Source organism: Exiguobacterium sp. s124 (assembly GCF_018617485.1).
GTDB classification, from domain to species: Bacteria; Bacillota; Bacilli; order Exiguobacteriales; family Exiguobacteriaceae; genus Exiguobacterium; species Exiguobacterium aestuarii.
Map to the genome: position 1 here is coordinate 400074 of NZ_JACSKH010000001.1, position 460073 is coordinate 860146.

At 48.1% G+C, this 460073-nt stretch carries 477 protein-coding genes, 1 tRNA gene, 1 other RNA gene, 1 pseudogene, 4 riboswitches and 3 other annotated features (2 of these 487 cut by a window edge); of the genes and pseudogenes, 352 read left to right on the forward strand and 128 right to left on the reverse strand.

The window, feature by feature from the left end:
• The 10 genes from KNO85_RS02125 to KNO85_RS02170 all read left to right on the forward strand — a co-directional run.
• On the forward strand, positions 1–1470 hold the 3' portion of the coding sequence (locus KNO85_RS02125; protein ID WP_214786525.1) for an oligosaccharide flippase family protein. It extends 63 nt beyond the left edge of the window; the window shows 1470 of its 1533 coding nt (coding positions 64–1533); its start codon lies beyond the left edge, outside the window; it ends in the stop codon at positions 1468–1470.
• Positions 1471–1653: 183 nt separating this feature from the next.
• Positions 1654–2679 carry a polysaccharide biosynthesis protein gene (locus KNO85_RS02130; protein ID WP_214786527.1) on the forward strand — a complete coding sequence of 342 codons (1026 nt, stop codon included), beginning with the start codon at positions 1654–1656 and terminating at the stop codon, positions 2677–2679.
• Positions 2676–3848, forward strand: coding sequence for a polysaccharide biosynthesis C-terminal domain-containing protein (locus KNO85_RS02135; RefSeq protein WP_214786530.1), 1173 nt, complete (start codon positions 2676–2678; stop codon positions 3846–3848). Before KNO85_RS02130 ends, KNO85_RS02135 begins: the two co-directional genes overlap by 4 nt.
• Complete coding sequence (gene wecB / locus KNO85_RS02140) at positions 3775–4926, forward strand: non-hydrolyzing UDP-N-acetylglucosamine 2-epimerase (RefSeq protein WP_214786532.1); 1152 nt, start codon at positions 3775–3777, stop codon at positions 4924–4926. Before KNO85_RS02135 ends, wecB (KNO85_RS02140) begins: the two co-directional genes overlap by 74 nt.
• A 3-nt stretch (positions 4927–4929) precedes the next feature.
• Entirely contained in the window at positions 4930–6060 is a 1131-nt protein-coding gene (locus tag KNO85_RS02145) for a glycosyltransferase family 4 protein (RefSeq protein WP_214786534.1), read from the forward strand.
• Between the two features lie 12 nt (positions 6061–6072).
• Positions 6073–6789: a WbqC family protein gene (locus KNO85_RS02150; RefSeq protein ID WP_214786536.1), complete on the forward strand. Its 717-nt coding sequence runs from the start codon at positions 6073–6075 to the stop codon at positions 6787–6789.
• 10 nt (positions 6790–6799) lie between these two features.
• Positions 6800–7957: a DegT/DnrJ/EryC1/StrS family aminotransferase gene (locus KNO85_RS02155; protein WP_214786538.1), complete on the forward strand. Its 1158-nt coding sequence runs from the start codon at positions 6800–6802 to the stop codon at positions 7955–7957.
• Positions 7954–8925: a glucose-1-phosphate thymidylyltransferase RfbA gene (gene rfbA / locus KNO85_RS02160; RefSeq protein ID WP_214786540.1), complete on the forward strand. Its 972-nt coding sequence runs from the start codon at positions 7954–7956 to the stop codon at positions 8923–8925. The genes KNO85_RS02155 and rfbA overlap by 4 nt, the downstream gene beginning before the upstream one ends.
• A complete protein-coding gene (rfbB, locus tag KNO85_RS02165; RefSeq protein ID WP_214786542.1) occupies positions 8831–9886 on the forward strand; it encodes a dTDP-glucose 4,6-dehydratase in 1056 nt (351 codons plus the stop codon). The genes rfbA and rfbB overlap by 95 nt, the downstream gene beginning before the upstream one ends.
• Complete coding sequence (locus tag KNO85_RS02170) at positions 9883–10539, forward strand: sugar transferase (RefSeq protein WP_446681865.1); 657 nt, start codon at positions 9883–9885, stop codon at positions 10537–10539. The genes rfbB and KNO85_RS02170 overlap by 4 nt, the downstream gene beginning before the upstream one ends.
• A 7-nt stretch (positions 10540–10546) precedes the next feature.
• Here KNO85_RS02170 and KNO85_RS02175 read toward each other — a convergent pair whose 3' ends face one another.
• The 4 genes from KNO85_RS02175 to KNO85_RS02190 all read right to left on the reverse strand — a co-directional run bounded on the left by KNO85_RS02175 (position 10547) and on the right by KNO85_RS02190 (position 13623).
• The gene (locus KNO85_RS02175; protein ID WP_214786546.1) at positions 10547–11401 is read right to left on the reverse strand and encodes a polysaccharide deacetylase family protein; all 855 of its coding nucleotides are present in this window, start codon (positions 11399–11401) and stop codon (positions 10547–10549) included.
• The gene (gene pgaD, locus KNO85_RS02180; protein WP_214786548.1) at positions 11398–11862 is read right to left on the reverse strand and encodes a poly-beta-1,6-N-acetyl-D-glucosamine biosynthesis protein PgaD; all 465 of its coding nucleotides are present in this window, start codon (positions 11860–11862) and stop codon (positions 11398–11400) included. Before pgaD ends, KNO85_RS02175 begins: the two co-directional genes overlap by 4 nt.
• Entirely contained in the window at positions 11820–13079 is a 1260-nt protein-coding gene (pgaC, locus tag KNO85_RS02185; protein ID WP_214786550.1) for a poly-beta-1,6-N-acetyl-D-glucosamine synthase, read from the reverse strand. The genes pgaD and pgaC overlap by 43 nt, the downstream gene beginning before the upstream one ends.
• 283 nt (positions 13080–13362) lie before the next feature.
• Positions 13363–13623, reverse strand: a complete 261-nt coding sequence (locus KNO85_RS02190) for a hypothetical protein (RefSeq protein WP_214786552.1) — start codon at positions 13621–13623, stop codon at positions 13363–13365.
• Between the two features lie 104 nt (positions 13624–13727).
• Between KNO85_RS02190 and KNO85_RS02195 the strand changes: the two genes are divergently transcribed.
• Both KNO85_RS02195 and KNO85_RS02200 read left to right on the forward strand, forming a co-directional pair.
• Complete coding sequence (locus KNO85_RS02195) at positions 13728–14969, forward strand: UDP-glucose dehydrogenase family protein (RefSeq protein WP_214786554.1); 1242 nt, start codon at positions 13728–13730, stop codon at positions 14967–14969.
• Between the two features lie 97 nt (positions 14970–15066).
• A complete protein-coding gene (locus KNO85_RS02200; protein ID WP_214786557.1) occupies positions 15067–15795 on the forward strand; it encodes a DUF3784 domain-containing protein in 729 nt (242 codons plus the stop codon).
• A gap of 12 nt (positions 15796–15807) precedes the next feature.
• On the opposite strand, the gene KNO85_RS02205 is transcribed toward KNO85_RS02200, so the two are convergent.
• Positions 15808–18504, reverse strand: coding sequence for an EAL domain-containing protein (locus KNO85_RS02205; RefSeq protein WP_214786559.1), 2697 nt, complete (start codon positions 18502–18504; stop codon positions 15808–15810).
• A 112-nt stretch (positions 18505–18616) separates the two neighbouring features.
• Positions 18617–20419: a C40 family peptidase gene (locus tag KNO85_RS02210; RefSeq protein ID WP_214786561.1), complete on the reverse strand. Its 1803-nt coding sequence runs from the start codon at positions 20417–20419 to the stop codon at positions 18617–18619.
• 294 nt (positions 20420–20713) lie between these two features.
• Here KNO85_RS02210 and KNO85_RS02215 point away from each other — a divergent pair, with 294 nt between their 5' ends.
• Complete coding sequence (locus KNO85_RS02215; protein ID WP_214786563.1) at positions 20714–22561, forward strand: sensor domain-containing phosphodiesterase; 1848 nt, start codon at positions 20714–20716, stop codon at positions 22559–22561.
• A gap of 15 nt (positions 22562–22576) precedes the next feature.
• Here KNO85_RS02215 and KNO85_RS02220 read toward each other — a convergent pair whose 3' ends face one another.
• Together KNO85_RS02220 and KNO85_RS02225 are read right to left on the reverse strand one after the other, a co-directional pair.
• Complete coding sequence (locus KNO85_RS02220; RefSeq protein WP_353047803.1) at positions 22577–23950, reverse strand: sensor histidine kinase; 1374 nt, start codon at positions 23948–23950, stop codon at positions 22577–22579.
• A 12-nt stretch (positions 23951–23962) separates the two neighbouring features.
• A complete protein-coding gene (locus KNO85_RS02225) occupies positions 23963–24652 on the reverse strand; it encodes a response regulator transcription factor (RefSeq protein WP_214786567.1) in 690 nt (229 codons plus the stop codon).
• Between the two features lie 107 nt (positions 24653–24759).
• Here KNO85_RS02225 and KNO85_RS02230 point away from each other — a divergent pair, with 107 nt between their 5' ends.
• The 3 genes from KNO85_RS02230 to KNO85_RS02240 are packed head-to-tail and all read left to right on the forward strand — an operon-like array spanning position 24760 to position 27695.
• The gene (locus KNO85_RS02230; RefSeq protein WP_214786569.1) at positions 24760–25521 is read left to right on the forward strand and encodes an ABC transporter ATP-binding protein; all 762 of its coding nucleotides are present in this window, start codon (positions 24760–24762) and stop codon (positions 25519–25521) included.
• Entirely contained in the window at positions 25508–27340 is a 1833-nt protein-coding gene (locus tag KNO85_RS02235) for an ABC transporter permease (protein ID WP_214786571.1), read from the forward strand. The genes KNO85_RS02230 and KNO85_RS02235 overlap by 14 nt, the downstream gene beginning before the upstream one ends.
• Before the next feature lie 13 nt (positions 27341–27353).
• The gene (locus KNO85_RS02240) at positions 27354–27695 is read left to right on the forward strand and encodes a YxeA family protein (protein WP_214786573.1); all 342 of its coding nucleotides are present in this window, start codon (positions 27354–27356) and stop codon (positions 27693–27695) included.
• A 51-nt stretch (positions 27696–27746) separates the two neighbouring features.
• Here the strand turns inward: KNO85_RS02240 and KNO85_RS02245 are convergent, their stop codons facing one another.
• Entirely contained in the window at positions 27747–28190 is a 444-nt protein-coding gene (locus tag KNO85_RS02245; RefSeq protein ID WP_214786575.1) for a MerR family transcriptional regulator, read from the reverse strand.
• Positions 28191–28508: 318 nt separating this feature from the next.
• Between KNO85_RS02245 and KNO85_RS02250 the strand changes: the two genes are divergently transcribed.
• From KNO85_RS02250 to KNO85_RS02285, 8 genes are all read left to right on the forward strand, one after another.
• Positions 28509–28718, forward strand: a complete 210-nt coding sequence (locus KNO85_RS02250; protein ID WP_214786577.1) for a hypothetical protein — start codon at positions 28509–28511, stop codon at positions 28716–28718.
• Between the two features lie 68 nt (positions 28719–28786).
• The gene (locus KNO85_RS02255; protein WP_214694127.1) at positions 28787–28927 is read left to right on the forward strand and encodes a YvrJ family protein; all 141 of its coding nucleotides are present in this window, start codon (positions 28787–28789) and stop codon (positions 28925–28927) included.
• 27 nt (positions 28928–28954) lie between these two features.
• Positions 28955–29167, forward strand: coding sequence for a hypothetical protein (locus tag KNO85_RS02260; RefSeq protein WP_214786579.1), 213 nt, complete (start codon positions 28955–28957; stop codon positions 29165–29167).
• A gap of 26 nt (positions 29168–29193) precedes the next feature.
• A complete protein-coding gene (locus tag KNO85_RS02265; protein ID WP_214786581.1) occupies positions 29194–29406 on the forward strand; it encodes a DUF2922 family protein in 213 nt (70 codons plus the stop codon).
• A 125-nt stretch (positions 29407–29531) separates the two neighbouring features.
• A complete protein-coding gene (locus tag KNO85_RS02270; RefSeq protein ID WP_214786583.1) occupies positions 29532–31376 on the forward strand; it encodes a methyl-accepting chemotaxis protein in 1845 nt (614 codons plus the stop codon).
• 188 nt (positions 31377–31564) lie between these two features.
• Positions 31565–33271: a methyl-accepting chemotaxis protein gene (locus KNO85_RS02275; protein ID WP_260569827.1), complete on the forward strand. Its 1707-nt coding sequence runs from the start codon at positions 31565–31567 to the stop codon at positions 33269–33271.
• Between the two features lie 182 nt (positions 33272–33453).
• Positions 33454–35163 carry a methyl-accepting chemotaxis protein gene (locus KNO85_RS02280; protein WP_251130565.1) on the forward strand — a complete coding sequence of 570 codons (1710 nt, stop codon included), beginning with the start codon at positions 33454–33456 and terminating at the stop codon, positions 35161–35163.
• Positions 35164–35278: 115 nt separating this feature from the next.
• On the forward strand, positions 35279–36028 hold the full coding sequence (locus tag KNO85_RS02285) for an SDR family NAD(P)-dependent oxidoreductase (protein ID WP_214786585.1): 750 nt from the start codon (positions 35279–35281) through the stop codon (positions 36026–36028).
• Between the two features lie 33 nt (positions 36029–36061).
• Here the strand turns inward: KNO85_RS02285 and KNO85_RS02290 are convergent, their stop codons facing one another.
• Positions 36062–36937 (reverse strand): tetratricopeptide repeat protein, encoded by an 876-nt coding sequence (locus KNO85_RS02290; protein ID WP_214786587.1) that lies wholly within the window; start codon positions 36935–36937, stop codon positions 36062–36064.
• Positions 36938–37055: 118 nt separating this feature from the next.
• Between KNO85_RS02290 and KNO85_RS02295 the strand changes: the two genes are divergently transcribed.
• On the forward strand, positions 37056–37280 hold the full coding sequence (locus KNO85_RS02295) for a YobA family protein (protein ID WP_214786589.1): 225 nt from the start codon (positions 37056–37058) through the stop codon (positions 37278–37280).
• Positions 37281–37299: 19 nt separating this feature from the next.
• Positions 37300–37464, forward strand: coding sequence for a hypothetical protein (locus KNO85_RS02300; RefSeq protein ID WP_214694121.1), 165 nt, complete (start codon positions 37300–37302; stop codon positions 37462–37464).
• Positions 37465–37475: 11 nt separating this feature from the next.
• Here the strand turns inward: KNO85_RS02300 and KNO85_RS02305 are convergent, their stop codons facing one another.
• Positions 37476–38657 carry a S1 family serine peptidase gene (locus tag KNO85_RS02305; protein WP_214786591.1) on the reverse strand — a complete coding sequence of 394 codons (1182 nt, stop codon included), beginning with the start codon at positions 38655–38657 and terminating at the stop codon, positions 37476–37478.
• Between the two features lie 133 nt (positions 38658–38790).
• On the opposite strand from KNO85_RS02305, the gene KNO85_RS02310 reads away from it, so the two are divergent.
• The gene (locus KNO85_RS02310; protein ID WP_214786593.1) at positions 38791–39351 is read left to right on the forward strand and encodes an AAA family ATPase; all 561 of its coding nucleotides are present in this window, start codon (positions 38791–38793) and stop codon (positions 39349–39351) included.
• A 33-nt stretch (positions 39352–39384) separates the two neighbouring features.
• Here KNO85_RS02310 and KNO85_RS02315 read toward each other — a convergent pair whose 3' ends face one another.
• The 5 genes from KNO85_RS02315 to KNO85_RS02335 are packed head-to-tail and all read right to left on the reverse strand — an operon-like array spanning position 39385 to position 43327.
• Positions 39385–40080, reverse strand: coding sequence for a carbohydrate deacetylase (locus tag KNO85_RS02315; RefSeq protein WP_214786595.1), 696 nt, complete (start codon positions 40078–40080; stop codon positions 39385–39387).
• On the reverse strand, positions 40073–40366 hold the full coding sequence (locus KNO85_RS02320; protein ID WP_214786597.1) for a PTS sugar transporter subunit IIB: 294 nt from the start codon (positions 40364–40366) through the stop codon (positions 40073–40075). Before KNO85_RS02320 ends, KNO85_RS02315 begins: the two co-directional genes overlap by 8 nt.
• Positions 40363–40695, reverse strand: coding sequence for a PTS lactose/cellobiose transporter subunit IIA (locus KNO85_RS02325; protein WP_312846153.1), 333 nt, complete (start codon positions 40693–40695; stop codon positions 40363–40365). The genes KNO85_RS02320 and KNO85_RS02325 overlap by 4 nt, the downstream gene beginning before the upstream one ends.
• Positions 40692–42011 carry a PTS sugar transporter subunit IIC gene (locus KNO85_RS02330; protein WP_214786599.1) on the reverse strand — a complete coding sequence of 440 codons (1320 nt, stop codon included), beginning with the start codon at positions 42009–42011 and terminating at the stop codon, positions 40692–40694. Before KNO85_RS02330 ends, KNO85_RS02325 begins: the two co-directional genes overlap by 4 nt.
• Entirely contained in the window at positions 42008–43327 is a 1320-nt protein-coding gene (locus KNO85_RS02335) for a 6-phospho-beta-glucosidase (protein ID WP_214786601.1), read from the reverse strand. Before KNO85_RS02335 ends, KNO85_RS02330 begins: the two co-directional genes overlap by 4 nt.
• Before the next feature lie 174 nt (positions 43328–43501).
• On the opposite strand from KNO85_RS02335, the gene KNO85_RS02340 reads away from it, so the two are divergent.
• From KNO85_RS02340 to KNO85_RS02360, 5 genes are all read left to right on the forward strand, one after another.
• Positions 43502–44218, forward strand: coding sequence for a GntR family transcriptional regulator (locus tag KNO85_RS02340; protein WP_214694104.1), 717 nt, complete (start codon positions 43502–43504; stop codon positions 44216–44218).
• A gap of 125 nt (positions 44219–44343) precedes the next feature.
• On the forward strand, positions 44344–44499 hold the full coding sequence (locus KNO85_RS02345) for a hypothetical protein (RefSeq protein WP_214786603.1): 156 nt from the start codon (positions 44344–44346) through the stop codon (positions 44497–44499).
• A gap of 88 nt (positions 44500–44587) precedes the next feature.
• Positions 44588–45301, forward strand: a complete 714-nt coding sequence (locus tag KNO85_RS02350; RefSeq protein WP_214786605.1) for an ABC transporter ATP-binding protein — start codon at positions 44588–44590, stop codon at positions 45299–45301.
• Complete coding sequence (locus KNO85_RS02355) at positions 45288–46055, forward strand: ABC transporter permease (protein ID WP_214786607.1); 768 nt, start codon at positions 45288–45290, stop codon at positions 46053–46055. The genes KNO85_RS02350 and KNO85_RS02355 overlap by 14 nt, the downstream gene beginning before the upstream one ends.
• A gap of 3 nt (positions 46056–46058) precedes the next feature.
• Positions 46059–46421 (forward strand): VOC family protein, encoded by a 363-nt coding sequence (locus KNO85_RS02360; RefSeq protein ID WP_214786609.1) that lies wholly within the window; start codon positions 46059–46061, stop codon positions 46419–46421.
• Between the two features lie 41 nt (positions 46422–46462).
• Here KNO85_RS02360 and KNO85_RS02365 read toward each other — a convergent pair whose 3' ends face one another.
• From KNO85_RS02365 to KNO85_RS02390, 6 genes are all read right to left on the reverse strand, one after another.
• Positions 46463–46786 (reverse strand): hypothetical protein, encoded by a 324-nt coding sequence (locus KNO85_RS02365; RefSeq protein WP_214786612.1) that lies wholly within the window; start codon positions 46784–46786, stop codon positions 46463–46465.
• Between the two features lie 194 nt (positions 46787–46980).
• A complete protein-coding gene (locus tag KNO85_RS02370) occupies positions 46981–47580 on the reverse strand; it encodes a short chain dehydrogenase (RefSeq protein ID WP_214786614.1) in 600 nt (199 codons plus the stop codon).
• A gap of 68 nt (positions 47581–47648) precedes the next feature.
• Complete coding sequence (locus KNO85_RS02375) at positions 47649–48008, reverse strand: nuclear transport factor 2 family protein (protein WP_214786616.1); 360 nt, start codon at positions 48006–48008, stop codon at positions 47649–47651.
• The gene (locus tag KNO85_RS02380; RefSeq protein WP_214782007.1) at positions 48005–48337 is read right to left on the reverse strand and encodes a DMT family transporter; all 333 of its coding nucleotides are present in this window, start codon (positions 48335–48337) and stop codon (positions 48005–48007) included. Before KNO85_RS02380 ends, KNO85_RS02375 begins: the two co-directional genes overlap by 4 nt.
• A gap of 11 nt (positions 48338–48348) precedes the next feature.
• The gene (locus KNO85_RS02385; RefSeq protein WP_074036309.1) at positions 48349–48657 is read right to left on the reverse strand and encodes a DMT family transporter; all 309 of its coding nucleotides are present in this window, start codon (positions 48655–48657) and stop codon (positions 48349–48351) included.
• A 1-nt stretch (position 48658) separates the two neighbouring features.
• A complete protein-coding gene (locus KNO85_RS02390) occupies positions 48659–49186 on the reverse strand; it encodes a TetR/AcrR family transcriptional regulator (protein ID WP_214786618.1) in 528 nt (175 codons plus the stop codon).
• 116 nt (positions 49187–49302) lie between these two features.
• Between KNO85_RS02390 and KNO85_RS02395 the strand changes: the two genes are divergently transcribed.
• The 11 genes from KNO85_RS02395 (at position 49303) to KNO85_RS02445 (ending at position 58226) form a co-directional block, all read left to right on the forward strand.
• Positions 49303–49869: a zinc dependent phospholipase C family protein gene (locus KNO85_RS02395; protein ID WP_214786620.1), complete on the forward strand. Its 567-nt coding sequence runs from the start codon at positions 49303–49305 to the stop codon at positions 49867–49869.
• A complete protein-coding gene (locus KNO85_RS02400; protein ID WP_214786622.1) occupies positions 49866–50153 on the forward strand; it encodes a hypothetical protein in 288 nt (95 codons plus the stop codon). Before KNO85_RS02395 ends, KNO85_RS02400 begins: the two co-directional genes overlap by 4 nt.
• A 5-nt stretch (positions 50154–50158) precedes the next feature.
• Positions 50159–50452 (forward strand): hypothetical protein, encoded by a 294-nt coding sequence (locus KNO85_RS02405; protein ID WP_260569826.1) that lies wholly within the window; start codon positions 50159–50161, stop codon positions 50450–50452.
• Complete coding sequence (locus KNO85_RS02410; protein WP_214786624.1) at positions 50445–50783, forward strand: hypothetical protein; 339 nt, start codon at positions 50445–50447, stop codon at positions 50781–50783. Before KNO85_RS02405 ends, KNO85_RS02410 begins: the two co-directional genes overlap by 8 nt.
• A gap of 160 nt (positions 50784–50943) precedes the next feature.
• Positions 50944–52116, forward strand: a complete 1173-nt coding sequence (gene tnpB, locus KNO85_RS02415; RefSeq protein WP_214786626.1) for an IS200/IS605 family element RNA-guided endonuclease TnpB — start codon at positions 50944–50946, stop codon at positions 52114–52116.
• A 264-nt stretch (positions 52117–52380) separates the two neighbouring features.
• Positions 52381–53391 carry a siderophore ABC transporter substrate-binding protein gene (locus tag KNO85_RS02420; RefSeq protein WP_214786628.1) on the forward strand — a complete coding sequence of 337 codons (1011 nt, stop codon included), beginning with the start codon at positions 52381–52383 and terminating at the stop codon, positions 53389–53391.
• Between the two features lie 9 nt (positions 53392–53400).
• A complete protein-coding gene (locus KNO85_RS02425) occupies positions 53401–54405 on the forward strand; it encodes an ABC transporter permease (protein WP_214786630.1) in 1005 nt (334 codons plus the stop codon).
• Positions 54402–55460, forward strand: a complete 1059-nt coding sequence (locus KNO85_RS02430; RefSeq protein WP_214786632.1) for an iron chelate uptake ABC transporter family permease subunit — start codon at positions 54402–54404, stop codon at positions 55458–55460. Before KNO85_RS02425 ends, KNO85_RS02430 begins: the two co-directional genes overlap by 4 nt.
• Positions 55457–56209: an iron ABC transporter ATP-binding protein gene (locus KNO85_RS02435; RefSeq protein WP_012727166.1), complete on the forward strand. Its 753-nt coding sequence runs from the start codon at positions 55457–55459 to the stop codon at positions 56207–56209. Before KNO85_RS02430 ends, KNO85_RS02435 begins: the two co-directional genes overlap by 4 nt.
• Before the next feature lie 17 nt (positions 56210–56226).
• Complete coding sequence (locus tag KNO85_RS02440; RefSeq protein ID WP_214786633.1) at positions 56227–56922, forward strand: ferredoxin--NADP reductase; 696 nt, start codon at positions 56227–56229, stop codon at positions 56920–56922.
• Positions 56923–57005: 83 nt separating this feature from the next.
• Positions 57006–58226 carry a hypothetical protein gene (locus KNO85_RS02445; protein ID WP_214786635.1) on the forward strand — a complete coding sequence of 407 codons (1221 nt, stop codon included), beginning with the start codon at positions 57006–57008 and terminating at the stop codon, positions 58224–58226.
• A gap of 3 nt (positions 58227–58229) precedes the next feature.
• On the opposite strand, the gene KNO85_RS02450 is transcribed toward KNO85_RS02445, so the two are convergent.
• The 5 genes from KNO85_RS02450 to KNO85_RS02470 all read right to left on the reverse strand — a co-directional run bounded on the left by KNO85_RS02450 (position 58230) and on the right by KNO85_RS02470 (position 63225).
• Entirely contained in the window at positions 58230–58805 is a 576-nt protein-coding gene (locus KNO85_RS02450; protein ID WP_214786637.1) for an anthranilate synthase component II, read from the reverse strand.
• Positions 58802–60133, reverse strand: a complete 1332-nt coding sequence (gene trpE / locus KNO85_RS02455) for an anthranilate synthase component I (protein WP_214786639.1) — start codon at positions 60131–60133, stop codon at positions 58802–58804. The genes KNO85_RS02450 and trpE overlap by 4 nt, the downstream gene beginning before the upstream one ends.
• Positions 60134–60188: 55 nt before the next feature.
• Positions 60189–60420: a binding site (T-box leader), on the reverse strand.
• 49 nt (positions 60421–60469) lie between these two features.
• Positions 60470–60736: a hypothetical protein gene (locus KNO85_RS02460; protein ID WP_214744233.1), complete on the reverse strand. Its 267-nt coding sequence runs from the start codon at positions 60734–60736 to the stop codon at positions 60470–60472.
• 35 nt (positions 60737–60771) lie between these two features.
• Positions 60772–61056 carry a hypothetical protein gene (locus KNO85_RS02465; protein ID WP_214786641.1) on the reverse strand — a complete coding sequence of 95 codons (285 nt, stop codon included), beginning with the start codon at positions 61054–61056 and terminating at the stop codon, positions 60772–60774.
• Positions 61057–61071: 15 nt separating this feature from the next.
• Positions 61072–63225: a C40 family peptidase gene (locus tag KNO85_RS02470; protein WP_214786643.1), complete on the reverse strand. Its 2154-nt coding sequence runs from the start codon at positions 63223–63225 to the stop codon at positions 61072–61074.
• A gap of 266 nt (positions 63226–63491) precedes the next feature.
• Between KNO85_RS02470 and KNO85_RS02475 the strand changes: the two genes are divergently transcribed.
• The 3 genes from KNO85_RS02475 to tagD all read left to right on the forward strand — a co-directional run bounded on the left by KNO85_RS02475 (position 63492) and on the right by tagD (position 65666).
• Positions 63492–63866 carry a nuclear transport factor 2 family protein gene (locus KNO85_RS02475; protein WP_251130566.1) on the forward strand — a complete coding sequence of 125 codons (375 nt, stop codon included), beginning with the start codon at positions 63492–63494 and terminating at the stop codon, positions 63864–63866.
• A 187-nt stretch (positions 63867–64053) separates the two neighbouring features.
• The gene (locus KNO85_RS02480; protein ID WP_214786645.1) at positions 64054–65100 is read left to right on the forward strand and encodes an acyltransferase family protein; all 1047 of its coding nucleotides are present in this window, start codon (positions 64054–64056) and stop codon (positions 65098–65100) included.
• Between the two features lie 179 nt (positions 65101–65279).
• Positions 65280–65666, forward strand: coding sequence for a glycerol-3-phosphate cytidylyltransferase (gene tagD / locus KNO85_RS02485; RefSeq protein WP_214786646.1), 387 nt, complete (start codon positions 65280–65282; stop codon positions 65664–65666).
• A gap of 50 nt (positions 65667–65716) precedes the next feature.
• Here tagD and KNO85_RS02490 read toward each other — a convergent pair whose 3' ends face one another.
• Positions 65717–66667 carry an ABC transporter ATP-binding protein gene (locus KNO85_RS02490; protein ID WP_214786648.1) on the reverse strand — a complete coding sequence of 317 codons (951 nt, stop codon included), beginning with the start codon at positions 66665–66667 and terminating at the stop codon, positions 65717–65719.
• 160 nt (positions 66668–66827) lie between these two features.
• The gene (gene wecB, locus KNO85_RS02495; RefSeq protein ID WP_214786649.1) at positions 66828–67937 is read right to left on the reverse strand and encodes a non-hydrolyzing UDP-N-acetylglucosamine 2-epimerase; all 1110 of its coding nucleotides are present in this window, start codon (positions 67935–67937) and stop codon (positions 66828–66830) included.
• A 244-nt stretch (positions 67938–68181) separates the two neighbouring features.
• On the opposite strand from wecB (KNO85_RS02495), the gene KNO85_RS02500 reads away from it, so the two are divergent.
• From KNO85_RS02500 to KNO85_RS02530, 7 genes are all read left to right on the forward strand, one after another.
• A complete protein-coding gene (locus tag KNO85_RS02500) occupies positions 68182–68991 on the forward strand; it encodes an ABC transporter permease (protein WP_214786651.1) in 810 nt (269 codons plus the stop codon).
• Positions 68992–69102: 111 nt separating this feature from the next.
• Positions 69103–71211 (forward strand): bifunctional glycosyltransferase family 2 protein/CDP-glycerol:glycerophosphate glycerophosphotransferase, encoded by a 2109-nt coding sequence (locus KNO85_RS02505; RefSeq protein ID WP_214786652.1) that lies wholly within the window; start codon positions 69103–69105, stop codon positions 71209–71211.
• 243 nt (positions 71212–71454) lie between these two features.
• Complete coding sequence (locus tag KNO85_RS02510) at positions 71455–74337, forward strand: CDP-glycerol glycerophosphotransferase family protein (RefSeq protein ID WP_214786654.1); 2883 nt, start codon at positions 71455–71457, stop codon at positions 74335–74337.
• A gap of 131 nt (positions 74338–74468) precedes the next feature.
• Entirely contained in the window at positions 74469–75692 is a 1224-nt protein-coding gene (locus KNO85_RS02515) for a CDP-glycerol glycerophosphotransferase family protein (RefSeq protein ID WP_214786656.1), read from the forward strand.
• A 3-nt stretch (positions 75693–75695) separates the two neighbouring features.
• Positions 75696–76805, forward strand: coding sequence for a CDP-glycerol glycerophosphotransferase family protein (locus KNO85_RS02520; protein ID WP_214786659.1), 1110 nt, complete (start codon positions 75696–75698; stop codon positions 76803–76805).
• 188 nt (positions 76806–76993) lie between these two features.
• Entirely contained in the window at positions 76994–78886 is a 1893-nt protein-coding gene (locus KNO85_RS02525; protein ID WP_214786661.1) for a bifunctional metallophosphatase/5'-nucleotidase, read from the forward strand.
• A 68-nt stretch (positions 78887–78954) separates the two neighbouring features.
• On the forward strand, positions 78955–79458 hold the full coding sequence (locus KNO85_RS02530) for a YdcF family protein (RefSeq protein WP_214786663.1): 504 nt from the start codon (positions 78955–78957) through the stop codon (positions 79456–79458).
• A 20-nt stretch (positions 79459–79478) separates the two neighbouring features.
• On the opposite strand, the gene KNO85_RS02535 is transcribed toward KNO85_RS02530, so the two are convergent.
• From KNO85_RS02535 to KNO85_RS02545, 3 genes are all read right to left on the reverse strand, one after another.
• On the reverse strand, positions 79479–81299 hold the full coding sequence (locus KNO85_RS02535) for an acyltransferase family protein (RefSeq protein ID WP_214786665.1): 1821 nt from the start codon (positions 81297–81299) through the stop codon (positions 79479–79481).
• Positions 81300–81454: 155 nt separating this feature from the next.
• Positions 81455–82639, reverse strand: a complete 1185-nt coding sequence (gene chrA / locus KNO85_RS02540; protein ID WP_214786667.1) for a chromate efflux transporter — start codon at positions 82637–82639, stop codon at positions 81455–81457.
• Between the two features lie 4 nt (positions 82640–82643).
• On the reverse strand, positions 82644–82952 hold the full coding sequence (locus tag KNO85_RS02545) for a PadR family transcriptional regulator (RefSeq protein WP_074036378.1): 309 nt from the start codon (positions 82950–82952) through the stop codon (positions 82644–82646).
• 200 nt (positions 82953–83152) lie between these two features.
• Here KNO85_RS02545 and KNO85_RS02550 point away from each other — a divergent pair, with 200 nt between their 5' ends.
• Positions 83153–85837: an HD domain-containing phosphohydrolase gene (locus KNO85_RS02550; protein ID WP_260569871.1), complete on the forward strand. Its 2685-nt coding sequence runs from the start codon at positions 83153–83155 to the stop codon at positions 85835–85837.
• A 39-nt stretch (positions 85838–85876) separates the two neighbouring features.
• Here the strand turns inward: KNO85_RS02550 and KNO85_RS02555 are convergent, their stop codons facing one another.
• Genes KNO85_RS02555 through KNO85_RS02565 form a run of 3 tightly spaced genes read right to left on the reverse strand, consistent with a single transcriptional unit; the run spans position 85877 to position 89041 of the window.
• Positions 85877–86977, reverse strand: a complete 1101-nt coding sequence (locus KNO85_RS02555) for an ABC transporter permease (RefSeq protein WP_214786669.1) — start codon at positions 86975–86977, stop codon at positions 85877–85879.
• Positions 86964–88097: an ABC transporter permease gene (locus KNO85_RS02560; RefSeq protein WP_214786671.1), complete on the reverse strand. Its 1134-nt coding sequence runs from the start codon at positions 88095–88097 to the stop codon at positions 86964–86966. Before KNO85_RS02560 ends, KNO85_RS02555 begins: the two co-directional genes overlap by 14 nt.
• Before the next feature lie 11 nt (positions 88098–88108).
• Positions 88109–89041, reverse strand: a complete 933-nt coding sequence (locus KNO85_RS02565; protein WP_214786673.1) for an ABC transporter ATP-binding protein — start codon at positions 89039–89041, stop codon at positions 88109–88111.
• A 144-nt stretch (positions 89042–89185) separates the two neighbouring features.
• On the opposite strand from KNO85_RS02565, the gene KNO85_RS02570 reads away from it, so the two are divergent.
• Positions 89186–89581 (forward strand): hypothetical protein, encoded by a 396-nt coding sequence (locus tag KNO85_RS02570; protein ID WP_214786675.1) that lies wholly within the window; start codon positions 89186–89188, stop codon positions 89579–89581.
• Between the two features lie 152 nt (positions 89582–89733).
• Here the strand turns inward: KNO85_RS02570 and KNO85_RS02575 are convergent, their stop codons facing one another.
• From KNO85_RS02575 to KNO85_RS02600, 6 genes are all read right to left on the reverse strand, one after another.
• Positions 89734–91368: a C39 family peptidase gene (locus KNO85_RS02575; RefSeq protein ID WP_214786677.1), complete on the reverse strand. Its 1635-nt coding sequence runs from the start codon at positions 91366–91368 to the stop codon at positions 89734–89736.
• Positions 91369–91464: 96 nt separating this feature from the next.
• A complete protein-coding gene (locus KNO85_RS02580; RefSeq protein ID WP_214786679.1) occupies positions 91465–92223 on the reverse strand; it encodes an ABC transporter permease in 759 nt (252 codons plus the stop codon).
• The gene (locus KNO85_RS02585) at positions 92223–93071 is read right to left on the reverse strand and encodes an ABC transporter ATP-binding protein (RefSeq protein WP_214786681.1); all 849 of its coding nucleotides are present in this window, start codon (positions 93069–93071) and stop codon (positions 92223–92225) included. The genes KNO85_RS02580 and KNO85_RS02585 overlap by 1 nt, the downstream gene beginning before the upstream one ends.
• Entirely contained in the window at positions 93068–93274 is a 207-nt protein-coding gene (locus KNO85_RS02590) for a PLD nuclease N-terminal domain-containing protein (RefSeq protein WP_214786683.1), read from the reverse strand. The genes KNO85_RS02585 and KNO85_RS02590 overlap by 4 nt, the downstream gene beginning before the upstream one ends.
• A gap of 111 nt (positions 93275–93385) precedes the next feature.
• Positions 93386–93799 (reverse strand): universal stress protein, encoded by a 414-nt coding sequence (locus KNO85_RS02595; protein WP_214693889.1) that lies wholly within the window; start codon positions 93797–93799, stop codon positions 93386–93388.
• Between the two features lie 69 nt (positions 93800–93868).
• Positions 93869–95341, reverse strand: coding sequence for a SulP family inorganic anion transporter (locus tag KNO85_RS02600; protein WP_214789783.1), 1473 nt, complete (start codon positions 95339–95341; stop codon positions 93869–93871).
• Between the two features lie 209 nt (positions 95342–95550).
• On the opposite strand from KNO85_RS02600, the gene KNO85_RS02605 reads away from it, so the two are divergent.
• The 16 genes from KNO85_RS02605 (at position 95551) to KNO85_RS02680 (ending at position 112585) form a co-directional block, all read left to right on the forward strand.
• Complete coding sequence (locus tag KNO85_RS02605; RefSeq protein WP_214786685.1) at positions 95551–95868, forward strand: ArsR/SmtB family transcription factor; 318 nt, start codon at positions 95551–95553, stop codon at positions 95866–95868.
• Positions 95869–95880: 12 nt separating this feature from the next.
• Positions 95881–96240 (forward strand): arsenite efflux transporter metallochaperone ArsD, encoded by a 360-nt coding sequence (gene arsD, locus KNO85_RS02610; protein ID WP_214786687.1) that lies wholly within the window; start codon positions 95881–95883, stop codon positions 96238–96240.
• Positions 96241–96253: 13 nt separating this feature from the next.
• Positions 96254–98011 (forward strand): arsenical pump-driving ATPase, encoded by a 1758-nt coding sequence (gene arsA, locus KNO85_RS02615; RefSeq protein ID WP_446681867.1) that lies wholly within the window; start codon positions 96254–96256, stop codon positions 98009–98011.
• A complete protein-coding gene (locus tag KNO85_RS02620; protein ID WP_214786690.1) occupies positions 98008–98286 on the forward strand; it encodes a Fe-S cluster assembly protein HesB in 279 nt (92 codons plus the stop codon). Before arsA ends, KNO85_RS02620 begins: the two co-directional genes overlap by 4 nt.
• Before the next feature lie 37 nt (positions 98287–98323).
• Entirely contained in the window at positions 98324–99610 is a 1287-nt protein-coding gene (locus KNO85_RS02625; protein ID WP_214786692.1) for an arsenic transporter, read from the forward strand.
• 12 nt (positions 99611–99622) lie between these two features.
• Positions 99623–101281 carry an FAD-dependent oxidoreductase gene (locus KNO85_RS02630; protein WP_214786694.1) on the forward strand — a complete coding sequence of 553 codons (1659 nt, stop codon included), beginning with the start codon at positions 99623–99625 and terminating at the stop codon, positions 101279–101281.
• Between the two features lie 60 nt (positions 101282–101341).
• Positions 101342–101911 carry a hypothetical protein gene (locus tag KNO85_RS02635; protein ID WP_214786696.1) on the forward strand — a complete coding sequence of 190 codons (570 nt, stop codon included), beginning with the start codon at positions 101342–101344 and terminating at the stop codon, positions 101909–101911.
• 175 nt (positions 101912–102086) lie between these two features.
• Positions 102087–105008 carry a type I pullulanase gene (gene pulA / locus KNO85_RS02640; RefSeq protein WP_214786699.1) on the forward strand — a complete coding sequence of 974 codons (2922 nt, stop codon included), beginning with the start codon at positions 102087–102089 and terminating at the stop codon, positions 105006–105008.
• Positions 105009–105154: 146 nt separating this feature from the next.
• Positions 105155–107986 (forward strand): sensor domain-containing protein, encoded by a 2832-nt coding sequence (locus tag KNO85_RS02645; RefSeq protein WP_214786701.1) that lies wholly within the window; start codon positions 105155–105157, stop codon positions 107984–107986.
• Positions 107987–108081: 95 nt separating this feature from the next.
• Positions 108082–109158: a nitric oxide synthase oxygenase gene (locus KNO85_RS02650; protein WP_214786703.1), complete on the forward strand. Its 1077-nt coding sequence runs from the start codon at positions 108082–108084 to the stop codon at positions 109156–109158.
• A 14-nt stretch (positions 109159–109172) separates the two neighbouring features.
• The gene (locus KNO85_RS02655; protein WP_214693873.1) at positions 109173–109592 is read left to right on the forward strand and encodes an RDD family protein; all 420 of its coding nucleotides are present in this window, start codon (positions 109173–109175) and stop codon (positions 109590–109592) included.
• Positions 109593–109717: 125 nt separating this feature from the next.
• Positions 109718–110569, forward strand: coding sequence for a DegV family protein (locus tag KNO85_RS02660; RefSeq protein WP_214786705.1), 852 nt, complete (start codon positions 109718–109720; stop codon positions 110567–110569).
• Positions 110570–110588: 19 nt separating this feature from the next.
• Positions 110589–110915: a thioredoxin family protein gene (locus tag KNO85_RS02665; protein WP_214786707.1), complete on the forward strand. Its 327-nt coding sequence runs from the start codon at positions 110589–110591 to the stop codon at positions 110913–110915.
• An 87-nt stretch (positions 110916–111002) separates the two neighbouring features.
• Positions 111003–111404 carry a (4Fe-4S)-binding protein gene (locus KNO85_RS02670; RefSeq protein WP_214786709.1) on the forward strand — a complete coding sequence of 134 codons (402 nt, stop codon included), beginning with the start codon at positions 111003–111005 and terminating at the stop codon, positions 111402–111404.
• A 14-nt stretch (positions 111405–111418) separates the two neighbouring features.
• A complete protein-coding gene (locus tag KNO85_RS02675) occupies positions 111419–112312 on the forward strand; it encodes a DUF5996 family protein (RefSeq protein WP_214786711.1) in 894 nt (297 codons plus the stop codon).
• A complete protein-coding gene (locus tag KNO85_RS02680; RefSeq protein ID WP_214786713.1) occupies positions 112313–112585 on the forward strand; it encodes a GNAT family N-acetyltransferase in 273 nt (90 codons plus the stop codon).
• 35 nt (positions 112586–112620) lie between these two features.
• Here KNO85_RS02680 and KNO85_RS02685 read toward each other — a convergent pair whose 3' ends face one another.
• From KNO85_RS02685 to KNO85_RS02695, 3 genes are all read right to left on the reverse strand, one after another.
• Positions 112621–113346 (reverse strand): DUF4261 domain-containing protein, encoded by a 726-nt coding sequence (locus KNO85_RS02685; protein ID WP_214786714.1) that lies wholly within the window; start codon positions 113344–113346, stop codon positions 112621–112623.
• An 84-nt stretch (positions 113347–113430) separates the two neighbouring features.
• Complete coding sequence (locus tag KNO85_RS02690) at positions 113431–115752, reverse strand: ABC transporter permease (RefSeq protein WP_214786716.1); 2322 nt, start codon at positions 115750–115752, stop codon at positions 113431–113433.
• 12 nt (positions 115753–115764) lie between these two features.
• Entirely contained in the window at positions 115765–116463 is a 699-nt protein-coding gene (locus tag KNO85_RS02695; RefSeq protein WP_214786718.1) for an ABC transporter ATP-binding protein, read from the reverse strand.
• 160 nt (positions 116464–116623) lie between these two features.
• Here KNO85_RS02695 and KNO85_RS02700 point away from each other — a divergent pair, with 160 nt between their 5' ends.
• Both KNO85_RS02700 and KNO85_RS02705 read left to right on the forward strand, forming a co-directional pair.
• Positions 116624–117454 carry a DegV family protein gene (locus KNO85_RS02700; protein ID WP_214786721.1) on the forward strand — a complete coding sequence of 277 codons (831 nt, stop codon included), beginning with the start codon at positions 116624–116626 and terminating at the stop codon, positions 117452–117454.
• A 295-nt stretch (positions 117455–117749) separates the two neighbouring features.
• Complete coding sequence (locus KNO85_RS02705) at positions 117750–119429, forward strand: sensor domain-containing diguanylate cyclase (RefSeq protein WP_214786723.1); 1680 nt, start codon at positions 117750–117752, stop codon at positions 119427–119429.
• A gap of 45 nt (positions 119430–119474) precedes the next feature.
• Here KNO85_RS02705 and KNO85_RS02710 read toward each other — a convergent pair whose 3' ends face one another.
• The gene (locus KNO85_RS02710; protein WP_074036465.1) at positions 119475–120116 is read right to left on the reverse strand and encodes a homing endonuclease associated repeat-containing protein; all 642 of its coding nucleotides are present in this window, start codon (positions 120114–120116) and stop codon (positions 119475–119477) included.
• Positions 120117–120569: 453 nt separating this feature from the next.
• Between KNO85_RS02710 and KNO85_RS02715 the strand changes: the two genes are divergently transcribed.
• The 6 genes from KNO85_RS02715 (at position 120570) to KNO85_RS02740 (ending at position 126474) form a co-directional block, all read left to right on the forward strand.
• Positions 120570–121382, forward strand: coding sequence for an undecaprenyl-diphosphate phosphatase (locus tag KNO85_RS02715; protein ID WP_214786725.1), 813 nt, complete (start codon positions 120570–120572; stop codon positions 121380–121382).
• 80 nt (positions 121383–121462) lie between these two features.
• Positions 121463–121604, forward strand: a riboswitch (FMN riboswitch).
• A 156-nt stretch (positions 121605–121760) separates the two neighbouring features.
• A complete protein-coding gene (gene ribD / locus KNO85_RS02720) occupies positions 121761–122825 on the forward strand; it encodes a bifunctional diaminohydroxyphosphoribosylaminopyrimidine deaminase/5-amino-6-(5-phosphoribosylamino)uracil reductase RibD (RefSeq protein WP_214786727.1) in 1065 nt (354 codons plus the stop codon).
• Positions 122825–123466: a riboflavin synthase gene (ribE, locus tag KNO85_RS02725; protein ID WP_214786729.1), complete on the forward strand. Its 642-nt coding sequence runs from the start codon at positions 122825–122827 to the stop codon at positions 123464–123466. Before ribD ends, ribE begins: the two co-directional genes overlap by 1 nt.
• Positions 123466–124641, forward strand: a complete 1176-nt coding sequence (ribB, locus tag KNO85_RS02730) for a 3,4-dihydroxy-2-butanone-4-phosphate synthase (protein ID WP_214786731.1) — start codon at positions 123466–123468, stop codon at positions 124639–124641. Before ribE ends, ribB begins: the two co-directional genes overlap by 1 nt.
• A gap of 5 nt (positions 124642–124646) precedes the next feature.
• A complete protein-coding gene (gene ribH, locus KNO85_RS02735; RefSeq protein WP_147538420.1) occupies positions 124647–125111 on the forward strand; it encodes a 6,7-dimethyl-8-ribityllumazine synthase in 465 nt (154 codons plus the stop codon).
• A gap of 127 nt (positions 125112–125238) precedes the next feature.
• Complete coding sequence (locus KNO85_RS02740; RefSeq protein WP_214786733.1) at positions 125239–126474, forward strand: HD domain-containing phosphohydrolase; 1236 nt, start codon at positions 125239–125241, stop codon at positions 126472–126474.
• 39 nt (positions 126475–126513) lie between these two features.
• Here the strand turns inward: KNO85_RS02740 and pruA are convergent, their stop codons facing one another.
• A complete protein-coding gene (pruA, locus tag KNO85_RS02745; RefSeq protein ID WP_214786735.1) occupies positions 126514–128058 on the reverse strand; it encodes an L-glutamate gamma-semialdehyde dehydrogenase in 1545 nt (514 codons plus the stop codon).
• 171 nt (positions 128059–128229) lie between these two features.
• On the opposite strand from pruA, the gene KNO85_RS02750 reads away from it, so the two are divergent.
• From KNO85_RS02750 to KNO85_RS02760, 3 genes are all read left to right on the forward strand, one after another.
• Entirely contained in the window at positions 128230–129033 is an 804-nt protein-coding gene (locus KNO85_RS02750; RefSeq protein WP_214786737.1) for a nuclear transport factor 2 family protein, read from the forward strand.
• Between the two features lie 12 nt (positions 129034–129045).
• On the forward strand, positions 129046–129483 hold the full coding sequence (bcp, locus tag KNO85_RS02755; protein ID WP_214786739.1) for a thioredoxin-dependent thiol peroxidase: 438 nt from the start codon (positions 129046–129048) through the stop codon (positions 129481–129483).
• Positions 129484–129976: 493 nt separating this feature from the next.
• Positions 129977–131338, forward strand: a complete 1362-nt coding sequence (locus KNO85_RS02760; protein ID WP_214745746.1) for an alanine/glycine:cation symporter family protein — start codon at positions 129977–129979, stop codon at positions 131336–131338.
• A 35-nt stretch (positions 131339–131373) separates the two neighbouring features.
• Here the strand turns inward: KNO85_RS02760 and KNO85_RS02765 are convergent, their stop codons facing one another.
• On the reverse strand, positions 131374–133077 hold the full coding sequence (locus KNO85_RS02765) for a methyl-accepting chemotaxis protein (protein WP_214786742.1): 1704 nt from the start codon (positions 133075–133077) through the stop codon (positions 131374–131376).
• 215 nt (positions 133078–133292) lie between these two features.
• On the opposite strand from KNO85_RS02765, the gene gatC reads away from it, so the two are divergent.
• The 8 genes from gatC to KNO85_RS02805 all read left to right on the forward strand — a co-directional run bounded on the left by gatC (position 133293) and on the right by KNO85_RS02805 (position 140868).
• Positions 133293–133583, forward strand: a complete 291-nt coding sequence (gene gatC / locus KNO85_RS02770; protein ID WP_012727041.1) for an Asp-tRNA(Asn)/Glu-tRNA(Gln) amidotransferase subunit GatC — start codon at positions 133293–133295, stop codon at positions 133581–133583.
• 11 nt (positions 133584–133594) lie between these two features.
• Positions 133595–135037: an Asp-tRNA(Asn)/Glu-tRNA(Gln) amidotransferase subunit GatA gene (gene gatA / locus KNO85_RS02775; RefSeq protein ID WP_214745755.1), complete on the forward strand. Its 1443-nt coding sequence runs from the start codon at positions 133595–133597 to the stop codon at positions 135035–135037.
• A 12-nt stretch (positions 135038–135049) separates the two neighbouring features.
• Positions 135050–136480 carry an Asp-tRNA(Asn)/Glu-tRNA(Gln) amidotransferase subunit GatB gene (gatB, locus tag KNO85_RS02780; RefSeq protein ID WP_214786744.1) on the forward strand — a complete coding sequence of 477 codons (1431 nt, stop codon included), beginning with the start codon at positions 135050–135052 and terminating at the stop codon, positions 136478–136480.
• An 8-nt stretch (positions 136481–136488) separates the two neighbouring features.
• Complete coding sequence (locus KNO85_RS02785; RefSeq protein ID WP_214786746.1) at positions 136489–137217, forward strand: WecB/TagA/CpsF family glycosyltransferase; 729 nt, start codon at positions 136489–136491, stop codon at positions 137215–137217.
• 42 nt (positions 137218–137259) lie between these two features.
• Entirely contained in the window at positions 137260–138255 is a 996-nt protein-coding gene (locus KNO85_RS02790; protein WP_214786748.1) for a diacylglycerol kinase, read from the forward strand.
• A gap of 55 nt (positions 138256–138310) precedes the next feature.
• Complete coding sequence (gene rlmD, locus KNO85_RS02795) at positions 138311–139672, forward strand: 23S rRNA (uracil(1939)-C(5))-methyltransferase RlmD (protein ID WP_214786750.1); 1362 nt, start codon at positions 138311–138313, stop codon at positions 139670–139672.
• 72 nt (positions 139673–139744) lie between these two features.
• Entirely contained in the window at positions 139745–140338 is a 594-nt protein-coding gene (locus tag KNO85_RS02800) for a dihydrofolate reductase family protein (protein WP_214786752.1), read from the forward strand.
• A complete protein-coding gene (locus tag KNO85_RS02805) occupies positions 140335–140868 on the forward strand; it encodes a GNAT family N-acetyltransferase (RefSeq protein WP_214786754.1) in 534 nt (177 codons plus the stop codon). The genes KNO85_RS02800 and KNO85_RS02805 overlap by 4 nt, the downstream gene beginning before the upstream one ends.
• A gap of 167 nt (positions 140869–141035) precedes the next feature.
• Here KNO85_RS02805 and KNO85_RS02810 read toward each other — a convergent pair whose 3' ends face one another.
• A complete protein-coding gene (locus KNO85_RS02810; protein ID WP_214786756.1) occupies positions 141036–141704 on the reverse strand; it encodes an excalibur calcium-binding domain-containing protein in 669 nt (222 codons plus the stop codon).
• A 208-nt stretch (positions 141705–141912) separates the two neighbouring features.
• Between KNO85_RS02810 and KNO85_RS02815 the strand changes: the two genes are divergently transcribed.
• Positions 141913–142353: a hypothetical protein gene (locus KNO85_RS02815; protein WP_214786758.1), complete on the forward strand. Its 441-nt coding sequence runs from the start codon at positions 141913–141915 to the stop codon at positions 142351–142353.
• Here the strand turns inward: KNO85_RS02815 and KNO85_RS02820 are convergent.
• Positions 142345–142872 (reverse strand): AAA family ATPase, encoded by a 528-nt coding sequence (locus KNO85_RS02820; RefSeq protein ID WP_214786760.1) that lies wholly within the window; start codon positions 142870–142872, stop codon positions 142345–142347. The two genes, KNO85_RS02815 and KNO85_RS02820, sit on opposite strands and share 9 nt — an antisense overlap.
• Before the next feature lie 138 nt (positions 142873–143010).
• On the opposite strand from KNO85_RS02820, the gene KNO85_RS02825 reads away from it, so the two are divergent.
• The 14 genes from KNO85_RS02825 to KNO85_RS02890 all read left to right on the forward strand — a co-directional run bounded on the left by KNO85_RS02825 (position 143011) and on the right by KNO85_RS02890 (position 152188).
• Positions 143011–144003, forward strand: coding sequence for a tRNA dihydrouridine synthase (locus KNO85_RS02825; protein WP_012727027.1), 993 nt, complete (start codon positions 143011–143013; stop codon positions 144001–144003).
• A 61-nt stretch (positions 144004–144064) separates the two neighbouring features.
• The gene (locus KNO85_RS02830; protein ID WP_214786762.1) at positions 144065–144700 is read left to right on the forward strand and encodes a GNAT family N-acetyltransferase; all 636 of its coding nucleotides are present in this window, start codon (positions 144065–144067) and stop codon (positions 144698–144700) included.
• A gap of 116 nt (positions 144701–144816) precedes the next feature.
• Positions 144817–145140, forward strand: coding sequence for a PadR family transcriptional regulator (locus KNO85_RS02835; protein WP_214786764.1), 324 nt, complete (start codon positions 144817–144819; stop codon positions 145138–145140).
• Positions 145137–145673, forward strand: coding sequence for a DUF2812 domain-containing protein (locus KNO85_RS02840; protein WP_214786766.1), 537 nt, complete (start codon positions 145137–145139; stop codon positions 145671–145673). The genes KNO85_RS02835 and KNO85_RS02840 overlap by 4 nt, the downstream gene beginning before the upstream one ends.
• Before the next feature lie 23 nt (positions 145674–145696).
• On the forward strand, positions 145697–145867 hold the full coding sequence (locus KNO85_RS02845; RefSeq protein ID WP_214786768.1) for a hypothetical protein: 171 nt from the start codon (positions 145697–145699) through the stop codon (positions 145865–145867).
• A 113-nt stretch (positions 145868–145980) separates the two neighbouring features.
• On the forward strand, positions 145981–146523 hold the full coding sequence (locus KNO85_RS02850; RefSeq protein WP_214786770.1) for an RNA polymerase sigma factor: 543 nt from the start codon (positions 145981–145983) through the stop codon (positions 146521–146523).
• On the forward strand, positions 146520–147269 hold the full coding sequence (locus KNO85_RS02855; protein ID WP_214786772.1) for a hypothetical protein: 750 nt from the start codon (positions 146520–146522) through the stop codon (positions 147267–147269). The genes KNO85_RS02850 and KNO85_RS02855 overlap by 4 nt, the downstream gene beginning before the upstream one ends.
• A 33-nt stretch (positions 147270–147302) precedes the next feature.
• Positions 147303–147953 (forward strand): SIMPL domain-containing protein, encoded by a 651-nt coding sequence (locus KNO85_RS02860; protein WP_214786774.1) that lies wholly within the window; start codon positions 147303–147305, stop codon positions 147951–147953.
• A complete protein-coding gene (locus KNO85_RS02865; protein ID WP_214786776.1) occupies positions 147950–148390 on the forward strand; it encodes a hypothetical protein in 441 nt (146 codons plus the stop codon). The genes KNO85_RS02860 and KNO85_RS02865 overlap by 4 nt, the downstream gene beginning before the upstream one ends.
• Positions 148391–148446: 56 nt before the next feature.
• Positions 148447–148914 (forward strand): flavodoxin family protein, encoded by a 468-nt coding sequence (locus tag KNO85_RS02870; RefSeq protein ID WP_214786778.1) that lies wholly within the window; start codon positions 148447–148449, stop codon positions 148912–148914.
• A gap of 113 nt (positions 148915–149027) precedes the next feature.
• A complete protein-coding gene (locus KNO85_RS02875; RefSeq protein WP_214786780.1) occupies positions 149028–149426 on the forward strand; it encodes a hypothetical protein in 399 nt (132 codons plus the stop codon).
• An 87-nt stretch (positions 149427–149513) separates the two neighbouring features.
• Entirely contained in the window at positions 149514–150626 is a 1113-nt protein-coding gene (locus KNO85_RS02880; RefSeq protein WP_214786782.1) for a M14 family metallopeptidase, read from the forward strand.
• Between the two features lie 75 nt (positions 150627–150701).
• Positions 150702–151505 carry an alpha/beta fold hydrolase gene (locus KNO85_RS02885; protein WP_214786784.1) on the forward strand — a complete coding sequence of 268 codons (804 nt, stop codon included), beginning with the start codon at positions 150702–150704 and terminating at the stop codon, positions 151503–151505.
• 254 nt (positions 151506–151759) lie between these two features.
• On the forward strand, positions 151760–152188 hold the full coding sequence (locus KNO85_RS02890; RefSeq protein WP_012727014.1) for a CBS domain-containing protein: 429 nt from the start codon (positions 151760–151762) through the stop codon (positions 152186–152188).
• Between the two features lie 37 nt (positions 152189–152225).
• Here KNO85_RS02890 and KNO85_RS02895 read toward each other — a convergent pair whose 3' ends face one another.
• The 3 genes from KNO85_RS02895 to KNO85_RS02905 form a co-directional block, all read right to left on the reverse strand.
• Positions 152226–153335 (reverse strand): low temperature requirement protein A, encoded by a 1110-nt coding sequence (locus tag KNO85_RS02895; protein WP_214786786.1) that lies wholly within the window; start codon positions 153333–153335, stop codon positions 152226–152228.
• Positions 153336–153420: 85 nt separating this feature from the next.
• Positions 153421–154368, reverse strand: a complete 948-nt coding sequence (locus KNO85_RS02900) for an LLM class oxidoreductase (RefSeq protein ID WP_214786788.1) — start codon at positions 154366–154368, stop codon at positions 153421–153423.
• A gap of 10 nt (positions 154369–154378) precedes the next feature.
• The gene (locus tag KNO85_RS02905) at positions 154379–155581 is read right to left on the reverse strand and encodes an MFS transporter (RefSeq protein WP_214786790.1); all 1203 of its coding nucleotides are present in this window, start codon (positions 155579–155581) and stop codon (positions 154379–154381) included.
• 262 nt (positions 155582–155843) lie between these two features.
• On the opposite strand from KNO85_RS02905, the gene KNO85_RS02910 reads away from it, so the two are divergent.
• The 4 genes from KNO85_RS02910 to KNO85_RS02925 all read left to right on the forward strand — a co-directional run bounded on the left by KNO85_RS02910 (position 155844) and on the right by KNO85_RS02925 (position 158848).
• A complete protein-coding gene (locus KNO85_RS02910) occupies positions 155844–156170 on the forward strand; it encodes a winged helix-turn-helix transcriptional regulator (RefSeq protein ID WP_214786792.1) in 327 nt (108 codons plus the stop codon).
• Between the two features lie 80 nt (positions 156171–156250).
• Positions 156251–156754, forward strand: coding sequence for a cupin domain-containing protein (locus tag KNO85_RS02915; RefSeq protein ID WP_214786794.1), 504 nt, complete (start codon positions 156251–156253; stop codon positions 156752–156754).
• Positions 156751–157644, forward strand: coding sequence for an aldo/keto reductase (locus KNO85_RS02920; RefSeq protein WP_285800884.1), 894 nt, complete (start codon positions 156751–156753; stop codon positions 157642–157644). The genes KNO85_RS02915 and KNO85_RS02920 overlap by 4 nt, the downstream gene beginning before the upstream one ends.
• Before the next feature lie 136 nt (positions 157645–157780).
• The gene (locus KNO85_RS02925; protein WP_214786796.1) at positions 157781–158848 is read left to right on the forward strand and encodes a DUF389 domain-containing protein; all 1068 of its coding nucleotides are present in this window, start codon (positions 157781–157783) and stop codon (positions 158846–158848) included.
• Positions 158849–158881: 33 nt separating this feature from the next.
• Here the strand turns inward: KNO85_RS02925 and KNO85_RS02930 are convergent, their stop codons facing one another.
• Positions 158882–160576: a M3 family oligoendopeptidase gene (locus KNO85_RS02930; protein ID WP_214786798.1), complete on the reverse strand. Its 1695-nt coding sequence runs from the start codon at positions 160574–160576 to the stop codon at positions 158882–158884.
• A gap of 208 nt (positions 160577–160784) precedes the next feature.
• Between KNO85_RS02930 and KNO85_RS02935 the strand changes: the two genes are divergently transcribed.
• Together KNO85_RS02935 and KNO85_RS02940 are read left to right on the forward strand one after the other, a co-directional pair.
• Positions 160785–161285 carry a PTS sugar transporter subunit IIA gene (locus tag KNO85_RS02935; protein WP_012727005.1) on the forward strand — a complete coding sequence of 167 codons (501 nt, stop codon included), beginning with the start codon at positions 160785–160787 and terminating at the stop codon, positions 161283–161285.
• A 90-nt stretch (positions 161286–161375) separates the two neighbouring features.
• The gene (locus KNO85_RS02940) at positions 161376–161975 is read left to right on the forward strand and encodes a helix-turn-helix domain-containing protein (RefSeq protein ID WP_214786800.1); all 600 of its coding nucleotides are present in this window, start codon (positions 161376–161378) and stop codon (positions 161973–161975) included.
• Positions 161976–162029: 54 nt separating this feature from the next.
• On the opposite strand, the gene KNO85_RS02945 is transcribed toward KNO85_RS02940, so the two are convergent.
• From KNO85_RS02945 to KNO85_RS02955, 3 genes are all read right to left on the reverse strand, one after another.
• Positions 162030–162455 carry a hypothetical protein gene (locus tag KNO85_RS02945; protein WP_214786802.1) on the reverse strand — a complete coding sequence of 142 codons (426 nt, stop codon included), beginning with the start codon at positions 162453–162455 and terminating at the stop codon, positions 162030–162032.
• 64 nt (positions 162456–162519) lie between these two features.
• The gene (locus KNO85_RS02950; RefSeq protein ID WP_214786803.1) at positions 162520–163713 is read right to left on the reverse strand and encodes an ABC transporter permease; all 1194 of its coding nucleotides are present in this window, start codon (positions 163711–163713) and stop codon (positions 162520–162522) included.
• The gene (locus KNO85_RS02955; protein WP_214786805.1) at positions 163703–164593 is read right to left on the reverse strand and encodes an ABC transporter ATP-binding protein; all 891 of its coding nucleotides are present in this window, start codon (positions 164591–164593) and stop codon (positions 163703–163705) included. Before KNO85_RS02955 ends, KNO85_RS02950 begins: the two co-directional genes overlap by 11 nt.
• A gap of 116 nt (positions 164594–164709) precedes the next feature.
• On the opposite strand from KNO85_RS02955, the gene KNO85_RS02960 reads away from it, so the two are divergent.
• Together KNO85_RS02960 and KNO85_RS02965 are read left to right on the forward strand one after the other, a co-directional pair.
• The gene (locus KNO85_RS02960) at positions 164710–165654 is read left to right on the forward strand and encodes a ring-cleaving dioxygenase (protein WP_214786807.1); all 945 of its coding nucleotides are present in this window, start codon (positions 164710–164712) and stop codon (positions 165652–165654) included.
• Entirely contained in the window at positions 165651–166250 is a 600-nt protein-coding gene (locus tag KNO85_RS02965; RefSeq protein ID WP_214786809.1) for an alpha/beta hydrolase, read from the forward strand. The genes KNO85_RS02960 and KNO85_RS02965 overlap by 4 nt, the downstream gene beginning before the upstream one ends.
• Before the next feature lie 5 nt (positions 166251–166255).
• On the opposite strand, the gene KNO85_RS02970 is transcribed toward KNO85_RS02965, so the two are convergent.
• On the reverse strand, positions 166256–166744 hold the full coding sequence (locus KNO85_RS02970; protein WP_214786811.1) for a hypothetical protein: 489 nt from the start codon (positions 166742–166744) through the stop codon (positions 166256–166258).
• A gap of 329 nt (positions 166745–167073) precedes the next feature.
• Between KNO85_RS02970 and KNO85_RS02975 the strand changes: the two genes are divergently transcribed.
• The 5 genes from KNO85_RS02975 (at position 167074) to KNO85_RS02995 (ending at position 171200) form a co-directional block, all read left to right on the forward strand.
• The gene (locus KNO85_RS02975; RefSeq protein WP_214786813.1) at positions 167074–168129 is read left to right on the forward strand and encodes an acyltransferase family protein; all 1056 of its coding nucleotides are present in this window, start codon (positions 167074–167076) and stop codon (positions 168127–168129) included.
• 74 nt (positions 168130–168203) lie between these two features.
• A complete protein-coding gene (locus KNO85_RS02980) occupies positions 168204–168539 on the forward strand; it encodes an Asp23/Gls24 family envelope stress response protein (RefSeq protein WP_074033784.1) in 336 nt (111 codons plus the stop codon).
• Positions 168540–168738: 199 nt separating this feature from the next.
• Positions 168739–169404, forward strand: coding sequence for a beta-phosphoglucomutase (pgmB, locus tag KNO85_RS02985; protein ID WP_214786815.1), 666 nt, complete (start codon positions 168739–168741; stop codon positions 169402–169404).
• 210 nt (positions 169405–169614) lie between these two features.
• The gene (locus tag KNO85_RS02990) at positions 169615–170025 is read left to right on the forward strand and encodes a Rok-like winged helix domain-containing protein (protein WP_214786816.1); all 411 of its coding nucleotides are present in this window, start codon (positions 169615–169617) and stop codon (positions 170023–170025) included.
• Between the two features lie 122 nt (positions 170026–170147).
• Positions 170148–171200 (forward strand): glycosyltransferase family 4 protein, encoded by a 1053-nt coding sequence (locus KNO85_RS02995; RefSeq protein ID WP_214786818.1) that lies wholly within the window; start codon positions 170148–170150, stop codon positions 171198–171200.
• A 40-nt stretch (positions 171201–171240) separates the two neighbouring features.
• On the opposite strand, the gene KNO85_RS03000 is transcribed toward KNO85_RS02995, so the two are convergent.
• Positions 171241–172248, reverse strand: coding sequence for an LCP family protein (locus tag KNO85_RS03000; RefSeq protein ID WP_214786820.1), 1008 nt, complete (start codon positions 172246–172248; stop codon positions 171241–171243).
• A gap of 41 nt (positions 172249–172289) precedes the next feature.
• A complete protein-coding gene (locus tag KNO85_RS03005) occupies positions 172290–172931 on the reverse strand; it encodes a YigZ family protein (RefSeq protein WP_214786822.1) in 642 nt (213 codons plus the stop codon).
• A gap of 179 nt (positions 172932–173110) precedes the next feature.
• On the opposite strand from KNO85_RS03005, the gene KNO85_RS14985 reads away from it, so the two are divergent.
• The 17 genes from KNO85_RS14985 (at position 173111) to KNO85_RS03090 (ending at position 187999) form a co-directional block, all read left to right on the forward strand.
• Positions 173111–174235, forward strand: coding sequence for a sensor histidine kinase (locus KNO85_RS14985; protein WP_214786824.1), 1125 nt, complete (start codon positions 173111–173113; stop codon positions 174233–174235).
• Positions 174236–174257: 22 nt separating this feature from the next.
• A complete protein-coding gene (locus KNO85_RS03015) occupies positions 174258–174950 on the forward strand; it encodes a response regulator transcription factor (RefSeq protein WP_271305325.1) in 693 nt (230 codons plus the stop codon).
• Positions 174951–175044: 94 nt separating this feature from the next.
• Positions 175045–175893, forward strand: a complete 849-nt coding sequence (locus KNO85_RS03020) for a DegV family protein (RefSeq protein WP_214786826.1) — start codon at positions 175045–175047, stop codon at positions 175891–175893.
• A gap of 51 nt (positions 175894–175944) precedes the next feature.
• Positions 175945–176652, forward strand: coding sequence for a trehalose operon repressor (treR, locus tag KNO85_RS03025; protein WP_214786828.1), 708 nt, complete (start codon positions 175945–175947; stop codon positions 176650–176652).
• Positions 176653–176851: 199 nt separating this feature from the next.
• Positions 176852–178300, forward strand: a complete 1449-nt coding sequence (gene treP / locus KNO85_RS03030; RefSeq protein WP_214786830.1) for a PTS system trehalose-specific EIIBC component — start codon at positions 176852–176854, stop codon at positions 178298–178300.
• A gap of 82 nt (positions 178301–178382) precedes the next feature.
• Positions 178383–180017: an alpha,alpha-phosphotrehalase gene (treC, locus tag KNO85_RS03035; RefSeq protein ID WP_214786832.1), complete on the forward strand. Its 1635-nt coding sequence runs from the start codon at positions 178383–178385 to the stop codon at positions 180015–180017.
• Positions 180018–180141: 124 nt separating this feature from the next.
• Complete coding sequence (locus KNO85_RS03040) at positions 180142–181299, forward strand: DEAD/DEAH box helicase family protein (RefSeq protein ID WP_214786834.1); 1158 nt, start codon at positions 180142–180144, stop codon at positions 181297–181299.
• Complete coding sequence (locus KNO85_RS03045; protein ID WP_214786836.1) at positions 181296–181964, forward strand: ComFC family protein; 669 nt, start codon at positions 181296–181298, stop codon at positions 181962–181964. Before KNO85_RS03040 ends, KNO85_RS03045 begins: the two co-directional genes overlap by 4 nt.
• Positions 181965–181982: 18 nt before the next feature.
• On the forward strand, positions 181983–182369 hold the full coding sequence (locus KNO85_RS03050) for a flagellar protein (RefSeq protein WP_214786839.1): 387 nt from the start codon (positions 181983–181985) through the stop codon (positions 182367–182369).
• 23 nt (positions 182370–182392) lie between these two features.
• Positions 182393–182644, forward strand: coding sequence for a flagellar biosynthesis anti-sigma factor FlgM (locus tag KNO85_RS03055; RefSeq protein WP_214786841.1), 252 nt, complete (start codon positions 182393–182395; stop codon positions 182642–182644).
• Between the two features lie 114 nt (positions 182645–182758).
• Positions 182759–183115, forward strand: a complete 357-nt coding sequence (flgN, locus tag KNO85_RS03060; protein WP_074033757.1) for a flagellar export chaperone FlgN — start codon at positions 182759–182761, stop codon at positions 183113–183115.
• A gap of 14 nt (positions 183116–183129) precedes the next feature.
• Entirely contained in the window at positions 183130–184632 is a 1503-nt protein-coding gene (gene flgK, locus KNO85_RS03065; protein ID WP_214786843.1) for a flagellar hook-associated protein FlgK, read from the forward strand.
• A gap of 6 nt (positions 184633–184638) precedes the next feature.
• On the forward strand, positions 184639–185589 hold the full coding sequence (gene flgL, locus KNO85_RS03070; RefSeq protein WP_214786845.1) for a flagellar hook-associated protein FlgL: 951 nt from the start codon (positions 184639–184641) through the stop codon (positions 185587–185589).
• A 27-nt stretch (positions 185590–185616) separates the two neighbouring features.
• On the forward strand, positions 185617–186171 hold the full coding sequence (locus tag KNO85_RS03075; protein WP_251130568.1) for a DUF6470 family protein: 555 nt from the start codon (positions 185617–185619) through the stop codon (positions 186169–186171).
• A gap of 15 nt (positions 186172–186186) precedes the next feature.
• Entirely contained in the window at positions 186187–186624 is a 438-nt protein-coding gene (fliW, locus tag KNO85_RS03080) for a flagellar assembly protein FliW (RefSeq protein WP_214786849.1), read from the forward strand.
• Positions 186624–186851 (forward strand): carbon storage regulator CsrA, encoded by a 228-nt coding sequence (gene csrA / locus KNO85_RS03085; RefSeq protein WP_214786851.1) that lies wholly within the window; start codon positions 186624–186626, stop codon positions 186849–186851. The genes fliW and csrA overlap by 1 nt, the downstream gene beginning before the upstream one ends.
• A 92-nt stretch (positions 186852–186943) precedes the next feature.
• Complete coding sequence (locus tag KNO85_RS03090) at positions 186944–187999, forward strand: GGDEF domain-containing protein (protein ID WP_214786853.1); 1056 nt, start codon at positions 186944–186946, stop codon at positions 187997–187999.
• 56 nt (positions 188000–188055) lie between these two features.
• On the opposite strand, the gene KNO85_RS03095 is transcribed toward KNO85_RS03090, so the two are convergent.
• Positions 188056–188970, reverse strand: coding sequence for a YitT family protein (locus tag KNO85_RS03095; RefSeq protein ID WP_214786855.1), 915 nt, complete (start codon positions 188968–188970; stop codon positions 188056–188058).
• Between the two features lie 179 nt (positions 188971–189149).
• Here KNO85_RS03095 and KNO85_RS03100 point away from each other — a divergent pair, with 179 nt between their 5' ends.
• The 3 genes from KNO85_RS03100 (at position 189150) to KNO85_RS03110 (ending at position 191477) form a co-directional block, all read left to right on the forward strand.
• Positions 189150–190010, forward strand: coding sequence for a YitT family protein (locus KNO85_RS03100; protein WP_214786857.1), 861 nt, complete (start codon positions 189150–189152; stop codon positions 190008–190010).
• A gap of 141 nt (positions 190011–190151) precedes the next feature.
• On the forward strand, positions 190152–190439 hold the full coding sequence (locus KNO85_RS03105) for a putative quinol monooxygenase (protein WP_214786859.1): 288 nt from the start codon (positions 190152–190154) through the stop codon (positions 190437–190439).
• Between the two features lie 102 nt (positions 190440–190541).
• Entirely contained in the window at positions 190542–191477 is a 936-nt protein-coding gene (locus KNO85_RS03110) for a DMT family transporter (protein WP_214786861.1), read from the forward strand.
• Positions 191478–191509: 32 nt separating this feature from the next.
• Here KNO85_RS03110 and KNO85_RS03115 read toward each other — a convergent pair whose 3' ends face one another.
• Positions 191510–192010, reverse strand: a complete 501-nt coding sequence (locus KNO85_RS03115) for a hypothetical protein (protein ID WP_214786863.1) — start codon at positions 192008–192010, stop codon at positions 191510–191512.
• A 156-nt stretch (positions 192011–192166) separates the two neighbouring features.
• Here KNO85_RS03115 and KNO85_RS03120 point away from each other — a divergent pair, with 156 nt between their 5' ends.
• From KNO85_RS03120 to KNO85_RS03135, 4 genes are all read left to right on the forward strand, one after another.
• Positions 192167–192652, forward strand: a complete 486-nt coding sequence (locus tag KNO85_RS03120; RefSeq protein ID WP_214786865.1) for a hypothetical protein — start codon at positions 192167–192169, stop codon at positions 192650–192652.
• Between the two features lie 66 nt (positions 192653–192718).
• The gene (locus KNO85_RS03125; RefSeq protein WP_214786867.1) at positions 192719–193546 is read left to right on the forward strand and encodes a GNAT family N-acetyltransferase; all 828 of its coding nucleotides are present in this window, start codon (positions 192719–192721) and stop codon (positions 193544–193546) included.
• Positions 193547–193556: 10 nt separating this feature from the next.
• Entirely contained in the window at positions 193557–193880 is a 324-nt protein-coding gene (locus KNO85_RS03130) for a hypothetical protein (protein WP_214745921.1), read from the forward strand.
• A gap of 118 nt (positions 193881–193998) precedes the next feature.
• Positions 193999–195291 carry a methyl-accepting chemotaxis protein gene (locus KNO85_RS03135; RefSeq protein WP_214786869.1) on the forward strand — a complete coding sequence of 431 codons (1293 nt, stop codon included), beginning with the start codon at positions 193999–194001 and terminating at the stop codon, positions 195289–195291.
• A 193-nt stretch (positions 195292–195484) separates the two neighbouring features.
• Here KNO85_RS03135 and KNO85_RS03140 read toward each other — a convergent pair whose 3' ends face one another.
• Positions 195485–198220 (reverse strand): SH3 domain-containing protein, encoded by a 2736-nt coding sequence (locus KNO85_RS03140; protein WP_214786871.1) that lies wholly within the window; start codon positions 198218–198220, stop codon positions 195485–195487.
• Between the two features lie 393 nt (positions 198221–198613).
• Here KNO85_RS03140 and hag (KNO85_RS03145) point away from each other — a divergent pair, with 393 nt between their 5' ends.
• The 6 genes from hag (KNO85_RS03145) (at position 198614) to fliT (ending at position 203998) form a co-directional block, all read left to right on the forward strand.
• The gene (gene hag / locus KNO85_RS03145) at positions 198614–199441 is read left to right on the forward strand and encodes a flagellin Hag (protein ID WP_214786873.1); all 828 of its coding nucleotides are present in this window, start codon (positions 198614–198616) and stop codon (positions 199439–199441) included.
• Between the two features lie 748 nt (positions 199442–200189).
• Positions 200190–201035, forward strand: coding sequence for a flagellin Hag (gene hag, locus KNO85_RS03150; RefSeq protein ID WP_214786875.1), 846 nt, complete (start codon positions 200190–200192; stop codon positions 201033–201035).
• A 370-nt stretch (positions 201036–201405) separates the two neighbouring features.
• Positions 201406–201762, forward strand: a complete 357-nt coding sequence (locus KNO85_RS03155; RefSeq protein ID WP_214786877.1) for a flagellar protein FlaG — start codon at positions 201406–201408, stop codon at positions 201760–201762.
• Between the two features lie 12 nt (positions 201763–201774).
• A complete protein-coding gene (fliD, locus tag KNO85_RS03160; RefSeq protein ID WP_214786879.1) occupies positions 201775–203259 on the forward strand; it encodes a flagellar filament capping protein FliD in 1485 nt (494 codons plus the stop codon).
• Positions 203260–203273: 14 nt separating this feature from the next.
• The gene (gene fliS / locus KNO85_RS03165; RefSeq protein ID WP_214786881.1) at positions 203274–203648 is read left to right on the forward strand and encodes a flagellar export chaperone FliS; all 375 of its coding nucleotides are present in this window, start codon (positions 203274–203276) and stop codon (positions 203646–203648) included.
• Complete coding sequence (fliT, locus tag KNO85_RS03170; RefSeq protein WP_214786883.1) at positions 203645–203998, forward strand: flagellar protein FliT; 354 nt, start codon at positions 203645–203647, stop codon at positions 203996–203998. The genes fliS and fliT overlap by 4 nt, the downstream gene beginning before the upstream one ends.
• Positions 203999–204036: 38 nt before the next feature.
• Here fliT and KNO85_RS14990 read toward each other — a convergent pair whose 3' ends face one another.
• Positions 204037–204450 (reverse strand): DUF3021 family protein, encoded by a 414-nt coding sequence (locus tag KNO85_RS14990; protein WP_353047804.1) that lies wholly within the window; start codon positions 204448–204450, stop codon positions 204037–204039.
• A gap of 124 nt (positions 204451–204574) precedes the next feature.
• On the opposite strand from KNO85_RS14990, the gene KNO85_RS03180 reads away from it, so the two are divergent.
• The 3 genes from KNO85_RS03180 (at position 204575) to KNO85_RS03190 (ending at position 206205) form a co-directional block, all read left to right on the forward strand.
• Positions 204575–204760, forward strand: a complete 186-nt coding sequence (locus KNO85_RS03180; protein WP_214786887.1) for a hypothetical protein — start codon at positions 204575–204577, stop codon at positions 204758–204760.
• Positions 204761–204895: 135 nt separating this feature from the next.
• Positions 204896–205522: a hypothetical protein gene (locus KNO85_RS03185; protein ID WP_214786889.1), complete on the forward strand. Its 627-nt coding sequence runs from the start codon at positions 204896–204898 to the stop codon at positions 205520–205522.
• Between the two features lie 98 nt (positions 205523–205620).
• Positions 205621–206205, forward strand: a complete 585-nt coding sequence (locus KNO85_RS03190) for a DUF402 domain-containing protein (RefSeq protein ID WP_214786891.1) — start codon at positions 205621–205623, stop codon at positions 206203–206205.
• Here KNO85_RS03190 and KNO85_RS03195 read toward each other — a convergent pair.
• From KNO85_RS03195 to KNO85_RS03230, 8 genes are all read right to left on the reverse strand, one after another.
• The gene (locus tag KNO85_RS03195; protein WP_214786893.1) at positions 206129–206629 is read right to left on the reverse strand and encodes a DUF1572 family protein; all 501 of its coding nucleotides are present in this window, start codon (positions 206627–206629) and stop codon (positions 206129–206131) included. The genes KNO85_RS03190 and KNO85_RS03195 overlap by 77 nt on opposite strands.
• Before the next feature lie 107 nt (positions 206630–206736).
• A complete protein-coding gene (locus KNO85_RS03200) occupies positions 206737–207402 on the reverse strand; it encodes a DUF2225 domain-containing protein (RefSeq protein WP_214786895.1) in 666 nt (221 codons plus the stop codon).
• 9 nt (positions 207403–207411) lie between these two features.
• Positions 207412–207855 carry a YaaR family protein gene (locus KNO85_RS03205; protein ID WP_214786899.1) on the reverse strand — a complete coding sequence of 148 codons (444 nt, stop codon included), beginning with the start codon at positions 207853–207855 and terminating at the stop codon, positions 207412–207414.
• Positions 207856–207879: 24 nt separating this feature from the next.
• The gene (locus KNO85_RS03210; RefSeq protein WP_214786901.1) at positions 207880–208782 is read right to left on the reverse strand and encodes a flagellin N-terminal helical domain-containing protein; all 903 of its coding nucleotides are present in this window, start codon (positions 208780–208782) and stop codon (positions 207880–207882) included.
• The gene (locus tag KNO85_RS03215; protein ID WP_214786903.1) at positions 208766–209146 is read right to left on the reverse strand and encodes a flagellar protein FliS; all 381 of its coding nucleotides are present in this window, start codon (positions 209144–209146) and stop codon (positions 208766–208768) included. Before KNO85_RS03215 ends, KNO85_RS03210 begins: the two co-directional genes overlap by 17 nt.
• On the reverse strand, positions 209143–209433 hold the full coding sequence (locus KNO85_RS03220; protein WP_214786905.1) for an EscU/YscU/HrcU family type III secretion system export apparatus switch protein: 291 nt from the start codon (positions 209431–209433) through the stop codon (positions 209143–209145). Before KNO85_RS03220 ends, KNO85_RS03215 begins: the two co-directional genes overlap by 4 nt.
• Before the next feature lie 9 nt (positions 209434–209442).
• Complete coding sequence (locus KNO85_RS03225) at positions 209443–211161, reverse strand: hypothetical protein (RefSeq protein ID WP_214786908.1); 1719 nt, start codon at positions 211159–211161, stop codon at positions 209443–209445.
• A gap of 73 nt (positions 211162–211234) precedes the next feature.
• Positions 211235–211741: a competence protein ComK gene (locus tag KNO85_RS03230; RefSeq protein WP_251130569.1), complete on the reverse strand. Its 507-nt coding sequence runs from the start codon at positions 211739–211741 to the stop codon at positions 211235–211237.
• A 251-nt stretch (positions 211742–211992) separates the two neighbouring features.
• Here KNO85_RS03230 and cspD point away from each other — a divergent pair, with 251 nt between their 5' ends.
• From cspD to KNO85_RS03290, 12 genes are all read left to right on the forward strand, one after another.
• Positions 211993–212190: a cold-shock protein CspD gene (gene cspD, locus KNO85_RS03235; RefSeq protein ID WP_012726946.1), complete on the forward strand. Its 198-nt coding sequence runs from the start codon at positions 211993–211995 to the stop codon at positions 212188–212190.
• A 305-nt stretch (positions 212191–212495) separates the two neighbouring features.
• Positions 212496–213059, forward strand: coding sequence for a ribosome hibernation-promoting factor, HPF/YfiA family (hpf, locus tag KNO85_RS03240; RefSeq protein WP_214687196.1), 564 nt, complete (start codon positions 212496–212498; stop codon positions 213057–213059).
• A 139-nt stretch (positions 213060–213198) separates the two neighbouring features.
• The gene (secA, locus tag KNO85_RS03245) at positions 213199–215721 is read left to right on the forward strand and encodes a preprotein translocase subunit SecA (RefSeq protein ID WP_214786910.1); all 2523 of its coding nucleotides are present in this window, start codon (positions 213199–213201) and stop codon (positions 215719–215721) included.
• A gap of 55 nt (positions 215722–215776) precedes the next feature.
• Positions 215777–216877: a peptide chain release factor 2 gene (gene prfB, locus KNO85_RS03250; protein ID WP_214786913.1), complete on the forward strand. Its 1101-nt coding sequence runs from the start codon at positions 215777–215779 to the stop codon at positions 216875–216877.
• Positions 216878–216938: 61 nt separating this feature from the next.
• Positions 216939–217796 (forward strand): YitT family protein, encoded by an 858-nt coding sequence (locus tag KNO85_RS03255; protein WP_214786915.1) that lies wholly within the window; start codon positions 216939–216941, stop codon positions 217794–217796.
• A gap of 108 nt (positions 217797–217904) precedes the next feature.
• The gene (gene cccB / locus KNO85_RS03260) at positions 217905–218240 is read left to right on the forward strand and encodes a cytochrome c551 (protein ID WP_012726941.1); all 336 of its coding nucleotides are present in this window, start codon (positions 217905–217907) and stop codon (positions 218238–218240) included.
• A gap of 113 nt (positions 218241–218353) precedes the next feature.
• Positions 218354–219961, forward strand: a complete 1608-nt coding sequence (locus KNO85_RS03265; protein WP_214786917.1) for a BCCT family transporter — start codon at positions 218354–218356, stop codon at positions 219959–219961.
• Between the two features lie 353 nt (positions 219962–220314).
• Positions 220315–221001: a cell division ATP-binding protein FtsE gene (ftsE, locus tag KNO85_RS03270; RefSeq protein ID WP_214786919.1), complete on the forward strand. Its 687-nt coding sequence runs from the start codon at positions 220315–220317 to the stop codon at positions 220999–221001.
• The gene (ftsX, locus tag KNO85_RS03275) at positions 220991–221893 is read left to right on the forward strand and encodes a permease-like cell division protein FtsX (protein ID WP_214786921.1); all 903 of its coding nucleotides are present in this window, start codon (positions 220991–220993) and stop codon (positions 221891–221893) included. The genes ftsE and ftsX overlap by 11 nt, the downstream gene beginning before the upstream one ends.
• Before the next feature lie 23 nt (positions 221894–221916).
• Positions 221917–223278, forward strand: coding sequence for a murein hydrolase activator EnvC family protein (locus KNO85_RS03280; RefSeq protein WP_214786923.1), 1362 nt, complete (start codon positions 221917–221919; stop codon positions 223276–223278).
• Between the two features lie 101 nt (positions 223279–223379).
• On the forward strand, positions 223380–224783 hold the full coding sequence (locus KNO85_RS03285; RefSeq protein WP_214786925.1) for a S41 family peptidase: 1404 nt from the start codon (positions 223380–223382) through the stop codon (positions 224781–224783).
• A 28-nt stretch (positions 224784–224811) separates the two neighbouring features.
• Positions 224812–225966, forward strand: a complete 1155-nt coding sequence (locus KNO85_RS03290) for a PDZ domain-containing protein (protein ID WP_260569801.1) — start codon at positions 224812–224814, stop codon at positions 225964–225966.
• Between the two features lie 65 nt (positions 225967–226031).
• Here KNO85_RS03290 and glpK read toward each other — a convergent pair whose 3' ends face one another.
• Positions 226032–227549 carry a glycerol kinase GlpK gene (gene glpK / locus KNO85_RS03295; protein ID WP_214786928.1) on the reverse strand — a complete coding sequence of 506 codons (1518 nt, stop codon included), beginning with the start codon at positions 227547–227549 and terminating at the stop codon, positions 226032–226034.
• 28 nt (positions 227550–227577) lie between these two features.
• The gene (locus KNO85_RS03300; protein WP_214786930.1) at positions 227578–228285 is read right to left on the reverse strand and encodes an MIP/aquaporin family protein; all 708 of its coding nucleotides are present in this window, start codon (positions 228283–228285) and stop codon (positions 227578–227580) included.
• Positions 228286–228736: 451 nt separating this feature from the next.
• On the opposite strand from KNO85_RS03300, the gene uvrB reads away from it, so the two are divergent.
• From uvrB to KNO85_RS03315, 3 genes are all read left to right on the forward strand, one after another.
• Positions 228737–230707, forward strand: a complete 1971-nt coding sequence (gene uvrB / locus KNO85_RS03305) for an excinuclease ABC subunit UvrB (protein ID WP_214786932.1) — start codon at positions 228737–228739, stop codon at positions 230705–230707.
• The gene (uvrA, locus tag KNO85_RS03310; protein ID WP_214786934.1) at positions 230708–233581 is read left to right on the forward strand and encodes an excinuclease ABC subunit UvrA; all 2874 of its coding nucleotides are present in this window, start codon (positions 230708–230710) and stop codon (positions 233579–233581) included.
• Between the two features lie 65 nt (positions 233582–233646).
• Positions 233647–234816 (forward strand): DUF4097 family beta strand repeat-containing protein, encoded by a 1170-nt coding sequence (locus KNO85_RS03315; protein ID WP_214786935.1) that lies wholly within the window; start codon positions 233647–233649, stop codon positions 234814–234816.
• A gap of 37 nt (positions 234817–234853) precedes the next feature.
• Here the strand turns inward: KNO85_RS03315 and KNO85_RS03320 are convergent, their stop codons facing one another.
• Positions 234854–235210 carry a hypothetical protein gene (locus KNO85_RS03320; RefSeq protein ID WP_214786938.1) on the reverse strand — a complete coding sequence of 119 codons (357 nt, stop codon included), beginning with the start codon at positions 235208–235210 and terminating at the stop codon, positions 234854–234856.
• Positions 235211–235358: 148 nt separating this feature from the next.
• Here KNO85_RS03320 and hprK point away from each other — a divergent pair, with 148 nt between their 5' ends.
• The 12 genes from hprK (at position 235359) to KNO85_RS03380 (ending at position 245470) form a co-directional block, all read left to right on the forward strand.
• On the forward strand, positions 235359–236294 hold the full coding sequence (hprK, locus tag KNO85_RS03325; protein ID WP_214786940.1) for an HPr(Ser) kinase/phosphatase: 936 nt from the start codon (positions 235359–235361) through the stop codon (positions 236292–236294).
• A gap of 2 nt (positions 236295–236296) precedes the next feature.
• Complete coding sequence (lgt, locus tag KNO85_RS03330; RefSeq protein WP_214786942.1) at positions 236297–237115, forward strand: prolipoprotein diacylglyceryl transferase; 819 nt, start codon at positions 236297–236299, stop codon at positions 237113–237115.
• Positions 237115–237765 carry a pyrophosphatase PpaX gene (ppaX, locus tag KNO85_RS03335; protein ID WP_214786944.1) on the forward strand — a complete coding sequence of 217 codons (651 nt, stop codon included), beginning with the start codon at positions 237115–237117 and terminating at the stop codon, positions 237763–237765. Before lgt ends, ppaX begins: the two co-directional genes overlap by 1 nt.
• On the forward strand, positions 237758–238240 hold the full coding sequence (locus KNO85_RS03340; protein WP_214786945.1) for an acyltransferase: 483 nt from the start codon (positions 237758–237760) through the stop codon (positions 238238–238240). Before ppaX ends, KNO85_RS03340 begins: the two co-directional genes overlap by 8 nt.
• 294 nt (positions 238241–238534) lie before the next feature.
• The gene (locus tag KNO85_RS03345) at positions 238535–240007 is read left to right on the forward strand and encodes a tetratricopeptide repeat protein (RefSeq protein ID WP_214786947.1); all 1473 of its coding nucleotides are present in this window, start codon (positions 238535–238537) and stop codon (positions 240005–240007) included.
• Positions 240008–240075: 68 nt separating this feature from the next.
• Entirely contained in the window at positions 240076–241029 is a 954-nt protein-coding gene (gene trxB, locus KNO85_RS03350; protein ID WP_214786950.1) for a thioredoxin-disulfide reductase, read from the forward strand.
• A gap of 120 nt (positions 241030–241149) precedes the next feature.
• A complete protein-coding gene (gene rapZ / locus KNO85_RS03355) occupies positions 241150–242022 on the forward strand; it encodes an RNase adapter RapZ (RefSeq protein ID WP_214786952.1) in 873 nt (290 codons plus the stop codon).
• A gap of 1 nt (position 242023) precedes the next feature.
• Positions 242024–243019, forward strand: coding sequence for a gluconeogenesis factor YvcK family protein (locus KNO85_RS03360; RefSeq protein WP_214786954.1), 996 nt, complete (start codon positions 242024–242026; stop codon positions 243017–243019).
• A 34-nt stretch (positions 243020–243053) separates the two neighbouring features.
• Positions 243054–244007: a DNA-binding protein WhiA gene (gene whiA / locus KNO85_RS03365; protein ID WP_074033630.1), complete on the forward strand. Its 954-nt coding sequence runs from the start codon at positions 243054–243056 to the stop codon at positions 244005–244007.
• 84 nt (positions 244008–244091) lie between these two features.
• A complete protein-coding gene (locus KNO85_RS03370; protein ID WP_214786956.1) occupies positions 244092–244331 on the forward strand; it encodes a CopG family transcriptional regulator in 240 nt (79 codons plus the stop codon).
• Positions 244332–244421: 90 nt separating this feature from the next.
• Positions 244422–244937 carry a DUF2179 domain-containing protein gene (locus KNO85_RS03375; RefSeq protein WP_214786958.1) on the forward strand — a complete coding sequence of 172 codons (516 nt, stop codon included), beginning with the start codon at positions 244422–244424 and terminating at the stop codon, positions 244935–244937.
• Positions 244938–245026: 89 nt separating this feature from the next.
• Positions 245027–245470: a hypothetical protein gene (locus KNO85_RS03380; protein WP_260569802.1), complete on the forward strand. Its 444-nt coding sequence runs from the start codon at positions 245027–245029 to the stop codon at positions 245468–245470.
• Between the two features lie 43 nt (positions 245471–245513).
• Here the strand turns inward: KNO85_RS03380 and clpP are convergent, their stop codons facing one another.
• Positions 245514–246089, reverse strand: a complete 576-nt coding sequence (gene clpP / locus KNO85_RS03385) for an ATP-dependent Clp endopeptidase proteolytic subunit ClpP (RefSeq protein ID WP_012726916.1) — start codon at positions 246087–246089, stop codon at positions 245514–245516.
• Positions 246090–246240: 151 nt separating this feature from the next.
• A tRNA-Arg gene (locus tag KNO85_RS03390) sits at positions 246241–246313 on the reverse strand.
• A gap of 119 nt (positions 246314–246432) precedes the next feature.
• Here KNO85_RS03390 and KNO85_RS03395 point away from each other — a divergent pair.
• From KNO85_RS03395 to KNO85_RS03485, 19 genes are all read left to right on the forward strand, one after another.
• Positions 246433–247578: an RNA polymerase factor sigma-54 gene (locus KNO85_RS03395; RefSeq protein WP_214786962.1), complete on the forward strand. Its 1146-nt coding sequence runs from the start codon at positions 246433–246435 to the stop codon at positions 247576–247578.
• 5 nt (positions 247579–247583) lie between these two features.
• Positions 247584–247841: a glutaredoxin family protein gene (locus KNO85_RS03400; RefSeq protein ID WP_251126064.1), complete on the forward strand. Its 258-nt coding sequence runs from the start codon at positions 247584–247586 to the stop codon at positions 247839–247841.
• A gap of 109 nt (positions 247842–247950) precedes the next feature.
• Entirely contained in the window at positions 247951–248979 is a 1029-nt protein-coding gene (locus KNO85_RS03405) for a sugar-binding transcriptional regulator (RefSeq protein ID WP_012726913.1), read from the forward strand.
• Between the two features lie 59 nt (positions 248980–249038).
• Complete coding sequence (gene gap / locus KNO85_RS03410) at positions 249039–250046, forward strand: type I glyceraldehyde-3-phosphate dehydrogenase (RefSeq protein WP_214786964.1); 1008 nt, start codon at positions 249039–249041, stop codon at positions 250044–250046.
• Between the two features lie 97 nt (positions 250047–250143).
• On the forward strand, positions 250144–251328 hold the full coding sequence (locus KNO85_RS03415) for a phosphoglycerate kinase (RefSeq protein ID WP_214746065.1): 1185 nt from the start codon (positions 250144–250146) through the stop codon (positions 251326–251328).
• 18 nt (positions 251329–251346) lie between these two features.
• Positions 251347–252099 carry a triose-phosphate isomerase gene (gene tpiA / locus KNO85_RS03420; protein WP_034778525.1) on the forward strand — a complete coding sequence of 251 codons (753 nt, stop codon included), beginning with the start codon at positions 251347–251349 and terminating at the stop codon, positions 252097–252099.
• Positions 252100–253638 (forward strand): 2,3-bisphosphoglycerate-independent phosphoglycerate mutase, encoded by a 1539-nt coding sequence (gpmI, locus tag KNO85_RS03425; protein ID WP_214786965.1) that lies wholly within the window; start codon positions 252100–252102, stop codon positions 253636–253638.
• A gap of 36 nt (positions 253639–253674) precedes the next feature.
• Positions 253675–254967: a phosphopyruvate hydratase gene (eno, locus tag KNO85_RS03430; RefSeq protein WP_012726908.1), complete on the forward strand. Its 1293-nt coding sequence runs from the start codon at positions 253675–253677 to the stop codon at positions 254965–254967.
• 410 nt (positions 254968–255377) lie between these two features.
• Positions 255378–256259, forward strand: coding sequence for a UTP--glucose-1-phosphate uridylyltransferase GalU (gene galU / locus KNO85_RS03435; protein WP_214786967.1), 882 nt, complete (start codon positions 255378–255380; stop codon positions 256257–256259).
• A gap of 159 nt (positions 256260–256418) precedes the next feature.
• On the forward strand, positions 256419–256547 hold the full coding sequence (locus KNO85_RS14945; RefSeq protein ID WP_260569889.1) for a hypothetical protein: 129 nt from the start codon (positions 256419–256421) through the stop codon (positions 256545–256547).
• A gap of 47 nt (positions 256548–256594) precedes the next feature.
• On the forward strand, positions 256595–257482 hold the full coding sequence (locus tag KNO85_RS03445) for a YitT family protein (RefSeq protein ID WP_083600113.1): 888 nt from the start codon (positions 256595–256597) through the stop codon (positions 257480–257482).
• Positions 257483–257555: 73 nt separating this feature from the next.
• A complete protein-coding gene (secG, locus tag KNO85_RS03450; protein ID WP_012726902.1) occupies positions 257556–257780 on the forward strand; it encodes a preprotein translocase subunit SecG in 225 nt (74 codons plus the stop codon).
• A 102-nt stretch (positions 257781–257882) separates the two neighbouring features.
• Positions 257883–258623 (forward strand): alpha/beta hydrolase, encoded by a 741-nt coding sequence (locus KNO85_RS03455; protein WP_214786970.1) that lies wholly within the window; start codon positions 257883–257885, stop codon positions 258621–258623.
• 15 nt (positions 258624–258638) lie between these two features.
• The gene (gene rnr, locus KNO85_RS03460) at positions 258639–261044 is read left to right on the forward strand and encodes a ribonuclease R (RefSeq protein WP_214786972.1); all 2406 of its coding nucleotides are present in this window, start codon (positions 258639–258641) and stop codon (positions 261042–261044) included.
• Between the two features lie 54 nt (positions 261045–261098).
• The gene (gene smpB, locus KNO85_RS03465; RefSeq protein WP_214693541.1) at positions 261099–261569 is read left to right on the forward strand and encodes an SsrA-binding protein SmpB; all 471 of its coding nucleotides are present in this window, start codon (positions 261099–261101) and stop codon (positions 261567–261569) included.
• 49 nt (positions 261570–261618) lie between these two features.
• Positions 261619–261974, forward strand: a transfer-messenger RNA (tmRNA) gene (ssrA, locus tag KNO85_RS03470).
• 119 nt (positions 261975–262093) lie between these two features.
• Positions 262094–262237 carry an alcohol dehydrogenase gene (locus KNO85_RS03475; protein ID WP_214786974.1) on the forward strand — a complete coding sequence of 48 codons (144 nt, stop codon included), beginning with the start codon at positions 262094–262096 and terminating at the stop codon, positions 262235–262237.
• A gap of 338 nt (positions 262238–262575) precedes the next feature.
• Positions 262576–263505 carry a Hachiman antiphage defense system protein HamA gene (locus KNO85_RS03480; protein WP_214786976.1) on the forward strand — a complete coding sequence of 310 codons (930 nt, stop codon included), beginning with the start codon at positions 262576–262578 and terminating at the stop codon, positions 263503–263505.
• Complete coding sequence (locus KNO85_RS03485) at positions 263495–265795, forward strand: helicase-related protein (protein WP_214786978.1); 2301 nt, start codon at positions 263495–263497, stop codon at positions 265793–265795. The genes KNO85_RS03480 and KNO85_RS03485 overlap by 11 nt, the downstream gene beginning before the upstream one ends.
• A gap of 487 nt (positions 265796–266282) precedes the next feature.
• Here the strand turns inward: KNO85_RS03485 and KNO85_RS03490 are convergent, their stop codons facing one another.
• A complete protein-coding gene (locus tag KNO85_RS03490) occupies positions 266283–266783 on the reverse strand; it encodes a hypothetical protein (RefSeq protein ID WP_214786981.1) in 501 nt (166 codons plus the stop codon).
• Between the two features lie 82 nt (positions 266784–266865).
• Positions 266866–267054 (reverse strand): hypothetical protein, encoded by a 189-nt coding sequence (locus tag KNO85_RS03495; protein WP_214786983.1) that lies wholly within the window; start codon positions 267052–267054, stop codon positions 266866–266868.
• A gap of 135 nt (positions 267055–267189) precedes the next feature.
• On the opposite strand from KNO85_RS03495, the gene KNO85_RS03500 reads away from it, so the two are divergent.
• Together KNO85_RS03500 and KNO85_RS03505 are read left to right on the forward strand one after the other, a co-directional pair.
• Positions 267190–268602, forward strand: a complete 1413-nt coding sequence (locus tag KNO85_RS03500) for an NAD-dependent epimerase/dehydratase family protein (protein WP_214786985.1) — start codon at positions 267190–267192, stop codon at positions 268600–268602.
• A gap of 133 nt (positions 268603–268735) precedes the next feature.
• Positions 268736–270292, forward strand: coding sequence for a SulP family inorganic anion transporter (locus KNO85_RS03505; protein WP_251130572.1), 1557 nt, complete (start codon positions 268736–268738; stop codon positions 270290–270292).
• Here the strand turns inward: KNO85_RS03505 and KNO85_RS03510 are convergent.
• Entirely contained in the window at positions 270289–270618 is a 330-nt protein-coding gene (locus KNO85_RS03510) for a YolD-like family protein (protein WP_214746123.1), read from the reverse strand. The genes KNO85_RS03505 and KNO85_RS03510 overlap by 4 nt on opposite strands.
• The gene (locus KNO85_RS03515) at positions 270615–271910 is read right to left on the reverse strand and encodes a Y-family DNA polymerase (protein WP_214786989.1); all 1296 of its coding nucleotides are present in this window, start codon (positions 271908–271910) and stop codon (positions 270615–270617) included. The genes KNO85_RS03510 and KNO85_RS03515 overlap by 4 nt, the downstream gene beginning before the upstream one ends.
• A 364-nt stretch (positions 271911–272274) precedes the next feature.
• Here KNO85_RS03515 and KNO85_RS03520 point away from each other — a divergent pair, with 364 nt between their 5' ends.
• The 4 genes from KNO85_RS03520 to KNO85_RS03535 all read left to right on the forward strand — a co-directional run bounded on the left by KNO85_RS03520 (position 272275) and on the right by KNO85_RS03535 (position 278020).
• Positions 272275–274560, forward strand: a complete 2286-nt coding sequence (locus tag KNO85_RS03520; protein WP_251130574.1) for a bifunctional 2',3'-cyclic-nucleotide 2'-phosphodiesterase/3'-nucleotidase — start codon at positions 272275–272277, stop codon at positions 274558–274560.
• Between the two features lie 175 nt (positions 274561–274735).
• On the forward strand, positions 274736–276178 hold the full coding sequence (locus KNO85_RS03525; RefSeq protein WP_214786991.1) for a carbon starvation CstA family protein: 1443 nt from the start codon (positions 274736–274738) through the stop codon (positions 276176–276178).
• Between the two features lie 95 nt (positions 276179–276273).
• Positions 276274–276945, forward strand: a complete 672-nt coding sequence (trhA, locus tag KNO85_RS03530) for a PAQR family membrane homeostasis protein TrhA (protein ID WP_214786993.1) — start codon at positions 276274–276276, stop codon at positions 276943–276945.
• A 157-nt stretch (positions 276946–277102) separates the two neighbouring features.
• Positions 277103–278020, forward strand: a complete 918-nt coding sequence (locus KNO85_RS03535) for a proline dehydrogenase family protein (RefSeq protein ID WP_214786995.1) — start codon at positions 277103–277105, stop codon at positions 278018–278020.
• Positions 278021–278074: 54 nt separating this feature from the next.
• Here KNO85_RS03535 and KNO85_RS03540 read toward each other — a convergent pair whose 3' ends face one another.
• The 4 genes from KNO85_RS03540 to KNO85_RS03555 all read right to left on the reverse strand — a co-directional run bounded on the left by KNO85_RS03540 (position 278075) and on the right by KNO85_RS03555 (position 280610).
• On the reverse strand, positions 278075–278407 hold the full coding sequence (locus tag KNO85_RS03540) for a hypothetical protein (protein WP_214786997.1): 333 nt from the start codon (positions 278405–278407) through the stop codon (positions 278075–278077).
• 26 nt (positions 278408–278433) lie between these two features.
• The gene (locus KNO85_RS03545) at positions 278434–278997 is read right to left on the reverse strand and encodes a YcxB family protein (protein ID WP_214786999.1); all 564 of its coding nucleotides are present in this window, start codon (positions 278995–278997) and stop codon (positions 278434–278436) included.
• Between the two features lie 48 nt (positions 278998–279045).
• The gene (locus KNO85_RS03550; protein ID WP_214787001.1) at positions 279046–279588 is read right to left on the reverse strand and encodes a YcxB family protein; all 543 of its coding nucleotides are present in this window, start codon (positions 279586–279588) and stop codon (positions 279046–279048) included.
• 119 nt (positions 279589–279707) lie between these two features.
• Positions 279708–280610, reverse strand: coding sequence for an SDR family oxidoreductase (locus tag KNO85_RS03555; RefSeq protein WP_214787003.1), 903 nt, complete (start codon positions 280608–280610; stop codon positions 279708–279710).
• A gap of 214 nt (positions 280611–280824) precedes the next feature.
• Here KNO85_RS03555 and KNO85_RS03560 point away from each other — a divergent pair, with 214 nt between their 5' ends.
• The 6 genes from KNO85_RS03560 (at position 280825) to gcvH (ending at position 287879) form a co-directional block, all read left to right on the forward strand.
• A complete protein-coding gene (locus KNO85_RS03560) occupies positions 280825–283236 on the forward strand; it encodes a 3-hydroxyacyl-CoA dehydrogenase/enoyl-CoA hydratase family protein (RefSeq protein ID WP_214787005.1) in 2412 nt (803 codons plus the stop codon).
• Between the two features lie 18 nt (positions 283237–283254).
• Entirely contained in the window at positions 283255–284427 is a 1173-nt protein-coding gene (locus tag KNO85_RS03565; protein WP_214787007.1) for an acetyl-CoA C-acetyltransferase, read from the forward strand.
• Between the two features lie 13 nt (positions 284428–284440).
• Complete coding sequence (locus KNO85_RS03570; protein WP_214787009.1) at positions 284441–286225, forward strand: acyl-CoA dehydrogenase family protein; 1785 nt, start codon at positions 284441–284443, stop codon at positions 286223–286225.
• A gap of 89 nt (positions 286226–286314) precedes the next feature.
• On the forward strand, positions 286315–287046 hold the full coding sequence (locus KNO85_RS03575; RefSeq protein ID WP_214787011.1) for a hypothetical protein: 732 nt from the start codon (positions 286315–286317) through the stop codon (positions 287044–287046).
• Between the two features lie 47 nt (positions 287047–287093).
• On the forward strand, positions 287094–287447 hold the full coding sequence (locus KNO85_RS03580) for an arsenate reductase family protein (protein WP_214787013.1): 354 nt from the start codon (positions 287094–287096) through the stop codon (positions 287445–287447).
• A gap of 48 nt (positions 287448–287495) precedes the next feature.
• The gene (gcvH, locus tag KNO85_RS03585; protein WP_214787015.1) at positions 287496–287879 is read left to right on the forward strand and encodes a glycine cleavage system protein GcvH; all 384 of its coding nucleotides are present in this window, start codon (positions 287496–287498) and stop codon (positions 287877–287879) included.
• A gap of 45 nt (positions 287880–287924) precedes the next feature.
• On the opposite strand, the gene KNO85_RS03590 is transcribed toward gcvH, so the two are convergent.
• Positions 287925–288983 (reverse strand): PTS sugar transporter subunit IIC, encoded by a 1059-nt coding sequence (locus KNO85_RS03590; RefSeq protein ID WP_214787017.1) that lies wholly within the window; start codon positions 288981–288983, stop codon positions 287925–287927.
• Positions 288984–289160: 177 nt separating this feature from the next.
• Here KNO85_RS03590 and KNO85_RS03595 point away from each other — a divergent pair, with 177 nt between their 5' ends.
• The 11 genes from KNO85_RS03595 to KNO85_RS03645 all read left to right on the forward strand — a co-directional run bounded on the left by KNO85_RS03595 (position 289161) and on the right by KNO85_RS03645 (position 300415).
• On the forward strand, positions 289161–289418 hold the full coding sequence (locus KNO85_RS03595; protein WP_214787019.1) for a thioredoxin family protein: 258 nt from the start codon (positions 289161–289163) through the stop codon (positions 289416–289418).
• Positions 289419–289869: 451 nt separating this feature from the next.
• Positions 289870–289976, forward strand: a riboswitch (SAM riboswitch).
• A gap of 77 nt (positions 289977–290053) precedes the next feature.
• Entirely contained in the window at positions 290054–291082 is a 1029-nt protein-coding gene (locus tag KNO85_RS03600; RefSeq protein ID WP_214787021.1) for a methionine ABC transporter ATP-binding protein, read from the forward strand.
• On the forward strand, positions 291072–291734 hold the full coding sequence (locus tag KNO85_RS03605; RefSeq protein WP_012726857.1) for a methionine ABC transporter permease: 663 nt from the start codon (positions 291072–291074) through the stop codon (positions 291732–291734). The genes KNO85_RS03600 and KNO85_RS03605 overlap by 11 nt, the downstream gene beginning before the upstream one ends.
• A gap of 30 nt (positions 291735–291764) precedes the next feature.
• Positions 291765–292598, forward strand: a complete 834-nt coding sequence (locus KNO85_RS03610; protein WP_214787024.1) for a MetQ/NlpA family ABC transporter substrate-binding protein — start codon at positions 291765–291767, stop codon at positions 292596–292598.
• Between the two features lie 99 nt (positions 292599–292697).
• Positions 292698–293912: an MDR family MFS transporter gene (locus KNO85_RS03615; protein ID WP_214787026.1), complete on the forward strand. Its 1215-nt coding sequence runs from the start codon at positions 292698–292700 to the stop codon at positions 293910–293912.
• A 178-nt stretch (positions 293913–294090) separates the two neighbouring features.
• Complete coding sequence (sufC, locus tag KNO85_RS03620) at positions 294091–294852, forward strand: Fe-S cluster assembly ATPase SufC (RefSeq protein WP_143180266.1); 762 nt, start codon at positions 294091–294093, stop codon at positions 294850–294852.
• A gap of 12 nt (positions 294853–294864) precedes the next feature.
• Positions 294865–296133 carry a Fe-S cluster assembly protein SufD gene (sufD, locus tag KNO85_RS03625; RefSeq protein WP_214693478.1) on the forward strand — a complete coding sequence of 423 codons (1269 nt, stop codon included), beginning with the start codon at positions 294865–294867 and terminating at the stop codon, positions 296131–296133.
• A gap of 1 nt (position 296134) precedes the next feature.
• Positions 296135–297355, forward strand: a complete 1221-nt coding sequence (locus KNO85_RS03630) for a cysteine desulfurase (RefSeq protein WP_214787028.1) — start codon at positions 296135–296137, stop codon at positions 297353–297355.
• Complete coding sequence (gene sufU, locus KNO85_RS03635; RefSeq protein WP_026825487.1) at positions 297345–297779, forward strand: Fe-S cluster assembly sulfur transfer protein SufU; 435 nt, start codon at positions 297345–297347, stop codon at positions 297777–297779. Before KNO85_RS03630 ends, sufU begins: the two co-directional genes overlap by 11 nt.
• Positions 297780–297798: 19 nt before the next feature.
• Complete coding sequence (sufB, locus tag KNO85_RS03640; RefSeq protein WP_012726850.1) at positions 297799–299196, forward strand: Fe-S cluster assembly protein SufB; 1398 nt, start codon at positions 297799–297801, stop codon at positions 299194–299196.
• Between the two features lie 253 nt (positions 299197–299449).
• Positions 299450–300415, forward strand: coding sequence for an Abi family protein (locus KNO85_RS03645; RefSeq protein WP_214787030.1), 966 nt, complete (start codon positions 299450–299452; stop codon positions 300413–300415).
• Between the two features lie 84 nt (positions 300416–300499).
• Here the strand turns inward: KNO85_RS03645 and KNO85_RS03650 are convergent, their stop codons facing one another.
• A complete protein-coding gene (locus tag KNO85_RS03650) occupies positions 300500–301687 on the reverse strand; it encodes a tyrosine-type recombinase/integrase (RefSeq protein WP_214787032.1) in 1188 nt (395 codons plus the stop codon).
• Between the two features lie 245 nt (positions 301688–301932).
• Here KNO85_RS03650 and KNO85_RS03655 point away from each other — a divergent pair, with 245 nt between their 5' ends.
• A complete protein-coding gene (locus KNO85_RS03655; RefSeq protein ID WP_251130575.1) occupies positions 301933–302394 on the forward strand; it encodes a Panacea domain-containing protein in 462 nt (153 codons plus the stop codon).
• A 12-nt stretch (positions 302395–302406) separates the two neighbouring features.
• Positions 302407–303096, forward strand: a complete 690-nt coding sequence (locus KNO85_RS03660; protein ID WP_214787034.1) for a hypothetical protein — start codon at positions 302407–302409, stop codon at positions 303094–303096.
• A gap of 62 nt (positions 303097–303158) precedes the next feature.
• Here the strand turns inward: KNO85_RS03660 and KNO85_RS03665 are convergent, their stop codons facing one another.
• Positions 303159–304517 carry an SNIPE associated domain-containing protein gene (locus tag KNO85_RS03665; RefSeq protein ID WP_214787036.1) on the reverse strand — a complete coding sequence of 453 codons (1359 nt, stop codon included), beginning with the start codon at positions 304515–304517 and terminating at the stop codon, positions 303159–303161.
• Between the two features lie 473 nt (positions 304518–304990).
• On the opposite strand from KNO85_RS03665, the gene KNO85_RS03670 reads away from it, so the two are divergent.
• Entirely contained in the window at positions 304991–305155 is a 165-nt protein-coding gene (locus KNO85_RS03670; protein ID WP_214787038.1) for a hypothetical protein, read from the forward strand.
• Between the two features lie 10 nt (positions 305156–305165).
• Here KNO85_RS03670 and KNO85_RS03675 read toward each other — a convergent pair whose 3' ends face one another.
• Complete coding sequence (locus tag KNO85_RS03675; protein WP_031422935.1) at positions 305166–305582, reverse strand: helix-turn-helix domain-containing protein; 417 nt, start codon at positions 305580–305582, stop codon at positions 305166–305168.
• 148 nt (positions 305583–305730) lie between these two features.
• On the opposite strand from KNO85_RS03675, the gene KNO85_RS03680 reads away from it, so the two are divergent.
• From KNO85_RS03680 to KNO85_RS03885, 43 genes are all read left to right on the forward strand, one after another.
• Complete coding sequence (locus tag KNO85_RS03680) at positions 305731–305943, forward strand: helix-turn-helix domain-containing protein (protein WP_214787039.1); 213 nt, start codon at positions 305731–305733, stop codon at positions 305941–305943.
• A gap of 75 nt (positions 305944–306018) precedes the next feature.
• Complete coding sequence (locus KNO85_RS03685) at positions 306019–306792, forward strand: BRO-N domain-containing protein (protein WP_214787042.1); 774 nt, start codon at positions 306019–306021, stop codon at positions 306790–306792.
• Positions 306793–306821: 29 nt separating this feature from the next.
• Positions 306822–307100: a group-specific protein gene (locus KNO85_RS03690; RefSeq protein ID WP_214787044.1), complete on the forward strand. Its 279-nt coding sequence runs from the start codon at positions 306822–306824 to the stop codon at positions 307098–307100.
• A 95-nt stretch (positions 307101–307195) separates the two neighbouring features.
• Positions 307196–307396: a hypothetical protein gene (locus KNO85_RS03695; protein WP_214787046.1), complete on the forward strand. Its 201-nt coding sequence runs from the start codon at positions 307196–307198 to the stop codon at positions 307394–307396.
• On the forward strand, positions 307396–307875 hold the full coding sequence (locus KNO85_RS03700) for a hypothetical protein (RefSeq protein WP_214787048.1): 480 nt from the start codon (positions 307396–307398) through the stop codon (positions 307873–307875). The genes KNO85_RS03695 and KNO85_RS03700 overlap by 1 nt, the downstream gene beginning before the upstream one ends.
• Positions 307872–308117, forward strand: coding sequence for a hypothetical protein (locus KNO85_RS03705; RefSeq protein ID WP_214787050.1), 246 nt, complete (start codon positions 307872–307874; stop codon positions 308115–308117). Before KNO85_RS03700 ends, KNO85_RS03705 begins: the two co-directional genes overlap by 4 nt.
• Positions 308092–308466 carry a hypothetical protein gene (locus KNO85_RS03710; RefSeq protein ID WP_214787052.1) on the forward strand — a complete coding sequence of 125 codons (375 nt, stop codon included), beginning with the start codon at positions 308092–308094 and terminating at the stop codon, positions 308464–308466. Before KNO85_RS03705 ends, KNO85_RS03710 begins: the two co-directional genes overlap by 26 nt.
• Entirely contained in the window at positions 308463–308897 is a 435-nt protein-coding gene (gene ssb / locus KNO85_RS03715; protein ID WP_214787055.1) for a single-stranded DNA-binding protein, read from the forward strand. Before KNO85_RS03710 ends, ssb begins: the two co-directional genes overlap by 4 nt.
• A 36-nt stretch (positions 308898–308933) precedes the next feature.
• Positions 308934–309893, forward strand: a complete 960-nt coding sequence (locus tag KNO85_RS03720; protein ID WP_214787057.1) for a DnaD domain-containing protein — start codon at positions 308934–308936, stop codon at positions 309891–309893.
• Between the two features lie 9 nt (positions 309894–309902).
• Positions 309903–310061, forward strand: coding sequence for a hypothetical protein (locus KNO85_RS03725; protein WP_214787059.1), 159 nt, complete (start codon positions 309903–309905; stop codon positions 310059–310061).
• Positions 310058–310234, forward strand: coding sequence for a hypothetical protein (locus tag KNO85_RS03730; RefSeq protein WP_214787061.1), 177 nt, complete (start codon positions 310058–310060; stop codon positions 310232–310234). Before KNO85_RS03725 ends, KNO85_RS03730 begins: the two co-directional genes overlap by 4 nt.
• On the forward strand, positions 310219–310704 hold the full coding sequence (locus KNO85_RS03735; RefSeq protein WP_214787063.1) for a hypothetical protein: 486 nt from the start codon (positions 310219–310221) through the stop codon (positions 310702–310704). The genes KNO85_RS03730 and KNO85_RS03735 overlap by 16 nt, the downstream gene beginning before the upstream one ends.
• Position 310705: 1 nt before the next feature.
• Entirely contained in the window at positions 310706–311134 is a 429-nt protein-coding gene (locus tag KNO85_RS03740) for a hypothetical protein (protein WP_214787065.1), read from the forward strand.
• Positions 311135–311164: 30 nt separating this feature from the next.
• Positions 311165–311680, forward strand: coding sequence for a hypothetical protein (locus KNO85_RS03745; RefSeq protein WP_214787067.1), 516 nt, complete (start codon positions 311165–311167; stop codon positions 311678–311680).
• Complete coding sequence (locus KNO85_RS03750) at positions 311680–312255, forward strand: hypothetical protein (protein WP_214787069.1); 576 nt, start codon at positions 311680–311682, stop codon at positions 312253–312255. Before KNO85_RS03745 ends, KNO85_RS03750 begins: the two co-directional genes overlap by 1 nt.
• Positions 312252–312512 carry a hypothetical protein gene (locus tag KNO85_RS03755; RefSeq protein ID WP_214787071.1) on the forward strand — a complete coding sequence of 87 codons (261 nt, stop codon included), beginning with the start codon at positions 312252–312254 and terminating at the stop codon, positions 312510–312512. Before KNO85_RS03750 ends, KNO85_RS03755 begins: the two co-directional genes overlap by 4 nt.
• Complete coding sequence (locus KNO85_RS03760; RefSeq protein WP_214787073.1) at positions 312509–312790, forward strand: hypothetical protein; 282 nt, start codon at positions 312509–312511, stop codon at positions 312788–312790. Before KNO85_RS03755 ends, KNO85_RS03760 begins: the two co-directional genes overlap by 4 nt.
• Positions 312790–313305 (forward strand): Holliday junction resolvase RecU, encoded by a 516-nt coding sequence (locus KNO85_RS03765; protein ID WP_214787074.1) that lies wholly within the window; start codon positions 312790–312792, stop codon positions 313303–313305. The genes KNO85_RS03760 and KNO85_RS03765 overlap by 1 nt, the downstream gene beginning before the upstream one ends.
• Before the next feature lie 88 nt (positions 313306–313393).
• Entirely contained in the window at positions 313394–313516 is a 123-nt protein-coding gene (locus tag KNO85_RS14950) for a hypothetical protein (RefSeq protein ID WP_260569868.1), read from the forward strand.
• 44 nt (positions 313517–313560) lie between these two features.
• A complete protein-coding gene (locus KNO85_RS03770; protein WP_214787076.1) occupies positions 313561–313920 on the forward strand; it encodes a hypothetical protein in 360 nt (119 codons plus the stop codon).
• Between the two features lie 532 nt (positions 313921–314452).
• A complete protein-coding gene (locus KNO85_RS03775) occupies positions 314453–314698 on the forward strand; it encodes a hypothetical protein (RefSeq protein ID WP_214787079.1) in 246 nt (81 codons plus the stop codon).
• 857 nt (positions 314699–315555) lie between these two features.
• Positions 315556–315756: a hypothetical protein gene (locus tag KNO85_RS14885; protein ID WP_251130577.1), complete on the forward strand. Its 201-nt coding sequence runs from the start codon at positions 315556–315558 to the stop codon at positions 315754–315756.
• Between the two features lie 87 nt (positions 315757–315843).
• Complete coding sequence (locus tag KNO85_RS03785; protein ID WP_214787082.1) at positions 315844–316194, forward strand: P27 family phage terminase small subunit; 351 nt, start codon at positions 315844–315846, stop codon at positions 316192–316194.
• On the forward strand, positions 316191–317933 hold the full coding sequence (locus KNO85_RS03790) for a terminase large subunit (RefSeq protein ID WP_214787085.1): 1743 nt from the start codon (positions 316191–316193) through the stop codon (positions 317931–317933). Before KNO85_RS03785 ends, KNO85_RS03790 begins: the two co-directional genes overlap by 4 nt.
• A 19-nt stretch (positions 317934–317952) precedes the next feature.
• Complete coding sequence (locus tag KNO85_RS03795; protein WP_214787087.1) at positions 317953–319158, forward strand: phage portal protein; 1206 nt, start codon at positions 317953–317955, stop codon at positions 319156–319158.
• Positions 319151–319717, forward strand: a complete 567-nt coding sequence (locus KNO85_RS03800) for an HK97 family phage prohead protease (RefSeq protein ID WP_214787088.1) — start codon at positions 319151–319153, stop codon at positions 319715–319717. The genes KNO85_RS03795 and KNO85_RS03800 overlap by 8 nt, the downstream gene beginning before the upstream one ends.
• Positions 319710–320891 (forward strand): phage major capsid protein, encoded by a 1182-nt coding sequence (locus KNO85_RS03805; protein WP_214787089.1) that lies wholly within the window; start codon positions 319710–319712, stop codon positions 320889–320891. Before KNO85_RS03800 ends, KNO85_RS03805 begins: the two co-directional genes overlap by 8 nt.
• Positions 320892–320907: 16 nt before the next feature.
• Positions 320908–321102 carry a hypothetical protein gene (locus tag KNO85_RS03810; RefSeq protein ID WP_214787090.1) on the forward strand — a complete coding sequence of 65 codons (195 nt, stop codon included), beginning with the start codon at positions 320908–320910 and terminating at the stop codon, positions 321100–321102.
• Positions 321102–321374: a hypothetical protein gene (locus KNO85_RS03815; protein WP_214787091.1), complete on the forward strand. Its 273-nt coding sequence runs from the start codon at positions 321102–321104 to the stop codon at positions 321372–321374. Before KNO85_RS03810 ends, KNO85_RS03815 begins: the two co-directional genes overlap by 1 nt.
• On the forward strand, positions 321367–321669 hold the full coding sequence (locus KNO85_RS03820) for a phage head closure protein (RefSeq protein WP_214787092.1): 303 nt from the start codon (positions 321367–321369) through the stop codon (positions 321667–321669). Before KNO85_RS03815 ends, KNO85_RS03820 begins: the two co-directional genes overlap by 8 nt.
• The gene (locus tag KNO85_RS03825; protein WP_214787094.1) at positions 321662–322018 is read left to right on the forward strand and encodes a hypothetical protein; all 357 of its coding nucleotides are present in this window, start codon (positions 321662–321664) and stop codon (positions 322016–322018) included. Before KNO85_RS03820 ends, KNO85_RS03825 begins: the two co-directional genes overlap by 8 nt.
• 6 nt (positions 322019–322024) lie before the next feature.
• Positions 322025–322420 (forward strand): hypothetical protein, encoded by a 396-nt coding sequence (locus KNO85_RS03830; protein WP_214787096.1) that lies wholly within the window; start codon positions 322025–322027, stop codon positions 322418–322420.
• 14 nt (positions 322421–322434) lie between these two features.
• Positions 322435–322932, forward strand: a complete 498-nt coding sequence (locus KNO85_RS03835) for a hypothetical protein (protein WP_214787098.1) — start codon at positions 322435–322437, stop codon at positions 322930–322932.
• A 54-nt stretch (positions 322933–322986) separates the two neighbouring features.
• Positions 322987–323352 carry a hypothetical protein gene (locus KNO85_RS03840; protein WP_214787100.1) on the forward strand — a complete coding sequence of 122 codons (366 nt, stop codon included), beginning with the start codon at positions 322987–322989 and terminating at the stop codon, positions 323350–323352.
• 38 nt (positions 323353–323390) lie between these two features.
• Positions 323391–323630 (forward strand): hypothetical protein, encoded by a 240-nt coding sequence (locus KNO85_RS03845; protein ID WP_214787102.1) that lies wholly within the window; start codon positions 323391–323393, stop codon positions 323628–323630.
• 3 nt (positions 323631–323633) lie between these two features.
• Entirely contained in the window at positions 323634–325913 is a 2280-nt protein-coding gene (locus KNO85_RS03850) for a phage tail protein (RefSeq protein ID WP_214787104.1), read from the forward strand.
• Entirely contained in the window at positions 325910–326560 is a 651-nt protein-coding gene (locus tag KNO85_RS03855) for a hypothetical protein (RefSeq protein ID WP_214787105.1), read from the forward strand. Before KNO85_RS03850 ends, KNO85_RS03855 begins: the two co-directional genes overlap by 4 nt.
• The gene (locus KNO85_RS03860) at positions 326560–328137 is read left to right on the forward strand and encodes a phage tail spike protein (RefSeq protein WP_214787107.1); all 1578 of its coding nucleotides are present in this window, start codon (positions 326560–326562) and stop codon (positions 328135–328137) included. The genes KNO85_RS03855 and KNO85_RS03860 overlap by 1 nt, the downstream gene beginning before the upstream one ends.
• Before the next feature lie 15 nt (positions 328138–328152).
• Positions 328153–329961 (forward strand): SGNH/GDSL hydrolase family protein, encoded by a 1809-nt coding sequence (locus KNO85_RS03865; protein ID WP_214787109.1) that lies wholly within the window; start codon positions 328153–328155, stop codon positions 329959–329961.
• A 65-nt stretch (positions 329962–330026) separates the two neighbouring features.
• The gene (locus KNO85_RS03870; RefSeq protein ID WP_214787111.1) at positions 330027–330752 is read left to right on the forward strand and encodes a GDSL-type esterase/lipase family protein; all 726 of its coding nucleotides are present in this window, start codon (positions 330027–330029) and stop codon (positions 330750–330752) included.
• A 107-nt stretch (positions 330753–330859) separates the two neighbouring features.
• Positions 330860–331159 carry a hypothetical protein gene (locus tag KNO85_RS03875; protein WP_214787113.1) on the forward strand — a complete coding sequence of 100 codons (300 nt, stop codon included), beginning with the start codon at positions 330860–330862 and terminating at the stop codon, positions 331157–331159.
• A 118-nt stretch (positions 331160–331277) separates the two neighbouring features.
• The gene (locus KNO85_RS03880) at positions 331278–331808 is read left to right on the forward strand and encodes a phage holin family protein (protein WP_214787114.1); all 531 of its coding nucleotides are present in this window, start codon (positions 331278–331280) and stop codon (positions 331806–331808) included.
• The gene (locus tag KNO85_RS03885; protein WP_214787116.1) at positions 331805–332437 is read left to right on the forward strand and encodes a M23 family metallopeptidase; all 633 of its coding nucleotides are present in this window, start codon (positions 331805–331807) and stop codon (positions 332435–332437) included. Before KNO85_RS03880 ends, KNO85_RS03885 begins: the two co-directional genes overlap by 4 nt.
• A 16-nt stretch (positions 332438–332453) precedes the next feature.
• Here the strand turns inward: KNO85_RS03885 and KNO85_RS03890 are convergent, their stop codons facing one another.
• Complete coding sequence (locus tag KNO85_RS03890; protein WP_214787118.1) at positions 332454–332711, reverse strand: hypothetical protein; 258 nt, start codon at positions 332709–332711, stop codon at positions 332454–332456.
• A gap of 112 nt (positions 332712–332823) precedes the next feature.
• Positions 332824–333003 (reverse strand): hypothetical protein, encoded by a 180-nt coding sequence (locus KNO85_RS03895; RefSeq protein ID WP_214787120.1) that lies wholly within the window; start codon positions 333001–333003, stop codon positions 332824–332826.
• A gap of 349 nt (positions 333004–333352) precedes the next feature.
• On the opposite strand from KNO85_RS03895, the gene KNO85_RS03900 reads away from it, so the two are divergent.
• Complete coding sequence (locus KNO85_RS03900; RefSeq protein ID WP_214787122.1) at positions 333353–334336, forward strand: L-lactate dehydrogenase; 984 nt, start codon at positions 333353–333355, stop codon at positions 334334–334336.
• A 37-nt stretch (positions 334337–334373) separates the two neighbouring features.
• Here KNO85_RS03900 and KNO85_RS03905 read toward each other — a convergent pair whose 3' ends face one another.
• Entirely contained in the window at positions 334374–335756 is a 1383-nt protein-coding gene (locus KNO85_RS03905; protein WP_214787124.1) for an alanine/glycine:cation symporter family protein, read from the reverse strand.
• Positions 335757–335848: 92 nt separating this feature from the next.
• On the opposite strand from KNO85_RS03905, the gene KNO85_RS03910 reads away from it, so the two are divergent.
• The 8 genes from KNO85_RS03910 (at position 335849) to KNO85_RS03945 (ending at position 342797) form a co-directional block, all read left to right on the forward strand.
• Positions 335849–336121 (forward strand): acylphosphatase, encoded by a 273-nt coding sequence (locus tag KNO85_RS03910; protein WP_214787126.1) that lies wholly within the window; start codon positions 335849–335851, stop codon positions 336119–336121.
• 203 nt (positions 336122–336324) lie between these two features.
• The gene (gene brnQ / locus KNO85_RS03915) at positions 336325–337644 is read left to right on the forward strand and encodes a branched-chain amino acid transport system II carrier protein (protein WP_214787128.1); all 1320 of its coding nucleotides are present in this window, start codon (positions 336325–336327) and stop codon (positions 337642–337644) included.
• Positions 337645–337749: 105 nt separating this feature from the next.
• Positions 337750–338931, forward strand: coding sequence for an MFS transporter (locus KNO85_RS03920; RefSeq protein WP_214782026.1), 1182 nt, complete (start codon positions 337750–337752; stop codon positions 338929–338931).
• A gap of 12 nt (positions 338932–338943) precedes the next feature.
• On the forward strand, positions 338944–339789 hold the full coding sequence (locus KNO85_RS03925; RefSeq protein ID WP_214787130.1) for a DUF72 domain-containing protein: 846 nt from the start codon (positions 338944–338946) through the stop codon (positions 339787–339789).
• A gap of 9 nt (positions 339790–339798) precedes the next feature.
• Positions 339799–341145, forward strand: a complete 1347-nt coding sequence (locus KNO85_RS03930) for a bifunctional metallophosphatase/5'-nucleotidase (protein WP_214787132.1) — start codon at positions 339799–339801, stop codon at positions 341143–341145.
• Between the two features lie 48 nt (positions 341146–341193).
• Entirely contained in the window at positions 341194–341562 is a 369-nt protein-coding gene (locus KNO85_RS03935; RefSeq protein ID WP_214787134.1) for a YutD family protein, read from the forward strand.
• A 154-nt stretch (positions 341563–341716) separates the two neighbouring features.
• Positions 341717–342022: a hypothetical protein gene (locus KNO85_RS03940; protein WP_214787136.1), complete on the forward strand. Its 306-nt coding sequence runs from the start codon at positions 341717–341719 to the stop codon at positions 342020–342022.
• Positions 342023–342125: 103 nt separating this feature from the next.
• Positions 342126–342797, forward strand: coding sequence for a DUF975 family protein (locus KNO85_RS03945; protein WP_214787138.1), 672 nt, complete (start codon positions 342126–342128; stop codon positions 342795–342797).
• 42 nt (positions 342798–342839) lie between these two features.
• Here KNO85_RS03945 and glpX read toward each other — a convergent pair whose 3' ends face one another.
• Complete coding sequence (gene glpX / locus KNO85_RS03950) at positions 342840–343820, reverse strand: class II fructose-bisphosphatase (RefSeq protein ID WP_047795127.1); 981 nt, start codon at positions 343818–343820, stop codon at positions 342840–342842.
• Between the two features lie 158 nt (positions 343821–343978).
• Between glpX and KNO85_RS03955 the strand changes: the two genes are divergently transcribed.
• Both KNO85_RS03955 and KNO85_RS03960 read left to right on the forward strand, forming a co-directional pair.
• Positions 343979–344422, forward strand: a complete 444-nt coding sequence (locus tag KNO85_RS03955; RefSeq protein WP_214787140.1) for a DUF86 domain-containing protein — start codon at positions 343979–343981, stop codon at positions 344420–344422.
• 4 nt (positions 344423–344426) lie between these two features.
• Complete coding sequence (locus KNO85_RS03960; protein ID WP_214693457.1) at positions 344427–345206, forward strand: TIGR01457 family HAD-type hydrolase; 780 nt, start codon at positions 344427–344429, stop codon at positions 345204–345206.
• 19 nt (positions 345207–345225) lie between these two features.
• On the opposite strand, the gene KNO85_RS03965 is transcribed toward KNO85_RS03960, so the two are convergent.
• Positions 345226–345453 (reverse strand): NifU family protein, encoded by a 228-nt coding sequence (locus KNO85_RS03965; RefSeq protein ID WP_012726833.1) that lies wholly within the window; start codon positions 345451–345453, stop codon positions 345226–345228.
• Between the two features lie 129 nt (positions 345454–345582).
• On the opposite strand from KNO85_RS03965, the gene KNO85_RS03970 reads away from it, so the two are divergent.
• The 3 genes from KNO85_RS03970 (at position 345583) to KNO85_RS03980 (ending at position 348722) form a co-directional block, all read left to right on the forward strand.
• Positions 345583–345870 (forward strand): YuzD family protein, encoded by a 288-nt coding sequence (locus KNO85_RS03970; RefSeq protein WP_214787142.1) that lies wholly within the window; start codon positions 345583–345585, stop codon positions 345868–345870.
• 127 nt (positions 345871–345997) lie between these two features.
• The gene (locus KNO85_RS03975) at positions 345998–347281 is read left to right on the forward strand and encodes a globin-coupled sensor protein (protein WP_214787144.1); all 1284 of its coding nucleotides are present in this window, start codon (positions 345998–346000) and stop codon (positions 347279–347281) included.
• A 154-nt stretch (positions 347282–347435) separates the two neighbouring features.
• Entirely contained in the window at positions 347436–348722 is a 1287-nt protein-coding gene (locus tag KNO85_RS03980) for a globin-coupled sensor protein (protein ID WP_214787146.1), read from the forward strand.
• Between the two features lie 69 nt (positions 348723–348791).
• Here the strand turns inward: KNO85_RS03980 and KNO85_RS03985 are convergent, their stop codons facing one another.
• A complete protein-coding gene (locus tag KNO85_RS03985) occupies positions 348792–350222 on the reverse strand; it encodes a S8 family serine peptidase (RefSeq protein ID WP_214787148.1) in 1431 nt (476 codons plus the stop codon).
• A gap of 242 nt (positions 350223–350464) precedes the next feature.
• A complete protein-coding gene (locus KNO85_RS03990; protein WP_214787150.1) occupies positions 350465–351520 on the reverse strand; it encodes an NAD(P)/FAD-dependent oxidoreductase in 1056 nt (351 codons plus the stop codon).
• Positions 351521–351618: 98 nt separating this feature from the next.
• On the opposite strand from KNO85_RS03990, the gene KNO85_RS03995 reads away from it, so the two are divergent.
• Together KNO85_RS03995 and KNO85_RS04000 are read left to right on the forward strand one after the other, a co-directional pair.
• Positions 351619–351855 (forward strand): YuzB family protein, encoded by a 237-nt coding sequence (locus KNO85_RS03995; protein WP_074033523.1) that lies wholly within the window; start codon positions 351619–351621, stop codon positions 351853–351855.
• Between the two features lie 202 nt (positions 351856–352057).
• Positions 352058–353269: a NupC/NupG family nucleoside CNT transporter gene (locus KNO85_RS04000; RefSeq protein WP_214787152.1), complete on the forward strand. Its 1212-nt coding sequence runs from the start codon at positions 352058–352060 to the stop codon at positions 353267–353269.
• Positions 353270–353321: 52 nt separating this feature from the next.
• Here KNO85_RS04000 and KNO85_RS04005 read toward each other — a convergent pair whose 3' ends face one another.
• A complete protein-coding gene (locus tag KNO85_RS04005) occupies positions 353322–353591 on the reverse strand; it encodes a nucleotidyltransferase family protein (protein ID WP_251130578.1) in 270 nt (89 codons plus the stop codon).
• Between the two features lie 225 nt (positions 353592–353816).
• Between KNO85_RS04005 and tnpB (KNO85_RS04010) the strand changes: the two genes are divergently transcribed.
• The gene (tnpB, locus tag KNO85_RS04010; protein WP_214787154.1) at positions 353817–354908 is read left to right on the forward strand and encodes an IS200/IS605 family element RNA-guided endonuclease TnpB; all 1092 of its coding nucleotides are present in this window, start codon (positions 353817–353819) and stop codon (positions 354906–354908) included.
• A gap of 121 nt (positions 354909–355029) precedes the next feature.
• On the opposite strand, the gene KNO85_RS04015 is transcribed toward tnpB (KNO85_RS04010), so the two are convergent.
• Both KNO85_RS04015 and KNO85_RS04020 read right to left on the reverse strand, forming a co-directional pair.
• The gene (locus tag KNO85_RS04015) at positions 355030–355293 is read right to left on the reverse strand and encodes a nucleotidyltransferase family protein (protein WP_214787156.1); all 264 of its coding nucleotides are present in this window, start codon (positions 355291–355293) and stop codon (positions 355030–355032) included.
• A gap of 69 nt (positions 355294–355362) precedes the next feature.
• On the reverse strand, positions 355363–355950 hold the full coding sequence (locus tag KNO85_RS04020) for an ECF transporter S component (protein ID WP_214787159.1): 588 nt from the start codon (positions 355948–355950) through the stop codon (positions 355363–355365).
• 163 nt (positions 355951–356113) lie between these two features.
• Positions 356114–356256, reverse strand: a riboswitch (FMN riboswitch).
• A gap of 98 nt (positions 356257–356354) precedes the next feature.
• Between KNO85_RS04020 and KNO85_RS04025 the strand changes: the two genes are divergently transcribed.
• Complete coding sequence (locus KNO85_RS04025; protein WP_214787161.1) at positions 356355–356711, forward strand: HesB/IscA family protein; 357 nt, start codon at positions 356355–356357, stop codon at positions 356709–356711.
• Positions 356712–356822: 111 nt separating this feature from the next.
• Positions 356823–357677, forward strand: coding sequence for an NAD-dependent epimerase/dehydratase family protein (locus KNO85_RS04030; protein WP_214787163.1), 855 nt, complete (start codon positions 356823–356825; stop codon positions 357675–357677).
• A gap of 39 nt (positions 357678–357716) precedes the next feature.
• On the opposite strand, the gene KNO85_RS04035 is transcribed toward KNO85_RS04030, so the two are convergent.
• Positions 357717–358694 (reverse strand): NAD(P)/FAD-dependent oxidoreductase, encoded by a 978-nt coding sequence (locus KNO85_RS04035; protein ID WP_214787165.1) that lies wholly within the window; start codon positions 358692–358694, stop codon positions 357717–357719.
• Positions 358695–358957: 263 nt separating this feature from the next.
• Between KNO85_RS04035 and KNO85_RS04040 the strand changes: the two genes are divergently transcribed.
• The 6 genes and pseudogenes from KNO85_RS04040 to KNO85_RS04065 all read left to right on the forward strand — a co-directional run bounded on the left by KNO85_RS04040 (position 358958) and on the right by KNO85_RS04065 (position 366417).
• Entirely contained in the window at positions 358958–360169 is a 1212-nt protein-coding gene (locus KNO85_RS04040; RefSeq protein WP_074033515.1) for an NAD(P)/FAD-dependent oxidoreductase, read from the forward strand.
• A gap of 127 nt (positions 360170–360296) precedes the next feature.
• Positions 360297–360614 carry a YuiB family protein gene (locus tag KNO85_RS04045; RefSeq protein ID WP_012726819.1) on the forward strand — a complete coding sequence of 106 codons (318 nt, stop codon included), beginning with the start codon at positions 360297–360299 and terminating at the stop codon, positions 360612–360614.
• A gap of 103 nt (positions 360615–360717) precedes the next feature.
• The gene (glcT, locus tag KNO85_RS04050) at positions 360718–361563 is read left to right on the forward strand and encodes a glucose PTS transporter transcription antiterminator GlcT (RefSeq protein WP_214693426.1); all 846 of its coding nucleotides are present in this window, start codon (positions 360718–360720) and stop codon (positions 361561–361563) included.
• Positions 361564–361784: 221 nt separating this feature from the next.
• A pseudogene (ptsG, locus tag KNO85_RS04055) lies at positions 361785–363284 on the forward strand (glucose-specific PTS transporter subunit IIBC); the annotation flags it as partial.
• A gap of 133 nt (positions 363285–363417) precedes the next feature.
• Positions 363418–365457, forward strand: coding sequence for a glucose-specific PTS transporter subunit IIBC (ptsG, locus tag KNO85_RS04060; protein WP_196430953.1), 2040 nt, complete (start codon positions 363418–363420; stop codon positions 365455–365457).
• Positions 365458–365583: 126 nt separating this feature from the next.
• The gene (locus tag KNO85_RS04065) at positions 365584–366417 is read left to right on the forward strand and encodes an aldo/keto reductase (RefSeq protein WP_214787169.1); all 834 of its coding nucleotides are present in this window, start codon (positions 365584–365586) and stop codon (positions 366415–366417) included.
• A gap of 50 nt (positions 366418–366467) precedes the next feature.
• Here KNO85_RS04065 and ptsP read toward each other — a convergent pair whose 3' ends face one another.
• Entirely contained in the window at positions 366468–368186 is a 1719-nt protein-coding gene (gene ptsP, locus KNO85_RS04070) for a phosphoenolpyruvate--protein phosphotransferase (protein WP_214787171.1), read from the reverse strand.
• A 325-nt stretch (positions 368187–368511) separates the two neighbouring features.
• Between ptsP and KNO85_RS04075 the strand changes: the two genes are divergently transcribed.
• A complete protein-coding gene (locus KNO85_RS04075; protein WP_214787173.1) occupies positions 368512–369954 on the forward strand; it encodes a leucyl aminopeptidase in 1443 nt (480 codons plus the stop codon).
• A 132-nt stretch (positions 369955–370086) separates the two neighbouring features.
• Positions 370087–370746 (forward strand): DUF429 domain-containing protein, encoded by a 660-nt coding sequence (locus KNO85_RS04080; protein ID WP_214787175.1) that lies wholly within the window; start codon positions 370087–370089, stop codon positions 370744–370746.
• Between the two features lie 10 nt (positions 370747–370756).
• On the opposite strand, the gene ytvI is transcribed toward KNO85_RS04080, so the two are convergent.
• On the reverse strand, positions 370757–371890 hold the full coding sequence (ytvI, locus tag KNO85_RS04085) for a sporulation integral membrane protein YtvI (RefSeq protein WP_214787177.1): 1134 nt from the start codon (positions 371888–371890) through the stop codon (positions 370757–370759).
• 85 nt (positions 371891–371975) lie between these two features.
• Here ytvI and KNO85_RS04090 point away from each other — a divergent pair, with 85 nt between their 5' ends.
• Both KNO85_RS04090 and KNO85_RS04095 read left to right on the forward strand, forming a co-directional pair.
• A complete protein-coding gene (locus KNO85_RS04090) occupies positions 371976–372764 on the forward strand; it encodes a MazG nucleotide pyrophosphohydrolase domain-containing protein (RefSeq protein ID WP_251130579.1) in 789 nt (262 codons plus the stop codon).
• Between the two features lie 121 nt (positions 372765–372885).
• The gene (locus KNO85_RS04095; protein WP_214787181.1) at positions 372886–375009 is read left to right on the forward strand and encodes an N-acetylmuramoyl-L-alanine amidase; all 2124 of its coding nucleotides are present in this window, start codon (positions 372886–372888) and stop codon (positions 375007–375009) included.
• Between the two features lie 85 nt (positions 375010–375094).
• Here KNO85_RS04095 and KNO85_RS04100 read toward each other — a convergent pair whose 3' ends face one another.
• Genes KNO85_RS04100 through KNO85_RS04110 form a run of 3 tightly spaced genes read right to left on the reverse strand, consistent with a single transcriptional unit; the run spans position 375095 to position 378915 of the window.
• Positions 375095–376135, reverse strand: a complete 1041-nt coding sequence (locus KNO85_RS04100; protein ID WP_074033504.1) for a ribonucleotide-diphosphate reductase subunit beta — start codon at positions 376133–376135, stop codon at positions 375095–375097.
• Positions 376092–376598: a flavodoxin domain-containing protein gene (locus KNO85_RS04105; RefSeq protein WP_214787183.1), complete on the reverse strand. Its 507-nt coding sequence runs from the start codon at positions 376596–376598 to the stop codon at positions 376092–376094. The genes KNO85_RS04100 and KNO85_RS04105 overlap by 44 nt, the downstream gene beginning before the upstream one ends.
• Before the next feature lie 49 nt (positions 376599–376647).
• Positions 376648–378915 carry a ribonucleoside-diphosphate reductase subunit alpha gene (locus KNO85_RS04110; RefSeq protein WP_256441815.1) on the reverse strand — a complete coding sequence of 756 codons (2268 nt, stop codon included), beginning with the start codon at positions 378913–378915 and terminating at the stop codon, positions 376648–376650.
• Positions 378916–379434: 519 nt separating this feature from the next.
• Here KNO85_RS04110 and KNO85_RS04115 point away from each other — a divergent pair.
• From KNO85_RS04115 to KNO85_RS04170, 12 genes are all read left to right on the forward strand, one after another.
• Positions 379435–379665, forward strand: a complete 231-nt coding sequence (locus KNO85_RS04115) for a DUF1871 family protein (RefSeq protein WP_214787185.1) — start codon at positions 379435–379437, stop codon at positions 379663–379665.
• 12 nt (positions 379666–379677) lie between these two features.
• Positions 379678–379926, forward strand: coding sequence for a NifU N-terminal domain-containing protein (locus tag KNO85_RS04120; protein ID WP_026825527.1), 249 nt, complete (start codon positions 379678–379680; stop codon positions 379924–379926).
• Positions 379923–380723, forward strand: coding sequence for a glycosyltransferase family 2 protein (locus tag KNO85_RS04125; RefSeq protein ID WP_214787187.1), 801 nt, complete (start codon positions 379923–379925; stop codon positions 380721–380723). Before KNO85_RS04120 ends, KNO85_RS04125 begins: the two co-directional genes overlap by 4 nt.
• Positions 380724–380725: 2 nt before the next feature.
• Entirely contained in the window at positions 380726–381220 is a 495-nt protein-coding gene (locus tag KNO85_RS04130) for an Lrp/AsnC family transcriptional regulator (protein ID WP_214787189.1), read from the forward strand.
• A complete protein-coding gene (locus KNO85_RS04135; protein ID WP_214787191.1) occupies positions 381217–382401 on the forward strand; it encodes an aminotransferase in 1185 nt (394 codons plus the stop codon). Before KNO85_RS04130 ends, KNO85_RS04135 begins: the two co-directional genes overlap by 4 nt.
• Before the next feature lie 58 nt (positions 382402–382459).
• Positions 382460–383704: a lysine N(6)-hydroxylase/L-ornithine N(5)-oxygenase family protein gene (locus tag KNO85_RS04140; RefSeq protein ID WP_214787193.1), complete on the forward strand. Its 1245-nt coding sequence runs from the start codon at positions 382460–382462 to the stop codon at positions 383702–383704.
• A 197-nt stretch (positions 383705–383901) separates the two neighbouring features.
• Positions 383902–384294 carry a S1 domain-containing post-transcriptional regulator GSP13 gene (gene yugI, locus KNO85_RS04145; protein ID WP_074033496.1) on the forward strand — a complete coding sequence of 131 codons (393 nt, stop codon included), beginning with the start codon at positions 383902–383904 and terminating at the stop codon, positions 384292–384294.
• Between the two features lie 101 nt (positions 384295–384395).
• A complete protein-coding gene (locus KNO85_RS04150) occupies positions 384396–385388 on the forward strand; it encodes a Gfo/Idh/MocA family protein (RefSeq protein WP_214787195.1) in 993 nt (330 codons plus the stop codon).
• Positions 385389–385462: 74 nt separating this feature from the next.
• Positions 385463–386626 carry an iron-containing alcohol dehydrogenase gene (locus KNO85_RS04155; RefSeq protein WP_214787197.1) on the forward strand — a complete coding sequence of 388 codons (1164 nt, stop codon included), beginning with the start codon at positions 385463–385465 and terminating at the stop codon, positions 386624–386626.
• Positions 386627–386732: 106 nt separating this feature from the next.
• A complete protein-coding gene (locus KNO85_RS04160; protein WP_074033493.1) occupies positions 386733–388085 on the forward strand; it encodes a glucose-6-phosphate isomerase in 1353 nt (450 codons plus the stop codon).
• Positions 388086–388184: 99 nt separating this feature from the next.
• Positions 388185–388658: an RNA deprotection pyrophosphohydrolase gene (gene ytkD / locus KNO85_RS04165; protein WP_214787199.1), complete on the forward strand. Its 474-nt coding sequence runs from the start codon at positions 388185–388187 to the stop codon at positions 388656–388658.
• Positions 388639–389403 (forward strand): alpha/beta hydrolase family protein, encoded by a 765-nt coding sequence (locus KNO85_RS04170; protein WP_214787201.1) that lies wholly within the window; start codon positions 388639–388641, stop codon positions 389401–389403. The genes ytkD and KNO85_RS04170 overlap by 20 nt, the downstream gene beginning before the upstream one ends.
• Before the next feature lie 23 nt (positions 389404–389426).
• Here KNO85_RS04170 and pckA read toward each other — a convergent pair whose 3' ends face one another.
• Complete coding sequence (gene pckA, locus KNO85_RS04175) at positions 389427–390998, reverse strand: phosphoenolpyruvate carboxykinase (ATP) (protein WP_214787203.1); 1572 nt, start codon at positions 390996–390998, stop codon at positions 389427–389429.
• Between the two features lie 323 nt (positions 390999–391321).
• Positions 391322–391441: riboswitch (SAM riboswitch) on the forward strand.
• Between the two features lie 132 nt (positions 391442–391573).
• Between pckA and metK the strand changes: the two genes are divergently transcribed.
• Positions 391574–392782 carry a methionine adenosyltransferase gene (metK, locus tag KNO85_RS04180; protein ID WP_214787204.1) on the forward strand — a complete coding sequence of 403 codons (1209 nt, stop codon included), beginning with the start codon at positions 391574–391576 and terminating at the stop codon, positions 392780–392782.
• Positions 392783–392824: 42 nt separating this feature from the next.
• On the opposite strand, the gene KNO85_RS04185 is transcribed toward metK, so the two are convergent.
• Positions 392825–393346 (reverse strand): hypothetical protein, encoded by a 522-nt coding sequence (locus KNO85_RS04185; protein WP_214787205.1) that lies wholly within the window; start codon positions 393344–393346, stop codon positions 392825–392827.
• A 165-nt stretch (positions 393347–393511) separates the two neighbouring features.
• Between KNO85_RS04185 and KNO85_RS04190 the strand changes: the two genes are divergently transcribed.
• Both KNO85_RS04190 and KNO85_RS04195 read left to right on the forward strand, forming a co-directional pair.
• Positions 393512–393982: a GNAT family N-acetyltransferase gene (locus KNO85_RS04190; RefSeq protein ID WP_214787206.1), complete on the forward strand. Its 471-nt coding sequence runs from the start codon at positions 393512–393514 to the stop codon at positions 393980–393982.
• A 514-nt stretch (positions 393983–394496) separates the two neighbouring features.
• A complete protein-coding gene (locus tag KNO85_RS04195) occupies positions 394497–395210 on the forward strand; it encodes an alpha/beta fold hydrolase (protein WP_214787207.1) in 714 nt (237 codons plus the stop codon).
• A gap of 34 nt (positions 395211–395244) precedes the next feature.
• On the opposite strand, the gene mnmM is transcribed toward KNO85_RS04195, so the two are convergent.
• Both mnmM and mnmL read right to left on the reverse strand, forming a co-directional pair.
• Entirely contained in the window at positions 395245–395817 is a 573-nt protein-coding gene (mnmM, locus tag KNO85_RS04200) for a tRNA 5-(aminomethyl)-2-thiouridylate-methyltransferase MnmM (protein ID WP_214787208.1), read from the reverse strand.
• Positions 395771–396745 carry a tRNA modification radical SAM protein MnmL/YtqA gene (gene mnmL / locus KNO85_RS04205; RefSeq protein ID WP_214787210.1) on the reverse strand — a complete coding sequence of 325 codons (975 nt, stop codon included), beginning with the start codon at positions 396743–396745 and terminating at the stop codon, positions 395771–395773. The genes mnmM and mnmL overlap by 47 nt, the downstream gene beginning before the upstream one ends.
• Before the next feature lie 178 nt (positions 396746–396923).
• Here mnmL and KNO85_RS04210 point away from each other — a divergent pair, with 178 nt between their 5' ends.
• From KNO85_RS04210 to KNO85_RS04225, 4 genes are all read left to right on the forward strand, one after another.
• Positions 396924–398114 (forward strand): MDR family MFS transporter, encoded by a 1191-nt coding sequence (locus KNO85_RS04210; RefSeq protein ID WP_260569828.1) that lies wholly within the window; start codon positions 396924–396926, stop codon positions 398112–398114.
• A gap of 39 nt (positions 398115–398153) precedes the next feature.
• Positions 398154–398369 (forward strand) — a binding site (T-box leader).
• Positions 398370–398408: 39 nt separating this feature from the next.
• Entirely contained in the window at positions 398409–400814 is a 2406-nt protein-coding gene (leuS, locus tag KNO85_RS04215) for a leucine--tRNA ligase (protein WP_214787214.1), read from the forward strand.
• 117 nt (positions 400815–400931) lie between these two features.
• Positions 400932–402059: a hypothetical protein gene (locus tag KNO85_RS04220; RefSeq protein WP_251130580.1), complete on the forward strand. Its 1128-nt coding sequence runs from the start codon at positions 400932–400934 to the stop codon at positions 402057–402059.
• Between the two features lie 17 nt (positions 402060–402076).
• The gene (locus KNO85_RS04225; RefSeq protein WP_214787218.1) at positions 402077–402586 is read left to right on the forward strand and encodes a pyrophosphohydrolase domain-containing protein; all 510 of its coding nucleotides are present in this window, start codon (positions 402077–402079) and stop codon (positions 402584–402586) included.
• 34 nt (positions 402587–402620) lie between these two features.
• On the opposite strand, the gene KNO85_RS04230 is transcribed toward KNO85_RS04225, so the two are convergent.
• On the reverse strand, positions 402621–403886 hold the full coding sequence (locus KNO85_RS04230) for a BaiN/RdsA family NAD(P)/FAD-dependent oxidoreductase (protein ID WP_214787220.1): 1266 nt from the start codon (positions 403884–403886) through the stop codon (positions 402621–402623).
• Between the two features lie 143 nt (positions 403887–404029).
• On the opposite strand from KNO85_RS04230, the gene KNO85_RS04235 reads away from it, so the two are divergent.
• Both KNO85_RS04235 and KNO85_RS04240 read left to right on the forward strand, forming a co-directional pair.
• A complete protein-coding gene (locus KNO85_RS04235) occupies positions 404030–405727 on the forward strand; it encodes a putative polysaccharide biosynthesis protein (RefSeq protein WP_214787222.1) in 1698 nt (565 codons plus the stop codon).
• Positions 405727–406440 carry a pseudouridine synthase gene (locus KNO85_RS04240; protein WP_214787224.1) on the forward strand — a complete coding sequence of 238 codons (714 nt, stop codon included), beginning with the start codon at positions 405727–405729 and terminating at the stop codon, positions 406438–406440. Before KNO85_RS04235 ends, KNO85_RS04240 begins: the two co-directional genes overlap by 1 nt.
• Before the next feature lie 97 nt (positions 406441–406537).
• Here the strand turns inward: KNO85_RS04240 and KNO85_RS04245 are convergent, their stop codons facing one another.
• Positions 406538–406759 carry a DeoR family transcriptional regulator gene (locus KNO85_RS04245; protein WP_074033475.1) on the reverse strand — a complete coding sequence of 74 codons (222 nt, stop codon included), beginning with the start codon at positions 406757–406759 and terminating at the stop codon, positions 406538–406540.
• A gap of 308 nt (positions 406760–407067) precedes the next feature.
• On the opposite strand from KNO85_RS04245, the gene pepV reads away from it, so the two are divergent.
• From pepV to KNO85_RS04275, 6 genes are read left to right on the forward strand one after another with little or no spacing between them, the layout of a single operon-like run.
• The gene (pepV, locus tag KNO85_RS04250; protein ID WP_371816646.1) at positions 407068–408456 is read left to right on the forward strand and encodes a dipeptidase PepV; all 1389 of its coding nucleotides are present in this window, start codon (positions 407068–407070) and stop codon (positions 408454–408456) included.
• Between the two features lie 59 nt (positions 408457–408515).
• On the forward strand, positions 408516–409667 hold the full coding sequence (locus tag KNO85_RS04255; protein ID WP_214787228.1) for an MFS transporter: 1152 nt from the start codon (positions 408516–408518) through the stop codon (positions 409665–409667).
• A gap of 5 nt (positions 409668–409672) precedes the next feature.
• Positions 409673–410248: an RNA 2',3'-cyclic phosphodiesterase gene (gene thpR / locus KNO85_RS04260; RefSeq protein ID WP_214787230.1), complete on the forward strand. Its 576-nt coding sequence runs from the start codon at positions 409673–409675 to the stop codon at positions 410246–410248.
• Positions 410218–411057 carry an NERD domain-containing protein gene (locus KNO85_RS04265; RefSeq protein WP_214787232.1) on the forward strand — a complete coding sequence of 280 codons (840 nt, stop codon included), beginning with the start codon at positions 410218–410220 and terminating at the stop codon, positions 411055–411057. The genes thpR and KNO85_RS04265 overlap by 31 nt, the downstream gene beginning before the upstream one ends.
• A gap of 19 nt (positions 411058–411076) precedes the next feature.
• A complete protein-coding gene (gene pulA / locus KNO85_RS04270; RefSeq protein WP_214787234.1) occupies positions 411077–413242 on the forward strand; it encodes a type I pullulanase in 2166 nt (721 codons plus the stop codon).
• Between the two features lie 50 nt (positions 413243–413292).
• Positions 413293–414087, forward strand: coding sequence for a phosphotransferase family protein (locus tag KNO85_RS04275; RefSeq protein ID WP_214789798.1), 795 nt, complete (start codon positions 413293–413295; stop codon positions 414085–414087).
• Positions 414088–414123: 36 nt separating this feature from the next.
• Here the strand turns inward: KNO85_RS04275 and KNO85_RS15015 are convergent, their stop codons facing one another.
• Positions 414124–414234 (reverse strand): hypothetical protein, encoded by a 111-nt coding sequence (locus KNO85_RS15015; protein ID WP_012726769.1) that lies wholly within the window; start codon positions 414232–414234, stop codon positions 414124–414126.
• 138 nt (positions 414235–414372) lie between these two features.
• On the opposite strand from KNO85_RS15015, the gene trmB reads away from it, so the two are divergent.
• Complete coding sequence (gene trmB, locus KNO85_RS04280) at positions 414373–415020, forward strand: tRNA (guanosine(46)-N7)-methyltransferase TrmB (RefSeq protein WP_214787236.1); 648 nt, start codon at positions 414373–414375, stop codon at positions 415018–415020.
• A gap of 105 nt (positions 415021–415125) precedes the next feature.
• Positions 415126–415635 carry a hypothetical protein gene (locus tag KNO85_RS04285; protein ID WP_251126055.1) on the forward strand — a complete coding sequence of 170 codons (510 nt, stop codon included), beginning with the start codon at positions 415126–415128 and terminating at the stop codon, positions 415633–415635.
• 39 nt (positions 415636–415674) lie between these two features.
• On the opposite strand, the gene dhaM is transcribed toward KNO85_RS04285, so the two are convergent.
• The 4 genes from dhaM to KNO85_RS04305 all read right to left on the reverse strand — a co-directional run bounded on the left by dhaM (position 415675) and on the right by KNO85_RS04305 (position 418028).
• Entirely contained in the window at positions 415675–416025 is a 351-nt protein-coding gene (gene dhaM / locus KNO85_RS04290; protein ID WP_256441814.1) for a dihydroxyacetone kinase phosphoryl donor subunit DhaM, read from the reverse strand.
• Positions 416026–416035: 10 nt separating this feature from the next.
• Positions 416036–416626, reverse strand: a complete 591-nt coding sequence (gene dhaL, locus KNO85_RS04295) for a dihydroxyacetone kinase subunit DhaL (protein ID WP_214746384.1) — start codon at positions 416624–416626, stop codon at positions 416036–416038.
• A 19-nt stretch (positions 416627–416645) separates the two neighbouring features.
• Positions 416646–417623, reverse strand: a complete 978-nt coding sequence (gene dhaK, locus KNO85_RS04300; protein ID WP_214787238.1) for a dihydroxyacetone kinase subunit DhaK — start codon at positions 417621–417623, stop codon at positions 416646–416648.
• 102 nt (positions 417624–417725) lie between these two features.
• Entirely contained in the window at positions 417726–418028 is a 303-nt protein-coding gene (locus KNO85_RS04305) for a PepSY domain-containing protein (RefSeq protein WP_012726763.1), read from the reverse strand.
• A 138-nt stretch (positions 418029–418166) separates the two neighbouring features.
• Here KNO85_RS04305 and KNO85_RS04310 point away from each other — a divergent pair, with 138 nt between their 5' ends.
• Together KNO85_RS04310 and KNO85_RS04315 are read left to right on the forward strand one after the other, a co-directional pair.
• Complete coding sequence (locus KNO85_RS04310) at positions 418167–419240, forward strand: M42 family metallopeptidase (RefSeq protein WP_214787240.1); 1074 nt, start codon at positions 418167–418169, stop codon at positions 419238–419240.
• Positions 419241–419392: 152 nt separating this feature from the next.
• A complete protein-coding gene (locus KNO85_RS04315) occupies positions 419393–420409 on the forward strand; it encodes a PTS sugar transporter subunit IIC (RefSeq protein ID WP_214787242.1) in 1017 nt (338 codons plus the stop codon).
• Between the two features lie 38 nt (positions 420410–420447).
• Here KNO85_RS04315 and KNO85_RS04320 read toward each other — a convergent pair whose 3' ends face one another.
• A complete protein-coding gene (locus tag KNO85_RS04320; protein WP_214787245.1) occupies positions 420448–420780 on the reverse strand; it encodes a hypothetical protein in 333 nt (110 codons plus the stop codon).
• Positions 420781–420896: 116 nt separating this feature from the next.
• On the opposite strand from KNO85_RS04320, the gene KNO85_RS04325 reads away from it, so the two are divergent.
• The 6 genes from KNO85_RS04325 to KNO85_RS04350 all read left to right on the forward strand — a co-directional run bounded on the left by KNO85_RS04325 (position 420897) and on the right by KNO85_RS04350 (position 425382).
• Complete coding sequence (locus tag KNO85_RS04325; RefSeq protein WP_214787247.1) at positions 420897–421208, forward strand: thioredoxin family protein; 312 nt, start codon at positions 420897–420899, stop codon at positions 421206–421208.
• 5 nt (positions 421209–421213) lie between these two features.
• Positions 421214–422008: a DUF1444 family protein gene (locus KNO85_RS04330; protein WP_214787249.1), complete on the forward strand. Its 795-nt coding sequence runs from the start codon at positions 421214–421216 to the stop codon at positions 422006–422008.
• 54 nt (positions 422009–422062) lie between these two features.
• On the forward strand, positions 422063–422677 hold the full coding sequence (gene ytpR / locus KNO85_RS04335; RefSeq protein WP_214789802.1) for a YtpR family tRNA-binding protein: 615 nt from the start codon (positions 422063–422065) through the stop codon (positions 422675–422677).
• Positions 422678–422731: 54 nt separating this feature from the next.
• Positions 422732–423439, forward strand: a complete 708-nt coding sequence (locus KNO85_RS04340) for a hypothetical protein (RefSeq protein WP_214787251.1) — start codon at positions 422732–422734, stop codon at positions 423437–423439.
• Positions 423440–423524: 85 nt separating this feature from the next.
• On the forward strand, positions 423525–424832 hold the full coding sequence (murC, locus tag KNO85_RS04345) for a UDP-N-acetylmuramate--L-alanine ligase (protein ID WP_214787253.1): 1308 nt from the start codon (positions 423525–423527) through the stop codon (positions 424830–424832).
• Between the two features lie 97 nt (positions 424833–424929).
• Positions 424930–425382 carry a Dps family protein gene (locus KNO85_RS04350; protein ID WP_214787254.1) on the forward strand — a complete coding sequence of 151 codons (453 nt, stop codon included), beginning with the start codon at positions 424930–424932 and terminating at the stop codon, positions 425380–425382.
• A gap of 42 nt (positions 425383–425424) precedes the next feature.
• On the opposite strand, the gene KNO85_RS04355 is transcribed toward KNO85_RS04350, so the two are convergent.
• The gene (locus KNO85_RS04355) at positions 425425–426537 is read right to left on the reverse strand and encodes an aminopeptidase (protein ID WP_214787255.1); all 1113 of its coding nucleotides are present in this window, start codon (positions 426535–426537) and stop codon (positions 425425–425427) included.
• A gap of 169 nt (positions 426538–426706) precedes the next feature.
• Here KNO85_RS04355 and KNO85_RS04360 point away from each other — a divergent pair, with 169 nt between their 5' ends.
• The 4 genes from KNO85_RS04360 (at position 426707) to ccpA (ending at position 430160) form a co-directional block, all read left to right on the forward strand.
• Positions 426707–427219, forward strand: a complete 513-nt coding sequence (locus KNO85_RS04360) for a DUF948 domain-containing protein (protein ID WP_214787256.1) — start codon at positions 426707–426709, stop codon at positions 427217–427219.
• Positions 427220–427244: 25 nt separating this feature from the next.
• The gene (locus KNO85_RS04365) at positions 427245–427793 is read left to right on the forward strand and encodes a YtxH domain-containing protein (protein WP_214787257.1); all 549 of its coding nucleotides are present in this window, start codon (positions 427245–427247) and stop codon (positions 427791–427793) included.
• A gap of 134 nt (positions 427794–427927) precedes the next feature.
• On the forward strand, positions 427928–429019 hold the full coding sequence (locus KNO85_RS04370) for a bifunctional 3-deoxy-7-phosphoheptulonate synthase/chorismate mutase (protein WP_214787258.1): 1092 nt from the start codon (positions 427928–427930) through the stop codon (positions 429017–429019).
• A 127-nt stretch (positions 429020–429146) separates the two neighbouring features.
• Entirely contained in the window at positions 429147–430160 is a 1014-nt protein-coding gene (gene ccpA, locus KNO85_RS04375; protein ID WP_074033452.1) for a catabolite control protein A, read from the forward strand.
• A 50-nt stretch (positions 430161–430210) separates the two neighbouring features.
• Here ccpA and KNO85_RS04380 read toward each other — a convergent pair whose 3' ends face one another.
• The 3 genes from KNO85_RS04380 to KNO85_RS04390 are packed head-to-tail and all read right to left on the reverse strand — an operon-like array spanning position 430211 to position 432651.
• A complete protein-coding gene (locus KNO85_RS04380) occupies positions 430211–431380 on the reverse strand; it encodes an acetoin utilization protein AcuC (protein ID WP_214787259.1) in 1170 nt (389 codons plus the stop codon).
• Positions 431377–432009 (reverse strand): acetoin utilization AcuB family protein, encoded by a 633-nt coding sequence (locus KNO85_RS04385; RefSeq protein WP_012726747.1) that lies wholly within the window; start codon positions 432007–432009, stop codon positions 431377–431379. Before KNO85_RS04385 ends, KNO85_RS04380 begins: the two co-directional genes overlap by 4 nt.
• A gap of 12 nt (positions 432010–432021) precedes the next feature.
• Entirely contained in the window at positions 432022–432651 is a 630-nt protein-coding gene (locus tag KNO85_RS04390) for a GNAT family N-acetyltransferase (protein WP_214787260.1), read from the reverse strand.
• Positions 432652–432806: 155 nt separating this feature from the next.
• On the opposite strand from KNO85_RS04390, the gene acsA reads away from it, so the two are divergent.
• A complete protein-coding gene (gene acsA, locus KNO85_RS04395; protein WP_214787262.1) occupies positions 432807–434513 on the forward strand; it encodes an acetate--CoA ligase in 1707 nt (568 codons plus the stop codon).
• 40 nt (positions 434514–434553) lie between these two features.
• Here acsA and KNO85_RS04400 read toward each other — a convergent pair whose 3' ends face one another.
• A complete protein-coding gene (locus KNO85_RS04400) occupies positions 434554–437067 on the reverse strand; it encodes a transglycosylase domain-containing protein (protein ID WP_214787265.1) in 2514 nt (837 codons plus the stop codon).
• Positions 437068–437236: 169 nt separating this feature from the next.
• Positions 437237–437434 (forward strand) — a binding site (T-box leader).
• A 47-nt stretch (positions 437435–437481) separates the two neighbouring features.
• Between KNO85_RS04400 and tyrS the strand changes: the two genes are divergently transcribed.
• Positions 437482–438729 (forward strand): tyrosine--tRNA ligase, encoded by a 1248-nt coding sequence (gene tyrS, locus KNO85_RS04405; protein ID WP_214787267.1) that lies wholly within the window; start codon positions 437482–437484, stop codon positions 438727–438729.
• A gap of 97 nt (positions 438730–438826) precedes the next feature.
• On the forward strand, positions 438827–439453 hold the full coding sequence (locus KNO85_RS04410; RefSeq protein WP_214787269.1) for a GTP pyrophosphokinase: 627 nt from the start codon (positions 438827–438829) through the stop codon (positions 439451–439453).
• 34 nt (positions 439454–439487) lie between these two features.
• Here KNO85_RS04410 and rpsD read toward each other — a convergent pair whose 3' ends face one another.
• The gene (gene rpsD, locus KNO85_RS04415; protein WP_074033444.1) at positions 439488–440087 is read right to left on the reverse strand and encodes a 30S ribosomal protein S4; all 600 of its coding nucleotides are present in this window, start codon (positions 440085–440087) and stop codon (positions 439488–439490) included.
• Between the two features lie 223 nt (positions 440088–440310).
• Complete coding sequence (locus tag KNO85_RS04420) at positions 440311–440793, reverse strand: GAF domain-containing protein (protein ID WP_214787271.1); 483 nt, start codon at positions 440791–440793, stop codon at positions 440311–440313.
• A 246-nt stretch (positions 440794–441039) separates the two neighbouring features.
• Here KNO85_RS04420 and ezrA point away from each other — a divergent pair, with 246 nt between their 5' ends.
• Both ezrA and KNO85_RS04430 read left to right on the forward strand, forming a co-directional pair.
• Positions 441040–442770: a septation ring formation regulator EzrA gene (gene ezrA, locus KNO85_RS04425; RefSeq protein ID WP_214787273.1), complete on the forward strand. Its 1731-nt coding sequence runs from the start codon at positions 441040–441042 to the stop codon at positions 442768–442770.
• Between the two features lie 74 nt (positions 442771–442844).
• A complete protein-coding gene (locus KNO85_RS04430) occupies positions 442845–444416 on the forward strand; it encodes an amidohydrolase (RefSeq protein WP_214787275.1) in 1572 nt (523 codons plus the stop codon).
• A 52-nt stretch (positions 444417–444468) separates the two neighbouring features.
• Here KNO85_RS04430 and KNO85_RS04435 read toward each other — a convergent pair whose 3' ends face one another.
• Complete coding sequence (locus KNO85_RS04435; RefSeq protein WP_214694006.1) at positions 444469–445287, reverse strand: NAD kinase; 819 nt, start codon at positions 445285–445287, stop codon at positions 444469–444471.
• A gap of 149 nt (positions 445288–445436) precedes the next feature.
• On the opposite strand from KNO85_RS04435, the gene tpx reads away from it, so the two are divergent.
• The 4 genes from tpx to KNO85_RS14955 all read left to right on the forward strand — a co-directional run bounded on the left by tpx (position 445437) and on the right by KNO85_RS14955 (position 449220).
• Positions 445437–445925: a thiol peroxidase gene (gene tpx, locus KNO85_RS04440; RefSeq protein ID WP_214787277.1), complete on the forward strand. Its 489-nt coding sequence runs from the start codon at positions 445437–445439 to the stop codon at positions 445923–445925.
• A 96-nt stretch (positions 445926–446021) separates the two neighbouring features.
• On the forward strand, positions 446022–446915 hold the full coding sequence (locus KNO85_RS04445; RefSeq protein WP_214787279.1) for a class I SAM-dependent methyltransferase: 894 nt from the start codon (positions 446022–446024) through the stop codon (positions 446913–446915).
• A gap of 119 nt (positions 446916–447034) precedes the next feature.
• A complete protein-coding gene (locus KNO85_RS04450) occupies positions 447035–448246 on the forward strand; it encodes an acetate kinase (RefSeq protein ID WP_214693261.1) in 1212 nt (403 codons plus the stop codon).
• Between the two features lie 377 nt (positions 448247–448623).
• Entirely contained in the window at positions 448624–449220 is a 597-nt protein-coding gene (locus KNO85_RS14955; RefSeq protein ID WP_214787281.1) for a 3D domain-containing protein, read from the forward strand.
• A 54-nt stretch (positions 449221–449274) separates the two neighbouring features.
• On the opposite strand, the gene KNO85_RS04460 is transcribed toward KNO85_RS14955, so the two are convergent.
• Entirely contained in the window at positions 449275–449712 is a 438-nt protein-coding gene (locus KNO85_RS04460; RefSeq protein ID WP_012726732.1) for a universal stress protein, read from the reverse strand.
• A 183-nt stretch (positions 449713–449895) separates the two neighbouring features.
• Between KNO85_RS04460 and KNO85_RS04465 the strand changes: the two genes are divergently transcribed.
• Together KNO85_RS04465 and KNO85_RS04470 are read left to right on the forward strand one after the other, a co-directional pair.
• Positions 449896–450621 (forward strand): SDR family oxidoreductase, encoded by a 726-nt coding sequence (locus tag KNO85_RS04465; protein ID WP_214787283.1) that lies wholly within the window; start codon positions 449896–449898, stop codon positions 450619–450621.
• 11 nt (positions 450622–450632) lie between these two features.
• Complete coding sequence (locus KNO85_RS04470; protein ID WP_214787284.1) at positions 450633–451355, forward strand: metallophosphoesterase family protein; 723 nt, start codon at positions 450633–450635, stop codon at positions 451353–451355.
• A 48-nt stretch (positions 451356–451403) separates the two neighbouring features.
• Here the strand turns inward: KNO85_RS04470 and KNO85_RS04475 are convergent, their stop codons facing one another.
• Positions 451404–452501, reverse strand: a complete 1098-nt coding sequence (locus tag KNO85_RS04475; RefSeq protein WP_214787285.1) for a M24 family metallopeptidase — start codon at positions 452499–452501, stop codon at positions 451404–451406.
• 165 nt (positions 452502–452666) lie between these two features.
• Between KNO85_RS04475 and KNO85_RS04480 the strand changes: the two genes are divergently transcribed.
• The gene (locus tag KNO85_RS04480) at positions 452667–453977 is read left to right on the forward strand and encodes a DRTGG domain-containing protein (RefSeq protein ID WP_074033433.1); all 1311 of its coding nucleotides are present in this window, start codon (positions 452667–452669) and stop codon (positions 453975–453977) included.
• 40 nt (positions 453978–454017) lie between these two features.
• Here KNO85_RS04480 and KNO85_RS04485 read toward each other — a convergent pair whose 3' ends face one another.
• The gene (locus KNO85_RS04485; RefSeq protein ID WP_074033432.1) at positions 454018–454332 is read right to left on the reverse strand and encodes a YtpI family protein; all 315 of its coding nucleotides are present in this window, start codon (positions 454330–454332) and stop codon (positions 454018–454020) included.
• Positions 454333–454407: 75 nt separating this feature from the next.
• On the opposite strand from KNO85_RS04485, the gene KNO85_RS04490 reads away from it, so the two are divergent.
• Positions 454408–455376, forward strand: coding sequence for a DHH family phosphoesterase (locus KNO85_RS04490; RefSeq protein ID WP_214787288.1), 969 nt, complete (start codon positions 454408–454410; stop codon positions 455374–455376).
• A gap of 16 nt (positions 455377–455392) precedes the next feature.
• Here the strand turns inward: KNO85_RS04490 and KNO85_RS04495 are convergent, their stop codons facing one another.
• Positions 455393–455584, reverse strand: a complete 192-nt coding sequence (locus tag KNO85_RS04495; RefSeq protein WP_214787290.1) for a YtzJ family protein — start codon at positions 455582–455584, stop codon at positions 455393–455395.
• Positions 455585–455687: 103 nt separating this feature from the next.
• Between KNO85_RS04495 and dnaE the strand changes: the two genes are divergently transcribed.
• From dnaE to accD, 3 genes are all read left to right on the forward strand, one after another.
• Positions 455688–458855 (forward strand): DNA polymerase III subunit alpha, encoded by a 3168-nt coding sequence (dnaE, locus tag KNO85_RS04500; protein ID WP_214787291.1) that lies wholly within the window; start codon positions 455688–455690, stop codon positions 458853–458855.
• A 77-nt stretch (positions 458856–458932) separates the two neighbouring features.
• Positions 458933–459487 carry a FadR/GntR family transcriptional regulator gene (locus tag KNO85_RS04505; RefSeq protein WP_214787293.1) on the forward strand — a complete coding sequence of 185 codons (555 nt, stop codon included), beginning with the start codon at positions 458933–458935 and terminating at the stop codon, positions 459485–459487.
• A 14-nt stretch (positions 459488–459501) separates the two neighbouring features.
• Positions 459502–460073, forward strand: partial view of an acetyl-CoA carboxylase, carboxyltransferase subunit beta gene (gene accD, locus KNO85_RS04510; RefSeq protein WP_214787295.1) — the 5' portion only. Its footprint extends 283 nt past the window's final position; only the first 572 of its 855 coding nucleotides appear in the window; its start codon is at positions 459502–459504; its stop codon lies off the right edge, out of view.

Below are 460073 nucleotides of genomic sequence, written 5' to 3' on the forward strand. Positions count from 1 at the left end.
ATGTCGTATACCGCCATCGGCTTCAATATTTTAGCGGGGTTGATTTATACACCGTGGATGATCGCCGAGATTGGACAAGCCAGTTACGGACTCTACATGTTGTCCATCTCTCTCGTCAGCATGTTCGCCCTCGATTTTGGACTCGAGGCAGCCGTATCTCGCTTCTTGTCCAATTATCACGCCCTCGGTGATGAAGAGGGGGCATCTCGCTTTTTAGGTGTCGCCTTCAAACTGTTCACAGGCATCGCCATCTTAATTGGCCTCGTGCTCATTGGCGTATACGTCATGATCGAGACGATTTATGCAAGCTTGTCCGCTAGTGAAATCGATACACTGAAGACGCTCTATATCATGGTCGGCTTTTATATCGTCGTCCTCTTCCCGACAAAACCGTTCAACGGCATCCTGATTGCGAATGAACGATTTGTTGTCTTGAACTGGTTCAACTTATCTGAAAAAGTACTCACCGTCGTCTTGATGGTTGGGGCGCTCCTTCTCGGATACGGGTTATATGCGCTCGTGTTCGTCAACGCGCTCGTCGGGCTCTCCATCATCGTCGGGAAGGGACTTTACTTGATGCGACGAACGGACACCGCCGTCGAGTTTCTCTATTCGAGTCGCACCATGTACCGGGATATCTTTTCCTTTTCTTCTTGGACGACGTTGATCGCACTCGCTCAGCGATTCATCCTCAATATCACACCGACCATTCTAGGTGCGGTCGCGGGGAGTGCCTCAATCGCGCTCTTCTCCATCGGGATGGTCATCGAGGGATACGTTTGGACCATCTCATCTGCCATCGGCTCGCTCTTCCTTCCGAAAGTCACACGGATGACGACGAGTAATCGGCACGGCGACTTAGAGAACTTGCTCATCCGGGTCGGGCGGATTCAACTGTATATCGTCGGGTTGATCATCGTCGGCTTCATGACGATGGGACAAGAGTTCATTCGATTGTGGGTCGGTGAGTCGTTCCACACCTCTTACTGGGTGGCGCTCTTCTTGATTGCCCCGGGCTTTATCACGTTGACGCAAGAGATTGCCTATACGACGCTCATTGCGACGAATCAAATCAAATATCGAGCATTCGCCTCTTTGATTGTCGCACTCGTCAGCGTCATCTTATCTTCCATCTTGTCGCCGCATTACGGGGCCATCGGGGCAGCCGTCGCCATTTTGATTGGGAATGTATTTGGCACGATCTTGTTCATGAACTGGGTCTATCTTCGGATTCTACATCTGAATATGTGGCGCTTCTTTAAAGAGTGTCATATGAAGATTATGCCTACGCTCATCATGTTAGGCGTGGCGGGATGGATGATTCAGCAAACGTTCCCCGTCAATTCACTCTTTCTCTTCTTACTCAAAGCTGCGTTGCTTGGGGGCGCCTATCTTCTCGTATTGTGGCTCTTCACATTTCGAGAAGATGAAAAACAACTCATCACCGGGTTTTTACGACGTTCTTCTTGAGCATCCTAACCGAGGATGCTTTTTCTAATTATGGAAACGCGCCATCAAGCCATCTTTCAAAAAAATGATACACATATCTTTCAGATTCTTGTATGAGAAGGGTATCACGTTAATATCCACTCATTGCAATAGTTTTCCAATCACCGATAGAAGCCATTTACATCATGAAGGAGAGGATCTGCAATGTTTCAAGATAAGACGTTACTCATCACAGGAGGGACTGGGTCGTTCGGTCACGCGGTCATGCAACGCTTCCTCAAAACGGACATTAAAGAGATTCGTATCTTCTCGCGCGATGAGAAGAAACAAGACGATATGCGTAAGCTCTATATGGACGATAAACTCAAGTTTTATATCGGGGACGTCCGTGACGTGAACAGTGTTCGTAACGCCATGTACGGAGTCGACTATGTTTTTCACGCAGCGGCATTGAAACAAGTCCCGTCTTGTGAGTTCTTCCCGCTCGAAGCAGTCAAGACGAACGTACTCGGTACAGATAACGTCTTGACGGCAGCCGTCGAGCAACAGGTGAAAAAAGTGATTTGTCTCTCAACAGACAAAGCAGCTTACCCAATCAATGCGATGGGCATCTCGAAGGCGATGATGGAAAAAGTGTTCGTCGCGAAAGCAAAAGCGGTTCGTCCGGATCAAACGCTCATTTGTGGGACACGTTACGGAAACGTCATGGCGTCGCGTGGTTCGGTCATCCCGCTCTTCGTCGAACAGATCAAACGAGGTGAACCGTTGACGGTAACGGACCCATTCATGACACGGTTCTTGATGAGTTTAGAAGACGCGGTCGAACTCGTCGTCTTCGCCTTCAAAAACGCACATGCCGGAGACATCATGGTCCAGAAAGCACCAGCTTCCACGATCGGGACGTTGGCACAAGCGCTCATCGAACTATTCGGTGTCGACAATCCGATCAAAGTCATCGGGACACGTCACGGGGAGAAACAGTACGAGACACTCTTGACGCGAGAAGAGAATGTAGTCGCAGAAGATATGGGTGGCTTTTACCGGGTGCCTGCCGATACACGAGACTTGAACTATGAAAAATACTTCAGCGAAGGCAGTCAAAAATTGACCGTCGAAGGCGAGTACAATTCGGCGAACACTGAGCAACTCAACGTCGAACAAGTGAAGCAGCTCCTCATGAAACTTCCTTATATCCAACAAGAGTTGAAGAGCTGGGTGAAAGTCTCATGAAAATCTTAATCACAGGGGCGAACGGGTTTGTCGGAAAGAATTTGAGGGTGACGCTCGAAGCGGCAGGGCATGAAGTGTTTGCCCAAACGCGTGAGACAGACGAGGAGACGTTCGAGACCTACTGTCGCGACGCATCGTTCATCTATCATCTGGCTGGCGTGAATCGACCGAAAGAGGAGCGCGAGTTTTTCGAGGGAAATGTCGGCTTGACGAGACACCTTCTCGATGTGCTGACGCAAGTCGGAAATCCAGCCGCAATCGTGTATGCCTCTTCCGTTCAAGCCGAACTCGACAACCCGTACGGACAAAGCAAGCGTCAAGCCGAGCAATTATTACTTGAAGAAGTGACCCGGACTGGGCGTCAGGTGATGATCTATCGACTTCCGAACTTATTCGGGAAATGGAGCCGCCCAGATTACAACAGCGTCGTCGCCACATTTTGTGACCGAGTCGCCAAAGAGGAGCCGATTGAAATCCATGATCCGAATCGAACCGTCACCCTCGCTTATATCGATGACGTCATAGAGACTTTCGTGCATGTGCTGGAACATCCGGTCGTTGGCTATCAGATGGTTGAAACACATGAACCGGTTACGTTGGAACGTCTGGCTAATCTCCTTCTTTCGTTTCGCGATAGTCGGAAGAGTCTAGCCGTCCCTGCGCTCGATGACCGCCTCACGAAGCAACTATACAGCACGTATCTCAGCTATTTGCCCGTCGATGCATTCGGATATGACCTATTGAAACATGAGGATGCGCGAGGATCGTTCACCGAATTCCTTCGGACACCCGACCGAGGTCAGGTCTCAGTCAATGTGGCCAAGCCAGGAATCACGAAAGGGAACCACTGGCATCATACGAAGAATGAAAAGTTTTTGGTGGTCAGCGGGGAGGCGAACATCCACTTTCGAAAAGTCGGAGAGGATATCGTCCACTCGTATTATGTGACGGGTGAAATGATGCGCGTCATTGACATCCCTGTCGGTTATACGCACAGTATCGAAAACGTTGGGACGGTAGATTTGGTGACGGTCATGTGGGTCAATGAAGCGTTCGATCCAAATCGTCCGGATACTTATATCATGGAGGTGCAAGATGAAACAGCTCAAAGTGATGACCATCGTCGGGACGAGACCCGAGATCATTCGTCTGTCGGCCGTCCTTCATAAACTTGAACAATCTGAAGCCATCGAGCACATCCTTGTGCACACCGGACAAAACTATGACTACGAATTAAATGAAGTCTTCTTTGAAGACTTTGGGCTACGAAAACCAGACCACTTTTTAAATGCAGCGACAGGTAGCCCGATGGAGACGATCGGCAACATCTTGATCCACATCGACCCGATTTTAGAGCAGGAACGTCCCGACGCGGTCCTCATCCTAGGGGATACGAACTCTTGCTTGACGGCCATCGCGGCCAAGCGACGGAAGATTCCGATTTTCCATATGGAAGCGGGCAATCGTTGCTTCGACCAGCGCGTACCGGAAGAGACGAACCGCAAAATCGTGGACCATACGTCAGATATCAACTTGACGTATAGCGATATTGCCCGGGAATATCTGCTTCGTGAAGGGTTACCACCAGAACGGGTGATCAAGACGGGGAGTCCGATGTATGAAGTGCTCGCTTCAAAACGTGAGGCCATCGAACAGTCGGACGTACTCGACCGACTGGGCTTAATACGGGAGGGATACTTTCTCGTCTCTGCTCATCGGGAAGAGAATATCAATTCAGACAAACATTTCATCACGCTCGTGGACAGTTTGAATACGGTAGCTGACGTGTACGACCTTCCTGTTATCGTAAGCACGCACCCACGCACGATGAAGCGGATCCAAGAGTTGAACATCACGTTTCATCCACATGTCCGTTTACTCAAGCCACTCGGTTTTATCGATTACAATCACCTGCAACTTCACGCGAAGTCGGTCCTCAGTGACAGCGGGACGATCAGCGAAGAGTCTTCGATTCTTGGGTTGCGAGGTCTGAATATTCGCGAGAGTCATGAACGTCCAGAAGCGATGGAGGAAGGGGCTGTCCTCATGGTCGGTCTCGAGAAAGAACGGATTCTTCAAGGGATTTCTGTCGTCTTGTCACAACCACGCCCACGACTCGTCAGTGACTATAGTATGCCGAACGTCTCGGACAAGGTCGTGCGAATCCTCTTGTCCTACACGGACTACGTTCGACGTGAAGTATGGAAAGGTAGCGTCGACCCGAGACAGGTCGTCAAGGAGGGATAAACGATGAAACAGAAGCTCGTCTTTATTAGTAATATCGCGTCTCCGTATCAAGTGAAACTCTGTTATGCCCTAGAAGAATATTTCGATGCAGAGTTTTGGTTTTATGAACACTTGGATGCGAACCGACCGGACTGGTGGAAAATCCCGCTCGGAGACAAGTGTAAGATTTTAAAGTATTCGAAACGGTTCCCGAAACTGAGCTATCTCTCACTCGGGTTGATTCCTGAACTCATTCGTTTCAAACCTGACATCATCTTGCTCGGAGGATTCATGCCGATGCACGCACTGATCACGAAAGTAGCGAAACGGTTAGGCATCAAAACGGTCGTCATGAGTGAGCCGCTTCGTCCACTTCAAAACGACGATGACCCGTCAGACCGATTGATGAATCGGATTGATAACCCTCGAAAAACTCAGTTATTACATTGGATGTTCAAAGATGCGGATTTATACTTCGGCATGGGGACGGTCGCGGTCGACCAGTTCAAACGGGAGTTACAGTTCGACCGCGATAAGGTCGTACATGCCACGTACGCGCAAGATATCGATGCGTATTTCGATCATGGACTCCGTCATAAAAAACAAGGGGACACGTTCAAGTTGTTGTTCGCGAATCGACTGGTCGAACGCTATCAACCGCTCCTCGTCCTCGAGGCGTATCGTAATTTATCGAAACGATACAACTTGGAGCTTTACTTGAATCACTCGGGTCAACAACTCGAAGCCTGTAAATCATATATCGCGGAACATCATCTCGAGAACGTCCATTTCTTAGATGAGATTCGGGCATGGGACGAGATGCCAATCGTATATGAACAAGCGGATATCTTGATCCTCCCGGCGACGTACTCGAACGGGAACGGGACAATCATCGAGGCACGTGCTTCCGGGATGGGTGTCGTCATCAGCAATCAGATTAACAACGTATCGCATCATTCGGTGGATGGAGAGAACTGTTACATGTGTGATGTCACGGTGGAGTCCATCGAAGCGGGAATCGAGCAATATTTGGCACATCCAGAGCGCTTAATCGAACATGGAAAGCTCTCTCGGGAACTCGTGAAATTCCATCGAAATGATGTGACAGCAAAAGGGTATTATGACACGTTGCGAGAGAAGCAAATCATTTCGTGAAGGAGTGTTCGTATGAAAGTCGCCATCATGCAGCCGTACTTTTTCCCTTACCTCGGCTACTTCCAACTGATGCACGCCGTCGATACATTTGTCATTTTCGACGATGTCCAATTTATCAAAAAAGGGTGGATTCATCGGAATCAGATTGTACTGGACGGTGAACCCCATCCGTTCACCTTATCGATTCAGAAGATGAGTCAAAACAAGTTGATTTGTGAGCATGAACGGGCGCTCGCGGAAGAAACGGTTTTGAGGCAAATCAAACAGTTGCACCATGCGTATCATCGGGCACCTTATTTTGAAGAGGCCATGCCGATTCTCGAACGCGCGCTTTCGAATCCCGAACAAAACGTCGCGACCTATCTCGCTCAAGGTCTACAAGAAGTTGCTCGTTATCTCCACATCGACACGACGTTTCTCTATACGTCAAATCTTAATGGAGACCCGACGTTGAGAGGGCAGGAACGAATCCTTGACTATTGCAGGCAACTCGGCGCAACCCATTACATCAATGCAATCAACGGTAGAGCACTTTATGACGAGGAGTCGTTTCGGCAATCGGGCATGGCGTTATCCTTTTTACAATCGGAACTGCCGACGTATCGGCAGGAGACGGATACATTTCTTCCATACATGTCCATCATCGACTGCATGATGAACTGTTCTGCTCAACATATTCATGAAATGCTTCATCGTTACGAGCTTGTCGCCAATCACCAACCGACTTAGGAGGGAGCATATGTTGCACATCGTTGATCTTCAGTCGAGCACACCACCGCTACCATCACACGAGCCTATCATCCCCGTCATTCAATCGGCACTCCCTCCATTCGAAGAGTATGTGGAGGAAATCCGATCGTTGTGGGAGTCAAAATGGCTAACGAACAATGGGACCAAGCACCAACAACTTGAACAGGCGCTGAAAGAATATCTAAAAGTCGAACAAGTGGCCCTCTTCACAAACGGTCACCTCGCGTTAGAGGCCGCGATTGAGGCGCTCGGATTGACGGGAGAAGTTATCACGACACCGTTTACGTTCGCCTCAACGACACACGCGTTGATTCGAAAAGGATTGACACCGGTCTTTGGGGATATTCGGGCAGACAACTATACGCTCGATGCTTCAAAACTAGAGCGATTGATCACATCGAAAACATCCGCCATTCTACCCGTGCACGTATACGGAAATGTTTGTGACGTCGAAGCGATTGAGGCGATCGCCAAAAAACATCACTTGAAGGTGATTTATGATGCAGCCCACACGTTCGGTGTGACGGTGAATGGACGAGGAATCGGAACGTTCGGAGATGTGTCGATGTTCAGTTTTCATGCGACGAAAGTCTTCCATACGATTGAGGGCGGGGCACTCACATTCAATGACCCAGCGCTAAAACCACGTTTCGAACGACTAAAAAACTTTGGGATCACCGGTCCTGAAACCGTCAAAGAACCAGGTGGAAATGCGAAGATGAATGAATTTCAAGCGGCGATGGGACTATGTAATCTGCGCCGTATCGATGAAGTGATGGCAAAACGGAAGCGGGTCAGAGAACAATATGATGCCTCGCTGAAAGGAATACCAGGTATTCGTGTACTCGAGTATCAGCCAGGTGTCCACCCGAACCATTCCTACTATCCAATCGTTTTCACGGATGCAGTCAATCGTCGAGACGAGATGGAGACGCTGCTTGCCACAAAAGGTGTGTTGACGAGAAAGTATTTTTATCCGCTCGTCACGGACTATGACTGGATGGAAAATCGATTTGCGAGCCGTCGGACACCGGTCGCTCAACAGATTGCGGATCGCGTTCTGACGTTACCACTTTATCCGGATTTGACACCGACCGACGTCACACGCATTTGTGACATCTTGAGAGAAAGGATGATGACACGATGAAAGGGATCATATTAGCAGGCGGGAACGGTACGCGCCTCTATCCGATGACAAAAGCTGTATCGAAACAACTCTTACCAATTTACGACAAGCCGCTCATCTATTATCCGATGTCGGTCTTGATGCTCGCGGGTATCCGAGAAGTGCTCGTCATCTCTACTCCTCAAGACATCGGAGGATATGAACGTCTCTTCGGTGATGGTCATCAACTCGGGATTGAAGTGACGTACAAGGTTCAAACGAAACCGGTTGGCTTAGCTGACGCCTTTATATTAGGGGAAACGTTTATCGGCGATGATTCGGTTTGTCTCATCTTAGGCGACAACGTCTTCTACGGACCAGATTTGACCCGATTTTTACGAGACGCGCAAGCGAAGACGAAAGGCGCGACGGTGTTCGGCTATCCGGTGAAAGATCCGCGGGCGTTCGGTGTTGTCGAGTTCGATGAAAATCACCGAGTCGTCTCCATCGAAGAAAAACCGGTCGCTCCAAAATCGAACTATGCGGTGCCAGGCTTATACTTTTATGACAATCAAGTCGTCGAATTTGCGAAACAAGTCAAACCGTCACCACGAGGGGAACTTGAAATCACATCCATTAACAACATGTATCTCGAGCGCGGCGAGCTGAACGTCGTCTTGTTCGGTCGGGGGATGGCATGGCTCGATACAGGAACTCCAGAAGGGATGATCAAAGCGTCCATCTTTGTCCAGACGGTGCAAGAACGACAAGGCTACTATATTGCGTGTCTTGAAGAAATTGCGTGGCGACGTGGTTTTATCACACGTGAACAGCTCCGGGACATCGGCTTGACGCTCAAGATGACCGACTACGGTCAATATTTAATCTCACTCGTAGAGGAAGGGGAACAGACAAATGCATACGATCCTAGTGACTGGCGGAGCCGGGTTCATCGGTTCAAATTTCATAAAACACTATCGGGCAAAACATCCGACGTCCCGCATTCTTAACGTCGACGCGCTGACATATGCAGGCAATCTTAAAAACATCCAGGAGTTTGAGACCGACCCGCTCTACGTATTTCGAAAAGTAGATATTCGGGATCGTCCCGCCATCGACGAACTGTTCACATTGTTCAAAGTGGATGAAGTCGTCCACTTTGCGGCAGAATCGCATGTTGACCGCAGTATCCTCGAGCCTGAGCTGTTCTTATCGACAAATGTACTCGGGACACAAGTGTTGTTAGATGTGGCGATGCGTCATTGGAAACTGAACCCGGACGACAAATATAGCCGAGAGTACCGAGCGGGTGTCTGTTTTGTCCACGTCTCGACAGACGAGGTATATGGATCACTCGGCGAGACCGGTTATTTTACGGAAGATTCACCGATTGCACCGAATAGTCCGTATTCAGCGTCAAAAGCCAGCTCGGATTTACTAGTCCGTTCGTATCATGAAACGTACGGTTTTCCAGTCAAAACGACACGTTGCAGCAACAACTATGGACCGTATCAATTCCCAGAAAAACTGATTCCGCTCATGGTGCATCATTGCATGACCGAAAAACTGCTTCCCGTATATGGAGATGGGGGACACATTCGAGACTGGCTACACGTTCAAGATCATTGTGAAGCCATCGACCTCGTTCGGGAAAAAGGACGCTTCGGCGAGGTGTATAATATCGGTGGGAATAATGAGTTGACGAATCTCGAACTCGTCCGTACGATTTTGCAAGTGTTTCAACAATCCGAGGACCAGATTCAATTCGTGACCGATCGACCAGGACATGACCGTCGCTATGCAATCGATGCTTCTAAAATGCGCGAAGAACTCGGATGGGCGCCTCGTTATCAATTTGAGCAAGGAATCGAAGAGACAATCGAATGGTATCGTACACATTCAGAATGGGTGGAGGACGTTGTATCGGGAGCCTATCGCGACTACTACGAAAAAATGTACGCTTCTCTATAGAAAGGGGAAGGTTCAATATGTATGAACGACATTTTAAACGAACTCAAGATATCACGTTAGCATCGCTCGCACTACTCGTATTGAGCCCGATCTTATTCGTTGTCGGTGTGATGATTCGAATCAAGCTCGGAGGTCCCATTTTCTTTCTGCAGGAACGCCCAGGCAAAGATGGCGTAGTGTTCCATTTAATCAAATTTCGAACGATGACAGAGGAGCGAGATGAAAACGGGGAACTGTTACCAGATGACAAGCGTTTGACCCCATTCGGTCAGAAGTTACGTTCCCTCAGCATCGATGAGTTACCGAGTCTGATCAATATTTTAAAAGGTGACCTATCAATTGTTGGTCCTCGGCCGCTACTTGTCGAGTATCTACCTAGATATAGTGTGGAACAGAAACGTCGTCACGATGTGAGGCCTGGATTGACGGGACTCGCTCAAGTGAACGGTCGCAACCGCCTATCTTGGGAAGATCGCTTCGATTTAGACGTTCATTACGTTGACCACATCACGTTTTTAGGAGACTGGAAAATTATCTTTCAGACAGCATATAAAGTGTTCAAACGGGATGGGATTTCTTCCGATACATCGGCAACCATGGAAGCCTTTATGGGAAGTGACGTAAATGAAAAACAAGACGCACTCAGTCGGTGAGGGCGTCTTATTTTGATGTAAAGTATGGTTTAACGAATTTGTCGAATAGTTGTTTGTCGAGTAAGTACCGATTAATGAAGAGAGGCGAATTTTCATTCGTGATCGGGTTCGGGCTCAAGATGAAAGCATCGGTGAAGCCTTCAGACTGCGCGACGGCCGTCACCGCATCATCAGTCTCTCCAAATGGGTATGCAATCGAGGTCACGTTCACCCCTAGTTCTGCCTGAAGCGTCTCACGACTTTTGCTGAGATCTTCCCGAAACGCTTCGTGTTGAGTCGGATTCAAAAATGTCGCCTGCCCATCCTCGATGTAATGGAAGTCATGTGTATGAGAACCGAAGTCGGCAAACCCGCTCTCGTTCATCTCCCTCAATTCATCCCATGTCGAAAGTTCTAAATTTTGAAAGCGTTCGCCGACATGTCCTGTGATGACAAATAATGTGAACGGGACTTGCATTTCTTTTAAAACCGGGTAGGCATTCTCGTATACGGTATGGTCCACATCATCAAAGGATAGCCATATACAGTTGTCAGGTATCGGGTTACCGCGAACGTATCCTGCCAACTCTTCTGCTGTTGCGAAGTGAACGTCTTGTTGTTTGAGCCAGTTGATTTGGTCCTCGAATTCGTCTGCATACACATTGTATTTGGTCAGGTTATCAGATTTGGAAATCATTTCAACCGCCTTATTCCATACATTCGGTGTCTTGATCCGATGATAATTCAGAGCGAGGCAGACGCCCTCCTTTGCGAGAAGCTCAGGGTCGGGTACCTCTGAGTCGTTGGACATGATGTCCTGTACTTTCCAGACGGTGAACAGTATGACGACCAGTACAATTGCCCATTTGAACCAATGTTTCATTCGTCGAGCTCCTTGACAGGATTTTTTTCAAAGATGATGACTTTGTCTTGTTGTAGCCTTTCAATTATCGAAGCATCGATTAGACCGAGATTATTCAAGTCTTCGATGGTGGTCGGTACAGGAGGTTTTCGACGTTTTAGTGGGCCATATCTTTTCTTGTTATAGGTTCGCCATACAAAAAGTAAAATGGATAAGCTGATCATGACCAGGACGCCAAAACTGATCAAATCCCGAATATCTGTATTGGTCACGTTTAGCGCAGACTTGAGTGTTGCGATGTAACGGTCATTTTGGTTGAGAAGTGCACTTGTGAAAAACCAAGTGACTACGAACGTATATACCCAAAAGACGATAGTCAGCAAAATCTCAATGAACGATCGAATGAAAGAGCGCTTCGTCTTGATGAGGACGTCTTCTCCTATAAGCTGCTCCGTCTCGTTCCGCGATCGGGAGAGTTCCATGTCGCATATCCTCCTTTCAGAGTTGAACGAATCGCTTTCGGTGTGGCTGCGATGACGACAAACGTATTGAGCATCCAATAAACAGCCGGATACCATGCGGCCCATACATAGTAGCGGAATACATTATCGTATTTCGCATCATTCCAAAGAGAGATGATTAATTGAATATGACTGATCAACACGAGAGCGAACGAGTTATATGTGAACCAAATCAGCATGTCTTGGATCGTATCAGCCGTGATGAGTAGATAGAGCGTGACGATGAGCCAAGCATAAGCCCAAATGACACTGATGACTTGTTCAATATAGACCGGCCAAATTCGGCGTTGTCGCCAATCTTTGAAAATGTCGAAGTGACGTAAGACGACTTCTTGTCCACCTTGAGACCAACGAACGCGCTGTCGCCAAATGCCGGATAGTGATTCAGGTACAAGCATCCAACAAAGTGCTCGTGGTTCGTAACGAATATCCCAAAACTTTCGTTGGAGCTTCCAAGAGACGGCGATATCTTCAGTGATCATGTCGCGGTCCCATAATCCGACAGAGAGCAATGCCTTCTTCCGGAACATCACGATGACCCCGGAGACGGTCATGATTTTACCCATGACACGTTGCGTCCGTTTGATTGAACCAATAATGGAAGCATACTCGACGATTTGCATCCGACTGAGTAGCGTGTCTCGGTTTCGAATACGAGGGTTACCCGTCACTGCACCGACACGCTCTCCCTTTTCAAGGAAGTGACGCACGAGGTAGTAAGGCGCCTCCTCTGATAAAAACGCATCTGAATCGACGCAAAGCAAATATTCGGAATGAGCGGCATGCGCGGCCATATGTAGCGCATTGGCTTTTCCACGGTTTTCATGACAATCAATGACGCGGAGACGTTCATGTTTATCTGCCAATTCGATTAATATTTTCCCGGTATCATCGGAACTTCCGTCATTTACCGCAATCATTTCTAGGTTGGGGTATGTGAGATGATTGAGATAGGTAATCGTTTCTTCAATCGTTTCCGCTTCGTTATAACATGGAATCAGAATACTAATCAGTGGCCATTCTCGTTCGAATAAATCCAATTCTTTCTCTCGTTCTCGGGTCACACTAAATAATAAAGCGCCCGAAATCCAAAATAGAGCCATTACAAATGGGTACCAAAAAACAAACTGAGCCATTGGTTCAATCCAAGGGGCGAATTCTAGTAGATAAAAGGTCATTTGCTGGCTCCTCTCTATCGAAAAATAACACATGTGCGGACAAGGGAATTCGTATAAAATAATATGGATATTTCTACATTATACTAGATGTTGATCTTGTTTTACGATTATCTATTTCAAAAATAGGTAATATTTTAGGTTAGGAATGACGCGTCTGAGTACTAGAACAATTCATCTTGTTCTATAGAGGAATAGAAGTTGTTCACAGCGTATTCATGTATCACGAGAAGGAATTTTACAAGCTTTCTCGAATAGGACAAAAAGAAGAAGCGCCCGACCGAGGTCAAACACTTCTCTTCATTTGCTGTTTTCGATCGCGCTGTACTTTCCAAATCACCGATATGATAACAATCAAGATTGGTGCGAATATCCATGGCTGAGCTTCTAAGATTGAAACCAGTTCAAAAATCGAAAGCCAACCACTCACCATCATCAATACAAGTAGAAAGGTTTTCAGTCCCCCCCGGACTGGAAGCCAAAAATAAACTAATAAAGTCACCAAAAAGAAAGCGATTAAGCCCATGCGGTTTGTCCTTTCACCCATCATTTTGACTCATTATAGCAAAGAACATCGAGAGAGTGTTAGAAGCTTCACTTCTTGAGTGTGTTTGGTTACGCTTAGGAAAGATGATTGAAGGAGGAACTGATGTGAAATTTGGAATTATAGGCTTAGGATATGTCGGATTGGCGACACTATGCGGATTGGCCAAAGCGGGTCATGAGGTCATCGGGGTCGAGACGCACCAAGGGAAGTTAGGTCTCCTGAAGAGTGGTCATCCTCCATTCCACGAACCGGGCATGGCGGACGTGTTACAAGAGCACGCCGATCAAATCACGTTGACCGACGAAATCGCAAATACGGAGCACGTCGACTATTTAATTCTCGCAGTTGGCACTCCAAGTAAGCCTGATGGAAGTTGTGACCTCTTTTATATCGAAACGGCTCTTTCAGAATTAAAGACGAAGCACAAAGTTGTCATTCGTAGCTCGGTCCCACCTGGCACGACGGATTTGTTGAAAATCATGTATCCGTCTCATACGTTTGCGATTGTACCTGAGTTTTTACAAGAAGGGCGCGCCCTCGCAGATGTGATGAAACCACATCGTGTCGTCATTGGATGTGAGGATCTTGAAGTCGCCGAGGAATTAGCGGGGATTTATGGTCGACTCGGTGTTCCGCTCATCTGTACGACGCCGATCAATGCCGAGCTCATCAAATACGCCTCGAACGCCTTTTTGGCGACAAAGATCAGCTTCATGAACGACTTATCTCGTCTAGCCGATGAGGCAGGTGCGGACATCATGACGATTGCAGATGGGATGGGACTCGATCCTCGCATCGGACGCTCGTTCCTCAATGCTGGAATCGGATATGGGGGCTCTTGTTTCCCGAAAGATATGGATGCGCTTCTTCATGTCGCAAAAGAAAACGACGTGAATCTTCGCGTCATCAAGGCGGCAGTGAAAGTGAATGATACACAAGCAGAGTACGTATTATCGAAACTTCATCTAGAGCCTAAGACGCGTGTCGCCATTCTCGGTCTGGCGTTCAAACCAGGAACGGATGATATGCGGGATGCGCCGTCGATTCTACTCGCACACCATATGGTCGCCCGAAATGTTGAGGTCATCGGTTATGATCCGATCGCCACGTGGGAATACCCACAAGCGGCTTCTGTAGAAGAAGCTTTGAAGGGTGCGGATTATGCGATTCTCGTCACGGAATGGGAGGAGCTCGTCAACTTGGCACCCGAGGCCTTCTCAGGTATGCGCCAACGTCGATTACTCGATGCGCGGAATGCGTGGAAATTTGCGCGTGACCCAGGTGACGTTTCGTACGAAGGCATTGGTCGGATGCAACGTCCGTCCAACACGCCGACATCCAATTGATTTTTCAGAGGACCGTTTCGATGAGCGGTCCTCTTTTTGTGTGGGGTGAATCTTTTGCGAGACTTTTGACGTAAATGAAGATGAGGAGGGGAGGCAGATGTGGATTCTTGTATTGGTTGCCATCATCGTCATCACGCTAGGCTTCGCAGTAGACCGGCTCGGATGGCACGATTTGATTTCAGGATACAATACGATGTCGAGAGAGAAGAAGGACCGGGTGAATATCAAAAAAGTGGCGCGTCTTGTTGCTTGGATGTGTTACGGGATTGGTGCGATCTTTCTCATCATTGCGCTCATCGAGGGATTTGAATTGGATATCCCGCTTGCCCCGTTCTTCTTGGTCATCATCGTCTTCATTGTTGTGATGCTTTGGCGTATGCAACGCTATGACGGCAATATCTATGACGAATCCGGAGGTTTAAGACCGGGTGGGAAAAAACGTCTTATCCCGATTGTCATCGTCTCCGTCGTCTTGCTCGTCGGCGTGCCAGCGCTCCTGTTTTGGTTCAGTCAACCGACCGACGTGACTGTGACAGACTCCACCATTGTCATTGAAGGGAGCTACGGACGTGAGATCCCGTTTGATGAACTTGAGGACGTGACGTGGACGACGTTACCAGACATCGCTCGGCGGACGAACGGGGCGGATTCAGGCTCACGTCTGACGGGGCATTTTCGGACGGAGGCAGGGGAGGATGTGCTTCTCTTTATCGACCGTGATGTCAAGCCGGTCATTCGCCTCGATTGGTCGGAAGAACCGATTTATCTGAATCAGTCCTCGGCAGAAGCGACGAGGGAGTTATATAAGGACATTCGTTCTCGCTGAAGAAAGGGACACTCATTTCGAGTGTCCCTTCGTGTTGACCCATGATTCAAATGAAACCGCATCAAGAGCGGGTGAGAAGTAATAGCCTTGTCCGAGTTCGACCCCTTCACGGATCATCCGCGATAAGTCACTCTCGGTCTCGATCCCTTCAGCGAGAGCGGTGAGCTCTTGCTCGTTCGCAAAGCGCGAGACGGCACGTAAGAAAGACGTGCTCTCTTTCGCTTTTCCACTTACGTACATACGGTCGATTTTCACTTCCTGAATCGGTAAATGCCAAATCGCTTCGAATGAGGCGTACCCCGTACCGAAGTCATCAATCGAGAGGCAATACCCGAGGTCGGCGATATCTTCCAAGCGCTCTAGCTCACTCGCATACGACATGATATCCGATGACTCGGTCAATTCAATTTTCAAGCGGTCCGGTAACCATGGATACGATTCAATCGAATCACGAAGCTTTGTCACAATCGATGGATCGACGGAGTGGGCCGACAAGTTGAACGATAAGGAGATGTCTTCAAATATCGTTCCTTGCCATGCGACGAGCTGTTCAATCGTCAGGTCGAGGATGTTGTGTGACAACCAAAGGATTTGATCAGATCGTTCAGCGATGCGAATGAACTCGTTCGGAGGAATGACCCCGATTTCTGGATGAGTCCATCGGGCGAGCACTTCCGCTCCGACAACGCGTCCTGTTTTTAGTTCGACTTGTGGCTGATAAGCGACCGTCAACTCACCTTTTCGAATCGCATCGGGAAGCGCCTGTTCAATTATGGCGGCGAGTTGCATCTGAGCCAAGATATCCGAGTCATACCAAACCGAGGGCGTGCGTGTCTCTTTCGCGTGTTGCAAGGCTTTCATCGCCTCGAACAAGCAATCGTTATATGCAGGTTTCGTCTCGGTCGCACCAATTTGGATGTGCACGTTTTGTCGTTTGTAGTTGACAATCAATTCGGTTGGGAACAGTTCCATCAGTTCATGTTCATCCTCAGCAGTGAACCCTTTGACGTATAGCATGAACATGTCATCCCGATATCGACCGAAGAGATGGTGCGCATATTTGGATAAACGGGTTTCGACAGCACGTGCAAACTCAGTCATGAGGAGGTCCGCATAGGCAGGGTCGTACCAGTCGACGAGATGATGATAGTCGTGCACTCGGATGAGGATGAACGCCCCTTCAATCTCTTGTCGCTCCCACTTCTGGATGAATCCATACTCGTTATAGAGATTGGTCGCTAAATCGAAGCGGACGAGTCGGTCGACCTTTCGTTCTCGTTCGACTCGATCGGTCTCGTCTTCGACAATCAAATAATACGTCAGTTTTTCTTCCCGCTTGAGCGGAGTCAGTTTGATGTTCAAATATCTGGTGTGTTCACCCTTTAAATGAATGATGAACTGAGCGCTCGTTCCTTGATCAGCTACACCCTCGAGCGCTTGTTCGAACAAACGGCGTCCAGTTTCGGTGAACAGTTGATTGATTTCATATAAGTTTCGGTCTCCAAAAAATTGACGGAACATCTCGTTTCGTTCCATCAGATTATACGAGTCGTCCATTAAAGCGATGGCGAGTCCCGTCTCAGAGAAGAGCGAAGACCAACGTTCGTGATAGCGTACGAGTTCCTGGGAACGATTTTCGAGCTCGTGGACGGTGGAATGAACACTTGCCGCAATCTCACGGAGTTCGTCCTCGATTCCACGAAAATCGTGTGTTTTCGGGAACGTCGCTTCGACCGGATCTAAACTCGGATCGATGGCGAGCGCACGTGCCTTCAGATGTGCCAAGTCGTGATTGTATCGTTTTCGTGTATAGTAGAGCAGAAAAATGAGTCCGAGCGATAAGAAGAGCGTCACAACAAATGATGTCGTGGCAAGGATTCGATAATGTTTACTCTCTTCTCGTAACATCGTCTCAGACGTAGAACGAATCGAGCGAAGGGCAGCGTATGCATCTTCATAGACGTTCGTTGAATTGACGTAACGAGCTTCAAGAGAAGCTTCACTACTTGCCATATTGGCAAATGACTGACCGCTCTCCGCCACATCGATGACCGCTTTTATTTGCAGTGATTCGTTTTGATTGATGATTTTTTGAATGATTGTCGCTTCATTGACGATCAAATCAACGGTGCTTGTCAATTGGTCCTCGTCAATCGGCTCTTGAAACAATGTATCACCACTGCGCGTGAGCAACGACTGCATCCGCATGATTGCATCCGTCAGCTCATATGTCGCATTCGGTTGATTAGTTTGTTCAAGCGCCTGATAGAGCCAGCGGCGATTGATTGAACTGATGACGTCAGACGGGACTGCTTCGAACTCTTCTGCATCGAGAATACGTTCTAATTCGTTCGAGAATGTTTGAAGTGTCTTTCGTTCTCGTTCGTTCACTCCGGACTCAAAGTCTTTCTGTAGTCGTTCATTGTATTGAAGTACGCGTTCCTTATATGGGGTGGACAGGAATGATGTCGCCTGGTTCGATTGCTCCTCATATCGAGTCGCCGCTTCGAACAAGGTGACATACGCTTCGACACCAGCCAGGTTCGCTGCCTGATTCAAGTTCGTAATCGTCTTGTCAATCGCTTCTTGTTTTTCATGCCAGTAATAACTCGTCCCGAGTCCGAATAACAGGACACCGATGAGACAAGCGATTGCCAGTGCCATCGTGTAGGTACGGTATGGAATTTTAGCAAAACGGGGTTGCCCCATCCTGCACCTCCTTTTTTCCTTCATCATACTTCCGAATTCGGGTCGTGAGATGAAATTCCTGCAAAACGAAAGAAAAACCCGACTTTCGTCGGGTTTTGTAGCGTGACAAAAGTCACGGTCGTTTATAACCGATTAAGCGTGATTGCCAATACGGTTCTTGAATTTTATTGTAGCCGAGTCCTGAAGAACCGGAATGAATGAACGTATTTGCATCAATCATAATACCCATATGAGATGGACCAGCTGTGTACGTGTTCTCGAAGAACACAAGGTCACCTGCTTTTGGAGTAAATGATGTACTTAACTGTTGGCCAAAATAAGACCCGGTCCAATAATTATATACGTTTGTTCTCGGAATAGAGACACCAGCTTGATTAAATACATAGTAAATAAGACCAGAACAATCAAATCCTCCGTTTGCTGGACTAGACGAAGCCCATACATAAGGAGATCCTACATATTTTTGAGCAATCGCAATCGTGGCAAGTCGTGTAGCTTGGGCACTTTGACCGTTGATTTGAGTGACATAGGACTTGTGGATGTAGCCGGCTGATGTCCGATAATGGGTTGATGTTTCACCGATTACATTTAAAAGTTCTCCTCTGACGGTAGAACCGACAACTTGACTTGACTCATTTGCCTGAGCGCGAATGACGGTCGGACGATACGTATAAAAAGAATGTTGATCATATGTTCCTTCGACCCAAGATGGAGATTCAGTTGAATTTTTTGAGACCGACTTAACATAAGAGGAAGATACGAACCCGGTCGTATTCCCGTAATAAATTTGATGCCAACCGTTTGAAGTTTGAACGACACGCAAAGTCTGACCTGCCTTGACACTTCCTATTATTGATGAGTTTGTCGTGGCGCTCGAACGGACGTTTAATGATGGGGTGTTAACGACATAGTCAACCTCAGCGTTTCCGGCTCCGGCATCTCCATCATTTGGAGCAATTGGTTCGGTTGGAGTGGTCGTTGTTTGCTTTAAGTAACCTGCGCTGACATATCCAGATTTTCCGTTATACGTGACATAGTACCAGCCACCTGACTTTTTCGTAGCGTTAACAGTGGTACCGTTCGGGATTGTCGCGACGAGCGCATAGCCAATCCCGGCCCCTTTACGCATATTCAAGTTTGCTGTTGTAACGAACTGTTGATCAAGTGAGTTTTCAGTTGGTGTACTAGGCGTACTAGGTACGGTTGGTGTTGAAGGTGTCGCTGATCCTGTTGTCGTTAAATATGTATGGGCGACATAACCTGTTCGTGTCCCGTACTTAACTTGTGACCAAGACCCCTCCCGCTTTAAGATCGTGACTGATTTTCCTTTTGGGATGGTCAGAAGTATACTCGCATTTGTCGAATTTGAAGCACGGAGATTCAAATTGACTGTTGTTTTAGCGGTCGACGTACTAGGCGTCACGCTAGGCGGTGTCGTCGGTACGGGTGTTGTTGAGGTAGAAGTCTTTTTCAAATATCCGTTGTGCACCCAGCCCGTTTGGCCACCGTAGCTCACTTTTGTCCACGTGCCGTTCGTTTGGATTGGCGTGACTACTTTTCCTTTTGGAATCGTCAACAGAATCCGATGAGACGTCCCGGCACCCGAGCGTAAATTCAATGCATCGGTTGTCGTCATTTTCGTTGTGCTCGACGGTGTTAACGATGAACCAGATGTTGAACTAGAAGAGCCTTGAGACAGCTTGAGAGTCTGTCCTACTCGAATCACATCCGAGTTCAGATTGTTCAATGATTTTAGAGTTGATATAGAAAGATTATAGGAACGGCTGATGGACCACAATGAGTCACCGGATCGCACCGTATGTGTGCTTGCGGCAGAAGCCTCATCTGCTTGGGCAAGAAAACTAACTGCTGCAATTGCTGCGACTGAGTAGGTGAGAACAGATTTTTGATTCATGAAGCCACTTCCTTTCTCGAACAACTTATGGTGATGGTTTACAGGCGTATCAATACATTTCCATTCTATTGTACTTGTTATGCAATTTGAGCCGCAATGAAATTGACGATATTTTCAAAATGCCGTTTCGCAAAAAGGGTCAATATTTTTTTTAGTATGCTTAATTCAAGTTGATTTTTTAAAAAATGTAATGTCTAGGTAACCATTGACTTTCTGTTGAATTTTGGAAAACGTGAAATAAAAAAATTCATGCTATTATAAGGTCAAATTCAAAAATGATGAGGTAGAAGACTGATGGTCGAGAAGAACTTTTCAAACCAAACATATCGTAAACATCAAGAGAAACTGTTCGAGCTCGTACGCATGCCAATCGTGACTGAAGAGACAGTACAAGAGGCAACCCGATATATGTGTGAGATTGTCGCCGATATGCTAGCGGTCGATACGGTGTCGATTTGGTATTTTGATGCGTCATATCGAGCAATTTCATGCCAAGTCGCCTATTCTCATGAATCAGGGACACATTATCCTAAATTGACGGTTCATCGTGAACTCGCCCCGGACTACTTTGATGCGTTGCAGAAGGATCGTGTGCTCGCATTTGAGGACGTTCGGAATCATCCATGGGTGAAGGAACTGTACACGGATTATTTCGTAGAAGGACAACGAATCCAATCGATGCTCGATGCTCCAATCTATGCAAACAATCGTGTTAAAGGTGTAATTTGTTGTGAGACGTTTTCACCAAGGGAATGGACCTATCTCGAAGAATTGATTGTCAGTACACTGACAGACTTTATCGCGATTCTCTACTTCCGACTCGACCGACAGGCGGTCGATACACACATTCGTCGTCTAGCCTATATCGATGAATTGACGGGTCTATTAAAAGATACGGGCTTCATCGAGAAAATGGATGAAGAGCGTCAGCTACAATCGAAACAACTGGGCGCTTTAGTCTATTTAAAAGTCGACGATTTTCGGTCGGTCGAAGATGCGATTGGTATTGAGAAATCAGATGAAATCGTCCGAGAAGTCGCCAATCGCCTGCGTCGTTATGTAGATGAGTCAAAATTGAGTCGCATGTCGCAGTCAGGATTTGCGATTTGGTTACCGTATGGGGATCGAATCAAACTGAATGCCGTTGCTGATGAGTTATGTGAGGTGCTCGTGCGTGATCCGTTTCTTGTCGATGAATTAGAAGTCATTTTGACGATGAGCGCGTTTATCGCTGTTGAGCAAAAGGACATCACGACGCTTGAAATGGTTCATCGGGCACGAATTGCCGCAAGTGAACGGGCGTTTCAACGGGCCGCGATCGTCTTCTATGAAGAAGAAATGGGGACGAAAGCGGCGAACCGATTGATTTTAGAGATGAATTTACGGAGTGGACTCGCAGGAAATGAATTCATGTTGTATTATCAACCGAAAATCGATGCGATGACCGGTGCGTTGAGAGGGTTCGAAGGCTTGATGCGCTGGAATCATCCCGAGCGAGGTCTCGTTCCACCGCTCGACTTCATCCCGCTCGCCGAATCGACCGGGGTCATCATTGACTTAGAAGAGTGGGTGTTCGTGACGGCATGTCGTCAGCTCAAACGGTGGCATGACCGAGGAGAATGGTACTCACTCGCCCTCAACTTGTCGGCACGTCACTTCTTGTCCGAAGGGGTCGTCGAGAAGTTTGCCCAAATCGCCCGTGAAGAAGGTGTCTGTACGAGCTATTTGACGCTTGAGATCACGGAGAGTGTCGGAATGGAAAATCAGCAGCATGTCATCGACCGTTTCGTCGCGTTCCGTGAAGAAGGATTTTCGATTTCAATCGATGACTTCGGGACTGGATTCTCGGCGTTCGTCTACTTGAAACATTATCCGATTCATGAGATTAAAATTGATCGTCAGTTCATCCAAGTGACCGAGAACGACCCGACCGGAAACGTCATCGTCGAGTCGATTGTCGACCTCGCACGAGGGTTGAATTTAAAGACCGTCTGTGAAGGAATCGAGACCATCGAGCAGTGGCACGCGTTACGTGAACTCGGCTGTGACGAGATGCAAGGGTATTACTTCTCTAAACCGTTGCCGCTCGAGGAACTCGAATCGTGGATTGATCATTATACGACACAGCAAAGGGATGCCTGAGCGCGTCCCTTTTTGTTATGGTGTGAAGATGATTCGGATGGTCGTCCCTTGTCCTTGACTACTTTCTACCTTGACCTTCCCACCATGTGCTTCGATGATATCCCGTGAAATCGCCATTCCGAGACCACTCCCACGAGCATCATCCGTGTTCGTTCCCCGATAATAGCGTTCGAATATATACGGCAATTCGGATTCGGCGATCCCGTTCCCATCATCCTGGATGGTCACGACGTCTTCATCGACCCGAACCGTCACGATGACCGATTCATCATTATGAAGGAGGGCGTTATATAGGAAGTTGAGCAGGGCGCGTTTCATAAAGTGACGATCGAGTGATACGGTCGCCGCCTCTGTTGCTTCGAATTCGATGTGGCGATCGCTGAACCGTGGGTCGTTCAACACGTCAATGATGACTTCTCGAACGAATGGCTCGAGGCGTGTCTCTTCTAAAGTAAGCGGGAAGTCGCCGTGCTGCAGTCGCATCGTCAAGTTGAAATCGTCGAGCAATTCTTTCATATACTTGGCTTGGCGCTCGATCACGTGTACATATTGGTTACGATCCGCTTCGTCCAACGAATCGTCATCCAACAACTCGGCGTATCCTTGGATCGAGGCAAGCGGTGTCTTCAAATCATGGGACACGTTACTCATCCATTCTTTCCGTCGATCATCGAGTTCTTCGCGTTGTCGTTCGTACGTCGTGAGTGTCTCGGAGACCGCATTCAAGTCATGGAAGACAGGACGATAGATGCCGACACGCTTCGGTTCAGATCGAGAGAAATCTCGTCTCTTCAATTGTTGGATTCGCTCCGTCAATCGATAGACAGGGCGGGTCAATCTAGAACTGAACAAGAGACCGATCAATGCGGCAACGAGCAAATCGACGACGAGGATCCATAGAAACGCCTTCGACATATAGGAAAGGACCGCCTGTTCATCTAACATGAAGAGCACCCGGCGTTCACTCGCCTCTGGCACACCGATTAGATAACTGTAGGATTCATATTCTCCAATGAAATAGAGTCGAAGCTCGTCATCCATATATTTATAGATTTGAATCAGTTCAATCGGCGAATAGGCATCCGGTAGTCCGCTCGGTGCATCGACTTCACTCACGACCCGGCCCATTTCATCTAAAAAGCGGATGAACGCCCCATACTGCTCGAGCGCCTCCTGACCTGCTGTTGAGACGACGGGTTCTCCATCTTCAAGTGATAAGTACGTGCTGAAGTTACGGGTAAAGGTTTCCCCAGAGTTGCTTTCCACATCGTCGAGTCCTGTTCGGTCATTGATGAGAAGTCCAAATAGAATGGCGATGTTCAGAAAGACGACAATGGCGACAATCAATACAATCGACAATAAATAGCGACCGGTCAGTTTCCATTTCATCATAAACGCTCCTTATACCGTCAACCGGTAACCGAGACCTTTGACCGTCTTGATATAGGTCGGGGCAGAAGGATTCGGCTCGATTTTTTCTCGCAAACGCCGGATATGGACCATGACCGTGTTATCCGAACCAAAGAATGATTCGCCCCATACTTGGGTGAATAATGTCTCTTTGCTGAGAATCCGATTCGGATTTCGTAAAAAGCAGGCGAGGAGACCGACTTCCTTCGCCGTCAATTCCAATCGCTCTCCGTTCACATATACTTCTGTCTCATCTTCATTCATTTGGAACGGTCCGATGGTCGTCGTCTCGGGCATCGGTGCTTCCATCATCGATACTCGACGAAGTTGCGCTTTGACGCGGAAAGCGACTTCTTTTGGACTGAACGGCTTCGTGATGTAGTCATCCCCGCCAATAGCAAGACCGAGCAATTTATCGACCTCTTCCGATTTGGCAGATAGAAAGAGAATGGGGATATTCGAGTGCGCTCGCATCTGTTGGCAGAGTTGATAGCCTTCTCCGTCCGGTAGCATGACGTCCAAAATGGCCAAATGTGGGTGGAACGTCTCGAACACGTCAAACCCTTCCTTCAACGTGTGGGCAGTTCGAATCTCTTTAAATCCCTCTTTCTCAAGTGCACGTTGAATCAACGTACACAAGTCTTGTTCATCATCCACGATGAGAATCCGTGGTTGTTCCATCGTCATCACCTCCCTCATAAGGATATCATGTAAGGATTTTGTAAGGTACGCGTGAGTTGAAGTTAAGACAGGGGGCGTAATGTAAGGGACAGAAAGAGGTGCTGAACATGGAAACTTTATTACAAGTGAAATCGATTCAAAAGACATATGGAAAAGGAAATACGACGTTTCGGGCGCTCGATGACGTCTCGTTCACAATCGAACACGGTGAATTCGTCGGAATCATGGGACCATCCGGGGCCGGGAAGTCGACGTTACTGAACGTCCTCGCGACAATCGATACGCCAACGTCCGGTGAGATTTTAGTCGAGGAGGACGACATCGCGTCGATGGATGAGGAGGCGCTCGCCGATTTTCGTCGCGACCATCTCGGCTTCATCTTCCAGGACTATAACTTGCTCGACTCATTGACGGTACGGGAAAACATATTGCTCCCGCTCGCCGTCTCGAAGACACCGGTCCATGAGACACGGGAGAAAGTCGAACGGTTGGCGAAGCGGTTTGGGCTTGAAGGAATTCTTAACCAATATCCGTACCAAATCTCAGGAGGGCAGAAACAACGGACAGCTGTTTGTCGTGCCTTGATTTCGGACCCAAAACTCATCTTCGCCGATGAACCGACCGGCGCGCTCGACTCGAAGTCAGCGACGGACTTGTTGGATACGCTCGCACGGTTGAACGAGGCCGAGACGACGATCATGATGGTGACGCATGACGCCTTCGCGGCAAGCTTCTGTCGCCGAGTCCTCTATATTCAGGACGGACGTTTGAATAAAGAACTCATTCGGGGCAACGCCTCGCGGGATGCGTTCTATCAATCGATTCTCGAGGAACTGGCGAAAGGCGGTGCGGTCGATGACGCTATTTGAACTTGCGAAGAAGAACGTCGCGCGTAATTTATCGCGATATGCGCTCTACGTCGGGACGACCATTTTCTCGATTGTCATTTATTTCACGTTCGCTACGCTCAAACATAGTCATGAGATTAGCGCGCTCGCGGAGACATCGAAAAAGATTAGCGGACTGATGAGTACGTCGACGTTCATTCTGATGCTGTTCGTTGCGCTCTTCATCGCCTATTCGAATGCCTTCTTTTTGAGAGGGCGTAAGCGGGAGGTCGGGCTCTACTCGCTACTCGGGGTCCGGAAGAAACAAATCGGCCTGCTGCTCTTGTTTGAGAACATCGTCATCGGAGCCGTGTCCTTGGTCGTCGGGATCATCTTGGGGCTATTCGGGTCGAATGCGCTGTTACAGCTGTTGCTGCGTTTGATGGACAGTAACTTAGACATCGGCTTCGCCTTTTCAGGGTCGGCATTCATCGAGACGTTCCTCGTCTTTCTCGTGATCTTCCTTTTTACTTCATTTCAAGGGTACCGGGTCATTTATCGCTTTAAGTTGATTGACTTGTTCCATGCGGACAAGAGCGGAGAAGGTGTCCCAACGGCGAAAGGCTGGGTCGCTTTCGTAGGCGTCCTGACGATTGGTGTGGCGTATTGGCTCGCGCTCCAGGATTTGATGACGTCCTCCCTTTGGAGAACGCTCGGCCTCGCGATGCCGCTTCTCATCATCGGATTGAGCGTCATCGGTTCGGCGCTCCTCTTCCATAGTGTGTTGATTTTTGCGCTGACGTGGCTGAAAAAGAATGAGCGTTGGTCGTGGAAGCGTCTCAACCTGTTGACGACATCGCAACTCCTTTATCGCATCCGCGGGAACGCCAAGACGCTCACGTTGATTAGTATCATCAGTGCGACGGCGATCACAGCGGGTGGTGCCATCTTCAGTGTGTATTATTATGCGGAAGAGAATGTGTCCTCGTATACACCGTATACGTACGCCTGGAAAGATGAGGCGGTCGAGGTGGAGGGTGCTACATTTGAATCAAGCGTTGAACAGAAGACGATTCGAATGGAAGCAGAATATGGGGAGCGCGAACTCGGGGTCATCGATGCATCGACGTATCGTCATCTTCTCAAAGGTCTCGGTCAGGGAGAACCAGAACCGTTCCCACAGGACGAGGTGCTATCGGTCGATCCGTTCTATGACGAGCGTTATTCCGAAGAAATCGAATCGGTCGAGCTTTCAGGTGATACGTTTGATGTTTCGACCCGGGTCGAAGCATCTCCACTCAACGTCATGACGTTTGGTGGAACGTTCCTTGTCGTCGCAGACGATGTGTTCAAGACGATGCCCGAGCCGAGCGAGAGGTATCACGTCGCACTCACGGAATCATTCAAAGATCAGCGCGATCAGTCTGACCGTCTATCAGAACTTGGGCTCGATTCATTCTCGAGTGCACCGGACGTATATGAAGAGACGATGGCGATGAACGGGGCACTCCTCTTCGTAGGAACATTCCTCGGTCTCGTCTTCCTTGTCGCGACAGGCAGCGTCATCTACTTCAAGACGATGACGGAAGCGGAGGATGACCGGGCGAAGTATGCGATTTTACAGAAAATCGGGATATCTGATCGAGACGTGCGACGTACAGTCCGTCAACAGATTGTCGTCGTCTTTCTTGCGCCGTTCGCACTTGGGATTTTGCACGCGACGGTCGCACTCATTGCCTTTTCAAACTTGTTGAATATGAATTTCACGGTGCCTGTTCTCGTGTGGATGGGTGTCTATACCGCAATCTATGCGGTTTATTACGGAGTAACGGTTCGTCGTTTTATGACGGCGATTCGATAAGGAGCGAAAACATATGAAGAAATGGATTGGAATAGCAGTTCTTGGCATTCTGCTCGCCGCAGGTTTGCTGCAAGTGGATTGGAATCGATTTGGGAAAGACACCTTGTTTGTGGAAGTTCAAGAGGCGAGCGATGTGGAAGAGACGACGCTTGAAAATGGTGAGGTGATGAAACGATACGTGTACGCGCAAACCGCATTCACGTCAGACGGTGAGTCGAAGCAAGTCACGTTTACCGCAGGAAAAGAACTTCAAGAAGGCGCGTACTTGCGCTTATACGTCAAAGACGGGGACACCGTCACATCGTATGACGAGGTGTCCCGTGAGGACATCCCGCGCCAAGTCATTCAAAAATAACCTAAAAAAACCATTCGTCATGAGCATCATGGCGGATGGTTTTTTGCCTGCTCAGACGACAGGAGCTTCGTTAGTGTTCAGTTCGAGTTGTAGTATGTACGTCAATTCAAGATGCGCCAATTCCGAGAAATTTGTTTTTTTGACATGTGTCCGTGGACGCAATCCGCATTCTAATGCGATGTCGACAATGGTACGAATCTGATTTTCCGTATAGAATCGCTTCCGGCCGAACGTGAATGGGGTAGGTGGCAACACGCCATCTGTCTCCCATTTGATCAACTGTTGTTGGCTGCGCGGAATGCCGGCCACACTGAAGGCGCGGCTCAATTCTTTGAGCGGATAGACAATCAAGTGTTGCTCTTTATACGAGATTGGTTTTCCTTGTTCCGGTCGGTATGTATCCCATTCGGTGGCTGAAAACGTCAGGTCGGCCTGGTCGAAGTCGTGTTGAGCGGAAGGAATAGAAGTAGTACGTGCGAGGTCTAGGCTGTTCATATGATGGATCTCCTTCTTCAAGACTGACTGGTCATTTCAAAATGTCTTCTTACGTATCGTACCCCATTTACAAGATTTTAACTTACAGTTTTTTCAAAGTGGGGAAATGATTCATGGGACTTTTGTCGTAATTTTGAACGATGTCTGTCGAACATTAAGATACCCTAATTGGTATCAAAACTCAAGTATAGCAGTAAAAATTTGAAAAATGATTAAAAATTCAGACAATCTGGGACTTTTGTCGTTAAGGTGCTCTAAAAAATAGATTGAGCATATTCATCCGATGAACGGTTAATAAGGGCGAAGGAGGTGAGACAGATGGCAACTTATGAAGAAGTGGCGACGATGTTTTATTTAGACACACGCCGACTCGTGGATGGGAAAGAGAAGAAACAGCTCGTCCGATACGGACCGCTCGGCAGTCAGATGGATGAGACGTTGATGCGGCAGTTCGGAGATTTACTGGCGGCACTCATCGATGTCGAATCCGTCAATTACGTCGTAGCCCAAGAATTCATCGTGTATTAACACGGAGGACTTATGCAGAACCTCACTCGTATCGGCACCGACATTCGGCAGGATGAGCGGGTGGTCACATGAGTTGGCCCGAACTCATCTCGAATCTCGGGTTCCCGATCGTCGTTTCGCTCTATTTGCTTCATCGAATTGAGACGAAGCTCGATCGGATGATCCAGCTCCTCGAGCGAATGGATGATTCGACCTTATCAGAAACCTAATCCCTCATTGAAAGGAGCCATCCCCCTATGGCTGTCTTAACGGAAAAGAAAGCAACACTCGTCTTGACGACACACCACGATCTTGAAACGGCAAAACCAACGAAAAAAGCACAACGGTTCGGTCCAGTTCGTGCCGATCTAACAGCCGACGTAGTGAACACGTTCGGTCGTCTCTTAATCGATTTAGTGATTCAAGAAGACGCAGACCTCGGTATCATCCGCGAATACGATTTAGTCTAACCCATACCCTAAGGAGGAAATAAACCATGACTGACACAAAACTTGAAATCTCATTTTTAGATGCATTCCATAAAGTCGTTCGCTTCCGTTTGAACAACGTGAAACAACCAGTCGACGCTCAAAAAATCGAAGCTTTGGCTGACTTCATGGTCGCCAACGACCCACTTGCGAAAAACGTGATGGAATGGACGGAAATCAAAATGATCGAAGGCACACAGACCGTATTGAGTGCGAAATAATTGAACGGAAGGTGACTCTTGCATTTCGGAGTCACCTTTTTTAAGTTTGGTCAATCCCCTTCACTATTTTCAGAAAATTGTCGATAGTATAGGAAACACTGCATGATTGAGAGGGGAATACATAGATGACTTGGAAATCAATCTGGTCTAAGACACTCCGTCGAATCAAACGAAAACCGACATGGACGTGGAAACCGACACTCAAACGAAAGCATAGAGAGAAGCGTGAACGCACGACATCTTTCAAGACAGGGATTGGGAAGAACTTGACGATTCGTCAAAAATTGTGGGGACTCGTCATCATATCACTTGTCATGGTCATTGGCGTTGGTGGGTACGCGTTGTTCTCATTAAATGATGCAAATCGACAGGCGGACGATATCGTCAACAACTGGAATAAGGGGCTTGATTATGCCCACGAACTCAATACGCTCGCAGCGAACTATCGGACGCTCGAACTCGATCACATCGTTTCAGATGATGCGACGCAAAAAGAAGAACTGATGACGCAGATGAAAGAGATTCGAGATGAAATCAATACGATTGCACCGAAGTACGCAAAAACGGCGACAGGTGAGACGGATAAAGAACTTTTCGAAAACTTCTCACGCCAATGGGAGATGTATCAACGTGTCTCGGACAACATGTTGACGTTCAGCTCGACAGGAAATACTGGCATGGCACGTTCGTACTATGATGCCCAGTCACAAGCAACGTATGATAACTTCACACAAAAATTAGCAAACCTTGTCGACTATAACTCAGAAGGTTCGCAGCGCGTCGGGCAAGACATGGAGCGCGAATTCATGCAGTCGCTCATGGCGCTCGTGGCTGTGACGGTCGGTGCCGTGGCAATCCTGTTATTCCTTGGACTCAGCTTGCTACGGTCGATTATCCGACCGATGCGTACGCTTCAGACTCGCTTCGATGAGCTCGCGACACAAGGCGGGGATTTGACGATGACGATTCCGGTGACGTCGAACGATGAAATCGCACAAGTGAGTCGCTCGTTCAATACGTTCCTCGGTACGCTCCGTGAGATCATGATTGATGTCGATGAGACGGCGAAGGTCGTCCTGTCATCTTCAAAAGAGGTTTCTGCAGAGGTAACACGTCTTAGTCACTATATGGAAGAGACATCTGGAACGGTCGAAGAATTGACGGCCGGCATGGAAGAAACGGCAGCATCTTCGCAAGAGATGAGCGCCTCGACGACCGAGATGGGTAGCTCGATTGATTCAATCGTCGACCTATCTAATGACAGCGCCGAAACGGCGACGCGTGTCGAGATGCGAGCTCACGAGATGCGTGAACAGGCCGTCGTCTCGAAGACGGAGGCCGTGACGATTATTGAGAAGAAACAAGTTGAACTCGCAGAAGCGATCAAGGGAGCACAGTCTGTCGAAGAGATTCGCGTCTTGACGACGGCCATTCTCGCCATCGCCGATCAGACGAACTTGCTCGCGTTGAACGCATCGATCGAAGCGGCACGAGCGGGTGAAGCCGGTCGCGGTTTCGCGGTCGTCGCTTCTGAGATTCGCAAACTTGCAGAAAACTCACGTCAGACGGTGAACGAGATTCGTGACGTATCGAACACGGTCATCGATTCGGTCGAACGCCTCAACACGAGCTCGGCTGATATGTTGACGTTCTTGAATACGAAAGTCATGGCCGACTACGATCGTCTCGAAGAGTCCGCGACACAATATGAACAGGACGCAACGGTGTTCGGGGAGACAGCGAAGACGTTTGAAGGGAATGCGCTTCAACTCCGACATATGACGGACAATATTCTTGGTGTCATCCAAGAAGTGGCGACGACCGTGACAGAAGGTGCGGACGGAACGCAGTCGATTTCGGAGAAAGTTCAACTTTCCGTCGAACGCTTCAATGATGTCCAGACGAAGATGAGTGAAACGGAAAAACGCGCGACTGAACTATCGAATCGAGTCGCTCAATTCAAACTATAAGCAGTGATTGGAACCAGGCATACGTCTGGTTCTTTTTTATGTTTATTTGAAAAAATCGAAAGATAGGTCAATGCGTTCATTAATTTCAAATTGTTGGTACAAATTAGGCTGTCATGTCCGATATAAAATAGGCAGTACCAAACATAGAGAGAAAAAGAGGTGGAAGAGGAGAAGTCTCCTCGTAAGTCGTGAAAACAGTATTTAACAAGTGGACGTTGTCCAAAAAAATTATGGGAAGTATCGGATTACTCCTCATTTTGACGTTCGTCGGGATGGGATATAATTTATGGACGCTTGAACGCATGACGAGTCAGTATGAACAGATGATCTCAAACGATGTCATGAAAATGAAAGCAGCAGATGACTTGGCGCTCGGAATGGTTCGCCAAGCATATGGGGTCCGTGGGTATGTGTTGGTGCAGGATGATGAACGCAAACAACAAATCATCCAAGGTGGAGAAGAAAAGAAGGCAGCCATCGAATCATTGATTGAACTGGCTGACAATGAATCTGAACGAAACGAGTACGAAGCATTACTTGAATATGCGACGGGGTACGATGCGCTCGCGACACAGGCGATCACGGCCATCGATCAAAATGATCAAGAGGCGATCGATCGCTTGACGCTCCGTCTCATGCCAGACGTCACGAAGTCGATTTCGTCGACAGGGGAGGCGCTTCAAGCCGAGACCGAGAAGGACATGTTGGGGATGCAAACCGAACTTAAACAGGCGGGCGAGCGTGCATTCTTGTATTCAGTCGTCATCGCCATCGTGAGCGTTGTATTGATGCTCGGGGCAGGATATGCCATCAGTCGGATGGTGACGGCACCGTTACGCTTTTTAGCGAAAGAAGTGGACGTGGTCGCGGAAGGTGATTTGACACGCGCCGACCTTGAAGCACTCACGCAAGATGAAATCGGACAATTGATGACAGGCTTCAACCGGATGAAAGGGAACTTGCGCGAACTCATTGACCGCGTCACACAAAACGCACAAGAAATTACAGCTCAATCCGAAGAACTGTATGCGAGTACAGAAGAGATGGCGTCGCAAACTGAAGAGACGACACGTCTCATCGACCGCGTTGTGGAAGAGACGGTCGCACAAGCGAAAGAAGCGAATGGCTCGGCCCGCGCCGTAGCAGCTGCCGACGAAGGAATCGGTCAAATCGCAGGCTCGATCGTCTCGATTGATGATGATGTGTCCCAAAGTTTGAAGCTCGCCGAAGAAGGTGGATCGACGATGACTCAGGCAAAAGACGAAGTACGTGCACTTGAGCGGGAGACACGTCTCACCGGTGAGTCGATTTCGGCCTTGAAACAACAGTCTGACGAGATCGCTCTCATCACAGAGGTCATCCAATCCATCACCGACCAGACGAACTTGTTAGCGTTGAACGCGGCGATCGAAGCCGCACGTGCCGGAGAGCAAGGAAAAGGCTTTGCCGTGGTCGCAGAAGAGGTACGTAAACTCGCGGAGCAATCGAAGCAGTCGGCGACACAAATCGCCGGGCTCATCGAGTCGATTCAAGCGCAGTCGAATGCCGTTCTCGACCAACACGTCGTCAGTGCGAAACGCGTCGAGACGAATTCACAGTTACTCGAACGAGCGACGCGTGCGTTTGAACAGATTGTCCGTCAACTCGAGACGTCGGTCGATAACACGTCACACATCCGAATCGCGTCAAACGAGATTGCAGAGACGACGAAGCAAGTCGCCACATCTTCTCTTCAAATGTCACGAGACAGTGAAAAGATGGCTGAAACGATGCGGTCAGTCGGAGAGACGGCTGATTCACAACTGGCGATGATTCAAGAACTGAACGGCGTCGCCGAGTCACTCGGGAATATGACGAGCGACTTACAGACGTTGATTGGAAGATTCACCACGTAAGCAAATGGGGGTCATGGAAACCAAATCATGACCCTTTTTGTGAACATCATATGAAAGCACTTACATTTTTTCATAGGAAATTTCTTCTTGTTGATACAAGTTTGATTTGTGCAACCGATATATCTATTGTATAAATCCTTTTATCTAACAGAATCGAGGTGAAATGAGGAGAAATCCTTGCTATGTTTATGAAAAAATTGAAGCAATTATCATTGACCAAAAAACTATTTGGGGGCATCATTGCCATTCTTCTCGTCATCGCATGTGGGATGGGCTATGCCATCTTCAACATGGAACGTCTGACGAGTGAGTATGAACATGTGATCAAACAAGATGTGAGTAAGATGTTGACAGCCGATCAACTTTCGCGCGAAATGATGCGTCAAGCGTATGGGGCACGTGGATATGTCATGTCACCTCAGCCGGATCGATTAGACCAAATCGAACAAGGAAAAGTAGGCAAGAAGGAGGCCATCATTGAACTTCTTTCGCTTGCGGAAACGCAGGAAGAAATCGACGAGATGAATACGTTGTTATCTTATGCGATTGGTTATGATGACTTGACCGTCCAACTCGTTGATGCCGTCGATGCAAACGAAACGGAGACGATTGAGCGTCTGACGACAAAGATCATGCCAGACATGACGGCTGCGATTACGACAAAAGGTGAATCGATTCAGGCGAAGGCGGAACAGACGATGCAACAGAGCCAACTTGAGCTCACCAAGCTAAGTGAGCGATCGAATTATTATATGATTGGAATCTCGTTGTTGACGTTCCTCTTAGCTCTCTTGGCTGGAGTCATCTTGCAGAGAATCGTCACACGTCCATTACGTGAATTATCATATGAGGTCGGTATTGTCGCAAACGGTGATTTAACACGCGAAAATTCGAAAGCGCTTTCGAATGATGAGATTGGCCAATTAATTACCGGGTTCAACCAGATGAAGACGAATTTGCGTGAGTTGATTGATGAAGTGAGTCGGAATGCACAAGACATTACGGCTCAATCGGAAGAATTGTACGCGAGTACTGAAGAAATGTCTTCTCAAACAGAAGAAACGACGAGACGAATCGACCAAGTCGTTCAACAGACAATTCAACAAGCGCGACAGGCGACGCAAAGCGGACATGAAGTGGCGGCGGCGAACCTTGGTGTGGAGCGGATTGCCACTTCGATTGGCACCATCAACGATGATGTGGAAAAGAGTCTCGAGCTGGCGGAACGAGGAGAACAATCAATCCGACAAGCAAAAGACGAAGTACTCGCATTAGAAAAAGAGACCGTAGCGACGGGAGAATCCATCACCGTCCTAAAACAGCAATCGGATGAAATTGCCTTGATCACAGAAGTCATTCAATCAATCACGGACCAGACGAACTTGTTGGCATTGAATGCGGCCATCGAAGCGGCACGAGCGGGCGAGCATGGAAAGGGATTTGCCGTGGTCGCGGAAGAGGTGCGTAAACTCGCTGAGCAATCGAAACAGTCCGCAATGAAAATCGCTGGGTTAATCGAATCGATTCAAGTGCAATCGAATGCTGTCTTAGACCGACATGCGTCAAGCGCGAAGCGGGTAGAGACAAACACGATTTTGTTAGAAGAAGCGACGTCATCCTTCCGACAAATTGTCACCCAACTCCAAACATCTGCGGAGAACGCAGCACACATCCGTGTCGCGTCAAATGAAATCACTGAGACGACGCGACAAGTTGCCACAACGACTGCATCGATGGCATCCGGAAGTGAAGAGACGGCGAATACGATGCGTGAAGTCGGAGAGACGGCTGACGTACAACTCGCCATGATTCAGGAACTGAATGGCGTTGCGGAAACACTTGGCAGTATGACCGGTGATTTACAGACGTTGATTGGAAGATTCACAACATGATATGTGGGAAGCCCTGTCTTTTGAAATCAGGGCTTTTTCATTCACATTGAGACGATTCATGAAGCAGAAAGTAGGGAAATGAGAACAGGGTAAACGATAAAAAGGAGTGGATCACATGAAGTATACCGTCATTACAGGAGCTAGTTCGGGAATCGGTTATGAGACGGCGAAGCTACTCGCCGAAAAAGGAAAGTCACTCGTCCTCGTCGCGAGACGAAAGGATGAGCTCGAATCGTTACGTGACGAGATCAAATCAATCTCATCAGATAGTGACGTCATCATCAAATCGACGGACCTTTCGTATAGCGAGAACGTGTACGGTCTGTATGAATCTCTCGCCGACCTCGAGATCGAGACGTGGATCAACAATGCCGGGTTCGGTGATGCAGATCTCATCAAAGATGTCGATTTAGGCAAGATTGAGAATATGATTCGCCTGAATATTGAGGCGCTCACGGTACTATCAAGTCTATACGTCCGTGACTACCACGATGTCGAAGGGGCACAATTGTTGAACGTATCGTCCGTCGGGGGATATCGCATCGTGCCGAACTCGGTCACGTATTGTGCGACGAAGTTTTACGTGAGTGCCTATACGGAAGGTCTCGCACAGGAATTAATGAATAGCGGCGCGAAGCTTCGGGCGAAAGTGCTCGCACCGGCAGCGACCGAGACGAGCTTCGCCGACCGGGCACGTGATACGGAAGGATTCGACTATAGTGAGAACGTGGCGAAGTATCATACGGCACGCGAGATGGCTGAATTCTTATATGATTTGCTTGAAGGGGACGAAGTCGTCGGGATTGTCGACCCAGAGGACTATTCGTTCAGCCTACGCGGACCGATTAAACCGTACGCAGGGTAACCTAAAAAATCACGCCAGCTAGGCGTGATTTTTTTATGGCATCGGGACGGTGTAGCCACCCGTGAAGCGGTGCGTCAGGCGACGTGTCCAGTAACGCATCCGAAGACGCAATACATAAAACTGTGACGTGTTCGGGAGGATGACGTTATTGACGTAATCTGCGAACATGTGCCGGAACGCACGGTCTTCACTACGATCGTAGGTCGCGCTCCACATTCCGTGATTTTCAACTTCGAGCAGCATCCAAATCATCTCTTCCGTGAGCGGGTCCTCATCTTCGAGTCCGGCTGAAAGGGAAGCGAATCGTTGACTGCAGACGGCAGCATATAAGGAGTGGGCGTGTGGATTATGCGGATTGTGCGTTAAATAGCCACTCGAGGTCTTCATCAGTTCATCGACCATCTCGATCGGGATGTCATCGTATACTTGGAAAAACTCGAGAAGCATCGGTACGGTGTCCGGGCCGAGTCCGGCGAGACGGACATAATGCATGACGTGAAGGCCGGCCTCTCCGTAGAACTTCCGCTCGAAATAGTGGATGGCGATGGCACGGTGCATGAGCGGAACATCAGGATAGCGTTCGACACCTCGGAGGAAGTGTTGCTCCGCCTCGAACGTGAAGCCCGTATCTTCGCTAACGATGCCGTTCAGCATATGCAGGATGAAATGGTCACCAAGCTCACTTGCTCGATTGAGCCATTCCTTTGCCTGTGCGGTATTCCCTTCACGGATATATGGATAGGCACGCATCGCTGGGAAGAATGGATCTTTCGGAAATGCGGTTTCGCCACGAGTTGCAAGCTCCGTGATTGCTTCTTTGTTATACTCGTCTGTCAATTCTCCGAGGAGCATCATTTCGAGGAACGTGCGTTGGAATTCTGGGGTGTGTAAATCGATGGTGTGTGTCATATGGACTCCTCCTCACGAGTATCGTTGTGGCTTCATTATACTTGTTCTTGAAACAAGGGAGTAGCATCTTTTGTAAAAACGGGAAATAGAAAGTGAGGCGTGAAAAGGAGGGGAGGACATGGCGACGTTCACGGGTTATATCGCAGAAGTGCTGGAAGGGAAAATTCGAGTCGCTCCATCACGAGAGGCAGAGCCGTTCGACGGCATCGTGTTTCATTTAGAGGAACAGTTTCTTGAAGAAACACCACTTCTTGTCGGTCAATATGTAAAAGTCGAGCACGATGAACAAATGACGCGTTCCTTGCCGCCGCAGACGACGGCGCATCGCATCGATGTGTTATGATGAGGACGAGGTGAACCCTATGGGACAACGTAACTTTTTGTGGCTCGGGGCCGTGATTGGCTTCAGCGCACTCGTCGTCTGGTTACTGCAAGACGCACTTCCGTTTTGGGCGCTATCGATCCTTTTACTCGGACTCGGGGCGGTACTCGGTAATCTTCAACGACGATTCACGCAAGACAAATGACAAGCACACCATCACTCGGATGGTGTGCTTGTGTCGTTTTCTTCAACATTTTCTTCTTCCACCACTTCTTCCTCCGTGGCTGGGTCGTCCTCGACGATGGAGCCTTCTTCACCATCCGGCTCGAGCGTGGTCGGTTCTTCCGGCTCGGCTGGCTCTTCCGGTTCGACCGGGTCCTCAGGTTCAGTAGGCACTTCTGGTTCTGTCACCGGAGGGTCTTCTTCGATCGGCTCTTCCGTGTCCGGAGGATCAACCGGTTCTTCTGGCTCTGTAGGTGGTTCTTCAGGTGTCACCTCAGGAGTAGCCGGTTCGGTCTCTTCTTCGACAACCTCTTCCTCGACGTTCTCCTCAGCCGGTGCTTCCGGTTCAGTCGCCGGTGGGAGTTCAGGCTGTGTCTCCGGAACACTCGGAGTTTCCGGGATGACGACCGGTTCTTCTGTCAAATCTGGTCGAATCGGCTCGACGGGGGCGAGTTCGACTGGTGGTGGTGCGGGTGTGTCTGAATCAATCAATGTGCGTAAATCTCGTTCGAATAAAGCGGTCGGTAAGGCGATCCCTCGCAAGTGGATGGCGACGACCCGACCGGATGCGGAAAGAAGCGGACTACCATATGCATAACGAGGTAACTCAAAGTTTCGGATGTATCCATTCTCAGCGAACGTGACTGTACCATTGATTCGTTCTTTCATTGTCAGTGTAAGTAATGTTTCATCTTCTGCGGCGATGGCTTGTGTCAACAAGAACGGCGTTTTGTCAGTTTCTTCGATACGAATGACGGCAATGAGATTCGTACGACCGACGACTGTTCCAGAGACGGCTTGTCCGTCATGGTACATGATGATGTTCTTTAAGCCGGCTACGTTCGAGGCCGCGGTGACGACATCACGGGAACTGACCAAAAAGCCGGTCCCATAACTGACGGTAAAGAGGCTTTCCTGTAACGTATCGAAGTCAACGGTCGTCGCTTCGTCAGCAGAAACCGTATCCTCTCCAATCGGTAAGTCGACCTGGTCGGCGAGCGAGTTAGTCGAACGCAACATATCAGTGAAATAGGCGTTTCCAATGAAGGTGGCAAAAGCGATGAGTGCAATGGCGAGCGGGGTGACGAGTAACCAAATCGTGCGACGTGAGCGGCGGCCACACGTCGGACAGACCGTTTTCGATCGTGTCTTCTTTCCGCAGTGGGGACAAGTCACGGGGGCACCTTCTTTCTATAAAGTTCGATGTTATGCTTATTCCTTCAATTGGAAAGAGGTAAACAAATATTTTAGGAGGGTTCTACGATTGAACGTTCATGGTAAAATCGTCAAAAGCGTAGGGGGAGATTCAATGAAGTTTATCATCTTATTCGGTCCACAAGCCGTCGGCAAAATGACCGTCGGACAGGCGCTCGCCAATCGGACCGGACTGAAGTTATTCCACAACCATATGACAATCGATCTCGTCGGACCGTTCTTCAATTACGGAACGGCGGAAGGCAAACGGCTCGTCCAGCTGTTCCGTCAAGAACTGTTCGAATCGGTCGCGAAAAGTGATCTGCCTGGTATGATTTTCACATTCGTCTGGGCGTTTGATATGCAGGAGGACTGGGACTACGTGAAGAACGTGACGGACTTGTTCGTATCACACGGGGCGGACATTTACTATGTCGAGCTCGAGGCGGAGATGGAGGAGCGGCTCGCGCGCAATACGACCGAGAATCGTCTCACGCATAAACCGTCGAAGCGAGATATCGCTTGGTCCGAGGCAGAACTGAAACAGACGGCGACGATGTATCGATTGAACTCACGTCCGGAGGAATTAGACGTTGAGCATTATCTCCGTATCGACAACACTCATTTAAGTCCGGAAGAGACGGCAACACAGATTCAACAAGCATTTGACCTATAAAAAGCGGGTACCCACTAAGGGAACCCGCTTTTGTCATGCCCACCAATCTGGGCGCTTATAGTCGACCAACACCTGTTTTTCGAGGAGGCGTGGTTCGAGGTAAGAAGTGATACTTGGAAGATGATCGTCGAGCTCGGCCGGATGTACCATCACTTCGATGGAGACTCCTGGTTGAATCGCATCAAGCGTCGCATGGGAGACGCCGTCCTCGTAAAATTGATCACTGAATCGTTCGGTCACCCACAAGTCTCGGCGCGACCCGAGCGTCGTTAAGGCCCGAAACGTCGTGTCATATTCTTCAGCGAGACGAATGATGACGTCATGTAATACTGGCCAGCCATGAACGTGGTGATGACTGTCGAGATGGTCGAGCGGGAGACCTGTCGCGAGGAACGCCTCAATCTGGGCTTTCCACTCGAGATAGACGAGCTCCGGGTCAGGTGGTGTCTCGGTCAAGAAGCGGCTCGTGTAGCGGAACGTGCCGTCTTCTTTTGTAAGGGGCGCACTCGTGTCGGCGAGCGGTTTGCCCCATGACAAGACTAGATGGACGCCGACGCGGAGCGATGGATATTGTTTTGCGAGTTGAACGGCTTCCTCGACGGCGTGACCATTCATGATCATTGTCGCCGAATTCACGATTCCATTCAGATGACTTTCCAAGGTGCCGGCGTTCACACCTGTCGTTAATCCGAAGTCATCGGCGTTGATCAGGACAAACGTCTTAGGCATTGACGAGCCCGAGTGCCTGGTCGAGGACGAGGTCGCCTTTCATCATCCCGTACGCCATGTTGTCGATGACCGCGACCGGTACGTCGACGGACGATTTGATTTTCCCTTCGAGGTAACGGACTTGTGGTCCGATCAAGATGACATCGACGTTCGTCTGTTCTTTCAAACGAGACTCAGGAATTGCGTCAATCGATGCGTCGATTCCGCGTGTCGCAGCTTCTTTTCGCATTTTTTCCACTAAAATTGATGTCGACATGCCTGCCGAGCAGACGAGTAAGATGTTCATGTTGTTTCCTCCAATCGATTCAAACGAGTAATCATGTCAATCATTTCGACGGCGAGTTCTTTCACCGTCATCGCTGTCATGAGGTGGTCTTGTGCGTGAACGAGGAGGACGCTCATATCACTCGTCGTCCCCCGTGCCTCTTCTTGTAACAGTTCAGTCTGTAGTTTGTGTGCGTCTAGAAAAGCCGCATCGGCTTCTTTTAATTTGTCTGTCGCCGTATCTGTTTCACCGCGTTTCGCAGCCGCGATGGCTTCAAATGCAGCAGAACGGGCATTCCCGGCATGTAGGATAATCATAAATGAGAGTTCTTGAATCGTTTCGGTTTTCACGAAATCTTTTCTCCTTCCTCGGTTGTAGCTTTGTTTTTGTTGATTTCGGCTGTCATCGCTTTCGCTCCTGCCATGACGAATGGGATGTACATGGCTGTTGCAATCGACAAGTTGACGATTTGAAGCAAGACACCACGGACGCTACCACCAGTAACGAGGTATCCACTGATGATCGGTGGCGTCGTCCAAGGAACGATGGCGACCGTCTTCGGAACCATACCTGTCGAGAGTGCGACGTACGAGATAATTGTGAGCGTGACAGGCACTAAGATGAACGGTACAAGCATGATCGGGTTCAACACGATTGGGAGACCGAAGATGACCGGTTCGTTGATGTTAAAGAGACTCGCTGGTGTCGAGAGTTTTGCCACCTGGTGATACGGGTGATTCCGTTGCTTCCGGACGACGATAAAGATGGCGAGTAAGAGCGCGAACGTCGTACCCGATCCACCCATGAAGACGAACGCATCCAAGAAAGGTTTTGTGACCGTATATGGCACATCAAATGCAGACGTTCCGGCTTGGAAAGCCGCCAAGTTTTGTTCGATGAGTGGGAGATAAACCGGTTCGATGACCGCGCCGATAATGTTTGTCCCGTGGAGTCCGAAGAACCAAAGGATGTGGTTCAAGAACGCGATGACAAGGGCAGCTGGGAGCGAGTCCCCGAATCCTTGAAGCGGTTGTTGAATCGCTTTGAAGATGACTTCAAAGACACTGAGTTCGACGACGAGCGTCATGAACAGTTGGAAACCTGCGACGACCGTCAAGATGATCATCGATGGGATGAGCGCTTGGAACGAACGTGTGACCCCACCTGGTACACCTTCTGGCATCTTGATGGTCAATTTCGTATTGATGAGATAGCGGAACATCTCCGTGACGAGAATGGAGACGATGATGGCGACGAAGAGTCCTTGGGCGCCGAGCCATGCAAAGTTCAGACCCCAGTCAGCGGTGACAGGTACGAGCATGATGTATGAGGCGAGCGACAAAATCCCCGCCGCAAGTCCGTCAATCCCGTACGAACGGGCCAAGTTATACCCGATCGAAAAGGCGATCAGTAGACCGAGTATGGCGAAAGAAGCGTTCCAGATGCTTCCGCCGAGTCCTTGCCAGTTTCCTTCGCCGAACATGTTGTTCATTGAGCCGACGAAGTCGAGTGAGAGACTACCGATGTTGACAGCAGGGAAGTTGTTGATGAGGACCGCAAGCGACCCGACGATGATGAGTGGCATGACGGAGACGAACCCGTCACGGATGGCGACTAAGTGCCTTTGGGACCCGATACGTCCCGCGATTTCAATAAACTTGTTCATGAATAAACCTCCTTCTTAAATTGGGGTAGGTACGCCTCGTGCGCTGTGAACAGATCCTTGAGAAGCGGGTCGATCCGTTTCTCGTCTTGGATGAGCGGGTTCATGAGGCAGGCAAGGTAGGCGTCCTCGTAAGAACCGGATACAGCTGCCTGGATGGCGAGCTGTTCAAACGTTTTTAAGTTCGTGATGAGTCCACGAATCGGGAGCGGTAAAGCCCCGATTGAAATCGGACGAGGACCCGACTTCGTGATGACGGCGTTCACTTCGATGACCGCGTCCTCTGGCAAGTCTCGAATCGTACCGTTGTTGAGCGTGTTGACCGTCTGGATGTCGCCACGGTCGTTGTGAATCGAGTCCATCAAATTACAGGCGGCATCTGAATAGTAGGCGCCCCCACGTTTTTCAAGCTCTTCCGGCTTGACGGCGAGATCGACATCTTTGTATTTCTCGAACAACTGCGCCTCGACTTGTTGGACGACTTCGGCACGGGTGCCGTTTTGTTCGTACGCCTCGAGATCTTTTTTCAACACATCTTTCGTCTGGAAATAGTACTGGTGATACGGGTTCGGTAACATGCCGAGTGACGAGAGGAACGATTCGCTCCATCCGAGACCGACGATATTTGCCGGCGAGTAGTCGTTCCCTGCGTTGAGTGAAGCGAGAACGTCACGCGTCCGATCCACGCCGTCGACCCACACGTGACGACCGAAGACGAAATGGTTCAATCCGATAAATTCAATCGCGACTCGTTCGACCGGCGTCTCGAGAATCTCTGCGACCGAGTTTCGCATGTTGAACGGGATGTTGCAGACACCGATGACCTTCTTATGAGATGAGTGCTTGAGTACGGCCTCGGTGACGATTCCTGCTGGATTGGTGAAGTTGACGAGCCAGGCGTCCGGGCAAATCTCGGCGACTTCGTTCGCCAAGTCAATCAAGACCGGGATGGTGCGGAACGCTTTGAATAATCCACCTGCGCCATTCGTCTCTTGTCCGATGAAGCCATGTTTGAGCGGAATACGTTCATCGAGCGCACGTGCCTTGAGTCCACCGACCCGTATCTGTGTCGAAACAAAATCTGCGCCGACGAGTGCAGCTCTCCGGTCGAGCGTCCAACTGAGTGTGATCTCGGCATTTGCCTTTTCGATCATCCGCTGGGCGAGACGACCGACGATTTCTAGTTTCTCCCTCCCTTCTTCGATATCGACGAGCACGATCTCACGAACAGGGAACGATGCTTGCCGATCAATCAATCCTTCGATGATTTCTGGGGTGTAACTTGATCCACCGCCGATGATGACGACCTTGACTGCCATGGTGCCAACTCCTCCTTTTGAAAGCGATTTCTTTTTGTCGTAACAAATATAACAAATAGTACAACTTTCGGCAATATAAAAAATACAAATAATACAATTTGTTTTTTGTATTTGCAATTGTATGTCTGCTGTATCACAATAAAGGAACCAACCCAACGTAAAGGAGATGGAGGTATGTCGCAATCGACGCTCCAAACCGCAATCAAGGATGAATTGTTGTCCCGCATCAAAAGCGGACACTATAAAGAAGGGGAAAAATTTCCGACGGAGTACGCGCTTTGTGAGGAGTTCGATGTGAGCCGGACGACGGTGCGCGGTGCCCTCAACCAGTTGACGACGGAAGGCTATCTGGTCCGTCAACAAGGGCGCGGGACATTCGTCGCCGGGAAGAAAGTGCAGCAGACGCTGTCGTATACGCCGAACAACTATGCGGCCCAGCTTGCTGTCCAAGGGAAGCGTGGCCAAGTCGCGTTGATCGATATCTCCGTCATCTCGGCATCCGGTCAAATCGCATCGGTATTTGAAGCAGAGGACAATGCGCCGATTCAAAAAATCGAGCGGATTCGTCATGCGGACGGGGAACCGACACAGTACGAGGTCTCGTTCATTCCGTGGAAGATTGCTCCAGGGATCACGAAGGAGCAGGCGGAGCATTCGCTCTTTCGGACACTCGCCGAAGTGCACGACGTTCATGTCGCGAAGACGACCGAGGCATTGGAGATCGCCCTTGCCGACGAGAAAGTGAGTACGCTCCTCAACTGCCCACTTGGGTCGCCATGCTTCCATATTGAGACCGTGACAGAGGATGAATCTGGACGGGCGATTGAATACTCACGCTCCTACTTCCGTGGGGATAAGACGAGCTTCGTCATCGAACGAAATTATAATTAACAAAAGCGCTCGACTGTTTCGTATGGAAACGGTCGGGCGCTTTTTTATAAAGTGATTCAAAAAGGATATGAGGAAGAGAAAACCGAAGATACATACAATCAAATTGGATGGTGGGAGTGAGTAACATGACGATGTTTACAATCTTAGGTGTCTTGGTCTTCGGACTATTGCTGTTGGGAATCGGTGCTGTGATGAAGAAGCGGTGGTTATCCATATTCTCGATTGTTCCAATAGCGATTGCTGTAGGACAACTTGCGTTTCTTTTCTTGATTGGGATGTAGTTTTTATAGTGTATAAACTTTCGCCATACATATTGGATGCAGTCGATTCCTGACTTTATGTACACTAGAGCCAGGAGGCGAGAGAAACATGTCAATTATTGAATTTAAAGATGTGAGCCATGAAGACATCCTGCACCATGTGTCCGGAACGTTTCAGGAGGGACGAATCACGACGTTCGTCGGACCGAGTGGCGCCGGCAAAACGACGTGTCTGAAGCATATCAACGGATTGCTTTCACCCGATACGGGCACGATTTTATTCAAAGGGGAAGATATTGCGGAGATGGACATCCTCGAACTGCGAAAGAAAATCGGGATGGCGTTCCAAAGTGCACCGATGATTCAAGGGACGGTATATGACAACTTGAATCTTCCAAAAGCCATCTTCGACGAGACGCTCGACCGCGACCGTGCTGCCGAGTTGCTCCATCGCGTCGACTTGAGTGAGGCGCTCCTCAATCAACCCGTCAAATCACTGTCAGGCGGAGAACGAAGTCGGGTCGCCATCGCCCGGACGCTCGTCAATAAACCGGACGTGCTCTTGCTCGATGAGATCACGGCGAGCCTCGATTATCGGACGGTGAAAGAGATTGAGCGACTCATCCGAAAACTGCAACAATCGTACGGCGTAACCGTCATCTGGATCACCCATGACTTAGATCAGGCGCGTCGGGTGAGTGACGACATGTGGTTCTTGAAGGACGGGAAACTGCTTGCTTACGGGGACGCCTCGTTCATCGATGAGTCGGACAACCCTGTCATCCAACAATTCGTCAGGGGGAAGATTGATGTCATACATTGAACTCGCGACAGCGCTCATCTTCGTCGTCATCCCGCTCGCCTTGACACTCGTCCTACGACTTGGGCTCGAGCGTGATATTATCATTGCGACCGTCCGCTCTATCATTCAGTTATTGATTATCGGCTATATCCTGACGTTCGTCTTTGAGAGCGATAGTCCGATTTTCATGCTGCTAATGATCTTACTGATGATTGTCGCGGCGACACAGAACATTCGACGAAAAGGGGACGGGATACCAGGTATCATGTGGATCATCGTCTTGACGCTCGTGACAATCGAAGCGCTGACGATGGGGCTCATGCTCGGGCTTGGGATCATTCCGTTTGAACCGGAAAAGGTCATTCCAATCAGTGGGATGGTCATCGGGAACAGTATGGTGTTGTCGCTCCTCTTCTTGAACAAGTTCAAAGACGAGGTCGAGCGGAGTGATGACGTCATCGAACTCATCCTCTCACTCGGCGGGACACCGAAAGTGGCCATCGACCACAGTTTGAAGAATGCGATTCGCACGAGCATGATTCCGACCGTCGAGGCGCAAAAGACGATGGGACTCGTCCAACTGCCGGGGATGATGAGCGGTCTCATCATCGGTGGAGCCGACCCGATGGAAGCGGTACTATACCAACTTTTGATTCTGTTCTTAATTTTGACGACCGCTTCTATTTCGGCGACGCTCGTCGGCTATTTGGCGTATCCACGTCTGTTCAACGAGAAGATGCAGTATATCGGACTGACCTATCGGAAGGGGAAATGAGGCATGATCACAGGAATTCATCACGTCCAGCTCACGATTCCAACTGGAGCGGAACAAGAGGCGAAGGCATTCTATTGTGACTTTCTTGGTCTACATGAAATCGAGAAGCCGGACTCACTGAAAGGACGAGGTGGATTTTGGCTTCAGGTCGGCGACCGTTCCGTCCATGTCGGGGCAGAGGACAACGTGGAACGACAGAAGACGAAAGCACACATTGCGTATGCTGTGACGGATTTAGGTCACTGGAAGACAGCGCTTCGAGAGAAGGAGATTACTTACTCGGAAGGCATCCCGATTCCAGGGTTCGACCGATTCGAGTTCCGAGACCCGTTCGGTAATCGGGTCGAAATGATTCAAGCGTTATAAAGAAAGGGAGTATCCAGCGCGGATGCTCCCTTTGTCGTTCTTCAAGAAATACCGAATAGCTGAGTCAATTGTCTCCATTGGGCTGGGTAGGCATTACTGCCGCTATGTTCGTGAATCAGTTTTCCGTTGGCGTATACGCTGAGATTCCACTGTGTGCCATCTACAGTGGTGACGCCTTCGGGTTCTTCAAACATGACTGGCCAGCGATTCGTTCCGAATGATTCAAACGTCATACGGATTTGTTCTGCTTCTTCGCCTTCGAAATACTTCAGCCCAAATTCTTCGGATATCGAAAGATTAGATTGTTCGATGTGACGAAGGACGGTGCCCTTCTCAAAAAAGGTGAGGGTACTGATGTCAAACACACCAAAGCCACCGACACGGAAGACGGACGTATGGTGGAGGAATGTCGAAAAGATCGCGCAGTGTTTTGTGATTCATGAACATTCAACCTTTCTCGGTTATAGGATGTCCCGAGTATAGCGGAGTTCTTATGAGTAAGTAGACAAAATAAAGTTCGAGGTACGAAAAAAGCACCTCGCTAAGAGATGCTTTGCTGTTAATACACTTCGTACGTTTGTCCGGTTTGTGCGCCTTCGACGCTCTTCACGTAGGCGAGGGCGACCCGCTCACCTGGTACCGCCTCGTAACCACGGAAATAAGGTCCATATGAATCGAGGGCTTCGACGAGGACGTTTGGACTGACGTTGTTGATACGGATGCCCCGTGGCATCTCAATCGCCGCGCCGGTCACGAATCCTTTGATGGCACCGTTCGCGAGTGCCGCCGATGCACCTTCTTTGATGGGATCGTCCATCAAGATTCCGCTCGTCAGTGTGAAACTGCCGCCATCGTTCACATGATCGAGCCCGAGAAGGACGAGGTTGACCTGCCCTTTGATCTTGCTATCGATACTCTTCTGATTATCTGCAGGCGTCATCTCGGAAAGTGGGCCGAAATGTGTGCTGCCCGCTGTACTGATGACCGCGTCAACTTGGCCAACCGTCTCATACATCTGGCGGATGCTGTCTTCAGAAGTGAGGTCCACTTGAACGTCCGCCCCGTTACGTCCAGCCCGGATGATCGTATGTGTTTTCTCCAACTCTTTCGCGACGGCCTGACCGACCGTACCGCTTGCCCCAACGAGTAGAATGTTCATTCTGTATTTCCCCTTTCATCACGCATGATTTCCTTTTCAGCGTAGCGGAAGGTGAGGATGTTCGGCAATCAAGTTGCCTCCGGCGGGACGACCGTGCCTTGGTGGAATCGCATCTTCCAACGTCCATCCACGGATACCCAAATCGAGCTACGGCGTGTTTCGCGCTTCAATACTGGTTGAACGAGACGATACGTCACCAAGACGAGACCTTCCGTTAACGAATGCAACGTGAATTCGGATAACACGGCCTCGATCGGGTCGAGCTGGAGTGTCGATTGATTCCAGTCTTGATACAGGATCCGTCCCGAGCTACCAATTTCAAAGAAGTCGTCGGTCAACAGTTCACGCAATCGCTCCGTCGACTGTCTGACTTCCGTCGTGAGTAACGCTTCTTCCAGTGTTTGAAGATGATCTGTCAACTCGTTCATGTCACGACTTCCTCTCTTCGTTGATTCATCACGATGACACCGAGGACGATCAATAAGAGACCGATGCCGTTCAATGCGGAGAGGACTTCTCCATACACGAATACCCCGATGAGACCCGTCGCTACCGTTCCGAGTCCGGCCCAGATGCTATAGGCGATACTGAGCGGAATCGTCTTCAAGACGATTCCCATAAGGGTGAACGAGGCAGCAAAACTGACTAACAGAATGGCGCTTGGAACCAGATTCGTAAACCCGTCCGATAGCTTCAACATCGATGTTCCGAGCACCTCAAATCCGATTGAAAAGAATAATAAGAGATATGCTTTCATTCCGATTCACCTCACACTTTCATCAAGACGAGCCCGATGATGACGAGCCCGATTCCAGCAATTTTTTGACGACTGATTTGTTCACGGAAGACGACGAACCCAATCACCGCCGTGAGTGCCGTCCCGACCCCACTCCAAAACGCATAGGCGAAACTGAGCGGGATGGTGAAGAGAGCGAGCGACAACAAATAAAACGCCGTCCCGTAGCCAAACGCGACCCCGAGAATCGGAAGCCGGCTCGTCGAGGTGGCGTTCACTTTCAACATGCTCGACCCGAACAGTTCCGAGGCGATGGCCCCGATCAAATAGATGAATCCCATGTTAGGAACCTCCTTGAATCAACTCATCACATGCCTCTCGGATGAGGTTCGCTGCGCGATCTTTGAACGATTCGCTATATCCGTACAAAACGGCAAACCAGAACCCATCGCAAAGAAGTCTTAGTTTTAAAATCGCATCTTGATCTGGTCCGTCGACTGCAAATTTTTCATTCCAATCAGTCGAGACCTTACTCCAAATCGATTCGCTCGCCGCATCCTCTTGGGACGAGATGAAGACGGCGATGAGGTCCGTGTCCCCATGGTCGACATCATCTAATGTGGCGAGGGCGTAGGCACGTGTGAACGGATACGGACCATCCGACAGATGTTCTTTGATTCGGGTTTCGAACGTCTCAATTGCGAGTTCATTCATCTGACGCAACAAGTTGGCCTTACTGTCAAAATGATAGAGGACACCGGCTTTTGTGATGCCCGCTTTCGTCGCCAATCGCTCGAGCGACAACTGACTAATGCCGTCCTCTCGAATCATTTGAGCGGCCGTCTGTAACAATAATTGCTTTTTACTCATCTATTCGCACCTCACTTTTACTTTACTGACCGTTTAGTAAAGTTATCCTATCAAATATTGACTCAGGTTGTCTAGCGAAATGACTAGTGGAATAATGTGGGAAAGGGGGTGCTGATATGGGCTCACATTTGATGCATCTCGTGATCGCGAATGAGATGGCAGAAGAGTTACCAGAACTCGATGAGGTAGCATTCATTCTAGGAAGTCTCGCACCGGACGCGACGACCGAAAAAGGAGATTCACATTACTATGCGGGGCGTCACGACGATTTATCACGCCGTCTCGATCTCAATCAATATTGGCGTGATAGTGAAGGAGAAGACATCTCATTTCGACTCGGCTACTATGCCCACCTTGTCGCGGATGAGATCTGGTTGCAAGGGTTCTATAAAGGTTGGTTGAAGGAAGTCATCACCCAGCATCCAGAGAAACAGGCTGCCTATTATGCGGACTTTGATGCGTATAACGCACGCCTGTCAAAACGACTCGGGAAGTTTGATTTCGAACGATTGAAAAGGAAGCCGACTTTCGATGAACTGATCGAAAAAGTCGAGCGGGACGCAGCGATGACAGAAGAAGGGACGTATACGATGTTTTTACCGCACCAGTTTGATGGCTATGTCGATACGTGTGTCCGGCGCTGCTTGGAGATGGTCAAACGGAAGCGGGCGATGCTCGTATGAAGAGGCGATACGCACCGCTATACGCGACGCTCGGACTATTGATTTTGACGATCATCACCTTCTTCACCCTGAACGGACGGGTATTTCCGAACCTCGAGTTGATGATGGTCATCTGGGTATATGTTGCGATTGATGTCTTGTTGTTCGTCACGTTGATTTGGGGATTGTTCTTGAAAGATCAATTCGTCAAAATATACACGATTCTTGCGAACATCGGATTGATCATTCCGTTATCGATTTGGATTTATCTGTTGCTACTGGCGAACGGGATCTCGGAGGCGTGAGTGAAGTGACCAACCCTAAAACAACTCCATTTCTGATGCGCCGTGTGCCGTTTTTTATCCTGTATGCTCTTTGCGGTCCGCTTGCGCTTCTCATCTTGATTATTTACTGGCAAGACACACCAACTGACAATCGTGGACCATATTTGTTTTTCTCGGTCGTGTTCTCGCTGTTTTTCATTACAAAAATCATACCGGACGGGTTGTTGAATATCGTAATCTTCTCAGCGACGTATACGTTCGTCTTATTTGTCACATACGTCATGCTCAATCAAAAACGAAATCGTCATGAAAATGAGTAACTTTGAAAGTGGATTTGCTACATTCTTCGCGACAATCGGATTTGATGATCCCATTATCGATTGGAACTTTCCTGTTGCTGTTGGCGAACGGGATTTTGGAGGCATGAATGGAATGACTGAAAACGAGAAAAAATTACCTTTTGTGGCTCAATCAGTCCCATTTCTGATTGGTTGTCTGATTTTTGGACCAATTGGATTGGTGATTCTGCTGTTCATGTGGAGACGCTTGGAACGAGATGAACGAATCAACTATTTGATCGTCTCTATCTTTTTCACGTTACTTGAGGCTCTCGATTATTTTACGGATGGCATCATCTATTACTTCGTTTGAGAAAGTGGACCCCCACTTTCTTTTTTTGTGCGCGCATGCTCTATCTAAATCAAGCGAGAGTACTCCCACTTCTATACATTAAGGACCGGGCTTTCGTGAAAGTGGAAGACGAATCGTCAGCCTCTCTTTCAGGTATGATTCCTTCAAGGAGGTGAACATCATGTTGAAGCACAAAGCTTACAAGTTCCGGATCTATCCGACGAATGAACAGGAAATTCTGATCGCCAAGACGATCGGCTGTTCGAGGTTCGTCTTCAACTACTTCCTGGCGAAATGGGATGAAACTTACAAGGAAACTGGGAAGGGATTATCATATGGCTCTTGTTCGAAAGAAATTCCCTTGTTGAAACAGGAGTTCGAGTGGTTGAAAGAGGTTGACAGCCATTCTCTTCAATCGAGCGTGAAGCATCTGGTCGATGCCTATGACCGCTTCTTCAAAAAGCAAAATGATCGGCCACGCTTCAAGTCGAAGCGAAACCCTGTGCAATCCTACAAGACAAACATCCAAGGCAAGTCCCAGCTCCCCGAGGTCTCAATCGTCGGGAACAAGCTCAAACTCCCCAAGCTGAAATGGGTGCGGTTCGCCAATTCGAGACAGGTCGAGGGACGCATCCTAAACGCCACGATCCGACGCACGGCTTCGGGCAAATACTTCGTCTCCCTTCTCGTAGAGGGGGAAATCAGTGAACTGCCGAAGACCGGCTCATCGGTCGGCGTCGACGTCGGGCTGAAGAACTTTGCCGTCCTATCAAACGGAACCGTATACCAAAACGACCGTTACTTCCATACGCTCGAGAAGAAGCTGGCGCGAGAGCAGCGCAAGTTGTCCCGTCGTCAGCGCATCGCCCTGAACAAGAAGGTGAGACTCTCCGAGGCGAAGAACTATCAGAAGCAGAAGCGGAAGGTCGCACGCATCCACGAGAAGATCGCCAACAGACGCACTGACTTCCTGCACAAGGTGTCGACCGAGATCGTCAAAAACCACGACGTCATCGGCATCGAGACCCTGCAGGTGAAGGACATGCGGAAGGACCGAAAGTTGAGCAAGTCGATCTCCGAGGTCAGCTGGGCGGCGTTCTTTCGCATGCTCGAGTATAAGGCCGACTGGTACGGGAAGACCGTCGTGAAGGTCGGGAAGACCTTCGCCTCGAGCCAATTGTGTTCGAGTTGCGGCCATCGACACCAAGACGTGAAGCATCTCGCATTGCGTGAATGGACATGCCCGAACTGTGGGGTCCACCACGACCGTGATGTGAACGCAGGACAGAACCTCAAACAAGAAGCCGAGCGCCTGTTGGCTTCTTCAACCGTCGGGACGACGGGGCTAGCCTGATCAGGTTCCGACTGTCAGGTCGGATAACTCAGGAATCCTCCGCCTCTAAGCGAAGCGTAGGTGGGGGAGTTCAAAGAAAGAAAAATTTTCCTATCCGAATCTTGTCAATTTGGCGTTGCGCATCCTTTTTTTGTTTGATATGCTACTTGATGAAAACGAAAATGATAATCATTATCACTGAGAATGAGTGCGAATAGAAAGATATACATAACCAAAGTAGCTCGTTTTTGGTGCGAGGATCATTGAAATTTACATACAGAGGAGATGGATGAAGTGGGGAAATTTAAACTTTCACTCATGTTGACGTTGCTCGTCTTCGTACTCGCGGCATGTGGTGGCACGAGCGAGACGAAGCAAGAAGAGAACGTCGACGGCGCAACAAAAACAGAGACGGTCGAGATTACAGACGCACACGGCACAATCGAGGTACCGGTCAATCCGGAGAAGGTCGTCGCCCTTGATAACCGGACGTTCGAAACATTAGCAGCATGGGATATTGACTTGGTGGCGGCACCAATTGGACTCCTTCCGGCTGAGTCACCATATGCAGCAGACAAGGATATCGCAGACGTTGGCATGCACTTTGAGCCGAACTTAGAGGCGATTGCGGGAGTGGACCCGGACGTCGTCATCGTCGGTCAACGTTTCGCGGATTACTACGAGGACATCAAAAAATTAGTACCAGAGGCAGCGGTCATCGATTTGAACATCGAGATCCCAGAAGATTCAGGTACACCGGGTGAGATTTTAGTCAAAGGATTGACAGACACGACGCTCACGCTCGGGAAAATCTTTGACAAAAACACAGAAGCCGAAACAAGCGTAGCGGACCTCGATAAGTCGATCGAAGACGCGAAAGCAGCATATAACGGAGAAGATACAATCATGTCAGTCATCGTATCGGGCGGGGACATCGGATTCTCAGCACCAGTGACGGGACGTGTGTTCGGACCGATGTACGACATCTTCGGATGGGTACCAGCACTTGAAGTCGAGAAGAAGACAGGTGACCACGAAGGGGATGAAGTATCGGTCGAAGCGATTGCGGAAAGCAATCCGGACTGGTTGTTCGTTTTAGACCGCGACGCACCACTTGGTGATGCAGAAGGCGCCGTACCAGCCGAAGACGTGATCGATAACGCTCCGGCCCTTCAAAAAACAACAGCTGTGACTGAAGATCAAATCGTTTACGCGCCGAAAGATACGTACTTGAACGAATCGATTCAAACGTACTCTGAATTCTTCAACAGTGTCACGGAAGCGCTCACGAAGTAAGGTTCTATTATGCAAAAACCGTTGACAGCTAGGGTTGAGACGACGTCTCAGCCCTCCTTTTCTAAATTGTGGACGAAGTCGTTCGTTGTCACTGTCATCATCGTCCTCGGTTTGGCGGTGCTGTCACTCTTTACCGGAGTATATGACTTATCACGGACTGACGGCTTCGATATGTTTTGGATCACCCGCGTCCCACGTACGGTCGCGCTCATGCTGACGGGCGCGGCGATGGCGATGGCGGGTCTCGTCATGCAGCTCATCACCCAAAATCGGCTCGTCGAACCGACGACGACCGGGACGCTCGAATGGGCAGGACTCGGCTTACTTACCGTGTACTTGCTCGTTCCAGCACCGAGCCTCATGATGCGGATGACCGGGGCCATCGTCTTTTCGTTCATCGGAACGATGGTCTTCTTCTGGTTCTTACGTTCGGTCAAACTTCGCTCCTCGCTCATCGTGCCGATTATCGGGCTCATGTTAGGTGCGGTCATCTCCGCCATCTCGACGTTCCTCGGCCTGTTCTTCCGCGCAAGCCAAGCAATCGAGGGCTGGTTCGTCGGATCATTCGCGTCGGTGCAGATCGGGCGCTATGAATATTTATGGGTCATCATCGTCGTGACGATACTCATCTTTCTACTGGCGAACCGCTTGACGCTCGCCGGGCTCGGAGAAGACATTGCGACGAGTCTTGGCGTGAATTACAACCAATTGATGATGATTGCGACCGGGCTCATCGCCTTATCGGTCGGCGTAGTGGCGACGGTCATCGGGAATTTACCGTTCCTCGGCCTCATCGTCCCGAACCTCGTCTCGATGTTCCGGGGGGATGATTTACGCAGCAATCTACCGTGGGTCTGTCTTGTCGGGATGGGTGCGATTCTCGTGAGTGACTTGATCTCGCGGACGATCATCATGCCGTTCGAACTCCCGGTCTCCCTTATTCTCGGGACGGTCGGTGCGTTCGTCTTTATCATGATTTTATTGCGGCAACGGAAAAAGGGAGGGGTTCGATGAGTACGGTCATTGAACGAGATGGCGTTGAAGTGAAAGTCGGGGAATTGAGGGAAGAGCGTCATGCCTTGGCGTTTCAATCAAAACGGGCTTCACGGCGCTACTGGCTCTTTTTAAGTGCGTTTATTCTCGGAGGACTCTTGTGCGCACTCGGTCTTCTTCTTTACAACAATCCGGTCTCGATCGACTCTCCGTCATTCGTCCCGGTCGTCGAGCGCCGCATCATCGCCATCGTGACGATGTTGATTGCGGCATTGTGCCAAAGTCTCGCGACGGTCGCCTTCCATTCGGTGACGAACAACCGCATCATCACGCCGTCGTTACTCGGGTTCGATGCGCTCTACTCGACGATTCAGACGAGCATGGTGTTTTTCTTCGGGGCGGGGGCGTTAATCGGATTCTCGGGGACGACCGCCTTCTTGACGCAAGTCGGGCTCATGGTGACGATGAGTCTTCTCTTATATGGATGGCTCTTATCGGGGAAATACGCCAACCTTCAGCTCATGTTGCTCGTTGGGATCATCATCGGGACGGGACTGAACTCGGTGTCGTCGTTCATGCGCCGCATGCTCGCACCGTCCGAGTTCGATATCCTGCAGGCACGACTGTTCGGTTCGGTGACGAATGCCGACGTAGCATACTTCCCGATCGTCATCCCAATTGTCATCATTGCCGGGACACTCTTGTTCCTGTTCTCAAATCGCTTGAACATTGTCGCACTCGGTAAGGACGTCGCGACGACGTTTGGGGTGAATCATCGGAGAAGCGTCATCTATACGCTCGTCCTGATTTCACTCCTCATGTCGGTCTCGACAGCGCTCATCGGGCCGCTCACGTTCTTCGGCTTTTTGGTGGCGACACTCAGTTATCAGGTCGCTTCGACATATGACCATAAGTACGTCTTCCCGATGGCGTTCGCGTTAGGATTCTTCGTCCTGACGAGCGCGTATTTCTTCATGTATCACATATTCCAGACGCCAAGTGTCGTCTCCGTCATCATCGAACTATTCGGCGGACTCATCTTCTTGGCCGTCATTTTACGAAAGAGGTCGCTATGATTCAAATCGAACAAGTCAAAAAATCGTATACAGACGACGTCCACATCGGACCGCTCACACTCGACATCCCAAAAGCCGGGTTCACTTCACTCATCGGGCCGAACGGGGCAGGGAAGTCGACGACGCTCATGATGATTGGACGGTTGCTCAACTTAGACGAGGGGCAGATTCAAGTCGCTGGGATGGACGTATCGAGCACGAAGTCGAAGGACTTGGCGAAAATTATCACGATTCTTCGTCAGGAGAACCATTTCGTGACGCGCCTCACAGTCCGACAACTCGCGGGCTTCGGTCGTTTCCCGTACTCGAAAGGGCGGCTCACGAAAGAAGATGAGGCCATCATCTCCAAATATATCGACTTCCTCGACTTAACAGCGCTCGAGAATCGTTATCTCGATGAACTCTCAGGGGGACAAAGACAGCGGGCGTATGTGGCGATGGTGCTCTGTCAGGAAACGGAATACGTCCTTCTCGACGAGCCGCTGAATAACCTAGATATCGCTCGTTCGGTCCAGATGATGGAATACTTACGTCACGTCGCCGACGAGTTCGGGCGGACAATCGTCACGGTGCTTCACGATATCAACTTCGCGGCGAAGTATTCGGACCGCATCTGTGCCATGAAAGATGGACAGATTGCCGCATTCGGGACGGTCGATGAGATTATGGACGCAAAGATTTTATCGGATATTTTTGAGACGAAACTCGAAATCATCGAAGGGCCTTATGGGCCGATTGCGGTGTATTAACGAAAGGGAGAATTCACATGAAAATTGATTGGACACCCATTACAAAAGTCGTAAACGAAGCACCCGATACATACACGTTCCATCTCGCGTTACCACCTGAGTTCACGTGGCAAGAAGGGGCGCACACGCATCTCGCGCTTGAAGGGTTCAATGCGGGAGACAAGCCAGACCGGAGCCTCGTCCGCCACATGTCGATCTCCACATTGCCGCACGAAGGGGCAATCGGGATCACGACCCGCATCAAGTCAGACTGTTCACCATTCAAATCGATTCTTCGCGATATGGTTCCGGGAGACAAGGTCGCCTTGTTCAAGACACATTCGAACGTCCCGCTCGAGCGGAGCGGGAAAAACATCTACCTGTTATCAGCAGGTGTCGGTCTCGCAACGTTCCGTCCGATTGTCCTCGACTATTTGGCGAACGGGGAAGGCGTGCCGCATCTCCATTCGTTGAACGTCGATTCGTCGAAGGCGTATCTGTTCGGTGACGTCTTTGAATCGAACGAGCACTTCACTTCAGAGTTCGTGCCGAGTCGGAAAGACTACTATGAACGAATTGAAGCGTTGGCTGCCGATCAAGACGGGTTATTCTATATCGTCGGGAGTGACGAACTGTTGCGCGAGACGATCCGTGTGCTCCGGACGAACGGGGTGGCCTGTGACAATATCAAGATCGACAAGCATGATTTTCAACGTGAGGACTTTTTAAAATAACGTTTGGACCGAGGAATCTGTCCTCGGTTTTTTTTACGTTTACCTTTATACTTTAATCAAGTGATTATAGAGGAGGACTTAAAGTGGAAATGATATATATAGTGCTTGTTGTCCTGTTGATAACTGTTACTGGACTTGTATGGATGAATAAACGTAAGTATTCCGAAGTAAGTGTAGCGACTTCACTTATGGAAGTGGAGCAAAATGAAAATGACCAGATGATGCATTTAATACAAGATGAAGATTCTGCCTATGTGATACCGGTTGAAATTAAGAATATTGAAGCGCTAGAAACAGTTGAATTAGGTTCAGATTGGACAAACTTATTAAGAGAAATCATCAAGTCGGCTGGAGTATCAGCTGCAGTTCAAATGATCAATCGAAAACAAGCATTTGAATTAGTGTTTTCACCGGAAACCGAGGCTGCTATAAAAAAGGGGATATACGAAATCAGTAAATCTACAGACGAGGGATTATATCGTGCTTTTGTGAAAAATGGTAGAACAATTAAGGAACATGCAAATCTTAAGAAAATTAACCCTTTGCAAATGCGAATGTTATTACTTAGTGTAGCAACGACTGTAGTTGCACAAGAGCACCTAAAAGAAATTAAAAAATCTTTAGACAAAATCCAAACAACGTTAAATAATCTTGTCGCTATGAAGTTGAATGATTACCATGGACAAGTGAAGAGCTCATTTAATTACCTTGATCGTGTTCATATTTTTATCAAGGAAGAATCGATCGAACACAAAGTAGTGCAACAGCTAGAGTATAATTACAAAGTCGATATCGATTCGCTTTATGCACTTTTAAAAGATATCGAGATTCCCATAAACAAGTTGAAAGAACTTAATAAACGTACATTTGTATTCCAAGAAGCGGACAAATTGAATGCTTTAAAAAGTGTGATAACGGAATTCCAGGAATACGAGGAATTGATTTACATGTTTCTTTTAAACACACAAGGTACAATACACGTTATGCGCATGTTAGGTGATCCAGAGAATACTATCGTACAGGCAACGGATCACTTAAATAAAATGAGCCAAGAATTTGAAATGAAGAGAACGGACTTTCATTTGACACTTGAAAATTATGAAAAAGAGTTCAAAGTACGCTTTGCTCTAGAAAAGCGGGAACGACATCAAATCCAACTCATTTCAAACGAACGAATTCAAGCAAATCAATTATCGATGTCTCGTTCGATTGATGTAAATTTCAATCCAGAAATAGAACAACAAAAGATTTTTATTGTTGCTGACGGAGATGATATGGAAGTGATGGCATTGGCGAATAGCTGACACTCAAACCGGGGAAACGTTCCCCGGTTTTTTCGTGCACAACTGGACGAACCGTTCAAAGATGCCACGGCCGTCCGGTGTCCCAATCGACTCGGGATGGAACTGGACGCCATATGTCGGATGGGTCGGGTGTTCGAGTGCCATAATGACACCATCTGTCGTCTCCGCCGTGACGATCAGGTCCGTCTCTTGTACGACGAGCGAGTGATAGCGCATGACGTCCATCGACAACCCTTCGAATAAGATGCCCGGTGACGTATTGATTCGGGACACTTTCCCATGCATGACCTCGTTCGCTCGACCAACGACACCACCGAACGCCTCGGCGATGACCTGATGCCCGAGACAGACACCGAGAATCGGGACGTATCCCGACAATTGTCGGACGACCGCAAGCGAAACACCGGCATCTTTTGGACCACCGGGACCCGGGGAAAGGATGATCCCACTCGGATTCATGCGACGGATTTCTTCTATAGTATGTTCATCATTGCGAATGACACAGACGTCACTGAATCGGGCGACGTCCTGATAGACGTTATACGTGAATGAATCGTAGTTGTCGATGAGGAGAATCATGCGAACACCTCCAAAAGGGATTTGGCTTTATGCAACGTTTCTTCATATTCTGATACGGGGTCCGAGTCATAGACGATGCCGGCACCTGCTTGGACGTGGGCCGTGTCACCTTGAATGACCATCGTCCGGATGGCGAGAGCAAAATCGAATCCACCACGGACGTCGAGATAACCGATCGCCCCGGCGTACACTTCACGCTTCACTGTCTCTAGTTCATCAATGAGCTGCATCGCCCGAATCTTTGGGGCACCCGAGACGGTACCAGCGGGAAGACAGGCACGGAGCGCATCGATCGGCGTGACGTCGTCACGTAGCTCACCTTCGACTTCTGAGACGAGGTGCATCACATTTTTAAACCGTTCGAGTTCGATGTGTTTCGGAATGGTGACCGTACCGACTTTGGCGACACGACCGATATCGTTTCGTCCGAGATCGAGAAGCATCCGGTGCTCAGCCAGTTCCTTCTCATCCTGGAGAAGTGACTCCGCGTGACGCATGTCTTCCTCGGCCGTCTTCCCACGTGGGCGTGTCCCGGCAATCGGGTTCGTCGTCACCGTTCCATTTTCGACCCGGACGAGACTTTCGGGTGAGGCACCGAGGACGATCGCTTCCCCGAGGTCAATGTAGAACAAGTATGGGCTTGGGTTTTGTTTTCGGAGTGTCCGGTAAAAGTGGAACGGGTCTCCGGTGAATGTAGCATCGATTCGCTGCGACAACACGAGTTGGAACACCTCGCCCGCGAGGATGGCCTCTTTCGCTTGGAGCACGCGGTCGATGAATTCATCTTTTGTCGTCAAGATGTGTTCGCTCGTACGAACGACCGGTTCAAGGGCATGCGTCTCCGGTGTCTCCAGTTGCCCACGGATGGATTCGAGTCGCATCGTAGCATCCGTCTCACTCGTATCGATCAAGATGACTTGCTCTTCGAGGTGGTCGTATAAGACGATTGTCTCATAGCGTTGGAAGAGGGCGTCGGGTAAGTCGCGCGTCTCGGTCGGTGTGTTCGGAATCGGTTCATATACCCGAAGCAAATCGTACCCGATATAGCCGACGGCGCCCCCGATGAACGGATATGGTGCCTCGATGTCTTCACGCGTGATGCGTTCGGATAGGGCATGGAGCGGGTCGTCCGCATAGATGGTGCCGGTTGAATCGGTCACATCGTTCCCGTCGACCCGAATCGTCTCGACCGGGTTCGCCGCGATGATCGAGTAGCGCCCGTGCTTCCCTTCCGCCCGACTCTCGAGTAATACCTTTCGTTCACCTTGCAGACGGTGAAAGATTGCCACCGGTGTCAATTCGTCGCCATTGATGATCAGTTGTTGCATCGAAATCTCCTCCTTAAACTAAAAAAATCTCCCCGCCCCACATGCCCAATCGGACATGAAGGACGAGGAGATTCCCCGTGTTGCCACCTTCGTTGAAAGACGCCTTGTCTTCCCACTCATCGCGAACCATCATTCGCTGTCCCCGATAACGGGAGGACCCGTCAGAGCCTACATGTCGGTCTGAACGCTCAAAAGCCCATTCACGCAAGGCACGACACCGGTTCGCATCGACCACCGGCTTTCTGGAGACATCCCTTCGCGCTACTCTTCTTTCTCATCGCGAGTTCGTATGAATGTTATCGTTACTTTAACGGGATGAAGCTATATTGTCAAGCGTCATTTCGTCGAAGGTTGATCGATTTGACGTTTTCCGATAAAGGTAAACGTAATACCTAATGCTATGAGTGGAAGTAGCCACCACTTTGTAAAAAAGAAGAGAGTGCCACGATACATGAACCATTCCAATCCTAAATATGCCAAGAGCGTGATCAATGGTGTGATAGACAAACGCCTCAGGCGCAGTCCGATGGCGACCCCTAGTCCAATCGTAAAAGTCGGAACTATCACGAGTTGCCATAAGAACGGGTCGATATAGTGAAACATAGAGAGTCCTCCTATTAACGATTAGACATGACACATCAGGCAGATTTCGATGTTTTCAACAATCCGACGAATATGAACGAACACAAGAGTGAAATCAGCGGGAAGATAACATTCCACGAACTGAGATGACTGACATCAAATAGACTGTGGTCATAATAGACAGCAAAGTACGTCAATTCGATCATAGCGTTAAATAAGAACGTCACCAGCGGACCAAACCAGACCCGTGTCGTGAGCATAGCTGTCAAGACACCACCACCGATCGTGAGAAACGGAACAATGACGAGTTGCCATAAGAACGGATCGATATATTCAAACATCGTGTATGAACCTCATCAAAGCGATTTATAGCCGAGGAAATATGGACGCCATTGTGGATCGTGAATCGAGTTGATTTGAAGCGTTTCACCACCGGCATGGATGAAGAACTCATTGCTGAGCATGATTCCGATGTGTGATGGACCATTCCGATATGTACCCGCAAAGAAAATCATATCCCCACGTCGGCCACTGTTAAGGCTCATACGCTTGTTTTTGAAGTGGCTTCCGTACCAGTAACCAGAAACGTTTGAACGACCACCGATTTTACCAGCTTGGTTTGACGCGTAGTGAATTAATCCGGAACAATCAAACCCTCCATTTCGAGGCGATTGTGAGCCCCATGTATACGGGGTTCCCAAATAGTTGACTGCAGAGGCGATGAATCGTTCTTTCTTTGAATTACTCCGTTTTTTGACAAGTGAATCCTGTTTGACGCGAATCTGTGACGTCTTCACATATACCGGACGCCAGTTGTATTGTACTAAATACGAGTCACCGTTCTTACTACGAGGATAGACACGTCGATTGGCATCTAAATAACCAATTGGTTTTTTGTCATACGGATTGGCATAAAACGCGGTACGTTTTGTGGTTCCATAGTAACGAGCCGGATTGACCCATTTTGGAGTGACCGCTTTTGGCTTCGTTTTCGAGATGTAAGGGTTTGTGACGTATACGCGTTTACCGGATGATAGACGAGCATACCAAAAATCATCATCGATCGAGCGGATTCCAATCAGTTTTGTTCCACGTTTAAGTGTTCCTGCAGGTCGTGTATAGGCAACATCCGTATTGAAATAAGGAGTCCCGTTGAATTGGACATAGAAAACAGTTCCTGCTTTTGGTTTTGCGACCGGTTTATTAAGTGTCAAATAGTTCGTTGCGATATATCGATAACTGTTATTGACGCGAATTCGTGTATAGTAGCCGGTCGTACCGAACGTTTCAACGATTTGCCCACGCTTCAGGCGAGCGACACGTTTAGATGTAGATGGTGCAGAATAAATACTGACTTGGTCATAACGAATATATCGTTTCCCCGTGGAGTCGTATAACGGCGGTTTCTTCGTTCCCATCATTTTCGTTGGCACAAAGTAATATTTTCCTTTTACCTGAACGCGAGTATAGGCGCCAGATGTTCCGTAAATTGTAACTTTTTGTCCACGTTTGAAGACTAACGATGTTTTTGATGATGATTTTGCGCTTGAATAAAGTGGTGTATTCTTTAGTACATAGCGTTTTCCGGTTGATAAGTACGGAGGACGCTTCGTTCCGAGTTTGCTGGATTCGACGAAGTAAAATTGTCCGTTGACAAGTACACGTGTGAAGCTTCCATCCGTACCGTAGACAGCTATTTTTTTCGCCCGTTTGAGTGTACCGACAGTTTCTTTTTTATCGAGATCACGATAAATAGGAAGGTCAGCTTGTGCGTAAAGGGATCCAGTTTTACTATACGTTGGCATTTTATCAATCAAATCAGCCTGCTTCACAAATACGAAGCCATTGTTCGTTAAAACACGAGCATACCCTTGTTCGATCCCATAAACCGTGACTAGCTCACCACGAGAAAGTGTGCCGAGTATGGTTTGGCCGAGGTCTTGATAATACGATGTGGAAGTAAGGACATATTGTTGTCCGGTTTGAACAGGAGTCTCACTCACATTCTGTAGGGAGATAAAGACAAATCGTTCATCTAATTTAATCCGAAGGTAACCTTCGAGTTCACCATAGCCCTGAACAGATTGTCCCAAGGTAAGGGAACCGGTCACTTGTTTTCCGGGTAAAAGGTAAACGTCACTGTTTGACTTTAAATAGTATGTTGTCGGAGTGACGAGGGTATCCGAAAGGGCAGAACGATCAACCCATGTCCCATCAATCGTTTGAACACGTGGCTGTGTCCCGACATCAAACACTTGGATGATTGAATGGAACGGCAATGAAGTGACTTGTTTGTCATCATCATCTGTTGTTGTCGTTTCACGTATGACATACATGCTCTTTGCAGTTCGAACATTATCATGTCGAACAAATCCTTCTACGTCTCCGATTTGAACAAATACATGTGTCTTTGAAGTAGATTGGACGTGCGCAATGACATCACGTTGCGTCTCTTGGAGGACGACTGTTTCCTGAATATCTTCGTAAATCGCTGTTCCAGATAAAATCATAACTCTGGATTCCTCTGCAGAGACAGGGGAGAGGGCAAACGATACGATAAAAAGTATTAGACTAAACATGCGTTTCACGGTGTACACCTCGTTCATATAGTAATCTTCAGAATGATAATTCCATTTTTTAGTATACAGCGTTCCGTTTTACATATGCTGCAACTTTTCATCATAAGGGGAATAGGTTTAACGATATGTGCGAGACCGGGGTTATTCGGGTTGCATGAAAGATGTGATATGATAATCGAGGAAAGGAAGTGACAACTATGGAGACACTCAACATGAAACAACTTTCTGATGAACGCTCGGCTTTTCAAGTAAGTGGAGATATTGAAGGAATTGAGTCATTGATGCATCACTCATTCCGCTATGTCGATTCAAGTGGACGTCAGTTCGACAAAGAAACATTTTTGGATCAATATGTTGATCCGACCACGATTCAATGGATCGCACAAGACACCATCACATTTGAGGAAACGATTAAAGGGGATTTGGCAGTCGTCCAACTCTTGCTTGAGGAACGTTTCATTCTGGGTACAAATGCATATGAAGGTCGCTTTTGGGCGCTTCATCTATATGTAAAAGAGAATGATACGTGGTTTTGGCAAGGCGGACAGGCCACGATGATTAATGAGGGTTAAGTATTCAGTCAAATAGAATAATGAAAATATCTAATTCGTTGTTGATTATTAATGAACATTGATTAGGTATTTTTTTATTTTGTTAGTCGTGAGAGTAACTTTATTTAAACTTAATATATATTTACGAACAGTAATGTTATTATAACGATGGTACATTTCAATAAAACGGTAAAAGGAGAATTTAGTTTTGGTTAAAGAGTGGAATTTTTTAAGGGCGATCGCCTGTTTGAGCATCGTGCTATTGCATAGTACGACGAGTGTGGGACGAGCAATTGGCTATAATCAAATCGATTATCTCCATTTCATCAGAATTTTATTATGTTATGCAACTCCGACGTTTATTGTGCTCTCTGAAATAATTTTGGCAAATAAATACTCGACTTCTATACCGGATGGTTTTTTTAAGAAGCGGGTAAAATGGATTTTAGGGCCCTTTACGGCTTTTGCTCTCATTGACGCGTTCGTAGTTAGTTACATGCGTTCAAATCCAGCTTATGTGTTAGATAAGTTTATGAGTAACCTTCAAGGGCATTATATTGGGTATTTTCTACTCGTCATTTTTCAGTTTTATATTTTACATTTCTTGATTGTGCGTTATCAAATCAAAACAGAAAAAATGGTCTTTATCGCTACGACAGTCATGCTATTGTCTCTCTGGTTCTTACACGAAGAACTGTATCTGTTTGAAGGGTCATCGAGCATGCAAATGATTAGCTTTCCTACATGGTTAGGATACTTTGTCATCGCGTTTTTAGTAGGGAAGTACTACGATCAAATTAAGCCAATGCTTATTAAATACAGAAGTTTACTGTTTGTCGGCCTGTTGTTTTCAACAATGTTGATTTATATGTCTTATAGTGCAGGTTATGCAGATATCTCATCAAGAAGATTAGACATGTTACCTTTTACGTTCTTTATGACGCTGACTATTTTAAGTATAGGTTCAACTTTCCCTCAATTGCGATTAGTTGATTTGATTAGCAATTACTCATTTGGAATCTTTTTGTTACACTGGCAAGTTCAAAGAATCATGACACCACTGATTTTAGAGAATACTCAGTTGTCAGCTAATGTATTCATAGCGGTTACGTTTTTACTGTCCCTCACGATTTCGATGGTCATTATCAAAATCGTTTCCTTCATCCCGGGAAGCAGCTATGTATTCGGTAAGCTGAAATCCTTACCTGTCCGTAAGAAACGTGAACCCGAACTGTTCACTCAAAAGGCGGGATAAGCCGTTCACTGTAATGATTGTAAAATACGTTTCAAATCGACATGATTTGAAACGTATTTTTTATATGGTAAACAAATATGTAATTGTCTGACTCCGCATTTGCGTGTAGTATAAAGTTAATATTTAGTTAATTATTCATTAAGGATACGTTAACGTAATAACTATATTGAGGTGTAAACATGAAAAAGGTACTTACTTATGGAACATTTGACTTGCTGCATTGGGGTCATATTAATATTTTGAAGAGAGCAAAAGATCTTGGGGATTACCTCGTGGTCGCTTTATCTACTGATGAATTTAATGCACTCAAGCATAAGCAAGCTTTTCATTCGTATGAAAATCGAAAAGTCATCCTGGAAGCGATTCGTTACGTGGATGAAGTCATTCCTGAAAATGATTGGGATCAAAAGATTAGCGACGTCCAAAATCACGATATTGATGTATTCGTGATGGGTGATGACTGGGAAGGGAAATTCGACTTCTTAAAGGATCACTGTGAAGTTGTCTATCTTCCGAGAACAGATGGTATTTCTACAACGCAAATTAAAGAAAACCTTCGCAAATAAGCATAAAAGAAAGAGAAGCATATTCGCATGCTTCTCTTTCTTTTATATCTTTAAAGTCCGTTTTTAATGACATCAATAATAGATTGAATGCCATTTTCACCGAATTGAGAAATCTCTAGGCCACTGTATAAAACTAGCGCAATTAAGACGGCAAATGTACCGACATTCGTGAGAATAGAAGCGAGAGACAGTGTGCCTTGCTCCTTTTCGCTTTTGATTGCAGCGGTCTTTTGGTTCGTTAATCGTGATTGGCGGAATTCTTTCTTTTGTGTAGCGGACATGTTTTTGTAGTCGTCAAGAAATTTTTTGTAGTGTTTTAAAACTTCTGTAGCATCGCCATCTTCTCGAACTTTTCCGTACTCAAGCCAGACGACTCTTGAACAGAACGATTTTATTTGATTTAGACTATGACTTACAAAGATGATGGTCTTCCCTTCATCTTTAAACTCATTCATCCGATCAATACATTTCTGGTAAAATGTTTTGTCCCCGACAGACAAGGCTTCGTCAACAATCAAAATGTCAGCATCCACGTTTACCGCTATGGCAAATCCGAGACGCGACTTCATCCCACTAGAATATTTTTTGATTGGTTGATCGATAAAATCACCGATGTCGGCAAATTCGATGATGTGCGGCATTTTTTCTTTGATTTCTTTTTCGGTCATTCCTAACATTAAACATTTCAGCATAATATTTTCGCGACCTGTTAATACTTTTTTCAAACCTTGAGATACGGCGATAATGGCGACGTCACCATTTACTTCGCAAGAACCTGAGGTAGGTACAATGATTTCGGAAATCATGTTAGATAACGTGGATTTACCAGAACCATTGACTCCGACAAGTCCAATCACCTCTCCGGAATGGATGGTCAAGTTAATATCATTTAAGGCAGTAAACACTTTTGATTTTCCCGACTGAGTTGATTTGAAATGACTTAAAAAACCAGAGGTCATTTCAAATTGCTTTGTGGCATTTGTTAATTGAATACGAATCATTTTCTCAATCCTTTGTCTAATAAGAGCCTGTCGAAATGGAATATACATCAGTTAATCTTTATATATGAAGAAGAATACCTCATTCAATGTGAATTGTAAAATGGATCGATACATTTGAGTAGAGGTGGTTTGAGTGAATATTCAATCGAAAACGACTCTTTTATTTATGGAAATATTCATCAAGAACGTTCATAATCTGTTGGGACGCAGTACCGTCCCCGTATGGATTCGTTGCATGCGACATCGCTTGATGGGCACTTTCGTCTTCAAGTAGAAGTTGGACTTGTTTGAAGATATCCTCTTCATTGGTACCAACGAGCTTGAGTGTACCAGCTGCTACTCCTTCGGGACGTTCAGTCGTATCGCGTAAGACGAGAACAGGGATACCTAAAGAAGGTGCCTCTTCTTGAATGCCGCCAGAGTCCGTTAAAATCAAATACGATTGCGCCATGAAATTATGAAAATCGATGACGGAGAGTGGTTCGATTAAATGTACACGTTCTACGCCATGCAAGACAGCGTTTGCCGCTTCCTGAACTAACGGGTTTAGGTGGACAGGATAGACGACTTCAACGTCTGGGTATGTTTCGACTAATTTACGAACTGCTCTAAAAATATGATGCAGTGGCTCACCCAGATTTTCACGTCGATGAGCAGTTAAAAGAATCAATCGTCTGTTCTCTTGCTGGATGTTCGATAAAAGTGGATGTTCATATTCGGAACTGACGGTAGACTTCAATGCATCAATCGCTGTGTTACCAGTGATATAAATTTGATCTTTTGTATAACCTTCGTTGAGAAGATTCGTTGCCGCAGCTTCGGTAGGAGCGAAATGAAAGTCAGTTAGTACGCCAGTTAAGCGGCGATTCATCTCTTCCGGGAAAGGAGAGTACTTTTGATACGTTCTGAGTCCTGCTTCGACATGACCGATTAACACTTTATTGTAAAAACCAGCAAGTGCCGCCGAAAAGGTTGTAGTTGTATCGCCGTGTACTAAAATGATGTCGGGCTGTTCGATCTTAATCACTTCATCAAGTTTATTCAATACGTTCGTGCTGATTTGAGTGATGCTCTGATTGTGGGCCATCACGTTCAAATCGTAGTCGGGGGAAATGTTGAAAATGGATAGTACTTGATCAAGCATTTCTCTATGCTGTGCTGTCACAGCTACGACGGGCGTAAATTGTTCATGTTTATTTAATTCAATAATAAGAGGTGCCATTTTAATTGCTTCAGGTCTTGTGCCGAATACAAATAGAATTTTAGCCATTTTGAAATCTCCTTATGAAAAATTCAATGTAAAATTTGAATGAGTAACTAATCATTTGTACTGTATCATTAACAATAGAAAATCCAAAATAAGTTTTTAATGAAATCTTCACTTAATTGATAAAGTAGTCTATTATGGTGAGGTTGAAGAATAACTTAATCTATTACTTATACTTAATAAGTGAATTTAAAACGTAAATGTCTTGCAGTCATTCTTTGTTTGTTAAGAAAGGGTCGTACTAAGTATGTATAAAACACTTCTGACAATCATTTCCGAACAATTTGTGAATCGGAAACTGATTCTACGCCTGGCTAGATATGAAGTGAAGTCTAGTCATGCAGAAAAAAAGTTAGGTTTAGTCTGGGAATTGATTAACCCTGCTCTCCAAATCTTCATCTATTGGTTCGTGTTTGGAGTTGGATTACGGAGTAATCAAGACGTAAATGGAGTACCGTTTATTTTTTGGCTAATGGTCGGATTGAGCGCTTGGTTCTTTATAAATGATGCTATTTTACGAGGTAGTAATTCGATAAATACAAGACTAGGCATGTTGATGAAAATGAAGTTTCCGTTAAGTGTGATTCCAGCATATGTAGTGGTCTCGCGCGTGTATCAACATTTAGCGATGTTAGGAATCGTGATTTTGGCAACTTTGTTGTTTAGCGAAGTACCCCTTCAGATCACGCTCCTTCAACTTCCATACTATTTTTTCTCGATGGTTATGTTCGTATTTAGCGTTTCCTTATTGACTTCGACTTTAATCACATTAGTCAAAGACGTATATCCGTTGATGCAATCCGTAATGCGAATGCTTTTTTATCTAACACCTATTCTATGGACGGTAGATTCATTTCCAAAGGCACTACAAGGGTTATTACTATTAAATCCAATCGCCTATATCATTAATGGGTACCGCGAATCAATCTTGTATGGCGTATGGTTTTTTGAAAACCCAACGTATATGCTGTATTTCTGGAGCTTTACCGCAATCCTATTTATTTTGGGTGCAACGCTGCACACGAAATTCCGTCAATCATTTAATGAGTTAGTATAACCATATCGTTTCAATCAACACATTAATGTGTAAGGGATATCGAATCGTCTCGATATCTCTTACAATATTTTTTTATCATCCACATAAATTAAACAAGGAGTATGAGATTTTATGAAGAGTATTGGTGTCATCGTCCCAATCTTATCGCATCATTTTAAATACGAACGTGCTATTCGTTCTATTTTAGATCAAGAACAAATTGGTCGTCTTGATGTTCAAATTCTATTGATTGTTCAAAAAAAACATGTAGACCTGCTTTCTATAGATGAGTTTCCTACTGTCAAACTCATCACTGTCGATGAGAAGTTGACCGTATACGAAGCAATACGGGTTGGTGCAGTTACGTTGGACACAGATTATGTGACGTACTTGGATGCGGATGATATCTTATCTCCTCGTGCTGTCTTCACTTGGTTTCGAGCTGCACAGATTAGTCAACAGCCCGTTTTAGTAGGACAACGACGTCAAATTTACCAAAAGAAAAGTTGGACTCAGCCAATCGATCATGCAGATTATTTTTTATCAACAAATAAGGCGTTTTCTGCAAGAATGCACAACTCCATTAAAGGATGGTGCATGAAGACCGAGCTTTTAAAAAATTTACCGCACCTCGAAACGAAATGGTTTGGCGAGGTCGCCATCTCGTTCCATGTATCGAGACAAGTATCGTTGTATTCGAGAGTGAATTATGTGGTCTATGGGAAAAATGATTATTTAAGTGGAATGGATCAACCGAACCTCTATAATAAGCGAGATGAGACGACATTACGTGAAGCATCGAGCTTGTTCAACTTGTTATATATTGAGGCAAATGATGAGACGAGTCGTAAACATGTCTCAGTTTGGTTCGAATCATTTATTGCGAATCGTGGTCGTAAATATTTAATCCTTACTGAAAGTCAACAGGAGAGAAAAGACCTCTTTAAACTGATTGCCAAAGACTTAAAACGATTCTCACTTACTAAAGCGTACACAAAAGTGTGGGCACTTAATAACTATCCACTGTTCCTCGCATATACGCGAGGAGTTCAGGTGAAGTCCGTAGTAATGAGAAGCGTCAAAATATTGGCGAAGAGACCGAAAAAAGCATCATTATATCCGCTGTTCACAAGACTTCCTGTGAAAAAGAATCTTGTGTTGTTCGAAAGCTTTTTAGGAAGAAGTTATTCGGATAATCCTAAAGCGATTTATCAAGTGATGATTAATCAACGACCTGATTTAGAGCCGGTATGGATTTTCAGTTCACCACCCTCAACAGAGGTTGCAGAACAATGTCCGAACTGGGTATTAAAAAATTCCGTTCGTTACTTCTACTACATGGCTCGTGCAGAGTATTGGGTATTTAATACGAGACAGCCTTTATCATTGCCGAAACCATCTCATACGACATATCTTCAAACTTGGCACGGGACCCCATTGAAAAAACTCGGTCTTGATATGGATGAAGTTCATATGGCCGGTACAAACACGGTGAAGTACAAACGAAATTTCTACAAACAGTCACAAGAATGGGATTATTTAATTTCTCCAAACCACTATTCCTCAGCTATTTTTAGAAGTGCTTTTGGATTTTCAAATCAATTATTAGAAATTGGTTATCCAAGAAATGACGTTTTATACAACGGAAATACAGAGAGTCAAATTCAAGATTTAAAAGAGCAGATGAATCTTCCCAAAGATAAAAAAATCATCTTATATGCTCCGACATGGAGAGACGATGAGTATATCAAAAAAGGGAATTACCGCTTTGATTTGAAGTTAGAATTGGATCTAATGCAACAGGCACTCGGTGATGAATATATTGTGTTGTTGAGAATGCATTATCTCATTAGTGAAAATCTGGATACGAAGCAATACGAAGGATTTATATTCGACTTCTCAAAATATCAAGACATTGCGGAGTTATACTTGGTCAGTGATATCTTAATTACCGATTACTCATCAGTGTTCTTTGATTTTGCACACTTGAATAGACCGATGATTTTCTATGCGTACGATTTAGAAAAGTATGCATCTACTTTGCGAGGATTCTATTTCAACTTTGAAGGGATTGTTCCGGGTCCTCTTTACACGAAAACTGAGGAACTTGTTCAATATATTCAAAACATTGATACATTGAAGAACAATTACGAAGATCGAGTTGAATTGTTCCACCAAACGTTCTGTCATTTAGATGACGGAGGAGCGGCGCAAAAAGCAATTGATGCCGTGTTTCGGTAAGTAAAAAATGAGCTGGACGACGTTATGGAAATGGCGATGTCCGGCTTTTTATTTTGAAGTGAGATGGACATGCCATGGCAATTATTTTTTTACCGAACTGTAAACGTCATGTTATGGTATTTAATTTTGTTTAGTAAGATAATTATAGTTGATGTAGATTTGATTGAGTGAGTCGCTTTTAGGATATATAGATACAAGAGAGTGATTTCATAATCAATTTGGAAGAAGTGTAGGTGACAGTATATGAATAGACTAATGTGTATAAAGGTGTTTATAGAAAATCAAAAGTTTTACTTTCAGTTTAATCAACCACTAAAAGCAGGGGACTATGCGTTCGGGGATATAGATGGAGAAGTTGATGGGAACTTACTTTCTTTGCCGGTGACTGAATTGTTAACGATTGAAGTAAATGATGTTAAACACTTCATGCGAAACGATGAGATAGTAGAGTTAGATCATGAAGTTTTTGATATCAAGCAGATTCAGTATGAGAATTCCTTGTTTCGAGTGAGTTTGAACGAGTTAAATCACTTACTTATTAGTCGTAAGGTTCATACAAGCCACATTTGGAGATTTTACGCGAACGTCGATCGGCTCTCGCTATCCGAACAGAAGTTAACACTAGAAGGCAAGTTGAATTCAATTATTACTGAACAAAAACTAGAAGACAGAGAATTTCAATTGATTGTATTTGCAGAGCAACAGTTGCTATCTAAAACTGCGGTAACGGTGCGTAAGGATGGTGAATCTTGGTCTTCTCGTTTGGATTTATCTGAACTAAAGATGATTCTCCACTCATATACGAACTTGAACTTTTGGTTAGAAGAGACAAATGGAGAGTCGATTTATAGAGCTCGGTTGCAACGTCACTCTGACTTAATTCAGTTCCAGGACGTACTGATTGGAACGGAAGATTCGTCATTTTGGGGACGATTACGAAATAGTAAGTACTTCACGGTCAGTTTGAAACGTCAGTCCATGCTATTGGAAGAAGTATCTGTTCAAAAAGAAGAACATTCATTCAACTTTGAGTTTACAATCAACACGAACTCAAAAAAATTAAAAAGTATTCGAGTGATTTTCCCGACGGATGGGAACGTTTTTCATTATACATGTATAGAAAAAGGGGAAAGCCACTATCAAGCCCGACTAGATTGTGATCGATTGATTGAATCGCTTACAGATGAGGGACGATCGAAAGGGACGTTTATTTTACAAGGTATAATGGAGGATGGAGTACCGGTTCTGTTAACGATGAATTCGCCTAAATTGAAATATCGTGATACACAGAGCATCATCCCGTTTAATCACGTACCTTATGAAGTAGGGATGTTTGAAAGAAAGCGACAAGGACTTGTTTTAAGAATAAGAAAAGGTAGAATCGTTCGCACGATTTACTATGCTAATGACAATTTGAATCAACAAGTTCATTTAAAAGGAGCTTCGCTACTGCGAGGCATCCCAATCAATCAACAGGAAACAGACGTTAATCGTGTTTTGATTATTCGGAACCGACTAACTGAAAGTGATGCCCGTATTCCTCTACCTTATATGCGTGACTCGGCGTTTGCATATGTATATCGATTCGATGAAAAAAATTATGAATATGGTGGCTTTAATGTCATTTTTACGATTGATCGGTTCTTTGAACAGCCGGGAATTTATGATTTTTATGTAGCTTTTGAGAACAAAGATTTTTATATCGAGCGAAAGTTAGGATTTTCGCAATTCGTTTATAAAAAGGATGAGTATATCATTCAAAAAAAATCAACTCTCTTTACTCCTCAGGAAGTGAAATCGGAAGCACTGTTTTCGCTTACGCCAGGAGGAAATTTGAAGTTTGAAATTTTGCATCATCCTAAATTGATTGAACCCTCATTGTCACTGGATTTAAATCAAGAGGTATGGCTGATTGGAGAACGTCCAGATACTGCACAAGATACAGGGTACCATTTCTTTAAGTATTGTCGGGAACACTATCCGAATAGACAAATTTTTTATGCAATCGATGGTCTTAGTAAAGACTATGATCGGGTAAAAACTCTCGGTAATGTTGTGACGTTAAATTCTGCTGATCATCTATATATTGCAAAACATGTAACGCATGTATTTGGGTCGCATGATTTGGAATACTTTTTACCATATAAATTGTCCCAAATGAAGCGGGTCAATCAAATTAAAAAAGTCTTTCTTCAACATGGAGTAATGGGAAGAAAATCGGCCGAATATCATAAATTTTATTATACTCATCCTTTTGACTTAGTGATTACTTCCTCTGATGAAGAGAAAAAAATGTTCATCGATCATTTTAAATATCAAGAGAATGAAATTGCTGTGACGGGATTATCGAGATTTGATTTTCTCTACAAAAACCATGAGAAACACTTAGTATCTGACAAAAATGTCATCCTATTAATGCCTACATGGAGAGAATGGCTACACGATTCAAGGGCTTTTGAAGAGTCGCGATACTTGAAAGAGTATTTAGACTTACTAAGAAATGACCGCTTGAAAACATTTTTAGAGGATACCAACTCTGAATTATGGTTTTACCCACATTACAGAATGCAACCTTTCTTAAACTATTTTAAAGCCGAAGAAACATCGCGAGTGAAAGTTATTGAGTTAGGAACGAAGTCTGTTCAAGAGCTCCTGATGTCAACACATTTGTTGATTACTGACTATTCAAGCGTTTCTTTCGACTATTCCTTTATGAAAAAACCTGTTATTTTCTTCCATTTTGATTTTAAACGCTTCTTCAGGAAAGGAATATTAAGACCGTTAGAAGAGACGTTTCTTGGTAGCATCGTACACGACACGAATTCTTTGGTTGATGAAATCATTAAATACGAACAACAACATTTCAAGGAAGATGAAGACGTTGTACAACGGCGTCACCTCATTTTAAAGTACGTCGACGATCAAAACTGTGCTAGAATAATTCAAGAGGTAAAAGAATTAGACGAGAAGAGCCATCTACGGAACAATCATATGTGGTATCAATGGCAGTCTAAATTATCTCTCGGAAAAGTTAAAACCCTGCGCTATATTTTTAGGCACAAATGGATTTTACAATCTGCAGTCCTTGCGAAAAAAATACTGCGTAAGTTGAAACTCGTAAAATAGTGAAGTGTATGACAAAAACAAACATCCATAGGTGATGTTTGTTTTTGTCTGTTTGTAAGACGAGGTTTTGATTCTATTCTGGAAACTCGATTAATTTCTTTTATAGATATGATCATTCAATTTTCGTATCATTGGAACTTCAAGTTGAACGAGAAAGTAGGGATGAAATGAACATTAGGCGATTTGTAGTTCGTTTTGTAGAACATGCATACCGTTTTTTGATGAAGCGCATTCAAAAGAATCTAGCAAAACAAAATATAATCATGTTTGAGAGTTTTCTAGGAAAGCAATATAGCGATAGTCCAAAAGCCATTTACGAGGAATGGAAACGCCAAAATAGAGAGGAACGCTTGATTTGGAGTATGGACCGTAAACACCTTCATCATCTTCCTTCGGATGTCGAGTATGTAGAACGACTATCATTAAAATGGGTTTACTATATGGGAAGATCAAAAGTATGGATTAGTAATAGTCGATTACCGAATTGGTTACCGAAAGATTTAAACACAATCTATCTACAAACATGGCACGGAACACCGCTCAAAAAACTGGCTCTTGATATGCAAGAAGTACACATGGCTGAAACAGATCGTGAGTCTTATAAAAAATCATTTACGAAAGAATCGAGTAAATGGGACTTCTTGATTGCTCCAAATGAATATTCTAGCGAAATTTTTCAAAGGGCATTTGCATTCCATCAAGACATGTTAGAGATCGGGTACCCACGCAACGATATTTTCTATCAAGCTGAACGTATGAAGCAATTGGAGCAGAAAGTGAAGCATCGTCTTGACATCCCTTCAGATAAAAAAGTCATCTTGTATGCCCCGACATGGCGAGACCAGCAAAATGAAGGGCGAGGAAAGTACCGTTTTCAAATCCCGTTTGATTTTCAAGAGTTTTCTTCACGCTATGGCGATCAGTATGTCTTGTTGGTGCGGTTTCATTATTTAGTATCCGAAGAGCTAAACCTAGAGAGTGTGCATCCGCATGTGATTGATGTGTCGAGTTACCCGGATATTGCCGAACTCTACACTATCAGCGATGTATTGATCACGGATTATTCATCAGTCATGTTTGACTATGCACACCTATCAAGACCAATGTTATTTTATACGTATGACTTGGAAGAATACAGAGATGTCATTCGTGGGTTTTATTTTGACTTTACAAAAGAAGCTCCAGGTCCATTGGTACGCACACAAGATGAGTTGTTCGACGCCATCGATCGACTGTCAGATGTGACCCTTCAATACAAGGAAAAGTATGACCTGTTCCAAAAAAGATTTTGTGAATATGATCGAGGGGAAGCCTCCAAAATCATTGTTCAAACATTGTCTGAGAGGATGCGTTGATTTATGTTGAAGACCGTAAAGGAGCTTCTCATCACGCTTTATTTGCATATTGTCGGAGTGGTGGGGAGATTATCCAAACAACGTTCCATAAAGAATCAAACGGTGTGTATTGTGACATATGGGGACAACGTTTGGCCGATTATTGAACAGCTGGCCATCGAGAAACAACAGCGCATCTATTGTTTTTATGATTCATCGAAGGCACAACTGTCATCTCGGCCAATTCATCCATACATCATCTACAAACCATTAACGTTATACAATAAATTGTTTAGCATCCCCTACTTTGTCTCTGTATCTTCTCATTGTATTTTAGACAATTATGTGGCTGAACTATCTGAACTACCTGTACGAGATGGAACGAAAAGATTTCAAGTATGGCACGCAGCCGGTGCCATGAAAGCTTTTGGATTGACGGCTGCTCAAAATAAGGTAAGGGGCGACAAGGCCAACGCGCGTTTCCGAAAAGTTTATAAAAACTACGGTCATTTCATCGTTCCTGGAATGAAGTGTGCAGAACAATTTTCAAAAGCTCATGATTTACCGATCGAACGATTCTTGCCATTGGGGATGCCCCGAACAGACAGTTGGGTTCGTTCCTACACAAAAACGAAAGAGCGTCTCATCGTTTTCGCCCCCACCTATCGTGAAAACGAAGACTATGACGTCATGCCTTACGTCAAACAATTGCATGAACGATTCACGAAGCAAGGGTATCAGTTTCTTGTGAAGTTGCATCCGGCGGTGGAAGTGACAAATGAACTAGAGGGAATACAGTTCATTGATTCAAAAGAATCAATTATGCCTTATCTCATGAAAGCGGAATGGGTGATTACCGACTATTCCTCGATTCCGTTTGAGTCATGTCTGTTTGATACGAAATTGGCTCTGTTTGTTCCCGATTTAGAGGAATATGCGATGGTGCCTGGTCTAGTCGATCACTACATGACTTTAATCGATGCACCGATTGTGGGGACGGTGGAAGAGTTAGTCACGTGTATCGTCCAAAATCAGCATGGTAATGAAAAATGGGCTGACGAGTGGTACGATTTAACGCCAGGATACGCGACAAATCGAATTGTTCAATATTTTTATGAAGAAGACGAACATTGACCTATAGGAACATGTTCGTTTTTTTGATTTGAACTTTAATATTAAATCCAAAAAACATTTACAGAAAATGATTGTTTCTCAGTCCATTGTCCTATATTTTAAAGAAGAGAGGTTTTTTCCAAGTACATACTCTCGCTTACATGTTGTCCTGTCATTGAATTAGGGGAAATTCGAAAGGGGAAAAGTAAATGTTTTCATCAAAATCAGAACGTTTATTTACAGGGATGATTGCTGCGGCATTGGCCGTTTCAGCAGTGACTCCGGTGGTTTCTGTAGAAGCCAAGCAAAGTGAGAAGGTTACATATCAAGCGAAGAAGCAAGAAACGATTGAAATTTTAGCACCAACTTCGCCACTCGTTTTCAAACAAGGGGAAAAGTTGAAGGGGAAAGACCGTATCCTTAATGTGAAAATTGATGGCAAAGTCAAGAAACAGCCAGTCCGTTGGTCGAATCTGACGACGTCTACAATCGGTGAATTTACAGCTACGGCAACATATTCTCATAAGGGACAAACAGTCACGTTGGATGTTCCTTACACAGTAGAAGGCTATGAGTTGGCGATTATGCACACGAATGACACGCACGCCTCACTTGATAATGCGCCAAAACGTGCAACTGCGGTCAATCAACTTCGTGAAGAAAATGCAAATCGTCTGTTGATTGACGCAGGAGACGTATTCTCGGGTTCACTCTACTTTAACAAGTTTAAAGGACAAGCAGACCTCACATTAATGAACTATATGCAATACGACTTGATGGTTCCCGGCAACCATGAATTTGATCTTGGAACAGAAGCAGGGCACCCTGAATTCGCAGAATTCATTCAAAATGCTGAATTCCCGTTTGTCAGTTCGAATGTTGATTACAGTGGTGATCAATACTTGAACGCGCTCTATTCTGAGGATTTGACTCATAAACCTGTCGATGGAAAATTGTATGAAGGTGTTATCAAGACGATCGACGGGAAAAAAGTAGGATTCTTCGGTTTGACGACTGAAGATACTGCAAATATCGCGAGTCCGGGTCCGATTCAATTCCAGCACTACATCGATGAGGCAGAAAAAGCCGTCAAATCATTCAAACAACGTGGTGTCGATCAAATCGTAGCGGTATCACACTTAGGTTTTGATGATAACCCGGCTGTTGATAATGATTTGGAATTGGCAAAACGCGTAGAGGGCATCGATGTCATTATCGGTGGACACTCGCACTCACGTTTAAATGAACCAGTCGTTGTGGCTGATGGCGCCGAGCCAACGGTAATCGTCCAAGCATACCAATACGGCGACTTCTTAGGAACATTAGATGTTGTGTTTGATCAAAATGGTAAGATTGTTTCACATCAAGGGAAATTGATTGATGTGAAAACGTACGCTGCTGACCCAACTGCAGTCAGTTTATTGGCTCCATTCGCACAAGAAATCGAAAGCATCCGTAATGCTGAAATCGGAGCAGAGGCAACTGCAGCATTTGATAACCCACGTGATGCAGGTGATGTCACGAAACCGAGCGTCCGTAAAAACGAGACAGCTTTAGGGAACTTGATTACAGATGGTATGCTCGATCGTGCGAAACAAATGGACGGTGAAGTCGTTGCTGCGATTCAAAACGCAGGCGGTATCCGTGCACCTATCAATGCTGGTCCGATTACTACTGGTGAAGTGTTAACGACACTTCCATTCGGTAACACGTTAGCTGTGATGACACTCGATGGCTCTGAACTATTGTCAGCGCTTGAGCGTAGTGTCAGCGTTTATCCGATTGAAAGTGGCGGATTCTTGCACATGTCAGGTATGAAAGTTGAGTTCGATAGCTCGAAACCTGCTAACAGCCGTATCGTCAAAGCCCAAGTTCTTAAGGACGGGCAGTATGTGGATGTCGTGCCGACTGAAACGTACAAAATTGCGACGAACTACTTCGCAGCTAAAGGTGGAGACAACTACCTTGAGTTCAAAAAAGCGTATGAAGAAGGTCGTGTCAATGATCTAGGAATCATTGACTGGGAAATCATGCGTGATTACTTGGTTAAACTTCAAACGGTTACACCTTCAGTAGAAGGCCGTATTCTTGATGTAAAATAATATAAGACCTAAGAGAACCTGAGGGTAGTTAAACCAGGTTCTCTTATTCTTTTATGGGTGGGTTAAACATGAAACGAATCGTGGCGGATGGTACGTATCGATGGGTCATCGTTCTTGGAGCGAAAGTGAACGGAACATCGCCCTCTAGATCACTTCAAAATCGAATTGACATAGCCACTGAGTATGCGAAAAGACATCCCCATGTAAAATTGATCGCAACTGGGGGGCAAGGCCCAGACGAAGGTATGGCAGAGGCACTTGTGATTGAACGGGAACTGATTGCGCGTGGCATTGAACCACACCGGATCCATGTCGAAGCGACCTCTACATCCACAATCGAGAACTTTCAGCATAGTCGACTGTTTTGGCAGGGCGAGACAGGGCTCACGATTGTGACGAATGATTTTCATGTCCCACGTGCCCGTCTGATAGCGAAGCTTTATTTCCAACTCGAGAGTGATGCTTTGTATGCACCGACCCCATCACTAGCAAAAGGGCGGTACGTGATTCGGGAAGTGTTGGCCTATGTAAAGCTACTCGTGCGCTATCTGTTCAAGAAAGATAAAAACTAGGCTCTTGCGTCTGCAAGAGCCTAGTTTTGTTGACAGCCGATTTCTTTGTTTAAGACATCACCGAACGCTTCAGCACCTTCCACATTCAAATGGACGCCGTCGCTTTCGAAATAAGATTCTTTTCCGATCGATTGTCCATGCCAATCGATGAGGGAGACGTTCTCATGAAGTTCGCTTGCCCGGGCGAGCTTCTCATTGACCTCGCTTTCCCATGGTCGTGGGACGCGGGTGTTAATCAAATAGATATGGTCCGCACGTTTGAACTGCTTGAGGAGCGTGTCGAGTTGTTCCATCTTGAACGCCCCGTTCGTACCGAGGTGAAGGAAGACGACATGACCTGGCGCATTATACGATGCATACTGAGATGCGACAGGAATGGCGTCGCGGACTTGGCGACCGATTTCAGCATCAATTTCCATGTTCGGAAACGCGTCTGCCAAATATTCATTCAACCCAAGCATGACCGAATCGCCAATCGCGAGTGCCGGTGGACAACTCTGTTCCTCCGGCTTGTCGGTCGGTGGAGGCGTCACATCTGTGGCCGCTTCTTCCGACTCATTTGTTTCGGCTTCTTTCGGCACGTCAGGCGTCTCTTCTTTTGGCATCGGCACTTTCACGACCGGAATCTCATCTTGAACGGGTTTCGATTCAGAGAAGGCCAGGATGGTCAAATTACCGACGAGCACGAGCGAGAGTGCGGTCGCACAAGCCGTAGCCGCAAAACGTGCACTCGGGTGTGTCGGTGTCGAGACGAGCTGACGGAACGAGGCGATGAATCCGTTCCGACGAATCGGTGTCTCGATGAAGCGATACGACAACTCGGCAATCAACAGTGTGAGTGCGACCTGACCGACCGCAAGGAGCGGTGAAAATGTTCCGAGTCGTTCGAGTGGTGTCGTCAAGATGATGACCGGGTAGTGCCATAAGTAAATCCCATATGTCCGCGTACCAATCACACGAAGCCAAACGCTTCCAAATAGACGTGACCAAATCGTCGCCGGATGGGCGACCGCGGCAATCAAGATTGCGGATAAGAACGCGACGAGCAAGAAGCCGCCATAGTAGAGAAATGCGTCATACGCGTTCACACGAGTGATGGCCCCGACAATCACGATGAGGGAAATCGCACCGGCCACGTTCAAAATATGTCGCCCGATGTTGGGGATGACTTGCTTGAACGTATCCGGTCGCCAGCCGAATGCGAGCATGGCGCCCATGAGTAGGCCGAACAGGCGTGTATCCGTTCCGTAGTAGACGCGGCTCGGGTCTGCTTCAGGTACATAGCGGAACGCCATCCATGTCGCCGAGACGAGTAAGAGTGCAGCGACCAATTGAAGCAACCGTTTCCGGAAGGCGAGACCGACGAGTAGAATGAGCGGCCAGACCGCGTAAAACTGTTCCTCGATCGAGAGAGACCATAAGTTTTGAAGTGGTGACGGTTTCCCGAAGCTCTCGAAATACGATACTTCATGGAAGATGTACCACCAGTTGTTCACATAAGCGAGCGCGGCGAGTGAGTCTTGCCGTACCGTATCGAGCAAGGAGCGGTCAAAGAGCGTGACGTATGTCATCACGAGTGACAACATCAAGATGAGCGCCGGTAGCAATCGACGGAAACGGGCGATGTAGAATTTTTTCAAGTCGATCGTGCCCGTCTTCGTCCACTCGCGAATGAGGATACCGGTAATCAAATAGCCGGACAGGACGAAGAAGACATCGACACCGAGGAATCCCCCGGATATGTAAGGTACGTTTAAATGATATAAAATCACAGCCAACACGGCGAACGTGCGTAAGCCGTCTAAGCCAGGCATATACGTTGTATGTTTGAGTGGTTGCATGCCCCCACTTCCTTTCTAGTCAAAGCGGACATTTCCCTTTTTTTAGAATCCATTCTTCAGTATAACGAGTGGGGGAAAAGGAGTGGTTTCAAAAGATTTACAATCAACTCTGATTAAAAAGTCCACAAAAAAAGGGACGCGAGGTCCCATTGTGATTACATCATCTTAATGAACATTCCACCGATGACACCAGCGATGACGAGTGCCCAAGGTGGTAATTTCCAGTAAGCGATCATGACGAACAAGAAAGCGGCGAAGACGAAATCAACCGCGCCATTAACGGTACTCGTAAAGATTGGGCTGTAGAATGCCGCAATCAAAATACCGACGACCGCCGCGTTCACGCCGATTAACGCTCCAGCGACTTTCGGATTGTGACGAAGTGCATCCCAAAACGGGAGTGCCCCGAGAATGAGCAAGAACGCCGGCAAGAAAATAGCGACCGTCGCCAAGATCCCGCCCGGAATGCCGTTGATGACTGTCCCGAGATAGGATGCGAACGTGAACAAAGGTCCCGGAACGGCCTGTGCGGCACCGTATCCTGCGAGGAACGCTTCTTCGCTCAAGAAACCTGCAGGAACGAGCTCACGTTCGAGGAGTGGCAAGACGACGTGTCCGCCACCGAAGACGAGTGCACCAGCACGATAAAAACTATCAAATAGAGCGATTGTCTGGTTTTCAAACGTTTCTCGTAAAATTGGCAAGATGACGAGAAGTGCTCCGAATACTGACAATAAGACGGCACCGAGACGTTTTGAAATCGGGAACGTGCTCGATTTCGCATCGAGACGATCTGGCTTGAACAATAAGAACCCAGCGACAGCAGCGACGAGGATGACGAGTACTTGGCTAAATGTCGTCTGCCAAAGCAATACGCCAGCGAGTGCGAAGAAGGCAATCGTTTTTGTCTTCGTATCAGGTGTGAGCTTACTTGCCATGCCTAAAATCGCATGGGCTACGATGGCGACGGCAACGACTTTCAAGCCATATAACCACCCGGCATCGGATACATCGAGACCAGATAGTACCAAAGCGAATAGCATAAGCGCGACGACCGACGGGGTCGTGAATCCAATGAACGAGGTGATCCCACCTAGTATCCCGCCACGGACGATGCCGATGCCGATCCCGACTTGCGAACTCGCGGGGCCGGGCAAGAATTGACATAAGGCGACGAGGTCGGCGTATGCCTTCTCGTCCATCCATTTACGCCGTCTCACATATTCCTCATGGAAATAGCCGAGGTGGGCGACGGGTCCACCGAACGATGTCAGGCCGAGCCGGGTTGAAACGAATAAAATCTCTAGTAACGTCTTGAACGTCACACGTTGTGTCGTCATGTCTTCACTCCTTAATTTCTTTGAATAACTCATAAGCTTTTTGACGGGCTTCTTGTAAAACCGAGAGCCCTTTTTCGGTCGTCACGTAATTTTTTCGGACGTGTCCATCGACCGTCTCATTTTCACGGACGAGGAGACCATCCTTCTCCATGCCATGTAAAATCGGATAGAGCGTACCAGCGCTGATCTCATAACCGTGCTCCCGAAGTTCATCGACCATCCATGCCCCGTATACCGGATGTTCAGCGGCATGATGCAAAATATGAATGTGGATGAATCCGAGGAACAGCTTCCGTAGGACGCGGTCTTCCATACGTGTCAACTCCTTGTTATCGAAATTCGATATCGATTTTCGAAATCAGTCTAACAAACGAGTAAAAAGGAAACAAGCTATCTGTCTGCAGTTTACAAAACTTTATAATAAGCAGAAGGGAATGAGTTCGGAAAAAATAGGGAATCTATCACAAATGAGGTAAACTAGGTATTGAGTTTATTTGCTGAGGAGGAAGTGACGTGACAAATCCCATTCATTCTTCATACGATACATTGTTGCGTTATATGCCCCAAGGCTACGTCGAGTTTAAAGTGATTTACGACGATGCTTCGGAGCCGATTGATTATGAATTTTTTGAAGTAAACCCCGCTTTCGAGAAGATGATGAAAGGAAAACGAAAACATTTTATCGGACAGAAAGTGTCAGCGGCACTGAAGGATTTTGAATATAGCGAGCGTGAATGGATGATTCAAGTGGCACGGGTCGTCAGCGATGGCGGTACGGTGACGTTTGAGCATTTCTCGCGCCGCAATAAATCATGGTACGAGATGTCCGTCTTTAGTGAACGAAAAGGCTTTGTCTCCGTCATGTTTCATGACATCACCCGGCATGTACAAGAAAACAATGCCTTGAAGCAGCTCGTGAACGTGTCGCATCGTTTCGTTTCTACCGGTAGTGATTTGTTGATGAACCAACAGTTCCTTGATCAGATTCGTGATTTTACTGGGGCGAAAGCGGTCGCGCTGAATTTGATGGAGAGCGACGGTGAATCGTACACGACGGTTGCGTTGTCCGGCATGGATGAGATGTTAGAACGAAGTCTTGATGTGTTAGGGTTTCATCCGGTCGGGAAGAAGTGGCCGATGACCGACCAACGGCGTGAACTGTTCAGTCGATCGAATCCACAAGTGTTTGAAGGGATTGATCCGTTGATTGACGGTGCCCTCCCGAAACGGCTCGTCAAGAACTTACTTCGCATCTTCTCGCTTGGAGAGGTCGTCCTCTTTAAAATCGAGAAAGATGGGATACTATATGGAGATTTGACGATTGTGATGCAGGAAGGGAAAGTGGCGAATCGACTTGGACTTGTCGAATTGTATCTCGTCCATGTACTCGAGCAACTAATCAAAGCCGATCGCCAAGTCGGTGAGACGAAGAAGTCGATGTTCGATGGATTCGCAACACTCGACTTGGAGTGCATCATGGCGTTTCATACCCGTCAAATCTTACATTTGAACGATACGTGGGAGCGGGTACTCGGCTATTCGCTTGACGAGATGGAGAATATGGATTTTCTCAGCTTGATTCACCCGGACGATGATGGCATCACGGAAGCTGCTTTTGCAGAACTTGAGGAACGGGGAGAGTTGTTCCGTTTCGTCAATCGTTTCCGGACGATCGATGACACATATCGTTCGATCGAATGGCATTGTAAACTTCAGGGGAACTATATATACGCTGTCGCGAAAGACGTGACGGACCGCGTTCAGTTAGAAGAAAAGTTGGCTGAGCGGGACCGTTTGTTAACGAAACTTTCTGATCAGATCCCCGGTGCCATCTATCAGTTCGAGTTGTTGCCTGACGGTAGCTTCAACTTTCCATTCTTCAGTCGTGGCTTTGAAGACATGCTAGGAATCACTGCCGAGGAAGTGCAGTCAGATGCCGGACTCGTCTTCCGTCGGATGCATCCCGATGACTATCCTCACGTCATGCAGTCGATTGATGAATCTTATCGCAACTTGACGATTTGGGACGCCGAGTTTCGTGTATTGGCCGAGGACGGACGAACGATTTGGATTTTAGGGTCGTCCCGACCGGAGAAGATTGCTGATGGTCATGTCCTCTGGCACGGCTATATCGGTGACGTGACGGAGAAGAAAAAGTATGAGAAGGAAATCGAATATTTGAGTTATCACGACCAGTTGACGGGTGCCAAAAACCGTCGCTACTTCGAAGAAGCGCTTGAACGTTATGACGATGATGCGTTTTATCCACTGTCACTGATCGTCATTGATATTAACGGATTGAAATTGACGAACGATGCATTTGGTCATTTGATTGGGGACCGTTTGCTCGTCGAAGCAGCGAATATTTTACGGAATGAACTGCGGGCGAAAGATGAAGTGGCACGCATCGGTGGGGATGAGTTTGTCGTCATTTCACCGAATACGACACTTGACGAGGCGAAACAACTGTCCGACCGTTTGAGCCGACTTTTCCTCGGTCAAACGGTAGAAGGACTTCCGATTTCTGCATCGTTCGGTGAGGCGGTCAAGCACGATGCGGAAATCGGATTGACGGACGTCTTCAATTTAGCGGAAGATCGGATGTATCACCATAAAGTGTCTGAGAAGCAGAGTCGCCGTCACCATTCGATTCAACTGATCATGCGCACGCTGTATGAAAAGATTCCGCGTGAAGAGGCGCACTCTCAGCGTGTTGCGAATTTATCTGGGAAACTCGCGGAAGCGATGGGCTTCACGAGCGCAGAGGTGAATGAAATCCGAACGGCCGCTATTTTACACGACATCGGAAAAGTGGCAATCAGTAACGATATTCTAGATAAGCCGGGTGCTTTGACGGAGCCCGAATGGCGCGAAATCAAGCGTCATCCCGAAGTTAGTTACAATATTTTAAGTACGGTCCCTGAATATGTCGCCTTGTCTGAAATTGTTTTGTCGCATCACGAACGTTGGGATGGGAAAGGATATCCGAAAGGAATCAGTGAATATGAGATTCCGCTCGCTTCCCGTATCATCTCGATCGCCGATACGTTCGATGTCATGGTGACGGGTCGTCCTTATCGACAGGCGAAGTCGATTGATGAGGCGCTCGCCATTATCAAAGAAGAGGCGGGCAAACAGTTCGACCCGACGCTCGTCGATGTCTTCTTTGAAAAAGTCGTCCCAACACTACAACAATAAACAAGCGAGTCCTCTCTTATTTTGGGAGGACTCGCTTTTTCAAGTGGTAAGCGGACGCTTCTTCAATACGAGAATCGTCAACAAGAAGACGATGCCGGTCATGCCAATCATGACGAGAATGGAGAAGAATGGGAACTGTCCCTCGTACATCGTGATCACCCCGTTGTTCAACCAATAGGTCGGTAAGAAACGACCAACCACTTTTAATGATTCCGGTAACCACAGTAGGCTGATGAATGCGCCACCGGTGATGGCGGATGCCATTGTGACCGAAATTTGAAAAATATTCGCTTTCTCCCGATTTGTCGCAAAGACGGCGATGAGTCCTCCAAACGCTAGACAGACGAGCAAGTAGGCCGAGAACAAAGCGAAGACAGTCGGGAGATGCGTCCACACGTCTTGACCATAAAGGACGAGACTCACACCAATCAGCAGCATGACATAGACATAGCCGACGAGATAGAAGGCGAGGAGAAGCGATGCGAAATAACGCCGGGGTGTCACCGGTGAGGCGAACAGGCGGGCGTAGATCTTCTCGTCTCGGTCGTCCGCGACAAACATCGGGATGAACTGGAGAAACGTCGACATCATGATGAACGACAAGAGACCGAAAAAGGCTTGCGTACGCGCGGTCGTGGCGACGCTCTCTTGGAACGGTTCGCTTGAGAGCGTGTAGCCGTTTTCTGTCTCCTCAGCCGCAAGTTGTTCGAACGTTTCTTCATCAAATCCGCTCGCCTCGAGAAGTTGACGTTCACGCGACAAATGACCGTTCAGTGCCTGTTCGACCAAAGCAGCATCACTGCCCGCAATCGCTGAGAACGAAAGACGGGGCATGTCCTCGTTAAAGGCTCGTTCTGTAAAATTCTCTGGGATGAGGAGTACGATATCTTCTCCCTCTAACAAGACGTCCTCACCACTCGTCTCAAGTAAGGTGACGCGTCCAAATCGCTCGGCTTCTTCAATAAGACGTTCGGCAAGAATGCCTCCGTCCTCATCGACAATTCCAATCGACGCATTGAGACTCGAGGTACTCCCGACGAAGGATAAGATGAGCGCGAAACCGAACATCGATACGAATGTGAATACCCAAAGCCCTTTCTTTCGGAGCATCCGCTTGGCGACGTGCCTAATGAGTACCATGGCGCTTCACCCCTTTCGACAGAATATAGCTGAGCGCAATGAAGACGACCAAATGAATCCCGAGTAAACCGAGGCTTTCCCAATAGACGCTCACATCACCTTCCCGAAGCATGACGGCGAGCATCCCGTCTCGCATAAAAATCGGCATGAACACATAAGCTGCCCACGGTGCGTAGTTTAGCGTCACTTGATCGAATCCGGGAACGTAGCCACCCGATAAAATCATGATAATGGCGACGAATCCGTTGACGATCGCATCTTTCGTCGTCGCACTCAGCTTTGGAAGGTTGACGATGACAAACCCGATGGCGACTCCATATGCAGTCAAGGCGAGCCAAGCGAGGATTAAATAAACGAACTGAACGTTTGCCAAATCAAACGTTCGATAAACGAAATGGCTGAACCAAAACAATAAGATGAGCTGAAGTAAAATGATGACGTAGCGGCTGAACGTCCGTGCGAGCCGATACTGGATGGTTCGGACGGGAGCGGCTTGAATCCGTAAATAACTGCCCGTGTTCGGTTGTTCTTCCCGTGCCATCGCGGTGATATAAAACGACCCGAACAAAGCGGTCATGATCGAGATGGTGACGGTGAAATATTCGAGTGAGGTCGGGGTCCGTCCCGCTAGGTCGACACTCTCTGTATCAAGCCACGAATCATTCTCGTACGGGGCCGACACACCGGCCTCCGCGAGCGTAATCTGTTGGTTGGCAATCGCTGTATACTGACCGAGAATGGCTTCGAGTACGTCAAACTCGACGGTCGTCGGCTCTTCATATAAAAGCGTGATGTCACTTCCTTCGAGCTGTAAGATGACGTCCGCATCCCCAGCATTCACGCCACGCTCGGCTGACGTGATATCTTCATAAAGGACGAGCCGGATGAACGCCTGAATGTCTTCATCATTCAAAAAGTTCTCAAGTGGCTCACGATACTGATCGGTTGATGATTCGACGTACGCGACATTTGTGACGGGCAGTTTGAACGTGTCACTAAAGACAGCCGATAACATCGTCCCGAGACCGAAGATGAGGATGAGCGGGAAGAGGAGCATCCAAAAGAGTGTGGCACGGTCTCGTAGTCGCTGTTTCACATCGTATTTGATGAAAGTCCACATGAAATCGCCTCCTATTCCCGGAGTGTCTTCCCGGTCAATGCCAAAAAGACGGTATTGAGGGAAGGACGATCGACCGTGATGGATGTGAAGTGAACATGTTCCTGATGCAGGGTGTCAAGGAGCGGGGCGAGCGGTGTATCTTTATCGAGTGACACCTCGATATATGGTTCTTCATATTGCACTTTTTGAACGTGGTCGAGTGCATCGAGTCGTTCAAGCAGATGGGGCGTGAGTGCATCGACTTTGATACGGGCCGTCTCAAGCGTCATGACACGGTCTTTCAGTTCATCTTGAGTCCCTTCGGCGATGATTTTCCCTTCGTCGACGATCGCGATGCGGTCACAGAGTAGCTCGACCTCTTCCATATAGTGTGATGTATAGATGATGGTCGCCCCGCGACGATTCAGTTCACGGATGTTCTCTAAGATCGTGTTCCGTGACTGCGGGTCGATGGCGACGGTCGGTTCATCCATGAAGATGAGTTCCGGTTCATGGACAATCCCGCATGCGATGTTGAGGCGACGGAGGAGACCGCCAGACAGTTCGGGTGGTCGTTTCTTTTGGTGGGCATCGAGTTCAACGAACGCAATCGCGGCCTCGGTCTTTTGTTTCGCTTCTTTTGGACTGAATCCATACAATTCGGCGAAAAACTGGATGTTCTCATAGACGGTCAGCTGATCATAGACGGAGACGTGCTGCGGGACGATCCCGACACGTCGCTTGATGGACAGTTCGTCTTTTGGCATCGATTGTCCAAAAATCTGAATCGAGCCAGCATCTGCTTCATACAAGTTCAACATGACGGAGATGGCGGTCGTCTTGCCGGCCCCGTTCGGACCGAGAAGTCCGAATAGCTCTCCTTCTTCGACGTTTAGACTGAGATTGTTCAAGGCGAGTGTGTCCCCGAACCGTTTCGTGACATGGTCGAGCGAGATGATCGACATAGGTGCACTCCTTTCTTCTGTGAAAAATGCATCATTCTTCACAAAGGTGTTCGAGAATTGTCATGAATATACCTGTCCGGATTAACTAAAATATGCAATAATCTAATTATTCAGATAATTATTGCGTCGAAATGAGGGATTGGGATGAAAGGGTGGCAATTCAACAAACATGAGGGGGCGTTATTCCCAGACGAGATTGTACTTTCTGCTTTTTGTACAGTCGAACCAAAACGTATGGATTCGACGTTACCGTTTTACTATGACGAGTCGATTTTTCGATTCACGAATAAAGAAGAGACGTTCTACTTTAAAATATCACCGAGCTATCACGAGTTTGAAATCAATGTGAAGGACCGAGAAGGGGAACTCCTCTATTATCAATTGCTTCGGACCGTCAGCAAAGTCGAAATTTTAGAAGACCGGCGCGATCATGCGGAGTTGTTGATTGTCCTCGCAGAAGACCGGAAGCGGACCGTGACGTCAATCGAATTGACCGTCCGACCGCGTTTTCGTGTGCTCGTGAAAGAGCATGAGGTATGATATCTATCAGTTCATTACCAGAATACTCAGTTAGTCAAAAGTGATTGGTCTGATGATAAAGATTGATCGTATAGCATGACATCAAAAAAGATGAGCTCGTATTTTCTGCGAACTCATCTTTTTTTTGAATACTTCTATAACATCATACACCTCTATCTCACAGATAGAGCTTTCCAACCAGTCGCGCCCATCACAGCCTTTACTTTTGTTTTAGGAACGACGAGGCGTCCGCGATATGGATCGTTGATATAGAAGTTTGACTTATCGTATCCGGTCGCGAGCATCACGTGATAATTGGCAAACCCCGTATATTTTTTCTTCGAGGAGGTGTACCAACTGAAGTAACCATATGGCTTTTTAAAATCGACGCTCGCCCAGACGATGACAGGATTGCCCATCGACAATTCCCGTTCAATTGAACTGATTCCTTGGTTAGACACATCTTTTACAGGGCGATATTTGCTGGCAAAGCCAACCATGCCTTTTGGATAGATTCCGTAATTTTTATATTTGCTGAGCTTTTTGCGAGGATCTCCGGTAAACATAACGTTCGGGTCGACCCACCGATAGGAGCGATTTTCATATCGTGCATTCCACACACTTTTTGGCATTTCACGATAGAGTGTCGAGGCGCTGACGACGCGCCCTTTCTTCTCAAGAGCCATCTTGAGCGAAAAGAATTCGCAGCCGGATGGATAGCCCATTGGAAACTGACGATAAATCGGTACGTTCATCTTATAGACAGACATGATAGGGGAATAGACGCCTTTTGCATCAAATTTGGCGTTTCCGACACGCTTATTTCGATACATACGTCCCTTTGAATCAAAGTAATACCATTTTCCATTGATAGACTGCCAATCGGTTTTTTTAGTCAATGCGGGTGCAAAATATTCATAGCTCGTTGAATACCTCCACCCTTTTTGTTGGATACCGTTAGAATCAAAAAAGTAGGTGTGTTTGCCTAATTTAAATTTTCCTGTTAATCGATATCCGGATGTTGGATGAAATCCAAGCGTCTTTCCGTTCACTTTTTGCAACCCGTATTGCTGCTTCCCTTTCGAATCAAATAAATAGTAGCGGGAGTCAATTTTATATAGTCCTTTCAACAGGTATCCTTTCGTCGGATGGAAGCCATATACTTTTTTGTCGATGCGCGTTAAACCTTGACGACGTATGCCGTCATTCCCAAAAAAATATCGCTTTTCCCCGAGTGTAATCCAACCCGTTGCCATCTTACCATCGTCGAGCAAGTGATACGTTTTTCCTGATATAGTAGTCGTTCCTTTCTGTACAATGCCATCGGGAAAAATATAATGTGTTGCTCCACCGATTTGTTGCCATCCGGATAGTCGCATCCCGTCATTTGAAAAATAATAGCGTTTGCCATCAATCGATTGGAATCCTGGGGTGGGTACACCTGTCTTATCAAAATAGTAGACTTGTCCGTTGAGCGTTTGCCAACCGGTCAATAGTTTCCCGTCTTCAGCGAAGCGATATGTCGTTCCCTCAATTGAAGCCGTTCCACTGACGAGTCGACCATCTGCCTCGAAAAAGTATGTAGCGTTCTCGATCTGTTGCCAACCAGTGAGGACAATCCCGTTCTCATTTAAATAGTAGGTGTTTCCATCGATTAGTTGCCAACCCGTTAACATCTTTCCATCATTTGAAGTATGGATGATTCCATCGTTCGTCCGTTCAAATGAACCTTCTGCGTGGATGATTATGGGAAACATCAATAACGAGCCAACGACAATACTAATTTTTGTGTACGTATTCCATCTCATGCGATTGAGCCTCCAAATCGTGTATATAGGATAAAAGTAATATACCTTTTTTATCCAATAAAAGGTAGTGGCGAAAGACTCATTTTACAAGATGATTTACGTTGAATCGGACATGAACCGCAGGCGTTTTGACGCGAGGAAAAGCGAGACGATCACGACGAGGAGTCCTGTCACGAGTGGCCAAATGAGATTCACTTCTGTGAGGAGGACCTGACTCGATAACGGACCGAGCATCCAAGGCATCCAATCGAGGTCGATCCAACCAATCACGAGCGATATGATGAAGTGAAGACCGAGCGTCAAGACGACTGCGACGACACCACTTTCAAGAATCGCTGCGATGAAAAAGAAAATCGATAACTGAACAATGAAATGACAGATGAGGAGTGTGGTCGATATGAGAAAATCCAACCAGTCAAATGAATCAAATAAGATGATTGTATAGTATGCGGCTGCCGTTTGTGCGAGCAAAATACCACCGACGGTCAATAAGGCATAATGCGCCCATTTACTGATGACGATGCGTGACGTCGGGATTTGTAACGACTTGAGCCAGGCGAGTGTCCCGTTCGTCCGTTCATGGCTAAACGTATGCATCGCCGACAACAAGACGACGAGGAGCCCGATTTGACGAAGTTGTTCGCTGACGGAAATCAACACTTCTTCCGGAGTCGGTGTCGGAATATCTATGACGGCACCGTCCGGTAAGTTCCCGCCAGAAGCGAGGATATCGGGTAAGAAGTAAAGCGTGAGCGGCTGCATCGAAGCGAGAAGCATGAGGGCGATTGGAATCCAAATGAGTCGTTTGTTCGCCCATGACTCCCGCCATTCTTGTTTGAAGATTGCCGTGCGCATCAGGCATTCACCTCCAAAAACAAAGACTCGAGTGACGGATGCCCGACGTGTAGGGATTGAACAGTGACGTTCAGTTCCAGTACACGATGTAAAATCGCCCGTTCGGCGACGTCTCGGTCCGTCGATTCAAACGTCCACGTCGAACCCGTTCTCGTCGCGCGACGTACACCTGCTAACGTGCTCCAATCCGCTTCGCTCGTCGGATCATCGAAGAGACGCAATTCAATCGTCGATTTCGAACCGAGCAAGTCTGTCACCGTTCCTTCCATCAGTAATTTTCCTTTTCGAAGCAAGAGCACCCAGTCGCTCGCTTCTTCAGCATCCGGGAGGACGTGTGTCGAATAGAGAATCATTCGCTCTCGTTTCAAGTCGCTCAATAAGTCGAGCACTTCTCGTCGTCCACGTGGGTCTAAAGCTGAGACGGGTTCGTCGAGTAACAGCAATTCGGGGTCATGGACGAGCGCCTGGGCGATGCCGAGACGCTGACGCATTCCACCGGATAGGTTCGAGGCCGGACGATCGACCGGTTCAAGCCCGACACGCTTTAGCAGACTGACTGGGTCGATGTGTTTCGTCCCTGTCAATTCGGCGGCGTATCGAATCGTCTCGACAGGAGTGAGAGACGGATAGAGGGCAGGGCGTTGCGGCAAATAGCCAATTCGGATGTGGTCGTGTCCGCTCATCTTTCCGCTCGTCGGTTCCGTGACTCGGGCGAGCAAGTTCAACAACGTTGTCTTCCCGGCTCCATTTTCTCCGAGTAACGAGGTACATCCTGGCCGCAATTCAAAGCTGACATCGTCGAGTGCCGTGAAGGACCCAAATCGTTTGGTTAACTGTGTGACGTTCATCGCGGCGTCCGCCCCCATAAGAAGTAGATAATAGGACCGAGAATATTGATGAAGACGATGACGAGAAGCCATACCCATTTCGGTCCGTTCGTCATGTCCCGTTTGAACAAGTCGATCAAGGCGACGACGAGTAAAATGAGTTGCAAAATGAGGAGAGGTAATAGGATGAGAAAAAGTGTATTCGGATCATTTGCGATGTCCACCGTGAGACCTCCTTTAGAAAAATAGCCTACCCTTACACATTCTACAAGAATAGGGCGTCACCTGTATGGACACAAAAAATCCCCATCTCACAAAGAGACGGGGAAAGGAGATCATTTGACGATGATGACGGGAGCGAGTGCACGTTTTGCGAGTTTATGACTCACGCTACCGAGAACGAACTCTTGAAATGTGTTCAATCCGCGTGACCCGACGACGACATATTCGTATGGCTCATGGTTCGCATATTTGACGAGTTCGACGTCTGGCTCACCACGGAGTTCGATATACTCGTAAGGGATGCCTTCTGCTTCCGTCAAATCGAACAACGGTTTCAGCATCTGTTTTCGTTTCGTTTCCAAGTCAATTTTGCCCGTTGAGTTGAGGGCCGCTTCTTTTGACTCTTTCGCACTGATGACATGCACGATGTCAATTGACGCATTCGAAGCCTTTGCGAGTTGAATCGCCTTTTCAAGCGCACGTTTCGAGTGGGCAGAACCGTCTGCCGCTAAAAATACCTTTCCCATGAAAACTCCTCCTCTTTCGCACGTTCTATATTTAGTATAGGTGATTTGGTGAAGCGGGGAAACGATGAATCAATGTCCCGCGTTCGCATCTTGTTGCTTCAAGTGAAGTGCGAGCGTGTTGAGCAGTTTTTCAGAGTCTTTGTTCAAGTTGAGAAGTTCAGGTTCAATCCCGACTTCACGGTATTTGAAGACGACCTTATCGATGGCGCCGATTGCCGAGTCATCCCATAGATGCGTATTCGCAAAGTCGATGGTAACGTGTTGGACACCCGTATCTACGTCTTCGGTCACGTCGAACTGGTTGACGAATTCAGATGTGGAAGCGAAGAATAATTGCCCGTTGACCGTATAGTCCGCGCGATGTGACGTGACTTGGCGATCGAGGTCGATTTTTGAAATTTTGGCAGCGAATAAAATCGCGGCCGTCAAAATCCCGCCGAGCACACCGAGTGACAGGTCATGCGTGAAGACAGTGACGATGACCGTGACGAGCATGACGACTGTGTCTGATTTTTGAGCGGTACGCATCGCTTTGAGCGAGCCCCAGTCAAACGTCGCATACGATACGAAGAACATGACCCCGACGAGTGCACCAACTGGGATGAGCATGAGCACATCGCTGATCGTCATGATCATGATGAAGAGAGCGAGTCCGGCCGTGAACGTCGAGAGACGACCTCGTGCACCGGATGAGACGTTGATGACCGATTGTCCGATCATCGCACATCCTGGCATCCCACCGAAGAACCCAGCGATGATATTCGAGATTCCTTGTCCACGAGATTCACGGTTCTTGTTTGAGTCCGTCCCAGTCATATCGTCGACGATTTGAGCCGTCAAGAGCGATTCAATCAAGCCGACGAAGGCAAGCGAGATCGAGTATGGCAAGATGATCATGAGCGTATCGAGCGTGAACGGCACATCCGGGAACAAGAAGTCCGGAAGTGTCGCCGAAATCGTCCCCATATCCCCGATGTTTTTCGTGTCGAGACCGAGCGTGATCGCAAGGATCGTCATGACGACGATGGCGACGAGCGGTGCGGGAATTGCTTTTGTGACACGTGGGAATAAGAAGATGATAGCAAGTGACGCGGCGACAATCGCCCAGATGATCCAGCTCTCACCTTCAAAGTTTGATAACTGTGCCTGGAAAATCAAAATCGCAAGCGCGTTGACGAATCCGACCATGACGGCGCGTGGGATGAATTTCATCAAGCGGGCGATTCCGAGATAGCCGAGGACGATTTGAATGATCCCCGTTAAAATACCGGCAGCCAGTAAATACTGAAGACCGTGGTCAGCGACGAGTGAAACGACGACGAGCGCCATCGCTCCGGTCGCAGCGGAAATCATCGCTGGACGACCTCCGGCAAATGAGATGACCATGGCGATGATGAATGAGGCATAGAGCCCGACCATCGGGTTGACTCCCGCGATGAGGGAGAAGGCGATGGCTTCCGGGATGAGCGCCAAGGCGACGACGATCCCAGCCAAAATGTCGGCACGGATATTTCCGAACCATTCGTGTTTCAACGTATTCATTTTTTCCAAAAGAACACACCTTTCCTTAATAAAGTGATTTGATCTTCGAGTCTCACGAAAATCAAAATGATACAATCCGTTCATTTTCAACGTGTTTCATCATACCGAATTCAAGACAAAATGACAATTGCTTCGTTTGAAAAACTATGGTAATTTCATAACGTGAAGGTTATATAACGAAAATGTTATACGAGAGGTGAGGAGTCAACATGTATACCGTAGAAGAATTGAGCAAAGTGCTCAAAGTGCTCGGGGACCCGACCCGGCTGACGATGTTGAAACAGATGGAAGCCGGAGAACAGTGTGCCTGTAGTTTCGTCGATTGTTTCGATATCTCACAGCCGGCCATCAGCCGCCATCTGAAGATGCTGCGCCAGGCGGGACTCTTACTCGAACGTCGAGACAAGCAGTGGATTCATTATCGGTTAAATGAGACGAGTCCATTTTATCCGCTCGTCACCGATTTGTTATCGAAGCTAGAGACAACTGAACCGAATTGTGATTGTGAGCCGAATTGTGCCATTTGAGGAGAGGTTAAAATGAAACTTGAAGTATTTGAACCAGCCATGTGTTGTCCGACGGGATTATGCGGACCGTCCATCGACCCGGAACTGACGCGGGTGGCGACGATTCATTACGTGTTACAGCAACGAGGGTTTGACGTGTCACGCTATAACCTTGCGTCGGAACCGAACCGATTTGTTCAGAATACGATCGTTCAAGCTGAAATCATGAACGGGCTCGATGTTCTCCCGATGACGCTCGTCAACGGGAAGGTTGTGAAGCGAGGCGCTTATTTGACGAATGAAGAGATGGCGGAGTTGACAGGATTACCCATTGCCGCATTCGCGAAACAAGACGGAGAAAAACCGAAAGTTCGAATCTCACTCAAAAAATAAGGAGTTGCTCACAGTGAAACCATTTGATTTTCAGGCGATGGACCCGACCCGTTATGTGTTTTTAACCGGGAAAGGTGGGGTCGGGAAGACGTCGACGGCATCGAATCTCGCCTTGACGCTCGCCAATCGTGGGAAACACATTTTACTCGTCTCGACCGACCCGGCGAGTAATTTGCAAGACGTCTTTGAGATGGAACTTGATGAGACACCGCGACTCGTCACAGGGACGACGCTCGAAATCGCCAACTTTGACCCGGAACAGGCGGCAAAACAGTATATGGAACGTATGGTCGGTCCGTATCGTGGCGTGTTACCAGACGTAGCCATCCAGTCGATGGAAGAGCAATTGTCTGGCGCCTGTACGGTTGAGATTGCGGCATTCGATCAGTTCACAGAGCTGTTGACGTCAAAAGTGGCACGGGAACGATATGACCATGTCATCTTCGATACGGCACCGACCGGGCATACGTTGCGACTACTGACGTTACCGAGCGCGTGGGATGAGTTTTTAGAGACGAATACGACCGGGGCGTCTTGCCTCGGTCCACTTGCGGGTCTCACGGATAAGCAAGTGCAGTATAAACAAGCCGTCGAGACGCTCACTGACGCCAATGAAACGACGTTACTGCTCGTCGCGCGTCCTGAGAAGTCGACACTCGTCGAAGCGGCGCGTGCTGCGACCGAGCTTCGCGCAATCGGCATCGAGCGCATGCAACTCGTCATCAACGGTGTCGTCGAGTCAAGTGAAGGGACAGACCGCTATACGAAACGATTTATCGAGCGACAACAGCAAGCGCTTGACGATCTCCCGGATGGTGTCGTCGACCTCGAGACGTTCACGCTCCCGTATGCGTACGAAAACCTCGTCGGGATATCCGCTCTCCAGCGTTTTGTGAGCAGAGAGCCGGTCGCCATTTCGGATGCACGTTATGACACGAGTCGTTACGAGTCCGTCGACCAACTCGTCGACGAACTGGAAGCGGACGGTCCGAGTGTGATTATGACGATGGGGAAAGGTGGTGTCGGGAAGACGACACTCGCCTCGCTCCTTGCCGTCGCACTCCATGAACGAGGGCATGCTGTCCATTTGACGACCACAGACCCGGCCGCGCACGTTGCTCTGACGATTGGAGCAGATGTTTCAGAGACGTTCACCGTCGATGCGATCGACCCGAAAGCCGAGATTGAGAAGTATCGGACGGATGTGTTCCGAGAAGCAGGGGACCTAAACGAGGAGCAACGGATGATGATCGAGGAGGACTTGCGCTCACCGTGCACCGAAGAGATCGCTGTCTTCCGTGCCTTCGCCGATCAAGTGGCGAAAGCGAAAGACCGCTTCGTCGTCATCGATACGGCACCTACAGGTCATACGCTCCTCCTATTAGATGCGACGGAGAGCTATCACCGCGAACTCGAACGGTCGACCGGCGTCGTCCCGGAAGCGGTCCGAACGTTACTACCGAAACTGCGTGACCCGAAACAAACGCACGTCATCATCACGACACTCCCAGAAGCGACGCCGGTGTATGAAGCAGAACGACTCACAGCTGACTTGCAGCGCGCAGAGATTCAACCATTCGCCTGGGTCGTCAACCAATCGTTCACGCCACTCGATGTCACGAGCAAACTATTGGTTGCGAAAGTCGCAAGTGAGACAACCTGGCTCGAACGTGTGAGCAACAATCCGCGTCCGACGATTCTCTCATGGCAAGAACAACTGCCTGTCGGATATTCGGCGTTATCTCAATTAATAAAGGAGGAAGTAAGATGAACATCACAAACGAAGCAATCGACTTTTTACAAACCGCGCTAGAAGAGGAAGAGACAAAATCGGTCCGCATCATCACAGAGGCGGGCTGCTGTGGACCGACGCTCGGTCTAGCCGTGGCTACACCAGAAGAGACAGACGAGGTGAAGCAATTCGGTGCGCTCACGTTTGCCGTTGCGAAGGAAGCTGAAGTATTGGCAGAAAACGTCACGCTCGACGTCGAGTCGACAGAAGACGGCATCACACTCGTGTTGCACGGTTTACAACCATCTTGCTAAAAAAATAATTAAATAGAGATTATTGGAGGAACTCATTGTGCAGTGGATTGCTAGTTTAATTTTTCTCGTGACGCTCTTTCTCATCATCAAGCAACCGAAAGGCCTCGGCATCGGTTACTCGGCGATGGGGATGGCTGTCATCGCGCTCATCTCGGGCGTCGTCAATTTGGATGACGTCGGAACGGTATGGGGCATCATCTGGAATGCGACATTTACGTTCATCGCCGTCATCATCATTTCCCTCATTTTAGATGAGATTGGATTTTTTGAATGGGCCGCCTTACATATGGCACGAATCGCCAAAGGTGGCGGGGTGAAGTTGTTCGTCTATATCACCCTACTCGGCGCGCTCGTCGCGGCACTGTTTGCGAACGATGGGGCAGCGCTCATCTTGACCCCAATCGTCTTGGCGATGGTACGGGCACTCAAGCTTCCGGACGCGGTCGTGTTGGCGTACGTCATGGCATCCGGCTTTATCGCCGATACGGCAAGTCTTCCGTTTATCGTGTCGAACCTCGTCAACATCGTCTCAGCCGATTTCTTTGGCATCGGGTTTGCGGAATATGCGGCACGGATGGTATTCGTCAACGTGTTCGCGGTCGCGGGCAGCTTGCTTGTGTTGTATCTCTATTTCAAAAAAGATATCCCGAAACAATATGACGCCTCTCAGTTGGCTGAACCGGCATCGGTCATCAAAGACCATACGATGTTCCGCTTATCGTGGGTCGTGCTCGCCTTGTTGGTCATCGGTTACTTCACGAGTGACTTGCTCGGAATCCCGGTCTCACTCGTCGCCGGGGTGATCGCCTTATTTTTCTTAGTGATGGCGAATCGATCATCTGCGGTGAAAACGACTCAAGTCGTCAAAGGGGCACCGTGGGCAATCGTCTTCTTTTCACTCGGGATGTATATCGTTGTGTACGGATTACAAAACGCGGGGCTCACACAAGTGCTCGCCAACTTCATTGACTGGTTCGCAGTGAACGCATTCAGTGCGACGTTCGGAATGGGCTTTTTGGCAGCCATTCTATCTTCTGTCATGAATAACATGCCGACCGTCATGATAGATGCGCTCGCCATCGACTTGACGAATACGACCGGTCAGATTCGGGAAGCATTAATCTATGCGAACGTTATCGGATCCGACCTTGGACCAAAGATTACGCCAATCGGGTCGCTTGCGACGCTCCTTTGGCTCCACGTGCTCCGCACGAAAGGTCTAAAAATCGGCTGGGGTGAATATTTCAAAGTCGGGATCATCTTGACGATTCCGACACTAGCCATCACGTTGTTCGGCCTCTATATCAGCTTATTACTTTATTAAGGAGTGGGTTATATGAAACTAGTCATCATTGGATCCGTTGCTGCCGGGACATCGGTCGCGGCGAAAGCGCGTCGTAATAACGAAGAGGCACAAATCACGATTTACGATCGCGACTACGACATCTCGTATTCAGGTTGCGGGATTCCGTATTACGTTGGTGGAGAAGTAGAATCACGTGACGATTTGACACCACGTGACGCAGCCTTCTTCAAAAAGCGTTACAACATCGACGTGATGACACGTCATAACGTGACGTCAGTAGACAAGGACGCGAAGACAGTGACAGTGGAAAACTTAGAGACGGGTGACACGTTCACGGACTCGTATGATGTCCTCGTCCTCGCGACAGGGGCGACGAGCATCATACCACCGATTCCAGGTGTGAAGTCGGATAACGTTTTCCCGATTCGAAATATTCAACACGCAGAAGCGACACGTTCGTTCGTCGATTCGACGAACCCGAAACATGCGACAATCATCGGTGCCGGCTTCATCGGTCTGGAGATGGCCGAACAGTTGAAACTACGTGGTGTGGACGTGACCATCATCGAGCGTGTGCCGCAAGTGATGCCACCACTCGACAAGGACATGGCGTGCCGAGTCGAAGAACATCTCGAGAAGAACGGGATCGAGCTCATGCTCGGTGAGACGGTGACGGAACTTGTCGGTGATGGACATGTGGAACGTGTCGTCACAGAGAGCGGCAAGACAATCGAGACCGACCTCGTCATCTTATCGGTCGGGGTCCGTCCGAACGTCGAACTTGCCATGAACATGGGAGTTGAACTAGGTGAGACGGGTGCGATTGCCGTCAATGAACGCATGGAGACGAATATCCCGGACGTCTATGCGGCTGGAGACGTCGCGGAGAGCTTCTCGATTGTGACCGGAAAACCGATTTGGCGCCCGCTCGGTTCGACAGCGAACAAGATGGGACGGACCGCTGGGGACGTCATCACGGGCGGCCATCTCGAACATCGCGGTATCCTCGGAACGGGTATCTTCAAAGTGTTCGGACTTGCCGTGGCGCAAACGGGTCTCTCCGAGAAGGAAGCACGCGAACTCGGTTATGACATCGAGGTGCTTCATAATACGAAACCGGACAAGCCTGCCTACATGGGTGGGAAGGACATGACAATCAAAGCGGTCGCGGACCGTGCGACACGTCAATTGCTCGGCGTCCAAATCGTCGGATTCGAAGGAGTCGACAAACGGATCGACGTCTTCGTCACGGCCATAACGCTGAAGGCGAAAGTGGACGACTTGTTCCACCTCGATCTTGCATACGCACCGCCGTTCTCGACGACGAAAGACCCGGTCATGTATACGGGGATGGTCTTGTCGAACAGTATCGACAAGGCGGCACGACTCATCACACCGGCTGAGCTTCAGACACGAATCGATGCAGGGGAAGACATGCAAATCATCGATACACGGAAAGCGGCGCAGTTCGAGAAGGCATGCGTCGATTGTGCGGTCAATGTCCCACTCGGTAACCTTCGCGAAGCGGCGAAAGATATGGACAAGAACAAGCCGACCGTCGTCTACTGTAACGGCGGGGTGACGGGGAACGCGGCGCAGAACGTGCTTCGTAACCTCGGGTTCACCGACGTGTACAACTTGTCAGGTGGTAATAAAAACTATCAGTTATTTAAAAAGTACGGGAACTAATCAAAACGACGTCCATTGCGGACGTCGTTTTTTGATATGCTGAAACGTGAGGTGAGTCGTATGAATTATAAGATGTTACATGAAAAGTTTGAGCGACGGAAACAGTGGCTCATTTTTGATAAGGAAGAAGTCGTTCGGCGCGTAATGGTGCGCTATAAAGCGAGGGTCATCCCGAAGACGGACATCATGGACTTGGTGAACGACGATCAACTGTCGTATGAACATATCTTTTGTTGTTTGACGATTGATGACCCTTGTGTCCTTGAGAAAATCTTCACGGCGAAAGAGAGAAAAGACCATCAATGGGAAATTGACGATAACGCGAGACGTGGGATGGTATACAAGCACAAAGACGAGGCACATCGACGTTACAATCAGTTGATCATCGATGAACAAGAAGGTCGCCGACTCGAGATCATCTTCGAGAGCAAGGATGGAAAGTACGTGACCGGTTTTTTGACGAGGTATATGTCTGAGCAAGTCGGATCCTATATATTTGCACATGTCGGAGGTGCCAAGTTTACGGGTCTCGTACCACGTTCGCTTTTGCCAGCCGATTTGACAGATGAAGAAATCAAGATGAGCTATCGGTGGTATTTGGAGTCACTCGAGGAATGGAATAAACTTTGACGGATTCCGCGATGATGAGCGGCATTCGTCTTTTTTAGTTCATTGTCCTTAGACAATTTGCAAGCGAATGATGCCAATTGACCTTTTTCTAAAATAACATTGCTTCGTTAAAGGAAACCGTTTACAATTTTTGTGTAAGCGTTTTCTCAAAATAGTGCTACAAGGAGGGACCCTCATGGTCAAAAAACAATGGAAACCCGTATGGGCAGTTGTGCTAACGTTTGCACTGATTCTGTCAATGTTTCCGATGCCGACGTCCGCTTTGGATAAAGGAAAATCGACACTCGTCGTCGTCCATTATCAAGAGGCGCCGGATAACGAAAAGGATTGGAACTTATGGCTTTGGGCGAACGGCCCAGATTACTTCCCGAATAAAGGCTTCACATTCAATGGGGAAGATGCATTTGGAAAGGTGGCGGCTTACGAATTCCCGGTCGACTCACCTGAAAAGATTGGTCTCATCGTCCGAACGGACAACTGGGACAAGGATAAAGGGTCAGAAAATGACCGCTTCATCACGAGTGACATGATTCAAGACGGTGTCGCAGAAGTGTGGATCAAATCAGGTGATCCAAAGATTTATACGTCGAATCCAGACGGAGAGACGGCATCAACGGAAATCGATATGAAAGTCCACTATTTCCGTTACGACAATACATACACGGACTGGGGCCTATGGGCTTGGCCAGACGGTGGGGACGGTCAGAGCATCGCGTTTGACGAGACTGATGCATTCGGTGGCGTGGCGAACGTCAAGCTCGCCAACCCAGAGTCGAAAAAACTGATGGGCTTGATCACGAAAAAAGGAGAATGGACGGAGAAAGATGGGGAAGACCGCTTCGTTCTCGGTACAGCAAACGAGATTTGGCTCGTTGAAGGAGATTCGACAATCTACTATTCAGAGCCTGAAATCGATCGCTCACCGAAACTCGTCTCATTCTCGGCGGACACGTTCCGTCAAGCAACGCTCACGACGAACCGCGTCATTACGGATGCGTTCATCGATGAAGTGACGGTAGATGGTGCTACTGTCGCTGCCATCACAAAGGCTGGTGACAAGTCAGTCACGATTGAATTCAGTGAAGACATCGATTTAGCGAAGGTCATCAAAGCCTCACATCCTGAGTTTGGTGAACAGACGCTTCAAGCAGGAAAAGTACTCCGTTCGAAAGAGTTTGATGCGAAGTATGCTTATAACGGCAAACTCGGCATCACGTATCAAAAATCAAAAACACAATTTGTTCTTTGGGCACCGACCGCTCAACAGGTCGAGCTCGAGCTATGGAACATGCCGAAAGACCGACCAGCGAACGACAAAGACTTGAAAAAAGTCATCCAGATGAAACGCGGCGAGCGTGGCACGTGGGTGGCTGAAGTACGCGGCGACCTCGACGGTGTTGGGTATACGTATCAAGTGACACATGCGACAGGAAAAGTTCGTGCAGTCGATCCGTATGCGACAGCTGTCGGTGTGAACGGTGATCAAGGGGTCATCGTCGACTTAAAAGAAACCGATCCAAAACGTTGGAACTCGATGAAACCGAAGTTGAAAAACTCGACGGACGCTATCATCTATGAGACACACGTTCGTGATTTCTCGATCTTCGACGTGAAGACGGACACATATGACTCTGGTATCCAAAACAAAGGGAAATATCTCGGTGTCATCGAGCCGGGAACGCGTCTCCTCGTTGATGGGAAGAAAACGGCGACGAAGACCGGTCTCGATCACGTCAAAGACCTCGGTGTGACACACGTTCAGTTCATCCCGGTCTATGACTTCAACACGGCCTCGGTCGACGAAACGAATCCGATGGCGACATATAACTGGGGCTATGACCCGAAAAACTACAATGCACCAGAAGGGTCGTATTCGACGAATCCTTATGATGCAAAAGTACGAATCACAGAAATGAAACAAATGATTCAAGGTTTACATGACAACAACTTGCGTGCGGTCATGGACGTTGTTTACAACCACATGTTCGATGCACAGGCCTCAAACCTTCACAAAATCGTACCGGGTTACTACTACCGTTACACGGCAGGTGGCGACTTCGCGAACGGAACGGGTGTCGGAAACGACACGGCTTCTGAGCGCGCGATGATGCAGAAACTCATCGTCGATTCAGTCGTCTATTGGGCAAAAGAATACCATTGGGACGGCTTCCGCTTCGACTTGATGGGGATTCATGATGTCGATACGATGAACAAAGTCCGTGCGGAACTGAACAAAGTGGACAAATCGATTCTCGTCTTCGGAGAAGGCTGGGATCTCGGTACGCCACTTGATGCGGAACTGAAGGCGAACCAAAAGAACGCCTACAACATGCCAGGTGTTGCTCACTTCAATGACAACATTCGCGATGGATTGAAAGGAAGCGTCTTCTACGATGAAGACAATGGCTTCATCAATGGAAAAGAAGGCATGGAGAATCGCGTGAAGACAGGAATCGTCGGTGAAATCACGTACAACGACACCATCAAAGGCTTCACGAAAGAACCGACGCAAGCGATTACGTATGTCGAAGCGCACGATAACCATACGCTTTGGGACAAGTTGGAGTTGACGAATCCTGACGCCTCTGAAGAAGTGCGTACAGACATGCACCGCCTCGCTTCGAGCATTCTCTTGACGAGCCAAGGAACGACATTCCTTCACGCTGGACAGGAATTCATGCGTACGAAAGAAGGCGATCACAACTCGTACAAATCGCCAGACTCCATCAACCAGCTTGACTGGAAACGGGCAGCCGACCGTAAAGCGGACGTCCAATACATGAAAGGTTTGATTGAGATGCGGAAAGCAAACCCTGGTCTCCGCATGACGAAAGCGACTGACGTGAAGCGCTTCTTGAAATTCTACAAGTCTGAGGCGAACGTCATCACGTACTTGATCGATGAAGATGCACCAGGTCAAAAGAACGACTTGTACATCACACATAACGCGAACCCGAACGCTGTATCCGTGAAACTTCCAAAAGGAACGTGGAACGTGATTGTCGATGGGGATCGCGCTGGAACGAAGACGATTAAGCGCATGACTGGCAGAGTCACAGTCCCTGCATACCATACGTTTGTCCTTGAACGTCACTAATTCATTGACCCCACTTGCAAACAAGTGGGGTTTTCTTATGGCATGATTATGGGTATTTGGTAATTAATGTTTAAAAAACTAGTCTTTTTGTATGAACACGAGAGTTTACGTTTGGAATTTCCATCTCTTTCGAAAGGAGAGATTGTATGGCAATTTTCAAGAAGTGGATTCATCGCGTCAACGGAGACGACAAAGATATACTTTCGAAAGGGAAAGTGCCCGCATTTCATGTGGACTCCCTATTAATCGAACAATATCCTGATGCCATCTACGTACTCGATACAAATGGTCATTTAATTGATTCAAACGAAAAGATGGGACTTTTATTTGACGATCTCACCATTTCCCCGACAGAGTCAGAAGAGTTCGCGTCTTATCACGCAAGGGCGTTAGTCGGAGAAACGGTTCATTTTGAACTAGTCAAAACATATGAGGGGCAAAAACGTAAACTCGCGGTCACGTGTACCCCACTTTATAAAGACCAACTCATTCAAGGTGTTTATGGGATTGTAAAAGACATGAGCGCGGAATGGGAGACGCAAAACCGCTATGCGATTATGAAAGTAGGGCGTGAATTGCTTGAACAAGTGCCGGGTCTCATGATCATCGAAGCACATGTGAAAGACGGCACGTTTTCATTCTCCTCCCAAGTATCATCGTTCCTTGGCCTTTCAAAACGCCGATTGAACGACATGACACTGAACGACATTCGCGAAACGGTTCATCCTGATGACTGGGAAGAACTGACACAAGCGATTCAAACATTGCGAACAGCCGGGGAAGGGGCAGACTTTGCGATAGAGATTCGCCTTCGACATCAGGTCACACGTAAAGAGTTACCTGTTACGATACGAGGTGCGTTGTCTCTCGAACGGAACGTGTTCACGTACGTTATTTTTTCGACGAAAGACCAGCAACGCATCGAGCATGAATTGACCGATAAAGAAGAACTGTTGCGTCGCGTATGTGAGGCTTCAGACACGGCGATTTGTGACTATAGTTATGATACGAGCCAAATAGAGTTTGCGGCAGGACAGTTTCAAGCCATCTTCGGTTATACGGTGAAACAGTTCAATGCCCATCCGGATTATTGGAAAGTCGTCATCAATCAGGAAGATTTGGAAAAGGTCAATCTGGCGAATGAACAGACGCGTCATATGACCCCGGTCCACCTTGAATATCGGATTTTTGTCGGTAAGAAGCAGAAATGGATTCAAGAATTCCGTCACCATCTATACGATGAGACGGGGCGCGTGCGAGGGTTTCAGGCGTTAATCCGGGACATGACCGAAGTGAGGGAGCATGAAGCAGAGGTGCTTCGATTGATCGAATTCGACCCGATGACGAATCTTCCGAACCGCGAAACGATGTTCCAGTCCGTCACACGATTGATTCAGACGGACCTCGCATTCGTCTTATTCACGGTGACGTTCAATCGAATCGGTGACATCAATCGAGCTTTCGGTTATGAGTACGGCGATGAATGGCGAATTCAAACGGCGCATCGGTTGCTCGAAAGTGTACCGGACGAAGCGGTCGTCGGTCATTTAGATGGAGATACGTATCTCGTCATCATGCCTGGTCATCACGAAGATGAACAGTTGTTCCAAATCGGGAAGCGACTCACGACATTATCCGATTACTGTTTTCAACTTGAACCGTATTCCGTATATCCGAATATGCAAGTCGGAGTCAGCCGTTATCCGAATGATGCGGATGACGAAACGACGCTCATTCGCCGGAGTTATATGGCGATGGGACGAGCTGGGAAGTCGGGAGCGGCCCCTGTCTCTTTGTATGCCTCGCATATGAACCTTGATGAATTGAAGCGATTCGAATTGTTACGTGACTTGCCGAACGCCATTGACCGGAATGAATTTTATCTCTTATATCAACCGAAAGTGAATGCGTGGACCGGAGAGATCACGGGAGCGGAGGCGCTGATGCGTTGGGATCATCCGACATGGGGTGTCGTGTCTCCGCTTGACTTCATCCCACTCGCCGAAGAGAGCAACCTGTTCATTCGATTGACGGACTATTTGATTGAGGAAGTGTTTCGGTACTTGGCGACGTTACGGAGTAAAGTCCCAATCTCGTTGAACGTTTCCCCGAAATACTTGTATCACGAACAGTTGTTGCATACATTCGAAGCGGCGAGCCGGCGACATGATGTCCCGTTACATTGGCTTGAAATCGAAGTGGCCGAGACGTCAAAACTAGATGAAACACACCATATCATGAACGTCTTTTCTTCGTTGAAAGCGCTTGGGATTCAACTTGCCCTCGACGACTTCGGAAAAGGATATTCGTCACTAGCCTATTTGCAACAGTTCCAGGTGAATACGATTAAAATCGACCGAATATTTGGTCACGGCGTATCGGAAAACAAGCAAGCCCGCGCCATCATTCATAGCCTTGTCGTCTTGGCAAAAGAATTCGATCTCGCAGTCGTCGTAGAAGGGATCGAACAGATGGAAGATTTATTGCTGTTGCGTCAGCTCGGTTGCAAGACGATTCAAGGGTATCTGTTCAGTCCTCCTGTCCGCGGCGATGCTTTCGAGAAGATGATGCATACCGGAAAACTGATTGCCGACCCGCTCGATAATCATGAAATGGCGACAACTCGTTATATTCAAGCGGGAATCACGATTACGACGATTCGACAACAACCGGTATCGGTCGGACTATCCTCAATCGTCTTGACATCACGTTCGGACCAGCACCTTCATTTTTATGCCGCGCTTCGTCTTCCGCTAGAAGGAGAGGTCGAGTTTATTATTCGCTTTACGGTTGGAGCGGATTTACCTGTTCGTTTACATCGGATGACAGAAGTGACCAATGGGCTATATCAATACACTGCCGAATACGAATCGAGTCCGGGGGTGGAAGCGCAGCTCACTTCTCTTGAGACAAAAGTGACCGGAGACGAATCCATCTCCGATTATTTGCAACTCGTACATCAGGTAGAGGGAATATGAGCGTTCGACCTGTCGTAGGCGAGGATGGATAGTTGAAAGGAAGGTCTCCTTTTCTCTAAGATGGAGAAGAGAGAAAAAATGAGGAGACTTAAGATATGAATGTGTATGAACAAGCGAGCGAGTGGATGCGACAACGGCAAGACGTCCCTTCTGAACGCCTGCAGCAAATCGAACAAGAAATTGAGCGCACCGGTACCTATACGTTGACGACAGAGGAGTTGTGTGAGGGTGCGAAAGTGGCGTGGCGGAACTCGAACCGTTGCATCGGACGATTGTTTTGGCAGACGCTTCATGTGATCGATGCTCGAGACGCCACAACATTTGATGATGTCTACGCGCGGCTTGTCAATCATCTTCATTTCGCGACGAACGGTGGGAAGATCCGCTCGACGATGACGGTCCTTCCGAACGAGTTCAAACTGTTGAATACGCAGCTCATTCGGTATGCCGGATATGAGACGCAAGACGGGATCATCGGGGATCCGATGTCGGTGACGATGACGAAACGGGCTGAACAACTCGGTTGGGTCGGTGCAGGCACGCCGTTTGACGTCCTGCCGCTCATGATTACGGACGGTCAGGATGTTCGTCTTTATGAATTACCGAGTGACGCTGTGCTCGAAGTGGATATCGTGCATGAGGAGTATGACTTGTTTGACGGGCGCACCATCAAATGGCACGCCGTCCCGGCCATCGCCGACATGGAGCTTGAAATCGGCGGTCTCCGTTTTACATCCGTGCCGTTCAACGGCTGGTATATGGAGACGGAAATCGGTGCCCGTAACTTGGCAGACACCGACCGTTATGACTTATTGCCACTTGTCGGCCGTTCACTCGGGCTCGACACGTCGAAAGAACGCTCCCTTTGGCGGGACCGTGCCCTCGTTGAATTGAATATCGCTGTCCTTCAGTCGTTCGAACGGGCAGGTGTCACCATCGTTGACCACCATACCGCCGCAAAACAGTTCAAACGATTCGAAAAGAATGAACGGGAAGCGGGGCGTGACGTCACCGGGCAGTGGAGCTGGCTCATCCCACCCCTATCGCCTGCGACGACGCACGTCTTCCATGAACATTATGACAATATCATCAAGACGCCGAACTTGTTCGCACGAAGCGGATGTCCGTTCTCGGGGTTTCGTCAGCCGGTAAAAGAGGAAATAAAAGGCTAGAACCGAGAGAAAGGATGATTGCTGTGGCAGTCCCACTTTGGAAACGAGCCGTCGCCGGTCAAATCGACCAAGTCGTCTTTCAGACGCCGGCCAAATTGATTGAGAAGGCAATCCGCAAAAAGGTATGGCCAGACAAGGAAGTGAAGCGGTATTACTTACCGACCGTTGTGACGATGGCTGGAGAGGTTTACTGTATGCTGTACCAAAACGGTCAGACACTTGGTGATCGAGTCGTTGGAATAAAAGTCGTGAGTGCGGACGGACGCCCGCTCTCTCTTGAACAGGTCATCAAACGGACACTTTATAAGGACGTCGTCTATCCGGCGACGCTCGGGATTCCGCTCATTCGAGCGCTCCAACAGATGAAGTCGAACAAAGACCTCGAGTTGCCGCATGACGAATTCGCCCATACAAAATTGATTTCGACGAAGTGAAGAGAAGCAGGGCGACCGCATGTCGCTCTGTTTTTGTGTCTCGTTCGGACGAGTAGGAATAGGGGCAGAAAATAAGGTATAATGGGATTGGACAAAAATGAACGACCATTGGAGGCTTTTTAGTTATGACAAAAATCGCATGGATTACCGACAGCATGGCCAACTTCTCACAAGAAGAGGCGGCGCGTCTCGGTGTGGATATCGTCCCGATTCAATTGATTGTTGATGGCAACGGTTATAGTGAAACAAATCTCTCGCTTGAAGACTTGCACCGGTATATGATTGACCAAAAGAAAGAAGCGAAGACGTCACAACCGATTTTCGGAGATTTCATCGGCCGCTACGAGCGCTTGAAAGAAGAAGGATATGACTGCGCCATCGCCGTCCACTGTTCGAACGGATTGAGCAGCACGGCCAAAAACTCAAAAGCAGCGGCAGAGGCGGCTGACTTTAAAGTGTATACAATCGACTCTCACGCTGCGCTCGAAGCGCAACAAGAGCTCGTTCGAATCGGAAAGGCTGCTGAACAAGAAGGCAAATCCGTCGAAGAGATTGTCGCATTGCTCGAGGCATGGCGTGATAAGAAAAACTTCTTCATGATTATCGGAAACATGGAAACGATGCGCCGCGGTGGCCGTGTTTCTTCGGGTGAGCTGTTCCTTGCGAACATTTTGAACATTAAACCGATCATCACGCTCGATGAGACGGGGAAAGTCATTCCGTTCAAAAAAGCACGCTCGTTGAAGAAAGCCTATGCGGAGATGGTCGGCGAACTCGAACGTCGCCACGTGGAGAACGGTGTAAAAGACAATCGTGTGTTCGTCCAGACGGCACTCGCACCGAAGATGCAAGACGACCTTGTCGCACTTATCGAGTCGAAATTACCGGGTCTTGAAGTGGTACGGACACGATTCTGTCCATCCATCGCGGTACATGCCGGGTTTGAGACGGTCGGTGTCTTGTGGCTCGACGCTTAATGAATAGGAGGAATATAAGATGGAAGCAATGACAACGTTGACTGGATTGAACGAACGGATCGCGAGCACGGAACAACTGCTCGTTTACGTGTCGCATCCAGGATGCAGTGTCTGTCATGCGCTGAAACCTCAAATCGAAGAGATGCTCCATCAATTCCCTGACATCGAGGCGGTCGCAGTGGATTCGGACGAAGTCCCAGAAGTTGCGGGAACCTTCTCCATTTTCACAGTACCGGTCGTCCTCTTTTTCATCAACGGAAAAGAGATGCTACGTCGGGCGCGATTCGTCCCAATCGGGGAATTGACACATCAACTCGAACGCATGCAAGAAATTAGACAAGCCTAATCGAAGCCCATCATCCCACTTGACGGATGATGGGTTTTTTTCGTAGGTGAACGGGTAAAGACCCGCAAACACATAAGGGGTGATTCGATGCGGGGCAAACAATATGTGGGAGAATCGATTGATGTGTATTATGATGTGTCGCTTTGCGTACATGCGGCAGAATGTGTGCGCGGGCTACCGGACGTGTTTGATACGAAACGAAAACCGTGGATTTTACCAGACGGTGCCGAGGCGCCTGATGTCGCGACGGTGATTGAACGTTGTCCAAGCGGTGCGCTCCAATTCGTCCGAAAAGACGGAGGAGATGCGGAGACGCCGGATGTGCCGACATCTGTTAAGCTGAACGACTGGCAACAAATCGAGGTGCGAGGCGACCTTCACATTGAACAAGGGAATGACGTCATTTCGACTTACCGAGCGACACTGTGTGGGTGCGGGCAGTCTGAGAAACGACCGATTTGTGACCATAGTGGCGCATGTAAAGGATGAGAGGATGAGTGAGGATGCATATTCCACTGCATTCAGAATGGCACGACACAAAGTTGACCTTGCATTTGATTTCCCAACTGCTCGGGAAGATCAGACTTCAACTGGCACCGCCAGAACCGCAGTGGGGGCATGTCTCGTTGCCGCTTATGGTGCAAGGATTCACGACAGGATTGTTGTTCGAAGGAGAACGAACGCTACAAATCGACGTGGACCTGTTGACGTCTTGTCTCGTCATCCACGTCGAGGATCAGACGGACGCCATTCCGATTGAATCGGGGAAGACGATCAAGTCTTATCACGATGATTTATTCGCGCGTCTTCGCGAACACGGGATACATGTGAACATCAATCCGAAACCACAAGAGATGTCGTTCACAGGCCAGCTCGATACGGACGAGACACCGCTTGCCTATGACGCGGCGTATGCCCGGAAAGGGTTAAGGTTGTTTCAGCGAGCGGCGCACGAACAACTGACATATTTATCAAAACTGCGATGCCGAAAAATCAAACCGGCCCTCTTTTGGGGGACGTTTGACGTCTCGTCACTCGTCATTTATCCGATTGAACAGCCGTTTCCGGAGAACAAAGTGATTGAGCGTGTCGCCTTTGATGAACAGTTTGTCGAATTCGGATTTTGGCTCGGGGATGATGTGACGGATCGTCCGAGTTATTTCGTGTTGCCGTATCCGTTTTTGTTCAGACCGTTACCGACGGAGACGTTGAAGCCGGAAGCGGCTTATTATGATGCGGAGAAGAGTGAGTTTTTCTTGCCGCTTGATGAGGTGACGGGTCGTCACGTCCAGGACTTCTTGTCCACCTCGTTCGACATCTTGATGCGGGAGATGGACTGGACGACGCGTGATCATTTCTTCATCCCACTAAAATTAGACGGGGAGCGTGCTGAGTGAATGGAGATCAAACAGAAGGAAAATACGTTTTACGTCGGGGACGAGGCGAAGCCATCGGCAGAACTGCACTACGTACCGACGGGACCCGACAAACTGATTGTCGATCATACGTATGTCAGTGATGACCTGCGAGGCCAAGGAATCGGGGAGAAACTTGTGGTCGCTGTCGTCGATCATGCACGGGCAGAAGGGAAGACAATCATCCCGCTTTGTCCGTTCACAAAAAATCAGTTCGATCGTCATCCTGAATACCATGACGTGTTGGCGACATAAAAAAATGGAGTGCCAAATGGCGCTCCATTTTCAGGTTATTCTGCTGCTTGTGGGACGAGGTAAATCAAACCGAACGGGTTATGCAACAAGTTGTCGATTGTCGTCCGTTCGTCTTCACCCATCTCGACCGTGAAGGCACGTCCGTCTTCGAACGCGAAATGGTCACCATCGCCGAACATCGCGCCACCTGAGATGAGATGGAAGTTGAACGAATGAATCACATGGATGGCATCCTCGATATCAAGTGTCATCGGAACAGCCACGTCTGCATGACCGAACGCTTTCATTCCCCATGACATATAGGCGTTCTCTTCTTCCGTGATGGCCGTCAACAGCGAGTAATCGAGCGCGAGGTCTTCTTCTTTCGACTCTTGCCATTCATCTTTCGAGAAAGAGACACCAGCCGACTCGACCATGACGCCAACCCCACCAGCGTTCAAGACGGCATTTGCGGCACGGCGCGCAGCGGCAACGTCTGTCAAATCGTTGACATCGACAATCAAATAGACGACATGCGTATGACGGGCGATTCCTTTTGCGACTTTTGGTGTGAATCCACCCGAACTCGCGTGAATCATCGCCTCGGCGAGAGCCGGGTCTCGTTCGACGACTTCTACAGTAAACGCCTTGCCCGTCTCATCTTCGAGCAACAACAGACCGGCCATCGTGTAGCCTTCACTATGTAAACTAATTTGTTCGTTCACGCCTTCCGCGGAAGACCAGTTCCCTGGAATGGCGAGCATAACTTGTGTACGATTCATGTCAATCATCCTTTTCTGCAAAAGTCAGGCCCCTCCTCGGGAGAGGCCTGGTCTATCTTTTATTATGCCCTATTTTGGCACAAATTATTCTTGATATGTCTTCAATACTTCCTGAAGTGGGATTTGATCAATCTTCCGTCGGCTGATAAACGTGCTCAGGAAGAAGAGGAGAACGACCGCACCGAGCGTATAGACGATATAAATCCACTCGAATTCCAGCGGCAGCACGAGCCCATAATCTTCTGCGAACACGACGATAATGACCCGAAGCGTCAACAAGGCGATTGGAATGCTCAAAAGGGCCGAGACGAGCGCGTAAATGAAGTAACTGTTCAGTATCATCGAGCGGACTTCCCGTTTTTGGTATCCCATGACTTTCAACAAGGAAATGACATAGTAATTCTTCTCGACCGTCAGTGCCGTCAGGACGAATAAGATGCTGAAGGCGATGAGAGATGCCCCGCCGATCAAGACGTTCATCATAAAGTTCATATATTGATTGATGGATTCGGACTGCTCAATCAACCCTTGACGCGACAAGATGGTCGTATAGTCGGAGTCATCTGGGCGCTCCATCGCATAGATGCCATTGAATAAGTCATCCGTCATCCCATCCGAAAGAAGTTCACTTAACGTCGTCCGGGGCAAATAGGCGAAGTCTCCAGAGAATTCATCGGCGATACCCGTGATGGGGTAAGTCAGCGTTTCCTCATTCAGTTCGATATCGATGTCCTGCCCGACCTCGAGTCCGAGTTTTAAGGCAAGGGATGACGATACGATTAGTCCGTCAGGTTCAAGTGTCAGCGTGTCACCCTCTTCGTTGCGTAAAGGGAATAAGGTATTGTCGATATCTAAGCCTTTCAAGGTGATCAGTTTCTCTTCAACAAACGCGAACGGATAAGTGAGGAATGGTTCTTGTCCGTCTTCGATTGGCGGTGAACCGTCTGTATACGCTTCGTATTCATAGACGGCCTCATTCAAACCACCCACGGTCATTCGGTCGACGGCTCCGTTCATCATCAGGGCGAAGACGATGAGGATGGTCGAGAACAAAATACCGAGGAAGAAAATGAGAAAACTGCCTGTACTTTTGACGGCATACAAGTATTTGAACTTCGTCTTGCCGCTCGCTCGCTTCAATAGTCGACTGACGAATCGGCTCAGTCGATTTAAGGAGACGTTGTCTCGCGGTGATAGTAGGGCAAGGGCGCTTTCTCCCATGATTTTATAGATGACTGCGCCTGCAACGAGCGCGAAGAATAGCAATGGTGCAAACACGGCCGTGAGAAAGACGAGCGGACTTTGGGCGATGGTGATGGACGGTAAAAGGTAAAAGTCGAGATACAACTGTTTCAACGGGTCCGCAAAATAAAGACCGAGGAAGTAGCCGATGATGAGCATGAAGAAAGCGAAAATCAAGATGAGGACGAGATAGGGCGCCGCGATTTGACGGCGATTATAGCCGATTGCTTTCAACAGTCCGATTTGGCCACGTTCCGCCTCGAGCATGTTCGAGATCAAGATGGCGACGATGATGACGGCAATCGACACGATGAAGAGACTGAGTCCGAGCGCCATCGCTTTCCCAGATGAGATTTCACTATAAATCGCACCGCTACGGATGATATTTTCTGTCTCCATGACGGACACGACAAATGGCAATTCGAGATCGGTCACGACTGTCTGCTCCGTCACACCCGATAGACGGAACGACTCTTGTCCGACAGTGGATTCGAACGATTCGTCCGTCATGAGTAAGAGCGTTTGAGAGCCTGGGTCTAGATTGAAAAAGTTGTCATCGAACAGTGGGAGTGTGTAGTCAGGGAAGAGGACGAACCCGCTGACGGTGAACGGTCTGCCGAGATCGATCGTGTCCCCGATTTCAATCCCGTTCTCTTCAGCATATTTTTTGTTGAGGGCGACCTCGTCATTCGTATTTGGTCTTGATCCAGCCTCTACATAGGAGCGGTTGATTGTATCAGATTCCTTCAATATGAGACCACGATGTTCGGCATCACCGAGCGTGTACGTAATCGTTTTGAAGTCACGGAGCTCAATCGTCGCCTCTGGCATCTCTCGTTCGACTGCATCGATGCGAGATGCGATCAAACGATTAAAGACGTCTTCGTCGGTCTGTTTGATGTCGGCTAAAGTAAACATTCCGGTCCCAGCGAGTGTGGCGATATCGGGATCACGTAATTCTTCTTCCGTTACCCGGTTCAGCATCTCGATGGCGAAGTCTTCCTGGTTCGATTCCTCCAAGTATTCTTCGGTCGGAACTTCGATTCCGCTGATCCCATAGAACATCATCGTGTACGTGAGCGAACTCATGACGATGATGATGGCGATGGCGAGCAGTTGCATCCATTTCTTGCTGAGCGTCTTCCACACGTTTTTGTACAGCATGTCGCCACCTCCTTATCCCCAACGAATGTCACGTGCCGCGACGCGGGTGTCATTATGGATCACTTCGACAATTCGACCGGAATTCATCTTGATGACATCGTCCGCCATGTCGCTGATTCCATTGTTATGCGTGATGACGACGATCGTTTTTTGATACGTCTCGTTCAGTCGTTCCAATAGCTCGAGCACCTTCTTCGAATTCTCTTCGTCAAGCGACCCCGTCGGTTCGTCACAGAAGACGATGGCTGGATTTTTAGCGAGACTACGGGCGACGGAGACCCGTTGCTGTTCACCGCCGGACAATTGATAGGGATATTTGTCACGGGCTGTCGCGAGTCCGACTTGATCGAGCAATTCATCGATGGGGAGTGGGTCTTTCGTCAAATCAGATCCGATTTGAATATTCTCATAGACAGTCAAGTTTTGAAGGAGATTGTATTGTTGAAAGATAAATCCGAGATGGTCGCGTCGGAATGTCGTCATCTGTTCAGGAGATAAATCGGTCAACACCGTGTCCCCGAACGTGATCTTGCCGCTTGATACGGTATCGAGTCCGCTGATGACGTTGAGTAATGTACTTTTCCCGCTTCCACTTGGCCCGAGGATGACGACGAATGCACCGTCACGAATGGTTAGGTCAATCTCTTTCAAGGCAGCGGTCTCTACGTCGCCGGTCTTGTAAATTTTATTGACGTTCTCGAGTTGAATCATCTCTCGTTCGCCTCCTTTGTTCGTTATGTATCATGTACCCGTTTCGAGGTCAGATTGGACGAGCTGCACATAGGATGTTTTGAAAAAATAGTGAAACCGCTTCACCTGTGATAAAATAATATAACCAGGTACTAAAAACTTTTTTAAGGGAGAACTTTCCATGAAGATTGCTTATATCACGGACAGCACGATTGTCCTTCCAGATGCTTTAGTGAACCATCCAGACATTCATATCGTCCCGCTCTACGTCGTCAAAGGGGACCAACCGTATAAGGACGGGATTGAAGTCGATGCGACGACCGTCTATGAGTGGATCGATGCCGGGGAGCGTGTGTCGACGAGCCAGCCTGCAATCGGAGACTTTGTCACTCTCTATGAGAAATTGAAAGACGAGTACGATATGGGAATCGCCATTCACTTGTCGTCTGACTTGAGCGGAACGTATTCGGCATCCGTACAAGGGGCCGAAATCGCTGAATTTAAGTTACTCGCTTTCGATTCACGAGCAGGCATCTATACGATGGGACTCATGTTTGAGGAGTTGATTGAACGTGTCGAACGAGGCGATGCACTTGAAGACGTGGAAGCCTACATGAAGGAACGCGTCGAAGATGTGCGGATTGAATTGACGCTTCAAAATTTGACGCAGATGCAAAAAGGCGGACGTATCTCAAAATCGAAAGCATTGATCGGGAATATGCTTCAATTGAAGCCGGTACTTCGATTTGAGGATGGATTAATCGTTCCTTATCAGACCGTCCGCACATACAAGAAAGCACAAGCTCATTTGTTCGAAGTGTTGCGTGCGGCGATTGAGTCAGGAGAGTGTCAGGATGTCTCGATTTTCCACGGGAACGTCCCTGAACTCGCGCAAGAATGGAAAGAACGACTCGGTGACAAGATTCCGATTCGGGTCGACACGCTCGCACCGCTTCTCGGGGCACATACGGGATCTGGGTCGATCGGGATTTCATATTTGAAAGCGAAATAAGACGTGAAGGCGATGCTCGTGAGAGGATCGCCTTTTGTATGTTTCAATGTTGTTTTTGCTTCCGTAAAAATAGAAACGTGATCGTCAGCGAATAGATCAAAAGAAATGTGATGAGAAACATGGAAAGGTCCATTGTTAGCCTCCTTTCCATGACTGTTGCCGACTTGTTGTTAAGTAAAACATCTAAATGGGAATAATTTCAATATTTCATTGTCTCAACTTTCAAACAATTGCTGGAATGTTTTTGCATTACGGGTCATACTAGAAAAAATGAACGGGAAAAGGGGAGAAGACGATGCGATTTCGGAAGTATCTAGTTCGGAGCTGGCTCGCATGGGCCGTCGTCTTCACAGGTGTGACGTATTTGACTTTGCACCACCTCGAATCGTTCGACTGGCCGTTGTTTTGGTTTATCTATACACTAGGTGCTTTGTTCGTCATGAACCCGCTCAAGCGTAGACATCTCCATTTCACGTTCCATGAGATGTTCGTCTTTATCACGTTCTTCCTCTATGGACTCGCCCCGGCCCTCCTGATGGGACAGCTCCTCTTGTTCACCTTTCAGGCGAGGACGTTCAACCGTCGGGTAGGGCGTCGTCGTTTCTTACATTTCTATCCGCTCAATACGGTAATTGAATGCCTCCTCGTCCTATTGCCAGGCCTAGCCTATATCGGCCTCGGTGGACGCATCGGTGAACCGGTTCATTTGATGCAACAAGGCGTGGCGATGTTGGCGTTCTTAGGTACGCTCTTCCTCGTTCTAACGATGAGTTTTGCCCTGTCGTACTTCATGGTTGGAGAACGAATCCCGTTACCGATCATGTGGCGGTTGATTCGATTCGATTGGCTCGTCGTGTCACTCGAACTGTTGTTCACGATGATTGCGATTGAATCGTATCTCGTGTTTGGATATGTCGGGCTGATTGTCACATTCTTCGTTCTATCCGTCTTAAAGATGACGATGTCGAAAGCGACGGAGACAGAAGAGACGAAAACAAAAGTCGATCAGGTCGAGCGATTGAAAGAGCAGCTCTATCGTGTCGATAGTGAACAGCTGTTGATTGAAAAGTTTTGGAACGGACTACGTGACGTCGTTGAAGTCGAACGTGGTTGGCTGCAGGTCAACCGAAAAGGGGAGCGGACGTTTTATGATATGACGGGACGCATCATCCCGAGTGTGCCGGACGCTTATACGATCGAGCGCTATCAAGACGAGGATGAGCCATGTTTCGTCTATGATTCACTTCATGAATGGCATCCCGACTTGCAACAACAGCAACAAGAGCTTCATCATTCGGCGCTCGTTATCCAGCCTGTTTGGGGAGCGGAAACGGCCGTCAGCTGTATGGTGTCGACGACAGCGAACGGCGCGTATGAGATGCCGATTGCCGTCGAAGTGAATCGGCTCCTCAAAACGTTGTCGTGGTCAATCGAGCGAATCGATGAGCGGGACCGCCTTCAACATGAGAGTTTGACGGACCCGTTGACAGGTCTCCATAATCAGCGGGCGTTACGTAACTGGACGACAGAACGATTGAACGACGTCGCATCCTATCCACTATCCCTTTTCCTAGTTGATTTGGATCATTTCAAGTCGATCAACGATACATATGGACATGCGTTCGGGGACGAGGTGTTGATTGAGGCCGGACAATTGTTCACGCGTAGCGTCCGGGCGACAGATTTGGTGACACGGTATGGTGGCGAAGAATTTGTATTCGTCTTCCCTCGGATGGATGAGGCTGCAGCCCAACTGGTCGGTGAAAAGATACGCGACGCACTGAAACGACATGACTTTGGCACGGAAGGGACACGCATTACGGTGACGGCGAGTATTGGGATCGAGACGATTCATGAATATGAAGACCTCGATACGGTACTTCGGCATGCGGACCGAGCCATGTATGTCGGTGCCAAGTTCAATGGTCGTGACCGGGTCGCCCACTATCAAGGACTATCAACAGAAGTCAGATGAAAGGAGGATCCGCCAAGTGGCAGATCCTCCTTTTGTATGAAAAGATTATGAGTTCGTATTATAAAGTTCCGATTCAACCGCATGAACGGCGGCTGACCAAGAGCCGTAGCGATGTAAGATCGCTTTTGTCGAAGGTTTGTTGTTACGCTTCGCCCATTCCCGATATGCTTCGAATGAGAGGGAGAAGCCCATTTCCTGAATAGCTTCACGGAGCGCGTTGGAGAGTTCCGTTTTCGAATAGGTGACACTCGCCTCAAGTCCTGCCTCGGCACAGGCATCATGCCATGAACCGAATGTCTTGACGATATGATAATGGCTCGGTGCCTTCGGATGGAGCTTTCGCCATTGCTGATACTTCTTCAAGGTGATAATCGAGCCCATGTCTCGCGAATAAAGCGCAAGTGTCTCGATGATGTCCTCGCGTGTATACTTTGGCATTTTGTCTGGCAATTCGACAGTTGCTTCTCCATGCCATTCATAGCCTGCGATGGCAAGTGCCTCAGCCCATGACCCGAACTGTCTGATGATCGATTCAGGAGATGGCCAATTCTGTTCCATGGCAAAGCGACGATAGACAGAACGGCGCGGACGTTCCTTCAACAAGTCCCCGAGAAGGCGGATGCAATGGATCATCCTCTGCTGTTCAGTGGACAAGTGATGGGATTTAGTGGTTAGCGTTTGACTCAATGATGGTTCCTCCTTCCGTGGACTCAAATATGAACCGACAAAGATGAAAAAAATGCTCCTACAATCATACTATCGGATGGTTTTTCGGATTTATTAACGTGATTTTGAAAATTTTTAAACATATTCTAAGAAATGGATAGGTCTAAAGTCACAGAAAAAGATTTCAAAAAATGGTAACAGTTCTATTACAAATTAAATCGAATTTCGAGATAAATGTAAACAAAAAGTTTTAATCAACCAAAAATGTCATATTTTTATAAAAAAGTACCCAACTGGAGAAATGGGGTCATCGCCTTCGCTCCAGATGAGTACCCTTCTATAATAAATTTAATTTTCAGACTAATCAATCGAATATTGAAATTACATCAAAAAATTTTTAACAGCTGGTCAACGAAAGTCCAATTCTGCTAAAATAGGCGCATTGAGTGAAAAACAGAAAAGAGGATTACCATTATGACAGTTTGGTTATTTTATACGTTGCTCGGATTGATCCAAGGATTCACGGAGCCGATTCCGATTTCATCAAGTGGACATCTTGTTATCTTCCAAGAATTATTTAACATCGACTTGCCGGGATTGTCATTTGAAGTTTTCGTAAATTTTGCTTCGCTCCTCGCGGTTTTGACGGTCTATCGTAAAGATGTCATCCGTCTCATCGTCAGTTTATGGACGTTCCTATTCAAGAAGGACCGAACGGAAGAAACGATGGTCGATGTGAAGTTTATCGGCTTGCTCCTCGTCGCAACGGTTCCAGCCGGTGTCCTCGGTGTCGTTTTCGGTGACTGGATCGGAGAAGTACTCGGTGGCGTCGCAACGGTCGGATATACGCTCATCATCACAGGTCTCGCGCTTTGGTTCATTCGAAATATGCGCGGAAATAAAGGGGACGGCGGTATCACGTTACGTGACGCCATCTTGATTGGACTTGCCCAAGCGGTAGCACTTATCCCAGGCATTAGTCGCTCTGGGGCGACTATCGTCATGGCGATGTTACTCGGAATCAAGCAGGAATCAGCACTTCGTTTCTCATTCTTCCTGTTCATCCCGATCAGTCTCGGCACGATGATTTTGGACGGTCCGTCTTTGTTTACGAACCCAGAGACGCGTGACTTGTTCGGCCCGCTCATCTTAGCGTTCATCGCTTCTTATGCATTGACCGCGATTTCTTTGAAGTGGTTCCAACACATCATGGCCAAAGGTGAACTGAAGTATTTCTCATATTATTGCTGGATTGTCGGGCTTCTTGTCGTCCTCTTTCTCGCATAATCGAGGCGCTACTCACACGAGTGGCGCTTTTTGTTTTGCGAAATAAAAATAATTGCGATACAGTAAATCTGTACAAACAAATATTCCTTCGGGGTCGGGTGAAATTCCCAACCGGCGGTGATGGGCCATGCCCTAAGTCCGTGACCCGGGCGCACGTGTGCGAACGGTGGATCTAGTGAGACTCTAGAGCCGACAGTATAGTCTGGATGGGAGAAGGAACAAAAAAACAGGTTCGCGTGACCTGTTCTTCGTCGTACGCTTTTCTGTAAAGAAAACGTTTATTTGGCTTGCCCAAAAGCGACGAAAACCCTCCCACCAAGACCCTAAGGACCTTTTCCTTAGGGTCTTTTGTTTGTACGGAAAAAAGGAGGGAGAACGATGAAACAGTACATGAAACAGGCCATCCAATTGGCGAAATCGGCTGATGGACAGACTGGGGCGAACCCGCTCGTCGGTGCCGTTCTCGTCAAAGACGGTCGCATCGTCGGGCTAGGCGCCCATCTCAAGGCAGGCGAACCGCATGCCGAGGATCATGCAATCAAGATGGCAGGTGCGGCAGCGTACGGGGCAACACTTTTCGTCACGCTTGAGCCGTGCTCGCATCACGGGAAAACACCACCGTGCGCCGACTTGATTGTAGAGTCCGGAATCAAACGGGTCGTCATCGCCATGGAGGACCCGAACCCGCTCGTTGCCGGAAAAGGAATCATGCGTCTCCGGTCGGCTGGGGTCGAGGTCGAAGTCGGACTGCTTGAAGATGAAGCAAGGGAATTGAATCCAGCGTTCTTGCGAGCGCTCGAGACGAAACGACCGTACGTCATCTTAAAGACGGCGACGAGCATCGACGGGAAAGTTGCCTTGGAGTCGGGGGAGAGCCAGTGGGTGACGAGTTCGGAAGCTCGTCGTGACGTTCATGAACTACGCGCGACAGTCGATGCGATTTTGACGGGGATTGGAACGGTGCTCGCCGATGATCCGGCACTGACCGTTCGATTGGACCGAGAGACACGTCAGCCGAAGCGAGTCGTCCTCGACCGTGATCTTCGCTTGCCACTTGCGAGCACGCTTGCTCGAACGGCTGAAGACGTACCGGTCCTTCTGTTCACTTCGTCAGACGATGAAGAGAGACGGGAACGGGCGCGTGCTATGGGCATCGAGCTATTCGATTATACGTCACTCGGGAGCATGCTCGAGACATTGTACGCGAACGGGGTTGGGCGCTTGTTGGTGGAGGCGGGACCGACGCTTGTCACATCGCTTCTTGACGGGGGCTATGTCGATGAATGGGTCGCCTATCAATCACCGCGCGTATTCGGCGGGAAGAACGGCATCTATCGCTCGCAGCAGGAAGGCTCGATCGATGCGATTGCTCGCTTTGGCATTCATCAGGTCGAGACGATTGGACCCGATCTGAAAGTTGTCCTTCGAAAGGAGGCGCTCTGATGTTTACCGGAATCGTAGAAGAAATCGGTTCGGTCAAAGCGGTGAAGCGAAATGGACCGTCCTTACGGCTCGTCCTGTCAGGTACGAAAGTGCTCGAGGACGTGAAGGGCGGGGACAGCATTGCGGTGAACGGGATTTGTCTGACGGTCACGACGTTTGACGCGTCGACGTTCGCTGTTGATGTGATGCCAGAGACGTTGAAAGCCTCCAGTTTAGATGGGGTCAAGCCGGGCACACGAGTCAATCTGGAGCGGGCGATGCCAGCGGACGGACGATTCGGTGGGCATTTCGTGTCCGGACACGTCGACGGCGTCGGACGCATCGCCAAGAAACGTCCACTCGCGAATGCCGTATATGTCGACATTCAATGCGACCGTTCGCTTCTTTCATACATCGTGCCGAAGGGAGCGATTTCTGTGGACGGGACAAGTCTGACCGTATTTGATGTATCAGAACGTGGATTTACCCTGTCCTTGATCCCGCACACATATAGCGAGACCGTTCTCGGATCGAAGCATGTCGGCGACTCTGTCAATTTGGAATGTGATCTGTTAGCAAAATATATGGAAAAATTAGTCGGGCAGTCGAAGATGACACTCGAGTCTTTGGCATCACAAGGCTATGGAAAGGCGGGATGGTAATGTTTGATTCGATCGATCGAGCGATTGAAGAGTTAAGACGCGGACGTCCCATCATCGTTGTCGATGACGAGGACCGTGAGAATGAAGGTGACTTTGTCGTGCTCGGTGACAAGATGACACCTGAGACGATGAACTTTTTAATCACGGAAGGAAAAGGACTCGTCTGTGCAGCCGTCGCCGAGGAAGTCACGGCACGCCTTGACCTTGTGCCAATGGTGACGAACAGTACGGACCCACATGGGACGGCATTTACGGTCAGTGTTGACCATGTCGATTCGACGACAGGCATCTCTGCGAGCGAGCGCTCCCATACCGTTCGCGAATTGGCGAACCCGTCATCACGTCCGTCTGACTTTCAACGCCCAGGACACCTTTTCCCACTCATCGCCAAAAAAGGAGGCGTCTCCGTGCGCCGTGGCCATACGGAAGCGTCCGTCGATTTGGCACGACTTGCAGGCAGTGAACCAGTAGCCGTCATCTGTGAAATCATTCGTGAAGACGGGGAGATGGCCCGCGTACCGGACTTGGTGCAAGTCGCCAAACGTCACGAATTGGCCTTCATCACAATCGAGGCATTGGTCCGATATATGGAGACAAACCTTGTCACGCGCGAAGCGGACGTGTCACTTCCCTCATCAAAAGGCGCGTTTCGGATGATCGGATACGCGAACCGATTCGACCGACACGAGCACGTCGCACTCGTGACCGAGACGCTGTCGGACGTCCCGCTCGTTCGAATTCATTCGGAATGTTTGACGGGAGACGTCTTCGGGTCGTTCCGATGTGATTGCGGTCCACAACTCGATGCTGCTATCGGTCGAATCGAACAGGAGTCGGGCATCGTCCTTTATATGCGCCAAGAAGGACGAGGGATCGGACTCGTGAACAAATTGAAAGCATACGCCTTGCAAGAGGAAGGGTTAGACACGGTCGAGGCGAACGAGGCGCTCGGATTCCATCCCGACATGCGTGACTATCGTGTCAGTGCGGCGATGCTCCGCGACCTCGGAGTGACCCGTGTTCGACTCATGACGAACAACCCAGAAAAAGTCGATGCCTTAGAATCATGTGGCATCACCGTCGTCGAACGTGTCCCGCTTCATGTCGGCGCGCACGAAGCGAACGAGTCATATCGAATGACGAAACAACTCAAAATGAATCATATCGGAGGATGAATGAGATGACATATACATTTGAAGGAAACTTAGTTGGAGAAGGCTTAAAGATTGGAATCGTCGTCGGACGATTTAACGACTTGATTACGATGCGTCTACTCGATGGAGCGAAGGATGCGCTGAAGCGTCACGGCGTGAAAGAAGAGGACGTCTCGCTCGCTTTCGTCCCGGGTGCGTTCGAGCTCCCGCTCGTTGCGAAAAAAATGGCGATGAGCAAAAAATACGATGCGGTCATCACGCTCGGTGCCGTCATCCGTGGCGCAACCCCGCACTTTGATTATGTGTGTAACGAAGCGGCCAAAGGAATCGCGCAAGCGAGTTATCAATCGGAGGTCCCAGTCATCTTTGGCGTATTGACGACGGAAACGATCGAACAGGCGATTGAACGGGCTGGTACGAAAGCGGGAAACAAAGGTTGGGAAGCGGCGACATCAGCCATTGAAATGGCGAACTTATTGAAGCAAGTGTGATGTCGAACCGGGTGCATCGTCACCCGGTTTTTCAATTGGGATAAGCAGGGTAAAAAGACTGAAAATTGGGTAAAATAAACTCATGGAACGATTGATTTCATTTCAGACAATAAGGGAGGTTTGGCACATGGCAACTTCGCATGAATCATTGACGTTACAGTTACAACAACAAGAGCGACTCCATCACCTGCTTTCGTCACTCCTCAATCGCTTTTTAACAACAGAGATTGCGGATTTCAAAAAGCGGGTTGACCAGTCGCTAGCCGAACTTGGACATTATTTCGCGGTCGACCGCGTCTATGTCTTCGATTACGATTTCACGAACCAGGTTTGTCACAACACGTTCGAGTGGTGCGCCGAAGGCATCACCGCCGAAATGGACAATCTTCAAGACGTGCCAATCGATGTGTTGCCCGAATGGGTCAACACCCATGTCGCGGGTGAGACGATGTATATTCCCCGCGTGGCTGATTTACCAGAAAATAGTGTCGTCCGCGGGATTCTCGAACCGCAATCCATTCAAAGCCTGCTCGCAGTCCCGATGATGCAAGGGAAGACGTGCCAAGGGTTTGTCGGGTTTGATTCCGTCGTCTCGGAACGGACGTACACGGAGTACGAACAACAGGCACTGCAAGACTTCAGTAATGCACTTCTCGGGGCGGTTGAACGACACCGGATCGAGGCGGGACGCGAAGAAGCACAGCGTATCCTTGCCGAGCGGGAAAAAGAAATGATCGATTATCAAGAAGGACTCGTCCGTACATTGTTACGCCTGTCAGCACTCCGCAACAATGAGACGGGGAACCATATCGAGCGGGTGCAGGATTTGTCGACGCTCTTTGCGACGATTTTATATGATCACCATCATCCGGATGTGTCTCCTCTTTTCATCGAAGGGATTCGACTCGCGGCACCGCTTCATGATATCGGAAAGATCTCTGTCCCGGATGCGATCTTATTGAAGGCGAATAAGCTATCCGATCAGGAATGGGTATTCATGAAAGATCACGTGCGCGTCGGGGGCGAGGTGTTGAAGGATTTACAAACACAGTTTCCTCAAAACTACTTTATCCAGATGGCTTACCAGATTGCCCTCTATCATCATGAACGTTGGGACGGGACGGGATATATTAAAGGCTTAAAAGGGGAAGAAATCCCACTTGCGGCACGAATCGTCACCATCATCGACGTCTATGACGCCCTTCGTACGGTCCGCCCGTATAAACCTGCCTTCTCACATGAAGACTCAATTGTAGCGATGAAAGACATGAACGGAGCGTTCGATCCGACGCTATTTGAACTGTTCTTGCTACATCAAGAAGAGATGGCGATCATGTTCGAACAAACATTTAAAACGCATTAAATCAAAAGAGACGCTCCCGAGGGAACGTCTCTATTTTGATTAGAACGTTTCAGATGTCGTCTTCGCTTGCATGTGGAGTTGGATGTAATCCGGGCCACCTGCTTTTGAATCCGTTCCTGACATGTTGAATCCACCGAATGGCTGGTAACCGACGATTGCGCCAGTGCAACCACGGTTGAAGTAAAGGTTACCGACATGGAAGTTTTGGCGAGCGAACTCTTGGTTCGAGCGGTCACGCGTAAGAACCGCACCAGTCAAGCCGTACTCTGTGTTGTTCGCGATATCGATCGCTTCTTTGAAATCTTTCGCTTTTGTGAACGCAACGACAGGTCCGAAGATCTCTTCTTGCATGAGACGCGCTTTCGGATCGACGTCTGCGACAACTGTCGGCTCGATGAAATAGCCTGTTGAATCATCCGCTTTTCCGCCAGCGACGATGCGTCCTTCTTCTTTGGCGACATCGAAATACGATGTGATTTTTTTGAAGGCCGCTGCGTCGATGACAGGTCCCATGAAGTGTTCGTTCTTCTCTGTGTTGCCGACAGAGAGTTCGTTCGTAAGTTCGACGACGCGGTCAAGTACCGTGTCATACACACTGTCGACGATGACGGCACGTGAACAAGCCGAACATTTCTGACCTGAGAAACCGAATGCCGATTTGACAATCGATTGTGCAGCGAGTTCGAGATCCGCTGACTCGTCGACGACAATCGTATCTTTTCCGCCCATCTCTGCGATGACGCGTTTGAGCCAGATTTGACCTTCGTTCAATTTAGAAGCACGCTCGTTGATGCGCAAGCCCACATCACGTGAGCCAGTGAAACTGATGAAGCGTGTCTTCGGATGGTCGACGAGGTAGTCACCGACTTCTGCCCCAGGTCCTGGGATGAAGTTGAGTACGCCTTTTGGAAGACCTGCTTCTTCCATCACTTCGACGAATTTCGCAGCGACGATTGGTGTCGTCGAAGCTGGCTTCAAGAGAATCGTATTACCGGCAACGATTGCCGCAACAGCTGTACCGGCCATGATTGCGAACGGGAAGTTCCATGGGCTGATGACGATCCCAACCCCGAGTGGGATGTAGTCATAACGGTTATATTCGCCTGGACGGCTCTCGACTTTCTTACCTGGCTTGAGTTCGAGCATTTGACGTGCATAGTATTCCATGAAGTCGATTGCTTCTGCCGTATCCGCATCCGCTTCGTTCCATGGCTTACCAGCCTCTTTGACGAGGTAAGCCGAGAATTCGTGCTTACGTTTGCGGACGATGTTCGCCGCTTTGAACAAGACGTCTGCACGGACGGCTGGGTCGACGTGGCGCCATGAGTCGAACGCTGTGAGTGCTTCTTGCATCGCACGTTCTGCGAGCTCTTGGTTCGCTTTCGAGACGCGACCAATCACTTCTTCTTTGTTCGCTGGGTTGTAAGACGTGATTTTTCCTTCCGTCGTAACCTTTTCCCCACCGATTACGAGCGGATAGTCTTTACCAAGCTCACCGTTCACTTTCTCGATTGCCGCTTGGATCGCATCGGCATTCTCTTTTTGTGTAAAGTCTGTGAATGGTTCATGTTTGTATGGAATCATTCTCGTTCCCCCTTAAAGTGATGTTGAGCGTTAAAGCGCTTACGTCTGTATTGTATCGAAATTATCGTAGAAATCCTAGTGAAACAATTTTCCAGAAACACATGCCATTGGAGCGACAATTCGAGACATGGTAGGATGAGGGAGAACACGGCTTTAGAAAGGACGAACAACATGAAAAAATGGCTCATTCCGCTTCTCCTCGTCTTCACGCTCGGGGCATGTGGGAACGACGAAGAGGCGATTGTAGAAGAAACGAAACGCGCATTGCCGGACGCTGTCATGGAAGTGTATGCGGACTATCAAGCAGCGCTCGAGTCGGGCGATGCCGAGGCGCTCGCGGCCATCGATTATGCGGGTCGCTTGACCGACATCCCGGCGACCGGCGCTGTTACGCGTCAGCTTGCCCCAGGAGATATCTATGAGAGTTGGGTCAACGAGGACGAGGACGTGGCGTTTCTCGTTCATGAAATGGTCGACCAAGACGGCAATCCGCTCCCGAACCGGCTCAGTAAAGTTGCTGTGAAAGATGATGGGGAATGGTCGCTCGTCATCACGCCGACCGCGTTACCAGAGGACGTGATCGCTGAAGTCGGGGAACTTCTCATCGGAGTACAGGCAAACGAATATGGGGTCAATGCGGAAGCGAACGCCCGTCTTGCGGAAGTTCCGGAAGATGAGGCCGGTCCGATTTACGACCGAGTCAATGCCCAGACCGACTATACAGCTTTAGAAGCGGACAATAATGTCTTTCTTCTGATGGCGGAGACGTTGACGGTCGAAGAGAACCAAGCGATCATGGCCGATTACTTTAAAGCGTACGAGAAGTGGTACACCGACAATGAGGCGACGCTTCGAGAAGCGGCCGCTACCGAAGACCCAATCGAGTATATCGAAACACTCGACCCGTTAAAGACAAAACTAGAGGAAGCGATCGATGGTTTTGACGAACAACTCGTCGACCCGTCGTTCGGTTAAGGAGGAAAACAGATGCTTGCACCAACATTTTCATTACCGAACCAAAACGGAGAGATGGTATCGTTAAAAGACTATTTAGGAAAGAAAGTCGTCTTGTATTTTTATCCGCGGGACTCGACACCCGGTTGTACGACGGAGGCATGTGATTTCCGCGATGCGATGCCGAAGATGGAAGGCGCGGTCGTCATCGGGATTTCAGCGGACAGCCAAAAGAAGCACCAGAATTTTATCGCCAAGAATGAGTTGCCGTTCGACTTGCTCGTCGATGAAGATCACGAAGTGTCTGAGTTGTACGGTGTCTGGCAATTGAAGAAAAATTACGGGAAAGAGTACCACGGTATCGTCCGTTCGACTTTCCTGATCAACGAGGACGGCTACATTCAAGAAGAGTGGCGTAATGTCAAAGTGAAGGGACACGTCGAGGAAGTCGTGTCTGCTATTCGTTCGTAAAACGAGCAACTGAAGAGACCACCTTGAGCGGTTTCAGACTGTAGACAAACCATAGGTCTACAGTCTTTTTTTGACCAATCTAGGTACGGCTCGCTTTCCTAGGGCAAGCAGTGAGCCTTCAGTCGCTGCTGGGTCTCACTCTGCTTGCTATTCTCTCAGGAGTCTCGCCTGCCTGTACTTGGTCACTCCTCTCAATCCGACACGAGAGGTCTTTGTACTTTTACATCCGATCCATTTCTTATCGAGATGCAGTCCATCGATTAACGATTCATATTGATTGTGAAATCGGTGCTTCTTAGTGCGGAGGTATATTACAATCATATTTCGAAATAAATTTTAAAAAGCGTATGAGAACAAGGGTTCAGGGAAAATATTACAATTATATAACGTTGTGAAAACGTTTTCTTTAGGTAGTCCACCTTGACTCGATTGTGAATGTTCTGAAAAATATAGGAGAGCGCTCAAATCAAGAACGTAGGAGGAGAGCAACACGGTGAATCAAATTGAAAGTTGGCTGTCGAGTTTATCAAATCTCGTCTGGGGGCCACATTTATTAATCTTACTCGTCGGGACAGGGATCTTCCTGACCGTCCGTCTCGGCTTTATTCAAGTGACGAGGCTTGGTGTCGGCTTGAAAGAGGCCTTTATTCCAAAGAATGAGAAACCGAAGAAGAAACAACGTGGGGACATCTCGCATTTCCAAGCGTTGATGACGGCTTTAGCGGCCACGGTCGGTACCGGAAACATGGTCGGTGTCGCGACGGCAATCGTCCTCGGGGGACCGGGTGCAGTCGTTTGGATGTGGTTATCTGGTTTTGTCGGAATGGCGACGAAATATGCGGAGGCCATCCTTGCGGTCAAATATCGTGTCGTCGATGAACGAGGCGAAATTGCCGGTGGGCCGATGTATTACTTAGAACACGGGCTAAAGAAAAAATGGCTAGGCATGTTGTTTGCCTTATTCGCATCAGTCGCAGCCTTTGGGATTGGGAACGGGGTACAAACGAACTCGATCAGTCTCGCCTTGAACAATTCGTTCAACGTCCCAATGGTTGTGACAGGAATCGTCATGATGGCGGTGACGGCGTTTGTCATTTTAGGTGGTGTCAAATCGATTGGGAAAGTCGTCGGGATATTCGTCCCGTTCATGATTCTTGCATATGTCGGAAGTGGGCTCGTGATTCTTATCATGAACCTTGAATTGGTACCGGGTGCCTTATCGACGATGTTCTCAAGCACATTCAGTGCCGAAGCTATCGGTGGGGGTGCGTTAGGTGCCGCGATTCGCTACGGGGTCGCACGCGGTGTGTTCTCTAATGAGGCAGGACTTGGATCTGCACCGATTGCGGCCGCGGCCGCGAAGACCGACTTCCCGGGACGACAAGCACTCGTCTCGATGACACAGGTCTTGATCGATACGCTCATCGTCTGTTCGATTACCGGACTCACGATTGTCATGGGTGGTCAATACACGGAAGGACTTGAAGGAATTGCCTTGACGCAAGCGTCATTCGCTTATTTCTTAGGACCAATCGGTGAAATCATCGTGACGGTCTCACTCGTCTTCTTCGCCTATTCCACTGTCCTTGGCTGGTGTTATTACGGGGAACGTTCCGCGTACTATTTACTTGGGGAAAAAGTCATCGTCCCGTATCGTGTCCTCTATATTTTAGTCGCAGGGCTCGGTGCAATGACGACGAACTTGAATTTGATTTGGTCCATCTCGGATGTGTTCAACGGTCTCATGGCGATTCCGAACTTGATTGGACTCTTGTTCCTATCAGGTGTCGTCGTCGCCGAGACAAAACGATTCGAACTCGAACGAAAAAAAGAAGCGGTGCAATCTGCCGCCTAACGAGAAACCCGCCGACACGTGTCGGCGGGTTATTTTCATACCTTGAATTGTCGAATCAATGAATCGAGTTCTTCCATCTTCTGTTGCGACTGTTCGGTCGCGCGGTTCAATTCAGCGAAGCGATCGACGGACAGCGTTACTTTTTCAGCGATTTCCTGTGTACCGAGCGCTCCGTTGTTGACGGTCGTCGCCACGTCTTGAATGACACCAATCATGTTCGATGTCAATTGCTCGAGTTCACCCGCGGCAGCGGCGAACTCGGTCGCGGTCGTCTCGAAGCGACCTGCGTCCTCGCTATATTGTCCGGCTGCCTCCTCGAGTTGGTCGTAGTCTTTCAAGACATTCGTATCGAGGAAGTGAAGCATCTGCCCGGAGCTTTCATTCAAGTGGTCGACCGAATGAAGAACGGTCGTCGAGATCGCTTGGATGCGTTCGACGGTCGCGCGACTCGTCTCGGCGAGTTTACGAATCTCATCGGCGACGACGGCGAATCCACGACCGGCCTCACCGGCACGTGCTGCCTCAATCGAAGCATTGAGGGAGAGAAGGTTCGTTTGGGCGGCGATATCAAGGATGTCATTCGTGAGGGTCGCGATTTCCCGTACAGCTTTCGCGTCTTGCATCGCTTTCTCCAAGTTCGTGCGCGTTGAGTGAAGCACGCTAATGGCGTTCTCTTTCGCCTCTACCGCATGTGACTTGAGGGAGAGGGCGCGTTCATCGATTTGTTTCGCTTCGACTTTGCGCTCATCGGCCATCGTCACGATGTGGTGAATCGTCCGTTCCATATCGGATGCAGACGCGTTCATCTCTTGCGCGCTTGCCGCGGTCTGTTGCATCCCGGCGGTCAAGTCTTCCGTCGTTGCGGCGGTCGTCGTCATATACGTGTCGAGTTCTTTCAACTCTTCATACATATGTGTCGATTGTTTCGTCACACCCGTTGTGACGTCGTTTACTTGAAAGATCAACTGACGCAAGTTGGCGATGAACTGATTGAAGTCGCGGGCAAGTCCAGCGAACTCGTCGCGGCGCTTCACAGGAATCGATGTCGTCAAATCTCCCTCGCTCGTCGCGAGTTCGTGCATCTTCGTCTTGAACTCTTTGAGCGGCTCAAAGATGGAACGGAAGATGAAGAGCATCATGAGGATGGTCATGACGGCAGCGACCCCGAGAACAATGAGGAGCGTCAGCTGAACCTGTCCAAACATTTCAGCTGCTGCGGCCGTGTCTGTCTGAATCGCTTCACGGTTCAGGTTGACGAGGAGGCCAAGCGAATTCGAGAGGGTGTCCGCACTAGCGGTAGCCGTGTCACGAATGTACGCTTCCGCAGCTTCTGTACCTTCTTCATTTGAAATACGGATAAGTTCATTCATGACGGTCTGGAAGTTGGCCCAATCGGAACTTGCTTGATCGAAGAGCTGTTGGTCCTCCTCCATGATGATCGTCGCTTCATATCCATCCATCCGTTGCTCTAAAATGGCGACGGACGCTTGAATGTCTCGCTCGATGTTTTGTTTCGTCACCGCGTCATCGACGAGGGCGTGGCGAATGAGGTGGCGGCGAATTTCGAGCAATTGCTTATCGACTTGATGAATCTGGTCCATCCCCGGTACCCAGGAGACGGTCATATCTTCTTGAGCCGCTTTTGAGGCGTTCAAGGCATACCAAGAGTAACCGCTTACACCAAGAAGCAACACAAACATGATGCTAAAGGCGGTGATTAGTTTATTTCGGATCGACATATGATTCCTCCTTAACGAATCGTTTCTATCATAAGCATAATCAGAATCCGTCGCCGACCGTATAGCTGATTTCGAAAGCGGGTCAATATTCGGGGTAGATTCCCCTAGTTTCATAAAAATAAGACAATTTAGAACGAGATAGATTTCCTTTTTTGTCTTATGAAAAAGTGGTATGATAATGAACGATGTATTGAAAACTGTTGGAGGTGGGAATTTTGGCTCGTATTACAGAAGCTGAAGTTCGGCACGTCGCCGGACTTGCCCGACTTGCGATCACGGATGAAGAAGTGACGCACTTCACGGAGCAATTGACAAAAATTCTCGAGTTCGCCGAGCAACTCGATGAGCTGGATACAACGGGCGTCGAACCGACGACCCATGCCCTAGATTTGAAAAACGTACTACGCAAAGACGAGGTTCGTCCATCGCTTCCACGTGAGGAAGTCGAACGGATGGCACCTGACTGGGAGAACGGTCAAGTCCGTGTCCCTGCGGTCTTTGAGTAAGGAGGCCTTTCATGAGTTTATTTGACCACGGTGTAGCGAAATTGCATACGCTATTAAAAGAAGGCGAAGTCACGGTCACGGACCTCGTCAAAGAGTCATTCGATCGTATCGAAGCGACGGATGACAAAATCGGTGCGTTTTTGACGCTCAATGAAGATGCGTTCGAGCAAGCGAAACGCATGGATGAGCTCGCGAAAACTTCAGACGATCCGCTCTTCGGTATGCCGATTGGCGTAAAAGATAACATCGTCACAAAAGGGATGCGCACGACATGTGCCTCGACGTTCCTCGAGAACTTCGTCCCGGCACACGATGCGACAGTTGTGGAGCGTCTTCACGACGCCGGCGCTGTCACAATCGGGAAGTTGAACATGGACGAGTTTGCGATGGGTTCATCGAACGAGAACTCGGCGTTCAAACCGGTCCGTAACCCATGGGACCCGACACGTGTACCAGGAGGTTCTTCAGGCGGTTCAGCGGCATCGGTCGCAGCTGGGCAAGTCCTCTTTAGCCTCGGTTCGGATACGGGTGGTTCGATCCGTCAACCAGCCGCTTATTGCGGTGTCGTCGGTATGAAACCGACATACGGTCTCGTCTCGCGCTTCGGCCTCGTTGCCTTCGCGTCTTCACTCGACCAAATCGGTCCGCTCACGCGTACCGTTGAAGACAATGCTTACTTATTGAATACGATTGCAGGACATTGCGACATGGATTCGACGTCAGCCGAGGTTGAGGTGCCTGACTATACGGCAGCACTTAACCAAGATTTGACGGGGATGAAGTTCGCCCTTCCAGAAGAATTTATGGCAGAAGGCGTCGCACCAGGCGTCCGCGAACAAATCGAAAAAGCAATCGAGACACTCAAGTCTCTCGGTGCGACAATCGAGACGGTATCCATCCCGTCCGTGAAGTACGCACTTTCGGCTTACTACTTGCTCGCATCGTCAGAAGCCTCTTCAAACTTGGCTCGTTTCGACGGCATCCGTTACGGACGCCGCGCCGAAGCGGACACGCTCGACGAAGTGTTCACGTATTCGCGTGAACAAGGTTTCGGTGATGAGGTCAAACGCCGGATCATGCTTGGGACATATGCGCTCAGCTCTGGGTATTACGATGCGTTCTACAAGAAGGCACAACAAGTCCGTACCCTCATGAAGCAGGACTTCGCGAAAGTGTTCGAAGAGTACGATGCCATCGTTGGACCTACGGCACCGACGACAGCGTTCAAACTTGGCGAACAACTCGACGATCCGCTCACGATGTATGCGAACGATATCATGACGATTCCGGTCAACTTGGTCGGTATCCCGGCGATCTCGGTCCCGGCAGGTCTCTCAGAAGGACTTCCGGTCGGTCTTCAAATTATCGGGAACTACTTTGATGAATCAACACTTTACCGCGTGGCCCATGCTTTTGAACAAGCAAACGGCGGTTTCAAGATGCCACAGCTCTAAGGAGGACGTACGATGAACTTTGAAACGATCATCGGGATCGAGGTGCACGCCGAGCTGAGCACGAAGTCGAAGATTTGGTGTGGCTGCTCACGCACTTACGGTGCCGAAACGAATACACAGACGTGTCCGATTTGTCTCGGACACCCGGGCGTCTTGCCTAAATTGAACGAAGAAGCGGTCAACCTCGCGATTAAAGCAGCGATGGCACTCAATTGTGAGATCGCGACAGATACAAAATTTGACCGCAAGAACTACTTCTATCCTGACACGCCGAAAGCGTATCAAATCTCGCAGTTCGACAAGCCGATCGGCTCGAACGGTCACGTCGACGTCGAAGTGGACGGAGAGATGAAACGATTCCGCATCGAGCGCGTGCACTTGGAAGAAGATGCTGGGAAGATGAACCATACGGGCGAGAAACATTCGGTCGTCGACTTCAACCGGACCGGCTCACCGCTCATCGAGATTGTCAGTGAAGCGGATATGCGTTCGCCGAAAGATGCGGTCGCATACCTCGAACGTTTGAAAGAGGTCCTTTCGTTCGCTGGCGTCTCGGACGTCAAGATGGAAGAAGGGTCGCTTCGTTGTGACTGTAACATCTCGGTCCGTCCATACGGGCAAGAGAAGTTCGGGACGAAGACAGAGCTTAAGAACTTGAACTCGTTCTCGAACGTCTTGAAGGCACTCGACTTTGAAGAGACGCGTCACCGTAAATTGCTTCTCTCAGGTGGCGTCATGCGTCAAGAGACGCTCCGCTATGATGAGGCAGCGAAAAAGACGATTCTCATGCGTGTCAAAGAAGGGGCAGCGGACTACCGCTACTTCCCAGAGCCGGACCTCGTCCGTCTCGAAATCGATGAGGCATGGAAAGAGCGCATTCGCGCGACAATCCCAGAGATGCCGGCAGCACGTCGTGAACGCTACATGAGCCAATACGGTCTCTCGGCATACGATGCGAAAGCCCTCACGTCGACGCGTGAGTTCTCGGACTTCTTTGAATCGACGACAGCGGCTGGAGCTGAACCGAAGGCAGCAGCGAACTGGCTCATGGGCGAAGTGCTCGGTCACTTGAACAAGTCAGATGAAACGGTCGAGACGATGAAGTTGACACCGGAATCACTCGCAGAACTCATCCGCTTAATCGCGGAAGGCACGATTTCATCGAAGATTGCGAAGCGTGTCTTCACAGCGATGATGGAAGAGGGCGCAGAGCCGAAAGCGTATGTCGAAGCGAACGGTCTCGCCCAAATCTCGGACGAGAACTTGCTCCGCGGCTACATTCTCGAATTGTTCGAGGCACATCCGCAAATGATCGAAGACTTCAAGAACGGGAAAGACCGTGCGAAAGGCTTCATCATCGGGCAAATCATGAAACAGACGAAAGGGATGGCGAACCCGGCACTCCTCGATGGCTTGTTCCACGAAGAGATTGCAAAACGCTGAGGAGTCTTATGAATTTTCATGAAAGTCGTGTATTGGATTATACATTTTTAGATGCAAGTCTCGATAGCTGGCTGCAGGTCATGAAGCGTAAACTTCATGACGGTGAAAAGGCGTTCATCATTACTGCAAACCCTGAAATCGTCATGCAGGCGGAGCGTGATCCGGCATACAAACGTATTGTCCAAAAGACAAAGTATCTCGTTCCGGACGGTGTGGGAATCCAATGGGCCTCGAAGCGATTTCATCAACCGATTCGTCACGTGATCCCTGGAATCGAATTGACTGAACAATTGCTTCAAGAAGCGGATCAACATGGATACCGGTTGCTCAGTTATGGGGCAAAACCGGAAGTGCAGGAACGGTTCTATGAAGTGATCCGGAAGCGATATCCAAACATCCAATGGGTAGGGCATATTCATGGTTACATTCAGGATGACGAGAAACAAGAATTGATGGAACGCTGCGTCAAAGAGCGCCCCGACCTTGTATTAGTGGGTTTAGGGATGCCGTTACAAGAACAATGGATTGCATCTGTTATCGACCAGGTTGATAAAGGCATTTATATTGGTGTGGGCGGTACGTTTGATGTACTCTCCGGTCAAGTGAAGCGTGCCCCTAAAGTATTTCGAGTCATGAAGTTAGAGTGGGTGTTTCGAATCATGACGCATGCTCGAGGGAAGAAAAAATTGATGGACATAGGTCAATTTATCTTTCGTGTGCTGAAAGCATCCAAATAATGTGTTGGTAAAACTTTTTAGAACGAATCGATGGTGGTAATTATGCGTAAACGTGCGCGGGTCATTTATAACCCGACATCAGGTAAAGAAGTGATCAAACGGGAACTCCCGTACATTTTAAACCGTCTCGAGGATGCGGGTTATGAGACGTCAACGTATGCGACGAAAGCGATTGGTGATGCCACGCTCGAAGCAAAACGGGCCTCAGCGGCGGACTTTGACCTCATTATCGCCGCAGGTGGAGACGGCACACTCAATGAAGTCATCTCAGGGCTTGCGCCGCTTGAGAATCGTCCAACGATCGGACTCATTCCGGTCGGTACCACAAATGATTTCGCCCGGGCCATGCGAATCCCGCTCAGCGTCGTCGGCGCACTCGACGTCATTTGTGACGGGTTCGAGATGCCGGTCGACCTTGGAGAGATTGAAGGCGAGAAAGGTGATATCCACTATTTCATTAATATCGCCGGCGGTGGCATCATGACCGAACTTTCGTACGAAGTGCCATCGAAATTAAAGACGGCACTTGGGCAGCTCGCTTATTACGTAAAAGGGATGGAAAAACTGCCGCTCATCAAACCAACGTACATCGAGCTCGAGCATGACGAAGGAACGTTCCAAGGGGAAGTGATGATCTTCCTCACGTCAAACTCGAACTCGGTCGGTGGATTTGAAAAAATCTCACCACACGCATCATTGAATGACGGGTTGTTCGACCTGTTCATCCTTCGGAAGTGTAACTTGTTCGAGTTCATCCATGTCGTCCGTCTCCTCCTCCGTGGTGAGCATTTATCAAGCTCGCTCGTCGAACATGTGAAGACGAGCCGCGTCAAGATGAAGACGACAGAACCGATGAGTCTGAACATCGACGGCGAGTACGGCGGTGAGTGCACCGGTGAGATGCGGAACTTGTTCCGTCATTTGACGGTACTCGCACCGAACGCCCGAATCCGTGAGATGGAAGATTTGAATGCACAATATGAACGCGAGCAGATGATCAAGCAATTGTTCAATGTTTCGCTCGATAAAGCAGAGTGAAAAGATAGGAATGACGACATCAGTCATTCCTATTTGCAATGGAAGGAGCATTCGTATGCTACCAGTGAAAAAGAATGACCGTCTCGATGTCCACGTCCACGACTTGACCCACGAAGGGGCGGGTGTGGCACGTGTCGATGGCTATACGCTGTTCGTTCCGAACGCGTTACCAGGAGAGACGGTCGAAATCGTCGTGACGAAGACGAACAAACAGTACGGATTCGCCCGATTGTTGAACGTGAAAGAAGCGAGTGCGGACCGGGTCGAGCCACCATGCCCGATCTTTTATCAATGTGGCGGTTGCCAGTTGCAACACTTCAGCTATGAAGGACAACTTCGCCAGAAGCGGGAACGCGTCGTCGATGCGCTCAAGCGCCTCGGTCAGTTCGACGTGCCAGTCCATGACACAATCGGCATGCCAGAACCTTGGCGCTACCGTAACAAGGCACAAGTCCCGTTCAAACAAGAAGGAGACCGTCTCGTCTCGGGCTTCTATCGCCCACGTTCGCATGACATCGTTGAGATGAGCGAATGTTTGATTCAAGATGAGCGCAATGACAAAGCCGTTCAAGTCGTTCGTGACGTGTTAGATGCACGTGGTGTGCCGGCGTATGACGAGAAGACCGGACGTGGCGTCATCCGTCACGTCATGGCCCGATATGGATATCATTCGGGTGAACTCATGATTGTCCTCATCACGAAGACGACGAAACTAAAAGGCGTGAATGAAATCGTCGCCGACATCGTCGAGCGTCTCCCAGACGTGACATCGATCATGCAAAACGTCAACCCGGACAAGACGAATGTCATCCTCGGGGCGACGAACAAGTTGCTGTACGGCCATGAGACGATTGAGGATAAAATCGCAGGACTGACGTTCACGATTTCCCCGCACTCGTTCTTCCAAGTCAACCCGGTCCAAACGGAGAAGCTGTACGGAAAAGCACTGGAGTACGCACAGTTGACAGGTACGGAGCAAGTGGTCGATGCGTATTGTGGTATCGGGACAATCAGTCTCTTTCTCGCACGTAAAGCAGCGCACGTATACGGGGTCGAAGTCGTACCGGAAGCCATCGAGGATGCGAAACAGAATGCGCTCGTCAATGAGATGGATAATGTGACGTACGTATGTGGAGCAGCCGAAGACGTGCTTCCACAATGGAAGAAAGACGGCGTGAACCCGGACGTGATCGTCGTCGACCCGCCACGGAAAGGGTGTGCTGAGTCGTTCCTCGAGACGATGGTCGAGATGGGACCGAAGCGGATTGTGTACGTATCTTGTAACGTCGCCACACAAGCGCGTGATATGCGTTACCTCGCAGACCGTGGCTATCGCTTGATGGAAGTGACGCCGGTCGACATGTTCCCGCATACGGCGCATGTGGAGACGGTGGCATGGATGGAGAAAGTAGAATAAGATGAATGTATCATGCCTTCGATTGAATCAATCGGAGGCTATTTTTGTAAGCAAACGAAAGGGGAGTCGGAGATGAGAAAAATCATTGTTCTGGAGCATCTATCGTTAGATGGTGTGATTCAAGCACCAGGTGGAAAAGAAGAGGACATGAGTGGGGATTTTATGCATGGTGGATGGACGGAACCGTTTTCGAGTCAAGAGCTTGGGATTTGGATTCGGACGCAAATGAACAGTGAGTTTGATCTGTTGCTCGGTCGAAAGACATATGATCAGTGGGCGAGTTACTGGCCGAACCATGATGACGTCTGGCCGGAAGCCAACCGTGCGATGAAGTATGTGGTTACGCGGCAATCACGGGATTCGCTTTGGGAATCAACGACGTTTCTGACAGAACCGGTCGAAGCGTTGAAACAAATCAAACAAGAAGATGGACCAGATTTGCATGTCTGGGGCAGCAGTGAACTCGTGCACACGTTACTCGCGAACGACCTCATCGATGAATACCGATTGATCATGTATCCGATTATCATCGGTTCCGGCAAGCGTCTTTTCCCGGACGGTAACATCTTACCACTTCAACTAGATGCGATCGAGCAACAGTTGATGCCGAACGGGGTCAGTATCGTCCGCTACGAACGCATTCAAAAAGATGGAGCGGAGCTATGAGAATCGAGCAGCACCTCGAGATGACCATTTCAGAATCGATAAATACGGAACTGATTGAGCTATTACAACATGCGTTTCCTTCCATTTATCCGAATCGCCGTTACTTCAAGCAATTGCCCCATCTCCGACTGATTGCGTATGAAGACGAACAAATCATCGGGCAAGTTGGGTTAGACTTTCGTGTGATGAATGTGGACGGGGAGCCGATTCACGTGCTTGGTATCATTGATTTATGTGTGAGAAAAGAAGTTCGGGGACGTGGAGTCGGACTGGCGTTAATGGAAGAAGTCATTGCCCTCGGAGAAGAGTACCCCATCGACTTTCTCCTGTTGTTCGCAGACCGACCAGACCTTTACGAACGAATTGGGTTTCACACGGTATCCAACACGTGCACGTGGCTTCAAATCGATGACGAGAACCAGACGACACGTGGTATTGGTGAGGCGTCATTTGACGAACTGATGGTCCGGTCGGTCGGGGATAAGAAATGGACGGAAGGGAAACTCGATTTGCTCGGATACTTATATTAGGAGGATACGAATGAATCTTAAACAAGTGACAGAGGTGTATGAATCATACGAACAAAAAATTGGTGCCCGGAAACGAGTGTACGAAACGAGCGGAGAATTATGTTTTTCAGAAACGATTGAAAAAGGAGTGAATCGTCTCGAATTCACTCCTTTATTAGGAAAGGTGATCATTCACATGCCCAGCCGTCGTTGTCACGATCCATTTTAGGTTGATACGCTGGATGGTCGGAAGAAACACCACCTGGATAGGTTCCTCGTAAGTCTGTACAGTTTTGGAAGTTCTCAGAGGGTTGCGATGTTTGAGTATTCGATTCGGTCGATTCCGAAGCTTGTGCCTGTTGCTCAAGTTCATTTTTCACCTCTGCGATGGCAGCTGCAGCCTTTTCCTGTTCTTCTTTTCGAACTGATGCGATTTTCTCTTCTACTTGTTGTGCAGCCTCTTTTTTCACACGTTGTAACTCACTTTCAAATTCTTCACGCAATTTTGTTTCGGCTTCTTCAAGTCTCTGATTCGTTGATTCTCTGGCGTCTGACAGTTGTTGCCGTAAGTCTTCGTTTTCAGATAAATAGGTATCCAGTTGATCTTGTAACTTTTCTTTTTCAGAATTGGCGGAACTCAATTTTTCCTCAATGAGCGATAAATCTTGCTCATATTGTTCCATTGAAATCGTCTCTTCGAAACTACATGAAGCTAATAGAAAAACTGATGAGAGGACTGCGAAAATGATGAAGAAGCGAGGGGAAAGTCGTGATTGCTGAACGTAATTGCTCAAAATAAAAGTTGTCACAATAAGTAAAACTATTAGGAATAGCCCGACTAACAAAATATTTTCCATACCATATCCTCCTTTCTCTTATCGATATCCAAAACAACCCACTTATTTATATTTATTTTACCAATTTTTAAATTGATAAACGGAATGAATGAAGTATGTTTTCAATTGATTATTGTTTTTTTCAATTCATTGCTGATTATGGGAGATGTATGAGAAAGGTAAGAAGTGAATTTTCACGAAGAAGATAGATACAAAAAGGAGGGATTTGATGAAACAATATACGATTCGAAACCGTAACGTCCCGCTTTCCTTACGTGATACTGTCATCACAGAAGCGACCGTGATCGGTTCGACCATCCGTCTCGTGTTTGCGGATGGAATCCGAGATTTGTTCAAGAAGGAAGCGGTGTGGACAGGACGTGCCACCGTGACGATTTCGAATGTAGAGTGGGACTCTTCTTCACTTACACGCTTTGGTGAAACGACCTATGCGATGTGTCCAATCGAACAACTCAGCCAGTTCATCAAAAGTGGAAGGTTCGAGATTGTCGATGAGTTGTATGGTTATCGCCAGCTCTTATTACGCTGCATGTGGTTGACCGATACGACGTGTGAAACAGTAGAACTAAGTCTGTCCCACGCAAGCGAGCTCGTCATCCGATGGGAAGACGAGCCTGTGGAAGAGATGTATGAATCTGAATCATTTTGAAGAAAGCGTTAGTCCTACATGCTGAGCGACTGCTCTCGCGACATCTTCTTTTGATTGATAGTCTGTTGCAATTTTTTCTGCATGAATTTCAGATTGAAATGCGGACTGGCAGCGGTCGATTTGGGATTTACCCCAAGAGTTAAACCATTCGAATCGTTTATTCAAGCGTCTGACGAGCGTTCGTCGATTCGCTTCAAGGATGAGGTGGCGTACGTCAATCCCGTCTCGTTGAAGCCGCCCGATGATTTCGTCTACATACGTTGCGTTCACAAGTGTCATCGGAACGAGAATGACCCCATCGAAGGACGTGGCGATCTTCAACAGCATCTGATAGTTGAACTCCTGCCATTCCGGATGGTGCTGAAAATCAGGCTGTTGAAGACTCTTCGGCAATTGACCGCGAATGAAAAAGTCGGCCTGTTCCGGGTCGTACAGAAACGCGTTCGGTAGCTGTTTCTCGAGTATCTTGGCACATGTCGTCTTGCCTGAACCGAAAGCGCCGTTGATCCATATAATCATTCCTTCTCCTCATTTCATTGTCATTGTTCCTTTATTATATCGAACGGTGTGGTGAAACAGTTGATACAATCCGACAGACATAATAGAATAGATGAGTGATTTTGTTGGACTGTATGGATGAAAGGAACTGATTTTACGATGAAAGAAAACTTTTGGCGCGACCTTCCGCGTCCATTCTTTATACTTGCCCCAATGGAAGATGTGACCGATGTCGTCTTCCGCCACGTCGTCGCTCATGCGGGACGCCCGGACGTCTTCTTCACAGAATTCGCCAATTCGGATAGCTATTGCCACCCTGAAGGGAAAGGTAGCCTTCGTGGCCGTTTGACATTCACGGAAGATGAGCAGCCGATGGTCGCCCACATCTGGGGAGACAATCCGGAATATTTCCGTCAAATGAGTATCGGTATGGCCGAGATGGGTTATAAAGGACTTGATATCAACATGGGATGCCCGGTCCCGAACGTCGCAAAACGTGGGAAAGGGAGTGGCCTCATTCTCCGTCCGGAAGTCGCGGCTGAGCTCATTCAAGCAGCGAAAGCCGGCGGCATCCCGGTCAGCGTCAAGACGCGCCTCGGTTTCGCGAAGCTCGACGAGTGGCGCGACTGGTTGACGCATCTCTTGAAGCAAGATATCGCGAACTTGTCGATTCACTTGCGCACGCGCAACGAGATGAGTAAAGTCGACGCTCATTGGGAAATGATTCCGGACATCGTGAAACTCCGTGACGAGATTGCACCGGATACGCTCATCACGATCAATGGGGACATCCTCGACCGTCAAATGGGCCTCGAACTCGTTGAGAAATACGGGGTCGATGGTGTCATGATCGGTCGCGGGATCTTCAAAAATCCGTTCGCGTTTGAGAAAGAACCACGCGAGCACTCGATGGAAGAGCATCTTGATCTATTGCGTCTGCAACTGGACCTTCAAGACAAATTCCAAGAGGACGTGCCACGTTCGATTTCGAACTTGCACCGTTTCTTCAAGATTTATGTCAAAGGATTCCGCGGGGCGAGCGAGCTCCGTCATAATCTGATGGAAACAAAATCGACAGATGAGGTACGGGCGTTGCTTGATGCTTTCGTAGAGAAATATCATGAAGAAGAGGCGGCGCTGGCTGCCGAATAAACAATCAGGTTCAGCGAAAGCTGGACCTTTTTTGTATAATGATTGGAAAGGAGTGAGGCGAATGTTCAACATACGAAAAGAAAGACAGGAAGATGAACGTCGCGTCGAAGCGATTGCTCGGGAAGCGTTTTGGAACTTATATTTCCCGGGATGTCATGAGCATTATGCGATTCATCAACTGCGAAAACATGAAGATTACTTGCCCGAATTGTCATGGGTCATCGAGGTGGACGGAGAACTGGCCGGCGGGATTTTTTACTCGAATTCGAAAATCGTAGACGGAGAAGAGTCGGTTGATACGATCACATTCGGTCCGGTTTTCATCGACCCGAAGTACCACCGACAAGGACTTGGCAGACATCTCATTACGCATTCGATCGAGCATGCAAAGTCGCTTGGCTATCGTGCGATCCTGACACTCGGCTATCCGTATCATTATGAGCCGTATGGATTTGTAGGCGGGAAGCGATATGACATCTCAATGCCGGACGGACAGTACTATAAAGGATTGCTCGTGTTACCTTTATACGAAGGGGCGCTAGAGGGGGTTCGGGGTATCGCGGTATTCACAGAAGGCATGGAAGTGGAAGAAGCGGAAGTAGAGGCGTTCGACGCTACGTTTCCGAAGAAACAGAAAGAAGTGCTTCCGAGTCAACGGGAGTATGAATTCGTTTCGACTGAGCTTGATGAATCATGAAGAAATACCAAGGAATTATTTCCTTGGTATTTTCTCTTGCCCCATAACCAAAAATAGGATATTTTTGATATATCGGATGGCGATATAACGAACTACGATATAGAGGAGACGGATACGTGACACAACAGTCGAATACAGGTGCATTAACCGAAGCGGTTTACTATATATTATTGTCCTTGCAAGTTCCGAGGCACGGGTATGGGATGATGCAATTTGTCCAGGAGCTGAGTCAAGGGCGAGTCCGGCTCGCACCAGGTACGTTATACGGTGCCCTTAGTAGTCTCGTAGAGCGCGGATGGATTCAGGCACTCGAAGGAACGGCTCGGAAAAAGGAATACGAAATTACCGATGCTGGTCGAGAAGCACTTAAGACAGAATTGAGGCGACTAGAAGAATTGGTACGACACGGTCATGAATGGACAAAGGAGTTGGACACATGAAGACGAAAACGGTCTATCGTATATTTGTTGATTATGAGAAGGAAGAGAAATGGCTCAACGAGATGGTGGAAAAGGGATGGGCCCTCGAGTCGTTTCGCTTCATGCGATATCGCTTTCGTTCAGTCGAACCAGGGATGTATACATATCGAATTGAATTGTTACGAGAACTTCCCTCTCATCCCGATTCGAAAGCTTATATGGCTTTCATGACTGAAGTTGGGATTGAGGTCGTTGACACATCCTATCGCTGGGTCTTTTTAAGAAAGCGAACGAGCGACGGACCGTTCCAATTGTATTCAGATTTTGACTCGATGATTCAGCGTGAAACACGAATCATACAACTGTACGGAACCGTTTTGCTCGCCAATTTTGTGGTCGTCTTAGCGAACTTCTCGAATCCGGTTGCAAAATGGACAATCCTATTAAATATTGTTGTTGTTGCGATGTTGGCCTATGCTGTCCAGCATCACACATGGAAAATGAGAACGTTAAAAGGTCTTAAAGCAATTGGGGAAATGAAGTCGTCAGATTGAACGGATTGGTAAGGAGGAGCCAGATGGATTCACGAGAATGGAAGGACTGTATCATTTGTTTTGGGTTGATTGCGGGGACGACACTCGGTGTAATCCTCTCGTTCTTCTTCGATATACAGCTGACATATGGTATTGCGAGCGGAGCGATGGTTGGCTACGTCGGAGGGCTTGCCGTATCGATTTGGAAAAAATGATAGATCATCGTTTAAATACCTCGTCGCTATGACGAGTTTTTTTTAGCTTGTTGTGACGAATGACGTTGTATCGGGATCTATATAAGTGAGGAGTAAGAAAAGGGGGGAAATAGATGGATGACCAGGTCATCATCGATTGGTACTGGGAACGATCCGAATATGCGATTGTCGCCACAAAGAAGAAATACGGGAGCTATTGTCGTCGTGTCTCCTATAATATCCTACAAAATCACGAAGATACGGAAGAGTGTTTGAACGACTTATACATGAAAGTGTGGGAGTCGATCCCGCCGACGCGTCCGTTTCGACTTGGGGCGTATTTGACAAAGATTGTACGAAATCTCGCACTGCAGCGTTATAAGAAGAATCATGCGAAAAAACGGGGTGGTGGAGAAGTGCCGCTCGTCTATGAAGAATTGGAACATGTCCTCACGGAATCGATGAAAGACGAAGAGATCGTCGACCTGTTGAATGCATTTCTTTCAGACCTTCCTCGACAGACAAGGTTGATTTTCATGCAACGCTATTTTTACCTTCACTCCATTCAAGAAATTGCGAAAAACCATCAACTTGGGGAGAGTCATGTCAAAATGAAGCTGAAGCGAACACGTGATTCGTTACAGCGTGTACTCAAATCAGAAGGGATTCAAGTATGAATCACGAAAAATTACTTCAACTACTAGGTGAAGTGGATGACCACCATATAGAGGAATCCATGGTGATAGAGCGAAGACCTTATCAACGACTCAAATGGGGGGCAGGAGTGGTACTCGCCGTCGCTGCGGGATTCATGCTCTTCACATCGAATATTTGGAATGAGCGTATTCCGTTATCCACGGATTCAACGGCAAACTCGGTTCACATCATCGATGAATCAGAAATAAGACAAGGTACTTCTCAAGAAAACTTGATGGACATGACAGAAGATGAACTTTTTTCGCGGTGGAATCCGGTCGTAGTCAAAGGAACGGTCGAGAACATCCGGCATATCGAGATTGATTTTAACGGAGAGCTCGAATATCAGTCGCTTCTCACCATACAAGTGTCAGATGTGTATCATGGCGATGTGCAAACTGGACAAGAACTGGTCGTTCGTGCCGATGCAATCGGAAGAGCGGAACAGGCAGAGCATATTGACGTCATCTCACACGTACGTCAAGGGATGGAGGGCATCTTTATGCCGATTCCATATGATGACGAATTCATCTGGGAACAAAACGGAGAGACGCTTCGACTGAAAGATATTGCGGATTACGGTTTTCCGGACGGGGAACGTTATCTGTTTTTAGATACTCCGAGCGGACTGCTATTTGAAAGGGAAGCCTATCCGTCGTTACAAGATATGAATTCTTTAGATGAAATAGAACGTTGGATGGTCTCACGATTTAAAGCATCAGAATAATCTACATCTCATATTATTAGGAGGGCGAACGATATGGAACGTACAATCACCGTAAAAGGAACAGGGAATGTCTCATCTCGACCAGATTTGATTGTGATTCACATGGACCTCGTCTTACGAGCGGCGCGTTATGAAGAGACGATGACGGAGGCAGCGACTTCAGTATCGCAGCTTCAAAAGGCCATCGTTCGCGCTGGATTTGAGAAGGCGGACTTGAAAACGAGTGACTTTTCCATCGATACGGAGTATGAACGGTATCACGATAAACATAATAATTATCGGTCACGCTTTGTAGGTTATGTATGTAAACAGAAGACGAAACTTGAGTTTCCACTCGACACGTCCAGACTATCGGACGCGATTGAACAAATCAGTCAATCTCGGGCGAATCCGACACTCTCGATTCGCTTTACAATGAAAGACCCGAACGCGATTGAAGATCAGTTATTGGTCAATGCTGCAGAAAATGCGAAAAAACGAGCAACGCTCCTCGCGAAAGGCGCAGGTGCAACGTTAGGAGACTTGCTACAGATTGACTACACGTGGGGAGAGATTCATGTCTTCTCACCTACGAACGTCCTCTATAGTCAGGAGATTGTCTATTCCGAATCACGGATGCCAGAAATCGAGCCTGATGATATCGATGTGAGCGATACGGCAACGTTCGTCTGGAGCCTCAAATGAGGCGACTGACCTTCCTGACTCTTTTCGCATTATCGATTGCACTTCCTGTGTCTGCGCTTTCCTGGGCGTATACGTTTGTCGTGTTTGAACGAAATGTGTATGAAGTGCTCGATACGACAATCGATGAGGATTCGCTCGGTGACGTGATCGGTGAAGTGGAAACAACGGTCAACGACGAGACAGGGCGTTATTACGGGAATGCCTCGAATGGATATCCGATTGGAACGGCCTATCGTGAAATTGATGGGGAGGCCGTTGAAGACGTCATTGCGGTTGAAGACGGTTCGGAATGGAAACGGGCGGAATACCGATTCAGGGCTCCCTACCACACGAGCGACTTTATTAAATTCTTCGGCTATGCTTTGCTCGTACTCGGTATTGTTCTGGTGAGTTGGACGCTCTTTAAGCGAAGTTCACTGTACAAAAAAGAAGCATGAACGAACGCTGAAATGGGAAGGGAGATAAAGAGAAGTTCGGTAAAGGGGGATTCACCATGAATATTTTGATTATCTTTGATTCCTTGTATGGGCATACAGAAAAGATTGCTCATGCGATGCAGGAAGAGCTGTCGAAAGAACATGAAGCGCGTATGGAACATGTGTTGAATATTGGGCTCGGCGACTTGGCTCATGTCGATCTTGTCGTCATCGGCTCACCAACGCATGGCGGGTATGAGACGGAGGACATTAAAGTGTTTCTAGACGGAATCTCAGACAACGCGCTTCGCGGGAAGCGGACGGCCGCGTTTGATACAAGTGTCGTCAAAGAAAAACAAAATCCGATTCTCGGTAAAATCATCGACTGGTTCGGTCATGCGGTGAACCGCGTCGAAGGGGAAATGATTGAAAAAGGCGCAACGAACGTTCGAAAAGAATCATTTTTGGTTGATGGGGAGACGGAAATGTTGAAAGCAGGCGAACTTGAACGTGCGAAAGCATGGGCTTGGGAGTTGGTTAAATAATACATGGAACGCATTCTGCGAGCAGAGTGCGTTTTTTTAGTTGAATCAGGCGAGAAGGCTGAAAAAGCGGGTAAATATTAGTATTCAACTCTTTAGAAAGGGAGCTGGTTGTGATGAAAAAAATGGAACGGGATGTTTTCGTCGGATGGGTGGTCGTCTTGCTCGTTATTTTGGTTCACTTCCTCATCACTGTCTCTCTCGGAAACACGTATTTTGCCGAGTCCTCGCTCAATCGCATGTTGTGGCTCTCGAGTTTTCCTGCATTTCTAATTGCTTTCGTCGCAGCCTTTTCCCAAAAAACGAACACGATTCTTCTAGCGGTTCGCCGAGGATTATTATGGACCGTCGAGTTGATCGTCGCGTTCACGGTTCTCGCCTGGGTGTTTCGGTCGTTTGAAGGATTATATGCAAACGCGGGTCTCTATTGGTTGTTCGGTGCCGTCTTGATTGGTCCGATTTTCTATGTGATGGCCTTCCGACGGCAACATACGAAACGAATCCGAACGCCTTGACAGCAAACGTCTTCTTTTACAGAAGGCGTTTTTAGATTGCACTAGGATGGGAATGGTGTAGAGAGAAAAGAATTGGAGGAGAGTGCGATGACCCAGTATTTTTCATCATCCTATGAAGAATCGCGAGAAAAGTTCAAACATTTATTATCTGAGGTGAAACGATATTATCCTAAAGCAGAGCTGTTAACGCACTCAATCGGGGACGGAAGCATCGACATCATCTTAGGGGAACCAAAACGAGAGCGGAAAGCCATCCTTCTCATGACGATTGGGGAACATGGGATCGAAGGATATGCAGGTGCTGCGGTGACGCATCAATTTGTGCAAACACAATTGCCTCATGTGCGACATGAGACGACAGGCATTTGTCTCATTCATGCCGTCAATCCTTGGGGAATGAAACACTTCCGACGTGTCAATGAGCATAATGTCGATTTGAACCGAAACTATGTTATTGACCGTGAATCGGTGCCGTATAACGTCAACCGTGAGTATGAATTGATGCGACATCTGTTCGTTCCAGACGGAGTGATTGACGACTACCATGAAGCGCGTGAACAAATTTATTCGTTCCTCGGTTCTGGGATTAAGCTCGACGGATTTAAGGCAATGAGTGGGGCGAAAGGGATGGGGCAGTATCAATTCCCGAAAGGTGTGTACTATGGCGGAGACTCGGATGAACCATCCGCCGTCTTCTTGAAAGGGATTCAACACGATTTACTCGAGCGCTATGAACGAGTCGTGCATATGGACTGGCATACGGCGCTCGGTCCGACAAACGAGGTGACGATGGTCATCAGTAAACGGGACGGTCGAACCGAAGATGAGTTGAAACAAGCGTACGGCCTCGACAACGTCAACGTATATGACCCGGACGAGGTGCTCGGGGACTCGACGAATCACTTTTACTACGTACGCGATACGGAATATCCCGACAAAGGACTCGTCTCCGCTTTATTCGAGTTTGGGACGTTCGGCACGTCGACGAAAGCCTCGATTCGAGAATTTTTGACAATCATTTTAGAAAATCGTCTCTATTTTGAAGGGACAAAAGATCCCGAAGCGCGCAATGGAATTCAAAACGAATTCATGGCAATGTTCTATCCGGACGACCCAAGTTGGCGCGAAGCCGTGTTACGAGATGGAGCGAAGGCCGTTGAAGGGTATTTAAAAGGGGAATCGCTCTGGCGTGACACATGAGAAGGTTTTTAGGATTCGGAAACGGGAACAAGTAGGTTGTGAGTATTTACGATTAATCAAAACTATGGAGGTTGGATGATGGGATATATTACAGCACATGACGGTACGAATTTATACGTGGAGGATGTCGGTTCTGGGGAGCCGATCGTCTTCTTACACGGTTGGCCTGCGAACAACAACATGTTCGAATATCAGAAGAATGCGTTAATCGAATCCGGCTATCGCTATATCGGAATCGACTTCAGAGGGTACGGGAAATCTGATGCACCGGCGACAGGGTATGACTATGAGACGATGGCATCTGATGTGCATATGGTCGTTTACGGGCTTGGCTTAAAAGACTTCACGCTCGTTGGTTTTTCAATGGGTGGTGCGATTGCAGTCCGCTACGCAGCCGACTATAAAGAGGATGGACTCAAAAAGTTAGTCTTAGCGGGAGCGGCAGCACCGATTTTCACACAACGTTCAGACTATCCATACGGCATGACAACGGAAGAAGTCGACGCGTTGATTGAAGATACGCGAGCCGACCGACCGAAAATGCTCGAAGGGTTCGGAGAAATCTTCTTTGAGAAAGAACATTCGAAACCGATGCAGAATTGGTTCCACCATCTCGCACTCGTGGCCTCGAGTCACGGAACGATTGCCTCGGCACAGGCACTCCGGGACGAAGATTTGCGCGATGCCTTGCCGAAGATTGACGTAGAGACGTTAATTATTCACGGCGTACATGATAAAATCTGTCCATTTGAGTTTGCAGAACAGATGGAGCAAGGCATTTCGAACGCTCGGATTGAGCGTTTCGAAGAGAGCGGACACGGCACCGTGCTCGATGAACGAGAGAAATTTAACGATACACTGTTGCAGTTTGTTCAATAATTTATGGGCTCCTAAAGGGGCCCTTTTGTATGTCTGGATGGATAAGAACCAACTAAAACGGGTATAAATCAATTGGAGTTCCCTTCCAATTCTTTTGAATCACCGAAACATCGCTGTGACAAGGATCACGATGTTTTTTTGTGTCGTTTAGGAGAAAGGGGATGATTACAGATAGGAACATGGATTTAGTTCAACCTGTCTTGCCATTCATGGTACAATAACGGGGTGGATTAACAGATTGAGGAGAGATTTAAATGAACATCGCTTTCTTTTTATACCCGAAAGAAGACGTCAAATATTTGGACCCCGAATCAACGGTACGACAAGCGCTTGAAAAGATGAAGCATCATCGATTCACGTCTGTCCCACTCGTTTCGGAGAACGGATTTTACGCCGGGACGATGACAGAGGGGGATTTGCTCTGGGCACTCGCAGAACAACTTCGTGGGGAAGAAGATTATGAAAAAGTGCTCCGGACACGTCTAAAAGATATCAAGCAACGCGTTCGCTATAAGCCGGTATCGATTACGGCTCAAATCGAAGAGCTCGTCGATGCAATCACGGATCAAAACTTCGTGCCGGTCGTCGATGACGGCAAATATTTCATCGGCATTATCCGACGCCGTGACATCATCGAGTATTACTCGACAAAGTTGAAACAACTCGAGAATGAAGTCCGATAAATAACAAGCCAGAACCGACTCGCGGTTCTGGCTTGTTTTATGTTTCTTTCTGCTTTGTTTTTAAGAACGGGAGTGGGGCGATGATTGAAATGTAGTAAATGAAGGTGATGACGAGCGACAAGATGATTGCCGGTAAATATGGTACAACCAATGGAATGACGAGCAGGACTGCGAGAACTGCGAGTCGCTTCCACGACACTTTGAAGAACAGACGGTTGAAGTAAATCACGCCATATCCAAACAAGACAATGGAGACATACAGTGTGATGCGATGTGCCAAATCAAGTGTCTGCATCGGATCGTGTATGATTGCAACCTTCACGACGGCGAGTAAGATGATGCCGAGGAACATCGCAAAGTGAGACCAATAGAATCCAGCTTTTGAGGCCTGATCGCGGCGGTCGATATCCATGCTGTGGAACTTTTCTTCACGTTCTGAATCATCTTTCACATAGGAGTACCATAAGAGCACGGTCAGACCGAGCGCAATGATCATGGTTAAAATGACATCAGTCGTTAAATCCTCATCAATCGCAGCGCGACCGGTCGATGCGATCGTTTCTCCGAGCGCGATGACCAAAATGAGGTAATGTCGCTCAAGGAAGTGCCATGGAGAAACCGCAAATTGTCCTTTGTTTCTTTGAACGAGCGGTCCAAGGACGGCTACTGCTGCGACGATTCCCCAAACGATGAGACGGACGTCACCGCTGAACAATGAGGAGACGAGGATGATGATGGCGAACATCAGATTGAATGGGACAATCGTTGACATGGCCTTTTTCGTCTCATCATTACTATGAAGCAAAAATAAGAGGGAATGGGTCGCCACGATACTTAAAAAACCTAATCCGAAAATAAAGCCATTTTTACCGTATGCCTCGGGAATCGCCACTGAAATCAACATGAAGCCCACCATACCGAGAGCTAGAAAAATCCGATGGTTCCGTTCGGTCAGTTCGGTTGTATTCGTTAACCAAATGTATCCCTCGAAAATGTACCAAATGAGGGCCAGGAGGACAAAAACTTCTAAAAACGTGTGAAAGTCTAAATGATGTTCTAATTTTAACGTCAACTGAATAAAGGTAAAGACGAATACTAAATCAAAAAAGAGTTCGATCTTATCGACTTCTTTGTTTCGTGTAGTCATAGGGATTCTCCTTTTCTATAAGTCATTATTTTTTACCCATATCGGTATAAAAAAATCCTTCATTCCGCAAAATGAAGGATCTGTATTAAACAAGGGGTGGAAAATGCGGAAGTACATATTCACCTAATTCATCGATGACTTCTTCAGCCGGACGTTCTCCGTCGAAGAGGGCAAAGAAGAGATGATTCACTCCGATGGCACGGTACGCTTCGAGCAATTTAATCAAATGGTTGCGACCGAGTCGGAATCCGAGACGAATCGGTGTCGGCGGCTCATCTGGGTCAAGCGTCAGATCAAGATGCATCGGCATCGAGAAAGGACGGAAGCTGCGACCATGCGCCTCACCGCTCGCGCGCCACGCGTCGAGCACTTGCTGTTGTGCGAAAGGTGCTTGCGGATAATACATCCATCCGTCCCCATTTGCCCCAAGCCAGTCCATGTCTTGTTGCGCGAACCCGGTGATCATCGTCGGAATTCGTTTTTTCGGACGTGGAACTAGTGTTGCTTGTTCGACTTCCCCATACGGTGAGTCAATGGTTGGGTAGTTGTTGTAAAGCGCCTGCTCCATGACACGAAGCGATTCTTTGAATTGGTCGCCACGTGTCGGGTGATCGACTCCGAGTCCTTTGAAATCGGCGCGACGGTCACCTGAAGAGATCCCTAAAATCAATCGTTCTGGGAACAACGCTTCAATTGTTGCGACTTCCTTCGCCGAACGAAGGGGGTGACGGAGTGGCAAGACGAGTGAAGACGTACCGAGTGCGATGTTTTTCGTTTGACCGAGTAAATGTGTTCCGTAAATCAGCATATCGTAAATTTGACCGACGGCTGGGTCTAAAAAGTTCGGGTCTTTTAGTAGAACGTCCCGTAACCAAAGGGCCGTGAAGCCGTAATCGTCTGCTTTTTGAGAGAGCTCGACTTGACGCTCAAGGGTCGGGGTACGCATTTTAAAATTTTCTAAAGGGATGTGGAGGCCGAGCGTGAGCTCGCCCTCCCGGTACATCCGATTGTAGCTTTTGTGATTGTTGAACATAAGGTCCTCCTTAGTTTGCTTCCAAACGACGTGAGATGGCTGTCAAGATGACGGCGATGATGACCATGATGCCACCGACCCAAGGGGTATGCACAAGTCCGATTGAATCTGCGACGAGTCCACCGATTGTTGCGCCGAGGGCAATACCGATGTTGAAGGCAGCGATGTTGAGCGCTGATGCGACATCGACAGCGGCAGGTACATATTTTTCAGCCAATTGTACGATATACAGTTGAAGTCCAGGCACGTTCATGAAGGCGAGGAGACCCATCAAGACGATCGCGATGAGACCTGCCACTTTGAACGGAATCATGAACGACATGATAATCATGACTGCCGCGTGAACGATAAACATATAGAACAATGCTTTTGCTGGATTTTCGTTTGCGAGCTTTCCGCCGACCGCGTTTCCGATGGCGACTGCGATTCCGTAAACGAGTAAGACGACACTGATTAAACTAGGACTGATTTTTGTCACGTCTTGCATGATTGGTGTCAAGTACGTGAAGGCGACGAACGTTCCGCCGTAACCGAGTGCTGTGATCAAGAATCCGAGCATGAGACGACCGTTCGTGAGCAATTTCTTCATATCTGAGAACTTCGCTGGTGGTGACTGTTTCAAATCTTTCGGAATCAAGAAGAAGCTAGCAATGATTGAAACGACACCAAGTGCTGCGACAGCGAAGAAGGTTGCGCGCCATCCGAACGCTTGACCGATGAAGGTACCGAGTGGGACACCTGTGACGGTCGCGACGGTTAAACCTGTAAACATGAGTGCGATGGCACTCGCTTTTTTATGCGGTGGTACGAGTTGAACAGCGATTGTTGCCCCGATTGAGAAGAAGACACCGTGCGAGAACGCGGTGATAAATCGTGCGGCAATTAAGAGTTCAAAACTGGTCGACATGGCAGAGACCAAGTTTCCGCCGATGAAGACGACCATGAGCGCCATGAGTAACGTTTTGCGGTTCATTCGGTTTGTGAGTGCCGTCAAAATTGGTGCACCGACAGCTACGCCAATCGCGTAACCCGAGATAATGAGACCAGCGAGTGTGATGCCGATGTTTAAATCACTTGCGATTGAAGCGAGAAGACCGACCGGGACGAACTCGGTCGTTCCGATGCCGAAGGCGCTGATCGCGAGGGCGAGTAATGCTAACCCTCCATTTTTAGGTGCCTGTTCTTCGACAGGTTGCGTGTACGGTTGATTCATGAATAGTTCCTCCTAAAATAAATGAATAGTGTGGAAGACGAGGGCCCTTCGTCTCCGAATAGCAAAGACATTTCCCTTACCTCTATTGTTCAGTACGGTCGAAAAAGTACCTTACCGTCTCAAGAGGGTGTTACGAGCGAAATGAACTTGTATTGATTTGCTATAGTTGCTATCATAAAGGCATGAAAACAGTTTGAGAAGTACGTACTTTAAAGTGCGGTAGGCACCAAAAAGTGCCTATGGAAGAAATGGAGGAAAAAATATGCCATATAATATTCCTGTGGAAGCGACACTTGACGTCATCGGCGGTAAGTGGAAAGTCGTCATTATGTGTCACTTGATTAAAGGGGAACGTCGGACAAGTGAACTTCGTAAGCTCATGCCGAACATCACTCAAAAGATGCTTACCCAACAATTGCGTGAGCTTGAAGCAGACGGGGTCGTCGTACGTACGGTGTACGAGCAAGTCCCACCGAAAGTCATTTACTCGTTATCAGAGTACGGCTGGTCACTCAGACCAATCCTAGACGCCATGTGCGCTTGGGGTGAGTGTCATATCGATCAGTCCGGAGAAGAGGTCATCTCCTAACATTCACGGTCGTCCATCAAGGGCGACCGTTTTTTGTACATTAAAGTCGGGTACAGAGACAAAGATAAGGAGGAGTTAGAATGGACTTGAAAACTTATATGTTTGTAGATGACGGATCCATTCCGAATCATCCGGATTATCCAGTGCTCCTATATCGTGGCGTCTTTGCTGATCCGAGCGGGATGCAGGAGACGTTCAATCATAACGAATGGACGAACAGCTGGGTGAACGGGGTGTTCGACTATCATCACTATCACAGCAACACGCATGAAGTTTTAGGCGTATTACATGGTGAGGCGACGCTTCAACTAGGAGGAACGAACGGTGATCTTGTACGCGTCAGTTCAGGTGATGTGCTCGTCTTACCGGCAGGGACCGGACATCGTCGTATCGAGGCGAGTTCAGACTTCCAAGTCGTCGGGGCATACCCGGATGGTCGCGACTATGACATGTTGACCGGGAATATGGAAGAACGCCCAGACAATTTAAAACGCATTGAACAAGTCGAGAAGCCGACGTTTGACCCCGTCTTCGGGACGACGGGGCCGTTACATGAAGCATGGACAAAGGAGGAAACGTTATGAATCAACGACTACCACATTCCTTATTACTCGCGGCATTGAAACAAAACGTCGTCGAATTGAAAGACGGACGCGAGATGCGGGCGCTCGGGCAAGGTACGTGGCGTATGGGAGAGGAAAAATCGAAGCATGACGCTGAAGTGGAGGCGCTTCGGACAGGGCTCGACTGCGGACTCCATGTCATCGACACGGCAGAGATGTACGGGGAAGGGGAATCTGAGAAGTTGGTCGGTGAAGCGATCCAAGACCGACGGGAAGATGTGTTCCTCGTTTCGAAAGTATATCCATACAATGCGTACGGCGAAAAACTCGTCAAAGCATGCGATGAGTCGCTCGAACGACTCGGGACCGACTATCTCGACCTCTACTTACTCCACTGGCGAGGCGATGCCCCGCTCGAGGAGACGATTCAAGGGATGGAGCAGCTGAAATCAGACGGCAAGATTCGGGCATGGGGCGTCTCAAACTTCGACGTCGAGGATATGAAAGAACTTCTTGCCTTGCCGAACGGTCACAACTGTGCGGTCAACCAAGTGCTCTATCACCTCGGCAGTCGAGGAATCGAGTATGATCTGCTTCCTTATTTGAAAGAACAAGGAATTCCCGTCATGGCGTACGCACCGCTCGCTGAAGGAAGTGATGTGAAAAAAGACGTCTTCGAGAACGAGACGGTCAATCGACTCGCGGAGACGTATAGCGCCTCGGTTGCGCAAATTTTACTGGCCTGGACGATTCGGAGTGGACACGTCATCGCCATCCCGAAAGCCGGGCAGGCCGAGCACGTCGAGGAGAATGCGGCAGCGCTCTTACTCGATTTGAGTGAGGAAGATGTTGCGACGCTCGACGAGGCGTTCCCACCACCGACGACGAAACAACCGTTAGATGTCATTTGACGAGAGGAACTGGACCGATTCAATGGGTCCAGTTTTTCTTTTGTCGAAATCGCTTGTCCTGTTCGTGTTGCGGGTAAATATAGAAAGGACTTGTTTGTGTGGACGAGACTGATACGACAAGGGAGCTGAAAATAGAATGGAACAGACGTATACTGCCGAAGAGTTCAAAGAGAAGATGTACTCGAATTTGAAAGTACGGCCGAGTGATTCCGTTATCCTCATGTGCTCCATCTTTATCGCGTCAATCGGATTAAATATGAACTCGATTCCCATCATTATTGGGGCGATGTTAATTTCGCCGCTCATGACTCCGATTTTGAGTATCGGTCTCGCTTTGTCGCTCTATGATATGAAGTTACTTCGTGCGGGCGTGCGTCTGCTTCTCGTTCAAGTCGCGGTCAGTCTCACCGTCGCGACGATCTATTTCGCCATCTCACCAATCACGTACGCGAGTAATGAAATCATCGCCCGGACGGAGCCGACGATTTGGGATGTCATCATCGCCTTCGCCGGGGGGACAGCCGGGATCATCGGGGCACAAAAGAAAATGAGCAACAACATCGTCCCGGGTGTCGCCATCGCGACCGCCTTGATGCCCCCGCTCTGTACTGTGGGATATTCGATCGCAACGTGGAACGTTGACTACTTGATCGGATCGAGCTATCTGTTCGTCATCAACTGTGCGTTCATCGCCATCGCCACGTTCATCGGGGTCAAGTTCATGGGCATCTCACAAGTGTTGACGAAACAAGACGCCAACCATAAAAAAATCAATCGACTCCTCATCGGGTTGTCTGTCCTCATCGTCGTGCCAAGTATCTTTTCGGCCGCGACACTCGTACAAGACAGCATCGTTCGGACGGGGATTAACAACTTCATCGAAGAAGAGTTTTCGGACGCCATCATTATCAGTCAAGACTACGAAGAGGATAAAGATCTCCTCCTCGTGACGACGACAGGGAAACGATTGACCGAGGAAGAACTTGCGGAAATCGAATCACGGTTGCCGGACTACGGACTACATGCCATCGAATTGTCGGTGACACAGGTTCCGGATTTGAACGGACTGTCCGGCGAAAAAGTGGCCGAACTGTTACAAAAATATTTAGAGAGCCGTCTCCAGCAGTTCAACCTGTTTGACAGCCGTCAAATCAATTTAGAAGACTTACCGTTCGAACTTCAGAACGAGGTCAACCCAAACTAAAAGACCATCGATTTTTTTCGATGGTCTTACTCGTCAGTTCGCGAGTGGATGTTTCAAGAGATAGTCTTCGATTTGATCAATCGTTTCTTTTAAAACACCGTCCGCGAATGGCGATTTGAGACCTGCCAGTTCGACGAGTTCGAGGAACGAGCGGCTTCCGCCTGCCTGACAAAGTGTGAGGTAATCGCTCCACGCAGCTTCGCGGTCTTCATGCATGCGTACCCAGAACTGGAACGCACACACTTGCGCGAGCGTATAGTCGATATAGTAGAACGGACTTTGGAAGATGTGCCCTTGTTGGTGCCACCATGCGCCTGATTCGAGATAGTCGTTCGTCTCATAATCACGATGCGGAAGATAGACCTTCTCCAAATCGCGCCATGCCTGACGTCGCTCGGCAGCTGTCATCTCTGGATTGCGGTAGACGACGTGTTGGAACTCATCGACGAGCACGCCGTATGGAAGGAACGTCATGCTGCCAGCCAAGTGGTTGAACTTGTACTTGTCGACTTGGTCGCCGAAGAAGAGCTCCATCCATGGCCAACAGAAGAACTCCATCGACATCGAATGGATTTCACACGCCTCATACGTCGGGAAGGCGTATTCCGGAGTCGTCAAATGACGGCTCTCATATACTTGGAACGCGTGACCGACTTCGTGTGTGAGGACGTCGATATCTCCGGCCGTCCCGTTAAAGTTCGAGAAGATGAACGGAAGACCTTCAGACGGTAAGTATGTGCAATATCCGCCGCCAGCCTTACCTGGCTTCGCCGTCAAATCGAGAGCGCCGCGCTCTTGCATGTATTGGAAGAATTTGTCCGTCTCGTTCGAGAGCTCATGATACATCTTGTTTCCACCTTCGATGATGAACGATTCATCTCCTTGAGGTGTCGCGTTACCGTCTGGGAAGACGAACGACTCATCGTAATAGTAGAGGTGATCGACGTCGATTCGTTTCGCCTGCTTGTCTTTCAACGCAGAAGCGAGCGGGACGATCACGTCACGGACTTGTTTCCGGAAGTTGTCGACCATCGACTCGTCATACCCGACGCGTTGCATGCGTGCATAGCCGAGCTCGACGAATGAAGGGAATCCGAGCGCGTGGGCGATCTCTGTACGCACGCGTACGAGTTCACCGTAAATGCGGTCGAGCTCGTCACCGTTGTCAGAAAGATATGTATAGCGGGCAACGGATGCGGCTTTTCGGACATCACGGTCAGGTGATTGAAGGTATGGACCGAACTGTGACAAGTTGAGCGTCTTGCCGTCAAATTCGATTTGTGCTGCTGACATGACTTTTTGATAAGCCGTCGCGAGGCGGTTCTCTTCCTGCAGTTTCGGGATGAGTGACTCTTCGAACGTCTCGAGCGCACGCTCGGCGAGGGAGAACAGCTGGCTGCCCCATTCCGCTTCGAGTTCAGAACGAAGCTCGTGGTTCGTCAAGACGCGGTAGTACGCTTGGATTTCTTTCTCATAGACCGGGAGAGCATCGTCAAAGAAAGATTGTTCTTCCTCGTAAAAAGTATCGCGCGTGTCGACCGAGTGTCGGATCGCGACAAGCTGACTTTGTGTCTCAAAGTCGTTACGCTCCTTGTTGATTTGGCGAATAAGTTCGTTCGCTTCCTCGAGTGTGCTCGCTTGCTGTAATTCGGCAGAATAGTCCGACAATCTGCTGTTCAAAGCGTCCAAGTCGGGCCGTTCATATGACAATTTTGTGAAAGTCGTCATTGTAAGCGCCTCCATCGTGTGAAATTTTTATAAAGTGTAAAAAGGGCTTGCAAAAGCGATTGCACACTCGTATTCTTACGATGTGTAAAACGATTTCGCACTACCTTATACCTACTATACCGTTTATAAGGTAGGGATTGAAGTTTTAGCTTTTCGGGTATAAAGGTGAAGACTTCGATTCAATAGAACATGTTGGAGGGATTAAGCTATGGGATTCTTTAAAAAACTATTTGGTGGTAAAGAAGAACAACTCAACGCGGTTTCACCGCTTACAGGAAAGGTCGTCGACATCACGAACGTACCGGACCAAGTATTCTCACAAAAAATGATGGGTGACGGAATTGCGATCGAGCCGACAGAAGGCAAAGTCGTCTCACCGGTTAGCGGAACAATCGCTACAGTATTCCCGACGAAACATGCGATCGGTATCAATGCCGACAACGGTGCAGAGTACTTGATCCACATCGGTTTGGATACGGTAAACCTTAAAGGTGAAGGCTTCGAGACACACGTGACAGAAGGTCAGTCTGTCAAAGCAGGCGACCCGCTCGTCACGTTCGACCTCGATTTCATCAAAGCGAACGCTCCATCGACAATCACTCCGATCATCATCACGAACCATGATAGCTTCGGCGTGAACAAACTTGTCGCAGAAGGCGACACGGTGACAGCTGGATCTTCAGAAGTCGTTGAATTGACGAAGAAATAAGAGAACGATCAAAACTCGGGAGCTCACGCTTCCGAGTATTTTTTTGTGAATTCGGGAATTATAATAAAAGAGAGGAAAGGGGGAATTGAGATGGATGGTAAAAATGCACCATATCGGGGATACGGGGACCGAATTCGGATATTACGAGAGCGGGCTGGATTGTCAATCGAGACACTTGCGGATCAAATCGGCGTGGCCCCATATTTTATTCGACGTACCGAACTGAGTGAGGTGTATCCGACGATGCCTTACATAGAGGCGCTCGCAGAAGCTCTGCGCATCGATTCGAATTATTTGGCACGCCACATTTGGACAGGGGAGTCACTCAAAGTATTGATGCGTGGGAAAGTCCCCGAACTCGAACAGATGAAGCTCGCCTATGAAGAAGCGATGCACGGGAAGTCCGTCGAAGAGATGCAGCGACAGCTCGAGGAGCGGATGCGCATCTTTGACTTGATGCATGAAGAGGAGTTGCAGCGCATCTTCGAAGAGGACGAAGAGCCGACGACACACCATGCGCTTGAGGCACTCGTTGACGCGGTCCTAGACCTTGGACGGTCCCATGACACGAATCGGCACATCGTCCCGTTCGCCCGTTATGTGGAACGACTTGTCCCCGACCAGTTTGCGGACAACTCCTTCCAGTATGCAGAGTACGGCGTCGTGGATAAGTCATATAAATTGCAATGAACATAGAATGAAAAAATGACCAGGAGAATCATTTCCCCTGGTCATTTCTATTGATTAGCGCATCGCACGCGCTTCGTAGCGTACTTTCGGACGTGTGCCGGCAAGTAAGAAGCCGAGCACGATATTCAAGATTGTAAGCACCCATCCGACATAACCGAACGTGTAAGCGAGACTCGCTAGCACCGTTTGCCAGTCGAGCAGAGCTGCTGCGTCGCCGCGGAATGTGAAGCGGATGACGGTGAAGCCAATGAGTGTCGTTGCAGTAATCATGATGCCGATCCATGCGCCACCGAAGCGAGATGTTTGTGGACGTCTACTGACCGGATACCAAAATACAAGCGTTCCTACAAATGTACTCGCCGCGTAAGCGAGCAAAAGTTGCCAAAGGGCATCTGCACCGAGAAATACTGTATAGCAAACAAATGTTGTCAGTGTCGTCATTAACGTAAAGATTAAGGATGCGAGTAATCGTGATCGCATAGTTCGTTTTCCTCCTCATATTGCACATTCCTTAGAGTAAACGAAAATAAATTTTCTGTAAATGTTATTGACGGTTTTGTAATATTTGTCGCCATTGTTTAATGGCGTTCGTCCCATAGAACAAGACGCCGCCACGATAAAATTTCGAGCCGATCCATAGCGTCACGCCGATTGTCCCGATGAGTAAACCAATCGAGAGCGCGACTTCCCACACGGCCACATCGACGAGCATGACCCGAAGGAACATGAGCATCGGCGCAAAGAACGGGACGAATGATAGAATCGTCACAATGGTCGCATCCGGATTGTTCAAGCCGAACATCGCCACTAAGAACGCTGCGACGAGAAGCATGATGACGGGCATGACCATCTGTTGCGACTCTTCGACGCGGCTGACGAGCGAGCCGAGAACGGCGAAGAGGGACGCATACAATAAGTAGCCGAGTAGGAAGAACACAAGTAGATAGATGACGGCTCGTGCGTTCCCCGCATTTTCGATGACGGTTGTCGCTAACTCACTGCCGCTCGCGCTGACATAACCGAATCCGAGGAAAATCCCGATTTGGATGAGGGCGAGCGTCCCGATCGCGGTCACTTTGGCGAGCATATGCGTGACCGGATGGGTCGTCGAGATGATGAGCTCCATGACACGCGACGACTTCTCGGTCGTCACTTCCGTTGAAATCATCGACCCGTACGTGATGATTGAGATGTACAAAAGCATCAACATGACGTAGACGAGTGCCGAAGATGAGAGAAGTTCATCCGAGTTTTCACCTCCACGCCCGAGATACGACTCATCGAGCTGAATCGGTTCGCTGAGAGCGGTGATGACGGCTGGGTCGACATCGGCTGATTCAATCAATTCCGCGTTTCGCAACTGTTGAAGCGATGTTTGCAAGAGAGTCGTAAATTCCTGTTCCGGACGTTCTGAGATGACACGGGCGTCGTAGCCATCGACGAAAGCGACGACCCCGTACTCGCCGTCGTTGATTCCGGCCCGCGCTTCTTCTTCGGAGATGTCACTTACGGCGACGTCCTCATAGCCGAGCGACTTCATCGTATCAACGAGCGCTGGATTCTCCGATACGACGAGTGCACTCGCCTGTTCGGAATCCTCGAACGAGGACATGATGCGGTCGATGTTCGTGAATCCAAAGATGAAAAGAATCGTCAACGCCGTTGAGATGACGAACGCCTTCGAACGGATTCTCGATTTGAGTGTGAATGCATAGAGCGGTCCAAAGTTATGAAACATGCTGTCCGACCTCCTTGATAAAGATGTCATTGAGCGATACCGGTTGACGCATGAACGTCTTGACGTTCGCCTGATGGCGGACGAGTGTCGATAGAACGATATCACTGTCTTCGAACGAATGCAGGCGTACTAAGTGACCGGATTTGTACGGCTCGATCGTCTCGACGACAGGAAGTGCTTCGAGTAATTGGATTTGGTCCGTCTCAATGAAGAGAGCCGGTTCGGCGTAACGCGACTTGATCGTCGGTACGTCACCACTGACAACTGCACGACCGCCTTTTAAAATCCCGACATGTTGACAGAGCTCTTCGACATGCTCCATCCGGTGGCTGGAGAAGACGATGGTCGTCCCCGCGTCGCGCAAGGCGAGCACTTCACGTTTCAAAATCTCGACGTTGACCGGGTCCAGCCCACTGAATGGCTCATCTAAGATGACGAGTTCAGGGTTGTGGAGCAGGGCGGCGACGAGTTGAATCTTCTGCTGATTCCCTTTTGACAGTTGTTCGACGCGCATCGTCTCATACTGGGGGATCTCCAGCCGCTCGAGCCATGATTTGACCGCACGTTTGGCATCACTTGAGCGCATGCCTTTCAAACTGGCTAAAAAGACTAGTTGTTCGCGTACTTGTGACTTCGGGTAGAGGCCTCGTTCCTCTGGTAAGTATCCGACGATTCGATGGTCGACTGCTTTTCCGTTCCACGTGATCGTTCCATCGGTCGGTTTTAAGATGTCGAGAATCATGCGGAATGTCGTCGTCTTTCCGGCGCCATTCGCTCCGAGTAGTCCAAACATTTCCCCTTGTGGGACTCGGAAAGTGAGGTCGTCGACAGCGGTGAAGTCACCGAATTCTTTGGTGACTCGTTCGATCTGTAATGCCATATGCTTATACCTCCTTAGAATGTCTCTACTCCTATCGTACGCCACCGTGAGCAAAAAGTTTCACTTTTTCTGGCAAATGATTTATCTTGAAATCAAGATAATAAAGGAGGATGACAATGAATACGCAGTCTACAGGCATCCATCACATCTCATCGATGGTTCAAGATCCGCAACGTACGCTTGATTTTTATGGACAAGTGCTTGGTCTCCGTTTCGTGAAACAGACCGTTAATTTTGATGACCCGGGCACATATCATCTCTATTTCGGGGATGAAGTCGGCACACCGGGGACCGTGATCACGTTCTTCCCGATTCCAGGGTTAGGGAAGGGTCAGGTCGGAAGTGGCCAGGTCGGTGTGACGACATATCTCGTGCCGGCAGGAAGTTTACCGTTCTGGGAAGAAAGACTACAACAGCATAGAATCGCGACCGTTGCCACGGAACGGTTCGATGAGCCGTCGCTTCTTTTTGAAGATCCGGACGGACTCGTCGTCGAACTCGTCGCACGGGCTACAACGAAACAGACGCACTGGGTCATCCCGGGCGTCACGAAGAATGAGGCGATTGTCGGATTTGCCGGCGCTACGCTTTTATCAAAATCACCGGAAGAGACCGTGCGTTTGTTGGTGGAACTTTTCGGATTTGAACGGATCGAAGAAGATGAGGAATGGATTCGTCTGAAAGGGACGGCTGACTACGGGGACGTGATTGACGTCAAAAAGACGATTCTTCCGAACGGTGTGCCGGGAACGGGGACGGTCCACCATATCGCTTGGCGGGTTGCGGACGGTGAACGTTATTCAACCTGGCAAGATGCCATCTTTGATCTCGGACTGAGACCGACCGAAGTGAAAGAACGGAACTATTTCCGCTCGGTTTATTTCCATGATGCCGGACGTATCCTGCACGAACTGGCGACAGACGTACCGGGATTCACCGTGGACGAATCGGTTGACACACTCGGTGAGACGTTACGTTTACCGCCATGGCTTGAAGCGGACCGCGACAAGATTGTCCGTACGTTACCAACCATTACAATCCCGAAAGGAGAACGCATATGATTCATCAATTCATTCAAGGAACGAAAGAAACGACGCTCGTCTTATTACACGGAACAGGGGGGAGCGAGCAAGACTTGATCCCGCTCGCGAAAGAGCTGTCACCGGAGTCAAACGTCCTGACGCTACGAGGGGATGTGCTTGAGAACGGGATGACCCGATTTTTCCGTCGTCACGCGGAAGGCGTGCTTGATCTTGAAGATTTAAAGAAGCAGACGGAACGCTTCCTTCAGTTTTTAGATGATGCTGCAGCGGAATATGGTATCAAACGAGACAAGATGATCCCAATCGGTTATTCGAACGGGGCAAACTTGATCGGTTCTGCGCTGTACCGCCAACCGGCATTCGGGGCTTCACTCTTGTTCCATCCGATGGTCCCGGACCGCTCGCTCACTTTACCGGATTTGTCAGGGACGAATGTGTTCATTTCGGCAGGAGAGCGCGACCCGATTTGCCCGAAAGCAGAAACAGAAGAGCTGACATCGACACTCCGGAATGCCGGAGCGGACGTCGAGCTCTTCTATCATACGGGTGGGCATGAAGTGCGCATGGAAGAAGTCGAGGCGGCACGGACATGGATTGCCGCTCACCTCGACTAATTCGTTCAAGCCATTTTTTTCGGTTTGTTCGGACGAGAATAGACGACGAGGACACCTCGGTCAATCAAATAGGCGGCGAATAAACGTTTTGCTTCCTCAGCACGCACAGTTCGGTCGATTTGGATATACAATCGGCCGAGCTTTTTTTGTGAGGTTCGCGTGAGCAACCAAATCGAATCGAGCGTATACTGCCAGGTTTGGAGTGTGTCGCCACCGATATATAAGTAGCGATTTTGCGTACGCTCGAGCAAATAGTTGAGCCACCAGACGTCACGGACCAGTTTGGCACAGACACCGAGCACGAACGTGAGACCGAGGAAGGCCATGCTAGACAACAGAGGATGAATGGCAGAGAAGCCGTTGCGGACCGATTCAAAGGCGATCATAAGTAGCCCGACGGAAAAGCTGCTGATGAACCACCAAAATCCGAAGTTAGAGAATGAACGTTTTGGGTCATGAACCATATGATGTCGATTCCGGATGATCGAAGCCATTCTTTCCACCTCCTTTATTAGAATATTCTGAATATTTAGTAACACTACTATACTATACTGTACCCAATCCCGTCTATTTGAATACGCACACAACGTGCTGAATCGTGAGGATTTTTTGATGTTTCGGCTTGCAATCGGCGAATTATGGGAATGATGACAATGAAGACATGAAAATTTTGTTGAAACGTAATTTCACTTGGCGTGGGAATCGATTATGATAGGTGAGGGATTTTTCCACATGACCTTTCAAGAATTCCGTATGTAAAGAGCACGTGAAAACATGAAGGTCAGCTTCATCGTAATCATCATAAAGAACTAGAGGGAATGTTATGAGAAATTATTGGTACGACAATATTAAGGGAGTGCTCGTCTTGCTCGTCGTGTTCGGTCACCTGTTGACGGACGTACGTGGCGCATACGACGATATTCTTCCGAAGTGGGTGTATTTGTTCCTGTACACCTTTCACATGCCGTTATTCATTATGCTCAGCGGTTATTTTTATCGAGAGAACCGATATTTACGTGTGATTCAGTTGTTCGTCGTCTACGTCATCTGGCAAGTCATTCTCGGTTCATGGTTCGCCTTTACAGAAGGAATCCCGATCTTCTCACTTGAGAATCCGGGACTGAATCTTTTGAAGCCGTACTGGGCACTTTGGTATTTGATGGCGATCATTTTCTGGTACATCATCACCCCATACGTGACACAATTGAAAGGATATGTTCTCTATGCGCTCCTATTTGCGCTCTTATTCGGGTTCCAGGCCGAGGCGACCGGGTACTTCGCATTACGAAAAGTCATCATGTTCTATCCGTTCTTCCTGATTGGGAACTGGATGTCTGAACGAAATACGCTCAACTTCTTTGCATTACCGAAACGAGCCGAGAAGCGGAACCGATATCGGATTGGTGGGGCGATTGTCTTTATCACGTTGACGATTGGTCTATTGATTTCCATGCGTGTCCAACCAGCTGATACGTTCTATCATGTCGGAAATTTATTTAAGTTCCGTTTCGCTTATGATACGGCGGTTCCTGAAGCGATATGGAGCGGGCCATTCGCCTTCTTGATCGTCTATACGGTGTCTCTCCTCATGTCGATCAGCTTCGCACTCATCATTCCGGGACGAAAGCTGCCTATTTTCTCTCGGGCAGGGCGATATAGTTTATACGTGTATCTCGTTCACGTGTTCTTCGTCGTCGCATGGAAGGCGTTCGTGCCAGCTGGATTCATGCCGACGTCTTGGATGCAACTGCTCGTCTTGTTCGGCGTCGCATTCGTGATGGTGCTCGTGATTATCAGTCCACCGATGGTCCGTCTGTTGCGTCCGCTCGTCGAGATTGATGTGAGGCGCGTACAAAATACGAAAGGTGTGAAAGGGTAAAGTCTTTTCTAAACGCTTCATTTCCGCTACACTTTATAAAGAGGAAACGAAACTAGAGTTAAGGAAGTGACCCTATGCCATACGAAAATGGAATGCACAGCACAGAAGGCGACGTGAACGTCTCTCGTCACGTCGTGGAAATGATCGCCGCAGTCGCGGTTAAAGAAACGAAACACGTATCGTTCACACAAGAAGACACGAAATTGTCAGAACGTGCGCTCATGAAACATGTGAAAGTAGATGAGTCAGAAGAAGGCATCACGATCAACTTGTCGCTTTACATCGCATATGGTCAGTCGATCATCAAGACAGTGACGGCTGTTCAAGAGCGAATCACGCAAGATATGGATACAATGCTCGCGATGACACCGCGTTCTGTGAACGTAAAAGTCGTCGGTATTCAACTGTAATGGGGAGGGGAGAGCGGAAGCTCTTCTCTTTTTTTGATTTTTGCGAAAACGGTTGCATCAAGATAACGTTTTCATTTATAATAGAAATCGAACAAGTGCAACCGTTTGCATCATTGACCAAACGTGCGACGGGTACTTGTCAAGTTCCCTAAGTGTAGTCTGACGACACAAGCATTTGAAGGAAAGGCGGAAAGCATGTATGTCAACGATTGAAGCAGTGATTTTCGATTTGGACGGTGTCATCACTGACACGGCAGAGTACCATTACCTCGCTTGGAAGCAGCTCGGTGAAGAGCTCGGAATTTCATTTGACCGCGAATTCAACGAAACACTCAAAGGGGTGAGTCGGACTGAATCGCTCGAGCGGATCCTTACGCTCGGCGGAAAACAGAACGATTTCACGCCGAAAGAGAAAGAAGAACTCGCTCAAAAGAAAAACGAGCATTACGTTGAACTCATTCAACATATCTCATCTGACGATCTTCTTCCTGGCATCGTTTCATTCCTTGATGAAATCAAAGAGGCGGGACTCAAAATCGGAATGGCGTCTGCTTCAAAGAACGCGTTTGCGGTCGTTGACGCACTAGGTGTCCGTCATTACTTCGACCATATTGTCGATGCAGCAACTGTCGCCCAGTCAAAACCGCACCCCGAAGTGTTTTTGAAAGCCGCTTCTGCCCTTGGCGTGAAACCCGAACTCGCCATCGGTATTGAAGACGCGGCTGCCGGCGTAACTGCAATCAAAGCGGCAAACATGTTTGCTGTCGCCGTCGGAGAAGAATCGATGCTCGGTCATGCAGACCTTATCGTCGCTTCTACTGACGAACTTTCACTCGAACGCATCCTCGAACGCGCTCGCGTGTAATGGACTACAATCATCTTCCGTGAGACGGCGACTGCCCCGAACAGTCGCCGTCTTTTTGTTATTGGTCCAAAAGTCCCGAACAGACAATAATGCCCAAAAAAAGATGACAAAGACATTACAAATCCGTTACAATTCTAAAGAGATATTTTTGTAAATAATTTATATAAATAGAATCGTGTATTTTAATTGTATATAGAAGGGGATTTGTGTATGGAATTCACTAATAAGAATGAACATATTTATCGAGAATTGTTGGAAATTGAAGAGTCATATCGACAACTCCAACAACGTGCTGAATATTTGATTTCTGAATTAAATCGAAATCAAGATCAAGAAACTGCGCTCTCGGAGATGACCAAACGCTTACGTCCTCGACGCGTCAACCAACGTTATCCACTTGATGTGTATGTTCATCAAGTAACCGACTTATTAAAAGAACGGCAAACCATGAGTGTGCGTGACATTCAGATGGAACTGGAACTTCGTTATCGTCATCATATTAGTAACATTTATCAGTTGATGGTGAAAATTGAAGGGGTAAATCCAGAAATCAAAAAGGTTGGCCGCGGTTTATATACATACGAGCCGGTAACAGAAGAAGAGACAGTGACACATACATAATCATGAGTCGATGGGGAGCGCTCCGTCGGCTCTTTGTTGTAAACGGACTGACATAAACTGAATGGTTTAAAATATGATATAATCGTCAGAGTCTATTTTTTTGAGAGAGGAACTGTCGGCCCATGTTATGGATTGCCATGTTGGTTAGTTTTGTAATGGCCATCTTGATTACACCGCTCGTTCGACGATTTGCATTTTTCATCGGTGCTGTGGATCATCCGAATGCACGAAAAGTACATTTACGAACGATGCCACGAATCGGTGGTCTTGCGATTTTTATTTCGTTTTTCATTGGCTATGCACTGTTACTTCCGACGAGTCGGTATAATGACGCGATCCTGATTGGAGCCGTCGTAATTATTTTAACCGGGTTGATTGATGATCGATTTCAATTATCGGCGCGTGTAAAATTGATGGGTCAAATCATTGTGACCGTCGTCATCCTCAACTCAGGGATGCGAATCGAGTTAATCAATTTACCGTTTGATCAACAATTATACCTCGGATGGTGGAGTGTCCCGTTGACGTTTATCTGGTTGATTGGAATCATGAATTCCATTAATTTAATTGATGGATTGGATGGCCTTGCAGCTGGTGTCTCGAGTATTGCGTTGGCCACAATCGCGGTATTGGCCATCATTCAAGGGAATGTATTTTTGACTATGATGGTCTTGTTGTTACTCGCTAGTACATTAGGGTTTCTCGTGCATAATTTTTATCCCGCTAAAATCTTTATGGGAGATACAGGTTCGTTATTTTTGGGTTATATGTTAGCTGTGTTTTCTTTGTTAGGCTTTAAGAATGTGACATTGTTTTCACTCGTCGTTCCGGTCTTGTTGCTCGGTTTGCCGATTTCAGATACGATTTTCGCGATTGTACGCCGGCTCGTCCAAGGTCGACCACCGATGTCACCCGATAAATCGCACATGCACCATCAGTTGATCGACATGGGGTTCACGACACGCCAGGCTGTCCTACTCATGTATGGGATGACCCTTTTCTTTGGGATCTCTTCGATCTTGTTTGCGAAGACGACGATGGTCGGGGCAGTCATCACGTTCGTCGTGGTCCTCATCGTCATTGAACTGATTGTCGAATCGACCGAACTTATTCATCCGAACTATAAACCAATCATCCGTACGTCCCGGCGACTTTTGGGTCGTCCGAGGACATAAACAAACGGCCGGTATCGCCAAGCGATATCGGCCGTTTTCTTTAGTAAATCGTCGTCTCGGTCATTGAGTCATCTGTCTCATCCGTTGAAGGTTCGTCTGCCGTGACGGGCATCCCAAGCTCTGTTTGGAGAAGGGCTTGCGCGTCGCGGAGGTCAGCGGGGTCAAGTTCGTAATAATAGACACCGTTCAACGTCAAATCGGTTCCTTCAAGTGTTTCACGATTGAACGTCTTGAGGGATTTCGTATACGGTTGAAGCTGTGAGGCTTCCGACAAGGACATATTTGTTCGAATGTTCTCGCCGACCGCATTCATGATTCGGTTCAACTTGGTGAAAGAGTTGATTGTGGTCGCCTCGTTGATGATGGCCTCGATCACTTGTTGCTGTCGACCTGCCCGACCGACGTCACCGGCTGGGTCTTCTTTTCGCATACGGGCGTACGCGAGCGCTTCTTTCCCGTTCAACACTTGCACGCCAGGCTCTAACTCGACGTTCCCGGTCGCTTTTCCGGAAATCGGGATGAGGACATCGATTTCGACACCTCCGACCGCATCGACGAGGTCTTCGATTCCGTCAAAGTTAATGGTCGCATAGTAGTCGATTGGAATGTCGAGCAAGTTCTCGACGGTCGCGATCGTTGCATCGATGCCTCCGTACGAATAAGCATGGTTAATCTTGTCTTTGAATGGGTCGCTTTCATCGAGGATAATGTCGACATACGAGTCGCGTGGAATGCTGACGAGTGTCACTTGTCGCGATTCCTTGTTGAACGTCGCTACCATCAACGAGTCACTTCGACCTTCTTCGAGTGAGGCGCCGCCGTCGACACCTGCTAACAAGACGGAGAAGTGATCTTTCGTCAAGTCGATAATTTCGTCACGACGTTCCGACTTGTCGCCACGTTCCAACTCTTTATTTGCATTTTCGGCTGTATCGTTCGCTTTGAAGACAAAATAGCCGAAAGCGGAACCGCCGATCAGCAAGACGACACCCAGCACGATGAGGACGATTTTCCAAGGTGACTTTTTCTTGCGTGGGGGTGTTTCCATATGGATTCCTCATTTCAGTTGTTTCTTTTAGTATAGGCGTTTCAGCGTTTGAAATCACGTTCGATGATGCGGATATCGTGAGTTTGTAGTGTACCTTGACCGTTCGTCATGTCTGTCAACCAAGCGAGTGCGGTATCGGTTTCTTCAACTGGGACCGACACGTGGAACGTGACGAGGTCGGCGTAAGAGATGTCGTCGAGCAAGTAGGCGGACTGTCTCAATTCGTTCTCGACTTTGCCGATCCATGTGTAGTCGACGGTAAGCGTTAATTGCTGCATTTGCAAACGTTCGACAATCCCGATCGCGTCGAGTCCCTCGCTGACGGTCCCACCATATGCCCGGATGAGCCCGCCGCCCCCTAATTTGATTCCCCCAAAATAACGTGTCACGACGACGACGGTGTCTTTGAGATGACGCTTCCGTAAAACTTCGAGCATCGGCATGCCCGCGGTGCCGCTCGGTTCCCCGTCATCGTTCGCTTTTTGATGTTCATTTCGTTCCCCGATGATGTAGGCGGAACAGTTGTGGTTCGCGTTCCAATGCTCTTTTTTGATGCTTTGGATGAACGTCTGCGCCTCTTCCTCGGTTTCGACACGTTTGAAGTGAGCGATAAATTTTGATTTTTGTATAACGACTTCGTATGTTCCACTTTGTTTTATAGTATAATTTGACTCAATAGACATTTCTGAAAATTCTCCTTTCTATTTTTGAATATTTTTTTTAAAATTCAAGTAGGCACATACGCTTCACTTAGCGAATGCAATTATAGAAAATCTCTCATGTTCACTGTAAACCTGTTTTAGAGTGGACGATATATAAGGATAGATGAGGATTAACTACCGAACTATTAGGGGATGGCATCGTGAATCATATTACCGATCGGACAGCTTTAGAACATATCATAACAAATATGATTGAAACGGTGACGGAAAGTAAAGAGGAGATTGTCCGTATAACCGAAAGTTCAGCAACTGAATATTCAGCAATTCAAAACGAGTTAAAAGAATTGACGGATAAAATCGAGTTCTACATCGAGGAGTCCGATCGACTCGACCGACTTGTGAAAGCCGCAAAAGCCAAGCTCGTTCAAGTCAGTAAAAAGTTTCATATACATAGTGAGCAAGAAATTCGTGAAGCCTACGAACGGGCGAACCAGATGCAACTGGAACGTTTTCTCGTTCAAAAAGAAGAGATGGCGGCACAGCAACGGCGAAATGATTTAGAGCGGCGTCTTCTTATTTTAGAGGACACGATTGAACGGGCCGAAAAATTGATTGGTCGCGTCAGCGTCGTCTTGAACTTCTTACGAGACGACCTGCAACAAGAATATTCGGACATGATGAAAAAGCAGGAGATGGCCATCGGTGTATTCGAAGCGGCCGAGCGCGAACGGCGCCATCTAGCCCGTGAGATGCACGACGGACCGGCGCAATCGCTTGCCCATATTTTGATACGTGCCGATCTGATTGAAAAGACGTTCGATAAACGAGGGAAAGACGAGGCGTTTGCCGAACTGCATGAATTGAAAAAGTTGATTCGGGGAGCACTCGTAGACGTACGGCGCTTGATTTACGACTTACGTCCGATGTCACTTGACGATTTAGGCTTTTTACCGACGCTTGAGCGCTATCTCCACCAAACGGAGGAGTATACGACCATCAAGACACGCCTTAACTATCGAGGGTCACGCGCCCGTCTGCCAGAGAAGTTAGAAATCAACGTGTTCCGTCTCGTACAAGAAGCGGTGCAAAATGCGATCAAGCATGCCAAGACGCCAGAGATTATCGTCAATGTCGAACAGGCGAGCGATGTGATTCACCTTCACATCCGCGACTATGGCATCGGTTTCGAACCGAGTACGATTGGTGAAGAATCATTTGGAATCGTCGGGATGCGTGAACGAATTGAGTTGGTGAGCGGAAGTATCACCATTGACTCGGAAGTCGGCAAGGGGACGGTCGTCCGGATGTCGATTCCGATTCCGTGAGAGAACAAGGGGGAAGACATACATGGAAATGACACAGACACGCATTGCAATCGTGGATGATCACGAACTGTTCCGCGAAGGATTGAAGCGGATTTTTGATTTAGAAGATGAATTTACGGTCGTCGCAGAAGGGCGTACGGGTCGCGAGGCCATTCGCATCGCTGGCGAACAAAAACCGGAGATTATGATCTTAGACATCAACATGCCGGACATGAACGGAATTGAGGCGACGAAACAACTGTCTCTCCTTTCACCGGAGACACGCGTCCTCATCCTCTCGATCCATGATGATGAATCGTATATCACGCATGCGCTCGAAGCGGGCGCGTCTGGTTTTCTATTAAAAGAAGTGGCGTCGACCGAATTGATTTCGGCGGTCCGCGCCGTCGCTCGGGACGGGGCTTACCTTCATCCGAAAGTAACGACGAACGTCTTGAAAGAGTACCGTCGTCTCTTACAATTCAAAGGGGAACAAGCGGGTCGTGGCGTCGAGAGTCGCACGGATGACCCGGTGTACCAATTGTTGTCACGTCGCGAGGTAGAGGTGTTGCACCTTCTCGCGGACGGTCGGTCGAACCGAGATATCAGTGACATGTTGTTCATCAGTGAGAAAACGGTTAAAAACCATGTGTCCTCTGTCCTCCGTAAAATGGATGTGAATGACCGGACGCAAGCGGTCGTTGATGCGATTCGCCGAGGTTGGGTCGAGATTTGAGCGTCACCGATGCTTTACCTCGTTTTTGTGTTACAATATGGAATGGAATCCTAACATAATTGGAAAATGAAACGACGTAAAGTGAGGATATAGTATGGGAAACATTGCGATTTTAACCGACAGTACCGCCTATCTGTCGGATGATTTTTTGGCACGACATGACGTCCATGTCGCACCACTCAGTGTCATCTTCGATGGCGCGTCGTACCGCGAGTCGATCGATATGTCGACAGAGGCGTTTTATGAGCGAATCGAGGCAGGAAAACTACCGACGACGTCGCAGCCGGTCATCGGTGAGACGGTCGAGTTGATTGAAAACTTGCCAGACGATGTGACGGATGTGATCGCCATCACGCTATCAAGTGGCATCAGCGGAACGTACCAATCGATGGTCGCGATAAATGATATGGTCGATGTGACCGTTCATGCGTTTGACTCAGAAATTTCTTGTATGCCGCAAGCATTTCTTGTGGAAGAGGCGTTAAACCTTCGTGACAAAGGAGCGACACCGGAAGAGATCATCGCTCGACTCGAGACGGTCCGTGATTCGATTCGCGCCTACTTCGTCGTCGATGACCTCGACCATCTACAACGTGGTGGACGATTGAGCGCCGCGCAAGCGCTCGTCGGCTCGTTCTTACAAATCAAGCCGGTCCTACACTTCCAAGACAAATTGATCGTCCCATTTGAGAAGATTCGTACGTATAAGAAGGCTGTGCGTCGAATCGAAGAAATGATGGACGAGTCGATTACTGGAGACGGTGAGGGATACTGTATCGGAATCATTCACGCTAACTGCCCGGAGCGTCAGGCGGAAGAAATCGCTTCGATGAAACAGAAATTCCCGAAAGCACACATCTCGGGAAGCCATTTCGGTCCGGTCATCGGAACGCATCTCGGACCTGGTGCAATCGGCATCACTTGGTATCGTCGCGAATGGTAAACCAAAAGACGACCGTTTCCGGTCGTCTTTTTCAATGGAGGAGGGAATGCGATGGCGAAATATCGCCAAATATTTGAGCGCTTGGCAGAAGAGATGCGCAACGGCACGAGACCTGCAGATTCGAAACTTCCGTCTGAGACGGAATTGATGCATCAGTTCGAGGCAAGTCGGGGAACGGTCCGCAAGGCGCTCGATCTGTTGCAAGAGAACGGTTATGTCCGGAAGCATCACGGGAAAGGCGTCTTCGTGTTGAAACGTGACCAGATCGAGTTTCAATTCAACGGCATCGTCAGTTTCTCGGAAGTGTACGCCAGCATGCTCGGCCGTTCCATTCAGACGCACGTTGCGGCGTTCGAAGAGATGGAGGCCCCACCTTGGCTCGTCGAACGGATGAACTTGAAGGCGGGGACACATGTGTTTCGCATCGAGCGGGTCCGGAACTTTGACGGGGAAAACGTCATCTTAGACATCAACTATTTCGTCAAAGACCTCGTTCCTGGATTAACAGAAGAGATTGCCGCTCGTTCCATCTATGGATATATTGAAGGTGAACTCGGCTTACAGATTAGCTACGCCAAACGGAAGATCGCGGCGGAAGACGTGACCGAACTCGACCGGATGCGTCTCGATTTGCATGACTATGAGTATGTCATCGTCATCACGAACGATACGTTTTTATATGAAGGACAGCAATTTGAATATACGGAGTCACGTCACCGCCTGGACAAGTTTCAGTTCAGTGACGTTGCTCGGCGCTAGACCTCTTTCGAACAGGAAGAGGTTTTTGTTTGACGGAGAACGGATAAGGAAATTTTTTACATGAATAATCACTAGAATGTTTCTTGGTAACTTGTATATATAAGTTGTTGACGTAACTTATATAGATAAGTTATACTTTGTTTGTACTCATAAGTAACCGTTTTCATTAATCGTTTTCAAACAAAGGAGGACATTAAACATGAAGGCAGATTATCGTCAAATTGCCGCAGATATTTTAGAAGCGATCGGCGGCAAAGAGAACGTGGATAAGGCCGCACACTGTGTGACGCGTCTCCGCCTCTCGCTCAAAGATCAGTCAAAAGTCGATGAGGCACGTGTGAAGGAAGTCGATCTCGTCAAAGGAGCGTTCGAGAACTCAGGCGTGTATCAAATCGTTATCGGAGCCGGCGATGTCGATCGCGTCTATGCCGAGTTCATCAAACTCGCGGGACTAGAGGCGGCAACGGTTGCCGAGGTCAAATCCGCAGGCGGCAAAAAAATGAATCCGCTTCAAAAACTCGTCAAAGTCTTCTCTGACGTCTTTATGCCAATCATTCCAGCCATCATCGTGGCCGGTCTCCTCATGGGGATCAACAACTTACTTGCTTCAGAAGGTCTCTTCATCGAAGGGCAGACGCTCATCGAGGCTTATCCGAACCTACAAGGACTTTGGGACCTGATCAACATGATGGCGAACACGTCATTCGTCTTCTTACCGGCACTCGTCGGATGGTCGGCGACGAAACGTTTCGGCGGAAGCGAAGTACTCGGGATCGTCATGGGTCTCTTGCTTGTCCACCCGGACCTCTTGAACGCATGGGGCTACGGTACGGCAGCACTTGAAGGCGAAGTACCGACATTCGATATCCTCGGACTCTTCGAGATCGAGAAAGTTGGATACCAAGGTCAAATCTTGCCGGTCCTCGCCGCGGCTTATATTTTGAGCCAAATTGAGATGTTCTTGAAAAAACGTGTACCGAACGCGATTCAACTCTTGGTCGTTCCAATCACGACAATCGTCGTCACTGGATTCCTCGCACTCGCAATCGTTGGACCGGTCACACGCGGAATCGGGAACTTGATTGCGACAGGACTCGTCAACACGTTTGAAGCGGTACCAGTTGTCGGGGCACTCCTCTTCGGATTGTTCTATGCACCACTCGTCGTCACAGGGATGCACCACTTGTTCATCGCCATCGACCTTCAGTTGATTGCCGATACAGGCGGTACGTTCATCTGGCCGATGATCGCACTCTCAAATATTGCCCAAGGTTCTGCCGCATTTGCGATGTTCTTCGTCTACAAGCACAACGCGAAGCAAAAGAGCATGGCATCGACTTCAGCGATCTCTGCCTACTTCGGCATCACGGAGCCGGCGATGTTCGGGGTCAACTTGCCGAATAAATTCCCGTTCTACTCTGCGATGATCGGGTCGGCAATTGCAGCAATCTTCATCACATTGAACGATGTTCAAGCAATCGCAATCGGTGTCGGAGGACTCCCTGGATTCCTCTCAATCTTCACAGATAAAATCCTTCTCTTCATCGTCGGCATGATCATTGCGATCATCGTCCCGTTCGCGCTCACATTCATCTTGTCGAAGCGTTACATGAAGAAAGGTGAAATCGAAGAAAACAAAGTCGCATAAGCATTGACTCGGGAGGGAGGGACGGCAGTTCTTCCCTCTTTCTTATTGAAATGAAAACTCTTACAAAAAGGAGATGTCGTTGATGACACAGAAAAATTGGCGCAAATCAGTCGTCTATCAAATTTACCCGAAAAGTTTTTACAGTCCGGAAGGGAACGCGACCGGATCAATCAAAGGGGTGACGGCGAAGCTAGATTACTTGGCAGAACTCGGCATCGAATACATTTGGATGACGCCTGTCTATCAGTCACCTCAACACGATAACGGCTATGACGTGAGTGATTACTATGCCATCGACCCTTCATACGGTACGATGGAAGACCTCGACGAATTGATCCGTGAGGCAGAGGCGCGGGGCATCGGCCTTATGATGGACATCGTCGTCAACCACTCGTCGACCGACCACGAATGGTTCCAAAAGTCGCTATCGGGAGACGAACGATACCGTGACTACTACATCTGGCGTGACGAACCGACGAACTGGGAATCGAAGTTCGGTGGGAACGCGTGGGAATATGATGAGAAGAGCAGACAATACTATCTCCATCTGTTCGACGTGACCCAGGCCGACTTGAACTGGGAGAACGAGCAGATGCGCGAGGACGTCTATGAGATGATGCGTTTCTGGCGCGAGAAAGGGATCAAAGGGTTCCGTCTCGACGTCATCAACTTGATCTCAAAAGAACAAGACTTCCCAGAGGACGAGTCGGACGGTCGGAAATTCTATACGGACGGTCCACGCATCCACGAATATTTGAAAGAGATGAACCGCGAAGTATTTGACGGTCATGATGTCATCACGGTCGGTGAGATGTCGTCGACGACGCTTGACCACTGTGTGCGTTATTCGAACCCGGACGAGAACGAACTCAGCATGACGTTCAGCTTCCACCACTTGAAAGTCGACTATCCGAACGGCGAGAAATTCGTCGCGGCACCATTTGACTTCATCCAATTGAAAGACATCATGTCGACGTGGCAACAAGGGATGCATGGGAAGGGATGGAACGCCATCTTCTGGTGCAACCACGACCAACCGCGTGTCGTCAGCCGTTTCGGGAACGACACGAACCATCGCGTCGAGAGCGCGAAGATGCTCGCGACCGTGCTCCACGGGCTCCAAGGGACACCTTACATCTATCAAGGAGAAGAAATCGGGATGACGAATCCTGGTTTTGACGACTTAAATGAGTATCGAGACATCGAGACGCTCAACAACTATAAGTTGAAACGCGAAGAAGGCGTGTCGCATGAAGACATGATGGCGGCCATCAAACAAAAGTCACGCGACAACTCGCGGACGCCGATGCAGTGGGATGCGACGATACATGCCGGTTTCACGGATGGCACACCGTGGATTAACGTGGCACCGAACTATCAAGACGTGAACGTCGAAGCGGCGCTCGATGACCCGAATTCGGTGTTCTACCACTACAAGAACTTGATTGCGTTACGAAAAGAACTTGACGTCTTGACGGACGGGGACTACACGCTCCTCACGCCTGATTCGTTAGACGTTTGGGCATATACACGGAAGACCGACCGCGAGGAACTCCTCGTCGTCGCCAACTTCTATGGAACCGAAACGACGTACACGATTCCGGAAGATTTCGAGCGGGTGAGCGTCGTCAGCCACAACTACGACGTGCCTGAGCTCGACGGGACGACGTTGTCCCTTCGTCCGTACGAGGCGATCATGTTCTACAAACAGAAATAAGCAAGTGGGACCCGACTTTTTCGTCGGGTCCTATTTGTGTTTAATCGATTGCTTGTCCTTCATAAGTTGAGTCGCAGTCGCGTCTCCAATTTGCTAGCGTGAAAGGAAAAAGGAGCAAGGAAATATGGGAGAACTCATCGTCGCATCAAACGGGACGCGCGCCATCCGCTTCGGCATCTGCCAACGCTGCCTCAGCACGAACGTCCGGACCTTCACCTGTCATCACGGTTCGTGTGCCTACTGCCGGAACTGTCTGTATCTCGGACGCGTCTGTCGCTGTGACTTTTTAGAAGAGAGGGACATCACGACTCCACCCGAGACGACCGAATTGACGATGCCGTTCGAACTCGCACTTGCCCAAACGCGGGTCGCGAATCAGTTGCTCGCTTGGTGGGACGACCGCAAGACGGGGCTCGTCCACGCGGTGTGTGGGGCCGGGAAGACCGAGATGACGTTCCCGGTGATCGAGCGGGTCGTCAATGAAGGGAAGCGGGTGTTGATTGTATCCCCACGGAAAGACGTCGCCCTCGAATGGGTGGAACGGCTCGAACGAGCATTCACCGTACCCGTCACGAGACGATACGGGGGTGGGGAAAAAGCTTCCATCGGGATGATCACCGTCGCGACCGCGCCGTTACTACTCAATCTACGTCATGTGTTCGATTATGTGCTCGTCGATGAGTCCGATGCCTTCCCGTTCGCCTTTGACGTCACGTTATGGCGCACCATCCTTCGGGTCGGGAAAGGGGTGTTTGTCTTCATCACGGCGACCCCGACCGTATGGCAACAGATGGTTTCGACAGTTCATCTGTCTCGCCGTTATCACGGGTTCGATTTACCCGTGCCGACACTCGTCAAACAGACCGATGAGCGACTCTTCGACTTTTGTCGACGTCATGCATCGAAACCGCGTCTCTTGTTCGTGCCGACGAAGCCTGATCTGGAACGGTATCAAAAGACTTTAGAAGACGCAGGATTTACGTGTCGGATGGTGTCTGCCGAGACAGAGGAACGGACCGACGCGCTTCACTGGCTTCAAGAGACGAAGGGGATTGTCCTCGCGACATCAATCTGGGAGCGGGGGATGACAGTTCGAGACGTGCAGGTCGGGGTGGTCGAAAGTGAGCATCGGCTCTTCTCGACACGCGGGCTCATCCAAATGGCGGGCCGGGCCGGGCGAAAACCGGATGCGCCGACAGGGGAGGTCTGTTTCTTTTACGGGGAGCGGACGTTCCGACAAGACCTCGCCATTCGCGCGATTCAGAAGGCGAACAGACGATGAACTGTCTCCTTTGTCACCAACCGATGACCGTCCCGTGGACACCAGCCACGTTATGGAGACGCGACTGGGTGTGCCCATCGTGTGAGGACCGACTGACACCGCTCCATGGAGGCTGTCCGCGTTGCGGTCAACCGAACGAAACCGGTGAGACGTGCCCGGACTGTATCCGCTGGCTCGCACTCGGGTTGGATTTGACCGTTCATTGTCTATACGCGTATGACGAGGCGGGTGTTGAATGGCTACATCGCTTCAAGTTCAGTGGGGACGTCGCCATCGCCGCGTCGGTCGCACCAGTGCTTCGAAAGCTAAGAGAACCGGGCGTGACGTATGTACCCGTCCCGCTCAGTGATGAACGACTCCGATTGCGTCGCTTCAATCAAGCAGAACTGCTCGCGCGAAAGATCGGTCCGACCCGACAACTGATCGAAAAGAACGAGGTTTCAAGTCAACGCGAACTCGGGAAAGAAGAAAGACGACACCGAACGAATCCTTTCACTGTACCAACTTCAGTGAAATATGGGAAAATCATTCTTGTAGACGACGTCTATACGACGGGGACGACGCTCCATCAGGCAGCATTTTCGTTACGGCAGGCGGGTGCGACAGAAGTTTCTGCGATTTGCTTATTTCGGGCGCTAAACAAATCAAAAACGCGTCCGATATAAAGAGCAGAGGTGAAACCAATGAATGCAGCATCTTGCCAAATGTGCGGACGCTTGTTTATGAAACAAGGTCGCTCGCCTTATTGCCCATCATGTAGTGAAGTCGACTATCAAAACTTTTTGAAAGTCCGTGACTTCATTCGTGAACCAGAAAACAAATCAACGAACATCGGCATCCTCGTCGAAGCGACGGGTGTGTCAGAACTTGATATCACGCGATATATCCATGAAGGACGCCTGATCATCAAGGACAACCCGGAACTCTTGATCGGCTGCGTACGTTGCGGTCAACCGACGAACGAAGGGAAAGTGTGTTCGAACTGCCAGAGAGATATGCAGAAGGAACTGTCTAGTCTACAAGAGAGCTTGACGAAATCGTCATCTGCTCGCGCTTATCGTTTGGATTAACATCATGAAGAGGGGGAAGACGCATGCGCATCGATTCAGCCAAGTGGGTACACTTACCGAACACTTATGAAAAGAAAACGCAAGTCGAGCCGAAGCCCGCGCTATCACGCCAAACGGACCAATTGTCAATCTCGGCGGAAGCCCGCGCCCGGTTTGAAGAACCGGTGAAACATCCGGACCGTCTCGCAAAAATCGACGCTTTGAAAGCAGAGATTGATGCGGGCACGTATTCACGGGACGCGCGTGAAATCGCCAAACGCTTTCTACAAGGATGAATGGAAGCGAGGTCCGTTTGAGGCCTTCGCACTGAATAACACGGCACGGAAGCTGACTAAATAAGGGGCACCCCTTTCTTTAGTCGGCTCTTTTTTTGAGAAAAGGAGAGACTCATGCTCACATTACATAAACGTTTACTCGAATTGGCCTATACGAAAGAACAGCTGCTCGTTCAAAATGACATGGCCGCTTTTAGCGCGCTCGTTAAAGAAGAGGCGAAACTCGTCCGACAAATCTCACAAAAAGAAGCAGAACGACTTCAAGGGACGTATGAATTGGACGATGAAGAGATAGAGGAACTGAGACCGGTCTTGTTCGAGTTGAAGCGTCAGAACGAATTGAACGCGTCACTTCTCGAACAGTCCCTTCGTTATATTACCTGGCACTTGGACATGCTCTTGCCAGAAGCAGATGATTTCACATACGGACAACAGGCGTTTGAAACACGCTCGTTCAGCCGTGACGTTTAAGGAGGAAGTACAGAATGGGTTCAACATTTATGGGATTAGAGACGGCGCGTCGCAGTTTGACGACACACCAGTGGGCGCTCCAGGCAACGGGGAACAACGTGGCGAACGCCTCAAACCCTGGCTATTCACGCCAACGTCTCACCCTCGGGATGACCGAACAACTCTCGGTCAACTTCGGTGGCACGAAAGCCGGACAATTCGGGACCGGAGTGCGTGGGGAAACGCTCGCTCGGATTCGCGATCTCATGATCGACCAACAGTATCGCGACGAATCGGTGAAGAACGCGTTCTATGCGACGAAAGAGGCGGCGTTCGGTCGGATGGAGGACATCATCAACGAACCGTCTGAGAACGGTCTCGCCAAATCGCTCGACTTGTTCTGGGCATCGCTCCAAGACTTGTCGGTCAACCCGGACGATACAGGTGCACGAAGCGTCGTTCGCCAGCGGGCAATGACGCTCGCCGAGACGTTCAACTACATGTCTTCGTCGCTGACGAAAGTGCAAGATGATTTGAAAGCAGAAGCGGGCGTCGTGTCGAAAAAGATCAATGACCTGTTGACGAAAATCAATAACGTGAACCGCCAAATCGGAGATGCGGAACCACTCGGAGTCTTGCCGAATGAACTATATGACGAACGCGACCGTTATATGGACGAACTCTCACAATATATCGAGTTCGAGCGCGTGCCAGTCGATTATGTAAATGGTGAGACGCGCGGGAATTCGCAACGTGTCGCCGAAGGACGCGTTGATATTCGAGTCGTCGTCGGTGGGAAAGAGGTGAAGCTCGTGGATGGTCTCACGGGTGGAGTCGGTAAAATGGATGATATGACGATGACGAACGCGGCTGGTGGAACGTCGAAGCTTACATTTAATGATTTGCCGAATGGAAAGCTGAAAGCACTTGTGGATATGTACGGCTCGTCTACAGGGGCTGAGGCACATGACGGTGCCTTCACAAAAATGCTCAAAGACTTGGATGTGATGGCACAAGAATTCTCAACCGAATTCAACGCGTTGCACAACACCTTCTATGATGGGAATGTAAATGATAACCCCCGAAAAAAAGGGGCTGACTTTTTTGTGGTCGGTGATGCAAAAACGTTGAAAGTCAATTCAGTCATCATAGACAACTTAAACTTAATTGCCATCTCGAAAGATCAAAACATAGGTGACGGTAGCGGTGCACTCGAATTAGCCAACTTAAAAAATAAGCTCCTCACGTTTACAGATGGTTCGTCCACCGCTACAACTTCAATCGGTCGTTACTATCAAAATGTCATCGGAAACATGGCCGTCGAGGCGAGTCAAAATGCGAATTTGGCGAAAAGTACATTTGCCCTCATGAGCAGTTCTGACCAACGACGCCAATCGGTCAGCGCGGTGTCACTTGATGAAGAAATGACGATGATGATTCAATATCAGCACGCTTATAACGCAGCGGCACGAAACATCACAACGGTTGATGAAATGTTAGACAAAATCATTAACGGCATGGGTGTCGTAGGGAGGTAATGACTGATGCGTGTCACACAGACGATGCTCACACAGACGAACTTAAAACATTTATCGAGCAGCTATAACACGCTTGCTCGCGTTCAGGAACAACTGATTAGCGGAAAACGAATCCAAAAAGCATCAGAGGACCCGGTCGTTGCGATGCAAGGTATTCGTTATCGAACCGAGGTGCGTGAAGTCGATCAATTCCGTCGCAACGTCAGCGAGGCGACGAGCTGGATGGATATGACGGACTCGACATTGAACGAGGTCACAGAAGCTGTCAAACGAATTCGCGAATTGACGACGCAAGCTGCGAACGATACGTATGAATCATCACAACGCGCAATCATCAAGAGCGAGGTTGACCAGTTGATCGAGCACATCGGTTCACTCGCGAACTCGAAATCTGGCGAAAAATATATCTACAATGGTACGAAAACGGATAAACCTTTGATTGATATGGACAAGTTGAAAGGTTACTTAGAAAATGATCCAGCTAATCCGGTTGCGATTGATGACATTTTCCAATCTGGAAATGTTCCGGGTGACCCAAATCCATCAGGACAGATTCAGTTCGAGGTGTCTAAAGGGATTACGATGCAAGTGAACATGCAACCGGAAACCGTCTTTGGGAAGGAACTCTTCGAAGGGTTGAAACAATTAAGTGGCTTGCTTGCGAGTACAACTACAGGTGGCTCTGACTTGTCAGCTCATCTTGAGACACTAGATACAATTGGTCAGAACTTGATTACGGAACGCTCCGAACTCGGTGCTCGTGCGAACCGCCTTGAACTTGTCGATAACCGACTACAAGATCACGAAATCATTGCGAAGACAATCATGTCCGATAACGAAGACATCGACGTTGAGAAAGTCATTATGGAATTGAAGTCACATGAGACAGTACACCGGGCGGCACTCTCAGCCGGCGCCCGTATCATCCAGCCGACACTTCTTGACTTCCTTCGGTAATCGATTATGAATCTCGCGAGACTTGAGATGCGGCAGACGTATGCCGCAATCCAGATGACGTCGAACCGACCGGTGCTTGAGATGCGTCAAGGTCGGGCGGACATGTCGATTCAACAAGGAAAAGCTGAGATGATGCAACAGACGACGCCCGGGGAACTACAGGTTGATTCCTCTGTGGCGAGAAGTGAGAGCAACCTAAAGGGCGCACTCGAGCTTGGACGATCTTTCGGACAGATGGGTGAACAAGGCGCCCGTGAGGCGATGGCAAACATCGCACGGGACGGGGACCGTATGATGCGCATCGAGAACGGCAACCCGATTCCCTCGATAGCGGCAGAGAAAGTGAACGACCCTTATCCCATCGTCGAGATGGGCTATATGCCGAAATCGATTGATCGTGTCAAGTTGACGTACACGCCGGCAGATGTGAAAATCGAATGGAATATCACACCACCCCAAATTGATGTATCGCTCACTCCGGCAGACATTTCGTTCACGCCATGGACGACGGACATTTCACTCCGTCAACAGGCATCGCTCGAGATGTGGCCGGTCGGTGGGATGTATGATGAAACGCGTTGAAAGTGAGGACAATCCATGTTCATTGAAACAGACTACTTTGGAAAGATTGAAATAAATGAAGCCGAGACAATCACGTTCGTCAGCGAGATTCCAGGGTTCCCGGATTCGAAGACGTTCGTCTTGATCCCTTATGGGGAAGAGTTGCCGTTCTGGTCGCTCCAGTCGATTGAGGAACAGGCATGTGCATTTGTCGTGACCAATCCATTTTGGCACAAGTCGGACTATGCGTTCGAATTGTCGGACGGTGCGAAAGATCAACTTGGAATCGAGGAGGCGGAACATGTATCGGTTTACTCCATTGTCACGCTCCGCGAACCGTTTGAATCATCAACGCTTAATTTAAAAGCACCGATTGTCATCGAGACAAAGGAACGACGAGGGAAACAGGTAATTTTAGATGATGTTTATCCGGCACGTTATCCTCTTGGCGGAACGAAAGCGGAGGTGCGCTGATGCTCGTATTGAAACGAAAACAAGGTGAGGCGATTCATATCGGAGATGACGTGACGCTCACCGTGCTTGCCATCGAAGGTGACCAAGTGAAGCTTGGCATCGATGCCCCACGCCATATCGACATTCATCGTCATGAAGTATACATTCAAATGCAGGAAGAGAATGAGTCGGCACGAGACAGTGCCAACTTGATGAAACAGATGATTCAAAAGAAGTCGGAAGCGTGAGCTTTCGACTTTTTTCATAAATGTGGAACCCAAGGGTGACATAGCTCACTAATTTGGGATAGGATGGAAACGGAAAGGGAGGAGGGGAATCGTTGGGAACCGTCATCAATAGTTTTGTGATCAACATCAGTCTCATTTTTTTATTCATGTCGCTCACGTTTTATGTGATGCGGACGGTCTTGCCGATTCAGCCGACTTCTCCGCGCTTTGTACGCTTTTGGTTCGGTGTGTCAAATGGACTGACAGCCATTCTATTGACGATCAATGCAATCGAGCTTGGTGATGCGTTGATTGATCTTCGTCTCATCCCCATCGCCTTGTCGGCAACTTATGCCGGACCATTTGGGGCAATTGTCACCCTTGGACTCATCTTTATTGGACGCATGACCTTACATGGAATGAGTGCTCCTTTCATTGATGCCATCCTCATGTTTATTGTGTTCTACTTGTTTTCGCTCCTCCTCTCACGTATTTCGATGCATCGAGCACGAGGATATGCCATCTATATCGGGTTTGGCGCACTGCTCGTCTTAATCCGTGTGACTGGAAACGTGGATGCTCGCGTATTTATGAATGTTTTCGTTCCGTATTTTCTCATGTTATCACTTGGAGCGTGGCTCTGTTATTGGGCCGCAAAGAAGCTAGAGACACATTTATGGATGTTTCTCCTTCACACCCACCGGGCGACCATCGATGAACTGACAGGGCTTCCGAACCGATACCGAACGCTCGAACAGATGAACGATTTAGAGATGTCTGGTAAGCCATGGACGTTACTTGTCATTGATGTCGATCATTTCAAACAGTTGAATGATACATATGGACATTTAGTTGGAGACGCGGCACTCCGTCATATTGGACAGACGTTGGAACGCATATCGCCTCCGGAAGGGTTCGTTGGGCGTTACGGAGGGGAAGAATTCTTGCTTGTTCTAGAAGGCAGTACGGGCGTAGAGGAAGTGGCAGAGAAAATCGTTGAAACCGTGCGACTTACTACGTTCGAATGCCAAGGTGAGGTAATCCCGATGACCGTCTCCATCGGAGCTGCGATAGCAGAGCTAGAACCGAGTATGGCCGTGTTCGAACGGGCGGACGAAGCTTTGTATGCAGCAAAACGAAATGGACGAGATCAAGTCCGATTCGCATAAAAAACCCCCTATAACCGTTGGCGATGTCTGTCCAGCGGTTATAGGGGATTTCACGTTTAGTGGATGTTTTTCTTTTTGAATTGTCCGCCCCTGACGTCGTGAATATTGCCGATGGCGAGGAACGCCTTCTCGTCATAATCGTCGAGAATATCTTTCAACTTCGTCTCTTCAAGTCGACTGATGACCGTGAAGACAACTTTCTTCCCATCTCCGGTGTAGGCACCTTCACCATGTAGGTACGTCACGCCCCGACCGAGTCGGTCCATGATGGCTTGTCCGATATCGTCTGGTGCGGACGTGATGATCCACGCCGCCTTCGATTGGTCAATCCCCTCTAAGACGACATCAATCGTCTTGAACGCAATGAAGTACGTGAGGAGGGAATACATCGCCCGGTCCCAACTAAAGACGAAACCGGCTGTCCCGAGAATGAAGATATTGAAGAACATGACGATCTCGCCGACGGAAAATGGTAAGCGGTTCGTGAAAGCGACAGCAAGAATTTCGGTTCCGTCGAGTGACCCCCCGGCCCGAATGACGAGTCCGATGCCGGCGCCAAGTAAGAAACCGCCGAAGACGGTCGACAGAAGGAGGTCGTCCGTGAACGGTTTGATGTTGTGAAGAACGATTGTAAAGCCTGACATGAGCAGAATCGCTGTCAACGTGACGACAGCGAACGTCTTTCCGATTTGTCGATATCCGAAATAGATGAACGGCAAATTGAACAAGACGAGCCAGATGGCGAGTTTCGTCTCTGTCAAATATGACACGATAATCGAGACGCCGACGATTCCGCCGTCAATGATTTGGTTTGGAACGAGGAACGCCTCCAAGCCGACTGCGAAGACAAGTGATCCGAGAAGCAAGAGGACGACTTTCGCAAACAGTTCGGACGCCTTGATCGGATTATGTTCGCGCCTTAAGCGTTGCACTTCCTCCGGTGTCGGGGAAGGCATGGGTGTACGCTGCATACATGGTGCCCCCTTTCCATTTTCTTAATTATAACAAATGATGCGAACCCAAAATCATTTAGGACAGAGAATCTGACATGAATATTCAGAATAGAATGATGATTCTCCATAAATTATTTCGCTATTGTTTTATGTTAGGCTAAGAAAGTTGTTGAACAATGGATGGAGGTTTATACAGGATGAAACGAGAAAACAAAACGGGGTTGATGGCGTTTCAAATGGTCATGAACATCATCGGGGGACTCATCGCGGCGTATGGACTGGAGTCCGTCCTCATTCCGAATCACGTATCGGACGGAGGCGTCACGGGCATCAGTATTGTCGGATCGCAGCTGACAGAGTTGCCGCTTGGTATTTTCATCGGAGTGTTAAATATTCCGTTTGTTTATCTTGGCTATAAACAAATCGGGAAGAGCTTTGCCATTCTTTCGGTAACCGGGATTTCATCCTTGTCTGTCGGTACGGTGATCATGCACCATGTTCCGACCATCATCGAGGGGGATGCGCTCCTCATCACCGTGGTCGGAGGGATCATCCTCGGGTTCGGGATGGGGATTTCTCTTCGCAACGGGGGAGCGCTTGACGGCATCGACATGTTGGCCGTCCTGTTATCACGGAAACTGCCTTTCGGTACCAGTGATTTGATTCTGTTTTTGAATACATTCGTCTTTATTGTCGTCTCGACCGTATTTGGTCTTCAGGGAGCCGTATTGTCCGCAATCGCATACTTCATTGCCTCGAAAGTGATTCATATCGTCGAAGAGGGATTAAGCGGGGCGAAAACGTTCAAAATCATCACGAGTGAACCGCAGGAGATGGTTGAAACGATTCGAGACCGTCTTGGACGGAGCGCCACGTTGAATCAGATCCAAGGTGCGTATTCAAAAGAAAGCTATTACGAAATCACGTGTGTCATCAACCGGCTCGAAGAACGGAAAATCAAAGACATCATCGATGGGATCGACCCGAAAGCGTTCGTCGTCGTGTACGAAGTGACGGAAGTCAAAGGCGGGAATTTCCAAAAACGCGATATTCACTAACGGATGGCCACGTGCTGTCCGTTTTTTGTGTGACCGGGAAACGTGTGCCTCGAAAACATTCCGCATGTGCGAAGCGTCCATGCAGGAAAACGGACATGGGAAGTGGAATGAGACGAGGCAAGGGAAAGGGGAGGATGGAGCATGTATGCACTGATCGGCAAGCTCGTCACGAAAGCGGGACAACGCGACCGGCTCGTGGCGATTTTATCGGAAGCGGCACGGGAGATGGAGGCGACGCCAGACTGTGAATCGTATCGGGTCCACGTGTCGCTCGACGAGGCGGACACGGTGTTCGTCTATGAAGTGTGGCGGAGTGAGGATGCGCATGCGGCGTCGTTGTCGCTTGCTGAAGTGAGGGCGTATATCGATCAGGCGAAGCCTATCCTTGAGCAGATGGAGCGGATCGCCACGCTCGAACTGCGGACGTGACGGATTGAATGAAGAGACGGATGACCACGCGTCATGCGTCTTTTTTGCAGGAGAAATACTTCGGTAGCGAGAACAAGACAGGATTCGGAAAGGAGGGAACGTATGCGTCCACTCATACTCGGTGTCTTCGCAGCCTTGTTTTTTGCGAGCACGTTCGTGTTGAATGAAGTGATGCAAGTCGGGGGAGGCAGCTTCGCCTACAGTGCCTCACTTCGCTTTTTATGGATGATCCCGTTGTTGATGATTGTCGTCGCCTTACGGGGCGGGCTTAAACGGGTCGTCACGGCACTGACGGACAATCCGCGTCCGTGGTTCGTCTGGGGGACGGTCGGGTTCGGTTTCTTTTACATCCCAATCTGTCTCGCCGCCGAGGTCGCACCCCCGTGGCTCATCGCGGGCACATGGCAAGTGACGATCGTCGCCGGCGCGCTCTTGTCGCCACTTTTCAAGAAGGCGGACGGGTCACGCGAACAGATCCCGTGGCGTGGACTACGATTCTCGAGCCTGATCTTGATTGGGGTCGTCTTGATGCAAGTCGAGTTCTTCGAATCGTTCGAGCCTCGTTTCCTCTGGCTCGGCATCGTCCCGGTCGTCATCGCGGCCTTCGCCTATCCGCTCGGTAACCGAAAGATGATGCAACATACGGACCTCGACGTGTTCGAACGCATTCTCGGGATGTGCCTCGGGTCGCTCCCGGTCTGGTTCTTATTGTTCGGGTACGGCTTGACGACGGGTCGCCCCTCATCGAGCCAGCTCGGGCAGACGTTCCTCGTCGCCCTGTTGTCAGGGATTGTCGCGACCGTCCTATTTTTCAAGGCGACGGATCTCGTCAAGCACGATATGGGAAAACTGGCGTCCGTCGAGGCGACGCAGGCGCTCGAGGTATTGTTCGCCCTCATCGGAGAGCTCCTCTTCCTCCATGCGGTCATGCCGTCACCGATCGCCTTGACCGGGATCACGCTCGTCATGGTTGGAGTCGTCTTCCATAGCCGCAGCCAATTCATCGAGCTTCCAACGGCGTTGCAAAAAGAGGCATAAAAAAATACCTCGCTCCTTCGAGCGAGGTATTGTCATGAACTTGTCGTCAAACTGCCTTTGACTTTGTCATAGAAGTCATCCATCATACCAGTACGGCTACCGAGCTGGCAAATGAGTTCGAGCGTTTCTTTATAGAACTTTTTGACGAGTCCTTTGTTTTTAATCCCCTCCATCGACGCGAGCGTCTTGTCGAGGTTCTCTAAAATCTCTTTGATCTGAGCGTCCGAGTCCGGTTTGACGACCGTCATGTTCTCCGGGATGCTGACGACCTTCTCTTGACCTTGGTGGCGGAACGATGCGCCGAAGCCGAGGTTCTCGATGAAGAGGTGCGGCATGACCTTTTGACCGAAGAAGTGCTTGTGCCAATCTGTCGCTTTCATCGTGTCCATATCTTGCTTGAACGTAGAAGCCGTCGAGACGTATTGTTTAAACAAATCCGTCATGAACTTCTCGATGACCGGGATTTGAAGGGCGAAGACGTTTTTTAGGAGCGCGTCGAGCTGTGCGCGCGACAAAGTAGTTTCGTTAGACATGTCAGTTCCTCTTTTCTCTAGTACGTTACTACCATCGTATGGGATTGGCGGACGGTCGTCAATGTAAGGGAAAACATTTTTTCAGAATATTTGATGAAAAGTCATCAACTTGTGGGATAATCAAGTGAAGACATCAACAACTAGGGAGTGGTTCTTGTGAACAAATCGATGAAATGGGCGCTCGCGCTCGGTGTGACAGGTGCATTGGTGGCAACGGTCGGTGTCGTGTCGTCCCGGGGACGGACAGAGGATACGACGCAGACGATCCGTGACCGAGAGCTCGGTTATGAGATCATCTTGCCTTCAAAGATCGTTGCGGCGATCGAGCGCGGTGACGTCTATATCGAGAAGGCACAGGACGTCGTCGACATCGGGGACACGAAGAGCTACAGCACGTTCGATTTGTACTATAACGTCGAGGACGGAGACGACCAGCTCTTGTTCCACTTGGACTTGGTCGACCGTGAATTGACGGAAGAGGCGTTCGCGACAGAGGTCGGTTACGGCAACTATCTCGGTACGAACGACAAGACGTTCTTCTGGGTCGAACCGACAGAGGCCGTCCCGGGTGCCGAGGCGCATACGGATGAGATCGCTGAATTGATCGAGACGCTCCCTGAGTTAGAGTTCCGGACGTTATAATCTCGTAAGTGGGCTCGCTACGGCGGGCTTTTTCCTTTGTGCTACAATACAGATGAGGTGATGTACATGAATTGGACAGTAGAAGAAGTCAAACAAGCGGATGATGTGAAAATGTTAGAACAGGCGGTCAATGCGAACGACAAGATCGACGTCAAAGTCGGTCATGAATCGGTCGGACAGAACGACTATGCGGTATATGACGGGGAGACGCTCGTCGGGTATCTCATGCTCTTCCCGTATCTCCCGAACGAGTATGAGGTGAACGCACTCGTCCATCCGGAATACCGGAAACAAGGTGTGTTCACGGCATTGCTCGAGACGGCGAGACAGGATGCGAAACTGAACGGCTGTGAGGCGTTCACGTTCGTCATCGACCGAAACTCAGCATCTGGGAAAGCGGTGCTCGAGCACCTTCAAGCGGCGTACCAGTTCTCGGAATACAATCTCGTCTTGAAGAAGGCGGAACTGTTCTTGAAACCGGACGAGGTATCGCTCCGTGAGGCGACGGCGGACGACCGTCCACTCATCATCGCGACGCTCAGCGAGGCGTTCGGTGACTCGGTCGATGTAACGGAAAACATCTATCAGCAAATCGACACACCAGACCGTGTGACGTATATCGGCGAAGTCGACGGCAAACCGGTCGGCGTCATCCGTGCCCTTCTCGTCGGTGACGACGCGGCAAGCATCCACGCGTTCGGCGTCAAAGCAGGAGAGCAAGGCAAAGGCTACGGCAGGAAGATGTTGAAGCAGATGGTGCAACAATTGTTCCGCATGGGCCGGACGAAAGTCGAGCTCGATGTCGAGACGGAAAACAAGGCGGCGCTCGAAATCTATAAGCGCGCAGGATTTGCAGAGAACGGCGGCTATGAATTTTACATGATTGAATTATGAGGTGAACCGCATGGTGAAAAATCTGAAATGGCTCGGTGCGGCGTTTGAAGCCTTTCTTGGGATCCCGATTCTCGGTGGCCTTTTCATCATCGGGATGGGCTATTCGCCCCTCGGATTCATGTTCGTCTATCACGTCATCGTGTTGATTCTTTCGTTCAGCCGACTGAATCGATTCTCGTACGGCGCGGCCGTCGGGATCACGGCATCGGTCCTTGGGTTCATCCCGATTGTCGGGATGATGCTCCACTGGGCGGCAGCGATTACGCTCGCGATTGACGCAGCGACGACACCACGACGAGTGACGCGCGTCGAACGTGACGATGAAGCATTTTAACGTACTCCTTTCTGGGGTGCGTTTTTTCATTGACCAAACGTTCAACTGAAAACGCTATACATTCATTGGAAATCGGACGATATAGGGAGTGATGAACACAATGAGGAGGAACAACACAGTGAAAGTATTTAAAAACTTTACGACACAACTGCTTGCGTGGATTTTGGTCACGTCCTTTATCACGGGTGGCGCGGTCGGCTACATCACGCTATTGCTTTTGACAGAACTCGAGATGGAACAAGGTCAGGTCATGCTCGTCGGTACGGTCGTCGCGTTACTTATCTCGTCACTCGGCGGCATCGTCATTTACTTGATCGCCCGTCGTCCACTGAAAGCGGTCGAGATGGCTTCAGAAAAAGCTGTCGAAGTCGGGAACGGTGATTTGACGGTCCACTTCGCGGACGAGAAGACATCAGACCGTTCAGAGATGGGACGTTTGCTCTTGTCGATGGACAACATGGTCGAGCACCTTCGGGAGCAAGGGACGAACATGCGTTATACGGCGGACCAGTTGACAGGTTCGGCGCAAGAAATTGCGGCAGCGGTCCAAGAAGGAAACGTGGCGGGCGAGAATATTCGCGTCGCGATGGATTCCCTCAACAAGATGTTAGAAGACAACGTCAGTGCGACGTACAGCTCGATGGACTTGCTTGGAGCGGTCGCGCGGACGATGGAGAGTATCCGTCAAGAAATGTCATCGGCGCTTGATTCAGCGAGCGAGATGCAACAGGAAGCAGAGAGTGGGAAAGGTCTCGCTTCCTCTTCGGTTCATGCGATGCATGCAATTGCTGGGAAAGTGGAACAGTCATCGACACTCAACAGCCAGTTGACGGAAATGACAGGTGAAATTTCACGTATCACGGATGTCATCAGTGACATCTCGGCACAGACGAACTTGCTTGCCTTAAACGCGTCGATTGAAGCGGCACGTGCCGGGGAGCATGGTCGTGGATTCGCCGTCGTTGCGGCAGAAGTGAAAAAGCTCGCGGAACAAACGGCGAACTCGACACAAGAAATCACGGATCTCATCGTCGACGTGAAGCGTCTCGTTGGCGATACGTCGTCTTCAATGGCGAACGTGAAAGCAGAAGTCGAGACAGGCGTCGGCTTGGTTGAAAAAGCAGGTGGTGCGTTCGCATCGATTCATAACTCGGCAAATGAAGTGTACAGCCACGTGCATTCGGTCGATTCACTCCTTGATGAGTCACGTGGTCAGATCGATTCGGTCGTGACGAACTCGGCGGGCATCGTCGGTATGGTCGAAGAAGCATCGCGTTATGCGAATGAAGTGACGTCAGCGGCGAGCCAGCAAGCGGCAAGCCTTGGGGAAGTGAACGGGGCGATGACAGAGTTGGTTCGTGTTGCAGAGAGTTTACAGAATGAGACGGAACAGATGAAAGTCGAAGCATAACATATAGACATACCTCCACGGATATCGGCGATGAGAAGCCGATTTCTATGGAGGTATTTTTTGATTAGGCAGATTGTATATACAGTTTCGATTGCACTTCTTTTCGGTTAGAACACAAAAGACGAATCTGATCACGTTATGCGACCAGGTTCGTCTTTTGTTTGAGAAGGGATATAATGTCTCTTCTTGTAGATTAATAAATGAAACGTGGAATATCGAATTCGGCTGTATAAGAATCAAGTAATTTGTAAATCTCGTGAATCTTATACGTCTGTTTAAATGCCCAACCAATATCGGTTGCGTATTGATACGTTCCAGGTTTTGCTGGGTTGAAGCGCATCTTATAAAGTGTGTTCTGTTGACGTGAGTTATTGATGTATCTTGCACTGATCCATTGTCCGCCTCCATAGATGGCTTTCGCCGGAGTGACCCATCCATTATCGAACGCGTACTTCGCTCCACCTGCTAATGGATTCGAATCCGTCGCGCCGATTCCGAACATGTTGTAGACGAGATGTTTCTTCGTCTCATCAGTGGTACTCAAGTTACCATTTTCATCTACCCAAACACCTTTTGCAAGAGTTGATGTACCGTTACCAGTTTCCAGGAATGCATGCGACATCAAGTACACTTCATTGATGTTAAATGCTTTACCTGAGTCAATGAAAGCTTGTGCTTGTCCATCAAGAATACCCTTGCCGACCAATGCTTTGTTCAAAACAGTTGCAGATGCATTCGTTGGTTTCGAAAGGTCTAAGAACTGGAACGATTCGTAAGGTGATTCAAGTGCTTTTTCAAATTCGACCAAACGTGGGTCAACACGATTTAAGATGTCTTCTTCAGTAGCCAAGCGCCACGTGTTATCAAAGACGCGTTCTGATTCTCCTGCTTTGCGTTTGTAGCTAATGATGTAGAAGTTGTCCTTCTCACCTAACACGTTGACGATACTGTTCACATTTAAGATTCCGTAAATATGAGAGTTCGTATTTGAATCTGCTCGAACGCGGAGACCTGATACGGTAATTCTGCCAGTATTCGTGCCTTCAATCAGTTCAACGTATTCTTGTGAAACATAGGCAGCTGTCCCTCTATACTTATCGGTTTGAGCATTGACTCCTTTTTGGATATCAACCATGTCTGTCAATTTGTATGCGTAGTCAGTGTAATTCAAGACAACATTTTTTGAGCCAGGAATTGTCTCAGGAACTGTTGGACCTGTATAAGGTTTGATGTAATCGCGACTGACGTACGCTGTAACGAATTTGTCGTTGACGACATATTCGATTTGAGACCAATCACTATTCACATCTTTAATGACACCGATGATTTGATTCTTCTCTAATTGACCGATTTTATTCGTAGACGTGACGCCTGGAGTGCTTCGCACGTTTAATCCATCTACTGTGACAACGGCTTCATACTTGATTTCATAATCGGTATCTTCCGCTGGTTCACTCGGCTTGGCTGGTGCTTTGTCAGTCAAGTATTTCTTCGCGACGTAACCGGTCTTCCCGTCATATTTCACTTTATACCAATCACCATGTGATGAGACGTACTCGACTTTCTCATTCGGCAAAATGGTCATAAGAAGGCTGCCGCTAGTTGATGCCTTGTCACGTAAGTTCAAATTGACGGTCGTGTAATAATATTTCTTCACGACTGGAGTTTCCGGTTTTGAAGGAGTCGTTTTGACTTCTGACAAATATTTACTAGACACATAACCTGTTTTGCTACCGTATTGAACGCGATACCAACTACCCGATTTTGAGATGTATTTGACTGTCTTGTTTTTCGGGATCGTCACGAGAATCTTGCCTGACGTAGATGCCGAACTACGCAAGTTCAAATTCTCTGTCGTTTTATAAGCTTTCGACGTAGCATTGGTTGTTGGTGGTTTTGTCGCTGGTGGCTTAGCCGCCGGTGTGGATGTTTTTGTCGCCTTTATGTATTTAGACGAGACATAACCAGTCTTCGAACCATATTTGACGCGATACCAACTACCTGATTTCGAGACATACTTCACTTCTTTACCTTTTGGAATCGTGAGGATGCGAGATCCAGAAGTTGAAGCTTTTGTCCGCATGTTCAAATTGACGGTAGTCGTGTATTTCGTTGTCGTTTTGTTTGAGCTAGTTGATGTTGATGGTGGCTTCGATGTCGAAGTAGAGTCATCTTTTACAACTTTTGTCGTTGATTTCACATATTTAGACGAAACGTAACCGGTCTTCGAGCCGTATTTGACGCGATACCAGCTACCTGACTTCGAGAGATATTGAATCTCTTTCCCTTTTGGAATCGTGAGGATACGCGATCCAGAAGTCGACGCTTTTGTGCGCATATTCAAGTTGACCGTCGTAGTATAAACCTTCTTCGTTGAACTAGAAGATGATGAAGTCGATGTCTTCGAAACTGTTGACGTCGCTTCTTTAATAACTTTGTTCTCAGATTTTACATATTTTGATGAGACATAACCGGTCTTTGAACCGTATTTGACGAGATACCAGCTACCTGATTTTGAGATGTATTGAATCTCTTTGTTTTTCGGGATCGTCAATAAGACTTTCGCCTTTAAGCTCGCAGACGAACGTAAGTTAAGATTCTCCGTAACGCTATATACTTTTTCGACTTTTTGCGCGCTTGTCGATGAAGTCGAAGTCATTTTGAGATAAGTAGAAGAAACGTAACGTTGTTTCCCTTTGTATTCGATTTTTGCCCATGTTCCTTTTGTGCTCAATACAGAGATTTTTGTCCCTTTTGTGAGCTTCCCAACGATCGGGGAAGATGTAGAGGAAGATTGTCGGACATTTAATACGGCTGTGTCGACGGTTGCAGTTTTCGATGCGGCGTCTGCGTGTTGAGTGTAAAGTGTAGCGAACAATGCGCCACTTAAGAAAATGGCTGTACTCAACCGCTTAGTTTGTTTGTTCAATGGTTTCCCTCCTTGATTCCTAATTCAATATAAAGATGACTCGACACAAGTATAGAGAAAGTAGGGAAGTGATTGAAAGGAAATATTTCAAAAAGGGGTAAACGTTTCAAACAAAGAGGAAAATTAGATAATTTATCCTATTGTTGATAGGATGTATAGGAGGAATAGACGGAAAGACTGAGAAATGACGGAATCAAGCGAAGTGTAGATGAAAAAGAAATAAGAAAGAATGATAAAAACTGTTAAACAATCTGAATAGAGTTCCGATATAGAGTATGGAAACGTCAAAATCGTTCCAAATAATGTAAGGTGAGGGGCCGGCCTAAACCTTACATGCTCGGACAAACGGACTTGGAAGAGCGGAAAAACTCAAACCTATGGAGGGAACTTACAATGATCATCAACCACAACCTTAACGCAATGAACGCACACCGCAACATGTCGATCAACACGGGCAACGCCGGGAAAGCGATGGAGAAATTGTCTTCAGGTCTTCGCATCAACCGTGCAGGCGACGACGCAGCTGGACTTTCAATCTCTGAGAAGATGCGCGGACAGATTCGCGGTCTTGATATGGCTTCTAAGAATGCGCAAGACGGAATCTCATTGATCCAAACGGCTGAAGGTGCATTGAACGAAACGCATGCAATTTTACAACGTCAGCGAGAACTCGTTGTTCAAGCTGGTAACGAAGGTACTTTAGCTGCTGATGATTTGTCTGCTATTCAAGATGAAATTACAGAATTAAATTCAGAGTTAACTGGGATTGCAACTCGTACAGAATTTAACGGTAAAAAATTGTTAAATGGTTCTTATAGTGCTGATTTACAAATTGGTGCAAACAATACACAACAATTAACTTTGACAATTGATTCAGATGGATCAGGAGCAGGATTTGATGCTACTGACTTAGGAGTAAGTGCTATTGCTGCTAGTGGTACAAGCGCGGACGCTGACCTTACATTAGTAGATGCTGCAATTAAGAAAGTATCGGCATCACGTTCAAGTTTGGGTGCGAACCAAAACCGACTCGAGCACACGATCAAAAACCTCGAAAACGCATCAGAAAACCTCACAGCTGCAGAATCACGTATCCGTGACGTTGACATGGCGAAAGAGATGATGAATTTTACGAAGAACAACATCTTGAACCAAGCTTCGCAAGCAATGCTAGCTCAAGCCAACTCTGCACCGCAGGCAGTACTTCAACTCCTTAGGTAAGAATTGACGGGCGTCTTGTCTGGTAACGGATAAGAGTATAACTGGGTGAATTGCTGGAACTCCTTAGAGCCATCCTTACGACAACGTGACTGGAAACGGTGAGCGTGAACGTTTTGAAAAAAGGAAGGGATTGGACAATCAGCAGCCAAGCATCTGTCAGGAAACTGTGATGAAGGTTCAACGACTAGGATGGACGACCTACTGACTCTACTATCTATGGTTATGAGATCCGTACCTCGTAGACGGCGAGGGAAGTGCCCAGCCCCGATTTTACAATGTGATTTTTTTAAAACATGTAAAAGGGTGAAGATATAGTCTGGACCATATTGAAAAATATGGATATCTGCAAGCAAACCAACAGCCACAAGCTGTACTTCAATTGCTCCGTTAATCTAGCAATTAAGTATTTAATCGTTTTATTAAACCGTGGAGCTTATGCTTCACGGTTTTTTTATGTCTTGCCATTTGAAGACGAATGACCAACAAGTTCGATTTAAACATTGGGCAATCTCTTTATTTGTCACTCCTTGTTTTCTTTTAAAAATCTATATTGTCAAAAATATGGTCTAATCAATTGGTTTGAAGATTTGTAAAAAGCTAAACACTTTGATTCTTTATCCGATATAGAGTATGGAAACGTTGAAATCGTTCCAAATAATGTAAGGCGAGGGGCCGGCCTAAACCTTGCATGCTCGGACAAACGGACTTGGAAGAGCGGAAAAACTCAAACCTATGGAGGGAACTTATAATGATTATCAACCACAACCTTAACGCAATGAACGCACACCGCAACATGTCGATCAACACGGGCAACGCCGGGAAAGCGATGGAGAAATTGTCTTCAGGTCTTCGCATCAACCGTGCAGGCGACGACGCAGCTGGACTTTCAATCTCTGAGAAGATGCGCGGACAGATTCGCGGTCTTGATATGGCTTCTAAGAATGCGCAAGACGGAATCTCATTGATCCAAACGGCTGAAGGTGCATTGAACGAAACACATGACATTCTTCAGCGCATGCGTGAATTGACAGTACAGGCTGGAAACGAAGGAACTAACGCACCAGAAGATCTTGATGCAATCAAGTCTGAAATGGACCAACTTATTGCTGAAATTGATGGAATTGGTGATCGAACACAATTTAACGGTAAGACTTTATTGGATGGTTCACAAGCCTCTGGTACAGGGGATCTTGTTTTCCAAATTGGTGCAAACAACGGTCAAAAATTAACTTTGAATATCGACAGCATGAAAGCAGCTGATTTGGGAACAACAGTTGCAGTTTCAGATCTTGATGTAACAGATTTTACGACTAATACTTTCGATGATCAATTGACTGGGATTGATGAAGCGATTCAATCAGTGTCTGATCAACGTTCTAGTTTGGGTGCGAACCAAAACCGACTCGAGCACACAATCAAAAACCTCGAAAACGCATCAGAAAACCTCACAGCTGCAGAATCACGTATCCGTGACGTTGACATGGCGAAAGAGATGATGAATTTCACGAAGAACAACATCTTGAACCAAGCTTCGCAAGCAATGCTAGCGCAAGCAAACCAACAACCACAAGCTGTTCTTCAATTGCTCCGTTAATTCAGAGGTCATCCGTTTATAGCATTCTAATGAAAGGCTGTGAAGCATATGCTTCACAGCCTTTTTCGTGTTTTGTCACTCTCTATCGATTAGTGTAGTAGATGGTGATTTGAAGATTAGTTTTTAATATTAAATAGCTTTCGGACGAACATGACTTAAAGTGAAGTATGTTTTGAAATTATTTAGTACTTTGATTCTTTAATTGCGTCAAAGAAAGTAAAATTTTTTACAACAAAAATTCAAACAAATAAATACAATAAATCCTTTAAGGGTTTTTTACATAAACAATTCAATTTATCAAATCGCTATAAATTTACTTCGTTCGTACCGATAATGTCCATGAGAACATTTATAAAGGGAGTAGACGAATATGAACCCGACCATATCAGAAGTCCGGTTGCACCTACCGTCTTCCGTCTTGCCATATGAACAAACAAAAAACGTGTTCGTCGAAGCGAATCAAGCAAAGCTTGCTGACGAAGGTATCGTCATTCTTCCGACGCCTCAGCACGTTACAAAGTTAGAGGCGGCCGTCGAGAAGGCGAATCAGATGTTAGAACAACAACGGACAGGATTAAAATTCATGAAGCATGAAAAGTTGAATGATTATTACATTCAAATCGTAGATTCCAATAACGATGTCATTCGTGAAATTCCGAGTAAAAAGTCATTGGACTTTTTTGCGGCGTTTATGGAATTTAACCATCTCTTCGATGAACGAGTATAAAGGAGTGATTTGATGACTACCCCAATTCGATTCGGTGGCTTGGCAAGTGGAATCGATACAGACTCGATTATAAAACAATTAATGACAGTAGAGAGAATTCCGGTTGATCGACTGGAACAAAAAAAACAACTGACAACTTGGAAGGTGGACGCTTTTCGGGAGGTCAACCGTTCGCTTTTGGCACTTCGAAATAATGCAGTCGATTTAACATTAAGTAAGAATTTTTATGCGAGAATTGCAACTTCATCTGATGAATCGAGAGTGTCGGTAAGTGCGACTCCTTCTGCAGGGAATACTTCCATTCAAATTACGGAGGTTACTGCTTTGGCGAAAAGTGCATCAACTTACAGTGTCATGCCAAACGGTGTAACAGAAGTGGTTGATCAGAACAATGTCAAAGTGACAAAGGACACTAAGTTAGTAGATTTGAACGGAGTGAGTCCTTCTACACTGTCTTTCAAATCAAGCGAGAGCGGTACGTTGGTGTCGTTAAATTTAACAGACACTTCTACAGTAGGCGATTTATTAAATAAACTGAATGCCAAGGATAGTGGGGTTTCTGCATTTTTTGATGATGCGACAGGGAAATTGTCAATCACATCGAGACAAACGGGTACTGATGCGACAATTGAATTCAATGATACGACTATTACAGATGCTTTTTATTTAACGAACGGAGTAAATGGCTCGAATGCGGAATTTACTGTCAATGGAATGGCTATCTCTCGTGCAAGCAATACTGTCACGATTGATAATGTAACCCTTACGTTAAATCAAACATTCAATGCGAGCAGTTCGCCTGTATCGCTGAATACAAAACCAGATACGCAAGCTGTATTCGATAAAATTAAATCATTTGTCGATAAATACAATGAAACGATTGAACTAATGAGTAATAAGTATTCTGAGCGTCAGTACCGTGACTTCCCCCCTCTAACAACAGAACAAAAGGAAGAGTTGAGTGAAGAGGAAATCAAGAAATGGGAAGAAAAAGCGATGAGTGGACTCTTACGAAGTGATTCAAAGTTACGTTCCGGGTTAGATAGTTTAAGAAGTGCATGGTCATCCACTGATGTTACGACTTCAGGCCCGAATCAACTTTATCAAATTGGTTTGTCTACCGGTAAAGATTTTAGAGCGGGTGGAAAGATTGAAATCGATGAAGTGAAGTTAAAAGAAGCGATTGAAACAGACCCGGAGTCGGTATACAAGTTGTTTTCAGATTCAACAAACGGGTTACTGACCAAAGTACGCGACATCACAAGAGACGTTCGAACTGGAATTACCAGAGAGGCTGGTGCTGATGGTGGCGTTTCAAATTCATTTAGCTTAGGCAGAGAATTAGTGACAATCGATAAAAGAATTGATTCTTTAAACCGTCAGTTGTTTGACAAAGAAAACGCCTACTATCGACGCTTTACAGCCATGGAAAAAGCGATGAATCAGGCAAACTCACAGGCAGGATATCTTCAACAGTATTTAGGCGGAGGCATGTAAGAGGAGGAATTTAAGTGGTAGCCAATCCATACGCAGCTTATCAAAACAATGCGGTCACGACCGCAAACCCACAGGAACTGACGCTTATGCTTTATGATGGGGCACTCAAGTTCATGCGCCTCGCCAAGATAGCCATCGATCAGGGCCATCCTGATTTAAAAAATACTAACATTCAAAAGACGCAAGCCATCTTCCAAGAACTTCGTCTGACACTCAATAAAGATATCGCCCTCTCGGAGAACTTAGACTCGCTCTATGAATATATGTTGCGCCGTCTCGTTGATGCAAACGTCAAGAACGACACGACGATTCTCGATGAGGTGATCGCTTTTACAACCGAACTCCGTGACACGTGGAAGGAAGCGATGAAACTCGCGAAGCAGTCATGAGACCGATTGATGAAATCATTTTAAAAACTCAGCATCTGAAAGAGTTGCTGGCAAAAGTTCCGGAAGAGCCGACGTACGACACGTGGATGGAACAAATCCATGAGCTCCTGGACGACCGGGAACAATTGCTTGCGGCACACGGACCTGATTTACAGAAAGCCGATCAGACAGTCATTCGACAGCTCGTCGATGACAGTCAAAAGATTGCACGTCTGATTGAAGCTGAACACCAACGTCTTGGCATGTCGCTCGGGACGGCCCGAATGGAACGGAAAACAGTCAAGTCGTATGTCGACCCATATGAGGACGTGGATTCAAACTTTTCCGGTTTATTTGACCAACAGACGTAATAAAGCTCGGAGGCGCATGCCTTCGAGCTTTTTATGTATTAAGAAGTTTTGATTTGGCGACGCATGCGAATGATGAAATAGGAAATGGTAAATAAAATCAGACCGCTTACAGAAAAGTTTAAATAGAGCCTCACAGCATCGTGAAGCGATACAACTGGTGTAGTACTGCCGAACCAAAGAAGAGGCAATATCGTCATATGCATGATACTCCAATGAATGAAAATCTGTTTTTTGAACGACCACTGTCTGACTTCGTAAATAACACTCGTGAGTCCGAGAAAGAAAGCGACCCCGGTGTAGATGAGCATTGTATGTGCGGTGTTTGTATTTTCAAACAATCCTTGATAGAGTGCGATTATCACAAACGGGAGCGACCATAAGAGACTCCTCACGAACCCTTTCTTTAGCAATGGCATATGAATCATCCCTTCATTGAATCGTTGAGTATACATACGCGCGCAACGAAAAAAAAGTTTCAGATAGAAAGCAAGGATGAAATAACGTCTGTTTTCCGCTATAATCGGGTAAACATCAATGTAGCCGTTGCTTCTTTTCTGGAAAGAGGAGGGAAACGAGATGCGTGAGAAAGAATCTAAGCCGGTATCATCACGGAAACGTCGTTATTTCGTCTATGGTCCAGAGGGAGCATATGATGAGTACGTGGAACGGGACCCGAAACTCGAGGCATATGTCGAGGACGAGACGCCGCTTGAGGATCGTCCCGATCCATACGAGGAAGAAGAACTGAAATCAAGAGGATAAGTGTATGTGTCAAGGTCCGATTGTGGACCTTGACTTTTATTTTACCTGGAATGTTTTCTTGCCACCGTAAGGTTTGCCAATTCGTTATATTCGTCTTAACCACATCACTTAGATTATGAAAAGGGAGAGATGAAGATGAACATGAAACGATTTGGCTTACTGATGGCAGTACCGCTCGCACTACTCGTCGGATGCGGGGAAGCAGATGAACTGAAGACGACGGCAACGGATACGGAAGAAGTGACAGAGGCGGAGACAAGTGCGCCGGAAGAGACGGCTGCTGAAGAGACGGACGTCCAAGAGAGTGAACTCGGAACGAACAAAATCTATATGAAGAACAAGGCACTCACGATCACGGAAACGATGGGGCCGATTCAGTTCGCAATCGACAAAGTGCAGACATCACGTCTCACAGTTGCAGAAGCGTACAAAGATTCATTTGACGGGCAGGATGAGGTGACGGTCGTTGCGATGAATATGCTTGCTGAAAACACGGTCGACGAGACGATGAGCTTCCATCCGAACCAGGCGACGCTCGTGACGAACACGGGGGAGCAAGTGTCTTCTGACATTTGGTTCTCAGATGACGTCGGTGGCGAATTTATGGGGAAAGTAGAGAAAGAAGGGAACGTCCTCTTCTTCGTGAAAGCAAAGCCGGAAGAACTGACTGACCTTAAAGTTGTCATCGACGGACCTTTTGATGAGAACTTCGACAAAGTGGCAGAGGAGCGCTATGAATATACGATCAACGTGACAAAATAAAAGGTGGCGTGCCGAACGAATACCGGCACGCCTTTTGTATGGTCTAAACCCGATAAGAGGGAGATCATGAAACTATTCTATCTCCTAGGAGGTTCACGATGAAGAACGTTTATCTGCTCAAATATGACCGACAGCTCCATTATGAATGGTCGAGTCGGGTCATTGAAGAAATGGAAGACTATGTGTTGTTGTATGCGAGACCAGGACGGACGCTTCGGCATCATACGCAAAGCGCCAGTTATACGTATGATTCTCACTCGTTGGAGTGTTTCATGAGGCATAAAGGATTCACGCTACAACTCGATTTAGAGCAAGATGGAACGTTGCGGTGGTACTCCAATATTGGTCTTCCACCGACCATTACAGCTGAGGAGATTCATTTCGTTGACTTGGATATCGACTTTGTTGCGCGACAGCCGGGTGAATGGCAGCTCGTCGATGAAGAAGAGTTCGACATTAATCGAGTGCGATACGATTATCCTGAGTCGGTCATTTCGGAAGTATGGCAAACCGTTGATGAGGTGAAACAACGAATTCGACTACAGCAATTTCCCTTTGATGGATCCTTGGAAAGACGTCTCATCGAACTCTCCGAACTGGAAAACCTCACTTCCGCTGATGTGGTAGTGGAATCGACAAGACGTCCCAGTCGCTTCCCGCGAACAGTTTGGCAAGATAGATAATCTGTCCTACGTGATAGCCGTAATGCGACACTTGTCGCTCAATCGCATCGATGACAGAGTGCGCTTCCCCCCGAATCATCACTTCTTTTCCTAAGTCTTCTGGTTTCAGGTCAGCCAATACATCGTCTAATAGTTGCCAACGCTCGTCCCATACCTGCATGAGCTCTTCACGGGATAATTGTTGGTCTTCAAACTCGGCATCACGATTGCGATCGGGTTTTTCGCCGTCTGTCGTCAAAAAGTCGGTCCAACGTGACTTCATGTTGTTTGCCACATGCTGGATGATGAGGGCGAGGGAGAGGGTGTCTGGTGCGAGCGTTTTGTGCAAATCTTCGTCACTTACTTGGACGAGCGCACGTTCGGCAAGTTGTTTTTGGCTATTGAACGTGGCGCGTACCGTATCGAGATAGTGTGTTTCAAACATAGAGAGGGTCCTCCTTTGATATGTAGACTCTTTATCTATACCCAATCATCGAATCCCTCAATGAGGACATCATAAAAAACGTAGGAAAAAATATCCTACGCTTTCGATTATGCATGTTCCAAACGGAAATCCTCCCAGTGCGTTCGCGCCTGATTGCGAATCCGCTCTGATACTTCCTTGCTGTTGAGAAGAATCCCGTACCAGCGACGTGCGTCCTCATAATAATCGAGCGCAGCGGAGAGGTCGGCGATTCGTAACATAAGCTGATCGTACGGCAGACCCGTACGAATCGGGTCCGTATACGCCTCTTGCACCTCGTTGTATTTATCGAGTGTTCGCTGCATCCATTCCCGCTCTGATGTATGATCGCCAATCAAACGATACATCCAGACGAGACGCATTCCGAGCATGGCAACGACCGAAGGTTTTTGTCCGCTTAACTGCGCCGTCATGACCGCAAATTTATAAAGAAGGATGACGTGTTCGTGGGAGCGTTTTCCTTTCAGTATGTTCGGGTTCACTTGATTGAAATAATGCGTTTCGAGCGCTTCGCGATTATGTTTTCGCACCTTGTCAAACGAGTCATGAAAGACGAGATGGCAATGGTCGCATACAGTCGGTTCGTATAAATACGGATTCGGACCGTCATACGTCGTATAGCCGTCCTTCGCGACCTCGAGCGGTCGGATGTGACGCGACAAGACACGTTGGGACTTGCTTTCTTGTAAACAATACGGACATTTGACTTTCTTTAAAAACAAATGTTCAGCCATTTCGACACCTCACACATAGACGTTGACGAGCAATCCGCGAATCTCACCGACCTGGTCCAGGAGAGAAAGGCGAGAGGCTTCTCCTGAGATGACCTGGTCCGTCAAAGCGAGGAGCTTTTGGTCGACTTGTTCGACGACCTTATAGATTTTTGCACGACCCCTACGATTGAAACCGCGCTTGTCCTCGAGACGGAGTGCCGCGTCAACGGCCTCTTTCATAAAGTCTTTAATCATTTGTTTGTATTCGGCGAGCGCCTCGACAGTCTGGCTCTCGGCGAGCAGTTCCCCTTGTTCGTGAATTGCAGCGATTTGACGATGGAAGCGTTCATGCTCGCGGTCTTCACGTTTTTGTCCAATCACATTTTGGAAGGAGACGCCGGGTTCGACTTCGGGGCGTTTCGTCTTACTTGAGCCGAGGAGCGATTGCGTCTCCATGATGCGACGAATGTCCATATGGGCAACCGTCCTTTCTTTAGGTTAGTTCAATAATTGTAACACGCCTTGTGGCAGTGCGTTCGATTGTGCAATCATCGCCATGCCGGACTGATTCAAGATGTTTAAACGGGCGAAGTCCATCATTTCACGAGCCATATCAGCGTCACGGATACGTGACTCCGACGCCGTCAAGTTTTCGGAGCCGATAGCAACGACACTAACGTTCGCTTCAAGTCGGTTTTGAATCGCTCCGAGTTTCGAACGCTCGAGCGATACGCGGTTGATAGCCGCGTCGAATTTCGAAATGGCTTCCTCAGCCTTGGCTGGCGTCAAGACGCTCAACGCATAATACACTTTATTCGGCGTCTTTAAATCGTTATCGTGATCGACGGCAGGCAATTTTCCACCCCCGGGCGTTGTTGTCGTAATCTTTAAAGCATGTGCCCGCATGTCTTCCACGTTTAAGATGACAGCTTCGTTGCTTCCGGCACCGATCTGGAAGAAGAGGGTGTTTTCACCCTTCATATATTCCCCGTTCATGACTTTCTTTGAGTTGAACTCTGTCGTTTCCGCGATTCGTGTCACTTCTTCCGTCAAGGCGTTAATTTCTTCTTGGACGGCTTTCGCATCATCTCCGCTAAGCGTTCCGTTCGCTGCCTGAACCGACAATTCGCGCATGCGTTGGAGAAGGGAATGTGTCTCGTTCATCCCACCTTCTAGCGATTGCGTGAGCGAAATGCCGTCCAACGTGTTGCGTTCGGCCATCGAGAGCGAGTCGAGACGCATTCGCATCTTCTCCGAGATCGCAAGACCTGCCGCGTCGTCGGACGCTTTGTTGATGCGAACCCCGCTTGAGAGTCGGTCCATCGTCTTCTTCATCGACGCTTGGTTTAAGGAGAGGGATGTATAGGCTTTTAACGCTTGGACGTTATTCGTAATTTTCATAACGGTTTCCTCCAGTCGGGACGGGATGTAGTTTCGCACGTTCCATCGCTTCGCTCCATGTTTGATCCAGGTCGCTTGCGAGCGTATGTAATTCTGCGATTTTTTTCTTGTCTTGATCGATGATCGCTTCAACACTGGCATTCGCCATGTATAAATAAATTTCATCGAGTTGTGCAGCGATGATGCCACCACCATCGTGTAGTCCTTGATGGAGCTTCACCAACAGCTCGCGTGCTTGACGTAAGTGACGATTGCGTTCGGCGATGGTCGAATCTTGAGCGCGTTCATAATGATACGTGAGTGCGTGTAACATCGCCTGCGTCAGTTCTTCTGGCCTCATCTCATATAGTTGGGTTGAATTCATCCTTGTTCTCCTTTAATGGAATCGAGTTCTTCAATCAAAAGCAACACTTCCGCCATCACGTCATAGAGCTGCGGGGGAATGGCGTCCCCTAAGTCGAGATCGAGCAGATGACCGAGCAACGAGTGATCGTTTTCAACGGCGACCCCACGAGCGCGGGCTTCTTGTAAAATCTTTTCGGCGACCGCGCCTGTACCGCGCGCGACGATGACGGGCGCCTTGTCCGTCGATTCGTCATAGCGGACGACCGCGGCCGTCTTTCGTTTCGTCAAATCCATGCGTTGGTACATCGGGGCCTCCTAAATTCTGAAGTCATAGCCGGTCGTCGGTGCGATCTTAGGCTCATCGGCGACACGTTCGGCTTTCGTGAGTGGTTTGAATTGGGTCGTCACACTCTTATAACCGATTGTCTCGAGCGTCTGTTCGATCTTGCCGAGGAGCGGGCGTGCGAGTCGTTCGACCGTCGTATCGTCATGTTCGAGCGTGAGGCGGAGGTTTCGGTCTTTCGCCTCGAGTTTGACGCCGATCTCGCCGAGGCGAGGTGTCTCTAAACGGATATAGAGGACGCTGTTCTCCCAGTCGACGACGTCACCGGCCTCCCGGTTTTGGATATGGACGTGAATCCCGGTGTCGATCTCCTGCACTTTCGCCGGAAGGGCGAACAGGAGCTGGAGGAGCTGCCCGCCATCGAGTCGATTAAGCGTCTGTTGAACCTGGAGGAACGAAGCGAGTCGTTGGGCCTCGGGATTCGTCGTATCCCCTCGTACCGACAATGCGGATGTTGGCGTATTCGATGTCGCTTGAACGGCTTGCGCTTGAGCCTGTACACGTTGTGTCACTTCCTGCACATGGCGGCCTGATAACGTCGAATCGAGCTTGAGTGGCGCAATGCTGGGGATTTCTCCGGCACGTGTCGCCCCGTGCGGGATATATTCGATGCGTGCCTGGTTCGGCGCGTAGCGGAAATCGTTTAAGGTCGCCCGAACTTCTTTGACGAGTGCCGCGCTCTCTTGCGGTTTTGTCGAAAGGAGCGACAGCGCGACATCGAGTTTGGCCGTCATGGCGACGAGCTGCTTTTCTTGGGTCACGTCGGTATGAAGCAGTGCATCCGTTTTTTGAACGAGTTGTGTCAAACGGGTAGAAACGGTCTCGAGAGCAGGTCGTGCCGAATGTGGGTTTGTCTCAATCAATGCGGCGACTTGTCCAAGCTGTTTCGTCACCGTCGCTTGTTCGTTTCTGAATGTGTTTGTTACGTTCGCGAGATGACTCGTCACTTCCTTGACCATGACTTGGCGTCCATTGACCGATGGAAGCGGCAACGGTTCGGTGCGCTCCATCTTCGGTGGGATAGGCAAGTCACGAATCACTCGATCGATCGTCTCCGGCGTCGGCGTCACCCGTTCGCTCACGGGACGTGACAAGTTGACGAGTTCGACGTATCGCTCTTTTTTTGGATACGGCGCGTCTGGCGCCGGCGGTGTGAGGAGCTGTCTCGCTTCATGTAAGGAGAGGACGGCGATTTCTCGTGCGACCTCTCGGGGAACGGTCGGCGTGTCGAGCGTCTTCAGATGAAGGATGACGTCGCGCATGTCTCCTTTAAAGGCCGTCTCGAGCAAGCGCACCGTGTCCTCGTTCATCGGCAAGCGCCCGGATTGAAGCAGTCGGCTGACCGCGCTTCGCACTTCAGGTGGAAGGGCGGCGAGGAGCGTCTGGATCTTCGCGTCAAGCTTTGACGATGCAGGTGGTGCGGGTTCAAGCGTCTCTTCCTTTTGTGGAACAACGGTCGCGAGCAAGACGCCGTCCTGTTCGGCAAGCGTCACTTGGAACGGGTTCGTCTTCGGGAGTCCGTCTTTGAATGTGACCTCGACTTCTTCACCGTTGATCTTGACGATTGCGGAGTCGGGGCCTGTCTGTTTGACGAGCTCGGCCTTATAGGTCCGGTTCGTCTGGATGCCTGGTAAGACCGAACTGACGGCGGTCGCTTGGGCTTGAATTTGCATGTTTGTCACCTCGACCATAATATCGACCTCTTTTTCAAAAAATGAAGCGAAACAAACGAAAAAACCTTCCGTCTTTTCGACGGAAGGCATGTCATGATTCAAGCACAGGGCTCGCGTTCAATTGTTGAAACCGGGCGACGAGTTCACCTGTCGCTTTCAGTTGGTTCCGAAGGACGTACGATGTCGCGTTCGTCTGGATTTGATGTCCATCTTTTGTGAGGACGAGGCCGTTCGGCTCCTCCTCGATGTTCAGTATGTCTCGAATATGGGACCAGGCATACCATTCACAATCGTCTCGCTTCGGAGACTTCGTCGGGAAAAAGACGAGTCCGCTTGTCGGCTCAATCACGACAGGGACTTTTCCTTTTATGCCGGCGACGCGTTTGGCGATGAAGATTCTTTCCTCGATTGAACTGTTGTACTGTCGGCAAGAAAGTTGCAGCAACTGGTACGGTCGGAGCGGGGTCGAAATCTCGGTGCCATCCTCGAGAATGATCCGTGACTGCTTCATGATATCAAAGCAAGGGAGAATTGCCACGGTTCGCTTTGTGATGCGGTATTTTTCCTCGGAATAGTAGGAGCGCATACGCTGCACCATCCTCCTCGTATTAGATTTTCAGGATCGGCTAAAAGACAAACCTAAATCATCTTCTAAATGATATATCACAAAAAATGTAAATTCAACAAGTCGATATGAAAAGTAGGGGAATAGAATTCCAATGAAAGCCAAATGACGAAACGTTTACAAATATTTGAGAAAGTATTTGTCACGCTTACAAGAAGGTGGTAAGATTAGCCGTAGAGGACAATCCTCTGTATTCTCCAATGGTGAAAGGAATGGATTTACACATGGTAGGTAAAGTAAAATGGTTTAACTCAGAAAAAGGTTTTGGATTCATCGAAGTAGAAGGCGGCAAAGACGTGTTCGTACACTTCTCAGCAATCCAATCTGAAGGCTACAAATCACTTGACGAAGGTCAAGACGTAGAGTTTGAAATCGTTGATGGCGAGCGTGGCCCACAAGCGGCTAACGTTGTAAAATTATAATTTCAAACCGTGAAGCCGGCTCCCTCGGGAGTCGGCTTTTTATTTTTCTTACATAATGAAAAAACGCGTTTAAAAATGGGTGGAATGGGTATTTTCTTTCTATACCTTTCGCTCGTTGTAGGAGATGTTGAATTCGGAACAAAATTGTCATTATTTTCTGATGATAACGTTTTCAAACATGGCGATTTCGGGGTATAATATTAGTGAGCCACCTGGTTCCACTTTCTTTTTAAGAAATGAAGCAGGAGATTCTGTCTCGTTCGACGAATCATTGGTTCAAGCGGTTATTTTAAGGAGGAGTTCAGATGATTTATAACATTCGCGGCGAAAACATTGAGGTCACACCAGCAATCAAAGACTATGTCGAGAAAAAGCTGGAGAAGTTGACTCGGTATTTCACAACTCCTACGGATGCACAGACGGCTTACGTCAACTTAAAAGTGTATAACGAGAAACAAAAAGTGGAAGTGACGATCCCGATGCCGAACTTGTTGCTCCGTGCCGAGGACATCAACCTCGACATGTACGCGGCAATCGACCTCGTCGTCGATAAATTGGAACGTCAAATCCGTAAACACAAAACGAAGCTCAACCGTAAAGGACGCGGGAAAGAAGGTGGCGTCGGCGAGTACTTCAAGTCCCTTGAAGGACCTGATGATGCACCGGCCGTCTACGATGAGGACGAGGCAGAACTCGAACTCGTACGGACGAAACGCTTCACATTGAAACCGATGGACACGGAAGAGGCAATTCTTCAAATGGACATGCTCGGTCACAGCTTCTTCGTCTTCTCTGACGCGGAAACGGGCAACACGAACGTCGTCTACCGTCGTAAAGATGGGAAGTATGGCTTGATCGAACCAGAATAATATACTTGACCTTACACGACCCTCCGGCTTCGGAGGGTCGTTTCGTTTTGCCTTTCCTTGAAAGGTGGCACCACTTCGGTTAAACTGTACATTAGGGAAAAAACATGCATTTTTTAGTGAGTGCAGAGGAGATATGAGTATGGCGAACTTTTTGAAAGAGTTATTTGCTCCACAGAAACGAGTATTGAAAAAAGCAGAGAAAGCGGCCGACTTGATCGAGTCGTTCGCCGAACCAATCAAAGCATTGTCAGACGAACAGCTTCAAGCGAAGACAGAAGAGTTTCGTGCACGCTTAGACAAAGGTGAGACGCTCGACGATATCTTGCCAGAAGCGTTCGCGGTCTGTCGCGAGGCATCTGAACGTGTGCTCGGCATGCGTCACTATCGTGTCCAGCTCATCGGGGGCTACGTGCTCCATAACGGTGACATCGCCGAAATGAAAACCGGTGAAGGGAAGACGCTCGTCGCGACACTTCCGGTCTACTTGAACGCGCTCACGAGCCGTGGCGTACACGTCGTAACGGTCAACGAATACTTGGCGAAGCGAGATAAAGAACTCATGGAGCCGCTCTATTTCGCACTCGGTCTCTCGGTCGGACTCAACGTGTCGAACATGGACCGTGTCGAGAAACAGGCGGCCTACAATTGTGATATCACGTACTCGACGAACAACGAGCTCGGTTTCGACTACCTCCGTGACAACATGGTCCTTTATAAGGAAGACCGTGTTCAGCGTGAGCTCTACTATACGATCGTCGATGAAGTCGACTCGATTCTCGTCGATGAGGCGCGTACCCCGCTCATCATCTCGGGATCGGCTCAAAAATCGACAGAGCTTTACACACGTGCGGATGCATTCGTCCGTACGTTAAAAGAGGAAGAAGATTACACGGTCGATATCAAGACGAAATCGGTCCTCTTGACGGACCAAGGGGTCGACCTCGCCGAGAAGTTCTTCGGCATCGACAACTTGTTCGCCATCGAGCACGTCGCGGTCAACCACCACGTCGGGCTCGCCCTTCGTGCGAACGCGGTCATGCATCACGACATCGACTATATGGTACGTGACGGACAAGTCATGATCATCGACCAGTTTACCGGTCGTGTCATGGACGGACGTCGCTACTCGGAAGGTCTTCACCAAGCGATCGAGGCGAAAGAAGGCGTCGAGATTCAACGCGAATCGATGACGCTCGCGACAATCACGTATCAGAACTACTTCCGTATGTACGAGAAGCTTGCCGGGATGACCGGTACGGCGAAGACAGAGGAAGAAGAGTTCCGTAACATCTACAACATGCAAGTCGTGACGATTCCGACAAACAAACCGATCCTTCGTGAGGACCGTTCGGACCTCATCTTCAAATCGATGGAAGGGAAGTTCAAAGCCGTCGTCGAGGAAATCGCATCGGTTCACGCGACAGGTCAGCCGATCCTCGTCGGTACGGTCGCTGTCGAAACGTCTGAATATTTGAGCAAGCTCTTGACGAAGAAGAAGATTCGTCACGACGTCTTGAACGCGAAGAACCACGCACGTGAGGCGGAAATCATTGAGAATGCCGGTCAAAAAGGTTCGGTCACGATCGCGACGAACATGGCTGGTCGTGGTACCGACATCAAGCTTGGTGAAGGTGTCATCGACCTCGGTGGTCTCTATATCATCGGGACAGAGCGTCACGAGTCACGTCGGATCGATAACCAGCTCCGTGGTCGTTCAGGTCGTCAAGGGGACCCGGGTAAATCCCAGTTCTACTTGTCACTCGAAGATGAACTCATGCGTCGCTTCGGAACGGATAGCCTCCAGAACATGATGGAGCGTCTCGGGATGGATGACACGCAACCGATTGAGAGCCGCATGGTATCGAAAGCGGTCGAATCGGCTCAAAAACGCGTCGAAGGTAACAACTATGACGCGCGTAAACAGCTTCTTGGTTACGATAACGTCATGGCCGACCAACGGAAGGTCATGTATAAAGACCGCTCGAGCATCCTCGAGAACGAGTCGGTCACGGATATCGTCCGTTCGATGATGGCACAGACGGTCGAACTCGGCGTCGGTCAATATACGCCGATCGAACTCGTACCAGAAGAGTGGAACATCGACGAGCTCGCGCACTGGGCGAACCAGACGCTCGCGCTCGAGCGAGCGGTCGAAGGCAAAGATTTCTTCGGCAAAGAACGCGAAGAGATTATCGAACTCCTCATGGAGCGCGTGAACGAACAGTACGAGGCGAAACGTCAACTCGCACCGCCTGAGCGCTTCAACGAGTTCGAGAAGATCATCGTGCTCCGTGCCGTCGACTCGCACTGGATGTCTCACATCGACCATATGGATCAGTTGCGTCAAGGGATTCATCTCCGTGCATACGGACAAAACGACCCGCTCCGCGAGTACCAGGCGGAAGGGATTAACATGTTCGATGCGATGAACGCAGCCATCTCAGAAGAAGTGACAGGCTTCGTGCTCCGTGCCGAAGTCGGGGACAACCTCCGACGCGAGAAAGTCGTCGAAGAGGAAGTCGCCGTCTCAGGCAAGGAAGATGCACCGGTTAAGAAGAAACCGGTCCGTCGTTCGAAAGAAGACAGCATCGGCCGGAACGATCCGTGCTGGTGTGGCTCTGGTAAGAAGTTCAAGAACTGTCACGGTAGACAACAGGCTTAATTATTGAAGAGGCGGGTCCGCTCGCCTCTTTCCTACGGAAAGGTGAATCAACACTATGGAAATTTCAGATATTCGGAACGAACTTGAGGCAATGGCGAAGCGCCTCGAGAATTACAGAGCTTCGCTCAACTTAACGGAGAAAGAAGCACGCATCGCCGAACTCGAGAACGAGATGACATACCCTGACTTTTGGGACAACCAAGAGAAGGCACAGAAAGTCATCGATGAGTCGAACGGTCTCAAAGCGATGGTCGACAAGTACCAAGACCTCGCGACACAGCATGAGGACGGCGAAGTGACGCTTGAACTCATCAAGGAAGAGCCGGATGTAGAGATGCAAGAAGAGCTCGCGGAGACGATTCAATCGCTCAAGAAAGAGTTCGATGACTTTGAGCTTGAAATCCTCTTGAACGGACCGTACGATGCGAACAACGCAATCTTGGAATTACACCCGGGTGCGGGCGGTACTGAGTCACAAGACTGGGCATCGATGCTCCTTCGGATGTATCAGCGTTTCGCAGACAAACAAGGCTGGAAAGTCGAGACGGTCGATTACCTTCCTGGTGAAGAAGCGGGCGTCAAATCGGTCACGCTCCGCATCGTCGGTCATAACGCATACGGCTACTTGAAGGCAGAGAAAGGGATTCACCGATTGGTCCGCATCTCGCCGTTCGACTCGTCAGGCCGTCGTCACACGTCGTTCGTGTCATGTGACGTCATGCCAGAATTCGATGACGACATCGAAATCGAAGTGCGCACAGAAGACCTCCGCATCGACACGTACCGCGCGTCAGGTGCTGGCGGACAGCACATCAACACGACGGACTCTGCCGTTCGGATCACGCACGTGCCGACAGGTGTCGTCGTCTCATGTCAGACGGAACGTTCACAGATCAAGAACCGTGAGTCTGCGATGAAGATGTTGAAAGCGAAATTGTACCAACGCGAACTCGACGAGCAGCAACGTAAGCTCGACGAGATTCGTGGAGAGAAGACGGACATCGGTTGGGGTAGCCAAATCCGTTCATACGTCTTCCACCCTTATTCGATGGTCAAAGACCACCGTACAAACCATGAGGTCGGAAACACAAGTGGTGTCATGGATGGCGATGTCATGCCGTTCATCGATGCGTATCTTCGTAAAACAAATATGTGATGCATGTGGCTCAAAGACTCCCGTCTTTGGGCCACGTTGTCTGTAAAGGAGAATTTCTTTAATGAAGCAAATCGTCAAAGACTATCTGTATTTGTTGTCCGGTTCGGTGTTCGTCGCCTCGGCCTTCAGCTTATTCCTATTGCCGAACAACCTTGCGTCGGGCGGGGTGAGCGGGATCTCGGTCATCACGTATGAGCTGTTCGGCATCTCGCCGGGGGCGTTCCAACTCGTGGCGAACGTGTTGCTGCTCATCATCGGGTGGGCCATCCTTGGTCTCGGATTCGGTGTGAAGTCACTCGTCGGCTCGATCTTTTTACCAGGTGTCATCCTATTCTATGAGGCAATCGATGCTGGGGCTGCCGTGAACGACACGTTACTCGCCGCCATCTTTGGTGGAGTCGGTGTCGGTGTCGGACTCGGACTCATCTTCCGGGGACGTGCCTCGACAGGGGGGATGGACTTGATCGCGCAGATCTTACATAAGTTCACGCACATCCCGCTTTATCTTTGTATCGCCATCCTTGACGGCATGGTCGTCTTGACGGCCGCTGTCACGTTCTCGTTCTCGACCGGGCTCTATGCACTTATCGCGTTATTCATCACGGTCAAGATGATCGACTTCGTCCAGCTCGGGTTCACGCAGGACAAGATGGCGTATATCATTTCGGAAAAACGGGACTTCATCGTCCGTGCCGTGTTTGAAGAGCTCGACCGTGGCGCGACAGAGATTCAGGCGATCGGGGCATATTCTCGTCTCGACCGTCCGATGCTCATGATTGTCGTCCGTCAGAGCGAGGTGAGCCGACTGAAAGAAATCATTCGTCGGATCGACCCCGAGGCGTTCCTCGTCTTCAGCGAGGCGCACGAGGTGCTCGGACAAGGGTTCACGTCGGACAAACGTTATATCAACGTGCCGTAAGTTGTGGAATCTTTGTGTACTTTTCGTGAGATTAGGTTAGAAAGCACACGTGAACGGCTATAATGGTAAATGTAGGTCATTTCTACAACTTAGGAGGGGAACGTGGTTATGAAAAAATGGATGATGGCCATCGGCCTCGGCGCCATGCTGACACTCGGCGCATGTGGCGGCGGTGAAGAAGAGGACACGTCGAGCAACGGGGATTCGGGCTCGAACACGGCATCGGTTGACGCGGAAGCGGTATACGCACAAAACTGTGCGGCATGTCACGGTGCGAACCTTGAGGGAATGAGTGGTCCGTCACTCGAGCAAGTCGGTGCTCGTTTGTCGGCAGAAGAAATTGAAAACGTCATCCGTAACGGTCAAGGCGCGATGCCTGCGAACGTCCTCGAAGACGATGAAGAGATCACGGCAGTCGCCGCTTGGCTCGCTGAGAAAAAATAAGATAGGGAAGCGCGGAGTGAACATTCACCTCGTGCTTTTTTGTTTGGGGTGTTATTTCTTGGGGAATTATTGTTAGGGTAATAGTAGATGTTATGGAAATGGAGTGATGACAATTGAAGACGAAGTTGATTGACTGGCCGACTTTTATTGGCTCGTTTGTACTACTGTTAGGGGTGACGTTACCGCTCATCTTCTTCCCGGAGACGGGGAAGGCATGGGTTGGAGCGGCGAACGAATACATGACCTCTAACTTTGGGGTATTGTACTTAGCGATGGGGTTAGGTGCGTTCGGATTTTTGATCTTTATTGCCTTTAGTAAGAATGGTCACATCAAATTAGGTCGTGAAGATGAAGAACCCGAATTCAGTACGTTCTCGTGGGCGGCGATGTTGTTTGCTGCCGGAATCGGATCCAGTATCCTTTATTGGTCGGTCATTGAATGGGTCTATTACTATGAGGGACCGCCGTTCGGGCTGACACCCGAGTCACCTGAAGCCATCCAGTGGTCGACGGCTTACGGCATGTTCCACTGGGGACCGATTGCCTGGGCAATCTATACGTTACCGGCATTGCCAATCGCTTATTTCTTCTATGTACGCAAAAAGTCGGTATTGAAAGTAAGTGAAGCGGTACGTCCGGTGATCGGGAAATGGGCGGACGGCCCAATCGGTAAATTGATTGATATCTTATTTATTTTTGGATTATTAGGTGGTGCCGGGACGACGCTCGCTCTCGGGACACCGATGATTGCCGAAGGGGTCAACGAACTGACAGGTATTCCGGTCACGCTCGGTATGCAGGCCGTCATCATGTTGATTTGTACCGTCATCTTCGCCGTCAGCTCATATATCGGGCTGAAAGGCGGGATCAAAGTGCTCAGTGACTTGAATATTTGGCTCGCGCTCGGGATTTTGACGTTCGTCTTCATCTTTGGCCCGACGCGTTTCATTTTGGAGACGACGTTTAATGGAGTCGGGATCGTCATGGACAACTTCTTCCGCATGGCGACATGGATGGAGCCGTTCGGTGACTTCGGTGGCTTCGCGACGACCGGGTTCCCTGAATCATGGACCGTCTTCTACTGGGCATGGTGGCTCGTATATGCACCGTTCGTCGGATTGTTCGTCGCTCGTATCTCTCGCGGCCGGACGATTCGGAATATGATCTTTGGGACGATGGTGTACGGGACGCTCGGTTGTATCCTGTTCTTCGGGATTCTCGGGAACTATGGTCTCTACCTCCACTTGAGCGGCACGTTCGATGTCGTCGGTTATATGGCAGCGAACGGTCCGGCTCCGACGATTATCGCCATCATCAGTCAATTGCCGTTCGGGAAGGTCGTTGTCGGCGTATTCACACTTCTCGCCATCATCTTTTTGGCGACGACGTTCGACTCATCGTCTTACATCTTGGCGTCAGTCACACAGAAGCATGTCGAGGACGAGCCAATCGTCTGGAACCGTCTCTTCTGGGCATTCGCACTCGCCATCATGCCGCTCACGCTCATGTTCCTCGGTGGGCTCGATACGTTACAGACGGCAAGTATCGTCGGTGGGTTCCCATTGATCTTTATCATGTTCCTCCTGGCGTGGTCGTTCGTCCGGGTGTCGAGTCGGGACATTCGTGCCTCCGATGATTATGAATCGCCGACGATCCATATCAAGTATCGGAAGCGTAAAAAATCACCGTTCGATGCGCTGAAAGAAAAGCCGCACGACTAAAAAAATGACAGTTTTGTGAAGGGTGTTCCTACGGGAGCGCCCTTTTTGTAGTGTGGTTTCAGCATTCCTATAAATAAAGTGAAAGCCAGGTTCATCACGACATTTTCACATCGAACTCAATCGAACTGAAACAATCCTGTAATGGTGTTTTAAAAGGTGGATTGATATAATTGTAGTCGCTTCACCTATGCCCTAGATGAATTTTTGACCAGGCGAACATGAAAAACGATACCTTGACAGAGGGAGTTGTTTCCTGTAAAAAAGACTCTAGGCGAAATATACAGTAACTAAAACAAATGAATGAATTCGTCATAGATGCATGAAAATATTTTAAAAAGGGTAGGGAATAAGTTATGATCTCGATGCAAAAAGTCAGTAAAGTATATCCAAACGGCGTCGTTGCCATGGATGACCTCGATCTAGAGATTCGCGATGGCGAGTTCCTTTATGTAGTCGGACCATCCGGTGCCGGAAAGTCGACATTCATGAAGATGATTTATCGTGAGGAGAAACCGACAGCTGGTCAATTATTGATTGATGGGCTCGATGTTGGGAAATTAAAAGACCGGCATGTGCCGAAGTTACGTCGCCAACTCGGCGTCATCTTCCAGGATTTTAAATTACTTCCGTCGCTCACAGTGTATGAGAATGTTGCGTTCGCATTAGAAGTCGTGGGAGCAGACACGTCGTCGATTCGTAAACAAGTCATGGATGTGTTAAATCTTGTCGGATTGAAAAACAAGGCTCGCAACTATCCAGATGAACTTTCAGGTGGGGAACAGCAACGTGTCTCGATCGCTCGAGCAATCGTGAACAAGCCGAAGCTGATCATTGCCGATGAGCCGACAGGGAACTTAGACCCTGAGACTGCATGGGGCATTATGGAAGTGTTTGAAGAGATTCACCGCCGCGGAGCGACAATTGTCATGGCCACACACAACCGTGACATCGTCGATAAGATTCGTCACCGCGTCATCGCGATTGAGAACGGGAAAGTAGTTCGCGATGAAGAGAAAGGAGCATATGGCTATGATGTTTAAGACTGGATTGCGCCATTTGCGTGAAGGGTTCAAAGGAACACTTCGTAATGGATGGATGTCATTTGCGGCAATCAGTGCCGTGACGATTACGTTGTTGCTTGTCGGTGTATTTGCACTCGTCATGTTCAACATCAACGAAATTTCAGATAATGTCGAGAACGACGTTGAGATTCAAGTGTTCATCACCCGTACGGCTGATGAAAATTCTGTTGAACAACTCGGACAGAATATAGAAGAGGTTCCGGGTGTATCAACGGTCACATTTAGCTCGAAAGAAGATGAGTTGCAAAAGTTCCAAGACCAACTCGGTGACGATGCGGCTGCGTACGGTACGGTTGAAAAAGACAACCCGCTCCACGCCCGTTATATCGTCAAAGCACAAGACCCGACAGAACTAGAGGAAGTGGCCAAATCGGTCGGTTCACTCGATAATGTTGACGATGTGAAATACGGAAAAGACTACATCGACAAAATGTTCGCCTTCTTCAACGGGATTCGCATCGGTGGACTCGCGTTGATCGTCGGTTTGACGTTAATGGCGATGTTCCTGATTTCCAATACAATTAAAATGACGATTTTCTCACGTCGCCGTGAGATTGAAATCATGCGACTCGTTGGTGCGAAGAACAGCTTTATCCGTTGGCCATTCTTCATCGAAGGATTGCTTCTCGGTATGCTTGGGGCTCTCGTCCCGATTCTCGTCATTTATTTCGGATATGACGTCGCATATAGTGCTTTACAACCATCGCTTGATCAATTGAATAGTGATATATTTAAGTTGATTGATCCGTCGACGCTCACGGTACAAGTATCACTCGTCTTACTTGCGCTCGGTGCGTTCATCGGAATCTGGGGATCGACGACATCGCTCGGTCGCTTCTTGAAAATCTAACTTAAATAAGGAGGAGTTGGCGGATGAAACGTTCGCTTGCGCTAGGGTTGTGTGTATCGTTACTTGCCATGCCAGTCATGGCGACAGAGAAAGACACGTTAAAAGCTCGACAAGATCGATTGTCCAATGAATTGGAGGAGTCGAAAAAAGCGCAGGCCGAGACGGACGCCGAGCTAGAGGTCACCGAGGCAGAGCGTGATGCCGTGCAGACGGAGATTCACGTCGTCGATGACCGGTTGAATGATTTGAGTGAACAAATCGCAATTCAACAACACGAGGTCGATACGGCTCGTGAAGAGCTCGAGGCGACCCGCCAACAACTTTCCGTTCAGGAAGAGTACTTGGAAAGCCAGAAGGAACTGTTGAACGAACGCCTTCGCGTTTTGCAAGTGCATGAAGATACTTCCTATCTACAAGTCATTTTTGAGTCCCGTTCCTTCGGTGATTTCGTGACACGGGTCATGACGGCCCGCACGATTGCCGAGCAGGACCGGGAGCTCATACATAACTATATGAGTGAGATGGAACGCTTGGAGTCGCTCGAGTCAACCCAGCGCACACAGCTCTCCTTCATCAAACAAAAAGAGCGAGAGCTCGTCATTACGAAACAAGACCTTGATCGGACGGCTGAGAAGAAGCGCGATTTGTTGGTCGAACTGAACGAACAAGTCGAGCAACTCGAACTCGAGAAAATGACGCGCAGTGAAGAGCAGGCGGTCATGGCCGAACAGAACCGGATCATCAGCGAACAGCTCGAGGCAATCGCAACGGCAGAACGCGAAGCCGCCGAGGCTGCAGAACGCGCGAAACGGGAAGCTGAGGCACGTGCTGCGGAAGAACGGGCGCGCGCTGCGGAAGAACAGGCACGCGCTGAAGCAGAGAAACGGGAAGCGGAGACAGAGGTCACGGTACCAGAAGTGGCTCCACCGCCAGCACAGCCGGCTGAAACGCCGACGAATGTGTCCACGTCGACTGGATTTGTCCGCCCCGTGTCCGGTTACGTCTCGAGCCCGTTCGGACCTCGGAACAATCCATTGACAGGTGTCCCTGAGATTCATAAGGGGATCGACCTCGTCAACGCCCAAGGGACACCGATTGTCGCGAGCGCACCAGGTGTGGTCATCAAGGCGGCACCGGCGACCGGATATGGGAACGTCGTTTTCGTCTCTCACGTCATGAACGGGGAGATTTGGACGACCGTCTACGCCCATCTGAACGCCATCACGGTCGGCGCCGGTCAACAAGTCGCGGCAGGACAGACAGTCGGGACGCTCGGCAACACCGGCTGGTCGACTGGACCGCACCTCCACTTTGAGTTACATCGAGGAAAATGGGCACCGGGACAACCGAATGCGATTGACCCAGCCCCGTATATTGGATACTGACTAAAGCGGACGCGTCCCAAATATGTGGAACGCGTCCGCTTTTCCTCTCGTTTTTGCTATACTAATGAAAAGACTTACAAAGAGAAATGAGGGACCAACCCGTGAAAAATTCAACCGCAGGACTACTCGCTGGCACAACGTTCGTGGCTGGGGCCGGTGCAGGCCTTGCGACGATGGCGTTTACAGACACATCACTTCCGATTCAAACGAATGCGGAAGGCTGGGATAAAGTCGACCAAGTGCGTGATTTGATTGAGCAACATTCGTTACAAGACATCTCGGAAGAGGATTTATTGACAGGAGCGCTCGACGGCATGACCGCAGCACTTGATGACCCATACTCGGATTTCTTGGACGCGGAAGAAACATCGCAATTTACCGACTCGATTGAATCGAGTTTTGAAGGAATCGGCGCAACTTTGGAGAAGAAAGGAGAAGACATCTTAATCGTCGCTCCGATCAAAGGCGCTCCAGCCGAGGAGGCGGGTCTTCGCCCCGGTGACATCATCACAGCGGTCGACGGGGAGTCGATCGAAGGAATGGATGTACAGGAAGCCGTCCAACTCATCCGAGGGGAAAAAGGGACGACCGTCACATTGACGATTCGCCGTGGCAGTCAGACGGCGGACTATGAGATCACGCGTGACACGATCCCAATCGAGACGGTGTTCTCAGAAGTGAAGGAGCAAGACGGTAAAAAGATCGGCTATCTGCAAGTGACACAGTTCTCAGAACCGACGGCCGATGAGTTCCTCGAACAGCTCGAACAGCTCGAGTCAGAGGATATCGATAGCTTGATCATTGATGTGCGTGGGAACCCAGGTGGGCTCTTGCCTGCTGTCATCGAGATGTCTGAAGGGTTCGTCCCGACATCAAAACCGGTCGTTCAAATCGAGAATGCGGACGGGGACCGTGACGCTCAAAATGGTCGCGCCCGTGAAGCAAAACCGTACAATCTTTTCGTCTTGACGGATGAGGGCTCTGCCTCGGCATCTGAGATTTTGACGGGTGCGATGAAAGAAGGGGCAGGCGCAACGATCATCGGAACGAAAACGTTCGGGAAAGGCGTCGTCCAGACGGCGTTCGATTTAGAGGACGGTAGCAACCTGAAGTTGACGACGAGCAAATGGCTCACGCCAGACGGGAACTGGATCAATAAAAAAGGAATCGAGCCGGATATTGAAGTGGCTCAACCAGATTACTTTAATGTGACCCGTGTCTTGACAGAGGAAGAGTCACTAAAAATCGGTGATTACGGCGATGCCGTCTCGAACTTGCATAAAATTTTGACGGGAATCGGCTACGAGCCAGGTGGTCAACCGGGTTACTTCGGGGACACGATGGCAGATGCCGTGAAAGCATTCCAGACAGACAATGGTCTCGAGGCTTCAGGGACTGTCGATGAGGAGACCGCTTCGGCGCTCGAGTCGAAGTTGCTCGAGGCGATTCAAGATGAGGCGAACGATGCCCAATTGAACCGAGCGCTCGAAGAAGCTGCAAAATAACGTTGAATGAAAGAAAGGATTGGACCGCGTGGAAGTTGTACGAATGAGTGTTACGGCTTTATTGACGTTGTTAAGTAGTCCGCTGTTTTGGGTGACGCTCGTCGCCCTTACATACATATCGATGACACGAGTCAAACGAGAACGAGCCATGTTTCGTTCGAGACGACGCTCGCCGAAGTCGGAATGGAAGCATTTCATCTGGCCAAGTCTTCTTCTAGCGGTCCTCGCATCAGCCGCGACGATCGTACTTGAGACGACCATTACGTTTGAGTGGGCCGTCTCGTTCACAGTGCTCTATACGCTCGTAGTGTTGACGATGCATCCGCGATTCTTCAATCCGGTGCTTCCGCTTCTCGTCTTGTTCGGGGTCGTCATGTTGCGCGATGTCGTCTCTTATGGGGCGCTCAGTGATTGGGTGAGAGAACTCGCTCGAGTCGATTGGACGGTATATGCCCTCACGTTCGGGCTCGTCACGCTCGCGGAAGCGATCCTTTTACGCTGGAATGGACCAAAAGAGACTTCCCCGACACTGATCTTATCGAAACGTGGTCAGTTCATCGGGGGGCATGTCGTCAAACGGATTTGGTTTTTCCCGCTTGTCGTCTTCTTGCCACCGACGTTCGGTCTCGACTGGCCGATGGTTCCCATCATTCTTCCGATTCCAATCGGGGTCAGCTTGTTGTCGACCGGCGCATTGCCGGGAACGCTACTTGCACGATTGAGCAATTATCGCGCAGTGCTCGCATTGATTGCTCTCGGTCTATTTGGTCTCTCGTATGTATGGGAGATTCCGTATGTCGACTATGCCGTGTTTGCTTTGTTCGTGCTATATGAGCTTGGGCTTCAGTGGATCAAACGAGAAAATCGTGGCACGACACCTGTCTTTATCAATGGAAATCGCGGGGCGGTCATCGTCGACACGCTTCCGAATTCACCGGGAGAGGCGATGCAACTCATCCCAGGTGAATCGATTTATAAAGTCAATGGAACGATCATCACGGGAGGGCATAGCTTTTACGAGGCGCTCCAGCAACATAAACCGTACATCAAGCTCGAAGTGCTGAATCTGAACGGGGACATCCGTTTCGTTCAGCGTGCGATGTATGAGACCGATCCACACGAACTCGGTATCTTGTTCGTCGGGGAGCCGACGAGTCCACGTGTCCGCCTCCGTAAATTGTAAGAGTATCCTAACGGGTACTCTTTTTTTGCATACGAAAAGGGCACCCGTGAGGATGCCCTTTCATCTTATACGTCAAGTTTTGATGGTTTGAATGCCATCGTTGCTTCGACGGCGTGTTGCCAACCTTTGTAGAGTGCTTCGCGATGAGACTCGTCCATGTTTGGCTCGAACTTCTTATCGAGTTTCCACTGGTCTTTGATCTCTGCTTGGTCTTTCCAGAAACCAACTGCGAGACCTGCCAAGTAAGCGGCACCGAGTGCAGTCGTTTCACTCACTTCCGGACGTTCAACCGGAACGTCGAGGATGTCCGATTGGAACTGCATGAGGAAGTTGTTGCTGACGGCTCCACCATCGACGCGGAGTGTCTTCAAGTTGATACCTGAGTCGTTCTCCATCGATGTGAGGACGTCACGCGTCTGATAAGCGAGTGATTCGATCGTCGCACGGACCAACTGTTCTTTCTCTGTTCCGCGTGTGAGGCCGAAGATGGCACCACGAACGTCAGAGTTCCAGTAGGGTGCACCGAGACCAACGAAGGCTGGTACGACGTATACGCCTTCTGTCGATTCGATACGCGTCGCATATTGTTCTGAGTCTTTCGCTGATTTCAACATCCGTAATCCGTCACGGAGCCATTGGATTGCCGAACCGGCCACGAAGATTGAACCTTCGAGCGCATACTCAACTTTTCCGTTATAGCCCCATGCGATTGTCGTCAAAAGACCGTGATCCGATTTGACGGCTTCTTCACCCGTGTTCATGAGCATGAAGCAACCTGTACCGTACGTGTTCTTTCCTTCACCTTTTTCGAAGCATGTTTGACCGAACAAGGCAGCCTGTTGGTCACCAGCCGCGCCGGCGATTGGTACTTCGAATCCGAAGAAGTGATATGGGATCGTGTTTGCATATACTTCACTCGACGGCTTGACTTCAGGAAGCATTGATTTCGGTACCGTCAAGATTTCGAGTAACTCGTCATCCCACTTCTGTTCGTAAATGTTATACATGAGTGTACGTGATGCGTTCGAATAATCTGTTACGTGGGCTTTACCACCTGAGAGTTTCCAGATGAGCCATGTGTCGATTGTTCCGAAGAGGAGTTCACCGTTTTCGGCTTTCTCACGAGCGCCCTCGACGTTATCCAAAATCCATTTCACTTTCGTACCTGAGAAGTAGGCATCGATGAGGAGACCTGTTTTGTCACGGACCATATCCGAGTGACCTGCTGCTTTTAGTTCTTCACAGATATCAGCAGTTTGACGTGATTGCCAAACGACCGCGTTGTATACAGGACGTCCTGTTTCTTTTTCCCAAACGACCGCTGTCTCACGTTGGTTCGTGATCCCGATCCCTGCGATTTCATTCGGATCGATATCCGCCGAACCGAACGCTTCCGCCATGACCGCAAGGACAGAACCCCAAATTTCATTGGCGTTATGCTCGACCCAGCCTGGTTTTGGGAAGTACTGTTTGAATTCGCGTTGTGCGACTGTGACAATCTTTCCATCATGATCAAAAATGATTGCCCGTGAACTTGTCGTTCCTTGGTCCAATGCTAGAATATAACGTTTTTCTTTCGCCATATGTGATTTCCTCCTTCAAAATTATGTGTTAAGGGACGAGAATGCCATACACGAGAGCGGCAATGATAGCGCCGATAATCGGACCAACGACTGGAATCCATGAATAGCCCCAGTCAGAAGAACCTTTTCCTTTAATCGGAAGGACAGCGTGGGCGATACGTGGCCCAAGGTCACGCGCTGGGTTGATCGCATATCCCGTCGTACCACCTAGTGAGAGACCGATTGAGACAATCAAGAAACCGACGATGAGCGGGTTAAGTCCATCTGCGAATGTGTTTGCCCCGAATGACAACAATGCAAAGACAAGGACGAATGTTCCGATAATCTCACCAATCAAGTTAGATGGTGTGTTGCGAATACCTGGTGCAGTAGAGAACGTTGCGAGTTTCAAACCTGGATCCTCCGTCGCATCGTAATGCGGCTTGTAGTGGACATACACCAAACATGCCCCAATGAACGCTCCGATAAACTGAGCAAGGATGTAGAGTGGGACATCGGCCCATGGGAATTCTCCTGCTGTCGCGAGACCAATCGTGACGGCAGGGTTGATGTGTGCGCCTCCGTAAATACCGGCTGCGTAGACCCCGACCATAACCGCGAGACCCCAACCCATTGTGATAACAATCCAGCCAGAGTTTTCCGCTTTGGAATGGCGGAGGACGACGCCGGCGACGACACCGTTACCGAGCAGAATCAATAGCATCGTACCGATAATTTCACTTACAAATGCTGACATGTGATACTCCCCTTTCTCCCTATGCAATTTGACTTACCACTTCATTATATGCCCAAAATGTAAGCGTTTTAAAACAGTGTTTTTCAAAAATCCTACTTTTTTCCTACAAATGTTCACATTTACACCTGTAAACTTCACATAAAGGAGCAGACAGGGAGCGAAATATTCACCAATTTGGCTTCCATTTTTAAAATCGTGGGAATTTCAATCGAATAGGAACAAGGTCCAGGATTCGACTTTTCGTGTCCTATGTCACAAAAGCGATTACGATCAATCTCTCAGGTGATAATTGGCGTGAGATTGAATGTTTCTTTTGAGATGGTAACGGAAAAAGAAAAGATGATATGAAAGAGAAATGGAATATATCCATCTACAAGCTAATAAGCGAATATTTGTTCGTGTCTATGATATAATTAAGGCACTTATGAAATGAGAAGGTGAGGAGTATCTTATGGAATCGATCCCGTTTGCATTACAATCTGAATTTCAACCAGGAGGTGACCAGCCTGAAGCGATTCGGCAACTTGTCGAAGGCGTGAATCGGGGAGACCGTTATCAGACGCTCCTCGGGGCAACTGGAACAGGGAAGACGTTCACTGTCTCGAACGTCATTCAAGAAGTGAAGAAACCGACACTCGTCCTTGCCCACAACAAGACACTCGCGGGTCAACTCTATTCCGAGTTCAAAGAGTTCTTCCCGAACAACGCGGTCGAATACTTTGTCAGTTATTACGACTATTATCAGCCGGAAGCGTACGTTCCTTCGACCGATACGTTCATCGAGAAGGATGCTTCCATTAACGATGAAATCGATAAGCTACGTCACTCGGCGACGTCGGCTCTCTTTGAGCGGGATGACGTCATCATCGTCGCATCGGTCTCTTGTATATATGGTCTCGGTAACCCAGAAGAATACCGCAGTCTCGTCCTCAGCCTTCGGGTCGGAAAAGAGATGGGGCGTGACGAGATGCTACGTAAGCTCATCGACATTCAATATGAACGAAACGATATCGATTTTCAGCGCGGACGGTTCCGTGTCCGTGGGGACGTCGTCGAGATCTTCCCAGCTTCGCGTGACGAACACTGTATGCGAATCGAATTTTTCGGTGATGAGATTGATCGAATCCGTGAGATGGACCCGTTGACGGGAGAAATCATCGCAGACCGAGATCACGTCGCCATCTTCCCTGCATCCCACTTCGTCACCCGTGACGAAAAACTTCAAAAGGCAATCGTTAATATTGAAGCGGAACTCGAAGAGCAACTCGAGAAGTTCCGTGAAGAAGGGAAGTTGCTTGAAGCGCAACGTCTCGAACAGAGAACGCATTACGATTTGGAGATGATGCGTGAAATGGGGTATTGTTCAGGCATCGAGAACTATTCGCGACACTTGAACTTAATGCCAGAAGGCTCGACCCCGTATACATTGATCGATTACTTCCCAGAAGACTTCCTGCTCGTTGCCGATGAGTCGCACGTGACGCTGCCGCAAGTACGCGGGATGTATAACGGGGACCAGGCGCGGAAACAAGTGCTCGTCGACCACGGGTTCCGTCTCCCGTCTGCGAAGGACAACCGTCCGCTCAAGTTCGATGAGTTCGAGAAGAAAGTCTCACAAGCGATCTTCATCTCGGCGACACCAGGTCCGTATGAGCTCGAACATACACCGCACATGATCGAACAGATCATTCGTCCGACGGGACTACTCGACCCGACGATCGAGATTCATCCGATCAAAGGTCAAATCGACTACTTGATGGACCAGATTCGCGAACGCATCAAGCGAGACGAGCGTGTCCTCGTGACGACGCTCACGAAGAAGATGGCAGAGGACTTATCCGACTACTTGCGTGAAGCGGGAATCAAGGTCAACTATATGCACTCCGAGATCAAGACGCTCGAACGGATTGAAATCATCCGAGATCTTCGTCTCGGGAAATACGACGTGCTCGTCGGAATCAACTTGTTGCGGGAAGGACTCGACATTCCTGAAGTCAGTCTCGTCACGATTCTCGATGCCGATAAGGAAGGGTTCCTTCGTTCTGACCGTTCGCTCATTCAGACGATTGGACGGGCAGCCCGTAATGCGAACGGACACGTCATCCTGTTTGCGGACAAGATGACCGACTCGATGGCAAGAGCCATCGAAGAGACGGATCGTCGTCGTACGATTCAACAGGCTTATAATGAAGAACATGGCATCACACCACAGACGATTCGTAAAGACGTTCGTGGTGTCATCCGAGCGACGGTCGAGGCCGAGGAAGAGGCGCTCGAATCGCTCAGTACGATGAAGCCGGCCGAACGCGAGGCGGCGATTGCCAAATTAGAAGAGGAAATGAAGCAAGCGGCGCGCGATCTTCAGTTCGAACGAGCGGCCGAATTGCGTGACTTAATCTTGGAGTTGAAGGTAGGGAATTAAATGGCTGAAAAGAAAAATGCGATTGTCATCAAAGGGGCACGCGTCAATAACTTAAAAAATATCGATATTGATATCCCACGTGACCAGCTCGTCGTCTTGACGGGCTTGTCCGGCTCCGGGAAATCGTCGCTCGCGTTCGACACGATTTATGCGGAAGGACAGCGACGCTACGTCGAGAGTTTGTCTGCGTATGCCCGTCAGTTCCTCGGACAGATGGACAAACCGGACGTCGATACGATTGAAGGATTAAGTCCTGCCATCTCAATCGACCAGAAGACGACGAGCCGAAACCCACGTTCGACTGTCGGGACGGTGACCGAGATTTATGACTATCTCCGACTCCTGTTCGCACGTATCGGGAAACCGGTTTGTCCGAACCACGGAATCGAGATTTCGAGTCAGACCATCTCTCAGATGGTCGACCAAGTGATGGAGTTGCCGGAACGAACGCGACTACAGATTTTGGCACCGATCGTGTCAGGTCGTAAAGGGACGCACGTCAAAGTGTTCGACTCGTTGAAAAAAGAGGGGTTCGTCCGTGTCCGTGTGAACGGAGAGACGATCGAGCTGACGGATGAAATCGAGCTCGACAAAAACAAAAAGCATTCCATCGAAGTCGTCGTCGACCGTCTCGTCGTCCGACCTGATGTCGAAGGACGCCTCGCCGACTCTCTCGAGACGGCATTACGTCTCGCCGACGGACGTGTCATCATCGACAAGATGGACGGTACTGAGCTTCTTTTCAGCGAACACCACGCCTGCCCGATTTGTGGATTCTCGATCGGAGAGCTCGAGCCACGCATGTTCTCCTTCAACTCACCGTTCGGGGCTTGCCCGACATGTGACGGACTCGGGACGAAATTAGATGTCGACCCGGAACTCGTCATTCCAGACCCATCGAAAACGTTAAAAGAAGGGGCCATCGCTGCGTGGCAGCCGACGAGTTCCCAGTACTATCCGCAACTGTTAGCGGCGATGTGTCAGCATTTTAACATCGATATGGACGTGCCGTTCGAGCGCCTGTCGAAGCGTGACCAAGAGCTCGTCTTGAACGGTTCTTCGGAAGAGTCATTCCTGTTCCGCTACGAGAACGACTTCGGTCAAGTCCGGACGAACACAATCTTCTTTGAAGGGGTGCTCCGTAACATCGAGCGCCGTTACCGCGAGACGACGTCCGACTATATCCGTGAACAGATGGAGATGTATATGGCAACCCACGCCTGCCCGACATGTCACGGCTATCGCTTGAAAGAAGAGTCGCTCGCCGTCAAGATCACCGGGCAGCACGTCGGACAAGTGACGGAGAAGTCGGTCGTGAACGCCCTCGCGTTCTTCGAAGGGCTCAATGAACAGCTCAGTGAAAAGGATATCGCCATCGCCCGTCTCATTTTGCAGGAGATTCGGGAACGACTCAGCTTCTTGAATAACGTCGGTCTCGACTATTTGACGCTGTCTCGTGCTGCAGGAACACTCTCAGGTGGGGAAGCGCAGCGAATTCGCCTCGCGACGCAAATCGGTTCACGCCTCACAGGTGTCTTGTACGTCCTCGATGAACCATCGATCGGTCTTCATCAACGAGATAACGACCGCTTGATCGCGACGCTCAAACAGATGCGGGACATCGGCAACACGCTCATCGTCGTCGAGCATGATGAGGACACGATGATGGAAGCCGACTATTTGATTGATATCGGACCGGGTGCCGGGGAGCACGGTGGACAAGTCATCGCCGCCGGGACACCGAAGCAACTCATGAAAAACAAGAACTCGCTCACGGGGCAATATCTCGCCGGGAAGAAGTTCATTCCACTCCCAGTTGAACGGAAGATGCCGGACGAGCGTTTCTTGAAAATCATCAAGGCGGAAGAGAACAACTTGAAAGATGTCGACGTCTCGATTCCGCTCGGGATGTTCGTCGCCGTGACGGGCGTATCGGGTTCTGGGAAGTCGACACTCATCAACGAGATTCTTTATAAATCGCTCGCGCACAACATGAACCGTGCCAAAGCGAAACCAGGGAAGCATAAGAAGATTGAAGGTCTCGAGCATATCGACAAAGTCATCGATATCGACCAATCCCCGATCGGACGTACACCGCGTTCGAACCCGGCGACGTATACGGGCGTCTTCGACGACATCCGCGACGTCTTTGCCTCGACGAACGAAGCGAAGATGCGAGGGTATAAGAAAGGGCGTTTCAGTTTCAACGTCAAAGGCGGACGCTGCGAAGCGTGCCGTGGGGACGGGATCATCAAAATCGAGATGCACTTCTTACCGGACGTGTACGTACCGTGTGAGGTCTGTCACGGGAAACGATATAACCGTGAGACGCTCGAAGTGAAATATAAAGGGAAGACGATTGCCGACGTCCTCGATATGACAATCGAGGAAGGGCTCGACTTCTTTGACAAGATTCCGAAAATCAAGCGGAAAATCCAGACGATTTATGACGTCGGTCTCGGCTATATGAAACTCGGTCAACCGGCGACGGAACTCTCAGGTGGTGAAGCGCAGCGTGTGAAACTCGCCTCGGAGCTCCATAAACGCTCGACTGGGAAGACGATTTATATTTTGGATGAACCGACGACAGGTCTCCACGTCGACGACATCGCGCGCTTGTTGAAAGTGTTGCAGCGCCTCGTCGAGAACGGGGATACGGTACTCGTCATCGAACATAACCTCGACGTCATCAAGTCGGCTGATTATTTGATCGACCTCGGACCAGAGGGCGGAGACGGCGGCGGACTCATTGTCGCGACGGGAACGCCGGAAGAAGTCGCGGAAGTGTCTGGCTCATATACAGGCAAGTACTTGAAGCCGGTACTCGAACGAGATGCGGCTCGTGTGAAACCAAAAGCAGGAAAAAAGAAATAAGTATAGAAATGGTAAGAAACGGGAAGGTAATTGACGTGCAACCAAATTGAAGGGGGAAAACGAACGTGAAACAAGAAATGCGTGAACTGATTCTCCAGCAAGTGAAGGAAGGCAAGATGACAATCGAGGAGGCGATGACGCAACTCGAGCGTCTCGAACGTCTCGAACCAGAACAAGTCAAGGCGTTAGAAGAGCGACAAGATACGGAAAAGGTCGATGCCTATTCGGTCGAATCGCTCACGACGAAACTGACGTCTGCGGTAGAGGGGCTCGTCACGAAGCTTCGTGACAGCGACTTCTCCTTCAGCTCGAATTTCGGGCCAGAAGTGACGTATTCGAAATCATTCCCATTCACAGGCACCGACATCTCACTCGATCTCTTCAACGCATCGGCGACGATCGTCTCATCAGATGCAGAAGATTGTGAGCTCATCGTGACCGGTCGTCCGCTTCGTCAACAAGACGCGGACAAAGCGCTCGAACAGTTGCAGTCGGCGGTCAAACATTCTGTCATCGGAGACCGTCTCGTCGTCTCCTTGCGTGACAAACTCGTCCGGGCTCATGTGGAACTGTATGTCCCGCATCACCATTTCAACCATCTTCATATTCAGACGTTGAACGGGGAAGTCCGTGCCGATGGTCTTGACGTCGAGAACGTCCGGGTTCAAACGGCGAACGGTCGCGTCGTCTTACATGACGTGCATGCGTCGGAACTCCTCCTTAACACCGGAAACGGGACAGTTGAGGTCGAAGGTGTCGAAGCAGAGCTCGTCCATGTCCGCACCGGAAATGGGGCCGTCATCGTCGGAGGGAAGTATGACAAAGCATCCCTCAAGACGGGTAATGGGAACATTCGCGCGGAGCTTGCGACTGCTCGTCCGGCCAAGTTCGAACTCGCCTCGCTCGCCGGAAACGTTCGACTCGTGTTACCACACGGTGTCGAAGTCGAAGGGGAACTTGAGACGAACTTCGGTGGACTCCACTGCTTGCTCGACGAACTTGAAATCATCCGTGACCGAAAAGACGTCGCTCAGCGTCGGCTTGAATTCTTGTCCGGTCGTGGTCAAACGCCTCGCATCGAAGTCGAAGCGGGTACGCGTACCGGTACAATCGACTTGGAACACGGATCGGTATACACACCGTCGACATTCCTTGAGGAAGAACAGACGGAGCCATCGGATCCGGTCGATCCCGTCGACCCAGCTGATTTGAACAATCCGTTCCATCAACAATAAGCAAATCCCGAAGGCTTAGCCTTCGGGATTTTTTTGATTAAAGATTCATTTCATATTCCATCTGTTGCCAATCCATCATCTGTGTATCAAACAGCGTGAATGCACTGACCGCGAAGACGATAAAGAGGACCGGTCCGGCAATGAGCAAGATGATGCCGAGAAGACGCATCGATTTCGAACGATTCCAGTAGAAGATGATGGCGACAATCATCGAGATGAGCGCACCCGACAAGAAGAATCCGATGATATTCAAGATGAACAAGAGCAAAACCGTCTCGTTTTTCGTCGTTGCGTATTCTTTCCACATATCAATCAGCGACTTGATGATGTAGATGAGGGTCCCGATTCCGATGACGAGCGCGATGATTACGACAATCCAAAACAAAGCATCCATATTTTCACCTCCTCTATTTGCCTATACCCTTCCTACGAACGCTATGTATGAAAGTTTCAACAATTTTTTGACACGTTCTTCATCACTTCTCTAACCCTGCATAGAAAGAGCTATGATACAATAATGAGCGTGAAAGGGGCAGATACTGATGCAAAATATCGTACGTACAGCTCAAGTCGTTGAGCGTTTTAAACTTCAAGTCATTGCGGGAGAAGAGGGGCTTCATCGTCCGGTCGCTACACCCGACCTAAGTCGTCCTGGACTCGTCCTCGCCGGTTATTACACGCACTATGCGAAAAATCGTCTTCAAGTGCTAGGGAAGACAGAGTTAACTTTCTATGCGAGCTTATCGGAAGAAAAGCGTCGCGAGCGTGCTCGAATCTTATGTACGGAATCGACACCTGGGATTTTAATCACACGTGGATTTGACATTCCGAAAGAAATCGAAGAAGAAGCGGAAGCGGCAAACGTCCCACTCATGCGGACGAATGCGGTGACGACTTCGATCGAATCGCAAATCACGAACTTCCTTGAGATGGAACTCGCGCCAATGACGGCGATGCACGGGGTTCTCGTCGATATTTATGGCGTCGGCGTCCTCATCAAAGGACAAAGCGGTGTCGGGAAATCGGAGACGGCACTCGAGCTCGTCAAACGCGGACACCGTCTCGTCGCCGATGACTCGGTCGAGATTCGTCAAACGGGGGACCAGCTCCTCGTCGGTTCAGCACCAAAGCTGATTCGTCATTTGCTTGAGATTCGTGGAATCGGCATCATCGACGTCATGACTTTGTTCGGTGCAGGTGCGGTCCGGTCTCATAAAAAGATCAGTCTCATCGTCAACTTAGAGAACTGGGACGCTGGAAAAGTGTACGACCGTGTCGGGCTCGATCACAACACGATGAAAATCATCGACAGTGAAGTCCCGCTCCTCACGATCCCGGTCCGTCCAGGTCGAAACTTGGCGGTCATCATCGAGGTCGCAGCGATGAACTATCGTCTGCAAAACATGGGGATCAATACGGCTGAAGAGTTTGCGGAACGTCTTGCGAACGCGATTCAGGACACTGAAGGAGACTTGTGATCATGGTAGAACCGACATTTGATCGTGTAGCGTTTGAAATTGGCTCTCTTCCGATATATTGGTATGGCATGATTATCGCCTTCGGAGCAATGCTTGGACTCGTCCTTGCCCTATATGAGGCGAAACGGATCAACTATGATTCGGAACGACTCGTCGACGTCGTCATCTGGTCGATTCCGATCAGTATCATCTTCGCGCGTATTTACTATGTGACGTTTCAATGGGATTACTACTCAGAGAACCTCGGGCAGATCATCGATATCCGTCAAGGCGGGATTGCCATTCACGGTGCCATCTTCGGGGCACTCCTTGTCGTCATCGTCTATTGTATGCGAAAATCGATGTCGTTCTGGAAAGTGACGGACATCTTGGCGCCATCACTTCTCCTCGGACAAGCAATCGGGCGCTGGGGGAACTTCATGAACCAAGAGGCCCATGGTGGCGAGACGACGCGTAGCTTCTTGCAAGATACGCTCATGTTACCGGATTGGATCGTCAATCAGATGTATATCGATGGCGCATATTATATCCCGACGTTCCTCTATGAAAGTGTTTGGAACATCATCGGGGTCATCCTTCTCGTCGCTTGGCGTATGATTGGGAACCCACGTCGTGGATATATCTTCTTGTCTTACCTCGTCTGGTATTCGATCGGTCGCTTCTATATTGAAGGACTCCGGACAGATAGTCTCATGTCAGGCGATTTGCGTGCAGCCCAAATGGTGTCAATCGCGCTGATTCTCTTCGGTATCGTCATGATGATCCTTCGCCGCAATGCGAAACGATACAATGACCCATCAGAGAAAGGATTGTTTGATTAATGGATACGCTCTTATTTGACTTAGACGGTACGTTACTCGATACGAACCCGCTCATCATCGCTAGTTTCCGCCATACGTTCGAGTATTATTTCCCGGAACATACGTATCGGGATGAGGACATCTATCGTTTCATCGGACCGACGCTCGAGAAGTCGTTCCGTGAATTGAACGAAGCGGAATGGAAAGAGATGCAAGCGTTCTATCGGAGTTTCAATATCGCCATGCACGACCAACTCGTCGCAGAGTATCCGGGTGTCATCGAAGGCCTATATCGCCTTCATGCGAAAGGATACAAGATGGGGGTCGTCACGTCGAAAGGTCGTCCGGTCGTCGAACGCGGCCTTCGGTTGTTCAACATCGACCATTTGTTTGACGTCGTCGTGACGGCGGACGATGTCGAGAATGAAAAACCACACGCCGAACCGGTCGAACGTGCGCTCCAAGCGCTTGATTCGTCACCGGAGCGAGCGGTCATGGTTGGGGATAACGACACAGACATCTTCAGCGGGAAAAATGCAGGGACGAAGACGGCCGCTGTCGGCTGGGCATTAAAAGGCCGCCCGTTCCTTGAGTCACTCGAGCCGGATGTTATCATCGACTCGATGGAACATTTCGAGGCATGGCTTGACGAGGTCAGCGTTCATGCGTAAGACAAAACGGTTTCGCATCGACGGACCGAATCCGCTTTGGCAGATGTATCGGACGATTCGCTTCCTGCGTGTCTTCAAAAACACGTCGGTCGTGCTCATCGGTCGTTACTTCCCTTCGGTGAAGGCGAAGCGTTGGCTGTACCGGACATTTCTCGGTATGAAGATCGGCGAGTATAGTGCCCTCGCCCTCATGGTCACGCCGGACGTCATGTTCCCGGAACGGATCACGATTGGTCGTAACACCGTCATCGGATTCAATTCGACGATTCTCTGTCATGAGTATCTCGTCGACGAGTATCGAATCGGGGACGTCGTTATCGGAAATGAAGTCTTAATCGGGGCGAACGTGACCATCTTACCAGGTGTGACGATCGGCGACGGTGCGGTCGTCGGTGCGGGTGCAGTCGTGCACCGCGACGTCTTACCGGGTGAGCGGGTCGTCGGTTCAAAGCTCCAGTCGCTGACACATATTTGACACAATTTTTCGCAAAATGTTTTTATGCCTTTTTTGTATCGAGGCGTGAAAGAATACTTGAGCGGTATCACTTTTTTTAAAAGAGATGCCGCTTTTTAATGGGAAAATGAAGCGAATTGACGGAATCATATTTTCGTTCAAAAACAATTTTTGGACCTAGTAAAAAATATTCATTATAGAGGGAATATAGTCGCAATTTTTTTTAACTTTTTCAGTTGCCCTCGTTGTTCGAGTGCGGTATTCTTATCCCTGCAACTAAAAAAAGATTTAGAGATGATGTGGAGGATTTAGAATATGGAAGCGAACTATGAAGCAGTAATGACGCTACCCGAACCAGAATCTCCGCTCGCTGCGGAGCTCCACTACTATAGAGGTCGTCGTGCGTTACGGGAAGGTCGCCTAGATGAAGCGACTTTTTTCATGGCTGAAGCGACAGCAGCAGCCACGCATCGCGTCGACTATCATAAACAGTACGCAGAACTGTTATTTGAAGTAGGGGAGGTCTACCACGCCAATGACGTGTGGAAACGAGTATTAGAGCTCGACGAGACCGCGACAGAGGCGCTCTATCACTTAGCGAGCAACTGTGCCTATGTCTCTCAATATGAAGAAGCGGCGAACTACGCTTCTGAATATCTCGCCCGTGACACGAAAGGTCACTATACGGAAGCCGTGCAATCCCTTCTCGAACTGATCGAACTCGAACAAGAGCTTGAGGACGAGGAAGAGGACGAATTGATCACATGGCATACAGAAGCACAGCGTCAAATCGACAAAGGCCGACTTTTTGCGGCGAAGGCGACGCTCGAGCGTTTGATTGGGCAGTACCCATCGTTTTGGCCAGCCTATAACAACCTATCCGTCGTCAGTTTTTACCTCGGCGATGACCAAGCGGCGTTTCGGACGCTCGAATATGTGCTCGACCAGAACCCGGGCAACTTGCATGCGATTTTGAACACGATCCTATTGCTGCATGAGGCGGGACAATCCGAAGCGGCGACGCAGTTATCGACGCCACTCACACGTGTCCGTCCACTCCAGTTTGACCTACGTTATAAATTGGCGACGACACTTGCCCTCGTCGGACATTATGACCGTGCGTATGAAGAATTACGTCTGTTGAAAGACCGCGGTTTTCGCGGTGACCCATTGTTTGGGCATTGGCTCAGCGTGTCTGCCTATAAGACAGGACGATTAGAAGAGGCAGCCACCTACTTGAACAATGAAGAGATGAAACGTTTCGAAGAGAAGCAAAGTTTCGACATTCGCGAAAACCTCGAGTTTCGTTCGGCGCTCGTACAAGGTCTTCGTCAAGAGACCGACCTAGCGCGAGTCGAAATCATTCGAATCATTTCTAATTTAAAAGATGATGAGGCGTTTGAGGCGCTTGCGCTGACGAACGCCGTGACAGAGAATGAGACGGTTCGTGCCTTCGCAGAGATGTGTCGTGCCGACCTCTGTCAACAACCGTTCCACGGAGACGTTCGCGTCAAGCGCGCGTTTGACGCCCTCGTCCTTGCCGAAGCGCATGTTTCGGAAGCGGAACGGATGAGTCTAGAAGGCGACTTCTATGAACGATTTGCGACGCTATTGTTGTCTGATGAAACATTTATGGACGTAACGGCATCGGCCGCTGCGCTCGTCTGGATGTTTTATACGAAACGTGACGCCTTGATTCTTGAGGAGTGTGCGAACGCCTTCCATCTCCCGGTCGACACGTTGACAGAGACGGTTCGTTCGTTCAAACGGACACTCGAACAAGCATAAAGATAGACGATACCCATACAGGTTTCTTATACTAAAGGCAATCAATTTCTTGCAGAGGTGGAATCAACATGACAGAAGAAAAAATTTATGACGTCATTATCATCGGTGCCGGTCCTGCCGGAATGACCGCTGCGCTATACGCTTCACGTGCAAACCTTTCAACACTTATGATCGAACGCGGAATTCCAGGTGGCCAGATGGCCAACACGGAAGACATCGAGAACTACCCAGGATACGACAGCATTCTCGGTCCTGACTTGTCTCAGAAGATGTTCGACCATTCGAAAGCATTCGGTGCGGAGTATGCATATGGGGACGTGCAAAGCATCTCGGATGAAACAGAATATAAAATCGTCCATGCGCACAACCGCGACTACAAAGCGCGTGCGATCATCCTCGCCTCTGGTGCTCAGTATAAGAAAATCGGTGTACCGGGTGAAGAAGAACTCGGTGGCCGTGGCGTATCGTACTGTGCGGTATGTGACGGAGCGTTCTTCAAAGGGAAAGATTTGTTCGTCATCGGTGGTGGCGACTCAGCTGTTGAAGAAGGTGTCTTCTTGACACGTTTCGCGAACAAGGTGACGATCGTTCACCGTCGCGATGAGCTCCGTGCTCAAAAAATTCTTCAAAAACGTGCGTTCGACAATGAGAAAATCGATTTCATTTGGAACCACACATTGAAAGAAATTACAGAGAAAGACGGAAAAGTCGGTGGGGCTCGTCTCGTCAGCACGGTTGACGGTACTGAGACAGACCATGACATCGACGGCGTCTTCATCTATATCGGCATGAACCCGATCACTGGATTCGTCCAAGACCTCGGAATCACGAACGAGCAAGGCTACATCGTCACGAACGAGGCGATGGAAACGAATATCCCAGGAATCTTCGCTGCCGGTGATGTTCGTGAGAAAACGCTTCGTCAAGTCGTCACGGCGACGAACGACGGATCGATTGCCGCTCAGAACGCTCAACACTTCATCGAGGGGCTCCTCGAATCGTTGCAAGAACAAAACGCATGATTCAATAAGGGAGGACTGCGGGAAACCGCAGTCCTTCTCTTTTTTTCGGACGTTCGTTATACTAGATGAAGAGAGCTACACACACGGCTCGGTTGTCAATTTTAAGGGGGCGTCAGTGAGATGAAAGATGTTAAGGGATTAGAAGAATTGATCATCATCAGTGGAATGAGCGGGGCTGGTAAGTCTGTCGCGATGAATAGTTTCGAAGATCTTGGCTATTTCTGTGTCGACAATTTGCCGCCGGTCCTTTTACCACAACTCATTGATGTCATCAGCTCGGTCCGACCGAAGATTGCGGTCGCGATTGATACGCGTACGAGAGATTTTATTGATAGTCTATTCATGGTCATTGATGATCTTGAACAAAAAAATATTCATCCACATTTGTTGTATTTAGACACACGGGATGACGTGCTCGTTCGTCGCTACAAAGAGACGAGACGGTCACATCCGCTCGCACCTGAAGATGCGCCGCTCGTCGGGATCAAGATGGAGCGGGAGTTGTTAGAAGGGTTCCGCGATCGGGCGCACACGTTGTATGACACGAGTGAGTTAAAACCGCAGATGTTGAAGGACCGCATCTTGCAACAATTTAACGAAGAGCGAATCCCGTTCACGGTCAACTTTATGTCGTTCGGATTTAAACATGGTGTACCGCTCGATATTGACTTGTTGTTCGATGTCCGCTTCATTACGAATCCATTCTATATTCCTGAACTTCGCCCGCTAACGGGTCAAATGGAAGAGGTTCAGGAGTATGTCATGTCGCATCCAGAGGCGAGGGTGTTTTATAAGAAGTTAATCGACATGCTCGAGTTTCTGCTTCCGCAATATAAGCGGGAAGGGAAAACCCAGATTGTCGTCGCATTCGGTTGCACGGGTGGAAAGCATCGATCTGTTACGTTCACTGAAAAAGTATCCGAGCACTTTGCTGAGCGTTACAATGTTAAAATGGTGCATCGCGACCTCGTTCATGCGACGAAGGAGAAATGACATGAAACGAGAGCGTAAAGTAGTCGCGATTGGTGGCGGAACAGGTCTTTCTACACTCGTACGTGGTTTGAAGCACTATCCTCTCGATATTACGGCCATTGTCACGGTGGGGGATGATGGCGGTAGCTCAGGGCGATTGCGTGACGAATTTCATATGCTACCACCTGGAGACATCCGTAACGTCATCTTGGCCTTATCGGAAGTCGAGCCGTTGATGGATAAAATTTTACAGTATCGTTTCGACACCGGGTATGGCCTAGAAGGTCATTCCCTCGGAAATTTAATGTTGACGGCGGCGACCCACATTTGTGAAGGGTCGTTCGTCAAAGCGATTGACGTCTTGTCGCAACTGTTGAACGCACAAGGAAAAGTATTGCCAGTGACCGAGACGCTTATGACACTTGCGGCAGAATTTGAAGACGGCACGATCGTGAAGGGAGAATCGAAAATTCCACTTCATAAACAACCGATCAAGCGCCTGTTCTTGCTTGAGGACGGTATCAAAGCAGCTCCAGGTGTTGTTGAGGCGATTGAAGGAGCAGATGTCATCGTTCTTGGTCCTGGAAGTCTTTATACGAGTATCGTGCCAAACTTGTTGATTTCTGAAGTCAGAGAAGCAATTATTCGTTCGGAAGTTCCTGTCGTCTATATTTGTAACGTCATGACACAACCGGGAGAGACGAAAGGATACGATGCGATGAAACATCTCAAAGTCGTCGAATCGTATTTGGGCAAATCATCAATCGATACGATTGTCGTGAACAATGAGCCGATTGATGAGGAATATTTAGAACGATATCGTGGAGACGGATCGGAAGAAGTCCGTTTTGACCGGAAGAAGCTTCGGAACTATGGAACGAATGTCCTGGCGGGAGATATCGTCGATTACAATCGAGATTACATCCGTCATGACTCCGACGCCATCGCTGGACTTGTCATGCAGCGGGTGCTCCGGATCAAGAAACCACGTTCGTTTCAGCAGCTTGAATTGAAATAAGAATTGTTTGAAAGATAGAAAGGAGGGGGACTCGATGAGCTTTGCATCAGATGTGAAGAAAGAATTGACACAACTCGAAGTGAACGACGCCGAGGCGAAAGCAGAATTGTCGGCACTCGTTCGGATGAACGGCGTCATCTCACTCGCCCTAGGACGAGGCATGACGCTCGACGTCTCGACCGAAAACGCCTCGATCGCCCGTCGGATGTATTCGTTGATGAAACGCCTCTATGACCATCCGCTAGACTTATTCGTACGGAAGAAAATGCGTCTGAAAAAGAATAACGTCTATATCGTCCGTGTGTCACAGCATGCGGAGACGATGCTTCGTGACCTTGAGATTCTCGGGGAGCACTATGAGATGATTCGGACGCTGAACTCAGATATGACACGTGATGAGAATTTGGCACGCGCCTACTTACGTGGGGCCTTCCTCGCCGGAGGATCGATCAACCATCCGAAGACGTCGTCGTATCATCTCGAAGTCTACAGCTTGTATGAAAACCATAACCAAGCGCTACGCGATCTGGCGAATCGGTTCGATTTGAACGCAAAGACGCTCGAACGGAAAAAAGGGCACATCCTCTATATGAAAGAGAGCGAGAAAATCTCCGACTTCCTCAAGTTGATCGGTGCGACACGAGGAATGCTCGAATTTGAGGATGCACGTATCATCAAAGACATGCGCAACTCCGTCAACCGCCTCGTCAACTGTGAGACGGCCAACTTGAACAAGACGGTCGGGGCGGCGTTACGCCAAGTCGAGAACATCAAGTTCTTGGAACGGACGGTCGGCCTCGATGTCTTGCCGAAAAAACTTCGAGAAATCGCTGAACTGCGCGTCACGCATCAAGATGTCTCGTTACAAGAACTTGGGGAAATGCTCGAGTCTGGTCCAATTTCGAAGTCTGGAATCAATCATCGACTTCGAAAAATTGACCAAATTGCCGAGCGTGTACGGAGCGGCGATGAGATCGCTTCTTCGTGACGCGGTTGCGTCAAAACCATTCTTCCTATATAATAAGCAACTGGAATAGGTTTACTGAATAGGAATTAAAGGAGCTTCATCACTATGTCGAATGAAAAGAAAAGATTATCACTCACGATTGACGCTAAGCTCGATCAGGTCATCACAGAGCGCGCAAAAGAAATCGGGATCCCGAAAAGTGCCCTCGTCACGTTTGCGACGAGCCTCTTCTTGAACCAACTTCGCGCAGAAGAGTTGTTGAACGGCGACAAAAACTCAATCTACGAAGTGATTCGTAAAGATTATGAGTTGCTTACAAGCGTGAAAAATCTAGATACGAAATAATAAGGTTGACTTCGGTCAGCCTTTTTTAGTTGCATCTCTCCCGGAAATTTGGAATAGTGGTGGTAATGAATTTGAACGGAGGTCGATCGAATGGGTCAAATCTTACTCATCCTATTGCTGCAACTTATCTACGTCCCGGTGCTCACGCTCCGAACGATCATGCTCGTGAAAGGGAAGACGGTCATCGCGGGTCTGTTCGGAACGCTTGAAACGCTCATCTATATTTTCGCACTCGGAATCGTATTCCAAGATTTGACGACGCTCGGTATGATCGTATACGCGGTCGGGTTCGGACTCGGGATTTTACTCGGTGGCTACGTTGAACGTAAACTCGCCATCGGCTACAACATGATTCAAGTCCACACGAAAGAGTATCCGGCAGAGCTCATCCAACAGATGCGTGACAATGGTTACGGGGTGACGCATTACCAAGGACAAGGTCGAGACGGTGTCCGTTATCGTCTGGACGTCTTGGCAGCCCGGACACGGATGAAAGAATTGCGTGATCTCGTCGAGAAGCATGAGCCGAAGGCGTTTCTCGTCGCATTCGACCCAATCGACTTCAAAGGCGGCTATATGATGAAAGGACTGCGTCGTCCGAAATGACGCACAAGACTCACGGAAGTGGGTCTTTTTTTGTTGGAGTAGGGATTTTACCGCACAATATGGAACTAGTGAGGAAAGGAGATGAGACCGTGAAGAGCAATCGGCGTTTTTGGATCGTATTGATTGGGTTACTTGTCGGTGTGTGGGGGATTTATGTCGCCGTGTCTTGGTTCGGTGATGGGAACGATCCCGTAAAGCCACCGCTACCGACGGTTCGTGTCGGCTCGGTGACAGCGGAAGTGGAGCAATCGACCTATTGTTGGGAAGCCGGAAATCGTGCAACGTGCGCCGACTACGGCTTGCCGGAAGCCGAGGACCTGCAACTGATCACGGTCAAACCGGGTGATGCGATTGACGTCGTCTATCATGCCGACCCGATGGAATCGACTTTTTATCGAGTCGAGGACGGAGAACTCGTCCCGGCTGAACCGGTCGTGCCAGACGAACCAGGTATTTATGTATATGAGATTGGTGGGGAATGGACACAAGGCGACAGCCGATACGTGTTCGGTGTCAGGGTACCTGAAAAATAGAAAAAGACGTTTCCCGATTAATCGGGAAACGTCTTTTGTATGATTAGCGTGTCATGACTTTGTCGATGAGACCGTAGTCTTTCGCTTGGTCAGCTGCCATGAAGTAGTCACGCTCTGTGTCGCGCTCGATTACTTCAAGTGGCTGTCCTGTGTTCTCAGCCATGATTTGGTTCAATTTCTCACGCATTTTGATGATGCGCTCTGCGTGAATCTTAATGTCTGACGCTTGGCCCTGTGTGCCGCCGAGCGGTTGGTGAATCATGATTTCTGCGTTCGGAAGTGCGAAGCGTTTTCCTTTTTCACCGGCTTGGAGCAAGAAGGCACCCATCGATGCAGCCATTCCGATACAAATCGTCGACACGTTTGGCTTGATGAAGTTCATCGTGTCATAAATCGCCATACCTGCTGTAATCGAACCACCTGGGCTGTTGATGTAGAGCGAGATGTCCTTTTCTGGATCCTCAGCTGCGAGGAAGAGGAGCTGTGCGACGATTGAGTTCGCGACGTTGTCGTCAATCGCACTTCCGAGAAGGATGATACGGTCTTTGAGCAAGCGTGAGTAGATGTCATACGCGCGCTCCCCACGGCCTGTCTGTTCGATAACTGTTGGAATTAACATTGAATCTGCCTCCTTTATGTAGGTTGTAAGTTCATCATACCTGTATAGTCAATGTTGGTCAAACGATAGTCATCGTTTTTCAACTATTCCACGATTTTCTCGTTATGAAACGAAAAAGAGACCAGGCAATCTGCCTGATCTCTATATGTAATACACCCGGAGAGATTCGAACTCCCGACACCTGGCACCGGAAACCAGTGCTCTATCCCCTGAGCTACGGGTGCATGTGTGTGACACGAATTTATTATACATTTGTTTTATTGAAAAAGCAATCCTGTTCATTACGCTTTTTTGAGCGCGAGTGGAGCGGGTTCGTTACAATAGAAGAGAGGGGGGGAGAACGATGCAACGGCAAGAACAAAAACAGGTGCAACAGCAACAGATGACACAAGACCTTGTGCAACGGCTGCCGGTACTCGAGGCGGATCGTCTCGCGCTCACGTTTCGTCTCGCACGTCTCGCGCGACATAATCCAAACATTCATGTCGGGAGCGGGGATCTCGGATGGATTGCAGATGCGGCGAGTGCGTTCGAGGAGAAGTTGTTCACGCAGATTCGGGAAGGAAGCGGTAGCGAGACGGAGAAGGAGCTGAGACGACAACTCGTCCTCTTGCTCGATCATCGAGGGTTGTTGCCGGACACGAATGAGGGATTGGCGGAGCGGTTCGGTATCGACGTCTCTCAAATCGAACAGGCGAGACAGGCACTCCTATTTCTTGAACCGACGGGGATCGGGGCAAGAACGGAACGGGAGTGTCAGTATCGGCATGCGATCGAGCATGAGGACCCGCGCGTCGTCGATGTATTCGATGCGATTGAGAGTGGAGTGAGCCATCAACAGATGGCAAGCGCGCTCGCGATTTCGGAAGAAGAACTAGCCCGTCTAGAACGGATTGTCGCGACACTTCCGAAGCGTCCTTTATTATATGAAGAAACGGGGCACGTCTATCCGGAAGTCGAAGTGTGTGTGGAGGACGGGGAACTTGTCACGACGTGGCTCAGTCCGGAACTTGACGAGACATGTGTCGGGAATGACCGCGAGGCGAAGTGGTGGATGACATCCCTTGCGATGCGAAACGAGACGCTTCGAGACATTTGGGCGGTCATCGAGTCGCGTCAGACCGAGTGGCTCAAAGGAGAACTTGTCCTCCATCCGTTGACACGTCGTACCGTCGCGCAACAAATCGGAAAGCACGAATCAACGGTCGGGCGTGCCATACAAGGGAAGTTCGCGAAGACCGAGGGCGGAATCATGGAATGGCGACACTTTTTCGTCCGGTCGACGAGTCATGGGCATTCGCCGTTCATGATCAAACGGACGCTCGCGGAACTCATCCAACGAGAGAAGGCGCCGCAAAGTGATCAAGCCCTCGCTAAAGAGCTCGCCCGATACGGATATCTCGTGACGCGACGGACCGTGACGAACTATCGGGAAGAACTCGGATTCGGCAATTCGCGTGAGCGTGAGCGACAGTTATGGAAAGGATGACGAAAATGAAATTTACATTATATAAACGTGACAACTGTTCACTCTGTGACGAGGCGATCGTCATGCTCGAATGGTTGCAGGAAGATTATCCGATTGAGCTCGAACAAGTCGACATCACGGGAGACGAGGTACTCGAGGCGAAGTACCTCTTCGAAATCCCCGTTCTTATACACGAAGGGCAAGTCATCAGTCAAGGGCGATATGATGACAACAAAGTTGAAGATTTTGTTAAGTATACGCTTACATCGAAAAAAAACGTTTGAAGGGGTTGCCAGACGGAAAAGTGATTGATAAGATGAACTCGTAGCGGTGGGACGCAAATAAAAAAGTGGGACAAAATTTGTCCACGCTGAAAGTCGAGGGGGGAAGAGCATGATCCAGCAACTGATTCACGTTCAGAAGCAAATTGTCCCTGACCTGCTCGATACGCTCCGACATCGTTACGATATCTTACATTATGTCCGCTTGATGCAGCCGATTGGCCGCAGGACACTCGCAACGAGTTTGGGACTGACCGAACGGGTGCTCAGACGAGAAGTCGACTTTTTGAAAGACCAAGGTCTTCTTTACGTCGCTACTCAAGGAATTTCCCTTAGTGAGACGGGACGAAACGTCTTACGAGACTTGCACGAGATCATGGGAGAACTTCTCGGAATCTCAGAAGTGGCAAGAGAGCTCGAAGAGAAATTAGGGGTTCGCCAAGTCGTCATCGTACCAGGTGATTCAGATGAGACGTTCTGGGTCCAACGCGATATCGGACGGGCAGCGGTCACGCAGTTAAAAGCGCGGCTTGCACCGGATGATAACGTGATTGCGGTAACGGGTGGAACGACAATGGCATCGGTTGCGGCGATGATGTCGCCCGATAAAAAAGAACGCCCGATGCATTTTGTGCCCGCACGCGGAGGTCTTGGTGAAACGCTTGAACTTCAAGCGAATACCGTCTGTTCACGCATGGCGGACCGGGCCCACGCAGACTATCATCTTCTACATATTCCGGATGAAGTGTCACAAGAAACATTCGACCGGATGGTGGAGGAACCTAGTATTAAAAATGTACTGGAAATGATTAGAGCGGCGCGAATTGTGGTACATGGAATTGGTGAGGCAGAAACGATGGCAAAACGCCGTCATGCATCACCGGAGCATTTGCGGATGATTGAACGGCATGACGCCGTCGCCGAAGCATTCGGATATTATTTCAATGCGGAAGGTGAGATCGTTCATCGCGTTAAGACAGTCGGAATCCAACTCGAAGAGCTGGATGACATGGATACCGTCATCGCGGTTGCCGGAGGAAAATCGAAGGCACAGGCGATCGCCGCTTATGCGAAACACACGTCGAACATCATCCTCGTCACAGACGAAGGTGCGGCGAAAGAATTATTAACTTGTTATTAAAGAGTTGACCCCCCGTTGGCTCTTCAATAAATAGCTTCTACCCTAAGGAGGAAATTAACATGGCAGTAAAAGTTGGTATTAACGGATTTGGACGTATCGGTCGTTTGGCATTCCGCGAGATCATCAAAAACGAAGGGATCGAAGTTGTTGCAATCAACGACTTGACAGACACGAAGATGCTTGCGCACCTTCTCAAGTATGACACGACTCAAGGTCGTTTCGACGGAGAAGTTGAAGTACATGACGATCACTTCCTCGTAAACGGAGAGAAAGTTATCACGCTTGCTAACCGTAACCCTGAAGAACTTCCATGGGGAGACCTCGGTGTAGACATCGTTCTCGAATGTACTGGATTCTTCACTTCTAAAGAAAAAGCTGAGCTTCACTTGAAAGCTGGCGCGAAGAAAGTTGTTATCTCGGCTCCTGCTACAGGTGACATGAAGACTGTTGTTTACAACACAAACCACGACATCCTCGATGGTACTGAAACAGTCATCTCAGGTGCTTCTTGTACAACAAACTGCTTGGCACCAATGGCTAAAGTACTTCAAGACCAGTTTGGAATCGTTGAAGGTCTCATGACTACGATCCACGCTTACACTGGCGACCAAAACACACTTGACGCTCCACACCCGAAAGGTGACTTCCGTCGTGCACGTGCAGCTGCAGCGAACATCGTACCTAACACAACAGGTGCTGCTAAAGCAATCGGTCTCGTAATTCCTGAACTTCAAGGAAAACTTGACGGTGCTGCACAACGTGTACCAGTTGCTACAGGTTCACTCACTGAACTCGTAACTGTACTCGACAAGCAAGTATCTGTTGACGAAGTAAACGCAGCAATGAAAGCAGCAGCAAACGAGTCATTCGGTTACACTGAAGACGAAATCGTTTCTTCTGACATCGTTGGAATCACATACGGTTCACTCTTCGACGCGACTCAAACGAAAGTAATGACAGTTGGCGACAAGCAACTCGTTAAGACAGTTTCTTGGTACGACAACGAAATGTCTTACACTGCACAATTGGTTCGCACACTCAAGCACTTCGCTAACATCGCGAAGTAAGTTCGTGAACTAAATAGAATCAAATAGGAGCGGAAACAAGTGATTGTTCTCCGCTCTATTTATGAAATGACATGCACGACATATGGAGGCGAAAGTTATGAACAAACAGTCTATTCGTGACATCGATGTAAAAGGGAAACGCGTCTTTTGCCGCGTTGACTTCAACGTTCCACTCAAAGATGGCGTCATCCAAGACGAAACTCGGATCCAAGCCGCACTTCCAACGATCAAGCATTTGCTTGACGGTGGTGCGAAACTCGTCCTTGCGAGCCACCTCGGCCGTCCGAAAGGCGAGAAGAACCCTGAGTTCTCACTTGCTCCAGTAGCGAAGCGTCTCGCTGAGCTCCTCGGAAAAGATGTACCGCTCGTCGAAGAAGCATACGGTCCGGTCGCAGAAGAAGCGGTCGCTAAACTCTCTGAAGGCGATGTCGTCGTTTTAGAGAACGTTCGTTTCTACCCAGGTGAAACGAAAAACGACGCTGAACTTGCAAAAGGATTCGCAGCACTTGCTGACGTATACGTCAACGACGCGTTCGGCGCGGCTCACCGTGCACACGCTTCAACTGAAGGAATTGCACACCACGTGGACACAGCCGTTGCTGGTCTCTTGATGGAAAAAGAACTTGAAGTTCTCGGTAAAGCTCTTTCTAACCCAGACCGTCCGTTCACGGCGATTATCGGCGGGTCGAAAGTAGCTGACAAGATTGGGGTCATCGACCATCTTCTTGACATCGTTGACACACTCATCATCGGTGGCGGACTCTCGTACACGTTCTCGAAAGCACTCGGGCACGAAGTCGGGACGTCGCTCCTTGAAGAGGATAAGCTTGACCTCGCTCGTCAATTCATGAAGAAAGCAGAAGACAAAGGCGTGAAATTCTTGATGCCTGTCGACTGTGTCATCACGAAAGAATTCGGCGAAGAAACGTATGTCGGCCCAGTCGATATCGACTCGATCCCAGCGGATCACATGGGTCTTGATATCGGACCGAAGACAGTCGAACTTTACGCGGACGCGATTCGCGAATCGAAACTTGTCGTATGGAACGGACCGATGGGCGTATTCGAACTTGATAAATACGCAAACGGAACGAAAGGTGTCGCTCAAGCACTTGCAGACAGCGATGCATATTCAATCATCGGTGGTGGCGACTCAGCCGCTGCGGCAGCCAAGTTTGGTCTTGCTGACAAGATGAGTCACATTTCAACTGGTGGTGGCGCGTCACTCGAATTCATGGAAGGCAAAAAACTTCCAGGTGTCGAGGCGCTTAACGACAAGTAATTTAGAGGAGGGTTATCGATGCGTAAACCGATTATTGCAGGTAACTGGAAAATGAACAAAACACTCTCGGAAGCAGTCGCTTTCGTAGAGGAAGTTAAAAACAACATCCCGTCTACTGACAAAGTAGATGCAGCGATTGGTGCTCCGGCACTTTTCCTCGCACCGATGGTAGAAGCAGCTAAAGGGTCAAACTTGAAGCTCGGTGCACAAAACATGTACGACAAAGATAGCGGTGCCTACACTGGCGAAATCAGCCCAGCTATGGTCGCTGACCTCGGCGTGACTTACGTCATCCTCGGTCACTCAGAACGTCGCGAGTACTTCGGAGAATCAGATGCGTTCATCAACAGCAAAACGAAAAAAGCGTTCGAACACGGTCTTACGCCAATCGTTTGTGTCGGTGAAACACTCGAGGAGCGCGAAGGCGACAAGTTCGAAGAAGTCATCAAAACACAAGTCGAAGGCGGTCTCGCTGACCTCTCTGCTGACCAAGTCAAACAACTCGTCATCGCGTATGAGCCAGTTTGGGCAATCGGTACAGGTAAATCAGCAGACGAAGCTGACGCACAAAGCTCTTGTAAGTATGTTCGCGACGTGGTGAAAGGTCTTTACGGCGAAGACGTAGCGGCTGCAGTACGCATCCAATACGGTGGATCTGTAAAACCTGAGAACATCAAAGAGTACATGGCACAAGAAGATATCGACGGCGCACTCGTCGGCGGTGCTTCACTTGAAGCCGCTTCGTTCCTCAAATTGTTGGAGGCGATTTAAATGGCTAGACCAGTCGCACTCATCATCTTAGATGGTTTCGGGATGCGTGATGAATCGTTCGGTAACGCAGTCATGGCTGCGGACAAGCCGAACTTCGATCGCTACTGGGAGCAGTATCCACATACGCTCTTAAACGCAAAAGGCGAGTACGTCGGTCTTCCAGAAGGGCAGATGGGGAACTCGGAAGTCGGTCACTTAAATATCGGTGCCGGTCGAGTTGTCTATCAGTCACTCTCACGCGTCAACAACGCAATCCAAGATCGTTCGTTCTTCGACCGTCAGGCGATGAACCATTTGGCAGGACATGTGAAGAAACATGACTCGAGCCTCCACATCATGGGCCTCGTGTCAGATGGTGGGATTCACTCGCACATCAAACACATGTATGCCATCGTTGAGTTCGCAAAACTCCACGGTATTGAAAAAGTGTACATTCACGCGTTCACGGACGGCCGTGACTGTGATCCGAAGTCAGGTGCTGGTTTCCTCAAGGAAACAGAAGAAAAGCTCGCTGAACTCGGTGTCGGTCAAGTCGCTAGCGTGTCTGGTCGCTACTATGCCATGGACCGCGACAACCGTTGGGAGCGCGTCGAGAAAGTATACGACGTCCTCGTAAACGGAAAAGGCGAAGTCGGTACGGACCCAGTCGAGGTTCTCAAGAAGTCGTATGAGAACGATTTGACGGATGAGTTCGTCTTACCGACAGTCATCGAAAAAGATGGCAAGCCGATCGCAACAATTCAAGACAACGATGCGATCATGTTCTTCAACTTCCGTCCGGACCGGGCGATCCAGTTGTCGAAAGTATTCAAAGAGAAAGCTGGATTCGAAGGCTTCAAACTCTCTGAAAACCATCCTGAGAACCTTCTTCTCGTTTCGATGACGAAGTACTCGGATGATATCGACACGGACATCGTCTTCCCACCGGAAGATTTGAAAAACACACTCGGGGAAACACTCTCTGCGCAAGGATACAAACAGCTCCGTGCCGCAGAAACAGAGAAGTACCCACACGTCACGTTCTTCTTGAACGGACAAAAAGAAAAGCCATTCGAAGGCGAGGATCGTCTCCTCGTACCTTCACCGAAAGTCGCGACATACGACTTGCAACCAGAAATGAGTGCGTACGAACTCACAGACGGCTTGCTCGAGCGTATCGAGTCGGATGAGTATGATGCATACATCATCAACTTCGCGAACCCGGATATGGTTGGTCACTCAGGTAAGCTTGAGCCGACGAAGAAAGCGATCGAAGCAGTCGATGAGTGCCTCGGTAAAGTAGTGGACGCATTACTTGCTAAAGGCGGCGCGGCCATCATCACAGCAGACCACGGGAACGCAGACATCGTCACGAACCCGGACGGCTCGCCGATGACGGCGCACACGACGGAACCTGTTCCGTGTATCATCACAAAAGAGGGAGTCGAACTGAAACCAGTTCTCGAAGGCGCACTTTGCGACCTCGCCCCAACACTTCTCGACCTTCTCGGTGGAGAGCAGCCAGCTGAAATGACTGGTTCATCAATCGTTACAAAATAATACAACTATTTTTCAAACGAAAAGGAGCGATTTTTCATGTCAATGATTACAGAAATTTACGCACGCGAGATTTTAGATTCACGCGGTAACCCATCAGTAGAAGTAGAAGTCTTCACAGAAGACGGCGGTTTCGGCCGTGCCCTCGTCCCATCAGGCGCATCAACAGGTGAGCACGAAGCAGTTGAGCTTCGCGATGGCGACAAGTCACGTTACCTCGGTAAAGGTGTCTTGAAAGCAGTTGCGAACGTGAACGACACAATCGCACCAGAACTCATCGGCTACGATGTCTTCGACCAAAACGCAATTGATGCGAAAATGATCGAACTCGACGGTACGCCAAACAAAGCTAAACTTGGTGCTAACGCAATCCTCGGTGTGTCAATGGCAGCCGCTCACGCAGCAGCAGATGAGCTCGGTCTCCCACTTTACACATACCTCGGTGGATTCAACGCGAAGACACTTCCAACACCAATGATGAACATCATCAACGGTGGTTCGCACGCGGACAACAACGTGGACTTCCAAGAGTTCATGATCATGCCTGTTGGCGCGCCAACATTCCGTGAAGCGCTCCGTATGGGTGCTGAAGTATTCCACGCCCTCAAATCAGTTCTTTCTGGTATGGGTCTTAACACAGCAGTCGGTGACGAAGGTGGTTTCGCACCAAACTTGAAGTCTAACGAAGAAGCGATCACAGTTATCCTTGAAGCGATCGAAAAAGCTGGTTACAAACCAGGTGAAGACGTCTACCTCGCAATGGACGTTGCATCTTCTGAGTTCTACGACAAATCAACTGGTAAATACGAACTCGCTGGCGAAGGTAAGTCACTCACAACTGCTGAGCTTGTAGACTTCTACGCTGAGCTCGTTGACAAGTACCCAATCCTCTCAATCGAAGATGGTTGTGACGAAAACGACTGGGATGGCCACAAGCTTCTCACAGACAAAATCGGACACAAAGTTCAACTCGTTGGGGATGACCTCTTCGTAACGAACACATCTAAACTTGCTGAAGGTATCGAAAAAGGAATTGCGAACTCGATCCTCATCAAAGTTAACCAAATCGGTACGCTCACAGAAACATTCGACGCGATCGAAATGGCTAAAAAAGCTGGTTACACAGCAGTTGTCTCACACCGTTCTGGTGAAACAGAAGACGCGACAATCGCGGACATCGCTGTTGCGACAAACGCTGGACAAATCAAAACTGGTTCACTTTCACGTACAGACCGTATCGCGAAATACAACCAACTTCTCCGCATCGAAGACATGCTCGGCGATGTAGCGAAATACGACGGCATCAAGTCGTTCTACAACCTTAAAAAATAATTGATTGTTTTCAGGCTCGCCGAATGGCGGGCCTGTTTTTTTGTGGAATATCCATTCAATCGACGGGCGTGAACGCTTTACAGCGTCATCCTTGCATCACTCTCCCAACGTCCAAGTAGTCGCCCCTCACATTCAATGAAATTACCCTCGACTTCAGCATGGACAGAAGTGGTTCTGAAACGGTGTATGCAGGGAATAGAATTAGTGAAGCATGAATGGGGAGGAGTTTCTCATGATGATGCTAGGGGTTCTTCTCGTCATCGGTCTGATTGCATTTGGGGTATGGTATTATTTAAAATCGAAGCGCGACGACGATTGGTCATGACGATATTGTCATGGTCTCTATTTTGTGTCAAAACACACAAATTTTGGGTATACTCTCTACATAACGAGTAAAGGAGCCAACGCTTATGACACGAGTACGTAAAGCCATCATTCCAGCCGCCGGTCTCGGCACCCGCTTCCTGCCCGCCACAAAAGCCATGCCGAAAGAGATGTTGCCGATCGTCAACAAGCCGACGATTCAATTCATCGTCGAGGAGGCCGTTGCCTCGGGCATCGAGGACATCATCATCGTCACCGGTAAAAATAAGCGGGCCATTGAAGATCATTTCGACCGTGCCCTCGAGTTGGAACAGAATCTGGAGTCAAAAGGGAAGACGCGCTTGCTCGAATCTGTCCGTCACTCCTCGAACTTGGCGAACATTCACTACATACGCCAACAAGAGCCAAAAGGCCTCGGTCATGCGATTTGGTGTGCTCGGAAATTCATCGGGGACGAACCGTTCGCTGTCTTACTCGGAGACGATATCATCGAATCGGATGTCCCGACGACGAAGCAGCTAATCGACCAATACGAGGCGCACGAGCGTTCCATCATTGGGGTGCAACGTGTTCCGCATGAGATGACGAACCGATATGGGATCATCGACCCGCTCGCTGTCGAAGGGAAGCTCATTCCGGTGCGAACGTTTGTCGAAAAACCGCCGGTCGGGGAGGCCCCGTCGAACTTTGCCATCCTCGGACGCTATATTTTGACACCGGATGTCTTTGAAGCGTTGTCCGACCAGGAAGCCGGTGCCGGAGGAGAAATTCAATTAACGGATGCGATTGCTCGCTTGAATGATGAGCAGACTGTTTATGCTTACGAGTTTGAGGGTCGCCGTTATGACGTAGGAGAACCAATCGGATTCGTCGAGACGACCATCTGTCACGCGCTCAGCGACCCGGACTTAAAAGATGACGTCCGTGCCTTGTTGAGACGTCTCGTGAACGAGTTTGATGAGCAGTAAAACGATGAGGCGGTCGAGGTGCTGGGCACAGACGATACGTATGACCGCATCAAAATGATTGACAAAGTACCTCTCGAAGCGTTACCTTACTATACGATGAATAAAAACAAATGACGTCTGTTCCGGCAGACCAAATACAATGCGCGTCTCTAAGCGAACATGAAGACCGCGCGTGAGAAATATAACTGGGATTTGGAAAAAGAGGCACTCTTGAACGTCTACGCGAATGCTGCGGAGCGCAAGTTGCCGATTATGAAAGACGGTGCGCCAAAGCCAGTACAATCTTAAGACTGCGGCTTTGGCCGCGGTCTTTTTTATATGGAGGGAGGACATTTATGAAACGTCAACAGCAACATCTCTTACGCCAACAAGTATGGCGCAAGCTACAAACCATCTCGGTGAAGGACATCGCCTGGATCATCGCGGGCTCGTTCATTCTCTCGTTCGGGGTCAACTACTTCACCGTACCGAACGATTTCTCGGAAGGTGGCCTGCTCGGGGTCACGATCATCCTGTACTACGTGTTCGGCTGGGACCTCGGGCTCACGTCGATCATCGGTAACGGGATTCTCTTTATCGTCGGCTATAAACTGCTCGACCGTCGGACAATGGTCTATTCGGTCATCGCCGTGGTCGCAACGTCATTCTTCCTTAGTCTGACGCACGACTGGGGCAGCCCTGCCGAGGACAAACTTCTCGCGGCCGTCTACGCCGGGATTATGATCGGGGTCGGGATCGGCATGGTGCTCCGTGTCGGTGGGACGACCGGTGGGGGCGTCATCATCGCCCGGCTCATGGAGCGCTATCTCCATTTGAGCGTCGCCGTCTCGATGTTCATCATCGATGCGATCGTCGTCGCGACATCTGGCTTCTTCTTAGGGGAGCAGGTCGTCCTCTATACGCTCATCGCCATCATCATCGGTTCGTGGGTCATCGACCTCGTAGCGGAAGGACTCAATATCCGCAAGGCCGTCACGATCATCAGCGACAAGCAAGAAGAGCTCGCCGTCGTCTTGACAGAAACGCTCGGCCGCTCGGCAACGATCATCCATGGACATGGCTACTATACGAAGCAAGATAAGAACATGTTGTATATGATCGTCGACAAACGTCAGATCGCGCCACTCAAAAAAATCGTCCAAGTGACGGACGACCGTGCCTTCGTCGTCATCCACCAAGTGAAGGAAGTCATCGGGGAAGGGTTCAGCTACCCGTCCCGATAATTTGAATGCTGGTGTTTTGACGATAACTTCTATATAATAAAAGGCGTGTAAATAGAAGGAGGAACTGACTACTATGCAAACGATCGCTACAATCAGCCTACTTGTCGTGGCTGTCTTATTGATTGTCGTCGTACTGCTCATGTCAGGTCGGTCGCAAGGTCTTGGAGCGATTGCAGGTGGCGCGGAGCAGTTGTTCGGACGCCAGAAAGCGCGCGGCTTCGATGCTGTTTTGAACCGAACTGCAGCTGTACTAGGCACTTTGTTTTTCATTTTAGGATTACTAGTCGCATCATTATGATGATAAGGCTGATCGTTCTCGATTTTCACGTGAGGCGGTCAGCTTTTGTTTTTTCGATTTATTTTTTGGGAATAATGTAGATACGAGGAGATGACAGATAAAATGAAAGTGACAGCACCAAAACCGTTCTTCTTCGAGGGCGGAAAACGTGCCGTGTTGATGTTACATGGCTTCACTGGATCGAGCGCGGATGTCCGCATGCTCGGTCGCTTCCTTCAAAAAGAAGGATACACATGTATGGGACCGATCTATCGTGGTCATGCCGTCCCACCGGAAGAGTTACTCCAATATGGACCAGAAGACTGGTGGGAAGACGTCTTGAACGCCTACCAGACACTCGTCGACAAAGGCCATGAGGAGATCGTCGTCTGCGGACTATCGCTAGGTGGCGTGATGTCGCTCCGTCTCGCCGAGGAGAAAGACGTCAAGGCGGTCATCCCGATGTGCGCGCCGACTGGAATCGATGCCGAGGACCGCTTGTACAAAGGAGTCCAGGCATATGCCCGAGAATATAAGGGTAGAGAAGAAAAGTCGCCGGAACAGATCGAGCAGGAGATGGCAGAGTTCAAACCGATGCCAACGCTAAAAGACCTCCGTGCCTTCGTCCGCGACACGGCGTCGAAGCTCGAGGACATCTTCGTCCCGACACTCGTCGTCCAAGGCGCCAAAGACAACATGATCGACCCGGAATCGGCGAATCAGATTTACGAGGCGGTCAACACGTTCCAAAAAGAGTTGCTCATGTATGAGAACTCGGGACATGTGATCACGCTCGACAAAGAAAAAGAGAAACTGCACCAGGACGTGCTCGATTTTCTCGAAACGTTAGACTGGTCAGTCTAAGAAGGAGGTGTCACGTTGAATTTACGTGACCAATTACTAGAGATCTTACAGGCGAGCGAGAAACCGCTCTCTGTCGATCAACTGACCGAGCGACTACAGCTCGCGTCGACGGATGACTTCAAAGAACTCATCCGCACATTGAATGCCCTCGAAGAAGAGGGTGCCATCGGCCGGACGCGGACGAACCGTTACGGGACGCTCGCCTCGCTCGGCCAAGTCGCGGGGATCATCTCGATTCACCAGCGCGGGTTCGGCTTCTTGTCGGTCGAAGGGGAAGCGGAAGACGTGTTCTTGCCGCCCGACCAACTGAAGGACGTCTACCATGGCGATACAATCCTCGTCAAAAAACGTGAGGACAACCGTGGCAAGACAGAAGGAATCCTATTGAAAGTATTGAAGCGCGGACTCTCGGAGTTCGTCGGGACATATACGCTCCCGAGCGGTCGACTCGACCAGTTCGCCTTCATCGAGCCGGATGACAAACGCATCAACTTCTGGCCGGTCGTCAACCCGGACAAATCACTCGGTGCCGTCGACGGACATAAAGTCGTCGTGCGCATCACGAAGTATCCGGACGGACGCTTCGCTGGTGCCTGTGACGTCGTCCGCATCATCGGGCATAAGAATGACCCAGGCGTCGACATCTTATCGATCGTCTATAAGCACGGTATTCCGACGGAGTTCCCGGAAGACGTGATTGCTCAGGCGAACGCCGTACCGGACGAGGCGGATGAGAAAGACTTCATCGGTCGTGTCGACCTTCGTGACGAGACGATCTTCACGATCGACGGCGAAGATGCGAAAGACTTGGATGATGCCGTCCACGTCAAAAAACTCGATAACGGGAACTACGAGCTCGGTGTCCATATCGCCGACGTCTCGCATTACGTGAAAGAGGGCTCGCCGCTCGACGTCGAGGCGCTCGAGCGTGGGACGAGTGTATATCTCGTCGACCGCGTCATTCCGATGCTGCCGCACCGACTCTCGAACGGAATTTGTTCCCTCAATCCGCACGTCAACCGCTTGACGCTCAGCTGTGTCATGGAGATTTCCCCGCAAAACGGGAAGGTCGTCAGCCACGACCTGTTCCCGAGTGTCATCAAGACGACGGAACGAATGACGTATACGAACGTCCGTGAAATCATCGAGCGCGATGACGAAGAGACGTTGAAAAAGTACGAGCCGTTCATCGGTGAGTTCGACCTCATGGCCGAGCTCGCGGAAGTGCTTCGGAAACGCCGTAACTCGCGCGGTGCGATTAACTTCGATTTCGCTGAGGCGAAAGTCGTCGTCAACGAGGAAGGGAAGCCGGCGGATATCGTGCTTCGTCCACGTTCGGTCGCCGAGAAGTTGATCGAGGAGTTCATGCTCGCGGCCAACGAGACGGTCGCGGAACATTTCCACAAAATGGACGTCCCGTTCATCTATCGTGTCCACGACAATCCGAAACCGGACAAGCTCGACTTCTTCTTCGACTTCGTCGCAAACTTTGGCGTTCATATCGAACGCATCAAAGGACAGACGGTCGAACCGAAGACGCTTCAAAAGATCTTGAAGGCGATTGACGGGGAACCAGAAGAGCCGGTCATCAGCACGATCATGCTTCGTTCGATGCAACAGGCGAAGTATGACGACGTCTCGCTCGGTCACTTCGGACTCGCAACGGACTTCTATACGCACTTCACGTCACCGATCCGTCGTTACCCGGACTTGATCGTCCACCGTCTCATGCGGACGTACGTCTTCAACAACGACTTGTCGGAGCAGACGATTGCGAAGTACGAGGACCGTCTCGGGGCGATCGCCGAACAGGCATCGAAACGGGAACGTCGCTCGGTCGACGCAGAGCGTGAGACACAGGCGCTCAAGAAAGCCGAATATATGGAAGCCCATCTCGGTGAAGAGTTCGATGGTGTCGTCGCCGGCGTCACGAACTTCGGGATGTTCATCGAGCTCCCGAATACGATTGAAGGGCTCGTTCGTCTCCAGTCGATGGATGACTACTACCATTTCGACGAATCACAACTCATGTTACTCGGGGAGCGGACGAAACGTCAGTTCCGTATCGGAGACGCCGTCCGTGTCAAAGTCGACGCCGTCAACCTAGACGAGCGGACAATCGACTTCACGGTCGTCGGCATGCCGAAACGGGAACCATCGACACGTCGCCAACCGACAACGATCAAAGCGAAAGGCGGTCGTCCGAAGAAGGACGAGAAAGACCGTCGTGGCGGTCGCGGTCGGGACGACAAGAAGAAGCGCGGCAAACCAGGAAGACCTGGGAAACCGGGTAAACCAGGCGAGAAACCGAAACGAGAAGGGGAGAAGTCTTCCCAAGGACGTTCGGCACTCGACCTGAAGAAGAAAGACAAGCACAAACGAAAAGGCGACGCCAAACGAGGAGCGAAGAAACGTCGCTGACGGGGAAGGGCTCGTCCCTTCCTCCGTATCTTGTAGATAAAGGACTGAATGTGTATGGCCAAGAAGAAAGATTCGAACGCACTCGCCCAAAACCGCAAGGCGTCCTTCGATTACGCGATCGAGGATACGATTGAGGCGGGCATGGTGCTCACAGGGACGGAGATCAAGTCGGTCCGTCAATCGAAGATTAACATCGCGGATGCGTACGTCCGATTCGACGGGGGCGAGGCGACGCTTCACAACTGTCATATCAGCCCGTTCGACCAGGGGAACCGCTTCAACCATGAACCACTCCGCGTCCGAAAGCTATTGTTGCATAAGAAGCAAATCAATCAGCTCATCGGGGCGTCAGGGCGTGACGGCTACACGATCATCCCGCTCAAAGTGTATATCAAGAACGGGTTTGCCAAGTGCCTGCTCGGTGTCGGAAAAGGGAAGAAGAAGTACGACAAACGTGAGGACTTGAAGAAGAAAGACGCGAAGCGTGACGTCGACCGTGCGATGCGCGATCGGCAAAAATACTGACAACGAATCCTAATTGTGGTATATTAAATAGAGTACCAATTACCACCCCGGGGACGTTATGGATTCGACGGGGGTAGGTCGGTCGTATGTGGCGTGTCGAGGGGTCGGCCTCGTTAAAACGCAAACGCCTATAACTGGCAAAACTAACACACAACTCGCAGCAGCCTAAGTGCCCTGCGGATCCTGACATCCATCGCTTGTGTGGATGACTTTCAGGGTCTCAAACTAAGCAAGCTACGCTTCAACCTCGCCGTCTGAGGGCGCGAAGAAGAGATGAAACAGACTGGATGCGACAACGCCTGTTTATCGGCAGTGTCACATCGAGATTCAATAGATAAACTACACACGTAGAAGCATACGTTACGATGCCTTCGGACGCGGGTTCGACTCCCGCCGTCTCCATTTTGAAGCAGTCTGTAACGACTGCGATCAATGATTTTCATGAAGACCTTCTAATTTCATTGAGATTAGAGGGTCTTTGCTTTTGATTGAGGATCAGCCATGAAGAAAGGAAGGTGAAACGCATGGGGAAATATCAATTAGACACGAGAAGCAAAGTAGCTGCGGCGAAGTACCAAGACGGGAAAAAGCCGACTGTCTCGAACAAGAAGGAACGATTGAACCAGCTTCGTGAAGCGTATTTGCAGAAGCGACAAGAGAAGAAGTGATCTGACGAAGGATAATGAGTTTTAATGGCTTTCAAATATAGTGTTGAATAAATTGAACTCAAAATAGGGTCACCGTGCATATTTTAATGCATAGGTGATTTTTTATTTCTTCTTTTAACAAACGTATTTAGTTTGATTCATGCTTATATCGATTAATTTGCATTTATAATTGTGAATTCTATCACAACATAAAAATTTTAAAATAATGAATTTAATTAGTCTGTCGAAAAATTAATAGTATAATTTACAATGATAAAATTTGTTAAAAATAGCATCATTAAATTAATTTAATTCTATATATGTTAAAATTAAGGGAGTTAAAAGCCAATTGAGAGTAGGTGAATGAAATTATTACATTTTCTTCTTTATTTAACGATATGATAGGAAATTTAGTTAAAGATGTATTGATTTTTTCTTATAGTCATTCAAGTGAAGAAAAATATGAAATTCATCCGCATTATCATAGCTTTGAGGATGAAACACCATTTGAGATAGGGGTTATTTTAAGAAAACATATAATATTTTCAAGTTACTCTGAGAGAGAAATTATAAAAAAATATAATTTAGGGCAGATGCAAAATTTAGAAAAATTGGTTCAGTGGACAAAAAAAAATAGACTTCCTGATAGAAGTGGAGCTCAAAATGGGTTATATAGTGAAGTTTTATTAGATTTAATTTTAAACTTATTGTATCCAAATATTTATAAAGGATGTATAAGAACTATACATAGGCAAAGATCTGATAACAATGAGATAAAAGGTTTTGATTCCGTACATGTTCTTATTGATGAGTATGGTAAATCTTATATGTTGTTAGGTCAAGCTAAACTAGGGCAAAAAAGATATTGTGTAGACAGTATAAAAAAGGACTTAGAAAAAGTCGGATTTTTATATACATATGACGAGCTATGTTTTATAGCTGATAAAGTTGATTCATTAGAGGATTCTGTAAAAGAATTGTTAGAAGGATTGAATAATTTATTTTTTGAAATGGAAGGAAACGATCCACAGATAAAAAAAGATAATTTAAATGCATATTTAACTGCCAACAATATAATTTTATCAATACCATGTTTAATTGCATATGATTCTGATGTTTCATATACGTCTAATGAGATAAACAAAATAGAGGAAGAAATAAAATCTGTCATTGAAATTTTAAACTCTAAAGATTATTCGCACGATGGAATTAATTTTAATATTTCTTTTATTATTTTCCCGATTAGTAACATTCAAAATTTGAGGGAGGGTATGGATAGTGAGTGCTAAGCTAGAATTGATAAGAGCTATCAATAACTATGAAGAAGAATCATTTGAAAAATTTGAAGAATTAAAAAATATTATATGTGAAATCTCAGAAAATGAAAAGTTAAGTAATGATAAATTTTTAAGAGATTTATTATATATTGCAGCCAATAAAATGAGGATTTTTGGATATAACAGAATGAATAATTTAGATGCTCGGGAGTTAAAATTTTTAAATGAGAATAATAAAATAGAAGAAGGAATTTCTGAAGAGTTCTATTTATCTAATGAACTTATTCGATCTTATTACACTTCAGGAAGCAATTCTTTACTAGATTATTATCAAAAAGCATTTTTGGATAAATTCGATAGTTTGAATAGTAAAAAAATTTTTTTAAGTGCCCCAACATCTTTTGGAAAAACATTTCTATTAAAAGAACTAATATTAAAATATAAATACAATAATGTGATCTTAATTTTTCCAACGATTTCGCTTTTGATTGAAAATATTAATGAAATAGAGACCTTCTGTCTCGAGAATACTCTTGACTATAAAATAGTTAATAGTAAATCTCAGATTATTAGAGATAAAGGGAATATATTTATACTAACTCCAGAAAGAGTTCTTAATCTATTGGCTGAATATCCTAAAATAGAAATAGATTTTTTCTTTATGGATGAGATATATAAATTAGATGATTCTTTAAATGAATCACAATCATTGGACAGGGATAGAGATAAAGTATTTAGAATTGCTTTATATTTATTATCAAAAAAAGTTGAATCTTATTATTTGGCTGGACCATATATAGATTTAGAAAATTTAGGGGAAGGATTTAAAAAATTTGTTCGTACAAATGAAATTGAATTATTTCAAGTACACAATGAATTAGTAAAAAAAGAATACTATGAGACGTGGAAAAAAAATATTTATATAAACAAGAATAAATTGCAATTAGAGGGTAATAAAGTTGAGAAAACTGTAACACTTTTAAATTATATTAATAAGCACGAGCTAGGACAGACGATAGTTTTTTGTGCTAATCAAAATCAAATACTTGAAATCGCTAATTCAATTTATAGTAATACTATAATGTCTGGAACGACTAACAGATATAACAGTTTCATAGAACACTTAAATTACAGATATGGGTTTTACGATAATGATGTTGAAGTAAGATGGTCTATCCCGGATATGCTCCAAAGAGGGGTTGGTGTTCACCACGGATCTATACCTAGATATATACAAACGGAAATTCTAAATTTTTTTAATAAGGGAATAATAGATACAATTATTTCTACTACATCTATAACAGAAGGTGTTAACACTAATGCAAAAAATATTATTTTTTTTGGGAACAGCAAAGGTGGGAAACCTTTTAAGTTTTTTGATATAAAAAATATAATAGGCAGAGCAGGGAGATATTACCATCATTTTGTTGGACGTACTTTTTTTATGGAAAAAAATACATATGATAGATTACAAAGTAATGCGCATGATACTTTAGATTATGTAACGTTTACTGAAAGAGAAATGAATAGTGTAGATATTGATAATACTGATAAAGAAGATTTGATGGGTAATAACTACGATAGAAAGATTAATAGAGAAATTGAATTATTAAATTTTAATTTTAGTGAAGAGATTTTTGTGAAAAACAGATTAATTGATAAATTGAGTCAAGCACAACTGGCAGACTCTCTGATGAAATTAGATAGTTCTGAAATTAATGCTATGAAAGAAAGATATAGCTCAATAAAAAAAATTCTGGAGAATGGTATTTTGTACGATATATTCGAAAAAATGTATAACGTAGGAATTATACAAGAACATGAAAAAAATCTATATCCAGCAATAGCAGGAACGTATTCCATGAAAGGTTTCAAAGGCTTATTAAGCTATGAAATAAAAAAAATGAAAGATGGAAAATCGGCTTTAGAATGGATAGATTATAATAAGTGTTATAAAAAAGCATTTGATAAATTAAAAAAAATAATTGAGTATAGAATACCAAAATTATTAAACGTTTATTTTGAAGTATTTAAATATGTTTATGTAGAAAAAGTAAAAGCAGTGGAGTTGAATTTTGATTATATTATAACTTTTTTTGAGACTGGTATATTTTCTGAAATGGGTACATATCTATTTGAAAAAGGCTACCCTATAGAAACAATTAAAGAATTAGAAAGAAGCTTTCAAGAAATAATGAATCTTGAAATTGGTGAATTCAGTTTGAATAAAACAAAGAATCTTGAGAAACTTTCAAAAACCCTAGATACTTATGAACTTTTGTTACTAGACGAATTGATTTAGGGGAGGACAGTTGCTATTTAGTTTTGTTCATTTTTATAAATCAATCATCGTGATCGTAGACGAGAGAAGCTATTTCGATTAAACGTCAAGAATCATTTAAATGAAGAATATGACTTCATCGCTTTATCTCGCTCAACGAAAAATGAGGAACACTGATGTGATTTATTTTTATATGATGCCATTCCTAATAAATTCACCAAAATAAATAAAATGAGTTTAACCAACGATGAACTGAACCCTGAATGATAAACACTTGATAAAAAGTGCGCATTCAGGTTTTTTTGTATGCAATCGAATAGATATAATGAATCCATTCATTCATAGGGGGAATGTATCTATGAGTAACATTATATTCAAAGAACATCAGGTCAGGCTGAGATTCGTGTCGACTATACCGCTAATAACAGAGAACTTCTAGATGACGGTACTGGTTTAGATTTATCATTTTATCAGTAATCCCACTCTCCAATCGGAAAGTGGGATTTGTTCAGTCAAACACTCGACTGATCCAGCGTTTGAAAAAGGGTTGGCCTGATTGTGTCACGCTATGATTGTCGAGCTCCACCTCTTCGATCGTCTCATTCGGAGACGTCAATTGAATCGTCATCTCGTCACCAAGCCCGGTCGTGACACCGCTCTCAAATTGAAGATTTCTTGTCACATACGCGTTTGCGTATAAGAAACCACCTTTTTCATCCACTTGTACCTCCTGAATCGTATAGTGGAATTGCTCGACCCAATCTCGTTGACCGAGGAGGAGCCGGACGACGTCATCTTCGTGTGACAGTTTCGTTCGCTCGATATTTTCAAGAGGAGTATGCGCTTCAATCGCTTCTCGCTGCGCTTCTAAGATATTTTTGAAGTGGTGTGTCGCAGCTTCTGTCGTCCATGCAGCGGACCTCGTCTTCGACTCGGTCGCATAATGGAAAAGAGCAAATCCAATCAAGGCGAATAACGCCATGGCACTTACTCGTTTGAACTGTTTCATTGTCGAGCTCCTTCCATATCAATTCAAGATTGAAGACGTTAAAAAGGTGTAAATGGATCTCGTTATTACTCTAGAGTGTGACCTATCGATCGGTGATTTGATTCAACCAATTCGCGACCAAGTCCGCGCTGCCATCTTGGAACATAAATATGGATACCCCGACCATCACAAGCCCGACTAAAATCAGTCCACCTTGTTTTGCGCTACTTGCAATCCCTCGCACGATGAGGATTATTCCCAATCCAAGCAAAAGAAAATACCAGAAACCCATGAATATCCCTCCTTTTTCTAATTATTCTCATTTTATTACGAATCGAACGGACAGGCTTTACATACTTAGACTGATTTATCTTTTTAAAAAGAAGGGTACATTACCTCTATGCGAATAATTAGGGGAGTGACCATTATGCGGAAAACGATTGTTATTGCGGGGGCGAGTGGCTATATCGGCTCGAACGTGATGGAGCAACTAAAAGAAGAATACGATATCATCGCGTTGTCGCGATCGACGAAGAATAAAGAAGATGAGGCCCATATCACGTGGCGTGCCTGTGATTTATTTTCATATGAGGCAACAAAAGAAGCATGTGAGGGAGCGGACTACGCCATGTTCTTGGTCCACTCGATGATTCCGGACGGCGGATTGACCCAGGCGACGTTCGAGGACATGGATGCGCTCATCGCCGATAACTTTGCCCGAGCGACGAAGGCGAACGATATCGAGCAAATCGTCTATTTGAGCGGCATCATTCCAAAACAAGAGAAGACATTGTCGCGTCACTTGAAGAGTCGACTCGAGGTCGAACGTATTCTCGGCGGACAAGGAGTGCCGGTGACAACGATTCGGGCGGGGCTCATTATCGGTCCGGAAGGTTCGTCGTTCCCGATTTTAGCGAAACTCGTCAAGCGGTTGCCGTCGATGATCTTGCCAAGGTGGACGAAGACGGAGACGCATCCGATTGATATCCGTGAAGCCGTTCAGGCGCTCATTTCGGTCGTTGGTGCGGAGTCGCTCTACGACCGGCATATCGACATCGGGGGTCCCGAAGTGATGACGTATCGGAAGATGATCGAGCAGACGGCGGAGGTCATGGACAAACGTCGCGTCTTGATCGACTTCCCATTCCCGACAATCAAACTGTCGCGGTTGTGGGTCATGGCGGTCACGGGTGAACCGAAGGCGACCGTCTATCCGCTCGTTGAGAGCATGGGTCATGCGATGGTGGCAGAAGATACGGTTGAAGGCATCGGACAAGGTGAGATTCCGTTCAAACAGGCGGTCGAACATGCACTTGAAGAAGAGGAAAAACAATCCTCGGGCGATAAGAAGAAAAAGCAGCCGAAGTCGTATACTGTCCGCTCGATTCAGCGGTTCGGTCTGCCGGAAGAAAAGTCGGCGCTTTGGATGGCGGACACGTACTTTGAATGGCTCGGTCGTTTCATGTATCCGCTTATCCAGACGACAAAAGAAGACGATGATTGGGAGATCGCGCTTCTCGATCCGTCATTCGTCGCGCTTCATCTATCGCTTGAACAGGAAGCGACAGACGATATGGCATCTTTTGCGATTGATGGGGGCAAGTTCGTCAAATTGAGTGAAGAGGACAAGACAGGTCGTCTCGAGTTCAGACGCTTACCAGAATCGGATGAAGGACTCGTTGCCATCCATGAGTTCGTGCCGGCTCTCCCATGGTGGTTCTATACGAAGACACAGGCGAAAGCCCATCTCGTCGTCATGTGGCTGTTCGGTCGTCACGTGAAGTTGTTGGCGAAAGACGCGGAAGATGGCGATCAAGTCGTAGAGGCTCCGACGAATTGAAGGGAGACGCATCGAAAGGTGCGTCTTTTTCTTTTGTACATTCTGTTAACGTTTTTCTCAACCCGTTTACAAACCCTCTTTCCAGGCGTACACTAAACTCGCTTTTGAACTGATTGGAAAGAAGGAATGTATGATGCAAGACTCACTCTCCACACGTGAGATGTGGCAAAAGGACATCTCGGCCGGGATTACGGTCGGCGTCGTCGCCATCCCGCTCGCCATGGCATTCGCCATCGCCTCTGGGGTCCCACCGGTATATGGGCTCTATACCTCCATCTTCGCTGGGATACTCGTCAGCCTGTTCGGGGGTTCGACGTTCCAAATCGCCGGACCGACGGGGGCGTTCATCCCGATCGTCTCGGGTGTCGTTCTCGCATACGGGTATGAAGGGTTACTCGTCACGACCGTCCTCGCCGGTGTGTTACTGCTCCTCATGAGCGTGCTCCGAGTCGGACGGCTCATCCGTTTCATGCCCCGTGCCGTCACCATCGGCTTCACAGCGGGAATCGCCGTCGTCATCTTCGTCGACCAACTCGATGAGTTGTTCGGGGTCACCTTCGAGAAGGCACCGCACTTTCACGAGAATCTGCTTCGTCTCGGTCAGGCGTTGCCCGACGCATCGATGTGGCCGATTGTCATTGCCGGGATTGGCTTCTTGACGCTTTGGCTCGTCCCGAAGCTGCCGTTCCGTTTACCGCTCTTACTCATGGCGATGCTCGTCCCGACGTTCGTCAGCCTCCTCATCCCGGGTGAGGTCGCGACCATCGGAAGTGCCTACGGCGGTATCCCGAGTGGACTGCCAACATTCCACTGGCTCGCGATCGACCTAGACCTAATCACGATGCTCCTTCCATCTGCGTTCGCCATCGCCTTCCTCGGTGCGCTCGAGTCACTTCTTTCAGGAACGGTCGCCGACGGGATGGCAGGGACGAAGATGAAGCCGGACAAGGAACTGTTCGGACAGGGTCTTGCGAACGTGATCACGCCGTTCTTCGGTGGAATCCCGTCGACGGGTGCCATCGCTCGGACAGCGACGAACATTCAGGCGGGTGCGGTCAGCCGACGTGCCGGTGTTATCCACGGCATTACGGTACTCGTTGCGGTACTCGTTCTTGCCCCGTTTGCGAGTTATGTGCCGCTCGCCGCACTCGCCCCGATCTTGATGAGGGTCGCCTGGAACATGTCCGAACGCCATCACGTGATGGCGTTGTTGCGTCATCGTTCATCCGAGTCGCTCGTCCTCCTCGTGACGCTATTATTGACGGTATTCGTCGATTTAGTCGTCGCCGTCGAGGTCGGTGTCATCTGTGCGCTCGCGCTCTTTGCGAAGCGGATGGCCGATACGATTGATGTACGTGAACGGACAGAACGGTACGTCACGCGAGACGGCCAAATCGTCTTCAGTGTCGAAGGACCACTCTTTTTCGGTGCGGTCGAGCTGTTCGAGCACGTCCTCCATCACATCCATCGGGAGCCGAACGTGTTCATCTTCAACTTCCACCGCTGCCCGGTCATCGACGTGACCGCGGTCGAGGAGTTGCGGCGTGTTGTCACTGAACTGAAAGCGGCCGACCGGCATGTCATCTTCGCGCATCTGTCGCCATCGGTCCGCGCGACGCTTGCTCACTATGGGCTACTCGACGGGATTGAGACGTTTGAGACGACCCAAGAGGCAATCGAGGCGTCTTAACGGACGGACAAGATATCGCCAAACGGGACGCGTCGTACCTCACCGTCGAACAGTTCGACTTCGCGCTCGGCATAATAGATGGCGTGGACATAGCCGCGCATGCTTTTTGTCAGGCCGTCCACAAACAAGGTCACCTCGACCTGGTCGCCTTCACGGATGGCCCGTTCGAGCTCGGTCTGCCAAAGATAGAGGAGCTGTTCGTCCAAGTCGGGCAACTCGATCTTTTGAATTTGGGCATAATAACGTTTCAGTAGGGCAACGTGCTCGGGCATGAGAAATGGGATCCATTTCAACTCACCCCGGTCACGATAGCGGGTCTTGCTCATGAGGAATCGCCTCCTTGTTTATGTCCGCCAATTAAACGTTGGCGCGTCCGGAGCGGACTGTCTTTTAGTAGGCTCGACGCCGGTCGGATTGTACCGCGACCGAACCGGACGTTCAAACCATCAATCAAATCGAGGAAGTCGAGCCGTTTCGCCTTCGCCCATTCGTCTTCGAAGAATGACAATTGGACATGATCGCTCCGTGGCTCGAGTTTGCCGAGGGCGACCGAGACGTAGCGGACGGCCTCTGTCTCTTCCCAGCCGTCTAAAAATAGCTGCAACAAGATTGGGAGAAACTCTTGCTCGTCCGCTGTGAAGCGGGGGAGCTTCTTTTGTTTACTGAACCCACCCCGGTCGCTTGTCCGCGTATAGCGCACCCCGAGATGGATCGTCCCGCCGACGAGTCCCGCTTGCCGGGTCCGCATCCCGACTTCGACCGCAATCGCCTGTAAGACGAGCCGGATTGAGGAATACGTCGCGTAATCTTTCATGAGGGTGATTCCGTGTCCGATCGACTTCGGTCGCGTCCGTTTTGCCCCGAACAACGAACTCGCCGGCAAGATGGTGGGGGACTCGTCGATGCCCCAGGCGTGATGCCAGAGTTCGGCGCCGATGACGCCAAATTTTTCATGCAACACGTCGAGCGGATAACGGGAGAGGTCACCGATCGTGAAGATGCCGAGCCGCTGCAGGTGGAACGCCATCTTCGTCCCGACGCCCCACATCTTTTCAATCGGAGCCGGATGAATCAGTCGCTCGACGTCGTGGAGGAGACAGGTGGCGACCCCTTTCTTTTTCGCATGCAAGTCGAGCACGAGCTTGGCGAGGACGTTGTTCGGTCCGATGCCGATCGTCACGGGGATACCCGTATAGCGAAAAATCGTCGCACGCATGAGGTGGGCGACGTGCTCGTCACTTCCGAACAGCCGCTCCGTCCCGGTCATGTCGACGAGCGTCTCGTCAATCGAATAGACGCGAATCGCTTCGGGTGGGGCGAACTGATGGAGGATGTGGATAATTTGGATCGAGACGTTCAAATAATGACTCATCCGCGCCTCGGCATACAAAACGTCCCGACGTTCGTGCCACGGAAGGCGGTCGATATGGAAACGACGCGACCCGGTCTTGATGCCGAGCTGTTTCATCTTCGGGGTCGCCGCAAGGACGAGTGCCCCGCTGTCCTGTAGATTCGAGAGGACGACGAGCTTCGTATGGTAAGGATTTTTGTTGCGCGCGGCACACTCGCAACTGGCATAGAACGAGACGCTGTCGATACAAAAGATTCGTCTGCGCATCGTCACCACTCCTTTTTTACGAACAAATGTTCTGTTTTTCTCATCGTAACACGGTCTCACGCCGTCTCAAATAGTGAATTGAAAATATTTTTACAAAGACTTTTTGAAAATGGAGATAAATTATAATGGAGGCGCAACTTCTCCAAGCGTAGAAGTGAGCTTTCGTCTTTTATAGAGAAACTCTTCGAAGATCTATAGATATGGATTATTCACTGTTCGTACACAACCTGAACAGGAAGATAGACCTAATTTCTGTAAAGGAAATTAGGTCTTTTTTATACAAAATTTTAATAGAAGGTCAACGAGGCTGGTGTTATATTGAGTATGGTTAGACACTTATCAACCAGACAAAGGGGACAATCACATGAAAAGTGCAATGAAATGGTCGATCGCGACCGCGCTCGTATTACCAACCGTTTTACCGCTACAGGCACCAAACGTTTTGGCAGAAGTCGACGAGGATATCGTCAAGCTCCGTTTCTTAGAGACGACAGACTTACATACGAACATCACGAACTATGACTACTTCCAAGACAAGGTCGACAATACGATCGGGTTGACGAAAGTCGCGACACTCATCAATGAACATCGTACAGCCGCTGGGGAATCGAACACGTTCTTGTTCGATAACGGCGATACGATTCAAGGGACACCGTTTGGCGACTACGTCCGTGAGCTTCAAGCTGGGAAAAATGAAGCGTTCGAGCATCCGATGTATAAGGCGATGGCAGCACTCAACTATGACGCCGTCACGCTCGGGAACCACGAGTTCAACTTCGGTCTCGAATTCTTGTACAACGCGATGGAAGGATCGAAAGGGAAGCTCCGTTTCGTCAACTCGAACGTCAAAGATTTAGAGGGCAACCCGATCGTCTCGAAGTTCAACGTGGATGGACAAGAGGTCCAGATCATCGAACGGACGGTCACAGACTTGGACGGGGAAACACATACAATCAAAGTCGGTGTGTTCGGTGTCGTTCCGCCGAAAATCATGTCATGGGATTCAGGGAACCTACAAGGTCGTGTGACGGCGGAGGACATCATCCCATCGGCGCGTGAATCGGTTCAAAAATTGAAAGACCAGGGAGCAGACGTCGTCGTCGCACTCGCGCACTCAGGCATTGGCGAAAGTGCAGCACTTGCGGACGAACAACTCGACAGCGAAGAGAACGTCGGGTATGCGCTCACGAAGATTGACGGGCTCGACATGGTCATGACGGGACACCAGCACGGTCGCTTCCCGGATGCGAAAGGTATGTTCGCCTCGTTCCCGAACGTCGATATGACAAAAGGGACGATCAACGGGAAACCGGTCGTCATGGCGAACAACCAAGGGAAAGACCTCGGTGTCATCGATTTCGAACTCGAGCTCGTCGACGGCAAATGGCAGATTCTTGACGCATCGGCCGCACTCGACACGGTGACGGCTGATACAGCGGTCGACCCGACGATCCAAGCGTTGATTGAAGACGACCACTTGGCGACAATCGACTACATCAACCAGCCGGTCGGACAGATTCAAGACGATATTCAAAGCTACTTCGCGCTCGTTCGTGATGATGCATCGGTCCAGTTCGTGACGAACGCACAGAAATGGTACGTCGAGAAAGAACTCGAGACGAACCCGGAACTTTCACCGTATAAAGGTCTGCCACTCTTGTCGGCAGGGGCACCGTTCAAAGCGGGCGGTCGTGAGTTGACGGACGCGAGCTATTACACGAACATCCCGAAAGGTCAAATCGCCTTGAAGAACGTGGCGGACCTATATGTCTATCCGAACACGCTCGAAGTCGTCAAAGTGACAGGGAAAGACGTCATGGACTGGCTCGAGATGTCAGCGGGGGCATATGACCAAATCGAGGCGGATGGGGAAAACCTCCTCAACCTCCAGTTCCGTAGCTATAACTTCGACGTCCTCGACGGCTTGACGTATGAAATCGACGTTACAGGACCAGCGAAGTTCGATGTCGGCGGGAAGCTCGTCAACGAGAACGCCAACCGTGTGAAGAACGTTGAATATAACGGGCAACCGATCACGATGGACCAAGAGTTCTTAGTCGCGACGAACAACTATCGTGCAGGGTCGTCTTCATTCCCAGGTCTCGGTGGCGGGAAGAACATCGTCTATCGTTCAGCGTATGAGACACGTAACGTCATCTCGGACTATATCGTGTCGAGCGGCAGCAACTTGGACTATAAAGCCGACAACAACTGGAAGATTGTCGCGGACGCGAAACGTTCTGTGACATTTGAGACAGCAGATGCCGGCAAGCAGTACTTGAACCTTTACGAAGGTATCGAAGCGACAGACGTGACACGTGCGGACGCAGCCGGGCGTCTCTTCCGGACGTATACGCTCGGTCTCGAGCCGACAGCACCAGAGTTCGTGTTAAATCTCACAGTGGATACGATCAAACCGGGTGCGAAACGCGTGACGGGAATGACAGCCCCTGGAGCAGACGTGACGCTTCGCGATGGCAATCGCGTCTTGGCTGAGACGGTCGCGAATGAGAACGGAGAATACGTACTGTCTGTCAAACCGCTCAAACTTCGCCAAACGGTGGAAGTCGTCAGTGAAAAAGAAGGTCAGACGAAGTCAGAAATGAAAGTCGTTGGTGCCGGTCACGTCGGTGAACCTGCACTTCGTTAATTGGAAATGAGCTTCCTGAATGGGGGCTCATTTTTTGTGGCAAAAATGTGAATGAAAACCCTTACAATATATAAAATCTTCTTGTATAATCAATCATGTAATCGGTTACATGACACGTGTAAACCGAAGAGCTGACGGGGATCAGCTACATATGGACGGAAAAGGGGACTGACAGATGATTACATTCTTTGTCGCACTCGCACTACTTTTGGTCGGGTATTTGGTATATGGTCGTTACGTCGAGAAGACGTTCGGCATCAAGGAAGAGCGGACGACGCCCGCTTACGCTTCCCAGGACGGCATCGATTACGTGCCGATGGGTAAAAAACGGAACTCGATGATTCAATTATTGAACATCGCCGGTGTCGGACCGATTTTTGGACCGATCATGGGGGCGCTCTACGGACCGGTCGCATTTCTCTGGATCGTCTTCGGGTCAATCTTTGCCGGGGCGGTACACGACTATTTGACAGGAATGATTTCCCTTCGGAATAACGGGGCACACTTACCACAACTAGCGGAGAAGTTCCTCGGACGCTCGCTCCGCCATATCGTCAACGGATTCGCACTTTTACTTCTTTTACTCGTCGGAACGGTGTTCGTCACGTCTCCGAGTAACATGATCAACAACTTGTTTGATGGAAATGCATCGACGCTCATGTTCGTCATTTTCGCTGTGTTCGCCTACTATATCTTGGCGACACTCCTCCCGGTCGATAAGATCATCGGGCGCATCTACCCGTTCTTCGGGGCGCTTCTTGTCGTCAGTGCGATCGGGATCGCGGTCAGCTTGTTCGCACAAGGTTACCAAATCCCAGAAATGACATTGACGAACATGCACCCGGACGGCTTACCGATTTGGCCGCTCCTCTTCTTCACGATCTCATGTGGGGCGCTCTCTGGCTTCCACGCGACACAGTCGCCGATCATCTCGCGGACGACGATGAAAGAGAGCAACGGCCGTTCTATTTTCTACGGTATGATGATCGCCGAAGCCGTCATCGCGATGATTTGGGCCGGGGCTGCGATGGCGATCTTTGAGCCAGGTGAATTGCTTGGACTCATCAACTCAGGGACGCCGGCACTCGTCGTCCAAGAAGTGGCGACACTCATGCTTGGTAGCATCGGTGGGACGCTTGCGATTCTCGGGGTTATCGTCTTGCCAATCACGTCAGGTGATACGGCATTCCGTAGTGCCCGTATGATTATCGCGGACTACTTGTCGATTGCGCAGAAGAAATTCTCGTCACGCCTCTGGATCGCACTTCCGCTCTTCGCGATCTCATACGTGCTCACGAATATGGACTTCCAGATGCTTTGGCAATACTTCAACTGGGCGAACCAGACGACGGCAGTCATCGCACTGTTCGTCGGGGCGATGTATCTCTACATTAAAGGGAAGAACCATTACATCGCGCTCCTTCCGGGGACGTTCATGTTGTATGCGGTCTGGTTCTACATTTTGACGGCACCGATCGGCTTCAAGCTTGACGGAGTCCTTCCGTATGTCATTTCAACACTCGGTACATTGACGCTTCTCGTCTTGTTCCACAAACGGGCACGCGCGATGCGGGCTGCACAAATGGAATGTGACATTCCGGTGAAAGAAGTCGCATAATCTCGACACGGGCTAATCGGTAGCCCGTGTTTTTGATTGCGTTCAAATAGGGAAATGTCCATACTAGAGGGAACAGTTATGGAAGGTGGGAGCATATGAAACAAGAACAACTCAAAGAGATGCTCCATGCCGACACGCTCGGGGAAGAGATTGCGAGCGCGATCACGCACGGCTTAGGAGTCATCTTCAGTATCGTCGCCCTCGTCTTGCTCGTCATGAGTGCGACGGAAAGTGGGAGCACGTGGAACGTCACGGCGGTCAGCGTGTTCGGGGTATCGATGATCTTACTTTACCTCTTCTCGACACTCATGCACGCCATTCCGCATCCACGGGCGAAGCGGGTGCTGCAAGTGTTCGACCATGCGGGCATTTACTTACTCATCGCCGGAAGTTATACACCGTTCGCCCTCGTGACGCTTCACGGGACGCTCGGCTGGACGTTGTTCGGGATCGTGTGGGGAGTGGCGATTCTCGGAATCATCTGGAAACTATTTTCGACCGGGAAGTACATGTGGGTGTCAAACGTGACATACCTCGCACTCGGCTGGATCTGCATCATTGCCATCCGTCCGCTCTATGAATCACTCGGGCATCAAGGGTTCATGCTTCTCCTCGCCGGAGGGATTGCTTATTCGGTCGGCATTGTGTTTTATGTGTGGCAAAAACTGCCGTTCAATCATGCGATTTGGCACTTGTTCGTCTTAGCGGGAAGTGTGTTCATCTTCCTCAGTATTCTGCTCTATGTCGCACCTTCGACAAGCCTATAAGACAGCCGTCCTACGGGGCGTCTGTCTTTTTTGAAAAGTTGGGAAGAAAGTGCTGAAAACGGTTACAAAAATACAGACGAATTGACGTTTGTGTGTCATAATAATTGCAGACATCATCATAGAGATAGATGGGTGTAAAAGTAAGGGGGAAAATCAGATGGAAAAAGTGTTGCGCGATGGATTTATCTACATGTCACAAAACAAAACACTCAACAGTTTGGCAAAAAAATATGGCCTACGATTTGGTGCATCACGCTTTGTAGCAGGGGAAGACTTTAAGGCTTCCGTTTCGACAATTCGCGAGTTGAACGCGAAAGGGTTGTCGGTCACGGTCGATCACCTCGGGGAATTTATTAAAACGGTCGAGGAAGCGAATACGAATCGAGACGAAATTATTCGTGCGATTGAAATTATGGCAGAAGAGCAATTAGATGCCTACATGTCCCTTAAATTGACGTCACTTGGCTTCGACATCTCGGACGAGTTGATTGAAGACAACATGCGTCAAATTTTGACGGTCGCACAAAGAGTCGGGGTCTTTGTGGCCATCGATATGGAAGACGAGCAGCGTTGTGAGAAGACGCTCGAATTGTTCAAGAAGCTGAAGGCTGAATTTGACGGTCTCGGGACGGTCATTCAGTCATACTTGTATCGCTCGGAAGATGACATCAATCACCTCGCGCCGCTTAAGCCGAACCTCCGAATCGTCAAAGGGGCATACAAAGAGCCGGCGACGGTCGCGTTCCCTGAAAAAGAAGACGTCGACCATAACTATGTGAAGCTCGTCAAGCTCCATCTTGCGAACGGAAACTACGCATCCATCGCGACACACGATGATCATATGATTGACGCCGTCATCGAGCACGTCAAAGAAAACAACATTCCACTCGACCAGTTCGAGTTCCAGATGCTATACGGTATCCGCGTCGAGCGTCAACTCGAGCTCGTGCGCCAAGGATACAAAGTCCGCGTCTACGTGCCATACGGCCGTGACTGGTACGGTTACTTCATGCGCCGCCTCGCGGAGCGCCCGGCGAACGTGGCGTTCGTGTTAAAAGGAATGGTCAAGAAATGAGAAAAGCACGAACGTCCGTCAAAGGATGTTCGTGCTTTTTTAATGTGTTCTCTATTATTTGATGACATCGATTCGTTCGGCCTTCCCTATAGCGGAGGTATTGTCAGTTGTGGATTCGTTTAACCAAATGTTGACCTCGAGTGGACTGTGCAATCGCTCCATCTCGTCATTCAAATCGGACATATCTACCCAAACTTGTCCATCGGATTGATCATCAACTAACATCATCCTCTTCTCAACATTCACTTCTACAATCTTCCCTTGAAGATCGACCTCGCTATAATCTTTGTCTTGAATGGAAGAACAGCCTGCGATTAAACCGAAACAGAGTGGGACTACAAGGAGCAAACTGATTCGTTCTTTGAAGAAAATCATATCGTGGTTCATGAATGAATGTTCCTCCTTAACCGAAGTCATACATTTGGTGAGGTAGACAAATATTTTTCCAGTGTCTGATCGATTTCAAGCTGTTCAGCTTCACTGATTCCTTGTCTTGCTTTTGGGATGATCAGTGCCTCATCTTCTTCATAATACAAGAAGCGATATGTCTCGTCTTCGTTCACTTTTTTGATGGATGCCCATGGAACTTGAGTCGTTCGATGAATGTTTGTACTAACAGAATGGACTTCGACGTGAGTCTCATAAAATTGAAGAGTGGTCTCTTTTGGCCAAGTCTGACTCTTTTGCAAGAAACGACGATTTAGTCGCAACATATATGGTGCGTACAAATCATTTAAAAGTGGCGTCAGCAAGAGTGCGAACAAAAATCCGACGGTGACGGCAGTCAATATATGTAATGCGGTCGACTCAGGTCGATACGGGAAAAAGAGTGTCCCTACATACCCGATGCCAATCAGAATGGCGCGCATATATTTCATCCATACCTTGCGTCTTCGTTCATGTTCTTCAGTGTGATGGATCAATTCTTTTTGAAAAGATACGGCATCTTCTACTGTCATTTGATACGTGAACGTCAAGTCGTTCACTCCTTTCAAACTTCTTTGTCAATCAGCATATTAATCTGATTACTTTTTGATATGTAGACGGTCTTGTAACCATCGATTGATTTCAGTTTGGTCGATTTCACTGATTCCGTGATTCCGCTTTGGGATGATAAACACTTCATTTGTCTGGAAATATAAATAGCGGTTTGTTTCATCTTCACTCATATTTTGAATCGCTTCCCATGCCACGTGTATGTGTTTGGTTACGTTATGGTGAATTGAATGAAATTCAATACCGCTTTCACTTAAGTGTAAGGTGACTTTTCTTGGCCATTTCGTATTCGTTTTTATAATTGACCGAGTTTGTCGAAGAACGATTTTTTGGTAGAGTTTCGCGATGAATGGTAAAAGCAACAACCCGATGATCAAGCTTCCGACTAGTGGGTATAAAGCATTCTGTTGAGGAAATACATTAACCAATAATAAAATCCCATAAAAAATGGCGAGTATTTCTACGACAACAGTAAAGGCAATGCGCTTTTTTTTATGAATTTCTAAATGGGAAACAGAATTTTTCTGGAGAGCGAAAAAATCGTGTTCCGTTAAGTAATAGTGAGTGGTCAATACGTTTCCTCCATTCTATATAAAGTGGTAATCTCTTCCTTATTAAAACATAGAAAAGATGGAGAAGGGAAACAAAAGGAACGAATAAAAAAGACCCAGCAATCGCTGAGTCTCACGCATTATCCATTAATCACCGTACCGCCGTTGACATGAATGACTTGGCCGCTTACGTACGTTGAATCATCGCTCGCGAGATAGACGTAGGCCGGTGCGAGTTCGGCCGGTTGCCCCGGACGCTTCATACCGGAAGAGTCACCGAATGATTTCACTTTCTCTGCGTCGAACGTCGACGGGATGAGCGGCGTCCAAATCGGTCCTGGTGCGACCCCGTTGACGCGAATCTTTTTGTCGGCCAAGTTTTTGGCGAGCGAGCGGGTGAACGCAGTGATCGCGCCTTTCGTCGACGCATAGTCAATGAGTTGATCGTTTCCTTCATATGCCGTGATCGAAGTCGTATTGATGATGCTGGCTCCTTCTTTTAAATACGGGAGCGCGGCTTTCGTTAAGTAGAACATACTGAAGATATTCGTGCGGAACGTCTTTTCGAGTTGCTCGTCCGAGATGTCTAAGAGCGATTCTTGCGGATGCTGTTCGGCGGCATTGTTGACGAGGATGTCGATATGACCGAACGTCTCGAGCGTCTCTTCGACGACTCGTTGGCAGAAAGAAGATTCCCCGAGGTCTCCTTGAAGCAAGAGGCAGGCTTGACCCAAGTCTTCAATCCGTTCTTTCGTCGCTTCCGCGTCTTCGAGCTCGTTTTGGTCTTTATAGACGATGACCGAGTTCGCGCCTTCGTGGGCGAAGAAGATGGCGACCGATTTTCCAATCCCGGAATCCCCACCGGTGATGATTGCGACCTTGTCTTTTAACTTTTCACTTCCTTTATAGTCCTCTCGTTCATAGATTGGGAAAGGCTCCATCTTCGAATCGATTCCCGGTTGATGGGCCTGTTCTTGGGCGTTCTTTTTGAACGATTCAAAATCCTCTCGGCTGCCGGCAGTGTTTAAACGATTATCTCGCATGTATATATTCCCCTTTCTAAATTTGACTCTTTTTGTCTATACCACACCGATTAAAAACTAATCGTTCAATTAAAAAATGGAATGAAATTGAAAAATGAACGCTTGCGAATGAATGTTCATTCATTTATGATAGAAGAGTAAACACGATGGTGATTGCGATTTTTTTTACGCGTGAAATGAATCACTATTCATTCTCATTTTAGGGGGGAACACTATGACGAGTCACATCGAACAATCAACCGACCTCCGTTTGACGAACTCAATTCGTTTTGCGGTCGTCATCGGTTCAGGAGTAATGGGGGCGGGGATTGCGGCTCACTTGGCGAACGCGGGGATTCGTTCGCTCATGCTCGACATCGTACCACGTGAATTGACAGCAAAAGAGGAAGCGAAAGGGTTGACGCTCGAGTCACCTGAAGTACGTAATCGCATCGCCTCAGAAAACCGTCAAAAGTTATTGAAACAAAATCCAGCACCACTCGCGACAGCAGACCATCTCAACTTCATCGAAGTCGGAAATTTAGAAGATGATTTGGAGCGTTTGAAAGAAGCAGACTGGGTGATTGAAGTCGTTGTCGAACGTCTCGACGTGAAACAACAGCTCTTCGAGAAGATCGCACCTTACATTCGTGAAGATGCGATTCTCAGCTCGAACACGTCAGGGATCTCGATCGAAGCGATGGCAAGTGCCCTTCCGGAAGGCTTGAAATCACGCTTCCTCGGGACGCACTTCTTCAACCCACCGCGCTACTTGAAGTTGCTCGAACTCATTCCGACGGAGAAGACGGCTCGTCCGGTCATCGACTTCATGTCACGCTTCGCGGAAGACCGCCTCGGCAAAGGTGTCGTCGAAGCCAAAGATACGCCAAACTTCATCGGTAACCGTATCGGGACATACGGGCTCCTCGTCACGTTCGAAGAGATGCTCAAACAAAACGCGTCAATCGGAGAGATGGATTCGATTACAGGTCCGCTCATCGGTCGTCCAAAATCAGCGACGTTCCGCACACTCGATGTCGTCGGAATCGACACATTCGTTCACGTGGCGGGTAACGTCTACGAGACGCTCGAAGCAGGGGAAGAAAAGGACACGTTCGACGTCCCTTCAGAAATGAAGCAACTCGTCGAAAAAGGCTGGATCGGGCAGAAGGCCGGTCAAGGCTTCTATAAGAAAGAAGGAAAGGTCATTCAGGAATTGAATCTTCAAACGTTCGAATACGAACAATTGAAAGCGATTACAGGTCCTGAACTCGATCAAATCAAGTCACTTCCTGGTTCGAAGGCGAAGTTGAAAGGTGCCATCTTGAACAAAGGTCGCATCGGACAATTGCTCTGGCCGATTACGGCGAAGACGCTCGCTTACTCGGCGCGTCTCACGGGTGAAATCGCAGACACGATCGTTGCGATTGACGATGCGATGAAGTGGGGCTTCGGTTGGAAATTCGGACCGTTCGAGATGTGGGATGCCCTCGGTGTTGAAAAATCAGTCGAACGTATGAAAGCAGAAGGTTACGAAGTCCCGGCATGGATCGATGAGATGCTTGCTGCAGGCAACACGTCATTCTACAAGGGAGACCAGTATTACGATAAAGCGTCGAAGGCGTATGTCGAGAAGACCGTCAACCCGAAAGAATTGAAACTCAAACCGCTCGCAAAATCTAACGGCATTATCTTAGAGAACGGTGGCGCACGCCTCGTCGATATCGGCGATGACGTCGTCGCACTCGAATTCACGTCACCAAACAACGCAATCGGTGTCGACATCATGCAGATGATTGAACAGTCGATCGACCGTGTCGAGCAAGACTTCAAAGGAATGGTCCTCGCGAACGATGGGAAGAACTTCTGTGTCGGCGCGAACCTTGCGATGATGCTCATGGAAGCAGAAGACGAGAACTGGTACGAACTCGATTGGATCATCAACAAGTTCCAACAAGTCGTTCAAAAGATTCGTTATTCGGGTCGTCCGGTCGTTGCCGCACCATACGGTATGACACTCGGTGGCGGAACGGAAATCAGCTTACCGGCAGCACGTATGCAAGCTGCGCTTGAGACATATATGGGTCTCGTCGAAGTCGGTGTCGGTCTCATCCCAGGTGGGGGCGGAAACGTCAACACGTATCGTCGTCTCCTCGAACAGACGCCGAAATCGATGCAAAACATCGAGAAGGCTGCGCAACAGACGTTTGAGAACATCGCAATGGCGAAAGTATCGAAGTCGGCATTTGATGCGAAGGCGCTCGGTTACCATCGTGCGGTCGACGGCATCTCGATGAACCGTGATCACTTGACGTTCGATGCGAAACAAACGGTACTCGAACTTGCTGATGGTTACACGGCACCGGTTCGTGAGAAGTTACCGGTCGTTGGTCAAACGGGTAAAGCGACGCTCGAACTCGCGGCATATGAAATGTTCTACGGCGGTTATATTTCAGAGCATGATTTGAAGATTGCGAAGAAACTCGCACATGTCATCAGTGGTGGCGACTTGGCATACGGTACGCTCGTCGACGAACAGTACCTCCTCGACATCGAGCGTGAAGCCTTCTTGAGCCTCATCGGGGAGCCGAAGTCACAACAACGGATGCAACATATGCTCGTGAAAGGCAAACCACTACGGAACTGATAAAGGGGGACATAACAGATGAGGGAAGCAGTCATCGTAGCCGGCGCACGGACGCCGGTCGGAAAAGCAAAACGCGGATCGTTCCGTAACGTTCGTTCGGACGAGCTCGCGGGATATGCCATCAAGGCAACGCTTGAGCGTTCAGGATATAAAGGCCCGATTGATGACGTCATCATGGGTTGTGCGATGCCAGAAGCGGAACAAGGGATGAACATCGCTCGCTATGCGGCGGTCCGGGGGGGACTGTCGCACGAAGTTCCAGCGATTACGATCAACCGCTACTGCTCGTCAGGCCTTCAAGCCATTGCGGATGCGGCGGCAAAAATCATGATCGGTCAAGCGACGGCAATCATCGCCGGCGGTATGGAGTCGATGAGCCAAGTACCGATGGGTGGTCACGTCATCCGTCCAAACCCACACATCATGGAGACGGCACCAGAGTACTACATGAGCATGGGTCATACGGCAGAGCGTGTCGCAGCCGAATATAACATCTCACGTGAAGACCAAGATGCGTTCGCCATCAACAGTCATCAAAAAGCAGCGGCAGCCATCGCAGGTGGCAATTTCCAGGAAGAAATCGTACCTGTCACGGTCATCGAGCACGTACTCGGTGAAGACGGAAAAGTCGCTGAAGTGGAGAAAGTCGTGAAGCATGATGAAGGTGTCCGTGCCGATTCGACAATCGAAGCGCTCGGTAAACTTCGCCCGGCTTTCAAAATCAAAGGTTCGGTCACAGCGGGTAACGCTTCACAAGTGTCAGATGGGGCAGCAGCTGTTCTCGTCATGGACCGTGAAGAAGCAGAACGTCAAGGGTTACAACCGATGGCCAAGTTCCTCTCGTTCGCTGTCGGCGGTGTCCGTCCAGAAGTGATGGGAATCGGTCCAGTCGTCGCGATTCCGAAAGCACTCGAAATGGCTGGCGTAAAATTAGAAGACGTCGGATTGTTCGAATTGAACGAAGCGTTCGCAAGCCAATCACTCGGTGTCATCCGTGAACTCGGAATCGATCCTTCGAAAGTGAACGTGAACGGCGGCGCCATCGCCCTCGGTCACCCGCTTGGATGTACAGGAGCCAAACTTTCTGTCTCCATCTTGCATGAGATGAAACGACGCAATGAGAAGTATGGGGTTGTCACGATGTGTATCGGCGGCGGAATGGGCGCGGCTGGTGTCTTCGAATTACTTTAAGGGGGAATCGGATATGGAACGTACAGAACATGAATTGATTAAAGGCGGTAGCTTTGTTATTGACGAACTCGACGCATCGCGTCTCTTCACACCAGAGGATTTCTCAGATGAGCATAAAATGATTGGTGACACGACAGCAGGATTCGTCGATGATCGCGTCATGCCAGTCCTCGAGCGTATCGAGAAGCACGAGTTCGACCTTTCAGTCGAATTGTTGAAAGAAGCAGGCGAACTCGGCCTCCTCGGAGCAGACGTTCCAGAAGAGTACGGTGGTTACCAACTCGATAAAATCTCATCTTCGATCATCACGGAGCGCTTCGCAAAAGCTCGTTCGTTCGCACTCAGCTACGGCGCACACGTTGGAATCGGGACACTCCCGATCGTCTTCTTCGGATCAGAAGAGCAAAAACACAAGTACTTGCCGAAACTCGCGACAGGGGAATGGATCGCAGCTTACGCGCTCACGGAGCCAGGCTCAGGGTCTGACGCTCTCGGTGCGAAAACGACGGCTGTCTTGAACGAAGCAGGAACACACTACGTCTTGAACGGTGAGAAGCAATGGATCACAAACGCTGGTTTTGCGAACGTCTTCGTCGTCTACGCAAAAATCGATGGCGACAAGTTCAGTGCCTTCATCGTCGAGCGTGACTTCAAAGGAGTCTCAACAGGCGCAGAAGAGCAGAAGATGGGAATCAAGGGATCGTCGACACGTACGCTCATCCTTGAGGACGTTGAAGTACCGGTCGACAACCTCCTCGGTGAAGTCGGAAAAGGTCACGTCATCGCCTTCAACATCTTGAACGTCGGTCGTTACAAACTTGCAGTCGGAGCGGTCGGTTCATCAAAACGCGCGTTCGACCTCTCGGTTCAATATGCGAACGAGCGCAAACAGTTCAAGACACCAATCAGCCAATTCCCACTCATCCAAGAGAAATTGGCGACGATGGCAGCAAACATCTATGCGATGGAAAGCTCAGTGTATCGTACGGGCGGCTTGTTCCAGGATAGCCTTGACGCACTTGGTGACGAGAACATGCGCGACGGATCGAAAGTTGCGCAAGCCATCGCGGAATATGCGATCGAATGCTCACTCAACAAAGTATTCGCATCTGAAACGTTCGACTACGTCGTCGACGAAGCCGTTCAAATTCATGGTGGATACGGATTCATGGCAGAGTATGAAGTCGAAAACCTCTACCGTGACTCACGCATCAACCGCATCTTCGAAGGAACGAACGAAATCAACCGTTTGATCGTTCCGGGAACGCTTCTCAAGAAAGCGATGAAAGGGGAATTACCGCTCCTCGCAGAAGCACAAAAACTTCAAAAAGAGCTTATGAGCTACATGCCACAAGAATTGGACGGCTCACCGCTCGCACGCGAGAAGATGCTCCTTTCAAACATGAAGAAAATCAACTTGATGGTCGCAGGTACAGCGGTTCAGAAGTATCAACAAAACCTTCAAAATGAACAAGAAATCTTGGCGAAGATCGCAGACATGATCAGTGCCATCTATGCGCTTGAAGCAGCGATCGCTCGTACGGACAAAGCAATTGCACGCACAGGCGAAGAGAAGAACACGCTCAAAGTCCGTTACACGGAAATCTTTGCGGAACAAGTATTCAAACAAGTCGAACTCATGGCGAAAGAAGTGTTATACGCAGCGGCGTCTGGTGACGAGCAACGTATGCTTCTCTCGGCAATGAAGAAGTTCAGCCGCTACCAGCCGATCAATGTGATCGGGACGAAGCGCGAAGTCGCTGCGAGCCTCATCAAAGCGAACAAGTTTATCGTTTAATCCAATCGACAGAAAGGGTGGACCGGACGCGGTCGACCCTTTCTTTTTGGTCTCTCCGCCACGTACAATAGAAACGAGGGGGAGAGACGATGAAAAAACGAGAGATCTTGCTTGAACGGATGGAACGAATCGGGGAATCGGTCGCTGCACACGAAGGAACGCTTATGCTGCTGGCATTAGGTTCGATCGGACAAGAGACGGAGCGGTTGGATGATTACTCGGACCTCGATTTCTTTTTGATTGTCGAGGACGGGCATAAGGCACGCTTTATCGACCGACTCGACTGGCTCGAAGTCGAGCCGCTTCATTATCAGTTCCAAAACACGAAAGACGGGCATAAGATTATGTATCACGATGGCATTTACGGTGAGTTCGCCGTCTTCGAAGTACATGAACTCGCAACGATCGCCTACACGCCAGGACGGATCGTCTGGCGACGGGACGAAGCACTCGATGTATTCGCGACACCGCATCTCGAAATCGCGCGTGAAGCGACGGCTTATTACTATGAAGAAGCGTTGACGAACCTATATGTAGGGTTGCTACGTGAACGCCGAGGAGAGACGCTCGCCGGATTCGAACTCGTTCAAGTCGCAGCCGTTCAGAACGTTCTGAAGGCGCTCGGAGGACAAGGGGACCCGTTCAACCCGACACGTCGGGTCGAGTCGAGACATCCACAAATGATTTCTTTCTTGATGGGCGGGGTATTAGGATATGGCAAGTCAGGTGTCGCGGCGGCGATCATCTTACGTTTTATCGAAGAGCGACATGTGGTCAACACGACGATGAAACGAGAAATCGAACGGTTGCTTGAAACGTGAATTGATTTCTCAGAATATGCTACATTGATGAGAGAGGTGATGAACAGATGGTGACACTATATGGCTATCCACCATGCAGTACGTGTAAAAAAGCAGAAAAATGGTTGAAAGCGCAAGGCGTCGATTATACATACGTCCATATCGTCGAATCGACACCGACGAAAGAACAGCTCGCCGAGTTGTGGAAAAAATCGGATTTACCACTTAAAAAGTTCTTCAATACGAGCGGGCAAGTGTATCGGAATGAAGGCATCAAAGATCAGCTTCCAAATTTATCAGAAGACGAACAACTCGAGCTGTTGGCGAGTAATGGTATGCTTTTGAAGCGACCAATCGTCACAAATGGTGAAAAAACGACGGTCGGATTTTCAGAAAAGTCCTTTACGGACGTTTGGGGCTAAGTGCTATAATACAGATGTGAGTCTAATTTATTTGAGGGGGAAGTTAGGATGAGCAAAGTACCAGCAAATTTACGTTATTCAAAAGAACATGAATGGGTGGAAGTAAACGGAACGAAAGCCCGCATCGGCATCACGGATTTCGCACAGAGCGAACTAGGGGATATCGTGTTTGTGGAACTCCCAGAAGTCGACGGTACGATTTTGCTCGACGAGCCATTCGGTTCAGTCGAATCAGTGAAGACGGTCTCTGAGTTGTATGCGCCGGTATCAGGACGCATCACAGCAGTGAACGAGGACCTCGCGGATTCTCCAGAACTCGTCAACGAGTCACCGTTTGAAAACGCATGGATGGTCGAAGTCGAGTTGACGGAAGAGTCGGACCTCGACAAGCTCATGACAGCTGAAGAATACGAAGCGATGATTCAAGGATAAGTAAAACCGGCCTCTCCGAATTGGAGAAGCCGGCTTTTTTACGTCTTACTCGAAATCGAGACGGTAATGATCGGATTTGACGAGTGTCGCCCGTTCGAACACACGGTAGAAGAAAATCCCGAGTCCGACCGGGATGAGACCGAACAAGACGATGACGAGAAGCACGTTGAACAAGGCGAATCCGCCCGGCATGAGGTGTAGCGCGTTCACCGGCCCGATGAGTCCAGATACACCGAATCCGGCGCTGATCGGAGTCCCTTCGATTCTTAATATACCGGCGAGGGCGCCGAGAATGGCCGCATTCGCCAAAATCGGAAGCATCATAATGGGACGTCGGACGAAGTTTGCCATTTGAATTTTCGGTGACCCAAGGAAGTGTGCAATCGATGTACCGGTCGCGTTCGCCTGCCAACCCGCGATGGCGAGACCGAATCCGGCGGCAACGACGCCGAGGTTTGCCGCACCGGCTGCAACGCCGGATAGGCTAATGGCGGTCGCAATGCCAACGGTCGAAATCGGCGAGACGATGATGAGCGAGAACGCCATCGCAATCAAGATACCCATGAGGACCGGTTGAAGATCCGTCATCGTCATGATGAGGTATCCGATGTATGTCGTGATCTGTGAGATGTACGTCAATAAGAAGGAACCGATTCCACCAGCGACGACAATGACGGTCATCGGCATGACGATGACGGTATACGTCTTCAAATGTGGGGCGAGCTTCATGACGAGAAGGGTGGCAATCGCAGCGGTCACACCGGCTGTGATCACGTCACCGATGCCTGCCATCACAAACGCACCCTCGTTAATTCGAACGGCACCACTGCCGACATACGTCGCGATTGCAATCGTTCCTGCCTCTAGAATCGATCGTCCGAACTGCATCGCAACGGCCAGACCGATAATGGCTGGGAGAAGCCGCATCGCAATCGTCGTCGCATCCAATATGAATTGAAGAGACGGAAAATAAGGGAGTATGGCTTTCGTGAGTTCACCGAGCAGCGCGCTCGGGATGAGGGCGATGAGAATCGCCATGCTGAGACCGTTTAAGACGTTCATCGTGAATTGCTTTGTCGTACTTGTTGCCTGTTCCGTCATCATTCATTCACCTGTCCTTCTTTTTTGCTGTTATGTACAAAAGCGATAAAGTTAGAACCCATATTATTCCTATCCGACAGAAGAGTCAAGAGAATCATTGAAAAATTCTGAAATTTCACGAGAGCACGATTTTTGAACGAGAATCAATCGACCATTATAATGGCAAGAGAGGTGAGAATAATGATTACAGACGGATTCTTATATATATACGCGCCAATGTGTGGTACATGCGCTGTCGCGGAGAAAATGTTAACGGTCGTCGAGGCGGTTGACCCTGAAATTCAGATTGAAAAGCGAGACGCGAACTATATTCCAAAAGAGCTTGAGGCCTATCAAGTGATGAGTGTCCCGGCCCTATTAAAGCTTGAAAATGGCGAGGTTCGGGATCGTCTCTATGCTTTTCAAAACGTCCAGCATGTCCTCTCTTTCGTGAAGTGAGAGAGGAACATTAGAATAATCTGAAAATTTTAAATAATCAGTTGACACAGAAAGTTCACGAATGGTATATTCATTACAACATCTTACTTGAACACAAAATAGGACGCGATATTCCCGACATCAAGACGTTTTGATGAAGCCGCTGCTACACTTTATACGAATACACGTCAGTCTTCCCTTCGATTGTCCCCCAAAAAAATCAAGCGAAGAAAGACGTTCCGTATAATCGCACGGTCCAAGTCAAGATCGAGTGATGATTGGTGAATCTCCCCCATATAAGGGTGGAAATCTTGAACGGGCAAAAGATTTTCATCTATGGGCTGTCCTTCCGTGACTCAAGGTGCTACGTTCTGTGTCGTCCTCGGACGGCACCTTTTTTTAATTTTTTTGAAAAAAGGATTTGACAGCAGAAAAAGCTGTCGCTATGATAAAGCTAATCGAATACACAACACTCTTATCAAGAGAGGCTGAGGGACTGGCCCTATGACGCCCAGCAACCGCGGAGCAATCCGAAATGGTGCTAATTCCAGCAAGGTGAGAAACCTTGAGAGATGAGAGCAATCGTTGTCCGTACGATAAAGTGCGCACGTTTGCTCAAACGTGCGCGCTTTTTTTGTTGTCAGGAGGGAAAAGAATTGATTCAATTACGAAACGTCGCCAAATGGTTCGATACGAAGAATGGTCGTGTCCAGGCGGTCGATGATGTGTCACTAACGATTGATCGCGGTGAAATTTTTGGAATAATCGGATATTCGGGGGCGGGGAAGTCGACGCTCATCCGATTACTCAACCGTCTCGAGTCACCGTCTAGCGGTGAAATCGAGGTCGCCGGGAGTGAGCTCACGAAGCTCAGCCCGAAAGAATTACGAGGGGTTCGCAAAAACGTCTCGATGGTCTTCCAGCACTTTAACCTTCTGTGGTCGCGCACGGTCGCAGAAAACATCAGCTTCCCACTCGAATTGATTGGGGTTCCAGCAAGTGAGCGGAAACGTCGGGTCCAAGAACTCGTTGAGCTCGTTGGATTGGCTGGTCGTGAAGACAGCTACCCATCACAATTATCGGGCGGTCAAAAACAGCGAGTCGGGATTGCCCGCGCGCTCGCTACGAATCCAGAGGTGCTCCTCTGTGACGAAGCGACGAGTGCGCTCGACCCGAAGACGACGGATTCGATTCTCGAACTGCTCGTCAGCATCAATAAGAAACTCGGCTTGACGATCGTCCTCATCACGCATGAGATGCACGTCATTCAAAAGATTTGTCATCGTGTCGCCGTGATGGAAGCGGGGAAAGTCGTCGAGACGGGTCAAGTCTCTGACGTGTTCCAACATCCGGAACAACCGATCACGAAAGAATTCGTGAAGCAAATCGGAGCGGTCGACGATCTGTCGCTCACGTTCGAACACTTGAAAGCACGATACCCAAGTGGTCAAATCGTCAAATTGAAATTCTTGAATGAGACGGCGGAACAACCGATTTTGTCTGACGTCCTTAAAACACACGATATCGGATTCAACATCATCGGCGGGAATGTGACCCAGTCACAAGTCGGTGCGCTCGGCACGCTATTCATCCAATTGATTGGGGAAGCAAGAGAAATCGACCGCGCCATCGCGTCGATTCGTTCGCAATCTGTAGAAGTGGAGGTGGAAAGCGATGTTTCCTAACGTAGACTGGCAAATCATGATGGAACAGACTTGGGAGACGTTATACATGACGCTCGTCGCAGGTGTCGCGACGTTTGTGATCGGACTCGCTTTAGGTTTGATTCTCTATATTACAAACGAATCGCTATTATTGAAGAATCGTCCGATTTACGTCTTTGTCAGCGCGATCGTCAACGTGTTTCGTTCGATCCCGTTCATCATCTTGATCATCTTACTCATCCCGTTCACGTTGTTCCTGCTCGGTACGATGCTCGGTTCGACGGCGGCGCTTCCGGCGCTCATCATCGGAGCGGCACCATTCTACGCCCGAATGGTCGAACTTGCGCTTCGTGAAGTCGACCGTGGTGTCATCGAGGCGGCCGAATCGATGGGAGCAACGAAATGGCAAATCATTTATAAAGTCTTGATTCCGGAAGCTCTTCCGGCAATCGTATCAGGACTCACGGTGACCATCGTTGCCATCGTCGGTTATACGGCGATGGCAGGGGTCGTCGGGGGCGGCGGACTCGGGAACTTGGCCTTCTTGGAAGGGTTCCAGCGCTCACAAAACGACGTCACGTTCGTGGCGACGGTGCTCATCTTGATCATCGTGTTCGTCATCCAATTCATCGGTGACCGACTCGTCACAAAAATTGATAAACGTTCAGCTTAATCACACATATACCATTTGGAGGGATTCATTATGAAAACTTGGAAAACAGTACTCGGATTGACAGCATTATCAGCATTCACAGTTCTCGCGGCTTGCGGCGGGGAAGAGGCAGACACAGGGTCTGGCGATGAAAAGACATTGATCGTCGGTGCATCGAACGTACCACACGCTGAGATTTTAGAGCACGTACAAGAAGAATATGAAGCAAAAGGTTACAAACTCGAAATCAAGAAGTTCCAAGACTACGTGCTTCCAAACAAGACGCTCGCAAGCGGGGAACTCGATGCGAACTACTTCCAACACGAGCCATACCTCGAGTCACAAATGGCTGAAAACAAAGACTACAAATTCGCATCTGCGGGTGGTGTTCACATCGAGCCAATCGGTGTCTACTCACAAGACTACAAATCGCTCGACGAACTTCCTGAAGGTGCGGAAATCATCATGAGTTCATCGGTCGCTGACCACGGACGTATCCTCACGATGCTCCAATCAGAAGGTCTCATCACGCTTGCTGAAGGCAAGACAGTCGATGCGACAGTCTCTGACATCGTCGACAACCCGAAAAACTTGAAATTTAAGACGGACGTTGAAGCAGCACTTCTTCCGACAGCTTACAACAACGGAGAAGGCGATGCGGTACTCATCAACACGAACTACGCAATCGATGCAGGCCTCAACCCACTTGAAGATGCCATCGCACTCGAAGGCGAAGACTCACCATACGTCAACTTGATCGTCACACGTGAAGGAGACGAAGAAGATGAGCGCGTCAAGGCACTTCTCGAAGTATTGACTTCTGAAGAGACACAACAGTGGATCTTGGACGAATACAAAGGTGCGGTCGTACCGGTACAACAATAAGCAATCTCGACTCAGGGGACACTCTCCTGAGTCTTTTTTTGTCTAGTGTTCTTTCATGAAGAGAAGTACACTATATATGAAAGAAAAGGGGGGATTTGGATGAAGCTCACACAGATTCATCCGCTGACGTGGGGCGTCCTGTTCGGGACGTTTTTTGCACGACTGGCAACGTTTTTTGTCATGCCATTTTTTGCGATCTATTTGGCCACACTCGGGTTTTCAGCGAGTGTGATTGGAACGATTTTTGCCGTGACGGCGCTTTCGGGTCTGTTCATGAGCTTCTTTGGGGGAACACTTTCTGACCGATATGGGCGAAAACAGCTCATGCTAATCGGGATCGTGCTCAATGCCGTTACGTTCGCTGGCCTCGCGCTTGCGAACGAACTGTTTTGGTTTTACATGCTATCCATGTTGATGGGGATGTCGCGATCTTTCTTAGAACCGGCTTCACGTGCTCTCATTAGTGACACGACGCAGGCAGATCAGCGGGTCATCGTCTATAACGTCCGTTACTTCATGATCAACATCGCCGCGGCCATCGGACCACTCTTAGCGGTTGTCTTATCACTCACCGGTGTGAAGACCGCGTTCTTCGTTGTGACGGCTGTCTACATCGTGTATGGAATCATCATCTCGATCTTGTTTTACAAATATCCGTTTGAAGAAGGGGACGGGGTCAAAGCACGCCCGCGCTTGACGGAGACGTTTCGCGTTTTACGGGACGATCGGACGTTTCGTGCGGTCATCATCGGGATGATCTTTGCGATTATCGGTTACAGTCAGTTCAATTCGACGCTTCCTCAATTTATCGCGCTAAGCGACGGATTAGAAGACGGTTCAAGATTGTTCGCTTACTTATTGACGACAAACGCCATCACGGTGCTCATCGTCCAGTATCCGATTATGCGTTTCGGGATTCGTGTCTCTCCCATCAAGTCACTCTTTTTTGGAATCTCGACATTATCGTTCGGACTTCTGCTCATCGGATTTGCGACGGTGGAGTGGGTTCTCTTTGTCGCGATGGCCATTTTCACGGTCGGCGAGGTGTTGATGTTCACGATGACGGACGTGTTGACGGACGAACTGGCGCCAGAACATCTGCGGGGAACTTATTTTGGGGCGATGGGATTGACATCACTCGGTCAGACGATTGGGCCGATTATCGGAGGCGTTTTACTGGATACGTTCGGCCAATCATCACTTCCGGTATTCGGAAGCTTGGCGGTGTTGACGGGGTGTGGTGCCTTCTTCTTCGCTGCCGCCGTACGAGAGCGGAAAGCCGTTCTCGCACTCGTCGAGGAGAATGCCGGATAATGTCTTGATTTCCTACTATTAGCATTCTCAACTTTTATCATTCTATTGAGAATGAATTCTAAGGTGAGTCGCTTGAAATAAAAAAATTACTAGTCTAAGATTAGAATATATCTAATCTACGCCATTCACTATGGCGAGAAAATACGGAAGGGGTATCCGAATGTCTAACGTACCACAAATGAAAATTGATGACCTCCGCGTCTCAATCGAAGGAAAAGAGATTGTCAAAGGTCTTAACCTAGAAATTAAAGGTGGCGAAATTCATGCCATCATGGGTCCAAACGGGACTGGTAAATCAACACTCGCATCAGCACTCATGGGTCATCCACTTTATGAGGTCACTGGGGGAAGCGTCGAATTAAACGGCGAAGATGTCCTCGAGATGGAAGTCGACGAGCGTGCACAAGCAGGGATGTTCCTTGCGATGCAGTACCCGGCTGAAATCAGCGGTGTTACAAACGCAGACTTCTTGCGTTCAGCAATCAACTCACGTCGTGAAGAAGGTCAAGAAATCTCGCTCATGAAGTTCATCCGTGAACTCGATGCGAAGATGGAACTTCTCGAAATCCCTTCAGAAATGGCACACCGTTACTTAAACGAAGGATTCTCAGGTGGTGAGAAGAAACGTAACGAAATTCTTCAAATGATGATGATCCAACCGAACATCGCCATCTTGGATGAAATCGACTCAGGTCTTGATATCGATGCACTCAAAGTTGTCGCAAAAGGTGTCAACGAAATGCGTTCAGAAGAGTTTGGCTGCTTGATCATCACGCACTACCAACGTCTCCTCAACTATATCGAACCAGACTTCGTACACATCATGATGGACGGTAAAATCGTCATGTCTGGTGGCAAAGAGCTCGCACAGCGACTCGAAGCAGAAGGTTACGACTGGGTGAAGCAAGAACTCGGAATGACAGTAGACACAGAAGCGTAAGGAGGCTGTACGATGACCGTACAATTTGAATTGGATGCACAAGCGTTGTCGGCACGTGCAGAAGCGCTCGGCGGACCAGCATGGATGGTCAACCGTCGTAAAGAGGCAGCAGAACTTGCGCCGACACTTGCTTTGCCAAAAGTTGAAAAGATTAAGATTGATAAATGGGACTTCGCAGCGGGTGATGTCAATCTTGAACCAAAAGATGGTTTGACGGCTGACATTGAATCACTTCTCGGAGACCACCGGACAAACGTGCTCGTTGAACGCAACGGTCATGTCGTCTATAACGAATTGTCGATGCCAGAAGGCGTCTTGTTCATGGGAATCAAAGAAGCGATGGAGCAACATCCTGAGCTCGTTGAGAAATACTTCATGACGGAAGGCGTACGCGTCGATGAAGAGCGTCTTTCGGCGTTGAATGCTGCCCTCACAAACGGTGGTGCGTTCATCTATGTACCGAAAAACACGCAATTGAAAGATCCGCTTCAAGCAATCTTCACGATGGAACAGGCGAACGGCGCCCTCTATCACCACACGATCCTCGTCGCAGACGAAGGTAGTGAAGTGACATACATCGAAAACTTCCTTTCTGGCACGAACGAACCGCACACGGTCAACGTCGTGACGGAAGTATTCGCTGGAGAAAACGCGAAAGTCGTCTTCGGTGGTGTCGATCAGCTCGCTGAATCAGCACTCACGTTCATGAACCGTCGCGGTGTCGTCTATGCGAACGGTCGCCTTGATTGGGCGCTCGGTCACATGAACGACGGGAACTCGGTCGTTGAGACGAAGACCCACCTCGTCGGAGACAACACGTATTCGGATACAAAAGCTGTGACAATCGGTCGCGGTGCACAAAAACAAAACTTCAACATTCGTACCGACCACTTCGGAAAAGCATCTGAAGGGTTCATCTTGATTCACGGTGTCCAAAAAGACGCAGCTACTGCGATCTTCAGCGGGACATCGATGATTCACCACGGTGCGTCAAAATCGAACGGTGTTCAGACAGAGCGCGTCTTGATGCTCTCTGAAAAAGCACGTGGGGACGCCAATCCGATTCTTCTTATCGATGAAGATGACGTTATGGCAGGTCACGCGGCATCGGTCGGTCGTGTCGATGATGTTCAATTGTACTACTTGATGAGCCGTGGTTTGTCTCGCCAAGAGGCAGAGCGTTTAATCATCCACGGATTCTTGACGCCTGTCGTCGAAGAACTCGCAATCGATTCGGTCAAAGACCGTCTCCGCGAAGTCATCGAAGGGAAAGTACGTTAAGATGTTGAACGCCTCGATTCGTGAACAATTTCCGATTTTAGATCAGGAAATCAATGGACACCCGCTCGTTTATCTTGATAGCGCAGCGAGCTCACAAAAGCCGCTCGCTGTCATCGAGGCGATCGAGGACTATTATCGTCGCAACCATTCGAACGTGCATCGTGGCGTCCATACGCTCGGGACGCAAGCGACGGATGCGTATGAGGGAGCACGCGAACGCGTCCGCTCTTTCATCCATGCGGCGGTTCCTGAAGAAATCATTTTCACACGTGGAACGACGACGGCCATCAACTTGGTCGCGTCGAGCTACGGAGATGCGAATGTCGGTGAAGGCGACGAAATCGTCCTCACTCCGATGGAACACCATGCGAACTTAATCCCATGGCAACAACTCGCCAAGCGAAAAGGCGCGACGCTTCGATACGTCGAGCTCACGCCGGACGGACGTGTCACACTCGATGCGGTTCAAGCGGTGTTATCGGACCGTACGAAAATCGTCGCGATGAGTCACGTCTCAAACGTGCTCGGTACGATTAACCCGATTGCCGAAGTCGCTCGACTCGCGCATGAGTTGGGTGCCGTCATGGTCGTCGATGCCGCACAAAGTGCACCGCATCGAAAATTGGACGTCCAAGCGCTCGACTGTGACTTCCTTGCCTTTTCTGGACATAAGATGCTCGGACCGACTGGAATCGGTGTCTTATACGGGAAGAAACAACTCCTCAAAAACATGGAGCCGATCGAGTTCGGTGGCGAGATGATTGATTATGTCGATTTGTATGAATCGACGTGGAAAGACATCCCGTATCGTTTCGAAGCGGGTACACCGATTATCGCTGGAGCAGTCGGTCTTGCGGCAGCCATCGATTTCTTAGAAGAAATCGGTCTGGAGAACGTTGAAGCACACGAACGTGAACTCGCGTCTTACGCGATCGAGCAGATGAAAACGATTGAAGGGATCGAGATTTACGGTCCTGAAGATCGCGTCGGTCTCGTCACGTTCAACTTGAAGGACGTGCACGCGCACGACCTTGCGACCGTTCTCGATATGCAAGGCATCGCGGTTCGTGCCGGTCACCACTGTGCACAACCACTCATGCGTCTTTTGAAGCAATCATCGACGGCACGGGCGAGCTTCTATTTGTACAACACAAAAGAAGAGGTCGACCGTTTCATCGAGGGATTACGTCAAACGAAGGAGTATTTCAATTATGAGTTTTAATAATCTTGACATGTTGTACCGCCAGGTCATCATGGATCACTATAAAAACCCAAGAAACCGTGGCGTCATCGAAGATGGCGTGACGGTGGACTTGAACAACCCGACGTGTGGGGACTCACTTCGTCTTCAACTACAAGTCGAAGACGACATCGTCAAAGATGCGAAGTTTGAAGGGGAAGGCTGCTCAATCAGTCTCGCCTCGGCATCGATGATGACCCAAATCGTTAAAGGGAAAACAGTGGAAGAGGCGCTTCAACTCGCTAACATCTTCTCTGAAATGGTTCAAGGCAAAGAGTACGACACGGATACGTTTGACCTCGGTGATATCGAGGCGCTCTCAGGCGTATCGAAATTCCCGGCTCGAATCAAGTGTGCCACGCTCGCGTGGAAGGCGCTTGAAAAAGGAGTAGACGAGGACGCGTAAGGAGAAGGAGGAGACCGATATGGCAAAGAACATGCCGGAAATTGGCGATTATAAATACGGCTTCCATGATCGGGACGTTTCGATTTTCCGTTCAGGCCGCGGCTTGACGACAGAAATCGTAGAGACGATCTCGCGCATGAAAGAAGAGCCACAATGGATGCTCGACTTCCGTTTGAAGTCGTTGGATCACTTTAACAAGATGGCGATGCCGACATGGGGCGGAGACCTCTCGGCACTTGATTTCGATGAAATCACTTACTATGTCAAACCATCTGAGAAGACAGAACGCTCATGGGACGAGGTACCAGAAGAAATCAAACGTACGTTTGACAAGCTCGGTATCCCAGAAGCAGAGCAAAAATACTTGGCAGGTGTCTCGGCTCAGTATGAGTCTGAGGTTGTCTACCACAGCATGCAAGAAGACTTCGAAGAAAAAGGTGTCATCTTCAAAGATACAGACACTGCACTTAAAGAAGACGAAGAAATCTTCAAAGAGTACTTCGGGAAGTTGATTCCGCCGACGGACAACAAGTTCGCAGCCCTCAACTCAGCAGTTTGGTCGGGTGGCTCGTTCATCTACGTACCAAAAGGCGTAAAACTCGAGCAACCGCTTCAAGCCTACTTCCGCATCAACTCGGAAAACATGGGTCAGTTCGAGCGTACGCTCATCATCGTCGACGAAGGCGCATCGGTTCATTACGTTGAAGGATGTACAGCACCGGTTTACACAACGAACTCGCTTCACTCAGCGGTCGTTGAGATTTTCGTCAACAAAGATGCATACTGCCGTTACACGACAATCCAAAACTGGGCGAACAACGTCTACAACTTGGTAACGAAACGTGCAGTCTGTGAAGCGGGTGGATCGATGGAGTGGATCGATGGAAACATCGGATCGAAACTCACGATGAAATACCCGGCTGTCATCTTGAAAGGGGAAGGCGCACGTGGGATGACACTCTCTATCGCCCTCGCTGGTAAAGGACAGCACCAAGACGCTGGAGCGAAAATGATTCACCTCGCACCGAACACGTCGTCGTCAATCGTCTCGAAATCGATTTCGAAACAAGGCGGAAAAGTATCATACCGCGGAATTGTCCACTTCGGCCGTAAGGCGAAGGGCGCACGCTCGAACATCGAGTGTGACACGCTCATCATGGACAACGAGTCGACGTCAGATACAATCCCGTACAACGAAATCTTGAACGACCAAGTGTCGCTCGAGCACGAAGCGAAAGTCTCAAAAGTGTCAGAAGAGCAACTCTTCTACCTCATGAGCCGTGGAATCTCGGAAGAAGAAGCAACAGAAATGATCGTAATGGGCTTCATCGAGCCATTCACAAAAGAATTGCCAATGGAATATGCGGTCGAGATGAACCGTCTCATCAAGTTTGAGATGGAAGGTTCGATTGGGTAATGGCTTAACATCAGTGTTTTTAGGGTTATTTTGAGGCTCGGGTTCACCCCAGCCCTCAATTAGCCCTCAATTTCCATGGGATGAAACTGTTTTTTATAAAAATTTATTTTTAGTCTTTGAGTTTTTTAAAAATTCAAGTTCAGTTGTTGGTTGACGTTCGAGACGATTTACGATACCATTAAATTATCGATCAAGCTCAGCTCCTTACGAGGACTGAGCTATTTTTATGGAGTGATGGAAATGGGGAAATACTATGAAGCCTTTTAAAACATTTCGTCAACAACTCAAAATTCTTCGAGACCGTGGGCTTTTGATTCCGGATGGTTCAAAAGCAATGAGGGTGTTAGAAAGAGAAGGCTATTATGCTTTGATAAACGGATATAAGGATTTGTTTCTTGAATTAGATTCAAACGATAAACCGTTAATACCTGATCAATACAAAGTGGGATCGACGTTTGATGAAATATGTCAGCTGTACTCTTTTGATAGAAGTGTAAGAAACTTAATTCTAGAGTATATCTTGATTTTCGAAAGTAGTATTAAAGCAAAAGTTTCCTATCGTTTTTCCGAAAAGTACAAAGAGCCTCATGCTTATTTAGTTATGAAAAACTATAGCAGAGACCCCGCCCATCTTAAAGATGTTCTTTCGTTAATCTCTACAATATCTAGCACTATCTCTAAAAAAGGAAACTCTAAAAATAATCCTGTTAAGCATTATCTCGACAATCATGATGGAGTTCCTTTGTGGGTATTGGTTAATTATCTAACTATCGGTAACATGAATTACTTTTATAAGTGTCTAACAAACTCACTTCAAAACACAATAGCGCAAGACTTTGCGATAAACTACAATCGAGATTATCAATCAACAGAACACATAACTCCAGAAATGATAATGAATGTGTTGAAAATTTCTAACTTTTTCCGTAATGTTTGTGCTCATGAAGAACGATTATATAGTTATAAGGTTCAAAACCCTCCGAAGAATAGGCAATTCAGTTCTGTACTCAATATTCCTGCAGAGCATCTGAGGGATGGGAAACTATTTACCTTAGTGTCATTTCTAAAAATTGTTCTCCCTAAAAACGAACACAAACAGTTGGTAATAGAGTTAAACAAGTTGATTAACGATTATCAAGGAAAATTTGTCTCTGTCAGCTTTAATGATATCCTTGAGAATATGGGTTTTCCGAGGAATTGGAGAACATATTTTCAGTAAGGTAATTTATAAAAAGTCAGAGCCCATCAAAAATGTTCGAGTTTCATAGAAATCACACGTAAAATAGCCGACAGACCTATGAGGTCAATCGGCTATTTTTTTATACATTTTAGAACTTTTTAAGCGCTCTTCATAAAGATCCATCGCATCGTGTTCAATTTTCTTCGAGACGTGGAGATAGATGTTCATCGTGATCTTCGTGTCGGCATGGCCAAGACGATCCGCCACGTATTTTACATCGGCACCCGCCTCCAGTAAGTGGACCGCATGGGTGTGACGGAGGACGTGTGGGCTGATATGCTGTACACCACTCTTCTTACAGGCATCCCGCAGGTAGTCCCTCACAATGCTCGTGCGGAGCCACGTCCCATTCGGGCTATGGAACACGAGTGGGAGTTCAGGCTTCTTGTAATTCGGATAGGCGAGATACACTTCCTTTTGACTGGTCCGGTGCCGTCGCATGAGCTCGTTCGTTTGGGCATCGATCCGCAGCGTTCGGTTCGCCTTCTTCGTCTTCGGTTTCGTCACCTTGAGCTCCAGTTTCGAACCGAATGAGAGGGTCTTGTTCACACGAACGGTGCCGGCATCCAGGTCGATGTCCTCCCATTCGAGAGCCAGCGCCTCTCCGACGCGTAGGCCGGTCCGTGCGATCAATGTGAAGAGGGCAAGATATTGGATGGAGCGCTTGTACTTCCCGTGTGGCGTTTGTTCCAGATAGCCGAGCAGGCGGTTGAGCTCGTCCATCTCTAGAAATTCAAGTATGCCGTCGTCCTCATCGGGCGTATCGTCCCGTTTCGATATCTGGATCCGATGTGCCGGGTTCTTTTCAATGAGGTTCATATCCAAAAGAGCATGATCGAGGATGCTCGAGAACGTCGAATGGAAAGAACGGACGGTACCGAGGCTATAGACCTCGACCTTCTCGTTGATCCACTTTTGATACATGACCCGGTTAATGTCGATTAGCCGGCATTGCCCGAACTGAGGGATGAGGTGGTTCCTGACGGTCCGGCTGATGCGGTCGTAGGTCGACTCTTTGACGTGTGGTCGTTTGAACGTCTCTAGCCATTCCAGGGCGAACGTGTCGAAGCGTACGTTCTGATCCATCACGAACGTGTTGTTCAGCAGTTTCGCCTCTTCCTTGGCCGCGGCCATCTGCGCCTCGCGCTTCGAGCCGAAGTTGCTGCGGGATCGCTCCCGCCGTCGTCCGACCTCATCATAAAAATAGATGCGGTATTGCCATTTTCCGTTCCGTTTTCGAAAAATTGCCATGCCATTCACTCCTTTTGATATACGTATAATCCGAATGAAATATTCCGAAAGAATAATGATAATAAACTTGTGTGTTTTTCAAACACACAATGCTGGAAGTTTTGAGTGTGGGAAACAAGGGAATTTATCAAAACAAAGAATTACGGTGAATCGTTCAAATTTTTTATAAACAATTTGAACTTTTTTGTGTATAAATTGATAAAATGTTATTATGGAACAATGTATCTGTTGTAGGGGGGATTATCATGTACAACATTCAATCTATCATTGATTATTTCTTAAGCAAAGAAGAAATGACACCAAAAAAACTACAAAAATTACTTTACTATGCGTACTCATGGCATCTAGTGTTCGAAAATGAATCGTCTGATGAACTATCGGAGCGCCTTTTCTCTGAGCGGTTTCAAGCTTGGGTACACGGTCCGGTAGTACCTGCAATTTATCATCAGTATAAAGAATACGGTGGCTCACCAATACCGCGAGTCGAAGATTTTAACCTTGAGAGTGCAAACTTCACGGATGAAACCAAAGATGTATTAAATCAAGTTTGGGAAATCTACGGAGGGTACAACGGTAATGAACTTGAGTCCATCTCGCATCAAGAAAAACCATGGCTTGAGGCTAGAGGTGGTTGTTCTCCGATCGAATTATGCCAAACTGAAATCAATGATGAAACCATTTTTGAGACCTACGGTTCAAGATTGTAAGAGGCTTTCTGAATGGGGAAACGTCAAAAAAATAAACTGGTCAACAATACTACGCCTGTCAATGCTCAAAAGGTAAAATCCACGTTTGTTCCAGAGGGTGACAGTTCGCCTAAATTTTATTTTGCGAATTCGGAGTGGTTAAGTGGTGCCAAGGTTAAAGGTGGGGTCACTACGTATCTAAAAGACTCCTCTCAATATGGCGAAAAGGTCTCAGTGGTTTTTACCGCATTGATTCCAACGCTTTTGAAGGAGTGGCGATCTATCTATGTTGAACGTACAGGAAGGTATAAACATTGTCATAAGTTAGATGGCATCGCCTTGACTCGAGCCACAGAACTGATCCAAGAGATTTATGGTAAGAAGGCTCCTATTGATAAAACTTCAGAATTTTATAATAACATTTGGCAATTTGGCTTCACTCATGGGATTAGAATTGTATGTGGTGTTAGTACGTCGAACGTAATATTTCCGTTCTTTGCTGACTATCATCACCTTGTATCTCCTGATGAAAAATACAATGCTGAGGATTATGATAGCTATCGTTTTTGTCCAAGGCGACAAACCGAAGTTTCAGATGAATTTATTGAAGAGTCTGCGATAACTTCGATTCATTCGATTCCAGATGATGAACTGCTTTCTCTTTATGATAGTGTATGTGAACCATGTAAAGAAAAAGTAGGCCCATTGATTTTTAGAGAATAGCCGGGGAATCCAGAATGAAAAACGCTTCTAACCACCTACTGGTTCAGTTAGAAGCGTTTTTATTATACGGTTAATGGCTCTTGTTCAGATAAAATTTGTTGTGTGCGATTGTACTCTTCAGCTTGAGCCAACTTAGTAATCTCTAGCGTCTGATCAAACTCTTGCTTGATGACGTCGGCGACCTCATCTATGTTCACCTTGAAGAACTCCTTACGGAAGTTGACCTGGTTCACACGACGGTCGGCGAAACGTTTGTGTAGCTTGTTCTCGAGATTCGGTGCATCCTCTGAGAAAATCATGGCATGTATGTCGAACGTGAACGGAACCGACGCGCTACCGAGCTCGCGAATCCGGTCGAGTGGTTCAAGACGACGCGTCATCCCGATTTTATAGACATGTTCCCCGAATGAACCGATGTTCGAGATGACATAGACATAACCGGCACGTGTGTTACGCTCACGGTTCTCGATGTCACCTTTGATTTCCTCGACTTCTTGAAGTTTCGCCTCGAGCTCCGCAATTTTTGCCTCGAGTGCCGTGCGTTCCGATTCGCTTGCGTTCTTGATTTTGGAGCGTGCAGCAAGTAGAGCTGCCTTGAAATGAGTCTCTTCTTTTTCGACTTTCTTGCGGGCTTCCTCAATCTCCTTCAAAACACGTGCCTCTTCACGCATCTGCTCTTTAATGGCCTGCTGTTCTTCTTTTTCTTCCTGTTTCTTTACGCGATACATATACATGAACTTCAACTCTTCAAGCTTCAACTTTAGATAAGCATCGGTCATAAAGACAGATTGCATGTCAGTGAGTGAATTCAATTGTTTGAAGCTCTTTACGATTTTATCAATCGATCGATCGTGATTCGTGTGCTTTACATTTCCGATGATGACATCACATTCATTGTTGAAAGCACGTAGAATCAACTTGATTGTGTCATTGACGAATTCTTTGCCTTTCTTTTTGTCACCATCGACTGTGTAAGAACCAGGGTGGGTTGTTGCGCTCTTGTCTTTGATCATCGCTTTCTGCTTCATACGCACACTTTCGAGTTTCGATTTCAACATATCGGATGAATCTTCGTCCTTCAAATAGCGAGGAGGGGAGTATAGACCATGCTCGATTGCTGACAACCGTCCTTCGTATTCATTGATACTCAATCCCAGCTGGTCGCGTGTACGCTTGAGAGTCTCGACTTCTTTTTCAAGCGAAGAGCGTTCCTTCTCGATGCCTTTCTTGAACTTGTCCAGTTCGGCACGCAACTGTTCTTGTTTGGCCTCGTTGTGTTTCTCGATGTTTTCGATTTCCTTTTTGAGGTCGATATATCGAACCTCTTCCTTCGTCAACTCGATCCGTTCGATTTCTTTCGTCAAGCGCTCGACTTCTTCCCGATTCTGTCGCGCGTTCATGATATCCTGCCACCAACCCATATCATTCATCTCCTTTGAAAAATACGTATGTGTTATTACATAGAAAAGGAACGAGGAATGAAGTTCAGCCTCGTTCGGTCGACAAACTTATAAAATCACTATTAAATTGTAACATGTAAGAATATGGAACCCCTTGTTTGCAAATGAGAATCGTTCGACAAAACAATGCCAATTCTGGGACTTTGTCGAACATCTCAACTTGTCCCGATAGGAAAAATGGTTGAAAATATTTTGTGTTAGGTTCATACTGAGAACAAGAAAACAGAACAAATGTTCTTATAATTCATCGAACATGTTTACTTTTAAATAAAAAAGTAAAAAATGATTGACTATAGTGTAAAAAATGATTGACTGTGCAATACTTTTGCTTTATTATTTTACGTCAAAAATTTATTGACGGATATTTTTGGTAATGGTATCTTTAGCTTGTGAAATAAAAACATGAACTGGCGTTCGTAAACGGAGGGGTTTCTTTGAAGGAAATTAAAATGCCAGACAAAATCGCTGTAGTGTCCGGAAAAGCTATTAAAGAAGTATCTGGTTGGTTTTGGGATGATCAACATCAAGTAATGTTCATTTACACCAAAGAGGAACCCGTTAATATCAATACAAAGAAAGAGCCTTCCATGTCGATGTGAGGCTCTTTTTTTAACGCTCCTTATTTTCTTTTAGTTCTTTTTCTAATTCGTTTAATCGGTATTGATCACGAGCAAATTTTAATAACGCTTCAAATCGTTCTTGAGATAACTCTTCCAGTTTGTCAGGAGCGAACATGTCGCCTCCAATGAGGTGATATTTTTTTATTTCATCGATATATTCCGAATGGGTGATATATGGATCTTCTACTCGCCCCATATAATAATCAGCAGTTCCACCTAGCAATTCTAATATCGACGAAAACATCTCTGAATCTACGGGCTTTTTATTATTTTCAATACGTGACAACGTGCTTTTATTCGTTCCGAGTAGTTCGGCACACTTGTCTAAACTCAAATCTTTTTTCAACCGCATTGATTTCAAGCGGTCTCCTCGAAACCCCTTATACATATCCATTACCAGCTCCATAATTAGTATTCTCCCTTCAATCATATACTTTTTTCCGAAACGGAAAAACAGTTTCTCTAAAAATGAAAATAGGTGTTGACTTTTTCTGTTATAGAAAATAATATAAAGGTACAAATGTTGCTAAAACAGCAACAAGGAGGTGCTTGATATGTTACGGTGTACTGAACCTTCAGTAGATTTATCGAAGGTCAAACAAAAGCGTCGAGAGAAAAGAATAACGCTGGAAACGGCAGCTAAACATTTGGGATTTCAGACGGCTTCTCCTCTTTCTAAAAGGGAGAATGGATTGTATCAGTTCCGTGGAGATGAGCTATTTAAATTAGCGGCGCTTTACGGATGTGACGTCACGGAATTCTTGTGAATACGAGTTGCTAAAATAGAAAATCTCAACTATATAATACCCGTTTTTTCAACAACTCATACAGGAGGCGACATAGTGAATCAATTAACTAAAACCTTTGAAGGTCAAAATGTTCGTATCGTCGGCAATGAGCAAAATCCTTTATTCGTTCTATCCGATGTATGCAGAGTTTTAGAAATTGGAAACTCACGAGATGTGAAACGACGCCTTGAAGAGGATGTCGTTAGTATCGACACCCTTCAGACAACCGGTGGTCCACAACAAGTCACGGTCATCAACGAGGACGGACTGTACGACGTCATCCTCGATAGTCGCAAACCGCAGGCGAAGCGATTCCGTAAATGGGTCACCTCGGAGGTCCTGCCATCGATTCGCAAGACCGGAGGCTATTCAATCCCGAACGAAGGGTTGAGCCCGCAATTGCAGCTACTCATCAACATGGAGCTCGAACAGAAGAAGATGCAACAGGAAGTGGCTGCGGTCAAAGAGGACGTCGACAACATGCGAGACATCTTGTCACTCGATGTGAAGGACTGGCGCAACGGTATCAACAAGTTGCTCAACGGGATCGCGCATCAACTAGGTGGCCAAGCGTACTACCAGGAGGTACGGAACGAAAGCTACAACCTCCTTCAATACAAAGCAGGTTGTGACTTGAACATCCGTCTGAACAACCGGAAATCGAAGGCGGCACTTCGTGGCATGTCCAAGACCGCTATCAATAAGATGTCGAAACTGGACGTCATCGCAGAAGACAAGAAGCTCATCAGCGTATATGTGACTGTCATCAAGGAGATGGCGGTGAAATACAAACTCGACATTAGCCGTTACGACTTACCGGATGTTTGAATGGTCCGCGATTAGAAAGGAGGGTCGACATGCTACAGATCCATATCGACGAGAACGAGATTCTCGACATCGCCAAGGCGCAGATCCGACAGCACATCGAACAGACGCACGCCGACGTGTTCCTCTGGGACATGGAGGAGCTGTGCCGACAAACGAACCTCAGCAAGTCCTTCATCTTGAAATCGTTTTTCTATGAGGATGACTTCCCGAAATACCGGGCCGGTACCAAATGGCTCATGGTGGGAGAGGAGGTGAGGGCGTTTTTGAAGGACTGGCTCAGACGCCAGGACAAGAATCTGAACAAATAAAAAACCGCGTCGCCCAAACGGACAACACGGCTACACATAAACCTGAACAGTTCAAGTGTAGCATGGGCGGAGCGAGTTGAAAAGGAAAAGGAAACATGCATCTGCAACAAAAACTGGATACCGTCCGTTACGGGCTTCTGTTGACGGCGCTCGGGTCGGGGGTCTGGCTACTGCTCACGATGAACGCACGCTTCGAATATTGGGTCATCCCTGCCGTCGCGTTCGTCATGAGTGCCGTGTTCTACGGGGCGCTACACATGATCGATGAGGATATCGAGGAAGGGGCGAGCGAGTGATGGAGAGACAGGAACCGCACTTGGACCCGACGCTATACGAACCGATTGACGGACGAGAGGTGCTGAGACGTATCGCTGACGGGTTGGAATTTTTCAGTGCACGTGGGACACGTTATTTCTTCGATGAGAATGGAATCTTCTCGGAACAGAAGGTCGGAAAGCCGTACGCAGACTTTGGACAACTTCCAGTCTCTGTCGTACTCGGTGGCACATGGTATATCAGACGGGCATTCAATGTTCGTGAACAACTGGTGAGACGCCCGAACGAATGGGTCGGGAAATTCAAACGGCATGGCGGCTGGTATGTGGTGAGGTTCGACACTGAATCGATGCGGGTCGTGAGGGCTCGTCTATCTTCTGACACGGCAGTCGGCATCGGAACCTATCTGAAACGTTATGGCGATGTGCGTGCCGAGGATCTAAATGATTGCATCCCGTTGAACTACGTCAGTCCTTCGAGGGAGGTGAACACCAAATGAGCACACCGACCGAACGACTCGACGACCTCTACAAGGATGTGAACCGTCTCGTCGAACTAGCGGCAGACCTGGACGACATCCAGCAGGAACTGAAGACCATGTCACGAGAGCATGGGAAGCGAAGTGGCTATTACTCACTCACCTTCGCACAAAAGCAGGTGGACAAGTTGGTCAATGGCATCCAACGCGAAATCAATGAGATGGAGGGTGGAACGAATGAACTCGCTCAACCTACGACATAAGCACCAGAACATGCCCCGGATGAGCCGGCATCGCCTGCGGATCCACAACAACAAGCTCGTCGAACAGCTCCACGCCTCAGGCATGGATGGTAGCCACACCATGCGCCGTGATGACGGCATCGTCTGGATCTATCTGAAAAGGTCGGATGGGAACGTAAAACGGGTGAAAGAACGCATCCGTGAATATGAGCTCGAAAACAGTGTCGAATATGAGCTGTTGGTGAACCCGAAAGGCTTCAACCCGACCCACAACTGGGTCTGGGTCGTGCCGAAGCACGAGACCTTCTCCCGAGAAGGGGACGAACAATACGAGGCGGACACCGCTGGAAAGAAAGTAGGGAGTCAATGATCAACCGAGTCGTATTAGTGGGTAGACTGACACGCGACCCTGAGATGCGATATACGCAGTCAGGAATCGCTGTGACCCGTTTCACGCTCGCCTGTGACCGACCATTCAGCGGACAGGACGGAAAACGGGATGCGGACTTCATCGATTGCGTCGTCTGGCGCAAGCAAGCTGAGAATGTCGCAAACAATTTGAAAAAGGGCAGCATGACTGGTGTAGATGGACGCTTACAGATCAGCAGTTATGAAGCGCAAGACGGTTCGAAACGATATCGAGCAGAAGTGCTCGCAGAAAGTGTCCGATTCCTCGAGCCTAAATCTAGCGGCAATACCTCTGCAGAGAAGCAATCAACGGCAACCCAAGAACCGATGCACGAGACAGATCCGTTTAACGCGGGGAGCAAAATCGATTTGACGGACGATTTGCCTTTTTGATGTGATGTAACGCTATGAAGAACGGAGTGGAATCTAATGAGCGTATATAGACCCGTACAAACTGAGTTTTGGACAGATCCAAAAGTAGTCGAGGAATTTACACCAGAAGACAAACTGTTTTATTTATACCTTCTGACTAATCCGAGCACAACGCAGATTGGAATTTATCAGATTACGAAGAAAACGATGGCCTTTGAACTCGGTTATTCCATCGAGAGTATTAACGTGTTGATGGAACGTTTCATCAAGCAACACAAACTCATTGAATATAATGCAGAAACGCGAGAGATAGTCATCCTCAACTGGGGCAAGTACAACTTCAAGAGAGCAGGAAAACCGATTGCTGATTTAGTGACGAAAGAGCTTCGCAACGTCAAGTACCGACCATTCATTCAACTCGTTGCTCCACACGTTCCCGTCGAATCGATACGGAAAATTTACGAATCGTGGTACGAATCGTCAACGAATCGTACCACGATTCGGGGGCAAACAAAAGAAGAAACAAAAGAAGAAACAGAAACAAAAACAGAAGAAGAAACAGAAGATGCAAAGGACGAATCGTCATCACCCCTGAATGAATTGTCCAATCTGATTTCTTTCTTCCAAACCGAAGGATTCGGTAATGCGACAACATTCATCATCGATGAAATGCGATACGAACTTGAAGATTCCTCTTACGAAGTCGTTCGTTACGCCTTAGAACAAAGCGTTGCGAACGGAGCTCGAAACTGGAACTACGCTAAAAAGATCATAAAAGACAAACGTGAGAAGAACTTGCTCACTCGAGAAGCAATCGAGGCATTTGAAGCGAAACGGACTCAACCGAAGCGAGGTTATGGCTCTCAAGAGTCTGCTATGAAACAAGCACCTGCTTGGGTCGAAGAAGAGGCGAAGAAACAACACGAGCACGATAGACGTAAGCGAGAAGAATTAAATAAGGATGTTCCGAAAGAGAATGAGCTGATTGAGTTGCTGCAGTCGCTGAAACAAGGATAGGAGGTTTATATGACACTCGAATGTATCGAAGGGGACACGCGCTATCTACTGTTTCCGCATCGAGCGGAATTGCATGTCCAGAGAGACGGTCGAATGAAACAGGTCAAAACATTGGAACTCGAGCACGTCATGGTTCTTCTGATTACGAAAAAGTGGGTCGCGTTATGAATCGACGCAAAAAGAAGCCACAAACCTTCGTTCGGTTTCGAGGTACACGTTGGATGTACCTCGTCCGGACGGAAGGATCTACACGTGCCACGCTATATGATGCGTTTAGTCAATGCGAGCTGCAACTGTTGCTGAAAGAAGGTTGGGAGGTACACCCGTGGACAGAAAAATGAAACGAGTAATTCTGAATCTACACGCGAATGGGCACTCGGCGAGCGACATCGCCAAGAAGATCGATGCAGACAATCGCAAGGAACGTAAGGACTACATTCTCACCACAATGACGATTGAGGACGTACTTAGGGAGATGGGCGCGGCAGACCCGACGCGTCGTATCCCTCAGAAACCGATGGTCCAGTCCGACATGCCCAAACGGTTCATCAACATTGAAGAGAGCAAGCGGCAGCGGCAAAAGCACAGTATCAGGACTCACAATCCTACCGAAACGCAACGTGAATTTCATCAGATTGCCTGTGGGTTTGCGAAAAACGGACAGAAACTACTTAAAAGCCGAAATCGTCACGAGTTAGAACGAATCATCGTTGAACATCTCGAACGCGGCTTTGAACAGATCGGCAACATAAGCTCGGACTTCGACTACGGCGGCGATATCTTTATCGCAATCGTAAGAAAGGGGATTTGAAGTGAACGACACGACGTTGAAACCAAGGCAGAAACAATGCGAGAAACTCCTACGCTCCTACTACACATTACCGCTCACCATCGAGCGTATGAAGACGAGCGCGGAGGTCGCAACGACCGCATCATATGCTGTGAGGGAAGGGCAGAGTCATGCCGCTCCTTCCTCTCCGGTCGAAGAGGTGACGATGAAGCGGAATGAAATCCGTTTGAAAGAAACAGAGCTTAAACTCTTGGAGCGACTGAGAACCACCATACACGATGATCTAGTCGATATTTGGGAGATGCGATACAACCCGAGGTATCAGTACAACAATCAGCAGACCATCCTGCAACTCAACATGGAGCGGAAGACATATTACCGTCTCGTCGCTCAACTATTAGGACATGTCGCAGACGTCTTCGGACTCTGGGAAGATGTTTCACATGAATGAGAATCAGAAAACGCTGAAAGGAGACGAACCATGACGAGCGAAGTAACCTCACCGAAAGAAGCCATTCGAATCGACATTGTGCAGAAGCAATACAAGAACGGGATGCAGTTGGACGAGTTGGCCAGACTCTACGAAGTCGACAAATCAGTCTTGCGTCCAGTCGTGGACGGAATCGTACAAAAATCGCGAAAGGTCGAGGACCGGAGAGTCGGAGTAGGGAAAAAGGGGCAACTGAAACACCTGAAAAAGTTAGAGGGCTATTCGAGAGAACAGCTTCGGGAAATCGTCGAGACGCACCACATGTTGACACCGATCGCCGCTCAGTTGGGAGTATCGAAAGACGCTGCAAAAATCGTACTTAAAAAGCATAGACTTGACCATTTGATCCTCACACGGCGTGAACTGAGAGACAAACGTTACCGACACGTCATCATGTTAGACAAACAGGGATTGAACTGTCAGCAGATCATGCAGCGGCTGGGCATGGCGCACGACACGTACATGAAAGCATTGCAATGGGGCAAGAGAGAACAGGGTGAAGCCTGATGGCCGGAGGTAAGATCTGGACGAACGATGAGAAGCAGTTTCTAATTGACTGCTATTCGAATAACATGGAAGCCGATGCGATTGCAGCACGTTTGAACCGCTCACGACAGAGTGTATGGAAGCAAGCGCATCGGATGGGGATCGCATCGAAGAACGGACCACAACCCTTTACATTCACAGACTCACAAAAGGCGAAGATTGAGCATGACTATTTCGTGGCATTGAAGTCCGCGAATGAGATTGGTCGAGAGCACGACGTATCACCAAAGGTCATCCGAAACCACATCTGTACAGTCGGTAAAACACGAGACCTTCAAAAGGCGAATCAATTGCTGAACAAGGAGCGGGAGCGCGTCATCTCATTCTCTGAACTCTACGACCTTTATTTCGACAAATGTTATTCACTCCGAGCGCTACAACGCCATTTTGGCTGCGGATACTCAACTTTGATGAAGAACTTCGAAAGACACGGAATTGCACGTATCGCGCTGAATGAACGGAAACAAATGCATGAGGAGTTCAAAGACACTGGGAAACAATATAACCGCCTTGCAGATTGGAGCGAGAGACTATGAAAACTCACCTATCAGATGTCATCAAGCCTGAGGAACAACCGGAACTCATCGGATTGGTCGAAACGAAACAAGAACGTGATGAACGGATCCTACAAAAAGTGTTAAATCGTGACAAGTTGGTTTGGGGAGAATATCTGACGGAACGAAGAGGCGATATCCAGGATGTCACGCACCACACGAAGACAGTGCATGAAGATGGAAAGGTCATCGAGCGGACGATCATTAGTTTCACGCTTGATGTAGAGGTGGGGCAATGACGACACTCACACTCATCGTAGGAGGCTGGGCACTGTACGGACTAGGTTTGTGGGTAGGAAAACGCATATCAACCCGGCGACTCCAAAGCGAAGTGAAGAACAAGGATTTCTTAATAGACTACATCGGCAATGCATTGGACGCTGTGAACGACAGTCGTGACAAGGCGTGGGCGCGGGTTCACGAGAAGGACGACGAAATCGAATCATTAAGATCCGAGAATCAACGACTCATGGCTTGCATCGTCGAGATTGAGAAGGAAATGGAGGTAAGCGATTGATGGCAGCACGTAAAGCAAACCTAGGTAAGTATTTGGAGCGGCTAGTGATTCAGTCGAATCGCGTGTACCTCTTGAGACAAGAAGCGGTCATTCACCAAGCGCATCCCGAAGTGAAGACCATTAAAGGACTCAAGCCATTTTACAACAGTAAGGCAGGTTTAGACTTTTATGGCGTCTATGACGGCAAGTACATCACGTTCGACACCAAAGAAACTGGATCTAAGACGAGTTTTCCGCTCGAGAATATCAAAGACCATCAGTATGGCACGCTGATCAACACCGAGAAGCAAAACGGGATTGCCTTCTTCTTGGTCCGATTCAATTATTTCGGGGAGACGTACTTTTTAAACGCTGAACAAGCTCGGCGTTGGTGGGAACAACAGAACGAAAAAAACGGACGGAAGAGCATTCCATACAAGTGGTTCCTGGAAAACTGCAAGGTGGTCAAAAGGCAGAGTGCAGTCGCGCTCGATTGGTTGAGTATCGTGCGAGAGGAGTTAGGCAAACGTGATTGAATGGACGGACACAGGCATGACGCTATTCCTCATTGCGATATTCTTTGCGATGGCGATCAGTGCACTACGACAAAATGAATAGGAGTGGATGAGATGGAGTGTATGGGATGCGGAGAATTTATTGACGAAGAAAACGAACAGATTGCTCATGATTACATGGGAAACGAATGGCACGAAAAATGTTTGCAGGAAGAAACCGACAGACCAATAAAATTATGAATTGAGCGGAACAAACCAATAAAAGGAGGCGGCGACATGGACGACTTGATGCAAGGTTCGTGGCATGTCGCCTGTTGGTGGCAGCGAGGAGACAGCGAGATTATGGTCTTCTTCCTGCACCACGGGCACATGTTCTACTTTCGAGCCGATGACCATACGACGATGCACAAAGAAGTGCTGACGCAAGCGACACTCTACCACCTGACGCGGTTACCGAATTTTAGTTACAGCGATCCAGACACGCGTTGGAAGGAAAAGATTGCGGAGATGAACGAGATGCTCGGCATCAAGGAAGAACCGAAGCAAGAGGCGCCAGTGAAGCGTGAGACGAAGCCGACACCTGTGGCGAGGGTTGAACCATTGGAGCGGGAAGACGGACAGATGCGGTTATTTTAGGAGGTTAGCACGTGACCAAGAAAAAAGTTAGGAAATTACCCAGTCATGACTTGATGCCATCACGTATTTATTACGCTCTTTGGAAAGAAAAGATAGAGCGGCCAATCTCAAAAGGGAGACCGATGAATTTACACAAGTGGACATTGGCCATACGTAAATAGAACTCATCTGGGGGTACTTCTGCCTAGTGCTATTCATCTATGCGATTCTTTTCGGTGAAGTGAAGTTAGGCTAGGACGAAATGGGAACAGATTTGGAACACTTTTGTTAAAAACACGTGATATTCTCTGATAGTAGAGGACTCGGAGACGTTCCCATCCACCGAAGCTCATTTGACGCTATGAACGCTCCGAGTGCCTCGAGTGAGGTTCTTCCTCGAATCGCACCTTGAAAACCATACCAGTACGACAGGCGCCCTTCTCGGGCGTCTTTTTAATTTATTTTCGTGAAAAGTGGATATTTTTTCGAAAACGCCCCTATATACAGTGTCATCACTAGAATGACACAACTCATGTAAAGGGCGTGGAGCGAAATGAACAAAAAACATTTTGAGAAACCTGCGAATTCGACAGACGAGACGGTTATACAGTGTGGGCAATCGATTGGTGATTGTACTCATAACTGGGAGCGTGGTCGAATGGAACGCGGGAATGATTACGAATGGTTCAGCGAAGATGAGGAACGGACTTACTATGATCCATACACGGGACAGGAAATCAGCGAACGCGAGTACTGGGACAACGGATGCTCTGACGAGATGATGGATAACCTGTTTTGATGATGACGCCTCAGGGCGTCTTTTTTACCGTTATAATTTAAGTGGTGATTAGTATTATAAGTAAGACCAATACAAAATTAATTCAAACTACAGACATTAAAAAAGCCACCAATTATCGGTGGCCATCTTCATAGTACAAATTATTTTCGAATGAAAATGAGTCGCGTGCAATAAGTTTACTCTTTCTCTTCTTAATAAGTTTAACCCTTATTGTACTAACAATTATATCGATCAATAGGATTGCAGGAACAAACATTATATTTAGGATTATAGAGCCGATTTTAATAGTGCAAGAAGTAATAAACCAAAACACTCCAGGTATAACACCAAACCTGAATCCCTTTAACGACAACTTTCTTAAAGAAAAGACCATACTTATTAATCCGTATAAATAACCAAAGAAGTAAAAGTATATTATCGTACCAACTTTTTCAGAGATATCAATGTATAGAATTTCTTCAAAAAAATCTGTAAGCATTTTTGGGAAAGCTAGTGGGTCTATATCAGATGAACTTAAAATAAAGTAGTTTGTTATAAAGTAATAAGCCAGTGATCCTATAAGAACTGGATAGAGCACTGTTCGTTTTAAAAATGATTTAGTCAAACTAGTCATGGAATTCTCCTAACATATTTATCTAAGGAAAAGAGTACCATATATTTAATCGAAAAAATGTTGAGATTAACACAAATGGTAAATGTATTAAATTGATAATGTTTTGTACGGAGAGGTGATGATGGTTTTGTCAGTTTCTATGTATAAAACGAATCGTTGGAAAAATATAAGAGGTCGAATATTAAAAAAACATGATTATCTTTGTGTCGAAAGTAAACGGTATGGCAAGACGGAAGGTGCAGAAATGGTACATCACATCTACCCACTTGAACAGTACCCGGAGCTTGCCTATGAGGATTGGAACTTGATACCACTTACCAACAAAGTACACAATACGTTTCATGACCGCAACAATGATGCTGTGATTGGAAGAGGATTGGAATGGCAAGAAAAGCGAAGGAAAGAATTCGAAAGATTCTATGCGAAGCTCCCCCCCTCTGATTGAACGGATTTTATTAATAATTAGGACCGGCGGGGGGAACTTCTTCCAACTGCGCGAGTTTCCAAAAACTTTTTTTGAGGGGGTGAAGACATGCCGAAGTTACCAAGCAGGGAAACCATCAAACGGGCGACAATCGCTGATATGAAGGCGCTCAGGATTCATAAACCGGAGTACAATCGACTGGTTACCATCTATGCGGACTTGGTCCATCAATATAACGAAGCGCTGCAGGATTTCGACGCCTCCGGACGACAGTATGAAACTGAAACGGCGGCCGGCGGTTCGAAGAAGTCGGCAATCGTCGCCACTCTCGAAAATCTTCGGAAAGATATCCTCGCCTATTCTGACCGTCTATGCCCCAACCCGAAAGCGCTCGAGAATGTCACGGCTGAGAAAAAGAAAAGTTCAGGATTGGCAGCGGCGCTCCGTGATCTAACATGAGTACGAAGTACGATAATTTCCAGGTCGTCCTTGATTATGCTGACTCAATCATCAGCGGCGAGAAAATCGCATCGAAAGAAATCATACAGGCATGCAAACGATTCAAAGAAGATTTAGAACGTGAAGAGTATGACTTCAATCCGAAAGACGCTGAATTTGTCATCAAGATCATCGAGAAGACGTTTGTTCATGATAAAGGCGAGCGCTTAGACGGCACACCATTGCGTGGTGCGCCTTTTTTGTTGGAACCGTGGCAGAAATTCATCATCTACAACTTGCTCGCGTTCTTTTTAAAGGGAACAAAGATACGTCGCTATAAAGAAGCGTTCATATTTTTGTGTAGGAAAAATGGGAAAACACGTTTCGCCGCAGCTTTATCTTGGGCCCTCGCTTTACTCGAACGACGTAGTGGATCGTCGGTGTATATAGTAGCTGCAGCTTTAAGACAGGCAGTTCAGTCATTTGATTTTATTAACTTCAATCTTCGCGAGATGGGCGAAGCTGATAATTTCAAAGTGTTGGACAACAACGCCGAACACTCGATCTCGGGTGACTTGGGAGACGGATTTCTACACATCGAAGCACTCGCTGCCAATCCAGACAAGCAAGATTCCCTGAACTGTAACATCGCCATCGCCGACGAGTTGCATGCCTATCGGACAGCGAAGCAGTACAACATCATCAAAGAAGCGATGAAGGCGTACACCAACAAACTCATGATCGGCATCACGACGGCCGGCGACAATATGAACTCGTTTTGCTACAACCGTTTGAAATACTGTCAAAAGATTTTAGACAAGACGGTGACCGATGAAGCGTACTTCGTGTTTATCGCGAAAGCGGATGAGGACGAGAATGGGAATGTCGATTATACGAGCGCAGAGCAACACGAAAAGGCAAACCCAAACTACGGCATCACCATTCGGCCGGACGACATCATGAACGATGCGCTCCAAGCGCAGAACGATCCGCAACAACGCAAAGACTTTTTCGCAAAATCGCTCAACATCTATACAAGTGCAATGCGCGCTTACTTTAACATCGAAGAATTTAGAGTGAGTAACCGACAGTTTGATTGGACGCTCGAAGATTTGGCAAAACTCAAAATTCAGTGGTATGGTGGAGCGGATTTATCCAAACTTCATGATTTAACCGCCGCCGCGTTGTATGGTCGATACACATATAAAGGTCGAGAGATTGATATCACGCTCACACATGCGTTTTTCCCGATCACGGTCGCGCACCAAAAAGCGGAAGATGACAATATCCCTCTATTCGGATGGCAAGATGACGGCGTGCTCACGATGAGCAACACACCAACCGTCAGTTATGATGACGTCATCAATTGGTTTAAATCGATGCGGGATAAAGGGTTCAAAATTAAGATGGTCGGATTCGATAAAAAGTTCGGTCGCGAATTTTTCCTTGGGATGAAAAAAGCCGGGTTCAAAATCGTGGATCAACCACAGTATTTTTATAAAAAGTCAGAAGGATTCCGGCGCATCGAGGTCAAGGTTAAAAATCAGGAGCTCTACTATGTTGGCAACCAAGCGTTTGAATATTGTGTTCAAAACGTGCGAGCTATCGAAAAGACCGACGACATGATCCAGTACGAGAAAGTAGATGGTGATGGAGGAACTTCTCGCATCGACTTGTTCGACGCTGCTGTTTTTGGTGCGGTACAGATGTTGGAAGATATGAGTCGTCAATCCACTGCGAGTCAGTGGCTAAACAGCTAGATTTGAAGGAGGTGAACGAATGGGATTTTGGAATTTTTGGAGACCGAAGAAACGGACATTACAACTCGTCGCCTCACCTGGTGAGTATTTTGAAATGATGCTCGACGGGAGTTACACGAAGCTGTCCGATAATCCGGATGTACGAATTGCGGTTGATCGAGTTGCCGACCTTGTCAGTAACATGACGATACAGCTCATGCAAAATACGGAGATGGGTGACGAACGTGTTAAAAACGGACTGTCTCGTAAAATCGATATTGAGCCGCACCGCCATATGACACGTAAAGCATGGGTCTATAAGATTGTGTCTGATTTATTGCTATACGGTGATGGCAACTCAATCTGTCATATCTCGGTTGACCGCAAAACGGGGCTCATCGATAATTTGACACCGTTTGATATGTCACTCGTCAGTTTTAGTGATGCAAAAGAAGGATACAATGTGCTCTATCACGATAAGGTGTATGACCCGGATGAACTCGTTCACTTTGTCCGCAACCCGAACCCGAACGTGCCGTATATCGGTACGGGCTACCGGCTTGTCTTGAAGGATATCGTCAAAAACTTACAGCAGGCCACACAAACGAAGAGTACGTTTATGTCGGGCAAGTACATGCCGAACCTGATCATCAAAGCGGACGGACTCACCGAAGAATTTACGACCGAAGAAGGTCGTGACAAGATTTTGAGCAAGTACATCACCGATTCGAGCGCAGGGAAGCCTTGGGTCATCCCGGCTGAACTCATCGACGTGCAGCAAGTCAAACCTCTGTCGCTGAATGATATCGCCATCAACGAATCGGTAGAAATCGATAAGAAAACCGTTGCAGGACTCCTCGGAGTACCTGCTTTTTTGTTGGGCGTCGGCACGTTTAACAAAGACGAGTACAACAACTTTATCAATACGACCGTCATGAGCATCGGTACCATCATCGCGCAAACGCTCACGAAGGACCTTGTCTACAAGGAACAATGGTACTTCAAACTCAATCCGCGTAGCCTGTATAGCTACAACCTGACCGAACTTGTCAACGCAGGGAGCAACATGGCTAAGATCAATGCGATGCGACGTAACGAGTTGCGCAACTGGGTCGGACTTGACCCAGACCCAGAGATGGAAGAATTACTCGTGCTCGAGAACTTTATCAAACAAGAAGACGTGGATAAGCAGAATAAGCTCTCGAACGACTCAGGTGACTTGAAAGGAGGTGATACGAATGCATAAACGAGCCTCTTACCTGACAACCGAATTTCGGGCGGAACAGGAAGACGACAAACTCTATATCGAGGGGTACTTCATCAAATTCAATTCAGAGACCGAATTGTTCCCGGGCATGTACGAGGAAGTGGCGCCTGAAGCGATCACGAAGAGTTTGAAAGACAACGACGTGCGCAGCCTATTCAACCATGACACGAATTTAGTGCTCGGTCGGAGTGGCAACAAGACGCTCGAGCTTCGAGCGGATGACGTCGGTCTTTGGGGCCGCGTCGAGATCAATCAGAAGGACCAACAGGCGATGGATGCGTATCACCGGATTCAACGCGGAGATGTGACGGGTTGCTCTTTCGGATTCTACCCAATCAAAGAAGAGCATGAATCAAGAGCGGCGGGTGGTGACAAATTCATTTTGCGCGAGATTGACTTGTTCGAAGTGAGTCCTTGCGTGTTCCCGGCATATCCACAAACAGAAATTTCGGCACGACAGCAAGATTTAGAAGCGTTCAAACGTGAAAAACTACAGACGCGAAAGCGTCAACTAAAGGAGCGATTACAGCATGGCTAAAGCAATCATTATCGGCTCGAAACTTAAACTCAAGCGACGTGCGCTTGAAGGTATCAAATCGGAATTAAGCAAGATCAAGTTGCGTGAAGACGAAGTGTTGAAAGCAATTGATGATGTGGAGAATGAGGAAGACCTTGCTCCAGTTGAACAAGAAGTCGAAGCCATTCAGGCAGAGCTCGAATCGAAGAACAATGAGAAGACACAACTTGAAGAAGAGATTGCCGCGCTTGAAGCGGAACTTGAAGCACTCAACGATAAAGCGCCACAGGGCGCGCAACAAAAAGGAGCGGGACGCGGTATGAACCCACAACAAACAGAAGCTCGTGACGGTATCGTCGCATACGTACGATCAAAAGGACAGGAGCGTGCCGGATTTACGTCGGTCGAAGGTGGCGCTTTGATTCCAGAAGAGTTGCTCAAGCCACAAGAAGTGCCTGAGGAAGAAGTTGATCTTTCGAAGTATGTCAATATCGCGAAGGTGAACAGCGGATCCGGGAAGTACCCAGTTATCAAGAAATCAGGCAACAAGATGGTCTCGGTCGCCGAACTCGCGGCCAACCCGGAGTTAGCAAAACCATCAATCGATGAAGTTGCGTACGACATCGACACGTACCGTGGATACATTCCGGTGTCGCAAGAAGTCATCGACGATGCGGATTACGATGTGCTTGATTTAATCGCGAAAGAAATCCAAAGCCAAGAATTGAACACGAAAAACGCTGCCATTGCGGCCGTCCTCAAAACGGCACCTGCAAAAGCGGTCACAGGCGTCGATGGTCTCAAGAAAGTGTTCAACGTCGACTTGAAAAAAGTCTACATGCCAAAAGCAATTCTCTCGGCGTCACTCTTCAACGAGCTCGATACGACGAAAGATGCAAACGGGCGTTACCTCTTACAAGATGACATCACGGTCGAATCGGGCAAGAAACTCTTCGGTAAAGAAGTCATCGTGCTGGACGACGAGATGATTGGGACAACAGCAGGCGACCTCGTCGGTTTCATCGGAGACGCGAAAGCGTTCATGACGCTCTTCGACCGTAAGCGAGCTACAGTCAAGTGGGTCGATAACGACGTGTATGGTCAATTGCTTGCCGGTTTCGTGCGTTTCGATGCAGAAGCAACAGATACAGCTGCAGGATTCTACGTGACGTATACAGCTGACGTAGGTGCGTAAGAAGGAGGGATGAAGTATGAGTTACATCGTGATTCATCCGTTCCGAGACTTGGAGGACAAGGGTAAATCGTTTCCCGAGGGGCGTTTATACGCTCCCGGGGACGAGTATCCGGCAACGAAAAAGAAAATCTCGGACGAGCGTCTCGAGGAGTTGAGCACGAGCAATAACCGTCAGCGAAAGGCGCTCATCAAAAAGACAGGTGATACGTGATGTTCACACAAGCGTTACCCATCTTTAAATCCAAACTCGGCATCACTTCGACCGTACGTGACGAATATCTACTCGCCATCTTGCAAGGTATTGAAGAAGAGTTGACGAGTATTCAAGGTATTGCACTCGACGAAACGAATACGGCGCATCTTATGTTTGTCGTCGATTACGCAGAGTACCGTTATAACAATCGTGATAACCCAACGCTCCCACGTCATCTCCAGTGGCGTCTTCACAACTTGATGTTAAAAGGTGGTGGGGCGAGTGTTTGAGGAAGAGATTGAGCTAGGTGATTTGGTCGAGGTAGTCGAGTACGGGGAAGTGGTGAAGTCAATGATGTGGACCCGCCGGCTCGCACAACGTCTTGATGATTCTCGTTCAGAATTCTATCAAGCCTCACGTGCCGGACTACGACCTGAAATCACATTCGCCATCCATGACTTTGAATATGCTGACGAGGAATACGTACGTCATGAAGGAAATGAGTATACGATTATTCGTGCGGCGAAACGTGGGGAGTTACGTGAGCTCGTCTGTACCGCGAAAGTAGGTGCTGCGAATGGCTAAAAAAGCCTTCACGCTCGAATCAAATTTAGACAAGGTCATTCAACGCGTCGAAGAAAAACCGCAAAAAGTGATGAATGAAATTGGACGAAATTTGACGCGCGAAATCAAAAGTACGACGCTCAATAGTCAGTTTCATCAACGACGTGGGATTTTAAAAAAATCACTCGGCTACTGGGCGCGGAAACAAGAGAAAGATTTACAGATTGGATTCAAGATGTCGATTCCAGGCATTGTCGGACCGATGATGACCGGACAAGAGGCTGACCCGATCAAACCCGTCGTCATCAAAAACGCGAATGCCATTCAACAACTGATTGGTGCTGCATTAGACGAGATCCGGAAGGAGTGACGCGAGATGAACATGAATGCTTTTGCGGACATGCTATATGACGTCTTGCGATTAAAACATACTCGTGTCTATCGTAATAAAGCACCTCAGTCTCCGACATATCCATTTGTCATCTACCGTGTCGAGAGCGCGATGGATATGAGTCCGAGCGAAGACTTATATGTGCACGTCGACATATATGAAGACGAAAACGTGAGTGTGCGAGCACTTGAGAGCCTCGCTGATTTGATTGACGGGAATGGAGATGGTTTGGAACCGACGGGTCTGAATCAATTAATTTTAAGAGCGAACGGATTAAACGCGCATTTCAAGCGTGAGCAACGGCAGCACATCCCGAGTCTAGAAATCGACGGAGTGCAAGCGGTCAACTTACGTTATGACGTGCGCGTTTACTTTAACTAGGGAGGTTTTAATACATGGCAACAGAAAAGATTTTGCTTGGGTATGGCATCGTGGCCATCGCGGGAACACCAATCGGCCTCACGCGTGGCGGTTCGCAATTTGACGTCGAACGCGAGATTCGAAGCATCGAGGCAGATGGAGATCGAGGACCAGTCAAAGGGCGTCAGGTCATCGACACAGAGGTTGCAAAACTGACGGTCAATGCGCTCGAGCCATTTAGTGCAGCAGACATGAGCAAGTACTACCCAGGCATCTCGATTACGTCAGGAACAGATGATGTGATGACTGGTACGTTATCGATCGTTGAAGGTGACTATAACGAAGTGACGTGGACTGGAAAAACGAAAGACGGGAAACCTGTCGTCATCACCGTCGAAAATGCGATGAACTTGGATAATCTCGAGTGGAAACTCGAAGACAAGAATGAAGTGGTACCATCTATTGGATTTACCGCACACTACGATGAAACGACACGCGACACACCACCGTGGAACGTCGCATTTGGACTGTAAGAGAGCTGAAATAACAGCTCTCTTTTTAATTTATAAAATCAGGAGGGATTGTACATGATTACAAAAGACTTTGATTTAGATGACGTGTTTTTGATGAGCGAGATCATCGACAAGATGGACTTGCGGCTGGACGTCGAGAACGCGCTCGATATGACCAACTTTGAAGGGAAGACAGAAGAGCAGGTCGGTCGTGAATTGATGATGAAAGTGTTCCCGGATCTCGGGGCGAAAGTTGTTCGTCGTCTGCACAAGGCACGAAGAGAAGTGAAGCAGTTCGTCGCAAACATGACAGGCATGAAAGAATCCGAAGTCGGAAAACTACGTCCGAAAGAATTGAAGGACTTCTTTAAAGAGCTTGTGGAGCGCGAAGGATTTGCTGATTTTTTAGCGGATGCCGGAATCTCCATCGGGAAAGAATAGAGGATTTTCTACTTAAACGTTACGGAAACATCGAATATGTGCTGAAAATGCCCCTCTCACGTGCAATGAAACTCATTGCGCACGGGTTAGAGGAAGAAAAACGCGCTCAGTACTACCAATGGTGGCTCGCTCGCTACCCGATGTACACGAAAGAGGACTATGAGTCCTTTGACGAGTTTTATGGAAAGGTACAACCGAAGACAATCAACCTTGATCATCGTCCGAAAGATGAAATCATGGCTGAATTGCTCGGACAAGACTTCGAGGAGAGGGGGTAAACAATGGAACTGTTTCGTCTATTTGGTTCCGTCATGATCGACAATCAAGACGCCATCAATAAACTAAAAGAATCAGACAAACGCGCACGTGAATCATCTCGCATGTTCTCTAAAATGGGAGAGACAGCGAAAAAAGTCGGTAAAGTCGTCGCAGTTGGCGTGGCAGCCGGAGCAACGGCGCTCGTCGGCATGGCGCAAAAGTCAGCAGCGACTGCAGACGCTATCCATAAAGGATCGCAACGGATGGGCGTCAGTATGAAAGGCTACCAGGAACTCGAGTATTGGGCGAGTCAGAACGGATTGGCGCAAGACCAACTTGAAAAGGGTGTAGGTCGTCTCCAACAGCGGATGGGTCTTGCTGCAGGAGGAAATGAAAAATACGCAGGGGCACTTGAAGCGCTTGGAATCAATATGGAAGACGTCAAAAACGGCACCCTCTCGACCGAAGATGCGTTCGCACAGTCCATTAAATCACTATCTGAAATGGAGAATGAGCAAGAAAAAGCGGCGCTCGCCAGTGAGTTGTTTGGTACGAAACTCGGACGTGACTTGTTGCCGACCTTGCAAGAAGGGTCACTCTCGCTCGAAGACGCGAAGAAGAAAGCGCATGAGATGGGTATGGTCCTTAGTGATGACTCGGTCAATGCAGGTGTCAAATTTACTGACACGATGGACACGCTCAAGCGGACGCTCGGTGGATTCGTCACAAGAATCGGCGCAGCCGTCATTCCGAAATTACAACAATTTTTGGACTGGATCATCGCAAACATGCCATTGATCAAGGAACAGACCAAAGCGGCGGTTGATGGCGCGAAGTCGGCAATCGACAAAATGAAGACAGCTATACAGTACTTACAAGAACGAGCGAACGTATTAATTCCTGTCCTCGCAGGTCTTGTCGGAGCACTCACTGCCTTTAAAAATATTACGGGGATTGCGAGTGCGATTTCGAAAATGAAATTGCTCATGACGGCGTGGAAAACAACGACGTTTGCGACGACACTCGCACAGAGCGGCTTGAATGCGGCACTCCTGGCGAACCCGATTGGTTTGGTCATCGCTGCCATTGCGGCACTTATCGCAATCGGCGTAGCGCTTTATATGAACATGGACGGATTCCGAGAAAAAACGAATCAGGTCTTTGGTTTTATTAAATCGTTCGTTTTGTCTGCAGTAGGCACTGTCGTCAGTTTCGTAAGGCAACAACTCGCAGTCTTATCTGCCTTCTGGAAGCAAAATGGTGCACAGATTATGGGAATCGTTCGCGCGACATGGAGCATCATTCAAACGATTGTGCGTGTGGCGCTAAGAATTTTGGTTTCTGTATTCAAAGGACAATTTTTGATTATAGTTAATGCGGTGAAAATTGCGTGGAACATTTTGACTACCGTTATAAAAATTGGAACAGCTTTAATTCTTGGAGTCGTTAAAACTTTCCTTGCAATTTTCCGCGGGGATTGGCGTGGAGCATGGAATAATATACTTTCTACCTATAAAAATATTTGGCAAATTATTAAGTCATTCCTCTCTAATACACTAAAAATTATAGGTAGTACAATACGTGGGATGCTATCTTCATATAAAAATATTGTATCGACTTCTCTAAATGGAATTCGCTCTATATTCACAAAAATTTGGTCATCCATTCGTTCGAGCGTGATGAACGTGCTTCGCGGCTTACTATCTGGAGCACTCTCGATTTTCAATTCCTTACGTTCTGGGGTGTCTAGTGCGATAAGCGGAATCCTTTCTGTTGCGACTCGAATCTTTAGCTCCTTGCGTTCGGCAATCGTTAACCCGATTCAGTCGGCCAAGTCAACCGTGCTTGGAGTCATCGGTGCCATCAAAGGTGCCTTCAGCAATATGCGCATCTCCATCCCTAAACCGAAACTGCCGAACATCAGTGTATCGATGGGGTCTAAAAAGGTCGGTGGAATCTCCATCCCTTACCCGAAATTTAGTGTCGCCTGGCACGCGAAAGGCGGTATCTTTGACCGTCCGACACTCTTTAACACGCCTGGCGGGTTGCATGGAGTTGGCGAAGCCGGACCCGAGGCTATCTTGCCTCTCAACAAGTCAACTTTAGGCGGTATCGGGGACGGCATCGCCCGAAATATGAATATGCAAAACATGATCAATAAGCTTGATACCATCGCAGAACTGTTGCGCAATCAAGATTATCAGATTGTCATGCAAAACGGGGCGCTCGTTGGGGCGCTTCGGAAAGAAATAGATCGTCAGCTCGGATACGAGGCTGATTTGAAAGGACGTGGACGCTCATGAATCAGGTGATTTTTGACGAGGTCGCGTCCTTTTCTGAGTGGGGCATGATCTGTACCTCACTCTTCGTTGATGACCCAGAACCGAAAGAAAGCTACGTCGATATCCCTTTTGGAGACGGATCAATCGACTTGACTGAGGCGGTGACCGGAGAAGTGTCATACAAGAACCGCACGCTTGAAGCGACATTTGCTTTTAAGGGTCCGCGAAACGAGTGGGAACCCTTGAAACGTAAGATTCGAATGTATCTACATGGAAAACGACGAAAAATTGAAGCGACCGAAATACCGGAACATTACCTGGTAGGTCGCTGTCGTACGTCTTTTGAACAAGACGGCTCTATTTTGCGCATGGCCGTATCGGCAACCTGTGAACCATACCTGTATAAAAAATGGCAGACGGTCTACAACGTCACGATTGACGAGACTGGTACGAAAACCATCACGTGTGCAAACTCACGGCAACGTGTCATCCCGATCATCAACACGACCGACACGACGAACGTCCAGTTCGGACCGGTATCGTTTTTGATTGGGAGCGGCGTACACCGATTGACGAACCTTATCCTGAACGAAGGGGATAACGTCATCGTGTTGACGGCAGCGGAAGGAACGAGCATCAAGATCGAGTATCGAGAGGGGGCGCTCTGATGTATACCGTCTATTGTGATGATCAATTGCTTTATGACCCACGCGTCGAAGAGCTCACCCTCGAAGACCCAAAGATTGCGCTCGAGGTCAATAAGACCGGGGCATTTGATTTTGTCATCTATCCGACGCATCCGTTATATACCTCGATTAAACGTTTGAAATCGGTCATCGAAGTGTACCAACGTACACGTCTCGTGTTTCGCGGCCGTGTGTTAAACGATGAGATCGGATTATATAAAGAAAAGAAGGTCATCTGTGAAGGTGACCTTGCTTATTTTAACGACTCGATTCAACGACCCTACGAACATGCAGGTAGTGTCGCAGATTATCTATCGATGCTACTGGCTGCGCATAACGCACAGGTCGAACCGAACAAACGGTTCGTGCTCGGTAATGTCACCGTGATGGATGGAAATGATTATATCGTACGTGCTGATTCGACTTATCCGAACACTTGGGAGGTCTTAAACAGCAAACTTTTAGAGTTGCTCGGCGGTTATTTAATCGTCAGGCGCGAGAGTGGAATCAATTATCTTGATTATCTCGCGGATTCTCCATATACGACGCTGCAGACGATTGAGTTAGGCACGAACCTGCTCGACTTCATGCGTGAACAAAAAGGGGAAGATATTGCAACAGCCATCATCCCGATTGGGGCCAAATTATCGGACGTCGATGGGAATGAACAGCGACTCGATATCAAGAGTGTGAACAACGGTTTGGATTATGTACACGACCAGGACGCTGTAAATGAATATGGTTGGATCTTTAAAACGGTCGAATACAATGACGTCACACTACCTGAGAACTTATTGACGAAGGGACAAGAGGCGCTAGCAGAAGCGACACAGACGAGTGTCAATCTGGAGTTAAAAGCGGTTGATTTAAGTATGGAAGACGTATCTATCGATGAGTTCAAGCTTTTTGAATACGTGACGGTAACTAGCCTGCCTCACGATATCAACGCATCATATCTCGTCAAACAGATGACACTTGATCTGGACAAACCCGAAAATAACTCAATCACGATTGGTTCGTCATACCGGACATTTGTCGGTCAAAAGATTTCGACCGATTCGGCAGTAAAGTCAATCAAGTCAGATTATGCGACCAATACAAAGCTGAACGAAGTCAGTAAATCTGTAGATGAAGTAAGTCTGAATGTCACACAAGTCACGCAAGAAATCGAGACGAGTGTAGCAGCGACTTATGCGACAAAAGATGAGTTGGAATCTTTTAGTACAACAGCAGCGGGCACTTATGCTACAAAAAATGAGGTATCGACGCTTGAAACGAATGTTGATGATACCTACTCAACAAAGGCAGAACTCGAGACGTATAAAACGGAGGTCGCGGCCTCGCTTACTCAAGTGAACGATGAGTTGCAAGAAGTAGACGATCATATCGCTTTTGTGAACGGAAATATTGAGCTCGGGCATATGAATAATCCCTTGAGACTTGTTATCGAGTCCAATGCGGTCGTCGTCAAAATGAACGGTGTAGCCGTCGTGACAATCGATGATCAAGGAAACATCACGACAAGCGGTTCGGTCACCGCGACAGGTGGACATCTATAAAAAGGAGTGGCTTATGTGAATTTAAATGAATTTAGACGATCCTACATCAAACTGGACAAGGCAAGTCAAAGCTATATCACGCCTCAATACGTTAAACAAGGGGATTACAACGGACGTGAGTTGATTGTGCAAATCACGGACGGTGGAGCGGTCAAAGACATGACCGGAGTCAGTCTTGAACTAGGGTGGAAACACGAATCGATACAAAACGCGGGATTGGAACCTTTCTCGGAATTGGACGTGACACAAGGGTTGTTCAAAGTCGCCTATCCAACTGAATTGCTTAATCCAGGACGTGTGTTGTGTGCGATTCGGGTGAGCGAGAACGGAACCGTGACCAACTCCATGAATTTTACAGTCACTGTCGAAGCGAATCCGTTTGACGACACAACGCTCGTCAGTGATAACGCATTTACTTTACTCGAGCAATTAATTAAGGATTCCGACGCGACGAAAATTTACGAAGTCGATGATCGACTCACGAGTCAAATCAACGAAACCGACACTCGACTTACGTCGCAATTGGCGGAAAAAGCGCCGCAAACAGAATTGGATGATGCGCTTACCCAATTGACGGCACTTGAAGAAAAGACGGTCGGTTATGGTACGAAATCAGAACGTCCTGCAACACCTGAAACCGCCTCTCTCTTTTTTTTGACGGACAAGAAACGTCGAATCGAGTTTAACGGTCAGTCTTGGCAATATCTTGATGGCGCACCTGTTGACGTCTTGGAAGTACAAGATGCAAACATTTATCCCGCAAGCGCCCAATTCGTACAACAGACATTGGTAGCCAATGCTGAAACGGCTTATGAGAATAGTCCAGACATGACCAAAGATTTAATTTTCTACACGAAGTTGAAACTCGCGGACAATGATGACTTTTTCAATCTAATTTTTAACATTGGTTCCACGCAACAATTCTACATCTCGTTCGGATATAACTGGTCCACTTCTGTCAAGGACGGATCTACTATTTCGATTCGAGATTATATCAACTCGACAAATACCGTTTTAGGAAGTACAAACTTATATAGCGCATCGCATGAAATTGTCGTTTGGTATGACCACAAGTGGGGTTACCTCAATGTGTATGTCGATAAAGTATTGATTGGTTCATGGAAGCCGACAGCCGGGGGTGCTAACGTCGTGGGAGTCAATCGGATTTATGGTAAGGCAGGAAGCACAACCACGCTGGTCACTCTCGATTACTGGTACATGGCATCACCGTTAATCGTCGCAATTGGTGACAGCATCACAGCAGGTGCGGTGCTACACGCTCCGAATCCAGACCATTACGCAGGTATCGATAACTATTCGAGCAACTATCCTAAGATGATTAGCGACCACTTGCAGACAAATGGAATCAGAAATTATTTCCTTGTCAACAAAGGGGTCAACGGCGAGACCACCGACCAAATGAAATCGAGATTTACGGCGGATGTCATTAACAAAGGCTGCAAGTACGTGATGATTCACGGCGGCATCAATGACCACGGGACGCACGGCAACCCGGCGACGACCGTCCAAAACAAATTGGACATGGCGTCGTCAGCGCAGGCAGCAGACATTGAAGTGCTCATGATCGGCGTCATTCCAACAAAGACTTCAGCCCCATTATCGAGTCATCAATTTTCTATCAATCTTCACGAAATCGAACAGGTCGCTTATTCAAGTCAGGCGTATGCCGACCTCTGGGACGCCATTGAAGGAGTAATTACAAACGTGGCTGACGACGCAAAAATGGCGGATACGGTACACCCGAATATCGCTGGATATACAGCTATTTCAGAAGAGATTAAGAAACTGATTTCAAATGGTTGATATTGTATATTGATGACCTATTATTGTATTGTTAGTTTATAAACATGCAAAAGGTGGGTTTTGAGTTGAGTAAAAGTAAAAAAATGTTTATCGGTTCAATTTCTTTAAATTTATTATTACTTGCATTTTTAATGATTGGTTTTTATAAGGTGGGGGGGATAGCAATTGCGAAAGCCCAGATTTCCGAGTTGTTCGGTAAGGAGATTGTGACTTCTGAGGAGAAAATATTCAAACAGCGCCAGAGTTTATTTGAGTCGTTAGACATCGAGGAAGGTAGTGTTGTTTTTTTGGGAGATAGCCTCATCCAATACAATGAGTGGTCAGAAATGTTTCCTGAAGAGAATGTTTATAATCGTGGAATCAGTGGTGATACAACCTATGGGGTTTTAAGTCGGATTGATTCCATCATTGATGCAAAACCGCAAAAGATAGTACTAGAAATCGGAATAAACGATTTAGTTTCTGGTGTAGACACAACCCAAACTGTTAATAACTATTCGAAGATCCTTACAAAAATTAAAGATAGTAATGCGAATATTGATGTTCTTGCGTTGGGAGTTTTGCCAATTAACTCTAGCCTGTTCGTTGGAAACATATCCAACAACGATATTCAAGCATTAAACATTGAAATAGAGAAGGTTGTTTCAAAGAAGGGCTACAATTTTATAGATTCTTTCGCAAGTTTTGAAAACAATGGTGAACTCTCTCGTGAGCTATCCGAGGATGGCATACACCTCACCGGTGAAGGTTACTCAGTTTGGAAAGAAAATTTAGAACCTTATTTAAACTGAGGATTGTATTTCGCCATCGGTGCATATCGTGCAGGAAGTTGACAAATCCCAAAGTAACAGTGTGTCATGTATATGCAGGACATTCTATTTTTTCGGGAGGAATCGATATGTTACAGTTGCAAGACGTGGAAGTAGAGGCGATTTACAAGGAATTGCACGAAGTGAGTGATGAACCCTCGGTGTTCGTCGTTATACTTTATAAGAATCTCCCCGTTATGGAGGGCGATTTCTTTAAGCGCTCCGGTGAAAACAGATTAATCAGTGTACCTTTTGTATTAGAGTTGGACATTTCAACTGCGAATATAATCAATCCAGAAGTGTATTATGAAATGAAAAGTAACAAAGCAATCGAACGAAAAATCACAAATACTATCAACGATGCCTTCGTAAATCGAAAAGGCAATTAATACACTTGAACAAGCGCCTCCTTGGGGGGCGCTTTTGTTTTGCCCAAACGTTGTCAAAGGAGGGTCACACTCATGTACACGACACAGCCAGTGACCCCACAAAACAAGGAGGATCATCATGCGTACATTACACATCATCGAGGGCGGTATTGCCGCGCTAGCCACATTGGTCACAGGATTATTAGGGGGTTGGGACGTGGCGGTTAAATTATTGGCCGCACTTATCATAATCGATTATGTCACGGGCTTTTTAGCTGCAGGTAAACATAAGAAAATCAATTCAGATGTCATGTTTTGGGGAGGGATTCGTAAGGGTGTCATTTTCTTGGTCATCGTCGTTGCAGTGCTCGCTGATGAGATGCTCAATAACTCAAGTCCAATCTTGCGAACGCTCGTCATCTATTACTACATTGCGCGCGAAGCCTTATCCGTCACCGAGAACTGTGCAATTCTAGGCGTCCCACTCCCACCACAGTTTGTCAGTGTACTTGCCCAGCTTCAAGGAGATAAGGAAGAACCTACGATTGATCGTATCGCACAAGACGTTGCTTCGGAACAAGAAAAAGTGGAACCAATTAGTCGAGAGGTGCCAGTAGACGCAGAGTTAGCCGAGAAGGAAGCGACTGTTACGAAGGAGGAAGAGAAATGATTGAAAAAGCAATCTTACCACTCAATAATGCCAGAATAACAGCGGGATTTAAGAATGAATCCTACTTTAAACGAATGGGATTCGAGCACTTTGGAACTGACATGGCTGATTTAAAACGAAAAGATTTTGCGGTGTATGCACCCTTCAAAATGAAAATTGTAGCAGTTGGTTACGACAATGTAATGGGCGGCTCTATTATCGCGACCAGCGTCAACCCAATCGACGTACACTACGGTCCAGAAAAAGGTGCGCATCACCTTACGGTTCGTATGGCGCACCTTGATAAAATGTATGTAAAAGTCGGTGAAATTGTTGCACCGGAAGATAGTAAGATTGCTGACTATGGGAACACAGGAAAGTATCCTATAGGTTCGCACTTACACATCGAAATCGATACAGACGTGGAGTACCCGCGATATAGTCCAACGCTCTCGGGGTCGTCAAACATCTGGGAGGCGGGCACGGACACGACCATCAACCCAATGGATGTCTTTAAAGTAGATGTCAAAGGACAACGAGGTTACAAGCAGAGTTTCTCGCATGCAAAGTCATCAGGATCTTGGATAAAATCGGACGATAAAACGACCGTCGACCTCGACGGCAAAATTGTCAACGCGAAAGGCGTCTGACGCACGAAACCCCACCTCAAACGAGAGTGGGGTCCTTTTTTCGTTTGACTGTCGGCTTCACATACATCTTACGGCTGTGCCCGCGATGTAGATAGACCCATTGCCACCACGTTTCATCACGGCTCTTCACTTCGCAGAGGTATCGCATCTTGAGCGGATGGACCTCGATGACGCGAAACGTGATGAGAGGGTCGAGATTCGCCATCACTAATCTAGAAAAAATAAGTTCATACGTGTCTTCATATAACAGGAACGGTCGTTTTGTCGCTGCCATGTTTTCACCTCATATCGAGCATACGCCCTGCCCTGACTGTCCGGCAATCGTCCGAATTGTGAAAGATGAGTGTGACCAAACAAGGGCAAAATAAAAGCCCTCTATCGAGAGCTCAACCGATCTTCGTCGTATTCGGCGCGATGTCCTCGAATCTCATTTGCGTTCGTTCCTCCGTGCGCGTGACCATCTCCGCCCGGACCACTTGCTCGCCCTTCTGGATCACCCGCATCCCCTCGATATATCGCATCACTTCCATGATCTCTTCCTTCGACCCGATGATTGCTAGTTGCATTTCATTGCCTCCCCGTGCCGCAAACAGGTGACGTGTTGTTGCTCCTATACCCGCAGTATAAAACAGCGAAACGAGTCAGCCCTCTCAGCCCTCAGTTCAGCCCTCAAAATTGAAACAAACTATACACATCAATACATAAAGAAATGACGAAAACCCATAAAACAAACGATGAAACAAACCTATTTCCTTCTATATATAGTGCGATTAAATAAGTTTGAGATGGAAGGTTCGATTGGATAATTGTCTGAATGACGGACTCCCTGTAAAAAGGGGTCCGTTTTTTTGTTATGTCCATGCCGTATGTAGGGTATGCTAAAAAGAGAATGATTCATAGAAAGGAAGGATTTATATGACACGTATTCCGCATAAAGATGATATTGATCCCAAAGACATCACCCGCATCGCCGTCATCGGTGCCGGTTGGGTTGGGGTTAGCTTTGCCTATCAATTATCGACGGCGGCTCTCTGTGAAGAGCTCGTCTTAATCGACTCAAATCACGCCAAGGCAGAAGGAGAGGCGATGGACCTGAATCACGGCATCTCCTTCGCCCCGACACCGGTCCGGATTTGGGCAGGCGATTACACGGATTGTAAAGATGCAGACATCGTCGTCATCACGGCAGGTGCGGCGCAAAAACTCGGTCAGACACGGATGGACCTCGTCGAGCAAAACGCGAAAGTCGTCCGCACCGTGACACAAGATTTGATGAAGAGTGGGTTTGACGGCATCTTAGTCGTCGCGACGAACCCGGTCGATGTCATGGCACACGTCGCTTGGAAGGCATCGGGCTTACCGAAAGAACGCGTCATCGGTTCAGGGACTGTCCTCGATACGGCGCGACTCCGTTACAAGCTCGGAGACTATTTTGAACTATCACCGCGGAACTGCCATGCTTATTATATGGGGGAACATGGCGATACGGGATTTGTCGCATGGAACAACGCCCGCATCTACGGGAAGAGTATCGATGAACTATTGGCGGAGAATGAGAAATATCAGTTCGAAGACTTGGAAGCGATTTATGCTGATGTGCGTGACGCCGCTTACCAAATCATCGAGCACAAGAACGCCGCCTATTATGCGATTGGGGTCGGCTTGCTTCGCATTATTCGAGCGATTGTTCGAAATGAAAACTCGGTCGTCACGATTGGCGCTCATTTAGACGGCGAGTACGGGGCAAGTGACGTGCATATTGGCGTACCGGCCTTGATTGACCGGAGCGGCATTCGCAAAATCATCGAGATCGAATTGACGAACGAAGAACAACAAAGATTTGATGCTTCGGTACAAGCCATCAAGGCGGGAATCGAGAAGGTTGAACCTGCATCCTAAAAAAAAGATCCGACTGCGCAAGCAGTCGGATTGTTGATTAAGACGCCTCTTCTTCGGCGATATCTTTCTTATAGTACTTCTCTGAGGTGAAGAACTCAGTCGTCAATCGTTTCACTTCACCGCTGAGTAGTAAGACGGCAATCATGTTCGGGATGAGAATCATCGCGAGCATCAAGTCGAGGAAGTTCCAGATCATTTGGGCGCCTCCAATCGAACCGATGACAATCGAGACGATATAAACGGCCTTCATGATCTTCCCTGCCGTCAAACCGAACAAGTACTCGGCCTGACGTGAGCCGTAAAAGATGATGACGATGATTGTCGAGAGTACGAAGAAAATGAGTGAGATGGTGACGAGTAAGCTTCCCGTATATCCAAAGTATTCACGGAAGGCGATCGTCGTCAACGCCGCAGGGTCTTCCATTGCCCCGTCAGCCGTCCATACACCGGAAGACAAGACGACGAATGCGGTCGTGCTACAAATGATCAACGTATCGATGACAATTCCGATGACCGCCCAGAACCCTTGGCGCACCGGATGATCCGTCTGTGCAGCGGCGTGAGCGATTGGTGCCGTCCCGAGACCCGCTTCATTCGAGTATAGTCCGCGGGCAAACCCCCAACGAATCGTCTCAGCGACTGCAGCTCCGGCGAAACCACCGAACGCGGCCATCGGCTCGAACGCGTAAGAGAAGATGAGACTGAGCACGTTTGGAATTTCAGACAAGTTCATCAACACGATGACGAGTCCGGCTCCAACGTAGACGAGCGCCATACCTGGAACGACAATCTCCGTCACTTTCGCGATTCGTTTCAGACCACCGAAAACGATGATCCCGACAAGTCCGGCGACGAGAATGCCGGTGATGAGCGTGTTTCCGTTGAACGTTTCACGGACTGCGGAGCTGACAGCGTTCCCCTGCACCATGATACTCGGAATGAGCTCGATCATGAGCGCGAAAGCGAACCAAGTCGCGAGCCATTTCCAACGAAGTCCTTTTGATATGTAATAGACGGGTCCCCCGACGAATTCGCCGGCGTCATTCTTTTCACGATAGTGAACGGCTAGCACGCTCTCTGAGAACTTGATGGCCATGCCGATGATGGCGATGACCCACATCCAGAAGATGGCACCCGGTCCCCCGAACATGATCGCTGCAGGTACACCGATGATGTTCGCGGCCCCGACTGTTGAAGAGAGGGCTGATGTTAACGCTTGTCTCGGGCTTATGTCGCCTTCGCCTTTTGGCTTTTTAAAGATACTGCCGAATGTTTGCTTGAATATGTAGATTGGATAGCGAAACTGAAAGAAACCAAGTTTAATGGTGAGAAACACACCGGACAAGACGAGTAACGAGATGATCGGCACGCCCCAAAGCCAATTCGAAAAACTCGTGACGATATCGATAATTGCATTCATATAACCACTCCAATTCCATTATTTTACTTAAATACTGTTTCCTAAAGTAAGGACCTCTAAACATCTTTGGCAAAATAAAGGAGGAAGATAGAATGAAAGTCGCTAAACATTTGATTGTATCTGGACGCGTCCAAGGCGTTGGATTTCGTTATTTTTCTCAAGAGACCGCTCGACAATACGGAATCAAAGGATGGGTACGAAACTTGAATGACGGGACAGTCGAGCTGCATGCAGAAGGAACCGATAAGGAGTTTGATGCTTTCAAGCAGGCGTTGAAAGATGGCAATCGCTTTGTCGGCGTTGAACGAATTGAAGAGACAGAAGCGGAGGATCAAGCTTTTCGATCGTTCGACATTCGTTATTAAACGCTTACATCCCCCTTCATATCGAAGAGGGGTTTTTTGTGAAATCTACATTTCTAAAAATTAAACCTCAAATTTTTGAGATGGGGTGGTCAAAAGATTAGAAGTGTGTATAATGAAATAGACCAAGCGATATATTGTCAGAAAATTTAGTTATTATTTTTTTGTTAATTCGTTCGGAATATCAAGTGTATGGAGGTAGTTGTATGAAAAAATCGACATTGTTCCCGTTAGCGTTTACGATTTTTGCTTTATTCTTTGGGGCCGGGAACTTGCTGTTCCCACCAGAGCTCGGCGCCTTGGCGGGGGAAAACCTCGTACCGGCGATGATCGGGTTCGTCATTACGGGTGTCGGTTTACCGCTTCTTGCTTTGTTCGCAGTCGCTCGGGTAGGCGGCGGGACAGATCAAATTGCTCGTTATATTCCAAAACGTCTCGCGCTCGTCTTGACGGGATTGATGTATGTAGCCATCGGGCCATTCTTCGGAATCCCACGTACGGCCGCTGTCACTTATGAGATGGGGCTTGTCCCGTTTCTCGATGCACCTTCTACTTTGACACTTGCGATGAGTTCGACCGTCTTTTTCGGGTTGACGTTCTTCTTGACGCTCCGTGCTCAAAAGTTGATTGAAGTCATCGGACGAATCATCACACCAATTCTCTTGTTCTTGCTCGCAGCGATTGGAATCACGAACCTTGTCGCTCCTCTCGGAGAGCCTGGAGCTCCAGCTGAAGGATTTGAGACTTGGGTCGGCGCACTCGGACAAGGTTTCCAACAAGGTTATTTGACGATGGATGTATTCGGGGCCCTCGTCTTTGGGGCAATCGTCCTCGTCACGTTGAAAGCCAATGGATTGAGTGACCAAAAAGAAGCGTCTTCACTCCTTCGTTCTGCAGGGATGCTCGCGGTTACCTGTTTGATGCTCGTCTACATCTCGCTCGGGTCAATCGGTGCGAACATGACGGTCTCAGAAGGAACAACGAGTGGTGCAAGCCTTCTTCAAGCGTTCGCTGGTACGTCTTACGGACAAGTCGGAATGCTCGCTCTCGGGTTAGCGGTCTTCCTCGCTTGTTTGACGACAGCGGTCGGACTCATCTCAGAGTTCTCACGCTTCATCAGCAATCAGTTTGAATCACTCAAATACCATCATGTCGTCATCGCGACTACATTGTTCGGCTATTTGATCTCACTCGTCGGATTGGGAACGTTGATTCAGATTGCGGTTCCACTTCTCACACTTCTCTATCCGGTCATGATTGCGCTCGTGCTCGTGTCGGTGACAGAGCGTCTTCAGCGCAACCCTGGTGTGGCGATGAAGGCTACCATCTACACGGCGCTCGTTCTCTCGTTGTTTGAAACGTGGAACGGCATCCAGCCGTCAACGGTCACTTCTTGGATCTCGAACTTGCCGATGGCGGAAATTGGTCTTGCTTGGGCAGTTCCAACGATGATCGTCTATGTGATCACGCTCCTTCTTCCGAAGGGCACGTCACAAGAATCACTTGCTCAATCACGCATCTCATAAGTCGAGCCCATCCTTTGGTCAAGGATGGGCATTTTTCTGTCTTATTGTTTGCCCATATGTGAGCTCAAACAGTAAAATGGAAGGATGAAAAGGAAGTGACATGCGTTGACAACAAAACAAAAAAATCAATTGGCGATTCTCATGTTGAATATGTTTATTGCCGTCGCAGGCTTCGGGATTATCATCCCGATTATTCCGGATTACTTAAAGATGATTGGCGAAGGGGGAACCGCCGCAGGACTGATGATTTCCGTATTTGCGGGGGCTCAGCTTGTCATGTCACCGATTGCCGGGAAATGGGCAGACGTGTATGGTCGTCGATTGATGATCATTCTGGGCCTCATCGGATTTACCATTTCGATGGGCGTCTTCTATCTATCGGATAACTTGACGATCCTGCTCGTCTCGCGTGCGATCGGGGGAGTCGGGGCTGCATTATTGATTCCGGCCATCTTCGCCTATGTCGCGGATATCACGACACTCGAACAGCGAGCGCGAGGGAATAGTTATATTTCCGCGGCAATGTCGCTAGGAATTGTCGTTGGACCAGGGATCGGAGGATTCTTTGCCGAGTTTGGTTTAAAGACACCGTTACTCGTCTCAGCAATCGTCTCCTTCATCGCCGTTATTTCCTCAGTGCTTCTGTTAAAAGAGCCAGACCGTGCTCCTTACGTGGCACCGAAAATAAAAGAATCATTACCGACTCAATTGGTCATGTCGACACGGAAACCATACTTCTTCGTGTTATTGATCAACTTGGTTATGGCATTCGGGCTCATGGCATATGAGTCGGTGCTCGGACTATATGTCAGTGAAATGTTCAGCGCGACACCACAAGAGATTGCCATCATGGTGACAGGGACGGGTGTCGTCAGCGTCATCGTCCAATTGTTCGCGGTAGACCGTCTCGTTGAGCTGATGGGAGAGGTCAAAGTCGTCCTCGCCTTCATCGCGCTCGCGGCGTTTGGTTTCTTATTATCACTGTTTGCAGGAACGTATATGTTGTTCTTTGCGGTGACACTTGTCATTTTCTTGTCGACGTCTATTTTGCGTCCGGTGTTGAACACGCTTGTCTCAAAATTAGCTGGGAACGAGCAGGGACTCGCGATGGGGATGAACAACGCCTATATGAGCATCGGGAATATTTTGGGACCGACACTCGCTGGCATCGCGTTTGATATCGATATGCGCTATCCGTTCATCATGGGTCTAGTTTTACTACTCATTACGTATACAGGCACATGGAACTGGTCGAAACGGAAAGCGACCGTCATTTCAGAGTCATAAAAGGAGGACGTTATGATCTACGTTGGTGTGACTGGATGGGGTGACCACGATCTGTTATATACGACCCCAGAGGAAAGAAAACATAAACTATCGACATACGCGGGACATTTCCCGACCGTCGAAGTCGACTCAACATTTTATGCGATACAGCCCGTGAAGAACTTTGAAAAATGGGATGCTGAGACGCCCGACCATTTCCAATTTGTCGTCAAAGTTTCCCGGGAAATGAGCGGACATGATCGTGAACCGAAAACACCACTTATTGAGTTGTTTGAGCGTTATCGCGTTTCTGTCGAGCCATTAAAGCAGGCTGGGAAGTTACGTGCCGTGCTCGTCCAGCTTCCGCCCTGGTTCGATGTATCAAAACCGCATCTCGACTATTTGCGAACGCTTCGAGCCGAACTCTCTGATTATGAGATTGCCATCGAGTTTCGTAACCCGACTTGGTTCTCTGAAGCGTTCCGAGACCGTACGCTTCAATTTTTAAAGGAGCAACGATTCATCAACACGATTTGTGATGAGCCGCAGACGAAAGAGAGTAGCATCCCGTTCGTGCCGGTCGTGACGCACCCCGAAGTAGCCGTCGTTCGATTGCATGGACGGAATACGTCAGGATGGCTCAAAAAGCCCGGTATGACGAGTCAGGAATGGCGGCATGTCCGTTGTCTGTATCGCTATAGCGAGGAAGAACTTCAAGAACTCGCTACCTCGCTCCGGGAGATTGACCGTGAAGCGAAAGACGTGTATGTATACTTTAACAACAACTCGGACGGAGATGCGGCTCCGAACGCAAAACGTTTGATTGACATTCTTGGGCTCGAATACGAGCTTGCACCTAGACAAATCAGTCTGTTTTAGAAGGAAGGGATGGCCGTGACGAAACTTACTATTTTTCACTACAATGATCTTCACTCAAAGTTCGACCAATGGCCGAAACTTGTTTCATTTTTAGAGGAACATCGTACGGACAATACGCTTTATTTTGACTTAGGTGATCATGCGGATCGTACACATCCCGCGACAGAAGTGACACGCGGAAAGTTGAACGTTCGATTACTCGAGCGACTCCAACCGACGGCTGTTACCATCGGGAACAATGAAGGGATTACGTTCCCGCACGACTGGTTAGCCGAATTATATGAGGAGGCGACGTTTCCGATTTTACTTGGGAATGTGTATGAAGCGGACGGTTCACGACCAGATTGGGTAGAGGAGACGCTTGTCCTCGAGCGAGATGGTTTGAAAATCGGCTTATTTGGTGTCACAGCCCCTTATGAAGAGTTGTATCCGGAACTTGGTTGGCAAATCGAATCGCCTTACGAAGCGACAAAGCGTGCGTTGAAGCAGTTGGCACATTGTGATGTCATCATCGCACTCAGTCACCTCGGTTTCTTCGGGGATGAGCGATTGGCGGACATGTATCCTGAAATTGACGTCATCCTTGGTGCCCACACGCATCACGTTTTAGATGAAGGCGTCATGACGAACGGGGTACTGATCGCACAAGCCGGGAAATACGGACAGTATGTCGGGGAAGTGACGCTGATACTTGACGGCGCCGAGGTTGTCGAGAAGGAAGCACGACTTCATGAATTGTCCCATCAAGCCGAAAGTACAGATACGCTGGCGTTGCTGCGCTCAGAAGGGGCTGAAGCCGAACGTCTCCTCGATATCACCATTGCAGAGACGGAAGGGTATGCATCGGATTGGTTCGGGCATTCCCCGCTCGGTGAATTGCTTGTGGAAGGAATGGTCGAGTGGTGTGCGGCAGATGTCGGGATCATCCCGTCAGGTGTAGTCTTAGACGGTCTCGCTCCAGGAAATGTCACGTTGAATATGCTTCATCGGATTTGTCCACATCCAATCAATCCATGTGTCCTGACACTTGACGGTAACACGCTCGAACGCTTCTTACATGACGTAAACGAGGAAACGTTCACGAATATGCACGTCAGAGGTCTCGGTTTCAGAGGCACTGTGCTTGGTGAACCAAGTTTGAATCAAATCGAACAGCGGGACGGTCAATACTATGTCATGGGAGAAAAGCTTGAACCGAACCGGACGTATCGTGTCGCAACGGTCGATATGTTGACGTTTGGTCCGCTCCTTCCATACTTAGCAGACCAGCCGAAACGATATTTCATGCCCGAATTATTAAGGGATGTGCTGCGAGAGACAATCGTTGCTCGTCATGAGGTCATTCGAAAAGGATAGAGCCGTCATAGCGGGACATGCTATGATACAAGAGTGGAGGTGGGAGCGATGATTCGAGTGAATCACCACGGATATACCGTCTTAGAAGAGAAGCGCGACGGCTTTGATGAAGAAGCGTTTATCGCCCGGTATAGTGACGTGCTTGATAAATATGACTATATTGTCGGCGACTGGGGACACGGACAGCTACGTTTGAAAGGGTTCTATGAACCGCAATCGAAATTAGCGACGTATGAGAACCGGATTGATCACGTGATGGACTATGTATACGAATATTGCAATTTCGGATGTCCTTATTTCGTTCTGAAAAAAGAGACGGATATTAACGAAGAAGAGAGTGGCCCTGTCTTTGGTGGAACAAAGCAGAAACTGAAGTTGAAGCGTAAGTTCAACAAGACTGAAGAGACGAATGCGTAAAGTGCTGAGCAATCAGCACTTTTTTATTACAGTTAATTTCCAAATATTTCGTTTAGGTAAAAAGTCATGACTTCGAGTTTAAGGGTTGGAAAAATGTGATAAATTGTCATTAAGGATAGTTACGTAGTTTTGGTTTTTAGAGTGAGGTGATTGGATGCAACATGTACAAACGACCGTCGGGGATCGGGATGACGTCCATAATCGAATTCATAATCTTGGACTAGGGATACTGACCATGTTCTTTTTTGGCTTCCATATTATGATGACCTTCTATTTTACGGCGGCAGTCATTCTTTTTGAACTTATTCATGTGTTGATCGTCCGTCGCTTTGAATATAGCCACTCTTTTTTACGGAGCCGCATGTTCAAAGTTACATCTCACCTTGCGTTTTCGCTCGGAGTGCTCTTATTGATCTTATCCATGTCTCAGTTCTTTTTAGGCAATGTCATGATTCGGTAAGCGGAAAGGAAAAAATCCTTTCCCTTTTTTTATGTTTTTTTGAAACGTGTTACAGACTTTTCACGTACACTGAAGTGAAGACTATAGAAAAGGATGGGTTACAATGAGATCTGAATGGAAACAACATGCACGGCAAGCGTTGAAAGGAAAATGGTGGCTCATGGCCGGGTTGGCGCTTTTGTTCGTTATCGTCAACGGGATTCCACAATGGTTCGCTCCTGAAATGGATCCCAATTCACCGGAAGCGTTCACATCGACAGACGCCACGTTAAGTTTCGTGTCGACCGTTCTTCAAGTCTTGATTGCTCCACTTGCCATCGGCTGGTCATGGCTCGCGCTTAACGTATCACGCGGAAATGGCGCATCACTCTCGACATTGTTCAAACCGTTCCAAAAACGTTATGTGAAACATGTCATCACGTCTTTCGTGATGGGTGTGTTCCTCGTATTGTGGACGTTATTGCTCATCGTACCTGGAATCATCAAAGGATTCTCGTACTCGCTTACGCCGTATATCTTACGCGATCAGCCTGAGCTTTCGGCACTTGAATCGATTACGGAATCGCGTCGTCTCATGGACGGGCACAAGATGGAAGCATTCATGCTCTTCTTATCCTTCTTCGGATGGTTCCTCGTCGGGATTTTGACGCTCGGAATTGGATTCTTCTTCATCGGACCTTACTTCTCAACAACGTATGCGACGTTCTATGACTCGATTCGCGACAAACAAGTTGGTTCGGACGAGCCAGTGCACGGAACGGAACAAGGATTCTAATCAACAAAACGCCTCGCTCATTTTATTGAGCAAGGCGTTTTTTTAGGCGTTGACTTCAGTTTTTTGTAAGTATGGCTTCAATGATAAGTGATGTTCAGCCACGACTTTACGAATTGTGCGTGTCTTCGAGCGCATGACGAGTGACGTCGTCTCGACGATATCATCCGTCAAAAACTTGACGCCATCGAGCAACTCACCAGACGTGACACCCGTCGCGGCGAAGATGCAGTCATCGCTCTTGACGAGGTCGTCGAGCGTGAGGAGTTGGAGTGGATCTTCAATTCCCATTGAGATGACGCGAGCTGATTCCTCTTCGTTCATCGGATGTAGACGAGCCTGCATGTCTCCGCCAAGCGCTTTGACAGCGGCAGCTGTGATGACTCCTTCAGGAGCTCCACCTGTACTGATGAAAATATCAATCGGGTTCGATTTGACGGCAGCGGCGATTCCGGCGGATACGTCGCCATCCTCGAATAGCTTGACGCGCGCGCCGACATTCATGACGGCTTGACGAAGGTGTTCGTGACGGTCACGGTCTTGCATGATGACCGTCACTTCCTCGATGCGCTTGTTATTATATTTCGCAGCTTTTTCAATGATTGACTCGAGCGGTTCGTCGAGTGAGACTTTCCCTTTTAAGTTTGGACCGACGACAAGCTTGTCCATGTACATATCTGGTGCGTGGAGGAGGGCACCTTCATCCGCAACGGCGATGACGACCATCGCATCTCCAAGGCCTTTTGCGACAATGGATGTTCCTTCGAGTGGATCGACAGCGATGTCAACTTTCGGACCGAATGTCGTTCCGAGTTTTTCCCCGATGTAGAGCATCGGTGCCTCATCGAGTTCACCTTCTCCGATGACAACGGTCGCGTCCATATTGACCGTTCCGAGAACTTCTCGCATCGCTGACGTAGCTGCATCATCGGCCTCGTTCTTTTGGCCGCGTCCGATCCATTTCGATGATGCGAGTGCTGCTGCCTCTGTTGCCCGTACGATTTCTAATGCTAATTCACGTTCCATAGTGTTGTACCCTCCACGTTATCTCTATTCAATGTGTTATACTTTTTACGGCTTAAATCCGTTGATTAGTGTATCACAATGTTATAAATGATGTAAATAGGACAGATTCTTTTCTCCTGACCGAAAAAGCATTAGTATTAACAGCAGGGGGGATCATCATGTATTTTGTGAATAGAGAGAAGATTAATCAGACACTGGAACAAATGGAGACGATGTTAGCGCATACCGATCAATTGAATGGGGATGCGTTCACGGTAGATCTTGCGAAACAGCGAATGGCCGTCCTTCTTATGGAAGGGGTCATCGATGTTGGGAACTCGATGATTGACGGGTTCATCATGCGAGACCCTGGAAGTTATGAAGACATTGTCGACATCTTACTCGATGAGCGCGTGCTCGATGAGACGACGGCGAAAGCGACAAAAGCACTCGTCGGATTACGTGCCTACTACGTTCGTGAGTTTGTGCACGCCGATGCATCAAAGTTTGACGAATGGGTGAAGACGTCGAAACAAGACTTCACGGCATTCTCCGCACAAGTTCGTCACTACTTAGAAGTCGAACTTGGACCAGTGTCCGCATTCTTACCAGAAAGCGAGTGATTGGATGGAACCGATTAAAGGATATTTGTTTGATTTAGACGGTACGATGTATGCCGGTACGGAACCCGTACAGGCAGCTGTCGATTTCGTCAACGAACTAGAAGCGACAGGCGTCCCATATTTGTTCGTCACAAACAACGCATCGATGACGCAACAACAGATTGCTGATAAGTTGATTGCGATGGGGGCGAACGTGAAAGCGGAGAACGTTTTGACGAGCGCGATGGCAACGGCTTTTTATATTGAAAAGATGTCTCCAGGAGCAACTGTCTATATGATTGGGGAAGATGGACTTCGTCTTGCGTTAGAATCTCGTGGTTTTCATGTCACGGACGAACCGAAAGCGGACTATGTAGTCATCGGCCTTGACCGACACATCACATATGAGAAGTTGGCACGTGGCGCGATTGCCATCCGTTCGGGAGCTCGATTTATCTCGACAAATGGGGATATCGCGATTCCGACTGAACGTGGATTTCTACCGGGGAACGGGTCGCTCACGTCTGTATTGACCGTGACGACGGAGAAGGATCCTTTCTTCATCGGAAAACCGGAACCGGTCATGATCGACATCGCACTCGACATGATTGGACTAAATAAAGAGGATGTCGTCATGGTCGGGGATAACTACCATACGGATATTTTGTTTGGAATTAATGGTGGCATTCGTACGCTCCATGTCAACTCAGGTGTGCATGGACCGGCGTTTATCCAAGAACAAGAAAAACTCCCAACCTATATGGTCGAGAGTTTAGATGAATGGAAGCACGAAAAAAAGGGATGACGAATGTCTCCCTTTTTGCTTAGAATACTTGTTCTACTTCGACGATGCCTGGTACTTCTTCGATGAGCGCACGCTCAATACCGGCTTTTAACGTGATTGTTGAAGACGGGCAGCTGCCGCAAGCACCCATCAAACGGAGCTTGACGATGCCTTCTTCGACATCAACGAGTTCGACGTCTCCGCCGTCACGAAGCAAGAACGGACGCAATTTATCGAGCACTTCTTGGACTTGATCAAACATTTCCATGGTATCTACCCCTTTCTCGTTCTACTTTATTCTAGCAAGTTTGAGAGTGTTTCTCAATCATTTACACTGAGCGTTTCATCATCGGGAAATCGAAGAATTTTTGTATAATAGATTTGAGGGGGAATAAAGATGAAAATTACGGTATATGGGGCAGAAGTTCAATGTGCAAGTTGTGTCGGTGCACCGAGTTCGACCGAAACGTATGAGTGGTTGCAAAGTGCGCTCGGAAGGAAGTATCCGGAGCATTCTTTTTCGTTCGAATATATCGATTTCGAACAGAGCGAAGATGAGTTCGCCCAGGCGCTCAAAGAAGACGAATGGTTCTATCCGCTCGTATTGCTCGATGGAGAAGTGATTGATGAAGGGGTCGTTCAATTACGAAAAGTGTATGCGGCGATTGAAGCAAAGCAAAAATGAAATAGGACAAATGAGGCGATTTCATGTGTGATGAAGTCGTCTTTTTCGTCTACAAAAACTTCTTATTTTTGAATGAAGGAAATAAGTTCGTCTTTTTGTATCCTATTTATTGTAGGAGGCGACGGCGATGTTTCGAAAAAAGATAGACGTACAAAAAAGATTGGATCAAGTGATTGAAATGGATCGAGTCAAAATCGATCTTTCATCAGAACTAAATCAACAACGACAGTTGATTCAACTGACGCTAGAAGATCTAGCATATTTGAGAAGTTATCGATCTTACATTCAAGAAGCACTTCCACAACTCGTTCATTTGTTTTATCGTCACTTAGAAGAAATCGAAGAATTAAAGCAGATGATCAATCAACATTCATCTTCGGACCGGCTCAAAGTGACCTTAACAACGCATATCGGTGAGATGTTTGAGGGGGTCATTGACTCAGCGTATATTGAAAAACGTTACCGAATTGCGAAACGTCATCATATGATTGGTCTCAAAGGGAAATGGTATATGGCGGCCTTCCAACAAATCTTTGATCATGTGTTAGAGAACATCGAAGCAGAACCGTTCGACCCGTTTTCGAAGATGAGACTTCTCTCAGCGGTGACGAAAATTTTCAACTTTGAGCAACAAATTGTGCTAGAAATGTTTGATGAAGAAGCGTCCAACATGCAGCAGCAAATGGATTACCGTGAACAAATGAGTCGAACCGTCCAAGCGACAACCGAAGGACTTGTTTCGATGACCCAGGAAATGACGGCTAATTTTAGTCTGATGAATGATAAGATCGGGGCGATGCGATCGATGAGTGAGGGCACGAAAGTCACGCTCGGAAATATGCGTGCTTCCTCACAGTCAGGGAAAGAGTCATTAGTGAATGAGACGACACACCTGACAACTATATCTGAAAATTTGTCCGATTCTGCAAATCAAATGGGAGAGCTCAATCAATTGATGTCTGAAATTTCTTCGATCACAAGCAGCGTAAAACGGATTGCCGAGCAAACGAATATGCTCAGCTTGAATGCCGCAATCGAAGCGGCACGTGCTGGGGAGCAGGGCAAAGGATTTCAAGTTGTGGCCACGGAAGTAAGGCAGCTAGCCAACCAATCCAAAACGTCAGCTGAACAAGTCGAGGCACTGACAAAACGTTTAAATCGACAAATTCAGGAAACGACAGCATGTGTGACGACGACGGAGCGAGAGATGAGAGATGCGATGGTTCGGATGCACCAAGTGACGGAACTGTTCGTCAAAATCGCAACCGACACGACTGCAACGGATGGGAGGATGAATCATCTGTTCGAGGAGATTCAAGATGTGACGAATGCAATTATTGAATTACAAAAAGCAACGAGTCAGATCGCGACCTCGTCTGAAGAATTATTGGTCTCTACAGAGAGACTTTGAACTGACCTTTGTCAAAGGTCAGTTTTTTACTGACTTGTTATTTGGAAAAAGATTTTACAACTTTTGTCTATCGGGATAAACTGAACATAACCTGCATAATTTTTATAATATTTTGAAAATTAAATGAATCCATTCATTGAAGGAGGACTGTTCAATGTTTGCTCGAAAACGAAATATGCCAATTCATTTAGACACTTCGTCCCAAATGGAGCACTTGCTGATCGCACTTCCAGAAGAGTTGGAACGACAACGGCAGTTGATTCGCCTCGAACTTGAAGATCTCGCATATTTACGTGCGTATCAACAGGAACTACGTCAATTGACCCCACAGTTAGTCGATGTGTTTTATGAAGAGCTTGAGAAGATCGACGAGATGAGAGAATTGATTCGGCAACATTCGTCATCGGACAAACTGAAACTGACCTTATCGAACCATATTATGGAGATGTTTGAGGGGAAACTTGATGAAGCGTACATTAACAGACGTCTTGCCATTGCCAAACGCCACTATTTGATTGGCTTGAAAGGGAAGTGGTATATGGCGGCTTTTCAAAAGATATTTGAAACGCTCGTCTTGTCGATTCAACACGAACAGCTTGATGAAGGATCGAAAATGAAGTTGATGATGGCTGTTTCGAAAATCTTTAACTTCGAGCAACAAATCGTGCTTGAGATGTTTGATGATGAAGCGGACGTCGTTCGTGACCAGATGCAACATGTGAAAGATGAAATCAGCCAAACGATTCAGCAGGCGAGCGAAGATTTAGCCGCCCTCTCACAAGAAGTCATGGCGAGTTTTCAGTCGATGAATGAGCGGGCAGATGATATGAAGCATTCAAGCTCACTCACACAGACAAAGCTGAGGACGGTACTTCACTCTTCGGTGAGTGGGAAGGATACGATATTGTCAGAGACGGGACGCCTCGACGAAATCGCACGAGACTTGTCCGATTCGGCTCAAGAAATCAAAGCACTTGAAAAGTTGATGAATGAAATTATGACGATTGCGGACTCAGTGAAACAAATCGCCAATCAGACGAACTTGCTCAGTTTGAACGCTGCCATCGAAGCTGCACGAGCAGGGGAACAAGGGAAAGGGTTCCAAGTCGTCGCTTCCGAGGTTCGGACGCTTGCGAGTCAGTCCAAACAAGCGGCGGAAGAAGTCGAGGACTTGGTGAAGCGACTCACGAATCAAATGGAAGAAACGTCGACCCGTGTCCTCTCAACCGAGCAAGAGATGAAGCAGACGATGAGGCGAATCAATCAAGTGACGGACGCCTTCCTGCAAATCTCAGGGGACTCTGAACATGCGGACGGACAGATGGGTAGCCTCGCCGGGGATATCGATGAGATTGTCGAGTCGATTGCCGAGCTAAAGCGGGCGACGACGCAGATTGCGACGTCTTCGACACAGCTGATGGATACGGCGCAACGTTTATAGAAGTATGAAATCAACGTAAAAAACGAACCGAGTCGCTTCGAACGACTTGATTCGCTCGACCTTTTTCGGTTAGAGAAGTTGGAACGAAGATGTCGCCGAACCAGCTGTGTAACCAGTTAGTGTCGCGTCTGACTTCACTTGATACGTACCACGTTGTGACCAAGAATTTGTAGAGAGCGTGAATGTGATCGCACCTGAAGCATTCGTCTTCCCTGTGCCGACGAGTGTCGCACCGTTCGGTTGTGTGACCGTCACACGGACATCAGCGTTTGCGACTACTTGTCCATTCGAATTGCGCACCGTCGAAGAGATTGAGACGACTTCACCCGCGTAGTAGTATGACTTCGATGTCGATACCGTCGTCGTAAGTGATTGTACTGGTTGTGTCGTACCACCAGAAGTAGGGGCTTGGACGAGTCCATTTCCGAACCAAGTGTCACGACCTGCCGTACCGAGGTCAATCGAATCTTGCGATAATTTCGTACGGAGTTGCGTGCTCGATAACGTCGGGAAGGCTTGCTTCATGAGCGCAAGGTTACCTGCGACGTAAGGTGTCGCCATCGATGTCCCACTCATTTGACCGTAGCCGCCATTAGAGAGTGTTGAATTGATGCTGACTCCAGGAGCCGCTACTTCGACTGTGCTACCTGTTGCTGAGAATGAGGCGCGGTTGTTATTGATATCTGTCGCAGCGACGGCGATTGCCGAGTTGTAACGAGCCGGGTAGTTGACGAGGTCTCCTGATCCATCGGTACGTCCATTGTTACCGGCTGCTGCAACGACGAGAATCCCTGCGTTATTCGCACGATCCACGACTTGTTGGAGTGTCGTCGAAGGACTTGTCGTTCCAAGGCTCAAGTTGATGATGTCCATGTCGTTCGTAATCGACCAGTCAATCCCGGCAATGATACTCGATAGACTACCACTTCCGTTTGCCTCAAGTGCTTTGACGGCATAAATACTTGCCTCGTGTGCGATTCCGACCGTCCCGATACTATTGTTACGGGCTCCGATAATCCCAGCGACGTGCGTCCCGTGACCGTTGTCATCGGCATAAGAACTCGTCACCGTACTAAATGAGGCACCACCGGCAATCGTTAAGTCCGGGTGAGCGGAGATCCCGGTATCGACGACGGATACTTTGACACCTTTACCAGTGAATCCGCTCTGCCAAGCGGAAGGAGCTTGTAATTTAGGAATTCCCCAATCTTGGCTTTGGTTCTCGATATGTACCGTTTGATCCACTTCCACATGTGCGACATGCGGGTTATTCTTCAGTCCGTTCAGGGCAGACTTCGGAACTTCGAGTGCCGCTGCTGGAATATTCGAATACTGTTGTTTAACTTCCATGCCTTCAATCGAGAGTGGGATTTTCTTTGCCGATTCTTTGAAGACGACGAGGACGCGTTCTTTCTCCTTGTTCGGGGCAGCTTCTGCGCCTCCAGGTACGGTTGATAAGACGAGCAATGATGCGAGGACGGTGCTACAGATTTTTTTCAACTTGTTTCCTCCTTTAGGGTAGTAGGCAAGATGACAGGATGTCGGGCTGCCGTGTTCATAGAGTAACAAGTTTTTCCAACGTATAGAATATGTCGTAGGCATTAAAAATCTGAATATTTAGATAAGGATAGAGGGGATTAAGATACAAGACTTTTGACTCAATAAGACGGTGGTTAAATGAATAATCGATGATCGGATTTATAAAAAAAGCGAATCGACCAGTCAGGTCAATTCGCAATCGGTTATTTGATGACTTTATGTTTCCAAAGAATACCGGACTTCAATAGGCGAGCGACTTTTCCGGTGAGCGATTGTTTCCCCATAAACACCCCAAAGCCTGCTTTCTTCCCGAGGGAACCGAGCGTCCCTTTCAATTTGATGTCAGGTAACTCTGGATAGGCGAGCCCCTTCCACTTACAGAGGAGCACTTGAACGATTTGTTCCGCCTGAGCTTCGGCGAGTTGTCCAGACGGTGCGTACGGCAAGCTCGCGTTGTCTCCGACGACGAATACGTCCGGTAAGCCTGGTACGAAATGATGTTCCGTCAGTTTGACACGTCCGCCTCCATCGAGCTCCCATCCTTGGTTGCGTACGACAGCGACCGGTTGAATCCCGGCTGTCCATACGGTCAAGTCAGAAGGGAACAAATCTTCATGGTTCCATAAACCATCGGCATCGACGCGCGTAATGTTGGCGTTGTTGATGACTTCGACCCCATGCTCTTCGAACCAAGATTGAACATACATCGAGACACGATTGGATAAGAATGATAACACCGAAGGGCCACGGTCAAACAAGCGAACCGTCAAATCAGGACGACTCTCGCGTAGTTCGCTTGCGAGTTCAACGCCAGATAATCCCGCTCCAACGACTGAAACGACCGAGTCAGGTCGTAACCCGTTGATCGCTTGCTGCGTTTTACGTGATTCTTCAAGTGTTTGGATGCTGTACGTGAATTCCGCTGCCCCTTGGACGTTATGATACTTGTCCTCACAGCCTAATCCGATGACGAGGTCATCATACGGTACTTTTTCTCCACTCGCGAGAAGAACCATCTTGTCTTCCGTATCGATATCCGTGACTTGTCCGTATATGTAGTCAATTTCTTCCGGAAAGTCGATGCGAATATCGCGGTCCGAGACCGTTCCTGCAGCGAGCGCATAATACTCTGTTTTTAATCCATGATAAGGTAAGCGATCGACGAGCGTGACCGAGACGTCCTTCAACTGGTGTCCAAGAACTCTTTCGATGACACGCATTCCCCCATAACCGCCCCCTAAGACGACTAATTTGCGCATAATAATCCCCCTTTGTTACTCTTCAACTGTATCATGTTATAATCTGCCGTAGAAGAACCATTTTCCGATAATTCACGTAAAGAAAGACGGTGACATATATGATGAATCCAATCATCGAATTTTGTGCCTCGAATTTAGCGATGGGCTCACAGGTTGCCCGAGCAAAATTGGAGTCCGACCCGGACCTCGATGTAGTCGAATACGGCTGTACGGGCTACTGTGGCGTCTGTTCCCTCGATTTGTTCTGCCTTGTCGATGGGGAAGTTGTGACCGGTGAAACACCGGATGAATTAGTGACGAAGGTGTATGAAAAAATAGAAGAGATGGCATGGTAAAAAGTTTGGGGGATGACCTCAAACTTTTTTATTTCACCCGTTGCATTTTAAAAAGAGGGATGTTATATTCTAAGAGGTTCGAATGTAGGTTGTCTGACGTTTAACAACGAGAAAAAGAAAGCGTTTCAAACGGTAGGGCACATCTCTTTTCGGGTATGACACATATAATAGCTTTGTTTAATATGAAAGGAGCACAACATCAATGAAAATCATGAGTGTGGTTGGTATTTTGGCACTAATTGCAATCGCTTACATCTTCTCTACCAACCGTAAAGCCATCAAATGGCGCACGGTCTTGGCAGCGTTCGCTGTTCAATTCGCGTTTGCTTTCCTCGTGTTGTATACGTCTTGGGGACGTGCGGCACTTGAATGGATCTCGAGCGGCGTTCAAGCCATCTTGAACACGGCGGGTGACGGGATTGCGTTCGTATTCGGAACAGCAGTCGGCGGCGACAACTTCGTCTTCGCATTCCAAGTACTTCCGATTATCGTTTTCATGTCATCATTAATCGCGTTACTTTACTATCTTGGCGTCATGCAGTGGGTCATCCGTATCCTCGGTACGGCACTTGCAAAAGCATTAGGAACGTCACGTAAAGAGTCACTTTCAGCAACAGCAAACATCTTCGTTGGTCAAACGGAAGCACCGCTTGTCATCAAGCCTTACCTTCCTACGATGACACAATCTGAGCTCTTCGCAGTCATGGTCGGTGGTCTCGCATCGGTTGCCGGTTCTGTACTTGCTGGATACGCAGCGCTTGGTGTACCGCTCGAATACTTGCTCGCAGCAAGTTTCATGGCAGCACCAGCTGGTCTCTTATTTGCTAAAATCATCGTGCCAGAAACAGAAGAGTACGATGATGACATCGAGATTGCAGAGGAAGAAGAAGACAGAGCGGCGAACTTCGTCGATGCAGCGGCACGTGGTGCTTCTGACGGTCTCTTCCTTGCCTTGAACGTCGGTGCAATGCTTCTCGCGTTCGTTTCATTGATTGCGCTTCTTAACTTGATCCTTGGATCAATTGGTGGTCTTTTCGGATTCGATAGCTTGTCACTCGAATTGATTCTTGGTTATGTGTTCGCGCCACTCGCATTTGTCATTGGTGTGCCGTGGGCAGATGCAGTACAATTCGGTAGCTTCCTCGGTCAAAAACTAGTCTTGAACGAATTCGTTGCATTCTCTGAGTTCGCACCGATCATCGGTTCTGGTGATTTGTCAGCTCGTACAGAAGCGATGATTGCATTCGCACTTTGTGGTTTCGCAAACATCTCGTCACTCGCGATCCTTCTCGGTGGTCTTGGTGGTATGGCGCCAAACCGTCGTGGTGACATCGCACGTATGGGTGTTCTCGCGATTCTCGCAGGTACGCTTGCAAACTTGATGTCAGCTACATTGGCTGGACTTCTTCTCTAATTAGTATAAGAAAACGCGATCACTTCGGTGGTCGCGTTTTTTTAGTGTGGGATTATGTATACAATTTGACGTTCGGCCATTGAGCTGGCCAATTTTTTTGAGCCATTCGTTTCAAGTAGATTGGATGTTTTGAGGTGCTTGTTTCAAAATACGGTGTAGGTCTAACTTGTAGTGTGAGAAGGTCTTGAACTCCATAGGGTGCTGAGAGAATGAGCTCACCGTCTAAATTGAGACGTACCCCGATTGCTGTCACCGTCTCAGGGAAATGGGCTAGTGCATCCGTAGATGAGGTGTACGGTGGGAGATGGTTCACATGATGCATTCTTGCTTGGTTTTTAACTAAATCAGGCGAGAATTCTCCCTCCTCTCAGCGTCTCGGGTTGTATCCCGGCATAGGTAGGTGATGAATCGCCCGGTCCAAAACTCTTTTTCCCTGTGACAGATATATCGAACAAAAGTTCGTGATTCCGTCAGATTCTCCCTCCCCCTCCATGGGTATCGGATGAGGAGGACACATCACGATCTTCTGGAGGGAGAGGGGACGGACATGCTGAAAGGCTACACATACAGGCTCCACCCGACGCCGGCGCAGGCCGATTTCTTGGTCCGGACGATCGGCTGCGCACGGTTCATCTACAACAAGCTGCTCGAGGACCGTATCGCCATCCGCGAGGAGGCGAAGGCGGGGACCGGGCCGAGACGGAAACCGGCGACCCCCGCCTCCTACAAGCCCCTGTTCCCGTTCCTCGCCGAGGCGGACAGCCTCGCGCTCGCGAACGCGAAGCTGAACCTCGACACGGCGTTCGCGAAGTTCTTCGCCGGGACGGCCGACTTCCCGGTGTTCAAGTCGAGACGACGGTCGCGCGCCTCCTACACGACGAATAACCAGCACGGCACGATCCGCATCGAGGCGGGCAAGGTCCGGCTGCCGAAGGTCGGGTTCGTGAAGTTCACACAACATCGCCCGTTCGAGGGCGTCATCCGGTCGGCGACGGTGTCGATGACCAAGACGGGCAAGTTCTTCATCTCCATCCTCGTCAAACAGGACGATGAACCATGGATACCAGTCAAGAACAAGGTCGGGATCGATCTCGGTTTGGAGCACTTCGCCATCATGACGAATGACGAAATGGTCTCGGAGAAGATCGACAACCCCCGACTCCTCCGGAAGTCGGAAGCGAAGGTCAAGAAGGCGCAGCGCGCGCTGTCACGCAAGAAGATCGGGAGCCGGAACCGGGAGAAAGCCAGGCTGATCCTCGCCAAGAGACATGAGAAGATCGCGAACCAACGCAAGGACTTCCTTCACAAGCTGTCGAGACGGATCGTTGACGAGAACCAAGTCATCGTCGTGGAGACATTGAAGTCGAAGGACATGATGAAGGATCACAAGGTGGCGAAGTCCGTCGGGGATGTCAGTTGGTACGAGTTCGTCCGTCAACTCGAATACAAATCAAACTTCTACGGACGGACGCTCATCAAGGCGGATCAATGGTTCGCATCCACTCAAATCTGTTCCACTTGCGGCGTGAAAGGCGAGAAGAAGGCGATGGATGTCCGTGAATGGACGTGTACTCATTGTGGTGTTCATCATGACCGTGACATCAACGCAAGCATCAACCTGTTGATGTTGGCAAACTAAAACGAATTCCTTCAGGGTGGGAACCACCCGACGAGCTTGGTAAATAATCGTGGCTAATAAAAGTACGGTCTTCCCAAGAAGCTCCCACTTCAATGTGCGAAGCAAATAAGTGGCGAGTAGTTCACCAGACCAAGGTACGTCTGGATCTCGTTGATACAACGTCTGCTCTAATTACTTCTCGATTCGTTTTGATGTTTGAAATAACATCCACGTCGTCCGTCTGGGTCGGGGTCTCGTATCCGTGGAGATGATCCCATATTTTTGCGCGGATATAGCCCGCGCAAATCCACCAGTCTGGTAGATGAAGAGTAGCGACGGTGCGGAGGTGCTTCATGAGTTCTGCATCTTGCTGTAAGAAATGAATCAAGTCCTGTTCATGTTCCATCAATCAATATCCTCCAAATCATATGATGAAAAAAAGCATCTAGGCAATGCCTAGATGCTTGTATATCGATTACGCTTGAAGCTGTAAACGTTGACGTTCGATCCACGGCTTCAATTTCAAGAAGAGTGGAACGAAGAGTGCGCTGATTAAGATGGCTTTAATCAAGTTGAACGGTAAAATCCCGTAAAGGACGAGGTCCGTCTTCACGGCCGGATCGGCCATGTCTGCCATTCCGAAGAAGAAAGCATAGGCTGGCAAGATGACGAGATAGTTTAAGATGGCGAGGCTGAGTGCCATTGTGATTGTACCGGCGAGTAGTCCAGAAGCGAGTGCTTTGTTCGTCTTCCGTTTGTGATAGAACCATGCGACCGGGTACATGAATGCGACACCTGCGAAGAAGTTTGCGACTTCTCCGACCGGGACACCGCCACCGTTAAAGACATAATACAAGACGTTTTTCAATCCGACGACCACGACACCTGCGAGTGGTGAAAAGACGATCCCGGCAATGAGTGCAGGAATGTCACTAAAGTCCACTTTGAGGAATGGCGGTAAAAATGGGAGCGGGAAGTTGAATAGCATGAGTACGAACGAAATCGTCCCGAGCATCGCCAAAGTCACCATTGTTGTCAGTCGTTTGTTGCGCGTAGTTTTCATCAGAATCTCTCCTTTAGGTCGCTCCTCGATGAATGGCACCCGTCGCATATAAAAACCCGATTGCAATGAAGACAATCGGGAGAGTTTACGCGCATACGAAATAGATGTTTTCCGAGGTGAAAGAGTCCACATCAAAGAAAACATCCGGATATCGGTCGGATGCCGCCATCTTCTCCCATCCAGACTATACTGTCGGCTTTCGAATCTCACGAAATCAGCAAGCAACGCCTTGCTCGCTCACGGGCTGAGAAGAATAAATTCTTCAATACCGCCGGTCGGGAATTTCACCCTGCCCCGAAGATGGAACGATTTAATTTTTTTTGTTACAGTTTAGTTATACAAGATAATGCACAAAACTACAAGTCAATTGACTTGAAATGAAGATAAAATGAGGAGGAGTTCAGATGATTCATTTGACAGAATCAGCAGCACTTCAAGTACAAGAGATGATGAAACAGACCGAACGCCCGGATGCACAATATTTGCGAGTAAAGGTCCAAGGTGGCGGATGTACAGGACTTTCATATGGAATGGGCTTTGATGAAGAGAAAACGGACAAAGATGTTCAATTTGATCATCATGGTGTCCGCGTCATCGTCGCTGAAGTGGATCATGGGGTCGTCGATGGACTTGAGATCGACTATAAGCAGTCGATGCTCGGCGGAGGCTTTACGATTAAAAACCCGAATGCGATCGCCACGTGCGGCTGCGGCTCAAGTTTCCGTACGGCAACGAACGCCGGTACACCTGGAGAATGTTAATCACGTTAGACTATGGCGCGCCATAGTCTTTTTTTTGTGCGATTCGACCAGTTATGGAACGTCGGGGAAAGGGAATGTAGGAAGAGAATCGTATTAAAGGGGGCTAGGGTGATGAGGAAAGTATTGATTTTTGGAGGATCACGCTATTTCGGGAAACGACTTGCCTTGCGACTCGCGGAGGCGGGGGACGATGTGACGATTGTGACGAGAGGGCAACTGCAAGTGCCAGAAGCCGAAGGGATACGTTCGATCAAAGGAGATCGGCAATCGGTCGCAACGATGAAAGACTTGGCACGCGAACGGTACGACCTCGTCTACGACAATATTTGTTTTACGCCGTATCAGGCAAAGATTGCGTCGGACGCGTTCATGGACAAAGTGGGGAAATATGTACTGACGTCTACGATGTCGGTGTATGCTCCGGGTCCTGACTTAAAAGAGAGTGACTTCAATCCGCTCCATTATGAATACCACTTAGAAGCCGAGCATGATTACGGACAAGGAAAGCGAGAGGCCGAATCGTTCTTCTTCCACCGGGCCTCGTTCCCGGTCGCGACCGTTCGCCTGCCAATTGTCCTAGGACCGGACGATTATACAGATCGACTCAAATTTTATGTGGATGCGATTCGTAACGAGGAACCGGTTGTCTTGCATCATCCGGAAGCGAAGATGGGTTTCATCTCAAGTGCGGAAGCAGCGGCATTTTTAGAATGGGTAGGACGCGCGAACGTGACGGGTCCATTCAACGCGGCAAGTGACGGTCTGATCTCCATGGGTGCTCTGATGGAACGGATCGGTCATCACGTCGGAAAACCGGTCCATATTATAAAAGACGGGGAGTCGTCCCCATATGATTCGGATGTCGACTATTACATGTCAATCGCTGAAGCGAAAAAAGCGGGCTACGTCTTCACGCAGTTGGATGACTGGATTGACCGGGTCATCATTCAGACGATGAGGAAATGAAAAAATCCTCTGTGGATACGGTCCACAGAGGATTGATGATTATTTCCCGGCAAATACAGATGTCGAGTGTTGTGGGTGACGAGCAGTCGGGTCCACAAGTTGTTTTACTTGGTTGATGGCGATTGGGGCTTCACCGAAACCTGTTGCGATCAACTTCACTTTTCCTTCGTATGTGGCGATATCACCACAAGCGAAGATGCCGGCGACTGTCGTTTCCATACGTGAGTCGACGCGGATTGTGTTCTTCTCAAATTCCATTCCCCAGTTCTTGATTGGACCAAGAGATGAAACGAATCCGTAGTTACAAATCAAATCATCAATTTCAACGATTTTCGACTCACCGTCTTTATCTGTCAGTTCGACAGATTCGATATGTGTCTCACCTGAAAGTGACTCGATGTTGTATGGGGTAAGGACGTTAATCGTCGATGCTCTCATCTGCTCGACCGTATGTTCGTGAGCACGGAAGCGGTCGCGACGGTGGACGATGTGTACTTCTTTCGCAATCCCTTCAAGCATGAGCGCCCAGTCGACGGCTGAATCTCCGCCACCTGCAATCATGACACGGCGATCACGGAATTTCTCCATGTTGTCGACGAAGTAATGAAGGTTTGCGTAATCTTCACAGCCGTCAAGACCGAGTGGACGAGCCGAGAAGGCACCGTTTCCTGCAGTGATGATGATGGCTTTCGTATGATATTCTTCTTTATTTGTCGTCAAAACGAATGTGCCGTCCTCAAGACGTTCCACCGTTTCAACCGTTTCGCCGAGGCGGTAGTCTTGCTCGAATTGATCAGCTTGCGCTTTCAATTGATCGATCAAGTCCTGTGCTTTCACTTTCGGGAAACCAGCGATATCATAAATATATTTTTCAGGATAGAGCGTTGACAACTGACCGCCGAGTTGCGGTAAGCTTTCAATCAACGTCGTATCGAGTTGGCGCATGCCTGCGTAAAATGCGGTGAACAGTCCGACCGGGCCGCCACCGATGATGATTACATCTTTCGTCGTCTTCATCGAATTCCTCCTCAAAGCGTATACATCTATTATAGAGAGTTTATTGAATTAAATCCATTCAGTACAAACATGCAACACTTTCAAAAAAAATTCAAGAAGATAAGCTTTTCCATTGAGAATTCAATTTAAAGAGCGTACAATAAAGCAGAAGCAATTGTGAACAGATGTTGAACAAGAATGGGCTTTATTGTGAACATCTATGTGAAGAAACACACAACATAGTTGTTCAAAAAAACAAAACTTTAAACAAGGTGGAAATGAACATGAAACGACCTAACATTGTTATTCTTGGCGCGGGCTTTGGCGGACTTATTACAGCTGTCAACCTTCAAAAGACACTCGCTGCAGGTGATGCGAACATCACGCTCATCAACAAGCATGATTATCACTACCAAACGACATGGCTTCACGAACCAGCTGCTGGAACGATGAACCCAGACCAAGCACGCATTTACATTAACGACATTGTGAACCCGTCACGTGTGAAACTTGTCAAAGGGATCGTCGATCGCGTCGATACTGCTGCGAAACAAGTCACGCTCGAAGATGGTTCTGTCGTCGAATACGACTACGTTGTCATCGGTCTCGGTGGTGTTCCTGAAACATTCGGTATCCCAGGCTTGAAAGAAAACGCGATGACAATCAGCTCGTTGAACAGTGTTCGTAAAATCAAAGAGCACATCGAGTACTCATTCGCTCAATATAAAACAAACGGTTCTTCTGACAACTCGTTCGTCACGATTGTTGTCGGTGGTGCTGGATTCACAGGAATCGAATTCCTCGGTGAAATCGTCAACCGAATCCCTGAGCTTTGCAAACAGTATGACGTTCCACGCGAAGCGGTTCGCATCGTCAACATTGAAGCGGCGCCAACAGTTCTTCCAGGATTCGATCCGGAACTCACAACATACGCACAGAAATGGTTGGAGCGTAACGGTGTCGAGATGAAACTCGGTAACGGAATCAAAGGCGTCGAACCAGGTGTCGTCACATTCGGTCCACTCCAAGGTGACACAACGGAGACAATCCGTGCCAACACAATCATCTGGACAGGTGGCGTAAGTGGTAGCCCAATCATCGAAAAATCAGGATTTGAAGCGGTTCGTAACCGTGTCATGGTGGAAGCGGACAACCGTGCACCAGGTCACGACAACGTCTTCATCATCGGTGACTGCTCAGCAGTCATGGACCCTGCATCAAACCGTCCGTACCCACCGACGGCACAAATCGCGACACAACAAGCGCACAACGTTGCGAAAAACATCGCGGCGCTTATCAACGGCAAATCGACTTCGAAGTTCACTTACGAGAGCAAAGGAACAGTCGCTTCGCTCGGTCATAACGATGGAATCGGAATCGTCATGGGTAAAAAAATCTTCGGTCGCAACGCTTCATTCATGAAGAAAGTCATCGACAACAAACACTTCATCGAATTGAAAAAATACGGACTCGTCCTCAAAAAAGGGAAGTTCTAATTCGCGATTCACGTACGGCTCGTTCTCATTCAGAACGAGCTGTTTTCTTTAGAAATTGTCATAGGAAGTTCTTTGACCACTTTGGTAGAAATTTTGTATAATGGAGAGCGGACAAGGGGGACATCACATGCATATTATCCAAGCAGTCATTGGGGCCGTCTTATATATGACGATTTTTTTCAGTATCGGCTTCATTTTGAATATGTTACTTAAAAAGACATGGACACTTGTGTTCATTTATCCAATTTTTGTCATCATGATGATTGATAATGTCAAACTTTCGAGTTACGTGACCGAGACGTCAACTGCACTCACGGGGATCTATGAAGGACTCGTCGGATTGCAGCTTCTCGATTTGTTCATGCTCGGTTTCGGATTGCTCGGTGCAATCTTAGCTGGCGTGACGATTCGTTTCTTACGGAAGAGCGGTTATTCAATGTTTTAAATGGCGACAGAAATGTTCGCCATTTTTGTTTTGTCCCTACTTTTTTAGGGCATGAACCGATATACTAGATAGCGAAACGATTTTAGTAAGGGATGCGATGCGAATGACATTACCGATGTATACGATCAAAAAAGTGTTGAATAATAGCGTTGTCATTTGTCAACATGATACGGATCCGGAAGTCATTCTACTCGGGAAGGGAATTGGCTTTGGTAAAAAACCAGGCGACCTCGTCGACCCGGCTAGCGTCCCGGAGAAAGTGTATCAACTGACAGATAAAGAAGAACAGTCGCAATACCAAGAACTCGTCAAACATGTCGATGAGGATTTTATTGCGTTCATGCAAGAAATTGTCGGCTTCATCGAAACGAGTACGGGTAAGAAAGTCGATGAACATATTCATATCGGTTTGACCGACCACTTGTTCTTTACGATGAAACGAATCGAGCAGGGGATGGAAGTGACGAATCCGTTTTTACTTGAAACAGAATCGCTTTATCCAAACGAGTTTGCGCTCGCGGAACGGATTGTCGATATGTTTCATGAGCGATTGAACGTACTCCTACCGGATGCGGAGACTGGATTCATCGCCCTCCACATCCACTCGGCGACGACGTTTAAAAATGTCCTTGAAGTGAATCGTCATAACCAAATCATCGGCCAAATCGTCCAGACGATTGAGAGTCGTTTGAACGTAAAAATGGACCGGACTTCACTCGATTATAAGCGCTTACTTCGGCACTTAAGGTACGCCGTTGAGCGGGTTGCGACGGGTGAGATGGTCGAGGCCCCACAAAAAATTGAAAAGGTGTTGCGCGACGAATATCCGCTATGCTATAGTACTGCTTGGGAGCTGATGGGCATCATGGAACGTGAATTAAAGCGTCCCGTCCCACGAGGTGAAGCGACATATTTGACGATGCATCTCCAGCGCCTAACAAGTAGATAAATGATACCACGTGTCTTACGTGTTACTGATTCGATCAGGCATGAGTAAGGAGTGGAACGTTATGTGATTTCTCCATTGGGAGAGGTCTACGTTCTATCCTTATTCATGCCTTTTCTGTTTTTATAAACGTGATTTATGAAAACGTTTAGATACGTCGGTTGTCTGACATCTACACCGCTATCATATTGTTTATACGTACTTAAAAAAAGGAGGAAATGTTGATGTTTAAGCAGATCTTTGGTGTTCTTCAAAAAGTCGGTAAAGCACTTATGCTTCCTGTTGCGATCTTGCCGGCAGCCGGTCTTCTTCTTGCATTCGGTAACGCAATGCAAAACCCACAACTTACATCACGCGCTGGTTGGTTAACAAACGAAGGCATCGTGAAATTCGCTCAATTGATGGAGCAAGCAGGTGGAATCATCTTCTCGAACTTGGCGCTCTTGTTCGCAGTCGGTGTCGCCATCGGTTTAGCCGGTGACGGGGTTGCCGGACTTGCAGCAATCGTTGGATTCTTGATCATGAACAAAGTAATGGGTGTTTGGCTCGAACTCACACCTGAAGTATTAGCACAAGGTGATCCGTCGTACGCGAACGTACTCGGTATCCCGACGCTCCAAACTGGGGTATTTGGAGGGATCATCATGGGTCTCATCGCCGCATGGGCCTATAACAAGTACTTCAATATTGAATTGCCGCAGTTCCTTGGTTTCTTCGCTGGTAAACGTTTCGTTCCAATCGTAACGGCAGTTGCAGCCGTCGTTGCTGGTTTCGTCATGCTTCTCGTTTGGCCACCAGTACAAAACGGATTGAACACATTCTCGAACTTCATGTTAACGGAGAACCGTACATTTGCAGCGTTCATCTTCGGTTTGATTGAACGTTCATTGATTCCATTCGGTCTTCACCACATCTTCTACTCACCGTTCTGGTTTGAATTCGGTTCATACACAGATGCAGCGGGTAACGTCGTTCGTGGTGACCAAGCAATCTTCTTCGCACAAATTCGTGACGGCGCAGAGTTGACAGCAGGTACGTTCATGACTGGTAAATTCCCGTTCATGATGTTCGGTCTTCCTGCAGCAGCACTCGCAATGTACCACGAAGCACGTCCTGAGCGTAAAGCGGTTGTCGGTGGTCTCTTGGCTTCTGCTGCCCTTACATCGTTCTTGACTGGTATCACAGAACCAATCGAGTTCTCATTCTTGTTCGTTGCACCACTTCTCTTCGCAGTACACGCAGTATTCGCAGGTCTTTCGTTCATGACGATGCACCTCTTGAACGTTAAGATCGGGATGACGTTCTCAGGTGGTTTGATCGACTTCTTGCTCTTTGGTGTTCTTCCAGGTCGTACGGCTTGGTGGCTCGTCATTCCAGTTGGTCTCGTGTTCGCGGTTGTTTACTACTTCGGATTCCGTTTCGTTATCCGCAAGTTCAACCTTAAAACACCAGGTCGTGAAGATGAGGTTGTTGAACAATCAACAGCTACTGGTTCGGAACTTGCACAAGATATCCTCGTTGGTCTTGGTGGCTCACAAAACATCAAGCACCTCGATGCATGTATCACACGCCTTCGTGTCGAAGTAAAAGATAAGAACCAAGTCAACAAAGATGAGTTGAAACGTCTTGGCGCGTCTGGTGTCCTTGAAGTTGGTAACAACATTCAAGCAATCTTCGGACCACGTTCGGATGCTTTGAAATCAGAAATCCAAGCGGTCATCGCTTCAGGTAACGAAAAGAAAGCAAACTAATGATCATTGAGACCAATCCTTCGGGGTTGGTCTTTTTCTTTGTGAAACGGTTTCATCCAAACGTTAGAGGGAAAAAGTAAGTATTCTGACAAAGGAGGGAACCATGATGTGGAAGAAAGTGTTTGGCGTTTTACAACGGGTCGGGAAAGCACTCATGCTTCCGGTTGCGATCTTACCGGCAGCCGGTCTTCTCTTGGCGTTTGGTACCGCATTCCAAAACCCGGACCTCGTTGAATTGCTCCCGTTTCTGGCGAATGACTCACTTGTCCTGATTTGGCAAGTCATGACAGATGCCGGGGACATCGTCTTCGCAAACTTAGGGTTACTGTTTGCCGTCGGGGTCGCAATCGGCCTTGCGAATGGTGATGGGGTTGCTGGTCTAGCAGCCATTGTCGGTTATTTGATCATGAACAAAGTTATTAGCACGTGGAACGGGATTACCGCGGAAATCGCTCAGGGCGACCCGCAGTATGCAACCGTTCTCGGGATTCCGACACTCCAAATGGGGGTATTCGGGGGTATTATCGCAGGTCTTGTTGCAGCATATGCGTACAACAAGTATTTCAATATCAAGTTGCCAGATTTCTTAGGATTCTTTGCCGGGAAGCGGTTCGTCCCAATTGCGACGGCCGCATTCAGTTTGATTATCGGGATTGCGCTCGCTTATATATGGCCACCGATCGGGAATGCGATCAATACGTTCTCAAGTACGGTCATTGAGGCAAACGTTGCCTTATCAGCATTTATCTTTGGATTGGTAGAACGTTCCTTGATTCCGTTCGGTCTTCATCATATTTGGTATTCTCCGTTCTGGTTCCAGTTCGGTGAATACACGAACCAAGCGGGTGATCTCGTACAAGGGGACCAGCGGATCTTCTTTGCACAACTACGTGACGGCGTCGAGTTCACTGCCGGTACGTACATGACCGGGAAATTCCCGTTCATGATGTTCGGATTGCCAGCTGCCTGTCTCGCCATGTTCCATACGGTTCCGAAAGAACGTCGGAAAGATGTCGAAGGTCTCTATTTCTCAGCTGCCCTCACATCATTCTTGACTGGGATCACAGAACCAGTCGAATTCTCATTTGTTTTCGTAGCACCACTTCTCTTCGGAATTCACGCCGTCTTTGCTGGGCTCTCCTTCATGACGATGCATTTACTGAACGTCAAGATTGGGATGACCTTCTCGGGCGGTCTCATTGACTATCTTCTCTTCGGTGTCTTGCCGAACCGGACGGCCTGGTGGCTCGTCATTCCGGTCGGGCTCGTCTTTGCGGTCATCTATTACTTTGGATTCCGATTCGCCATTACGAAATTCGATCTGAAAATCCCTGGACGTGACGTTCAGACCGGCACGAAAGGGGACAAAGCAGGCATTGGGGACGACTTGCCATATGAAGTGCTCGTCGGACTTGGTGGACCTGAAAACATCAAACATTTGGATGCCTGTATCACGCGACTTCGTGTCACCGTAAATGACGTGAAGCAAGTTGACAAAGACCTACTGAAAACACTCGGTGCTGCCGGTGTCCTTGAGGTAGGGGATAACATTCAGGCCATCTTTGGACCGAAATCGGATACGCTCAAATCACAAATCGCAACCATCATCGAAGGTGGCGAGTATAAACCGAAAGAAAAAGTTGAGAAAGCCGTGATCACACCGGAAGCGGCTGAACAAGCTGATCATCGCTTCCTCGCTCCAATGTCAGGTGTATTGCTCTCGCTCGATGATGTACCGGACCAAGTCTTCTCGGGACGCATGATGGGAGAAGGATTTGCGATTGAACCAAGCTCAGGTCAGGTCGTTTCACCGGTGACCGGTCAAATCACGACATTCTTCCCGACGAAACACGCGATCGGTATCTTGGCTGACGATGGACGCGAACTGTTGATTCACGTCGGTCTCGATACGGTCAACCTGAAAGGGGAAGGATTCACTGCGAAAGTAGAGGAGGGCGCACGGGTCGAAGCAGGAGACGTACTTCTTGAAGTCGATCTCAGCGCAATTCGCGATAAAGTACCATCACTCATCACACCAATCATTTGGACAAACGGAGACGGAAAAGTTGTCGTCGTACCGTTTGGTGAGACAGTCGTCGCAGGTGAAGCGCTCGATTTTAGAGCCGATGACAGAGGTCCAGAATAAACATGTGTTACACGCCGCTCCAGCAATGGGGCGGCTCTTTTTTGTAGTTACCTCAATGTGCCTTATTCCAGAAAGTGAGAATCCCATTTATAGTGAAGGAGAATTCTCACGAAAGAAGGGGTACAAATGAAACAATCGATAAAATTAAATCACGGTCAGAAAGCCATTCCTGCCATTGGACTTGGTGTCTTCAAAGTAGAAGACGGGGATACGGTCATCGATGCCGTCGTGGAAGCGATTCGTCAAGGCTACCGTCATATCGATACGGCAGCCGTCTACGAGAACGAGGAAGGTGTCGGAATCGGCATTCGGAAAGGGATGGAGATTGCGAATATTTCCCGGGATGATTTGTTCATCACGTCGAAGCTATGGAATGCAGACCAAGGATATGATGCTGCCATCGCTGCGTATGAAGCTTCACTCGAACGCCTCGGCCTAGAACAATTGGATTTGTATTTGATTCATTGGCCGGTGGAAGACAAAATCGTTGACTCTTGGCGCGCGCTTGAACAATTGTATCGAGACGGACGTGTCGGAGCGGTCGGAGTGAGTAACTTCCAGGCACATCACCTTGAGACGTTGGCTGCGAACAGTGAACTTGTTCCAGCAGTGAACCAAGTCGAGCGGCATCCACTGCTTCGTCAAACCGATTTGTCCTCGTATATGAGCGAGCATGGAATCGTACCGGTCGCTTGGGCACCGCTCATGCAAGGTGGGTTGTTTGAAGAACCGACGTTAGTAGAGATTGCGAAAGAAGTGGAGCGTTCTGTCGCGCAAGTGATCTTACGCTGGCATCTTCAGACAGGGTGGGTCATCATTCCGAAATCCGTCAAATCACATCGTATCGAAGAAAACTTCAACTTATATGACTTTGAGTTGAGCGATGAGCAAATGAATCGAATCGATGCACTCGATCAGCATAAACGTGTCGGTCCGGACCCAGACGATTTCGATTTCTGAATAGGTATGTAAAAAAATCCTTCTCTCGGGCGAGAGAAGGATTTTTGACGTTATTTTTTAATGTCGAACTTTTCGCTAAGGAAGTTCACGACTTCTTCAGCTGTGTCCATGTTGAGGACTTCGTTGACGATTGATTCTGTCTCTGTCTTCGTCAAGCGTTTCACGAGGCTACGTGCACGAAGGACGCTTGAAGCAGACATTGAGAACTCATCGAGTCCGAGACCGAGAAGGATTGGAATCGCGAGTTCTTCTCCGGCCATCTCTCCACACATACCGACCCATTTGCCAGCTTTGTGTGCTTCTGTGATGACATTGTGGAGAAGGTTCAAGATGGCAGGATTGAACGGTTGGTACAAGTAAGATACTTTTTCGTTCATGCGGTCAGCCGCCATCGTGTATTGAATCAAGTCGTTTGTACCGACTGAGAAGAAGTCGACTTCTTTTGCGAATTGTTTCGCCATGACAGCCGTTGATGGAATCTCGACCATCATCCCTGTTTCATATTGACCGACTTCGATTCCTTCTTCTTTCAACTTCGCTTCTTCTTCAAGGAGAAGGGCTTTCGCTGCGCGGAACTCTTCAAGTGTCGCAATCATTGGGAACATGATCGCGAGGTTACCGTGAGCTGACGCGCGGAGAAGGGCACGAAGTTGTGTGCGGAACAAATCAGTTTCCTCGAGGCAAAGGCGAATCGCACGATAGCCGAGGAACGGGTTCATCTCTTTCGGGAGGTCGAGGTAAGACAATTCTTTGTCGCCACCGATGTCGAGTGTACGGATGACGACTTGCTTGCCTTCCATACCTTCAAGAACCGTTTTGTATGCTGTGTACTGCTCTTCTTCTGTTGGGAATGTTTCAGAGTCCATGTATAAGAACTCTGTACGATAAAGACCGATTGCGTCTGAACCGTTTTTCAAGACGCCTTCTAAGTCGTTTGGCGTACCGATGTTCGCTGCGAGCTTCACTTTATGACCGTCTGCTGTGACAGACTCTTCATTGACGAGTTGCTTCAACTCTTCTTTGTAAGCTTCGAAATCAGCACGTTTGCCTTCGTACTCTTTGACGAGGTCTTCTGAAGGGTTGACGAAAACGTCACCTTCCGTACCGTCGATGATGACGAGGTCACCATTTTTGATTTCTTCAAGGGCCACTTTCGTTCCAACGACCGCTGGAATTTCAAGTGAACGTGACATGATGGCAGAGTGTGATGTACGTCCACCGATGTTTGTCGCGAACCCTTTGACGTATTTACGGTTGAGTTGCGCCGTGTCTGAAGGTGTCAAGTCTTCGGCGATGATGATGACTTCTTCAGAGATCGATGCAGGTGTCACGAATGTCACCCCGAGAATATGAGCCAAAACACGTTTTGTCACGTCACGAACGTCAGCTGCACGCTCGCGCATGTACTCGTTGTCCATCGATTCGAAAATCATGATCATTGTTTGTGCGACTTCATCAAGTGCTTTCGCAGCGTTCATGTTTTCGCTTTCAATTTTATCGTTCACTTGCGAAACGATTTCTGGGTCCTCAACGATTAAAAGGTGAGCTGAGAAAATCTCGGCTTTGTCTGGACCAAGTTCACGAAGCGTGTGTTCGCGGATTTCTTCAAGCTCCGTTTTAGATTGTGCGATTGCATCTTGGAAACGTGCCTTTTCTGCAGCGACATCTTCAACCTTGTGTGATGGGATATCGAATGAAGGTGTCTCCATGACGAATGCTTTTGCAACTGCGATTCCTGCAGATGCACCAATACCTTTAATGTGTGACATAAGCGTAGTCCCTCTTTTCAAAGAAATAGTGTACTTTCCTGCCTCGTTACTTCATACCCGAAAAGAAAAAAGAATTAACGAGAACGGAGAAAGTTAAAGTAGCAACGGTCTACGACTAGGGGAAGCCTCGACCAGTCAAATTGGCCTCACTTCACGATGAAGAGAAGCCCGATTGCGTACTTTCTTATCCTATCATAAAATAAAACAACGTCACAACGAGGAGATAGCCCATGAATTCGAAGATTTCTTGACTCTTACGCATACTATTTCATTATTTTGGAGAAGTTCGCTATGCTTACCATATATAAAGAAGGGAAGTGGCAACATGTATCAAATTGCTCAATTAAATTGGACAGATTCATATGACACGATGGTCGTCGGGATCGGAGCGGCTGATTCAATCGATGAAGGGCTCGACACATTGTTCGGTGGACGTGTGAAAGCACTCATTCAATCAGGAGACCTCTCTACGAAAACAGGAGAAGTGACATTATTGCCAACGTTCGCTGGGGAAACGGCACGTGTCTTATTTGTCGGGCTCGGTCAACGCAACGATATTACGACGGAGAATGTTCGGAACTGGTTTGGGAAAGTGTCGAAACTCGTCCACGCACGTGGTCTGAAGGACGTTGCGGTCGCACTCGACACGTTCACGAACGACGCGGCTCGCACGTTCACAGAAGCATTTGAAATGGCGACGTATGCCCATCCTACATACAAGTCAGAGCCGAAACAAACAATCGAAGAACCGACAATCACGCTCCTTGGCGATGTGTTGCAAGAGGATATCGACGCAGGTGTTGCTTATGGGAAAGGGGTCAACGTCGCACGAACGTTGACAATGATGCCGGCCAACATCTTAACAGCAGAAAGTTTGGCGGATTATGCAGTGGAGTTAGCGAAACGTCATGATTTCAAATACCGAGTTTTAGAAAAAGAAGAAATGGAAGGCCTCGGAATGGGGGCGTTGCTCGCTGTGAACCAAGGCTCGACAATCCCGCCAAAGTTGATCGTGTTAGAATATCGTGGCGCAGATGAAGAAGCTCCGATTGCGGTTGTCGGGAAAGGTGTCACATTCGATACAGGTGGCTATTCGATTAAACCGAAAGATGGCATCGTTGGGATGAAAGGGGATATGGGTGGTGCGGCTACCGTCCTCGGTTTATTCGAGACACTCGGACGTACACGCCCGAATAAAAACGTCATCGGGATCATCGGGGCGACCGACAACATGATCTCAGGCGACGCTTTCAAACCGGATGATGTCATCACGGCAATGAACGGAAAAACGATTGAAGTGTTGAATACGGACGCAGAAGGACGACTTGTCCTAGCAGATGCCGTCACGTTTGCGAAAACGTATGAACCGAAAGCCATCATCGACGTAGCTACGCTTACAGGTGGGGTACTCGTCGCGCTCGGTACGGACGTCACAGGCTGTCTGACGAACGATGATACACTCTATCGGGCACTTGAAGAAGCGAGCCGCGAGACGAATGAACTCGTTTGGCAAATGCCTTACTTTGATGTCTTCATCGACAAAGTTAGAAAGTCAGAAGTGGCTGACTTGAACAACTCGCCAGGTCGATTCGGACACATGATTTTTGGTGGAGCGTTTGTCGGTGAATTTGTCGGCGACACACCATGGCTTCATCTTGATATCGCGGGAACGAGCGAGCGCGCGGCCGCGAACGACCTCGGTCCGAAAGGCCCGACTGGCGTAATGGTCCGAACGCTTGCCCGGATGATTGAAACGTGGGAGCGTTAAGAGCGCTCCTCTTAATCGGTTTGGCGATTCTGTGTGGCTTTGCCTACACAGTTTGGCCGAACCGAATTTGGTTAGGATGTACAGTATTTTTCGCCGTGTTCGGCGTGTTGATGATGTTACAGGAGGTACGACATGGTAGGAGTAGGAATTGATGGCGCACGTGGGGGCTGGGTACGCATCACATACGATAGCATTTCTTTATGCTTGACGATTTCAGAAACGCTAGAAGAGTTGTTTATTGACGGTGCCATGCATTTTGTGGATATGCCAAAAGATTTAGGGACGGTCGACCAACCGAGTCGAGCATGCGACGCTTGGATGCGGAGTCAACTTGTAGAGCGGAAGTCTTCCGTCTTTACCCCGCCGATTCAAGAAGTGCTTCATGAATCGACATACGAGGAAGCGAATGAAAAAAGTCGGACGCTAATCAGTAAAGGGATCAGCAAACAGGCGTGGAATTTAGTCCCGCGTATCCGTGAGTTCCAACAAGTGGAGGTTGAGAACGTTTATGAGTCTCATCCGGAGGTCTGTTTCTCGGTCATGATGGGGCATGAGGCAAGTCATTCGAAAAAGACAGCCGAAGGTCAGGATGAGCGAATCGAGTTACTTCGAAAGTACTCGAAAAGTTCTCCATGGAAATGGAAGATGTCGAACGTCCAAGTAGACGATATAATCGATGCTTGTATTTTGGCAGTAGCCGCCTATGAAGCGGGAACAAGTGGTCTTTCGTTACACCCGGCTGAAGCGAACGAACGGATAGTAGCTGTACCTCAAATGAAAGAAGAGCGATGAAATGTTGATTTCATCGCTCTTTTGCTGTCGTGGCAGACGGTCCGACGATGAACCGCCAAATATAGTGAAAAACTTTGGCGTTGTATACAGCCTTTAACAGTACGGCGAGCACTGGGCCTAAGATAAAGCCAAATACACCGAATAGTTTTAGGCCGACAAAAATCGAGATGAGTGCGGCAAGCGGGTTCAACCCGATATGGGAACCGACAATCTTTGGTTCGGCCAGGTTTCGCTGAACGATGACGATGATATATAGCACAACCAACCCAATGGCGACGAACCAGTCACCTGATATTGCGGCATAGGCGGCCCATGGAATGAGTAGCGTTCCGACGCCCAAATATGGCAATAGGTCGAAGAATCCCGCAAGTAAGGCAAATGAAAGCGGGTTGTCGACTCGGAGAATGAACATACCGACCAACACGATTCCGAACGTGATGGAGATGAGTGTAAGTTGTGCTCGGACGTAACCGAATAGTGCGGACTTCAAGTTAATCATCACTTCCTCGAACTCTTTAAAGCCTTTACGTTTATTGAGTCGATTGAGTGAGGTCACGTAGGACGGCCAGTCTTTTGTGATAAAGAACCAGGCGAGCACAATGACGACAACGAGCAGCAGGACAAGAGGGAGTGCCGCCAACATGTTTTGTAGCACACTAGCAACACTGCGAGATAACACACCGATTGCTGCTGCGAGTTGAACGCCGAGTTCTGTAATGCCGCCTTCTAATGAAGTCGTCTGTCCAGGATTCAACTGTTGATAGCTCTCGTACGCGTCATTGATGAGTGGTGCAATTTTTTCATTGAATAGCCGTTGGACGTATTCGGTGAACGTTTGGATTTGTTTAGGAAGTCTTTCCGCTGCGACTGTCGCATAGTGGATCAATTGGATGATGACGATGGTGATGATGCCGATGACGATGCTAAGGACGAACAATAAGGAAATAAGTGTTCCGAGTGCTCGCGGCATATTGGTTTTTCGTTCAAAAAAATTGACGAGTGGGACCGTCAAGAGAGATAAGAGTAAGGCAAAGACGAACGGGTACGTATATTCGAAGAGGATGTTCAATACCCACGTAACCAAAAATAAGCCGATTACGACGAGCACGAACCGAAGCAGTTGCCAAAGTCTTACCGAAGACATGAAAAACCCACCCTTTCCGGACAGTTAGATTGAGCATAGTATATCATGTAGACGGTAAATAAAGCAGAAAGATAGGTGAATGAACATGAGAGAGATTCAACAAAAGATTGATGCGATGATCCTTCATTTGGGTGGCTACTGGAGACCGTTATCGGGTCTCGCGCGATTGTTAGAAGAAGTCGGAGAAGTTGGGGGCGCGTTGCGGAAAGGAACAGCGGATGAGCTAAAAGAAGAGTTGCTCGATGTGCTTGTCATTTCCACGTGTCTCGCAAACCAGTATGCCATCTCACTCCAACAACCAGAAGTGAATGGAGGGGAAGTGACGAAAGAACAGCTATATTTCCAAATCGTAGAAGAGGCGGGCGAAGTGGCACGGATATTGAATGCGTACGAAGGGGATAAAAAGCTAAAGCCGAATCGTCAAGGCGAGTCATTGCAACTGCATATCGAACAATTACAACGTGCCGTGATTTCTTTAGGGGAGCAATGTAACTTTGAATTGTTTGACTCGTTATATGCGTTGATTGATGAAAAGTCGACACGTGACTTCGGGCGATTCGATCACACGCCAGATCCGATTACGGAAGATTCTGTTCGAAGTTATCTAAAATATCAATCGGGAAGATATTGGGGCGGAATTGAGCCTAAACCTTTTGAGGCGATTGGCCGATATATTAGACGTGAAAGTCATTTGCTGCGTTTCTTAAAAATCGCTCCGTTTGAGGGCTTAGACGGCTTTGTTATTAAATTGGACCGAAATGGAATGATTTTTAAAAACCTACAAAACGACTTACAACTTCCTAGTCACTTTGAAGTGGAAATCGAGTCGTTTGGTTGTCAAAAATATATTGTCATTCGTCCATTATCTCAATAAATTCACAAAAGTGATAAATCATTTATCTCTTTTTCTAAAAAGGAAGTATCGACCATTTATATATTTGTTACTATATCTCTAACAACCATTGTCAATTGCTTTCAATGAAAGGAAAAAGAAGATGAAAAAGAAAATTTTCACATTTGTTTTGTCGATATTTATTGTCTTTGCAAGCTTAGGAATGAACCAAGTTGAAGCGGCCACGTACAATGGAAAAACATCTGTTAACTTGAATGTTCGTACAAAACCCGCCTTGAGCGGAAAGGTGTACACGACTTTGAAGAAAAACAGTACGGTGAATTACTCAAACTACAACAGTTCGTGGGTAAAGATCTATTTAAAAGGAAAAACGTATTATGCCTCAAAACGTTATGTCGTTCCGACCAAAACCATTCAAAAGAAGGCAACGTCAACTGTCAAAACGACTAAAGGTGTCACGACAACAAACTTAAATATACGCACGTCCCCAAGTTTGAGTGGAAAAGTATATAAAACATTGAAGAAGAATACGAAAGTCGATTACGCGTCCCATAACTCATCGTGGGTCAAAGTCGTAATCAGCGGAAAGACATATTATGCCTCGAAGAAATATGTAAAGTCAGTAAGTACTACACCTTCTTCATCAGTAACATCTACTCCAAAAGTGTTGAAGGGCATTTTGACGACTAATTTAAATATCCGCATGTCCCCTAGTTTAAATGGAAAAGTGTACAAGACTCTGAAGAAGAACACGAAAGTCGATTACGTGTCACACAATTCTTCGTGGGTAAAAGTCATCATCAATAAAAAAACATATTACGCTTCTAAAAACTATGTGAAACCAGTGACAGCGACAACGCCATCGACACCTTCCGCTCCAAAAGTGTCAAAAGGAATATTAACAAGTAACTTAAACATACGGACGTCCCCTAGTTTGAGTGGGAAAGTGTATAAGACATTGAAGAAGAACACGAAGGTCGATTACGCACCGCATAACTCATCATGGGTTAAAGTGATTATTAGCAAGAAAACATATTATGCGTCTAAAACATACATCAAACCTGTCACGACAGAAGCGAAAGTTACAAAAGTAACCGGTTATGCGAAAGAGCCTTTGAAGCTTTACAGCAAAGTAGACCAAAATTCAACGGTCATCAAAACGTTGCCAGGCAAGGAAGCTTTTACTTATAGTAAGCATAATTCAGATTGGTCGATTGTCTATATAGGTACAAAAACATATTACACTCTTACCAAATGGATCACGGCTGGAAAAGTTCCGGCAGAAAAACCGCTTGAGGAAAAATATCAAGGCTACGCCATCCAAACACTCGCTCTGTATGATAGTGGGTCAGAAAGTGCATCTATTACAAAAGAGCTCCAAAGACATGAGACTTTAACGTACAGTAAAGTGGATGAGAAGTGGGTAAAAGTTTATATTGGATCGATCGTATATTATGCTGAAGCAAAAAAAGTTGCTCTTGGAAAACCGGGTATCGATTCACTTGGCGTTGTTTATGTGAACGTCCCGGGAGACGTACTCAATGTTCGTGAATCTGCTTCGGTGAGCTCGAAACAGTTAGGAGCATTGAAACATGCAACTGAAGTTGAATATTATGCTACTGAGAACGGATTCCATAAAATTAAATTTAACGGACAATTTGCATATATTTCTTCAGGATTCGTCAAGACGACAAAACCAGCTGATTTATCAAGTGCAGTTATCATTCTCGATCCTGGACATGGTGGTAAAGATCCCGGGGCTGTTAATGGGTCTCTATATGAAAAAACGATTGTACTGGACGTAACAAAACGTACGGAAGCGTACCTCCGTTCGAAGTATAACTATACAGTTCGCCTGACACGTTCGACAGATGTCTATTTGACTCTTGAACAACGTGTAGCTGCGGCCAAGTCGCTACGTGGCAATTTGTTCGTGAGCATGCACGTCAACGCAGCAGGTTCATCAGCAGCAAGAGGGATAGAAACATATTATTCAACACGTTCAGCCCACAGTGCACGTAGTCGTGTGCTGGCTACAAACATTCAAAGCAATCTAGCTAGTAAGATGAGCGGGATGTCGAATCGGGGCGTGAAGACGGCAAACTATCATGTCATCACCTATAATACGATGCCATCTGCGCTCGTTGAACTTGGATTCATTTCTTCTCCGACGGATTTGACTTATCTTCGCAGTGACGCATCTCGCCAGCGTATGGCAGAAGGTGTTGCGGAAGGAATCGCTAAATACGTACAAACCTATCATTGATTCGAAAACCTTAGACAATCCTGTCTAAGGTTTTTTGTTGCATCAAAAAAACCGAACCTCGTAAAGGTTCGGTTTACAGATGATCTTACAAGTCGTCGAAACCGTTCGCGTCTGTCACTTTCGCATACGAACGCGATTTCTGTTCAAAGAAATCAGATTTCGTTGCGTTGAGGGAGTCGTCTGAATACGCACGAATCCATGGCATGACATCTTCATCGTATCCTTCATACAAGTCATTCAGACCGATTACGCGTAAGCGTTTGTTTGCCAAGTATTTAACGTAATCACGCATCTCACTGACGTCGAGTCCGTCGAGGTCGCGAAGTACGTACTCGCACCATTCGATCTCGAGGTCGACGGCCTCTGCCATCGTATCGTATACGAACTGGCTGAACTGCCCGTCTGCATCGATCTTTGGATTTTCCGTCAACACGGCACGGAGCAACTGGCTGATGAAGTATGAGTGCTGCATCTCGTCACGCTGAATGTAACTGATCATCGTTGACGTACCGACCATCTTTTGATGACGGGCAAGGTTATAGAAGTAGGCAAATCCGGAATAGAAGTTGATGCCTTCTAAAATAACTGAGGCAACGAGTGATTTAGCGAAATTCTCCGCATTTGGCGTGTCGCGGAACTCTTCATATAAGTCTAGGATGAATTGGTTACGTTTCATGACCATCTCGTCATCTTTCGCAATGTCAAAGATGCGATTTTGTTCGGCGAGTGGGACAAGGCTTGATAAAACGTAACTGTACGATTGGTTGTGTACGACTTCCTGTTGTGCGATGACGGCGAGTACCGCGTGCACGGATGAATCTGATGAGAACATCGACGATTCGAGAATGTATCGTGTCTGGACAGAATCGAGAATCGATAAGAGACCGATGATCCGTTTGAACGCGTCTTGTTCACGTTCCGTCAGCTGCGGCCACTGTTGCATATCTTTAGACATCGAGATCTCATCTGGAATCCAAAAGTTTGAAAGCAATTGTTTGTAAATCGTATAGAACTGAGGGTACGCGATATCGTTCCAGTTCACGATTGAACTTGTTTCGCCACCGATGATGGCCGTTGCCCGGTTAGGATGTTTGGGCGACAATAATTTGATTTTCTGAATCGACATGGTGCATGACTCCTTCTTCTACATTCTGAGCCATCCGTTCTGCCCAGTGCTGGACGTTGAACGGTTGGTTACGAGGTGACTGCTCGATTTTGAGCAATTCACCGGCGAGCGGGATTCCGTATTTTGAAAGGTGATACGCCATTTCATCGACGGCTCGACAGAAGTGAACAAACATTTTGTCACCTGTCCCAAATACCGCTGCCTGACGAATCGGTACATTCAATTCCTTCAGGACGAGGCGGAATGTGTCTTTCATTTCGTCCGGTAGGATACCGTCTGCCCATGTGTAGGACCCGAAATAGACGAGGTCGCACGAAGCGAGAGATCGAGCTTCCCGATACCCGACCCGATCGGCATCGTAGCGGACGACGTGGTCGCCGCGATGATGGTGGGTCGACTCGATGAGCGTTGCCACTTCTTCCGTGTTTCCGCTCATCGAATGACAAATGATTGCAATGTTCATGTCGTAAACCACCTTTCTTAAAAACGGACAAATTTGTTATCTAATCTGTTTATGAGGCACAAGACTCACATTCATCCACTTCAACGGTCGTTGAACGTGTGTAGTAAATCGATTTCATGCCGAGAGACCAAGCTTCTAGGTGCATCGCAAGAAGCTCTGTCGCTTTCACATCGTTCTTGACGTACAAGTTAAAGCTGATCGCTTGGTCGATGTGACGTTGACGCGATGCGTTCTGACGGATGCTCCACAATTGATCGACTTCGAAAGCAGATTTATAGAACCAGTTCGTCTCAGGTGTCAAATCAGGCACTGTGACCGGGATTTTATAGTTCTTCTTCTCTTCCGAATAGACTTTCTTGTAAACCGGGTCAATCGAAGCAGTACTACCGGCGATGATTGCAGTCGAAGAGTTCGGCGCGACAGCCATCATATAGGCGTTACGGACACCGTTTTGATGAACGGCTTCAGCGAGGCCGTCCCAATCCAAGTCGTCGTGCGAACGATAGTTACGGCGTTTGAAGTACTCACCTGTGTGCCATTCCGATCCTTCGAAGACACCGAATGCACCTTTTTCCTTAGCGAGTTCCATCGATGCTTGAATCGTGAGATAAGCAATCTTTTCGTAGAGTTTTTCCGCATACTGTACGGCGTCGACCGACTCCCAGCGGATTCCTTCGAGAGCGAGCAAATGATGCCATCCGAATGTACCAAGACCGACCGCACGATATTTTTGGTTTGTGATCATCGCTTGTGGCACTTCAATGGTATTTAAGTCGATGACATTGTCGAGCATACGCATTTGAACCGGGATGAGGCGTTCGAGCACGTCTGCTTTCACCGCACGGGCGAGTGCGATTGAACTCAAGTTACAGACGACGAAATCACCTGGAGTTTTTGTGATGACGATTTTCCCGTCTTGTGTGTACTCTTCTTCAATTGTCGTTGCTGACATGTTTTGTGCGATCTCTGAGCAGAGGTTCGAACTATAAATCATACCTGCGTGTTTGTTCGGGTTGGCACGGTTCACGGCGTCACGGAAGAACATATACGGTGTTCCCGTCTCAAGCTGCGAACGCATGTAACGTTTCACGAGGTCGATGGCAGGGACCGTTACGCGAGACAATTCTGGCGTGTTGACACACTCCATATACTTCTCAGTGAAGCTGCCCCCGTTCTCCGTTTCGTCAAAGTAGTCTTCGAGGCTGTAGCCCATTACCGTGCGAATCTCATGTGGGTCGAACAAGTGCCATTCACCGCGCGCTTCGACCGTCCGCATGAAGAGGTCCGGTAAGCAGACACCCGTGAACAAGTCGTGTGTCCGAAGACGCTCATCGCCGTTATTTAACTTCGCATCTAGGAATTCAAAGATATCTTTGTGCCAAATGTCTAGATATACAGCAATCGAACCTTGGCGCATACCGAGCTGGTCAACGGAGACGGCCGTATTGTTCAGTTGTTTCATCCAAGGGAGGGCTCCGCTTGAGACGCCTTTAAATCCTTTGATGTCACTTCCACGTGAGCGGATTTTACCGAGATAGACACCGATTCCGCCGCCACCTTTTGAAAGTGTCGCCACGTCCGTGTTGGAATCGTAAATTCCGCGAAGCGAGTCATCGACTGTATCGATAAAGCAAGAACTGAGCTGACCGTATGATTTACCAGCATTTGATAACGTCGGCGTTGCGACGGTCATGTAAAGATTTGAGAGCGCCCAGTACGCTTCTTCCACGAGTTTGAGGCGAGTCTTTTCATCCTCTTTTTGCATGAGGGTCATCGCGATGACCATGAACCGCTCTTGTGGGAGCTCGTACAAGTTCTTTACATGATCGCGACCGAGATAACGGTCTGATAGTGTGCGAAGTCCGATATACGTGAAGAGACGGTCGCGAGACGGATCGATCAATGTCTCGAGGTGGTCCATATCTTCTTTTGAATACGTATCGAGCAGTGCTGAAGTGAAGATGCGTTTTGACGTCAACGTCTCAATCAAATGATAGAAGTTGCCGTAGCGCATCGACGCATCATAGCCACGATTGCGTGCCGCCTCGAGATAGAGACGGTTCAAATACATCTCGGTCGCCACGAACGTCCAGTCCGGTTCTTCGGCTTTCAACATATCGAGCGCATGCATCGTCAATAAGTCATATACTACATCTTGTGTTAGCGTCTTCGTCTCGAGCGCCCGAATCGCGCGTTCCTCGTAACGCTGTACACTTAAATGAGGATACCGTGTTTGGATAGATTGAATAAGAGAAGCGACGTCAGCAAGCGTTGGTGCCGCTGGTAGCATCGTCTCGTGATGGATAGGGGATGTCAAAATCGATCACTCCTTTAATAGATGTAGACGTTATGAAAGTATAATAAGAACTTCCTAACCTGTCACAATAATGTATCAACGCTCAAAATAGCTGTTAACTATATATTGACACATTTTTATCTTTTTAATCATAAAACACCTATATTTAGTTTTTCAATCCTTGACATTCTCGAATGTGCGAGACGTTCTTTTGCTTTTGTTCAAAAAGGGCTTCATGACCCAATTTGAGACAGAGATCTGAGATGAAAAATATTTAGTGACGCTATTTGCTCGTTCTTTCACAACAAGATGAATTCGATTTCATCATCGGAAAAGGTTTGTTTGGACCTCGATTTAAGCACAAATGTATTGTATTTGACGTCGATTAACGAAATACCTGCATGAATCAATCAATACTAGATATAGTGTTTCACGAAATCGTGATGCGTGAATCGATTTGTCAAGGCTGGTATCCGAACAAAAAGTAAGGTAGATTGATGGAGTAGGACATGGATTTCAACGAAAAGAAGGGTTTAACAAGTGCGTACAGAAAACATATTATTATCATGGGACCCGCTCGGTTATGGACCAGGTTCATACGGACCAGAGTTCGATGAGGTGATGATGGCATTAACCTATGTCGAATCCGCGGAACAATTGACCGAGGTGATTCACCGTACGTTTCTTGAGGCGTTCGATGAGTGTCCACCTGAACAAGAGATCTTCAAGATGGCGCAGCGACTACTTGCGTCGTCATCTTGCCAACTATAAGGAGGAATAATGATGTTACGAATTGATCCAACACCAAACCCAAATGCGATGAAAGTTACACTTCCAGAAAACGTATTCGGCGCAAAGAGCCAAAGTGTGAAAGCGGGAGAAGCGACAGATCAGCCGCTACTTGCGAAACTTGTCGAGATTGAAGGCGTCGAGAGCGTATTCGCATACGGCGATTTCGTGACTGTTTCCAAAGAGAACGGTGTGAGCTGGGAAGCAATTCTTCCACAGGTCGAGACGGCATATCGCGGATGAACCCGATTGTCACGATCGTCATCCCGGCTTACAAACGTGAGACGGAATTGACGGAGCTGCTCGAAAGCTTAACGGTCCAAACGTTTCAGCAGTTCGAAGTCTTGGTCATGAATAATGAAGGGCCGCCAAAACAGCATATTTTGGCGCCTTTTTTGAATCAATTGGATGTGCGTGTAGTTGAGGTCGGTGAGAACCACCATGTCCATGCGCGAAATCGTGGCGTTCTTGAAGCGAAAGGCGACGTCATCCTATTGCTAGATGACGATGATTTATTGATGCCAACGCATATCGAAGATGGTTTGCGTGACCTTCAAGAAGCAGATTTCGTCTATACAGATGCTGAGTTGTTCCGTTTTGAATGGAAAGAGGGTCGACGGACCGTGACTGACTGGGAACCATTCGCATATGACTTCGATCGTGTGCGGATGCGAAAAGACTCGACGTTCATTCCGTCCGGCACGATGTATCGAAAATCAATCCACGAGACAATCGGTCTCTTTGATGAGGATGTCTACAATTATTGGGACTGGGATTTTTTCTTGAGGGTCATGGAGAAGTTCACCGTGTCCCATCCCGCTCGCGCGACGGTTCTCTATGCATTCAATGGGACAGACAACCTATCGGCAAAACAAGATGAGACGAGACGTCGTTACTTTGACCGTTTTTGTCAGAAGCATCGACTGACAGACATGGGAATGAAGAATTTCCATATGGTCCAAGAAGAGCGGCGTCCATATGTGAGACAAACAGAGAGAACGTTCACAGGCGAGTTACCTGGTCGGACGGAAGGAGATTAAGTATGTATTCATCAAAAGAACTAGAACTATTAGAGCTGTTGGAAGAGAAGGGCTACCTAGAGACGAAACTGTTGGCTGATTTGTTGGCGCTCGATGAAGAGACGATTGAGTCGATGCTCGAGAAGTTCAAACAAGACGGGATCTTACTTGGATTCCGAGCGATGGTCAATTGGCAAAAAATCAATCGGCACGATGTCACGGCATTTATTGACGTCAAAGTTGCGCCGAAACGGGGGCGTGGATTCGACGACGTGGCCGAGCGTATTTATCGCTTCCCGGAAGTGACGGCCCTTTATTTGATGTCAGGTGCTTACGATCTCCAAGTCGTCATCCAGGCGAACTCGCTCCAAGACGTGGCTTCGTTCGTCTCTGACAAGTTGTCACCGCTTGACTCGGTCTTATCGACGACGACACACTTTAAGTTGAAGACGTACAAGCACGACGGGATTTTGTTCACCCCACAAACTGAAGACAAACGGTTGAACATCACACCATGAAGTCATTATCGAATCAAGTCGTCTCGATGAAACCATCAGGCATTCGTCGTTTCTTTGATTTGGCACAGACGATGGAAAACGTGGTCTCTCTCGGGGTGGGAGAACCGGATTTCATCACGCCATGGAACGTTCGAGAAGCAAGCTATGCCGCCCTTGAACAAGGGTATACAGCATACAGCGCCAATGCGGGACTCATCGAATTGCGAGAAGAAATTGCGATTTATATGAAAGAACGGTTCTCAGTCGAATACGATCCGACGACGGAATTGATTGTGACGACAGGTGCTTCACAAGCGCTCGATATCGCATTCCGTTCCCTCTTGAACCCAGGGGATGAGGTCATCGTCGTCGAACCGGCCTTCGTATCATACGGTCCGCTCATCGAGATGGCAGGCGGGAAAGTCGTTCCTGTCGCTTGTCGCCCAGAAAATGGTTTTCGTCTCGACCGGGATGACGTTGAACGTGTCATCACCGAACGGACAAAGGCAATTCTTCTCTGCTTCCCATCGAATCCGACGGGGGCGACGATGAACGGCGATGAGCTCGCTCAAATCGCAGAGCTCGCGACCAAATATGACCTTTGGGTCGTCAGTGACGAGATTTATGCGGAACTCTGCTATGACGAAGCATTTACAAGCTTTGCGACACTTCACGATATGCGGGACCGGACAATCGTCATCAACGGATTCTCGAAAGCGTTCGCGATGACCGGATGGCGCCTCGGTTTCACCTGTGCGCCTGAAGTCGTGACGCGGGAAATGTTGAAGGTTCATCAATATGGGATGATGTGTGCACCGACGCTCGTTCAATTCGGTGGACTCGAGGCACTTCGTTCGCGTCATCAACATGTGCCGAACATGGTGAAGAGCTATCGTCAACGACGGAACTATTTCATCCAGGCGCTGAATGAGGCCGGTCTTCCGACACACGTGCCGGGTGGTGCCTTCTACGCGTTCCCGTCGATTCGCCATACTGGATTGACGAGTGAGGAATTTGCGGAACGTCTCTTGCTTGAAGAGCGCGTCGCCGTCGTTCCAGGGAACGCCTTTGGTGAAAGCGGTGAAGGATTCGTTCGGGCGAGCTATGCGACATCGCTCGAGCAGTTGCAAGAAGCGATTCGTCGTATTCATCGATTTATGCAACAATTCGAAGTCGCAGCGGTCAAGGACTCTCATTCGTGAGAGTCTTTTGGCGTTTTAGCGATATAATGAAGGGGAAAAGACGGGCGAGGTGAAGAAGATGAAACAAGTTGACTTTGTTGCAATCGGATGTGGGCCTTATAATCTTGGTTTAATGGCCCTTGCCGAAAAGACGACGTTACGTGGGATTTGCTTTGAAAAGCGAGAAGAAATGATGTGGCATGAAGGAATGCTCATCGAAGGGATGACGATGCAGACACATTACTTGCAAGATCTCGTCACGCTCGCGGATCCGACAAATCCATCGAGTTTTCTGAATTACTTGAATGAGACGGGGCGTATTCAGACGTTCATCACGCAAGAACAAGATAAGATTCCTCGTACAGAGTACAATCGCTACTTGCGATGGGTGACCGAACGCTTATCGACCATCCACTTCGATCACGAAGTAACGGATGTGAAAGTCGAACCAGATGGATTTCTCGTGACGATCGAATCGAATGGTGAAACGACTCACGTACGCGCGACGCACATCGTTCTTGGTACAGGGGCCGCACCGTTCGTACCAGACGGTTTTGAACAAGTCATCCATACGAGCGATTATTTGACATATCGAGACGTGCTTCGAGACCGATATCGTGTTGCGGTTGTCGGCAGTGGGCAAAGTGCGGCAGAGGTATTCCTTGATCTATTCCGTGAAGCGACGGATGAACAACGCGTTGATTGGATCACGCGTTCTGATCATTTCGAGTCACTTGAGGCAGGGAAGCTCGGGGACGAGATTTTTAGTGTGGACTATGTCGAATATTTTCATGGTCTGTCGTACGCATCGCGTCAGGAATTACTTCAGACATTTGAACGTTTCCGCCACGGTGTCAACCCGGAAACGATGACGGCGATTTATGAGGCGCTCTATCATCGAACCGCAGAAGGTGAACCGAAGCGAGCAGAGATGCTAACGCAAGTCGAAGTAGAATCCATTTCCTATGATTGGTTGAAGCATCACTTGAAGGGGACACAACGATATACAGGAGAAGTGGTTGAGAAGGAGTATGACCTTGTTGTCGTGGCAACGGGATACCGTCCAGTGATTCCGACTTGGGTCGAGAAGCTCCCGATTGTATGGGAAGCAGATGGCGAGTGGGCTGTTCATGATACGTACGAGGTGGTCATGAGCGAGTCGTTGAAGGGAAAATTGTTCACGCATACGAATTTGGAACATTCCCATGGACCCGCTGCGACGAATCTAGGGATGGCCGTATACCGAAATGCGGTGATGTTGAACGAGATGGCCGGGGAAACGGTCTATCCGATTCGCCATCAAAAGCCGTTCACGACATTTTGAACAAAAAAAGGGCTAGGCGAGTCGCCTAGCGGAATCAGGGGGGAATACTTGAAGTCTTGCTTGATTTGTATTTACCCCGCACTTCGACTTTAAAACATGACAACACGTCTAAAATAATCTTTTTTACTAATTTGTACACTTTATCGAAAAAAGTATGTTATAGTAAGTTGATGAATTTAGCATAGGAGTTGTTTGTAATGGCAAAATACGAAAAAGATCAAGTATTAACAGGTAAAGTAACAGGAATTCAACCTTTCGGTGCTTTCGTAGCACTCGATGACGAGACTCAAGGTCTTGTACACATTTCAGAAATCTCACACGACTACGTAAAAGACGTAAACGATTACGTTCAAGTTGGTCAAGAAGTTGAAGTGAAAATCCTTGAAGTGGACGAAGCTTCTAAAAAGATCAAGCTTTCAATGAAAGCGACTCAAGAAGCTCCAAAACGCGAGAAGTCTGCGAAGCCAGCTCGTCGTGCGCCACGCCGCAACGAAGCATCTTCAAACTTCAAGCAAGAAGAAGCTCCAGGATTCACAGTCCTCAAAGACAAACTTGAAGACTGGATCAAAAACACAAACTTCAAGAAGTAAGTGTTCGAAGGTGACCCGTTCTAAACGGGTCACCTTTTTTGTATTTTACAGGAATCGGCGGACCGTATGACGAAACTGTAAACCGAACAGGAGGAGATCATATGAAGATTGGCATCATCGGGACGGGCGGGATTGCGACGAGTGCGCACATTCCGAATTATGTAAAAGCAGGAATGGATGTGGTAGCGGTCATGAACCGGACACGGTCGAACGGGGAACGTGTCGCACGGGAGTTTGGGATCCCGAACGTCTATGAGACGGTCGAGGAGATGCTTTCAAAGGAACAGCTCGATGCCGTCAGCATCTGTACACCGAACGCCTTACATAAAGAACAGGTGATTCTAGCACTTGAAGCAGGATGTCACGTCCTCTGTGAGAAACCACCAGGCATCTCAGAGAGCGAAGCAATCGAGATGTTAGAAGCTGCGAAACGAGCCGAAAAAACGCTCCACTATGGATTCCATTATCGTCACCGCGCCGATACGGTTCTCTTAAAGCGAATGATTGATGCGGGAGAACTTGGGGACATCTATGCGGCCACGGCACTTGCGCTACGTCGTCGCGGCATTCCAGGATGGGGTGTGTTCACGAACAAGGAGCTTCAGGGCGGAGGGGCGCTACTCGATATCGGTGTTCATATGTTAGACCTTGCACTCTACTTGATGGATTATCCTGAACCAGAAGCGGTCGTCGGTCATGTCGGACAATATTTAGGGAACCGTCCGGGTGTTGGTTTGATGGGCGAATGGGACCATGAATCGTTATCGGTCGAAGATACGGCAAGGGCGATGATCACGTTCGAGACGGGAGCGTCCTTGGTGCTCGATGTCAGCTACATGGCCAATGTAGAGGCGGAAGACACGATGCGGGTCGAGTGCCGTGGGACGAACGCTGGGGCAAGTCTGTTTCCACTCACCCTTCATACCGAAAAATATGGGGCGCTGTTTGACGAGCGGCCTGCTTATTTGACGGAGCATAATCCATACGAACGTAAAATTCAGCTGTTTCTCGAAGCATGCCGAGAGAAACCGAAGTACCGCCAAGCAGAGGAAGCGGTCATTCTTCATCGCATCATCGATCGGATATACGCGTAAGCACGATACTTTTCATTCTTTGAAAACAGGGTATATAGTGTAGGTGTTACATATTTCTATGAGGAGGATGAATCATGCACAACTTTGAATACAAAAACCCGACAAAACTGATTTTTGGTACACATCAGGTTGATAAATTAGCTGGGGAACTCGATGCGCTCGACGCGAAGAAAGTGATGCTCGTCTATGGTGGCGGAAGCATCAAAAAGAATGGGACGTACGACGAAGTCGTGGCTGAGCTAGACAAGGCTGGCATCTCATACGTTGATTTTTCAGGCGTTGAACCGAACCCACGCATCGAGACGGTACGTCGTGCAGTCAAATTTGCACGCGAAGAAAACGTCGATGCGTTGCTTGCGGTCGGTGGAGGGTCAGTCATCGACTGTACGAAACTGATTTCAGCGGCTATTCCGTATGATGGGGATGCTTGGGACATCGTTCTCCGTGAACACATCCCGACAGAGGCAGTACCATTCGGGACGGTCCTCACACTCGCGGCAACTGGTTCAGAAATGAACTCAGGGTCTGTCATCACGAACTGGGAGACACAAGAAAAGTTCGGTTGGGGTCACCCACTCGTCTTCCCAACATTCTCAATCCTTGATCCACGTTATACAGTCTCGGTTCCAAAAGACCAGACAATTTACGGGATTGTCGATATGATGAGCCACTGTTTCGAACAATACTTCCACCCGAACCATGCACCGGTACAAGAGCGCATGACAGAAGGTGTGTTAAAAGCGGTCGTTGAATCGGCACCGAAACTCGTGAACGATTTGGAAAACGTAGACCTTCGCGCCATCATCTTATTCTCGGGTACGATGGCATTGAATGGTGTCCTTCAGATGGGTGCTGCTGGTGACTGGGCATCGCATAACATTGAACACGCAGTGTCTGCTGTCCATGACATCCCGCACGCAGGAGGTCTCGCAATCCTCTTCCCACGTTGGATGGAGCACGTATTGGACGAAGACAATGCCGCACGTTTCGCTCGACTCGGTACAGAAGTATTCGATGTGGAGCCAGGCGAAAACGACTTGGAGACTGGGAAGCGTACAATCGAAGCGATTCGTGCATTCTTCGACCAACTCGGCGCACCAAACTCACTACGCGACTACGATATTGATGAATCGACGTTCGACGCGATTCTTGATTCAGCGATGAAACGAGGCGCGTTCGGCCGTTTCCGTACACTCGAACGGGAAGATGTCGCTCACATTCTTGAATTGAGTAAATAAGGCGAATTCTTGCCTATTTTGCAATAATGATTGAACGAATCTAGCGTTTCCGTTTATGATGGGTCATGTATGGCTCTTTTACGAGCGATTTAAAGGAGGAAATGACATGTCAACTGTACGTTTCGATTATTCAAACGCGCTCTCATTCGTAGGGAAGCACGAAATCGACCAAATGCAAGAAACGGTAAAAACTCTCCACTCGGTGATTCATGAGCGGAGCGGAGCCGGAAGTGATTTTCTTGGGTGGGTCGACCTTCCGACCGAATACGATCAAGATGAGTTCGCACGAATCAAAGCTGCGGCGGAACGAATTCGCGAGAATTCAGACGTTCTCGTCGTCGTCGGAATCGGAGGATCATACCTCGGTGCCCGTGCAGCGATCGAAATGCTTCAACATTCGTTCTTCAACGTATTGTCAAAAGAAGAGCGTAAGGCACCACAAGTATTCTATGCGGGCCACAATATCTCTTCAACGTATATGAGAGAGTTGCTTCAAGTGCTTGAAGGAAAAGAAGTCTCAATCAACGTCATCTCGAAATCAGGAACGACGACTGAACCTGCGATTGCATTCCGTGTCCTCAAGCAGTTCATGGAAGACAAGTACGGTCAAGATGGAGCACGTGAGCGTATCTACGCGACGACAGACCGTGCCCGTGGTGCACTCAAGACGCTCGCGGACGCAGAAGGATACGAGACATTCGTTATCCCAGATGATGTCGGTGGACGTTTCTCTGTCCTCACTCCAGTCGGACTTCTTCCGATTGCAGCTGCAGGGATCGATATCGATGCTTTGATGGAAGGTGCACGCGACGCGCAAAATGCTTACAGCTCACCAGAGTTGGCTGAGAACGAAGCATATCAATATGCGGTCGTCCGTAACGCCCTTTACGCAAAAGGCAAATCGATCGAGATGCTCGTCAACTACGAGCCAGCTCTTCATTATGTGTCAGAGTGGTGGAAACAGCTTTACGGTGAATCAGAAGGGAAAGACAACAAAGGGATTTTCCCCGCGGCTGTCGACTTCTCGACAGACCTCCACTCGATGGGACAATATATCCAAGAAGGTCGTCGTGACTTGTTCGAGACGGTCATCCGTGTGAAAGAAGTCCGTCATTCGATGAACGTTCCAGAAGACGCTCAAGATTTAGACGGTTTGAACTTCCTCGCAGGCGAAACGATTCAGTTCGTGAACGACAAGGCGACAGAAGGAACGCTTCTCGCGCATACTGACGGCGATGTACCGAACTTGGTCGTCGAATTGCCGGAAATGACACCGTATCACCTCGGCTACTTGTTCTACTTCTTCGAAAAAGCATGTGCGATGAGCGGATACATTCTCGGAGTGAACCCGTTCAACCAGCCAGGCGTCGAAGCTTACAAAGCGAACATGTTCGCGTTACTCGGTAAACCGGGTTATGAAGAACAAAAAGCAGAGCTTGAAAAACGCTTGAATCAATAAGAAAACGAATCGGTCCGCGCGTCGGACCGATTTTTTTGTTTGAAACTGGGTGAAGACAAGGTAAAGTGAGAGTAGACATGGGAAAGAAAGGGATGGACTATGAAGACATTCAAGGACTACTATCATAATCAAGTCGAGTTAAGCTTCACCCATTATCCGTTCTCAGACACACCGCTCCACGTCTGGGTCGTCGCCCGCTTTGAAGACAAATGGGTATTGACGAAGCATAAACAACGGGGACTCGAGTTTCCAGGTGGGAAAGTCGAACCGGGAGAACACGAGGATGATGCCGCCATTCGGGAAGTCTATGAAGAGACCGGTGGAATCGTCAAAACGTTACGGTATCTAGGTCAGTATCGTGTGCTAGGTCGTGGTGACACGGTCATCAAAAACATTTACTTTGCGGAGATTGAGCGATTCGAGGATCATCCTGCCATTGATGAGACAGATGGGGCTGTCTTGATCGATGCCTTGCCGGACAATTTATTGCGCAATCCACGCTATAGCTTCATGATGAAAGATCGTGTCCTACCAGAAACGATGAGGGTTCTATATGATCAGAAATTGGTTTGATCGAATCGATGTCCTCCCACCATATGCGGGTTATCGCGTGACACGGGGGTGGTACACGACGACAGATGGGGAAGAGGTCGTGGCGTATTCGATTGAACCGAAACGTTCAAACGGCCAAGTGTTGATGTACTTACGAGGCGGAACAGCACGGATAGGGGATGTTCGTTTGCCACGTCTCATGCAGTTTGCTTCGCGCGGCTTTCATGTCGTGGCACCGGTCTATCGTGGCAACCATGGTGGGACTGGAAAAGAGGATTTCGGTGGAGAAGACTTAGAGGACGTGCTTTCGCTATTCGACCGTGTCCACATGAGCGGACGACCGATCCATGTGCTCGGCTTTTCGAGAGGGGGTATGATGGCCCTCTCGCTCGCTTCCGAACGACCGGTCACAACGGTTACTTCCTGGGCTGGCGTGACAAATCTCGAATGGACATATGAGGAGCAACGCTCGATGCGGAAGATGTTACGGCGCATGACGGGTGGCGACCCGGAATCGGCAGAATCTGCGTATGTCGACCGTTCTCCACTCTATAAGGAGTGGGTGGCCCCGACGCTTCTCATCCACGGTACGGACGATGAACAAGTTCGCTTGCGTCATGCGACAGCCGTCGCTGAAAAACTAGGAGAGCAAGCGGAGTTTTGGGTGCTTCCGTTCGGTCACCAGCTTCCGTTTTGGGATAAATGGGAGACGACTGAACAGGCGATGGATTGGATGTTACGACAAGAAAAAGCACTGACTCGTTAAAAATCGAGTCAGTGCTTTTTGTGTCAGATGACGAGTGGTCCGGCTGCGATGATCGACTCACTCGCTTTCGTGAATCGATTGAAGTTCTCTTTAAATTTCATGGCGAGTGCTTTTGCCTCTACGTCGTAACGGGCTGGGTCGCTCCACGTATCTCGTGGGTTGAGTACGTCACTCGGTACGCCATCGATGGCTACAGGAATCTCGACATTAAAAATGTCATGCTTCATCGTCTCGACGTCGCGGAGTTGACCATTGACCGCGGCATTGACCATTGCACGTGTATAGGCGAGTTTCATACGCGAACCTTCGCCGTATGCACCACCTGTCCAACCTGTGTTGACAAGGTAGACATCCACATCGTGTTCTTCAATTAACTGACCGAGCATATCCGCATAACGCTCAGGAGCGAGCGGGAGGAACGGTGAACCGAAGCAAGTCGAGAATGTCGCTTGAGGTTCTGTGACCCCACGCTCCGTACCAGCAAGTTTAGACGTATAACCAGACAAGAAATGATACATCGCCTGTTCTTTCGTTAATTTGCTGATTGGAGGTAAGACACCGTACGCATCTGCCGTCAAGAAGACGATTGTATTCGGATGACCGGCACGTGATGGAAGTAAGGCGTTGTCGATGAACTCAATCGGATACGCCGCACGCGTATTTTCCGTCAAGGAAATGTTCTTATAGTCAGGCGTACGATCTTCGTTTAATACGACGTTTTCGATCAATGAACCGAATCGGATCGCATCATAGATTTGTGGTTCGTTCTCACGTGACAGGTTGATTGTCTTCGCGTAGCAACCACCCTCGATGTTGAAGATCCCATCCGGTGACCATCCATGCTCGTCGTCTCCAATCAAATGGCGCTCCGGATCTGCCGAGAGTGTCGTCTTTCCAGTTCCCGACAATCCAAAGAAGAGGGCCGTTTCGTTTGCATCATTGACGTTTGCCGAGCAGTGCATCGATAATACGTTTTGCTCAGGCAACAAGAAGTTCATGACGGAGAAAATTGACTTTTTAATTTCGCCACCGTATTCTGTTCCCCCGATCAGAATCGTGCGCTTGGCGAATGAAACGAGAATGAACGTCTCTGAGTTCGTACCATCGACTGCAGGGTCTGCTTTATAACTCGGTGCATAGATGACCGTGAACGGATCGAACGCACCTTTCGTCGGCCATTCACGTAAGAATAATTGCTTCGCGAACAGGCTGTGCCATGCATATTCTGTGATCGCACGAACCGGTAGCGTATAGTGCTCATCGGCACCTGCAGACGCTTCGAGGTAATAAAGCTTATCTTTCTTTTCTAAATGATCGAGTACTTTGTCGAGAAGTGCTGAAAACTTCTCTTCTGCGATTGGTTGGTTCACTTTTCCCCAATCAACAAGGTTGTTGCTGACTTCATCTTGTACGACGAATTTGTCTTTCGGTGACCGTCCGGTAAAAGCACCGGTGCTGACAGATAAAGCCCCGTCTTTTGTCAGTACACCTTCACCGTTTTGAATGGCTTCTTCCACCAGTTCTGGAACCGTCAAGTTCCGTTTCATGTCGGCACCATTAATTAATTCTTCGATTTTCAGGAGCGTTGTCGCCATCCTGAATCCCACCTTTCCCCTAAATAGATGTGGATGAAATCCGCATACTTCCGCGATTACGATTAATCAGTATGACATTTTTAATTATATGTGACACACTAATTAAACACAAGCGTTTCTTCTCTCTAAGTAAGCGCTTTCTTACAAAGACAGTTTATCACATTCTCTTATCACAAGGTGTTAAAAAACAGAAACGAATTAAAATAAATGTTTGACGATTCACAAACAGAAATGTTTTGCAAGTCAGTGAAAAGTTTTACGAATTCGTCTGATTCCCTTGACATAATCGAGCGTCATTTATATGATGGTTTTCGTAACGGATACTCTTATTCTGAGCGGTGGAGGGAACAAGGCCCTACGAAGCCCAGCAACCGTCCGACATGAAGTCTTGTGCGGAAAAGGTGCTATCCTGAAGCGAAGCCATTAGCTTCGAACGATAAGAGGGTAAGGAAGAACGATTCAACCTTTCCCCATGTATGTCATCGGGGGAGGTTTTTTTCATTACCGTCCCAAAGCAACGCGTAAGGGGAACGAGTACCGTCCACATATCACCCTTATTATAGGAGGTTTTTTGAATGTCAAAATTGAACCGTCGACTTTTTACTTCAGAGTCGGTTACTGAAGGACATCCAGATAAAATTTGTGATCAGATTTCTGACTCGATTTTGGATGCCATTTTAGCGGAAGACCCGAATGCCCGTGTTGCGGCAGAAACGTCTGTCACAACAGGTCTTGTACTCGTAGCTGGTGAAATCACAACGTCAACTTACGTGGATATCCCGAAAGTTGTCCGTGAAACAATCCGTGAAATCGGATACACACGTGCGAAATATGGTTTCGACGCAGAAACATGTGCGGTCTTGACGTCGATTGACGAGCAGTCAGTAGACATCGCGCAAGGTGTTGACCAGGCTCTTGAAGCACGTGAAGGTCAGATGACTGAAGAGGAACTTGATGCGATCGGTGCAGGTGACCAAGGTCTCATGTTCGGATATGCGACAAACGAGACACCTGAGCTCATGCCGCTCCCAATCTCATTGGCGCACAAGTTGTCACGTCGCCTTGCTGAAGTTCGTAAGAACGGTACGCTTGAATACCTCCGTCCGGATGGTAAGACGCAAGTGACGGTCGAGTACGATGAGGACAACAACCCTGTTCGTATCGATACAATCGTCATCTCGACACAACACGCTGAAGAAATCACACTTGAGCAAATTCAAGAAGACTTGAAAAAACATGTCATCGAAGCAGTCATCCCGGCTGAACTCATCGATGCTGAAACGAAATACTTCATCAACCCGACTGGTCGCTTCGTAATCGGTGGACCACAAGGGGATGCAGGTCTTACAGGACGTAAAATCATCGTCGATACGTACGGTGGTTACGCTCGTCACGGCGGTGGCGCGTTCTCTGGTAAAGATCCTACAAAAGTTGACCGTTCAGCGGCGTACGCAGCTCGTTATGTAGCGAAAAACATCGTTGCAGCAGGACTTGCGGATAAAGCAGAAGTTCAACTCGCTTACGCGATTGGGGTAGCACATCCAGTATCAATCGCTGTCGATACGTTCGGCACTGGTAAATTGAGCGAAACAGAGCTCGTTGAACTCGTTCGTGAGAACTTTGACCTCCGTCCAGCAGGCATCATCAAGATGCTTGACCTTCGCCGTCCAATCTACAAGCAAACAGCAGCTTACGGTCACTTCGGTCGTACAGATATCGAACTCCCATGGGAGCAAACAGATAAAGCAGCAGTTCTTGAAGAAGGCGCGAAGCGTTTCGCGTAATCAAAAAACCGACCTTTCCACGGAAAGGTCGGTTTTTTTAGGTTACGTCGTTGGTGGCGTCTGTTTATTGTCATTCGAAGTCGAATCAGTGGAATTCGTTTCTTGTCCAAGTGCGGTATCTTTCGCATCGACGACTTTTTCACCGATGTCTTGTAAATCAGATTTTGCTTCTTGGGCCGTCTCGACGATTTTATTGACGTCCTCTTTGACCGTATCGACTTCTCCGACAACTTTTTCATATACGTTTTGAACGTCTGTAGAGACTTCCTGAATCTTGCCGGAAGCGGTCTTCACCTGTTCAATCACTTGAGATGCTTTTCCGGCTGGATCTTGTTTGACTTCATTGACGATGCCGCCGACCGAAGATTTTGCATTTGTAAGAGATTGTTTCGTCTGCTCCCGATTCGAGGAGCTAAGTAAGGCGAGGAGACCACCGACGAGCGCACCGAGTAACATTCCGGTCACAGCGCTGATTTTTGGACCCCCTGCATCCATTTGGTCGAATTGACGATTTGGATTCTCTGTTTGTTCAACTTTCGGGTCATGCTCTAATTTTGGTTCCATGTTGTTCCACTCCTTCATGTGATTGGCATTGATAGTGTTATACCCTAGTCGAATCCGGACATAACGTTTTCTTATGAATCGTCATGAAAAAGAAATGAAGGAGCAGGATAAAAACGCTGTGATAGGGAATGATACAAATAGATTGGCTAAAAGGGGGAAGCTGTCATGAACATGAGGGAAGCAGTTCCAGAAGATGCAGCATTGATTCGGACAATTGCACTTGCAACGATTTCAGAGGATGATTTCAATCGGTTGAAAGCGATGGAGCGTGCCTATCGACAAGAAGAAATTGTACGAGCAATCAGTTCAAGTGAAGAAGCACGAGAGCAATATTTTATCGTGGGTGAGTTCGAAGGAAATGTCATCGGATTTTGTCATGCCATCGATCGCGGTGACATGTGGGAGATGCTTCGTCTTTATCTTCACCCCGATTATCATCGAAACGGGTATGGCGCAGCCTTTTTGAACTATCTTCAGTCACAAAAATCACAACCGATGGAAGTGTACGTTGAAAACTCGAATGATCAGGCCGTCGCGTTCCTCTTGCATCAATCGTTTACAGAAGTAAATCGTATCCAGGAAGAGGTATACGACCGACCGATGGAACTCATTCATTTACGATATGTTCCTAGCTAAGCCTCCAGACGGATTTTCTTCAAACATCAGTTGCGGCTGATGTTTTTTTGATACAATACACATAGTCTTTGAACTACCTCCACCTACGCTTTGCTTAGAGACCTACGCTTTGCTTAGAGATGGAGGATTCCTGAGTTATCCGACCTGACAGTCGAAACCTGATCAGGCTAACCCCGTCGTCCCGACGGTTGAAAGTTAATCTTGTCAGTTTTTTCTGCGGATGCCTACTCTGCTTGGTTTTCGCTACTTCGGTCATCCGCAAGGTGAACGTTGAAGATTTTACGTGACAGACGAACTTCCTGTCACAACCCTATATCTTCAGTTTTCAAAGAACATGACATATTTTTATTCCCGATTCCGAGTACTTTTAAGCCAAGATCGTCGGGCAATTGATGTGTCTCAAGACACACCTTGCCCGAAGGCGATTCATCTCCCACTTTCACTAGGGCTTTGCCCTGAACGTTTAGAAGTGGGAGTATTCACGATTATTTTTGATAAATGAGGTGACGGCAGCATGACATATGAAGAAGCACGAAAAGGGGTCATCGTCATCGTGTATCCGCTACAGTTCACGTCTCGGATTAGCGAAAACTTTATTCGACGTCTCCAAGAGGAGTATGAAGTCCTTGTCGTTCGGGACCAGTCGGTCGGATTGACGGCAGATGACCATAAACAGCTCATCAAGCGAGCATTACGTGAGGCAGGGGAGTATAAGCTACCGATTCACGTGGTGGCATTTAGTCTCGGAGCACTTTTCACGAACCGGCTATTGCAAGAGTATGATGTGCCACTCGGGAGTTTGACGTATATCTCTCCTTTATTTGATTGGCATGCCACTCGCCAAATCGGCGGGTTGAAACAAGTCGTCGCGAGTGCTGTCGACCGTTTTCGCCCAGACTTACCGCTCGGGATGATGACATTCACCGGTGGCGGCGAGGAATCGTCCCGCTTCGGTGAAATCACGTATGCGCAATATCGCGAGATTGAAGAAGAGATTGTAGAGCATCAAGAGGAGAAGAAGCACCTACCACGACTTCCGCTCGCTTGTTTCTACGCTCCGGACGATCAATTCGCGGACGTGAAGTTGACGTTGAACGTCTGTCGGAAGATTGGTGGGGACCAAGTGTATATCCGTCGATTGGAAGGTTTCCCGCATTTTGGATATGAACGCTTAAACACTAAATTTGCGGAAACGTTGATGACGTTTTATGAATTGATTCAGGAGTGACAAAAAGGCGACTCTTAAAAGAGCCGCCTTTTGCTTATGCCCGTTTCTCGATCGCCACGATGAATGGGGGATGGTTGATTTGGTTGATAAAACCGTAACGGAGGACGCCTGCCTGTTTTTGATCAAGCGACTCCACATAATGGAGCACCTCATCTCGTTCGACTTTTCCGCTCTCATGTCCGTGATAGATGACAATGACGATGACGCCACCGATGGTCATGACCTCTAACAATTGAGACAATGCGGCAATCGTTGTATTCCCATGCGTCGTGATGGATTTGTCGCTCCCCGGTAAATAACCTAAATTGAAGACGGCAGCGGTGATAGGGCGTGTCTCGTTTGCGACAACCGCTTGCACCGTATCGTGACTATCATGAATGACGGTCACCCGTTCAACGACACCGGCTTCCTCGATGCGTGCGCGGGTCGATGCGACCGCTTCTGATTGGATATCGAAAGCGTACACGTGACCTGTCTCTCCAACTGCATTCGCTAAGAATAGCGTATCATGACCGTTCCCGGCGGTCATGTCGATGGCGACATGACCTTCCTCGAGGTGGTCATGTAGTAATTGTTTTGCAAACGGTAGTACTCTCATTAATCCCATATATCTCATCCTTCTTTTTTCCTTGGAAAGAATCCCGTCGTTCCAATTCTGCACGGATCTTGTTTAACACCTGCATCTTGTGACGACTCCATAACGGGCCGATCAATAAGTCGGGTGGACCGTCTCCTGTCAAGCGATGGACGATAACGTCGGGAGGAATACATTCGAGTTGATCGCAGACGAGAGAGACATAGGCGTCTTCCTCCATCAACTCGAGTAACCCTTTCTCATATTGACGGGCGAGCGGAGTGTGTTTCAAGACGTGGAGTAAGTGGATCTTGATTCCTTGTATGTCCATTTTAGCAACTTCACGGGCTGTGTCGAGCATCATCTCACATGTCTCCCCGGGCAAGCCGTTGATAATATGGACACAGACGCGGATGTTATGACGTCGGAGCTTCGCAAGTCCGGTCAAAAACGTCTCGTAATCATGCCCTCGATTGATCTTTTTCGCCGTCGTGTCGTGAATGGTCTGAAGGCCAAGTTCGACCCAGAGTGAAGTCCGTTCATTCAACTCCGCCAAATAGGCGACGACGTCATCTGGCAGACAGTCCGGTCGTGTCGCAATCGAGAGACCGACGACACCATCTTCTTGAAGTGCCGGTTCATACAACTCACGTAACCGTTCGACCGGCGCGTACGTGTTACTGAATGCTTGAAAATAGGCGATGTAGTTGGCGTTCTTCCATTTTCGGTGAAGACGGGCCTTCACTTCGGCAAACTGGACGGGAATCGGATCACAAGCATTTCCTGCGAAATCACCACTCCCGTCGTCTGAACAGAACGTACATCCTCCTTTTGAAACACGACCGTCACGATTCGGACAGGTGAAGCCGCCATCAAGCGGGACCTTGAAAACCTTTCCTCCATATTCTCGGCGATACGCTTCATTCAACGTATGATATCGGTTTTGACCAAATGGATTCATTCAGCATCTCTCCTTCCTTGCTCATGCTATCACAAATGAAAAATGTCAAAACTTCATAATAAGTAATTTTTCTTGACACTTCTTTGGCATTCGTTTAGGTTTGATAAGGAAATCTTGTCGATTCGGCCATTCGTGCCGATTTTTTTGGTGAGAAAGAGGAATGAAAGGAGGACTTGGTGTGAACAATAAAATGCCAATCTCGGTATGGATTCTAGTCATTGCGATGGCGCTCAATACAACGGCGGCGTCTTTTTTATGGCCATTTAACACACTGTATATTCATGATTTCTTAGGTGAGTCGATGACACTTGCTGGGGTGGCACTACTTGTGAACTCTGCACTCGCGATTGTCGGAAACTACATCGGAGGGACATTATTCGACCGAATCGGTGGAAAGATGACACTCATGATTTCTGTCGGGTTGTTGCTTGCGAGCTCACTCGGGTTTTTACTGTTCCACGCCACGTTCTTCGGTTATTTGGTGTGGCTTGGTCTAATCGGATTCTCAGGTGGACTCGTCTTTCCGACCGTCTATGCATTTGCGGGACTGATTTGGCCAGAAGGGGGACGTCGTTCGTTCAATGCGATTTACGTCGCGCAAAACGTAGGCGTCGCCCTCGGTACGGCGATGAGTGGTCAAATCGCGCGCTTGAACATCGAGTGGATCTTTTATGCGAACTTCTTCTTGTCGGTCTTATTTGTCGTGGTCCTATTGTTTGGACTTCGTTATTTGAAAAATCCGGCACGTCCGGTCGTTCAGTCGCAACTAGAGGCAGCAGCCACGACGCTCTCGAGCGCGACGATGAAGTCGATGTGGTATGTCGCAGTCGGTTATGCCGTGCTTTGGTTCGTCTATGTTCAGTGGCAAGGGACAATTGCGGTCCATTCAAAAGACCTCGGTGTCACAATCAGTCAATATTCACTACTTTGGACGGTGAACGGGGCGATGATCGTATTTGCACAACCACTCCTCAACCGCGTCTTGCGACAGTTTGAGGACGATTTAAAACGTCAATTGATTATCGGCGCGTCGATTTTCCTCGGTGCCTTCTTGATTGTGCCGTTCGCTGGTGGATTCGGCATGTTCATGGTTGCCATGGTCGTCATGACAATCGGGGAAATGTTCGTCTGGCCAGCAGTCCCAACAATTGCAGCGAAACTTGCCCCTCCTGGTAAGGCGGGACAATATCAGGGGCTTGTCAATATCGCAGCATCTGTCGGTCGAATGATTGGACCGACATTGTCTGGATTTGTCTATGACATGTTTGGTATTACAGCGGTATTCGGCATGCTTCTTCTACTCGCTACGTTTGCCCTTACTCTATTTGTCATCATGAAAGACATTCGTGTCGCTGAAAAATCAAGTTGACGTTGAATTTCAGAATGGGCTAAAATAGACTACGATGAATAGCAAGCGATGATGAGGATTAGTAGCGAACGTTCCGTTTCAAAGAGAGTCGATGGTTGGTGTGAATCGATAAATGGAGGTCGTGAACTCGCCTTGGAGCTGTTTTCCTGAATCGAGTAGGGAAAACCGGGGTTACGCCTCGTTATCGGCGTCTCAAGTGGCAGTAATGCAACATGGGTGGTACCGCGGAGAGCTTTCAAGCCTTTCGTCCCATTTTCGGGGACGGAAGGCTTTTTATTATGCAGAGGAGGAAGAATGTTGAGCTATTTTAAACATCAAGAAATCGAGCCGAAATGGCAAAAGCGTTGGGAAGAGAAAGACGCATTCAAAACGACAGAAGACCCGGAGAAGGATTGTTTCTACGTCCTTGATATGTTCCCGTACCCATCAGGTGCAGGCCTTCACGTCGGTCACCCGGAAGGATATACGGCGACGGACATTATCGCCCGTATGAAACGGATGCAAGGATATAACGTGCTTCACCCAATCGGTTGGGATGCGTTCGGTCTTCCTGCCGAGCAGTACGCACTCGATACGGGAAATGACCCGCGCGAATTCACAGCACGTAACATCGAGACGTTCCGCCGTCAGTTAAAGGAACTTGGTTTCTCGTATGACTGGGCTCGTGAAATCAGCACGACAGACCCGAAATACTATAAATGGACACAATGGATCTTCACGCAACTCTTCGAGCGTGGACTCGCTTACGTCGATGAAGTTGCCGTCAACTGGTGCCCGGCACTCGGTACGGTTCTTGCGAACGAAGAAGTAATCGACGGCTTGTCAGAGCGTGGGAACCACCCGGTATACCGTGTGCCGATGAAACAGTGGGTGCTCCGCATCACAGAATACGCAGAGCGTTTGCTTGAAGACTTGGAAGGTCTTGACTGGCCGGAGAGCGTAAAAGAGATGCAACGCAACTGGATCGGTAAATCGGTCGGTGCCGAGGTCGATTTCAAAGTCGACGGTCACGATAAGATCGTCACGGTCTTCACGACACGCCCGGACACGCTTCACGGAGCGACATATGTGACACTTGCACCGGAGCATCCGTTCACAAAAGTGATCACAACACCTGAGCAATCGACAGCGGTCGAAGCCTACATCGAGGAAGTGTCGAAGAAGACGGACCTTGAGCGTACGGACCTCGCGAAAGAGAAGACGGGTGTCTTCACAGGCGCTTATGCGATCAACCCGGTAAACGGCGAGAAGCTTCCGATTTGGACAGCAGACTATGTCCTCTCGACATACGGTACAGGCGCGGTCATGGCTGTTCCTGGACACGATGAGCGCGATTACGAGTTCGCGAAGACGTTCGATCTTCCGATTCGTGAAGTCGTCAAAGGTGGAAACGTGGAAGAAGCGGCTTACATCGAAGACGGGGAACACGTCAACTCAGGTAGCTTGAACGGACTCAATAAGGCAGATGCGATCAAGACGATTATTGAAGAGCTTGAAGCTGCTGGCACAGGTCGTGCGAAGACGACATACCGTCTTCGTGACTGGTTGTTCAGTCGTCAACGTTACTGGGGAGAGCCGATTCCGGTCGTCCATATGGAAGACGGAACGATGAAGACAGTACCGGTCGAAGAGCTTCCGCTCGAACTTCCGATCATCGATGAAATCAAACCATCTGGTACGGGTGAGTCGCCGCTCGCGAACGCAGAAGAATGGTTGACGTACACGGACCCTGTCACGGGTGAAAAAGGTCGCCGCGAGACGAACACGATGCCACAATGGGCAGGTAGCTGCTGGTATTACATCCGTTACATCGATCCGGATAACGAAGAAATGATTGCGGACCCTGAAAAACTTAAGCGTTGGCTTCCTGTCGACTTATATATCGGTGGAACAGAGCATGCCGTTCTTCACTTGCTCTATGCACGTTTCTGGCATAAAGTCCTCTTCGATATCGGAGTTGTCCCAACGAACGAGCCGTTCCAAAAGCTCTACAACCAAGGGATGATCCTCGGCGAGAACAATGAGAAGATGTCGAAATCTCGTGGAAACGTCGTCAACCCAGATGATATCGTGAAGTCGCACGGGGCAGATACACTCCGCCTCTACGAAATGTTCATGGGGCCGCTTGATGCTGCAATCGCGTGGTCAACAAACGGACTTGACGGGGCTCGTCGTTTCCTCGACCGCGTATGGCGCTTGTTCGACCAAACGAACTTCGCGGATGTGGCGCCGACTGCTGACTTTGAACGCACGTATCATCAGACGGTGAAAAAGGTCACGGAAGACTATGAAGCACTTCGCTTCAACACGGCGATTTCGCAATTGATGGTCTTCGTCAATGAAGCGAACAAACAAGAGACGTTGCCAAAATCGCAAATGGTCGACTTCATCAAGATGCTCTCACCAGTCGCTCCACACTTGTCTGAAGAGTTGTGGGAGAAGATGGGTATGACAGAAGAGTTGACGTATGCCACTTGGCCAACTTACGATGAGTCAAAACTTGTGAGTGACACGATTGAAGTCGTCATCCAAGTGAACGGGAAACTCCGTGCGAAAATGCACGTTTCGCGTGACGCATCAAAAGAAGCACTTGAAGCGGAAGCACTCGGCAATGAGCGCGTACAAGAGTTCACAGAAGGCAAGACGGTTCGTAAAGTCATTGTCGTTCCTGGAAAACTCGTCAATATTGTAGTTGGGTAATCGAAAGAATGTGTGACATTGTCGCACATTCTTTTCTTTTTGGTGAGGTCATTTTCTTTTACGGTCGGTTTTGATACACTAAAGGGCGATACTGAAGTAGAAGGGGACGACATGTCCATGAAACGATCATATGTGCTATACACGACACTTTGTGCAGTCGTGGTCGGTGTGATTCTTTGCTATGTCTTCGTCTTTTCTGACGAAGAGATTCAGCGACAAGTCGCCTCGACATTTGAAAAAATCGACATTCAAACGAGTCATCAAACGACATCCCTCCCACCTGTGGAGGCAGCGCAAGATGACGAAGATATTGATACGACTGATGCGCTCGAACAGATTAACCAGATTGATGAAGTGTACTACAGCGACACAATCGGAGCCTATCTCGTGTTGACCGAGCAAGCTGAATTTTTCGAAGTGAGTGGGAACGGGACGCGCGTCAACTCGGTGCTCCAACTCGAGAATACGGGACAAGCACGACTCGATGATTTTATCGGCTTACGAATGGTCGAAGAAGACTTGGTGTATGCGGTGACGGTGAGCGGGACGCTCATCACCATCGAGCGGGAAGAAGGACGATGGGTCGAACGACCGCGTAAACAAATCAAAGGTCTCGTGTCGGAAGACCGAATCTTTGGCCTCGGATATGACCGTGAATCGAATCGTCTCTTCATGATGAACCGATTGGCAGACACACCGGACCTTGAGCTCCTCTATATCGAGGAGCGCGAAATCGAGCCGGAAGAGCCTGCAGATAACGAGTCAGAAGAAGCAACTGAACCGGAAGAAAATTTGGAAGGTACGGAAGAAGCAACAGAAGAAACAACGACAGAAAATGTATCGACGAGTGATGATACCTCTAGTGAAACGGCCGTTGCGGAAGAAGAGACACCTGAGAATGAGCAGGACGTGCCAGAAGAGGAAGTCGAAGAAAAAGAGCCTGAAACCGAGTGGATGCTTGATTCACGTCAAGCGTTGTCTGCTGACGGGATGAGCGCCTCGATCCAACAAAAATTTGAACGGTTCGAGGGTGTCGGTCTTGTCGAGCGACAGGGACGCATCTATGTACTCGACTCAGAAGAACTCGTCCTTTATACGGTCAACCCGGAAGAAGGAACGATTAACGGTCAAATGGTGACGCCGCGTGTGTATGACTCGACCGGTATGTTTTTACAAGACAATGAAATCTTTGCAATCGTCCACCCGGAAGTATTCGATTTGGATGCGTTCGTTTCTGTGGACTGACAATGGGGGAAAGACAGATGAGTAAACGTTACTTTTTTGAAGAAGTGAAACAGTTTCATGAAACATTTGGACATCCGGGAGCGGCAACGCCGCAACCGTTAACGCTTGATCGCGCGACGAAGCGGTCGGTTTGGACGGCGGAAGAAGCGGTCGTCGAATTTTTACACCAATCGTCTCAATCAGAAGACGAGTTTTTACAGGCAATCGAGCAATTCCAACAGGGATTCCAGAAAGCCGTTCAAAAATCGTTACAAGACGCACCACCTACAAATGAAGTAGAGCGACTCGTCGGACAAGGGGATGCGTTGACGGATGCTTTATACTTCGTGATGGGCAGTTTCGTCGAACTTGGACTCGATCCGGTCCCATTGTTTGAAATCGTTCAACGCGCCAATATGGCGAAACTCGGACCAGACGGGAAGCCAATCTTACGCGAGTCGGACAATAAAGTCATGAAGCCTGAAGGTTGGATGCCACCCGAACCGGAGCTCGAAAAAGAAGTGCGTCGTCAAATTGCAGGGAAATAAAAATAAAGCATGGTCGCCGTTGCGACCATGCTTTTTAACGTTCTATGGCCAGTTCGGCTGCGTGTGATCCGGCGCAATGTCCTGTCGTGAAGGCGGCCGTGATATTGTAGCCACCCGTATATCCGTGGATGTCGAGCACTTCACCTGCGAAGAAGAGACCTGGTGCTTTCTTTGACATCATCGTCTGTGGCGCGACTTCTTTCACGGAAACGCCGCCTCCCGTGACGAACGCCTTGTCAAAGTCGAGCGTCCCGACGGCGTGCATCTCGAACATTTTTAAACGTGTTGCGAAGTCAATGACGGATTGTCTTTTCAATTGACTCGCGTCTTCTTCTCCAAATGCGAGTTCTTCGAGCAACAAGTCAAGAAGTCGCTCGGGGATATAGCCTTTCCATACGTTTTTGACGGCACGCTTCGGTTGGCTCTGGACTTGGTTCCACAGTTCCTGAACGAGCGCGTCTCGTGACGTGTCCGGGAAGAAGTCGAGTGACATGAGGACGACTTGTTCTTTGCTGCGCTTCCGCTCTTTGATCGTGTACTGACTGCAACGGAGTGCAATCGGACCCGAAATCCCGAAATGGGTAAAGATCATGTCCCCTTGGTGCGTCTTGATCGCCTTCCCTTTTTTACCGTGGACTGTCAATGCGACATCACGTAACGATAGCCCTTGAAGTTGTTTCGTTCCGATGAATGCATCATTCAACCTGATCGGTACCTCTGTCGGGAATAGTTCCGTGATCGTGTGTCCCGCTTTTTGTGCCCATGCATAGCCGTCACCTGTTGAACCTGTATGAGGGACAGATTGTCCACCGACCGCGACTACACATGCTTTGGCTTCAAGCATTTCGCCGTCCATCAACTCAACAGCGTGAAACTCGTTTTCTTCATTAAAATGTAGCGTTTTAACTTCTGCCTTTTTTCGAATCTCGACACCGAGGTCTTCGATTGCACGAAGCAACGTGTTGACCACGTCCTGTGCCTTATCCGTCACTGGGAACATACGACCGTTATCTTCTTCTTTTAGCGGGATACCGAATCCTGTAAAGAGGTCGATGATGGATTGGTTATCGAACTGGGCGAGGGCGCTATATAAAAAGCGACCATTCCCGGGGATGAACTGAATCAATTCATCGATTGGTTTTCGGTTCGTGACGTTACACCGTCCACCACCTGAAATCGCTAATTTCCGACCGAGTTTGGATCCTTTATCGATCAACAAGGTCGATGCGCCACTCTTTGCAGCTGCATACGTTGCCATAAGTCCGCTTGGACCTCCGCCGATGACGATGACATCTTTCATGTAAAATCTCCTCATTTCTTCATCTATATCATTAGTAAAATTATCGTAACTTTATTATCCGTAACAGTAAGAGTATAATGAGAAGCGGTTGTTTTGTAAAACCGAATTTATTTGAATAGTTGATTTATAGATGGAGGTGCCTCATGTCATCAAGCGCCAAACAAGATTCTGGAAGAGCCTCCTTCGTCAAAGGAACGCTTCTTTTATCGGCGGGAAACTTGATTTCTCGAATGTTAGGGCTGTTGTACACATTCCCGTTCCAAGCGATGGTCGGGATTGCCGGAGTGACGTTGTATCAAGCCGCATATACGTATTACGCAATCATGATCTCCATATCGACGGCAGGGATTCCTGTTGCCGTCTCGAAATTTATCGCCAAATATAATGCGCTAGGGGAGTATGGAACGAGTCAACGATTGTTCCGACAAGGAATGAAGCTGATGCTTGCGACCGGTGTCGTCGCTTTTTTATTACTCTTTTTTGCGGCACCATGGCTATCCGAGCTGATGGTCCGAAATTCGGAGAACAATCAGCAATACATTGACTCGCTCACACTCGTGACGAGAAGTGTCAGTTTTGCGTTACTGCTCATCCCTGCGATGAGTATGGTTCGTGGTTATTTCCAAGGACATCAAGACATGGCTCCGACGGCAATCTCACAAGTCGTCGAACAAATCGTACGTATTCTATTCCTTCTCAGCGGGACGATGCTCGTCTTGTTCGTCTTTGCGGACTCTGACTTCATTCGACCAATCGCAAACGCTCTCGGAGGAACACAATCTGTCGAGACGACTGAATTGAATGGATTGAAAGTCATCGCAGTCACGATTGCGACGTTCAGTGCATTCGTCGGGGCAATCGGTAGTTTCGTGGTTCTTATGATGTACTGGAAACGTCGAAAAGACATTCATCGTCAGACCGATAATCCGGCGGGCACACCTGTCCGTTCGATGAAATCGCTGTTACTTGAATTGCTCAGTTACTCGATCCCAATCGTGATGGTCGGGGTATCGACCCCTCTCTATCAGTTGATTGATCAGTTGACGATGGTCAACACGTTACTCAGCTCTGGTGCAACCGTGTCCGAAGCGACTTCAGCTTATGGATTCTTGACCGGAAACGCCCATAAAATTGTATTGATCCCGGTTTCGATTGCAGCGAGTGTCTCGATGGCGACCATCCCACTCGTGACCCGTTCATTTACGACGGGAGACATGCAGAAGGTACGGAATCAAGTCAATCATATTTTCCAAGTCTCGTTCTTCGTGACGATTCCTGCCGTCATTGGACTCGTCGCTCTCGCGGAACCGCTATTTGGGACGTTGTTCCCGGGCGACCGTGAAGGATGGGTATATTTACTACACTATGCACCGAGTGCTTTCTTCTTGGCGTATTACTCGGTCGCGGCTGCCATTCTCCAAGGGATTAACCGTCAGTACTTCACGATCTTTGCCACATCGATGGGGCTCTTGGCGAAACTTGCCTTGAACGTGCCGTTCGTGTATTGGCTCGGTGGCATTGGTGCAGGTTATGCGACGATTGCTGGATATATCGTGGCCATTGTTCTCATGGTATGGATGATTCAGCGGTCTCTTCATTTCCCATACAAGCAATTGCTTCGTCGGACCATCTTGATGTTCTTGATGGGGGCGGCGATGTTTGCGGCTGTTTACCTTTCTCTTCTCGTTACGTTACAAGAAGAAGCGAGTTGGGGGAATGACATCTTCGCGACGATCGTTGGTGTCATTGTAGGGATGCTCGTGTACGGATATCTCGGCTGGCGGAGTCATCTCGCAGGAAAATTATTAGGGAAACGCTTTGAATATCGGAGGAACGTGTAATGCGAATTGATAAATTGTTATCGAACATGGGCTATGGTTCACGAAAAGATGTGAAAATCCTATTAAAACAAGGTGCAGTACGAATCGATGATGCTCCTGTAAAAGATGCGAAACGTCACGTCGATCCAGAATCCGAGCGGGTGACCGTGTTCGGGGAAGTCGTTGAATATCGTCCATACATCTATTTCATGATGAACAAGCCGGAAGGGGTCGTCAGTGCGACGGAAGACCAAGTCGAGACGACAGTCATCGAATTGATTGATCCGGAGTACGCCCATTATGACCTCTTTCCGGTCGGACGTCTCGACAAAGATACGACGGGACTTCTCCTCATCACGAACGACGGCGCGTTCAATCATGCGCTCATGTCACCTCGTAAACATGTCGACAAGGTTTATATCGCCGAAGTCGATGGGGAGATGACGGCTGAGGACATCAAAACGTTCGCGAACGGAGTCGAATTAGAGGATGGATATACGACGAAGCCGGCCCAACTCGAGATTTTGAGTCGGAGCGGGCGTCGGTCTGTCATCCGGCTGACGTTGTCTGAGGGGAAATATCATCAAGTGAAGCGAATGGTCGCGGCGGTAGGCAAACACGTCGAGCGATTAGAGCGTGTGCAAATCGGGGAACTTGAACTCGATGAGACGCTTGAACTCGGTGCATATCGTGAATTGACCGAGGAAGAAGTTCAACTGTTTGTTCAATCATGAGTAAGATGAGAGAATCTGTCCGATGGGGCGGATTCTTTTTTGTTTAGTAAGAAAAAAGAGACCTGAACGCCAGGTCTCTTGGATATACATATACGTTTCAATTTGCCGTCTTGAGTGAACGTTTTGATGAAGTCCATGTGCCACGGCTAGGGCTCTCCACAAGATTATTGTACTCAAGTACGTTCAAATCACGTTGCACGGTACGCGACGTGATGCCGAACTCTTCTACTAGTTCTGAAGTGGTAACTGTCTCCCTTTCATTGATGAACAAATAAATGGACTTGATGCGCGTTAACATCCGATCTGTTGAGCCTTTCATTGGATAACCTCCCAATGCGTAGAATAATGACAAACCATACCTACAGACGACAAAATGAAATATAAAATTGTTATTTTCTAAAATTACACCTTTAGTATACCGCTCCTGAACAAAAATGCAAGTAGAAAGCACGAACAATCTGTTTGTAAAGATTTGATTATGAACGTAAATATCGAATGAAGAATGTTTTTTTTGATTTAAATCAGACTCAAACACGAACGAAAAAAACTTTTCTAAATGAATGTTCGTCTTTCATTCATTTGGATATACTAGTAAGGGAGAGAACATTCGCAAAAGGGGAGATGAACATGAATTGGAGACAGGAAGTCGACAATCGTAAAGATGCATTTTTAGAGGATTTAAAAGGATTATTACAAATCCCTAGCGTGCTCGATGAATCAAATGCCGCACCAAACATGCCGTTCGGGCCAGAGGTCCGAAAAGCGCTCGACTACATGTTTGAACTTGGCGAGCGAGATGGCTTTAAAACGAAAGACGTCGGTGGATATGCAGGACACCTCGAATATGGGGATGGTGAGGAAATCGTCGGGATCTTATGTCACCTGGACGTCGTTCCTGCAGGCGAAGGGTGGACGTATGGTGCGTTCAATCCGACGATTACGACAGACGGAAAAATCGTCGCTCGCGGAAGCAATGATGATAAAGGACCATCGATGGCTGCTTACTATGGTTTACGCATCGTCAAAGAACTCGGGTTACCGCTCTCGAAACGTGTCCGCCTGATTGCGGGTTGCGACGAAGAGAGCGAATGGCGCTGTGTCCGCGAATACTTTAAACAAGAACAGATGCCGACATATGGCTTCGCACCTGACGCTGACTTCCCAATCATTAACGCGGAGAAAGGGCTATATGACGGCGTGTTGACGCAACTACCGATTCAACGTGCGCCAGAGTCTGCTTATCATCTCCTCTCATTCACGAGCGGGGAGCGTCCGAACATGGTGCCTGACTTTGCGAAAGCCGAACTGAAGACAGACGAAGTGCTTGAAGAGAAGTTTGAGGCATATCTAGCAAAGTATGAAGCGGACGGGACGTGTGTATATGACCGCGGAACGTATACGTTTACCATGAAAGGGAAAGCGGCGCACGCGATGGAACCGGACAACGGGATCAATGCGGCCTATGTCCTCGCTGGATTCTTGTTGCACCTTCCTCTTGATATTCAAGGGGAGCGCTATATTGAATTCGTTCGTCACGTATTTGCCGATTCTCGTGGGATTTCGCTCGGGATTGAGGCGAGTGACGAGACGGGTGATTTGACGATCAATGGTGGTGTGTTCCGTTACAATGACGACGAGCGCACGGCTACGGTTAACATTCGCTATCCGTATACGGCGAAGTTCGAAGAACGGTTGCAAAACTTACGTGAAATCGCATTGTCGTTCGGATTTGAATTGAAGACGCGTCAACATATGCCACCACATCACGTGGCTGAAGATCATCCACTCGTGAAGACGCTTGCTAGTGTGTATGAACGTCAAACGGGGGAACATGCGAACTTGATGGCAATCGGTGGCGGGACATATGCCCGTTCGCTCGAAGCCGGTGTCGCGTTTGGTGCATTGTTCCCAGGCGCTAAAGATGTGGCGCATCAGGTCGATGAATATATGGAGATAGAAGATTTATTACGCGCGGCAGCCATTTATGCTGAAGCGATTTACGAGCTCGCTAAATAAGAAATGAGGAGAGCTGACTGATGTAGTCGGCTCTCTGTCCTTTAGGAAGGAAGTTATCATTGGATTCGCAAAAAAGATTGTTTCAATCTGTGTACGTCACCATTTTCTTCGCACAAGGGGCATTGATCCCTTATATGACTTTATATTTTTCGCAAGATCAATTTGGACTCACTCCGAGTCAGGTGGGGATTATTGTAGCCATCCTTCCGATTCTATCGATTGGGGTGCAACCACTTTGGGGAATGTTGACTGATCGGACCGGGCGGGTTCGGGCATGGCTCATTTTAGCGATGTTAAGCGCCGCTCTCATTTCGTTTACCTTTTTAGTGGCAACCTCATATATTTGGATTGTGGTGCTCATGGTGATTTGGTCTGTGTTCCAATGCGCGCACATTCCTCTCGTCGATATGATGACACTTGACTTTACGGCACGTTCGAAAGTTGACTACGGTGCGATTCGTCTATACGGATCGGCAGGTTTCGCCATTGCGGTATTCGCGATGGGACGGATTTCCGACACGACGTGGGGATTAGCCAGTACGTTCGTGTTGAGTGCGGTTCTCCTGATCATCGGAAGTGTGTTCGTTCGAATGATTCCGGAAAAGAGCTCGATTCGTGACGTCACGTTAGCCCCACTCTCATGGACGGCTGTATGGAACAGGTCGTTCTTATTCTTTCTGCTCGGGGGCATGCTCGTCTTCGGACCAATTTATGCGAACAATTATTATTTTGGGCTGTACGTGACAAATAGTGGGGGCTCGACGACATTGGTCGGAACATTATTTCTTGTCGCGGTATTGTTTGAAATCCCATTTATGAAAGTGGCGTCACAACTTGTAGAGCGCTTCGGTAGTGTTCCTGTACTCGTCGGGGCGGCAGTCATCTCAGCCGTGCGAAATGGAATCTTAGCTTTAGAACCACCGATTTGGGTCGTTTGGCTTCTCGCCATCGCACAAGGACTTGTCGTCGGACTCTTAATCCCGGTCGCGCTTCAATTCGTCCGGACACTCGTCGATCGCCAAGTTTCTTCAACGGCAATCGGCGTCTATATGGCATTGACTTCAGGACTTGCGACAGCAGGATTCAACATGTTGAGTGGTAAAATCATCGAGATTGATGACATCTTAGGTGTATTTTGGATGTATACGGTCGTCACCGCAATCGGGGCGTTTATTTGGGTTAGTATGTCACGTCGCGCTATGAAAGGATGAATGAGATGAGCACGCATTATTTTATTGCGATTCCGATCGAGGCGACTGAACTCGTCGCTGTGCAACAAGCCATCCTACCGTATTACTCGTATCGGCGGATTTATCGACCCGACGAGTTCCATTTGACGATTCAATTTTTAGGAGATATCGATGGAGAAGAACTCGATGAAGTGAAAGAAATCACACGAAGAATCTGTCAGGACATCCCGCCGTTCACCTTGACCTTTCGCACAATCGACAATTTCGGAAGAGCGGACCGTCCACGTGTCTTGACGATTGTACCTGATGCGTCAGATTCTCTTCAACGATTGGCGGTGGCGCTCCGTCAAGAGCTCGTCGAATTGATTCCAAGGCTGGACCGAAAAGCGTTTGTCCCTCATGTGACACTCGCTAAAAAGTGGGACACAGGGGAACGGATCGGTTACGTTCCACCCGAGTTCAACATAACCGAATCGGTAGAAGAGGTCGTTCTGTATGAAGTGCAGCCGAATCATACACCGTCCTATCGGGCGGTTGAAGTATTTCCGTTAAGACGGCCAGAGGAGGACATATGGCAATCCCGGTTAAAATTTTTGACGTAATTTCAAAATATGAACGTGATGTATTAGACCAATATAATCGTTATTTAGAATATGTAGAATCCGATACGGCTCGTCTGCAGCGTCTTCATGAAAACAATCGACTGAGTCCGGTCGAAGTGCTTGAAATCGACCGCCCGTGGTGGAAATTTTGGGCGAAGTCGGAACGGATTGAACTAGAACCGAAACCGCTCGCCGAGTCACAATATCAAAAGCTACTTCGAGAGCGCCGACACATTCAAAAGCTTCAGTTTGCTTGCGAAGGGGTGCTTGAGGCAGATTTACCGCATTTGGCGTTCACTCGCGATTTTGCATATCGCGTGATGCGTTCCGAATGGAATGAACGACACTTCTTCTTTTATCGTCCTGTCATTGAGTGGAACGGTGCGACCGTTGAATTAAGTCATGTCCTCGTCGGTCCGACGCATCTCTATATCGTGGAGTGGCTTGAGGGGGATCGAAGCATCTATCACATATCGAAAGAGAAGACGTGGGTTCATCAACCGCTGAAAGGGGAAAATACTCGTGTAGTGAACCCGCTCATCGCGTTGACACGAACTGAAGAACTCGTTCGTCAAATTGTACCGAACTATGCGGGTGTACTCCAAAAGGTCGTCATTGCAGCAGATGGTTACTTTGATAACGTCCCGAGCGTTCGAACGACGCATTATGTGGGACGAAATGAGTATATAGAGTGGATGAAACAAGTGAATGGACGAGCGCCGATTGTTAAAGCGCAGCAAATCCGCGATGTCGCTACATTATTAGAAGTGACTGCCAAGATGCCGTTTCGTCAATTTATGGACCAATGATTGAGAGGAAGGGACGCATATGCATCACACACCAGATCAAAAGACCGCCTCGCATATAACCATTGAGAGCGCGTCTTTCGTATCATTTGAGACTATACAACTTGAGATTGTGCGCGAATATGAATCCGTTCCAGTACAAATCGAACAGAATGGACGCCCGATCGACTACATGGTCGAACAACAACATGTGACTGAATCAGGGATGATCGAACAAATTCTACGATTATATGAACCAATATCTCTAGAGACGATGTATACGGTGTTCCACCCAGGACAAAAGACGACGGTGATCGTTCCACGAGAGATTGTGCGCTCCGAAGAGTTCGAGCGTCGGTTCTCTTATGACGGACCACTCGGTGTATCTTTTACGCCGCACGGGATGGAAGTGACGGTCTGGTCACCAGTCGCACTCTCGATGTGGATTACCGTCCATGACGACACGAACCATCGTGAACTTGAACGATTCCATATGCATCGAGGTTCTCGTGGGGAGTGGAATGGGGAAGTACCGAAAGCGTTCGAAGGAATGCTTTATCGTTTGGAAGTCAAGACGCCCGTCGATACGAGACAAGTCGTTGACCCTTATGCAAGAGCGGTTAGCTTGAACGGAGAGTACGGGGTGTTGATGGACGTGGAACGATTTGTGAATGAACAAGTCGAACAGGCTCCGCGTCCCGCTCTCTGGAAAGCGACCGATGCCGTCATCTATGAACTGCACATTCGGGACTTTACGAGCCATCCTTCGTCGAAGAGTAGACTGAAAGGTCTGTACGGAGGGGTGACGGAAAAAGGCGTTCAGACGAAGGAAGGTCATAGTGCCGGACTTGATTATTTGAAAGAACTCGGTGTGACGCATGTCCAGTTATTGCCGGTCCATGATTTTGGAAGTGTCGATGAAGCGACACGAATGCCATATAACTGGGGGTACGATCCCATTCATTGGTTCAGTCTTGAAGGCAGTTACGCCTCGAGTCCAGATGTGCCGATGAGTCGGGTGTTCGAATACGCGTCACTTGTCGCAGATCTTCATCAGGCAGGTCTTCGCGTCGTAACAGACGTCGTGATGAATCACATCTATATCCGCGAACATTCACCGCTCGAAGCGCTCGTCCCTTATTATTATTTTCGTTATGAGCATGACGGGACGGTTGCGAACGGGACCGGTGTCGGGAACGATACGGCATCGGAACGTTATATGATGCGACGGATGATTGTCGACTTCGTTTCGTATTTTGCGACGACTTACCGAGTGGACGGATTCCGTTTCGACTTGATGGGCATCCATGACGTCGAGACGATGAATCAAGTACGAGCCGCTCTCGATAAAGTTGACCCTTCTATCCTTGTGTATGGAGAAGGGTGGGACTTGGCGACACCGCTCGGTCAGTCGTTAAAGGCGACTTCACAAAATGCTGCCCGAATGCCTCGAATCGGGCACTTTAACGATATGATTCGAGATGCCCTGAAAGGCTCGACCTTCAATGACCGGGAACGCGGATTCATATCAGGAAATGAGTGGCGAGAATGGGAACTACGTGAGTGCCTCACCGGAGCCGTCCATATCCCGAACGTGACGGTCGGACGGTTCCCGAGCCCGACCTATTCCATCAACTATGCCGAAGCACATGACAATTACACGATTTATGATAAATTACAGTTGTCTTGCGAAGGAATTGATGAAGAAACGCGCCTCGCGATGCAACGACTAGCCAATGCGGTCGTCATCACGTCCCAAGGAATCCCGTTTATCCATGCGGGTCAAGAGTTCGGTCGAACAAAGCATGGTGTTGAGAATAGCTATAACTCACCAGACCATATCAATCACTTTGATTGGGATTTACGCGATGCGCGAATGAATGAGATCGAGTATGTGAAGACGCTTTTGAAACTGCGACGACTGCATACATGTTTCCGCTACGATTCTCGTCAAGAGGTCATCGACCATTTCACATTCCTACCGTCGCCGCCTGGCGTCATTATTTACGAACTGACGGCAAGTCACTCGTATGATGCATGGCAGCGAGTACGTGTATATGTGAATGGAACGTTTGAAAATCTATCCTTTGAGAGCGATGCGAAATGGAACGTTTACGTGCAAGGGAAAACGGCCAGCCTCGTTCCACTCGAAAGAAACCCGTCACACATTCAAGCCGAGTCGTTGTCAATGACGATTCTCGCGTGTTAAGATGTTGATTGTATCTCTTTAATTTCAAGTAAGATTTGAGCGTGATGAATATGTATTCAGATATAGTCGGTGCGCTCGGTAAAGAGTGGACAGTCGCTTCTGCCGGAGGTATTACGGGCGAAGCGTATGTAGCGACGACGCGCCAACAGAAGATTTTTGTGAAACGGAACTCTTCTCCATTCTTGGCGATTCTTTCAGCAGAAGGAATTGTTCCGAAACTTCTTTGGACAAAGCGGATGTTTAACGGGGACGTATTAAGTGCCCAACAATTCATAGAGAGCCGCGAACTTTCACCAGAAGATATGAAGCGACCAGATGTCGCGGCACAACTCGGAAAGATTCATGATTCGAAAGAGCTATTATTCATGTTACAACAATTAAATCACACACCGATGACGCCGCATCTATTGCTCCGTCAGTGTGAGGCATATGAACAAGATGAGACGGACCCGACGATTGGTGAAGCGATTCAATGGTTAAAACACCATTTACCGAAAGTCGACGAGCAGGAATTTGTCGTATGTCACTCTGATTTAAATCATAACAATTGGATTGAAGATGAAAACGGTCTTCTCTATTTGACGGATTGGGATGATGCCATCATCGCGGACCGTGCGTTTGATTTGGCGATGGTAGTCTATAGCTATGTCGAAGAAGCGGAATGGGAGCGTTGGTTCACGCATTATGGAGTTGAGGTTTCGAGTGAGCTTCATAATCGAATGCATTGGTATGCGATTGCCCAGACGATTTTAACAATCTATGGGGAGCAGAACGATGCAGCGCGAACAGAAGGTTTTCATGTATTACGCGAATTGATCGACGAGGCGTATGAACGAATCAATTAAAAGGGATGGCTGTGCGCCACCCCTTTTTGAATGTGTTTAAATGTCGTCTGGATTCATGAAGTAAGCCCAAACGAACGTTGCGATGACGCCTGCGAAAAACGTAAGTGGAGCCGCATAAAAAATAAGGAATTGATCTAATGTACTCATCGTATATAACCTCCTTGTGAAGGATGATTCACGTTCATTAAACTATGATTTCGTGTATAATCGCAAGAGGACTGCTCGTACGTAACGTGCATATTCCCATTAAACTTGAACATTTGATGAACGAAAGGTAGGATTTTCATGCGTTTACGACATAAGCCTTGGGCAAAAGAATATATGGAAGCCCAAGAACACGTATTTATTCAACATCCTGAACAACTGAAAGGGAAGTGGGGCGAAGAGTTTGGCAATGATCACCCACTCTTTATCGAAGTCGGTTCAGGGAAAGGCCAATTCATTTTAGGAATGGCGAAACAACATCCGGACGTGAACTTTATCGCAATCGAACTATTTGAAAGCGTAGCCGTCTCAATCGTTCAAAAGCTCGTCGAAACACCGATGCCGAACGTGAGAGTGTTGACGGTTGATGCGAAACGACTTGTCGATTATTTCGAAGCAGGAGAAGTCGACCGCGTATACTTAAACTTCTCAGACCCATGGCCGAAGACACGCCATGCGAAACGTCGCTTGACGTATAAGACATTTTTAGCGACATATGAGGCGATTCTTCCGAAAGCAGGGGAGATTCATTTCAAGACGGACAACCGCGGACTCTTTGAATATTCTCTTCAAAGCATGAGCCAATACGGGATGTTCTTCACAGAAATTTCACTTGATTTGCATAAAAATGAACCAGAAGATAATATTCGAACAGAGTATGAAGAGCGCTTTAGCGCACTCGGTCAGCCAATCTATCGAATGGAAGCTGTATTCCGTCCGAAAAATTGACACGCTTTTTTCTTATTTTAATAGTATTTTCTTCACACTTTTTTCTTTCTTCTTGGTACAATAGGAATGACGCTAAACTGGAATAAGAGAAGGGGGAACATGGGGATGTTGAAAAAAGCATGGGCAAGCCTGCTTGCAGTAATCTTCATTCTAACAATCGCACCAATGAATACCTCAGCGAACGAAGCGTTCTTAGACGCACTCGAAGAGGATTTGAAAGCGACGCATTACGATTATAAAGAAGGAACAGCTGAAATCATCAAAGAAGAGACGCTTCGCCATTCAAATGGCAACGAAGTGATTGCGGCTGTCGTAGAACTCGATACGATTCGTGATGGGATCTTCATCACACGTAAAACCGAGTACCATTACTTTGATGCGACAGACAACAAGATCCTCTCATCAGCAGACCTCGTAGAAGTTGAAGGAGCAGCCGAATTCGCAGATGCGAACATCGATATGCTCGGTCATGAAATTGTCTACTGGTTGCCGGTATTGGTATTGCTTCTATTGATTGCGATTCCAGCACTCATTTTGTTCTTGGTCGTACCACGTTTCTATTCAACAAGCTCATATATGAACGCTGTATATGAAAAGAATGACAACCCACGTTAAGACATAAAAGCACCCCGTTCTCCTGAACGGGGTGCTTTTTCACTGTTGCTTCAACTGTTCGACGATGTCTGTGAGAGACATGTCATTTCCTGAGGAGACCGAAGCGATGAAGGCACTTTCGACAATCGGACCGTCGAAAAATGCGACCTCTTTACTTCCTTCGTACATATCGATGGCGAGTTCGGCATTCATCGTCGCCGAACCGATATCGCTGAGAAGAAGCGCTTCCCCTTCGACTTGGTCGAGTGCCGCTAAGATGCGGGTGACGTCTGTTCCAATCGAACCGTCTTCGAGACCGCCAGCTAAATGAATGGGGACGGATGGCGCCATCTCCTTCATGAGGTCTTGGATACCTTCCGCAATTTTTGCACTATGCGAGACGATAATCAATTCAACGATGTCAATCGACCTCCTTCATAATCGCGGCTAACAGAATCGAACTGGATAGTGCGCCCGGGTCGACCGTTCCACGCGAATTCTCACCGAAATAAGAAGCCCGACCTTTCGTTGCCACCATATCTTCCGTTTTTTGAACGAGTTCGTCTAACTGTTGTTTGTAGTCGTCCCCTTGTTTTACATGTTCAAGGAACGGGTCCCAGACATCGACCATCGTTTTTTGACCGACTTCTGACTTTCCTCGCGCTTTAATCGAATTGGAACCTTCTTGGAGTGCTTCTTTGAGAAGGTCAAAGTCAGCTTCGGTCGCATCCCCGAACTTGGTCGCCATCTTGACGAAAGCAGAACCATATAATGGACCAGCCGCACCGCCGACTTTTGACATAAGTGTCATACCAACTTTTTTACTGAGGGCACCAAGGGAGTCATACTCCTCATCTAAAATGGAAGAGACCGCGTCGAAACCACGCGACATATTAATACCGTGATCTCCATCCCCGATGGCCCGGTCTAAATCTGTCAGCGTGTCTTTCTGGTCTTCAATCCCAACTTGCGTGTCGCGTAACGCTTGCTTCATCCGATCAATCGTCAACATAAACCAAACACCTCATTCATCAAAGTTTAAATCCAAGTGCTTCCGATGGCGCATCTAGGTAACTGGTCATCTCATCATCAAGCGGTAATAGAGTAATCGAGAATCCGTGCATCTCGAGTGATGTCATATAGTTACCGACATATTTCCGTTTCAGCGTATATCCTGCAGCTTCAAGTTTTTGAGCGACGAAATGGTATGTCACGTATAGTTCAGATAGTGGGGTTCCGCCCATTCCATTTACCATGACGGCTACTTCACCAGGCTCAACTTCTTTTTTCAAATGGCTGAGAAGATCATCGACGATTTGGTCGACATCGCTCGTCGGTTTACGTTCGACACCGCGCTCCCCATGAATCCCGATCCCGATTTCCATCTCTTCCTCGTTCAAGTCGAAACCAGGCTTTCCACTCACTGGCATATAGCAAGGCTCTACCGCCATCCCCATCGAGCGGACATGTGAAGCGACCTTTTCAGCAATCGATTTAACTTCCTCGAGTGATTTACCGCTAGCGGCGGCGGCACCTGCGATTTTATGAACAAAGACGGTACCGGCAACACCACGACGGTCTTCCTTATTTGAAATCGCGACATCATCAGCGACGACGACATGGTCGACTTTGATTCCATCTCCTTCAGCCAGCTCAGCGGCGAGTTCGAAGTTCATAACATCCCCCGAGTAATTTTTCACGATCAACAAGACCCCGTTGCCACCGTCAGCTGCTTTGATTCCTTCAAGCACCATATCTGGAGTAGGGGATGTAAAGACTTCTCCGCAAACTGCCGCATCGAGCATGCCGTCTCCGACATAGCCAGCGTGTGCGGGTTCGTGTCCGCTACCGCCACCTGAGACGAGGCCGACCTTACCAGATTTCGCTCCGTTTGCCCGACAGATGACATTGACACCTTCAACACGACCATACAGTTCAGGATGGGCATGGACCATTCCTTCTACCATTTGCGATACGAGTTCACTTGCCTCACCGATTAGCTTTTTCACGCGAGATCACTCCTTTTTTAAATTGAAAACTACCAATTTCAATTTTCCACTCTTTCGCGGTAACTAAACAAAAAAACCGACGAATCATTCGTCGGTTTCGTGTCATGCATATTCGAGTAAAGCGCCAGTCTCAGAGTCGACTGTGAACTCATACGTTTTCTCTTCATCGTTCTCAAGAACTGAGATTCCACCTTTGTAGACATCGTATTCACGACCGTCGTACGTGTAAATCTCAGGTGATGCCGAAATCCATGCCCCTTGGACATGACCTTTCGCTGAGAAAGCACGTTTTGTATATTCCAACGCGTTTTCTGCAGATAAGCTACGTTCATCTAAAGCCTTTTTCGTCATAAGTGCGGCAATGACGGCAACCCCGATTCCAATAAACCAATACCTTTTTTTCATATGACTACCTCCCCTTGAACTATGGCTATCATGTACATCGTACCAAAACCTGTACCCGAATGGAATGAAAAGCATTCGCATCCTGTCAAAACTTTTGTATATAATGAGACAAGAACGGTTAAGAAGGGATGATAAAAGATGGATCAAAAGACGAGAGATTTATTCAAGACGTTAACAGAACTACCAGGAGCTCCTGGGTTCGAGTCAGAAGTTCGTCAGTTCGTTCGTGGACGAATCGAACCACATTCAGATGAAATCGTCACGGATGGCATCGGATCAATTTTTGGGAAACGTGTCGGGGACGAAGCGGGACCTAAAGTAATGGTAGCTGGTCACATGGATGAGGTTGCCTTCATGGTGACGCGTATCACGGAAAACGGAATGCTATACATACAACCGCTCGGCGGCTGGTGGAGCCAAGTGCTCATGGCACAACGCTTTGACATCATCACATCGAACGGGAAAATTCCAGGCGTCGTCGCTTCGACACCGCCTCACTTACTCGGATCAGATGCGATGAGTAAACCGATGGACATCAAACAAATGTTCATCGATATCGGAGCCGATTCAAAAGAAGAGGCGGAATCATGGGGAGTGCGTCCAGGAGTTCCTGCGGTACCATCGAGCGCATTCACACCACTTCACCACCCGAAAAAGATTATGGCGAAAGCATGGGACAACCGTTACGGGGTCGGTCTTGCTGTCGAATTGTTAGAAGAGACGACTAAAGCGGACCATCCGAACATTTTATTCTCGGGCGCCACAGTACAAGAAGAAGTCGGATTGCGTGGAGCGCAGACGGCATCTGAATTGATTCAACCAGATGTTGCACTCGTTCTCGATGCTTCACCAGCGAACGACGCTTCAGGAAGCAAGACGGAATTTGGACAGCTCGGTGAGGGTGCATTGATTCGAATTTTAGATCGGGTCATGGTCATGTCGCCTGAGATGCGTGACTTCTTGCTCGACACGGCTTCTGACGAAAATATTAAAACTCAATACTTCGTCTCGCCAGGTGGTACGGATGCAGGGCGTGTGCATATGAGCGGTGAAGGTGTTCCGACTGCCGTCATCGGTGTCGCATCACGTTACATTCATACACATGCTTCCATTCTTCATACAGACGATTACGATGCGGCGAAAGCGTTACTCAAAGCGTTGGTCAAACGACTTGACCGTTCGACGCTCGAAACGCTTCGTCCTTCCCGATAATTTGAACGTGCCGTTCACTCATGGTCATGAGTGGACGGTTTTTTGTGTAGTTGTTCTTGCTATTTCAAGAAAACGCCTTATACTGATAGAGGTGTTTATACACGTTATTTACTGATGACAAGACACCTGTATCAATGTAGGGAGGATATGACATGTTTAAGAAAAAAGGAATCTCACTTAGCCCGTCTGTTTATTTCGTGACGGCTCTTAGTTATATGGCGCTAGGATTGTTCAGCACGTTGATTATTGGTCTGATTATGAAAACGATTGGTGGACAACTTGACAGGACGGCGCTCGCCGGAGTAAGCGGCACGCTCATTCAAATTGGAGAAGTCGCGATGAGCCTGACGGGTCCTGCCATCGGGATTGCGATTGCGTACGCTCTTGAGGCACCGCCTCTTATTTTGTTTTCTGCACTCGTTGTCGGCACGTTTGGATATGAGTTTGGACCTGCTGGAAGTTACGTTGCCACACTTTTAGCAGTGGAGGTATCAAAACTTGTGTCGAAATCGACGAAGCTTGATATCTTGGTGACGCCATTTACGACAATCGCAGTCGGTTTCTTTACCGCCACATATATCGGAAAATATGTCGGGTTGTTCATGACGCAGCTCGGCAGTTGGATTGAATGGGGGACTGAGCAACAACCGTTGTTCATGGGAGTCGTCGTGGCGACACTCATGGGGTTGGCATTGACCGCACCGATTTCAAGTGCTGCCATCGCTTTAATGCTTGGATTGAACGGTATTGCGGCTGGTGCCGCGACGGTCGGATGTGCGGCTCAGATGATTGGATTTGCGATTACGAGTTATCGTGATAACGGAGTCGGTGGGGCGATTGCCCAAGGTATTGGCACATCGATGCTTCAAGTCGGGAATATCGTGAAAAATCCGTGGATTCTTTTACCGCCAACGCTGGCTGGAGCGGTTTTAGCACCTATTGCCATTTTATTGTTTAACCTAGAAAGTGTGGCAGCTGGTGCAGGGATGGGAACGAGCGGACTTGTCGGTCCGATTGTGATGCTTGAAACGATGGGCTTTAGTTGGTATACACTCATGGTTGTCCTCGGGTTCTTGATCATCGGACCTGCTTTGTTAAGTTATGCGGTCTATGCTGTATTGACAAGGACTGGGCGAATTCAGCCGAATGACATGAAAATTGACTATTAAAAAGAGCGCCGTTTGTAGAAAACGGCGCTCTTTCGTTGTCATCCGATTCCGAAAAATACTTTGACGGAATCTACCGTTTCGCGGGGCACACGGAAGCTAATGAGGAACAGTAAGAGAACAATCACGTAGATTGGGATTAAATATCGTTTTCGTACAATCGGTAAGTGTCGAGCTAGTTGCTTGAGCCACTTCTCGAGAACATAAATGACGGCAAAGCCGACAACAAGCCAAATCAAAATTTCAAGTCTCGTCTTATCCGTATCAATAAACAAATATCCATAGCGCAAAATGGCGAGCATACCGAAAACGCCTACCATCTGTTCGAGCGGATGTTTCATTTCAGGGTTTAATTTTTCTCGTGTCAATTTCATTTGGTTTCACCTGTTTCAACTAGTTTCGGCTTTGATTATAACAAACAGCAGAGCAGAATGTGTGACTAGACTTATGCTATTATAAGTGAGGAAAAAACGAACAGGAGTGGTCAATCATGAAACAACTATCAACAACGACAGAATATATGGAAGCGAAAGAAGCGAAAAGTATTTTCATGTTCTCGGCAACATGGTGTGGGGATTGCCGTTTCCTCGACCCGTTCATGCCAGAAATCGAACAGAAATTTGAAGACTGGACGTTTTATTACGTCGATCGTGACGAGTTTATGGAACTCGCGCAAGATCTTGATATTTTCGGAATCCCAAGCTTTGTCGCATTTGAAAACGGTAAAGAAATTGATCGGTACGTCGGTCGTGAACGCAAAACACCAGAACAGGTCGAAGCCTTTTTGAACGGATTAGGGTGACCTTTATGGAACGGAATGAATTGAGACGCTATTTAGAGGCGAATTTTAAAGAGGATTATCGCACATCATACGACCGTGAGAATGAGGTGTTGCGCGTCGAACGAAAATCAGACCGTTTCGGTGTGAATATTCGTCTCGCGCCGATTGTCGCAAAAGCGAAAACGCGAGGCAAAGTGGCTGTCGATGAAGTAATCGAGTACATCGAGTCGGCAATGAAGGCAGATGATGATATTTCACTCGCCGGAAAGTTAGATGCGATCTATCCAGTCATTCGTTCGAACTCGTTTGCTAAAACGACGAAAAGCGGTGAACCGCTTATTTTTACTCCTCATACGGCGGAAACGGCCATCTTTTATGCATTAGATCGTGGAAATGGTTATCGTTTAATCGAGGAAAAACATGTATCAGGTGAGCTGAACCTTGAGACGATTGAGCGCATCGCTCGTGAGAATGTCAAAAAACTCCCGACCGAGATGAAGCAAGATGAGGTTGCCGGAAACCCGTTTTACTTTTTGTCGACGCGAGACGGCTATGAGGCGTCGCGTATCTTAAATGATGACTTTCTTCGAATGATGGAGCGTCGAGTCGAAGGGGACATGCTCGTCGGTGTTCCGCATCAGGATGTCATGATTATCGCTGATATCCGAAACGACCAAGGCTATGATGCGATGCAACAATTGATGTTTGATTTCTTTACGAATGGTCGTGTCCCGGTGACTGCACTCGCCTTTCATTATGAGGCAGGGCAACTTGAACCGATTTTTATTGTCGGAAAAAAGACCCCGCCATCGAACACATAATCTGATAAAATAAGTGAGATGAGTTTGAAAGAAGGGACGTAGGAACGTATGCAAATGAATGTGTTTTATAACCAAGAAGGAATCGGCGATGTACTCATGGTGTTATTAAAAGAGGGAGAACGTCACCATCAATCTGTAGAGCGGACAGGTGACGTGGCCATCGTCAAGTCTGAAGACGGAAGCGTCAACGGATACAACTTGTTCCAAGCAAGTGAGCACTTTGACGTCACAGGTTGGAACGGACCAGTTGATTTGACAACAGAATTGGTTGAACAGATTCGAACTGTTTTGAAAAAACATGGAATTGAAGAAGACTTCTCATGGGTAGATGTGACACCGAAGTTTGTCGTTGGGTATGTCGAAAGTGCGGAAAAACATCCGGATGCTGACAAGTTGTCGGTTTGCCAAGTTCAAATCGACCAAGGCACAGTTCAAATCGTGTGTGGAGCACCAAACGTGGCGACGGGACAAAAGGTAGTCGTAGCAAAACCAGGAGCGGTTATGCCGACCGGTTTGATTATTCGTCCGTCCGCACTTCGTGGGGAGAGCTCGCATGGCATGATTTGTTCGGCGAGTGAATTAAATCTTCCGAATGCCCCGCAAGAAAAAGGAATTTTAGTATTAGATAACGAATATGAAGTAGGTACAGCATTTGAAATCGGTCGCTAAACTCGACCGATTTTTTGTTAAATATGGATTGAGTGAAAAAGCGAGGAATCAAGTATGGATGCATATGAACGTTCACTGAAACAACAAGCAGATCGAATCAAACGAGAGCTTTCAAGAGAAGGACAGACGGTCTCACCACCCCCGAAGGTAGATATCACAGATGAATTCATCCCGACTGATGTCCCTTCACCGATTTACGGATATGCTCGTCCAAAACCGAAGATTGTACTACCGGTCGAGCATTCTCCTGAAACGAGAGAACCGTTCGAAATGAGCACAGAGCCTGAAGTGGTCTTGACAGAAGAGTCACTTCAAGAGGATGAGAACGAATCGAGCCCTATTCCTGGAGTAGAGGACGAACATGTCGAAGAAATTTCCGAGGAAACAATCGAAGAAGAAAAATCAATTCTCGGTCAGGTTTCGATTCTAGATAACGGTTTTTCGTCCGTCTTTATGCAATCGACGGATCTCTCCGGATCGAAAAAAGAAGAAGTCGTGGAAGTTCATCAACATGCAGCGCCAGGTGAAGATTTAGACATCGACGGGTCTGTAGAACAAATCGGGGAATCGATTGAGCAGATTGCAGAAAAATTACAAACGCCATCTGAACAACAAGAATTACCGGTTGACACCGATTTGACACCGGCTGTTCACGTTTCGTTTAAAGCCGATCAACCGCCTGTAAACGTGATGATGACGCCAAAAGATCGCATGGCGATGTACCGTAGCCGACGACTTGCACAAAAAAACAATAATCTGTAATAGCACGACTCAGTGAGTTTTGCTATAATGACAAAGGTTTGTCGCATTTTGACGAGCCGCAATGAATTAGGGGGGCTATTTACAGATGAACCGTTATCACTTCGTCGGAATTAAAGGAACGGGCATGAGTCCTTTAGCTCAAATTTTATTTGATATGAATAATGAGGTCCGTGGATCGGACGTTGAAAAAGCATTTTTTACAGAAGAAGCATTGAAACGCAAAGGGATTGAAATTTTGCCATTCGACCCTGAAAATATTTCTGAAGATCAAATCGTCGTACAAGGAAACGCGTTCAGCGACGATCATCCAGAAATCGTACGCGCGCGTGAACTTGGATTAACGATTTATAAGTACTACGAGTTTTTAGGTGAGCTCGCAAACCATTACACAAGTGTCGCCATTACGGGGTCACACGGTAAAACATCGACAACTGGGTTGCTTGCACACGTCATGCGTGGAATCGAGCCGACATCATTCTTGATCGGTGATGGGACAGGTGAAGGTGTCGCTGATTCGAAGAACTTTGTCTTCGAGGCTTGCGAATATAAGCGTCACTTCTTATATTACAGTCCAGACTATGCCATCATGACGAATATCGACTTCGACCATTCAGACTATTTCTCTGGTCTAGACGATGTCATTGATGCGTTCCAGGAGATGGCGAAGCAAGTGAAGAAAGGTATCATTGCCTGTGGCGATGATGAAAACCTTCAGCACATTCAAGCGAACGTTCCACTCGTCTATTATGGATTCGGAACGCATAACGATTTTCGTGCGGAAAACGTTACGTCGACAGAAAACGGAACGACGTTTGACGTCTTCTTACGTGACGATTTCTATGGAACATTCCGCATTCCTGGATACGGCGACCATAGCGTGTTGAACGCTCTTGCTGTAATCGCTACGTGTGATTATGAGAACTTACCAAAAGAGTTGGTAAAAGAACGTCTTGCATCATTCAACGGGGTGAAGCGTCGTTTTAGTGAATCAACGCTTAACAATCAAGTACTCGTTGACGATTATGCACACCATCCACGTGAGATTAGTGCAACGGTCGAAGCGGCTCGGAAGAAGTATGGAGAGCGGGAAGTTGTTGCGATTTTCCAACCGCATACGTACACACGTCTAAAATCATTCATGGATGACTTTGCAACGGCATTGGCTGAAGCAGACACGGTCTATCTTTGTGATATTTTCGGTTCAGCACGTGAACAAGAAGGGACTGTCACAATCGAGGACCTTCAGTCACGAATCGACGGTGCACATATTTTGAAACGTGGTGGCACAAGTGTCTTACGTAACCATGACAAGGCAGTACTTTTGTTCATGGGTGCGGGTGATATCCAAACGTATCAACGTGAATATGAAGAAATCGTAAAACTTGAAGCATAAGACAGGGGAGGGACGAATGTCTCTCCTTTTTTATGTTTAGCGATCCAAAATCTCGGTAATAGTAGTATCGATGAATAAGACAAAGGAGATGTTTGGAATGGCTAGTCAAGGTGCACTCAATACGTTAAATAAGGAAGTCGCAAACTATGGTCTATTGTTTGTGAAACTTCATAATTACCACTGGTATATTAGTGGTCCTCACTTCTTTACGTATCATGAGAAACTCGAAGAGCTCTATAACTTAGTGGCGGAACTCTACGATGACGTGGCAGAGAGACTTCTCATGAACGACGGGGAACCGTTTGCGACGATGAAAGAGTACTTGGAACACTCGACGCTAAATGAAGGCGATCGTCATGCGGAAACGGATCAAATGATTAAAGATATCATCAACGACTTCAAACAAATTCGCCAAGAAATGCAAGATGCGATGGAAAACTTCGAAGACGGGGATGAGGCAATTGAAGATACGTTCGTCTCTCATATCGAGCGACTCGAGAAAGAGATTTGGATGATGTCTGCCGCACTCGGCAAAAAAACAAAATTATAAACATACAAATGGTGCGCCTGATGAAGGCACACCATTTGTATGTTATTTCAAGTTTTCTGGATTAAGTGGTTGCAATGAATCGATGACGAAACGTCCGTCTTTTCGGATGAGTTGATCGTCAAACCAGATCTCACCACCGCCGTAATCCGGGCGTTGGATGTTGACGAGGTCCCAATGGACAGATGAGTTGTTGCCATTATAAGCATCATCATACGCTTGACCTGGCGTGAAGTGGAAGCTACCGTCAATTTTCTCATCGAAGAGGATATCTTTCATCGGATGCTGGATGTATGGGTTCACACCGATTGCGAACTCACCGACATAACGAGCCCCTTCATCTGTGTTGAACACTTCATTGATCCGCTCTGTATCATTAGCCGTCGCGTCCACGATCTTACCGTCTTTGAACGTCAACTTCACATTTTCGAACGTGAACCCTTGGTATGGAGATGGTGTGTTATACGTGATCACGCCATTGACCGAATCTTTTACCGGTGCCGTGAACACTTCACCGTCTGGGATGTTCATTTGACCAGAGCACTTGATTGCCGGAATATCTTTAATTGAGAACGAGAGGTCCGTGCCTGGACCTTTCAATGTGACACGGTCCGTCTTGTTCATCAGTTCGACCAATGCGTCCATCGCACGGTCCATTTTGCCGTAGTCGAGTGTACATACGTTGAAGTAGAAGTCTTCGAACGCTTCTGTCGATTTACCTGCGAGTTGTGCCATCGATGGAGAAGGGTAACGAAGTACGACCCATTTCGTCCCTTTGACACGGTCTTCTGTATGCATTTTGCCGAGTGTGGCTCCGACGAGTTTTTGTTGCTCACTCGGGACGTCAGAGAGTTCGTTGATGTTATCACCGGCACGTAACCCGATGTACGCATCCATTGCCTGCATCTGTTTCCGTTCGATGTCGGCCATGAGTTCGAGTTGTTCACGGCTTGCGCCTGTGTACAATTTTCGTAAAATCCGGCTTTCTTTTAGTAAGACGAACGGATGACCACCTGCCTCATATGCTTTTTCGACGAGTGCCTCGACGAGCGATTCCTCTACACCAAAATTCTCGATCAGTACGTTTTCCCCCGGTTGTAACTTGACGGAATAATTGATTAAACCGTCTGCTAATTGTGTAATTCTTGGATCTCTCACACGACCACCCCTAATTATTTTTATGAATTTCTATTTTAGTGTAATCGAAAACATAAAAACGGGTAAAGGAATAATCAGACCGAATGGCGAAAACGGTTGTAGCAAATCTTTTCAGTCATAATGGTGCTATAATGAAACAAGAAACGATTGAATAGGAGGAATGGATTGAATGGAGATCACATTAGGAGGCATCGCCGGCCTGATTGCGGCCCTCGCGTTTGTCGTACTCGTCATCTTCTTGGCACGTGTCTTATCGAATGTAAACCGTACACTCGGTAGCGTCGCCAATACGACAGAAAACTTAGAACGCCAGCTCGACGGAATCACATTGGAAGTGACGGCGCTCTTACATAAGACGAACCGTCTCGTCGACAACGTGGAAGAAAAGACAGAGTTGCTCGCACCTGTTGCCCATGCACTCGATGAACTAGGAACTTCACTGAACGAGGTAACCGAATCGGTCCGTACCGTTTCAACTTCTGTCCACTCGGCAGCTGATGAAAACAAAGAACAGATTGCTCAAGCGGTTCGATGGGGATCGGTCGCGGTAGAATTGTTCAAGAAAAACAAACCAGAATCATCAACTACGAAAGAACGTCCACGTCGTCGTACACGACGTGAAAAGAAAGAGGAAACACCTGTATCGCCCGACATGATTAACACGGACGATACAATCAAATAACGATACATTGGGGAGGAACTAACACATGACAGACCAAAAGCAACCAACAGAACAGAATCAATCAAGCAGTGGATTTTTGACGGGTGTCATTCTCGGAGGGATTGTCGGAGCGGCTGTCGCATTGTTGACATCACCGAAAAGCGGACGTGAAGTGCGAACGTACCTAGACGAAAAGACATCTACATCGCGTGAACGATTGACTGTCAAATCGAAAGAAATGCGTGAGAAGGCAGAACCAGTCGTCGGTGAATGGATTAAAGTGGCGAGCGATAAAGCGGCACCGGTCCTCAATATCGTAAAAGATAAGGCGCGTGAAGCGGCCGAATTGAAACAACAGATGGACGAGGATGACCTCTCGATTGAAGAGGCGATGGAGAAAGCCGATCAACTCGTCGCGGAAGCGGAATCTGAAGTGAAAGAACAGATGGACCGTGCGGCTGAAGAAGAGACGATGGACTCATCGCTTGAGTCTGAGTCAGACGATTCACTCGAAGCACCTGTCAATGAGATGCTCGATGATGAATCGAAAGAAGAACTCGATGAGTTGAAGAAAGACCTTAAGAAAGAAGAGTAATACAGAAGGACCGAATACGTTCGGTCCTTTTTTTGGTGATTTTGTGACGTAGAAGGTTTCCTTATGACAAAGTGCACAAAGTTCGATATAATTAGGTTTCTGGAAAGAACGGCTTAAGAATGTGAGGGAAACGAATGAGTCCACAAGATCAATTGAATCGATTACGTCGAGAAATGGATGAATTGAACCATGAAATGCTCGACTTGCTGAGTCGACGTGGTGCACTTGCCGTCGAAATTGGAAAAATCAAACGTCTTCAAGGCGTCGAACGATACGACCCGGTCCGGGAACGAGAGATGCTCGATTTCATCGCAGCTTCGAATCAAGGACCGTTCGAAACGTCACGTCTTCAACATATTTTTAAAGAAGTATTCAAAGCGTCTGCTGAACTACAAGGCGAAGACCGGGATAAGACGTTACTCGTTTCACGTAAACGTCAACCGGAAGATACGTTGGTCCATGTGAAGGGCGTGACGATTGGGAATGGACGTCCGCAGCTTATTGCGGGTCCATGTGCCGTCGAATCGTTCGAACAAGTGAATGCGGTCGCAGAGAAACTCGCCTTGTCGGGTGTGAAAGTGATGCGAGGCGGGGCATACAAACCGCGTACGTCTCCGTATGACTTCCAAGGGTTAGGTTTTGAAGGGTTGAAAATGCTGAAGGCAGCAGCGGACCGTCATGATTTACGCGTCATCACGGAAATTATGACGCCAGGTGCAGTCGAGTCGGCATTGCCATATGTCGATATCATTCAAGTCGGTGCCCGGAATATGCAAAACTTTGATTTGTTGAAAGAAGTCGGTAAGACAGACAAGCCGGTCTTGTTGAAGCGTGGATTATCCGCTACAATCGAAGAGTTCATTTATGCGGCAGAGTACATCATGGCGAGTGGGAACAGCCAAGTCATCTTGTGCGAACGTGGAATTCGAACTTATGAACGTGCGACACGCAATACGTTAGATATCACGGCGGTGCCGATTTTGAAGCAAGAGACGCATTTACCTGTTATGGTAGACGTCACCCATTCGACAGGTCGTCGTGACTTGTTGTTGCCGGCTGCGAAAGCAGCGCTTGCCATCGGGGCGGACGGTGTAATGGTCGAGGTGCATCCGAATCCTGCCATCGCATTATCGGATGCGCAACAACAATTGGACTTCGATCAATTCGATCAATTTGTGGAAGGACTAACGGTCCAGTTTCCCCAACTTGATTTGGTGAAAAAGTAAGCTTTCCAAATGGAAACGTTTTATATCGCATGAAGACAGGGTAAATGGATGACAGATACCTGTCTTCCTTTTTTAAGACGTTTTATGAAAACTTTTTGAAAATCAGGACTTGTAGGAGGAGTAGTTTATGAATAGTAATAACGTAACGATTTACGATGTCGCACGAGAAGCCGGGGTGTCAATGGCGACCGTGTCTCGTGTCGTCAACGGAAACCCAAACGTCAAACCGACGACACGTAAGAAAGTACAAGATGCGATTGACCGCCTCGGTTATCGTCCGAACGCCGTCGCGCGTGGACTAGCAAGCAAGAAAACGACAACGGTCGGTGTCATCGTACCGGATATCTCGAACATTTTCTTCGCTGACTTAGCGCGAGGGATTGAAGATGTAGCGACGATGTACAAATACAACATCATCCTTGGAAACTCGGATTCAAGTCGTGACAAAGAAGTGCATTTACTGAATACGCTGTTAGGAAAACAAGTGGACGGCATCATCTTTATGGGTGGACGTTTGCATGAGGATCTCGTCGAAGAGTTTAAAAAATCGCCGGTTCCAATCGTTCTCGCAGCGACGTTGAACCAAGGATATGATCTCCCGGCCGTCAACATCGATTATGAACAAGCGGCTTATGACGCGACACAGATGTTGATCAACCACGGACATGACCGTGTTGGATTTATCACGGGACCACTCGAGCAACAGATCAATGGCGAGAAGAAATTCGCGGGATATCGTCGTGCCCTTGAAGATGCAGGTCTTCCATTCCACGACAACGATATGATTCTTGGGAATTACACGTACGCATCAGGTCTCGAAGCGATGCAAAAAATGTTGCAACGAGATGATTGCCCGAAAGCCATCTTTGCTGGGACAGATGAGATGGCCCTCGGTGTCATCCACGCGATTCAAGATGCTGGCTATTCAGTTCCGAACGACTTTGAAGTCGTCGGTCACGATAATACGCGTCTCGCGACGATGATTCGTCCGAAATTGACGACAGTCGTTCAACCGATGTACGACATCGGAGCCGTTGCGATGCGTCTCTTGACGAAAATCTTGAACGCAGAAGAAATTGAAGAGAAAAACGTCGTTCTTCCTCACCGAATCGAACGTCGTGACTCCCTTCGCCAAGACTAATCAAAAGCCTCCCCATCCGTCACAACATGTGTGGAAGGGGAGGCTTATTTTTATAGGTAAATTGATTTTCGGTCATTTGAGATAAACGGCCAGAAGGCACGCTTCGTAACTTCCCAGTTCTTCTCTTCGATTTGCTGACGCCTTGGGATATGGTCGAATGCGTAAAGGGAATCGTCCCAACGTGTGGGTAACGGTTGACCAGCGACACTTGACCATTGATCAATCCACTTGGTCGGGATTTCTCCAGCATAGGGTGCCTCTCTCGTCAGACCGGCCCATACTTGTGCCCATGCGCGCGGTACGGCACGGTACCAATCATAGCCGCCACCACCGAGCGCGACGAGGCGACCTTCTGTATATTCATCGGCTAGGCGTGAGGCAATCTGCGGAATTTGTTCGAATGTCCGAATCGACGACGCCAAATGGGTGAGCGGATCAAAGACATGGGCATCGGCACCATTTTGGGTCAGAATGATATCGGGTTTGAACCATTCGCACGCCTCTCGTAAAACCGTTTCATAGCATTTCAAGAACGAATCATCTTGGGTGAACGCATCGACCGGTACGTTCCAACTGTAGCCATATCCTTTGCCGTTCCCCCGTTCTGTCACCATTCCGGTACCGGGGAACAGGTAACGTCCCGTCTCGTGAATCGATAGTGTCATCACGTCATCATCGTCATAAAAGAGCCACTGGACGCCGTCTCCATGATGCGCATCGGTATCGACATAAAGGACGCGAGACCCGTATTGTTTCCTGACATGGGCAATTGCGACAGCTGCGTCGTTGTATACACAAAATCCTGATGCTTTGCGTCGCATACCATGATGTAACCCGCCTCCCACGTGAAAGGCACGCTCCGCTTTCCCGCTCGCCACGAGGTCGAGCGCATGAATCGTCCCGCCGACAAGACGAGCCGCTCCCTCATGAATGCTCGGGAAGATGGGTGTGTCTTCCGTGCCAAGACCAAACTTATTTGCTTTCAATGTAGAGAGTTCTCCTGCTGCCGCAGCTTGGACCGCTTCGATGTAGTCAAGGTCATGAACGAGTGCCAACTCATCCACCGAAGCGAGTGGAGGGGGCACGCATTCCGATTTGGAAAGTTTTCCGGCTGCAATCAGAAGGGATGTCGTCAATTCCAGTCGTAACGGATTGAACGGATGATCCTCATGAAAGCGATAAGACGTCTCGTCTTCGCCAAATATGTAAATCGGTCTCATCGCGACATCTCCGGACCGAGTACATCATAACCTTCACGTTTCAAGCGTTCGATGATTCGGAGTGGGTTCATCGTCTGGACACGGAATGAGATGATACGTTTATACGGATCGCTCGTCGGATGAACGAAGACGTTGATGATATTGACGTTCGTTTTGGCGAGGAGTCGGGTCACTTTTTCGAGTGTGCCGGTCGTATTTTCGACGAGAATCTCGATTTGCGAACTCGGTTCGAGTGCTCCGGTCAATTGTACGAAATAACGCAATAAATCGGTCTCCGTCAACACACCGACGAGTTTCCCTTGTTCGACGATTGGGAGACAGGTTAGTCGGTTTTCATAAAATAACGCAGCTGCATCTTCAAAGAAATCAAAAGGATGCGCGGTCGGTACCTCGGACCGCATGATACTCGATACAGGATTTTGAAAGTCCGCATTTTCACTTTCTGGATGAAAGACGCTCGTCGCGCCACTCATCTCGAATTGCCCGACAATCCCAACGACTTGTCGAGCAGGATTTGTCACAATCAAATGTCGGACACGATGTTCACGCATCAATTTTGCGGCATGGGCAATCGTATTGGTCGGTTGAATCGTCACGACATGTCGATTCATCATCTGTTCGATTAACATGAAATCCCCTCCTTAGTCGTACATAAATCGTCGGCGAAGACGAAGTGAATCAAAATGGTCGATTGATTCTTGGCGCACGTTTTTTCCGATGCGAGCCATTAAACAGTTGGCAGGATGAGAGGCAATTTCAGGATCGTCTGTCGGGAAGAAAACAAGTCCACCGTGATTCATCATCTTCTCCATGACTTTGCGATAATCCCAAATCGAGAGTCCGCTACCCTTCAAGTCCCAGTGCCAATAATATTCGGTCGTCAAAATTAAAAAGTCATCCATATGTGGGTCCATCATCGATACTTCGAGTAATTGTTTCCCGATTCGTTGACCACGGAAGCGAGGACTCACCTCGATTGCCCCGAGTTCAATGATGTATGGGTCGTTTCCTTCACTCCAACGCTCATAAGGGTCGGGGTAGAGGAACGTCACGTATCCAATCACGAGGTCGTCTTGCCTGGCGACGATGATTCTTCCTTCTTTTAACCCAGCAATATCGACGAGTGCCTCGTGCTGATCTTCCGGTTCACGAAAAGCTGTCAATCCTTCATCGAGACGATACGTCCGCAACACGTCAGGTGCCACCGGACCGTCAATCGTGACGTCACCTTGTGAGGTCTGCCACACTTTTGAATGATATTGTTTTTCCATAGGGTCACCACCTTTTCCACCTCTTATTATAGCGCTTTCATCAAGTAGGAATCATCCTGTTTTGATGAAATTGGAAATTCATTGATTTGTCATAATTTTAACACTATACTGAAAGTGGTTATACCAATCTTTACAGGGGAGGCGAATCTTTAGCGATGGAAAAATTGAAAGCGTTAACAGGGGAACATCAATTAGCGTCGTATGAAGAGGCTTGTCAGTCGTTTGAATGGACACAAGCAGAAGCTTTATTTTCTTGGAACTTGACGGGGAAAGTCAATTTGGCGTACGAAGCAATCGATCGCCATGCTGAAAGTGAATTGGCGACAAAAGTGGCATTGCTCTATTTCGATGGGGAGCGGGAAGAGCGCTACACGTATGCAGATATGAAGCAAGAGAGTAATCGTTCTGGTAATGTTCTGAAGTCGATTGGTGTGGATAAAGGCGACCGCGTCTTTATCTTTATGCCACGTCAGCCAGAACTTTATTTTATTTTACTTGGGGCCATCAAGCTCGGTGCGATCGTAGGGCCGTTGTTCGAGGCGTTCATGGAACAGGCGGTACATGATCGCTTGCTCGACTCTGAAGCAAAAGTGATCGTGACGACGAAAGAACTGTTGCCACGTGTACCGGTCGACCAGTTGCCACACCTTGAGACGATTTTACTCGTCGGTGATGATGTCGAAGAGTCGGGGAAAGTGCTCGACTATCGCAAACTGGCGAACGATGCGACGACAGATCTTGAATTGACATGGGTCGAACGAGAAGACGGTTTGATTTTACACTATACATCAGGTTCGACAGGGAAGCCAAAAGGGGTTCTTCACGTTCATAACGCCATGATTCAACATATGATGACTGGTAAATGGGTGCTTGACCTTCAGCCAGACGATATTTACTGGTGCACCGCTGACCCAGGATGGGTGACAGGGACAAGCTATGGTATTTTTGCACCGTTCTTGAACGGGGCGACGAACGTTATCGTCGGGGGACGATTCAATCCAGAATTTTGGTATTCAGTCATTGAACGATTCGGTGTGACGGTCTGGTATAGTGCACCGACGGCGTTCCGCATGCTTATGGGTGCGGGAGATGAGGCGTTTGAAAAGTATGACTTGTCGTCATTGCGTCATATTTTATCGGTCGGAGAGCCGTTGAATCCTGAAGTCATTCGTTGGGGAAACGAGGCGTTCGACCTCCGAATCCATGATACTTGGTGGATGACAGAAACGGGTGCGATGATGATTTGTAACTACCCGACGATGGACATCAAACCTGGTTCAATGGGGAAACCGATCCCAGGATGCGAAGCTGCCATTTTAGACGACCGTGGTCAACCACTTCCACCGCACCGAATGGGGAACTTGGCACTCAAAACGCCTTGGCCATCGATGATGCGGAAGATTTGGAAGAATGATGCGAAGTATGAGAGCTATTTCTGGGGAGATTGGTACGTATCTGGCGACTCGGCTTACATGGATGAAGACGGATACTTCTGGTTCCAAGGACGCGTGGATGACGTCATCATGACGGCTGGAGAACGCGTCGGACCATTTGAAGTAGAAAGTCGACTCGTGGAACATCCGGCTGTCGCTGAGGCGGGTGTTATCGGGAAACCGGATCCGATCCGAGGCGAAATCATCAAAGCGTTCATCGCGCTTCGGAAAGGCTATGAGCCATCGGATGAATTGAAACAAGAAATTCAGCAATTCGTCAAAGAAGGATTAGCTGCGCATGCGGCACCACGTGAAATCGAATTCAAAGACAAGCTTCCAAAAACACGAAGTGGTAAGATCATGCGTCGTGTCTTGAAAGCTTGGGAGTTGAACCTCGAGACAGGTGACCTCTCGACGATGGAAGATTGAGATATGAAAAAGGTCGACACGCGATGTGTCGACCTTTTGTTTATGCACCGTCCGAATCGGCGTTATCTTCAGCTGGTTGATCGGCTTCTTGTTGAGCTTCTTCTTCAGCTTTCTTCTTCGCTTCTTCCTCGGCCTTTTTCTTAGCGGCAGCTTCGGCTTCAGCTTTCTTCTTCGCTTCTTCCTCGGCCTTTTTCTTAGCGGCAGTTTCGGCTTCAGCTTTCTTCTTCGCCTCTTCCTCAGCCTTTTTCTTAGCGGCAGCATCGGCAGCGGCTTCTTGTTTCTTCTCTTCAGCCTCTTCCTTCGCTTCCTCCGCCTCTCGTTTCTTCTCTTCTTCTTCCTTCTTCTTCTCTTCCTCTTCTTTTTCTTTCTCTTCTACTTTCTTCTTCTCAGAGAATGAACCTGAGTCTTTGAAGTCTTTCGCTGTAACGCTTGAAGGTTGTTTGAAGCGAGTGCTTGATTTAAATACATCTGGGTTCGAGCTATATGCATTGTTAGCTAGTTGTGCCCACATACCCTGAGTCCGTTGATAGTAACTTCCATATCCACCACCAACGAATAATTCATGCTCAACGTCATACCCTGTCCAAACGGCTAACGTAACACCTGGGGTTGAACCAACAAGATACGAGTCCCTAAACTTTTGAGTGGTACCAGTTTTCCCTATCCAGTCGCCAGGGGCTTTTAGGAACGATTTTGCATATGTTGCAGTACCGGATGTATACACATCACGGAGCATATCTACAACGAGATATGCTGTGCGTTCTTCATAAATACGTGTCTTCTTCGCTTTGTGTTTGTAAATGACTTCTCCGTTATATTCGATGCTATCAACAATGTAAGGGTCAACATGTTCACCCATGTTTGCAAGCATGGCATAAGCGGATGCAAGATCGCGAAGTTTTACAGAGTTGACGCCTAATGCCATAGATGGGGCGCTTCTGACTTCGTCTGGAACATCAATTCCCATTTGAATGAGTTTTTCGGTGTTTCGGATAAATGATCCATCTTCTTCGTAGATCTTAACAGCTGGAACGTTACTCGATATTTTTAGAGCTTCCCTTACAGTCATTGGACCGCGATACGGTGGATTGTCATAATAGTTCTGAATAACTTTTGTATTAGGATTCGCACCATTTTTATATTTATATTCTTCATCAATAACGACAGTCTCAGGAGTTACAAGACCTTTTTCAATGGCATTCGGATATACCAAAATGGATTTAGCAGTCGACCCGATCTGTCGCTCCATCTTATACGCGCGGTTGAAGTCATCTGCTTTTCCATTTACATAACGGCCACCGACAAAACCGAGGATTTTACCAGTTTTGTTTTCGAGCATAATAGCAGCTGTTTGTTCGGGTCCTTTTTCAGGGTCCTTCACATTGTTTGGACCAAAGTTCCCATCATTTTTAGCGGGTTTTTGCATAGCTTCATAAATACCTTTATCTAGCGTCAAATTGATGTTGTAGCCGCCTTGACGTAGGGCGTTGTGCGCACGACGAGCATACGTACTAAGTACTTCATTCCGATCATCCGTACTTAATTCATTAATGTCGACTTTATCTTGTTCCAATAAATAGTCCCTTACAATAGAAAGAGATTCTTCTTCCGCCCACTGCACGACATACGGATACTTATCCCGTGGCTTCGACTGCGTCTTCATGAAGTCTTGCGTAATGTCGTAGTTATACGCTGCGTCATACTCTTCTTGCGTAATTTTCCCAGCGACGTACATCCGGTTCAAGACGGTCTTCATTCGGTTGACCGCACCTGACACATCTTCTTTAATGACTCCACCTTGATAGTAAGGCGTATAGAAGAACGGGTTTTTTGGAATACCTGCTAAAAATGCTGCTTGTGGAAGCGTCAATTTCTCAGCAGAAGTGTTGAAGACACCGTTCGCAGCGGCTTCGATTCCTGAAATGTTGCGTCCCATCGAGTTACGACCGAATGAGACGACGTTCAAGTAGGCATTTAAAATTTCATCTTTATCCATCGCTTTTTCAAGGCGGAGGGCAAGTAAAATTTCTTTTGCTTTCCGTTCGAACGATACCTCGTTCGTCAGCATTTGGTTTTTGATCAATTGTTGCGTCAAGGTCGAACCACCAGTACGATCCTCTGACCCTGTCGCTTCTTGTAAGATCGCGCGTAGTGTTGCTTTTGGCACGACTCCGTCGTGTTCATAGAACTCGACATCCTCTGTCGCGAGAAGTGCGTCGACAACGAACGGTGATACTTTTTCCATTGGGATTGGAACTCGGACTTCATCGGTCGTGTAGTTCCCGATTCGTTCTCCGCTCCCAAAATATATATTCGACGTCGACGTATACGTATTAATTTGTGACGTCATCGTTTTATAGGCAGGGGTCGGCATATCTTTAACAAGGGATGCGAAATATCCGACACCGATTCCGGCACCTAAAAATCCGATTAGTACAACAGAAATGATGGTGAGGAGTAAGACGTTCCACGACACATCATAAATCACATTGGCATAACGACGTGTTTTCATGGACGTCGGATTATTCCATAAGTCTTGAATCTTCTGCAGCATGACAGCCTCCTTAATATGGTGTAAAACTATTTTAGACAGTAATATATTCGATTATAGCACAATTTCAATCTACACCTTATCGTGAAAGGGATGTATCGTGCAAGTTTCGATATGGGAGTTGACAAGTTGAAAACGATGCTTATAAAATGAATAGCATAGTCAACGATAACATGACGCAGTGAAGAAAGCGAAGTAGTCGGTGGGCCTCTTGTCCAGAAAGCTAGTGGTTGCTGAGAACTAGCCAATGCCAAACGATGAATTACACTTTCAGAGCGTGCCTCCGGGCCGGTTCGAGACCGTTATCTCTCGCTCAAGCGGTCGCAAATTGCGACAAGTAGGGTGGTACCGCGGAATCTCCGTCCCTTCTCATATGAGAAGGGACGTTTTTTTATGTCAATTGAAGGAGTGGAACAGATGGAACTATTAAAAGATTTAGAGTTTCGAGGGCTTGTCAACCAAATGACAGATGAAGAAGGTTTAAAAGAACAACTGAAACAACCAACGACGTTGTACACGGGTTTTGACCCAACGGCAGACTCGCTTCATATCGGGCACTTGCTCCCGATTTTGACGCTAAAACGTTTCCAGCAAGCAGGCCATCAGGTCATCGCGCTCGTCGGAGGGGCGACGGGTATGATTGGAGACCCGTCTGGTCGTTCGGATGAACGTTCATTGAACACATTGGATACGGTCAAACTTTTCTCAGATCGCATCAAGGATCAGTTGAGCCGATTCCTTCCACTTGAAGGGGAAAACCCAATCACGATTCGCAACAACTACGAATGGACAGAAGAGATGTCAATCATCGACTTCCTCCGCGATATCGGAAAGCACTTCCCGATCAGTTACATGCTTGCGAAAGATTCGGTCGACTCGCGTATGGAGAACGGGATTTCTTACACAGAATTCTCATACATGTTGCTTCAATCTTACGACTTCCTGAAATTATACGAGACAGAGAAATGCCGTCTTCAAGTCGGCGGAAGTGACCAATGGGGGAACATTACGGCAGGTCTTGAATTGATTCGTCGTTTTGGTCATTCAGAAAAAGCGTTCGGTCTTACGGTTCCGCTTGTCACAAAGTCGGACGGACAAAAGTTCGGGAAGACGGCTGGCGGTGCGGTTTGGTTAGACGCTGACAAGACGTCACCATACGAGTTCTACCAGTTTTGGATCAACGTCGACGATGCGGATGTCATCAAGTTCATCAAATACTTCACGTTCATGTCGCATGAAGAGATTGAAGCGCTAGCGGCTGAAGTGGCAGAAGCGCCTGAGAAACGCGTGGCACAGCGCCGTCTTGCAGAAGAAATGACGAAACTCGTCCACGGAGAAGCGGGACTTGAGCAAGCGGAACGCATCACGAAAGCGTTCTTTAGCGGAGATTTGACTTCGCTTAAACCAGAAGACATGGAAGACGCATTTAAAGGAATGCCACAATTCGAACTCGACGGAGAGCGCAATATTGTCGACCTCCTCGTCGAAGCGAAAATCTCACCATCGAAACGTCAAGCACGTGAAGACGTGACGAACGGAGCGATTTACTTGAACGGTGAACGTGAACAAGCGCTCGATAAAGTCGTGACACGCGAAGACACGCTCGGTGAATTTACAATCATTCGTCGCGGTAAGAAGAAATACTTTGTGATTCGTCACGTATGATGACTACGTCCGTTCCTCATTTGTTGAGGAATGGACGTTTTTTGATGCATGCCGAGCAGGCTGAATTTGATAAAATGGAGAAAGAGGAGGGCTAAAGATGGAAATCGAAGAATTTTTCGGCGATCAATTCCAGCAATGGCGCGAGCACTTCCGCTATTACGAAATGGCAATCACGGAGCTCGAGAGCGACCTTGGAATCATCGACTTGGATTGGCAGACGAGGCTCGGTTATTCACCGATTGAACACGTGAAGACGAGAATGAAGACGTTACCGTCCATCGTGCGCAAAATGAAGCGAAAAGATTTACCTTTAGAGGTTTCTGCACTTTGGGAACATGTACACGATGTGGCAGGAATCCGAATTGTCACGAGCTTCCGTGATGATATTTATGAGATTTTGAGACATTTAGAGGCGCGAGATGATTTAGACATCATCGAAGTCAAAGATTATATCGAACATCCGAAGCCGAGCGGGTATCGGAGTTTACATCTGATTGTGAAGACGAAAGTCTATTTGGCGGAACGAATCATCTGGGTACCAGCTGAGATTCAAATACGCACGCTCGCCATGGATTTTTGGGCAGCGACGGAACATAAGCTTCAATATAAATACCAGCATGACGTACCGGAATCATCTAAAGAAGAGTTAATAGAGGCAGCACTTATGGCAGATGCCCTCGATACACAGATGGGACGCATTCGACATGAGATATTAAAGAAATAAAAAAATCCCCTTCGGAAGAAGGGGATTAAAAGCATTAACGTGAGTAGTACTCGACGATCAATTGCTCTTTGATTTGGTCGTTGAGTTCAGCGCGTTCTGGGAGACGTACGAATGTACCTTCGAGTTTCTCAGCGTCAAACGATACGAAGTCTTTTGTAGCTGGTGCTACTTCAAGAGCTTCAGCGATTGCTTTAACGTTTTTCGACTTTTCGCGAACTGCGATAACTTGACCTGGTTTTACGCGGTAAGACGCGATGTCTACGCGTGATCCGTCAACTGTGATGTGACCGTGGTTGACGAGTTGGCGTGCTCCACGACGTGTGCGAGCGAGACCGAAACGGTAAACGAGGTTGTCAAGGCGTGATTCGAGCAAGAACATGAAGTTCTCACCGTGGATGCCTGGCATTTTACCAGCATCGTTGAAGATGCGGCGGAATTGCTTCTCGTTCACTCCGTACATGTGACGAAGTGCTTGCTTCGCTTGAAGCTGAAGACCGTATTCTGAGATTTTCTTACGACCATTTCCATGTTGACCTGGTGCGTAAGGACGTTTTACTAATTCTTTACCCGTTTCGCTAAGCGAGATGCCTAAGCGACGCGAGAGTTTCCAAGCTGGACCTGTGTAACGAGCCATGATTGGACTCCTCCTTGTTGTTCATGTATTTTGCACAAAAGAACAACGGTGTCAAAGACGAGTAACGCCCCTTTCAAGGTGCAAGCACCTTCACTTGATAGCGAAGCTACGAGATGCCCCTCCGACAAAAGTCGAGGCCCGAAAGGTGGATACGTTTGTCAATGACTGCTATCGTCATTTCATGCACAAAGATGAGTATACGATGAAAGTAATCGCTTGTCAATCAAATAAAGCGAAGTAACGTCTCACAAAAACGCTCGAGGCCTTCACGGTCGATTTCAGAGAAACGATCAAATTCTGGACTGTCGATATCGAGGACGCCGATTGTTTTCCCATCGCGTACAAGCGGGACTACAATTTCAGAGTTCGAAGCCGCATCACAAGCGATGTGTCCCGGGAATTGATGGACGTCAGCGACGAGTTGCGTTTCTTGTGTAGCCGCGGCTGTTCCGCACACGCCTTTTCCGAATGCGATATGCACACAAGCTGGAAGACCTTGGAAAGGACCGAGAATCAAGCTATCCTCAGAGTTTGTTACATAAAAGCCGACCCAGTTGATTTGGTCTAAAAATTGATTCAATAAAGCACTAGCGTTGGCAAGGTTGGCAACCGTATTTGTTTCGCCTTCTAATAAGGCAGCGAGTTGTTTATTTAAGAGTTCATAACCGGCCGCTAAATCGCCAGAATAGGATGTCGTTTGGAACATGCTGAATCCCCTCCATCTTTCTTGTTTTTTGAATTTAGCATTATGGTACACGCAAATTTCGGATTTGTCTTGCCTGAAAGTTCCGAAAAAATGAACAATCTCCACTGAAACCATTGGAAAACCTATGCAAATCACTGGTTCTATAATATGATTAGGTATATCTATTCTTATAAAATACTTCTTTTTTATATAAGGTACATAAAAGGTACATAAGTCCACGAAAGCGGCTTGGAGGTTGTGACAAAGATGGATTACGGAATTTATGGATTAATCATTGGAATCATCGTCGTCGTATTAGGCGGTATGTTGGGGAGTATGCTCATTCGAAGGAATTTTTACCAAAAAATCGATGACTTGGATATGAGGAAACAAAGTGTGCTCAGCGCGAGCATACCGGTTGAACTTCAAAAGTTCAAGCAGTGGCCAATGGAAGGGGAAACGAAAGAAAAGTTTGATCGTTGGCATCAATCTTGGGATGAATTGGTCAGTGTGCATGCAGGTCAAATCGATGAAGCGTTATACCGGGCCGAGGAAGACTTGGATAAATATCGCTTTATGAAAGTGAAGGCAGACTTGAATGCGACAGAGCAACTCATCGAAGAACTCGAGACGATGGTACACGCCATGCTCGATGAGATGGATGAATTCACGACACACCACACTTCGCTTATGGACATTGTGAAGCAAGACGAAAAGGAATTGTATCAGTTCCGCAAGACATTGAATTCACAAAATCATGCGTTCGGACCGACATATACGCTTGTTGAACAAGAAATTGCCGCCGCCGAGGCGAAACGCAGTGAAATGATCAACTTGAAACAAATCGGTCAAGTATCTGAAGCGTTTGAGACTGGACAATCCTTGTCAGATCAAGTCGGTCACATTCGTGAATTGATTCGAATCATTCCACAATTCGTACGTACGGTACAAGTGGAGTTAAAACAACAACTTCAACAGTTACGGTCTGGACATAAGGAAATGCAAATGGACGGGTACGCGCTCGAACCGCTCGGGTTGATGGATGAAATCGATCAAGCGGAAGAGCGTCGTGAGGAACTGATGGCTCGAATCGAACGATTGGAATTTGATCACTTTGAAGAGGATATGCAACAGTTGAGTTCCGATATCGACCAGCTGTTTGAAGCGTTCCGAACGGAAGTCGATGCGCGCCAATACGTGAAAAAAGAATTTGCAACGATTCAGGAGCGTGAGCGTCAGTCTGCTGAAGTCATGAACAGCCTGCAATCGGAAATGTCTCGACTCGTCAGTAACTATGAGATTAACGCTCGCGTCGGTGAAGAGTTTGAACAGCTCGAGCGCGAGCGGACGACACTCACTGCGAACGTACTTGATATCGAACAAGCGCTCGTCGCCCAAATGTTACCGTTCAGCATGATTAAATCGAAAGTCCAAGAAGCGAAACGTTCGCTCGATCAATTCAATGCCATGCACGAACGATTCATCGAGGATACGAATTCGTTACGAAAAGAAGAACTCGAAGTACGACATAAGCTCGAAACATGGAAGAAAGAATTGTCAGCGCATCGACGCCTCTTGGCGAAAAGTGCGATGCCTGTCGTCCCGAATGACTTATCCAACGACTTACGCCAACTTCAAAAAGGTGTCCAGTCGTTAGATGAACAGTTCGATAAAGCGCCATTCAATATGACGTATATCGTAGGGCTCAGTCATGATGTGGAAGAAATGATGGATCATTTCCGCGACCGTGTCCATGCGCTCATTCGTCAAGTGACGTATGCTGAACAGTTGTTACAATACGCCAACCGATTCCGTCGTCGTGACAACGAAGTACACATCGCTTTGACACTTGCAGAAAACAAGTTTTTGCATGGTGAGTACGGAACTGCCGTTGAAATCGGTGAGCGTGTGCTTGGTCGATTCGAAGAGGAAGGTGCGCACGAGATTCGTCGCCGTGTCGATCAAGGATTGGAACAGCAAGAGTTGCTAAAAAAATAAACAATGCATGAAGATTGACGGAAACGGGAAAAACGTAGACGTCAATCTTTTTTCAATCAAGGAGGAATCGTCAGATGGGTACGTTATGGGTTAATGGAAACATCTATACGTTGAATAAACCGGGTGAGATGATGCGTGCCATGTTTGTAGAACATGGTCGTATATTAAAAATGGGGGAAGAAGGACATCTCCGTCGTACATACGCCGGTCGAATTGAGGAGATTGTGAACTTAGAAGGAAAGAGTGTCTATCCTGCCTTCACAGACTCACACATTCACCTCGTCGGTTACGGAGAAGCGTTAGATCGTGTCGATGCAAGCGAGGCGACCAACCTTCGAGAATTACTTGAGACGATGAAACAACAAGGGTCGGATGACGACTGGGTGGTGGCAGAAGGCTTTGATGATCGGTTACTTGGTGAAATGCCGACGCGTGACATGATTGACGAAGTCATTTCGGATCGTCCTGTCGTATTGAAGCGTGTGTGCCGACATGTGGCAGTGGTAAACTCGAAAGGTCTTGAGCGACTTGGCTTGATCCATCACACGGTCATCGAAGGTGGGAAGCTCGGTCGGGACGACGAAGGGAAGTTGAATGGTGTCTTATATGATGCTGCGCTCGACCTCTTATATAAAGAGTTGAGTGGAAACCGAAAGAAAAATGCGGCCTCGCTGCGACGGGCGATCGACTCGTTGTTCGCGCACGGTATCGTCGGAGCCCATACCGAAGACTTGTTCTATCATGGAGACCCACTTGAAACGATTCAAGCGTATGAGGACGTGCTGGGGGAAATGCCATTCCAAGCGCACCTTCTCGTTCATGAGCAAGTCGTAGACCGTGTGATTCAACATGACGCGATGACAAAGCGAAAACGGTTTGATTTTGGGGCGATGAAGTTGTTCGTGGATGGTTCATTTGGTGGTCGCACCGCCCTCTTGTCCGCTCCATACGCAGACGACCGGGGACAGCGTGGAATCGAAGTCCACCGACCGGATCATCTAGAGGCGCTCGTGAAAAAGGCGCGAACATACGGGATGAATGTCGCCGCCCACGTCATTGGGGATGCAGCCGTTGAACAGTTTGTCAGCCTACTCGAGAAGTACCCTGCTAAAAAAGGGACACGCGACCGAATTATTCACGCTTCCTTGTTGAACGATTCGTTGATCAAACGCATCAAGTCATTGCCTGTCCTGATTGACGCGCAACCGGTCTTCCTTTCAGACGACTTGGACATGTTGTTTGAACGACTAGGGAATGAGCGCGTTCACGACGTGTATCGGTTCAAATCACTCCTCGATACGGGGGCACTCCTATTAGGAGGAAGTGATGCTCCGATTTCATCCGTCGATGTTCGAAAAGGATTGTTCGGTGCAGTGGCAAGACAGTCATTTAAAGGATCGAGCACGTTAAACCCAAGCGAACGCCTGTCCATGTATGAGGCGCTTCGGAGCTTTACGTATTCGCCACATGTCGCGACGGGCACTCACGGGAGAAACGGGTTATTGATTCAAAGTTACAACGCGAACTTCACGGTGTGGGACGAAGATTTCTTCACATTACAGGGAGAAGACATCCTTCATAATCGTCTAGCCATGACGGTCGTCGAAGGAAAGCCGGTATATGAGGCAGAAGTCGTCACATCGTAAACTAAAGAGGAGCCGATTGATCCAACTAGGGTCAACCGGCTCCTCTTGTGTATTAGAAGAATGAACGTTGTACTTTATGCCAGAACGAGTTCGTGCGTAGCTTGACAGTCTTAATGACTTTGTCAGAGAGTTCGATGTCGATTCGGTCCGTGTACTTCAAACTGAGCGCTTCGTTATCCATACCGATGATCGGGTAATCGTTTCCGTCTTCAACGATGCGAAGCGATAACTTCCGCGATTCGTGGACGATAAAGGAAGAGCCGAGTGTACGGTAACGGTTATTGTTGACCGAAGCGATTTCACTGACTTGCATACATGGAATGAGCGGGTCAACGACCGCGCCACTCAACGATTTGTTATACGCAGTTGAACCGGTCGGAGTCGACACAACCATTCCGTCCCCACGGAATGTCTCGAAGTGCAAGTCATCAATATAGACTTCGATGGCGAGTGATTTAATGATACTCGATTTAATGGAAGCTTCATTTAAACAAAGAAGCGGTGTTGATTCGTTAATCGATGCAGAGAGTAGTGGATACTTGCGTACTTCTAGACCTTCTTCGATTCGCGTCGAGTTGTCCGAGAAGAGGCGGTCGACTTCATCGAGTTTATGTATGTCAAAGTCACAATAAAACTCGTTCAATCCGCGTCCAAATCCGACATAAATGGCATCTTGACGAAAACCAGTATAGCGAACGGCCTGTAAAAAGGCGCCGTCTCCACCGACCGCAGCGATGATATTCGCATCTTCCGGTTGATTGACGATGTTAAACCCGTGTTTTTCCCCGATTTCTTTTAGTTTCTTCACTTCTTTAGTGAATTCGTTGACGTTACGATGGTACAAATAGACGTTATTTCTCATCTGAGTCATCCCCTTTGTCAATGGTGTCCCTCTTATTATAACGTGTTTCCTTCAACCAATATAGGGAAAACTGAAACAGAGCCAAAAGCAGGAAGTTTGTCAAAGGCTCAATTTCATCGATATGATGAGAAGGTAACTACAACAAAGGGGATGAGTTCATGCCAACATTTAAAGGGAACAACGTGACTTTACAAGGAAATCCGGTAAAAGTGGGGGACCAGGCTCCTGACTTCCGCGCTTTGACGACAGCTCTAGAAGAAGTGACATTAGCAAGCTATCCGGGGAAAAAATTGATCAGTGTCATTCCTTCTATTGATACAGGCGTATGTGACGCACAAACGCGTGAGTTCAACGAGAAAGCATCATCACTTGGTGGAACAGTCTTGACTGTATCAAACGACCTGCCATTCGCACAGCGTCGCTGGTGCTCAGCCTCAGGTCTAGACAACGTGGTCACACTCTCTGACCACCGTGATTTATCATTTGCGAAAGCGTACGGCGTATTAATTGAAGAAATGCGTCTTCTCGCTCGTTCGGTGTTCGTCGTCGACTCAAACGGCGTCGTCCAGTACGTTCAATATATGGATGAAATGACGGATGAAGTCGATTTCGAAGCAGCACTCAAGGCGTTCGAACAAGCGAATTGATTCGTTTGGCGAAATTGATTAAAATAGCTTACACTAGTACGTGAACCGACCGGTCCTCTTATGGGGGCCGGTTTTGTATGGAAAGGATGAACGAAAATGGAACGTTTTGAACAACTGTATCGTGATTGGAAGAAAGAAGCGAAAAAACTTGTCAACGACCTTGATGTATTACCGATTGAGGCACTCGTGCAAGTGTTTGACCATGTCGACATCGAAAATGAGAAGATGGATGACGTGCGAAAAGCCGTCAGTCTACTCGTGCTCGAAGAAACGACGCAACTCCCACCGAACAACCAACCGACACCGGATGCGGTCAGCTTGTTCATGGGCTATTTGGCAACGAAGTTACTCAAGGATGGCGCGACGATTCTTGATCTTGGGAGCGGAACGGGCACGTTGACGTATGCGGTCCTCTCGCAATTGAAAGAAGCGACTGCACAAGCGGTCGAAGTCGATGAATTGTTACTTCGTCTCTCCTATTCGATTAGTAACTTATTAGGAGAGCCGGTTTCATACTTCCATCAAGACGCGCTCGCCCCGCTATTCGTCGAACCGAGCGATTTGTCACTTGCCGATTTACCAATCGGTTACTATCCGAACGATGAAGTCGCAGCCGAGTACGATATGAAACGTGACGAAGGACATGCCTATTCTCATTTCTTGATGATGGAGCAGGCGATTCGTCATACGAAACCGGGTGGACACGGATTGTTCGTCATTCCGAACAATTTGTTTGAACAGGATGACGAAGGGAAATTAAAACAGTGGATGGACCGTGAAGCGGTTGTCAAAGGTGTAATCCAACTTCCGACGACGATGTTCAAAGACGAGCGCTATGCGAAAAGTTTGTTGCTCCTTCAAAAAGTAGGGGAGGGCGTCACACGTCCGAAACAAGCCTTATTCGTTGAGCTTCCGTCATTCACGGATGTCCGAGCGGTTGCCAATGTAGTGAAACAGATTGATGATTGGTTCAAAACAACGCAAAAATAATAGACAAAATACTTGAAAAAGGTATTCAAAATCAAGTATCTTCATTATGATACAGTTATCAGTTTTAAATTGAACAGATAAAGAAACGCGTTTAAAACGAAAGGTAAGAGGTGTATGACATGACGAAAATTATGGCAGTCAATGCTGGTAGTTCATCGCTCAAGTTCCAGTTACTCGAGATGCCAACGGAAGAGTTGCTCGCAGTCGGATTGGTTGAGCGTGTAGGGAAAGAAGATGCAATTTTTACAATCAAGTACGGTGAAGGACAGAAGTTCAACGTGGTCACACCACTTCACACGCACAAAGAAGCGGTTGAGTTGACGTTAGAGAAATTGATCGAACTCGATATCATTCAATCGTTCGACGAGATTTCTGGCGTAGGTCACCGTGTATTACACGGGAAAGAGTTGTATGCGGATTCGGTCGTGATCGACGACGAAGTCATGAAGAATATCGAGTCTTTCACAGAACTCGGGCCACTTCACATCCCACCGAACTTGACAGGGATTCGTGCTTTCCAAGCAATCTTGCCAAACGTCCCACAAGTAGCGGTATTCGATACGGCATTCCACCAATCGATGCCAGAAGAGAACTTCTTGTACAGTCTTCCGTATGAATACTATACAGAGCACGGCGTTCGTAAATATGGTTTCCACGGAACTAGCCACAAGTACGTTACACAACGTGCGGCAGAACTTCTCGGTCGTCCGCTCGAAGACTTGCGTCTAATTTCATGTCACCTCGGTAGCGGTGCATCAATCGCAGCCGTTGCAGGCGGTCGCTCAATCGATACGACAATGGGCTTCACACCACTTGAAGGAATCACGATGGGAACTCGCTCAGGTTCACTTGACCCAGCCCTTATCCCATTCTTGATGCAAAAAACAGGGAAGTCTGCAGAAGACGTCTTGAACGTCATGAACAAAGAGTCTGGTGTCTATGGTCTCTCTGGTATTTCGAGTGACTTGCGTGATATCGAGCAAGCTGCTGCAGAAGGAAACCACCGTGCAGAAGTATCGTTAAAAATCTTCTCAAACCGTATTCACGGTTACATCGGTCAATATGCCGCTGAGATGAATGGTGTCGACGCCATCATCTTCACAGCAGGTGTCGGTGAAAACTCGGACGTCATCCGTGAGCGTATCCTTCGCGGTCTTGAATTCATGGGCGTTTACTGGGATCCTTCACTTAACAACGGTGCACGTGGCAAAGAGTTGTTCATCAACTACCCGCACTCACCAGTTAAAGTCATCATCATCCCAACGAACGAAGAGTTGGTCATCGCGCGCGACACAGTTCGCATTGCAAACCTCGTTGAAGAGCACGCATAAGATCACTCAAACCCACGTTACTTCGCGTAACGTGGGTTTTTTTTGAGCCTTTTTTCCTAGTGGTGTAGAGATTGAATGGGACAAATGATTTTCTGTTTGTAACATAAGGCAGATTATTTGCATCGTTTTGTAACATCTAAGTCATGAATTAACCATATATTGGATTTTAATTTATATAAAAATCTCTACTTCGTTTCAAAATTGCAATTTAAAGTGAGGAAACGACCTTTTTGACATCAATTTGTAACGTTCATGACATTCAAATGAACCGTAAGTGTAACGGCACTGACTCATGTTTCGTCATATAGTTATCTGGACGAAACATTCGATGTACAGTTCATCGATGATACGATCTGAACTAAGGGAGGATACAGTGCATGCTTAAAAAGTTAGGATGGATGATGCTAATTACGATTTTAGTTTCAACGCTTTTCCTGCCACAATCGCAAGTGCAAGCTGCCTCTTCTAATAAAGTTTACGTCGTCAGTAAAGTGAACGATTTAAATATCCGTTCGGATGCACGAATGGGTACTAAAATTTTAGGTAAGTTAAACAAAGGTCAAAAGTTACAACGTTTAGGTTCGAAAGGGGCCTGGACACAAGTTTATTATAAAAAGAAAAAAGCATGGGTTGCGACAAGCTATGTCACGACAACGGGAGCTAAGAAACAGTCTGTCGGCAAAACGTATACGATGAAAGCATCGGCGTATACACCCTATTGCAAAGGCTGTTCTGGTAAGACGGCGCTCGGCTGGAATGTTCGTACACAAAAACGTAATGTAATCGCGGTCGATCCGCGTGTCATCCCACTTGGAACGAAAGTTCAAGTATATGTAGGGAGCAAGTTGCTGGGCACGTATACGGCTGCAGATACAGGCGGCGCAATCAAAGGAAATAAAATCGATGTCTTAATGTATTCGCATAGTGCGGCGATTCAATTCGGTCGTAAAACGGTTACGGTCAAGGTGTTGTGATAATAGGAAAAGGGTCTTGCGATTGCGCAAGACCCTTTTTTCGAGAATGGACAGTTATTGACGGACGATGAGAACGTCGCACTTCGCGTAGCGAACAATGCTTTCTGAAACGCTTCCGATAAAGAAGCGTTCGACAGCGTTCAACCCAGTCGCGCCACAAATAATAAGATCAATATCATGGTTAGGTGCAATCTTTTTAGCGATTGTCACTTTCGGAGAACCGTATTCAATGACGGTCTCGACTTCTTTCACGCCGCGTTCTTTCGCACGGTTCACATAGTCTTCGAGTAACTCTTTGGCATACGTTTCAGCGCGCTCGGTAATCGTGCGATCATATGCTTCAACGGTCGCAAATGTACGCGTATCAATCACGTGACCTACATACAGTTTTCCTTCGTTACGAATCGCAACATCGATTGCGGTCTCAAATGCACGTTCCGCCTCTTTAGAGCCGTCGACGGCAGATAGAATGTGTTTGTATACAATTGCCATGTAAATCCCAACCTTTCGCTCGAAATATACGTTCGGCTTACATATATAGTATACCACTTCTCTCGGTTTTCACGCTTTTTCGTCATGAAAATGAGTGAATTTTTTCATGAAGTTGTTCACGACATGTCCAAGTTTGGAATTCGCGTGACAGAACGGGTAAAATAAGGCGGAGGAGGTTGGACGATGAAACATGTAATGATTACATCTGGTGCGAAAGGAATTGGGCGTGTCGTGACGGAACGTCTGTTACAAGAAGGATGGCACGTCAGTATATTGCAACGGAATCCGATTGATTGGGAACATGAGCGGATACATATGATCGAAGCAGGGTTGACGGATCGTGAACAACTGCTCTCCGCCTATGAGGAAGCAGTCGAGCGGTTTGGTGAACCGGACGCATTGATTTTAAACGCAGGTCCTTATATTTTTGAACGGAAACCACTCGTCGAATTGACGGATGAAGAGTGGGGTGAAGTGGTGACCGGCAACTTGTCCGCCTCGTTTTGGCTGATGCGTCGGGCAATCCCTTCCATGCGCTCCAAACGTTTCGGGCGCATTATTTCATATGGGTTTCCGGAAAGTGCATCGGCTCCTGGGTGGATTCACCGTTCAGCGTTTGCGGCAGCGAAAACAGCGCTCGTCAGTTTGACGAAATCGGTTGCTCTCGAGGAAGCACCTTTTGGGATTACGGCGAATATGGTCAATCCCGGGAACATCGTCGGATCTCAAAAGGAAATGCGCATCGAGGAAGCGGAAGTGGATGAAGGGACACCAGTTGGTCGACATGGGACTGGAGAAGACATCGCCCGCCTTATTTCCTTCTTATTACATGAGGAATCCGATATGATCACAGGCGCCGTCATTGATGTGACTGGCGGAGTCAATGTTGTCCATCAATATCGAAAGTGAGGGGAAGGTCGATGAGGATTGGGGTTGTGACAGACGTCCATGGGAATCTAGAGGCGCTAGAGGCGGTCCTTCGCGCGTTGGATATAGAACGGGTCGACGTGATTTGGTCGCTCGGTGACATGATTGCGATGGGACCGGACTCGAACGCGGTCATGGAGCGATTGATTGATCGCGGGGCACACATGATTTCCGGCAATCATGACGAGGCGGTCGTCTCGCTCATAGCCGGACAAGGTCACCCGGAAAGCTATGCGCACACACGACCGCATCACGAATGGGTCGCACGTCATCTTGATGCTAAATATGTGGATGTTCTTGAGTCGCTTCCGCGAACGATGACAGGTGAGGTTGCTGGTCAGAAGGCGTTCGGTATCCATTACCATATCCCGAGCGAAAAGCGGCAAGCGACGATTGTCGAAGAGCCATTTCATGAAATTCTCGAACCGACACTTGAAAACATGCAACGGTTGTATGGAGAGTACGATGGGGATGTCATCTTATTTGGTCATCACCACCCGGTTCACCTATTCCAAGACGAGAAGAAGCGCTACGTCAATCCAGGTGCGCTCGGTGTCGCCCGAGATGAACTTGCGCGCTTTGCTATTTTAACTGAAGGTGAGCGAGGGATGCGGGTTGACATGAGGGCAGTTCCATATGACAAGCGAACCTTTTTAGAAAAAATGGAGCGATTCGAAGTGCCGCAACGCGATGTCATGTTCCGATTGTTCTATTGATGAATATATAGGTAAAGGTGGGATCCTAAATTGGACCCCACCTTTTTCTTATTGAATCTCTTGAAGTGTTTTCGGATAGCTCGTCAACGTGATCGGACCGCTCTCTGTCATGACGAGGTCATCTTCGATACGGACACCACCGACACCCGGTAGATAAATACCTGGTTCGACCGTAAACGTCATCCCGACTTGAGCTGTCATGTCATTGTTCGCCGCCATGGATGGATGTTCATGAACTTCGATTCCGATTCCATGACCGATACGGTGCGTGAAGTACTCGCCGTATCCAGCAGACGTGATGACTTGACGGGCTGCGATATCAATCGCTCCAAGCGTCGTACCGACGTTTGCCATCTCAATGGCTGCTTCTTCTGCCTGTAGCACCGTTTCGTAAATTTCGCGTTGTTTCGTACTCGCCTCACCGAAGACGACCGTTCGAGTAATGTCCGAGCAATATCCTTGCCAGACGACACCAAGGTCGAACAGGGCGAAATCACCTTTCTTCAAACGATTGTTGCCTGGTACACCATGTGGGTCGGCGCTGTTTTCACCGAACAATACGAGTGTATCAAATGACATTTCCCGAACGCCTTGTTGCTTCATCGCATATTCGATATCCGCGATGACCTCGAGTTCGGTCACGCCTTCGCGGAGTGAACGAATACCGGCTTCGATTGCCATGTCTGCGAGTTCAGCGGCACGTTTCATCGTACGAACTTCATCTGGTGATTTGATCATGCGTAATGTTTGAAGTTCGTCTGTCAAATCGATAATCGTCAATCCGGCAAAACCGGCGCGGAGCTGTTCGACACGATTGAATGTCAAATGCTCACCTTCGATGCCGATGCGCTCAGGAACGATTTGATTATCGAGGAACAACTTAACGATTTTATCCCATGGATTCTCGTGGTCCATGTATGTCACGATTTCACCTGTCCACTCACTTGATTCGACAATTCCCTTTTCTAGGGCAGGACAAATAATGGCAGTTGTCCCGTTCTTTAGGACTAGAATGGCGATTAGTCGTTCATGTGCTTCTGCGTATACTCCCGAGAAGTAAAATACAGATGCCTTTGACGTGACAAATGCCGCGTCTAATCCTTTCGTCGCTAGAGATTGTGCAATTTGATTGGTGCGTTGATTCAAGATGAATCCCTTCCCTTCTCACTCTTACGTTGACTACTCGTCTATTATAGCTGTTTCGAAAACAGAAAGGAAATGTTGCAATTTGATTAGTACAGTTTGAACAAGTTTGACTGATACAGTATACTAAAAAGAGTAGAAAATGTATTGAGAGAAGGGACTCCGCGTATGACCACAAAACATGAACAGATCATAGCACATATCGAGTCACTCGATGTTGGGTCAAAAATTTCGGTCCGCCAAATCGCCAAAGAGTTGGCTGTATCAGAAGGTACGGCTTATCGGGCCATCAAGGAAGCTGAGAACCTGGGCTTTGTCTCTACCATCGAACGTGTAGGGACGATTCGAATCAAGCGTAAACAAAAAGAGAATATTGAGAAACTGACATTTGCCGAAGTCGTCAATATTGTTGATGGGCAAGTGTTGGGCGGACGGAACGGCTTGCACAAGACGTTATCTAAATTTGTCATTGGAGCCATGAAACTGGAAGCGATGATGCGTTATATCGATGTCGACTCGCTCGTCATCATCGGTAACCGCGAAAAGGCGCATGAACTCGTCTTGCAATCCGGGGGGGCCGTTTTGATCACTGGTGGATTTGATACGACGGATGAAGTGAAACGAATGGCGGATAAGTACGATATGCCTGTCATTTCCACTTCTTATGATAGCTTTACCGTCGCAACGATGATTAACCGAGCAATCTATGACCGTCTCATCAAAAAAGAAATTCTTCTCGTTTCGGACATCGTCATCCCGCTTCACGACACGTTTTATTTGAAATCGGATGACACTGTAAAACGTTGGCACGAATTGAATGAACGTACGAAACACAATCGTTATCCGGTCATCGATGAACAGATGAAAGTAGTCGGGGTAATCACGGCGAAGGACGTCATCGATAAATCTCATGACTACGATATCGAAAAAGTTATGACAAAAAGTCCAATCACGGTCGGGGTTCAGACGAGCGTAACGAACGCTGCGCACCAAATGGTGTGGGAGGGCATCGAGATGCTCCCAGTCGTCGATAATTATGGGCGTTTGCTCGGAATCATCAGTCGTCAGGATGTATTGAAGGCGCTACAACTCGCGAATCGTCAGCCTCAAGTCGGTGAAACGTTCGACAATATGATCACGAACCAATTAAAAGAAGATCCTGCATCGAACGGTACCGCGTTTACTGTCGAGGTCGCACCGCAAATGACGAGCCATATGGGAACTGCGTCATCCGGTGTATTGACTACTCTATTAGTCGAAGGAGCGACGCGAAGTCTGCGTCATATGAAAAAAGGGGATTTAGTGGTCGAGAACATCACTGTTTATTTCATGAAACCGATTCAAATCGAGAGTCAGATTCGAGTGTCGGCGAACGTCTTTGACCTCGGACGAAAGTTCGGGAAAGTTGATGTGGAAATGACACAAGGCACACAACTTGTCGCTAAGGCGCTCGTCACAGCACAGTTGATTGATCGGTAACGAAAAGAGCACCGGCTACATGAGTAGCGGGTGCTCTTGTTTATGAAGGTGTATTCGTCGGTTCTTCTGCGGCGAGCGGATAGATTTTCCGATAACGGATAAATCCAACGACCGCGTTACCTAAGCCGACGACCAACATGACGATGCTGACAATCCAACCGACCGATGAATTCAGCCCGAATCCACCAACCATTTGGTTCGCGGCAAACAGCGCGAGGAATAAACTTAACCAGATTAAAGCTTGTGTATTGAACAAAGCTTTACGGTTTGGCGTCTTTGTCAAAAAAGCACGACGCTTGAAGACAAGGTACGCTCCGAGCGCGAACAAAATGAGTCCAATCATGACAAGTTGCAAGTGAAGGAACCCCTTTCTTTCTCGTAATCTGTTATCATCATACCATAATAGTGTGTAAGAAAGTGAGGAATCATCATGTGGGCATGGCAGAAAGCGGATTCAATCAAAACAGAAATCGAGGCGGCTGACACCATTTTTATTCACCGACATGTCAGACCAGACCCTGATGCATTGGGGAGTCAGCTCGGGCTCCAACGTATTTTAAAGTCGGTTCATCCAGATAAAAAGATCTATGTAGTCGGCGGTATGGTACCCGACCTTGAATTTTTAGGGAAGATGGAACACGTCGAGGAAGAAATGTATAAGGATGCACTCGTTTTGATTCTAGATACAGCGAATCAGGAACGAATCGATGGACCGTATGCGCTAAAAGGAAAAACAATCATTAAAATCGACCATCACCCTGATGAAGACCCGTATGCGATGACACAAATCGTGGACACCACGGTCAGTTCGACGTCCGAGATGATTGTGGAATTAGCGAACATTTGGGATTATCCGATTGATCAAGAAGCGGCCTTCTTATTATATGCCGGTATCGTCGGTGACACGGGGCGCTTCCAGTTCCGTAATGCCACGGCTCGCACGTTTGAGATTGCTTCGAGATTGATTGACAAAGGCATCGATACGAACAAGCTGTACCGACACATGTATAAAACCAATTTGGCAACGCTTCAGTTACAGGGATATGTATTACAACACGTTAACGTTACGGAAGAAGGCGTCGGCTACGTAAAGATTGATAAAGATGTGCTACGAACGTTCCATGCATCCCCGGAAGCGGCATCGCAACTCGTCAACAGCTTCTCTGGGCTAGAAGGATTAAAATGTTGGGTCATGTTCGTCGAAAACAAAGAAGAAATTCGTGTCCGGATTCGGTCGAAAGGCCCTGTAATCAATGAAGTGGCGAAGCGCTACCGTGGAGGCGGCCATCCGATGGCATCAGGCGCTACGATTGATACGTGGGAAGAAATGGATGACGTGATTGCTGCTTTAAATGAAGTGGCAGGGGAATTCACGTTTGAAGAAAATGAAGAGAGCTGACCGCGGTCAGCTCTCTTCATTTGTCTCCGTTTTCTTTTGGAATAAACCACGTGCCACGGTCGGTCACGTCCTCGACGACATCTAGTTGGTATTCTGCAATGTACTTTCGAAGTCGGTCAATGATTTCTGGACTGTCCGCAAATACGGTTTGACCGTTCTGTAATTTTTCCAACTTATCGCGCGCAATTTGTCCCCGATTGATAATCATACGCTTTTGCCCCCTTTTATCGTGAGTTTTGTCTATAATTATTGTATCAGAGAAGTGGGGAATTGAGTTTGACAATTCCAGTAATATAGAGAGGAGGTCTAAGATGATTCATCTTAATGTCAGGACTGCTTATAGTTTACTACAAAGCACGATTCGACTAGAACAATATGTAATGCAGATGACGGAGCGGGGGAGCCGCGCGGTCGCGATTGCGGACGATGCGTTTTATGGTGTCCCGTCGTTTCTGACATACTGCAAGCGATATGAGGTAAAACCGCTCATTGGGCTGCGAACCGTCCTTCGACTAGATGGTCTCGACGTATCGGTGCTTGCTTATGCATCGAACGAGACGGAACTAAAAGAGCAATACCGAATCATCAAGACAGGGGGGATTGACGGACGCACGACGATGCCTCTCATTGTCCTACCTGAAAACTGGAAAGCGAGCGACCCGGTCCACCGACGTCGTCTGTATCATCAACTACTGTCATTTGTTGATGAGGACAGGCTATGGCTTGGCCTCCCGGCACCTCAGACGACAGAACAAGTACAATTGTTGAAGCAACTCCGCCTGATGAAGGAGGAACTCGATGTCCAGTTGATTCCGGTACCTGAAACGAGGTATATGCGCCCAGAAGATGTAGAAGGATTCCGTGCGATCTCCGCCATTCGAGAAGGGGATGTGATGTCAGAAGAGGATGTTCGTCAAAAAGGGTTGCATGTCCGCCTTCCGAGCGAGATGAACGACTGGTTCACAGCCGAAGAACTAGCCGAACTTGAACGATTCGAGACAATGATTCAGCTCGACCATCTTCCGCAAGCGGAAGGTGCGATTCCAGAGTTACCAGACGCAGATCAAAAATTAAAGCGGCTCGTCGGCGAGCGGTTGAAGATGATGGAACTCATGAAAGAACCGTATATCGACCGAGCGAAGTTCGAGCTAGATGTCATCGCCAAGACTGGATTTTCATCGTATTTCTTGATTGTCGAAGACATCATCCGATTCGCCCGTGAGTCTGGGATTGAAGTTGGTCCGGGTCGGGGTTCAGCGGCAGGTTCCCTCGTCAGTTTTGCGCTTCACATTACAGAAGTTGACCCGGTTCGTTATGGACTACTGTTCGAACGGTTTCTGAATCCCGAACGTGTCTCGATGCCGGATATTGATTTGGACTTCGAAGATGAGCGCCGGGAAGAAGTCGTTTCGTACGTCTTATCAAAATACGGGGAAGCTCATGCGGCACAAATCGGGACACTCGCAACTTTCGGGGCAAAGGCAGCGATTCGTGACGTCGCTAGAGCGCTCGGGATGACGTTAGAAGAAGGGCAAGCCGCAAGCAAACAAGTGAAGTCTGGTGGCTTAGACGAATTGATGGCAAATCCGAAGCAGATGAAATGGTTCGCCGGTAGCCAAAAGCGTCAACAGTTGATTCGGATTGCGAAACAGTTAGAAGGATTGCCGCGTCAATCGTCCGTTCACGCTGCAGGGATCGTACTCAGTCGTCAACCGATTGAAGAAGTGACCCCGCTCCAGCCAGAACTTGATGAGCATGTGACACAATATAATATGAAGGATTTGGAAGAAATCGGGCTACTCAAAATCGATTTGCTTGGTTTACGGAACTTGAGTCGCCTTCGTCAAATGGAGGAGTTGGTCCGTGAAACCGATGCGATGTTCTCATTGAAGACCATTCCATTACATGACGCTCGAACATATCGACTATTAGCGAGAGGGGATACGGACGGAATCTTTCAGTTTGAGTCGTCAGGTATGAAACAGGCGCTGCGTCAAGTCAAGCCGACGGAGTTTGAAGACATCGTCGTGACGATGTCGCTCTATCGACCAGGACCGATGCAGTTTATCGAAACGTATGCGAAGCGAAAACATGGGATGCCTTATCAACCAATCCATCCGGACGTTGAAGAAATTATGAAGTCGACGTATGGAGTACTCGTCTATCAGGAGCAGGTCATGCGTCTTCTACGGAAACTCGGTGGATATTCATATGCCGAGGCGGATTTGATCAGACGGGCGATTGCAAAAAAAGACACCAGTACGATTGAACGGGAACGAGAACGATTTTTGCGTCAATCCGAAGGGAATGATCGCGATGTCCTATCGCAAATATTCTCTTGGATTGAAAAGTTCGCAGGGTATGGATTCAACCGTTCCCATGCGGTCGCTTATAGTTTAATTAGTTATCGACTGGCGTATGTCAAAGCACATTATCCACGTGTCTTTCATGTGGTGACGTCAGAAAAGACGAGTCAACTCGTAAGACTGTTGCGGAAAGATAAAATCCCCGTGTATCCGCCAGACGTGTTGCACGGTCATACCGAAGCGACATTAGAAGGACCGGGTGTACGACTCGGTCTAAAAGCAATCCAAGGACTGACGAAACGAGACGTCGAAAGACTTGTTGAGCTAAATGGACAACTGAAAGACGTCAGAACTCTTCAAGAAGCGATGGAATGGAAGAATAAAGATCAACTGAAGTTGAGACGTTTACTTGGTGCCGGGGCACTCGACCGGATGTATCATGGCGACCGAACGAGTGCTTTTGAAGCAGTCGAACGTTTACGGGAAGAGGCTGGCACACACTTCTTGCCTGATGAACTGTCGTCACTCGGGCTCAAACAGAAAAAAGCGAAAGAACCGAACTGGTCCGAAGAAGAACGGGAAGCGCTCGGGACATGGGTCGTCCATTCTCCATTGACGACGATTCCTGACGTAGGGATTGAGCCTTCCACGATTGAAGACGTCATGAACGGGACTGACGGATATTTAGTCGTTTATGTGGATGACGTGCGTACGTTTATGACGAAGAAACAAGAACGGATGGGTGTCATGATGGTGGACGATGGCGTGACGCAAGAAGAAGTCGTCGTCTTTCCGCGAACGTTCGCTCAATTTGGACGATCCCTTTACGTCGGTAACATTCTATTGCTTGAGGTTCATTCGAACGAACGAGATGGACGGAAACAATTGATTGTCGAACGGGTTCGTCCGTTGCATGGACAGGCCTTGTTTGTGAGGCTCACGTTAGATCGTTTCCCTGAACTCGAAGAATGGATTCAGCGCGCTCAAGGAGACGTTCCGGTCATCTGTCGATTCACAGACTCGAAAGAAGTGAAACAATTGGCATCTGCTTTTTCAATCAATCCGAGCGAGGAATATGTGGCAGTAGCGAAGAAACGATTTGGGGAAGAAAATGTCATCTTAAAACGAATCGATATGAAAATGGTTGGTCCAGAAACTAGTACCAAGTCCTAAAAAGTGATATAATCGCACTAATTGGTCTGACCACTTAAGTATGATAAGTGATCCAAAAAAGGGAGTTGAACGGTCAGATGCATGAAAAACACGCATCCTCATTTCACGAAAATATTTCAAAGATACGAAAATTAATTGTCCAATCTTCATTGGTTCCAGGAGATCGCCTTCCATCCGAACGTGAACTTGCTGAAACACTATCGATTAGTCGTGCTTCTGTCCGGGAGGCGTTACGCGCGTTGAGCTTCTTAGGGATTGTCGAGACAAGGCGCGGTGGCGGCACCTTCTTATGTGAACAAGACCGACATCGCTACATCGAAATCCTGTCGGAGTTTATTGTGACGAAACAGACGAAAGCGACCGATATCGTCGAGATGCTCAAATTGTTAGAGCGTATGGCGTTTTCAGAAATCAAACCGACAGATGAGCGATTGACTCAATTAGAGGCAGTGATTGAAGATGATCGAACGTTTCGACAGCGACTCATTTTTCAATTGGAGAATGACTTGTTCATTCGGATTTGGAGCGAAGTGAACCGATTTTTTGAAGGGCTGGATGTTGGGGATTTATATACGCTCGATGAACGGAAGCGTTTTGTCGAGACGTGGCGTGGAATGGGGATGCCGGAATGAACGAGGGGGAAGCGATGACTGCTTTTTTCAAGAAACCAAAACGATATATGCCATTGCGTCAAAGAGAGCCAAAAATTGACGCACCACAGGGATTAATGACGAAATGTCCATCTTGTAAATATATGCATTATACAAAACAGTTGAACGAAAACCATAAAGTGTGTGACTGTGGCTACCATTTTCCACTTCATGCTCAGGAGCGTATTGACATGCTTGTCGATGAAGGGTCATTTGAACGTTTTGCCGGACCTTCCGTCAAAGCGAATCCGCTCGACTTCCCTGACTATGAAGAAAAGTTGAGTAAAGACCGCGAGCGAACAGGAATTGAAGAGGCGGTCGTTTGTGGAAAGGCGACTATCGATGGACTACCACTCGTCGTTTGTGTGATGGATGCTCGATTCCGAATGGGATCGATGGGCGCTTACGTAGGAGAAGCGATTGCTTCTGCTGTCCGCCGAGCGACGTCACTTCGTCTACCGGTCGTCTTATTCACCGCATCAGGTGGCGCACGGATGCAAGAAGGGATGGTCAGCTTAATGCAGATGGCGAACACGTCGATCGCATTAAAAGAACACGATGAAGCTGG

What these genes read in the sequence shown, in the direction of transcription:
- KNO85_RS02130 (WP_214786527.1), top strand. Translation starts at nt 1,654, where the DNA reads ATGTTTCAAGATAAGACGTTACTCATCACAGGAGGGACTGGGTCGTTC.
- KNO85_RS02135 (WP_214786530.1), top strand. Translation starts at nt 2,676, where the DNA reads ATGAAAATCTTAATCACAGGGGCGAACGGGTTTGTCGGAAAGAATTTG.
- wecB (WP_214786532.1), top strand. Translation starts at nt 3,775, where the DNA reads ATGAAACAGCTCAAAGTGATGACCATCGTCGGGACGAGACCCGAGATC.
- KNO85_RS02145 (WP_214786534.1), top strand. Translation starts at nt 4,930, where the DNA reads ATGAAACAGAAGCTCGTCTTTATTAGTAATATCGCGTCTCCGTATCAA.
- KNO85_RS02150 (WP_214786536.1), top strand. Translation starts at nt 6,073, where the DNA reads ATGAAAGTCGCCATCATGCAGCCGTACTTTTTCCCTTACCTCGGCTAC.
- KNO85_RS02155 (WP_214786538.1), top strand. Translation starts at nt 6,800, where the DNA reads ATGTTGCACATCGTTGATCTTCAGTCGAGCACACCACCGCTACCATCA.
- rfbA (WP_214786540.1), top strand. Translation starts at nt 7,954, where the DNA reads ATGAAAGGGATCATATTAGCAGGCGGGAACGGTACGCGCCTCTATCCG.
- rfbB (WP_214786542.1), top strand. Translation starts at nt 8,831, where the DNA reads ATGCATACGATCCTAGTGACTGGCGGAGCCGGGTTCATCGGTTCAAAT.
- KNO85_RS02175 (WP_214786546.1), bottom strand. Translation starts at nt 11,401, where the DNA reads ATGAAACATTGGTTCAAATGGGCAATTGTACTGGTCGTCATACTGTTC.
- pgaD (WP_214786548.1), bottom strand. Translation starts at nt 11,862, where the DNA reads ATGGAACTCTCCCGATCGCGGAACGAGACGGAGCAGCTTATAGGAGAA.
- pgaC (WP_214786550.1), bottom strand. Translation starts at nt 13,079, where the DNA reads ATGACCTTTTATCTACTAGAATTCGCCCCTTGGATTGAACCAATGGCT.
- KNO85_RS02190 (WP_214786552.1), bottom strand. Translation starts at nt 13,623, where the DNA reads ATGGGTGAAAGGACAAACCGCATGGGCTTAATCGCTTTCTTTTTGGTG.
- KNO85_RS02200 (WP_214786557.1), top strand. Translation starts at nt 15,067, where the DNA reads ATGTGGATTCTTGTATTGGTTGCCATCATCGTCATCACGCTAGGCTTC.
- KNO85_RS02205 (WP_214786559.1), bottom strand. Translation starts at nt 18,504, where the DNA reads ATGGGGCAACCCCGTTTTGCTAAAATTCCATACCGTACCTACACGATG.
- KNO85_RS02210 (WP_214786561.1), bottom strand. Translation starts at nt 20,419, where the DNA reads ATGAATCAAAAATCTGTTCTCACCTACTCAGTCGCAGCAATTGCAGCA.
- KNO85_RS02215 (WP_214786563.1), top strand. Translation starts at nt 20,714, where the DNA reads ATGGTCGAGAAGAACTTTTCAAACCAAACATATCGTAAACATCAAGAG.
- KNO85_RS02220 (WP_353047803.1), bottom strand. Translation starts at nt 23,950, where the DNA reads ATGAAATGGAAACTGACCGGTCGCTATTTATTGTCGATTGTATTGATT.
- KNO85_RS02225 (WP_214786567.1), bottom strand. Translation starts at nt 24,652, where the DNA reads ATGGAACAACCACGGATTCTCATCGTGGATGATGAACAAGACTTGTGT.
- KNO85_RS02230 (WP_214786569.1), top strand. Translation starts at nt 24,760, where the DNA reads ATGGAAACTTTATTACAAGTGAAATCGATTCAAAAGACATATGGAAAA.
- KNO85_RS02235 (WP_214786571.1), top strand. Translation starts at nt 25,508, where the DNA reads ATGACGCTATTTGAACTTGCGAAGAAGAACGTCGCGCGTAATTTATCG.
- KNO85_RS02240 (WP_214786573.1), top strand. Translation starts at nt 27,354, where the DNA reads ATGAAGAAATGGATTGGAATAGCAGTTCTTGGCATTCTGCTCGCCGCA.
- KNO85_RS02245 (WP_214786575.1), bottom strand. Translation starts at nt 28,190, where the DNA reads ATGAACAGCCTAGACCTCGCACGTACTACTTCTATTCCTTCCGCTCAA.
- KNO85_RS02250 (WP_214786577.1), top strand. Translation starts at nt 28,509, where the DNA reads ATGGCAACTTATGAAGAAGTGGCGACGATGTTTTATTTAGACACACGC.
- KNO85_RS02255 (WP_214694127.1), top strand. Translation starts at nt 28,787, where the DNA reads ATGAGTTGGCCCGAACTCATCTCGAATCTCGGGTTCCCGATCGTCGTT.
- KNO85_RS02260 (WP_214786579.1), top strand. Translation starts at nt 28,955, where the DNA reads ATGGCTGTCTTAACGGAAAAGAAAGCAACACTCGTCTTGACGACACAC.
- KNO85_RS02265 (WP_214786581.1), top strand. Translation starts at nt 29,194, where the DNA reads ATGACTGACACAAAACTTGAAATCTCATTTTTAGATGCATTCCATAAA.
- KNO85_RS02270 (WP_214786583.1), top strand. Translation starts at nt 29,532, where the DNA reads ATGACTTGGAAATCAATCTGGTCTAAGACACTCCGTCGAATCAAACGA.
- KNO85_RS02280 (WP_251130565.1), top strand. Translation starts at nt 33,454, where the DNA reads ATGTTTATGAAAAAATTGAAGCAATTATCATTGACCAAAAAACTATTT.
- KNO85_RS02285 (WP_214786585.1), top strand. Translation starts at nt 35,279, where the DNA reads ATGAAGTATACCGTCATTACAGGAGCTAGTTCGGGAATCGGTTATGAG.
- KNO85_RS02290 (WP_214786587.1), bottom strand. Translation starts at nt 36,937, where the DNA reads ATGACACACACCATCGATTTACACACCCCAGAATTCCAACGCACGTTC.
- KNO85_RS02295 (WP_214786589.1), top strand. Translation starts at nt 37,056, where the DNA reads ATGGCGACGTTCACGGGTTATATCGCAGAAGTGCTGGAAGGGAAAATT.
- KNO85_RS02300 (WP_214694121.1), top strand. Translation starts at nt 37,300, where the DNA reads ATGGGACAACGTAACTTTTTGTGGCTCGGGGCCGTGATTGGCTTCAGC.
- KNO85_RS02310 (WP_214786593.1), top strand. Translation starts at nt 38,791, where the DNA reads ATGAAGTTTATCATCTTATTCGGTCCACAAGCCGTCGGCAAAATGACC.
- KNO85_RS02315 (WP_214786595.1), bottom strand. Translation starts at nt 40,080, where the DNA reads ATGCCTAAGACGTTTGTCCTGATCAACGCCGATGACTTCGGATTAACG.
- KNO85_RS02320 (WP_214786597.1), bottom strand. Translation starts at nt 40,366, where the DNA reads ATGAACATCTTACTCGTCTGCTCGGCAGGCATGTCGACATCAATTTTA.
- KNO85_RS02330 (WP_214786599.1), bottom strand. Translation starts at nt 42,011, where the DNA reads ATGAACAAGTTTATTGAAATCGCGGGACGTATCGGGTCCCAAAGGCAC.
- KNO85_RS02335 (WP_214786601.1), bottom strand. Translation starts at nt 43,327, where the DNA reads ATGGCAGTCAAGGTCGTCATCATCGGCGGTGGATCAAGTTACACCCCA.
- KNO85_RS02340 (WP_214694104.1), top strand. Translation starts at nt 43,502, where the DNA reads ATGTCGCAATCGACGCTCCAAACCGCAATCAAGGATGAATTGTTGTCC.
- KNO85_RS02345 (WP_214786603.1), top strand. Translation starts at nt 44,344, where the DNA reads ATGACGATGTTTACAATCTTAGGTGTCTTGGTCTTCGGACTATTGCTG.
- KNO85_RS02350 (WP_214786605.1), top strand. Translation starts at nt 44,588, where the DNA reads ATGTCAATTATTGAATTTAAAGATGTGAGCCATGAAGACATCCTGCAC.
- KNO85_RS02355 (WP_214786607.1), top strand. Translation starts at nt 45,288, where the DNA reads ATGTCATACATTGAACTCGCGACAGCGCTCATCTTCGTCGTCATCCCG.
- KNO85_RS02360 (WP_214786609.1), top strand. Translation starts at nt 46,059, where the DNA reads ATGATCACAGGAATTCATCACGTCCAGCTCACGATTCCAACTGGAGCG.
- KNO85_RS02370 (WP_214786614.1), bottom strand. Translation starts at nt 47,580, where the DNA reads ATGAACATTCTACTCGTTGGGGCAAGCGGTACGGTCGGTCAGGCCGTC.
- KNO85_RS02375 (WP_214786616.1), bottom strand. Translation starts at nt 48,008, where the DNA reads ATGAACGAGTTGACAGATCATCTTCAAACACTGGAAGAAGCGTTACTC.
- KNO85_RS02380 (WP_214782007.1), bottom strand. Translation starts at nt 48,337, where the DNA reads ATGAAAGCATATCTCTTATTATTCTTTTCAATCGGATTTGAGGTGCTC.
- KNO85_RS02385 (WP_074036309.1), bottom strand. Translation starts at nt 48,657, where the DNA reads ATGGGATTCATCTATTTGATCGGGGCCATCGCCTCGGAACTGTTCGGG.
- KNO85_RS02390 (WP_214786618.1), bottom strand. Translation starts at nt 49,186, where the DNA reads ATGAGTAAAAAGCAATTATTGTTACAGACGGCCGCTCAAATGATTCGA.
- KNO85_RS02395 (WP_214786620.1), top strand. Translation starts at nt 49,303, where the DNA reads ATGGGCTCACATTTGATGCATCTCGTGATCGCGAATGAGATGGCAGAA.
- KNO85_RS02400 (WP_214786622.1), top strand. Translation starts at nt 49,866, where the DNA reads ATGAAGAGGCGATACGCACCGCTATACGCGACGCTCGGACTATTGATT.
- KNO85_RS02410 (WP_214786624.1), top strand. Translation starts at nt 50,445, where the DNA reads ATGAGTAACTTTGAAAGTGGATTTGCTACATTCTTCGCGACAATCGGA.
- tnpB (WP_214786626.1), top strand. Translation starts at nt 50,944, where the DNA reads ATGTTGAAGCACAAAGCTTACAAGTTCCGGATCTATCCGACGAATGAA.
- KNO85_RS02420 (WP_214786628.1), top strand. Translation starts at nt 52,381, where the DNA reads ATGGATGAAGTGGGGAAATTTAAACTTTCACTCATGTTGACGTTGCTC.
- KNO85_RS02425 (WP_214786630.1), top strand. Translation starts at nt 53,401, where the DNA reads ATGCAAAAACCGTTGACAGCTAGGGTTGAGACGACGTCTCAGCCCTCC.
- KNO85_RS02430 (WP_214786632.1), top strand. Translation starts at nt 54,402, where the DNA reads ATGAGTACGGTCATTGAACGAGATGGCGTTGAAGTGAAAGTCGGGGAA.
- KNO85_RS02435 (WP_012727166.1), top strand. Translation starts at nt 55,457, where the DNA reads ATGATTCAAATCGAACAAGTCAAAAAATCGTATACAGACGACGTCCAC.
- KNO85_RS02440 (WP_214786633.1), top strand. Translation starts at nt 56,227, where the DNA reads ATGAAAATTGATTGGACACCCATTACAAAAGTCGTAAACGAAGCACCC.
- KNO85_RS02450 (WP_214786637.1), bottom strand. Translation starts at nt 58,805, where the DNA reads ATGATTCTCCTCATCGACAACTACGATTCATTCACGTATAACGTCTAT.
- trpE (WP_214786639.1), bottom strand. Translation starts at nt 60,133, where the DNA reads ATGCAACAACTGATCATCAATGGCGACGAATTGACACCGGTGGCAATC.
- KNO85_RS02460 (WP_214744233.1), bottom strand. Translation starts at nt 60,736, where the DNA reads ATGTTTCACTATATCGACCCGTTCTTATGGCAACTCGTGATAGTTCCG.
- KNO85_RS02465 (WP_214786641.1), bottom strand. Translation starts at nt 61,056, where the DNA reads ATGTTTGAATATATCGATCCGTTCTTATGGCAACTCGTCATTGTTCCG.
- KNO85_RS02470 (WP_214786643.1), bottom strand. Translation starts at nt 63,225, where the DNA reads ATGATTTTATCTGGAACAGCGATTTACGAAGATATTCAGGAAACAGTC.
- KNO85_RS02475 (WP_251130566.1), top strand. Translation starts at nt 63,492, where the DNA reads ATGGAGACACTCAACATGAAACAACTTTCTGATGAACGCTCGGCTTTT.
- tagD (WP_214786646.1), top strand. Translation starts at nt 65,280, where the DNA reads ATGAAAAAGGTACTTACTTATGGAACATTTGACTTGCTGCATTGGGGT.
- KNO85_RS02490 (WP_214786648.1), bottom strand. Translation starts at nt 66,667, where the DNA reads ATGATTCGTATTCAATTAACAAATGCCACAAAGCAATTTGAAATGACC.
- wecB (WP_214786649.1), bottom strand. Translation starts at nt 67,937, where the DNA reads ATGGCTAAAATTCTATTTGTATTCGGCACAAGACCTGAAGCAATTAAA.
- KNO85_RS02500 (WP_214786651.1), top strand. Translation starts at nt 68,182, where the DNA reads ATGTATAAAACACTTCTGACAATCATTTCCGAACAATTTGTGAATCGG.
- KNO85_RS02505 (WP_214786652.1), top strand. Translation starts at nt 69,103, where the DNA reads ATGAAGAGTATTGGTGTCATCGTCCCAATCTTATCGCATCATTTTAAA.
- KNO85_RS02510 (WP_214786654.1), top strand. Translation starts at nt 71,455, where the DNA reads ATGAATAGACTAATGTGTATAAAGGTGTTTATAGAAAATCAAAAGTTT.
- KNO85_RS02520 (WP_214786659.1), top strand. Translation starts at nt 75,696, where the DNA reads ATGTTGAAGACCGTAAAGGAGCTTCTCATCACGCTTTATTTGCATATT.
- KNO85_RS02525 (WP_214786661.1), top strand. Translation starts at nt 76,994, where the DNA reads ATGTTTTCATCAAAATCAGAACGTTTATTTACAGGGATGATTGCTGCG.
- KNO85_RS02530 (WP_214786663.1), top strand. Translation starts at nt 78,955, where the DNA reads ATGAAACGAATCGTGGCGGATGGTACGTATCGATGGGTCATCGTTCTT.
- KNO85_RS02535 (WP_214786665.1), bottom strand. Translation starts at nt 81,299, where the DNA reads ATGCAACCACTCAAACATACAACGTATATGCCTGGCTTAGACGGCTTA.
- chrA (WP_214786667.1), bottom strand. Translation starts at nt 82,639, where the DNA reads ATGACGACACAACGTGTGACGTTCAAGACGTTACTAGAGATTTTATTC.
- KNO85_RS02545 (WP_074036378.1), bottom strand. Translation starts at nt 82,952, where the DNA reads ATGGAAGACCGCGTCCTACGGAAGCTGTTCCTCGGATTCATCCACATT.
- KNO85_RS02555 (WP_214786669.1), bottom strand. Translation starts at nt 86,977, where the DNA reads ATGGTACTCATTAGGCACGTCGCCAAGCGGATGCTCCGAAAGAAAGGG.
- KNO85_RS02560 (WP_214786671.1), bottom strand. Translation starts at nt 88,097, where the DNA reads ATGTGGACTTTCATCAAATACGATGTGAAACAGCGACTACGAGACCGT.
- KNO85_RS02565 (WP_214786673.1), bottom strand. Translation starts at nt 89,041, where the DNA reads ATGTCGATCATCTCGCTCGACCATGTCACGAAACGGTTCGGGGACACA.
- KNO85_RS02570 (WP_214786675.1), top strand. Translation starts at nt 89,186, where the DNA reads ATGAAAGGGTGGCAATTCAACAAACATGAGGGGGCGTTATTCCCAGAC.
- KNO85_RS02575 (WP_214786677.1), bottom strand. Translation starts at nt 91,368, where the DNA reads ATGAGATGGAATACGTACACAAAAATTAGTATTGTCGTTGGCTCGTTA.
- KNO85_RS02580 (WP_214786679.1), bottom strand. Translation starts at nt 92,223, where the DNA reads ATGCGCACGGCAATCTTCAAACAAGAATGGCGGGAGTCATGGGCGAAC.
- KNO85_RS02585 (WP_214786681.1), bottom strand. Translation starts at nt 93,071, where the DNA reads ATGAACGTCACACAGTTAACCAAACGATTTGGGTCCTTCACGGCACTC.
- KNO85_RS02595 (WP_214693889.1), bottom strand. Translation starts at nt 93,799, where the DNA reads ATGGGAAAGGTATTTTTAGCGGCAGACGGTTCTGCCCACTCGAAACGT.
- KNO85_RS02600 (WP_214789783.1), bottom strand. Translation starts at nt 95,341, where the DNA reads ATGAATACGTTGAAACACGAATGGTTCGGAAATATCCGTGCCGACATT.
- KNO85_RS02605 (WP_214786685.1), top strand. Translation starts at nt 95,551, where the DNA reads ATGTATACCGTAGAAGAATTGAGCAAAGTGCTCAAAGTGCTCGGGGAC.
- arsD (WP_214786687.1), top strand. Translation starts at nt 95,881, where the DNA reads ATGAAACTTGAAGTATTTGAACCAGCCATGTGTTGTCCGACGGGATTA.
- KNO85_RS02620 (WP_214786690.1), top strand. Translation starts at nt 98,008, where the DNA reads ATGAACATCACAAACGAAGCAATCGACTTTTTACAAACCGCGCTAGAA.
- KNO85_RS02630 (WP_214786694.1), top strand. Translation starts at nt 99,623, where the DNA reads ATGAAACTAGTCATCATTGGATCCGTTGCTGCCGGGACATCGGTCGCG.
- KNO85_RS02635 (WP_214786696.1), top strand. Translation starts at nt 101,342, where the DNA reads ATGAATTATAAGATGTTACATGAAAAGTTTGAGCGACGGAAACAGTGG.
- pulA (WP_214786699.1), top strand. Translation starts at nt 102,087, where the DNA reads ATGGTCAAAAAACAATGGAAACCCGTATGGGCAGTTGTGCTAACGTTT.
- KNO85_RS02645 (WP_214786701.1), top strand. Translation starts at nt 105,155, where the DNA reads ATGGCAATTTTCAAGAAGTGGATTCATCGCGTCAACGGAGACGACAAA.
- KNO85_RS02650 (WP_214786703.1), top strand. Translation starts at nt 108,082, where the DNA reads ATGAATGTGTATGAACAAGCGAGCGAGTGGATGCGACAACGGCAAGAC.
- KNO85_RS02655 (WP_214693873.1), top strand. Translation starts at nt 109,173, where the DNA reads ATGATTGCTGTGGCAGTCCCACTTTGGAAACGAGCCGTCGCCGGTCAA.
- KNO85_RS02660 (WP_214786705.1), top strand. Translation starts at nt 109,718, where the DNA reads ATGACAAAAATCGCATGGATTACCGACAGCATGGCCAACTTCTCACAA.
- KNO85_RS02665 (WP_214786707.1), top strand. Translation starts at nt 110,589, where the DNA reads ATGGAAGCAATGACAACGTTGACTGGATTGAACGAACGGATCGCGAGC.
- KNO85_RS02670 (WP_214786709.1), top strand. Translation starts at nt 111,003, where the DNA reads ATGCGGGGCAAACAATATGTGGGAGAATCGATTGATGTGTATTATGAT.
- KNO85_RS02675 (WP_214786711.1), top strand. Translation starts at nt 111,419, where the DNA reads ATGCATATTCCACTGCATTCAGAATGGCACGACACAAAGTTGACCTTG.
- KNO85_RS02680 (WP_214786713.1), top strand. Translation starts at nt 112,313, where the DNA reads ATGGAGATCAAACAGAAGGAAAATACGTTTTACGTCGGGGACGAGGCG.
- KNO85_RS02685 (WP_214786714.1), bottom strand. Translation starts at nt 113,346, where the DNA reads ATGAATCGTACACAAGTTATGCTCGCCATTCCAGGGAACTGGTCTTCC.
- KNO85_RS02690 (WP_214786716.1), bottom strand. Translation starts at nt 115,752, where the DNA reads ATGCTGTACAAAAACGTGTGGAAGACGCTCAGCAAGAAATGGATGCAA.
- KNO85_RS02695 (WP_214786718.1), bottom strand. Translation starts at nt 116,463, where the DNA reads ATGATTCAACTCGAGAACGTCAATAAAATTTACAAGACCGGCGACGTA.
- KNO85_RS02700 (WP_214786721.1), top strand. Translation starts at nt 116,624, where the DNA reads ATGAAGATTGCTTATATCACGGACAGCACGATTGTCCTTCCAGATGCT.
- KNO85_RS02705 (WP_214786723.1), top strand. Translation starts at nt 117,750, where the DNA reads ATGCGATTTCGGAAGTATCTAGTTCGGAGCTGGCTCGCATGGGCCGTC.
- KNO85_RS02715 (WP_214786725.1), top strand. Translation starts at nt 120,570, where the DNA reads ATGACAGTTTGGTTATTTTATACGTTGCTCGGATTGATCCAAGGATTC.
- ribD (WP_214786727.1), top strand. Translation starts at nt 121,761, where the DNA reads ATGAAACAGTACATGAAACAGGCCATCCAATTGGCGAAATCGGCTGAT.
- ribE (WP_214786729.1), top strand. Translation starts at nt 122,825, where the DNA reads ATGTTTACCGGAATCGTAGAAGAAATCGGTTCGGTCAAAGCGGTGAAG.
- ribB (WP_214786731.1), top strand. Translation starts at nt 123,466, where the DNA reads ATGTTTGATTCGATCGATCGAGCGATTGAAGAGTTAAGACGCGGACGT.
- ribH (WP_147538420.1), top strand. Translation starts at nt 124,647, where the DNA reads ATGACATATACATTTGAAGGAAACTTAGTTGGAGAAGGCTTAAAGATT.
- KNO85_RS02740 (WP_214786733.1), top strand. Translation starts at nt 125,239, where the DNA reads ATGGCAACTTCGCATGAATCATTGACGTTACAGTTACAACAACAAGAG.
- pruA (WP_214786735.1), bottom strand. Translation starts at nt 128,058, where the DNA reads ATGATTCCATACAAACATGAACCATTCACAGACTTTACACAAAAAGAG.
- KNO85_RS02750 (WP_214786737.1), top strand. Translation starts at nt 128,230, where the DNA reads ATGAAAAAATGGCTCATTCCGCTTCTCCTCGTCTTCACGCTCGGGGCA.
- bcp (WP_214786739.1), top strand. Translation starts at nt 129,046, where the DNA reads ATGCTTGCACCAACATTTTCATTACCGAACCAAAACGGAGAGATGGTA.
- KNO85_RS02765 (WP_214786742.1), bottom strand. Translation starts at nt 133,077, where the DNA reads ATGTCGATCCGAAATAAACTAATCACCGCCTTTAGCATCATGTTTGTG.
- gatA (WP_214745755.1), top strand. Translation starts at nt 133,595, where the DNA reads ATGAGTTTATTTGACCACGGTGTAGCGAAATTGCATACGCTATTAAAA.
- gatB (WP_214786744.1), top strand. Translation starts at nt 135,050, where the DNA reads ATGAACTTTGAAACGATCATCGGGATCGAGGTGCACGCCGAGCTGAGC.
- KNO85_RS02785 (WP_214786746.1), top strand. Translation starts at nt 136,489, where the DNA reads ATGAATTTTCATGAAAGTCGTGTATTGGATTATACATTTTTAGATGCA.
- KNO85_RS02790 (WP_214786748.1), top strand. Translation starts at nt 137,260, where the DNA reads ATGCGTAAACGTGCGCGGGTCATTTATAACCCGACATCAGGTAAAGAA.
- rlmD (WP_214786750.1), top strand. Translation starts at nt 138,311, where the DNA reads ATGCTACCAGTGAAAAAGAATGACCGTCTCGATGTCCACGTCCACGAC.
- KNO85_RS02800 (WP_214786752.1), top strand. Translation starts at nt 139,745, where the DNA reads ATGAGAAAAATCATTGTTCTGGAGCATCTATCGTTAGATGGTGTGATT.
- KNO85_RS02805 (WP_214786754.1), top strand. Translation starts at nt 140,335, where the DNA reads ATGAGAATCGAGCAGCACCTCGAGATGACCATTTCAGAATCGATAAAT.
- KNO85_RS02810 (WP_214786756.1), bottom strand. Translation starts at nt 141,704, where the DNA reads ATGGAAAATATTTTGTTAGTCGGGCTATTCCTAATAGTTTTACTTATT.
- KNO85_RS02815 (WP_214786758.1), top strand. Translation starts at nt 141,913, where the DNA reads ATGAAACAATATACGATTCGAAACCGTAACGTCCCGCTTTCCTTACGT.
- KNO85_RS02820 (WP_214786760.1), bottom strand. Translation starts at nt 142,872, where the DNA reads ATGATTATATGGATCAACGGCGCTTTCGGTTCAGGCAAGACGACATGT.
- KNO85_RS02825 (WP_012727027.1), top strand. Translation starts at nt 143,011, where the DNA reads ATGAAAGAAAACTTTTGGCGCGACCTTCCGCGTCCATTCTTTATACTT.
- KNO85_RS02830 (WP_214786762.1), top strand. Translation starts at nt 144,065, where the DNA reads ATGTTCAACATACGAAAAGAAAGACAGGAAGATGAACGTCGCGTCGAA.
- KNO85_RS02840 (WP_214786766.1), top strand. Translation starts at nt 145,137, where the DNA reads ATGAAGACGAAAACGGTCTATCGTATATTTGTTGATTATGAGAAGGAA.
- KNO85_RS02845 (WP_214786768.1), top strand. Translation starts at nt 145,697, where the DNA reads ATGGATTCACGAGAATGGAAGGACTGTATCATTTGTTTTGGGTTGATT.
- KNO85_RS02850 (WP_214786770.1), top strand. Translation starts at nt 145,981, where the DNA reads ATGGATGACCAGGTCATCATCGATTGGTACTGGGAACGATCCGAATAT.
- KNO85_RS02855 (WP_214786772.1), top strand. Translation starts at nt 146,520, where the DNA reads ATGAATCACGAAAAATTACTTCAACTACTAGGTGAAGTGGATGACCAC.
- KNO85_RS02860 (WP_214786774.1), top strand. Translation starts at nt 147,303, where the DNA reads ATGGAACGTACAATCACCGTAAAAGGAACAGGGAATGTCTCATCTCGA.
- KNO85_RS02865 (WP_214786776.1), top strand. Translation starts at nt 147,950, where the DNA reads ATGAGGCGACTGACCTTCCTGACTCTTTTCGCATTATCGATTGCACTT.
- KNO85_RS02870 (WP_214786778.1), top strand. Translation starts at nt 148,447, where the DNA reads ATGAATATTTTGATTATCTTTGATTCCTTGTATGGGCATACAGAAAAG.
- KNO85_RS02875 (WP_214786780.1), top strand. Translation starts at nt 149,028, where the DNA reads ATGAAAAAAATGGAACGGGATGTTTTCGTCGGATGGGTGGTCGTCTTG.
- KNO85_RS02880 (WP_214786782.1), top strand. Translation starts at nt 149,514, where the DNA reads ATGACCCAGTATTTTTCATCATCCTATGAAGAATCGCGAGAAAAGTTC.
- KNO85_RS02885 (WP_214786784.1), top strand. Translation starts at nt 150,702, where the DNA reads ATGATGGGATATATTACAGCACATGACGGTACGAATTTATACGTGGAG.
- KNO85_RS02890 (WP_012727014.1), top strand. Translation starts at nt 151,760, where the DNA reads ATGAACATCGCTTTCTTTTTATACCCGAAAGAAGACGTCAAATATTTG.
- KNO85_RS02895 (WP_214786786.1), bottom strand. Translation starts at nt 153,335, where the DNA reads ATGACTACACGAAACAAAGAAGTCGATAAGATCGAACTCTTTTTTGAT.
- KNO85_RS02900 (WP_214786788.1), bottom strand. Translation starts at nt 154,368, where the DNA reads ATGTTCAACAATCACAAAAGCTACAATCGGATGTACCGGGAGGGCGAG.
- KNO85_RS02905 (WP_214786790.1), bottom strand. Translation starts at nt 155,581, where the DNA reads ATGAATCAACCGTACACGCAACCTGTCGAAGAACAGGCACCTAAAAAT.
- KNO85_RS02910 (WP_214786792.1), top strand. Translation starts at nt 155,844, where the DNA reads ATGCCATATAATATTCCTGTGGAAGCGACACTTGACGTCATCGGCGGT.
- KNO85_RS02915 (WP_214786794.1), top strand. Translation starts at nt 156,251, where the DNA reads ATGGACTTGAAAACTTATATGTTTGTAGATGACGGATCCATTCCGAAT.
- KNO85_RS02920 (WP_285800884.1), top strand. Translation starts at nt 156,751, where the DNA reads ATGAATCAACGACTACCACATTCCTTATTACTCGCGGCATTGAAACAA.
- KNO85_RS02925 (WP_214786796.1), top strand. Translation starts at nt 157,781, where the DNA reads ATGGAACAGACGTATACTGCCGAAGAGTTCAAAGAGAAGATGTACTCG.
- KNO85_RS02930 (WP_214786798.1), bottom strand. Translation starts at nt 160,576, where the DNA reads ATGACGACTTTCACAAAATTGTCATATGAACGGCCCGACTTGGACGCT.
- KNO85_RS02935 (WP_012727005.1), top strand. Translation starts at nt 160,785, where the DNA reads ATGGGATTCTTTAAAAAACTATTTGGTGGTAAAGAAGAACAACTCAAC.
- KNO85_RS02940 (WP_214786800.1), top strand. Translation starts at nt 161,376, where the DNA reads ATGGATGGTAAAAATGCACCATATCGGGGATACGGGGACCGAATTCGG.
- KNO85_RS02945 (WP_214786802.1), bottom strand. Translation starts at nt 162,455, where the DNA reads ATGCGATCACGATTACTCGCATCCTTAATCTTTACGTTAATGACGACA.
- KNO85_RS02950 (WP_214786803.1), bottom strand. Translation starts at nt 163,713, where the DNA reads ATGTTTCATAACTTTGGACCGCTCTATGCATTCACACTCAAATCGAGA.
- KNO85_RS02955 (WP_214786805.1), bottom strand. Translation starts at nt 164,593, where the DNA reads ATGGCATTACAGATCGAACGAGTCACCAAAGAATTCGGTGACTTCACC.
- KNO85_RS02960 (WP_214786807.1), top strand. Translation starts at nt 164,710, where the DNA reads ATGAATACGCAGTCTACAGGCATCCATCACATCTCATCGATGGTTCAA.
- KNO85_RS02965 (WP_214786809.1), top strand. Translation starts at nt 165,651, where the DNA reads ATGATTCATCAATTCATTCAAGGAACGAAAGAAACGACGCTCGTCTTA.
- KNO85_RS02970 (WP_214786811.1), bottom strand. Translation starts at nt 166,744, where the DNA reads ATGGCTTCGATCATCCGGAATCGACATCATATGGTTCATGACCCAAAA.
- KNO85_RS02975 (WP_214786813.1), top strand. Translation starts at nt 167,074, where the DNA reads ATGAGAAATTATTGGTACGACAATATTAAGGGAGTGCTCGTCTTGCTC.
- KNO85_RS02980 (WP_074033784.1), top strand. Translation starts at nt 168,204, where the DNA reads ATGCCATACGAAAATGGAATGCACAGCACAGAAGGCGACGTGAACGTC.
- pgmB (WP_214786815.1), top strand. Translation starts at nt 168,739, where the DNA reads ATGTCAACGATTGAAGCAGTGATTTTCGATTTGGACGGTGTCATCACT.
- KNO85_RS02990 (WP_214786816.1), top strand. Translation starts at nt 169,615, where the DNA reads ATGGAATTCACTAATAAGAATGAACATATTTATCGAGAATTGTTGGAA.
- KNO85_RS02995 (WP_214786818.1), top strand. Translation starts at nt 170,148, where the DNA reads ATGTTATGGATTGCCATGTTGGTTAGTTTTGTAATGGCCATCTTGATT.
- KNO85_RS03000 (WP_214786820.1), bottom strand. Translation starts at nt 172,248, where the DNA reads ATGGAAACACCCCCACGCAAGAAAAAGTCACCTTGGAAAATCGTCCTC.
- KNO85_RS03005 (WP_214786822.1), bottom strand. Translation starts at nt 172,931, where the DNA reads ATGTCTATTGAGTCAAATTATACTATAAAACAAAGTGGAACATACGAA.
- KNO85_RS03015 (WP_271305325.1), top strand. Translation starts at nt 174,258, where the DNA reads ATGGAAATGACACAGACACGCATTGCAATCGTGGATGATCACGAACTG.
- KNO85_RS03020 (WP_214786826.1), top strand. Translation starts at nt 175,045, where the DNA reads ATGGGAAACATTGCGATTTTAACCGACAGTACCGCCTATCTGTCGGAT.
- treR (WP_214786828.1), top strand. Translation starts at nt 175,945, where the DNA reads ATGGCGAAATATCGCCAAATATTTGAGCGCTTGGCAGAAGAGATGCGC.
- treP (WP_214786830.1), top strand. Translation starts at nt 176,852, where the DNA reads ATGAAGGCAGATTATCGTCAAATTGCCGCAGATATTTTAGAAGCGATC.
- treC (WP_214786832.1), top strand. Translation starts at nt 178,383, where the DNA reads ATGACACAGAAAAATTGGCGCAAATCAGTCGTCTATCAAATTTACCCG.
- KNO85_RS03040 (WP_214786834.1), top strand. Translation starts at nt 180,142, where the DNA reads ATGGGAGAACTCATCGTCGCATCAAACGGGACGCGCGCCATCCGCTTC.
- KNO85_RS03045 (WP_214786836.1), top strand. Translation starts at nt 181,296, where the DNA reads ATGAACTGTCTCCTTTGTCACCAACCGATGACCGTCCCGTGGACACCA.
- KNO85_RS03050 (WP_214786839.1), top strand. Translation starts at nt 181,983, where the DNA reads ATGAATGCAGCATCTTGCCAAATGTGCGGACGCTTGTTTATGAAACAA.
- KNO85_RS03055 (WP_214786841.1), top strand. Translation starts at nt 182,393, where the DNA reads ATGCGCATCGATTCAGCCAAGTGGGTACACTTACCGAACACTTATGAA.
- flgN (WP_074033757.1), top strand. Translation starts at nt 182,759, where the DNA reads ATGCTCACATTACATAAACGTTTACTCGAATTGGCCTATACGAAAGAA.
- flgK (WP_214786843.1), top strand. Translation starts at nt 183,130, where the DNA reads ATGGGTTCAACATTTATGGGATTAGAGACGGCGCGTCGCAGTTTGACG.
- flgL (WP_214786845.1), top strand. Translation starts at nt 184,639, where the DNA reads ATGCGTGTCACACAGACGATGCTCACACAGACGAACTTAAAACATTTA.
- KNO85_RS03075 (WP_251130568.1), top strand. Translation starts at nt 185,617, where the DNA reads ATGCGGCAGACGTATGCCGCAATCCAGATGACGTCGAACCGACCGGTG.
- fliW (WP_214786849.1), top strand. Translation starts at nt 186,187, where the DNA reads ATGTTCATTGAAACAGACTACTTTGGAAAGATTGAAATAAATGAAGCC.
- csrA (WP_214786851.1), top strand. Translation starts at nt 186,624, where the DNA reads ATGCTCGTATTGAAACGAAAACAAGGTGAGGCGATTCATATCGGAGAT.
- KNO85_RS03095 (WP_214786855.1), bottom strand. Translation starts at nt 188,970, where the DNA reads ATGCAGCGTACACCCATGCCTTCCCCGACACCGGAGGAAGTGCAACGC.
- KNO85_RS03100 (WP_214786857.1), top strand. Translation starts at nt 189,150, where the DNA reads ATGAAACGAGAAAACAAAACGGGGTTGATGGCGTTTCAAATGGTCATG.
- KNO85_RS03105 (WP_214786859.1), top strand. Translation starts at nt 190,152, where the DNA reads ATGTATGCACTGATCGGCAAGCTCGTCACGAAAGCGGGACAACGCGAC.
- KNO85_RS03110 (WP_214786861.1), top strand. Translation starts at nt 190,542, where the DNA reads ATGCGTCCACTCATACTCGGTGTCTTCGCAGCCTTGTTTTTTGCGAGC.
- KNO85_RS03115 (WP_214786863.1), bottom strand. Translation starts at nt 192,010, where the DNA reads ATGTCTAACGAAACTACTTTGTCGCGCGCACAGCTCGACGCGCTCCTA.
- KNO85_RS03125 (WP_214786867.1), top strand. Translation starts at nt 192,719, where the DNA reads ATGAATTGGACAGTAGAAGAAGTCAAACAAGCGGATGATGTGAAAATG.
- KNO85_RS03130 (WP_214745921.1), top strand. Translation starts at nt 193,557, where the DNA reads ATGGTGAAAAATCTGAAATGGCTCGGTGCGGCGTTTGAAGCCTTTCTT.
- hag (WP_214786873.1), top strand. Translation starts at nt 198,614, where the DNA reads ATGATCATCAACCACAACCTTAACGCAATGAACGCACACCGCAACATG.
- hag (WP_214786875.1), top strand. Translation starts at nt 200,190, where the DNA reads ATGATTATCAACCACAACCTTAACGCAATGAACGCACACCGCAACATG.
- KNO85_RS03155 (WP_214786877.1), top strand. Translation starts at nt 201,406, where the DNA reads ATGAACCCGACCATATCAGAAGTCCGGTTGCACCTACCGTCTTCCGTC.
- fliD (WP_214786879.1), top strand. Translation starts at nt 201,775, where the DNA reads ATGACTACCCCAATTCGATTCGGTGGCTTGGCAAGTGGAATCGATACA.
- fliT (WP_214786883.1), top strand. Translation starts at nt 203,645, where the DNA reads ATGAGACCGATTGATGAAATCATTTTAAAAACTCAGCATCTGAAAGAG.
- KNO85_RS14990 (WP_353047804.1), bottom strand. Translation starts at nt 204,450, where the DNA reads ATGTATACTCAACGATTCAATGAAGGGATGATTCATATGCCATTGCTA.
- KNO85_RS03180 (WP_214786887.1), top strand. Translation starts at nt 204,575, where the DNA reads ATGCGTGAGAAAGAATCTAAGCCGGTATCATCACGGAAACGTCGTTAT.
- KNO85_RS03185 (WP_214786889.1), top strand. Translation starts at nt 204,896, where the DNA reads ATGAACATGAAACGATTTGGCTTACTGATGGCAGTACCGCTCGCACTA.
- KNO85_RS03190 (WP_214786891.1), top strand. Translation starts at nt 205,621, where the DNA reads ATGAAGAACGTTTATCTGCTCAAATATGACCGACAGCTCCATTATGAA.
- KNO85_RS03195 (WP_214786893.1), bottom strand. Translation starts at nt 206,629, where the DNA reads ATGTTTGAAACACACTATCTCGATACGGTACGCGCCACGTTCAATAGC.
- KNO85_RS03200 (WP_214786895.1), bottom strand. Translation starts at nt 207,402, where the DNA reads ATGGCTGAACATTTGTTTTTAAAGAAAGTCAAATGTCCGTATTGTTTA.
- KNO85_RS03205 (WP_214786899.1), bottom strand. Translation starts at nt 207,855, where the DNA reads ATGGACATTCGTCGCATCATGGAGACGCAATCGCTCCTCGGCTCAAGT.
- KNO85_RS03210 (WP_214786901.1), bottom strand. Translation starts at nt 208,782, where the DNA reads ATGAAAATTACGAATAACGTCCAAGCGTTAAAAGCCTATACATCCCTC.
- KNO85_RS03215 (WP_214786903.1), bottom strand. Translation starts at nt 209,146, where the DNA reads ATGAATTCAACCCAACTATATGAGATGAGGCCAGAAGAACTGACGCAG.
- KNO85_RS03220 (WP_214786905.1), bottom strand. Translation starts at nt 209,433, where the DNA reads ATGTACCAACGCATGGATTTGACGAAACGAAAGACGGCCGCGGTCGTC.
- KNO85_RS03225 (WP_214786908.1), bottom strand. Translation starts at nt 211,161, where the DNA reads ATGGTCGAGGTGACAAACATGCAAATTCAAGCCCAAGCGACCGCCGTC.
- KNO85_RS03230 (WP_251130569.1), bottom strand. Translation starts at nt 211,741, where the DNA reads ATGGTGCAGCGTATGCGCTCCTACTATTCCGAGGAAAAATACCGCATC.
- cspD (WP_012726946.1), top strand. Translation starts at nt 211,993, where the DNA reads ATGGTAGGTAAAGTAAAATGGTTTAACTCAGAAAAAGGTTTTGGATTC.
- hpf (WP_214687196.1), top strand. Translation starts at nt 212,496, where the DNA reads ATGATTTATAACATTCGCGGCGAAAACATTGAGGTCACACCAGCAATC.
- secA (WP_214786910.1), top strand. Translation starts at nt 213,199, where the DNA reads ATGGCGAACTTTTTGAAAGAGTTATTTGCTCCACAGAAACGAGTATTG.
- prfB (WP_214786913.1), top strand. Translation starts at nt 215,777, where the DNA reads ATGGAAATTTCAGATATTCGGAACGAACTTGAGGCAATGGCGAAGCGC.
- KNO85_RS03255 (WP_214786915.1), top strand. Translation starts at nt 216,939, where the DNA reads ATGAAGCAAATCGTCAAAGACTATCTGTATTTGTTGTCCGGTTCGGTG.
- cccB (WP_012726941.1), top strand. Translation starts at nt 217,905, where the DNA reads ATGAAAAAATGGATGATGGCCATCGGCCTCGGCGCCATGCTGACACTC.
- ftsE (WP_214786919.1), top strand. Translation starts at nt 220,315, where the DNA reads ATGATCTCGATGCAAAAAGTCAGTAAAGTATATCCAAACGGCGTCGTT.
- ftsX (WP_214786921.1), top strand. Translation starts at nt 220,991, where the DNA reads ATGATGTTTAAGACTGGATTGCGCCATTTGCGTGAAGGGTTCAAAGGA.
- KNO85_RS03280 (WP_214786923.1), top strand. Translation starts at nt 221,917, where the DNA reads ATGAAACGTTCGCTTGCGCTAGGGTTGTGTGTATCGTTACTTGCCATG.
- glpK (WP_214786928.1), bottom strand. Translation starts at nt 227,549, where the DNA reads ATGGCGAAAGAAAAACGTTATATTCTAGCATTGGACCAAGGAACGACA.
- KNO85_RS03300 (WP_214786930.1), bottom strand. Translation starts at nt 228,285, where the DNA reads ATGTCAGCATTTGTAAGTGAAATTATCGGTACGATGCTATTGATTCTG.
- uvrB (WP_214786932.1), top strand. Translation starts at nt 228,737, where the DNA reads ATGGAATCGATCCCGTTTGCATTACAATCTGAATTTCAACCAGGAGGT.
- uvrA (WP_214786934.1), top strand. Translation starts at nt 230,708, where the DNA reads ATGGCTGAAAAGAAAAATGCGATTGTCATCAAAGGGGCACGCGTCAAT.
- KNO85_RS03320 (WP_214786938.1), bottom strand. Translation starts at nt 235,210, where the DNA reads ATGGATGCTTTGTTTTGGATTGTCGTAATCATCGCGCTCGTCATCGGA.
- hprK (WP_214786940.1), top strand. Translation starts at nt 235,359, where the DNA reads ATGCAAAATATCGTACGTACAGCTCAAGTCGTTGAGCGTTTTAAACTT.
- lgt (WP_214786942.1), top strand. Translation starts at nt 236,297, where the DNA reads ATGGTAGAACCGACATTTGATCGTGTAGCGTTTGAAATTGGCTCTCTT.
- ppaX (WP_214786944.1), top strand. Translation starts at nt 237,115, where the DNA reads ATGGATACGCTCTTATTTGACTTAGACGGTACGTTACTCGATACGAAC.
- KNO85_RS03340 (WP_214786945.1), top strand. Translation starts at nt 237,758, where the DNA reads ATGCGTAAGACAAAACGGTTTCGCATCGACGGACCGAATCCGCTTTGG.
- KNO85_RS03345 (WP_214786947.1), top strand. Translation starts at nt 238,535, where the DNA reads ATGGAAGCGAACTATGAAGCAGTAATGACGCTACCCGAACCAGAATCT.
- trxB (WP_214786950.1), top strand. Translation starts at nt 240,076, where the DNA reads ATGACAGAAGAAAAAATTTATGACGTCATTATCATCGGTGCCGGTCCT.
- rapZ (WP_214786952.1), top strand. Translation starts at nt 241,150, where the DNA reads ATGAAAGATGTTAAGGGATTAGAAGAATTGATCATCATCAGTGGAATG.
- KNO85_RS03360 (WP_214786954.1), top strand. Translation starts at nt 242,024, where the DNA reads ATGAAACGAGAGCGTAAAGTAGTCGCGATTGGTGGCGGAACAGGTCTT.
- whiA (WP_074033630.1), top strand. Translation starts at nt 243,054, where the DNA reads ATGAGCTTTGCATCAGATGTGAAGAAAGAATTGACACAACTCGAAGTG.
- KNO85_RS03370 (WP_214786956.1), top strand. Translation starts at nt 244,092, where the DNA reads ATGTCGAATGAAAAGAAAAGATTATCACTCACGATTGACGCTAAGCTC.
- KNO85_RS03375 (WP_214786958.1), top strand. Translation starts at nt 244,422, where the DNA reads ATGGGTCAAATCTTACTCATCCTATTGCTGCAACTTATCTACGTCCCG.
- clpP (WP_012726916.1), bottom strand. Translation starts at nt 246,089, where the DNA reads ATGTTAATTCCAACAGTTATCGAACAGACAGGCCGTGGGGAGCGCGCG.
- KNO85_RS03395 (WP_214786962.1), top strand. Translation starts at nt 246,433, where the DNA reads ATGCAACGGCAAGAACAAAAACAGGTGCAACAGCAACAGATGACACAA.
- KNO85_RS03400 (WP_251126064.1), top strand. Translation starts at nt 247,584, where the DNA reads ATGAAATTTACATTATATAAACGTGACAACTGTTCACTCTGTGACGAG.
- KNO85_RS03405 (WP_012726913.1), top strand. Translation starts at nt 247,951, where the DNA reads ATGATCCAGCAACTGATTCACGTTCAGAAGCAAATTGTCCCTGACCTG.
- gap (WP_214786964.1), top strand. Translation starts at nt 249,039, where the DNA reads ATGGCAGTAAAAGTTGGTATTAACGGATTTGGACGTATCGGTCGTTTG.
- KNO85_RS03415 (WP_214746065.1), top strand. Translation starts at nt 250,144, where the DNA reads ATGAACAAACAGTCTATTCGTGACATCGATGTAAAAGGGAAACGCGTC.
- tpiA (WP_034778525.1), top strand. Translation starts at nt 251,347, where the DNA reads ATGCGTAAACCGATTATTGCAGGTAACTGGAAAATGAACAAAACACTC.
- gpmI (WP_214786965.1), top strand. Translation starts at nt 252,100, where the DNA reads ATGGCTAGACCAGTCGCACTCATCATCTTAGATGGTTTCGGGATGCGT.
- eno (WP_012726908.1), top strand. Translation starts at nt 253,675, where the DNA reads ATGTCAATGATTACAGAAATTTACGCACGCGAGATTTTAGATTCACGC.
- galU (WP_214786967.1), top strand. Translation starts at nt 255,378, where the DNA reads ATGACACGAGTACGTAAAGCCATCATTCCAGCCGCCGGTCTCGGCACC.
- KNO85_RS14945 (WP_260569889.1), top strand. Translation starts at nt 256,419, where the DNA reads ATGAAGACCGCGCGTGAGAAATATAACTGGGATTTGGAAAAAGAGGCA.
- KNO85_RS03445 (WP_083600113.1), top strand. Translation starts at nt 256,595, where the DNA reads ATGAAACGTCAACAGCAACATCTCTTACGCCAACAAGTATGGCGCAAG.
- secG (WP_012726902.1), top strand. Translation starts at nt 257,556, where the DNA reads ATGCAAACGATCGCTACAATCAGCCTACTTGTCGTGGCTGTCTTATTG.
- KNO85_RS03455 (WP_214786970.1), top strand. Translation starts at nt 257,883, where the DNA reads ATGAAAGTGACAGCACCAAAACCGTTCTTCTTCGAGGGCGGAAAACGT.
- smpB (WP_214693541.1), top strand. Translation starts at nt 261,099, where the DNA reads ATGGCCAAGAAGAAAGATTCGAACGCACTCGCCCAAAACCGCAAGGCG.
- KNO85_RS03475 (WP_214786974.1), top strand. Translation starts at nt 262,094, where the DNA reads ATGGGGAAATATCAATTAGACACGAGAAGCAAAGTAGCTGCGGCGAAG.
- KNO85_RS03490 (WP_214786981.1), bottom strand. Translation starts at nt 266,783, where the DNA reads ATGAAACAGTTCAAACGAGTAAGTGCCATGGCGTTATTCGCCTTGATT.
- KNO85_RS03495 (WP_214786983.1), bottom strand. Translation starts at nt 267,054, where the DNA reads ATGGGTTTCTGGTATTTTCTTTTGCTTGGATTGGGAATAATCCTCATC.
- KNO85_RS03500 (WP_214786985.1), top strand. Translation starts at nt 267,190, where the DNA reads ATGCGGAAAACGATTGTTATTGCGGGGGCGAGTGGCTATATCGGCTCG.
- KNO85_RS03505 (WP_251130572.1), top strand. Translation starts at nt 268,736, where the DNA reads ATGCAAGACTCACTCTCCACACGTGAGATGTGGCAAAAGGACATCTCG.
- KNO85_RS03510 (WP_214746123.1), bottom strand. Translation starts at nt 270,618, where the DNA reads ATGAGCAAGACCCGCTATCGTGACCGGGGTGAGTTGAAATGGATCCCA.
- KNO85_RS03515 (WP_214786989.1), bottom strand. Translation starts at nt 271,910, where the DNA reads ATGCGCAGACGAATCTTTTGTATCGACAGCGTCTCGTTCTATGCCAGT.
- KNO85_RS03520 (WP_251130574.1), top strand. Translation starts at nt 272,275, where the DNA reads ATGAAAAGTGCAATGAAATGGTCGATCGCGACCGCGCTCGTATTACCA.
- KNO85_RS03525 (WP_214786991.1), top strand. Translation starts at nt 274,736, where the DNA reads ATGATTACATTCTTTGTCGCACTCGCACTACTTTTGGTCGGGTATTTG.
- trhA (WP_214786993.1), top strand. Translation starts at nt 276,274, where the DNA reads ATGAAACAAGAACAACTCAAAGAGATGCTCCATGCCGACACGCTCGGG.
- KNO85_RS03535 (WP_214786995.1), top strand. Translation starts at nt 277,103, where the DNA reads ATGGAAAAAGTGTTGCGCGATGGATTTATCTACATGTCACAAAACAAA.
- KNO85_RS03540 (WP_214786997.1), bottom strand. Translation starts at nt 278,407, where the DNA reads ATGAACCACGATATGATTTTCTTCAAAGAACGAATCAGTTTGCTCCTT.
- KNO85_RS03555 (WP_214787003.1), bottom strand. Translation starts at nt 280,610, where the DNA reads ATGCGAGATAATCGTTTAAACACTGCCGGCAGCCGAGAGGATTTTGAA.
- KNO85_RS03560 (WP_214787005.1), top strand. Translation starts at nt 280,825, where the DNA reads ATGACGAGTCACATCGAACAATCAACCGACCTCCGTTTGACGAACTCA.
- KNO85_RS03565 (WP_214787007.1), top strand. Translation starts at nt 283,255, where the DNA reads ATGAGGGAAGCAGTCATCGTAGCCGGCGCACGGACGCCGGTCGGAAAA.
- KNO85_RS03570 (WP_214787009.1), top strand. Translation starts at nt 284,441, where the DNA reads ATGGAACGTACAGAACATGAATTGATTAAAGGCGGTAGCTTTGTTATT.
- KNO85_RS03575 (WP_214787011.1), top strand. Translation starts at nt 286,315, where the DNA reads ATGAAAAAACGAGAGATCTTGCTTGAACGGATGGAACGAATCGGGGAA.
- KNO85_RS03580 (WP_214787013.1), top strand. Translation starts at nt 287,094, where the DNA reads ATGGTGACACTATATGGCTATCCACCATGCAGTACGTGTAAAAAAGCA.
- gcvH (WP_214787015.1), top strand. Translation starts at nt 287,496, where the DNA reads ATGAGCAAAGTACCAGCAAATTTACGTTATTCAAAAGAACATGAATGG.
- KNO85_RS03590 (WP_214787017.1), bottom strand. Translation starts at nt 288,983, where the DNA reads ATGATGACGGAACAGGCAACAAGTACGACAAAGCAATTCACGATGAAC.
- KNO85_RS03595 (WP_214787019.1), top strand. Translation starts at nt 289,161, where the DNA reads ATGATTACAGACGGATTCTTATATATATACGCGCCAATGTGTGGTACA.
- KNO85_RS03605 (WP_012726857.1), top strand. Translation starts at nt 291,072, where the DNA reads ATGTTTCCTAACGTAGACTGGCAAATCATGATGGAACAGACTTGGGAG.
- KNO85_RS03610 (WP_214787024.1), top strand. Translation starts at nt 291,765, where the DNA reads ATGAAAACTTGGAAAACAGTACTCGGATTGACAGCATTATCAGCATTC.
- KNO85_RS03615 (WP_214787026.1), top strand. Translation starts at nt 292,698, where the DNA reads ATGAAGCTCACACAGATTCATCCGCTGACGTGGGGCGTCCTGTTCGGG.
- sufC (WP_143180266.1), top strand. Translation starts at nt 294,091, where the DNA reads ATGAAAATTGATGACCTCCGCGTCTCAATCGAAGGAAAAGAGATTGTC.
- sufD (WP_214693478.1), top strand. Translation starts at nt 294,865, where the DNA reads ATGACCGTACAATTTGAATTGGATGCACAAGCGTTGTCGGCACGTGCA.
- KNO85_RS03630 (WP_214787028.1), top strand. Translation starts at nt 296,135, where the DNA reads ATGTTGAACGCCTCGATTCGTGAACAATTTCCGATTTTAGATCAGGAA.
- sufU (WP_026825487.1), top strand. Translation starts at nt 297,345, where the DNA reads ATGAGTTTTAATAATCTTGACATGTTGTACCGCCAGGTCATCATGGAT.
- sufB (WP_012726850.1), top strand. Translation starts at nt 297,799, where the DNA reads ATGGCAAAGAACATGCCGGAAATTGGCGATTATAAATACGGCTTCCAT.
- KNO85_RS03645 (WP_214787030.1), top strand. Translation starts at nt 299,450, where the DNA reads ATGAAGCCTTTTAAAACATTTCGTCAACAACTCAAAATTCTTCGAGAC.
- KNO85_RS03650 (WP_214787032.1), bottom strand. Translation starts at nt 301,687, where the DNA reads ATGGCAATTTTTCGAAAACGGAACGGAAAATGGCAATACCGCATCTAT.
- KNO85_RS03655 (WP_251130575.1), top strand. Translation starts at nt 301,933, where the DNA reads ATGTACAACATTCAATCTATCATTGATTATTTCTTAAGCAAAGAAGAA.
- KNO85_RS03660 (WP_214787034.1), top strand. Translation starts at nt 302,407, where the DNA reads ATGGGGAAACGTCAAAAAAATAAACTGGTCAACAATACTACGCCTGTC.
- KNO85_RS03665 (WP_214787036.1), bottom strand. Translation starts at nt 304,517, where the DNA reads ATGGGTTGGTGGCAGGATATCATGAACGCGCGACAGAATCGGGAAGAA.
- KNO85_RS03675 (WP_031422935.1), bottom strand. Translation starts at nt 305,582, where the DNA reads ATGGAGCTGGTAATGGATATGTATAAGGGGTTTCGAGGAGACCGCTTG.
- KNO85_RS03680 (WP_214787039.1), top strand. Translation starts at nt 305,731, where the DNA reads ATGTTACGGTGTACTGAACCTTCAGTAGATTTATCGAAGGTCAAACAA.
- KNO85_RS03690 (WP_214787044.1), top strand. Translation starts at nt 306,822, where the DNA reads ATGCTACAGATCCATATCGACGAGAACGAGATTCTCGACATCGCCAAG.
- KNO85_RS03695 (WP_214787046.1), top strand. Translation starts at nt 307,196, where the DNA reads ATGCATCTGCAACAAAAACTGGATACCGTCCGTTACGGGCTTCTGTTG.
- KNO85_RS03700 (WP_214787048.1), top strand. Translation starts at nt 307,396, where the DNA reads ATGGAGAGACAGGAACCGCACTTGGACCCGACGCTATACGAACCGATT.
- KNO85_RS03705 (WP_214787050.1), top strand. Translation starts at nt 307,872, where the DNA reads ATGAGCACACCGACCGAACGACTCGACGACCTCTACAAGGATGTGAAC.
- KNO85_RS03710 (WP_214787052.1), top strand. Translation starts at nt 308,092, where the DNA reads ATGAACTCGCTCAACCTACGACATAAGCACCAGAACATGCCCCGGATG.
- ssb (WP_214787055.1), top strand. Translation starts at nt 308,463, where the DNA reads ATGATCAACCGAGTCGTATTAGTGGGTAGACTGACACGCGACCCTGAG.
- KNO85_RS03720 (WP_214787057.1), top strand. Translation starts at nt 308,934, where the DNA reads ATGAGCGTATATAGACCCGTACAAACTGAGTTTTGGACAGATCCAAAA.
- KNO85_RS03725 (WP_214787059.1), top strand. Translation starts at nt 309,903, where the DNA reads ATGACACTCGAATGTATCGAAGGGGACACGCGCTATCTACTGTTTCCG.
- KNO85_RS03730 (WP_214787061.1), top strand. Translation starts at nt 310,058, where the DNA reads ATGAATCGACGCAAAAAGAAGCCACAAACCTTCGTTCGGTTTCGAGGT.
- KNO85_RS03745 (WP_214787067.1), top strand. Translation starts at nt 311,165, where the DNA reads ATGACGAGCGAAGTAACCTCACCGAAAGAAGCCATTCGAATCGACATT.
- KNO85_RS03750 (WP_214787069.1), top strand. Translation starts at nt 311,680, where the DNA reads ATGGCCGGAGGTAAGATCTGGACGAACGATGAGAAGCAGTTTCTAATT.
- KNO85_RS03755 (WP_214787071.1), top strand. Translation starts at nt 312,252, where the DNA reads ATGAAAACTCACCTATCAGATGTCATCAAGCCTGAGGAACAACCGGAA.
- KNO85_RS03760 (WP_214787073.1), top strand. Translation starts at nt 312,509, where the DNA reads ATGACGACACTCACACTCATCGTAGGAGGCTGGGCACTGTACGGACTA.
- KNO85_RS03765 (WP_214787074.1), top strand. Translation starts at nt 312,790, where the DNA reads ATGGCAGCACGTAAAGCAAACCTAGGTAAGTATTTGGAGCGGCTAGTG.
- KNO85_RS14950 (WP_260569868.1), top strand. Translation starts at nt 313,394, where the DNA reads ATGAGATGGAGTGTATGGGATGCGGAGAATTTATTGACGAAGAAAACG.
- KNO85_RS03770 (WP_214787076.1), top strand. Translation starts at nt 313,561, where the DNA reads ATGGACGACTTGATGCAAGGTTCGTGGCATGTCGCCTGTTGGTGGCAG.
- KNO85_RS03775 (WP_214787079.1), top strand. Translation starts at nt 314,453, where the DNA reads ATGAACAAAAAACATTTTGAGAAACCTGCGAATTCGACAGACGAGACG.
- KNO85_RS14885 (WP_251130577.1), top strand. Translation starts at nt 315,556, where the DNA reads ATGGTACATCACATCTACCCACTTGAACAGTACCCGGAGCTTGCCTAT.
- KNO85_RS03785 (WP_214787082.1), top strand. Translation starts at nt 315,844, where the DNA reads ATGCCGAAGTTACCAAGCAGGGAAACCATCAAACGGGCGACAATCGCT.
- KNO85_RS03790 (WP_214787085.1), top strand. Translation starts at nt 316,191, where the DNA reads ATGAGTACGAAGTACGATAATTTCCAGGTCGTCCTTGATTATGCTGAC.
- KNO85_RS03795 (WP_214787087.1), top strand. Translation starts at nt 317,953, where the DNA reads ATGGGATTTTGGAATTTTTGGAGACCGAAGAAACGGACATTACAACTC.
- KNO85_RS03800 (WP_214787088.1), top strand. Translation starts at nt 319,151, where the DNA reads ATGCATAAACGAGCCTCTTACCTGACAACCGAATTTCGGGCGGAACAG.
- KNO85_RS03805 (WP_214787089.1), top strand. Translation starts at nt 319,710, where the DNA reads ATGGCTAAAGCAATCATTATCGGCTCGAAACTTAAACTCAAGCGACGT.
- KNO85_RS03810 (WP_214787090.1), top strand. Translation starts at nt 320,908, where the DNA reads ATGAGTTACATCGTGATTCATCCGTTCCGAGACTTGGAGGACAAGGGT.
- KNO85_RS03815 (WP_214787091.1), top strand. Translation starts at nt 321,102, where the DNA reads ATGTTCACACAAGCGTTACCCATCTTTAAATCCAAACTCGGCATCACT.
- KNO85_RS03825 (WP_214787094.1), top strand. Translation starts at nt 321,662, where the DNA reads ATGGCTAAAAAAGCCTTCACGCTCGAATCAAATTTAGACAAGGTCATT.
- KNO85_RS03830 (WP_214787096.1), top strand. Translation starts at nt 322,025, where the DNA reads ATGAACATGAATGCTTTTGCGGACATGCTATATGACGTCTTGCGATTA.
- KNO85_RS03835 (WP_214787098.1), top strand. Translation starts at nt 322,435, where the DNA reads ATGGCAACAGAAAAGATTTTGCTTGGGTATGGCATCGTGGCCATCGCG.
- KNO85_RS03840 (WP_214787100.1), top strand. Translation starts at nt 322,987, where the DNA reads ATGATTACAAAAGACTTTGATTTAGATGACGTGTTTTTGATGAGCGAG.
- KNO85_RS03850 (WP_214787104.1), top strand. Translation starts at nt 323,634, where the DNA reads ATGGAACTGTTTCGTCTATTTGGTTCCGTCATGATCGACAATCAAGAC.
- KNO85_RS03855 (WP_214787105.1), top strand. Translation starts at nt 325,910, where the DNA reads ATGAATCAGGTGATTTTTGACGAGGTCGCGTCCTTTTCTGAGTGGGGC.
- KNO85_RS03860 (WP_214787107.1), top strand. Translation starts at nt 326,560, where the DNA reads ATGTATACCGTCTATTGTGATGATCAATTGCTTTATGACCCACGCGTC.
- KNO85_RS03875 (WP_214787113.1), top strand. Translation starts at nt 330,860, where the DNA reads ATGTTACAGTTGCAAGACGTGGAAGTAGAGGCGATTTACAAGGAATTG.
- KNO85_RS03880 (WP_214787114.1), top strand. Translation starts at nt 331,278, where the DNA reads ATGCGTACATTACACATCATCGAGGGCGGTATTGCCGCGCTAGCCACA.
- KNO85_RS03885 (WP_214787116.1), top strand. Translation starts at nt 331,805, where the DNA reads ATGATTGAAAAAGCAATCTTACCACTCAATAATGCCAGAATAACAGCG.
- KNO85_RS03890 (WP_214787118.1), bottom strand. Translation starts at nt 332,711, where the DNA reads ATGGCAGCGACAAAACGACCGTTCCTGTTATATGAAGACACGTATGAA.
- KNO85_RS03895 (WP_214787120.1), bottom strand. Translation starts at nt 333,003, where the DNA reads ATGCAACTAGCAATCATCGGGTCGAAGGAAGAGATCATGGAAGTGATG.
- KNO85_RS03900 (WP_214787122.1), top strand. Translation starts at nt 333,353, where the DNA reads ATGACACGTATTCCGCATAAAGATGATATTGATCCCAAAGACATCACC.
- KNO85_RS03905 (WP_214787124.1), bottom strand. Translation starts at nt 335,756, where the DNA reads ATGAATGCAATTATCGATATCGTCACGAGTTTTTCGAATTGGCTTTGG.
- KNO85_RS03910 (WP_214787126.1), top strand. Translation starts at nt 335,849, where the DNA reads ATGAAAGTCGCTAAACATTTGATTGTATCTGGACGCGTCCAAGGCGTT.
- brnQ (WP_214787128.1), top strand. Translation starts at nt 336,325, where the DNA reads ATGAAAAAATCGACATTGTTCCCGTTAGCGTTTACGATTTTTGCTTTA.
- KNO85_RS03925 (WP_214787130.1), top strand. Translation starts at nt 338,944, where the DNA reads ATGATCTACGTTGGTGTGACTGGATGGGGTGACCACGATCTGTTATAT.
- KNO85_RS03930 (WP_214787132.1), top strand. Translation starts at nt 339,799, where the DNA reads ATGGCCGTGACGAAACTTACTATTTTTCACTACAATGATCTTCACTCA.
- KNO85_RS03935 (WP_214787134.1), top strand. Translation starts at nt 341,194, where the DNA reads ATGATTCGAGTGAATCACCACGGATATACCGTCTTAGAAGAGAAGCGC.
- KNO85_RS03940 (WP_214787136.1), top strand. Translation starts at nt 341,717, where the DNA reads ATGCAACATGTACAAACGACCGTCGGGGATCGGGATGACGTCCATAAT.
- KNO85_RS03945 (WP_214787138.1), top strand. Translation starts at nt 342,126, where the DNA reads ATGAGATCTGAATGGAAACAACATGCACGGCAAGCGTTGAAAGGAAAA.
- glpX (WP_047795127.1), bottom strand. Translation starts at nt 343,820, where the DNA reads ATGGAACGTGAATTAGCATTAGAAATCGTACGGGCAACAGAGGCAGCA.
- KNO85_RS03955 (WP_214787140.1), top strand. Translation starts at nt 343,979, where the DNA reads ATGTATTTTGTGAATAGAGAGAAGATTAATCAGACACTGGAACAAATG.
- KNO85_RS03960 (WP_214693457.1), top strand. Translation starts at nt 344,427, where the DNA reads ATGGAACCGATTAAAGGATATTTGTTTGATTTAGACGGTACGATGTAT.
- KNO85_RS03965 (WP_012726833.1), bottom strand. Translation starts at nt 345,453, where the DNA reads ATGGAAATGTTTGATCAAGTCCAAGAAGTGCTCGATAAATTGCGTCCG.
- KNO85_RS03970 (WP_214787142.1), top strand. Translation starts at nt 345,583, where the DNA reads ATGAAAATTACGGTATATGGGGCAGAAGTTCAATGTGCAAGTTGTGTC.
- KNO85_RS03975 (WP_214787144.1), top strand. Translation starts at nt 345,998, where the DNA reads ATGTTTCGAAAAAAGATAGACGTACAAAAAAGATTGGATCAAGTGATT.
- KNO85_RS03980 (WP_214787146.1), top strand. Translation starts at nt 347,436, where the DNA reads ATGTTTGCTCGAAAACGAAATATGCCAATTCATTTAGACACTTCGTCC.
- KNO85_RS03990 (WP_214787150.1), bottom strand. Translation starts at nt 351,520, where the DNA reads ATGCGCAAATTAGTCGTCTTAGGGGGCGGTTATGGGGGAATGCGTGTC.
- KNO85_RS03995 (WP_074033523.1), top strand. Translation starts at nt 351,619, where the DNA reads ATGATGAATCCAATCATCGAATTTTGTGCCTCGAATTTAGCGATGGGC.
- KNO85_RS04000 (WP_214787152.1), top strand. Translation starts at nt 352,058, where the DNA reads ATGAAAATCATGAGTGTGGTTGGTATTTTGGCACTAATTGCAATCGCT.
- KNO85_RS04005 (WP_251130578.1), bottom strand. Translation starts at nt 353,591, where the DNA reads ATGCATCATGTGAACCATCTCCCACCGTACACCTCATCTACGGATGCA.
- tnpB (WP_214787154.1), top strand. Translation starts at nt 353,817, where the DNA reads ATGCTGAAAGGCTACACATACAGGCTCCACCCGACGCCGGCGCAGGCC.
- KNO85_RS04015 (WP_214787156.1), bottom strand. Translation starts at nt 355,293, where the DNA reads ATGGAACATGAACAGGACTTGATTCATTTCTTACAGCAAGATGCAGAA.
- KNO85_RS04020 (WP_214787159.1), bottom strand. Translation starts at nt 355,950, where the DNA reads ATGAAAACTACGCGCAACAAACGACTGACAACAATGGTGACTTTGGCG.
- KNO85_RS04025 (WP_214787161.1), top strand. Translation starts at nt 356,355, where the DNA reads ATGATTCATTTGACAGAATCAGCAGCACTTCAAGTACAAGAGATGATG.
- KNO85_RS04030 (WP_214787163.1), top strand. Translation starts at nt 356,823, where the DNA reads ATGAGGAAAGTATTGATTTTTGGAGGATCACGCTATTTCGGGAAACGA.
- KNO85_RS04035 (WP_214787165.1), bottom strand. Translation starts at nt 358,694, where the DNA reads ATGAAGACGACGAAAGATGTAATCATCATCGGTGGCGGCCCGGTCGGA.
- KNO85_RS04040 (WP_074033515.1), top strand. Translation starts at nt 358,958, where the DNA reads ATGAAACGACCTAACATTGTTATTCTTGGCGCGGGCTTTGGCGGACTT.
- KNO85_RS04045 (WP_012726819.1), top strand. Translation starts at nt 360,297, where the DNA reads ATGCATATTATCCAAGCAGTCATTGGGGCCGTCTTATATATGACGATT.
- glcT (WP_214693426.1), top strand. Translation starts at nt 360,718, where the DNA reads ATGACATTACCGATGTATACGATCAAAAAAGTGTTGAATAATAGCGTT.
- ptsG (WP_196430953.1), top strand. Translation starts at nt 363,418, where the DNA reads ATGTGGAAGAAAGTGTTTGGCGTTTTACAACGGGTCGGGAAAGCACTC.
- KNO85_RS04065 (WP_214787169.1), top strand. Translation starts at nt 365,584, where the DNA reads ATGAAACAATCGATAAAATTAAATCACGGTCAGAAAGCCATTCCTGCC.
- ptsP (WP_214787171.1), bottom strand. Translation starts at nt 368,186, where the DNA reads ATGTCACACATTAAAGGTATTGGTGCATCTGCAGGAATCGCAGTTGCA.
- KNO85_RS04075 (WP_214787173.1), top strand. Translation starts at nt 368,512, where the DNA reads ATGTATCAAATTGCTCAATTAAATTGGACAGATTCATATGACACGATG.
- KNO85_RS04080 (WP_214787175.1), top strand. Translation starts at nt 370,087, where the DNA reads ATGGTAGGAGTAGGAATTGATGGCGCACGTGGGGGCTGGGTACGCATC.
- ytvI (WP_214787177.1), bottom strand. Translation starts at nt 371,890, where the DNA reads ATGTCTTCGGTAAGACTTTGGCAACTGCTTCGGTTCGTGCTCGTCGTA.
- KNO85_RS04090 (WP_251130579.1), top strand. Translation starts at nt 371,976, where the DNA reads ATGAGAGAGATTCAACAAAAGATTGATGCGATGATCCTTCATTTGGGT.
- KNO85_RS04095 (WP_214787181.1), top strand. Translation starts at nt 372,886, where the DNA reads ATGAAAAAGAAAATTTTCACATTTGTTTTGTCGATATTTATTGTCTTT.
- KNO85_RS04100 (WP_074033504.1), bottom strand. Translation starts at nt 376,135, where the DNA reads ATGTCGATTCAGAAAATCAAATTATTGTCGCCCAAACATCCTAACCGG.
- KNO85_RS04105 (WP_214787183.1), bottom strand. Translation starts at nt 376,598, where the DNA reads ATGAACATTGCAATCATTTGTCATTCGATGAGCGGAAACACGGAAGAA.
- KNO85_RS04120 (WP_026825527.1), top strand. Translation starts at nt 379,678, where the DNA reads ATGTTACGAATTGATCCAACACCAAACCCAAATGCGATGAAAGTTACA.
- KNO85_RS04125 (WP_214787187.1), top strand. Translation starts at nt 379,923, where the DNA reads ATGAACCCGATTGTCACGATCGTCATCCCGGCTTACAAACGTGAGACG.
- KNO85_RS04130 (WP_214787189.1), top strand. Translation starts at nt 380,726, where the DNA reads ATGTATTCATCAAAAGAACTAGAACTATTAGAGCTGTTGGAAGAGAAG.
- KNO85_RS04135 (WP_214787191.1), top strand. Translation starts at nt 381,217, where the DNA reads ATGAAGTCATTATCGAATCAAGTCGTCTCGATGAAACCATCAGGCATT.
- KNO85_RS04140 (WP_214787193.1), top strand. Translation starts at nt 382,460, where the DNA reads ATGAAACAAGTTGACTTTGTTGCAATCGGATGTGGGCCTTATAATCTT.
- yugI (WP_074033496.1), top strand. Translation starts at nt 383,902, where the DNA reads ATGGCAAAATACGAAAAAGATCAAGTATTAACAGGTAAAGTAACAGGA.
- KNO85_RS04150 (WP_214787195.1), top strand. Translation starts at nt 384,396, where the DNA reads ATGAAGATTGGCATCATCGGGACGGGCGGGATTGCGACGAGTGCGCAC.
- KNO85_RS04155 (WP_214787197.1), top strand. Translation starts at nt 385,463, where the DNA reads ATGCACAACTTTGAATACAAAAACCCGACAAAACTGATTTTTGGTACA.
- KNO85_RS04160 (WP_074033493.1), top strand. Translation starts at nt 386,733, where the DNA reads ATGTCAACTGTACGTTTCGATTATTCAAACGCGCTCTCATTCGTAGGG.
- ytkD (WP_214787199.1), top strand. Translation starts at nt 388,185, where the DNA reads ATGAAGACATTCAAGGACTACTATCATAATCAAGTCGAGTTAAGCTTC.
- KNO85_RS04170 (WP_214787201.1), top strand. Translation starts at nt 388,639, where the DNA reads ATGATCAGAAATTGGTTTGATCGAATCGATGTCCTCCCACCATATGCG.
- pckA (WP_214787203.1), bottom strand. Translation starts at nt 390,998, where the DNA reads ATGGCGACAACGCTCCTGAAAATCGAAGAATTAATTAATGGTGCCGAC.
- metK (WP_214787204.1), top strand. Translation starts at nt 391,574, where the DNA reads ATGTCAAAATTGAACCGTCGACTTTTTACTTCAGAGTCGGTTACTGAA.
- KNO85_RS04185 (WP_214787205.1), bottom strand. Translation starts at nt 393,346, where the DNA reads ATGGAACCAAAATTAGAGCATGACCCGAAAGTTGAACAAACAGAGAAT.
- KNO85_RS04190 (WP_214787206.1), top strand. Translation starts at nt 393,512, where the DNA reads ATGAACATGAGGGAAGCAGTTCCAGAAGATGCAGCATTGATTCGGACA.
- KNO85_RS04195 (WP_214787207.1), top strand. Translation starts at nt 394,497, where the DNA reads ATGACATATGAAGAAGCACGAAAAGGGGTCATCGTCATCGTGTATCCG.
- mnmM (WP_214787208.1), bottom strand. Translation starts at nt 395,817, where the DNA reads ATGGGATTAATGAGAGTACTACCGTTTGCAAAACAATTACTACATGAC.
- mnmL (WP_214787210.1), bottom strand. Translation starts at nt 396,745, where the DNA reads ATGAATCCATTTGGTCAAAACCGATATCATACGTTGAATGAAGCGTAT.
- leuS (WP_214787214.1), top strand. Translation starts at nt 398,409, where the DNA reads ATGTTGAGCTATTTTAAACATCAAGAAATCGAGCCGAAATGGCAAAAG.
- KNO85_RS04220 (WP_251130580.1), top strand. Translation starts at nt 400,932, where the DNA reads ATGAAACGATCATATGTGCTATACACGACACTTTGTGCAGTCGTGGTC.
- KNO85_RS04225 (WP_214787218.1), top strand. Translation starts at nt 402,077, where the DNA reads ATGAGTAAACGTTACTTTTTTGAAGAAGTGAAACAGTTTCATGAAACA.
- KNO85_RS04230 (WP_214787220.1), bottom strand. Translation starts at nt 403,886, where the DNA reads ATGAAAGATGTCATCGTCATCGGCGGAGGTCCAAGCGGACTTATGGCA.
- KNO85_RS04235 (WP_214787222.1), top strand. Translation starts at nt 404,030, where the DNA reads ATGTCATCAAGCGCCAAACAAGATTCTGGAAGAGCCTCCTTCGTCAAA.
- KNO85_RS04240 (WP_214787224.1), top strand. Translation starts at nt 405,727, where the DNA reads ATGCGAATTGATAAATTGTTATCGAACATGGGCTATGGTTCACGAAAA.
- KNO85_RS04245 (WP_074033475.1), bottom strand. Translation starts at nt 406,759, where the DNA reads ATGAAAGGCTCAACAGATCGGATGTTAACGCGCATCAAGTCCATTTAT.
- pepV (WP_371816646.1), top strand. Translation starts at nt 407,068, where the DNA reads ATGAATTGGAGACAGGAAGTCGACAATCGTAAAGATGCATTTTTAGAG.
- thpR (WP_214787230.1), top strand. Translation starts at nt 409,673, where the DNA reads ATGAGCACGCATTATTTTATTGCGATTCCGATCGAGGCGACTGAACTC.
- KNO85_RS04265 (WP_214787232.1), top strand. Translation starts at nt 410,218, where the DNA reads ATGGCAATCCCGGTTAAAATTTTTGACGTAATTTCAAAATATGAACGT.
- pulA (WP_214787234.1), top strand. Translation starts at nt 411,077, where the DNA reads ATGCATCACACACCAGATCAAAAGACCGCCTCGCATATAACCATTGAG.
- KNO85_RS04275 (WP_214789798.1), top strand. Translation starts at nt 413,293, where the DNA reads ATGTATTCAGATATAGTCGGTGCGCTCGGTAAAGAGTGGACAGTCGCT.
- KNO85_RS15015 (WP_012726769.1), bottom strand. Translation starts at nt 414,234, where the DNA reads ATGAGTACATTAGATCAATTCCTTATTTTTTATGCGGCTCCACTTACG.
- trmB (WP_214787236.1), top strand. Translation starts at nt 414,373, where the DNA reads ATGCGTTTACGACATAAGCCTTGGGCAAAAGAATATATGGAAGCCCAA.
- KNO85_RS04285 (WP_251126055.1), top strand. Translation starts at nt 415,126, where the DNA reads ATGTTGAAAAAAGCATGGGCAAGCCTGCTTGCAGTAATCTTCATTCTA.
- dhaL (WP_214746384.1), bottom strand. Translation starts at nt 416,626, where the DNA reads ATGTTGACGATTGATCGGATGAAGCAAGCGTTACGCGACACGCAAGTT.
- KNO85_RS04305 (WP_012726763.1), bottom strand. Translation starts at nt 418,028, where the DNA reads ATGAAAAAAAGGTATTGGTTTATTGGAATCGGGGTTGCCGTCATTGCC.
- KNO85_RS04310 (WP_214787240.1), top strand. Translation starts at nt 418,167, where the DNA reads ATGGATCAAAAGACGAGAGATTTATTCAAGACGTTAACAGAACTACCA.
- KNO85_RS04315 (WP_214787242.1), top strand. Translation starts at nt 419,393, where the DNA reads ATGTTTAAGAAAAAAGGAATCTCACTTAGCCCGTCTGTTTATTTCGTG.
- KNO85_RS04320 (WP_214787245.1), bottom strand. Translation starts at nt 420,780, where the DNA reads ATGAAATTGACACGAGAAAAATTAAACCCTGAAATGAAACATCCGCTC.
- KNO85_RS04325 (WP_214787247.1), top strand. Translation starts at nt 420,897, where the DNA reads ATGAAACAACTATCAACAACGACAGAATATATGGAAGCGAAAGAAGCG.
- KNO85_RS04330 (WP_214787249.1), top strand. Translation starts at nt 421,214, where the DNA reads ATGGAACGGAATGAATTGAGACGCTATTTAGAGGCGAATTTTAAAGAG.
- ytpR (WP_214789802.1), top strand. Translation starts at nt 422,063, where the DNA reads ATGAATGTGTTTTATAACCAAGAAGGAATCGGCGATGTACTCATGGTG.
- KNO85_RS04340 (WP_214787251.1), top strand. Translation starts at nt 422,732, where the DNA reads ATGGATGCATATGAACGTTCACTGAAACAACAAGCAGATCGAATCAAA.
- murC (WP_214787253.1), top strand. Translation starts at nt 423,525, where the DNA reads ATGAACCGTTATCACTTCGTCGGAATTAAAGGAACGGGCATGAGTCCT.
- KNO85_RS04350 (WP_214787254.1), top strand. Translation starts at nt 424,930, where the DNA reads ATGGCTAGTCAAGGTGCACTCAATACGTTAAATAAGGAAGTCGCAAAC.
- KNO85_RS04360 (WP_214787256.1), top strand. Translation starts at nt 426,707, where the DNA reads ATGGAGATCACATTAGGAGGCATCGCCGGCCTGATTGCGGCCCTCGCG.
- KNO85_RS04365 (WP_214787257.1), top strand. Translation starts at nt 427,245, where the DNA reads ATGACAGACCAAAAGCAACCAACAGAACAGAATCAATCAAGCAGTGGA.
- KNO85_RS04370 (WP_214787258.1), top strand. Translation starts at nt 427,928, where the DNA reads ATGAGTCCACAAGATCAATTGAATCGATTACGTCGAGAAATGGATGAA.
- ccpA (WP_074033452.1), top strand. Translation starts at nt 429,147, where the DNA reads ATGAATAGTAATAACGTAACGATTTACGATGTCGCACGAGAAGCCGGG.
- KNO85_RS04380 (WP_214787259.1), bottom strand. Translation starts at nt 431,380, where the DNA reads ATGAGACCGATTTACATATTTGGCGAAGACGAGACGTCTTATCGCTTT.
- KNO85_RS04385 (WP_012726747.1), bottom strand. Translation starts at nt 432,009, where the DNA reads ATGTTAATCGAACAGATGATGAATCGACATGTCGTGACGATTCAACCG.
- KNO85_RS04390 (WP_214787260.1), bottom strand. Translation starts at nt 432,651, where the DNA reads ATGGAAAAACAATATCATTCAAAAGTGTGGCAGACCTCACAAGGTGAC.
- acsA (WP_214787262.1), top strand. Translation starts at nt 432,807, where the DNA reads ATGGAAAAATTGAAAGCGTTAACAGGGGAACATCAATTAGCGTCGTAT.
- KNO85_RS04400 (WP_214787265.1), bottom strand. Translation starts at nt 437,067, where the DNA reads ATGCTGCAGAAGATTCAAGACTTATGGAATAATCCGACGTCCATGAAA.
- tyrS (WP_214787267.1), top strand. Translation starts at nt 437,482, where the DNA reads ATGGAACTATTAAAAGATTTAGAGTTTCGAGGGCTTGTCAACCAAATG.
- KNO85_RS04410 (WP_214787269.1), top strand. Translation starts at nt 438,827, where the DNA reads ATGGAAATCGAAGAATTTTTCGGCGATCAATTCCAGCAATGGCGCGAG.
- rpsD (WP_074033444.1), bottom strand. Translation starts at nt 440,087, where the DNA reads ATGGCTCGTTACACAGGTCCAGCTTGGAAACTCTCGCGTCGCTTAGGC.
- KNO85_RS04420 (WP_214787271.1), bottom strand. Translation starts at nt 440,793, where the DNA reads ATGTTCCAAACGACATCCTATTCTGGCGATTTAGCGGCCGGTTATGAA.
- ezrA (WP_214787273.1), top strand. Translation starts at nt 441,040, where the DNA reads ATGGATTACGGAATTTATGGATTAATCATTGGAATCATCGTCGTCGTA.
- KNO85_RS04430 (WP_214787275.1), top strand. Translation starts at nt 442,845, where the DNA reads ATGGGTACGTTATGGGTTAATGGAAACATCTATACGTTGAATAAACCG.
- KNO85_RS04435 (WP_214694006.1), bottom strand. Translation starts at nt 445,287, where the DNA reads ATGACTCAGATGAGAAATAACGTCTATTTGTACCATCGTAACGTCAAC.
- tpx (WP_214787277.1), top strand. Translation starts at nt 445,437, where the DNA reads ATGCCAACATTTAAAGGGAACAACGTGACTTTACAAGGAAATCCGGTA.
- KNO85_RS04445 (WP_214787279.1), top strand. Translation starts at nt 446,022, where the DNA reads ATGGAACGTTTTGAACAACTGTATCGTGATTGGAAGAAAGAAGCGAAA.
- KNO85_RS04450 (WP_214693261.1), top strand. Translation starts at nt 447,035, where the DNA reads ATGACGAAAATTATGGCAGTCAATGCTGGTAGTTCATCGCTCAAGTTC.
- KNO85_RS14955 (WP_214787281.1), top strand. Translation starts at nt 448,624, where the DNA reads ATGCTTAAAAAGTTAGGATGGATGATGCTAATTACGATTTTAGTTTCA.
- KNO85_RS04460 (WP_012726732.1), bottom strand. Translation starts at nt 449,712, where the DNA reads ATGGCAATTGTATACAAACACATTCTATCTGCCGTCGACGGCTCTAAA.
- KNO85_RS04465 (WP_214787283.1), top strand. Translation starts at nt 449,896, where the DNA reads ATGAAACATGTAATGATTACATCTGGTGCGAAAGGAATTGGGCGTGTC.
- KNO85_RS04470 (WP_214787284.1), top strand. Translation starts at nt 450,633, where the DNA reads ATGAGGATTGGGGTTGTGACAGACGTCCATGGGAATCTAGAGGCGCTA.
- KNO85_RS04480 (WP_074033433.1), top strand. Translation starts at nt 452,667, where the DNA reads ATGACCACAAAACATGAACAGATCATAGCACATATCGAGTCACTCGAT.
- KNO85_RS04490 (WP_214787288.1), top strand. Translation starts at nt 454,408, where the DNA reads ATGTGGGCATGGCAGAAAGCGGATTCAATCAAAACAGAAATCGAGGCG.
- KNO85_RS04495 (WP_214787290.1), bottom strand. Translation starts at nt 455,584, where the DNA reads ATGATTATCAATCGGGGACAAATTGCGCGCGATAAGTTGGAAAAATTA.
- dnaE (WP_214787291.1), top strand. Translation starts at nt 455,688, where the DNA reads ATGATTCATCTTAATGTCAGGACTGCTTATAGTTTACTACAAAGCACG.
- KNO85_RS04505 (WP_214787293.1), top strand. Translation starts at nt 458,933, where the DNA reads ATGCATGAAAAACACGCATCCTCATTTCACGAAAATATTTCAAAGATA.